Source organism: Arthrobacter sorbitolis (assembly GCF_054510995.1).
Window position 1 is genome coordinate 57,672 of sequence record NZ_JBTNDM010000001.1, and the last position, 452,472, is coordinate 510,143.

Here is a 452,472-nt window from a genome sequence, read left to right on the forward strand (position 1 = left end):
CCACCCGGTCGGGCCGGATCGGCGTCATCGGCACGAGCGCCACCGTCGGGTCCCGCGCCTACGACGACACCTTCGCCGCCGCGCCGCACCTCGACGTCACGTCCGTGGCCTGCCCTGCCTTCGTCGAGTTCGTGGAAGCCGGCATCACAGGCGGCCCGGCGCTGCTGAGGACGGCCGAGGAGTACCTCGCGCCCCTGAAGGACGCGGACGTGGACACGCTCGTCCTCGGCTGCACCCACTACCCGCTGCTGACGGGCGTCATTTCCTACGTCATGGGCGACGCCGTGACCCTCGTCTCCAGTGCGGAGGAGACCGCCAAGGACGTGTACCGGGCCCTCGTCTCCCACGACCTCGAGCGGACCGGCACGGCGCCCGCCGTGCACCGCTTCATCGCCACGGGCGACGCCGCGGGCTTCGAGGTGCTCGCGCGCCGCTTCCTGGGACCCGAGGTGCTCAGCGTCCAGCACGTCGACCACGTCGCCGCCCAGTACCCGACCGGCAGCCTCGCGCGGATCACGCCCGAGATGATCGCCGCCGGGTTCCCGCCGGCATGAAACTCACCATCGTCGGCTGCAGCGGATCCTTCCCCGGCCCCCAGTCCCCGGCGTCCTGCTACCTGTTGAGCGCCGAATGGGAGGGGCGCACGTGGCGCATCCTCCTCGACCTGGGCAACGGCTCCCTCGGGGCCCTCCAGCGGTACATGGACCTGCGCGAGATCGACGGCGTGTTCCTCTCCCACCTCCACCCCGACCACTGCATGGACCTGTGCGGTCTCCACGTCGCCGTCCACTGGGACCCCTCGGGCTGGGGTCTGCCCCGCATCCCCGTCTGGGGTCCGGCGGCGACGGCGGACCGGATGGCCAGTGCCTACGGCCTCGACCTCGATCCGGGGATGCACGAGGACTTCGACTTCCGCTCGTGGGAGGACCGTTCCGCGGTGTCCGTGGGTCCCTTCACGATCACGCCCTACCGGGTCCTGCACCCCATCGAGGAGGCCTACGCGCTGCGGGTCGAGGTGACCGAGGCGGATGCCGGGGGCACCCCCCGCCCGCATGTCCTCGCCTACTCGGGGGACACCGACGCCTGCGACGGACTGGTGGACGCGGCCCGGGACGCCGACGTCTTCCTGTGCGAGGCCGCCTTCCACGAGGGCCGGGACGACGCGATCACCGGCGTGCACCTCACGGGCAAGCGCGCGGGCGACGTCGCGACCCGCGCGTCCGCCAAGCGCCTCCTGCTGACCCACCTCCCGGTCTGGAACGACGCCAACGTCGCCGTGAGCGAGGCCAGGGAGAGCTACGAGGGCCACCTCGCCGTCGCCGTCGCCGGCGTCTCCTACACGGTGTGACGCACGCCCCGGCAGGGCCCGCACCGGTCCGCCGTACCCGATCGCGGGACGCCCTCCGGGGCGCCCGCGTCTAGACTGGAAATCATGACTTCCGCGAACTCCACGCCCGTGCCGCCCTCCGCCACTACCCGGACTCCTGTGCTGCGCGCGGACGGCAGGACGCCCGACCAGCTGCGCAACATCAGCATCACGCGCGGTTGGTCCAAGCAGGCCGAGGGGTCGGCGCTCATCGAATTCGGGAACACGCGGGTCCTCTGCACGGCGAGCCTGACCAGCGGGGTGCCCCGCTGGCTCAAGGGGGAGGGCAAGGGCTGGGTGACCGCCGAGTACGCCATGCTCCCGCGCGCCACGAACACCCGCTCGGACCGCGAGTCCGTCAAGGGCAGGATCGGCGGCAGGACCCACGAGATCTCGCGGCTGATCGGCCGCTCGCTGCGCTCCATCATCGACACCAAGGCGCTGGGGGAGAACACGATCGTCCTCGACTGCGACGTCCTGCAGGCCGACGGCGGGACGCGGACCGCCGCGATCACCGGCGCGTACGTCGCCCTCGCCGACGCCATCCGGTACGCCAAGGACAAGAAGCTCATCCCCGCCTCGGCGTCCCCGCTCACCGACACGGTCGCCGCCATCAGCGTGGGCATCATCGACGGCGTCCCCATGCTCGACCTGCCCTACGTCGAGGACGTGCGCGCGGAGACGGACATGAACGTCGTGGTCACCGGTTCGGGCAAGTTCGTCGAGGTGCAGGGCACGGCGGAGGGCGCGCCGTTCGACCGCGCGGAGCTCGACGCCCTGCTGGACCTCGCCCTCCTCGGCACCGCGCAGCTCGCGCAGATCCAGATCGACACCCTCCGGGACTCCTCCGGTGTCTGACGCGCCACGGCCCCGGCTGGTCCTCGCCACCCGGAACGCCGGGAAGCTGAGGGAGCTGCGCGAGCTGCTGCGCGGGCAGGTGCCCGGGCTCGACGTCGACACGCAGGTCGTCGACGCCGAGACCGCGGGTGCACCGGACGTGGTGGAGAGCGGCGTGACCTTCGAGGAGAACGCGCTGCTCAAGGCGGAGCAGGTGGCCGCTGCCACCGGCCTGCTCGCCGTGGCCGACGACTCGGGCCTCGCCGTCGACGTCCTCGGCGGCGCCCCGGGGATCTTCTCGGCACGCTGGGCCGGGCGGCACGGCGACGACGCCGCGAACCTCGAACTCCTCCTGGCACAGCTCGCCGACATCCCGCACGAGCGGCGGGGCGCGGCCTTCGTCTGTGCCGCGGCCCTCGCGTACCCTCCCGGAGCGTCCCCCGGCAGCTCCACCGAGCGAGGCGAACTGCGGGGATCGCTGCTGACCGCCCCGCGGGGCACGGGCGGCTTCGGCTACGATCCCATCCTCGTACCCGAGGGACTGGACCGCAGCTGTGCCGAGCTCGCACCGGCCGAGAAGAACGCCATCAGCCACCGGGGCATCGCATTCAGGGCGCTGCTGCCGCACCTCGTCGAGGCACTCCGCTGAACACCCCGCGGCACCGCCCACGGCGGAGCATCCACATGAGCACCACCAGCCCGGACGGCACGCATGCCGCCCACCAGGACGGACCAGTAGAGGGACGGAAATCACCGTGAGCATCATCCAGACAGTCCAGGCCGCCCAGGCCCTTCAGGTGCCGACGGCGACCACGTCGTCGGACGGCTCGGCCCTCAGCGCCGTCACCGACTGGGCCGTGAACCTCATGGAGACCATCGGCGCCCCCGGGGCAGGGCTCGCCATCGCGCTGGAGAACCTCTTCCCGCCCCTGCCGAGCGAGGTCATCCTGCCGCTGGCCGGCTTCACTGCGAGCCGCGGGAACTTCTCGCTGTTCGAGGCGATCCTCTGGACCACCCTCGGCTCCGTGGTCGGCGCGTACGCGCTCTACGCGCTCGGGGCCTGGCTGGGACGTGACCGCATGAGGCGGCTCGTGTCCAAGGTCCCGCTCATCGACCTCGAGGACGTGGACCGGGTGGAGGCGTGGTTCGAGCGCCACGGCTACCGGGCCGTCTTCTTCGGCAGGATGATCCCGCTCTTCCGGAGCCTCGTCTCGATCCCCGCCGGGATCGAGCGCATGCCGCTGGGCAAGTTCCTGCTGCTCACCACGGCCGGGAGTCTCATCTGGAACACGATCTTCGTGATGGCCGGGTTCTACCTGGGGGAGAACTGGCACATCGTCGAGCAGTACGCGAACACCTTCCAGAAGATCGTGATCGTCGCCGTCGTGCTGTTCGCCGTCTACTTCGTCGTCACGAAGGTGCGCAAGCACCGGGCGGCGAAGCGGGCCCGGTGATCCCGCGGGCGGCGACGGCGGGCGGCGCGGACCCGCTGGTCCGCGTGTGGCCGCTGTTCGGGCTCGTCATCACGACGCCGCGCCTCGTCCTGACGCCGGTGCGTGACGAGCACCTGCCGGAGCTCGTCGACGCCGTCCTCGAGGGGATCCACGATCCCGCCGAGATGCCGTTCAGCTTCCCCTGGACCGATGCGCCACGCGACGTCCTCGTCCCCGAGACGGCGCGGCACCAGTGGAGGACCCGGGCCGGCGTCGGCCCCGACGACTGGACGATCAACTTCGCCGTGCTGCACCAGGGCCGCATCATCGGCGTCCAGGACCTCATGGCACGGCGGTTCCCGCTCCTGCGCCGCGTCGGATCGGGCTCGTGGCTCACGCGTTCGATGCACGGGCAGGGCCTCGGCACCGAGATGCGGGCCGCCGTGCTGCAGTGCGCGTTCGACCACCTCGGCGCGACGTCCGCCGTCTCGGAGGCGGCCGACTGGAACAGGGCGTCGCTCGGCGTGTCCCGGCGCCTCGGCTACTCCCTGAACGGGACAGCACTCGTCGAGGCCCGCCGGGGTGAGGTGCAGACGCAGCAGAACCTGCTGCTCGCCCGGGAGGACTTCCGCCGGCCCGACTGGACGGCCGACGTCCAGGGCATGGAGGCGGTCCTCGACTTCCTCCTCCCCGGCCGGGATACAGGCCGGGATCCGGGCTCGGCTCCCGTCCCGGCGGGCTGACCCGCGCACCCGGTGCTCCTCCGGGTTCCTGCCGGCCCGGTCCCTGCCGGCCCGTGCCGGCCTACCTGCGCGCCGTCGGGACCCCGGCGTCCGCCGACTGCAGCACCCGGGACAGATCGGACGACGCCTCGAACAGCCGGGCGTCGATGCCGAGGGCACGGGCCGCCGCGATGTTGGCGGGGGCGTCGTCGACGAAGGTGATCTGGGCCGCGTCGACCGACAGTTCGGCCAGGACGTGCTCGAAGATCGCGGGGGAGGGCTTGACCAGCCTCAGGGACGAACTGAAGAAGAGGTGCCGGAAGAGCCGCGTCCACGGTGCGGAGGAGAGCTGCGACACCATGGCCGCCGGCATGTTCGACAGCAGCGCGAGCTGTTCACCCCGGGAGTCCAGGTCCTCCAGGACGTCGAGGGTCTCGAGGTTGGGATGCGACCACTGGTTGCCGTCGAGGACGTCGAGCCAGGCGGACCGCACCCGTTCCACGCGCTCGCCGCACACCAGCGACCAGTACTCCTCGGAGGTGAGGGATCCCGCGTCGTAGGCGTAGCGGTGCTGCCAGTAGGCGGAGGTGGACCCCTGCAGGTCCTGCGCCCCGGTCGCTTCCGCGAGCAGGTCCCAGTCCTGGGGCGTAGGGGCCGTGGAGATCACGTTCCCATAGTCGAAGAGGTACCACCTGCGGGAGCTGTCGATACGGGCCATGGTTCAGGGTAGGGCCGGATGCCCGGGGATGGGCCGCCTCCGCGATGAACGTTGCGTTAACGCGCAGCCGGCGGCGGTAAACTGACGAGGTGGGAATCGCGTTCACGGCCATCGACTTCGAGACGGCGAATGGATTCCGCGGGTCCCCGTGCGCCGTGGGCCTGACCAAGGTCAGGGACGGGCGGATCGTCGAGGAAGCATCCTGGCTCATGCGGCCGCCCGTCGGACACGACTCCTTCGACTCCCGCAACATCGCGATCCACGGCATCACCTCGACCATGGTCGAGGACGCCCCCCGGTTCGGCGACCTGTTCCCGGAGATCGGCGGCTTCATCGGCTCCGACGTGCTGGTCGCCCACAACGCGGCCTTCGACCTCGGCGTCATCCGCTCCGCACTCGAGGTATCGGCCCTGGCCGGACCCGCTTGGGACTACGCCTGCACCGTCGTGCTCTCGCGCAGGAGCTACTCCCTGCCCTCCTACTCCCTGCCCTTCGTCGCGGAGGCCGCCGGTGTCCCGCTGGTCAACCACCACGACGCCGTCGAGGACGCCCGCGCCTGCGCCGGCATCATGATCGACATCGCCCGCCGGTACGGCGCCTCCACCGTCGAGGACGTGCTCGGCCATCACAGCCTGCCCCTGTCGCGCGCCGAGCCGTACGCGCCGGGCGTGGACGAGCTGTCGAAGGCCACGCGGACGGCGCTCGAACGCGGGACGTCCTCCGGGGGCTGGGCGGGCTGGCCGGAGGAGGGCGAGAACCCGCATGCGAACGCCCAGGCCGACCCGCGGCATCCGCTCTACGGACAGACGGTGGTCTTCACCGGGAACCTCGGCATCCCGCGTCCGCAGGCCAAGGAGCGCGCTGCGCGGCTCGGGGCTCAACCGGCGAGTTCCGTCACGCGCAGGACGACCGTGCTGGTGGTCGGCGACGGCTTCGTCGCCTCGGACCTGCGCAACGGGCGTGTGACCGGCAAGGCGCGCCGCGTGCTCGAGCTGCACGAGCGGGGCCAGGCCATCGAGGTCCTGTCGGAGGCCGAGTTCCTGCAGATGACGGGCGGGCGGTGGCCGGCTGCCAGCCAGTAGGCGCCGTGCCTCAGAAGCGCAGGCCGATCCCCGTGAGCCTCGCCGAGAGGTCGATGAGCCGCGACGCGGCATTGCTCTCACGGGCACGCGGCTCCGCGGGGACGAGCCCGGGCCGCCCCTTGAGCTGGAACCAGCCGTCGGGGCCGCAGTAGGCGCCGTTCGGGATGCCGGCGTCGACCGTGGCCCGCACGAGAGGCCATGCGCCGTCGTCCTTCCCCTGCGCGACCGGCTCCATCAGTCGACGCCTCCACCCGGGGGCGGGCTTGTGGGCCTCGACGCCGGGCCTGGGCGGCGTGAGCATGCCGAGGGCGAACCCCGGATGCGCCACGACGCTCGTCGCGGCACTGCCGGTCAGGTGGAGGCGGCGCGCGAGTTCGAAGCCGAACGCCATGACGGCCAGCTTCGACGTCGCGTACGCGCTCGCATTACGGTACGACGACGGCTGGAGGGACGACGGCGTCAGGCGCGCCCAGCGGTGGCTGATGCTCCCCAGATGGACGATCCGGGTGCCTGCGGGGGAGAGCGCCGGCAGGAGCGAGGCGATCAGGGCGTAGTGACCCAGGTGGTTGGTGCCGAACTGCAGCTCGAAGCCGTCCGCCGTCGTACGGCGTTCCGCCGAACCGACCACGCCCGCGTTCGCGAGCAGTCCGGCCAGCGGCGGGCCCGCCGCGATGGCCGCGGCGGCGTCCCGGACCGACGACAGGTCGGCCAGGTCCAGGGACTGGAACGCGACGTCGGCGTCGGGGTGCCGGTCGCGGATGGCGTCCATGGCCCGGCCCGCCCTGTCGCTGCTCCGCGCGGCGAGGACCACGCTCGCCCCGGCGCCCGCCAGTTGCTCGCAGGCGAAGTAGCCCAGGCCCGCATTGCCGCCCGTGACGAGGATGCGACGGCCCGTCAGCCGGGGGAGCGCCCCGGGATCCCACCCCGGGCGGCCCGACAGGCGTCCCCCGGGCGTCCCCTCCGTCGGGTGCATCGCGTCAGGAACCGGTGGTCGCGGTGAGCAGGGTGCGCGCCATCGTCCTGACGACCGCCGGCAGGCCGGGAGCGTCGAGGTAGGCGGGGGGAAGGGCCTGCGTGCCGTGGAGTGCGCCGATGATCGCGCCTGCCAGGGACGCCGCGACCACCGGCGAGGCATCCGGCCTGCCCGCTGCCGCCGCATGGGCCAGCGCCGCCGCCAGCTGTGCCCGGGGCGCCGGCGATGCCGCCGCGCCCTCGAGCGCCGCCTGCAGTGCCGCCTCGAACGTCCCGGCCGCCGTCGTCCTTCCAGCTGCGGTCCCGCGGTCCGGGCCGTCGCCCAGGGTGCCGTCGGCCGGTCGGTCGGTCGGTCCGACGCCGGGGGCCAGGTGGTGCTCCTCCGCGCGGACGGCCCCGACCGTCTCCTGGAGGCCGACGCCCTCGATGACGATCGACCGGATGATGCCGCTGAAGAGGGCGGCGGAGCCCCGTGCCGCGGCGGAACCGTGGGTGAGCGCCGCGCCGTCGACCGTCAGCCGCTCGACCATGCTCGCCGGGATGCGGGGCACCAGTCCGAAGGGGGCGGAGCGCATCAGCGCCCCGGCGCCCTGCGCCTGCAGGTTGAGGGGCCGCGACCGGGTCCCCATCTCGCCGGTGAGGAGTGCGCGCACGGTGTCGGGATCGGCGTCGTGGACGGGCAGCAGGTCCTCCTGGCGGTCCAGCCACCGCGCGGGCGGCGCCGGAGCGCCGGCCGGGAGGTGTTCGCCCTGCCGGTCCAGCCAGCGCAGGTAGGCGAGCCACAGGCAGGCCGTCTCGTCCGCGGCGACGCCGTCGTTCGCCCATTCCAGCGCGTCGATCAGGCCGTCCACGGTGTACAGCGTGAGCTGCGTCGCGTCGGAGACCACCAGCGCCCCGGGATCCTCGAGGGCGGCGTCGGGATCGTCCCCCGCCGCGGAGAGGACGCCGTACGCGTCGCCGGCCATCGTGCCGAGGAGGCACCCGAGGACGCGGTCCTCATAGCCGATCGGGCCGTCCCCGGCGGCGGTCGTGGTCGGAGCGGCGGTGCCTGCGTCGTCGGAGCTGTGGGTCGTCACCGTCCCAGTCTAGGGAGCCCGTCCGGGTCGGTCGGCGCACCCTCTCCCAGCCGCCATGCAGACTAGGATGGAAGGCTTGTCGGCGGCCCGGGCACCGGGCAGTCCCCTGCAGCACGACCGAAGGATCCCGCTTCCATGACCTCCCCCACGACGCCGGCCGGAGCGACGGCGGACGCCGCGTCCTCCACCGCCGCGTCCTCCACCGCCGTGTCCCCACCCCCCGGTGAGTTCTCCACGGGTGTGTCCGAGCACGCGGTGCGGGCCCCCGGCCTGGCCGCCCGCTCGATCGCCGAGGGCGTCGGTTCGTTCCTCGTCCTCCTCGCCGGACTCGGTGCGACCATGCTGGCCACGGAGACCGCGCTCCAGCCCACGCTCGTGTTCGGCTTCGCCGTCGTCGCCGCGATGATCGCCTTCGGGTACGTCTCGGGCGGACACTTCAACCCCGCGATCACCCTCGGTTCGGCCGTGGCCGGCCGCACCGACTGGAAGTCCGTCGCCCCGTACGTCGTGGCCCAGGTACTCGGCGCCGTCGCGGCGTCCGGGCTCATCTGGCTCGTGCTCAGCGCCAATGCGCAGCTCACCGACATCAGCGGATTCTTCAGCTCGGCCTCCAACGGCTTCGACGAGCACTCGGCCGCCCAGTTCCCCCTGACCAGCGCCTTCCTGCTCGAGGTGGTCGCCACGGCACTCCTCGTGGCGGTCTTCCTCGGGGCCGGCTCCCGGCACGCCCGGCGCGACCTCGCCCCGTTCGCCGTCGGCCTGACCTACGCGGGGCTGCTCTCGTTCCTCCTGCCGGTCACGAACGGCGCCCTCAACCCCGTCCGCGCCACCGCCTCGGCCGTGTTCGCCGAGTCGTGGGCGCTCGAGCAGCTGTGGCTGTTCTGGGCCGCCCCGATCGTCGGCGGCCTGATCGCGGGACTGATCTACCGGAGCATCGACTCGGCGAACGGTGCCACCGGTGCACGCGACGCAGGGAAGGCCCCCGCCGCCGCGCCCGCCGACCAGCACGGCCCGCTCGACGGGGACGCGACCGCGCAGGACACGGACCGCCCGGACGGCGACGCGGCGTCGTTCTTCGACACCCCCGGGCACGGCGGCCCGCAGGCGCCCTCCGGCGAGGACGCCCCGGGGACGACGGGACCGGTCCGCTAGGAACCCCGCGGAGCCCGCCGCGCGCTGATGCCGACAATGTCGGCGTGCGGCGGTAGCGTGAAATTCATGAGGATCCTGCACACGTCCGACTGGCACCTGGGCCGTTCCTTCCACGGCACGGGGATGCTCGACGCCCAGCGGATCTTCCTCGACAGCCTCGAGAAGACGGTCCGCGAGGAGGCCGTCGACGTCGTCCTCGTGGCGGGGGACGTCTACGACCGCGCCCTGCCCGCCGTCGACGTCGTCGCGCTCCTCGACGAGGCGCTGGACCGCCTCACCGTCGCCGGCGCGCAGGTGGTGCTCAGCAGCGGTAACCACGACTCGGCGACCCGGCTGGGGTTCGGCGGGCGCCTGTTCTCCCGCGGGGGGGTGCACCTCCGCACGCGCGTCGAGGACATCGCGATCCCGGTGACGTGGCCGCTCGGCGAGGGCGCCGAACTCGCCGTCTACGGCGTCCCCTACCTCGAGCCCCGCGTGGTCGCCGACGCCCTGCAGGCGGACGCCGCGACGCACACGGCCGTGACCGGCGCCGCCCTCGACCGCATCCGGGAGGACCTCGCACGGCGGGCGGCCGGCCGGCGCGTCGTGTCGGTCGTCATGGCGCACACCTTCGCCGCCGGCGGGGCTCCCACGGACAGCGAACGCGACCTCGCGATCGGCGGACTCGGTGCCGTGCCGCTGTACCTCTTCGACGGCTTCGACTACAGCGCGCTCGGCCACCTCCACGGCAGGCAGCGGCTCTCCGACACCGTGCGGTACTCGGGCTCGCCCCTCGCCTACTCCTTCTCGGAGGTCGACCAGCACAAGGGGGCCTGGCTCCTGGAGGTGGACGCGGACGGGGTGCGCGACGTCCGCGCGGTCGAGTGGCCCGCCCCGCGGGAGCTCGCGGTCCTCAGCGGCCGGCTCGACGACCTGCTCGGCCGTGCCGACCTCGAGTGGGCGGAGACGGCCTACTGCCACGTCACGCTCACCGATCCCGAGCGCCCGGCCCGCGCCATGGAGCGCCTGCGGTCGCGGTTCCCCGACACGCTCGTGCTCGCCTTCGACCCCGAGGGAGGAGCCGGCAGCGACGCCCGGACGTACAGCGAGCGGATCGCCGGCGCCCGGGACGACGCCGACATCTGCTGTGGATTCCTCGAGCACGTGCGCGGCCGGAAGGCCTCGCCGGAGGAGCAGGCGCTCGTCCGGCAGACGGTCGATACCGCCCTCAGCCTCGCCCACGAACGGTAGGAAGCCTCCGTGAGACTGCACCACCTCGAGATCCAGGCGTTCGGGCCCTTCGCCGACCGGCAGAGCGTCGACTTCGACACGCTGTCGGCGCAGGGCCTGTTCCTCCTCAACGGCCCCACCGGTGCGGGGAAGTCGAGTGTGCTCGACGCCGTGTGCTTCGCGCTCTATGGTTCCGTTCCCGGGGCGCGCCAGGCCGCCAAGAGGCTGCGCAGCGATCACGCGGCCGAGAGCGTGGCCCCGGAGGTCTCCCTCGAGTTCTCCGTCGCCGACCGACGCTTCCGGGTCGTGCGGTCACCGGCCTGGGACCGCCCGTCGCGGCGGGGCGGCGGTACGACGACGGAGCAGGCACGCACGCTCCTCAGCGAGCGCATCGGCTCCGACTGGGTGCAGAAGTCCGCCCGCAACGACGAGGCCGGGCTCGAGCTGCAGGGGCTCCTCGGCATGGACAAGGAACAGTTCACCAAGGTGGTGATGCTGCCCCAGGGTGACTTCGCGGCCTTCCTGCGTGCCGATGCCAAGCCGAGGCGGGACCTGCTGCAGAGGCTCTTCTCGACGACGCGCTTCGAGGATCTCGAACGCCTGTTCACCGAGGAGAGCCAGCGCGTCGGCCGGGAGCTCGCGGAGCAGGAGGGCCGCCAGCGGCACCTCCTCCTCCGTGCCGTCGACGAGGCCCAGCGCCACGACGTCGGCGGCACCGGGGACGCCCTCGACGCGGGAACCGACGGGGCGGTGTCGCTGCAGGCCATGACCGCAGCCCTGTCGGAGCAGCGGGACGTCGCAGCGCTCGAGAGCCTCGAGCTGGCGGAGGCGAGCGCCCTCGCGGACGGCACGCTGGCGGAGATCCGACGACGGCGGAGCCGGTTCGGGGACCTGGCCCGGCTCCGCGTGCAACGCGCCGAGCACGACGGCCGCGCGGCGGAGACGGACCGCCTCACCGCGTCCCTGCGTCGCCACGACCAGGCGCAGGTCCTCGCGGCCCTGCTCGACCTCGACGACGACGGCGCCCGTGCTGTCGAACGGGCCCGCTCCCTGCACCGGAAGGCCCTCGACGACCTGCAGGATGACATCACCGCCGCCGAGTTCCTCGATCCCGGCCTCCTCGCCACCGACGTCCTCCCGCGGAACGCGTTGGTCGACGCGTGCACGGCGTCGTCGTCGACGCTGGGCGTCTTGCGCGCAGCCCTGCCGGACGAGCACCGGCTGCTCGAGGTCCGGGCGGCACTGCAGTCCGAGGCCGCAGCCCTCGACGGCCTCGACCTGCGCATCGGGGACACCGTCGAGGCCATCGCCCGGCTGCAGCGCACGCGTGCCGCGGACACCGAGAGCCTCGTCCCGCTGCGCCTGGCGGCCGACGGGCTGACGCACCTGCGTGCCGATCTCGCCGCGGCAGCGGCCGCCGAGGAGGTCGTCCGCCGGTACCGCGCGGCGGCCGGGCGTCGTACCGAGGCCGAGGCCGCCTCCGAGGCGGCGTCGGAGGAATTCCTGCAGCGGAAGACCGAGTGGCTCGACACGCTGCAGCTCCGCCTCGAGCAGTCCGCAGAGGAACTCGCCGAGCAACTCCGGGACGGACAGCCGTGCCCGGTGTGCGGCAGCCCCGAGCACCCCGCACCCGTGACCTCCCCGGGCGGGACCCGGATCACCCTGGAGGAGGAGCAGGCGGCGCGCCGCGTGCAGTCCCGGGCCGAGAAGGCCCGCGACGACGCCCGGGAGGTACGTGACCGGCTGCGGCTCGAGGCGGCCGACCTCGCCGCCCGCGGAGGTGTGGCCTCGCCGGAGGACGCGGCCGCGGCGACCCTGGCGGCCCGCGGCAGGGTCGACGACGCCGAGGCGGCCTCCGCCGAGTGTTCGGCCGTCGAGGAGCGCATCCGGACGTCCGTCGTGGAGGAGGACACGGCGGGCAGGTTGCGGGACGAGCTCCGGGCGGGACGGGCGGCTGCCGAGTCGCGCAGGGCGTCGCTCCTCGATCAGGAGGACGCCCTGGTGCAGCGGCTCGCGGGTCTGCAGTCCGCGGCGACGTCGCTGGCGGAGCGCATCGGGCAGGTACAGCGGGCCCACGACCGTCTCGAAGCCGTGAGGGACTCGCTCGACGACGTCGCCCGTGCCGCCGCCCGCCGGGCCGACGACCGGAAGCGCCTCGACGAGGCGCTGCTCGCCACCGCTTTCGCCTCGGCGGCGGAGGCCCGCGCCGCGCTCCTGCCCGCGGACGGCCGTGCGCGGATCGAGCAGGAGGTCAGGGACCATGAGATCCGGGGCCATCGCCTCGACGCCGCCTGGGAGGACCCGGCAATCCAGGAGACCCTCCTCGAGGAACGTGACGGCGTCGAACCGCCGTCCGAGGACGGCGAACAACGCGCCGCCGCCGCTGCCGAGGACCTCCGGATCCGGGCGCACCGGGCCGGGATCCGCGCGGAGGTGCTCGGGCAGTCCGTCGCCCAGCTCGAGACGTACGCCCGGCAGCTCGCGGACCTCGAGCGCGACGTCGTGCCCCTGCGCGAACGGGCGCACCTGGTTGCCGCCGTCGCCGACACCGCACGCGGTGGCGGGGAGAACCTCTACAAGATGTCCCTCGCGACCTACGTGCTCGCATCGAGGCTCGAGCAGGTGGCGGCGGCGGCCACCGAGCGCCTCCTGCAGATGTCCGACGGCCGCTACCAGCTGGTCCACAGTGACGCCACCGCGGGCAACAAGCGATCGGGGCTGGGCCTGAACGTGATCGACGGCTGGACGGGCAACCGGCGGGACACCTCGACCCTCTCGGGAGGCGAGTCCTTCATGGCCTCGCTGGCGCTGGCGCTCGGACTGGCGGACGTCGTGCAGCAGGAGGCGGGTGGACTCGACATCGAGACCCTGTTCGTCGACGAGGGGTTCGGCTCGCTCGACGACCAGGCGCTCGAGCAGGTCATGGATGCGCTCGAGGGGCTGAGGAGCGGCGGCCGCGTGGTGGGCCTGGTGAGCCATGTACCGGAACTCAGGCAGCGGGTCAGCGCGCAGCTGCAGGTCGTGAAGGGACGGCAGGGCTCCGTCCTGCGCCTCGTGCAGCAGCCGGCGAGCGTGTAAACTCGGGACGTTACCGGGTCGGGCGCATCGGGAGGGGGGACGATGCGCGTTCGACGCACCCGGAAAGCGTATGTACAAGAACCCGACGCCCGCCTCGGCGCACTCCCCGTCCCCTGAACCGTCCCCCACGCCACATCCGGACCGCCCCGCGCGGTCACGCCTCGGCAGGTTCGGCGTGCTGCCGCGTCTCGCGGGCACGTCCTTCCTCGTCCTCGGCCTGTTCGCCCGGCTTCCCCTGGCGATGCTCACCGTCGGCGCGCTGACCCTCGTGACCACCGCCAGCGACTCGTACGCCGCCGGAGGGTTCGCGGCCGGCGCAGTCGGCATCGGTTCCGCGCTCGGCGCCCCGGTGCTCGGCGTCCTCGCCGACAGGCGCGGCCAGCGCATCGTGCTGCTCGTCTCGGCGGTCCTCAACACCCTGGCCATCGCGGGCCTGCTGGTCGTGACACTCACGAGTGCACGCTTCATCGGAGGGGCCCTGGCTCTCGTCCTCGCAGCAGCCTTCGCGATGGGCTTCACCTGTCCGCAGATCGGCCCGCTGGCGAGGGTCCGGTGGATGGCGATGACCCGCGGCGGACACCGGTCGGACCTCGACACGGCGCTCTCCTACGAGGGGACGGCCGATGAGCTGACCTTCGTCCTCGGCCCGGCCCTGGTGGGACTGCTCGCCGCCGTCATCGCGCCCTGGCTGCCGCTGGCGCTGGCCGCCGCCCTCACCATCACCCTCGTCAGCGCGTTCGCGGTCCACCGGACCGTCGCCTTCAGCGACGCGCCTCCGGCGCCCGCGGAGGACGACATCGCCCCCGGCGGGGACACGTCCGCGCGGCGCCGGGCCCCGCTCGTGCTGCTCCCCGTGGCGGGCATGATCGCCATGGGGACTTTCTTCGGGTCCACGCAGACCTTCCTCACGGCCTTCACCGGGCACTTCGGCTCCGCCGAGTCCTCGGGACTGCTCTACGCCGTGATGGGCCTCAGCTCGGCGGTGGCCGCCCTGTCGGTGGCCTACTGGTCCCCCCGCTTCAGCCATACCGGGCGCTGGATCGCCTCCGCCGCGGCGATGGCCGTCGCCGCGGCGGCGCTCGCCCTTCCCGCCTCGATCGCCGCGATGGTCCTGGTGCTGCTGGTCCTCGGCATCTTCGTGGGACCCACCATGGTGACCATCTTCTCGATCGGTTCGGACGTCGCTCCCGCGCACCGGCTGGGCACCGTCATGACGTTGCTCGCGAGCGGGATCGTGGCCGGGACGGCGATCGGTTCGGCGCTCGCCGGGACGCTCGCGGAATCGGCAGGGCCGGCCGCCGCCGCGGTGGTCCCGGCGTCGGCGGCCGGCGCGCTGCTTCTCCTCGGTGTCGTCTCGGCCGTCGCCCTGCGGCCCGCCACGACCACGGGGACGGCACGGGGGACCGCCTGAGGGACCGTACGACGACGCGCATAGCACGTGGGCTGGGCTCTGCCGGCCCGCTGTTCCTTCCCCTGTGGCGAGCATAGGATCGGAGGACATCCGAGCTGTAGGAGGACCCATGAGTACCGAAGGCACTGAACGAGACGGCACCGACGAGGCGGAGGGCGCCGGCCCTGAAGGAACCATTCCGGCGAGCGCGGACGGCGTGGCGGCAGGATCCACCGACGAGCCGAGCAACTTCGAGCCGGAGGAGGACGACGGCGACGGCTCCTGATCAGGAGCTCGCCCGTCGGTGATCCCGGCGCCCGGGTGCGACAGGCGACGGGATCAGACGCTCCCGTCGGCGTCAGGGCGCCAGGACCAGGGGCTCTGGGAGCGGGACAGCGGTGATCCTGGGTGCACGACGCGGCGGATCCGGCAGGCGGATGCCGCCGGGTCCCGCGCCGGTGAGGCGTCCCGGAAGGACGCCGCCGGGATCGGCGCTTCGCGTAGCGGGGCCGCCGGCCAGGACCGGAGAATCCCCGGACCGCGGCGCCGAGGGTGCCGGGGCGGGCGTCGCGAGGCGTGCGTTCGCCCGGTCACGCAACTGCAGGGCGACATCGTGCGCGTAGGGCCTCCGCGACGGATCCCGCGACGTCATGTGACGGAGCAGGCCGGCCCAGCCCGGGCCGAGCGATGCGGGGATCTCGGGATCGCGCAGGAGCCTCGCCAGAGCCGCCTCGACCACAGGGCCGGGAAAAGCCTTCCGGCCGGTGAGGCATTCGAGCAACACGAGGCCGAGTGAGTAGATGTCGCTCCGCTCGTCGAGGGGGTCTCCCTTGGCCTGCTCCGGGCTCAGGTAGTTCGCCGTGCCGATCGTCGCCCCGACGGCCGTGGCCAGGGTGGCTTCCACCATCCGGGTGATGCCGAAGTCCGTGAGCTTGGCATACAGCCGCGTGCCGTTGTCGGCGCCGTGGAAGAGCAGGATATTGGCGGGTTTCACGTCGCGGTGCACCACGCCCTCGGAATGGATGTAGGCCAGGGCATCGGCGAGGTCCGCCCCGAGCTGGGCGACGTCCCGGACAGCGAGCGGGCCGCGCCTGAGCCGGTGCCGGAGGTCCTCGCCGTCCACGAGTTCCATGACGAGAAGCCGGTGGTGCGGCCGTCCTCGTCCGCGTGGATCCCGGCGTCGAGCAACGTCACGAGACCGGGATGGTTCAGCATGGAGAGCAGCATCATCTCGGTGTGCCGGCGGCGGTAGTCGTCGTCGTCGGACGTCGTGGGATGGAACATCTTGATGGCGACGTCACGGCCGAGCGTGCGGTCGACCGCCCGGTACACGGACGCGGTTCCTCCGACGCCGAGTAGGCCGGTCGTCTCGTACCGGTCGGCGAGGAGCACCCGCATGCGTGTCCTCCCGCGACTGTTCGTGATGGTCGATCCCGCCCGCTCATAAGGCTACTGATCAATTTCGAGTATAGTCCGCGGGTATCCGGCACCGGAGCGACCCGCCGGGTGCTACCGAACCTTGGCCAGGGGCCCGTAGGCCCCGGCATGCTCAGGAGAGGAAGGCGAGGGCGGCGTCCTTGAAGAGCCTGGCGGTGATGGCGTTCGAGTGGTTCCTGCCGGGCAGTCTCGTGACGACGGCGTCCGCGGCCCACCGGCGAAGATCCTCGATGCCCCCGGCGTAGTCGTCCTGGTCCCCGGCGACCAGGAGCAGCGGCATCCTGGGCACGGCGCCCTGTGGGTCGAAGGGTTCCGTCTTGATCGCCGTGACCATGGCCAGGAGTGCTGGAAGGTCGGCCTGCTGACCGGCCTGGGCCATGCGCAGGAGATCGGCCGTGCTCGGATCCGAGCTGGGGGATCCTCCCGCCAGGAACCGCTCGGCGCCCTCGAGGTCGAAGTCGGCGAGGGGGTCCGCGGTGCCGGGACCGCCGAGCACCATCCGCCGGACGATCTCGGGCTGCGTGGCGCCGAACTCCCAGGCGAGCCTCGATCCGAGGGAGTAGCCGATGATGTCGACACCGGACGTCGGGTCGCCGTCGCGGAGTGGCAGGACACGCTCGTCGAACAGGGCCTGTAGGAGGTCCGCGCGCATGCGGCTGGGCGTGTAGGCGCCGCGGTCCTCCGGCGCGGCGCTGTCGCCGTGCGCGGGGAGGTCCACCGCGATGACGCTGCGGCCGGCGTCGTTGAGGTGGCGGACCCAGCCGGTGTCCAGCCAGTTCTGCCGCGACGACGAGCCGAAGCCGTGCAGCAGGAGGACGGGCGGCAGGGGGAGCGGGGAGACCGCGGAGCTGCGCGTGATGGACAGGTGGGGGTCGACGCCCTCGACGTTCCGTACAGCGTGATGGTCCATGCACCCCATCGTAAGGGCGGCAGAGACGTGTGCGCCGTCGAACACATCCCCGCCGCGCGGCCCGGGGGCCGACGCCTGTGACTCTAAACACTTTCCCGCGGAGGTTCAACCCCGCCTCCCGCGGCGATCCGTGGGCGTGGCCGCCCGGGCAGACCTCGATACGTCTACCCACCCGCGAGCGCTTGAGTTATAGTCATTTCGACCCTAAGTAGGGTCGCCCCGCGATGACGAAAGGACCGGGTATGTACAGCTCGGCCAACGTCTCGGAGCGGCAGGCGCAGGCACCCGCCCTCGCCATCTCGACCGTCATCTTCGCGCTCCGTTCGGACGCCTCCTCGGGCCGCCAGGAGATCTGGCTGCCGCTCGTCCGGAGGGTCCGGCAACCCCACCTCGGCAAGTGGGCGCTCCCCGGCGGACCGCTCGGCGGGAGCGAATCGCTGCAGGACGCCGCGGCCCGCAACCTGAGGGAGACGACGGACCTCGAGCCGACGTACCTCGAGCAGCTCTACGCGTTCGGCGGGCTGGACCGGGCCGCCACACAGCGCGTCGTGTCCATCGTCTACTGGGCGCTCGTCAGGCCGGACCAGGCCGGCCTGGCCCGGGAATCGGAGAACGTCAGGTGGTTCCGCGCGTCCGAGGCGGCCGGCCTCGCCTTCGACCACGACGAGATCGTGGCCTACGCCCTGCAGCGGCTACGCGGCAAGATCGAATACGGATCCGTCGCCTACCACTTCCTGGGCGACCGGTTCACGCTCTCGCAGCTGCGCGGAGTCTACGAGGCCGTCCTCGGGCGGCACCTCGACCCGGCCAACTTCCGGCGCCAGTTCCGGTCCGCGAAGGACATCGCCGCGACCGACGAGGTGCTCCAGGGCGGACGCAACCGGCCGCCGCGCCTCTACCGCTACACCGGATCGCCCGTCGCAGAGCCCCCCTCGGGACCTGCGTAGTCGGCCGGCCGTCCCGGTCACCCGTCGTCCTACCCCGTCGTCCTATCCCTCCGAACCGCCCCGATTCCGTCGCCGACCGAAGCCTGCCGGCCCCACCCCAGGGAGATGCACATGTCCGCCACCATCAAGCTCGTCCCACGAGGCGAGGCCGGTGCCGCAGCACCCACGACCTGCTCGCCGAACCTCGCCCGCGACCCGTGGGCGTTCGACGCCCTCCCGCTGCCCACCTACGGGCCCGGCGCGTCGATGCACGATCCCGCCCCACCGGCGACCCCCCGGCAGGGCGAACTCCCGGAGGAGTACAGGAACGCCTCCGACGACGAGCTCGACCGCCGCATCCTCGCCGCGAAGGACACGCTCGGGGAGTCGTTGGTCATCCTCGGGCACTTCTACCAGCGCGACGAGGTGGTCCGGTACGCCGACTTCGTGGGGGACAGCTACCAGCTGGCCCGCGCCGCCACGGAGCGCTCCGCCGCCCGGTCCATCGTCTTCTGCGGCGTCCACTTCATGGCGGAGACGGCGGACATGCTGTCGACGCCCCAGCAGTCCGTCCTCCTGCCCAACCTGGCGGCGGGCTGCTCCATGGCTGACATGGCGGACATCGATTCGGTCTCCGAATGCTGGGAGCAGCTGACCGCCCTCCTCGGATCCGGGCAGGACGCCGACGGTCTCCAGCCCGTCATCCCCGTGACCTACATGAACTCCTCGGCCGCGCTCAAGGGGTTCTGCGGCGAGCACGGCGGGATCGTCTGCACGTCCTCGAACGCCGCTGCGGTCCTCGCCTGGGCCTTCGAGCGGGGCCGGCGCGTGCTGTTCTTCCCCGACCAGCACCTCGGCCGCAACACGGCCAAGGCGATGGGCGTGCCGCTCGAGCAGATGCCGATGTGGAATCCCCGCAAGCCCTGGGGTGGGACGGACGAGCAGACCCTGCGCGACTCGCGCGTGATCCTCTGGCACGGCTTCTGCTCGGTACACCGGCGATTCACGGTGGACCAGATCGAGAAGGCACGCGCCGACCACCCGGACGTGCGCGTGATCGTGCACCCGGAATGCCCGATGCCCGTGGTGGACGCCGCGGACGAGTCGGGCTCCACCGACTACATCCGGAAGGCGATCGCAGCGGCCGCACCCGGGAGCACCTTCGCGATCGGCACGGAGGTCACCATGGTGAGCCGGCTCGCCGTTCAGTACCCCGAGCACACCATCTTCTGCCTCGACCCGGTCATCTGCCCGTGCTCCACGATGTATCGCATCCACCCCGGGTACCTGGCGTGGGTGCTCGAGGGCCTCGTCGAGGGGCGGGTGCTCAACCGGATCACCGTCCCCGACAGCGTCGCCGTTCCCGCTCGCGTGGCGTTGAACCGGATGCTCGCGGTCACGCCATGACGCCGGGGAGCCCCGGTCCGGCGCCGCGGGGCGCCGGTCGTCCGGTCGATCGGGCCGTCGTCGTCGGCGCCGGTGTCGCCGGGCTGCAGACCGCCCTGGTGCTCCGTCGCCTCGATCCGTGCCGCGAGGTCGTCCTGCTCTGCAAGGCCGCCCTCGCCGAGAGCAACACCCGGTACGCGCAGGGCGGCATCGCGGCCGTCGTGCCGCGCCGTTCGGGCGAGCGCCCGCAGGAGCGGACCGGCGGGGATAGGGCGGGCGAGCCGGCGGGCGATCCGGCGCGGCATCCGGCCGGGGAGCCGGGCGAGAAGCCGGTCCAGGATTCGGTGGAGGCGCACATCGCCGACACGCTGGCCGCGGGTGCCGGCCTGGCCGATCCCCACGCCGTCACCGTCCTCTGCCGGGGTGCCGCGGACGGTGTCCGGGCGTTGGAACAGGCGGGGGTCGTCTTCGACACCGTCGATGCCGCCGATGCCGCCGATGCCGCCGATACCGATACCGATACTGATACCGGTACCGGCACGGGTGCCGAGGATTCCGCCGACACCCGAGCCCGCGCGTCGATGGCCCGGGGCCGGGAGGCCGCCCACTCCGCCGCGAGGATCCTGCACATCGGGGGCGACGCCACCGGTGCCGGTCTGGTGGACGCGCTCGTCGCGGCCGTCCGCGCCGACGGGGGGATCCGCGTCCTCGAGAACACCCTTGTGACGCGGATCCTGCTCGACGGCGCGCCGGGTGGCGTACGGGGCAGCGCTCCGCGTGCGATCGGCGTCGAGGTGCTCGGCGAGGGGAGGGCCCGGCGAGTCGGGGCGGACGCCGTCGTGCTGGCGACGGGAGGCGCGGGGCAGCTCTTCGAGCACACCACGAATCCGGTGATCAGCACGGGCGACGGCGTGGCGCTGGCATGGCGGGCGGGTGCCGTGGTCGCGGACCTCGAGTTCTTCCAGTTCCATCCCACCTCCCTCGACGCCCCGGGGAACCCGCTCATCTCGGAGGCCGTCCGCGGCGAGGGCGCCCGCCTCGTCGACGACGCCGGACGCGCGTTCATGACCGATCACCACCCCGACGGGGACCTCGCACCGCGCGACGTCGTCGCCCGCGCCCTCGCCTCCCAGCTCGCCTCCCGGTCCGCCCCGGATGCGTCCGCCCGGACGACGGGACGGGCCCCGCGTGTGCGGCTCGATGCGACGGCGCTCGGAGCCGCCTTCCTGGCCAGGCGCTTCCCGTCCCTCACGGCGCTCACGGCTCGGCACGGACTCGACTGGTCCGCCGACCCCGTGCCCGTCGTCCCCGCCGCCCACTACTGGATGGGCGGCGTCCGGACGGACACGGAGGGGCGGACCTCGGTGCCCGGGCTCTTCGCCGTCGGGGAGGTCGCGTGCACGGGTGTGCACGGTGCCAACCGGCTCGCCTCGAACAGCCTGCTCGAAGGAGTGGTGTTCGGTGCCCGCTGCGCCCGGGCGATCGCCGACGGCGGGGGAGGGGTCCCCCGCTTCGACGCCGAGGCCCTCGACCTGGAGGACGAGGAGACCCCGACGCAGTCGTTCACGCGACGGGACCTGCAGGTGCTGATGTCCGACCACGCAGGGATCCTGCGCACGCAGGGCGGGCTCGACCTCGCACGCAAGCACCTCGCGTCATACCACCCCGGCACCGATCCCGAGACGGCGAATCTCCTGCTGTGCGCCCGGCTGCTCGTTCACGCGGCAGCCACCCGGACAGGGTCCTGCGGCGCGCACTTCCGCGAGGACCAGCCCGACGCAGCACCCGGCCACCCCGCCCCGAGCCGGTCCTATGTCCGAGCCACACGAGGAGCAACACCATGACGCAGACCGCCGGCAACCCCATCTCCACTGCCGTGCCCCCACCCCCGCCACCCCAGCACCTGATCGACGCGATCGTCGCCGCCGCGCTCGCCGAGGACGCCCCCTGGGGCGACATCACGTGTCAGGCGCTCATCCACCCCGATCTGGAGGCCAGGGCGACCATCACGGCGCGCGAGCCCGGGATCCTCTGCGGGACGGCCGCGGTCGAGGCCGCGATGCGCCTCACGGATCCACGCATCCGCGTGGACTTCCCGCGGGCGGACGGCTCGCGGTTCGACGCCGGTGACGTCCTGGCCGACATCAGCGGACCGGCGGCGGGGATCCTCACGGCGGAACGGACGGCACTCAACCTCGCCCAGCGGCTGAGCGGGATCGCCACGCTGACGCGCGCCTTCGTGGACGCGGCTGAGGGCACGGATGCGCGCATCGTCGACACACGCAAGACGACGCCCGGGCTCCGGACGCTCGAGCGGTGGGCGGTCCGGTGCGGCGGCGGTTCCAACCACCGGTCCAGCCTGTCGGATGCGGTCATGGTCAAGGACAACCACCTCGCCCTGCTCGCCGTCGACGGCCCCGCAGCCCTCACCGAGGCCCTGCTCGCGGTGCGGTCCCGGGTGCCGCACACCATGCACGTCGAGGTCGAGGTGGACCGCCTGGACCAGCTCGAACCCGTCCTCGCCGCAGGGGTCGACACCATCATGCTCGACAACTTCGGACTGGACGACCTGATGGAGGGCGTGCGCCGGATCGGCGGACGTGCGCTCGTCGAGGCGAGCGGCAACGTCCGGCCGGACACCGTGGCGGCCATCGCGGCCACCGGCGTGGACATCATCTCCGCCGGGGCCCTCACCCACAGCGTCCGGTCCCTCGACCTCGGCCTGGACTTCACCGCGCAGCCCGGCCCGGCCGGTGGCCCCCATGATCTACCTTGACGCCGCGGCGACCGCCCCCGCGAGGCGAGAGGTCCTCGAGGAGATGTGGCCCCTCCTGACCGCGACCTTCGGCAACCCCTCGAGCCACCACATGTACGGCGAGGCCGCCGCCGCGGAGTTCTCGCGAGCCCGCTCCCGGATCGCGGCGCTGCTCGGGTGCCGGCCCTCGGAGATCGTCTTCACCTCGGGCGGGACCGAGGCCAACAACCTCGCGCTCAAGGGCATTGCGCTCGCCGCCCCGCGGGGGCGTCACATCGTCGCGAGCGCGATCGAGCACCCGGCGGTACTGGAAGTCCTCGCCTACCTCCGCAGGTTCCACGGTTTCCGCACCACGATCCTGCCCGTCTCGGACACCGGCCTCGTCGCCGAGTCCACGCTGGCCGCCGCGCTCGACGACTCCACGACGCTGTGCACCGTGATGTACGCGAACAACGAGGTGGGGACCGTCCAGGACATCGAGGCGCTGGCCGGCGTGTGCCGTCGCGCGGGGGTCCCGTTCCACTCCGACGCGGTGCAGGCCGCGGGCTGGCTCCCCCTCGATGTGGGCCGCCTCGGGGTCACGGCACTCAGCCTCTCGGGACACAAGCTCGGCACCCCGAAGGGCACCGGGCTGCTGTACCTCCGCGGCGGGACGCCGTGCGAGCCCGTGCTGCACGGCGGAGGCCAGGAGCGCGGGCGCAGGTCCGGGACGGAGAACGTCGCGGGCGCCGTGGGCCTCGCGCGGGCGCTCGAGCTCGCGCAGGCCTCCCTGCCGGCGGCGGCCGTGGCGGCAGCGACGGGGCGGGACGCCTTCGTCTCCTCCGTCCTCACCGGTGGGACCGGGGCGCTCCTGACGGGCGACCCGGACCGCCGGCTCCCCAACCTCGCCTCGTTCTGCTTCCCGGGCGTGAACGGCGAGGCTGTGCTCCTGGAGCTCGAGCGCCGCGGGGTGGTCTGCTCGAGCGGGTCGGCCTGCGCGGCCGGTTCCACCGAACCCTCGGGCGTGCTCCTGGCGCTCGGCCTCGACGAGGAGACCGCGTCGACCGCCGTGCGGTTCTCGTGGACCCGGGCCACCACCCCGGACGAGCTCCAGGCCGCCGCCGTCGCCGTCGTCGCGTCCGTGCAGGCCGTCCGCTCGCTCGGCGCGGCACGGCCCGACGGCAGCCTCACCGGAGCCTAGACTGGCGACACCGGGCCGGACCGACGGGGAGACGTCATGCAGCAGGTTGGAAGTACCGGGCAGGATGCCCGACCGGCAGGACCCGCACGACCGGCACGGCCGGTTCGGCCGGCACGCCGGGGAGGGCCGGCCGTCGTCGCCGCCGTTCTCGCCTGCCTCCTGCTGGCCTCGTGCTCGGCACCGCAGGACGACGGGTCGGCCTCGCCATCGCCGTCCGTGTCCGCCCCCGCCACGGCCGGACCCACGGCGGCGCCGTTGCGGGAGGCACGCGACGGATGGAAGGTGTTCACCGATCCCGGGCGGCTCGTGAGCTTCGAACTGCCCGAGGCGTGGGTCGTGCAGCCGCTCGAACCGGCGGTGGGCACGTATGCGCCGGGCTCGCTGCACTACGCGGTCCGCACGCCGGAGGGGACCACGGCCGCCGAGCTGCACACGGGTATCGTCACGCCCGAGGTGCCCTGCCCCGAGCCGCAGCGCACCCCCTATTACGTCATCGGCAGCGAGCCGCTTCCCCTGACCGGCGAGGTCCCCGCCGCCACCGGCATCGAACCCCGCTTCGTCGTCCGGCTCATCACGGGCTTCCGCTTCTTCGGCTCCTACGGCATCACCGATGCGGTCGGGGGAGCCGACGGGCTGGCGTGCTCGCTGCCCAACACCGTCCAGGGGAGCGACGCCCTCGGCCGGTTCAGTTTCGGCGACCTCGAGGTGCTGGTACCCAAGGCGCCGGCGGAGACCGGACCCCAGACCGTCTCCTTCGGCACCATCGGGGAGGCCGAGGCGTACTACGCCACCCCGGAGTTCGCGACCGTCCGGGAGATGATCCTGTCCGTGCGGGTCGGGGCGGGCCCGGCGAGCTGACGGGGGCCCGTCAGGCGGCGGGCTGGAGGGTCGCGAAGTCGACGCCGGTCAGCTCGACGCTGCGGTTCCAGAGCCGTACCGCGGTGTCGCGGTCGAGGACCCGGGGCACGGGGGCGACGAGGCGGGGTGCGCCGCGGGTCTCGCCCGGGCCGGACGGGCCGTAGTAGTCGCCGCCGTGGACGTCCGGGGCCGTCGCCGCGTACAGGGTGGGCAGGGCGCCTGCGGCGTCGGACTGGCCCATCAGCTTGAGGAAGCCGCCGAAGGCGTCGAGCACGGGGGCCTGCATGCCCGCGGTGAGGTTCGTGTTGGCCAGGCCGGGGTGCGCCGCCACGGAGGTGAGGTCCCACCCTGCGGCGCGTGCCCGCCGGTCGAGCTCCACCATGAAGTACAGGTTGGCGATCTTGCTCTGGCCGTAGGCGCCCCAGCGCCGGTACCGGCGCTCCGACTGCAGGTCCCCGAAGTCGATGCGTCCCCGCTTGTGCGCGAGGCTCGACAGCGTGACGACGCGGGCGGACCCCGCCTCGCGCAGGTTCGGGAGCAGCAGGCCCGTCAGCGCGAAATGCCCGAGGTGGTTGGTACCGAACTGCAGCTCGAAACCGTCGGCGGTGGCGGACCTCGGCGTGGCCATGACGCCGGCGTTGTTCACGAGGATGTGCACGGGCCCCTCGAGGCCGGCCGCGAACTCGCGGACGGAGGACAGGCTCGCGAGATCCAGAACCCTCATCTCCACGCCCTCACTCCCGGTGAGGGAGCGGACACGCCCCTCGGTCTCGCGTCCGCGCTGCTCGTTGCGGCAGGCGAGCACCACGTGGGCGCCCTTCCTCGCCAGGCCGACCGCGGTCTGCAGCCCCAGTCCGCTGTTGGCGCCGGTGATGACCACGCGCCTGCCCGTCAGGTCGCCGATGGAATCCGCCGTGAAGTCGCTCATGAGGTGCCTTTCCTGCGTGGGTGTCGTGCCCGGTCGGGGATGCCGCCCGGTGCCGAGGGTGCCGCTCCTGCCCCAGCATAGAGTTGGGAGGGAACCGATCGCCTACCGGGAGCAACGAACCATGCAGCGCACTGTCTCCGCCGACCTCGGCGCCACGACGATCGCCGGCACCGAGGTCGTCCTGTCGATCGCCGTGGCCGCTCCCGAGGCCTACGAGGCGGTGGATGAGCAGCTGACGGTGCTCGTCGACGGTGAACCGGCCGAGTTCCGCATGCGGCAGGACAGGGACGGCAGCCGGCTGCACCTGCTCACCACGCCACGGGCCTCCACGCTCGACGTGCGGTACCGCGCCACCGTGACGGGGCAGGCGCCTCCGGCACCCCGCGACGACGTCGACCTCGTGCGCTACGTCCGCCCGAGCCGCTACGCCGAGTCCGACAGGATCCTGCCCACCGCCTACGCGGTGTTCCCCGACCTGCGGGGAGCGGACCTCGCCCAGGGACTGCGCACCTGGGTCGCGGGAGAACTGTCCTACGTCTCGGGGTCGTCCCGTTTCACCGACGGCGCGGTGGACACCCTCCTCGCCCGCAGGGGCGTCTGCCGCGACTACGCCCACCTCGTGATCGCCCTCCTGCGCGCGCGGGACATCCCCGCCCGCCTCGCGTCGGTGTACGCCCCGGGACTGAGCCCGATGGACTTCCACGCCGTGGTGGAGGCCTGGGTCGACGGCGCCTGGCACCTGCTGGACGCCACGGGCCTCGCGCCGCGCGCGTCGATGCTGCGCATCGCGACGGGCAGCGACGCCACAGACACCGCGTTCGTCTCGACGGTGGGGGGTTCGCTGCTGCTCACGCACCTGTCGGTGACCGCCACCGTCGACGAACTTCCCGTCGAGCGCGCGGAGGACCGGTTGTCCCTGCGCTGACCCGGCACCCGGCCGGTACTACCCCAGGCCCGCGTTGATCTTGTCCGTGAGCGCCCTGAGCTGTTCCATCTCGGCCGCGTCCAGCACGGGAGCCAGCACGTCCTGGATGCGATGCACGTGCGCAGACCCGATGCGCCGCTGCAGCGCCCTGCCCTCGTCCGTCAGCGCCAGCTCGACGCCGCGCTGGTCGGTCTCGGCCGGACGCTTCCGCACCAGGTTCCTGGCCTCGAGGCGGTCCACCATGCGGCTGAGGCTGGGCTGGCTGATCAGGAGGTGGTGGTTGAGCTCGTTCAGGCGCGTCCAGCCACCGGGGCAGCGGCTCAGGTTGAACAGGACGTCGTACTCGCCGATGGGCAGTTCCCGGAAGGCCGGATCCTGGCGGATGCGGCGCATCACGCCCACCTGCGCGCGGAACAGCGATTCCCAGGTCTCCGACGCCTGCCGCACCGAGGCGCCCGACATGCCCTCGGAGTCGAGGGTCGCCCCGGGCTGTCCCGTGCCGGTGTTCGACTGGTCGCCCATGACTGCTTCCCGGCCTCCCGCCGGTTCTCCCGGCCCTTGGATACGTTTGCATCCATCATACGCGGGACGCGCGGCACGGGTCCGACGACGTCAGGCGGTCGCGTCGGCCGGGCGTCGCCGCGCGCGGTCCTCGCGGCGCCCTTCCACGAGACGGTAGAGGACCGGCACGAGGACGAGCGTCAGGGCCGTCGAGGAGACGAGGCCGCCGATCACGACGACGGCCAGCGGCTGCGAGATGAAGCCCCCCTCGCCCGTGAGGCCGAGTGCCATCGGCGTGAGCGCGAAGATCGTGGCGAGGGCGGTCATGAGGATCGGCCGGAGGCGCTGGCGGGCGCCCTCGCGGATGGCTTCCGCGACGGGCAGGCCGGGCGTGCCGTTGCGCGGCAGGCGGTACTGGTTGATGAGGTCGATCAGCACGATCGCGTTGGTGACCACGATGCCCACGAGCATCAGCATCCCGATGAGCGAGGGCAGTCCCAGCGGGATCCGCGTGATCAGCAGCAGCGCGATGGCGCCCGTGGCGGCGAAGGGGATCGACACGAGCAGGATCAGCGGCTGCACGAGGCTCTTGAACGTCGCGACCATGATGACGTAGACGATGGCGACGGCCGCCCAGAGCGCCAGGAACAACTGGTCGAAGGACTCGGCCTGCTGGCTCGAGGCTCCTCCGACCGACGCCGTCGCGCCGGCCGGCAGGTCGATGCCGGAGAGGCGTTCGTCCACCGCGGTCGTCAGGCTGCCGAGGTCGTCCCCCGAGGGGGTGATGGAGATCCGCGCGGTCCGCTCGCCGTTGGTGCTGGTGACCGAGAGCGGCACCTGCACCTCCTCGACGGATGCGACGTCCGTGAGGGGGATGGGACCCCGCGCCGTGGGGACCCGAAGGGTGCGGAGCTGGTCGAGACTCGTGATGGGTGTGCCCTCGCCGATCAGGACCGGGAAGTCGTCGGCGCCGAAGCGCACGGACCCGGCCGGCACGGGGCTGATCCTCCCGCCGAGCAGGCCCGCGATCTGGCCCTCGGTGAGGCCCGCCGCCACGGCGGCCGCCCGGTCCACGTCGACCTGGATCTGCGGCTGCGCCGCCGACAGGTTGCTCGTGACCTCGCCGGCACCGTCGAGGCCCTGCATGCCGTCGAGGACGGCGGCATTCGCGGCCTCGAGGTCCTCCGCTACGGGTGCGGTGATGTCGACGTCGATGGTGCTGGAGGTCCCGAAGCCGCCCTGCTGGCTGGACAGCGAGAAGGTGCCGGCGCCCTGCAGGGCTTCGAGGTCCTGCCGGATCGATTCCTGGAGGGCCTCCTGGTCGGCCTCCTCGTCGGTGGTGACGGTGAAGGTCGCCACGGAGGCTCCGCCGGAGAACCGGGCGGCGAACCCTCCCTCCGCGTTGCCGACGGTGAGCTGGACGTCCCTGACCTCCGGGTCGGCGGCCAGGATGTCCTCGGTGCGACCCGCCGCCTCGGCGGTCGTCGCGAGGCTGGAGCCCGGCGCCAGGGTCTGCGTGAGGGAGAAGCTGTTCTGGCCCGAGCCGCCGAGGAGGTTCGTGGGGAGGAACGGGACCATCGCCGCCGTCGCGCCCAGCACGACCAGCCCGCTGGCGAGCGTGACGACGGGATGGCGCTGGGTCCCGGTCAGGATCGGCAGGTAGCCGCGCTGCAGGAGCGACGGCCGGTCGGGAGCCGGGGCGTCCCGGGCGCCGTCCTCCGGTGTCGCCGTCGCGTGGCGTGCCGCCCGGTGGGGAGTTCGGTGGGAGGTCCGGCGGGAGGCCGGGGTGCGGGGGAGGAACCAGTAGGCCAGCACCGGGATGATGGTCAGCGACACCGCGAGGGACGCCAGCAGGGCGATGCCCGTCGTCACGGCGAACGGGCGGAAGAGCTCGCCGGCGAGCCCGCCGACGAACCCGATCGGTGCGAAGACGGCGACCGTCGTCAGGGTCGACGCGGTGATGGCACCGGCGACCTCGCGGACCGCCGTCAGGATGGCCTCGCGCTTCTCCTCCCCGTAGCCGAGGTGCCGCTTGATGTTCTCGATGACGACGATCGAGTCGTCCACCACGCGCCCGATGGCGATCGTGAGGGCGCCGAGGGTCAGCAGGTTCAGGGAGTAGCCCGCGGCGTACAGGCCGATGAACGTGATGAGCAGGGACAGCGGGATGGAGATGGCGGTCACGAGGGTCGAACGCACCGAGAGCAGGAAGACGAGGATGATCAGGACGGCGAAGCCGAGGCCCAGGATGCCCTCGGTGGTGAGGTCGTCGATGCTGCTCTCGATGAAGGGGGCCTGGTCGAACACCACCGTGATGTCGGCCGCGTTCCCGAGCTCTGCCTCGAGGTCGGGGACGAGCTCCACGATCTGCTGGGAGATCTCCACGGTGTCGCCGTCCGGCACCTTGGTCACCGCGAGGGCGAGGGTCTCCACCCCGTTGGTGCGGGTGACGGAGGTGGGTGCGTCGTCGGCCAGCCCGACGTCGGCGACCCCGCCGATGGTGGCGGGGGCGGCCGACGAGGAGGACGACGAGGACGACGAGGACGACGGGAGCACCGGCAGTGCCGCGATGTCGTCGAGCGACCCGATCTGGCTGCCCGCCTGGATGGTCAGCGACCGGGGGTCGTCCTCGAGCGTCCCGACGGGGAACAGCGCGCCGTTGTCCTCGAGCGTGCTCGTGAGGTCCGCGACGGTCAGTCCGGCGGCTTCCAGGGCGCCGTCCCGCGGGAGGATCGCGACGTGCTGGGTGGTCCCGCCGGAGACGTCCGCGGTCCGCACACCGTCGATCTTCTGCAGGCGGGGGACGGTCAGCCGGGTCAGGTCGCCGTTGAGCTCGCTGAGGGACTGATCCGAGGAGACCGCCATGAAGACGATGGGCAGGTCGCTGATACTGCCCGCGAGTGCCTGCGGCTCGACGTCCTCCGGGAGGGTGGGGCGTACCGTCGAGATCGCCCGGTCCACCTGCGCCCGCGCCCGGTCGAGGTCGGTGCCGTAGACGAAGACGAGACTGACGGTGGAGACGCCCGAGCGTGAGGTCGAGGACGACGACTCGAGTCCCTCGACGCCGCTCAGGGCCGCCTCGAGGGGTTCGCTCACCTGCTGGTCCAGGTACTCGGAGGACGCCCCCGGCACGCTGGACAGCACCGTGATCTGCGGGAACTCGAGCGACGGGATGAGTTCCTGCTTGAGGGACCCGAGCGTGATGATGCCGAAGACGGAGGCGAAGATGGTGATGAGCGCGATGAGCGCACGGTTACCGAGGGAGAGATGGGCCAGACGGAACAAGGAACCTGCCTTCGATGCTGGCGGGCGCCCGGCTGTCCGGCACCGCCGTCGTTACTTGAGCTTGAGTGCCCGGTCGGTGAGGGACTGCACCTCGGCGGCCAGGGACGGGTTCTCGTTGAGCCGGATCCCGTACCCGGGCAGCATCTCCTTGAGCTTCGGCTCCCAGTCGGCCATCCTGGTCGGGAAGCACCGCTTGAGCAGTTCGACCATGATCGGGGCGGCCGTCGAGGCGCCGGGCGAGGCGCCGAGCAGGGCCCCGACGGAACCGTCCGCCGACGTGATGACCTCGGTGCCGAACTGCAGCACGCCGCCCTTCTTGGGAGCCTTCTTGATGACCTGCACACGCTGGCCCGCCGAGATGAGTTCCCAGCTGCCGCCGTCGGCCGTCGGGAGGAACTCGGTGAGCGAGTCGTTCTTGGCGTCCCGGTTCTTCAGCACCTCGGTGATGAGGTACTTGGTCAGGGACATGTTGTCCTTGCCGACGGCGAGCATCGGTACGAGGTTCGACGGCCGGATGGACGAGGGGAGGTCCAGGTAGGAGCCGCGCTTGAGGAATTTCGTGGAGAATCCGGCGTAGGGGCCGAAGAGCAGGGAACGCTCACCCTTGACGAAGCGCGTGTCGAGGTGCGGCACGGACATGGGCGGGGCGCCCACCGAGGCCTGGCCGTAGACCTTGGCGTTGTGCTGTCCGACGACGTCCGGGTCGGTGCAGCGGAGGAACTGCCCGGACACGGGGAACCCGGCGAAGCCCTTGCCCTCGGGGATGCCGCTGCGCTGCAGCAGGTGGAGCGCGCCGCCGCCGGCACCGATGAAGACGAACCGGGTGGTGACGGTGCTGGTCTCGCCGGTGGCCTTGTTCCTCACCTTGACGTCCCAGCGGCCGTCGGTGGCCCGGGCGACGTCGAGCACGTCGAAGCCGTAGTGGAGGTCCACCCCCGTGCCCCCGAGGTAGCCGGTGAGCTGGCGGGTGAGGGCGCCGAAGTCGACGTCGGTGCCACCCTCGACCCGGGATGCCGCGACGGGCTGCGACGGGTTGCGGCCCTTCATGACGAGCGGGGTCCAGCCGGCGATCGTGCCGTGGTCCTCGCTGTGTTCCATGGTCTCGAACAGCGGCTGCGCGCTGAGCGCCTCGTAACGCCTGCGCAGGTACTGCGCGTTCGCCTGTCCCCACACGAAACTCATGTGCGGGACGGGGTTGATGAAGGTGCGGGGATCGCCGATGTACCCCTCGGACACCATGTGCGTCCAGAACTGGCGTGATACCTGGAACTGCTCGTTGATGGCGACGGCCTTGGCCGGATCCACCGAGCCGTCCTTGCCGGCGGGCGAGTAGTTCAGCTCGCACAGGGCGGAGTGGCCGGTCCCGGCGTTGTTCCAGGGATCGGAACTCTCGAGGCCCGCGACGTCGAGCCTCTCGAAGAGGGAGATCCCCCACTCGGGCTGGAGCTGCCGGAGGAACGCACCGAGCGTGGCGCTCATGATCCCACCGCCGATCAGCACGACGTCGGTGGTCCTGGCAGGGGTGCCCAGATTGTTAGTGGTCAACGTTGTCTCCAGTCGCGAGGTCGTAGCAGGGAAAGCCTAGCCGCTGGCAGTGACACTCCCTAAATCCGCGCAGGCACGCGGACCGGCGCGGCCCGACCCCCGGTCGGGCGGCCCGGCCCGGTGCCTCAGTCCCGCGTCGCCGACGGTTCGGGGAGGGGCTCCGCGTCCGCCAGGTCGATCCGGTTGAACACCTCGCGCATCACCGGGCTGACGGGGTAGGACGTGACGCGGGCGCTCATCGCCAGGGCGGAGATGGGGAAGGCCAGGGGTACCGCAGGGATCCGGTCCGCGATCTGCGAGCTGATGCTCGCGTAGGCCTCGGTCCGGTCCTCGCCGTCCGGCAGCCCGCGGGCCCGGTTGATCTTGCTGAAGAGCTGCGGGTCGTCGTAGCCGAACTCGTCGGTGCGGCTCCCGAAGAGGGCGCCGACGAAGTTGTCCGGGTCCTCGTAGCTCCCGCTCCACCCGAGGAGGTGGAACGCCCGCTCCCCGGGCTCCTGCACCGCGGCCACGTAGCCGTCGCTCCAGTCGACGGGGACGGGCTCGATGTTGAACCCGGCCTCGGTCAGCTGGCGGCTGAGCTCGGCATAGGCCTTCTCGGGCGAGGGGAGGTAGGCGCGGGAGACATTGCGCGGGTAGTAGAAGGGGAGTTCGCGCCCGTCGTAGCCGGACTCCTCCAGCAGCTCCCGGGCGAGGTCGAGATCGTACCCGTAGTCGTTCACGGTGTCGTTGCCCACGCCGAGCTTCTCGGGGATGAACTGGCGAGCCGGCTTGGTGCCGTTGAGGAAGCGGCCCTCGATCAGGGCGTCCTTGTCGACGGCGTGCGCGACGGCCCGGCGGAAGAGGGCGTCGTCGACCCCGGGGAAGGCCTGGTTCATGCCGAGGTACAGCACGGAGTACGGGTCGCGCTGCAGGAACTGCAGGCCGTTGCGGGCGAGGTCGACGGCGCTGTCGACGCTCACGAAGTCGTAGCCGTCGATCCGCCCGGAGGTGAGGGCCCGCGCGCGGGAGTCGGGGTTCGAGATGGTCGTGAAGACCACCTCCTCGACCTCGCCGCGCTCGCCCCAGTACCCGGTGAAGGCGCTGAGGTCCACGGCACCGGGCGTCCAGGAGACGAGGCGGAAGGGTCCCGTGCCGACCGGCGCCAGGCCGTAGCGGGAGATGGCCGCGCCGTCGCGGGACTGCCCGAGGTCGTCCGCCGCTCCGGACCGGAGCGCTGCCGGAGAGGACATGGCGAAGGCCGGGGCGGCGAGCGCCGCGATGAGTCCCGTGATCCTGCCCCGGAGCTGCAGGTCCACGGTGTACTCGGACGTCGCGGTGCAGCCCGCGTACAGCGTGGCGTCGGGTCGGTCGGAGTACGCCTTGAACACGTTCTCGAAGGGCAGCCGGGAGGAACCGGCGCGGGTCTCCGCGGGCAGGTCGTACCAGCGGTCGAAGTTGGCGCACACCGCGTCCGCGTCGAAGGGCCGGCCGTCGTGGAAGACGACGTCGTCCCGGAGCGTGAACTCGTAGGCGCGGCCGTCCTCCTGTTCCTCCCACGACTCGGCCAGCAGCGGCGTCGGCTCCGAGGTGAGGGGGTCGACGCCGACCAGCCCCTCCATCATCTGCTGGGTCACGCGGTAGGACTCGGTGTCGTTGGCCAGTGCCGGGTCGAGGGTCCGCGGGTCCGCCGCGGTGCCGAACGTGAAGGTCGACGCGTCCGCGGCGGTCGTCGCCACGGTCGCGGAGGGCTGCGGCGGGGTGACCTCGCCGGCCGTGCAGGAGACCAGGGACACCGCGGCGACGAGGACCGCAGCCAGCGGGAGCGCACCGCGCTCGACGCGTCCGGGGAGGAGGCGGCGCGCGGCAGGGGTCTTCACAGTCAGGATCTCCGAAGGGCAGTGGATCCCGGTCCGACGCGGTCCGGGTTCGTGAGCCCCCAGTCTAGGTGATGGTCCTGCCCGCGCCGCCCAGGAACGCGGCGGGGGCGGACGAACGAAAGGACCCCCTGCACGAGGGGGTCCTTCCCTTGCCCCGGACCACGTCAGAGGTGTGGCCGGGGACGCAGCGGTCCCTAGCCTGCGGGAGGCGTCAGGACTCCGTCGACCAGGTACACGACGGCGTTGGCGGTCTGGACGCCGCCGCAGATGACGTTGGCGTCGTTGACCTTGAGCTCCTGGCCCGAGCCGGTGACCTCGAGCGTCGCGCCCTGGACCGTGGTCTGGGTGGTGCCCTCGAGCTCGGCGGGCTGGATCTTGCCCGGGACGACGTGATAGGTGAGGATGCCGGTGAGGCCCTCGGTGTCGGTCTTCAGGCCCTCGACGGTCTCGGCGGGCAGTGCCTTGAAGGCGTCGTCGACCGGTGCGAAGACGGTGAACTCGCCGCCGTTCAGGGTGTCGACGAGGTCCACGTCCGGGTTGATCCCGCCGGAGACGGCAGCGGTCAGCTGGGTGAGGATGGGGTTGTTCGAGGCGGCGGTGGCCACGGGATCGAGGGCCATGCCGGCGACCGAGCCGGCGCCGTCGGGAACGGTCTCGGCGTAGCCGGCGCAGCCGGGGCCCACGAGGTTGGCTGCGGGGTCCATGGCGGCCGCGTCGGCGGAGGCCGAGGGGCTCATGCTCGCCTCAGGCGAGGCCGACTCGCTGGCCATGCTGCTCTCGCTGGCCATGCTGCTCGGGGAGGACTCCGACGAGGCCTCCTCGCCGCCGCCGCAGGCGGCCAGACCGAGCATCGAGACGGCTGCGATGCCGAGGATCGAGAAGTTCCTGCGCTTGGTGGTTTCCATGGGATGTCCTCCGTACAGGGCGCTCTGGAGGAGCGCCGGTGGTCTGTGATTGTCGGTGAAACACATCGTGTCGAGGTCTCGGAGGTACTTCGGACGACCCCCGGGAGCGGATGGGTGCGATCTTCGGCGGACGCCTCCCGCCGTCGCCGGGCCCGGTCCGGGGACCGTCGGACGGCCCGCTCCCGACCCGGGGCGACGGGCGGCCGCGGTTGCACGTCCCGGCACGCAGAAGCCCCGCCGGGTCGGGTGCCCGGCGGGGCTTTCCTGTGCGCAAGAGGGGACTTGAACCCCTACGTCCGAAGACACTGGAACCTAAATCCAGCGCGTCTGCCAATTCCGCCACTCGCGCTCGCAGGTCCTCCCGGGGAGGACCGTCCTGTCCGGCCTACTCTATCGCCACCGCGCGGATCGTCCCGGGGCCCGGGCGGGCGATCGCGGGCCTACCGGTCGATGCCGAGGTCGCGCCGCAGCTTCGCGACATGGCCTGTCGCCCGCACGTTGTACTGCGCGACGGCGACCCTGCCGTCGCCGTCGACGACCACCGTGGACCGGATGAGCCCCTCGTAGGTCCTGCCGTAGTTCTTCTTCTCGCCCCAGGCGCCGTAGGCCTCCGCGACGGCGTGATCCTCGTCGGACAGCAGGGGGAAGGTCAGGGACTCCTGCTCGGCGAACGGGGCCAGCTTCGCGACGGGGTCGGGGGAGATGCCCAGCACCCGGTACCCGGCACCCCGGAGCGAGGCCAGGTTGTCCCGGAAGTCGCAGGCCTCGGTGGTGCATCCGGGCGTGGCGGCCGCCGGGTAGAAGTACACGACGACGCCGCCGCCCCTGAACGACGAGAGGGCGACGTCGTTGCCCTCGGCATCCGGGAGCGTGAAGTCGGGGGCACTGTCACCGGGGGCGAGTCGTTGCGTCATGGATACTCCTGGGGGTTCGGCGGGGTGGTGGGATCCGTGGACGGCAGGGGCGCGGACCCGCCTCCTGGCGGGATCCGCGGGCCGGCCGGGAGGAATCGACTAGCAGGCCTAGCTATCATAGGGGGAGGATCCGGCGCGGTAGGGGACCGCCGGGTCTGCGAGCGAGAGGAAGTGCACGGTTATATGCCCGATCTGGAGCAATGGCCCACGGGTCGACTGCTGACCACGGCGGCGCGTCTCGTCGAGCACGCCTGGAACGAACGGCTCGTCGACATCGGGGTGACCCACGCGGGCGTGATCGCCCTGGGCGTCCTCGCCGACCAGGGGGCCATGACGCAGGCCAGCCTGGCCCAGATCGTCCGCGTCCAGGCGCAGACGATGGGGAAGACCCTCTCGCGGCTCGAGACCAGGGGACACGTGACGCGCGTGCGCAACGACCTCGACCGGCGATCGCACACCGTGTCCATCTCGCCGGCGGGACGCCGGGTCCTCGACACGGCCGAGGACATCGAGCGCACCCTCGTGGCCGGCGGTGGGCTCGTGTCCGAGGAGCTGCGCGGCCATCTGCAGCGGGTCATCAAGGAACTGGGCGCACCGCGCTGGAACTGGACCGCCGCCGGTGCCGCCCCGCAGGAGGGCGTGGCGCTCGAAGGTCCGGCCGCTTCGGGACCCGCCGCGACGCTGTTGAACTGAGGTCGCCTCCCGAAGCGGCGACCGTCCAGCCCCCTGCCGAGCGGCAGGGGGCTTCTTCGTCGTCGCCCCCGGGCTCTCCTACCCGTGCGCCCGGCAAAAGGGAAGACCCCCTGGCGAAACGGCCGCTGTGCGAGACGGGGGTTGCGTACTAAGCACGCTGATGTTCTGTTGGGAAGCGTGAGTGTCCAACGCCCGACGGAGTACAGCATGCCCCATATCGCCGATCCCGCATCGCCCTCGGGCACTCCTGCCGCATGCGCCACCGCAGTCGCCGATGCCGGGCCCGTCCCCGGGGCCGACCGGTTCGGGGCCGACGGGTCCGCCACGGACGGGCGCCGTCCGGAGCGTCCCCTGAAGGCGGCCCTGCAGGACGACATCGCCCTGCGGCACATGGACATCGCCGAGTCGGTGGCCCGCTCCTTCGCCTCCTCGGGGCCCGAGGCCTCGGACATCCGGCAGGTCGCGTATCTCGGTCTCATCAAGGCCGTGCAGCGGTTCAACCCGGGGCGCGGCGTGCCGTTCGCCTCCTTCGCGGTGCCGACCATCACCGGCGAGATCAAGCGCTACCTCAGGGATTCGTGCTGGGTGGTGCGCCCGCCCCGCGACGTCCAGGACCTCAGGACCGAGATAGCCCGTGCGGCTCCGGCGATGGCGCAGCGGCTCGGCCGGGAGGCGACGGTACGCGAGCTGGGACGGGAACTGGGCTGGCCGGAGGGCAAGATCCTCGAAGCGCAGGCGTCCTCCTCGAGCCTGCGGCCCGATTCGCTCGACGCGCCGTTCGAGGGGCGCAGCTGGGCCGACACCCTCGCGGCCGACTCCACCGGGATGGAGCGCAGCGACGACATGATCTCGCTGCGCGGTGCCGTCAACGAGCTCGACGCCGGCGAGAAGGAGCTGCTCTACCGCCGGTACTTCATGGAGCAGACCCAGCAGTGCATCGGCGACGAGCTCGGGATGTCGCAGATGCAGGTCTCGCGGACGCTCGCGCGCATCCTCGTGAAGCTGCAGAAGCGACTCCTCGGCGCGCCGGCCGAGCCGGCCCGGCGCACCGCGCGGTCCGGCATCGCCTGAGGTGCTCCCGGAACCGCGCTAGGAGATCCCGTGGTCGGCTGCGGCCGCCAGCACCTGATCCACGGTCACGGCCATCAGGGCCGGGTCGGGGGTGGGCGAGAACGTCTCGCCGAGGCGGAGTGACGCGTCGGTGAGCACCGTGTGCGGGCCGGGCGGCGGGCCCCATTCGGACGCCGGCGCCGGGCCGAAGAGCACCACGGACGGCCGCGCGTAGGCCGACGCCAGGTGCGCGGCCCCCGTGTCGGCCGAGACGACGAGGGAGGCTCCGGCGATCAGGGCGGCGAAGCGGTCCAGGGGCAGGTGCCCCGCCGCCACGGTCTCCTCGGGCAGCCCGGCGCCATCGGCGACGGCGAGCGCGCGCGGCCGCTCCTTGGCGCTGCCGGTGAACAGGACCTGGTGCCCGGCAGCGGCGAGGGTGCGCGCCACCTCCGCGAACCGTTCCACCGGCCAGAGGCGGCTGCCGTACGCGGCTCCCACGTGGACGACGACGGCGTCCGGCGCCGGGCTCCCTCCGTCCGGCACCCGCAGGCGGCAGTCGAGCGGATCCGCTGGGACGCCGTGCCAGGAGACGAGCGACGCCCAGCGCTCGCGTTCGAGGATGCCGTCGCGCCACTCGGGGCCGTCCCAGCCGGGGGAGCGGTGCCCCATGCGCCGCTTCGCGCCGATCTCCTGCAGGCGGGCCCTGCTCTCGCCGCCGCTCCCGTGCAGGTTCACGGCGAGGTCGATCCGTCCGTGCTCGATGGGCAGGGGATCGTCCAGCCCGTGCGTCGGCAGCAGGTCGTCGATGGCGTCGGTGAGTCCGACGACGGGCCGCAGCCATTCCTGCGCGGCGTAGAGGATGCGGTGCTCGGGGAAGGCCCGGCGCAGTCCCTTGAGGGCGGGCACGGCCACGAGCAGGTCGCCGAGCTTCAGGGCGCGGAGCGCCAGGATCTCCGGGCGTCCGTCCGGTGCGGGGGTGGAGGCGGGGATCGGCGCGGAGCCGGGGGCGGGCCGGGCGCCCGCGGTGGTGGTGCCCTCGGAAGTCATGCGGATCATCCTGCCAGAGGTTCGGGGGCCTCCCCGCGGCCGCGGCGGGACGGGGCGACCGCGGGGCGGGAGAGAAGAAGTTCGGGAGGAAGTGTTTAGTACTGCTTCTTCTCGGGAACTAAGCCTGTATGCATACTTCGGCCGAACGCCCGCGGACGGCACCCCGGGCCGTCCTGTTCGACCGCGACGGGACCATCGTCGTGGACGTCCCGTACAACGGCGACCCCTCGCTCGTGCAGCCCATGCCGGGCGCCCGCGAGGTCCTCGACGGCCTGCGCTCCCGCGGCATCCCGGTGGGCGTGGTCACCAACCAGTCGGGCATCGCGCGGGGCTACGTGACGCGGGAGCAGGTCGACGCCGTCAACGCCCGCGTGGAGGACCTGCTCGGTCCCTTCGCGGTCTGGGAGGTCTGCCCGCACGGGACGGACGACGGCTGCCCGTGCCGCAAGCCCGGGCCCGGCATGGTCCTCGCCGCGAGTGCGCGGCTGGGCCTCGACCCGGCGGACGTCGCCGTGATCGGTGACATCGGGGCCGACATGGGCGCTGCCGCGGCCGCCGGCGCCCGCGGCGTCCTCGTGCCGACCGACATCACGCTCGACGAGGAGATCCGGGGCGCCCCCGCCGTCGCACGCGACCTCGCCGAGGCCGTCGAGGCCCTGTGGGCGGGCACCCCGTGAGGCGGCGCGTCCTCGTCGCCCGCCTCGACAGCGCCGGCGACGTCCTGCTCGCCGGCCCCGCCGTCCGGGCCGTCGCCGCCGGGGACCACGGTGACTCACCGAACGACGTCGTGATGCTGTGCGGGCCGCAGGGTGCTGCCGCGGCCCGCCTCCTGCCCGGCGTCGTCGACGTCGTCACGTGGTCCGCCCCGTGGATCATCGACCCGGCGCCCGAGCCCACGCCGGACCTGATCGCCGGACTCCACGACGCCGTCGTGGGCCTCGGCGTCGACGAGGCGGTCCTGCTGACGTCCTTCCACCAGTCGCCGCTGCCCCTCGCCCTCCTGCTCCGGCTCGCCGGGGTCCGGCGGATCGCGGGTGCGTCCGTGGACTACGCGGGCTCCCTCCTCGACGTCCGGCTCAAGCCCGGGGAGGACTTCCCGGAGGACCAGCCCGAGGCGGAACGCGCCCTCGGCATCGCGGAGGCCGCGGGCTACGCGCTGCCGCCCGGCGACGACGGCCGGCTCCGGGTCTCGGGCCTCACCGACGCCTCCGACCTCGTGGGTCAGGGGCCCTACGTCGTCGTGCACCCCGGCGCGTCGGTACCCGCCCGGGCCTGGCCGCCGCTCCACCACGCGGCCGCCGTCGAGCTCCTCACGGCGGCCGGCTTCCGCGTCGTCGTCACCGGCGGGCCCGGCGAGACCGACCTGACCTCCACCGTCGCCGGACCGGAGGCGCTCGACCTCGGGGGCCGCACGGACCTCGCCGCGCTGGGTTCCGTCCTCGCGGGGGCCACCGTCGTGATCACGGGGAACACGGGGCCCGCGCACCTCGCGGCCGCCGTCGGCACGCCGGTGGTCTGCCTGTTCTCGCCCGTCGTGCCCGCGATCCGCTGGGCGCCCTACCGCGTCCCCGTCGAACTGCTCGGCGACCAGGACGCCGCCTGCGCGCTCAGCCGGGCGCGCATCTGCCCCGTGCAGGGCCACCCCTGCCTGTCCACCGTGTCCCCGGAGGACGTCGTCGACGCCGTCCTCCGGCTCGGCTCCGGAGTATCGTCACTCGGCTCGCGCCGTAGCATCGGCCGCACCGACGGCCGCAGAACAACGAGGGGAAACCGATGAGGATCCTGTTATGGCACGTCCACGGCGGGTGGACCGACGCCTTCGTGAGGGGGAGCCACACCTACCTGCTGCCCACCACGCCCGACGGCGGTCCCTGGGGACTCGGCCGGGCGGGCCGCGACTGGCCCGCCTCCGTCGTCGAGGTGGCGCCCTCGGACCTCGCGGACGCCGGCATCGACGTCGTCGTCCTGCAGCGCGTGGAGGAGATCGCGGAGTGCGAGCGGCTCCTCGGCCGCACGCCCGGGCGGGACCTGCCGGCCGTCTTCCTCGAGCACAACACGCCGCGCCGCGACATCGTCGGCACGGTGCACCCCCTGGCCGAGCAGACGGACATCCCCGTGGTGCACGTGACCCACTTCAACGACCTCTTCTGGGACAGCGGCGTCGCGAGGACCACGGTGATCGAGCACGGCATCGTCGACCCGGGCTACCTCTACACGGGGGAGCTCGAGCAGCTCGCCGCCGTCATCAACGAACCGGTGCGCCGCGGGCGCATCACCGGCACGGACCTGCTCCCGCGGTTCGCCGGCGTCGCGCCCCTGGAGGTCTTCGGCATGGGCACGGACCGGCTCGCCGACGCACTGGACCTTGCCCCCGGGGAACTGAGGATCGGCGGGGACCTCCCCACGGCGGAGCTGCACGCCCGCCTGGGACGCTCACGGGCCTACGTGCACCCGCTGCGGTGGACCTCCCTCGGGCTCTCGCTCCTGGAGGCGATGCACGTGGGGCTCCCCGTGCTGGCGCTCGCGACGACGGAGGCCGCGCGTGCGGTACCGCCCGGGGCCGGTGCGATCTCGACCAGCATCGACGACCTCGTGCGGACGGCCGCGCGCCTCATCGACGACCCGGACGAGGCCCGGGCCCGAGGGCTCGTCGCACGGGAAGCGGCCCTCGCACGGTACGGGCTCGCCCGGTTCCTCGCCGACTGGGACGACGTCCTGGAGGGCGTGCCCGTGCGGCACCGGGTCCTGGCGGCAACAGAAAGGAAAGCGCAGTGAGGATATCGATGGTGTCCGAGCATGCCAGCCCCCTCGCGGCACTGGGGGGCGTCGACGCCGGCGGACAGAACGTCCACGTGGCCGAGCTGTCCCTCGCACTCGCCCGCCGCGGGCACGACGTCACGGTGTACACCCGCCGCGACGACGCCGCGCTGCCCGACCGCGTCCGCACCCACCCCCGGCTGGAGGTCGTGCACGTCACGGCCGGACCGGTCAGCACCGTCCCCAAGGACATGCTGCTGCCCTACATGGGCGAGCTGGCCGAGGGCATCGTCGAGGACTGGGGCGAGGACGCGCCGGACATCGTGCACGGCCACTTCTGGATGTCGGGCATCGCCGCGCTCGACGCCGCCCGCCAGTCGCGGAGCGCCGGCCGACCTGTGCAGGTCGTCCAGACCTTCCACGCGCTCGGGACGGTCAAGCGCCGCCACCAGGGAGCCGAGGACACGAGCCCGTCCGAGCGGCTCATGCTGGAGGCGATGGTGGGCCGCAGCGCCGACCGCATCGTCGCGACCTGCTCCGACGAGGTCTTCGAGCTCAAGGCCATGGGCGTGCCCGGCAGCCGCGTGTCGATCGCCCCCTGCGGCGTCGACCTCGAACTGTTCTCCCCGACGGGCCCCGTCGAGCAGCGCGGCCGTGCCCACCGGATCGTGAGCGTGGGCAGGCTCGTCCCGCGCAAGGGCATGGACATCGCCATCCGTGCGATGCGCGACCTCGCCGCCCTGGGCCGGGACGACGTCGAACTCGTCATCGTGGGCGGCTCCGGCAACTCGGCGACCCTCGAGGACGACCCCGAGGCACAGCGGCTCCGGGCGCTGGCGGCCGAACTGGGCGTCGGGGACCGCGTGGTGCTGCGGGGCCAGGTGTCCCGCGCCGAGATGCCCGCGGTCCTGCGGAGCGCCGACGCCGTGGTGTGCGCGCCGTGGTACGAACCGTTCGGCATCGTGCCGCTCGAGGCGATGGCGTGCGGCGTCCCCGTGATCGCGGCGGCGGTCGGGGGACTGGTGGACACCGTGGTGGACGGCAAGACCGGCCTCCATGTCCCGCCGCAGGACCCGGAGGCGGTCGCGGCGGCCATCGCCGAGATGGTGTCCGACCCCGTCTGGGCCACGGAGCTCGGCGGCAACGGCTACCGCCGCGTCAAGGCCCGCTACTCGTGGAGCCGGATCGCCGCCGACACGGAGAAGGCCTACCAGACGGCCCTGGCCGCGGCAGCGCCCGCCCAGCAGGCCACCGCGCGGCGGAGCGCCGCGCGTCGACTCGAAAGCACGGGAGGCAGGGCACTGTGACCACTCACATCACCGACGTCACCACGGACAGGACCGCCGACCCCACGGCACCGGACCGCGGCCGCCCGCACGGGACCGCGACGGGCGGGCTGTCCCGCCACGAGGCTGACTCCCGGCGGCTCGTGACCGACCACCTGCGGGCCGTCGCGCCGGCCATCGAGTCCCTCCTGCAGAACGTCGGCACGCTCGCCGGCTGGGGCGTGGAGATGGCGGAGCGGCTGATGGCCGGTCAGCGCCTGCTCGCGGCGGGGAACGGCGGTTCCGCCGCCGAGGCGCAGCACCTCACCGCCGAGCTCGTGGGCCGCTTCGACGGCGAACGCGAGCCGTTCTCGGCGATCTCGCTGCATGCCGAGAGCTCGGCCGTCACGGCGATCGCCAACGACTACGGCTTCGACCGCATGTTCGCCCGCCAGGTGACCGCCCACGGGCGTCGGGGCGACATCCTCCTGCTCCTGAGCACGAGCGGCAAGAGCCCCAACCTGCTGCACGCGGTGGACGCGGCCCGGGCGGCCGGCGTCACCACGTGGGCGCTCACCGCGGCGGGTCCGAACCCGCTGACCGAGTGCGTGGACGATTTCGTGGCGATCGACGCGAAATCGGCCAACGCGCAGGAGGGCCACCTGATCGCCCTCCATGCGATCTGCAGGGCCTTCGACGCCGAGGTGCACCGCCGCCGGCAGGAGGAGCAGCGATGAGGATCGTGGTGGTGGGGGACGTCCTGCTCGACACCGACCTCTCGGGCGATGCCGGGCGCCTGTCGCCCGATGCCCCCGTGCCCGTCGTCGACGTGGACGCCGTCCGCCGCCGCGCCGGCGGAGCGGGCCTGGTGGCGCGCATGCTGGAGTCCGACGGACACGAGGCCGTGCTCGTCACGGTCCTCGGCGAGGACGCCGCCGCCGGGCTGCTCCGCGCCGAACTCGGGGGCATCACCGTCGTCGCCGGTCCCTCCGGCGCGCCGACGCCCGTGAAGACCCGGGTGCGGGCCTCCGGCCAGCCCGTGGTGCGCTTCGACGAGGGCTGCGCCACGCCCCCCGTCCCGGACTGCACCGAGGACATGCTGGCCGCCCTCGACGGGGCCGACGCGATCATCGCGGCGGACTACGGGCGGGGGCTGCTCGCCAACGAGGCACTGCGCACGCGCCTCGAGGCCCTCGCCGGGTCCGTCCCCGTGGTCTGGGATCCCCACCCCTCCGGCGCCCGGCCCGTGCCCGGTGTCGCCGCGGTGACCCCCAACATCGGGGAGGCGCTGCGGTTCGCCGACGTGCAGGGCTCCGGTACACGCGCCGCCGCGGCCGCCGCCGACGTCCTGCTGGCCACCTGGCGCAGCCGGGCCGTCCTCGTCACCATGGGCGAGCACGGGGCGCTCGTCGCCGCGGCGGGCCTCCTGCCGCAGGTCGTCCCCGCCCCCCGCGTCAGCGCCGCCGACCCCTGCGGCGCGGGCGACCGGTTCGCCTCCGCGCTCGCCGTCGGCCTCGCCCAGGGCGACCCGATCGACGCCGCCGCCCAGCAGGCCACGGACGCCGCGGCGCGGTTCCTCGGCTCCGGCGGCGTGAGCGCCATGGGCCGCCGGGAGGAGCCGCCGCGGCAGCTGCCCGTCGACGGCCTCGACGCCCTCGACGTCGCCCGCCGCACGCGGGAGGCGGGCGGGACCGTCGTCGCGACGGGCGGGTGCTTCGACCTGCTCCACGCGGGCCACGCCCGCACCCTGGCGGCCGCGCGGCAGCTCGGCGACTGCCTGATCGTCCTCCTGAACTCCGACGAGTCGGTGCGCGGCCTGAAGGGCGAGAGCCGGCCCATCATCAAGCAGGAGGACCGCGCCGAACTGCTCTCGGCCCTCGAGTGCGTGGACGCCGTCCTCGTCTTCGGCGAGTCGACGCCGGAGAACGCCATCTCGCGCCTGCAGCCCGACATCTGGGTCAAGGGCGGGGACTACGCGGCCGAGGACCTGCCCGAGGCCGCCCTCGTGAGCAGCTGGGGTGGCAGGACTGTCACCGTCCCGTACATCCCGGCCCGCTCCACCACCAAACTTGCAGCCGCGCTCGCCCGAGTCGGCTGACGCGCTGCAGATCCGCACCCGGACCGATCCGACCGGCCGGGAGCCACGCAACGAAAGGAACAGCATGACCGAGAACACGACATCAAGCACGACGGCCAGCACGACGGCCAGCACGGCGGCGGCCACGGCAGGCAGCGGCTTCAACCCCGGACGCGTCCTGGTGACCGGCGGAGGCTCCGGCCTCGGTGCGGCCATCGTGCAGGGAGTGCTCGCGGCGGGAGGCACCCCCGTGGTGCTCGACCGCGACATCAGCCGGGTCACCGGCGTCAAGGCCTTCGAGGTCGACGTCTCCGACCGCGAGGCCGTCGAGGCGGCGGTGCGGGAGGCCGCGGAGACGATGGACGGCCTGGACGCCGTCGTCACCGCGGCCGGCATCGACCGGTGCGGCGCGCTCGACACCGTACCCGCGGATCAGTGGGAGAAGGTGATCGGCGTGAACCTCCTGGGCACCGCGTCCACCGCCCGCGCCGCCCTGCCCTACCTGAAGCAGACGCACGGCCGCGTGGTCACGATCGCCTCAACACTGGGCATCAAGGCGGTGGGCGACGCGACGGCCTACTGCGCCTCGAAGTTCGGCGTGATGGGCTTCTCGCAGGCGCTCGCCGCGGAGACGACCGGGCAGATCGGTGTCACGACGATCATTCCCGGCGGCATGAAGACCCGGTTCTTCGACGACCGCGACGAGCAGTACAAGCCGCAGGACGATTCACGCCTCAACGACCCCGAGCGCGTGGCCGAGGCGATCCTCTTCGCGCTCTCGCAGCCCAAGAGCTGCGAGATCCGCGAGATGGTCATCGCCCACGCAGAAGAAGGCTCGTGGCCCTGAGTTCCGCCACGTCCGCGTAGACGGCGTCGGGCCGGACCGCCGCAACGAACGAGTCGTCGTGCTCGCACCGTTCGGCGGTCCAGCCCACCTGCCGGACGTCCACCCCGCACACGGGGCACCGGTCGACCCAGGAGAAGTGCACGCGGTGGAGGCTCCGTCCCATCGCCCCGGCATTGATGACGTTGCCGATCCAGTACACGCCGACGGTCGGGGTCCCGACCGCCTGCGCGAGGTGCCGGGGCCCGCTGTCGTTGCCGACCATCACGGCGCTGCGGTCCAGCACCCCCGTCAGCTCACCGAGGGTGAGCTGCCCGGCCAGCGAGCGCACGTCCGCCGTCGGGTCCGTCCGCAGGGCCAGGCGGACGATCTCCTCCGCCGTCGGCACGTCGGTCGCGTCGCCGACTACCACCACCTCGCAGCCGTCCGCCGCGGCACGCACGGCGACCTCGGCGAACGACGACGACGGCCACCGGCGGCGCGGGTCCGTGGCACCGGGGTGCAGCGCGACCACCGGTCCGGGCCCGGTCAGCTGCGCGGCACGCGCGGCCTCCTCGGGCAGGACCTCGACGCGCGGCTCGAGGTCCTGCGCCACCGCGCCGGCCAGCCCCACCACCTCGAGGGCACGGAACACCTCGTGCTGGTAGTAGACGTACGGGATCGTCCGCTCGAGCCCCACGGCGTCGGGGGTGCGCGTCCCGATGCTGTGGCGGGCGCCGAGCCGCAGGAGGAACGGGTTGGAGTTGCGGCCGCCGCCGTGGAGCTGCACGGCGAGGTCGAAGGACCCGCTGACGGAGGCGAAGAAGCGGTCGACGGCCCGCGCGTCCGCGTCGCCGGGACGGACGCCGGGGGAGACGGGCAGCTCCACGACCTCGGAGACCGGCCCGGGCCTGCCGTCGAGCAGCGCCGCGTGGCCGGGCATGCCGAGGAGCGTGATCCGCGCCGCGGGGTAGCGGTCCTTCAGGGCGGCGATGGCCGGCAGGGCGAACATGAGGTCGCCGAGGCCGCCGCCCCGCAGGACGGCGATCCGCCGGATGCCCTCGAACGGCGCGAGCACGGGCCCGACCGACCTCGCCGCGTCCTGCCGGCCGCCGAAATCGGCCGTGGTGTTCCCTTGCCGTGTCACGTTCTCCCCGTTCCTGTCGCTGATCGACATCGTGCGCCCGGCCGCCGGCTCCCGGCCCCGGCAGGCGGGATGACGGGCTGTCAATGCCTTCTCCGGGAGCAGGAGACCCGCTGCTCCTCCTCCCGCCACCATAGGCTAAGCGTGCTGACGATCGCGCAGGGTGCAGAAATCGGCGTGCGCCCTGTGTGAAAGCACGGGAGGCGGGTACGGGACCACTAGCCGTGCCGCGGGACCACGCCGCGGCACCCCACGACACCGAGGAGCGCAATGTCCATCAACTCCCAGGCCCACACCCTGCTCGACGTGGAGGACGACGAGTCCCTCACCATCTCCGATCCCCGTGACGGGAGCGAGGTGGGCACGCTGCCTTCCGCCAACCGGGACCAGGTGGCCCTGGCCGTCTCGCTGGCGCGCGCCGTGCAGCCCGAGTGGGCGGCCACGAGCCCCGCGGACCGCGGTGCCGCCCTGCGGCGGGCCGCCGCCGCACTCCGGGCCGGTGCCCACGAACTGGCGGACCTGAACACGCGGGAGACCGGCAAGCCGCCCGCCGACGCCCTCGGCGGCGTGGAGGCCGGGATCGCCACGCTCGAGCAGTACGCGGAACTCGGCCCCGTGCACCGCGGGCTCAGCCTGCGCGGCGCCGTCACCGCCACGGACTACACCGTCGCCGAGCCGCGCGGGGTCGCCGCGCTCCTGACGCCGTGGAACGATCCCGTGGCCGTGGCCGCCGGGCTCATCGGCGCCGCACTCGTCACGGGCAACGCCGTCATCCACAAGCCGAGCGAGCGGTGCCCGCACGTCGGCGAGCTGCTCGGACGCCTGCTGCAGCCGGCCTTCCCCGCCGGGGTCCTGACGACCCTGACGGGCGGCGCCGGCGTGGGGCAGATGATCACGATGGAGACGGGCGTGGACGTCTTCGCCCACGTCGGCTCCAGCGCCACCGGGGCCCGCATCGCCCGGGCGGCGTCGCTCACCGGCGCCCACGTCATCCGGGAGAACGGCGGCAACGACCCGCTGATCGTCGACGCCGACGTCGATCCGGTCTGGGCCGCCGGCCAGGCGGCGCTGGGCGCCTTCGCGAACAGCGGCCAGATCTGCACCTCCGTGGAACGCATCTACGTGCACCGGGCCATCGCCGAGCCCTTCCTCGCCGCGCTCTCCGACGAGGCGCGGAGCCGCAACACGGGCGGCGATTTCGCCCCGCTCGTCGACCGCCGGATGCGCGACGTCGTGGACGGGCAGGTCACCGAGGCGATCGGCCTCGGCGCACGGTGCCTCGAGGGCGGGCGCGCGCCGGACGGGCCGGGCGCCCACTACCCGGCGACGGTGCTCACCGACTGCACCGACGCGATGACCGTCATGACCGAGGAGACCTTCGGGCCGGTCGCACCGGTGACCGTCGTGGACAGCTTCGAGGACGGCCTGCGCCTCGCCGCAGCCGGCCCGTACGGCCTCGCCGCCAGCGTGCTGACGGGCGGCATCGCCCACGCGCAGCAGGCGATCGCCGCGCTGGCCGTGGGGACCGTCAAGGTCAACGCGGTCTTCGGTGGCGCACCCGGCGGGTCGGCCCAGCCCCGCGGCATCAGCGGTGCGGGCTTCGGCTACGGGCCCGAGCTGCTCGACGAGTTCGCCCTCGTGAAGGTCGTGCACATCAGCGCCCCGCCGCAGGACGGTGCCTGATGGACGATGCGCCGCAGGACTCCCGCGAGGGCGAGGCACCCCGGCGGCACGACGGCGCGGGTGACCTCTCGGACGTCCGCGGCCTCGCCGCCTGGGTGCCTGCGGCCATCGCGGACCGCGCCCCCAGCGTCACCGTGATCGGCGACGCCATCCTGGACGGCTGGTGGAGCGGCACCAGCGAGCGTTTCTGCCGCGAGGCTCCCGCGCCGGTCGTGGACATCACGCGGCGTGACTACGCGGCCGGCGGGGCGGCGAACACCGCGATGAACCTCGCCGCGCTCGGCGCGACGGTGCGCATGTGCGGGCTGATCGGCGCCGACGACGCCGGCCGGCGCCTGCGCGGCATCCTCGAGGACGCGGGCGTGGACACCACCCACCTGCTGCAGGACCCCCGGGTCGGCACCACGACGAAGTACCGGATCATCAGCGGGGACCAGGTCATGCTCCGCCTCGACGACACGCACGAGGGGCTCCCCGCGTCGGCCCTCGCCGCTCTCGCCGGAACGGTCCCGGCCGCCGTCGCCGGCGCCGACGCCGTGGTCGTCTGCGACTACGGCTCGGGCACGCTCGACGAGGGGGTCCGGGCCGCGCTCGGGCACCCGTCGGGCATCGAGGAGGGCACGCTCGTCGTGGTCGACGCCCACGACACCGCGGCGTGGGCAGCGCTCTGCCCGGACATCGTGACGCCGAACGCGCAGGAGGCCGCGCAGGTCCTCGCCGTCCGCCTCGACCCGCGCTCGGACCGGGCCGCGACTGTCACCGGTCGGCGGAGCGAGCTCCTCGCCGCCACGAACGCCGCCGCCGTCGTCGTCACCCTGGACCGGGACGGCACCCTGCTGCTCGGCCGGGACGGCGAGGAACACCGGACGTGGGCCCGGCCCGCCACCGAGAGGCAGGCCTCCGGCGCCGGGGACACCTTCGTCGCGAGCCTCACGGCCGCGCGGGCCGCCGGCCTGCCGCTCACCACGAGCCTCGACCTCGCGCAGGCCGCCGCGGACGTCGTCGTGCACCGTCCGGGCACCTCCGTCTGCACGACGGCGGACCTCACGAGCCACCTGCAGCACGTCGCGGACACCGCGCTGACCACGGCCGAGCTCCTGCGGAGGGTGGAGGAGGACCGCGCGGCGGGCCGGCGCATCGTCCTGACCAACGGATGCTTCGACGTGCTGCACCGCGGTCACACGCGCTCCCTGAACCAGGCCAAGCAGCTGGGCGACGTGCTGGTGGTCGCACTGAACGACGACGCCGGAGTGCGCCGCCTCAAGGGCCCCGACCGGCCCATCAACCCGATCGCGGACCGCGCCGGCATCATCGCGTCCCTGAGCTGCGTCGACTACGTGACCGTCTTCTCCACCGACACCCTCGTGCCGCTGATCGAACTGCTCCGGCCCGACGTGTACGCGAAGGGCGGCGACTACACCGCGCAGATGCTCGAGGAGACGCCCGCCGTCGAGGCCGCCGGCGGGCGGGTCGCCATCCTCGACTACGTCCCGGAACGCTCGACCGCGGCGGTCGTCCGCAGGATCCGGTCGGCGCCCCTGCAGGGTGACGTGCCGTGACGCCGCGCTGGTCGGGGGAATGGGCGGGGGACGCGCCCGTGGACGAACCCGTCCTCGACGTGCTGATCCCGTCCTACGGACGACCGGCGGAACTCGCCGTGACGCTCGCGGGCCTCGCGGCGCAGGAGGGCGTCGCCTTCCGCGTCGTCGTGAGCGACCAGACCGACGGCGAGGCGGCGTCCTGGGTGCAGCCCGCGGTCCGTGCGATGGTGCGGGTCCTCGAGGCGCAGGGCCGGCCGGTACGGCTCGAGAGGCACCTGCCGCGCAGGGGCCTCGCCGAGCACCGGCACTACCTCCTCGGGCTCGCGAGCGCTCCCCTCGTCCTCTTCCTCGACAACGACGTCTGGCTCGAGCCCGGGTCGCTGGACCGCATGGTCCGGGCGCTGCGGACCGCCGGGTGCGGGTTCGTGGGCTCGGCGGTCCAGGGCCTGTCCTACCTCGACGACCGCCGGCCCCAGGAACGCACGGAACTGGCGTTCTGGCCCGGCGACGAGGTGGTCCCGGAGCGGATCCGCCCGGGCACCGAGGGCTTCGAGCGCTGGCCGCTGCACAACGCCGCGAACCTGGCGCACGCCGCCGCCGACCTCGCGATCCCGGCCGGCGACTGGCGGCTCTACCGCGTCGCCTGGGTGGGCGGCTGCGTCCTCTTCGACCGGGAGGCCCTCGTGGACTGCGGCGGCTTCGACTTCTGGGACAGGCTGCCGCCCGGGCACGCCGGGGAGGACGTCGCGGCCCAGTGGCGCGTCATGGAGCGGTACGGCGGCGCGGGCATCATCCCGTCCGGCGCCGTGCACCTCGAGGCGCCGACCACGGTCCAGGACCGGGACACAGACGCTGCCCGGGTGATCCTGGGCCAGTGACGGTGCTCCCGCCGCGGGAGCACCACAGGGTACGAACCGACACGAAGGAGCACCACATGGCAGATCCGAGTCCGATCGACATCCAGAAGGCACTGGGCGGCATGGAGTACCCGGCGTCCAGGGAGGACCTCGTCCAGCACGCGAAGGACAAGGGCGCCGACGACGCCGTCCTCGAGACCCTGGGGAACCTCCCGGACCGCGAGTTCGACTCGCCGACCGATGTGAACAAGGAAGCGTCCCAGTAGTCGGTGGGCGGGCCAGGGCGTGCCGACGGCGCGTCCTGGCCCGCCGGCCCTTCCGGCCCTTCAGGGAGGACGGCAGTGAGGAACCAGGCGGCACAGGCGGGCGGAACCGGTCCGGCGGCGGACGAACGGCAGGAATCGAGCGGCGGCGACAAACCCGTGACGGTCATCGTCGCGTTCGTCGCGAACCTCCTCGTGGCCGGCGCGAAGACGGTCGCGGCGGCGATCACCGGCTCCGCCTCGATGACGGCCGAGTCCGCCCACTCGTGGGCCGACACCGGCAACCAGATCTTCCTGCTCATCGCCGAGCGCAAGTCCAAGCGCCGCCGTGACGTCTCGCACCCCATGGGCTACGGCCGGGAGGCATACGTCTGGTCGATGTTCGCCGCGTTCGGGCTCTTCACCGCGGGCGCCGTCGTCTCGATCACGCACGGCGTGCAGCAACTGCTCGAACCCGAGCCGGCCGGGGACTACGGCATCGCCTACGCCGTGCTCGCGATCGCCTTCGTCCTCGAGGGGGTCTCCTTCACGCAGGCCTTCCGGCAGGCGCGGAAGGCGGGCCGGGAGCGCGGCACCTCCACACTCCGGAGCGTGTCGACGACGTCGAACCCCACCCTCCGCGCGGTGTTCGCCGAGGACGCGGCCGCGCTGCTCGGCCTGCTCATCGCGTTCCTCGGCATCCTGCTGCACCAGCTCACCGGCTCGCCGGTCCCGGACGCCGTCGGGTCCATCCTCGTGGGCGTGCTCCTCGGGGTGATCGCCGTGATCCTGATCGACCGCAACCGGCGGTTCCTCGTGGGCCAGGCCGTGTCGCCCGCCCTGCTCGAATCGGTCGCCCGGCGCCTGAGCGCGCACGCGAGCATCGACCGCGTGACGTACCTGCACCTCGAGTACGTGGGGCCCGAGCGCCTGTACCTCGTGGCGGCGGTGGACCTGGTGGGGGACCGCCGGGAGCACGACGTCGCCGTCGCCCTCCGCTCCGTGGAGCGCGACATCGAGGACCACGAGCGCATCGAGGAGGCGGTGCTCACCCTGTCGACGCCGGACGAGCCGACGCTCGACCTCGCCCCGCAGGCCTGAGCCCCGGGTCCCGCCCGCCCGGGGCCCGTCGTCCGGAGCTGGTGCTCCCCGGTCCTGTTCTCCCCGGGGCGGTTCTCCCCGGGGCGGGACGTCAGACGGCGCTGGTCTCGCCCAGACCGCCGGCACGGGCGCCGTCCTCGGCCTGCCCGCCGGCCCCCGTCCCCGCGATGTTCACCATCCAGGAGACGCCGAAGCGATCGACGCACATGCCGAAGCTGTCGCCCCAGGGCGACTCGGACAGGGGCAGGACGGCGGTGCCGCTGCCGGCCAGGGCGTCCCAGTAGCCGCGGAGCTCGGCCTCGTCGTCGCCGCTGATGGAGATCGAGTGGCCTGCCGGAGGCGTGTACTCCATGCCGTTGGGTGTGTCGGACGCCATGATCACCTGGCCCGAGGGCGTGGTCAGCATCGAGTGCATGATCTTGTCCTGCTCGGCCGGATCCTCGCTCATCTGGAACTCACCGAAGGTGCTGCGCTGCAGGTCCCCGCCGAACACGGACTGGTAGAACTCCATCGCCTGCGCCGCGGTGTCCCTGAAGCTGAGGTAGGTGTTGATCGTCGCTGCCATGATGTCCGCTTCCTGCCGGGTGGCCTGCGCCACGCCTCCGTGATGACAGGAGCGATTATCGTCCAGGGACGGCGTGCTGGGAAGGTCAGGGGCGCCGCTGGTCGATCGCGCCCGCGATCCTCTCCTCGAGGTCGGTGATGGTGGCGTCGGGCAGGACGATCAGCCCGTCGAGTTCACGCCGCGCACGCCGGTACGCGGTCTGCCGTTCGGCGGCGGTGGCGGCGTCGTCGACCGCGACCGTGACGAGTTTGCGGGCCGTCTCCAGCCGCTGGCGTTCCGCCGGGGTGAAGCCGCTCGCCCGCACCCGCCGGGCCTCGGTCTCGGCCACCTGGAACGCGACGTCGTACGAGGTGACGGCGGACCGGTACTCCGCGAGGTCCTCGGCGGACACGCCGTCGGGGTCCTCGGGCCGGAGGGAGTCGGCGACGCGCTTGGCCCGCAGGAAGGCGACGGTGAGCGGTTCCCGTACGTCCGTCATGGTGGGGTAGTCGATCAGCTTCGCGGCGTCGAGCTCGTAGGACAGCCACTTCCGGTCGACCTCGTCGTGCATGCGTCCGACGTGCTCGACGTCGCGTCCGCGTCCGCGGGACTGCAGCTGCTCGGGCTGGGCGTGCGCGCCGTGCAGCGTGGCGGGATGCTTCAGGCGGTAGAGCTCCACCTTGCGCCGGTGGCGTCGCTCGGTAGCATCGGACCACGACTTGCCCCAGATCGCGAACACACCGGAGAGCGGGAAGACGAGCCACCAGTAGCTTCCGGCGAAGGCCAGGATTTCGTTCACGCGTCCATCGTAGGCCCGCACCCGGTGGAACCCGCCGGGCGGACCGACAGGGGCCCTGCACCCGGCTCGGCCGCACGGACCCGGTGCGGGTGTGCCACGGGTCCGGGCACCCGGCGCGGCGGCAGACCCGCGACCGACGAAGGCGACCGACGGAGGGCCGCACCCGGCGCGGCGGCAGGCCCGGGAGGCTCAGAGGAAGGGGGGGTGCCGGTTATGGGGACACCACCGCAGGGCCGGAAACGAACGAATCCCCGTCCTCCAGGCGGCGAGACCTGATGGACGGGGATCCGAAGTGCACCCCTCGGGACTTGAACCCGAAACCCATTGATTAAGAGTCAATTGCTCTGCCAATTGAGCTAGAGGTGCGTGGCGTTTTCCTTCCCGATTTGGCTCGGTCCGGTCATCCGCAACAGCATGGAACTCTACCAGCAGTTCGGCCCAAACATGAAACCGGCCGCCCGGCCCGTCCTTGGCACCGGCCGCCGTCCAGCACGTGCTCATCGGTCCACGTCCCGGTCGATGCGCAGGATCCGCGCCCCGCCGGACTCGTTGGTCGCCACGAGCAGGGAGCCGTCCATGCCCGCCGCGACATCCCGCAGCCGCCCGTACTGCCCGTCGAAGTGGCCGGCCGGTTCACCCGCGGTGCCGTCACCGAGGGGGACCTGCCACAGGCGCTGCCCCCGCAGGCCGCCGATGTAGGCGACGTCGTCGAGGATCGCCATGCCGCTCGGCGAGGATGCCGCCGTGGACGGCCACACCACCTGGGCGTCGATGTACCGCGCATCGCCCGGCGCCCCGGTGACCTCCGGCCACCCGTAGTTCCCGCCGGGCGTCACGAGGTTCAGTTCGTCGTCGACCTCCGGGCCGAACTCCGACGCCCAGAGCCTGCCAGCGGAGTCCCAGGCGAGCCCCTGCACGTTGCGGTGTCCGAGGCTGAAGACCGGGGAGCCGGGCGTCGGGTTGTCGTCGGGGATCCCGCCGTCGGGCGTGATCCGCAGGATCTTCCCGCCGAGGCCGGCCGGGTCCTGCGCATCCTCCCGGGACCCGGCATCGCCGGTGCCGATGTAGAGGTGGCCGTCCGGCCCGACGGCGACCCGCCCGCCGTTGTGGATCTCCGCCTTCGGGATGCCGGTGAGGATCGGTTCCGGTGCGCCGAGCCGTCCGTCGGTCCAGGGCATCCGCACCACGCGGTTGTCCGTGGCCGAGGTGTAGTAGGCGTAGAGCGCGTCGGGCTCCGTGCCCGGTCCCGCCTCGACGGCGAGGCCCAGCAGGCCGCCCTCGCCCGAGGCCGCCGCTGCCTCGGGAATGCTGCCGATCACCTCGGTGCCGGTGCCGCCGATGCGCTTGATCTCACCGGTCTCACGCTCGGAGACGACGAGGTCCCCGCCGTCGAGCACCACCACGGACCAGGGGAGGCCGAGCCCGGTCGTGGCATCGCCTCCGTAGGTGAGGTCGGGAAGCGCCGCGGGCGCTGCCGGGGGAGTGGCGGAGCCGGGCCCCGAGGAGGGTGCGGCGGAGCCGGGGGCTGCCGGGGGAGTCGCGGACGCGCCGGCGTACAGGGGATCGGGTTCGGGGGCCGCGACGGAGCAGCCGGCCACCCCCAGGAGGATTCCGGCTGCCGGGGGGAGGACCCGGGCGAGGAGGCGGGCGGGTCGCCGCCGGGCGGCTGACATGGTCCGACCCTAGGGCGGGGCCCGGGAGGTGTCCACCCCTTTCCGGTGCGCGGGAGGAAGGGGCCGGGGCGGGAGGGGCGGGGCAGGAGGGCGGGGTCGCGCCGATCCCTCTAGGCTGGCGCCATGACGAATCCCGCCGCAGCCTCCGACACAGCCTCCGACACCCGGACCGTCCGCACCCTGAGCGTGCCGTCCCCCGACCTGCGGGATGCGCTCGCCGACGCCTCCCCGGCGGTCGACGTGGTCGTCTGGGACTTCGCGACCCCGCCCGAGGGCTTCGACCCGGCGACGCTCGACGCCGCCGTCCTGCCCTACACGGGCCGCGCCCACCTCGGCGGGGCGCTGGACGCCGCCCCGAACCTGCGCCTCGTGCAGACCCAGTCCACCGGCTACGACGGCGTCGCGGACCTCGTGGGACCCGACGTCGCCATCGCCACCGCCGCGGGTGTCCATGCCGCGGCGACGGCCGAACTCGCCCTCGGGCTCGCCCTGGCCTCGCTGCGGGGCATCGACGACGCCGTCCGGCAGCAGGCCGAGGGCCGCTGGCACAGCGCCCGTTACCCGGGCCTCGCCGACCGCCGCGTGCTGCTCGTCGGCGTCGGCGGGATCGGGGAGGAGATCCGCAAGCGCCTGGCGACCTTCGAGGCGGAGGTGACGAGGGTCGGGAGCTCGGCGCGCGACGACCACCTGGGGCACGTCCACGGGAGCGACGAGCTCGTGGCGCTCGCGCCACGCCACGACGTCGTCATCGTGATCACGCCGCTCACGGACGCCACGCGGGGACTCATCGGCCGCGACGTGCTCGCCGCGCTGCCCGACGGTGCGCTCGTCGTGAACGTGGCCCGCGGGGCCGTCGTCGACACCGAGGCGCTGACCCGGGAGGTCCTGGCGGGGCGGCTCAGGGCGGCGCTCGACGTCGTCGATCCCGAGCCGCTGCCGGCGGACCACCCGCTCTGGGGCGCGCCCGGCGTCCTCATCACGCCGCACATCGGAGGCAACACGGGTGCGTTCCCGCCCCGGATCCTCGCGTTGCTCCGGCGCCAGGTCGAGCGGATGGGCAACGGCGAGGAGCCCGCCAACCTCGTGCGGCGCGGCCCCTGGGCCTAGCCGCGCCCAGCACGCCTCCCGGCCCGGCCGGGCCGGCGGCGGGCCCGCGGTCAGGACATGGCGATGAACGCGTCCATGAAGGAGGTGAAGTCCTCGGCGTCCTCCTCCTGCGCGAGCCGCAGCGGCGTCCCGGGGCCGATGTCGAGCACGGGATCGGCGGTGACCGCGAAGCGGAAGACCCGTCCGGTGCTGGTGCCCACCTCGTAGCTGCCGTCCTCGTCCCACTGCAGCGCGTGCGCGAGGTTCGTCATGTTGACCTCGACCGGTATCCCCGCACCCGTGATCCCCGCGAGGTTCACCGGCGCGATCATGAGTTCGGCGGGCTTCCACCGGTAGCCGACCACGTAGGCGGTGCCCGGCGCGGCGCGGACCTCGCGTGCGTGCCGCGCCGCGTACACCAGGTTGTAGTCGCCGTAGTTCGGGATCTGCCCGTCGAAGACGCGGCGCAGGGCGTTCTTCAGCCCCTGGCCGCCGTCGAGCGGCCTGCTGGAGTCGTGCGGCTCATCGAGGGTCATATCACGCCGTTGCGGTAGGGGGCCGTCGGCCCGGGTGCCCGGGGGTTCCCGCCGCCCGCGGTGCGCGCCGCCGGCGGGCCTGAGGAACCGCCCGCGAGACCCACACTGTACCGGAGGGCGGCCCTCCGGCACGAGGACCGCCCCGACCGCCCCGAGACCCTGCCCGGCGGCCGTGCAGCCGCCTGTAACAGGCGGGTCACATGGCGAAACCGTCCTGTGACCCGGGCCTAGACTTCAGGCATGACCGTGGAAACAACTCCAGACATCAAGCCCAGAAGCCGCGTCGTCACGGACGGCATCCATGCGGCACCGTCCCGCGGGATGCTGCGTGCCGTCGGCATGGGCGACGACGACTTCGCCAAGCCCCAGATCGGCGTTGCAAGCTCCTGGAACGAGATCACCCCCTGCAACCTGTCCCTCAACCGCCTGGCGCAGGGAGCCAAGGAGGGCGTGCACGACGCGGGAGGGTTCCCCATGCAGTTCGGCACGATCTCCGTGTCCGACGGCATCTCGATGGGCCACGAGGGGATGCATTTCTCGCTCGTCTCCCGTGAGGTCATCGCGGACTCGGTGGAGACGGTGATGCAGGCCGAACGCATCGACGGCTCCGTGCTCCTCGCCGGCTGCGACAAGTCCCTCCCGGGCATGCTCATGGCGGCGGCCCGCCTCGACCTCGCCTCCGTGTTCCTCTACGCGGGAACGATCATGCCGGGGTTCGCGAAGCTCGAGGATGGCACCGAGAAGGAGGTCACCCTCATCGACGCCTTCGAGGCGGTCGGCGCCTGCGCTGCCGGCAAGATGAGCCTGAAGGACCTCGACAGCATCGAACGTGCCGTCTGCCCGGGTGAGGGCGCCTGCGGCGGCATGTACACGGCGAACACCATGGCGTGCATCGGTGAGGCCCTCGGGATGTCCCTGCCCGGCTCGGCAGCGCCGCCGTCGGTCGACCGGCGCCGCGACCTGTACGCGCGGAAGTCCGGCGAGGCGGTCGTGAACCTGCTGCGCCTCGGGATCACGGCCCGCGACATCATGACGAAGAAGGCGTTCGAGAACGCCATCGCGGTCACCATGGCCTTCGGCGGCTCGACCAACGCCGTCCTCCACCTCCTCGCCATCGCCCGCGAGGCCGAGGTGGAGCTCACGCTCGACGACTTCACGCGCATCGGCGACCGGATCCCGCACCTCGGCGACCTCAAGCCCTTCGGCCGCTACGTCATGTTCGACGTCGACAAGGTGGGCGGCGTGCCGGTCATCATGAAGGCGCTGCTGGACGCGGGCCTGCTGCACGGCGACTGCCTGACGGTGACCGGCAAGACCCTCGCGGAGAACCTCGCGGAGATCGGGCCGCCCGACCTCGACGGCAAGATCCTCCGCGCGCTCGACAACCCGCTGCACAAGACCGGTGGCATCACCATCCTGCACGGCTCGCTGGCTCCCGAGGGCGCCGTCGTGAAGAGCGCCGGCTTCGATGCCGACGTCTTCGAGGGCACGGCACGCGTCTTCGAGCGTGAGCAGGGCGCGCTCGACGCGCTCGACGCGGGCGGGATCCAGGCCGGCGACGTCCTCGTGATCCGCTACGAGGGACCCAAGGGCGGCCCCGGCATGCGCGAGATGCTCGCCATCACCGGCGCCATCAAGGGTGCCGGCCTCGGCAAGGACGTGCTCCTGCTCACCGACGGCCGCTTCTCCGGCGGTACCACGGGCCTGTGCATCGGCCACGTGGCGCCGGAGGCCGTAGACGGCGGCCCCATCGCGTTCGTGCGCGACGGCGACCGCATCCGCGTCGACATCGCGGCGAAGAGCTTCGACCTCCTCGTCGACGAGGCGGAGCTCGCGGAGCGCAGGGTGGGCTGGGAGCCCCTCCCGGCCCGCTACACGAGGGGAGTCCTGGCGAAATACGCGAAGCTCGTGCACTCCGCGTCCATGGGTGCGTACACGGGCTAGGTAGGATCCGCCGGGACGGGAGCCCCTCCCGTCCCGGTGCGGGGAGCGTCGGGTTAATGTCCACTAACTGGACGCCCTGTCCACCATGTGAGATCGCCGGAGGGGCGGTTGACACCCTTTCGCGGGGGCGTGGAAACTACAGGTATGCAGCTCGAACCCGTAGTCGTCGTCCTTATACAGCGCGTGGCCTGAAGCCCGTCCGCCAGACGACTGCAGTCACGCGCAACCCCTCGCAGAGCCCGACAAGGCCGAGGGGTTTTTTTGTTGACACGACCTGTCGGCAGGGAAGCAGCGCAGGGAAGTCCGCAGTTCAACCTGCAGCAGTGCAGCGTACGTTCCAGAGGAAGTTGTCAGATGTCCAAGGGATCGCCCATCAGCCCAGCGCTGTTGGCAGCAAGGCCAGCACCTCCCGCAGCACCCGCTCGTGAGACCGCACCCGCTCGAGATGTTCCGGCGAGCGCCGTCCGTGGCCCCAACAACGTCGTCGCGCCCACCCGCATGCTCGGGTCCGCGGCGATCGTCCGGTCCCTCGAGGAGCTCGGCGTCGACGACGTCTTCGGGCTTCCCGGCGGGGCGATCCTCCCCACCTACGATCCGCTCCTCGCGTCCACCAAGCTCCGCCACATCCTCGTGCGGCACGAGCAGGGCGCGGGCCACGCCGCCCAGGGGTACGCGATGGTCACCGGCCGGCCCGGCGTGTGCATCGCGACGTCCGGGCCCGGTGCCACGAACCTCGTGACCGCCATCGCCGACGCCCACATGGACTCCGTGCCCCTGGTCGCCATCACCGGCCAGGTGTCCAGCGCCTTCATCGGCTCGGACGCCTTCCAGGAGGCGGACATCGTCGGCATCACGATGCCGATCACCAAGCACTCCTACCTCGTCACCGACGCGCAGGACATCCCGCGCGTCCTCGCCGAGGCGTTCCACATCGCGACCACGGGACGCCCCGGCCCCGTGCTGGTGGACGTCGCCAAGGACGCCCAGCAGTCCACCATGACGTTCTCCTGGCCGCCCAAGGTCGACATCCCCGGCTACCGGCCCGTCGTCCGGGGGCACGCCAAGCAGGTGCGCGAGGCCGCGCGCCTCATCGGTGCCTCCCAGCGGCCCGTCTTCTACGTGGGCGGCGGTGTCGTCAAGGGCCACGCCTCGGTGGAGCTGAAGGAACTGGCGGAACTGGTCGGTGCCCCCGTCGTCACCACCCTCATGGCCCGGGGCGTCTTCCCCGACTCCCACCAGCAGCACGTGGGCATGCCCGGCATGCACGGATCCGTGTCCGCCGTGACGGCGCTGCAGCAGGCCGACCTCCTCATCACGCTCGGCGCCCGCTTCGACGACCGCGTCACCGGCGTCCTGTCGAGCTTCGCGCCCAACGCCAAGGTCATCCACGCGGACATCGACCCCGCCGAGATCTCGAAGAACCGCACGGCGGACGTCCCGATCGTCGGCTCGGTGAAGGAGATCATCCCCGAGCTCACCACGGCGGTCCGGGACACCTTCGAGGCGCAGGAGCGCCCCGACATCTCGGCCTGGTGGAGGACCATCGACCACCTGCGCGAGACCTACCCCGTGGGCTTCACCCAGCCCGACGACGGCCTCTCCGCGCCACAGCAGGTCATCAAGCGCATCGGCGAGCTCACGGGCCCCGAGGGCGTCTTCGTCTCCGGCGTGGGCCAGCACCAGATGTGGGCCGCGCAGTTCATCCGGTACGAACGCCCGCACGCCTGGCTGAACTCCGGCGGCCTCGGCACCATGGGCTACTCGGTGCCCGCCGCGATGGGCGCCAAGGTCGGCAACCCGGACCGCGTGGTGTGGGCGATCGACGGCGACGGCTGCTTCCAGATGACCAACCAGGAACTCGCCACCTGCGTCATCAACAACATCCCCATCAAGGTCGCCGTCATCAACAACTCCTCGCTGGGGATGGTGCGGCAGTGGCAGACCCTGTTCTACGAGGGCCGCTACTCGAACACCGACCTCAACACCGGGCACGACACCGTCCGCGTGCCGGACTTCGTGAAGCTCGCCGACGCCTACGGCTGCGTCGGACTGCGCTGCGAGCGGGACGAGGACATCGACGCGACCATCCAGCAGGCGCTGGCCATCAACGACCGCCCCGTGGTCATCGACTTCGTGGTGAGCCGGGACTCCATGGTGTGGCCGATGGTGCCCTCGGGCGTCAGCAACGACCTCATCCAGATCGCCCGGAACATGACCCCGACCTGGGAGCAGGAGGACTGACCATGGCACGACACACACTCTCCGTGCTCGTCGAGGACGTACCCGGCGTGCTGACGCGCGTGGCGAGCCTCTTCGCCCGCCGCGCGTTCAACATCAACTCGCTGGCGGTGGGGCCGACGGAGATCGCCGGCATGTCCCGCATCACCGTCGTCGTCGAGGCCGAGGGCGACCTCCTCGAGCAGGTCACCAAGCAGCTGAACAAGCTCATCAACGTGCTCAAGATCGTCGAACTGACCACCGAGCAGTCGGTGCAGCGCGACCACGTCCTCATCAAGGTGCGGGCCGACGCAGCCACGCGCCTGCAGGTCACCCAGGCCGCGGACCTGTTCCGCGCGTCCGTCGTGGACGTGGCGATCGACTCGCTGATCATCGAGGCGACGGGCACCCCCGAGAAGCTCTCGGCGCTGCAGTCCGTCCTCGAGCCGTTCGGCATCCGCGAGATCGTCCAGTCGGGCACCCTCGCGATCGGACGCGGCGCGAAGTCGATGAGCGATCGCGCCCTGCGCAGCGCCTGAGCGCACCCAGACCCTTCCCAGCACCACCCACCCCAAGGAGAAATACCCGTGACCGAGATGTTCTACGACGACGACGCCGATCTTTCCATCATCCAGGGCCGCACCGTGGCCGTCATCGGCTACGGCAGCCAGGGCCACGCGCACGCGCTCAGCCTGCGGGACTCCGGCGTCGACGTGCGCGTCGGCCTGAAGGAAGGATCGGCGTCACGCGCGAAGGCGGAGGCCGAGGGCCTCCGGGTGCTCTCGGTGGCCGAGGCCACCGCGGAGGCCGACCTCATCATGGTCCTCACCCCCGACCAGGTGCAGCGGCACGTCTACAAGGACGACATCGCGCCGAACCTGCAGGCCGGCGACGCCCTGTTCTTCGGCCACGGCTTCAACATCCGCTTCGGCTACATCCAGCCGCCGTCCGACGTCGACGTCGCCCTCGTCGCGCCCAAGGGACCCGGGCACATCGTGCGCCGCGAGTTCGAGGCCGGCCGCGGCGTCCCCGACCTCATCGCCGTGGAACAGGACGCCTCGGGCTCGGCCCGCGACCTCGCCCTGTCCTACGCGAAGGCCATCGGCGGTACCCGGGCCGGCGTCATCGAGACGACCTTCACCGAGGAGACCGAGACCGACCTCTTCGGCGAGCAGGCCGTCCTGTGCGGCGGGGCGTCGCAGCTCGTCCAGTACGGCTTCGAGACGCTGACCGAGGCGGGCTACAAGCCCGAGGTCGCCTACTTCGAGGTCCTCCACGAGCTCAAGCTCATCGTGGACCTCATGGTCGAGGGCGGCATCGCCAAGCAGCGCTGGAGCGTCTCCGACACCGCCGAGTACGGCGACTACGTCTCCGGCCCGCGCGTCATCACGCCGGAGGTCAAGGAGAACATGAAGGCCGTCCTCGCGGACATCCAGAGCGGCGCCTTCGCGAAGCGCTTCATCGACGACCAGGACGCCGGCGCACCCGAGTTCGCCGCGCTGCGCAAGAAGGGCGAGGACCACCCGATCGAGAGCACGGGCCGCGAACTCCGCAAGCTCTTCTCCTGGATCAAGACGAGCGACGACTACACCGAAGGTTCCGTCGCGCGCTAGCGCCACCCCTCCCGGCAGGGCGCTCCCTCACGTGCCCGGCGCTCGACGACGAGCACCCGAGCGGAGCGCCCTGCCGGACGTGTGTCCGGCCCTCCCCGGACCCTCCCCGGACCGTCCCCGTTCCAGCCCCTCCCGTCCCGAAGGAATCCCCGTGACCACCAGACCCGTCGTGCTCCTCGCCGAGGAACTCTCACCCGCCACCGTCGACGCCCTCGGGCCCGATTTCGAGATCCGCAGCACCGACGGCGCGGACCGCGCGCAGCTCCTGGCAGCCCTCGCGGACGTCGACGCCGTCCTGGTGCGCTCGGCCACCCGCATGGACGAGGAGGCCATCCGCGCCGCCCCGCGGCTCAAGGTCATCGCGCGGGCCGGCGTGGGGCTCGACAACGTCGACATCAAGGCGGCGACGCACGCGGGCGTCATGGTCGTGAACGCGCCGACGTCGAACATCATCTCCGCCGCCGAACTGACGGTCGGCCATATCCTCAGCCTGGCACGCAACATCCCGCAGGCCAGCGCGGCCCTGAAGGCGGGGGAGTGGAAGCGCTCGAAGTACTCGGGCACGGAGCTGTACGAGAAGAACATCGGCATCATCGGGCTCGGGCGCATCGGCGCCCTCGTCGCCGCGCGGCTGCAGGGCTTCGGCACGCAGATCCTCGCCTACGACCCCTACGTCACCTCCGCGCGGGCCGCCCAGCTCAACGTGCGGCTCGTCTCCCTCGACGAGCTGCTGCGCGAGTCGGACTTCGTGACCATCCACATGCCGAAGACACCCGAGACCGTCGGCATGCTCGGCGCCGAGGCCTTCGCGCTCATGAAGGACACCGCCTACGTGGTCAACGTGGCCCGCGGCGGCCTGGTCGACGAGGAAGCCCTCCAGTCGGCCCTCGAGCAGGGGCAGATCGCCGGCGCCGGTGTCGACGTCTTCGTGGCGGAACCGAGCACCGACCTCCCGTTCTTCGCCCACGACAGCGTCGTGGTGACCCCGCACCTCGGGGCGTCCACGGCCGAGGCCCAGGAGAAGGCGGGCATCTCCGTGGCGAAGTCGGTCCGGCTCGCCCTCGCCGGCGAACTCGTTCCCGACGCCGTCAACGTGGCCGGCGGGGTCATCGACCCCGCCGTCCGCCCCGGCATCCCCCTCATGGAGAAGCTCGGCCGGATCTTCACGGCGCTCACCTCCGCCTCGCTCACCCAGATCGACATCGAGGTGGCCGGCGAGATCGCGGCCCTCGACGTGAAGGCGCTCGAACTCGCAGCGCTCAAGGGCGTCTTCACGGACGTCGTCTCCGAGCAGGTCTCCTACGTCAACGCGCCGGTCCTCGCCCAGCAGCGCGGCATCACCTCCCGGCTGATCACCACCCCGGAGTCCGAGGAGTACCGCAACGTGCTCAGGCTCCGCGGGGCGCTGTCGGACGGCACGCAGATCTCCGTCGCCGGTACCCTCACGGGACCGAAGCAGGTCGAGAAGCTCGTGGGCGTCAACGGGTACGAGCTGGAGATCCCCATCAGCGACCACCTCCTCGTGCTGCTCTACACGGACCGCCCCGGCGTGATTGGGACGCTCGGCCGGCTCCTCGGCGAACGGGACATCAACATCGCCGGCATGCAGGTGGCGCGGAACAAGGAGGGCGGCCAGGCGCTGTCCCTGCTGACCGTGGACAGCTCCGTGCCGCAGGAGGTCCTCGACGCGATCCGCGCCGAGATCGGGGCCACCGTGGCCCGCGAAGTGGACCTGCAGGACTGATGGCCGGCGCCGGACCCGAGGCCAGCATGACCACCCACCACCTCCCCGCCGAGCAGGCGACGGCCACGCAGGTCCTCTCGCGGGACACCCCACCCGTCCTGCGCATCGAGGCCGGCGATCGCGTCGTCGTCGGATCCCTCGACGCACGCGGACACCTCGAACGCCAGCGGACGCCCGGCGCCGTGACGCCCTACCGGTTCCCGGACCGCCAGGGCCATGCCCTCACCGGACCGATCGAGGTGGCCGGAGCCGTCCCGGGCGACGTGCTCGCGGTCCGCTTCGAGGCACTGGAGACCGCCGACTGGGGGTGGACCGCGGCCGCGCGGCGGGACGACGACTTCGCGCGCCGCCTCGGGCTCGAGGGTACCGACGCCGCCTGGCTGCTGTGGGACCTCGACCGGGACGCAGGGACGGGCACCGACCAGTACGGCCACGTGGTCCGGCTCGCCCCGTTCCTCGGCGTGGTCGGCCTCCCGCCGGCCGAACCGGGACGGCATTCGACGACGCCGCCCCGTACGGCCGGCGGCGGCAACATCGACTGCCGCGAGCTCACGGCCGGCTCCACCCTGTTCCTGCCGGTCACCGTACCCGGCGCGCTGCTGCACCTGGGCGACGGCCACGCCGCCCAGGGCGACGGCGAGGTGGGCGGCACCGCCATCGAGTGCGGCATGACGACGACGATCACGGTCGACGTCGTCCGGGACGCGCCGCTGGCGACCATCCATGCCGTCACGCCCACCGCGCGTATCACCTTCGGCTTCGACGCCGACCTGAACCGGGCGACCGCCGACGCCCTGGGGGCCATGCTCACCTGGCTGCAGCAGCTGCACGGCCTGGAGCGCAGGACCGCGCTGGCCCTCGCCGGCGCCGTCGTCGACCTCCGCGTCACGCAGATCGCCAACCGGACGTGGGGCGTCCACGCCGTGCTCGGGCACGACGCCGTCGGGCGGGCCTGAACGCCCGCGCGTCTTCGCACTTGGGCGAATCCGCACCGGCCGGGGTAATTTCATAGGGTGACCTCCGCAGACGCAAAGCCCCCGTTCTACATCACCACGGCCATCTCCTACCCGAACGGCGTGCCGCACATCGGGCACGCCTACGAGACGATCGCCGTGGACGCCATGGCGCGCTTCAAGCGCCTCGACGGTTTCGACGTCATGTACCTCACGGGCACCGACGAGCACGGCCTGAAGATGCAGCAGGCGGCCGACCGCGAGGGCGTCCCGGTCCGCGAGCTCGCCACGCGCAACGCGCTGGCGTTCCGGGACATGAACGACGTCGTCGGCACCTCCTACGACCGCTTCATCCGGACCACCGACGAGGACCACTACGCGGCGGCGACCGAGATCTGGAAGCGCATGGAGGCGAACGGGGACATCTACCTCGACAAGTACGCCGGCTGGTACTCCGTGCGCGACGAGGCCTTCTGGGGCGAGGACGAGACGGAGGTCCGTGAGGACGGCGTCCGGTACGCGAAGGAGACGGACACGGAGGTCACCTGGACCGAGGAGGAGAGCTACTTCTTCCGTCTCTCGGCCTACCAGCAGAAGCTGCTGGACCTCTACGAGGCGCAGCCGGAGTTCGGCGCGCCGCAGCCCCGCTTCAACGAGGTCATCTCCTTCGTGCGGCGCGGACTCGAGGACCTCTCCATCAGCCGCACCACGTTCGACTGGGGCGTCCCGGTCCCCGGCAACCCGCGCCACGTCATGTACGTCTGGGTGGACGCGCTCACCAACTACCTGACCGGTGTCGGCTTCCCCGACACGGGGTCCGAGCGGTTCCGGAAGTTCTGGCCCGCGGACGTGCACGTGATCGGCAAGGACATCTCCCGCTTCCACGCCATCTACTGGCCCGCCTTCCTCCTGTCCGCGGGGCTCGAGGTACCCAGGCGCGTCATGATCCACGGCTTCCTGCACAACAAGGGCGTCAAGATGTCCAAGTCGCTCGGCAACACGGTGGCGCCGGCCGACTGGGTGGAGCAGTACGGCCTGGACCAGGTCCGCTTCTTCCTCCTCCGGGAGGTGCCGTTCGGGGCGGACGGCTCCTACAGCCACGAGGCCGTCGTGGGACGGATGAATGCCGACCTCGCCAACAACTTCGGCAACCTGGCACAGCGCTCGCTGTCCATGGTCGCCAAGAACTGCGGGGGTGCGGTCCCGCAGCCCGGGGAGTTCGCCCCGGCCGACACCCGGATCCTCGACCAGGCGCACGCCCTGCTCGACGCCAGCCGTGCCGCGTTCGACCGGCAGGAGTTCTCGCGGGCGCTCGAGGCCGTCTGGGCGGTCCTCGGCGACACCAACGCGTACTTCGCGGACCAGCAGCCGTGGGTCCTCCGGAAGACGGACCCCGAGCGCATGAACACGGTCCTCTACGTGACGCTCGAGGTGCTCCGGGTGGTGGCCGTCCTCGCCCAGCCGGTCATGCCCGCCGGCGCCGGGCGGATCCTCACGGCCCTCGGCCAGGGGACGGCGGACGACGACGGGCGCCGCCTGTTCAGCGCGCTGGTCCGGCGGATCGAACCCGGCACGGTGCTGCCCGCGCCGTCGCCGGTCTTCCCGAAGTACGAGGAGCCCGCGGGGGAGTAGCACGGGGCACGGTCGGGGTTCGCCCCGGACCGTGCCCCGTCCGGCGTGCGGCGCCGTGATCCCGGGATCAGTACCGCAGGAACCGGGCCGGAGCCGTCTCGGTCATGACCCGCGCCACCGTGTCCTGCTGACGCTTGGAGGCCGCGAGCAGCTCCACGAGCACCGGGTGGTTGAGGACGGCGTCGCCCGCCGTCGCCGACGCCCCCGGCGAGAGGGCCAGGAGCGTGGACCACAGGGCCTCCTTGCCCCTGAGCAGCGACTGCAGGGCCTCGAGCTCCAGCTGGGCGCCGGCCGAGGCCTTGCGGCGCATCGGGTTCAGCGGATCGACCCCCGCCACGACGGACATCGCCCGCGCGGCCGCCATCTTGACGACGCCCGGCCGGTGGCCCAGCGACTTGATGAGCCGCTTGAGGAAGGTCCGCTCCTCGCTGATCTCCTGCCGCAGGCGCTCGAAGTCCTGCTCGTAGGGGGTCCCCGCCCACGAGACACGCGCGGCCTTGAACAGCCGGACGCCGTTCGTGGCACCCATCAGATGCAGGTCGAGATACGGCAGCAGGGTGTCCAGGTCCAGCTGGCGCAGGGGGATGCCGTCCGAGACGTGCGTCATGTGCGGTCCTTGTCGTCGATTGTCCAGCATGTCACCCTACGGCAGCGCGGCTCAGCAGCGGTAGCGTGATCGCGACCGCCGTGCCGACCCCCAGCGACGACTCGATCGTGATAGTCCCGCGGTGTGCTTCGAGGGTCCGCTTCGCGAGGGACAGCCCGACGCCGGCACCCGGCAGCGTCTGGTTCGCATTGGACCCCCGGTGGAACGAGTCGAAGAGTCGCGGCAGGTCGTCCGGCGGTATGCCGATGCCGGTGTCCCGCACCGCGACGACGACCTGGTCGTCGTCGGGACGGTGCGTGAGTCCGACGGCGACGCTGCCGCCCCGCTGCGTGAACTTGAGGGCGTTCGACAGCACGATGGTGAGCGCGTCCGCGAGCTGCTCCCGGTGTCCCGAGACGGTCAGCGGCTGCTCCGGCAGCGTGCCGTCCAGCGTGATCCCGCCCGCTGCGGCCTCCAGCACGGCCCGGCCGGTGACCTGCGACACGAGGTGGACGATGTCGACGGGTCCGTGCTCGGACGCGTCGGCCTCGGGTGCCGACAGCGCCGAGATGTTGTCGATCAGCCGACTCAGCTTCGCGGTGTTGCGTTCCACGGCCTGCAGCATGGTGCTCGCCTCCGGCGGCAGTTCGCCGCCGACGCCGTCGTTGATCATCTCGAGGTAGCCGGCGATGGACGCGAGCGGCGTCCGCAACTCGTGGTTCACGGTGCCGACGAAATCGCTCTTCGCCTGGTTGAGGGCGCGCAGCTTCCGGACCGCCTCGTGCTGACGCGTGATGAGCTGCGCCTGGATCAGGCCGTGGGCGAGGTTGCCGAGGACGTGCTGGGTCAGGGAGTCCTCCACGCCCGACCAGACCGGCCGGGACTCCTCCCGGATGATCCAGAGCAGTCCGAAGGGCGTGTGGCCCTCGCCGAGGGCGGCCACGACCCCCTCCGCCGACCGTCCTCCGAGCGCGTCGCCGAGCCAGGCGGGTACCTCGACGCCGTCGGGTCCGGCCCCGGGCGCGGTGCTGAAGCGGGCGGTGGTGGAGTCCTCCCACAGCCTGAGCGCGAGCGCGAGTGCTGCAGGCCGGTCGGGGCCCTGCGGGCCGAGGGACGGGCCCGAGGTCCCGGCGTCCGGCGTCCAGCTGCTGCTGCGGGCGGCCACCCGTTCGTCGTCGAACACCTGCAGCGCGAGGTGGCGCGCACCGAGCGCACCCCCGGCGGCGGGGAGGAACTGGTCCACCATCACCGCGGGATCGTTCGTGGCACGGATGCCGGCCGAGATGCTGCGTATCTCCTCGCGCAGGCGGGCCGAGGACGCACGCTGGGCGAGGGTGCGCCGCCGCCGGGCGATGACGGCGTCCGTGCGGTGCAGCAGTTCGCGGGCGTCGAGGGGCCGGAAGACGACGTCCGTCACGTAGGCGGCGAGGTGACCGGGGACGGCTTCGGCGCCGCCCTCCGGCAGGAGGAGGATCGCAGGGACGCCGGCCAGTCCGGGATGCGCCGCGACGACGCCCGCGAGGGAGCCCGTGTAGTCGAGGGCCGTGTCCAGGTCGACCAGCAGGACGTCGGGCGGCGTCGAGAGGACCTCCTCGAGGAGCGCCTCCGGGCTCCGGACGACCGTGCAGGAGTACCCGCCGTCCGCGAGGATGCTCCGAAGTGCGTCGCGGTCCGCGGCCGATCGGGACGCGACCACGGCGAGTGCCCCGCCGTGCGTCCCTGGTGCTTCTTCCCCCGCCACGGCGTCCCCTCCGACTCTTTCGCTGCGACGCCCAGTGTATAGGTCGCCGCGTCGGGGGTGGGGAGGACGCCGGGCCGGTCCTCAGTCGGCGGCGAGCCCGGCCACCGGGGAGAGCCGTGCGGCCCGCCGGGCGGGGAGCACCGAGGCCATCAGGCCCGCGGCGAGGGCCACCAGGAGGACGGCGCCGATCTGGCCGACGGGCACCGCAGGGCTGACCGGGGTGATGCCGCCCAGGGCCGACTGCGCGCCGAGCCACCCGTACAGGATGCCGAGCCCGGAGCCGAGCAGGGCCGCGACGCCGGCGAGGAGCACCGCCTCGACGGCGAGCATGCCGCGCAGCTGACCCCGGGTGAGGCCGAGGGCGCGCAGCAGCGAGTTCTCGCGGCGCCGTTCCAGCACCGAGAGGGACAGCGTGTTCGCGACCCCGATGAGGGCGATGAGCACGGCCACGGCGAGCAGGGCGGTGACGATCAGCAGCATGACGTCGATGATCTCGTGATAGGCGACGCGTTCGATCGCAGGGCCGGTGACGCTGTACTCCGGGACGCCCGTCGCAGCGACGATCCGCGACTGCACCTCCGTGATGCCCTCCGCGTCAAGCCCGTCGGCCAGCCGGAGCCAGAAGGTGGACCCCACGGAGGCGGCGAAGGCGTCGGCATCCGCCGGCCCGGCTGCGCGGACGCCGGCCGGCTCGCCCAGGTAGGTCCCCAGCGCCTCCGGCGGCGTGCCGCCGAGCCGGTCCGCCGTCACCCGGGTGATCAAGGGCTGGAAGAACGCGGCGTCCGTCGCCGTGACGGGCAGGGTGGCCGGCCCGTTCCCGCCGTCGAGTGTCACGTCGGCCTGCTCCCACGTCTGCGGAGCGAGTACCATGCCGTCCTCCAGCGTCACACCCTCGGCGCGGAGCACACCGGCGATCTCGTCGGCCTCCGCCGCGTACACCAGCCGGCTGCCGTCCTCGACGCTCGTGAGCAGTACGGGGGTGAGCTCGACGGCGGTCTCCACGCCGTCGACCTGCAGGAGCAGGGCTGCGTCGACGCCGGACGGGGCCGGGACACCCGTGGCGGCGTCAGGTGCGGCACCGGGTGTGGTACCGGTCGCGTCACCGGTCGCGGCGGGCAGGGATCCCGGGACCCTCACCTCGAGGTCGACGGCGTAGTTCCCGTCGAGTTCGCGGTCGAAGGACGTGCGCGCGGTCTGCGCCCCGACCATCATCATCGTCACGAGTGTCACGCCGACGAGCAGTGCCGCGGAGGACGCCGTGGTACGGGCCGGGTTGCGGACGGCGTTGACCGACGCCAGCGTGCCGGGCACACCCAGGGGGCGGGCGAGCCGCCCGACCGCGGCGACGCTCGCCGGGATGAAGAACGGGGCCAGCAGCACGATGCCCAGGAAGGAGGCGGCTCCGCCCAGGACGGCCGGTCCGATCGCCGCACCGGCCGCGCCCATCACGAGGAGCGCGGCGCCGAGGAGCAGGGCGGCGAGGCCCAGGCCGAGCCGGATCCTCCCGCTCCGGCCGGTGGCGCGCACCGGGTCGGCGGGACGGAGCGCTGCGAGCGGCGCGACGCGCGTTGCGGCACGCGCGGGGACGAGGGCGGCGAGGAGCGTCATCAGCACGCCCACTGCGACGCCGGTCAGGACGGCCGACGGCGGGACGGCCAGGACGGCGAACGAGCCGAGGTCGGTCCCGCGTGCGAGGCCCACGAGCGCGGCCATCACCCCGACCGCGAGCAGGACGCCGAGCAGGGCACCCGTCAGGCCCACGACGACTGCCTCGACGAGCACCGCGGCGCGGATCTGCCGTCGTTCGGCCCCGATGCAGCGCAGCAGGGCGAGCTCCCGCGTCCGCTGCGCCACCAGGACGGAGAACGTGTTCGAGATGACGAGCCCGGCGACGAGGACGGCGACGGCGGCGAAGGCGAGGAGGATGCCCGTGAGCGCGTCGTCGCCGTTCGAGAGCTGCGCGACGTCGGCGAGCGTCTGCTCGGTGGCCGTGCGGACCGTGAGGTCCGGAGGGTCGAGGGAGTCCGGGAGCCCGCTCGCGAGGGCCGCGGCGACGGCCGATGCGACTGCGCCGGTGTCGGCGTCGGGGGCGAGGGCGAGCTGGACGTTGCGGACGGCGGGCTCGCCGCCGGTGAGTTCGCGGACGACCGAGGCCGATGCGAGGACCTGGACCGATCCCGAGAGGGTCGGATCGGCGCTCGGTCGGGTGAGGCCGGTGACGGTCAGGGCGCCGCCCAGGGCAGCGGTTCCCGTCCCCGTCCCGTCGCCGACGGCCACGGTGTCACCGGGAGTGACGCCGAGGCGCGCGGCGGACTCCTCGTCGAGGGCCACCTCGCCCGGGGTCCCCGGGTACGAGCCGCGCGTGACCTCGGCGGTCTCGAGGTCGGCCGGAGCGGTGGCCGTGAAGGCGGCGAGGGAGGTCCCGGAGCCCGTGGCGAGCGGGCTGTACGCGCGTTCGAGCCCGTGCGCGGTGTCCACGCCGGGCACGGCCGCCAGCCGGTCGACGACGTCGGCGGGGATGTCCACGCCGTCCCGTCCCGTGACGACGAGGTCGGCCTTCGCGTAGGCGGCCCCGATGCTCCGGCCGATGCTGGCGTTGGTGGTCGCGCCGACCATGAGGGTCGCGGAGAGGAAGGCCACGCCGAGCATCACGGCGAGGCCGACGGCGACGAAACGGCGGGCATGGACCCGCACCTGGGCGAACGCCAGCTGCAGCACGTCACGCCCCCAGCATCGCGAGCGCGCCGAGGATGGCATCGGGCGTCGACTGCTCGAGCTCGCCGACCAGCGCGCCGTCCTTCATGAGGACCACGCGGTCGGCGTAGGAGGCCGCCACCGGATCGTGGGTGACCATGATGATGCTCCGGCCCATCTCCCGGCAGCTGCGCCGCAGCAGGGACAGCACCTCGGCGCCCGTCGCGGAGTCGAGGTTGCCGGTGGGCTCGTCACCGAAGATGACGTCGGGTCGCGTGAGCAGGGCGCGTGCGACGGCGACCCGCTGCTGCTGGCCGCCGGAGAGCTCGTGGGGGCGGTGGGACAGCCGGTCGGCGAGGCCCAGCGAGGAGGTGATCCGCTGCAGCCATGCGGCGTCCACCGTGCCCCCTGCCAGCGCGACCGGCAGGGTGATGTTCTGCTCCGCGGTCAGGGTGGGAACGAGGTTGAAGGCCTGGAACACGAAGCCGACGCGTTCACGGCGGAGCCGTGTCAGCTCGGCGTCGGGAAGCTCCGTGATCTCGGTCCCGCCGATCCAGAGGCGGCCGGCATCGATGCTGTCGAGCCCCGCCAGGCAGTGCATGAGGGTGGACTTGCCGGACCCGGACGGACCCATGATGGCGGTGAAGTGCTCCCGGGCGAAGTCGACGGAGACGTCGCGGAGGGCGTGGACTGCGGTCTCGCCGCGGCCGTAACTCTTGGACACGCCGCGGGCGGCGACGGCGGCGCCGGTCGTGGACGGGTGGCTGGCGGGGGCTCCGGGCACACCGGCAGGGTGATTCGTCGAGGTCGTCATGCTTCCACGCTAGGGACCGGGCACGCCGGGCGGATCGGCGCACGGACCGGGATGTGCGGGCACCGCCCTCCTACCGGGGGATGAGCCGGAGGCTCCCCGCGTACGACCGGGTGGGCCGGGTACGACCGGGTGGCCCGGGCGTCCGGGCGTCCGGTGGTCCGGTGGTCCGTCGTCCGGCGATCCGGCCGTCAGGGCCGGACCACACCCGTCGCATACGCCAGTACGACGGCCTGCACGCGGTCGCGCGCCTCGAGCTTCGCGAGGATGTGGCCCACATGTGTCTTCACGGTCGCCTCGGACAGGAACAGCTGCGCCGCGATCTCCGGGTTCGACAGGCCCTGCGCGATGAGTCCGAACACCTCGCGCTCGCGGGCCGTCAGGCGGGCCACCGCCTCGGCCTGCGCGTCCTGGGCGGGGGAGGGCCGGCGCAGGAGCGGGGCCACGTGGTCCAGCAGGCGCCGCGTGGTGGAGGGCGCGATGACGGCGTCGCCCCGGTGCACCGTCCGGATCGCCTCCAGCAGCTCCTCGGGCGGTGCGTCCTTGAGCAGGAACCCGCTCGCCCCGGCGTGGATCGCGGACAGCGCGTACTCGTCGAGGTCGAACGTCGTCAGCACCACGATCCGCGGCCCGCCCTCCGCGCCACCGGTCGTCGCGCCGTGGCCGGCGAGGATGCGGTGCGTCGCCTCGATGCCGTCCATGCCGGGCATGCGGACGTCCATCAGGACGACGTCCGCACGGGTGGCCGCGAGGGCGCGCACCGCTTCCTCGCCGTTGGCCGCCTCGCCGACGACCTGGAGGTCCGCCTGCGAGTTGATCAGCATGGCGAAGCCGCTGCGCACCAGGTGCTGGTCGTCGACGATCACGACCCGGATCGGCGCGGCGACTCCACCGTCCGCCGGTACGGAGGCGCCCCGGCCGGTCGGGCCCTCGGTGCCGACGGGGCTGGTCGTGCGGGTCGTTCCGGTGCTGGCCGTGCTGGCCGTGCTGGCCGTTCCGGTGCTGGCCGTGCTGGCCGTGCTGTCCATCGTGGTCGTCGCCTCTCCTGGTCCGCGGTGTGCTGCGGTGTGCTGCGGCGCCCGGGTGTCGCCGGCCGCCGTACGGCGTGGTTCCCCGCCGCTCCCAGCCTAGGTCTGCGTGTAGGGGATGAACGCCTCGACGCGGTAGCCGCCGCCCGTGCGCGGCGCCGCCGACACGGTGCCGTCGTAGAGGCGGACACGCTCGGTCATTCCGGCGATCCCCTGTCCCGTGCCAGCCGTCGCGGGATCGGGAGCGGCACCGCGACCGTCGTCGTCGACGGTGATGCCCAGCCCGCGCGCCCCGAACTCGAGGGTCACCTCGGTGGTCGTGTGCTCCCCGGCATGCTTGAGGACGTTCGTGAGGGACTCCTGCACCACGCGGTAGGCGGTCAGTTCCGCCCCGAGGGGGAGCGGCCTCCGCGGCGTGCCGATGCGCCGGCAGGCGACCCGCACGCCGGAGCGCCGCACCGACTGGAGGAGGGAGTCGACGTCGTCCAGCGTCGGCAGCGGCCGGGTGGAAGCCGTCTCGTCGCCGCGCAGTACCCCGAGCAGCCTCCGCATCTCGCGCAGCGAACCCCTGCCGGTCTCGGCGATGGTACCGAGCGTCTGGACGGCGAGCTCGGGTACCTGCGCGCTCGCGTACCGGGCGCCGTCGGCCTGCGTGATGATGACCGAGAGTGAGTGCGCCACGATGTCGTGCATCTCGCGGGCGATATGGCTGCGCTCGTCAGCAGCCGCGAGGTCGCGCTCCTGCTGCCGCTCCACCTCGAGCCGCCGCGTCCTGTCCTCGAGTGCCTGGTAGGTCCGGCGGCGCGCCCGCGCGAGGTCGCCCGTCGTCCATGCGAGCAGCACGAGCGCCTCCACGAAGAACAGCACGACCAGGTACAGCGGCACGGAGGTCAGCACGGACGCGGTGCCGCCGATACCGATCAGGTCGCCGAACCGTACGAGGCCCACGGCCGAGCCGATGAGGGCGAGCGCGAGGCCTCCGAGGCTCGCCCACCGCGGACCGTACGCGGCCAGGGTGTACAGGGTGATCAGGACGACGAACTGCGCAGGGACCGGCTGGATGCCGAGGACGAGCTGCATGACCGACACGCCGGCGACGGCGCCTGCGGAGAGCAGGAGCCGCGAGCGTCGCCAGATCAGCGGGACGACCACGGCGGCGGACACGGCGACGACGCCGCCGTACCCCTCGGTGCCGCCGGCGGCGAAGGGCAGGACCAGGAGGACGAGGATCGCCAGCGTGAGGCAGGCGTCCAGGATCCCCGGGTGCGTGCGTACCCAGCGCGCGAACCGCAGGTGGATGTCCATGGCGACCAACTCTAGGTGCGCCACGGTCGGCGCACATCCGACCGTAGGGGGAGCCGTCTCACCCTGCGGACGGATTGTTGCCGGACCGGACGCCTTCCTACGCTGGGATCATGACCGACGCACCGCACCGCATCGACATCGCCGTCATCCCCGGGGACGGGATCGGCCCCGAAGTGACCACCGAGGCGGTGAAGGTGCTGCTCGCAGCCGTCGGGAACGACGTGGACGTCGCCCTGACCGAGTACGAGCTCGGAGCCGAGCACTGGCTCGCCACGGGGGAGACGCTGCCGGACGCCACGCTCGAGCGGCTGCGGGGCCACGACGCGATCCTTTTCGGGGCGGTCGGCGCGGCACCGGGCGACACCCTCGTGCCGTCCGGGCTCATCGAGCGCGAGTTCCTCCTGAAGCTGCGTTTCTCGCTGGACCACTTCGTGAACCTGCGGCCCACCCGGCTGTACCCGGGGGTGCCCAGCCCCCTCGCGGATCCGGGCATCGTCGATTTCGTCGTCGTGCGCGAGGGGACCGAGGGCCCGTACACGGGCAACGGCGGGACGCTGCGGGGCGGTACCGAACACGAGGTGGCGACCGAGGTGTCCCTCAACACCGCGCACGGCGTGGAGCGGGTCGTCCGGGACGCGTTCCGGCGCGCCGCGGCGCGCCGCGGGAAGCTGACCCTCGTGCACAAGCACAACGTCCTCGTCTACGCGGGGCACCTGTGGAAGCGCATCGTGGAGGCCGTCGCCGTCGAGTTCCCCGACGTGGAGCACGACTACCTGCACGTCGACGCCGCGATGATCTTCCTCGTCACCGACCCCTCCCGCTTCGACGTGATCGTCACCGACAACCTGTTCGGCGACATCGTCACGGACCTCGCGGCAGCGGTCTCGGGCGGGATCGGGCTGGCCGCGTCCGCGAACCTCAACATGGACCGCACCGCACCCTCCATGTTCGAGCCCGTCCACGGGTCGGCGCCCGACATCGCCGGCCGGCAGATCGCCGACCCCACCGCCGCGATCCTCTCGGCCGCCCTCCTGCTCCGTCACCTGGGACTCGAGGCCCATGCGGCCCGGATCGAGCAGGCCGTCGAGACGGACATCGCCTCCCGAGCCGGAGCACGCACCACGGCGGCCGTCGGCGATGCCATCGCCGCCGCCGTGTCCTAAGGTGGTTACACATCATTAACCCAGTGCCGGAGCACTGACCACCGACGGACGACGGCGGCCGCGCCGCGCGTGCAGTCCGTTCCAGCGCGGAGGAACCATGACAGCCACCGATACCCAGTTCGCCCAGCACCTGTCGACCCGCCGCACGCCGGTCGAGGAGCGGGAGGCGGTGCTGGCGAATCCGGGCTTCGGCAACTTCTTCACCGACCACACCGCCATCGTCGACTTCAGCATCGACGAGTCCGGCGTGGGGGGCTGGCACAGCGCGCGCCTCGAGCCCTACGGCCCCATCGCCCTCGACCCGGCGGCCGCCGTCCTGCACTACGGCCAGGAGATCTTCGAGGGCATGAAGGCCTACCGCCACGCGGACGGATCGGTGTGGACGTTCCGGGCCGACGCCAACGCCGCCCGCCTCAACCGGTCGGCCGTCCGCCTCGCCCTGCCCCAGCTGCCCGAGGAGCTGTTCCTCGAGTCGCTGCGCCAGCTCGTCGCCGCGGACCAGGACTGGATCCCGTCCGGGGACGGCGAGAGCCTGTACATCCGGCCGTTCATGATCGCCACCGAGGCGTTCCTCGGCGTCCGCCCGGCGCGGGAGGTGTCCTACCGCGTGATCGCGTCCCCGGCGGGCAACTACTTCGGCGGGGAGGTTCGGCCCGTCGACATCTGGGTGTCCCGCAACTACGCGCGGGCAGGGCGCGGCGGCACCGGAGCGGCGAAGGCCGGCGGCAACTACGCCTCGTCCCTCGCCGCGCAGCTGGAGGCGGAGGCCCACGGCTGCAAGCAGGTGCTCTTCCTCGACCAGTTCAACGACAACGCGGTCGAGGAACTCGGCGGCATGAACGTCTTCTTCGTCTTCCGCGACGGATCCCTCGTGACCCCGGCCCTGTCGGGCACCATCCTCGAGGGCGTGACGCGGTCCTCGGTGATCCAGCTCGGCCGCGACCGCGGGCTGGACGTCGTCGAGCGCAAGATCACCCTGGACGAATGGCGTGACGGCGTCGCCACCGGCGACATCACGGAGGTGTTCGCGTGCGGCACGGCCGCCGTCATCACCCCCATCGGTCGGCTGCGCGACGGCGACGAGTACATCGGGACCGCGGACGGAGCGGCGGGCGAGGTCACCATGTCAATCCGGAGCCAGCTGCTCGGTATCCAGACCGGCGCCGTGGAGGACACCCACGGCTGGTTGACGCGGCTCGTCTGAGCACGTGCCGACGGCGCCCGCCCCTTCCCGGGCGGGCGCCGTCCCCGTGTCCGGGAAGGGTCAGCGGGAGGCTGCCCGCTCCGGGCCGTCGATCTCCTCGTCGACCCGCAGGTGGCGCGTCGTGGCGAGGAGCACCCCTGCCTCCTCGGCCGGCATGGGTCGGCTGAAGTAGTACCCCTGGCCGCTCGCGCAGCCCAGTTCCCTCAGCTGATTCGCCTGCTCGCGTGTCTCGATGCCCTCGAAGACGGCCTCGAGGCCGGCGGCCCGGATGAGCTGCAGGATCGCCGCGACGAACTCCAGCTGCCCCGGCCTCGTGTTGAGCTCCACGAGCAGGGAGCGGTCCACCTTGACCATGCTCACGGGAAGCTCCCGCAGGTAGCTGATGGAGGAGTACCCCGTCCCGAAATCGTCGATCTCGATGCCGACGCCGAGCTGCTGCAGGCTCAGCAGCGAGTACATCTCCACCTCCCCGCGCGTGACGATCGCCGTCTCGGTGATCTCGACCACCAGGTTCCGCGGCGGCAGGTCGAGCTCGCGGAGCAGGGTCCGGACGGAGTCGACGAGGTCGAGCTGCTTCAGCTCGACCGCGGACAGGTTCACCCTCAGCTGGAAATCGTCGTCGAGGGGGAAGTCCCGGCGCCACTGGGCGAGCTGGCGGAGCGACGTGGACATCACCCAGCGGTCCAGGTCGTGGATGACCCCGATCTCCTCGGCGAGCGGGATGAAGGTGTCCGGCGGGATCAGGCCACGCAGGGGGTGCTGCCACCGCACCAGGACCTCGACGCCGAGGATCCTGTTGGTGGCCAGCTCCACCACCGGCTGGTAGTGGAGCACGAGCTCGTTCGAATTGATCGCACCGCGCAGTTCCGTGGCCATCTGGCTCCGGAGCTGCCGGGAGTAGAGCATCACGGGTTCGAAGACCTTGATGATGCTGCGGCCCTCGCGCTTCGCCGCGTACATGGCCGTGTCGGCGTCGAGCAGGAGTTCCTCCGCCGTCTGGTCGGCAGTGCCGAGGCGCACCCCGATGCTCGCGCGCGCGTGGACGTAGAGCGAGTCGAGGCGGATGTGCTCGCCGAGGACCTCCAGGGCCCGGCGTGCCACGTGCATCGCGGTGTCCATGGTGGCGCCGGGCAGGAGGATCGCGAACTCGTCGCCGCCGAGACGTGCCACGACGTCGCTCTCGCGGACCACACTGTTGAGGCGGGTGGCCACCTCCTGCAGCACCCTGTCACCCGCGTCGTGGCCGAAGCGGTCGTTGACGTTCTTGAAGCTGTCGAGGTCGAGGAGCAGGAGGGCGGGGGGAGGCGTCCCCCGGGTCGCCTGGTTCAGGGCCTCCTCGATGGCGTCCATGAGGGCCACCCGGTTGGCGAGACCCGTGAGGGCGTCGGACATCGCCATCTTCATCATGTCGAGGTGGGCCTGGCGGAGCATGGCGGTGCGGCTCTCCACGCGCTTCTCGAACTGCTCGTAGACCTGCTCGAGTTCCTCCGCGAGCAGGTTCACGCCGGTGATCACGGCATCGACCTCGTCCCTCGCACTCGAGGGTTCGATCCTGCTGCTGAGCTCTCCCCGTGACAGGCGGACGATGCTCTCCACGAGCATCGCGAGCCGGGGGTCCTTGTGGGCGCTCATCGGGTCCAGCGTACATTCCGGGTGCCGCTACCGGGACGCCGGGCTGTCCCGGTGCATCCGGAACCAGGGCGCAGGAGGGCTGCGTGGTCCGCCGTACGGACCGAGACCGTCGTCATGCGCTGCCCCCAGGCTGCCGCCGTCGAAGAGAAGAGGTGGAGGACGCGTCGGCCTGGGCCGGCGAGCCAGTCGTGCGGCGGGTGGGCAGACTCTGCGCAGCCCTGGTCCGCGTGACGGGGAAAGATTAGCACCGAGCGCTGCCGCCGCCGGGGTCGACGTGCCGCAGTGAACGCGGTGGCGTCGCGGCGGACGGCCGGGCGGGGAAGAAGCCCCGACCGGGGTGGGAGTAATGGGGGAAAACGCCCAGCCCGATCGGGACCCGAGGATCAAATTACGCGACCGCCGCCGGACGGGGCCGCCGGGTGTCGACGCGGGATTTCACTTGACAATCGACGAGAGGCCTCGTCGACTCAACCCGGCACGTCCTGGGCGCCATGGACGAGCGCGCGGGCCGCCGAGGCCCTGTCCTTGGCCCCCGACTGGAGGAAGAGTCCCTCGCTCACCCGGAAGTTCGCGTCGGCCCGGGTGGTATCGCCCCGCGCGGACAGTGCCTGTCCGAGGAGGAAGTGTGCGTCCGCCGCAGTATGCGTCGCGAGCAGCTGCTTCTGTCCGATGACGCCCTTCAACTGCTCGATGGCGGCGTCGTACTGGCCCGTCAGGACCAACCATTGTCCGCGAGTCAGCTTCAACTCCAGCCGGTCCCGCTCGGTTCCACCGACGATGGAGCTCGCCAGCTCGGCGCGTTCGATGCACTCGAGGGTCTCGGGGGCGACGACTCCAGCCTTCAGTCTCAGCGCTGCGGAGGCCCTGTTGAAACGTGCCCAGAGGTCGAGGTCGTTGCTGGGGGAGAGGTTCTTGGCGGCAAGGCCGTGGTAGGAGACCCCCTCGGGGATGTGCCCGAGCAGGAAGGCGACATTGCCGATCGCCCAGAACGCCATCCCGGTCGTCTGGCTGCTCGGTTCGGGACGCAGGAGCGCATCGAGGGCCAGGCACTCCTGCCATGCGAGCTCCAGTTGGTCGCTGTCGGCGAGAGCCGCGATGAGTGCGTTGCGTGCCCCGACCTCCACCTTCACGTCGTCCACGTTGCCGGACGCATCGACGACGGCCTGCCGGGCGGCAGCGACCGCCGGCGCCAGCTCGCCGGTCCCCTGCAGGGCGAGGGAGAGGAGGGTGGACACCCGTGCACCCAGTGCCTTGGACTGGGCCGTGAGGTGATGCTCGGCCAGTACGTCCGCGACACCGCGCGCCTCGTGGACGAGTCCCTGTTTGCGCAGGCATTCCGAGATGAGGAAGGTGGCATTCCACCAACCGAGTTCGTCTCCGGCATCCCGCGCAGCGGCCGCCAGCTCTTCCGCCAGGTGTTGCCCGGCGACGTAGTCCCGTTGGTCCCACGCATCCCGAGCACGCAGCTCGAGCAGCAGCCGTTCGCCCGCAGCTTCCTTGTAAGTCATCGCCACCTTCAGCTCTCCGGATCGATTGGCTGCTTCGCCCATTATTCGGGTTGCGGGGCCCTTCGGCCATCCTTTGGAAAACTTGAGGAAAAAAGATCCCGAGAAGTGTTACCAAAGTGACTGGTGTGGCTTACGATAATTAATGAACCGCTCGTGGTATGGGGGCGGGTTCCACTACACTGTCAATCGAGCCCAAAGGACAAAACCATGAAGCGCTTCACCTCCGCATTCCTCCTTGCAACCCTCCTCGTCACCGGTGGCGCGGCAGCAGCGAACGCCGCTCCCGCCAAGGCCGGCGTCGTCGCACCCGTCTCCTCGCTGGACCGCATCAACAACTGGCCCGGCTAGGCACCTCCGGTCGACGCGGCGATCCCTTCCGGACGCCACGCGGCCGTACCTGTGCGCCACTGATACCGCGGGCACCCTCTTTTGGGGAGGGAGTGCCCGCGGTATCCCGCGTGGAGGCGCTTTCCTCCCGCTGCACGGACCCACGTCCGGAGGAAGGCGTCAGGCTAGGCTTGGCGGCATGCGAATTGCACGCTTTGTCGTAAATGATGACCCACTGTTCGGCGTTGTGGAAGGCTCCCCCGGGAGCGAGGAGGTCGCCGTCATCCACGGCGACCCGTTCTACGGGGGCGTCCAGCTCACCGGCGCCCGGCACGCCCTCGAGGACGTCCGGCTCCTGGCTCCCGTCATCCCGCGCAGCAAGGTCGTCGGCGTGGGGCTGAACTACGCCGACCACATCCAGGAGATGGGCGGCGAGACACCCGCCGCGCCGCTGATGTTCCTGAAGCCCAACACGTCGGTCATCGGTCCCGGCGACCCGATCATGCTGCCGTCCTTCTCGGACCAGATCTCCTTCGAGGCCGAACTGGCCGTGGTGATCGGCCGGATCTGCAAGGACGTCCCCCTCGAGCGCGTCGACGACGTCGTCTTCGGCTACACCTGCGCCAACGACCTCACGGCACGCGACGTGCAGAAGACCGACGACCAGTGGGCCCGTGCCAAGGGATTCGACACCTCCTGCCCGATCGGCCCCTGGATCGAGACCGACCTCGATCCCGAGAACCTGACCATCCGCGGCTCGCTCGACGGCGACCTCCGCCAGGACGGTTCCACGAGCGACATGATCTGGGGTGCCCGCGAGCTCGTGGCGTACGTCTCGCAGGCCTTCACCCTCCTGCCGGGGGACATCATCCTCACCGGCACGCCCGCCGGCGTCGGCCTGATCACCGACGGCCAGCGCTACGACGTCGACATCGAGGGCATCGGGCGCCTGTCCAACCCCGCACGCCGCTGAGGCACGCGCCGTCGTGACCGTCGGTCGGGGGCGCGACGGCGCGCGGCCGGTCATGATGCTCCCACCTAGACTGGGGGCATCATGACTATTGCCGCAGATCTCCCCACCGTCACCGATGCCACGCCCGTCCGGGTCCGCTTCTGCCCGTCGCCGACCGGCACCCCCCATGTGGGGCTGATCAGGACGGCGCTGTTCAACTGGGCGTACGCGCGCCATACGGGCGGGAAGCTCGTCTTCCGCATCGAGGACACCGATGCCGCCCGTGACAGCGAGGAGAGCTACCAGCAGCTCCTCGACGCGATGACGTGGCTGGGTATCGACTGGGACGAGGGCGTCGAGGTCGGGGGACCCCACGCTCCCTACCGGCAGTCGCAGCGCGGCGATCTCTACCAGGACGTCATCGGGCGGCTGGTCACGGCGGGCCACCTCTACGAGTCCTTCTCCACGCCCGAGGAGGTGGAGGAGCGGCACCGTGCGGCGGGGCGCGATCCCAAGCTCGGGTACGACAACCACGACCGCACGCTGACCGGGGAGCAGAAGGACGCCTTCCGGTCCGCGGGCCGTCCCGCGGTCCTGCGCCTGCGCATGCCGGACGAGGACATCACCTTCACCGACCTCGTGCGCGGCGACATCACCTTCCGCGCCGGCAGCGTGCCCGACTTCGCCGTCGTCCGAGCCAACGGCGCCCCCCTCTACACGCTCGTGAACCCCGTCGACGACGCCCTCATGGGGATCACCCACGTGCTGCGCGGCGAGGACCTGCTGTCCTCCACGCCCCGCCAGGTGGCGCTCTACCGCGCGCTGATCGACATCGGTGTCGCCAGGTACATGCCGTTGTTCGGCCACCTGCCGTACGTGATGGGCCAGAGCAACAAGAAGCTGTCCAAGCGGGATCCCGAATCGAACCTGTTCCTCCACCGGGAACGCGGCTTCATCCGCGAGGGGCTGCTCAACTACCTGTCCCTGCTCGGCTGGAGCCTGTCCGCGGACGAGGACATCTTCTCGGTGGAGCAGCTCGTCGAGAAGTTCGACGTACGCGACGTCCTCGCCAATCCCGCCCGCTTCGACCTGAAGAAGGCCGAGGCGATCAACGGCACGCACGTGCGGCTCCTCGACCCGGCCGAGTTCCGCAGCCGTCTCCTGCCCTATCTGGCCGCCGCCGGCGTCATCGGCGACCCGCCCACGGACGAGGACCTGCGCATCGTGGCCGCCGCTGCCCCGCTCATCCAGGAGCGCATCACGCTGCTCGGCGAGGCGCCGGAGATGCTCGGCTTCCTCTTCAAGGCGGACGACGCCGTCGACATCGCCGAGGACGCCCGCAAGGGGCTGCCGGAGAACCTCGGCGAGGTGCTCGACGCGACGCTGGACGCCCTGCAGGGCGTGGACGCGTGGGACGCGGAGTCGCTGCAGGCCGCCCTCCGGGCCGCGCTCGTCGACGGCCTCGGCCTCAAGCCGAGGCTCGCGTTCGGGCCGGCACGCACCGCCATCTCGGGTCGCAGGATCTCGCCCCCGCTGTTCGAGTCCATGGTGATCCTCGGCCGCGAGTCCTCGGTGGCGCGCCTGCGCGCCCTCCGCGCGACGGCGGGCTGAGCCGTGCGCGCTCCGGTCGGGGGACCACCGACGCCGGACGCGGGTCCCGCCACGGAGGGCGTACTGTTCGACATCGACGACACGCTCGTGGACCTCGAGCAGGCCATGGGCCACACCCTGCAGGCGATCCCCGATCCGGCGCTCAGCCACCTGGGCGACGACGACTGGGTACGCTACAAGGCGCTGTACACGACCGATCCGCAGCGGCACTACGACCGCTTCCTCGCCGGAGAGCTCACCTTCGAGGAGCAGCGCGTGCACCGCGTCCGCCACGCGCGGGCGGTCTTCACCCCCGAGCCGTTCCTGGGCCGCGTGGCGGAGGCATGGGTCCGCGCGTATGAGCAGATGCTCCCGCAGCACTTCCGTGCCTACGACGACGTCCTGCCGCTGCTGGACGAGCTCGATGCGCGCGGGATCCCGTACGGGGCGGTGAGCAACAACGTGCACGACTACCAGCGGGCGAAGCTGAACCGGGCCGGACTCGGGCGCGTCGGGGTGCTCGTGGGCATCGACACGGTCGGGGTCGCCAAGCCGGATCCCGCCATCTACCGGGAAGGGGCCCGCCTCATCGGCACCGCACCGTCACGCACCCTGTACGTCGGCGACAACAGGCTGGTGGATGCCGTCGGAGCACGGGACGCCGGGTTGCTCGGCGTCTGGCTCGACCGCACCGGGACCGGCCGGGGCTCCGGGGTCGACTCGGGGACCGGCGCGACCGGTCCGGGTGACCCGGGGGAGGACGCCCCGGAGGTGCCCCGCGTCGGGGGGCTGGCGGCCGTTTTGCAGTTCCTGCCTCCTGTCCGGTAAAGTTGTTTCTCGGCGCGGAGCGGTTACGCGGCCGGAGCCCAGCACGATCGGGTCTTCGAAAAGCGCCTTTGGGGTATGGTGTAATTGGCAACACACTGGTTTCTGGTACCAACATTCTAGGTTCGAGTCCTGGTACCCCAGCGCAGTCCCGTCCTCGACGGGGAGGCACAAGCAGGAAAAAAGTAGTAGTAGCATGGAAAAGTACTGGCCCCATCGTATAGCGGCCTAGTACGCTGCCCTCTCACGGCGGTAACGCGGGTTCGAATCCCGCTGGGGTCACACCTGGAACGTCCCGGACATCACGATGTCCGGGACGTTCTGCTTTCCCCGACAGGTCCCGCATCCCCGGAGAGCCCTCCCCGCCGGACGTCCCGGGCGACGGCGGACGACTGGCATGATGGACCCATGAGCGCACCCTCCCCGGCCGGCGATGCCCGCGTGCTGCCGCCGCTGCTGCGGGACGTGAACGGAGCGCTCGAGAATCTCGCGTTCCCCCTGGCGCTTCCCGCCTCGGCCGACGCGCGGGCCGCGACGAAGGCCGCCCGCGCCCAGCTCGACGACTACATCCTCCCGCGCCTGGCCAGTCTGGACGCGCCCCTCGTGGCCGTCGTCGGCGGCTCGACCGGGGCCGGCAAGTCCACGCTGGTCAACGCCCTCGTCGGCCGGCCCGTCTCCGCCACGGGTGCCGTCCGCCCCACGACGCGCCAGCCGCTGCTGCTGCACCACCCGGACGACGCGGCGTGGTTCGACGACGCCCGCGTCCTGCCGTCCCTGGGACGCGTGCGCCTCGCAGGCGACGACGGGGAAGGCGGGGACACGACCAGCCCGGCGCCCGTCCAGCAGCAGGCGACCACGGAAGCCGGAGCGGACACTCTGCTCCTCCGGCCCACCTCGACGCTGCCGGTCGGTCTGGCCCTCCTCGACGCGCCCGACGTCGACTCGATCGCCGACGAGAACCGCCGCCTCGCGGGCCAGCTCCTCGCGGCGGCGGACCTCTGGCTCTTCGTGACGACGGCGAACCGCTACGCGGACGCCGTGCCCTGGAAGCTGCTGGCCGAGGCCGGACGACGCGACGTGCTGGTGGCCATCGTGCTCGACCGCGTACCCCCGGGCGTCGAGGAGGAGATCAGGAGTGACCTGATGACCCTCCTGACCGCCCAGAACCTCGGCCACGCCCCCATCTTCGTGATCCCCGAGCTTCCCCTCGGATCCGAGCGCATGCTGCCCGCGGACGCCGTCGAGCCGATCGCCCGGTGGCTGCACACCCTCGCCGCCGACGCCGAGGGACGGCGGGACATCGCCAGGCGCACCGTGCAGGGTGCGATGCGGGCGCTGGCGGGACGCATGGACGGGATCGCCGAGGCGGCGAGCCAGGAACAGGCGATCGGGGACGAACTGAGGGCGGCGGCGGACGGCGCGTACCGCGACGCACTGCGGAACGTCCTCGCGGCGACGGAGGACGGCAGGCTGCTGCGCGGCGAGGTGCTGGCGCGCTGGCAGGACTTCGTCGGCACGGGCGAGTTCATGCGGGGGCTCGAGTCCAGGATCGGGCGGGCGCGTGACCGTGTGAGCGCCTTCTTCACCGGGCGGCCCGCACCCGCGGAGACCGTCGCGGACGCCATCGGCAGCGGTCTGCAGACAGTCGTCGTCGAGCAGGCGGCGCGCGCCGACGAGTCCACGCGGCGGCGGTGGCGGGCCGACGCGGCGGGCCGGTCGCTGCTGGAGGGCCTGGCCCCGTGGCGCGCCGACGAGGTGTCGGCGGACGTCGCGCGGGAGATCCGCGCCTGGCAGGAGGACCTGCTGCTGCTCGTGCAGGCCGAGGGCGCCGACAAGCGCTTCACGGCACGCATGCTCTCCTTCGGCGTCAACGGGATCGCCGTCGCGCTGATGGTGGTGGTCTTCGCCTCCACCGGCGGACTGACCGGCGGCGAGATCGGCATCGCCGGCGCCTCGGCCGTCGCGGGGCAGAAACTCCTCGAGGCCGTCTTCGGCGACGACGCCGTCCGCCGCCTCACCGCCACGGCCCGCGAGGACCTCTCCACGCGCGTGGAAGGCCTCTTCCGGCAGGAGCGGGAGCACTTCGACCGCAGCCTCGAGCCGCTGGCCCGGCAGACGCCGGCGGAGACCCTGCGGGTCCTCGCCAGCCGGCTCCGCACGGCACTGCCACCCGGGCGGTTCCCCGGGACCGGGGACGGCGCATGAGCCGGCACCGGGGAGCGACGGCCGAGACGCCGCTCGCCGAGGCACTCACCGACGCCCTCGATCACCTGCAGGCGGCCTACGAGCTCGGACGGGACCGGCTGCCCGAGGACAGCCTCTCCCGCCTGCACGCCACGCTCGACCGCGCAGGCACCCGGCGGTCGCTGTCGGCGGACCACACGGTGGTCGGGATCTTCGGGCCCACCGGCAGCGGGAAATCGTCCCTGGTGAACGCCCTCAGCGGCACCGACGCGGCGCGCGTCGCCGCGCGGCGCCCCACGACCTCCGAACCGCTCGCCCTGGTCTGGGGTCGTCTGGGGAGCGACGAGCTCCTCGACTGGCTGGGCGTGCGCCAGCGCGTCGAACTGCCCGACGGCGCCCCGCTCGTCGCCGGCTCCGCAGCATCGGCCGGGTCGGCAGGCAGCGCCGGGACGAACGAAGCCGGGCCCGGCGCCCGGACCCGGGCCGATGCCCCGATGCCCGTCCTGCTGGTGGACGGAGCCGGCGCCGCGGGTGGCGCCCGCTCCGTGGAGGAGGTCCCGGCCGATGCTCCCGAGCGGAGCCGGCGCGGGCTGCTCCGTTGGCGGCGGCGCGGCAGGTCCGCGTCGCCCGCGGCCCGGGAGGCGACGGCACCCCTGGCGGCGGCCGTCGAGCCAAGCACCGGTCCGGGCCTCATCCTCCTCGACCTCCCGGATTTCGATTCGACGGCCCTCGCCCACCGCGAGATCGTGGAGCGGCTCACGGGGCAGGTCGACGTCCTGCTCTGGGTGGTCGATCCCCAGAAGTACGCCGATGCCGCCCTCCACCACGGATTCCTGCGCGGCCTGGCGAACCACGACGCGGTGACCCTGGTCGCGCTGAACCAGGCCGACCGCCTCCAGGCGCAGGACCTGGGGGCGGTCACCTCGTCCCTCACCTCGATCCTTGCGGGGGAGGGGCTGCAGGACGTCGCCGTCGTCCCCGTGTCCGCCCTGACGGGCCACGGGGTGGAGGACCTGGCCGAGGCGATCAGGGGCCTCGCGGAGAGCCGTGTCGCCGCCACCCGGAGGATCGCGGCCGACGCCGCACGCGCCGCGGACGAGCTCCTCCCCTTCGCGGCGGCAGAGCCGATGACCGGTCCGTCGGGCGACGCGAGGGCCGCGCTCGCACAGGGCCTCGGATCCGCGGCAGGTGTGCCCGTCGTGGTGGACGCCGTCCGGAGCTCCTACCGCCGCGACGCCCACGCCGCCATGGGCTGGCCCGTCACCCGGTGGCTGGGGAGGTTCCGGCCGGATCCGCTGCGGCGGCTGAACCTGCGGAGCCAGGACGTCGTGCCCGAGGTGCGCCGCTCCTCGCTCCCCCTCGGCCAGCCGGCCCAGCGGGCGAGGGTGGACCAGGCGCTGCGCGTCTTCGGGGACGAGGTCGCCCGCGGGATCGCCGAGCCCTGGCGCACCTCCCTCCGCGACACCGCCCGCGGTACCGCCGACGACCTCACGGACGCGCTCGACTCGGCGGTCACGGGGGTGGACCTCGAAACGGGCCGGCGCGCCTGGTGGGGGATCTTCGGCCTCCTGCAGTGGATCGCCTTCGCGGCACTCGTCGCGGGGCTCGCCTGGCTCGGCGTCCTGGCCGTGCTCGGCTTCCTCCAGCTGCCCGCCATCGATGTCCCGCGCGTCGAGGGCTTCCCCGTACCCACCCTGCTGATCCTCGGCGGCGCGGGGGCGGGCATCGTGCTGGGCGTCCTCGCGGCGCTGCTCGCGCGGTGGGGGGCAGCTCGGCGGGCGGCACGCGTACGACGGAGGCTCCTGGACGCCTGCGCCCGCGCGGCGGAGGGCGTCGTGGTGGCCCCCATGGAGGCCGAGGTGGACCGGTGCAACAGGTTCCGCGACGCCGTCCTCGCGGCCCGGACCGCCTGAGCAGATCGCCCGGCGGCTGCCCGGGCCCGGTCATATTCGCTGCAGGGACGAAATGTAGGCGGCACCCGGCTCCCTGAGGCCTGCGCGGGCCGACAATGGAGGCCCGGGCCGGAGGGCACGGAGAACGGCGGTCGACGGCGTGCCAGCACGCCGGAACGATCGCGCCGACGCGCACGGGATACCCCAGAGTCCACGAGCGATTGGATCGATCATGCCCACTGAACGCCCTGACACCATCGTCCTCATCCACGGGTTGTGGATGACTCCGCGCAGCTGGGAGGACTGGATCACCTACTACGAGCGCAAGGGGTACCGGGTCCTGGCGCCCGCGTATCCGGGCTTCGAGATCGAGGTCGAGGCACTCCGCCAGAATCCGGACATCATCGCCCGCCTCACGGTGCCGGAGACGGTGGACCACCTCGCCGGGGTGATCCGGACGCTCGACAAGCCGCCCATCCTCATGGGGCATTCCTTCGGCGGGGCGCTGACGCAGCTCCTCGCCGCACGGGGGCTGGGGGCCGCGGCGGTCGCGATCAACTCGGCTCCCACGGAAGGGGTCCGTGTCACCCCGCCGTCGCAGCTGCGGACCTTCTTCCCGATCCTCAGCAATCCCAAGTACCTCCGCCAGGCCTTCGCCTACACGCCGCAGCAATTCCACTACGCCTTCACGAACACCCTGAGCGAGGAGGAGTCGTCGATCGTGTACGAGCGGTACCACATCCCCGCCCCCGGGAACTGGGTCTGGGCGTACGGGCTGCTCGCGAACTTCAAGCCCGGCCGGCAGGAGACCTGGGTGGACTACTCCCAGGACGACCGCCCGCCACTGCTGTTCATCGCCGGCGGCAAGGACCACATCATGCCGTCGTCGGTCAACCGGTCCAACGCCCGGCACTACCAGAAGTCGGCCGCCGTCACGGACTTCCACGAGTTCCCAGGCCGGTCGCACTGGACCTGCGGTGAGCCCGGCTGGGAGGAGGTGGCCGACTACGCGCTGGAGTGGGCGTCGCAGAACGCGGGGCGCTCCAGCGTGGCCGCCGGCTGACCCCCCGGGGGCTGCAGCGTCAGCTGGTCGGGGAGGCGACCGCGGCCACGGCGTTGTGGCCGGAGCAGACCCACTCCACCGAGCCGGCACGGATGCGCTCGGCCAGCAGCCGGACGGTACCCGCCGCCGTGGGCTTGTCGTCGATGAAGAGCGCCAGGAAGTCGCTCACACGGCCGTCCGCGGAGACCCGAGCCGCATCACCGGTGAAGAGCACCCCGCGCCACTGGTAGGCGTAGTGGCCCGGGGTGTGGCCGGGCGTCGGGAAGTACGAGAGGCCGGGGAAGATCTCGCCGGAGCCGTCGAGTTCCTTCGTTCCGGTCGGCAGCGTCACGCGCGCCAGCCGGAGCACGACCTTCCGGAACACCGTCCGCGGCTTGATGCGACCGCGCAGGACGGCGGCGTCCGCGGCACCGATCCAGACCGTCGCTCCGAGGGCCGCCTGGAGCCGGCGCGCCGCCTGTGCGTGGTCGACGTCGTAATGGGTGAGGACGATGTCGGTGATCGGGCCCGTCGTCGCCTCGTCCGCGCGGAGTTCGGCGATCACGCCGTCGAACCCGGAGGACAGGCCGGGGTCGACGACCGCGGCGCGGCCGGCACCGGCCACGACGAAGCCGTGCGAGCCCTTCTGCTGGTCGAGCTGGTAGCAATCGTCGGCGATGAGGCGCATGGGTGTCCTTCGGCTCGTCCTGCGGGTCCGTGCGAACAGTACCAAGGTCGCGCGGCACCCGGCAGGCTTCGGCTCACGCCAGGAGGCGCAGCACCTTGTCCACGGTGTTGATGTTCCGGGTGGTCGACGTCTCCGCGTACCGTGCCCGCGCCAGGAGGCGGGCGAGCGGCACGTCCGTGGACTGTCCCTTGGGGGAGGACCACGCGATGGCGGTGCCACCGGTGAGTACCGCGGGCTGCAGGTCGCGCGCCTCCTCGAGGAACGCCGCGAGGTCGTCCGGCCCGGTGAACAGCGTGACGTAGGTGTGGACGGGCGGGTCGGTGCCCGCGTCGGTGCCGGTCCCCGCGTCCGCCGGTGGCGGCGGGACCGACGCGGCGAGTGCCCGGAGGTCGGCGTCCCCGACGACGATCACCCGGGCCGCATAGCCGAAGTGCCCGCTCAGGGCCTCCTCGATGCGGCTCTTCAGGTCGAGGGGGCCGAGGGAGGAGGAACAGGTGACGTTGCCGCTGGCGAGGACCGTCGCGACATCGCCGACCGGAAGACCGGCGAGCAGGTCGCGGAGCTCGGCCATCCGGACCTTCACGCCACCCACGTTGACCCCGCGCAGGAAGACCGCGTACCGCCGGCCGGGTGCGGCAGGGGAGGGCGTGCGGCCCGGCCGGGTGGCCGGCAGGTCGGCTGCCATGTCAGTCGGACGCCGATCCGACGGCGAGCGTGAGCTGCCGCGCCGCATCCGACACGACCTCCGCGTGGATGCGCCCGGGCTGCCGGGTGAGGCGTTCCATCGGGCCGGAGATCGACACGGCGGCGATCACCCGCCCCGAGGGGCCCCGCACGGGTGCGGAGACCGACGCCACGCCGGCCTCGCGTTCGCCGAGGCTCTGGGCCCATCCGCGGCGCCGTACGCCGGCGAGCACCGTGGGCGTGAAGCGCGCATTCTGCAGGCCCATGAGCAGGCGGTCGTGATCCTCCCACGCGAGCAGGCACTGGGCCGCCGACCCGGCCTTCATCGACAGCTGCGTCCCGACCGGGATCGTGTCCCGCAGCCCCACGGGCCGCTCGGCCGAGGCGACGCACACCCGCCAGTCCCCCTGCCGACGGAACAGTTGCGCGCTCTCGCCGGTCGCGTCGCGCAGCCCGAGGAGGACCGGCCCCGCCGCTGCGATGAGGCGGTCCTCGCCGGCCGCCGAGGCGAGTTCCACCAGTCGGCTGCCGAGCACGAAGCGCCCCTGGATGTCCCGGCCCACGAGGCGGTGGTGTGCGAGTGCCAGCGCCAGCCGGTGCACCGTGGGTCGAGCCAGCCCTGTCGACGCGACGAGCTGGGCGAGCGTGGTGGGCCCCGCCTCGAGGGCGTCCAGTACGAGCGCGGCCTTGTCGATCACGCCGACACCACTAGAATTGTCCATAGGATGATACTGACGTCTCATTATCTGAGACGCAACCCGACCGGCTGGCCCTCGTCGCCGGGCGCTGGTTGAGTGGATGTCACCAAGAGTCCTGCCGGGCCGCCCTACCGGGCCCGGTTCGCCGGAACAGAGAAGGACGATCGTCATGGGCAAGACACTGGCAGAGAAGGTCTGGGACGCACACGTGGTCCGCAAGGGCGACGTCGTCGGTGCGGAAGCGCAGCCCGACCTCCTCTACATCGACCTGCACCTGGTCCACGAGGTCACCTCGCCGCAGGCCTTCGAGGGCCTCCGTCTCGCCGGACGGCCGCTGCGCCGTCCCGATCTCACGATCGCCACGGAGGACCACAACACGCCGACGCTGGACATCGACAAGCCCATCGCCGACCTCACGAGCCGCACCCAGATCGAGACCCTGCGCGCCAACTGCCGGGAGTTCGGCGTCCGGCTGCACTCCCTCGGTGACGCCGAGCAGGGCATCGTCCACGTGGTGGGGCCCCAGCTGGGCCTCACGCAGCCCGGCCTGACCGTCGTCTGCGGCGACTCGCACACCTCCACCCACGGCGCCTTCGGGGCACTGGCGATCGGCATCGGGACCTCCGAGGTGGAGCACGTGATGGCCACGCAGACGCTCTCGCTGAAGCCCTTCAGGACCATGGGCATCACCGTGGAGGGGACCCTGAAGCCGGGCGTCACGTCGAAGGACATCATCCTGGCGGTCATCGCCAAGATCGGCACCGGCGGGGGTCAGGGCTACGTCCTCGAGTACCGCGGCTCCGCCATCCGGTCGCTGTCGATGGAAGCACGCATGACCATCTGCAACATGTCCATCGAGGCGGGCGCACGCGCCGGCATGGTGGCCCCGGACGAGACGACCTTCGAGTACCTGAAGGGCCGCCCGCACGCGCCCGAGGGCGAGGACTGGGACGCCGCCGTCGCCGACTGGCGGGAACTGCGCACCGACGACGACGCCGTCTTCGACGCCGAGGTCTTCCTCGACGCGAACGGGCTCGAGCCCTTCGTCACGTGGGGCACGAATCCCGGCCAGGGCGTCTCGCTCTCCCAGGCGGTGCCCTCACCCGACGACTTCGCGGACGAGAACGACAAGGCGGCCTGCAACCGGGCGCTCGAGTACATGGCCCTCGAGCCGGGCACGCCGATGAAGGACATCCGCGTGGACACCGTCTTCCTCGGCTCCTGCACCAACAGCCGCATCGAGGACCTCCGCATCGCCGCCGACATCATCCGTGGCCGGCAGAAGGACCCCGCCGTCCGGATGATGGTGGTCCCGGGGTCGGCGCGTGTCCGCCTGCAGGCCGAGGCCGAGGGCCTGGACCGCGTGTTCAAGGACTTCGGCGCGGAATGGCGGTTCGCCGGCTGTTCCATGTGCCTCGGCATGAACCCGGACCAGCTGGCACCGGGGGAGCGGTGTGCCTCGACGTCGAACCGGAACTTCGAGGGACGCCAGGGCAAGGGCGGACGCACCCACCTCGTCTCACCCGTCGTCGCCGCCGCCACCGCGGTGCGCGGCACGCTCAGCTCGCCGTCGGACCTCGGTCCGACGCCCGGCGGCGCCGCCGGTGCCGATACCGCCGAGTCCACCGTCCCCGCCGCCTAGGAGCCCGCCATGGAGAAGATCACCACGCACACCGGCATCGGTGTCCCGCTGCGCCAGAGCAACATCGACACCGACCAGATCATCCCTGCCGTGTACCTCAAGCGCATCACGCGCACCGGGTTCGAGGACGCTCTGTTCGCCGGCTGGCGCAAGGAGGAGGGCTTCATCCTGAACCGGGAGCCCTACTCGCGCGGCACGGTCCTCGTCGCCGGCCCCGACTTCGGCACCGGGTCGTCCCGCGAACACGCCGTCTGGGCGCTGAAGGACTACGGCTTCCGGGCCGTCCTGTCCTCGCGGTTCGCGGACATCTTCCGCGGCAACTCGGGCAAGCAGGGCCTGGTGGCGGCGCAGGTGGCGCAGGACGACATCGAGCTCATCTGGAAGGTCCTCGAGAACGAGCCGGGCGCCATGGTGACCGTCGACCTCGCCGCGCGCAGCGTGCAGTGCGGGCCGGTCAGCGCTCCCTTCCAGCTCGACGACTACACGCGCTGGCGCCTGCTGGAGGGCCTCGACGACATCGGCCTCACCCTCCGGCAGGAGGAGCACATCACCACGTTCGAGGCCGGCAGGCCGTCCTGGAAGCCGACCACGCTGCCCGTGCGCAGCTGAGCACGCACCCGACGACCGCCACCCGCAGGTCGTCGATCCCGGCCCGGATGTAGTGCTTCTCACCCCCCGTGCGGTCCCGGGCGGGAATGGCGACGCACCCGGACCGGTTCTACACAGGGGAACAGGGAGTGCACGACGTACCCTTGTATTTCTGTCTGCCGCGCCGTTCTCCTATGCTGGGTAGGAGCATTTTCGAGTCCGCGGGGGGTTCAACGTATGAGGGAAATAGGTATTCATGGGTAGCGTTCTGACCATCCGCGGCGGCATCCCGCTGACCGGCAAAGTCTCCGTCCGCGGTGCGAAGAACCTGGTTCCGAAGGCGATGGTCGCCTCGCTGCTGGGCAACACGCCGTCCGTGCTGCGCAACGTCCCGGAGATCAAGGACGTCGACGTCGTCACGAGCCTCCTGCAGCTGCACGGCGTCACCGTGACCAAGGATCCCGTCACGGGCGACCTCACGATGGACCCGATCGACGCGAAGATGGCGATGTCCAAGGACATCGACGCCCACGCCGGCGACTCGCGGATCCCCATCCTCTTCTGCGGCCCCCTCATGCACAGCATCGGCGAGGCCTTCATCCCCGACCTCGGCGGCTGCAAGATCGGCGACCGGCCGATCGACTACCACCTCGAGGTCCTCCGCAACTTCGGCGCCGTCGTCGACAAGCGTCCCGGTGGGATCTCCATCTCCGCGCCCAAGGGCCTCCACGGCGCGAAGCTGACCCTCCCGTACCCGAGCGTCGGAGCCACCGAGCAGGTGCTCCTCACCGCCATCCGCGCCGAGGGCATCACCGAGCTCTCGGGGGCCGCCGTCGAGCCCGAGATCATGGACCTCATCGCCGTGCTGCAGAAGATGGGCGCCATCATCACCGTGCAGACGGACCGCGTCATCCGCATCGAGGGCGTGGCCGAGCTGACCGGCTACAACCACAAGGCCATCTCGGACCGCAACGAGACGGCGTCCTGGGCGTCCGCCGCCCTGGTCACCAAGGGTGACATCTACGTGGAGGGCGCACGCCAGCTCGACCTCACCGCGTTCCTCAACACCTACCGGAAGATCGGCGGCGCCTTCGACGTCGACGACGAGGGCATCCGCTTCTACCACCCCGGCGGTGCGCTGAAGCCGCTGGTGCTCGAGACGGACGTCCACCCCGGGTTCATGACGGACTGGCAGCAGCCCCTCGTCGTGGCCCTGACCCAGGCCTCCGGCGTGTCGATCGTGCACGAGACCGTCTACGAGCAGCGCTTCGGTTTCACCCAGGCCCTGATCCGCATGGGTGCCAACATCCAGCTGCACCGCGAATGCCTCGGCAGCGTCCCGTGCCGCTTCGGGCAGCGCAACTTCCTCCACTCCGCGGTCATCTCCGGACCCACCCAGCTGCGCGGCGCGGACATCGACATCCCCGACCTGCGCGGCGGCTTCAGCCACCTCATCGCGGCCCTCGCGGCCGAGGGTGTCTCGCGCGTCACCGGGATCGAGCTCATCAACCGCGGCTACGAGCGTTTCCAGGACAAGCTCGAGGGCCTCGGTGCTGACTTCGACGTCTCGGAGGACGCGCCGGTTCCCGCCGCGGTCTTCTCCTAGGCGGTCCGGACACGATGGGGGAGTCACGGGGCTCACGGGCCATGTTCACGTTCCTCGCCTCCTGGGTGAGGCCGACCATGAACGCGCTCATGGCCAAGGAATGGCACGGGCAGGAGAAGCTGCCCAGGGGGACGGGCATGATCGTCTGCCCGAACCACGTCACGGAGATCGACCCGGTCGTGGTGGCGCACTTCCTGTACAACCAGGGCGTGATGCCGCACTTCCTCGCCAAGGCGTCGCTGTTCACGGTGCCCGTCATCGGGTCCATCCTGCGCACCATCAGGCAGATCCCGGTCGAGCGTAGCTCGGCAGGCGCCAACCGTTCGCTCGAAGCGGCCCGCGCAGCGCTCGCCGACGGCGGCGGCATCATCATCTACCCCGAGGGCACGCTCACGAGGGACCCCGACATGTGGCCCATGAAGGGGCACACGGGAGCGGCTCGTCTCGCCCTGCAGACCGGCGCGCCGGTCGTGCCCCTCGCGCACTGGGGTGCGCACGAGGTCTTCCCCCGCTACGCCAAGCGTTTCCACCTGTTCCCCCGCAAGCGTTCCCGCGTGCTCGTCGGCGAGCCCGTCGACCTCTCCGACCTCCGGGGCGCCCCCCTGACGAAGACCACGCTCGACGCCGCGACCGAGCGCATCCTCGACTCCATTACGGCCCTGCTCGCCGAGCTGAGGGGTGAGGAGCCGCCCGCCGAGCGCTGGGATCCGGCGCAGAAGCAGCAGAAGCGGATGGGCCGGAACATCGAGACCCCGGACGACCCCGACGGGTCGTCGCGCGGAGGGCGGTCATGACGGCGGCAGCCGACGCCCGGATCATGCCACCGGCGAAGATCGCGGTCCTCGGCTCCGGCAGCTGGGGGACGACGTTCGCGAAGGTCCTCGCCGACGCCGCCGCCGGCACCCCTGTGATGCTCTGGTCGCGCCGCTCCGAGGTCGCCGAGGAGATCACCGCCGAGCACCGGAACTCCCGGTACCTCGGGGACACCCGACTGCCGTCGAACGTCTCCGCGTCCACTGACGTCGGGGCAGTCCTGGCCGGCAGCGAGCTCGTGGTCATCGCCGTCCCCGCCCAGACGCTCCGGGCGCAGCTCCCGGCCTGGCGCCCGCTCATCCCGGCCGCCGCCGTCGTCGTCTCCCTCATGAAGGGCCTCGAGGTCGGAACGGATGCGCGCATGAGCGAGGTGATCGCCGAGGAGCTCGGGCTGCCGGCGGAGCGCATCGCCGTGCTGTCCGGGCCCAACCTCGCCATGGAGATCGCCCGCGAGGAGCCGACCGCCTCCGTCGTCGCATGCCCGGACCATGACACGGCGGCGTGGATCGCGGCCGCCTGCACGGCCTCCTACTTCAGGCCCTACACCTCCACGGACGTGATCGGCGTCGAGATCGGCGGCATCGTCAAGAACGTCATCGCGCTCGCCGTCGGCATCTGCGAGGGGCGTCGCATGGGTGACAACACGAAGGCGTCCGTCATCACGCGCGGCCTCGCCGAGACCACGCGCCTGGCGGTGGCCCTCGGGGGGAAGGCCGAGACGCTGGCTGGTCTCGCCGGCATGGGCGACCTGATCGCCACGTGTTCCTCGGCGCTGTCGCGGAACCACACGGCCGGCCACCTGCTGGGCCAGGGCCTGACCCTCGAGCAGGTGACGGTCCGCATGAACCAGACCGCCGAGGGCATCAAGTCCGCCCACGCCGTCCTCGACTCCGCCACGAAACTGGGCGTCGACATGCCGATCACCGAGAGCGTGGTCGCTGTCCTCCAGGGGCGCCTGTCCGTCCACGACCTCGGACCGCGCCTGCTGTCCCGCAACCTCAAGCCGGAAGGCGACTCCGCCCCGTGACCACCGAAACACCCGTCCCCACCCGCAAGCCCCGTGTCCTCGTGCTGTTCGGCGGCCGCTCGAGCGAGCACTCCGTCAGCTGCGTGACCGCGGCCGGCGTCCTCGAGGCGATCGACCGGACCCGCTACGACGTCGTGCCCGTGGGCATCACGAGGTCCGGGCAGTGGTCGCTGGTCTCCGCGGATCCGTCCGCGTGGTCGCTGCGCTCCGACGTCCTGCCCGAGGTCATCGCGACCGAACAGGCCGTGGTGATGGGGTCGGCCACCAGCGGGGGCACCGGCCAGGAACTGCTCGTCGCCGCGCCGGGGTCCGTCCCGGAGAGCCTGGGCGGCGTCGACGTGGTGCTGCCGCTCCTGCACGGGCCGTTCGGAGAGGACGGCACGCTGCAGGGCATGCTCGAGATGGCCGAGATGCGCTACGTGGGGGCCGGTGTCCTGGCGTCCGCCGTCGGCATGGACAAGCACTACATGAAGGTGGTCTTCTCCGCTGCGGGGCTCGAGGTGGGTCCCTACGAGGTGATCACGGACCGGCAGTGGCGCAGCGACCCGGACTCCTGCCTGACCCGGGCCGCGTCCCTCGGATTCCCGCTCTTCGTCAAGCCGTCCCGCGCCGGCTCCTCCATGGGCATCAGCCGTGTCGAGGACGCCGCCGGGATCAGGGACGCCGTCGAGGCGGCCCGCGCGCACGATCCAAAGGTGGTCGTCGAGGCAGGGATCGAGGGCCGCGAGATCGAGGTGGCGGTCCTGCAGGGACGCGGGCTCGAGGCGCCGCGCACGTCGCTGCCGGGGGAGATCGCGATCCGGCCCGGAGACCACGCCTGGTACGACTTCGAGGCCAAGTACGTCGACGGCGCCGCGGCCGAGCTGTCCTGCCCGGCGGACCTCCCCCCGGACATCCTCGACCGCGTGCAGCTGCTCGCCGGCCAGGCGTTCGAGGCGATCGGCGGAGAGGGCCTCTCCCGGGTCGATTTCTTCTACACACCCGACGGCCGCCTGGTCATCAACGAGATCAACACCATGCCCGGCTTCACGCCCATCAGCATGTACCCGCAGATGTGGGCGAAGTCCGGCCTCGGCTACACCGAGCTGATCGACGAACTGATCGGCCTCGCGCTCAGCCGGCCCACCGGCCTGCGCTGACGCCCCGGCCCGCCCCCGCGTGGGAGCGGAGGGCTGGCGTCGTGGCGCGCCCGCCGCCGCGCATCTGCCGGCGCGGCGGTCATGCGAGCAGGAGCACGCCGAGGAGTGAGCCGCCCGCGAGCAGGGTGGTCGAGGCGGCACCGACGGCGGCGAAGCGGCCTCCGGTGCGTAGCAGCCGACGTACGTCGATGCCGGCCCCGAGGCCGAACATGCCTGCCGCCAGGAGGGCCGTGGTGACGGTGCGCCCGCCGTCGAGTACCGGATCCGGCAGGATCCCGAGCGAGCGGACGGCGACCATCACCAGGAAGCCCAGCACGAAAAGGGGCACCACGGGTGGGCGGGCCCCGGTCGTCGGGACCGTCGGCGTCGGGGCGTCCGGCACGCCGGCCCCGTCCCCGCTCCCGGCGCGGTGGTCGGCCGCGGTGAGGGCCGCGGTGCGCCGTCGTTCCCCGAGGGACGCGAGCGCGGCGACCGGCGCGAGCATGAGGACCCGGCCGAGCTTGACGACCGTCGCGACGGCGAGGGCCGTCGCCCCTGCGGTGCCGGCGACGGCCACCACCTGCGCCACTTCGTGGACCGCCAGGCCCGCCCACATCCCGAAGCGGTCCTCGCTCAGGCCGAGCAGCCCGCCGAGCACGGGCAGGACGACGATCATGAGCGACCCGTACAGGGTGACCATCGCGACAGCTGCGGCGGCCTCGTCGTCGTCGGCGTTCACGACGCCCTGCAGGCCCGCGACGGCCGACGCCCCGCAGATCGAGAAGCCCGCGGCCATGAGCGTCGCGCCGGCGCGCGAGAGCCCCATCCGCAGACCCAGCTGCAGGGTCAGGACATAGCTCAGCGCCACGCAGGCGATGATCAGGCCGAGGACCGGGAGGCCGAGCGCCACGATGTCGGGCAGCGCGAGCTGGAGGCCCAGCAGGACGACGCCGGCCCGCAGGAGCCTTTTCGTCCCCGCCTTCACGCCGGGCCGGAGGGCCGGGGCGTAGAGGGGAGAGTTGGCGAGCAGCACACCGAGGACGAGTGCGATCACCAGGGGACCGAGAACGGCCTGCAGGGATCCTGCCCAGACAGCGGAAGCGACCCCGGCGGCGACCACCGCCAGCCCGGGCAGCGGAGACCCGGTCCGCGCCCGTAGGAGGGCCGGGCGGTCGGCGGATGACGGCATGGCAGGGGCACTTCCGGCTCTGGTCAGGGAGGTTGCTTCCAGTCATTGTTCCACGGGGGAGGGAGCAGTATCCTCTTCCCCGAAGCACCGTTCGGCGAGTCCCCCGGAGAGACGCCATGTCCACCTTCCTCTTCGCCACGCTCGACGCCGGCGGCAACGTCCCGCCGGCCCTCCTGATCGCCCGGGAACTGATGCGCCAGGGCCACGCCGTCCGGTTCCTCGGTCACGAGGCGCAGGCGGAGACGATCAGGGCGATCGGCGCGGACTTCACCGCGTACCACTCCGCCGTGCCGATGACGCCGACGGTCGAGCTCTCGGCGCTCCGCGACCTCACCCTGATGTTCTCGGTGTTCACAGATCCTGGGATCGGCCGTGACCTGATCTCCGAGGCCCGCCGCGATCCGCCGGATCTGCTGGTCATCGACTGCCTCCTCCTCGGAGCCCTCGGTGCCGCCGCGAAGGAGGGACTCGCCTACGTCTCGCTGGTTCACAGCTTCTACGCGTTCTTCGACGGACCCTTCCGGCACAACCCCATCTCGATGCTGGCGCGGCTGAGGGGTAGGGGCCCCCACCAGGTCGTCAAGGAGGCGGAGCTGGTGCTGGTCTGCGCGGATCCGGTCCTCGACCCGGCCGGCACCGCCCGCACCGCCCGCACCGCCCGCGACCCCGGCGACCCCGGCGACCCCGGCGACCCCGGCGACCCCGGCGACCCCGGCGACCCCGGCGACCCCGGCGATACGGGCAAGGTGGTATGGGCGGGCGCTGCAGTGGACGTGGCCGAGCCGGCGAGCCCACCGGACGCGGCCCATGTCCTGGTGAGCCTCAGCACCACGGCGTTCCCCGGGCAACCCGAGGTGCTCCAGAAGATCCTCGATGCCGTCGCCGACCTGCCCGTGGACGTGACACTGACGACGGGGCCCGCGGTCGACCCGCAGGCGCTGTCGGCTCCGCCGAATGTCGCGGTGCACCGGTACGTCCCGCACAACGACGTGATGCCCCGATGCTCCGCGGTCATCGGGCACGGCGGACACGCGACCACGATGCGGGCCCTCGCCCACGGGCTGCCCCTGCTGATCCTGCCGATGCACCCCATGCTCGACCAGCCGATGATCGGGAAGGTGGTGCAGGAGGCGGGCGCCGGGCTGACGCTGAGCCGGAAATCCTCCGAGGCGCAGATCGCGGCCGCCCTGACGACCATCCTCGGCACCGGCACCTGTGCGGCAGCCGCTGCGGCCATCGGCGACCGCCTCCGGGCTGCGGACGGTGCACGTCGGGGAGCACGGCTGCTCGAGGCCGTCGCGCAGCGCGCCTCGGCCTGATTCCTGCTCCCCGCAGGAGCGGACGGCTCCGACGCGACGCACGGCCGCCGTCATCGCCGTCGTTCCCAGCTTTCTGCCGCGGGCGGACCCGGACGGCGTCGCGTCGCGCTCCGACACGTGTGTCCGGCGAGACAACAGGGAAGGACGACGGGGAGCAGCCCGCAGCAGGGCGCCCCGGGTGCGTGCCGCCGCGCCGGGTGCCCATCCCCGTGGGGGAGGAGCCCCGGGTGTGTGCCGCCGCGCCGGTTGCCCCGTCCCGGACAGCGGCGACGCCGGCCCCGACGGCAGGGTGACCGGTTCCCGTCGCTAGACGACCCCCACCGTCAGGTTGTTCGGGGTGCCGAAGCGGTGGGCGGTGATGCTGATGGCCTGCTCCTGCAGGAACGGCAGCAGCTCGATCCGCCCCGACTCCGTGACGGGCTGCGCGTACACCGCGAGATCGGGCCGCCCGCCGGTGACGGCGGCGATCGCCGAGGCTCCTCCACCGATCAGCCGGACGCGGCGGAGGGGCAGGTTCGCCGCACGGGCGAGCCAGGCGGCGTCGTCCTCGGTGGTGAGGCGCTCGACCCGCTCGGTCACGACGGACCGCAGCGCCGCGGGAAGCTCGACGGCGGCCGAGACGGCCACCGGTGCGCCGGCCGCCGTCGCCGCGAGCAGGACACGCACGAGGTCGGCGATGGGCGCGTCCTCCGCCAGACGTACCGTCACGGGATGGGCGAGGTAGCGGAACAGGTTCCGCTCGGCTGCGAGACCCGAGACGTCCCGGACCTGGCCGAATTCGGCGTTCCATGCCTCGGCATCGGACGCCGCGGCGCGGGTCAGGCGGGCGAGATCGGCGTCGGGCAGGCCGCCTGTCCGTGCCGCCGCCAGCAGGGGCCCGACGACGGGCAGGGGGGTTCCCTGTGCCTTCGACGACGACGGCGCCCACGATCCGAGACCCACGAGGTAGTTGGGGCCGCCGGCCTTCGTGCCGGCGCCGACGGCGGACTTCTTCCAGCCGCCGAAGGGCTGGCGCTGCACGATCGCCCCGGTGATACCCCGGTTGACGTACAGGTTGCCCGCCTGGACGCCGTCGATCCAGGCGGCGATCTCGCGGCTGTCGAGCGAGTGGATGCCGGAGGTGAGGCCGTAGTCGATGTCGTTCTGCAGGGCGATCGCCTCCTCGAGCGTCGCTGCGGTCATCACCCCGAGGATCGGCCCGAAGTACTCGGTCAGGTGGTAGGTGGAACCGCGCTTCACGCCGACCCGGATGCCCGGGCTCCACAGACGCCCCGAGTCGTCGAGCCGCTGCGGTTCGACGAGCCACGACTCACCCTCACCGAGCGTGGTCAGGCCGTCGAGCAGCTTGCCGGCGGCGGGCTCGATCACCGGGCCCATCTGCGTGGTGGGGTCGTCCGGGTAGCCGACGGTGAGCGAGGTGACGGCGTCCAGCAGCTGGTTGCGGAACCGGTGCGACGTCGCCGCGCTGCCCACGAGGATCACGAGGGACGCGGCCGAGCACTTTTGGCCCGCGTGGCCGAACGCCGACTGCGCGACGTCCTTCGCGGCGAGGTCGAGGTCGGCGCTCGGGGTGACGATGACGGCGTTCTTGCCCGAGGTCTCGGCGAGCAGCGGCAGATCGGTCCGGAAGGAGCGGAACAGCTCCGCCGTCTCGTAGCCGCCGGTCAGGATGACCCGGTCCACGCGGGGATCCGAGATGAGCCGGCGCCCGAGGTCACCCTCCTCGACCTGCACGAGGCGCAGGATCTCGCGCGGCACGCCCGCGGCCCACAGTGCGTCGATCATGACGGATCCGGACCGGCGTGCCTGGGAGGCGGGCTTGATGATCACGGAGGATCCCGAGGCGAGCGCGGCGAGGGTCGATCCGGCCGGGATCGCGACCGGGAAGTTCCACGGCGGTGTCACGACGGTGAGCCGGACGGGGGAGAACACGGCGCCGTCGACGTCGTCGAGCTCGCGGGCGCGTTCCGCGTAGTAGTGGGCGAAGTCGACGGCCTCGGAGACCTCGGGGTCGGCCTGGTCCAGCGTCTTGCCGGTCTCGGCGGCCATGACCTCCATGAGCTCGGCGCGGCGCGCCTCGAGAGCGTCCCCCGCGCGGTGCAGGATCACGGCCCGCTCGGCTCCGCTGAGCGAGCCCCAGGAGGCGGAGGCCGAGACGGCGCCGGCGATGGTGTCCTCGAGCTCGTCGGCGCGCGTGAGCGTCGTCTCCGCGACGAGGTGGTTCCCGAGGTCCGAGGTGGGGACACGGTCGAGGATCGCCCGACCCCACGCCCGGTTCGCCGGGAGCGAGGGGTCCGTGTCGGGGGTGTTGTCGAAGCCGGTGCCCGGGTGCGGCCGGACGGGAGCGGTACGGTCCTGCCGGCGGTTCGGCGCGGGGATCGCGGTGTCCAGCTCCTCCAGGGACGCGAGGAAACGGTTCTTCTCGCGGTCGAAGAGCGCCTCGTTCTCGGAGAGCTCGAAGACGGCGGACATGAAGTTGTCCTGGCTCGCCCCCTCCTCGAGACGCCGGATCAGGTAGGCGATGGCGACGTCGAACTCGCCCGGGTGCACCACCGGCGTGTAGAGGAGCAGGGAGCCGACGTCGCGCCGGACGGCCTCCGCCTGACCCTGTGCCATGCCGAGGAGCATCTCGAACTCGATGCCCTGACGGACGCCGCGCTCGCCGGCGAGCAGCCAGGCGAAGGCGAGGTCGAACAGGTTGTGCCCGGCGATGCCGACGCGCACGTTGTCGATCCGCCCGGGCTGCAGCGCGTAGTTGAGCACGCGCTTGTAGTGCGTGTCGGAGTCCTGCTTGGACCCCCAGGTCGCCAGCGGCCAGTCGTGGAGGGACGCCTCGACCTGCTCCATCGGCAGGTTCGCGCCCTTCACGACGCGGACCTTGATGCCGGCGCCTCCACGGGCGCGGCGGGCCGCGGCCCACTCCTGCAGGCGGACCATGGCGGCCAGGGAGTCGGGGAGGTAGGCCTGCAGGACGATGCCCGCTTCGAGCTCCCTGAACTCGGGCCGGTCGAGGATCTCCATGAAGACCGCGATCGTGAGGTCGAGGTCCTTGTACTCCTCCATGTCGAGGTTGATGAACTTGCGCGGCTCGGACCGGGCGGCGAGCTCGTACAGGGGGGCGAGTTTCTCGGCGACGTGCTGCACCGCCTCCTCGAAGGCCCAGGCCGGGTGCGGGGCCACGGTGGAGGACACCTTGATGGACACGTAGTCGACGTCGGGGCGCTCGAGGAGCCGGACGGTGCCCGCCAGGCGGCGCTCGGCCTCGGAGTCGCCGAGGACCGCTTCGCCGAGGAGGTTGACGTTCAGGCGGATCCCCTCGCGTTTGATCCTCGCGATCGAGCGGCCGAGCCTGGCGTCGGAGGCGTCGATGATGAGGTGTCCCACCATCTCGCGCAGCACGCGGCGGGCGACGGGGATGACGACCTGCGGCAGGACGGGCGCGACGGCGGCGCCCACCCTGACGGCGGAGCGCATGTACCAGGGGAGGAATCCGGGCACCTTCGGGGCGATCGCGCCGAGGGTGCGGGCGGCCACCGAGAGGTCCTCGGGCCGGATGACGCCGTCGACGAAGCCGACCGTGAAGGCCAGCCCGTGCGGGTCCTTGAGGACACCGGCGAGCTGCTGGGCGGACGAGTCGACAGGCACCTTCGAGGCCTCGGTGAGCCACCGGCGTACGAGGGCGACGGCCTGCTCCGGCAGCGCCGCCGGGATGTCGGTGGTGCCGCCGGGGCCGGCGGTGAACCGGCGGGGCGTGTCGTCGGACGCGGTGCCGGGCGCCGACGCGCCCCGGGGTGCCGGAGCGGCGGCGTCGTGGAGGCGCGGGATCTGGGTTGTCATGGCACTGGCTTTCGATCGGACGGCTTCCGCCGGGCAGGTAGTTCCTCTCCAGTATCGAACCGCCGTACGATTAGGAAAAGCGATGATTACCAAACGGTACTCGTCAGCAGAACCGATCCAAGAGTCGTCCTCCGGAGGCATCGTGCTCGACCTGCGCAGGCTGCGGCTGCTCCGCGAACTGAAGATCCGCGGCACCCTCGCGGACGTCGCTGAGGCCCTGAACTACAGCCCGTCCTCGGTCTCGCAGCAGCTCGCGCTGCTCGAGAAGGAGGTGGGCGTCGAACTGCTGCGGAAGGCGGGACGCCGGGTGGTGCTGACGGCGCAGGCCGAGGTTCTCGTCGCACACACCGCAGAACTGCTCGAGACACTGGAGCGCGCCGAGGCGGACCTCGCGGCATCTCTGACCACGGTGTCCGGCACCGTCCGGGTGGCTGTCTTCCAGTCGGCCGCGCTGGCGCTCATGCCGGGCGCCCTGACCGCCATGACGCGCGACTACCCCGACGTGCGCGTGGAGATGGTGCAGCGCGAACCGGAGACGGCCCTGTACGAGACGTTCGCCCGCGACTTCGACCTCGTGATCGCCGAGCAGTACCCGGGACATGCGGCTCCCCGCCACCCCGAACTCGACCATGTGGCCCTCACGGAGGACGCGATCCGCCTCGCCGTCCCGCTCGCCGGCGGCCACGCGGGCATCACGACCGTCGCGGAGGCGGCCACGGCCGCGTGGGTCATGGAACCGAGGGGAGCGGCCTCGCGGCACTGGGCGGAACAGGCGTGCCGGCGGGCCGGCTTCGAACCCGACGTCCGCTATGAGACCGCGGACCTGCAGGCGCAGATCCGCCTGATCGAATCGGGCAACGCGGTCGCGCTCATGCCCGACCTCGTGTGGACCGGCCGGAGTGTTCCCGTGCAGCTCCTCGACCTCGGGGAGAGTCCGCGGCGCTCGATCTTCACCTCCGCCCGCCGTGCGGGTGCCCAGCGGCCCGCCGTACTGGCCGTCCGCGAGGTCCTCGGGCACGCAGCCGCCGACGTGCGGCGGCCCCCCTCGGCGTAGCCGGCCGACACGGACCGGCCGACACGGACCGGCGGGAAGCGCAGCACCCGTGCCCTGCCCGTGCCGACTCCCGGGGACGTGTGTTTTCGCGTCTCGGGGCCCCACTCGTAGGGTTGACCCATGTCCATCCAGCCTCCGCACGCTGATTCAGCAGCTGTGCCGGCGACCGTCGAGAGGGTCGTGGAGACCGTCCTGCCCACGCGGCACGGGACCTTCCGCCTCGTCGGCTACCGCGACGACGGGGGCACGGAGCACGTGGCCCTCCTGCAGGGGATCGACGCGGCCGGACTCACGGGCCCCGCCCCGCTCGTCCGCGTGCACAGCGAGTGCCTCACGGGCGACGCCTTCGGGTCCTGGCGCTGCGACTGCGGCGAGCAGCTCGATGCCGCCCTCGCCGCCATCGCCGCGGAGGGACGCGGTGTCGTCGTCTACGTCCGGGGCCATGAGGGCCGCGGCATCGGCCTGCTGGCGAAGCTGAAGGCCTACGCGCTACAGGACCAGGGCGTGGACACGGTGGACGCGAACACCGCGTTGGGCCTGCCGGTGGACGCCCGCCGCTACGGCCAGGCTGCCGAGATCCTGCAGGACCTCGGCATCGGCGCCGTCCGCCTGCTGTCCGGCAACCCGGCGAAGGAGGAGGCCCTCGAGGACCTCGGCATCGCCGTCGTCGAGCGCCGCAACCTCCCGGTGTCCGACCGCGCGGAGAACGCGGGCTACCTGGCGACCAAGCGCGCCCGCATGCGGCACGACGCGCCTCCCGCCGCGGATGCCTGGGAATCGCTGCTCGACGGCGTCGTGCCGGCGGCGCCTGCCCCGGGCGAGGCGGAGGAACTGACCCACCGGTACGGCTATCTCGCCCAGGCCGGACCGCTCGTCGTCGGGCAGTTGCGCCAGAGCCTCGACGGATTCATCGCGTCACGTTCGGGGGACGCCGGCTTCCACGAGGACCGCGGCGACCACGGACACCTCCAGCGCCTGCGCGCACTCGTGGACGCCGTCGTCGTGGGTGCGTCCACCGTCCTGGCCGAGGACTGCTCCCTCGCCGTCGAGGACGTCCCCGGCCGCAGCCCCGTGCGCGTCGTGCTGGATGCGGCGGCGAGGGTGCGCGTGGGTGCCCGGGTGCTGGCCGACGACGGCGTGCCGACGCTGTGGATCGTGTCCCACGACGCCCCGGTGCCCGACGGGCTGCCCTCCTCGGTGGAGGTGGTGCGGCTGCCGGTGGAGGACTTCGCGCCGCGCCGCGTCCTGGACGTCCTGCAGGCGCGGGGGCTCGGGAAGGTGCTCGTGGAAGGGGGCGGGAACACCGTCTCACGGTTCCTCGAGGCCGGCGCGCTCGACCGCCTCTACCTCACCACAGCACCGGTGCTCGTGGGCGACGGCATCCCCGGGATCCGCTTCTCGGGATCGGACGCCCTGGCCGAGGCGCGCACGGCGCCCGTCCGGCGCTTCCTGTTCGGTCAGGACATCTGCACCGAGTTCAACTTCGCGGCGACACGCTAGGGCGGGCCGGGACGCAGGAATCCCACTGCCCGGGCTCTCCAGCGCCGGACAGTGGGATCCGAGGGGGCGTCCGGGTCAGGAGTCCTCGGTGAGCCGCTTGCTTTTGCCCTGCAGCCGATCGATGTGCTCCGATGCCTCGGCCTTGTTGATGTCCGCCGGGATCTCCTCGCCCGCCTCGCGTGCGAGCGTATCCAGGTAGCTGCGCTGAGCGGCGGTCATGGGCTCGTCGCCGGTGACCCAGTCCGAAGGATCCCGCTCGAATCCGCCCTCGGGCTCGGAGTTCGGGCTTCCCAGTGTGTCTGCCATGTGTGTTCCCCTTCGTGGTGGCCGGCTGAAGCCATCAGTCTACTTACTGTCACTGACAGCCTCGTGGCGGCCGGCACCGATCTCCGGACGAGGTCCCGCAGACGGCGGACCCGGTCACCGTACGAGTCCCGAGTCGGTCCGCTTCGACGCCGGACGTCGTCGGCCGCGTGCCGCACGGACGAAGGGTGTCCTCCTCGCGCAACGGGTTTCCGGACCGCCCACCCGCTTCCCTTCAATTAGTAAGGGTGCTTACGGTGAAGGGGCAAGGAAGCCACGGGCGCGACCGTCCGTCGACACCAGGAGGAACAGTGAGCCAGCCAGCGCAGCAGCAGGACCCGCCCGGAACCACCGAGGCCATTTACCCGACTCCCGACCACGGCGAGCAGTCCTATCGCGGCAGCGGCCGACTGACGGGCAAGAAGGCTGTCATCACGGGCGGTGACAGCGGCATCGGCCGCGCCGTCGCGATCGCGTACGCCCGCGAGGGAGCGGACGTCCTGATCAGCTACCTGAACGAGGACGACGACGCCCGCGAGACGGCGCGCTGGGTGGAGGAGGCGGGGAGGCGGGCCGTCCTCTTCCCCGGCGACCTCGCGGACCCGGCGACGTGCCGCGCCGTGATCGACAAGGCCGTCGAGGAGTTCGGCAGGGTGGACATCCTCGTCAGCAACGCCGCCTTCCAGATGACCCACGAGACCATCGAGGAGATCCCGGACGAGGAGTGGGACCACACGCTCGCCACCAACCTCAGCGCCTTCTTCCACCTCACGAAGGCGGTCCTGCCGCACATGGGCAGGGGTGGTTCGATCATCGGCTCGAGCTCCATCAACGCGGACAACCCGGTGCCCACCCTGATGCCCTATTCGGCGACGAAGGCCGGCATCGCCAACATGACGGCGTCCATGGCGCAGCTCCTCGCCGAGCGCGGCATCCGCGCCAACTCCGTGGCCCCCGGACCCATCTGGACGCCGCTCATCCCCGCCACCATGCCGAACGAGCAGGTCGAGACCTTCGGCCGGCAGGTGCCGATGCAGCGGGCGGGCCAGCCCGCGGAGCTCGCCCCGGTGTACGTGATGCTCGCGTCGGACGAGGCCAGCTACGTCTCGGGAGCGCTCATCGCCGTCACCGGCGGGCAGCCCATCCTGTGATGCCGATGCCGATGCCGATGCCGATGCCGATGCCGGTGCCGGCACGGTGACGCCGTCCGGCGCGACTCACGGCGCGACGGACGACGTGCCGTCCTTCGCGGCGCCGGAGGTTCGGGCAGCCCTTCCACGGAGTGTCGACAGCAGGCGTCCGTGGCAGGGTGGACCGCCTGATCCTCGGGCCTAGCCCGCGAACATCGGCAGGGGAGCGCCGGCCACGCCGGGCTCGACGGCGAAGAGTGCGCCGGCCTGCGGCTCCGACCCCTCCGGGACGTTCTCACGGGTCGTCGTGATGAACAGCGTCGTCAGGTCCGGTCCGCCGAAGGCGCATGCCGTCACATTCGTCACCGGCAGCGGGATGTGCTCCGTGAGCCTGCCGGAGGCGTCGTAGCGCGCCACGGCCCCGCCTCCGTACAGCGCCGCCCAGATGCCGCCCTCGGCGTCGATGGCGAGCCCGTCGGGCATCCCGAGCGCCTGCTCGACGACCGCGAACGTGCGGCGGTCCGTGAACCGGCCGGAGGCGACGTCGTAGCCGAGTGCGTCGATGCGGCCCGTGGGGGTGTCGGCGAAGAACGCGGTGTCGCCGGTGGGGGAGAAGTGCAGGCCGTTGGAGACGGTCACGCCGGTCAGCAGGGTGGAGACCGTATGGTCGCTCTCCAGTGCGTACAGGGTGCCGGCCCCGAACCCGCCCTCCCAGCCCATCGATCCGCACAGGAACCGCCCCGCGGTGTCGCAGCCGCCGTCGTTCATGCGGACGGAGCCGTCGCTGAAGGCCGCAGGGCCCTGCTCGAGGACCGTGAACGAGTCGTCGGCGAACACGAACCCGCGCTCGACGCCGAGGACGTACCCGCCCGACGCGCGGCCGCGGATGACGCCGGCGAGGCGCGGGTGCACGTCGTGCCGGTCGAAGCTGCCGTCGTCATGGCGGACCAGGACGTCGCCCTCCATCATGTCCACCAGCAGCAGTTCCCCGCGGCGCGGGTCCCAGTAGGGCCCCTCCCCGTGGAAGGTGCAGACGTCGGAGATTCGCTCGGCTTTCACGGTGCTCCTTGCTGTGGGGGTCGGGCGGCGGGAAGGGTGTGCGTCAGCCGCCGGCGGGTGCGGGAGTGGCGTCGGCGAGCCCGACGCACGCGCGGCTCTGCTCCACGCGCCCGACGGCGTCCCCGAGTTCCACGAGGACGGTGCTCGAGGCGACCTCGTCCGGGTCGAAGAGGACCTCGACGGCGGGATCGCGCCCGTAGGTGGTGGCGGTCCAGGCCGGGTCGCCCTCGCGGACCACCCAGTCCACGTCGTTCACGGTCACGCACGGATCGGTGGTGGGTCCGGGGACGTCCACGCCGCACCGCAGCACCACCCTGGAGGGATCACCCCACGCCGAGGTGGCCTGGCTGTTCGTGTCGCGCTGTTCGTTCTCGGCGACCGACGGCGGCAGGGCGATCATCACGTCGGCGCACCGTGCGTTGGCGGCGTCCTGCGCCGGATCGACGTCGACGACGGACCCGCACCCGGAGAGCGCCACCAGGATCGCGGCGAGCACCAGGGGGGTCGCGGACCGGGGGAGAGCAGGCATGGTCCCACCCTAGTAGGTGGCCGGAGCGGAGGAGCGACACGGCGGCGACGCCGCCCACGATGAGCCGGGCGGGAGAACGGGCCGACCGTACACTTCAGGAGCCGCAGCCGAAATCCCGGGCTGCCGGTCCCCCACCCGCACCCGGCGATGCATGCCGGGCGCGAGAGCCCGAGCCGAGGACGAATGACCGCGCCCCACCGCCGCACCCTGCCGACGACCGCCTGCACGAGGATCCTCTCCGCGGCGGCGGCCACCCTCTTCGCCGGAGCAGCGCTCGCCGCTCCGCTGCCCGCGCTCGCGGTGGACGCGGTCGGGACCGAACCGGCCCCCGCCCTCGTCGGCGAACCGGGGCCTGTGCTTCCGCAGCAGCCGCAACCGCAGCAGCCGCAACCGCAGCCGACGGGGACCTTCGCGGAACCCGCGCCGGCCGTACCGGACCCCACGGCGACCTCCGGCATCGACCCCGCCACCGGCTTCGCGATCAACGCGCGCACCGGGTTCCTGGTGCACCCCGCCACGGGACACCTGATCGAGCCGGGCACCGGGCAGCTCCTGTTCGCCGACACCCTCATCTACACCAACCTCCGGTACGACGCCGCCTCGGGGGAGGTCCTGGGGGTCGCCGGCGAGAGCCCCGCCCCCGGTGCGGGAGGCACGACGGCAGCTCCAGTCCCGACGGCCACGGCCACGGCGCCACCCGCGCCCGCCCCCACCGCGACCGCAGTGGCGCCCGTCCCTGCGCCGTCCGCGACCGTCGTCCCGGAGGTACCCGCCGCGGCGCCGGTCGCACCCACGGCCACGCCCAGCGCGACGGCGACGCCGCGGGCGAGCCGGTCGGCGACGCCCTCCGCCACGAGCACGCCGGTGGCCGCCGGGGAGGAGCGTGCGTCGTCCCTCGCGCCGGTCGCCTGGATCGGCGCCGGCCTCCTGGCCGCCGCGCTCGTCGTCGTCGCGGTCCTCGCCGCGCGACGGCGGGGCCGCCACCAGCCCTGACCCGCCGCCGACTCCGGCGCGGGACCCGGCGCCGGGACCCGGCGCCGCCGCGCGACAGGCCGCCCGTCGGCGGAACCGGGCGATGCCGGGGCCTGCCGGTAAAGTGCAGGACGTGAAGAATCTCCTGGTCACCGGCGGCGCCGGCTTTATCGGATCCAATTTCGTCCACTATCTGATGCAGCACACGGACGCCTCGGTCACCGTGCTCGACAAGATGACGTACGCCGGCAACCACGCCTCGCTCGAGGGGCTGCCGAGCAGCCGTGTCGAACTGGTGGTCAGCGACATCGCGGACGCCGCCGTCGTCGACCCGCTGACCCGCCGGGCGGACGCCGTCGTGCACTTCGCCGCCGAGTCGCACAACGACAACTCCCTGCACGATCCCCGGCCGTTCCTCGACACCAACATCATCGGCACCTACACCCTGCTCGAGGCCGCACGGCGGTACGGGACGCGGTTCCACCACATCAGCACCGACGAGGTGTACGGCGACCTCGAGCTCGACGACCCCGGGCGCTTCACCGAGAACACGCCCTACAACCCGTCGAGCCCCTACTCGTCGACGAAGGCGGGCTCCGACCTCCTCGTGCGGGCCTGGGTGCGCTCCTTCGGCGTCCGGGCCACGATCAGCAACTGCTCCAACAACTACGGGCCCTACCAGCACGTCGAGAAGTTCATCCCGCGCCAGATCACCAACGTGATCGACGGTGTCCGTCCGAAGCTCTACGGCGAAGGCCTCAACGTGCGCGACTGGATCCACGCCAACGACCACTCCTCCGCGGTGTGGACGATCCTCGGGAAGGGCGAGATCGGGCAGACCTACCTGGTCGGCGCCGACGGCGAGCGGAACAACAAGGACGTGGTGGAACTCATCCTCGGCGAGATGGGCCGGCCCGCCGACGCCTACGACCACGTGATCGACCGCGCCGGACACGACCTCCGCTACGCCATCGACTCCACGAAGCTGCGCACGGAGCTCGGCTGGACCCCCGAGTTCTCCCACTTCGAGCAGGGCCTGCGCGACACCATCGCCTGGTACCGCGCCAACGAGGCGTGGTGGCGCCCCCAGAAGGCCGTCACCGAATCCAAGTACACCGAGCTGGGGCAGTAGCAGCATGGGCCCCGCCTTCTCGAAGCCCCTCGCCGCCCGCGAGACGCCGATCCCCGGCGTCGTGCTGTTCGACCTGCCCGTCCACGGTGACAACCGCGGCTGGTTCAAGGAGAACTGGCAGCGCGCCAAGATGACCTCGGCCGGACTGGACGACTTCGGTCCCGTGCAGAACAACATCTCCTTCAACGAGACCGCCGGCACCACGCGCGGCATCCACGCCGAGCCGTGGGACAAGTTCATCTCCGTGGCCACGGGACGGGTCTTCGGGGCGTGGGTGGACCTCCGCGAAGGACCCTCCTTCGGTGCGGTGTTCACCGCGGAACTCGATCCGTCGACGGCGATCTTCATCCCGCGCGGAGTCGGCAACGCCTTCCAGACCCTCGAGGACGGGACCGCCTACACCTACCTCGTCAACGACCACTGGTCCGCCGACGCCCAGGACCGGTACGTCTTCCTGAACCTCGCCGACGAGACCGCCGCCATCGCCTGGCCCATCCCGCTGGCCGAGGCCGAGCTGTCCGAGAAAGACCGCAACCATCCGCGCCTCGCGGACGTCACGCCGCTCGCGCCGCGCCGCACGCTCGTCGTCGGGGCCGACGGCCAGCTCGGCAAGGCCCTGCGCAGCGCCCTCGCAGGCCACCCCTCCGTCGAGTTCGCGTCGCGTGCGGACCTCGACCTCCTCGCCGGGGACCTCGACGGCGCCCGGCCGTGGTCGGCGTACGACACCGTCATCAACGCCGCGGCGTACACCGCCGTCGACACGGCCGAGACGCCGGAGGGGCGCGCTGCCGCCTGGGCCGTCAACGTCGCAGGCGTCGCGGCCCTCGCCCGGGTGGCGACAGCGCACCGGCTGACCCTCGTGCACATCTCCAGCGACTACGTCTTCGACGGGTCGAGCGCGGTGCACGGGGAGGACGAGCCGTTCAGCCCGCTCGGCGTGTACGGGCAGACCAAGGCGGCGGGCGACGCCATCGTGGCCACGGTGCCGCGCCACTACGTCCTGCGCACCAGCTGGGTGATCGGCGAGGGCAACAACTTCGTGCGCACCATGGCGAACCTCGCGGGTCGCGGCATCTCCCCGAGCGTCGTGGACGACCAGGTGGGCCGCCTCACCTTCGCTCGTGACATCGCCGCCGCCATCCTGCACCTGCTCGGGACGTCGGCCCCGCACGGCACGTACAACGTGACGAACGACGGCGAGCCGCAGAGCTGGGCGGACATCGCGGCGGACGTCTACGCACTGTGCGGCAGGGACCGCGCGGATGTCACGGGCGTCAGTACGGCCGAGTACTTCGCCGGCAAGGAGGCCGCGCCGCGACCCCTGCAGAGCACGCTCGACCTCGGGAAGCTCAGGGCCGCCGGGTTCGTACCGGCACCCGCGGCGCAACGCCTCGCCGAGTACGTCGCCGCGCTGTCGGCGTGACCCGGTGCCGGACCCCGCTTTGTCGGTACCGCACCCTACGGTAGGCGCATGAGTGAATCAGCGGACCGGCCGGCACCGGTGGAACCGGCCGGTCCGACCGTCGACGGGATGACGGAGGGTGAACTCCTCGCGCGGATCCTCCCGCTGCTCGGCGCTGCCGCCGGCGCGCTCGTCGGCCCCGGGGACGACGCCGCCGTGCTCGCCGCGCCGGGCGGGTCCGTCGTGATCTCCCTGGACACCCTCGTGGAGGACCACGACTTCCGGCTCGTCCGCGCGAACGGCTTCCGGACCACCGGCTACGACGTGGGCTGGAAGTCCGCTGCCCAGAATCTCAGCGACATCAACGCGATGGGCGGCACGGCGACGTCCCTGGTCGTGAGCCTGACCCTGCCCCCGCACACGCCGGTCGCCTGGGTGGAGGACTGCGCGCGGGGGCTGGCCGCCGCGATCCACGGGCTCGGTGCCGACGGTTGCTCGGTGGTCGGCGGCGACCTCGGCGGCGGGGCGCAGATCGTCGTGACGGCCGCCGTGACCGGGACCCTGGACGGGCGGGCGCCCGTCCTCCGTTCCGGCGCCCTACCGGGGCACGTCCTCGCCGTCGCGGGGACCCTCGGCCGGGCCGCCGCGGGCCTCGCCATCCTCGAGGACGGCCGCCCGCCCGAGGAGTTCGGCGCGTCGGGGGAGGACCTCGTGGGCGCCCAGCTGCGCCCCCGTCCGCCCCTGGCCGCGGGACCCGCAGCCGCCGCCGCCGGCGCGAGCGCGATGCTTGACATCTCGGACGGACTCGTGCGGGACGCCGGACGCATCGCGACGGCGAGCGGTGTCCACCTCGACCTCGACCCCACCGCGCTCCGGCGGTATGCGGTGCCGCTGGCGGGCCCTGCCGCACTGCTCGGCGTCGACCCGCTGGAGTGGGTGCTCGGCGGCGGCGAGGACCACGGGCTGCTCGCGAGTTTCCCGCGGGACGCCCTGCTCCCACCCGAGTTCGCTGCGGTAGGCTCGGTGAAGCCGGGCAGGCCGCTGGTGACACTGGCGTCCCAGGCGACAGTCCTCAGGGGATGGGATCACTTTGCACACTAAGATCACCGCCAATGCTGTTGCGATGAAGCGTTGGCTGAGCAGGGCCGAAGAATCCCTCGGCAACCACAGCGACCGCCTCAACGCCATCAACATCTTCCCCGTAGCCGACGGCGACACCGGCACCAACCTCTACCAGACGGCCCGGGCCGCAGCGCGCGCAGCGCACGAGGCCGAGACGTCGGACCTGGGGGAACTGCTCAGCATCGCGGGCCGTGCCGCCATGGAGGATGCGCGCGGGAATTCGGGAACCCTCTTCGCCGTCTTCCTGGCGGCGTTCGCCGAGCCCCTGCACGGCGTCACGCGCCTCACCTGCACGCTCCTCGCGTCGGCGCTGCACCGCGCCCAGATCCGCAGCTGGTCCGCCCTCAGCGATCCCGTCCCCGGGACCATGCTCTCCGTGCTCGAGGCCAGCGCGCGCGGCGCGGCCGAAGCCGCCTCCGGCCACGCGGGGGACGACAGCAACTCCGCGCTCGCCCTCACGCTGCGGGCCTCCGTCCAGCAGTCCCTGCGTGCCGTCGTCCGCACCGAGAGCCAGCTCGGCCCCCTCACGGAGGCGAAGGTGGTCGACGCCGGCGGCGTGGGCTTCCTCCTGATCCTCGACGCACTGAGGGCCGCCGCGCTCGGCGAGGAACTGCAGGACGAGCTCATCGACGGCCTCCACGGCTACGACATCCAGGCACCGCACATCCACAACGGCGGCGACGCGGAGGGCGTGGAGGTCATGTGCACCATCAACCTCAGCCCCCTCGACGCCGCCACCCTGCGCCTCCACCTCGACGAGATCGGCGACTCGGTCATCATGAGCGCCGTCACCGAGGTCGAGGAAGGCTATCGCTGGCGGGTCCACGTGCACGTGCCGGACGCGGCGCCCGCCCTTGCCCTCATCCACGAGGCGGGAGACCCCGTCAACATCACGGTGACCCTGCTCGCCGCCCCGCCGGTGGGAGACGCGAGCCGGTGACTCCCGACACGGCGCGGGCCACCGCCTCGGAGCTGGACGCCCCGCTCGAGAAGCGCCTCGGACCGGTGGCCAAGCACCTCGCCAAGTACTTCGGCATCACGACGGTCGGCGAGCTGCTCAACCACTTCCCGCGCACCTACCTCAAGCGGGGCGAGCTGACGCCCATCGCCGAGGTCCCCGTGGACGAGGAGGTCACCCTGATCGCCCGCGTGCAGTCGGCCAACTCCCGCAGGATGCACACGCGCAAGGGGATGCTGCTCGAGGTCACCATCACCGACGACGCCGACGGCGGCCTCGGCGGGATGAACCTGACCTACTTCAACGGCTTCGGCGCGGCACGGGAGCTCAAACCCGGCGTACGCGCGATGTTCTCCGGCAAGGTGACCGTGTACCGGGGCAAGCTGTCGCTCACCAACCCCCGCTACGCCCTGCTCGACGAGGGCGACGACCCCGACGACGTGAACCGGCCCATCCCGGTCTACCCGGCGGTCGAGAAGCTCGACAGCGACAAGATCGCGAAGGCGGTCGCCGTCGTCCTCGACACCCTGCGGCTCTCCGACCTCGACGACCCGGTGCCCGCCTCGATCGTCCGGCGCGACAAGCTCATGAGCCTCGCCACCGCCTACGAGCTCGTGCACCGGCCCCAGCAGGTCGAGGACGCCTACCGGGCCCAGCACCGCCTGCGCTACCAGGAGGCGTTCGTGCTGCAGGCGGCGCTCGCCCGCCGTCGCGCCCTCGCCGCCCGGGAGGAGGCGACGGCGCGCCCCCCACGCGAGGGCGGCCTCCTCACCCAGTTCGACGCGCGGCTGCCCTTCACCCTCACGCAGGGACAGCTCGACGTCGGCCGGACCCTCGCCGACGATCTCGCACGGGACCACCCCATGAACCGCCTGCTGCAGGGCGAGGTCGGCTCCGGCAAGACCCTGGTGGCGCTGCGCGCCATGTTGCAGGTCATCGATGCCGGGGGCCAGGCCGCGCTGCTCGCACCCACCGAGGTGCTCGCCGCCCAGCACCTGCAGTCGATCACCCGGACGCTCGGGCCACTGGCCGAGGGCGGCATGCTCGGCGGGGCCATGGACGGCACGCGCGTGGTGCTGCTCACCGGGTCCATGTCCACGGCGCAGCGGAAGAGGTCCCTGCTCGATGCAGCCTCGGGGGAGGCCGGCATCGTCATCGGCACCCACGCGCTGCTGTCCGAGAACGTGCAGTTCTTCGACCTCGGCCTCATCGTCGTCGACGAGCAGCACCGCTTCGGCGTCGAACAGCGGGACTCCCTGCGGACCAAGGCCCGCACCTCCCCGCACGTGCTGGTCATGACGGCGACGCCGATCCCGCGGACCGTCGCCATGACGGTCTTCGGCGACCTCGAGACGTCCACGCTCTCCGAGCTGCCGGCCGGGCGGTCACCGATCGCCACCCACGAGGTGGGCCTCACCGAGCACCCCGCGTGGATCAACCGCATCTGGTCGCGGGCGCGCGAGGAGATCGACGCCGGCCGGCAGGTGTACGTCGTGTGCCCCAAGATCGGCGACGACGGCAAGGCCGAGGACGACGCACCGGAGGCGCTCTACGGGGAGCCGCCGGCGGATCGGAAGGCCGGCGCACAGCAGGAGCTGACGAGCGTCGTCGGCCTCTTCGGGTCGCTCGGGACCGTCCCGCAGCTCGACGGGGTGACCAGCGGCATGCTGCACGGGCGCATGGAAGCCCCCGACAAGGCGGAGGTCATGGCGCGCTTCGCCGACGGCAGTGTGCAGCTGCTCATCGCGACGACCGTCATCGAGGTGGGCGTCGACGTCCCCAATGCCACCCTCATGGTCATCATGGACGCCGACCGCTTCGGCATCTCCCAGCTCCACCAGCTGCGCGGGCGCATCGGCCGGGGCGGGCACGCCGGGACCTGCCTGCTCGTGACGAAGCTCGAGCCCGAGCACCCGAGCCGCGAGCGGCTGTCCGCCGTCGCCGCCACGACGGACGGGTTCGAGCTCTCGCAGAAGGACCTCGAGCTCCGGCGCGAGGGCAACATCCTCGGCGCCTCGCAGTCCGGCGGCCGCTCCGCGCTGCGCTTCCTCAAGATCACCCGGCACGGCAAGGTCATCGAGAAGGCACGCGCCGATGCCCAGGAGATCGTCCCGGGAGACCCGGACCTCTCCGAGTACCCGGGCCTCGCGCTCGCCATCGAGCTGTACCTCAACCCGGAGAAGGAAGCCTTCCTCGAGAAGGGCTGACCCCGCGCTTCCGCGTCCGAGGAGATAGCATCCTTTCCATGACGCAGATACGGATCGGCGATGCAGCACGCTTCCTCGCCGTCAGCGACGACACCGTACGCCGGTGGATCGACGCAGGCATCCTCGGGAGCACCCGGGACTCCTCGGGGAAGGCCGTCGTCGAGGCGCTCGAGCTCGCACAGCTCGCGCGGCGCAATGCCGTCCTGCCCGGCGATCCGTCCGACATCGGCAGGTCCGCGCGCAACCGGTTCGTGGGCATCGTGACCGACATCATCGTCGACACCGTCATGGCGCAGGTGGAACTCCAGTGCGGTCCCCACCGCGTGGTGTCCCTCATGAGCAGCGAGGCCGTCCGCGACCTCGGCCTCGAGAAGGGCTCCGTCGCGATCGCCGTCGTCAAGGCCACCACCGTCATCATCGAGACCCCGGCCGGGAAGGCCTGACCATGCCCTCGAACCGCCGAGCCGCCCTCGCGCTCGCCACCGCCGTCGTGGTCCTGACCAGCGCCTGCGGGGCCGGTGGGCAGGACCTCGGGAGCGGCACCACGGGCGATGCCGCCGGGGAGGCGATCGCCGGCAGCATCACCGTCTTCGCCGCAGCGTCCCTCACGGCGTCCTTCACGGACCTCGCCTCCCGGTTCGAGGAGGCCCATCCCGGCGCCGAGGTCGCCCTGAACTTCGCCGGCTCGTCGGATCTCGCCACCCAGATCACGGCGGGAGCCCCCGCGGACGTCCTCGCGAGCGCGGACGTGAGGAACATGGGCAAGGTCCTCGACGCCGGCCTGCTCTCGGGGAATCCGGTCGACTTCGCCACCAACACGCTCCAGCTCGCGGTCCCACCGGACAACCCCGCCGGGATCACCTCGCTCGCCGATGCGGCCGCGCCCGGCGTGAAGACGGTCGTGTGTGCCGGACAGGTCCCGTGCGGGGCGGCCACCGCGGCGGTCGAGCGGGCGGCCGGGGTGGACCTGGACCCCGTCAGTGAGGAGTCCTCGGTCACCGACGTGCTCGGCAAGGTCACCTCGGGGGAGGCCGACGCCGGGCTGGTCTACCGGACGGACGTGCGGGCGGCGTCGGGTGCGGTACTCGGCATCGACGTCCCTGAAGCCGCCGGCGCGGTCACCACGTACCCCATCGCCGCGCTCGCCGACAGCGCCGACGCCGTGACCGCCCAGGCCTTCGTCGACTTCGTGACGGGCACGGACGGGCAGGCCGTGCTCCGGGCGGCGGGTTTCGGTGCACCCTGACCCGTTCCGCCGCCGCGCGGGCCGTCCGCGTGCGGCCCGCCCCGGGGCGGGACGCCGATGAACGCCGGCGTGCTCCCACGCTGGGTCGTGGCGCTCGCGGTCGCCGGCGGGCTGTTCGTGGTGCTGCCCGTGGTGGCCCTGGCCCTGCGTGTCGACTGGCCGCGCTTCGTCCCCCTCGTCACCTCGGACAGCGCGCAGGCTGCCCTGCTGCTCAGCCTGCGGACCTCGCTCACGGCGACGGCGCTGTGCGTGCTGTTCGGTGTCCCCATGGCCCTCGTCCTGGCCCGGACGTCGTTCCGCGGGCAACGGCTCGTGCGGTCACTCGTGCTGCTCCCGCTGGTCCTCCCGCCGGTGGTGGGCGGCATCGCCCTCCTGTACACCTTCGGGCGGCGCGGCCTGCTCGGGAGCACCCTCAGCGCCGCGGGCATCGACATCGCCTTCTCGACGGCGGCCGTCGTCATGTCGCAGGCCTTCGTCGCCCTGCCGTTCCTCGTCCTCAGCCTCGAGGGGGCACTGAGATCCGTCGGGACCCGGTACGAGGCCGTGGGCGCGACCCTCGGCGCCGGCCGCTGGACCGTGTTGCGGCGCATCACCCTGCCGCTGGTCCTGCCCGCCCTCGTCTCGGGCGCCGTCCTCTCCTTCGCCCGCGCGCTGGGCGAGTTCGGCGCGACGCTCACCTTCGCGGGGAGCCTCGAAGGCACCACGAGGACGCTCCCGCTGGAGGTCTACCTGCAGCGGGAGACCGACCCTGACGCGGCCGTCGCGCTGTCGCTCATCCTCGTCGTCGTGGCCGTCGCCGTCGTGGGTGTCGCCCACCGCGTGCGGCCCCTCGCCGGTGGAGCACCTGCGCCGGGCCCGGTCAGCACCGGGGGAATCCGCTGATGGGCCTCACCTTCGCTGCCACCCTCGCCGAACGGGGGTTCGACGTCTCGTTCGAACTCGCCCACGGGGAGACGCTCGCCGTGCTCGGACCCAACGGGGCCGGGAAGTCAACGCTGCTCAACCTCCTCGCGGGGCTGCTCGCCCCCACCTCCGGCAGGGCCGAGCTGGACGGCTCCGTCCTCTTCGACGCCGGCGCGGGTCGGCGCGTGCTCACGGAGCCCCGGCGCCGCGGGGTGTCGCTGCTCGCCCAGGAGGCGCTGCTGTTCCCGCACCTCACGGCCCTGGAGAACGTCGCCTTCGGGCCGCGGAGCCGGGGCGAACACCGGGCCGCGGCGCGGAGCCGGGCTTTGCGCTGGCTCGGGCGCGTGGGCGTCGAGGAGCTCGCCCGCCGCAGGCCCGCCGAGCTGTCGGGCGGCCAGGCCCAGCGCGTGGCCATCGCCCGCGCACTCGCGGCCGACCCGGCGCTGCTCCTGCTGGACGAGCCGCTCGCGGCCCTCGACGTCGCCGTCGCCCCGTCCGTCCGGGCGCTCCTCCGGGACGTGCTGGTCGAGCGGTCGGCCATCATCGTGACCCACGACCCGCTCGACGCCTTCCTGCTGGCCGACCGCGTCCTCATCCTCGACGACGGGAGGATCGTCGAGTCCGGCGCCACCGCCGACGTCCTCACACGGCCCGTCACCGCGTTCGGTGCCCGGCTTGCGGGCCTGAACCTCGTCCTCGGACGCGCGACGACGGTGGGAACGCCGGCTGACACCCCGGCGGGATCGACGGGAGGCCCCGGGGCGGGATTCACGGCGGACAACGGGCTGCGGGTGCCGTCCGCGGGGCCGCTCCCGACGGACCGCAGGCTCGCCCTCACGGTGCGTCCGGGCAGCGTGACCGTGTCACGGAGCGTCGAGGCCCCGCCCGGCACCAGCCGTATCGAGGCGGAGGTCGACGACGTCGAACACCGCGGCGACCTGGTCCGCGTCCATGCCGCGGGGCTGGCGGCCGACGTGTCCCCGGCCGACGTGGTCGCCCTCGGCCTCACGCCGGGGATGCGGCTGTTCGTGGGCTTCCGGCACGAGGACGCAAGCATCTACCCGCTGTAGGGGGCGGTCTGCGCGGCATCGGCCGGGCGATAGAGTCGACAGCATGACGCGCATCATCGCCGGAGCCGCGGGCGGCTCGACCCTCACCAGCGTCGACGGGAACGGCACCCGTCCCACGACCGACCGCGTGAAGGAAGCCCTCTTCTCGAGCCTCGAGGCCTACAACGTGGTGCACGGGGCACATGTGCTCGACCTCTTCGCGGGCTCCGGGTCGCTCGGCGTCGAGAGCGCGAGCCGCGGCGCAGCCTCCGTGGACCTCGTGGAATCGGTCGACCGGGCAGCCGCCGTCGCGCAGCGCAACGCCGACCTCGTGAACCGCGTGCTGGGCTGGACCGCGGTGCGCGTACACCGCACGAAGGTCGAGACCTACCTTGAGCGTGTCGCCCCCGACGTGACGTGGGACCTGGTCCTCATGGATCCGCCCTACACGGTACGGGAGGACGGCGTGCTCGCCGTGCTGGCGGCGCTCGAGTCGAGATTGTCCGAGGGGGCGGTCGTCGTCGTCGAGCGATCGGCGCGGTCGCCGGAGCCCGCCTGGCCCGCCTGGCTCGAGCGGTTCTCGGACAAGAAGTACGGGGAGACGCGCCTCTGGTACCTGGAGCCGGCGATCCCCTGACGTGGGACCGCCCCGGAGCTCGTTCGCGCGTGTCGCGCAGAGGAGACGGGACGGGACGGGACGCGGCGCAGGCCGTGGGCCTGCACCGCGCCCCGAGGGAGCTAGGCCTTGCGGCGCGTCCTGGCGAGGGCCGCCAGACCTGCGGCGAGCCCGAGCAGGCCGGCGACGAGTCCGGCCCACGCGACGGGCGAGGGCGAACCCGCGTCGGTGCTGTCGGTGCTGGCGGCGGCCTGCTCGGCGTCGATCGCCTCCGGGGTCTCGGCGGCCGTGTGCGTACCTCCGTGCGCGCCCTCGCCCTCGGCCGCGGTGGTCGTCACGAAGGACGGTGCCGGCTTGTCGGGCTCCTCGGCGCCCTCGACGGTCTCCTGGTTCCACTCGACGACGTCGCCGTCGGTGTAGGACTGCGTCGCGGGGAGCATCACGGTGGAGCCGGCCCCGGGCAGGCGCCCGACGGAGATCGAGAACGTCTGGTACTGCTGCTGCGAGATCTCGGAGCCGGTCTCCGCGGTCCAGACGACGGACAGCGGCGCCTCGGTGAGGGTCGCGCCGTCGTCCGTGGTGACGGGCTCGGGCAGCGCGCCGGTCACCACTTCGGCCGTCCAGCCCTCGACCGGCTTGACCCGGACGGAGGTGAACGGCTGCTCGGTCGGGAGCTGGACCTCGACCTTGTTCGTGGCGGCGCTCTCGGACTCGTTCGGCACGCTGAACGTCAGCTGCGAGTACCCGTTCTCCGTGGTGGAGGCGGGGGCGACCGTGACATGGGCGCTGGCGGCACCGAGGCCGAGAGCCATGAGGCCGGCGGTGGTCAGGGCGACTGCGCCGGTGGTGAGGGTACGCCAGGAGGGGTTGGTCATGGGACTGCCTTTCGGGGGATGCGCTCCGGGCCGCGTTTGCGGGAGGTGTCGGAGCAGCAGGGATTCGTGGGGTCGTCGGGGAAGCGCCGCCGACGCCCCGGATCCCTCAGGGGTCCGGGTCAGGCGGGCGGCGCAGCCATCACCGGCGGACCACGCAGGCTCGGCACGGAGGCGTGCACGGGCAGCGGCGTGACCGGCGGAGGGCCGTCCAGCACCGACGGACGACGGGCGGGAGCGGGGAGGGCGACGACCGGGAGCCCGAGGAGCGGCCGGAGCCATGCGCGGAGGAGGGCCAGCGCCTGCTCGCTCCGGGACACCGCGACGGCCAGGAGGATCGTGGCGAGCGCGTGCAGCAGGAGCATGGCCGGACCGGCGGACGCCCCGCTCATCGATTCCTGGGCCGCCGGCGAGCAGGCGAGCTCGAACGCCGCGTGGTGCCCGGGCATCGCCGAGGAGCTCTGGCACACAGCGGGGACGGCCGTCATGCCGAACACCGTGTGCAGCAGGAACTGCCCCGCGCCCATCGCCAGGAGGCCCGAGCGGAACGAGAGCGGACGCCGGGCCAGCAGCCTCAGCGGGACCAGGAGCAGGACACCGATCAGGAGCAGGACGCCCGGGGCGGGGAGGTGCCCCGCGGCGAGGACGTGCGACGCGGACGAGACCGAGAGGATCAACGAGGCGAGGACCACGGACCGGAGGTAGGGGAGGGCTGTCGTCATCCTGTGCCTCCTTCGTGTGGTGTCCCGCGGCCGTCGCAGCGCCGCCGGCTCGACGGGATGCTCTCACAGAGTACCGCCGCGGCGGTGACCGGCTGCGTACACGTACTTCGCGTGCGTCGCCCTCCCGGATGGGCCGCCGGCGGCGGCGGCGGCGGGCACGACGGCGCGGCGCACCACCGACCACGGGCGCGTGCCGGCGGCGCGGGTCCGAGCGGCGTGCCCCGCTCGCCCGGGCCCGCGCCGCCGAGGACAGCGGCGGCCGGCGCTGCCGCATCCGGCGACTCCCGCCCGTTACCGGGGCGTCGGCCCGTGGAAGGCTTCGAGATCCGGGCCGGCGAGGACGGCGGCCGGGTGGGGCCCGGCCGCCAGGAGCGCGCGGGTCCACGCTGCCGGCCAGGGCGCGCGGCGCGCGGCGATGACGACGTTCCCTGCCTGTGAGCCGTCCACCATCCCGGCCTCGGTCAGTACCGCGGTCGTAGCAGCCAGCGCTGCGAGTTGTCTGCTCTGCGTGCGGGCGAAGGCGAGCGGCGGATCGTCCCCGACGTTCACCAGGACCACCCCGTCCTCGGAGCAGACCCGCAGGAGGTGCGCGGTGAAGTCCGGGGAGGTGAGGTGGACGGGCGCGTCGGCCCCGGCGAAGATGTCGAGCACGACGACGTCGAAGGCGGCGTCCGGCTGCTCCAGGACGGCGTCGGACGCGTCCCCGATGACGAGGTCACAGGCGGTCCCCTCCGGCAGGGGCATGGCCTCGAGGACGAAGTCGATCAGGCTCCGGTCGACGTCGACGGCGGTCTGCGGCGAGCCGGGGCGCGTGGCCTGGACATAGCGCACGAGGGTCAGCGCCCCGGCACCGAGATGAAGGACCCGCAGGGGAGCGCCGGGCTCCCCGACGAGGTCGATCACGTGGGCGATGCGCTGCAGGTACTCGTAGAAGACACGCTCGGGGTGGCGCAGGTCCACGTGGGACTGCTGGGCGCCCGCGATGCTGAGGATCAGGGCCCCGTCGATATGGGCGTCCTCGTCGATCTCCGCGTAGGCGCCGGTCGCGGGCAGCCAGCGGGTCGGGACCCCGGCGTCGTCCTCGTCCCGGGCGGCCCCTCCGGACGCCGGATCCGGTGCGGCGGTCACAGCCGTTCCCGCAGGGTGCCGAGCCGCCGGGCGCCCTCCTCGATCACGTCGAACCTCTTGCAGAACGCGAAGCGCAGCATCGAGCGCGTGCGCTCCGCCCCCTCCTCGTGGCAGAACATGGCCACGGGGATCGCGGCGACGCCGATCAGCTCCGGCAGGCGCCGCGCGAGGTCGGTCGCGTCCTCGATCCCCAACGGAGCGGCGTCGACCATGGTGAAGAACGTGCCTTCGGGCTCGAAGACGTCGAAGCCGGCCGCGCGGAGGCCCTCACCCAGGAGGTCCCGCTTCTTCCCGAGGGTGGCCGCGGCGGAGGAGAAGAACGCGTCGGGCAGCCCGAGACCCAGGGCGACAGCACTTTGGAAGGGCGTGCCCGAGGTGTAGGTCAGGAAGGTCTTCACCGTGCGCACCTGGGCCACCAGCTCCGCCGGGCCGCTCAGCCACCCCACCTTCCACCCGGTCACGGAGAAGGTCTTGCCGGCCGAGGAGATCGTCAGGGTACGTTCCGCGGCTCCCGGGAGGGTGGCGACGGGGAGGTGCCGGACCCCGAAGGTCAGGTGCTCGTACACCTCGTCCGTCACGATGATCGCGCCGAAGCGCTCCGCGAGCCGGACGATGAGCTCGAGTGCCGGCCGGCCGAGGACGCTGCCCGTCGGGTTGTGGGGGTTGTTGACGACGACGATCCTCGTGCGCTCGCTGAAGGCAACCTCGAGGTCGGCGGCCTCGGGCTGGAAGTGGGGCGCGCGGAGCGGTGCCGTGGTGTGGGTCGCGCCCGACAGGCCGATCACGGCGCCGTACGAGTCGTAGAACGGCTCGAAGGTCAGGACCTCGTCCCCGGGGCCGGCGAACGCGAGGATGGCGGCGGCGATCGACTCGGTGGCGCCCGTGCTGACGATCACCTCGGTCTGCGGGTCCACGGCCAGGCCGTAGAACCGCTCCTGATGGGCCGCGATGGCGTCGCGCAGGACGGCGAGTCCCTGGCCGGGGGCGTACTGGTTCGCGCCGTCCGCGATGGCGGAGCGGGCGGCGTCGAGGATCTCCCGCGGGCCGTCCTCGTCGGGGAAGCCCTGGCCGAGGTTGACGGCCCCGTGCTGCTGGGCGAGGGCCGTCACCTCCTCGAAGATGGTGATGCCGAGCCGGCCGTCGCTCCCGAGCAGGTTCGCACCGCGTGCCGCCCTCGTCCACGGCGCCGTGCCGGTCGGGGCGGGGATCTGCGGGTGTGTCGTCATGACACCAGTATCGCGGCTCCCGCCGGCCGCGCCATCGGCCACACCTACCCGCCCGACTGGGTACCGTGGGGGCATGAGCCGCGCCGTCTGCCCCGGGTCCTTCGACCCCCTCCACAACGGACACATCGAAGTCATCCGTCGAGCCACCCGCCTCTTCGACGAGGTGATCGTCGCGGTCTCGACGAACCACGCCAAGAAGTACCGGTTCGGCATCGACGAGCGCCTCGCGTTCTGCACGGAGAGCCTCGCGCACCTGCCCGGTGTCACGGTGCGACCCATGGCGGCGGGGCTCGTGGCGGAGTTCTGCAGGGAGCACGGCGCGGTGGCGCTCGTGAAGGGACTGCGCTCCAGCCTCGACTTCGACTACGAACTCCCGATGGCCACCATGAACCGGCACCTCGCGGATGTCGAGACGGTCTTCCTCCCCACCGGTACGGACTTCGCCCATGTCTCCTCCACACTGCTGAAGGAGGTCGCGGCGCTCGGCGGCGACATTCGTGCGTTCGTTCCGGACGCCGTCCACGCCCGGCTGCTGCCGGAGGGCTGAGCCCGGTACGCCCCGGGGAGCCCGCGTTTTGGGCCTGCCCGGATCCGCAGGGTAGGATGATACGTCGGTCATATGTTCTACAGGAGTCACCATTAAAAGCGATCTCAGTTCGCCCTTGACGTTCAGCGTCAAGGATCTCGGACGCAGTCCGGGAAGCATGCGGACAGTCGAAGAACATGTACCGGCACCGAAGGATTTCGGCGTCGCGCTGATCGGCGTGCAGGAGGGTTCCGACATGGAACTCGATCTGCGGTTCGAGTCGGTGCACGAGGGGATCCTGGTGTCCGGAACGGCGAAGGTCGAGGTAACCGGCGAGTGCGGCCGTTGCCTGGAGCCACTGCGGTACGAGCACGAGGTGGATGTCCAGGAGCTCTTCTTCTACAGCGACTCGGAGTCGCTGTCGGGCGAGGACGAAGAACTGCACAGGGTGGAGAACGATTCGGTCGCGCTGGAACCGGTGCTGAGGGATGCGGTGGTTACGTCACTGCCATTCCAGCCGGTGTGCCGGGACGACTGCAAGGGTCTGTGCTCCGAATGCGGAGCCCGGCTCAACGACGATCCGGACCACCACCATGAAATTTTGGACCCTCGCTGGTCAGCCCTAGCCGGGCTGGCGGGCAACGCCGCTGAGAACGATGCGGCACCAAAGTCAGAGTCAGACGAGAGAGAAGAGAGTTAGCCGTGGCTGTCCCGAAACGGAAGATGTCCCGCGCGAATACCCGCGCACGCCGGTCCCAGTGGAAGGCAACCGCCCCCAAGCTGGTCAAGACCCTCGAGAACGGCCGCGTGACCTACAGCCTCGCCCACCAGGCGAAGGTCGTCACCGACTCGGCGGGTACCCCGCTGTTCCTCGAGTACAAGGGCCGCAAGGTAGCCGACGTCTGACATCGGACCGTCCCGCCGCGTCACGTACCGGCGGGTATCCGTCCGATGCTGATCAGCTGATGCGGTTGTGAAGAATACCGAAGAACTCACGGAGCGTCTCGGTGTCGATATCGACACCGGGACGCTTCGTCTTGCCCTGACGCACCGGTCCTATGCCTACGAGAAGGGTGGGATCCCCACCAACGAGCGCCTCGAATTCCTCGGCGACTCGGTGCTCGGCCTGTCCGTGACGGACGCCCTGTACCGGGACAACCCCGGCCTCTCCGAGGGGGAGCTCGCGAAGCGCCGGTCCGCCGTCGTCAGCACCAAGGCACTCGCCGGCGTGGCGCGTTCGCTCGACCTCGGCAGCTACGTCCTGCTGGGGCAGGGCGAGAAGCTGACGAACGGCCGGGACAAGGCGTCCATCCTCGCGGACACCATGGAGGCGGTGATCGGCGCGGCGTACCTCAGCCACGGCATCGAGACGGCACGCGCCATGGTCATGCGGCTCATCGGGCCCCTCCTCCGCGATTCCGCCGTCCTCGGCGAGGGCACCGACTGGAAGACCCGCATCCAGGAGACGGCGGCGGGCCGGCGCCTCGGGCTCATCGACTACCAGGTCGAGGGGACCGGCCCCGACCACGCCCGCACCTTCACGGCGCGCCTGCTGATCGGCGGGATCGAGTACGGCTCCGGGAACGGACCGTCGAAGAAGGATGCCGAGCAGGCGGCCGCCGCCGTGTCCTGGACGCTGCTCGCCGACGGGGCCGGTTCCCCGACCCGGCCCGGCAAGCCCGTCCCGGGCCCCGCTGCCGACGCGGGCGCCACCGCCGCTTCCGGCCCCGCCTCCAACCCCGCCTCCAACCCCGCCTCCAACCCCGCCTCCGGCATCGTCGACGGATCCTGAGTGCCCGAACTCCCCGAGGTGGAGGTCGTCCGCCGGGGTCTCGCCCGCTGGGTGACAGGACGCCGCATCGAGGCCGTGGAGGTTCTCGACGCCCGGTCGCTCCGTCGGCACGTGAACGGTGTCGAGGACTTCGCGGGGAACGTCACCGGCTCGCGCGTGACCGACGTGGTGCGGCGCGGGAAGTTCCTCTGGCTGGTCCTCGAGGACCCCGACGCTGCCGGGCCCCCGCACGTGGCACTGATGGCACACCTCGGCATGAGCGGGCAACTCCTGATCGAGGAGCCCGGCGCTCCGACGGAGAAGCATCTCAAGGTCCGCCTGACCCTCTCCGCGGCCCTCGACGACGACGGTGTGCCGTTGCCGGCCGAGCTGCGCTTCGTGGACCAGCGGATCTTCGGCGGCATGTTCGTCGCCGACCTGGAACCGACCGACGACGGCCACCCGGGCGGGCAGGGGCAGGGGGACCTGCCGCTCGTCCCGCACCAGGCCGCCCACATCGCACGGGACCTCCTCGACCCCGCCTTCAGCCCCGAGGCCTTCCATGGGCGGATCAGGGCGCGGAGGACCGGCCTCAAGCGCGCCCTGCTCGACCAGGGGCTCGTCTCCGGCATCGGCAACATCTACGCGGACGAGGCCCTGTGGGCCGCGAGACTCCACTACGCCCGGCCCACCGATACGCTCCGCCGGCCGGACACACTCCGCATCATCGGTGCGGCCACGGACGTCATGACCCGTGCACTCGCCGCCGGAGGGACGAGCTTCGATGCCCTCTACGTCAACGTCAACGGCGCATCCGGCTACTTCGCACGGGACCTCGAGGCGTACGGACGTGCAGGGCAGCCGTGCCGCCGCTGCGCCTCGGAGGGCCGCGAGACGCTGATCCGCCGGGAAGCGTTCATGAACCGGTCCTCCTACCTCTGCCCGCACTGCCAGCCGAGACCGCGGAACGCACGGCCGTAGACCCGTCGGCACCGGGAGTGATCTTGCCCTCGTGATCTAAACGTGACAATCGAGGAACCACCGCGTACCGTTGAACCCGCGTCCGTTCCAGCAAGGAGGGGCGCCCATCCTCTTTCTGCCGAACCCTGTCGATGAGGATGGACCGTTCGCACAAACCATTCGACAGGGGCGGGGGAACCAGTAGCGGACTCCATGTGAGTCCTTGGGGTAAAGACACGCGTCGACCAGCTTGGGGGCGATGGTCGACAGGTGTGTGTCCGGATGTCCCATCCGAACCCGACAGCTAACTTCGCAGGCATTGGGAAAGGCATCAGCATGTCCAAGAAGAGCTCAATCGCGCGCCACAGGGCAGTCCCCACGCGCACCAACCCCTTCATCACGGCCTCCCGCGCCGTCACCGCCAGTGCTTCGGTGGCCGGCAAGCCCGCCGCCGTGGTCGTCACCGCTTCCGGCCTCCTGTTCGGCGCGGCCCTGCCGGCCAGCGCCGCAGGCGAGATCAGCGTGGACACCCAGGCGGCCGCGGTCAGCACCGCCGCCGCAGGGACCTACACGGTGCAGGCGGGCGACACGCTCGGCAGCATCGCGGCGTCCCACGGTGTCAGCCTCGAAGCCGTCTTCACCGCCAACGGCCTCGGCAGCAGCTCGGTCATCTACCCGGGCCAGTCGATCTCCCTCGGCGGCTCCGCAGCCCCCCAGCAGTACTCCGCCCAGTCGGCGTCCATCGTGGCGGCTCCGGTCGCGGCCCAGGTCGCGGCCCCTGCTGCGGCTCCCGCCGTCTTCGCCGGTAACTCCACCGGCATCAGCACCCAGTCCGCGGCCTCGACCGCGCGGATCCCCGCCGGGCCGGTCGCCGGTATCGCCGCGACGGCGATGCAGGGCGTCGGTTCGGGCTACGTCTACGGCGGAACCGCCTTCGGCGCCTGGGACTGCTCCGGCTTCGTGCAGTGGGCCTACGCCCAGCAGGGCATCAGCCTCCCGCGCACCACGTGGGCGCAGTTCGCCTCCATGACGCCCACCAGCACCCCCCAGCCGGGTGACCTGGTGAGCCAGAACGGTGGCAGCCACGTCGGCATCTACCTCGGCGACGGCCAGATGGTCAGCGCGCTGAACCCCTCGCAGGGCACGCTGGTGCACTCGGTCGACGTGATGGCGGTCGACGGCTACTACACGCGCTAACCGCGACAGCCCATGGGCCGGCCGGACAAGGCCGGCGGCAGGGCGCACGAACGCTGCAGAAGGGCGGGATGCCGGGCATCCCGCCCTTCTCCGCGTCGGTCTCCGGGTGTAAATTCCGGCGGGACACGCCTACCCGAAGGAGCACCGATGTTTCGAGGATTCGCCACCATCAGCTTCTACGCGGACGATCTCGCCGCAGCCCGCGCCTGGTACACGGAGCTGCTGGGGATGGGACCGTACTATGCGTTCCCGCAACCGCCCGAACCTCCCGCCTACCTCGAATTCCGGGTGGGCGACGACGAGGACGAGCTCGGGTTCATCGACAGGCGGTACGCGCCGTCCGGTGCGTCGCATCCCCCGGGCGGTGCCGTGATGTTCTGGCACGTGGACGATCTGCCCGCCACGCTGGACAGGCTGCTCGGCATGGGCGCGACCGAGTACGAGCCCGTCACGGAACGGGGGACCGGCGGGTTCAGGACGGCGTCGGTCGTGGATCCGTTCGGCAACGTGCTCGGGCTGATGAACAATCCGCACTACCTCGAGGTCCAGGCCCGGCGGGCATGACCCGGCCGCCCTGACGGGGACCCCGGAACGACTAGGCCCGGCGCGCGTAGTGGCGGGTGAGCCGCTCGAAGCCCTCCTCGATCCCGACGGACGGCTCCCAGTCGAGGACCGCGCGCGTGCGCCGCTGATCGAACCAGTGCGCCGTCGAGAGCTGCTCGGCGAGGAAGCGCGTCATCGGAGGTTCCTCCGTGCGGCCCGAGGCGAGCCAGGCCCGCTCGATGAGCGCCCCCGCGCCGCGTGCGACCGCGCCCGGCACCGACCATGCGGGCGGCTCGACCCCTCCGGCGCGGCAGATCCCCGCGAGCAGTTCCGCGATGGGCCGCGGTTCGCCGTTCGTGACGACGAGGGCCCGACCCTGTGGCGCCTCCCCTCTGCGCCGGCCGGGGGCGATCGCGGAGGCCTCGGTGTTGACGAAAGTAGTGTCGATGAGGGCGGTCCCGCCGTCGAGCAGCGGCAGGCGGCCGCGGCGTGCGCGGTCGATGACCCGCTCGACGAGCTGCGTGTCGCCGGGCCCCCACACGATGTGCGGCCGGACCGCCGCGACGCGGAACGCCGGGGTCGAGCGGGCGAGGGCCAGCAGCTCCGCAGCAGCCTTCGTCCGCGCGTAGTCGCCGCGCGCGTGCCGGGGATCGGCGGGTCCGGCGGGAGCGCCGACGAGGGACGTCCCGGCATGGGCGACGGAGGGTGAGGAGACCTGCACGACGTCGGTGACGCCGGCGTCCTGCGCCGCGTCGAGGAGGCGCCTCGTACCCCCGACGTTGATGCTGTCGAACTCGGCGGCGGCTCCCGTGAAGGAGACCTTCGCGGCCAGGTGGATCATCCCTGTGCACCCGCGCACCGCGGCGGTGACGGAGGCCTGGTCCTCGACCGACCCGAGGACATCCTGCGCCCCGGCGACGCCGGAGGGGCGCCGCTGGAAGCACCGCACGTCCCGGCCCTCGGCGACCAGGTGCTGCGCGACGGCGCGCCCGAGCATGCCGCTCGCGCCCGTCACGAGGACCGTCACAGGGAGCCCGTCCGCCCACCGGACAGGAAGCGGCCGCTCCACGTGGCGACGCGCGCACGATCGATCTTCGCGTTGTGGCGCACGTCGACGGGCAGGGACGGGACCGCGATGACGGCCGCGAGGTCGACGCCACGCGCCCGCGCGGCGGTCCGGGCGGCGGCCGCCAGCGCCGGCTCGGCGAGGCGCGGACGGCGTCCTGCCGCCTCCGCCTCGAGCACCGCGACGACGGCCTGCGTCCCTGCAGGACCCACGCCCACGACGGCGGCCAGCCGCACGCCGTCGAGGGTCTCCAGGGCCTGCTCGAGTCCGACGGGGGTCAGCACGCCGGTGGCGGACGTGACGACGTGGCCCAGCCTGCCCTCGACCCAGAGGCGTCCCTCGGCGTCGAAGTGGCCGACATCCCCCGTGCGGTGCCAGGGCAGGGTGCGCGCCGCGTCCTGCTGAGTCCTCCACAGCCTGAAGTAGCGGTCCTTGACGTGCGGGGCGTCGACGAGGATCTCGCCCGTGACGCCGGGCGTCGTCCCGGGCTCGCCGGTGGCCGCGCCGGCGCCGTCGAGCGGGCTCACGGCGACGCGCGTCCCGTGGACGGGCAGGCCGACGCAGACACCGTTCCCTGCGCCCTCCGCGCCCGACGCCGCGGCGGCACGGATGCCGTCGAGGTCGATGTCCGCGACGAGGAGGGACTCCGTCATGCCGTAGGGCGTATGGAGGGCGGCGGCCGGGACGAGGTCCTGCACGGCTTCGAGGAGGGGGACGGGGATCGGGGCCCCGGCCGAGAGCATCAGGGTGATCCGGCCGAGGGCGCGCTTCCCGGTGTCGGCGAGGTCGGCCGACGTCGCCAGGACATTGCGCAGGGCCGCCGGGGAGGCGAAGACGACGGTCGCGCCGACGGCGTCCGCGGCGTCCGCCAGGGCCTGCGCCGTGAGGGTGCGAGGCGCCGCCACGTCCATGGCAGGGGTGACCGACGTGGCACCGAGCGCGGGCCCGAGCAGGGCGAAGGGCGCGAATCCCGCGACGAGCGCCGCACCGGGTCCCAGGCCCAGGGTCCGCTCGACGGCGTCGCGCATCGCGGAGAGCTGCCGGTGCGTGTACACCACGCCCTTGGCGGGTCCCGTGGAGCCGGAGGTGAACAGGATCGCCGCGTCCGCGTCCGCGTCCGGATCAGGGGCCGGGGACGCCGCTCCCGGCCGCGCGGCCCGGAGGTCGTTCAGGGACGCCTCCACGCGCAGGGCCTTCCGTCTCGCCGCCGACAGGGGGCCGGAGCTGATGCGGCGGCCGGGCCATCCGAAGGCGCGGGCGGCGAGGAGGGCCCGCTCGATGCCGATGACGACGTCGGGGGCCGATCCCCGGACCGCACGGCTCAGGCCTCGGGCACCGAGGCCGGCGTCCGCGACGACGATCACCGCACCGATCCGCAGGCAGGCGTAGATCAGGACCGTGAGGTCCACGCCGGGCGGCACGAGGAGGCTGACCCGGCTGCCGGGACCGTACCCGAGCGCGGTCAGACCCGCGGCGACGGCGGCGACGTCGTCGGCGAGTTCCCGCCAGGTCAGCGTGCGCGGCGGACCCGCGGAGGTCATCTCCGCGACGGCCGTCGTCGATCCCTCCGGACCGTCGGCGAGCTCGCCGATCCGCCGGCCGAGCGGAACGTAGGGCGCCGCCGTCCGGGACGGGCCGTCGTCGGCCGGCGCACCCGCACCGACGGAACGGGCGGCGAGCCAGTCCATGGCGGTCGACGCCGCGGCGGCGTCCTCCTGGACGAGGTGGCCCGCCGCTTCGAAGCGGTGGATGTCGGCGTGCGGCAGCCGGACGGCGAGGTCCGCGAGGTAGGTGTCGGAGAAGATCGGGTCGCGCGGTCCCCACATCATGAGGACGGGCACGTCGAGGCTGCGGATGCCCGCTGCCGTCGCGGCAAGGGCCGCGTAGCTGGGGTGGGAGGGTCCGGCCGGGATGTCGGAGACGAAGTTGGCGATGCCCCGGCGGTCCGCCGGGGAACGGTACGGAGCACGGAAGGCGCGGCGGACTTCCCGGTCCAGTCCGGGCCGGGCGAGTGCGAGCGTCACGTCCAGGAAGGCGCTGGTGGTCCGGGTGCCGAGCCCGTGCACTCCCGGTGCCAGGGCGAGCCGCAGGGGTGCGGGGATCGGGCGGGCCGGGTCCTGGTGGATCGCCGTGTTGGTCAGGATGACCCCGGCGAGGTCGTCACGGTTGCGGTCGGCATAGCCGAGGCTGACGACGCCCCCCCAGTCGTGCCCGACCGTCACGACGGGACCGGTGATACCGACGGCGGCGACGAAGTCCTCGAGGTCCGTGATCCGGTGGGCCAGGCGGCGGAACACGCCCGTGCGGGCGGAGTAGCCCATGTCGAGCTGGTCCACGGCGATCACGCGCCAGCCGGCGTCCCGTCCGGCCGCCAGGAAGCTCCGCCACAGATAGGACCAGGTGGGATTCCCGTGGACGCACAGCAGTGTGCCCCGTGCGGGCGGGCCGTCCGGGTCGTTGTCCAGGTAGTGCCAGCGATGCGTGCTCCCGGGGGCGTCCGCGTCACTGGTCGAGGGCACGTCGATGTACGTCGACCACGAGGGATCGACGCCGGGGAGTGCTACCACGCAATCTCCATCATCGAGGTGTTCAGGCCCGAGCCCACGCCGAGGCAGAGCACGCGGTCTCCGGGTGCCAGCGACTGCGACTCCTGGGCGAGCGTCATCGGCAGGGACGCCGGCCCCACGTTGCCCCAGTGCGGGAAGGTGATGGGCACGCGCTCGCGCTCGAGGTCCACGGCCTTGATGATGGCGTTGGTGTAGGAGTTGGAGACCTGGTGCGTGACGTACCGGTCCATCGCGTCCCATGCCCAGCCGTCGGCCTGCGCCTCGTGCCAGGCGGTGACCACGAGCTCGAGGCCGCCGTCGAGCAGGCCCTTCGTGTCGGTGTACATGCCGTCGATGCCGCCCACGCACAGCTCGTGATGCTGTGTGCCGGCGCGGGACACCCCGCCGAGGATGCGGTGGGAGCCGGGATGCAGGTCGGCGGGGCCGATGACCGCCGCGGCGGCACCGGAGCCGAGGGTAAGGGTCGCGAACTCCGCCAGGAAGTCCTCGCGCGTCGAGTCCTCACGGTTGAGGCGGCGGAACGTGGCCTCCTGCGTGCGCTGGGCATCCTCGCCCGCCACGATCAGGGCGTACTTGATCTGCCCGGAGTCGATCATGTTTGCGGCCAGGGTCATGCCGTTGACGAACCCGAGGCACGCGTTGGCCAGGTCGAAGTTCATCGCCGACGAGGGCAGTCCCAGCGAGTGGTGGATCTTCACGGCGACGGACGGCTCGAGGTTGCGTCGGGTCACGGAGGTGTTGATGAGCAGGCCTACGTCACCCGGCTCGATGCCGGCCTCCGCCATCGCCTTCGCGCCGGCCTCGATGGCGGCGTCGTCGAAATCGGACCCGGGGGACCACCAGCGCCGCTCCGTGACGCCTGCCACGCGTTCGAGGAGCCGCTTGGAGAGGCGGAGCCTCTTCAGGCTGGGAGCGAGCCGTTCGTCGAACTCTGCGGAACTGACGACTACCGGCGCCTCCACACTCGTGACGGCGAGCAAGGCCGTGTTGTCATGTCGGAACGTCGCGTTACCGGTCAAATTTCCTGCCTCGTCCATGTGTCAGCGCCGGGGGGTGGCCGTGGTGGATCCACGGATGGATCGGCCTGGACGCTCTGAAAACTGCTGAATCTTTGGTAAGCCTACTTCGTAATGCAGCGGCCGGTCACGTCGAATTCACCGGCGCGTGCGGTCTTGCCGCCCGATGCACCGCTCCGAGCCGGTCCGACGCCGGCCCCGCAGCGGGCGCGATACCCGGCGACGTCGGTGGGTTCCAGTAGATTAGGGAGGTCCTACACCACCTGGAGATCCTGACACCGTGCATCTGAAGAGTCTAACCGTGCGAGGGTTCAAGTCTTTCGCCTCGGCGACCACCTTCGACTTCGAGCCCGGCGTCACCGCCGTGGTGGGACCGAACGGCTCCGGGAAGTCGAACGTGGTGGACGCGCTCGCCTGGGTGATGGGCGAGCAGGGCGCCAAGACACTCCGCGGCGGCAGGATGGAGGACGTGATCTTCGCCGGCACGTCCGGTCCCTCGGGCAGGGCCGCGCTCGGCCGGGCCCACGTGTCCCTCACCATCGACAACAGCGACGGGGCCCTCCCGATCGAGTACACCGAGGTCACCATCAGTCGCACGCTGTTCAGGGCGGGCGGCTCGGAGTACGCGATCAACGGCAGGAGCTGCAGGCTCCTCGACATCCAGGAGCTGCTCTCCGACTCCGGCCTGGGGCGGGAGATGCACGTCATCGTGGGCCAGGGCCAGCTCGACAAGGTGCTGCACGCCACGCCGGAGGACCGCCGGGGGTTCATCGAGGAGGCCGCCGGGATCTTGAAGCACCGGCGGCGCCGGGAGAAGACCGTCCGGAAGCTCGACGCGATGCAGGCGAACCTGGCGCGGCTGTCCGACCTCACGGCCGAGCTGCGGCGCCAGCTGACGCCCCTCGGGAAGCAGGCGGAGGTGGCACGCCGTGCGCAGCAGGTGCAGTTCGCCGTCCGGGACGCGCGGTCCCGGCTGCTCGCCGACGAACTCGTCACCCTGCGGGCCGGCTTCGACCGGGACGCCGCCGCCGAGGCCGCGCTGCAGGCGCGCCGCGACGAGGTCGAGGCGGAGCTCGGCGCGGCCCAGGGACGCCAGGCGCACCTCGAGCAGGAAGCAGCGGCGTCCGTCCCCGCCCTCAACAGGGCGCGGGAGACCTGGTACTCGCTGTCCAGTGCCCGGGAGAAGCTCGCCGCGCTCGCCGCCCGTGCCGAGGACCGGGGGCACCTCCTCGGCCAGGGCGACCCCGCACAGGACCAGGGGCGCGACCCCGACCACCTCGACCGGCAGGCCGTGCGCGTGCGCACCGAGGTCGAAGGACTGCAGGACGAGGTCGTGTCGCTCGCGCACGCCCTCGAGGAGACCCTCGCCGTCCGCCATGCCGCGGAAGAGGCATCGGCGGCCGAGGACGCCCGGCTCGCGCGCCTGCTGCGGGCCGCCGCGGACCGGCGCGAGGGCGACGCGCGGCTGGCGGGCACCGTGGGAGCCGCGCGATCCCGTGTGGAGTCGGCCGCCGCCGAACTCGGGCGCCTCCGCGCGTCGATCACCGCGGCCGAGGAGCGACGCCGCACCGCCGAGCGCGACTTCGCGGCCCTCGAGGGCCAGGTGGCAGGAGCCGAGGAGGGGGAGGAGGGACTCGACGCCGAGTACGAGGCCGCCTCCGCGGCCCTCGAAGCCGTCACCGGGGAACGCGCCGCGCTCGCCGAGGAGGAGCGCGGAGCGGACCGCGCCCGTGGAGCCCTCGCCGCCCGCCTCGAGGCGCAACGCGAGGGCCTCCAGCAGCGCGACGGCTCGGGCGCGCTCCTCGCGGCAGGGCTCGACGGCGTGGTCCCCCTCGCGCGGCTCCTCCAGGTGGTGCCCGGGTTCGAGAAGGCGGTCGCCGCTGCGCTGGCGCACTCCGCCGATGCCGTGACCGTCCCGAGCGTCCCCGCGGCGGTGCGGGCGCTGGAGCTCGTCAAGCAGGACGACGCCGGCCAGGTGTCGCTCGTCGTCGCCCCCGGCGTGCGGGAGGCCGACCGCCCGGCCGCGCCGGAGCCGCAGGTGCCGCACGTGCCGGGAGCACACGACGGCGGGCCGGTCGCCGCCCTCTCCGTGGTGTCGGTGCCGCCCGCCCTGCGCGCCGCCGTCGAGGACCTCCTGGCCGGCGTTGTCGTCGTCCGGGATCTCGGCCAGGCCGCCGCCATGGTGGAGGGCGGGAGCGCGGGGACGGCCGTCACGCGGGAGGGTGATGTCGTGTCCCGGCACGCCGTCCGCGGGGGGACGCCCGGTGCGGCGGGCTTCCTCGAGCTGCGTGCCGCAGCCGAGGAGACCGAGGAGGACCTCGCCGCCGCCGTCGCCGCGACCGAGCGCCTCCGGTTCCGGCTGTCGGCAGCCGATGCGCGCCTGCAGGCCGCCCGGCAGCGTGCGGAGGCGGCGCTCGAACGCCTGCACGAGTCCGACGCCCGGATGGCGGCCGTCGCCGAGAGACTGGGCCGGCTGAACGCGGGCCTCCGCTCGGCCTCCGGCGAGGCCGAGCGCCTCGCCGCCCTGGTGCGCGCCGCCGAGGCGAACCTCGTGCAGGAGGAGTCGAAGCTGCAGGAGGCCGCCCTGCGCCTGAAGGACCTGCAGGCCCAGCCGGTCGAGGCAGAGCCGTCCACCGCACAGCGGGACGATCTGCAGCGTGCCGCCGCCGACGCGCGGCAGGCCGAGCTCGAGGCGCGGCTGGCGCTCCGCAGCAGGGAGGAACAGCTCTCCGCGCTGGCGAACCGGGCGGCATCCCTCGAGCGTGCCGCCCGGTCCGAGCGCCGCGCACGGGAGCAGGCCGCCGAGAAGGCGAGGATCCGGGCGGCGCAGGCCCGGAAGGCGGCGGCCGTCGCCGGGGCGGCGCGCCGGGCCGAACGGGCTGCGGCCGTCTCGGTCGCCGCAGCCGCCGAGCACCGCGATGCCGCCGAGCGCCGACGCGACGAACAGGACAGGGAGCTGCTGGAGGTGCGACGGTCGACCGCGGACCTCGCCGTCGAACTCGCGCGGCTGACCGATTCCGTGCACCGGGACGAACTCGCCCGTGACCGGCAGCGGGCCCGGATCGAAGCCCTGGAGAACCGCTCCATCGAGGAACTCGGCCTGACGCCGGACCACCTCGTCGACGAGTTCGGCCCGCACCTCCCCGTGCCCGACGACTCGGCCCCGCGGGACAAGTGGGCCGCCCTGAGGGCGCCCGTCGACGACGACGGCAATCCCGTGCCCCACGGGGTCCCGTTCGTGCGCGAGCAGCAGGAGAAGAGGCTGAGGAGGGCCGAACGCGACCTCGCGGCCCTCGGGAGGGTGAACCCGCTGGCGCTCGAGGAGTTCGCGGCCCTCGAGGAGCGGCACCAGTTCCTCAGTACGCAGCTCGCCGACCTCAAGGCCACGCGGAAGGACCTCCTGGACATCATCCGGGACGTGGACGAGCGCGTGGAACAGGTCTTCACCGCCGCGTACCGCGACACCGCCGAGCAGTTCGAGCGCGTCTTCGCGACCCTCTTCCCCGGCGGCGAGGGCAGGCTCGTCCTGACCGATCCCTCGGACATGCTCACCACCGGGATCGAGGTCGAGGCGCGGCCCGCGGGCAAGAAGATCAAGCGCCTGTCGCTGCTCTCGGGCGGGGAGCGGTCGCTGACGGCCGTCGCCCTCCTCGTCGCGATCTTCAAGGCGCGGCCCTCGCCGTTCTACGTGATGGACGAGGTCGAGGCCGCCCTCGACGACACGAACCTGGGCCGGCTCATCACGATCTTCCGGGAACTCCGCGAGTCGAGCCAGCTCATCATCATCACCCACCAGAAACGCACCATGGAGGTCGCCGACGCCCTGTACGGCGTCACGATGCGCGGCGACGGCGTGTCCACCGTGATCAGCCAGCGGCTGACGGCCGGGGCGGAGCCGGCCGGCCGCTAGGGTGCGGTGGAGCGGGCCTGGGCGGGCAGGGTCTCCCGCGAGCCGATCCACACGGCGGCGGCGGCGACCGCGAGGGCACCCGTCACCACGAAGGCCAGGTCGTAGGAACCCACGAAGAGCCGGTCGATGATGACCCCGGCCACGAGGGGACCGAAGATCGCACCCAGGTCGGAGCTCATCTGGAAGCCCGCCAGGACCTTCCCGCCGCTGCGTCCGTTGCCGATGACGTCCGCGACGGCGGCCTGCTGCGCCGGGTTCAGCAGCCCGGTCCCCACGCCGCCGACGACGCAGACGGCGAGGAACACGGCGACGTCCCCCGAGAAGCCGAGCGCGGCCATCGCCGCTCCGTTGACCAGGAGGCCCGTGATCACGAGGGGTCTCCTGCCGACGGTGTCGGCGAGACGCCCCGAGACCGTCAGCGCGAGCGCCGTCCCGGCCGCGAAGAACGCCAGCGAGATGCCGGCGATCTGCGGGCCGGCGCCCAGCACCGCGGTGGCGAAGAGCGGCACGAGGGCCATGCGGATGCCGAAGGAGGACCAGCCGTTGGCGAAGCTCGACACGAGTGCCGCACGGTACGCGGAGTCCTTCACCGCCTCGCGGACGGTCAGGGGAGCGGACTCGCGGGCCGCCTGCCGGTCCGCGAGCGAGGTGTTCTTGAGCTGGAAGAAGACGACGGCGGACGCGACCAGGAGAGCCCCCGCGTAGACGAGGAACGGGACGCGCAGCCCCAGCCCGGCGAGCAGCCCGCCGAGGATGGGCCCGCCGATACTGCCGAGCAGGAACGCCGTGGCATACGCACCCGAGACGCGGCCCCGGATCGACGGCGGCGCGAGCCGCACGATCAGCCCCATGGCCGACACCGTGAACATCGTGGACCCGATCCCGCCGAGACCCCGGAAGACGAGGAGCTGCCAGTAGTCGCCGGCGAACGCGCAGGCCGCTGTGGAGAGCGCGACGATCAGCAGGCCGATGATGTAGACGGGGCGCTCGCCGAGCTTCTCCACGAGCCATCCGCCCGCCGGGGCGAACAGCAGGCGGGTGAGCGCGAACGCACTGACGATCACCGAGGCCGCCGTCACCCCCACGTCGAAGCTGCGGGCGAACTGCGGGAGGATCGGGGCCACCAGGCCGAACCCGATGGCGATCACGAACGCCGCCGCGATCAGCACCCTGATCTCACGGGGGATGCGCTCGCGCTCCGCCCGGCCCGAAGGTGTCCTGGAGAAGGGGATGCGCGCGCGAGGAAGTCCGGCCATGGTCCCCGAATTCTGTCACCCGGCGGGCGAGATGCTCAATCGGCCCGTATGAGAAGGTGGATCGGTGAACGACATCCTCCTGCCTGTCATCTTCGTCATCCTCGCGCTCGCCGTGCTCGGGTCGGTCGCCGCCCTCCTCGTCCGCGGCCGCCGCACGCCGCCCGGGCTGTACTCCTCGCCGAGGGATCCCGATGACCGGGTGACGGGCGGTGCCCACGGTGCGACGTCCACCGACGTCCTGGAGCGTCCCGACGGCCTCCCCACCACCGTGCTCGTCCCGGACGACCTCAGCGGCCTCGACGAAGCGCCCGCCCTGCCGCTGCTGGACACGGTCGACCCCGTGCAGGGCAGGCTCGCACGCCTCCGCGCCCGCCTGGTGCGGTCCAACAACGCCCTCGGCAAGGGGCTGCTCGCCCTGCTGTCGCGGGACAGGATCGACGAGGACGTCTGGGACGAGGTGGAGGAGACCCTCCTCCTGGCGGACCTGGGCACGGAGCCGACCCTGGAACTCGTCGACGCCCTGCGCGAGCGCGTGAAGGTGGCGGGCAGCCGGAACCCCGCCGAGGTCAAGGACATGCTGCGGGAGGAACTCGTCAAGCTGGTCGACCCGTCGATGGACCGTTCCCTGGCGACGCACCGCCACGCCGACCGTCCGGCGATCGTCATGGTGGTCGGCGTCAACGGGGTCGGCAAGACGACGACGGTCGGCAAGCTCGCCCGCGTGCTGGTGGCCGACGACAAGGACGTCATCCTGGGTGCGGCGGACACGTTCCGTGCTGCCGCCGCCGAGCAGCTGGCCACCTGGGGTGCCCGCGTCGGCGTACCGACGGTGAAGTCCGACGTCGACGGTGCGGATCCCGCGTCCGTCGCCTTCGAAGCCGTCAAGGCCGGCATCGAGCAGGAGGTCGACGTCGTCCTCATCGACACCGCGGGACGCCTGCAGAACAAGGTGGGGCTCATGGACGAGCTCGGCAAGGTCAAGCGCGTCATCGAGAAGCAGGGCACGGTGGACGAGGTCCTCCTGGTGCTGGATGCGACGACCGGGCAGAACGGACTCTCGCAGGCCCGTGTGTTCGCCGAGGTCGTGAACATCACCGGGATCGTGCTGACCAAGCTGGACGGCACGGCGAAGGGCGGCATCGTCGTGGCCATCCAGCGCAGCCTCGGGGTGCCGGTGAAGCTGATCGGCCTCGGCGAGGGTGCGGACGACCTCGCCCCGTTCGACGCCGAGGGTTTCGTGGACGCCCTGCTCAACTAGGCCCGACGGGCTCCCGGGTGGCGAAACCTGCCCGAAACATCGACGTCACGCGCCTTTTACGCCGGTGAGAGTTCTGTAACCTGCGCGCAACGCGACACCCAGCAGCCGGAAATACGTGCAACGCATTCTGGATGAGCGGGAAGTTCCCGCCCACTTCGGAAGGACCGCGTTCGATGGATCTGACAGCAGGTCACGTCTGGGTGATGATCTCAGCCGCCCTCGTACTACTCATGACCCCCGGCCTAGCCTTCTTCTACGGCGGTATGACCCGCGCCAAGGCCGCCCTCAACATGATGATGATGAGCTTCATCGCCGTCGGCCTCGTAGGGATCGTCTGGGTCCTCTGGGGCTACTCCATGACGGGCGGCGACGGCGTCGCACAGCTCTTCGGCAACCCGTTCACCTCCTTCGGCCTGACGAACCTCATTGGCACCGAGGACCTCATCGGGGCCGGCTACGGCGCCACCTTCGCGATCATCACCGTGGCGCTGATCAGCGGCGCGATCGCCGACCGCGCCAAGTTCGGCGCCTGGACGCTCTTCGTCCCCATCTGGGTCACCGCCGTGTACTGCCCGCTCGCCTTCATGGTGTGGGGCGGCGGGCTCCTGAGCGCGGACGGCGCGGTGGGCGGGGCCGTCGGTGAGGCCATCGACTTCGCCGGAGGCACCGTCGTGCACATCAGCGCCGGCGTCGCAGCGCTCGTCCTCGCCCTGATCCTCGGCAAGCGCCAGGGCTTCGGCAAGGACCCCGCACAGCGGCCGCACAACATCCCGTTCGTCATGCTCGGAGCCGCCCTCCTGTGGTTCGGGTGGTTCGGGTTCAACGGCGGCGCGGCCGGATCGGCCGAGGAGGCCGGCCTCATCTGGATCAACACCATGGCGGCACCCGCTGCCGCGATGGTCGGCTGGCTGGTGACGGAACGCATCCGTGACGGACGGCCGACGTCGCTCGGCGCCGCCTCGGGCATCGTCGCCGGCCTCGTGGCCATCACCCCGGCCTGCGCCAACGTCAGCCCCGTGGGCGCCGTCGGCCTGGGTCTCGTCTCGGGAGCGCTCTGCGCCCTCGCCGTCGGCATCAAGTACCGTCTCGGCTTCGACGACTCGCTCGACGTCGTCGCCGTCCACCTGGTCGCCGGGATCATCGGCACGCTGTCGCTCGGGTTCATCATGATGCCCGTCGAGGGCGAGGGCGGCGGACTGTTCTACGGCGCCGGCCCGGGCCAGCTCGTCGCGCAGGTCGTGGCGGCAGCCATCGCGATCGCCCTGTCCGCGGTCATGACCGCGATCATCGGCCTCGCCATCCACAAGACCATCGGCTTCCGCATCAGCTCCGACAACGAGGTGTCCGGCGTCGACCTCTCGGAGCACGCCGAGACCGCCTACGAGTTCGGCGGGCTCGGGGTCGGGGGATCGTTCCACCCCTTCGCCGACCAGATGTTCGGGCAGCAGAAGTCCGCACAGCCACAGACCACCCAGCAGAACGTCACGGAGGGCATACATTCATGAAACTGGTGACAGCGATCGTTCGACCCGACAAGCTCGACGGCGTCCGGGGAGCCCTGGAGAACTACGGCGTCCAGGGCCTCACCGTCAGCCAGGCCAGCGGCTACGGCCGCCAGCGCGGCCACACCGAGGTCTACCGGGGCGCAGAGTACACCGTGGACCTCCTGCAGAAGGCACGCGTCGAGGTGCTCGTCGCGGATGCCTGGGTCACCGACATCGTCGATGTCCTGGTGTCCACCGCCAACACCGGCCGCGCCGGCGACGGCAAGGTCTGGGTCATCCCGGTCGAGGAGGCCGTCCGCGTCCGCACCGGGGAGCGCGGGGAAGCAGCCCTGTAGGGTCCGGACAGCACGGCTAGGGTCCGGACAGCACGGCGCACCGGGACACCCCAGCAGCACGGAAGGGCCGCCACCCGGCGGCCCTTCCGTCGTGCGGCGGCCGGTCAGGCCCTGCCGTGCGAGGACGGCCACGCCTCGGGGCCCGCCGACCCTGCCACGTACTCCTCGAGGGGGACCCGGTCCTGCGACCAGGCCGCGAGGACGGGTTCCACGATCCGCCAGCAGTCCTCGGCGGTGTCACCGCGGACGGACAGGGTCGGATCGCCCGCGAGGACACCGTCGAGCACCTCGCCGTAGGGCAGCAGATCCGACTCGTTGAGGTCGGCGCTGAGGGTGGCCCGGTCCAGCGCGAAGATGTCCCCGGGCCCGTTCACGTCCAGTTCGAGCTGCAGGGTGTCCGGGCCGAACCCGATGCGCAGCTTCGTCGGCGCGTCCTGGCCGGTGAACCCGACGGGGAGGTGGCTGACGGGCCGGAACGTGATGACGGCCTCCTTGCGCTTGGCGCCGAGCGCCTTGCCCGAGCGGAGGACGAACGGGACGCCGGACCAGCGCTCGTTGTTGATCGACACCGTGACCTCGGCGAGCGTCTCCGTGCCCTTCGCACCGTCGACGCCGGGCTCGGCGGTGTAGTCGACGATCTGCCGCTCGCCGATCGTGCCCGCCGTGTACCGCGCGCGCCGGCTGCTGCCCGGGGCGTCGAGGTCCACGGAGCTCGCCCGGAGGATGGACCCGATGTGGTCCCGCAGGTCCCGCTCGTGCAGGGTCGACGGCGCATTGAGGGCCAGCAGCGCCATGACGTGGAGCAGGTGGCTCTGGATCATGTCGCGGAGGGCGCCCGCGCCGTCGTAGTAGCGTGCCCGGTTCTCGAGCGCGAGGTCCTCGTCGAAGATGACCTCCACCTTCTCGATGTGGAGGTTGTTCCACACCGGCTCCAGGATGCGGTTGGCGAACCGCAGGCCGAGGATGTTGAAGACCGTCGCCTTGCCGAGGAAATGGTCCACCCGGTGGATGTTCTGCTCGGGGACCAGCTTGGAGAGCTTGGCGTTGAGGCGGTGCGCGCTGGCCTGGTCCGTGCCGAACGGCTTCTCCATCACGAGGCGCGTGCTCTTCGGCAGGGAGTCCGGGCCGAGGGCGCTGCAGGTCAGCTGGCTCACGGCGGGCGGCAGCGCGAAGTAGATCGCGACCGGACCCTCGAGCGTCGCGACGAGCGCGGCGAGGCCGTCCTGCGTGACGTCGATGACATGGTAGGCACTGGCGTCGCGCACCTGCTCGAGCGCCGCGCGACCGCGGTCGTCCGCCTTCTCCCGCGCGGCGGCGAAGGCCCCGTCCACGCGCTCACGCCACTGTTCGTCGGTCCAGTCGTCGGATCCGGCTCCGACGAGCTGCAGGCCGTCGGCCCGGCCGAGGCGGATCAGCCGTGCGAGTCCCGGCAGCAGGAGCCGGCCGGTCAGGTCACCCGAGGCTCCCAGGATCAGCAGCGTCCTCACGCGCGTCTCGGCCTCGGCGGGAATGGTGTCGTGTTCTGCGAGAGAGGAAGTATCCACCTCTTCACCTTGCCACTTATCCCCGCGGGTGTCCCGCCCCGGCGATGCGGGCACGGGTGCGCCCGGGGTCGTCCCGGATGCCCGGCGGGAGCGCCCGTGGTCGTCCTTCCCGCACCCCCAGTTGCTACCCTAGGGAGTTGAGTCTCTCTACTTCCCGATGAAAGAAGTGCACGGCACGTGTTCAATACACTCTCCGACCGGCTGACCGCGACCTTCAAGAACCTCCGCGGCAAGGGCCGCCTCACCGAGGCGGACATCGACGCGACCGTCCGCGAGATCAGGCGCGCCCTGCTCGACGCCGACGTCGCGGTCCCCGTGGTGCGCGCGTTCACGGCCGCGGTCAAGGAACGCGCCCTCGGCCTCGAGGTCTCCCAGGCCCTGAACCCGGGGCAGCAGGTCGTCAAGATCGTCAACGAGGAACTCGTCGCGATCCTCGGCGGCGAGACGCGCCGCCTGAGGCTCGCGAAGAACCCGCCGACCGTGATCATGCTCGCGGGCCTGCAGGGCGCGGGCAAGACCACGCTCGCCGGCAAGCTGTCCAAGTGGCTCAAGGGCCAGGGCCACAGCCCGCTGCTCGTCGCCTGCGACCTCCAGCGCCCGAACGCGGTCCGGCAGCTCCAGGTCAACGGCGAACGCGCGGGTGTGCCCGTGTACGCCCCGCACCCCGGCGTCAGCTCGGAGTTCGAGTCCGCGACCGGCGATCCGGTCGCCGTCGCCCGCCAGGGTGTCGCCGAGGCGCGCGCCCGCCTCCACGACGTCGTCATCGTCGACACCGCCGGCCGCCTCGGCGTCGACGCCGAACTGATGCAGCAGGCCGCGGATATCCGCGCCGCGATCGACCCGGACGAGGTGCTGTTCGTCATCGACGCGATGATCGGCCAGGACGCCGTCAACACCGCACTCGCCTTCAACGAGGGCGTCGACTTCACCGGCGTCGTCCTCACCAAGCTCGACGGCGACGCCCGCGGCGGCGCGGCCCTCTCGGTCGCGTCCGTGACGGGAAAGCCGGTCATGTTCGCCTCCACGGGTGAGGGGCTGAACGACTTCGAGCTGTTCCACCCCGACCGGATGGCCTCGCGCATCCTCGACATGGGCGACATCCTCACCCTGATCGAGCAGGCCGAGCAGTCCTGGGACAAGGACGAGGCAGCCCGGATGGCGAAGAAGTTCGCCGACCAGGAGGACTTCACTCTCGACGACTTCCTCGCCCAGATGCAGCAGATCCGCAACATGGGCTCTATGAAGAAGATGCTCATGATGATGCCGGGCGCCGCCAACATGCGCGAGCAGCTGGAGAACTTCGACGAGCGGGAGATCGACCGCGTCGAGGCCATTGTCCGCTCGATGACCCCGCACGAGCGCCTGGCGCCGAAGATCATCAACGGATCCCGCCGCGCGAGGATCGCCCGCGGTTCCGGCGTGCACGTCTCCGAGGTCAACGGCCTGCTCGAACGGTTCGGCCAGGCCCAGAAGATGATGCGGAAGATGGCCTCGGGCGGCGGCATCCCGGGGATGCCCGGCATGGCCGGGCCCGGGGGGTTCGGCGGTCCCCGCAAGAAGGCCGTCGCGGCGAAGGGCAAGAAGAAGCCCCGCTCGGGCAACCCGGCGAAGGCAGCGCAGGAGCTGCAGGAGGCCGAGGCGCGTCGCGCGGCGGCCCGCACGGCAGCGCCCGGTGCCGCCTTCGGCGGCCAGGCGGACTTCGATCCTTCGGCGATGAACCTCCCCAAGGGCTTCGACAAGTTCCTCGGCAAGTAGCGTCCCGGTGCTCAGCATGACGGCCGGGACCTGCGGGACCGCGGGCAGCGGACGATGACGCTCGAGCGCGCGGTGTTCGTCCACGGCAGCGGGTCCTACGGTGCCGCCGCTTGGCCCCGCCAGCACGGGCTGTCCCTGGACTACGACTGCCTCTACGTGCGCCGGCACGGCTTCTCCGCCTCGGACGAGCCGCTCCCGACGGACCACGGTCGCGACCAGGCCATCCTCGCCGGGGCCCTCGGGCGAGGGGGGCACCTCGTCGCCCACTCCCAGGGAGCCGTCTCCGCCATGATGCTCGCCGTCGAGCGTCCCGACCTCGTGCGCACGCTCACGCTGATCGAGCCCGCGTGCCTGTCCCTGACGTCGGACCTCCCGGCGACCGCGGCGCACATCGGCGTGATGGCCCCCCTGTTCGCGGAGCGCGCCGGCATGTCCGACGACGATTTCCTGCAGGCGTTCGTCCGCCGCGCGTCCGACGCCGAGGCGCGAGTGCCCGCCACCGACGACGCGCGCCGGGACGCCGCCCGGCTGCGGCTCCAGAGCCCGCCCTGGGAGGCACCGCTGTCGATCGTGCCCGGCGTGCCCACGCTCGTCCTCACGGGTGGGTGGGAGCCGCTCTACGAGGAGGTCGCCGAGTACCTGGCGGGTACTGGTGCCGTCCACCGCATCGCGCCTGGCGGTCACCGGCCGCACGACACCGCCGAGGGCGCGGCGCTGATCCGCGCGTTCCTGGCGGCAGCCCGCCTCGACGTCGCGGCCTGACCGCCCGCGCGCTCTTCGTCGGACCGCCGCGCCGGGTGCCTATCCCCGGGGCGGCGTTCCCCCGCGTCTGAACAGGCGCGGCGGGTCCGGCCCCACGGGAATAAGTTGAAGCTTCAACAAGTTGTGCCGGATGTCCCACCAACGCACTCCGAGGAGCAAGATGACCGCGCAGGATCTCCTACCCGCTGATACCGCCATGGGGCCGCTGATGCTGAAGGTCGGCGACCTGGCGCTCATGTCCACCTACTACGCCACGGCCCTCGGTCTCGAGGTGCTCGACGACGGTGCGTGCGCAGTCGTCCTCGGACGGCGGGGGAGTGCGGTGGTCCGCCTGGAGGAAGCAGGCCATCTCCGCCTCCCATCCCGCGGTGAGGCGGGCCTCTTCCACACCGCCCTCCTCTTCCCCGATCGTGCGGATCTCGCCGCTGCCGTCGCATCGGCCGCCCGGCACCCCCTGAGCGCCTACGTGGGCAGTGCGGACCACCTGGTCAGCGAGGCGTTCTACTTCAGCGACCCGGAGAGCAACGGCATCGAGCTGTACTTCGACCGGCCCCGCGAGACCTGGGCCTGGACGGAGGACGGACGCGGCCACCGTGAGGTGGTGATGGACAGCCTGCCCCTGCCGCCGCGCGAGTACGTCGGACGGCACCTGACCGAGGCTGCGGCGTCCTCCGCCGCGTCGAGGAGCGCGACGGTGGGACACGTGCACCTGCAGGTGGGCGACGTGGACACGGCCCGGCGCTTCTACGTCGACGTGCTCGGATTCGAGCGCACCGCGGGCTGGCACGACCAGGCCCTCTTCGTCTCGGCCGGCGGGTACCACCACCACATGGCCATGAACGTCTGGAACAGCAGGGGCGCCGGACCGCGGAAGGACACCCTGGGCCTCGGCGAGGTCCTCATCCGCGTACCGTCCGCCGACGAGGTCGGCGCCCTCGCGGATCGCCTCGCCTCCGCCGGCGTCGAGAGCCACCACACGGGAGCCGAACTGCGCTTCGAGGACCCCTGGCGGAACCGCCTGAGGGTCGCCGTCGAGCAGGTCTCCGGCGGAATCGCCTAAAGTACGGCCATCTGGCACAATGGAGTCGTACTCGATCCGTACAGCCCCTCTCTCTGTGCGCGAATTGTGTCCTCTGAACCCTCCGAATGGCCCGCCCCACGGGAGCAGGACGACGGGTTCGCCCCTTTTCATTTACAAGGAGTGACCACACAAGTGGCCGTAAAGATTCGCCTCAAGCGCATGGGCAAGATCCGCGCACCGTTCTACCGTGTCGTCGTCATGGATGCACGCTCCAAGCGTGATGGCCGTGCCCTCGAAGAGATCGGCAAGTACAACCCCACCGAGGAGCCCTCGTTCATCGAGATCGACTCCGAGCGCGCCCAGTACTGGCTCGGAGTCGGCGCGCAGCCGACCGAGCAGGTCTCCGTCCTGCTGAAGATCACGGGTGACTGGCAGAAGTTCAAGGGACTCAAGGGCCAGGAAGGCACCCTGAGGACCAAGGCGCCCAAGGAGTCGTTCGTGGTGCCCGAGAAGGGTTCCGTCATCGTCCCCGAGGCGATCACGCCGAAGGCGAAGAAGAACGACGACGCCGCTCCGGAAGCGACCGAGGCGGAGTAGGTTGCTGGCCGAAGCTCTGGAGCACCTCGTACGCGGCATCGTCGACAATCCGGACGATGTCCGGGTCTCCGCGAAGAACAACCGCCGCGGCGAGACGCTGGAGGTGCGCGTGCACCAGGAGGACCTCGGCCGCGTGATCGGCCGCCAGGGGCGCACCGCCCGCGCGCTGCGCACCGTGGTGGCCGCCCTCGCGAATGGCGAGCCGGTGCGCGTCGACGTCGTCGACACCGACCGCCGCCGGGGCTGACCCCTTCCAGAGCCAGGCACGACCCCGATCGGCCCCATCACCAGGACATGGTGGTGGGGCCGATCTCATGTACCACCTGTAGCACCACCGACAGAACAGCAGGAGCACCACCATGGATGTACTCGTAGCGCGGATCGGCAAGCCCCACGGCATCCGGGGCGAGGTGACCGTCCAGCTCTTCACGGACGCCCCCGAGGACAGGTTCGTGGCCGGCGAGACCTTCCGCGTGGAGGATGCGACGGTCACCGAGCTGACCGTGGTGCGGGCACGGTGGAACAAGGACATCCTGATCGTCGGGTTCGAGCAGATCGCCGATCGCAACCAGGCAGAGACGCTGCGCGGCGCCCAGCTGTTCATCGACACGGACGAGGCCCACGACGAGGACGACGCCTGGTACGAGCACGAGCTCGTGGGTCTCGACGCCCGCGTGGACGGCGTGAGCGTGGGCAAGGTGACGGGACTGCGGACGATGGCGGTCCAGGACCTCCTGGTGGTCGAGCTCGCCGACGGGCACGAGGCGCTCGTGCCGTTCGTGGGCGAGATCGTGCCGGAGGTCGACCCGGAGGGGGGCTTCGTGGCCATCGTGCCCCCGGCCGGACTGTTCGACCTCAACACCCCCGGCTCCAACCAGGCACCCGACGACGGCGACGACGTCGTCCCCGGCGAGGCCCGCGACTAGTGCGCGTCGACGTCGTCTCCATCTTCCCGGAGTACCTCGCCGCACTCGACCTGTCGCTGATCGGCAAGGCACGGCAGGACGGCGTCCTCGACGTGCGCGTCCACGACCTCCGCTCCTTCACCACCGACCGGCACCGGACGGTGGACGACACCCCCTACGGCGGCGGGGCGGGCATGGTGATGAAGGCCGAGCCGTGGGCCCAGGCACTCGAAGCCGTGCTGGCCGAGGCGCCCCCGGCACCGCGACGGCCCACGCTCGTCGTCCCGTCGCCCGCCGGGGCGGTCTTCGACCAGGCCATGGCCCACGAGTTCGCGGACCTGGACCACCTCGTCTTCGCCTGCGGCCGGTACGAAGGCATCGACGAGCGCGCGATCGACTGGGCGCGTACCGGGTTCGACGTCCGGCCCGTCTCCCTCGGCGACTACGTGCTCAACGGTGGGGAAGTGGCGGTCCTCGCCATGGTCGAGGCCGTGGGCAGGCTCATCCCCGGCGTCGTCGGCAACCCGGAGTCGCTCGTCGAGGAGTCCCACGCCGACGGCCTGCTCGAATACCCGGTGTACACCAAGCCGTCGTCGTGGCGGGACCGGGACGTCCCCGAGGTGCTGCTCAGCGGCAACCACGCGAGGATCGCGCAATGGCGGCGTCTGGAGCAGTTCCACCGCACGGCGGACCGGAGGCCGGACCTGCTCGCGGCCGTGGACACCACGGCCCTGACGAAGGCCGACCTCAAGGCGCTGCACGAGGCGGGGTTCGACGTCGTCGACGGCAGGCTGACGCGGACGGCGCATTAGCGGATCGCCGCGTCGCTGTGGAACAATAGGAGATCGTGTCCACTGGGCCGGATCCTGCCACAGGGGGAGTCCGGCCAACAGTTCGCACACCCCGGCCACCGATTCTCCGGATCGGCCGGGAAACCTATTTCGGCGGCGTTGCCCGGGCCATCGGTCCTGTCCTCGACCGCCGTGACCAACGTGAGTGACCTGTGGCGTTCACCAGGAGAATCAGCATGCATATCCTCGACTCCGTCGACGCCGGATCCTTCCGCGACAACGTCCCCGACTTCCGCGCCGGCGACACCGTCAACGTCCACGTCAACATCATCGAAGGCAAGAACACCCGTGTTCAGATCTTCAAGGGCTTCGTCGTCGGCCGCCAGGGCGACGGCATCCGCGAGACCTTCACGGTCCGCAAGGTGAGCTTCGGTGTCGGCGTGGAGCGTACGTTCCCCGTCCACAGCCCGGTCCTCGACCGGATCGAAGTGGTCTCCAAGGGCGATGTCCGCCGCGCGAAGCTGTACTACATGCGCGAACTGCGCGGCAAGGCAGCCAAGATCAAGGAGAAGCGCGACCCCAAGACGGTCAAGTAACCCCTCTGGTGCAGTCCACCCCCGCTTCCCGGTCACCGGCCGGAGAGCACCCGGAACGCCGGCCCCACCGTGTGGGCTGGCGTTTCGTGTTCTCCGCCGTCGTCGTCGCAGTCCTCATCACGGGACTCGTCCGTGGTTTCCTCGTCGACGTGTACTTCATCCCCTCGGCCTCCATGGAGCCGCTGCTCGTCGAGGGCGACCGGGTGCTCGTCACCAAGCTGGACGACACACCGGGGACGGTGCGCCGCGGCGACGTCGTCGTCTTCGACGGTCGCGGTTCGTTCGACCCCATCACGGATCCCCGCAGCGTCCCCGAGCGCGTCGTGGCGGCCGCGGGCCAGTGGCTCGGTCTCACCGGCAGCGACACCGTGTACGTCAAGCGCGTGATCGGCGTCGGCGGCGACCGCGTGACCTGCTGTTCGGCCGACGGCCGCCTGAGCGTCAACGGGTCGCCGACCGACGAGCCCTACGTCCATCCGGGGGACGCTCCGAGCGAGGACGAGTTCGACGTCGTGGTCCCCGAGGGACGCCTGTGGCTCCTCGGGGACCACCGATCGGCCTCCATGGATTCCCGGTCGCTGCTCGGCGCGCCGGGCGGAGGGCTCATCGCCGAGGATCGGATCATCGGACGGGCCTTTCAGCTAGTCTGGCCACTTGACCGGTTCGCCCCGATCGACCGGCCCGCGACGGCGTCGTAGCGGTACGGACGCCCAGCAGGACCGCACCCGGCGGGAGGCCACCGGGTATCACGACCACAGAGGAAACCATTCACATGGCACGGAGCTTCCGCAGGAAGTCGCCCACGGGGCCCGAGGCACCCGCAGGACACGCGTTCGAGCCGGACGGCGGCGCTCCGACCGGTGAGGCGTCCGGGGACTCCCCGCGCGGCAGGAAGGACGCCGACCGCGGCTTCGGGGCGTGGCTGAAGGAGATCGCCACGATCGTCGTGATCGCGCTGGTGCTGTCCTTCCTCATCAAGACCTTCCTGTTCAGGGCGTTCTTCATCCCGTCGGGATCGATGGAGGAGACCCTCGAGATCGACGACCGCATCTTCGTCAACCAGCTCGTACCGCAGCCCTTCGACCTCCAGCGGGGGGACATCGTCGTCTTCCGCGACACGGAGAGCTGGCTCCCGCCCCAGCCCGAGGCGCAGGTCAGCTGGCTGAAGGAGGCGCTGATCTTCATCGGCCTCGCCCCGGACGAGTCGCAGCAGCACCTCGTCAAGCGGGTCATCGGACTCCCGGGCGACCACGTCATCTGCTGCGACGCCCAGGGCCTGCTCACGGTCAACGGTGAGCCCCTCGAGGAGCCCTACCTCTTCCCCGGCGCGACCCCCTCGGACCTCCCGTTCGACGTCGTCGTCCCCGAGGGCAAGGTGTGGGTCATGGGGGACCACCGGAATGCCTCGGCGGACTCCCGCGCCAACCAGGACAAGGAGGGCAAGGGCTTCGTCGACGTCGACGACATCGAGGGCAAGGCCGCGGTCATCGCCTGGCCCCTCAGCCGCATCGCGTTCCTCGGCAACCACCCGGACGTCTTCGACGGCGTCCCCGAGCCCCAGGGTGCGGCGTCCACGCCTGCAGGATCATGAGCGCGGTGCGCAAGCGCTCCACCGCGCCCACCCTGGGCGTCGAGCGGGCCTTCGCCGCCCACGGGCACCGGTACATCGCCGGCTGCGACGAGGTGGGCAGGGGAGCGCTGGCCGGACCCGTGTCCGTCGGGATCGTCGTCGTCGACCTCGACGCCGCGACCGGCCTCCGCGGCGTGCGGGACAGCAAGCTGCTCCTGCCGGCCCAGCGCGAGGCGCTGGTGCCGCGGATCCGCCGCTGGTCCGTCGCCTGCGCCGTGGGACACGCATCGGCCGCGGAGATCGACGAGCTCGGCCTCATGGCCGCGCTGCGCGCCGCCGGGTCCCGGGCGTGGGAGACCGTCGTGGACACGGTCACGCCGGACGTGGTCATCCTCGACGGCAACCACGACTGGCTGTCCGCCCGGTCTCAGGGACTGCTGTTCGGGACCGGCGACGGAGGTACGGCCCCCGTGGAGCCCGGAGGGTGCACGGCCCCGGTGCACACGCGGATCAAGGCGGACCTGAAGTGCCTGAGCGTCGCCGCCGCGAGCGTCCTGGCGAAGGTGGAGCGGGACGCCCTGATGGTGTCGCTCGCCGCGAGCCATCCGGCCTTCGGCTGGGACGGGAACAAGGGGTACGCCACCGAGGTGCACCGGGCCGCGATCGACGCCGCCGGACCGAGCGAGTACCACCGGAAGACGTGGCGCCTGGGAAGCGCGGACAGGCCTGACGCGACGCACATCGAAAGTGGAGGATGATGAACTGATGAGTGCCGAGGATCTTGAGAACTACGAAACCGACATGGAGCTGCAGCTCTACCGCGAGTACCGGGACGTCGTCGGGCTCTTCAGCTACGTCGTCGAGACGGAGCGCCGGTTCTACCTGGCGAACAACGTGGACCTGCAGGCCCGGTCCGCCGACGGCGAGGTCTACTTCGACCTGACACTGCAGGACGCCTGGGTCTGGGACGTCTACCGTTCGGCGCGATTCGTGAAGAACGTCCGCGTGATCACGTTTAAGGACGTGAACGTGGAGGAGCTGTCGAAGTCGGACGACATCGCGCTCCCGAAGGACGGCACGCTGGGCAACTGACGGCCGGCGGTCCGTCGCGGGCTGCGGGAGCGGGTAGCCGGCCGTTCCGCCGGCGGTGCTCCTCCGTCAGGCGGTGGGGCTGGCGTCGTCCGTCCCACCGTAGGGGAAGGCCTCCTCGCCGTCGCTCGGGACGTCCGCTGCCTGTTCGAGGCGGTCCGCCTCCGACCCGCCCGTCCCCTCGCCCGCGATCTCCCCACCGGAGGCCGTATCGCCGGCCTCGTCGGGAACTCCCTGTTCCAGCAGATCGGCGTCGCTCCCGTCGGGAGGGAACTCGTTCGTCTCCATGGTGTCCTCCTTCACCTCGTGCCGGCGTGCTCACGCCGCCCTCCTACGGTACGAGGTGAGGCGGAGCAGGAACCAGCCCTCCGACCGTGTCCGGCCCGGGAACGCCTGCCGCGCGGAGCCGGTCGACATGCCGCCGGCGTCCTCCCGCGCCCGGGCTCGAGGTTGTCCACATAGCCGCCGCGGGCCCTGCGGCCGGCCGCTGGGTCCACGAGTCTGGTGGAGGAGGTGAGGCCCATGCTGGCCAAGGATCAACTGGGGCGTCGCGGGGAAGCGACGGCCGCCGGCTTTCTGGAGCAGGCGGGACTGACGATCGTCGACCGCAACTGGCGGTGCCCGGCCGGGGAGATCGACCTCGTGGCGGTCGACGGGTCCACGCTCGTGATCGTCGAGGTCAAGACCCGGAGCTCCGACGACTTCGGACAGCCGCTGGAAGCCATCACCGCGGGCAAGCTCGAGAGGCTCTACCTGCTCGCGTCGAAGTGGGCGCGGGCGCACGACCTGAGGTTCAGCGGCATCCGCATCGACGCCGTGGGTGTGCTCGACGACGGCTCGGGGGCGCCGCGGATCGAGCACGTCCGGGCGGTGATCTGATGGCGCTCGGCCGCACCTACGCGGTGTCCCTCGTCGGCATGAACGGGCACGTCATCGAGGTGGAGGCGGACATCGGCCAGACCCTGCCGGCGTTCGTGCTGCTGGGCCTGCCCGATGCGTCCCTCAACGAGGCGAAGGACCGTATCCGCGCTGCGGCCCGGAACGCGGGCGTCCCCCTCAGCCGGCGCAAGATCACCGTGAACCTCATCCCCGCCTCACTGCCGAAGCGCGGGTCGGCCTTCGACCTCGCGATCGTGATGTCGGCCCTGTCCGCCGCAGGGGACGTCCGCGGCTGCGGCGCCACGGTCTTCCTGGCGGAGCTGGGGCTGGACGGTCGGCTCCGGCCCGTGCGCGGGGTCCTGCCGGCCGTGATGGCCGCCGTGGACGCCGGGCATCGGAGCATCGTCGTGGCGGAGGAGAACGCCGCCGAGGCGGCGCTCGTCCCGACGGCCGAGGTCCGATCGTTCCGGACGCTCGCCGAGGTGGCCCTCGTCTTCGGCGCCGATGCCGCGCAGGTCCGGCTGCCCGACCCCGTGGACCGGGGCGAGTCGGGCGTCCCCGTGGTGCGGGCCGAGCCCCTGAAGGACCTGTCCGACATCGCCGGCCAGCAGGAGGCCAGGTTCGCGCTCGAGGTCGCCGCGGCGGGGTCCCACCACCTCCTCATGGTCGGGCCCCCCGGCGCGGGAAAGACCATGCTCGCGGAGCGGCTGCCGGGCATCCTGCCGGATCTCGAGGACGACCAGGCGATGGAGGTGACCGCGATCCACAGCCTGAGCGGCGAGCGGCACTGCACAGAGCTGGTCCGCAAGCCGCCGTTCGAGAGTCCCCACCACACGGCGACCCCCGCCTCCATCATCGGAGGGGGCAGCGGCATCCCGAGACCCGGCGCCGCGTCGAGAGCGCATCGCGGGATCCTGTTCCTCGACGAGGCGCCGGAGTACGAGCGCCGCGTCCTCGAGGCGCTGCGGGAGCCGCTGGAGAGCGGTCGCCTCGTCCTCCACCGTGCCTCCGGTACCGCTTCCTACCCCGCGCGGTTCCAGCTCGTCCTCGCGCTCAACCCCTGTCCCTGCGGCCTCGCCAACGGCAAGGGGATCGACTGCCTGTGCACGGCCCAGCAGCGGCGGAGGTACTTCAACCGCCTGTCCGGGCCGCTGCTGGATCGCGTCGATCTGCAGCTCGCGGTGCATCGCGTGGGCCTGGCGGACTACGTGGGAGGGTCGAGCGCCGAGGCGTCGGCGGTCGTGGCCGCACGCGTGGCGAAGGCGCGGGCGGCCCAGCGGGAGAGGTTGCGCCGCTGGGGCCACACCACGAACGCCGAGGTCCAGGGACGCGTCCTCCGGGGCGACCTCGCCCTGCCGCGGACCGTCACCGCTTCGCTCGACCGGGCCCTCGACCGGAACCTCGTGAGCGCACGCGGGTGGGACAGGGTCCTCCGCGTCGCGTGGACGATCTCGGATCTCGGCGGCCGTGACCGCCCGGACGCGGACGACGTCGGCACGGCCCTGGGTTTCCGGATCCAGGAGCGTGCGGCATGACCGGTGTTGCAGACGCCCGGGTCGCGAGGGCAGCCCTGTCGCGGCTGTTCGAGCCGTCGGACGCGGTCGGACCGGCTCTGGTGTCCCTCGTCGGCCCCGAGGACGCGCTGCGCGTCGCCCGGCGCGAGCTCACGGCGGGCTCGCACCTCAGACGCATGCTGCAGGAAGCCCTCGGGACATCCGGCGGACGCCGGGACCCCCTGCACGACGGGCTGTCCCGGTGGGCCACGCGTCTCGGCGATCTCGCTCCCGAGCGGGACCTTGCGACGCTGGAACGGCTCGGCGGTCGGCTCCTCACGCCGGAGTCCGCGGAGTGGCCGGAGGCCCTCGACGACCTGCAACTCGCTGCTCCGCTGTGCCTCTGGGTACGGGGACGGAAGGACATCCCGGAGCAGGCCCGGACGGCCGCTCTCGTGGGATCGCGGGACAGCACCGCGTACGGCGAGTCGGTCACGGACGAGATCGCGTCCGGGCTCGCAACCCGCGGGTACTCGGTGATCTCGGGTGGAGCCTACGGTATCGACGCCCGGGCCCACCGGGCGGCTCTCGCCTCGTCGGAGGACGGGCAGCTCCCACCGACCATCGCCCTCCTGGCCTGCGGGGTCGACAGGTACTACCCCGCGGGCAACGAGGACCTGCTGAGGACCATCGCGGACAGGGGTCTGCTGATCTCCGAGGTCCCACCCGGCAGCTCGCCCACCAGGTGGCGGTTCCTGCAGCGGAACCGGCTGATCGCGGCCCTGGGTGCAGTGACGGTGGTCGTGGAGGCCCGCTGGCGGTCCGGCGCCCTCAACACGGCCCACCACGCGGCGGGCCTGGGCCGCGCGGTGGGGGCGGTACCGGGGTCCGTGCATTCCGCCAACTCCGCCGGGTGCCACCGACTGCTCAGGGACGGGAGCGCGGTGTGCGTCACCGACGCAGCCGACGTGGCCGAACTCGCCGGTCCGCTCGGCAGTGAACCGGGGGACCGGGAGAAGGAGGCTGCGTCGCCCACGCGGGAGCAGGACGGCCTGACCATCCCGGACCTGCTGCTCCTGGACGGACTACCGAAACGTGCCGCGACGACCGTCGACAAGCTGTCATCGGTCGCGGGCCTGTCCGTGCGCGACGTCATCAGCGGCCTCGCGCGCCTCGAACTCGCAGGCCTCGCCATCCGGGCCCCCGGGGGGTGGCGCCGGTGGTCGGGCTGAATCGCCCTCGAGGCGGGACACCGCAGGGATCCGGCACCTCGTCCCCTACCCACCATCCGCCGGCAGCACCAGGAGGACTTCCATGAAGAGCAGCAGGCACCTTCCCGGGGACGGGCGATGGCACATCCAGATCCCCTCGCCGGTGGGAGCACTCCGCGTCGTCGCCGGTAGCGCGGCGATCGTCGGGGTGTACCACGGCGACCACACCCCGGCGCCTCCGCAGGCCCTGCTCGGATGCCGGGCATGCCTGCCCGCCGGCGCCGCGGCATCAGGCGCCCTCGCGTCGACCGTCCCGGTCGGGCCCGCCACCCCTGACCCGACCATCGCCCTCCTGCGGCAGGCGGCCGCGGAGCTGGGCGAGTACTTCGCCGGTTCCCGCCGGGAGTTCGAGGTGCCGATCGAGTTGCAGGGCACGGCCTTCCAGCTCGCCGTCTGGACCACCCTCACCCGCATCCCCCACGGGCAGCGCCGCAGCTATCGCGACATCGCGGGCGACCTGGGCAACCCTGCGATGGGACGTGCGATCGGGGCGGCCGTGAGGGTCAACCCGGTGTCGATCATCGTCCCGGGACACCGTGTGGTCAGCAGCACCGGTGCCGTCGTCGGCTACGCGGCGGGCCCGGAGACCAAGTCGGCGCTGCTCGACTTCGAATCGGGTCCGGTACCCGTTCCGACCGAGGGCGGGGCCTGACCGGTCCCGCCGGCTCTCAGCCCTCCGACCGCCGCCTGCGCGGGGAGGGGAACGGACGTGGATACTGGTTACCGGAGGGACGATGACATACGAGGGCGCAGCGCAAGGGCACGCGCTGGATGCTGCCGCGGAGGGCTTCGAGCGGTACCTGACGCAAGAACGCAACCGGTCCCCGCACACGGTGCGCGCGTACCGCAAGGACCTGCAGCTCTTCTTCGCCCACGCCGGCCGGTCGGGGATCTCCGACCTGGCCGAGCTGGAACTCCGCCACTTCCGGGCATGGCTCGGCGAACTCGATGCCGCCGGCCTGTCCCGTGCCACGATCGCACGCCGGGCCGCCTCGGTGCGGGTCTTCATGGACTGGGCGGTGCGGGAGGAACTGCTGAAGGCAAACCCGGCACTGCGCCTCCGATCACCCAGGCGCACCAGATCCCTGCCGGCCGTCCTCAGCCGGCCCCAGACCGGTGCTCTGTTCGAGGACCTCGAGGACCGCATGCTGGAGGGGGATCCCCACGAGCTCCAGCGGCGGGCGATGGTCGAGGTGCTGTACGGCACGGGCGTGCGGGTGGGAGAGCTGGTGGGTCTCGACGTCGACGACATCGACACCGAGCGGCGGACCCTTCTCGTCCTGGGCAAGGGGTCGAAGGAGCGGACCGTCCCCTACGGTGTCCCGGCGGCGCATGCCATCGACGACTGGCTCCGGCGCGGACGCCCGCGATGGCTGACGGAGAAGAGCGGGCCGGCCCTGTTCCTCGGCCGTCGCGGCGGGCGCATCGACCAGCGTGCCGTCAGGACCCAGGTCAGGGAGGCACTCGAGGCCCTGGGTGACACGGCGGCCCGCGGCCCGCACGCCCTCCGGCACACCGCCGCCACCCACCTGCTCGACGGCGGCGCCGATCTCCGGGCGGTGCAGGAGCTGCTCGGCCATTCGAGCCTCGCCACGACCCAGCTCTACACGCATGTGTCGGTCGACCGCCTGCGGCGCAGCTACGAGCAGGCGCACCCGCGGGCCTGAGGCGGAGCGCACCGTCCCGTGCCGGCCCGGCCGACAGCCCGGACACGTCCCGGAGGAGCCGTTCCCGGGGCCTGCGGTGACACAGTGGCGAAATTCACGTCCGTCCGGCACAATAAGCAGTAGTTCGGGCCCGCACCTCACGTGCGGGTGGGTCTCGTGAAGTTCCCGCTCATCTGCAAATTCCATAATCCGTTGAAGGTCGTTGGGGAAGACGTACCTACAGCTATGGAGGATGGAATGTCTGTTGTGATGGCGCGCGGTGTCTTGTACGTGCACTCAGCCCCTACTGCGTTGTGCCCTCATGTCGAGTGGGCGATCGGCTCGGTGCTGGACAAGCGCACCGACATGGAGTGGACGGCGCAGCCTGCCGCGCCCGGAATGCTCCGTGCCGAGCTGTCCTGGGTCGGCCCGCAGGGCACGGGCGCGCAGCTCGCCTCGGCCCTCCGCGGCTGGGCGCACCTCCGGTACGAGGTCACCGAGGAGCAGAGCGCCGGAGCCGATGGCGGCCGCTGGTCCCACACGCCCGAGCTCGGGATCTTCCATGCCACCACGGACGTCCACGGCAACATCATGGTGACCGAGGACCGCATCCGCTACGCCTACGAGGCCGGAGCCGGCGACCCGGCCGCGGTCTACCACGAGCTGTCCCTCGCGCTGGGAGAATCGTGGGACGAGGAACTCGAACCCTTCAGGCACGCCGCCGAGGGCGCCCCCGTGCGCTGGCTCCACCAGGTCGGCTGACTTCCGGCCGGATCGCCCGCCATCCGGCGCGGCGATGAGGAGGCACGACACGCACTGCAGCACGGAGAAGGGCGCCACCCCCGGGGTGGGGCCCTTCCCCGTTGACCGCCGGTCAGACGTTGCGGAGACCGATGAACGCGTTGTGGCCGCCGAAGCCGAACGAGTTGCTGAGCGCCACGATGTCGCCGGCGGGCAGGTCACGCACCGTCGTGACGACGTCGAGGGGGATCTCGGGGTCCTGGTTGTCCAGGTTGATCGTTACCGGTGCCTTCCGCTCGTAGATCGCCAGGACGGTCATGACGGCCTCGACGGCGCCGGAGGCTCCGAGGAGGTGGCCCGTCTGCGACTTCGTCGCCGACACCGCGACCTGGTCGATGTGGGCACCGAGCGCGGCCTTCAGGGCCGTGTACTCGGGCTTGTCCCCGACCGGGGTGGAGGTCGCATGCGCGTTGACGTGCACCACGTCCTCCGCCTGGGCGCGGGCATCGAACAGCGCCGCCTTGAGTGCGCGGGTGGCTCCCAGCCCCTGGGGGTCCGGTGCCGTGATGTGGTAGGCGTCCGCGGTGACGGAGGTGCCGCCGAGCTCGGCGTAGATGCGCGCTCCGCGGGCCAGGGCGTGTTCCTCGGCCTCGAGGACGAGGGCGCCGGCGCCCTCGCCCATGACGAATCCGTCTCGGGCCGTGTCGTAGGGGCGGGAGGCGAGTTCCGGCTCGTCGTTCCGCCGGGACAGCGCCTGCATGGCCGCGAAGGCAGCGATGGGCATCGGATGGATCGCGGCTTCGGCGCCGCCGCACACCACGACATCAGCCTTGCCGGACCGGATGAGTTCGAGGCCCTGGTGGAGCGGCTCGGTTCCCGAGGAGCCGGCCGACACGGGGGTATGCGCTCCGGCGCGTGCGCCGAGGTCGAGGCTGACGGCCGCGGCGGGGCCGTTCGGCATCAGCATCGGGACCGTCATGGGCAGGACCCTGCGCGGGCCCTTGTCGCGCAGGGTGTCCCACGCGTCGAGCAGCGTCCACACGCCGCCGATGCCGGTCGCGAAGGCCACCGCGAGGCGGTCCTTGTCGACCTCCTCGATGCCCGAGTCGCGCCACGCCTCACGGGAGGCGACGACGGCGAACTGCGTGGAGGGATCCATGCGCTTCGCCTCGACGCGGGAGAGGACCTCGGACGCGGGGGTGGAGATCTGGGCGGCGAAGGTCACCGGCAGCTCGTACTGCGCGACCCAGTCGGCCTCGATGGTCCGCGCTCCCGAGACGCCCTTGAGGGAGTTCGCCCACATGGTGGGGACATCCCCTCCGATGGGGGTGGTTGCACCGAGTCCGGTGATGACGACTTTGCGTGGCATGGTCACTCTTTCGAAGCTGGGGCGCCGGCGGCACCGGGCGAGGAGTCGACGACTGCGGCCGCCCACGGCGGGAACACCGGGGGCGGCCGCAGCGCCAGGGACTGCAGGAACTAGGCCTGGGCGCCCGAGATGAAGGTGACGGCGTCGCCGACGGTCTTCAGGTTCTTGACCTCTTCGTCGGGGATGCGCACGCCGAACTTCTCCTCGGCGTTGACGACGATGGTCATCATCGAGATGGAGTCGATGTCGAGGTCGTCGGTGAAGGACTTGTCCATCTCCACGGACTCGGGCGCGAGGCCCGTCTCCTCGTTGACGATCTCGGCCAGTCCGGCCAGGATTTCTTCGTTGCTAGCCATGGTGGCTCCTTTTCTGTTCTTGCCGGTTCACCGGCGGGGATGGGCAGACCGCGTTGCGCGGGCTGGGCTTGGAAACTAGGGGAGGACCACGACCTGCGCCCCGAACACGAGACCGGCTCCGAAGCCGATCTGCAGGGCCAGCTTGCCGCTGAGGGCGGGCTGCTCCTTCAGGGTGCGGTGCATGGCGAGGGGGATGGAGGCCGCCGAGGTGTTGCCGGCATCCACGATGTCCCGTGCGACGTACACGTGCTCGGGCAGGTTCAGCTGCTTCACCATCTCATCGATGATACGGATGTTCGCCTGGTGGGGGAGGAACACCGCGAGATCGTCCGCGGTGATACCTGCCGCGTCGAGTGCCTGCTGGGCGACCTTCGCCATCTCCCAGACGGCCCAGCGGAACACCGAGGGCCCGTCCTGGCGCATGGTCGGCCACAGGCTCTCCTGCCCGGCGCCGCCGTCCTCCTCCGCCTCCGCGTCGGTTGCGACGGCACCCATCGCGAAGTCGCGCACGTCCAGCAGGGAGCGGGTCATCCGAATGGCCTCGTGCTTGCTGCCGTCGGAGCCCCACACGGACGGGCCGATGCCCGCGGAGTCGCCGGGGCCGATGACGACGGCGCCGGCGCCGTCGCCGAGGAGGAAGGAGATGGTGCGGTCCGCGTTGTCGATGAAGTCGGACAGCTTCTCCACCCCGACGACGAGCACGTAGTCGGCGGTCCCGGCGTGGACCAGGGCATCACCCTGGGCGATGCCGTAGCAGTAGCCTGCACAGGCGGCCGAGATGTCGTAGGCAGGCGCCGGCGTGGCACCGAGGCGGTCGGCCAGCTGCGCGGCCGCGGAGGGGGTGGCGTAGGGGTGGGTCACCGTCGACACCAGGACGGCGCCGATCTGCGACGCGTCGATGCCTGCGGACGTGAGTGCCTCCCGGGAGGCCGCTTCCGCCATGTCGATGACGCTCACGTCCCGGGGCGCGCGGTGGCGCGTCACGATGCCGGTGCGCTGCCGGATCCACTCGTCGGAGGAGTCGATCCACTGGCAGACGTCGTCGTTGGTGACGATGATCCCGGGGCGGTAGGCGCCGACGCCGAGGATGCGCGTGTGCTCGCGGAGAGGGGCTTGCTTGAGGGCGGTGATGCTCACTGGGGTCCTTCGGAGGTAAGGGACGGATCGAGGTCCGTGGTCCGCGAGTGCTCCTCGATGAAGCTGCGGGCGGCGTCCAGGTCCTCGGGCGATTTTACGGCGAGCGTCGCCGTGCCGCGCATTCCGCGTTTCGCCAGCCCCGTCAGAGTGCCCGCGGGGGACAGCTCGATCATGCCGGTGACGCCCATGGACTGCATCGACTCCATGCACAGATCCCAGCGGACGGGGCGGGAGACCTGGGCGATCAGGCTGTCGAGGTTGCCGTCCCCGGTGGCCACGGGCCGGCCGTCGTGGTTGGACATCAGTGTGGCCACGGGGTCCGCCGGTGCGAGTGAGGGCCGCAGCGCCTCGAGCGCCGTGACGGCGGGGGACATGTGGTCGGTGTGGAACGCGCCCGCGACCTTCAGGGCGATGACGCGGGCCCTGGCCGGGGGGTTCGCGGCGAGCTCGCCGAGCTGCTCGAGTGTCCCGGCCGCGACGACCTGCCCGCCACCGTTCGCATTGGCGGCCGTGAGGCCCAGTTCGGCGAGGCGTTCCGCCACCTCGGCGGCGTCGCCGCCGAGGACGGCGCTCATGCCCGTCGGCCGCGCTGCGGCCGCTTCCGCCATCGCCGTGGCACGGACGCGGACGAAGGCGACGGCGTCGTCCTCGCTGAGGGCTCCGGCCACGGCCGAGGCGGTGAGCTCTCCGACCGAGTGGCCGGCGACGACGGTGGCGGCGGTCAGCGCACGGCCTTCGAGGAGCACACGCGCCGTCACGAGGCCCGCGGCGACGATGAGCGGCTGGGCGACCGCCGTGTCCTTGATGGTGTCCTCGTCGGAGACGGTGCCGTGCCGCACGAGGTCCGTCCCGGCGCGGTCGCTGAGTCGCTCGAGGTGGTCGCGGACCCCGGGGAGCTCGAGCCAGGGGCTCAGGAAGCCCGGGGTCTGTGAGCCCTGTCCGGGGCAGGCGATTGCAAGCACTGTTCCAGCTTTCCAAATCGGCGAGGCATTATCGGGTGTTCGGCTGAACCAAGCTGGCTGTGCCGCGTTGTAGGAAGTCTACAAGTCTCCGGCGAAGTCGACGGCTGCTGCTCCCGAGGTGCGCGCACCGTTCGGTCGAACGCCACGTGGTGTACCGCCCGCTGACCCTCCGCCCGGTGCGGCGACGGGCGGAGGCGGGGCCGAGAGGCGCCCGACCACGAGCGCCGTCTGCAGGACGAATGCCTCCCGGGCGACCAGCGGGTCCCAGCCGGTCACGTCGCAGACGCGGCGGAGCCGGTACCGGACCGTGTTCGCGTGCACGAAGAGGGACCTGGACGTCGCCTCCAGGGAGGAGCCGAGGGAGAGGTAGGCGGAGAGCGTCTGCTCGAGGCCGTTGGAGGCCGCCAGGAGGGGGCGGTAGATGGTGCGGACCAGGGCGCGGCGCGCGGTGTCGTCGCCGGACATCACGCGCTCGGGCCAGAGGTCCTCGGAGGAGACGGGACGGGGCGCCCCGGGCCAGGCGCGGGCGGCGGTGAGCCCCGCGAACGCGGCCTGGGCGGAGGTGCTCGCCTCGACGAGCGACTCGGCCTCGGGACCGAGGACGACGGCGCCGGCCCCGAACAGCTCGGTGATCCTCGGGTACGCCTTGTCCGGGTCCCGGACGCCCCCGAGGACGAGGATGAGCCGCTCGCCCTGGATGCCCACGAGGACGTCCTCGGCGAGCCGGCCGGTGACGCGCCGGAGCTCGTTGAGGAAACCCGCGTCGGGCTCCTGCGGGGCGCTGCCCACCATGACCGTGATGCGGGCCTGAGACTTCCAGCCCACGGCGGCGATGCGCGAGCGGAGCGCGTCCGAGCTCTCGCCGCGAAGGATCGCGTCGACGACGAGGGCCTCGAGGCGGGTGTCCCAGGATCCCCGGGTCTCCGCCGCCCGTGCATAGACGTCGGCCGCGGCGAACGCCACCTCGCGCGAGTAGCGGAGCACGGCCTCCCGCAGGGGGCCCTGGTCGGCCGCGGGGGCCAGGAACGGCACGTGGTCCTCGACGACCTGCACCACCACGCGGATGAGCTGCAGGGCCTTCTGCAGGCTGATCGACCGGGTCAGTTCCGTCGGGGCCGTGCCGAAGACGTCGCTGAGCACCCAGGCGGGGGAGACGGGCTTCTGGTACCAGTTGACGAAGGAGGCGATGCCCTTCTGGGCCACCATGCCGAGGGCCGACCGCTCGTCGGCGCGGAGCCCTCGGTACCACGGGAGGTCCGCGTCGAGCTGCTTGAGGGTCGCCGTCGAGAGCGAGCCGATCGTCGCCCGCAGCTTCTCGACGGTGGCCGGGTCCGCCGGCGCGGGCCCAGCGTTGGTGGCTCCGGCGGCGCTCCGGGCGCGACCGGGGACGTCTTCGGGCTGCGGCATCCTCCGAGCATACGGTCTCGGCGCCGTCCTCCCGTATTTGTGGAGGAGCTACAAAAAAGGGGCGACGGCGGGAGCAGCGGTGGGCCGCCCCCGCCATCGCCCCCGAGCGGGGTGGCGGCTCTAGGAGTCGCCGCCCGCGTTGCCGGTGGTCCCGGCGTTCACGTCGAGCAGGCGGTACTTCTCGATCGCCTCCTTGGGTGCGTTCGCGTCGACCTCACCGCGGCGGGCGAGCATCTCCAGCGCACGGACGACGACGGAGTGGCTGTCGATCTTGAAGAACCGGCGAGCCGCGGCCCGCGTGTCTGAGAAACCGAACCCGTCGGCGCCGAGCGTCGCGAACTCGTTCGGCAGGAACTGGCGGATCTGGTCGGGGACGGCCTTCATGAAGTCGGAGACCGCGACGATGGGACCCGTCGCGCCCTCGAGCTGCTGTGTGACGAACGGCTTGCGGGCCTCGGCGCCGGGGTTGAGGAACGCATCCTCCTCGGCCTCGAGGCCGTCGCGGCGCAGTTCGTTCCAGGACGTCACGGACCAGACATCGGCCGAGACACCCCAGTCCTTCGCCAGGATCTTCTGCGCCTCGAGGGCCCACGGGACGGCCACGCCGGAGGCGAGCAGCTGCGTGCGGGGCCCGTCCACCTTGGCGGGCTTCAGCAGGTAGATGCCCTTCAGCAGTCCGTCGACGTCGAGTTCCTCGGGTTCGGCCGGCTGCACGAACGGCTCGTTGTACACGGTGATGTAGTACATGACGTTGCGGGAGGACTCGGGCTTGTCGCCGATGTCCCCGTACATCCGGTTCAGGCCGTCGCGGACGATGTGCCCGATCTCGTACCCGAACGCCGGGTCGTAGGTGATCACGGCGGGGTTCGTCGACGCCAGGATCGGCGAATGGCCGTCGGCGTGCTGCAGCCCCTCGCCGGTCAACGTGGTCCGGCCGGCCGTCGCGCCGATGATGAAGCCGCGGGACATCTGGTCCGCGGCGGCCCAGATCGAGTCACCCGTGCGCTGGAACCCGAACATCGAGTAGAAGACGTAGATCGGGATGAGCGGCTGGCCCTGTGTGGCGTAGGCCGTGCCGGCGGCGGTGAACGCGGCCATGGACCCGGCCTCGTTGATGCCGGCGTGCAGGATCTGGCCCTCGACGGACTCCTTGTAGGCGAGGACCAGGTCGCGGTCCACCGACAGGTAGTTCTGGCCGTTCGGGTTGTAGATCTTCGCCGTCGGGAAGAACGAGTCCATGCCGAAGGTCCGCGCCTCGTCCGGGATGATCGGCACGATCCGCTTGCCGAACTCCTTGTCCCGCATGAGGTCCTTCAGGATGCGGACGAACGCCATGGTGGTCGCGGCCATCTGCTTGCCGGATCCGCGCTTGGCCGTCTCGTAGGCCTTGTCGCCCGGCAGGACGATATCGGCGTGCTTGGTGCGCCGCTCCGGGACGAATCCGCCGAGTTCGCGGCGGCGCTCCATCAGGTACTTGATCTCGGGCGCGTCGGCACCCGGGTGGTAGTACGGCGCGTTGTAGAGGTCGTCGTCGATCTGCTCGTCGGTGACGGGGATGCGCAGGTGGTCGCGGAACGCCTTGAGGTCCTCGTTCGTCAGCTTCTTCATCTGGTGGGTCGCGTTGCGGCCCTCGAAGTGCGGGCCGAGGCCGTAGCCCTTGACGGTCTTCGCGAGGATGACGGTCGGCTTGCCCTTGAACTCCGTGGCCGCCTTGTAGGCCGCGTAGACCTTGCGGTAGTCGTGCCCGCCGCGCTTGAGCTTCCAGATCTCGTCGTCGGAGAGGTCCTCGACCATCGCCTTGGTCTCCGGGGACTTGCCGAAGAAGTGGTCGCGGACGAACCCGCCGGACTCGGCCTTGTACGTCTGGTAGTCGCCGTCGGGCGTCTGGTTCATGATGTCGACCAGGGCGCCGTCCTTGTCCTTCTCGAGCAGCGAGTCCCACTCGCGCCCCCAGACGACCTTGATGACGTTCCAGCCCGCACCGCGGAAGAACGCCTCGAGCTCCTGCATGATCTTGCCGTTGCCGCGGACGGGTCCGTCGAGCCGCTGCAGGTTGCAGTTGATCACGAAGTTCAGGTTGTCGAGCTTCTCGTTCGCGGCGAGCTGGAGCAGGCCGCGCGATTCGGGCTCGTCCATCTCGCCGTCGCCGAGGAAGGCCCACACCTGCTGGTCGGCGGTGTCCTTGAAGCCGCGGTTGTGCAGGTAGCGGTTGGACTGCGCCTGGTAGATGGCGTTCATGGGGCCGATGCCCATGGAGACCGTCGGGAACTCCCAGAAGTCGGGCATCAGGCGGGGGTGCGGATAGGAGGACAGCGCGTGTCCCTCCTTCGACTTCTCCTGCCGGAACCCGTCGAGGTCCTCCTCGGTCAGGCGCCCTTCGAGGTACGCCCTCGCGTACATCCCGGGGGAGGCGTGGCCCTGGAAGAACACCTGGTCGCCACCGCTCGGGTGGTCCTTGCCCTTGAAGAAGTGGTTGAAGCCCACCTCGTACAGCGTCGCCGCGCCGGCGTACGTCGAGATGTGCCCGCCGACCCCGATCTCCGGGCGCTGCGCGCGGTGCACCATGACGGCCGCGTTCCAGCGCAACCATGCGCGGTACTTGCGTTCGATCTCCTCGTCGCCCGGGAACTCGGGTTCCTGGTCCGCGGGGATCGTGTTGACGTAGTCCGTCGTCGTGACCATGGGCACGCCCACGGACTGCGCACCTGCACGCTGCAGCAGCGAGCGCATGATGTACTGCGCGCGCTCGGTGCCCTGGGTGCTGATCAGCTGGTCGAGGGATTCGATCCACTCCGCGGTCTCCTCGGGATCGCCGTCGGGCTTGCCGACCGTCAGACCGCTCAGAATATCCGCCGTACCTTGTTCTGCAGCCACGCGATATCTCTCCACTTCCACGGATCTTGTCCGTGTCGCTTAGTGCCTGCGCACGGCTCGTTGGGCCCGCGCAGAGATGCATGCCCGGCGCTACCACCGCGGCCATATACCGCCTCACTCTATCGCCGCCGTGCGGTCGGTGCGTAGCAGGAGCGGGGACTCGGGGCAGATTACGCCGAGGGCTTGCACACACGTCGTCCGCCCGCCCGGGCGACGGGCCGCGGGCCGCGGGCCGTCCAAATCCGTTGACTGGCTTGATGCTTGGCGCATAAGGGTGTTGGCTGGTGGCATGTACATCCATACCAGGGACCGTCATGCGACAGTCCCGTCTTTTCAGGAGGAGCTAAGTGAGCGAGGCTGAAGCCGCCACTGCGGTCAACGTGGCAGGCAAGTTGGGTTTCAAGAACGGAGACCTCGTTCAGGAGCTCGGATACGACGACGACGTCGACTTCGACTTCCGGGAGAACCTCGAGGAGGGTGTGGGGTCCGAACTGCTCACCGAGGACGACCAGGACGTCGTCGACGGCGTCCTCCTGTGGTGGCGGAACGGTGACGGGGACCTCGTGGACGCCCTCGTGGACGCCCTGACCTCGCTGGGCGCCTCGGGCGTCGTGTGGCTGCTCACCCCCAAGTCCGGCCGCCCCGGCTACGTCTCGCCCGCAGATGTGCAGGAAGCAGCCCCCACCGCCGGCCTCCACTCGACGTCGTCGGCCGGCGTCTCCAGGGAATGGTCGGCGACGCGGCTCGTCAGCCGGCGGAAGCAGTAGGCCTTGGCACTGGACGTAGGGGCCGTCGCCCCTGAATTCACGCTCGCGAACCAGTTCGGCGAGACCGTCGAGAGTGAATCGCTGGTCGGCGGCGCGGTCGTCGTCTTCTTCCCCTTCGCCTTCTCGCGGGTGTGCACCGACGAACTCGGTCAGCTGCGGGACAACCTCGACCTCTTCGACGCCGCGGGTGTGAGCCTCGTCGCGGTGTCCGTCGACCACAAGTACACACTGCGTGCCTTCGCCGACGCGAACGACATCTCCTTCGACCTCCTGGCGGATTTCTGGCCCCATGGGACCGTCACGCGGGCCTTCGACGCCTTCGACGACGTCCACGGTTACGCCGAACGCATCAGCTACGTCCTGGACGGCTCCGGGACCGTGCGTGCGGTCGTCTCCTCGCCCCACGGGCAGGGGCGGCCCATCGCGGACTACGCCCGCGCGCTGAGCTCGGTCGAAGCCGCACTGTGACCGCCGGGTCCGGCCGTTCGCCGGACGACCTGCCCGGTCCCGCCTCGAATCCGGGGCTCGGCCTGACGGGCTTCGTGAGTGCGGCGCCCGCGGAGGGCCTCACCCCGCTCGGCCAGGACGAACGCCGGCTCCTGGACCGGGCCGTCGCCCTGCTGGGCGGCCACCGGCTCGCCGTCCTGACCGGGGCGGGCCTGAGCACGGACTCCGGCATCCCGGACTACCGCGGACCGGAGTCGGTGCCGCGCAGTCCCATGACCTACCAGCAGTTCGTCGGGGACGAGGCGCTGCGTCGCAGGTACTGGGCACGGAACCACGTGGGCTGGCGGCACCTCCGCCGGGCGGACCCCAATGCGGGCCACGCGGCCGTCGCGCTGCTGGAACAGCGGCACCTGCTGTCCGGGCTGATCACGCAGAACGTCGACAGGCTCCACTCCTCTGCGGGCAGCGTCAACGTCATCGACCTGCACGGCACCTTCGACCGCGTCGTCTGCCTGCAGTGCGCGTCCACCTTCCCGCGGTCACGGATCGCCGACATCCTCGAGGGGCTCAACCCCGGCTATCTCGAGCGGGAGTCGGATGCGGGGGATGTCGCGCCGGACGCCGACGCCGACGTCGACGACACGGGCGACTTCGTGATGGCCCCCTGCCCGGTCTGCGGCGGGATGCTGAAGCCGGACTTCGTGTACTTCGGGGAGAACGTGCCCAAGGGCCGCGTCGCGGAGGCCTACGCGATGGTCGACGACGCCGGTGCGCTCCTCGTCGCCGGGTCCTCGCTGACCGTCATGAGCGGGCTGCGGTTCGTCCGCCACGCGGCGAAGGCCGGCAAGCCCGTGGTGATCATCAACCGGGGGCCGACGAGGGGCGACGAGTTCGCGTCCCTGAAGATCGAGGCGGGCGTCTCGGAGGCCCTGGACTACCTCGCACGGCAGTTGCCGGACCTCGGGCAGGCCCAGGGGATTATCCACGCCCGGTGCGAGTAGTTCGAGGAGAAACCGAGTAGGTACTACTGTTTCCGCGCCTCCCGGGGCGTCATAGGTTCATCCCATTGGTCTCTCAACCGGGGTGGAAAATGCGTTCTTCGACTAGGTCTCTTCTCATCGCTCTCGGCACGGCGGCGGTCCTCGTCGTCCAACCCCTGCTGATGGAACCCGGGAGCCAGGCCGCGGAGGACGTCCCCGTGGCCGTCCAGGCACCTGCGGCCGAAGCTCCGTCGCCGGCCGGCGTGCAGGAGGGTGTGCAGGACCGCGTGCACGACGGCCTCCAGGACCGCACCGACGCATCCCTGCCCGGCGCGTCCGCGGCCGACACTGATCCGTCGCCGTCGCCGTCGCCGTCGCCGTCGCCGTCGCCGCGGCCGTCTGGCAGCGGGATGGGCGGGGACCTGCCTCCGGAGGACCTCCCCTCACCGCCCTACCCGCAGTGCCCGATCACGGAGGCCGGCGCCTGGTGGACCGACCCGGCCGATCCCTACACCTGCATCCCGCCCGGATCCCTCCCCTTCCACGAGCCCACGCCGCCGGGGATCGACCCCGTGCTGCTGGAACCGATCTTCGAGGAACCCGGGACGGCACCGGACCCGGGGGACGACTGCCGCAGCACCGGGACGCTGCAGTGCACTGTCACCATCATGGGCCAGGACTATGTCGTGACGTTCGCGGACGGCGAGCCGGTCGGCATCCAGGAGGTGCAGGGCTAGCCGCTCTGCCGGATCCGCGGGCGGACGGCCCCGTGAACCATGCCGTCGACGAAAGTGCCACCTCCCGTCACCGGCCGTCGGGATTGGTATCCGGCCACCGGCCGGGCCACGCTTGGATCGATACCCATTCATCCGACCGTGGAGGAGCGCTTGACGACCCTGCGTGCACCGACACCGGGCGCGCCGACGCCGGACGCGCCGTCGGTCCGCTCCGGGGCCATCGACGCCCTGCGGGTCCTCGCGGTCGTCGGGGTCGTCGCCGGGCACGTCTGGTCGGGCCCGCTCGTCGACGCCGGCCTCTACACCTGGCACGTCCCCGCATTCTTCCTGCTGTCCGGGTATCTCTGGAGAGCCCGGGAACCGGGGACCCGACGGGTGTCGGTGACGGAGGCGAAGAAGCGCTTCGGGACGATCATGGCGCCGTTCTTCGCCTGGCTGGTCGTGACCCTGATCGTCCACGTCGCCATCCATCAGCATCGCGGGACGCTGACGCCGGAGGCGGTGATCCTGCCCCTCCTGGGCGGGTCCCTCAATGCAGGACCGTTCGGGGCGTACTGGTTCATGCCGGCGCTGTTCCTCTCGGCCGTCCTGTTCCGGGTCCTCGAGCGTGTCCCGCTCGTCCTCCGGGTAGCGCTCGTCACCGGCCTGGCGCTTCTCACCGATCTGTTCAGGGAGGTGCTCGCGCCGCTGCCCATGTCGCTCGGCGTGGCAGGGGGCGCGCTCGTCTTCCTGCTCGCGGGCCAGGGACTGCAGCACCTCCGCGGTCGGGTGAGGGCGCCGATCCGGGTCGGCGCACTGTGCCTCGCCGCGGGCGCGGCACCGGTCCTCGCCGGGGTGTCGGCGCCCCTGGACATGAAGTACGGCGAGCTCGGTACGCCGGTGCTCGGGGTCGTCGTCGCGGTGCTGATCGACGTCGGCCTCCTGCTGATGCTCGAGGGCCTGTTCCCGCTGCTGCCCGGCTGGGTCCATGCCCTGGCGGGAAGGCTCGCCGCGGGCTGCCTGATGGTGGTGCTGACCCACACGTACGTCCTCTGGCTGCTCGACGTGCCGGACGCGGAACGGTCGCCCTGGGTCCTGCTGGTCGCCCTGGTCCTGCCGTGGTCCGTCGCCCTGGTCCTCCACCGGACACCGCTCTCGCGGCTGTTCCTCGGGATGCCACGCGCCACCTGATCGGCCACGTACGCCTGCCCCTGCCCGGACAGCAGAGAACCCCGCCTGTCAGGGGAGGATATCCCTCGATGGGCGGGGTTTCTCGTGGTGGGTCCTACCGGGATCGAACCGATGACATCCACGGTGTAAACGTGGCGCTCTACCAGCTGAGCTAAAGACCCTCGTCCTGCGATCCGCCGTCCCGGCGGCTGCCGGGCGGCTGCATCACGAGGGAAGACTATACCGGCCGGCCGACGTGTTCCGCCAATCCGGGCGCCTGCTATTCGCCGGCGGCGAGCTGCCCGCAGGCCCCGTCGATCTCCTTGCCACGGGTGTCCCGCAGCGTGGTCGGGATGCCGGCGGCGCGGAGACGGTTGATGAACTCGGTCGACACGCTCTTCTCCGACGCCGTCCAGATGGAGCCGGGCGTGGGGTTGAGCGGGATCGGGTTGACGTGCACCCAGCCGCGGCCGCGCTGGTTGAGCTTCTTCGCCAGCAGGTCGGCACGCCAGGCGTGGTCGTTCATGTCCTTGATCAGCGCGTACTCGATGCTCACGCGCCGGCCCGTGGTGCGGTAGTAGTTGTAGGCCGCGTCGAGGGCCTCGTCCACCTTCCAGCGCGTGTTGACGGGGATGAGCTCGTCGCGGAGCTCGTCGTCGGGCGCGTGGAGGGAGAGTGCGAAGGTGACCGGCAGCGATTCGGCCGCGAGCTTGTTGATGGCCGGCACGAGGCCCACGGTGGAGACCGTGATGTTGCGGGCCGACATGCCGAGGCCTTCGGGGGAGTCGTCGACGAAGCGGTGCAGCGCACCCATGACCCGCTTGTAGTTCGCCAGGGGCTCACCCATGCCCATGAAGACGATATTGGTGACCCGGTCGGCGTCGTGCCCGCCATCCGTGCGCAGGTCGCCGAGCGCACCCTCGGCGAGCGCGCGGTTCGCGGCGACGACCTGGTCGACGATCTCCGCCGTCGACATGTTGCGGGTCAGGCCGGCCTGGCCCGTGGCGCAGAACGGGCAGTTCATGCCGCACCCGGCCTGCGAGGACACGCAGAGCGTCACACGCCCGGGATAGCGCATGAGGACCGACTCCACGAGGGCGCCGTCGAACAGGCGCCACAGGAATTTGATGGTGTCGCCGTTGTCCGTGGTCAGCCGCTTCACCTCGGTGAGCAGTGGCGGGAACATCGCCGAGACCAGCTCCTCGCGGCCCGCCTTCGGCAGGTCGCTCATCGCCGCCGGGTCCGTGGTGTAGTGCGTGAAGTAGTGCGTCGACAGCTGCTTGGCACGGAAGCCCTGGTGGCCCAGCTCCTTCAGGCGGTCCTGGCGTTCGGCGAGCGTCAGGTCGGCGAGGTGCACGGGTGGCTGGCTGACCCTCGGGGACTTGAACTGCAGCAGGGGCCGGCCGTCGCTCGAGACGATCGGCTGCGCGCCCTCCACCTCGGGCCGCACCTGGGGGCGCGCGGAAGCGTCGGGGGCAAGGGCGGGGGTTACCGTAACGTCGGACATCCTTACCATTCTTTCACGGATGCCGCCAGCGACCCAGCCGGGAGGCTGTCGCGTCGGACACGCTACCCGCGGGAGGAGCCCAGGACACAAAACACGGCATGCGACGGCTTCTCTGGCGGCCGGTGCGCGCACGGTAATAGTGTGAAAGCGACCGGATGGCCGGCGCGGGAACGCCCGAAGCACCGGCAGATGCAGCGATCTGCATCCAGCAGACTAACGACGGAGAACACATTGAGCGCACAGATCGGCGTCACAGGCCTGGCAGTGATGGGGGCGAACCTCGCCCGGAACCTCGCCCGCAACGGCTACACCGTGGCCCTGCACAACAGGTCGGTGGAGAAGACGGACGCGTTGCTGCAGAAGCACAGCGGCGACGGCGAGTTCATCCGCACCGAGACACTGCAGGAGCTCGTCGACTCCCTCGAGAAGCCGCGCCGCGTGCTCATCATGGTGAAGGCGGGCAAGCCCGTTGACTCGGTGATCGACCAGCTCACCCCTCTCCTGGAACCCGGGGACATCGTCATCGACGGCGGCAATTCGCACTACGAGGACACACGGCGCCGCGAGGCGGCCCTGTCCCGGCACGAAATGCACTTCGTCGGCGTCGGGGTGTCGGGCGGCGAGGAGGGCGCGCTCCTCGGCCCGTCCATCATGCCCGGCGGCTCCCGCGAGTCCTACGACTCCCTCGGCCCGATGCTCGAGAAGATCTCCGCGAAGTACAAGGGCGAGCCGTGCTGCCGCTGGATCGGCACGGATGGCGCCGGCCACTTCGTGAAGATGGTGCACAACGGCATCGAGTACGCGGACATGCAGGTCATCGGCGAGGCCTTCGACCTCCTCCGCTCGGGTGCCGGGATCGAACCGGCCGACCAGGCGAAGATCTTCACGGACTGGAACAGCGGCACGCTGTCCTCCTTCCTCATCGAGATCACCGCCGAGGTCCTCGGGCACACCGACGAGCGCACCGGCAAGCCCTTCGTCGATGTGGTCGTCGACGCGGCCGGCCAGAAGGGGACCGGCCGCTGGACCGTGGTGTCCGCGCTGGAACTGGGCAGCCCGACGTCGGGCATCGCCGAATCCGTGTTCGCCCGGGCGCTGTCCTCCCAGCTCGAGCAGCGCCTCCAGGCCCAGGACATCCTGCAGGGCCACGAGGGGACCGTCGACCTCCCGGACACCTTCGTCGAGGACGTCCGGCTCGCGCTCTACGCCTCGAAGCTGGTCAGCTACGCGCAGGGCATCGACATGCTCACAGCTGCGGCGAAGGAGTACGGCTGGGAGCTCAGGCTCGACGAGATCGCGTCCCTGTGGCGCGCCGGCTGCATCATCAGGGCCGAACTGCTCGACGACATCATGAAGGCCTACGCCGTGGCCGACGAGCGCCCCGCGAACCTGCTGCTGGCCCCCGCGTTCGCCGAGGCGATCGCCGGCGCGGTGCCGGCCTGGCGCCGCGTGGTGGCGACCGCCGTCCAGCTCGGCATCCCCGTACCGGTCTTCTCGGCGTCGCTGGCCTACTACGACGGCCTGCGCCGCAAGCGCCTCCCGGCCGCCCTCACGCAGGGCCTGCGCGACCTGTTCGGCGCCCACACCTACAACCGCGTGGACACCGACGGCACGTTCCACACGCTGTGGGGCGAGGACAAGTCCGAGATCGAGGCCGTCGACACCCACTGACGGGTCCCCTGCACGCAGGGGGCCGGGCGTCCTGGCTGTCGGGACGTGCTAGATGTAGATGGCGGGGTCCACGTATTCGGCGGGATCCACGGCGGGCTGCGTCTCCCGGCGCGAGTCGCGGTGGCGGAACGTCGCCGGGATGCCGGTCACGATCGAGTCCGGAGGGGTGTCCTTCACGACGACGGCGTTCGCGCCGACCGCGCTGCCCGCGCCGATCGTGATCGGCCCGAGGACCTTGGCTCCGGCGCCGATGGTGACGCGGTCGCCGATGGTGGGGTGACGCTTCACCTTCTCGAGCGACCGGCCGCCGAGCGTCACGCCCTGGTACAGCATGACGTCGTCACCGATCTCCGCGGTGCCGCCGATGACGATCCCCATGCCGTGGTCGATGAAGAACCTGCGCCCGATCGTGGCCGCCGGGTGGATCTCGATCCCGGTGAGCGCACGCGCGGCCTGCGACAGCACGCGTGCCGGGAACCGCAGCTTCTCGTTCCGCCACATGCGATGGGTGAGCCGATGGACCCAGATGGCGTGGAGCCCGGAGTACACGAGAGTGTTCTCGAGGGACCCACGGGCAGCCGGATCGTGGGTGCGCGCGGTATCGAGGTCCTCGCGCAGTCGTTCTAGAAAGCTCACCGGCTACCTTCTCGGGAATGGTTGGGAATCGTCGGAACGGGCGGGACGGCTCAGCCGCGGATGTCGTCGAAGAGGACCGTGGAGATGTAGCGCTCACCGAAATCGCAGACGACCGCCACGATGAGCTTACCGGCGTTCTCGGGACGCTTCGCGAGCTCGAGGGCCGCCCAGACGATGGCTCCCGACGAGATCCCGCCGAGGATGCCCTCCTGCGTGCCGAGCGCCCGTGCCACGCGGACCGAATCCTCCACCGTGGCATCGAGCACCTCGTCGTACGCCTCGCGGTCGAGGTTCTCGGGGATGAAGTTCGCCCCGAGGCCCTGGATCTTGTGCGGGCCTGGGGCGCCGCCGTTGAGGATGGGGGAGTCCGCGGGTTCGACGGCGACGATCTGCACGCCGGGCTTGCGCTCCTTGAGCACCTGCCCGACGCCCGTGATGGTGCCGCCGGTCCCGACGCCCGCCACGAAGATGTCCACCTCGCCGTCCGTGTCCTCCCAGACCTCCTCGGCCGTAGTGGTGCGGTGGATGGCGGGGTTCGCCGCATTGGCGAACTGCTGCGCCCAGATGGCGTTCTCCGTCGTCGCGACGATGTCCTTCGCCCGCTCGACGGCGCCCCGCATCCCTTCGGAGCCCGGCGTGAGCACGATCTCGGCGCCGTACGCCCGCAGCATGACCCGCCGCTCGGTGGACATGGTCTCGGGCATCGTCAGGATGACGCGGTAGCCGCGTGCCGCGCCCACCATTGCCAGGGCGATCCCGGTGTTCCCGGACGTCCCCTCGACGATCGTCCCGCCGGGCTGGAGGGCTCCTGCGCGCTCCGCCGCGTCGATGATGGCGACGCCGATACGGTCCTTCACGCTGTTGGCGGGGTTGTAGAACTCGAGCTTGACGGCGACCTGCGCGTCGAGGCCCTCGGTCAGGCGGTTCAGCCGGACGAGGGGTGTCCGTCCCACGAGCTGTGTGACGTCGTCGTAGATCTTTGCCATGCGGAGCCTGCCTGTTCGGGAAAGGGGAGGGGACGGTGTCGACCGTCGCGGCCGGACGGCTGCCCCCGGAGCGACGGCGGTCAGCTTAACGGGTGGCCACGGGTGCGCCTAGGCGGCGAGCCACTGGGCGTAATATTTGCGGGCCTTCGACAGCTTCGGGTTGATGATCACCTGGCAGTAGCCCTGTTCGGGGTGCTTGGCGTAGAAGTTCTGGTGCCAGTCCTCCGCGACGTGGAACTGCGGGAGCCTGCTGACCTCGGTGACGATGGGGTTCTTCCAGTTCTCCTGGTTGCGGGTGATCGCCTCCTCGAACAGCGTCTTCTGCTCGGCGTCCTGGTAGTACATGACGCTCCGGTACTGCGTGCCGACGTCGTAGCCCTGCCGGTTCAGGGTGGTCGGGTCGTGGGACACGAAGAACATGTCCAGGACGACGTCCTCCGGGATGACGGTCTCGTCGAAGGACACCGCGACGACCTCGGCGTGTCCCGTCGTGCCGGAGCAGACGGAGTCGTAGTCAGGGTGCCGCGTATGGCCGCCGGTGTAGCCGGAGACCACCTCGGTCACGCCACGGGTCTTCTGGTAGAGGGCATCGAGGCACCAGAAACAGCCCCCACCGAGCACGAAAGTCTTCATGACAGTGTCAATGCGCGGTGCGCCCCGATGATTCCCGGCTCTCCTCCGCCCCGGGTGAACGGCCAAGGCTTGGAGGGGTCGTCGGGGGCGGGTATTACTGGTGTCATGGAACAGAACGAGCACGGCGCCCGTCCGACGACCGTCCCCCCACCCGCGGGCCGCGTACCGACCGTCGGCGATGTCCTGGTGGCCATCGAGGAGCTGTGGCCCGAGAAGCTCGCCGAGGGGTGGGACGCCGTCGGGCTGGTGGCCGGCCGGTCCGGGACGAGCGTGGAGAAGATCCTCTTCGCCGTCGACCCGACGGGCGCGGTCCTCGACGAGGCGCTCGACTGGGGCGCGACCATGATCGTGTCCCACCACCCCCTGCTGCTCAAGCCCGTCTCCAGCGTCGCGGCCTCAGGGTTCAAGGGCGACGTCGTCCACCGGCTGATCGAGGCGGGCTGCGCCCTCGTCACCGTGCACACCAACGGGGACAGCGCCGTGGGCGGCGTCTCCGACGTGCTGGCGGACGCCCTGGGGCTGGAGGGCACGGAGCCGCTCGTCCCCGCCGCGGACGGGCTGCCGGAGGAGGGCATCGGGCGCGTGGGCGACCTCCCGGCCGCCGTGACGCTCGGGTCCTTCGCCGAGGCCGTCTTCTCGATCCTCCCCGCGGTCGCCGGAGGCGTGCGCGTGGCCGGGGACAAGGACGCGCCGGTGCGCCGGATCGCCGTGTGCGGAGGGGCGGGGGACTCCCTGTTCGACCGCGTCCGTTCGAGCCGCGCGGATGTCTACGTGACGGCGGACCTCCGCCACCATCCGGCGTCGGAGGTGCGGGAGGCCGCGGGCGACGGGCCGCCGTACCTGATCGACGTCTCCCACTTCGGCAGTGAATGGCTGTGGCTCACGCCGGCGGCCGACGCCCTGGGCGCCGTCCTCACCGACCACGGCTTCACCACCGACATCCGCGTCAGCAGCGTCAACACCGACCCCTGGGACTTCGTGCTGACGCCCGGCCACTGACTCCCCGGCCTGCCGGACCGTCCCGGACGGCCCGGAGGGTCGCGGTGGCCTAGGCTGGGACGACGCCCACCGACCCCCATCCGTCCGACCCCCGGAGGTTTACCGTGGCCAAGGCTGCACCCGAGGAACAACTCCGCCTGCTCGACCTGCAGGCCCTCGACTCGACCCTCAACAAGCTCTCCCGCCAGGCCGTCGCAGCCCGGGGCAACCCCGCGCTCGGGGCCGCCGCCGCCCGCGTGGCCGAGGTGGATGCCGAACTGGTGCGGGCCAGCACGGAGCTGGGGGACCTCGAGCGTGAACTGACGCGCGCGGAGGACGAGGTACAGTCCGTCGTGAACCGCCTCGAACGGGACGAGAAGCGGCTCAACAGCGGAACCGGGACGTCGAAGGACCTCACTGCGCTGCAGCACGAGGTCGCCTCGCTGACGAAGCGGCGCTCCGATCTCGAGGACGTGGAGCTCGACGTCATGGAACGCGTGGAGGCGGCGCGCACCGCCCGCGACGAGGTCCAGGTGCGCACGGACGCGGTCCGTGAGGAACTCCGCGGACTCGAGGAGGCGCGTGACCTCGAGCTCGCCGACATCGACGTGCAGCGCGTCGACGTCCAGGCACGCCGCAACGAGCTCGCGTCGACGTTCGAGACGGCCCTCCTCGCGGTGTACGAGCGGATCCTCGTCAAGCGCGGCGTGGGCGCCGCACGGCTGTTCCACGGCAAGTCGGAGGGGTCCGGCATGCAGCTCAGCCCCGGCGACCTCGCCGACATCGCCGGCGCGGCGCCCGACGACGTCGTGCTCTGCCCCGACTCCGGCTGCATCCTCGTGCGCTCGAGCGACTGGGGCACCCAGCAGCCGTGACGCATCAGCAACTGTTCGACCCCTACGCGCTCGACGACTCCGGGCACGACCAGGCAGCGGCCGAAGGGCCCGCCCGCCTCGTCGTCGAGGCCGACGGCGGTTCCCGCGGCAATCCGGGACACGCCGGCTACGGCGCCCTGGTACGCGATCCGGAGACGGGCCGCATCCTCGTCGAGAAGGCCGCATACATCGGCAAGGCCTCCAACAACGTCGCCGAGTACTCCGGCCTCGTCTCGGGGCTGGAGCTCGCACGGGAGATCAATCCCAGGGCGTCCGTCCACGTGAAGATGGACTCGAAGCTCGTCGTGGAGCAGATGTCCGGGCGGTGGCAGATCAAGCACGCGGACATGAAGGTGCTCGCGGCGAAGGCCCGCAAGGTCCTCGATCCGCGGCGGGTGACGTACGAGTGGATCCCGCGCGAGCGCAACAAGGACGCCGACCGGCTGTCCAACGAGGCGATGGACGCCGGCATGGCCGGCGTGCCCTGGAAGCCCCGCGCCGCTGCGCAGGCCCAGGAGTCCACGCCGAAGCCTCCGGCGGACGAGACACCGCGCCCGGCGGGCAGGCTGCACCACGTCGAGGTCTGGACGCAGGACCTCCCCGCGGCCGAGGCGAGCCTGGGCTGGCTGCTCGAGCGCCTCGGGTTCCCGCGGAAGGAGTCGTGGGAGCACGGGGTCAGTTTCGGGTCCGACGAGTTCTACATCGTGCTCGAGAGCGGACCGGACGTCGCTGCCGGCGGACACGAGCGCCGCCGCCCCGGCGTGAACCACCTCGCCTTCCGCGGCGGCTCCCGCGACGCCGTCGACCTCCTGGCGCGCCGGGCGGCGAGCCACGGCTGGACCCTGCTGTTCCAGGACCGGCACCCCTTCGCCGGGGGCACGGACCACTACGCCGCATACCTCGAGAACGCCGAGGGGTTCGAGGTGGAGCTGGTCGCGGACTGATCGGCCTCCCGGGGCCTTCCCGCACCGGCCCGGTCCGCGTCGGCCACCGAGGAGGCTCCCGTCAGTCGAGCACGATGTCGAGCTGCGCAGGCTTGCGGGCCGTCGCGGGCCGGAGGTCCGCGGTCCACTGCTCGCGGGCCGCCGCGAGCAGGGCGGCGGGCGTGGCGGGCGCCGTGCCGCGTCGCGTGAGCAGGTGGCGCGCGAACTCACCGCGCGTGTGCTTGGCGAAGTGGGACACGACCGTCCGGCGGCCGTCCCGCAGCTGGAACACGTTGACGGCGGCGCTCTGCAGCGGTGGTGGGGCCCAGGCCGCGGCGTAGGTGCTCGAGCGGCAGTCGACGACGAGCCCCGTCCCGGCATGCTCTGCCAGCGGCAGGGCCAGATGCCTCCGCCAGTAGCCGGCCAGGCCGCCCGTGGTCGGGAGGTCCACCGAAATGGACAGGCGGTAGGCGGGGATCCGGTCGCCGAAGCCGATGGCGCCCCACAGGGCTGACACGACGACGCACCGCTCCCGCGCCCTGCGCTTCTGGACGGGCGTCATCGCCGCGTATCCGAGGGCGTCGTACAGCACCCCCGAATAGATGTCGTGGGCCGGCGCGGCGGGGGCGACGTCGAGCACGAGGTTCCGCTGCACGTCCTCGACGAGCGAGGCGCCGACCCCGAGGACGGTGTGGGCGTCGTGGCCCGCGCTCGCGTCCCGGAGGGCGGCGAGCACTTCCCGGCGGGCGTCGTCGAGCGCCGGGAAGTGGAGGTCCTCCAGCCGCACGGGGGCGCCGGTGCGGGCGGCGGACTTGCCTTCGGACGGAGGGAGCAGGATCAGCACCGATCAACCCTATCCAACTTCCGCGGGCCTCCCGTCCTCGGCGGGGCGGGGAGCGGGCCGGTGGACTCGGTCTAGAATGGACGACGGATGGGTCGACCAGGCGGCCGCGTTGGACGGTGCGTACGCGCCCGATCCACCGAGGAACGTCCGGGCTCCGCAGGGCAGGGTGGTGGGTAACGCCCACTCGGGGTAACCCGCAGGCCAGTGCCACAGAAAAGAGACCGCTTCCCGGTGCAGGCTCCGGCCTGCGCGGGCAGTAAGGGTGAAAAGGCGGTGTAAGAGACCACCAGCACGCCGGGTGACCGGCGTGGCTCGGTAAACCCCACCCGGAGCAAGGCCAGACAGTGCCCGCTCGAGGGCTGCCCGCCCGAGGGTACGGGTAGGCCGCTGGAGGGCGTCGGCAACGGCGTCCGTAGATGGATGGCCGCCACTCGCGCGACGGCGACGGCGCGCGATGACAGAACCCGGCGTATCGGTCGACCCATCCCTCGACCTCCCCCGGACCGGCGCACAGCGTTCTACCGATCACCGGCGCGTCGCACGTTGTCGAACCGTGCGCGTCCACATACTCTGTGAACACCGCCGTGGGTCTCCTCGACAAGCGCGACGGTACGAACGGGTCGGTCTTCTGCTGGGGCAAAGGGGCTGACCCGTTCGCTTTTCCGGGCTCCGCCCGCGATCCGCTCCGATCAGGAAGTAAGCGGCCCCCCGTACCCGGTCTCAAGAGGTAGGGGGACCGCCCGGCGTCTATAGCCGCCTCGGGAGCCGGTCGACCGCGATACTGCTGGGGGAACGACCGCGGGACCTGCTCCCGCCTCCTATTCTCCGCTTCTGCGGAGGGCGCGGCAATCGGAGAGGGCCCCTCTAAGCCATGGGAGAACGCGGGAACTTCAGGAGGCCGGGGCGGGCGGATCCACCGGGCAGGGGAGGCGCACTGCCGAGCCTCCGGATTATCGGACGGTACACCCCTCCGGTCAAGGGTCGTCCAAGTCGTTCCGGGGATCGACCCGACGCGCCCGTGGCCTGTAGGGGGGCTGGGCTAGGGTGATCGGATGAGCGCTGGGGGTACCGGGAGTAGACGACTGCTGGCGCGCAACCGCAATTTCCGTGCCCTCATGATCTCGAGCACGTTCGGCGTCTTCGGCAACGCCGTCGCCGCCGTGGCCCTCCCCGTCATCGCAGCCGTGGAACTCGACGCGAGCGACTTCGCCGTGGCGGCGCTCGCCGGCATGACCTTCCTGCCCTGGCTCCTCTTCGGCCTCCTGATCGGCGTCTGGGTCGACCGGCTTCCGCGCAGGCCCGTGATGCTGGCGGCGCTCGCTGTACGCGTCGTCGTCCTCGCCCTCCTGCCGCTCGGGTACTGGCTCGGGTTCCTCACCACACCGCTGCTCTTCGCCGCCGCCTTCGTGGCGGGCCTGGCGTCGGTGTTCTTCCAGCTGGCCGACGCGGCCGTGGTGCAGCAGGCGGTCACGGCGGACGAGCTGATGGAGGGCAACGGCCTGATCACCGGCTGGGGAGCTGCCGCCGACGCCGCGGGACGCTCCATGGCGGGATGGCTCACGAGCGCGGTCGGTGCGTCCAACACGCTCATGGTGCAACTGGCCACCTCGGTGGTGTCCCTCGTCTCCCTCCGGCGGCTCGACGTCGCCGAGGTCGTGCAGCCGCAGAGCGACCGGCGCATCCTGCAGGAGATGTCCGAGGGGCTGCGCTACACCTTCAGCACGGCGCCGCTCCGGGCCATCCTCCTCAATGCTGCCCTGTGGAACCTGGGCGGCAACATCGCCGCGTCCCTGCTCGTCGTGCTGGTGCTGAGGACGCTGGGGGAGTCGGAGGTGTGGCTCGGCCTGCTGCTGGCCGCGGCCTCGGTGGGCGGCGCCGTGGGCGGCACGACGGCGAACTCTCTGGGCGAGCGCTTCGGGTCCGGGCCGCTCTGGCGCTGGTCCATGGTCCCGGGCGTGATCGGCTACGCGTCGCTCCTGGTGATCACCCCCGGGTGGGGCATGCTGTGGGGCGTCCTCGGCATGTTCGTCATGGGTGCGAGTGTCGCGTGGAACATCGTGGTGGGGTCGAGCTTCCGCCAGCGGGTCTGCCCGCCGGGGATGATGGGGCGCCTCGGCGCCGCGTCGCGCATGGTGAGCTGGGGGATGCTCGCGCTCGCGAGCCTCCTGGCGGGTGTCCTCGCCGAGACCATCGGGGTGCGTGAAGCCGTGGTGGTCGGCGTCGTGATCGCCTGCCTGGCGCCCCTCGTGGCCCTCGTCGGACCCCTGCGGGGCGTGAGGAGGCTCGAGGACCTCGTCGAGGCACCGGAACCCGACGCACGCTCCGGCGCCACGACGAACTCCTGAACGGCGCTTCGGCCGGCGCGCTGCCGGGACGTCCTCCGGCGTCAGTGGCCGAACGGATCGGGGTCGACGCCGGGCATCCAGGTCAGGCCCGGCACGCCCCACCCGTTGCTCTTCATCGCCTTCCTGGCCTTCCGCGACTGCCGGGCGTCGAGGCGGTCGACGTACAGCTTGCCGTCGAGGTGGTCGTACTCGTGCTGCAGGCACCGGGCGAACCACCCCGTGGCCTCGAACTCGACGGGAGCGCCGTCGCCGTCGAACCCGGAGATCCGCGCCCAGTCCGCCCGCTTGAGCGGGAAGGCCTCCCCGGGGACGGACAGGCAGCCCTCGGCCTCGTCGTCCGGGTCCGGATCGGAGCCGGGCACCTTCGAGGTGACGAGCGTGGGATTGACGAGGACGCCGCGCGGCGCCACGCCGTCGTCGTTCTCCATCCCGTACACGAAGACGCGCAGGCCGACGCCCACCTGCGGTGCCGCGAGCCCGACGCCGTTCGCGGCGTCCATGGTCTCGAACAGGTCAGCGACGAGCGTGCGCAGCGCGTCGTCGAACGCCTCCACCGGCCGGGCACGCCGGTGGAGGACGGGCTCACCCGAGATGGTGATGGGGTGCACTGCCATGGGACCTACCTGTTCTGGGTGGGACGGTCCGCGATGGACCGCCCGATGGACTCGCGCATGATCTCGCTGGTGCCGCCGAAGATGGTGAGCAGCCGGGCGGCGAGGAAGGCCTGCGACACCGGGTATTCGAGGATGTACCCGTAACCGCCGTGCAGCTGCAGGCACCGGTCCGTGATGGACTTCGCGCGTTCGCTCGCCCACAGCTTGGCCTGGGCGGCCGACGTCGGGGTCAGTGTGCCGGCGTTGAACGCGAGGACCGCCTGGTCGACGAAAGTCTCCGTCACCTGGACCTCGGTCAGGAGGTCGGCGAGGACGTGGCGGGTGGCCTGGAAGTCGAGCACGCGCTCGCCGAAGGCGCTGCGGTCGGTCACGTACCGGAGGGTCTGCTCGTAGGTCGCCCGTGCGAGGGCGGCGGCTGCCACGGCGATGCCGAGGCGGCCCTGCGGGATCTGCTCCAGGCTGTAGCGCAGGCCCTGACCCACCTCGCCCACGAGGTCGACGCCGGGTACGCGCACGTTGTCGAAGAACAGTTCGGCCGTGTCCGAGGCGCGCAGCCCCATCTTGTCCAGCTGCCGGCCCGGCGTGTAGCCCTCGCCCCGGCGCACCATGAACAGCGAGAAGGAATCGCTGGCCCCGCGACCCGTGCTGCCGTCGGTGCGCGCAAGCACGAGCGACGCGTCACCGCTGATGCCGTTGCCGATGAACACCTTCTGCCCGGTGATCAGCCAGTCGTCGCCGTCGCGCACGGCCCGGGTGCGGATGCCCCGCAGGTCGCTGCCGGCCCCGGGCTCGGTCCAGGCGCAGGACGTCACGATCTCGCCGGAGACCATGCCGGGGAGCCATCGTTCCCTGAGGTCGTCGGAGCCGTGGGCGAGGAGGTGCGGGAGCACGAGGTCGTCGTGCAGGTGGAAGGCGAGGCCCACCGCGAGGTGGTTGCTGCGGGCGAATTCCTCGTCGAGCACCGAGCGGAACCGGTAGTCGGGCATCCCCGCGCCGCCGAACTCCTCGGGGACCGCGAGTCCGAGGAGGCCCTGCTCACCCGCGGCGGTCCAGACGGAGCGGTCCATCATGTGCTGCCGGTCCCAGTCCGCGTAGTGGGGGGCGACGGCCCGTTCGTTGAACTCGCGGGCGACGTCGCGGAAGAGCTCGTGATCCTCGTCGAACACTGTGCGTTCCATGGTTCCTGGTCCTTCGGTGCTGTCGGCCGCGTAGGCGGCCCGAGGGCTGCCGTCCGAGGCCGGGCTGGGCGGGGCCGCACATGCATATGCCGCCCCGGACGGTCTCCGGGACGGCATATACGGCCAGGATCTTCCCTGGCAACTGAGGGTGAGTAACGGGGGTTGAACCCGCGACCTCCTGGACCACAACCAGGCGCTCTGCCAACTGAGCTATACCCACCATGTGTCTCCGCCGACCGGCCCTCAGGATCTCGTTCCGGGCTGTCGGCGACAGGCAGCGGATATAAGTTTACACACTTTTCGGTGTGCTCCGGACAGGCGCCCCGGAGCAGGTCCGCTCCGGCTCAGGGAGCGATCGTTCCGGCGATCGCCCGGCTCGTGGCCGAGTCGGGGCCGGGGGAGGGCACGAAGACCGCGGCGCGGTAGTAGCGCAGCTCCCGGATCGAATCCTCGATGTCGCCGAGGGCCCGGTGTCCGCCGGTCTTCGGCGGCGCCTGGAAGTACGCGCGGGTGTACCAGCGGCGCGCGAGTTCCTTGATGGTGGACACGTCGATGATGCGGTAGTGCAGGTGGTCGACGACGAGCGGCATGTCGCGGACGAGGAAGTTCCGGTCCGTCCCGACGGAGTTGCCGGCCAGCTGCGCCTTCCGCGGCTCGGGCACCCACGTCCTGATGTACTCGAGCACCTGCTGCTCCGCCTCCGCCATGGTGATGCCGTCGTCGAGCTCCTCGAGCAGGCCCGACGTCGTATGCATCTCCCGCACGAAGTCGCCCATGTGCGCGAGACCCTCGGCGGTGGGCTTGATGACGACGTCGACGCCCTCGCCGAGGATGTTGAGTTCCGAGTCGGTGACGAGCACCGCCACCTCGATCAGGGCGTCATGGGTCAGGTCCAACCCCGTCATCTCGCAGTCGATCCAGACGATGTGCTCACTCGATATCGGCATTCGACCAATGTACCGTCCGGGACCGACGGCCCCGCCCGCCACCCGCGCGGTGTCCACCGGCTGCGGCGCCGGTGTCCGAGGGACTCCCGCAGGGCCCGGTGCTAATATTCGAACAGTCCGCTCAGGGCTGCGGGGAGAACTGGGTGCCCCCGCCGCTTCCGGCGCACGGCACCGCGGTGCCCCGCCGGACGGTGACCTGCCGGCGGACCGAGAACACGGGTTTGCGACGCCGACCTCCTGCCTGCCGACGATTGGAAACGCCCCGATGCCCGCCCAGGTCCCCCTCACGACGGTCGAGACGCAGCCGGGCCCGAACCGCCCCGACGTCGCCGTCGTGCAGGGCTTCATCGGGTCGCTGCTGATGTGGATGGGCTCGCTCGGCGTCGGCTGGTTGTCCCTGGCCTCGGTCGAGCTGCGGCGGAACCCCGTCATCATCTGGCTCCGGTTCGAACCTGCGGGCGCCGTCCTGTCCGTGCTGCTGCTCGCACTCGGGGGCATGCTCCTGATCCGGGCCTGGCTCCGCCTGGGGCAACGCCTGAACGGCTGGTCGGACGACACCCGGCCGTACCTGATGAAGGCCATCGTCGCGTGGACCATCCCGCTCGCCGCCGCGCTGCCGCTGTTCAGCAGGGATGTCTTCGCCTACATCGCGCAGGGCCAGGTGATGGTGGCCAGGCTCAATCCGTACGTGGACGGCTACTCGCAGATCTCCAACTACCTGCAGATCGGCGCCGACGACCTCTGGGCCCAGAGCCCCACACCCTACGGCCCGGTGTTCCTGTGGATCGAGGAGGGGATCGTCCGGATCACGGGCGGACATCCCGATACCTCGATCATCCTGTTCCGGGTCGTCGCTCTCGTCGGCGTCGCCCTCTGCGTGTACTTCGTCCCCAAGCTGGCCGACCTGCACGCCATCAACGCGAACCGCGCCCTGTGGCTGACCGTCGCCAACCCGCTGTTCCTCATCAACTTCGTGGCCGCCATCCACAACGACTCCCTGATGATCGGCCTCGCGCTCGCCGGGCTGTATCTCGCGGGAACCCGACGGCCCGTCCTCGGGATCCTGCTCATCACGCTGTCGGTCGGCATCAAGCCGATCACCCTGATCTTCCTGCCGTTCGTCGGACTGATGTGGGCGGGCAGGGGTGCCTCGTGGCCACGACGCTTCCTCTACTGGTTCCTCACGGCCGGGCTGTCGCTCGGGATCCTGTGGGTCATGGGGTACGTGAACACGTTCGGCTTCGGCTGGGTCGGGGCGCTCAGTACGCCCGGCAGCGTCTGGATCTGGTACGCGCCCGTCGGGTTCATGGGCCTCGTCATCGCGACGCTCGGCGACGCCGTCGGGCTCAGCGGTTGGGACATCGCCAACTGGTTCACCACGCTCGCGCGCGTCGCCTCGCTGGTGATCATCGGGCTGCAGGTCTTCCGCGGCGACCACAGCCACCTCGTCCGCAGGCTCGCCGTCGCCTTCGCCGCGATCGTACTGCTGTCGCCCATGATCCAGTCCTGGTACGTGGTGTGGCTGATCCCGCTGTTCGCCGTCACGGGCATCCGCGACGACTGGCAGGTCAAGTTCCTGTACTTCACGGTGGCCTTCTTCATGGTCTACGCCATCACCGACCAGTTGGACATCTTCCCCTACTTCGACCTCAGCCTCACGATGGCGCGTCAGGTGGCCGCGGTCGTCGCCCTCGGCTTCGCGCTGTACCTCGTCTTCGTGGACCGGAGCACGAAGGTCCTGTTCCGCAAGCGGTACCGCCCCCTGGAACCCGGGCAGCTGCACTGATCGGCACCACGCCGGCGCAACTCCGCCGGTCCGGCGGGAGAACGGCATGCGGGACGGGCGCGGAGCGGCAATACTGAGCAGATGATTGAAACAGGAACGACGACGTACACCGGCGAGTTCGAGATCACCGGCTGGGACGCCGAGCCCTATACGGAACCGGGCAGCACCGGGGAGCTGTCGCGGGTCCGGGCCGCGAAGGTCTTCGAAGGGGAGATCAGCGGGACGAGCACGGCCGAACTGCTCATGGCGGGGAACGACGTCGGCGCCGGGTACGTCGCGTCCGAACAGTTCGTGGGGACGGTCGGGGAGCGCACGGGCGCGATGACCGTCCAGCACTGGGGAGTCGCCGAGGGCGCCGACGCCGCCAGTTCCGGGCACATCGTCCCGGGTTCCGGCACCGAGGGACTGCGCGGCATCTCGGGCAAGGCCATCTACTCCCAGGACCCCGACGGCCAGCACCGCCTCGAGCTGAGGGTGAGTTTCCCCGAGAACGCCTGACCCTCGTCCGGGCGGCGGGGCCCGGCCGGACCGGCCCATAGTAAACTGGGGGCACTGCCTCCGTAGCTCAGGGGATAGAGCAGGGGCCTTCTAATCCTCTGGTCGCAGGTTCGAATCCTGCCGGGGGCACAGCACGAGGGCCGGACGCCGCGCGTCCGGCCCTCGTCCCCGACCCGTCAGGGGCGGTTCCCGGCGTCAAATCTCTCGTCGTACACCCGGCCGGCCTCCTGCAGCACGTCGTCGTGCAGCCTGCCGAGCGGCACCACGCGGGCCAGGAGCGGTTCCGAATCGGGGCCGCGGCCCACGCACTCTCCCGTGAGCACCCAGGGGAAGCGCTCCTGCTCCTTGGCCAGGTGCCGGTACTGGCAGACCTGGCGGGCGAGCCAGTCGTCGAGCGGCCGGGTCCACCACGCCTCCGGCGTCAGCGGGTTGACGGACAGGCCCGGCAGGTCCAGGCCGCTCTCCCCGTCCCTGCTCGTACCGCCGCAATCCGTCGCGAAACCGGACGAGTAGCGGAGGTACACCGTCCCTCCGGCCCGGACGAGGTCGCACAGCTCGGCGAGGGTGGTGATCACGCGGTCGTCGGCGCCCGTACGGGTTGCGGCACGGAGGTCGGCACGGACGTCGGCAGTGCTGTCGGCAGGGGTGTGGGCAGGGGTGTGGGCAGGGGTGTCGGCGCCGCTGTCGGCCCCGGTTCGTGTCGCCGTCCGGATGGAGGGAGGTGCTGCCGTGTCCATGTCTCCACGCTAGGAACGCGGAACATCGTGCTCAAGGGTCGATTCGTGCCGTCGGGAGGCTTCCGCTTCCCGTCGGTGTCGCCTAGGGGGACCAGCCGCCCGACCGGCAGCGGCGCGCACCCCCTCCTCGGGTCTCCCTGCGGGCGACGCCGGGACCCGTCGGGACGGTTGTCAACATAGCGCGTGCTCCCGCCGCTCCGTCGTCGTGCCCGCCCGAGACTGGCCGCAGGCCGGCACTTCCCGTCGTCCTGCGGACCTACTGAAGGACAGACCATGACTGACACCATCACCGTCCGGGGCTACGTCGCCACGGACGTGCGGCTCACCTCCGCGCAGAGCGGGCTCGCGATCGCGGGGTTCCGCATGTGCTCCACCGAACGCCGCTTCGACAAGGAGACGAACGCGTGGGTGGACGGCCACACCAACTGGTATTCGGTGTCGATGTTCCGGCAACTCGCCACCAACGCCGGCGCCAGCATCAAGAAGGGCGACCGTGTGATCGTCACGGGCCGGTTGAAGGTCCGGCCGTGGATCAATGCCGAAGGCAGGACGGGCACGTCCGTGGAGATCGACGCCGACACGGCCGGGCACGACCTGATGTGGGGCACGGCGAACTTCCGCAGGGTGACGGCCGACCGGGCCGACGCGCAACCGGCCTCCGCCGAGCAGCCGGCCGGGGCTCCCCTGGACGACGGCCTGCCCGAGGGTGTGGACGCGGCCACCGGGGAGCTGTACGACACCTCGGCCTCGTTCGGCACGGTCCGGGCTGCGCCCGATGGCGAGGGGCGCGAGGACGGCGTGTCGGCGGACGGCGAGCAGGCCGACGGGATGGCGACCGACGGGGTGTCGTCCGACGGGTTGGCGGGAACCGCGGGCGGAACCGACAGTATGCGGCGGGAGGATGCCCTGGACGCCGAGGAAGTGCCTTTCTGACCGGAAGCACCGGGCGGCAGCGACCGAGGAGCGGCGAACGCCGAGCGGCTGGCGGCGGTCGAGGAGCGGCGGTCGGCGGACGGTGAGCACGGGGCGGCAGGCTGCGACCGGCGACCGGCGACCGGGGAGCGGGGAGCGGCGGCGGGCCGGCCGGCAGCCGCATGGCAGGATGAGCACGTGATCCCAGCAGCTTCCGTCCAGCCCTGCCGCCCGACCAGGCGGCGGCGTGCCGCGGGCGCGGTGACCACGGCGGTGGTCCTCCTCGCTCTCGTCTCCTGTGCCGCGTCGCCGGCGCTGGACGCCGACGGCGACACCGTGACCCCCGCGACCCCCGCGACCGACGCCGCGGGCCCGGTCACCACGAGCGCGCTCCCTGAGGACCCCGCACTTCCGGCGACCCCACCGGCAACTACGCCGGCCGCCGCGCCGGCGCCGTCCCCCGAGGATGATCTCGCGGCCGTCTCCGGGGCGGTCGACTCGGCCCTGCGCACGCTCGCAGGGAGCCGGGACTCGGTCACCAGTGATCAGGTCCGGGGCGCCATCGCGGAGGGATTCAGCGCCGCCGGTGCCGTGGCCGAATCGGTCGAGGTGTCGATCGACCGCACCCCGACGGGCCTCGACGTCGACGCGATCCAGGGCGCCGGCCTGACCGGCGGACGCTGCGTCTTCGGGGAGGTTCGCGCGGGTGTCGTGTCGGTGGTGGTGCTCCCCGCCCTGTCGTCGGGCCAGTGCTTCGTCGGCGACCAGCGCTGACGGAGCGCCGTACGCCTGTCCCGCCCCCGGTCGAGTGGGAGAACACAGCAGGCACCCACTAGCCTTGATGCATGGCGGAATTTATCTACACAATGACCAAGGCCCGCAAGGCCGTCGGCGACAAAGTTATCCTGGACGACGTCAGCATGTCGTTCTTCCCCGGAGCGAAGATCGGCGTCGTCGGGCCGAACGGCTCCGGTAAGTCCACCATCCTGAAGATCATGGCGGGTCTGGACACGCCGTCGAACGGCGAGGCCCGCCTGAGTGCCGGCTACAGCGTCGGGATCCTCCTGCAGGAACCGCCCCTGAACGAGGAGAAGACCGTCCTCGGCAACGTCCAGGAGGGTGTGGGCGAGATCTACGGGAAGATCCAGCGCTTCAACGAGATCTCCGAGGAGATGGCCAGCCCGGACGCCGACTACGACACGCTGCTCGACGAGATGGGCAAGCTGCAGGAAGCGATCGACGCCGCCGACGCCTGGGACCTCGATTCCCAGCTCGAGCAGGCCATGGACGCCCTGCGCTGCCCGCCGCCGGACGCGGACGTCACCGTCCTCTCCGGTGGAGAGCGTCGCCGGGTCGCGCTCTGCAAGCTGCTGCTGCAGAAGCCGGACCTGCTGCTCCTCGACGAGCCCACCAACCACCTCGACGCCGAGAGCGTGCTCTGGCTCGAGCAGCACCTCTCCTCCTACGCCGGTGCCGTCCTGGCCGTGACCCACGACCGGTACTTCCTCGACCACGTGGCCGAATGGATCGCCGAGGTGGACCGCGGCCACCTGTACCCGTACGAGGGCAACTACTCCACGTACCTCGAGAAGAAGCGTGCGCGCCTCGAGGTCCAGGGCAAGAAGGACCAGAAGCTCTCCCGGCGCCTCACCGAGGAACTGGAGTGGGTCCGCTCGAACGCCAAGGGACGGCAGACGAAGTCGAAGGCACGCCTCAACCGCTACGAGGAGATGGCAGCCGAGGCGGAGCGCACGAGGAAGCTCGACTTCGAGGAGATCCAGATCCCGCCGGGCCCGAGGCTCGGCAGCCAGGTCATCGAGGCCCACGATCTCCGCAAGGGCTACGACGACCGGATGCTCATCGACGGCCTGTCCTTCTCGCTGCCCCGCAACGGCATCGTCGGGGTCATCGGCCCCAACGGTGTCGGCAAGACCACGCTGTTCAAGACCATCGTGGGCCTCGAGCCCCTCGACGGCGGTGAGCTCCGCATCGGCGACTCGGTGAAGATCTCCTACGTCGACCAGTCCCGCGGTGGCATCGACCCCAACAAGAGCCTGTGGGAGGTCGTATCCGACGGACTCGACTTCATCCAGGTCGGTCAGGTCGAGATGCCGTCGCGCGCCTACGTGTCGGCGTTCGGGTTCAAGGGCCCGGACCAGCAGAAGAAGGCCGGCGTGCTCTCCGGCGGTGAGCGCAACCGCCTGAACCTCGCCATGACGCTGAAGCAGGGCGGCAACCTGCTGCTCCTCGACGAGCCGACCAACGACCTCGACGTGGAGACGCTCTCGAGCCTCGAGAACGCGCTGCTGGAGTTCCCGGGCTGCGCCGTCGTCGTCTCGCACGACCGGTGGTTCCTCGACCGGATCGCCACGCACATCCTCTCCTACGAGGGCACCGAGGACGACCCGGACAAGTGGTACTGGTTCGAGGGCAACTTCGACGCCTACGAGCAGAACAAGGTGGAACGGCTCGGCGCCGACGCGGCCAAACCGCACCGCGTGACGCACCGCCGGCTCACCCGCGACTAGCGGGAGCGGCCCGGTACGGAAGAGGGACACGGTGAGCGCCGTGTCCCTCTTCCGTGTCCCGGCCCCTGTCCGGCCCTAGGTCGTTCAGGCCGGAGGGACCCGGATCATGCCCTCCTGGGCCACGCTCGCCACGAGGTCGCCCGCCCGGTCGTAGATGCGCCCGGCGGCCAGGCCGCGGGCCCCCGAGGCACTCGGTGAACTCTGCACGTACAGGAGCCACTCGTCCACCCGCACGGGGCGGTGCCACCACATGGCGTGGTCGAGGCTCGCGACGCTCATCCCGGGCTGGATCCAGCTGAGCCCGTGGGGCCGGAGGATCGATTCGAGCAGGGTGTAGTCGCTGGCGTAGGCCAGGGCTGCCCGGTGGAGGTTCGGATCGTCGGGCAGCGGCCCGTGGCTCCGCATCCAGACGGCGTTCCGGGGTTCCCGCGAGCCCTCGTTGGTGAGGTACAGCGGTGCGTCGACGTGCCGGATGTCGAACGGTCGCTCGAAGGCCCACGCCCGGGCGACCGGATGGTCGAGCCTGCCGAGGAGCTCGGCGGTCGTCGGCAGGCTCTCCGGATCGGGCATCCCCTCCGGCATCGTGTCCTGGTGGACGATGCCGTCGTCGGGCGTCTGGAAGGACGCGATCATCGACAGGATGGGGACCCCGTTCTGGTAGGCGTGCGTGCGGCGCGCCGAGAAGGAGCGGCCGTCCCGCAACCGCTGCACACCGAAGGTGATGGGCTGGTCGGAATCCCCGGCGCGCAGGAAGTAGGCATGCATGGAGTGGACGTCGCGGGACGGGTCGACGGTCCGCATCGCCGCGACCAGCGACTGGGCGAGCACCTGGCCGCCGAAGACGCGGCGCCCGGGCTGGCGGGCGGAGGATCCGACGAAGATCTCCTCGTCGGTCTGCGCGCCCTCCGCGCTGCTGAGGTCCAGAAGGGCCAGGAGCGCCTGCGTCGGGTCGGTCGGGGTCTCGGCGGCAGCGGCAGCACGGGCCTCGTGCGGCTGATCGGTCATGGGGGTCCTTGCGGTGGTGCCGGCGGAGCGGCGGACGGGAACGGCTACACCCCGAGACTAGACGGAGGCCTCCGTCCTGCTCAACATCTCCGGCTCCCGCCGGCCGGCCGCTGGACGCCGACAGGTCCTGCCGACGTCCGAGGCGCGACGGCGAGCGGCTCCGCGATTTCTTGAGAGGATTACAGCATGTCTCCGGTGAACACTATCCCCTTCCAGCTGCGCTTCGGCGACGAGGATTCGTACGGCCACGTGAACAATGTCCGCTTCCTGCAGTTCCTCGAGGACGCGCGCGTGCACCTGATGAGCGAGCCGCACCCCGGAGGCTCCTTCCTGGAGCTGATCGACGCGGACCATTACACCCTCGTGGGGCGCCAGGAGATCGAGTACCGGGCCCCGCTGAACTTCAGCACGCACCCCGCAGCCGTCGACCTGTGGGTCACCGCGGTGGGCGGGTCCAGCTTCGAGCTGGGCTACGCCGTCCGCGACCGGGTGGACACCGCGGGCAGCACCACGAGCGCGGTCGCCGCGACGACCATGGTGCTGGTGAGCAGGACCACGGGACGGCCCGTACGCCTCTCTGCCGACCAGAAGGGCATGCTCCTGTCCTGGCAGGGTCCGGACGTCCCCTTCCGCCGCGCCCGCGGCAGGTAGGCATCGCCATGGAGTCGACGGAACTGCGGTTCGCCGACGCGCAGTCGGTGGCGGACTTCCGCACCTTCACGGCACGGGCCCGGGCCAACGACGACGGCGGCATGCGGCTCGTGGCCGTCGGACGGGTTGCGGCCGCGTACGTGCGGACGCTCGGCCCCACGGTGCTCGGCGAGCCGCTGCCGACCGTGCTCGGCCTCCGTACCATGGCCCTCGAGGGCGAGGCGGTCGTCGACGTGACCGTCTCGCTGGGCTCGGTCCTCGACCGGCTGGCCCGCATGCCGGGCGACGACACCGTGTTCCCCGTCCCGACGACGACGGTCACGGGGACGTGGGCCGGGATCCTCCCGCCCCGCTCCGGCTGGGAACACGCAGGTGCGGTGTCCTGCGCCGTCCTCGACCGGGCGGCGAGGGACGGCATCGGTGAGGTGGCCCGGAGCCTGCCCGACCGCGCGGGTGCGCCGGTCGTCAGCACGGCGCGGGCCGCGGTGTGGGGCCGTCCCCTCGAGGGCGTGGCAGGAGCGGTGCCCGCGGGTGCCGCCTTCGGGGCCTTCAGCCTGGGGTTCCTCGTCCCGGACGCGGAGGCGACCGTCCACGTCAACGGACGCTGGTCCCGCGTGACGACGGCCCGCGGCCATATCCTCGTGCGCCCGGCGGCCATCCTCTGACGGATCGGGCCCTGGTCTCCGACCGGCTAGTCCGCGGCGTTGACCATCGAGTGCGCGGCGCGGTCCAGGTAGTCCCACAGGGTGGCCTCGTGCAGCGGAGCCAGGTGCAGGGAGTCCACGGCCGCGCGCATGTGCTGCAGCCAGTGGTCCCGCGCCTGCGGGCCGACCCGGAACGGCATGTGCCGCATGCGCAGCCGCGGGTGACCGCGCTGTTCGCCGTAGGTCCTGGGCCCGCCCCAGTACTGCTCGAGGAAGAGCAGCAGGCGTTCCTTCGCCGGGCCGAGATCCTGCTCGGGGTACATGGGGCGCAGCACGTCGTCGTCGGCGACGCCGTCGTAGAAGGCGTCGACGAGCCGCACGAACGTCGCGTGTCCGCCCACGGTCTCGTAGAAGTTGTCGGTGTACTGGGGCTGGGTGAAGCCCTGGCCGGCGGCGACGAGCCGCTCGACGGGCAACGCGGCCCGTCCGCCGGCCGACGGGCCCGCCGAGGGCTCCACGGGTGGCATCCCCGACGCCCCGCTCATGCCCGCTCCTCCGCGGCGACGGCCGAGGGGGCCGGATCGGCCGGGGGTGCGACGTAGTCCCCCTGTGACCTGTTGCCCACCTTGGTGATGTCCCCGTTGCGCACGTACCAGATGGCGCCGTGCTCGTCGACCATGCGCGTGATGCGCAGCCCGAGGGACTGGACGACGCCGACCGTCTCGCCGACCTCGATGGTGTCGCCGATGCCGTACTGGTCCTCGATCGTGATGAAGAAGCCGAGGAAGGCGTCGCGGATCACCTCGCGCGCACCGAAGCCGATGGCGATACCGACGATCCCCACGCTCGCGAGGATCGGTCCGATGTTGAAGCCGAGCGTCTCGATGGCCATGAGGATCGCGATGATGGCGATGGTCCCGGCGGCGATGCTCGACAGCAGGCCGCCGATGGTCTCGGCGCGCTGGACGCGCCGCGCGCTGTCGAACGGGCGGAGTGCGGGCTGCGCCCACTTGAAATGCGGCTTCTTGAACACGCTGTAGCCGTTCTGGACGCGCGTGACGGACCGCGCGATCAGGTAGCGGACCACGAGCCACAGGAGCAGGGCGCCGATCACGATGATCAGCGCGCCGATAACCTGGCCGCCGTAGCCGAGGGGGGAGAGGAATGTCATGTCGTCACTTTCAGGCAGGCACCCAGGACGTCCGCCACGAGGGCGCAGTGGCGCGGGGATGCCTTAACAGGCTACAGCGGCGCCCCCGGCCGCAGGCCGACGGGGGAGCGGCTAGGCCGACCGACCCGCCGACGTCGGCTCGTGGTGGACGGGGAAGGCCAGCGATCGGGCGATGAAGCACAGCCGGTTCGCCTCGGCGTGCAGGGAGTCGGCGAGGGCGCACTGCCCGGCGTCCTCCAGCTCGACCTGCGGCCGCAGGCGGATCCCGGTGAACTCCCCGCTGCCGTCCGGGTTCAGGCGCAGAATCCCGGTCGCCGCGTCGGTGTATCCGGTGACCACCACGCCCGCCCTCACTGCCACGTGCAGGTACGACAGCATGTGGCACTGGGCGACGGCGGTCAGCAGCAGCTGCTCGGGGTTCCACCGGTCCTTCGACCCGTGGAACGTGGGATCGGCGGTCCCGGGGAGGCTCCCGGGCCCGTCGACATCCACCTCGTGGTCCCGGCTGTAGGCCCGGTAGCCGGACGTCCCCGAGCCGAGATTGCCCGTCCAGCGGATCCGCGCAGCGTAGGAGTGTTCCTGCAGGTTCATGGCCCGACCCTGGTCCGGGTGCTCTGCGGTTCCGTCGACGCGTCCACCTACCTGGCCCGCCTACCTGTCCGCGGCCTGCGCCTTGAGCGCCCGCACGATGCCGTCCCGGCTCTCGAGGACCAGTCGACGCAGCGAGGGCGCCTCGGTACCGAGATCGGCCAGGAAGGCATCGGTCCGGTCCAGCGTCCCCTGCGTCGTCTGCAGGGAGGGGTACAGGCCGACGACGATCTGCTGGGCGATCTCGTGCGTGCGGGTGGCCCACACCTGGCGGAGCGACGCGAAGTACCGCTCCACGTAGGGATCGAGCAGCGTGCGGTCGTGCACCCGGGTGAAGCCGGCGATCATGGACCGCTGTGCTGCGTTGGGCAGATCCGTGGCGTCGACGAGCGCCGCCCACGCGGCTTCCTTCGCCTCCGCCGTCGGCAGGGCCGCCCGCGCTGCTGCTGCGGCGAGTTCGCCCGTGGCGGTCGAGTCCCGGCCCAGTTCGCCGTCGATCTCGGCTGCTCCCGCGCGCCCGCCGACCACGAGGCTGGTCAGCAGCTCCCAGCGCAGGTCCTGGTCGACGGTGAGGCCCTCGGGCACGCGGTCGCCGGCGAGCATCGCCCCGACGACGTCGAGGTGGTCCGCCGTGCGGGCGTGCGTGGAGAACGCCTTCACGAACTGCAGCTGGGCGTCGGAGCCTGCGGCCGCGGCGAGGGCGAGCTCGAGCAGGCTGTCCGCCGCGGCGTCGGACATCGCCTCGCGGTCCGCGGGGTCCACGTAGTACGCGAGCGCCGAGGCGAGCTGCCGGAGCAGCACGAGCACGACGGAGGAATCCGACTCGGCCCCGATGTTCTGCAGGACGAGCTCCAGGTAGTCGCGGGCCGGCGTCTCGCCGTCACGGGCGGCATCCCACGCCGAGGCGAGGACGAGCGTGCGGGGGAGCGAGTCCTCGAAGTCCTTGACGTGCCGCAGCGAGGTCCGCAGCGACGCGGGGTCGAGGCGGATCTTCGCGTAGGCGAGGTCGTCGTCGTTCAGCAGGACCAGCGCGGGCCGCTTCCGCCCCACGAGGTCGGGCACGTCCGTGCGCCCGCCGTCGACGTCGAGCTCGAGCCGGTGCACCCGCACCAGCGCGCCGTCGTCGTCGAGGTCGTAGAAGCCGACCGCCAGGCGGTGCGGGCGGATGGTGGGGAACTCCTCGATCGCCGTCTGGAGGATGGTGAAGGAGGTGATGGTGCCGTCGTCGTCCGAGCCGATCTCGGGGCGGAGGGTGTTCACCCCGGCGGTCTCAAGCCACAGGGCCGACCACGCCTTCAGGTCGCGGCCGCTGGAGGCCTCGAGCTCGGACAGGAGATCGACGAGCTCGGTGTTCTTCCAGGAGTGCTTGGCGAAGTACTGGCGGACGCCCTGCATGAACTCCTCCTGGCCCACCCAGGCCACGAGCTGCTTGAGGACCGAGGCGCCCTTCGCGTAGGTGATGCCGTCGAAGTTGACCTGCACGTCCTCGAGGTCGTTGATCTGCGCGACGATGGGGTGGGTGGAGGGCAGCTGGTCCTGGCGGTAGGCCCAGCCCTTCTCGAGGATCGCGAAAGTGGTCCATGCCTGCTCGAACTCGGTGGCCTCGGCCGCGGCGAGGGTCGACATGAACTCGGCGAAGGACTCGTTGAGCCAGAGGTCGTTCCACCAGCGCATGGTGACGAGGTCCCCGAACCACATGTGGGCCAGTTCGTGGAGGATCGTGATGGCGCGCCGCTCGACCGTGGCGTCGGCCACGCGGGACCGGAAGACGTAGGTCTCGACGAAGGTGACGGCGCCCGCGTTCTCCATCGCGCCCGCGTTGAACTCGGGCACGAAGAGCTGGTCGTACTTCTCGAACGGGTAGGGCGCCCCGAACTGCTCCTCGTAGAACGCGAAGCCCTGGCGGGTCAGGGTGAAGATGTTCTCCGCATCCATGTACTGCATGAGCGACTTGCGGGCGAAGACGCCGAGCGGGATGGTCCGCCCGTCGGAGCTCGTGAGCTCGCTCCGCACCGACTGGTAGGGGCCCGCGATCAGCGCTGTCACATAGGAGGACATCACGGGCGTCGGCTCGAAGGACCAGGTGGAGCCCGCCCCGCCGTCCGTGCCCTCCGCGCCGGCCGGCACGGGCTCGGGCGTGGGGCTGTTGGAGATGACGTCCCAGTGCGACGGCGCCGTGACGGTGAAGCGGAACCTGGCCTTGAGGTCCGGCTGCTCGAAGACGGCGAAGACCCGTCGTGAGTCGGGGACCTCGAACTGGGTGTAGAGGTACACCTCGCCGTCGACCGGATCGGTGAAGCGGTGCAGGCCCTCGCCCGTGTTCATGTACGGCATGTCGGCCTCGACCACGAGCCTGTTGCTCGCCGCCAGCACCGGGAGCCGGATCCGGACGCCGTCGGCGACCTCCCCGGCGTCCAGTTCGACGCCGTTGAGTTCGACGCGGTGGACGGCGTCGGTCACGGCGTCGATGAACGTCGACGCTCCCTGCTGCGCGTCGAAGGAGACGACCGTCGTCGACCTGAAGACGCGCTCGCCGCGGGTCAGGTCGAGGGTGACGTCGTAGGAGTGGACAGTGAGCAGCTCGGCGCGCGTACGTGCTTCATCGCGCGTCAGGTTCAGACCGGGCAAGGATCGCCTCCAGGTGGGAATCGTGGTCGACGCGCGGGGGTGGGGACTACGCGGCGCTTAGATTCTCTCATTCCGCCAGACCCCGGCGCTCGCGCCCGGCGTCGTGGGGTCGTCACCGGTGCCCACTAGGCTGGATGACGTCCTGCCCTGCCGGGCGGACGATGCCCGCAGTCCCGCCGGTTCGCCGGCGCCGTCCCGAAGGAACAGATGTCGATGCGCGTCCACCTCGCCACAGACCACGCAGGCATGGAGCTGAGTGCCTCCCTGCTCTCGCACCTCTCGGCCGCGGGGTACGACGTCGTCGACCACGGCCCCGCCTCGTACGACCCCGAGGACGACTACCCGTCCTTCTGCATCGCCGCCGCGCGGGCCGTCGTCGCGGACCGGGCCGCGGGGGTGGAGGCGCTCGGGATCGTGCTCGGGGGCTCCGGCAACGGCGAGCAGATCGCCGCGAACAAGGTGCAGGGCGTCAGGGCCGCACTCGCCTGGAACCTCGACACCGCGCGGCTGGCCCGCCAGCACAACGACGCCAACATCGTCGCCGTCGGAGGCCGCCAGCACACCGTGGAGGAGGCGACCTCGATCATCGAGGCGTTCCTCGCCGAGCCGTTCAGCGGAGCCGAGCGGCACAGCCGCAGGATCGCCCAGATAGCGCGCTTCGAGGAAACGGGAGACCTTGCCTGAGGGCCACTCGGTCCACCGGCTGGCGAAGCAGTTCCGCTCCGTCTTCGCCGGCGAGCAGCTCGCGGTGTCCAGCCCGCAGGGACGCTTCGCGGCGGGAGCCGCGCTGCTCGACGGCGGCACCCTGCTGAGCGCCCTGGCCCACGGTAAGCAGATGTTCCTGAGGTTCGACGACGACAGGGTGCTCCGCGTCCATCTGGGCCTGTACGGCGCGTGGAGCTTCGGGGGCGATCCGACGTTCCGCGGCGCCTCGAGCATCGGGGCACCCCGCCGCGGGAGGGAGTCGGCGCAGCCCGCCGGCGACGGGGACGGACAGTCGTCCTACGCCGGTCCGCCCGAGCCCGTCGGCGCGGTCCGCGTGCGGCTCGTCTCGGCGCACGGGTGGGCCGACCTGCGCGGACCGACGGCCTGCGAGGTGATCACCGGAGCCGAGGAGGAAGCCGCGCGGGCGAAGCTCGGCCCGGATCCCCTCCAGCCCGCGTCGGACGGCGGCGTCTTCGTCCGCAGGGTGATGGCGAGCATCACGCCCGTCGGCATCCAGCTCATGAACCAGGCGGTCATCGCGGGGATCGGCAACATCTACCGTGCCGAGGTGCTGTTCCTGCAGGGCATCAACCCCTACCGCCCGGGAAGGCAGCTGCGCGACGACGAGGCGGCCGGGATCTGGACGGACACGGTACGGCTGATGAAGGACGGCGTACGGGAGGGCCGCATCATCACGACCACGGCGGAGGCCCGGAACGGCAGGCCGAAACGGTCGGCGCCACACTATGTGTACAAGCGGACGGGGGAGCCGTGCCGCCGTTGCACCACCCCGATCCTGACGGCGGAGATGGCGGCGCGGACCGTGTACTGGTGCCCGCAGTGCCAGGCGGACTGAAGGTCGTATCGCACGCCGCCGCATCTACGGCTTAAAGCAGGACACCCGGACGCGAGGTCCGGGTGGAAGGCCCGAGCGGGCCGGGAGGAGAGGGGCTGACGAGAATCGAACTCGCATCATCTGTTTGGAAGACAGAGGCTTTACCACTAAGCTACAGCCCCGCGGGACCATCGTTCAGGCCCCGTGGAACGCCTACAACTACACCACAGCAGCCGCGCGATCGCCAAATGTGCGCGGTGCGCGCAAAGGTGCGTAGACTGACACTCGCACTTACGGGGTGTAGCTCAGCTTGGTAGAGCGCCTGCTTTGGGAGCAGGAAGTCGCAGGTTCAACTCCTGTCACCCCGACTCTGTCGTGTGATGAGGAAAGTGCCTCCGCTGCAGAACCAATCCCAATCATCCAGGAGTCCTACGCTGTGAAGAGCGCTGTTGAAACCCTTTCCCCCACCCGGGTGAAGCTGAACGTCGAGGTCCCCTTCGAGGAACTGAAGCCCAGCATCGACGAGGCCTACAAGACCATCGCCACCCAGGTCCAGGTTCCAGGCTTCCGCAAGGGCAAGGTCCCCCAGCAGCTCATCGATCAGCGGGTCGGCCGCGGCTACGTGATCGAGACCGCGATCAACGACGGCCTGAACGGCTTCTACCAGAGCGCCGTACAGGAGACGGGCATCCGTCCCCTGAGCCGCCCCGAGGTCGAGATCACCGAGGTGCCCGATCCCGCGAAGAAGGACGGCCAGCTGACCTTCACGGTCGAGCTCGACATCCGCCCCGAGATCGAACTCCCCGACTACAAGGGCCTGGACGTCACCGTCGAGCCCGTCGAGGCGTCCGACGAGGACATCGAGAAGGCCATGGACGAGCTGCGCGGCCGCTTCGGCACGCTCACCTCCGTGGACCGCCCCTCCAAGGACGGCGATTTCCTCACCATCGATCTCACCGCGTCGGTCGACGGCGACGAGGTCGACTCGGCCCAGGACCTGTCCTACCAGATCGGCTCCGGCACGATGCTCGAGGGCATGGACGAGGCCGTGAGCGGACTTTCCACGGACGAGAGCGCCACGTTCGAGACCAAGCTGGCCGGCGGCGAGCACGCCGGCGCCGACGCGCAGGTCACCGTCGTCGTCAAGGCCGTCAAGGAGCGCGAGCTGCCCGCGGTCGACGACGAGTTCGCCCAGCTCGCCAGCGAGTTCGACACCGCCGAGGAGCTGCGCGCCGACCTGGCGAAGCAGGCCTCCGAGTCGAAGCTCATGGACCAGGGCGTCGAGGCGCGGGACAAGGTCCTGGACAAGCTCATCGAGCTCGTCGCCGTGCCCGTCCCGGAGAGCGTCGTCGAGGAGCAGCTCGAGCAGCACTTCAACGGCGAGAACGCCCACACCGCTGCCGAGGACCACGACACCGAGGAGCACCGTGCGGAGATCCGCACCAACACGGAGCGCGCCTTCCAGAACGAGGTCATCCTCGACGCCGTCGCGGAGAAGGAAGAGGTCGGTGTCAGCCAGAGCGAGCTGATCGACTACATCGTCTCCACGGCCGGCCAGTACGGCATGGAGCCGAACCAGTTCGCCCAGATGCTCGACTCCAGCGGCCAGGTTCCGATGATCGTCGGAGAGGTCCGCCGCCGCAAGGCCCTCGCCAAGGTCCTCGAGTACGCCACCGTCACCGACACCAACGGTGCCACCGTCGATCTCAGCGAATTCGTCCGCCCGGCGGGTGACGAGGACGACGCCTTCCAGGCCGACGACATCGAGACCGGACAGGACGCCGTCGAGGACATCGACGCGACCGGGACCGACGTCGTCGAGCCCGAGGCGGACACGGTCGACGCGGATACGGCCGGGGCGGACGCCGCCGAGGCCGAGCCGACGGATGCCGCAGCCGAGCCCGCCGTCGTCGAGGAGCCCGAAGCCGCCGAGGCGCCGAAGAAGCGCGCGCCGCGCAAGAAGCCGGCCGCCGAGTAGGACCAGTTTCGCCGACAGCGGTGCCGCAGCCTTGGGGCGCGGCACCGCTGCCGCGTTAAGGCCCGGGGCGACGGCGGGGAGGGACCTGCCGGAGGTCGGCCCGGGCCGGTGCGGCCACCGTGCGCCGTCAGCGAACAGTTCCCCGAGCGGGAGCAAATCGGCAGGACAGCGGGTTAGTGTCCAAGAAGAGACAAAAGGACGGGTAGGCCGAACAGGCATCCACCCGCCAGAGTGAGAGGGCAACGTCCATGGCAACCGAACCACGCACCCCGAGCATGGCAGGCCCCGAAGCGGCCGGTCGTGACGACTACATCTACAACCGGCTCCTCAAGGAGCGCATCATCTGGCTCGGTTCCGAAGTCCGGGACGACAACGCGAACGCCATCTGCTCCCAGCTGCTCCTCCTGTCCGCCGAGGACCCGGAGCGCGACATCTTCCTCTACATCAACTCGCCCGGTGGGTCCGTGACCGCCGGCATGGCGATCTACGACACCATGCAGTTCATCCCGAACGACGTCGTGACCGTCGCCACCGGCCTGGCCGCGTCGATGGGACAGTTCCTGCTGTCCTCGGGCACGAAGGGCAAGCGGTACGCCACCCCCCACGCGCGCATCCTGATGCACCAGCCCTCCGGCGGCATCGGCGGCACGGCGACCGACATCCGCATCCAGGCGGAGCTCATCCTCCACATGAAGCGCGTCATGGCCGAGCTCACGGCCGAGCAGACGGGACAGACCGTCGAGACCATCCTGAAGGACAACGACCGCGACAAGTGGTTCACGGCCCAGGAAGCCCTCGACTACGGCTTCTTCGACCACATCTCCGCGCACTCCGGCTCCGTCGCGGGCGGCGGCGGCACCGAGCAGACCGCGTAGTCCGGCCAGCAGCCCCACTCCTACCAGTCGTCCTACAGGAGACACCATGAACCACGATTTCCAGGCAGCCGCGGGATCCAGCGCGGGGAACCTCCCCACGAGCCGCTACATCCTTCCCCAGTTCGAGGAGCGCACCCCCTACGGGTTCAAGCGCCAGGATCCCTACACCAAGCTGTTCGAGGACCGCATCATCTTCCTCGGCACGCAGGTCGATGACGCGTCCGCGGACGACGTCATGGCCCAGCTGCTCGTCCTCGAGTCCACGGACCCCGAGCGTGACATCACGCTCTACATCAACTCGCCGGGTGGGTCCTTCACCGCGATGACGGCAATCTACGACACCATGCAGTTCATCCGGCCCGAGGTCCAGACCGTATGCCTCGGCCAGGCAGCGAGTGCGGCCGCCGTCCTGCTCGCCGCCGGCGCGCCGGGCAAGCGCCTCGCGCTGCCGAACGCACGCGTGCTGATCCACCAGCCCGCCCTCTCCGGCGGACAGGGTGGCCAGGCCTCCGACCTGGAGATCCAGGCCAACGAGGTCATGCGCATGAGGACCTGGCTCGAGGACACGCTGGCCCTGCACTCGGGCCGCACCCCCGAGCAGGTCAACATCGACATCGAGCGCGACAAGATCCTCACCGCCGCCGACGCCGTCGCGTACGGCCTGGTGGACGAGGTCCTCGCCTCGCGCAAGATCACCCCGCCGAAGATCAACACCCCGTAGCCGGGGACGGTACGTCCGACGGTCCAGGGACCGTCGGACGTACCGTTCGGCAGGTTTCCCGCCCGTGGCGCCGCGAAGGCACCACGGGCATTTTGATACTGGTCCCCGCGGCCGCGTGGCCTACAGTGGTCATAGCAAACCTGTAATACCTAAGGGGATTGAACCATGGCTCGCATTGGTGAGAGCACCGATCTGCTGAAGTGCTCCTTCTGCGGGAAGAGCCAGAAGCAGGTCCGGAAGCTGATTGCCGGCCCCGGCGTGTACATCTGTGACGAGTGCATCGACCTGTGCAACGAGATCATCGAGGAGGAGCTCTCCGAGGTGGCGGATCTCGGCACGTTCGAGCTGCCCAAGCCCCGCGAGATCTTCGATTTCCTGCAGGAGTACGTCGTCGGCCAGGAGCCGGCCAAGCGGTCCCTCGCCGTCGCCGTGTACAACCACTACAAGCGCATCCAGTCCGGCAACGGCCCCCGCGCGGCCGGCACGCTCGCGGACGCGGCCGAGACCGAGGACGTCGAGATCGCGAAGTCGAACATCCTCCTCATCGGCCCTACGGGCTGCGGGAAGACCTACCTCGCCCAGACCCTGGCGCGCCGGCTGAACGTCCCGTTCGCCGTCGCCGATGCGACCGCCCTCACCGAGGCGGGCTACGTGGGCGAGGACGTCGAGAACATCCTCCTCAAGCTCATCCAGGCCGCCGACTACGACGTCAAGAAGGCCGAGCAGGGCATCATCTACATCGACGAGATCGACAAGATCTCGCGGAAGAGCGAGAACCCGTCGATCACGCGCGACGTGTCCGGCGAGGGCGTCCAGCAGGCTCTCCTGAAGATCCTCGAGGGGACGGTCGCGTCGGTGCCCCCGCAGGGCGGACGCAAGCATCCGCACCAGGAATTCATCCAGATCGACACGACCAACGTGCTGTTCATCGTCGCCGGCGCGTTCGCGGGCCTCGAGGAGATCATCGGTTCCCGCGCCGGGCGCAAGGGTATCGGCTTCGGGGCGCCGCTGAGCTCGCTGAAGAACGAGGAGGTCAGCTACGGCGACGTCATGCCGGAGGACCTCCTGAAGTTCGGCCTGATCCCCGAGTTCATCGGACGCCTCCCCGTGATCACGACGGTCACGCACCTCGACCGTCCGGCACTCATGCAGATCCTGACCGAGCCCAAGAACGCGCTCATGAAGCAGTACCAGAAGATGTTCCTGCTCGACGGCGTCGAACTGATCTTCGAGCCCAAGGCGCTCGAGGCGATCGCGAACCTCGCCCTGGACCGTGGCACCGGCGCACGAGGCCTGCGCGCCATCATGGAGGAGGTCCTGCTCCCGGTCATGTTCGACCTGCCGAGCCGGGAGGACATCGCGACCGTCGTCATCTCGGAGGACGTCGTCGGACGGCGTGCGGAGCCGACCCTGATCTCCCACGAGGTGGTCGCGAAGCGCCGCAACAAGTCCGCCTGACACCTGCTGCAGCGGGGGGGGGCCGGGCGGTCGGGCGGGGCTCCCTCGCGTCCACGCCCGGTCAGACGCGGCCGGCGACCCCGACGGTCGTGTCGGCGGCGGGGTAGGTGGGTGGGTGGACGGCGGCCATCTCCTCCATGACGCGGACGACCTGGCAGCTGTAGCCGAATTCGTTGTCGTACCAGACGTAGAGGACGGCGTGGTGTCCGTCGGCGATCGTGGCGAGTCCGTCGACGATGCCGGCGCGGCGTGAGCCGACGAAGTCGGTGGAGACCACCTCGGGGCTGTCGATGTAGTCGACCTGCTTGCGCATGCCGGAGTGCAGGGACACCTCGCGGAGGTACTCGTTGACCTGGGCCTTGGTGGTGGGGTGCTCGAGGGTGAGGTTCAGGATCGCGATGGACACATCCGGGGTGGGCACGCGGATGGAACTGCCGGTGAGCTTGCCGGCGAGCTCCGGGAGGGCCTTGGCGACGGCGGTCGCGGCCCCGGTCTCGGTGAGGACCATGTTCAGGGCCGCGGAGCGGCCGCGCCGGTCGCCGCGGTGGAAGTTGTCGATGAGGTTCTGGTCGTTCGTGAAGGAGTGCACGGTCTCCACGTGGCCGTGCACGACGCCGTAGCGGTCGTTGATGGCCTTCAGGACCGGGGTGATCGCGTTCGTGGTGCAGGACGCCGCGGTGATGATGCGGTCGGTGTCCTCGATGGAGGCGTGGTTGATGCCGTGCACGATGTTCTTCAAGGCGCCCTTGCCGGGGGCGGTGAGCAGGACCCGGGCGACGCCGGTGCTCTCGAGGTGCCGGGACAGGCCGTCCTCGTCGCGCCACCGGCCCGTGTTGTCGACCACGAGGGCGTCCCGGATGCCGTAGGCCGTGTAGTCGATGGTCGCCGGGTCGTCGGAGTAGATGACCTGGATGCGGATGCCGTTGGCCGTGATGGTGTTCGATGCCTCGTCGACCTGGATGGTGCCCTCGAAGGGTCCGTGCACGGAGTCGCGGCGGAGCAGGCTGGCGCGTTTGACGAGGTCGTTGTCTGAGCCGCGGCGGACCACGACGGCGCGCAGCCGGAGCCCGTGGCCGCCGCCGGCCTTCTCGATGAGCAGGCGGGCCACGAGGCGGCCGATCCGCCCGAAGCCGTAGAGGACGACGTCGGTGCTGGTGCGCTCATCACGACCGCCCTGGCCGACGATGTCGGCGAGCTCGGTGCGCAGGAACTCCTCGAGGCTCTGCCCATCACCTGAGGCGACAGCCTGGTCGTAGGCGAGGCGAAGGCGGCCGATGTCGATCGCGGCGGCGCCGAGGTCGAGGTCCGCGAGGATCTGCAGCAGGGGCGCGGTGTCCTCGAGGCGGAGCTGCTGGGTGGTGATGCGCCGGGCGAAGCGGTGGGCCTTGAGGATGTTCATCGTGGACTTGTTGATCAGGCTGCGTCCGTGGATGCTCGTGACCACGTTGTTGGTGCGGTAGAGCCGCCCGATGAGCGGGATCATGGCCTCGGCGAGGGCCTCACGTTCCAGCCACGTCGCGTGGTCCTCCGCGTGGCTCTCGGCCCGGTCCTCGGTGGGGTCCTCGGCGTGGTTCTCTGTCCGGTCGTACTGCAAGAGTGCATCCCTTCGGGCACCGGGACACCCGGTGCGAGCTCTTCCAGCCGGATCGCGACGCAGGGGTAGCGCCAGGCACCGTCGGCTGGTCGTGTCCTCCCATTAGACCGCTCCCGGCAGCTCCTCACCAACTCCACACCGATTCCGAACCGACTCCGAACCGACTCCGAACGGTTCGTTCCCGGTTCCCCGTGCATCCGGCGTGGAATAGCGTCCGCCCGGGACGGGTTGCACCGGGAAAGGCCCCAGGCCTGTCCACGACCCGAAGGAGCACTGCATGAGCGAGTCCACCACCGTCGAGAAGGCCGATTTCTGGTTCGATCCCCTCTGCCCCTTCGCCTGGATCACGTCCCGCTGGATCGGCGAGGTGGAGCAGGTCCGCAGCATCTCCGTGGACTGGCACGTCATGAGCCTGTCCGTCCTCAACGAGGGCCGCGACCTGCCCGAGGAGTACCAGGCCCTGATGGAGCAAGGGTGGGGGCCCGTGCGCGTCATCATCGCAGCGGCCGAGTTGCACGGCGACGAGTACGTCAAGAAGCTGTACGACGCGATGGGTACCCGCATCCACATCGGGCAGAACAAGGACTTCGACGCCGTCATCCGTGAGTCGCTCGACGAGGTGGGCCTCCCGGCCGAGCTGGCCGCGTACGCGCACTCGGAGGAGTACGACGCGCAGCTTCGCGCCTCCCACAAGGACGGCATCGACCGCGTGGGTGACGAGGTGGGCACGCCCGTCGTCGCCTTCAACGGCACCGCCTTCTTCGGTCCCGTCCTCACGAGGATCCCCCGCGGCGAGGAGGCCGGGCGGATCTTCGACGGCGCCGTGCTGCTGTCCGGCTTCCCGGAGTTCTTCGAGCTCAAGCGGTCCCGGACCGCAGGCCCCACGTTCGACTAGGGCGTCGGGAGACGCGGAAGGGGACCCACCTGCACGTGCGGGTGGGTCCCCTTCCGCGTCCGGGACGGCTACTCGGCGGGCTGCGGCACGAGTTCGACGTCGGAGACGGCCAACGCATCGCCCTCCGCGAAGCGGAGGTCCTTCGCGTTGCCGGCGGCGAGCAGGTCCGCCAGGCCGGCGCGCACCCGCTCCACCTGGGCGGCGGGGGCCGTCACGACGGCCGTCTCCACCTCGGTGCGCTGCTTGACCTTGGCCTCGGACTTCGCCTTGCGGATGCCCCCGAGGGCCAGCGCGACGGATGTCAGCACCTCGGCGTCGGCGGTCCGGGGCAGCGCCGCGAGGGCCCCTGCACCCGGCCAGGCCGCCTGGTGCACCGAGCCCTGACGCCACCAGCTCCAGACCTCCTCCGTGGCGAAGGGCAGGAACGGCGCGAAGAGCCGCAGCAGCGCGTCGAGCGTGGTCGCCAGCGCCGTCTGGACGGACTGCGTGCCCGCGTCCGCTGCGTCGCCGTAGGCGCGGTCCTTGACCAGTTCCACGTAGTCGTCGGTGAAGGTCCAGAAGAAGGACTCGGTGAGCTGGAGCGCCCGGGCGTAGTCGTACTTCTCGAACGCGGCCGTGGCCTGCTCGGTCACGGTGCGCAGCTGCACCAGCAGCGACTGGTCCAGCGCCTCCGTCACCCGGCCGAGTGATCCCTCGCCGACGGATGCGTCCGTGACACCGAGGTTCAGGACGAACTTCGACGCATTGAGGAGCTTGATGGCGAGGCGCCGCCCGATCTTCATCTGGTTGACCTCGTACGCGGTGTCCGCGCCGAGCTTCGCCGAGGCCGCCCAGTAGCGGACGGCGTCCGCGCCGAACTGCTCGAGGACGTCGGTCGGCACGACGACGTTGCCCTTGGACTTCGACATCTTCTTGCGGTCGGGGTCGAGGATCCAGCCGGAGAGCGCCGCGTGCTTCCACGGCACCGAGTCCTGCAGGGCGTCCGCGCGGACCGCGGTGGAGAACAGCCAGGTCCGGATGATGTCGTGTCCCTGGGGCCGCAGGTCGAACGGGAAGACCTTCCCGAACAGGTCCTCGTCACGGGCCCAGCCGCCCACGATCTGCGGGGTCAGGGACGACGTCGCCCAGGTGTCCAGCACGTCGCTGTCGCCGATGAAGCCGCCGGGCTGGTTCCGGGCGGACTCGTCGAAGCCGGGCGCCGGGTCGGCGGCGGGATCGACGGGCAGGGTCTCGAGGGCGGGGAGGACGGGGTCCCCGTACTCGGGTTCGCCGTCGGCGTCGAGCCGGTACCAGACCGGCACGGGCACGCCGAAGAAGCGCTGGCGGGAGACGAGCCAGTCGCCGTTCAGGCCTTCGATCCAGTTCTCGTACCGGGAGCGCATGAAGGCCGGGTGGAAGTCGATCTGGCGGCCGCGCTCGATCAGCGCCTCGCGCTTGCCGGCGTCGCGCCCCCCGTTCCTGATGTACCACTGGCGGCTCGTGACCACCTCGAGGGGCTTGTCGCCCTTCTCGTAGAAGTTGACCGGGTGCATGATCTTCGTGGGCTCGCCGTCGAGGTCCCCGCTCTCGCGGAGCATGGCGACGACGGCTTCCTTGGCACTGAAGATCGTCTTGCCGGCGAGCTGCGCATAGTTCCCGCGCGCACGTTCCGTCGCGATCCACTCGGGCGTCTCGGAGCGGAGGCGTCCGTCCCGGCCGACGACGGCACGCGTGGGCAGCTGCAGCTCACGCCACCACGTGACGTCGGTCAGGTCGCCGAACGTGCAGATCATCGCGATGCCGCTGCCCTTGTCCGGCTTGGCGAGGGGATGCGCCTTGATCTCCACCTCGACGTCGAACAGGGGGGAGGTCACCGTCGTGCCGAACAGCGGCCTGTAGCGCTCGTCGTCGGGGTGGGCCACGAGCGCGACGCACGCCGGGAGGAGTTCGGGCCGGGTCGTCTCGATGTGGAGCGGCCCGCCGTCCGGCGTGTGGAAGGCGATGCGGTGGTACGCGCCGGCCTGCTCGCGGTCCTCGAGCTCCGCCTGGGCGACGGCGGTGCGGAAGGTGACGTCCCACAGGGTGGGGGCCTCGGCGAGGTACGCGTCCCCTGCTTTCAGGTTCTCGAGGAAGGCACGCTGCGAGACGGAGCGGGAGGTGTCGTCGATGGTCCGGTAGGTCAGGTCCCAGTCGACCGAGAGGCCCAGGGTGCTGAACAGGTTCTCGAAGACCTTCTCGTCCTCGACGGCCAGTTCCTCGCAGAGCTCGATGAAGTTCCTGCGGGAGACGGCGTCGAAGTCGCGCTGGTTCTTCGCCGGCTCGGCGGGCGGCCGGTAGTCGGCGTCGTAGGCGACCGACGGGTCGCAGCGCACGCCGTAGTAGTTCTGGACGCGTCGCTCGGTGGGCAGGCCGTTGTCGTCCCAGCCCATGGGGTAGAAGACGTTGGCGCCGTTCATGCGCTTGAAGCGGGCCATGACGTCGGTCTGCGTGTAGGAGAACATGTGCCCGACGTGCAGGGAACCCGACGCCGTCGGCGGAGGAGTGTCGATCGAGTACACCTGGTCGCGCGTGGTGTCGCGCCGGAAGGTGTAGGTACCGTCCTCGCGCCACTGGCGGGACAGCCTCTCTTCGAGGCCCTCGAGGGCGGGTTTGTCGGGAACGGAAACGGACTGGGGGGAGGGCGTGTCTGTGCCCTGGGTCGTGTCGGCCATCCCTCCATTGTTCCCTACCCCGGGCGCCGCGCCTTCCGGACAGGGCACGCCGGGGGACCCGACTTCTTCCGGCCGGGATCATCGGGCGGCGGGGGGCGGCGCCTCGGTACGGTGGAGACCGGAGAGGAGATGCCCATGAAGGAGTGGAACCGTGCCATCGAACTCATCGAGGAGGACCTGCCCGCACCGGTCGACGTCGCCCGCCTGGCACGGGTCGCCCTCACGTCTGAGTATCACTTCCGGCGGATGTTCGCCTCCCTGGCCGGCATCCCGCTGGGCGAGTACATCAGGCGGCGTCGCCTCACGGCGGCGACCGGGGAGATCGTTGCCGGGCGGCCGGTGCTCGAGGTCGCACTCCGGTACGGGTACGGCTCTGCCGAGGCGTTCACCCGCGCCTTCAAGGCCCTGCACGACATGACGCCGTCCGAGGCGAGACGGCCGGGGGCTGTCCTCCGCTCGCAACCGCAGGTGAGATTCCACCTCCGCATCGAAGGGAACATCGAGATGAAGCATCGCATCGTCAGCAAGGACGCGTTCCGCCTGGTGGGACGCAGGGCACGGGTACGGATCGTGTACGAGGGCCCCAATCCGGACATCGAGCAGTTCGAGCGGTCCCTGGACCCGGCGGTGAGAACCCTGCTCGGGGAGGTGTCGGACACCGAGCCCCTCGGGCTGCTGGCGGTCACCGAGACGAGGGAGCAGCCGGAGGAGGACGGGAGCGAGGTGGACTACTGGCGGGCCGCGGCGACGTCCCGACCGGCGCCGGACGGCGTCGACTGCCGAGAAGTGCCCGCCGGCCTGTGGGTGGTCTTCGAGACGGAAGGTGCGTTCCCCGACGTCCTGCAGCGCCTCTGGGCCGACGCGGCGGCGGCATGGTTCCCGGCCAACCCCTACCGCTGGGCGCCCGGGCCGCAGATGCTGAGCGTCCAACCGGATCCGGGCGGCCTGGCCGGTCGCGGGCAGCTGTGGATCCCGATCGAAGCGGGGACGACGACCTGAGCGCGGGCTCCCACGCACGGAATCCCCCCGCCCGGGCCTGATCGCTACAGTGGCCCCATGACCCGCACATCGCCCGCGCCGCTCGGCGCCCCCGCAGACCCCGCCCCGTCCGCCCTCCGCGCGATCGTCACGGGGGCCAGCTCCGGCATCGGCGCGGCGACCGTCCGCGCGCTGCGCAGCGCCGGCTGGGACGTCGTCGCGGCGGCCCGGCGCTTCGACCGCCTCACCGCGCTCGCCGAGGAGACAGGGGCGACGCCGATGGTCCTCGACGTCACCGACCAGGCGTCGGTCGACGCCTTCACCGCACAGGTGACGGCCGCCGGGCCCGTCCACGCGCTCGTCAACAACGCGGGGGGCGCCTTCGGCGCGGACCGGGTGGTGGACGCCGTCACCGCGGACTGGGAGTGGATGTACAACGTGAACGTCCTCGGCTCGATGCGCATGACGCGCGCCCTGCTGCCGGCACTGCGCGACGGCGGGCAGGGCAGCGTCCTGTTCCTGACCTCCACCGCCGCGCTCGCCGCCTACGAGGGCGGGGCGGGGTACTGCGGGGTGAAGGCTGCCCAGGAGTCCATGGCACGCTCGCTCCGGCTCGAGGAGGCGGAGCACAACATCCGCGTGATCGAGGTGTCCCCGGGCATGGTGCACACCGAGGAGTTCTCCCTCAACCGCCTCGGCGGCGACCAGGGCGCTGCGGACCGGATCTACGAGGGCGTGGCCTTCCCGCTGACCGCTGCCGACGTCGCCGACGCCGTGGCCTTCACGCTCACTGCACCGCACCACATGAACATCGACCAGCTCGTCCTGCGCCCGCTCGCGCAGCCCGCCAACCACAGGGTGCTGCGGGGCTGACGGTCAGCGCTCCGGCGTCGCCCGGGCCGATCAGGCCCGCGGCGAGACGCCGAGCCGCACCGAGTAGTTGTCCATGGTTCCGGGGAGGGGGCGGTCCGGGTCGAGGGTCTGGCCCTCCTCCACCCGGAAGTCGTGCCCCACGACGAGCGAGGCCAGGGCGGCGCTCGTCAGGAGCAGCACCAGCTGCTTCCCGGGGCAGACCACGGGTCCGTCGCTGAACGGCACCAGCGGCCAGTCGTCGTCCTCGGCGGTCAGCCAGCGCTCGGGTGAGAAGTTGTGGGCGCTGCGCAGCGAGCGCTCGTCGCGGTGGAAGTACGGCGCGTAGACGAGTACCCCGCAATCCGCCGGCATCAGCCCCTCCGGCCACTCCACGGGCTGTGTGGTCTGGCGGAGGATCATCGGCGTGGTCGGCCACAGGCGCAGCGCCTCGAGGACACCGGCCCGGAGGTAGGGGAGCACGCGGCGCCCGGAGGCGTCGCCGTCGATCTCGCGCCGTGCGGCGGCCAGTGCGTCGGGATGGGTCGCGAACACGGTCAGGGCGCGGAAGACCGCCATGCCCGCCGGGTCGAAGGCGAACAGCCACTGGGGCACCTGCTGCGCGGGCTCGGCGGCGTCGCCCTTCGGGGCGGCGGCCATCACGGCCGCGAGGCTGCCGGGCTCGGCGTGCGCCAGTTCGTCGCTGATCCGCTGCAGGAACCGGCGGCGTGTGTCCTTCCGCACCGGCTTGAGGAACGCCCAGTTGCCGTCCTTGCGGAGCCGGATGATCATCGCGGTGAGGTCCTTGTCGTCCCGCGCGTGGTCGCCGAAGACCACCCGCCGGACCACGCGGTACCAGGCGTCGAGGAAGTCCGCCCAGGGCAGGGACCCGGTCCGCACGGCCTCGGCGAGCAGCCCCTGCATCTCCTCCTCGACCACGGGGACGAAGGTGTCCGCGAGGTGGTGCACGGGGTGGTCGGTGTCGAGGACCTGCTCCTGCAGCGCGCGCCGCACGGTGCGGACGGGGCCGCGCGAGATCAGCGAGTTGGCGGGCTGGAAGTGCGAGAGGGCCGCCTTCTTCTCACTGCTCGCGGGGGAGAACGGTTCGGGTGACTGCGCGAGGACGGTGTTCACGTCGCCCGGGTCCAGGACGATCGCCTGCTTCCGGATCGGCAGCTTCAGCATCAGCGGGCCCTCGGGGTACCGGGCGTGGACCTTCCGGACGATCCCCACGGCCCTGGTGTCCAGGTCGAGGCGCGCCGTGAGCCCGACCGCCCACGGCCGCCGGATGATGGGGCCCTTCGCCACGGTGGGCAGGAAGACGCCCAGGAGCAGCCGGGCGGTGTCCAGCGCGGTCGCGGTGGGGAGGGCGGTCTCGGTGGGGCGGGTGGTGGTCGACATGCGGTATCCATCCTGTTGCTTCGGGGGGCCCTCCCAGCGTCCCAAGACGGCTCCATGACCACAACGTATTTCCGGCCGCCCGCGGCCGCGTCCCCTGTGCGGGGCCCCTTTCGACAAGGAATTCACCCCGGCGCTAGACTTGCAGGACAAGCATCGACCCGGCGATCACCGGCGAGCTTCCGGAGGAAAGGCCACCCGCGCGGCGGCCCGTAGAACCGGACGGGACGGCCCGTCACAGCCTGGAAACGAGCGGCGGCCCCGCCCGCAGTGCCCGCGACGAGCGGCACCGCGGACGACGGCGGCAAGTGAGGTGGTACCGCGGGTCCGGTTTCCCTGCGGCCGGTCAGGCAACCGGCGGCAGGCGGCACAGGCTCCCGTCCTCACGGCAGGACTCCCCACCCCACGCCGCCGTACACAGGATGAGAACCATGCCGCAGATCTACCCCAAAGCAGTGTCGCCCGACGACGCCGCGACGCCTCCGTCCGGGACCAGCGCCTCCCCGCGCTTCCCCGAGCTCGAGCAATGCGTACTCCGGTACTGGGAGAAGGACGGCACGTTCCAGGCGTCCATCGACAACCGCGACGCCGGGGTGGACGGCTCCAACGAGTTCGTGTTCTACGACGGCCCGCCGTTCGCCAACGGCCTGCCGCACTACGGCCACCTCCTGACGGGGTACGCCAAGGACCTCGTGGGCCGCTACCAGACGCAGCGCGGCCACCGCGTCGAGCGACGCTTCGGCTGGGACACCCACGGCCTGCCGGCGGAACTCGAGGCGATGAAGCAGCTGGGCATGACCGACAAGCAGCAGATCGTCGCCATGGGCATCGACAAGTTCAACGAGGCCTCCCGCGCCTCCGTCATGAAGTACGCGGGGGAGTGGCGCGACTACGTGACCCGCCAGGCCCGGTGGGTCGACTTCGACAACGACTACAAGACGCTGAACCCCGAGTACATGGAGTCCGTCCTCTGGGCGTTCAAGACCCTGCACGAGAAGGGCCTCACCTACAACGGGTACCGCGTGCTCCCGTACTGCTGGAACGACGAGACGCCGCTGTCCAACCACGAGCTCCGCATGGACGAGGACGTCTACCAGGACCGCCAGGACCAGACCGTCACGGTGACCTTCCCGATCCTCGCCGGGGCGACCGAGCTGTCGGAGGACCTCGCCGGTGTCCAGGCTCTCGCCTGGACCACGACACCCTGGACGCTGCCTACCAACGCGGCGCTCGCCGTGGGGCCGGACATCACCTACGTCGTCGTCGAGGCGGCGTCGGGCGAGCGCGACGGCCGGACGGGCCGCTACCTCCTCGCAGAGGACCTGCTCGGCAACTACGCCAAGGACCTCGGCTTCGCCGACGCCGCCGTCGCGCGCGACGCCGTCACCTCCCGCCATCTCGGCACCGAGCTGGAGGGGCTCACCTACGAGCCGCTCTGGGACTACCTCGCGGACCCGGAGGAGGGCGGGTACCGCAACGCCTTCCGCATCCTCGTCGCGGACTACGTCACGACGACGGACGGCACCGGGCTCGTCCACCAGGCGCCCGCCTACGGCGAGGAGGACCAGAAGGTCTGCGAGGAGGCAGGCATCCAGGTGATCCTCTCCGTCGACGAGGGCGCGAAGTTCCTCCCCCTGTTCGGCCGGGGGCCGCTCGCGGAGATCGTGGGCCTGCAGGTCTTCGAGGCGAACCGGCACATCACGCGCGTCCTGAAGTCCGAGGGGCGCCTCGTACGCCAGTCCAGCTACGTCCACAGCTACCCGCACTGCTGGCGCTGCCGCAACCCGCTCATCTACCGCGCCGTGTCCTCCTGGTACGTGGAGGTCACCAAGATCCGCGACCGCATGGTGGAGCTGAACCAGGACATCACCTGGATCCCCGGCAACGTCAAGGACGGCCAGTTCGGCAAGTGGCTCTCCAACGCGCGCGACTGGTCCATCAGCCGCAACCGCTTCTGGGGCAGCCCCATCCCGGTGTGGCAGTCGGACGACCCCGAGTACCCGCGCACCGACGTGTACGGCTCGCTCGCCTCGCTGCAGGCCGACTTCGGCAGGCTCCCGCGCGACAAGCAGGGCGAAGTGGACCTCCACCGCCCCTTCATCGACGAGCTCACGCGCCCCAACCCGGACGACCCGACCGGCCGGTCGACCATGCGTCGCGTGGAGGACGTCCTCGACGTCTGGTTCGACTCCGGCTCCATGCCCTACGGCCAGGTGCACTACCCGTTCGAGAACGAGCAGTGGTTCGACACACACAATCCGGCCGACTTCATCGTCGAGTACATCGGGCAGACCCGCGGCTGGTTCTACATGCTGCACATCCTGTCCACGGCGCTGTTCGACCGGCCCGCGTTCCGCAACGTCATCAGCCACGGGATCGTGCTCGGCTCCGACGGGCAGAAGATGTCCAAGAGCCTGCGGAACTACCCGGACGTCTCCGAGGTGTTCGACCGCGACGGCTCGGACGCGATGCGCTGGTTCCTCATGGCCTCCCCGATCCTGCGGGGCGGGAACCTCGTGGTCACCGAGCAGGGCATCCGCGACGGCGTCCGTCAGGTGCTCCTGCCCCTGTGGAACGTCTGGCACTTCTTCAGCCTCTACACCAACGCGGCGAACGGCGGCGACGGCTACGAGGCCCGGACCGTCACGCCGGAGGCCGCCGCGCGGCTGGCGGAGCCGATCGACCGCTACATCCTCGCCAACACGGGGAACCTCGTGCGGGAGCTCACCGATGCGCTCGACGCGTTCACCATCAGCGATGCGTGCGAGTCGCTGCGGCGCTACCTGGACACGCTCACCAACTGGTACGTCCGCCGGAGCCGCCAGCGGTTCTTCGAGGAGGACACCGACGCCTTCGACGTGCTCTACACGTGCCTCGAGGCCGTCTGCCGTGTGGCGGCCCCGCTGCTGCCCCTCGTCACCGAGGAGATCTGGCGCGGCCTCACCGGCGGCAGGTCCGTGCACCTCACCGACTGGCCCGAGGCGGCGGCGTTCCCCGCCGCTCCTGATCTCGTGGAGCAGATGGACCGCACACGTCAGGTCTGCTCCGTCGGCTCGAGCCTGCGCAAGGCCGCCAACCTCCGGGTGCGGCTGCCGCTGCGCGAGCTGACCGTCGTCGCGCCCGGCGCCGAGGGACTCTCGGGGCAGTACTCCTCGATCATCGCGGACGAGCTGAACCTCAAGGGTGTCCGCCTGGTCGATTCCGCAGACGCCGAACCGGCCGAGTTCGGCATCACGCAGCGTCTCGTCGTCAATGCCCGCGCCGCGGGCCCCCGCCTCGGCAAGAACGTGCAGGCCGCCATCAAGGCGTCGAAGTCCGGGGACTGGCACGTGGACGACGACGGCGGCGTCACTGCCGGCGGCCTCGCCCTCGAGCCGCACGAGTACACGCTCGACACCGTGGTGGAGGGCAACGACGCGGCCTCGAAGGCCGTCACGGTGCTGCCCGGCGGCGGGTTCCTCGTCCTCGACACCGAGGTCACTCCCGAGCTGGCCGCGGAGGGGACGGCACGGGATGCCATCCGCGCCATCCAGCAGGCACGCCGCGACGCCGATCTCGACATCAGCGACCGCATCAGCACCACCATCGGCGTCGCTGCCGAGCAGGTCGCGGCACTCGAGGCGAATGCCGCCCTGATCCGGGCCGAGACCCTCACGGTCGACCTCCGCATCGAGCCCGTCGAGGGCTCGGGGAACGACTTCACCATCACCGTCGCACAGCAGGAGCAGCACCATGGATGAGACCAACGGACCCGACACGGGCCTCGACGCCTTCTCGGTCGAGAGCGTGTACGCCGAACTCCTGAGCCGGGCGCCGGAGAATAGGATGGAGCCGCGCATGGCCCCCCTCTACCGGGCCATGGAGATCCTCGGGGAGCCCAACAGGGCGTTCCCGATCATCCACATCACCGGGACCAACGGGAAGACCTCGACCGCCCGCATGATCGAGAGCATCCTGCTGGCCCATGATCTCCGGACCGGCCGCTTCACGAGCCCGCACCTCTCACGTGTGACGGAGCGGATCAGCATCGACGGCGAGCCCGTAGCCGACGAGACCTTCGTCCGGGTCTGGGACGAGATCAAGCCCTACCTCGACATCGTCGACGGCGAACTCCTCGTTGCCGGGGAGCCCCGGCTCACGTACTTCGAGTGCGTCACCATCCTCGCCTACGCCATCTTCGCGGACGAGCCGATCGACGTCGGCGTGATCGAGGTGGGGCTCGGCGGGATCACCGACGCCACGAACGTCGGCGACGGACAGGTGGCCGTCGTCACGCCCATCTCCCTCGACCACACCGAGCTCCTCGGCGACACCGAGGAGGACATCGCGCTGGAGAAGGCCGGCATCATCAAGCCCGGGTCGTTCCTCGTCAGCGCCATCCAGCCCCGCGGCGCTGCGCAGGTGCTCCTCGACCGCGCCCGTGAGGTGGGCGCCGAGTTCCGCTTCGAGGGCGTCGAGTTCGGCGTCGAGTCCCGGACGGTCGCGGTCGGTGGCCAGGTCATCTCCGTGACCGGCCTCGCCGGCCGCTACGGCGAGCTGCTGGTCCCCCTGCACGGCGAGCACCAGGCCGAGAACGCAGCGGTCGCCGTCGCTGCCGTCGAGGCGTTCCTCGGCGCCGGCGAGCGGGAGCTGCGGACGGAGCTGGTCCGCAACGGCCTCCGCGCCGTGACGTCCCCCGGGCGCCTGGAAGTGGTGCGCACCGCCCCGAGCATCATCGTGGACGCCGCGCACAACCCCGCGGGCGCCCGTGCTGCCGCGAAGGGCGTCAACGAGGCCTTCGACTTCTCCCGGCTCGTGCTCGTCATCGGGGTCCTCGAGGACAAGGATGCAGCGGGCATCCTCGCCGAACTCCACGAGGAGCTCGGCGGCATCCTGGAGGACGTCTGCCTGACGCAGTCCACGTCGCCGCGCTCGATCCCCGCCGCGGACCTCCTGCAGGCCGCACTCTCGGCGGGCTTCGCCGAGGAGAACATCAACATCGCGCCCGGGCTCGACGACGCCCTCGAGTGGGCCGTGATGAAGGCCGAGGAGGACAACGACCTCGCGGGCGGCGTGCTCGTGACCGGGTCGATCACGGTGGTCGGGGAAGCCCGCACACTCCTAGGGAAGTAGGCAGAACATGGCACGCATGGCTCGACGCATGACCAGGGCGCAGCGCGAGTGGCGGCCCGGCATGCCGAAGAAGCGCCGGTCCACGAAGATCATGTTCGCCTCGACCGTCCTCCTGCTCGAGGCGTTCGTGGTGTTCTTCGCCACGCTCGCAGTCTTCGGCCTGCGCCGCGACGAGCTCTCGCCCGCACTCATCCTGACCTCCGGACTGATCCTCAGCGTCGTGCTGGTCCTCACCTGCGCGGTGCTGACGAGACCGTGGGGGATCGGGCTGGGCTGGGTCCTGCAGCTCGTGATCATCGCCGGCGGCTTCCTCGAGCCGACCATGTTCGTCGTCGGGATCGCATTCGCCCTGACCTGGCTCTACGGCCTCCGCCAGGGAAGGCGCGTGGACCGGGAGAACGTGGAGCGGGACCGCCTGCAGGCGGAGTGGGAGAAGGCGAACCCCGAGTAGGGGCGCCTTTAGTAGAGTCGGACCTGATACCAGTTCACCGCGCCGTCCCGGACGGCGCCCATTCCAGGAGTACATCATGAGCGTCGAGCGCACCCTTGTCCTCGTCAAGCCCGACGGCGTGTCCCGCGGCCTGACCGGCACCATCCTGTCCCGCATCGAGGCGAAGGGCTACACCATCGCCGAACTGAAGCAGGTCCACGCCAGCCGTGAGCTGCTCGAGGAGCACTACGCGGAGCACGTCGGCAAGCCGTTCTTCGAGCCGCTCGTCGAGTTCATGCTGAGCGGACCGATCGTCGCGGCCATCTTCGAGGGCCAGCGCGTCGTCGAGGGCTTCCGCTCCCTCGCCGGCGCCACCGAGCCGACGACGGCGGCGCCCGGCACCATCCGCGGGGACTTCGGCCGCGACTGGGGCGTCAAGGTCCAGCAGAACCTCGTGCACGGGTCCGACTCGGCGGAATCGGCCGAGCGCGAGATCGGTATCTGGTTCGCGGCATAGCGCCAGCGGACAATCGGTTGCCCCGGGTCGTGTGCCCGGGGCAACCGTGTTGGTAGGTTAGGGCCATGATGACCTACCGCAGACTGGGTTCCTCCGGACTCAGCGTTTCCACCGTCGGCCTCGGCTGCAACAACCTGGGCCGGGCCGGCACCACCTCCGAGTCGCAGGAGGGTACCGACGCCGTGGTGCACGCGGCCATCGAAGCCGGCATCACGCTCTTCGACGTCGCCGACATGTACGGCAAGGCCCCGGGGGTCAGCGAGGTCCAGCTCGGGAAGGCGCTCGGCGGCAGGCGCGACGACGTCGTCCTCGCCACCAAGTTCGGCCTCGACATGGGCGGGGTGAACGGTCCCGACTGGGGCGCCCGGGGCTCCCGCCGCTACATCGTCAGGGCTGCGGAAGCCTCCCTGCGACGTCTCGGCACCGACTGGATCGATCTGTACCAGTACCACGCCCCGGATGCCCTCACGCCCCTCGAGGAGACCCTCGCGGCCCTCGACGACCTCGTCACCAGCGGCAAGGTGCGCTACCTCGGACACTCCAACTTCGCGGGCTGGCAGATCGCCGAGGCGGAGTTCACCGCACGCAGCGGTGGCTGCACGCCCTTCATCTCCGCGCAGAACCCGTACAGCCTCCTGGACCGCCGCCTGGAACGCGAGGTCGTGCCGGCCGTGGAGGCCTACGGACTCGGCGTCCTCCCGTACTTCCCGCTCGCCAACGGCCTGCTGACGGGCAAGTACCGCCGCAACGAGGTGCCGGCCGGCAGCAGGCTCACGCACTCGCGCAAGAACGTGCTGGAGACCGCGGACTGGGACCAGCTCGAGGCCTTCTCGGCGTTCGCGGCCGCGCGGGACCTCACCGAGGTGCAGGTGGCGTTCTCCTGGCTGTCGGCCCAGCCGTCGGTCGGGTCCGTGATCGCAGGCGCCACCTCGCCGGAGCAGGTGCGCCAGAACGCCGCCGCCGTCGCGTGGACGCCATCGGACGACGATCTCGCGGAACTGGACGGGATCTTCCCCCGGCCGGTCGCCTAGGTCCGATGGGCTGAGCCGGGCGAAGTGGCCCCGGACAGTGGCCCTTCGCTTCCGCGGGCAGCGCTCCCCGCAGGGAGCGCTGCCCGCCTCGGATCAGGGTTGCCAGCGCGGCTGGTCCTGCCGGCGCGCTCCTGCTCCTGTCGGCGCGCTCCTGATCCTGCCGGCGGGCGGCTGCTCCTGCCGGCGCGCAGCTGCTCCTGCCCGCTCCTGTTCCTGCCGGCGCGCTCCTGCTCCTGCCGTCGCTCCGATCCCGGGAACCCTGACGCAACAGGCGCGCATAACCGCCTGGGGCAACCGACAGGATGATCCGGGCCTCCGTAGCGGCGAGAGGGTGTTCCAGCTCGTCGTGCTCACGCATCCCTGCTGTGTCTCCGCATCGGGTGGTTCAGCGCTCGAAAGTGCATCGGGTCCTGCTGACAGCCGCCGTCGGCGGGGGTTCCGCCGGCCTCATAATGTCGGTGCCGGGCGGGATGATTGAGCATGGATAGCAGCCGGATTGCTCCGCTCGAGTCCACCGGTCCTGGTGGCGCTTCGCAGCAGGCCGCTGTCCGGTCCACCGCGGTGCACGAACTGATCGACGCTGTGGCAACCCTTCCGGTGAGCTCCGATAGCGCTGCACTGATCAGCCAGCTGCGGGAATTGGTTCACACGGCCGCTGTGTCCGGTGGAGCCGGGCACCAGGCTGCCCGGTCTGCCGTAGTCACACCTGCCGGGGATTCATCCGCTGGTGACTCACCTTCGCTCGGCTTCCCGGCCGCGACTCGCTTGGCTAGCGCCGCCTCATGCGAGGGTATGCCGGCGATCGATCCGGTGGCCTGGGTGCAGGAAGTGATGCGCGGGATGAGGATGCTGCCCGTGGGAGTCGATAGCCCGCAGCGGATCGAGTTGCTGCGCGTCCTGGAGGATCTCAAGTCCGTGGCCTGCGGGACGCAGGCCAGGGTCGCTGTCACCTTCGACCTCTCCCAACGTGAGTCCCAGGCCGGACAAGGTGTCCCCTCCTCCGAGCGGGGCAAGGGCGTGGCCGCACAGATAGCGCTCGCTCGGAAGGAGTCTCCTCACCGGGGCGGCACGCTCCTGGGCATGGCGCGTGCACTGGTGACGGAGATGCCGCACACCCTCGCCGCGCTCGAAACAGGGCAGCTCAACGAGTGGCGGGCCATGCTCCTGGTGAAGGAGACCGCGTGCCTGTCCGCGGCGGACCGGTGTGCGGTCGATGAGGACCTCAGCCCCGACACCGGTGCCTTCGAGGGGGCCGGCAACCGGCAGATCGTTGCCGCCGCGAAGGCGGCAGCGTACCGGAGGGACCCGCGGTCCGTCGCCGACCGGGCGAGCCATGCCCCGTCCGAGCGGTATGTGGGTCTGCGCCCGGCGCCCGACACGATGACGTACCTGACGGCGCTGCTTCCGGTCGCCGAAGGAGTGGCAGTGCACGCCCAACTCACCCGGCATGCCGACAAGTGCCGCGCGGAGGGTGATCCCCGGAGTCGCGGGCAGCTGATGGCCGATACCCTGGTCGAGCGGGCGACGGGTACTCCGGGCGGAGTGTCCCGGGTCGAGGTGCAGCTGATCATGACCGATCGGACGCTGTTCCAGGGCGACAGCGAACCGGCCAGGCTGCCCGGGTACGGGATCGTCCCCGCCGCCTGGGCCAGGACGATCCTCGCCGCGCAGCCCACCACGCCCGGCGGACAGGCAGCACAGCAGGTCACAGGGCCGTCAGCCGAACAGGCCGTTCAGAGCCGATCCGCACTACCATCGCAAGGAGCATCGGCGCAGGCATCCGGGCCACCATCCGGGCCTCCGCCTGGGCTGTCGGAGCCACCATCCGGGCCTCCATCCGGGCCGTCCGGGACACCATCCGGGCCTCCACCTGGGCCGTCGGAGCCGGCGTCCGGGCCGCCACCTGGGCCTCCACCTGGGCCGTCGGAACCGGCGTCCGGGCCTCCATCGGGGTCTCCACCCGGGTCTCCACCCGGGTCTGCGTCCGGACCTGAATCCCGGCGTTCGACGGGAGATGCTGACTTCGAGGTGTGGCTCCGGCGGCTGTACACCGCCCCCGGCACCGGGGACCTGGTCGCCGTCGAGTCGAAAGCCCGGCTCTTCAGCCCCGGCCAGCGCCGCTTCCTCCAGGCTCGGGACGACGTGTGCCGGACCCCGTACTGTGACGCGCCGATCCGCCACTACGACCACATCGTCGCCTGGCACGACGACGGGCCCACGAGCCTGTCCAACGGGGCCGGGCTCTGCGAAACGTGCAACCACACCAAGGAACTCCCCGGCTGGAAAGCCGTACCGCGCTCCGATCTCGAGACGACTTCCGCCACCGGTCCGGGTTCCGCCGACCGGCGGGCCCGGCCTGCCCGGCACACACTCGACCTGCGTACCCCGACCGGCCACGTCTACCGGTCCACCGCGCCACCGCTGCCCGGCAGCAGCTACGGGGACCGGGAGCGGCACGGCTCTCGAACCGTCCACCCTTCGAAGTCGACGGGCCCTGCCCCGGAGCACCAAGGCAACCCGGTACCCCAGCATGCCCGCTATTTCCGACGAGTCGATTTCGTCTTCGCCTGATGCGCCGCACCGAAGCCCGGTTTCGGGATTCGGTCACCAGGGCTCGTGCATCCTGCGATCCGGGCGTGTGTCTCCCACGCCAGAACGCGAGAAGCCCACACGGCAGCAAAAGGACCCCGACCGGCTGGTCGGGGCCCTTCCGTAGATGCTCAGTGTGCTGCTCAGGCCTGGTGGAACGTCTTCCCGAGAACGCGCTCGGACGCCCCGACCCGATCCAGGTACGGGGTGATGCCGCCGAGGTGCATCGGCCACCCAGCGCCCATGATCATGCAGAGGTCGATGTCCTCGGGAGCGGCGACGACGCCCTCGTCGAGCATGCGCCCGATCTCGTCCGCGAGGGCGTCCTGCGTGCGGTGCAGGACCTCCTCGGCCGTCGACGGCGTACTCCCGCGCTCCATCAGCTTCAGGGTCTGCCCGGGGACGGTCTCGGTGCCGTCCTCCTGCTTCTCCCACAGTCCCTTCACGCCGGCGTCGATCAGCTTCCGCTGGTTCGCGGAGACGTGGAAACGGTCGCCGAAGGCCGCGTGCAGCGACTCCTGCACATGCTGGCCGACGGGCAGGCCTACCAGGGCGAGGAGCCTGAACGGCGTCATGGGCAGTCCAAGCGGCCGCAGTGCATTGTCGGCGGTCTCCGCATCGGTGCCCTCGTCGAAGACGGCCGTGATCTCGCCGAACATGCGGCCGAGGATCCGGTTCACGACGAAGGCGGGAGCGTCCTGCACGAGGACGGCGTTCTTCTTCAGGCCCTTCGCAAGGACGAAGGCCGTGGCGAGCACGGAGTCGTCCGTCTTCGGGGCACGCACCACCTCGAGCAGCGGCATGGCGGCCACGGGGTTGAAGAAGTGGAAGCCGACCACGCGTTCGGGATGCGCCAGGTCCGCGGCCATCTCCGCCACGGACAGCGAGGACGTGTTGGTGGCGAGGATGCACTCGGGGGTGACGACGGCCTCCACCTCGGCGAAGACCTGCTTCTTGACCGAGAGCTCCTCGAACACGGCCTCGATCACGAAGTCCGCGTCGGCGAAGACGTCCTTCGAGACGGAGCCCGTGACGAGCGCCCTGGTCCGGTTCGCCGCGTCCTGCGAGAGACGCTTCCTGCCGAGCATCTTGTCGATCTCGGCATGGACGTAGGCCACGCCCTTGTCCACGCGCGCCTGGTCGATGTCCGTCAGGACCACGGGCACCTTGAGCTGCCGGGCGAAGAGCAGGGCGAGCTGGCTCGCCATCAGCCCGGCGCCGACGACGCCGACCTTCGTCACCGGGCGGGCCAGCTTCCGGTCGGGGGCGCCTGCGGGGCGCTTGCCGCGCTTCTGCACGAGGTCGAGGAAGGCGTAGACCGTGGCGTGGAACTCGGGCGTCTGCATGAGCTCGGCCAGCGCCGTGCATTCGGCCGCCGCCGATTCCTTCTGCGACAGGGTCAGGCCCGCCTCGAGCAGGTCCAGGACCCGGGAGGGCGCCGGCGCGGCATTGCTCGTCTTCGCCTCGACGAACGCCCGGCCGGCGGCGACCGCCCCGGCCCAGGCGGCATCGTCGTACCGTGCGAGTTCGGCACGGCGCTGCCCGACGGCGTCACCCTCGCCACCCGTTAGCACGCGGGCGGCCCAGAGGAGGGACTGCTCGATGAAGTCCGCGGGTTCGAAGAGGGCGTCGGCGATGCCCAAACCGTAGGCGGCCGTCCCGTCGAGGCTGCGGTTGTTGCTGAGCGGGTTCTCGATCATCACCTTGACGGCGTTCGCGGGCCCGATCAGGCGCGGCAGGCGGTACACGCCACCCCAGCCCGGGACGAGTCCGATGAAGGCCTCGGGCAGGCCGATCCCGCTGGCGCCGGAGGACACCGTGCGGTAGTTCGCGGCGAGGGCGATCTCCAGTCCGCCGCCGAGCGCGACGCCGTTGATGAAGGCGAAGCTCGGCACACCGAGGTCGGCGAGGAGGTCGTACGCCTCATGGCCGAGCTCGGCCATGAGCCGGCCGAGGTGTTCGGACCGCACGCTCTTGACGGTGCTGAGGTCGGCACCCGCGACGAGGAAGTAGGGCTTGCCGGTCACGGCGACGGCGGAGATCTCCCCGCGCGCCGCACGCTCCTTCAGTCCCTCGAGCGTGCGGCCGAACTCGATGAGCGTGTTGGGCCCGAGCGTCGTGGGTTTCGCGTGGTCGAGGTCGTTGTCGAGCGTGATGAGCGCGAGGACGCCCGCACCGTCGGGGAGCGGGATGTCCTGGACGTAGGAGTGCGTGACGATCTCGGTGGGGACGAGCGCGGCCAGTTCGTCGTAGCGTTCGAAGCTCATGCTGCATCCTGTCCGTAGTGCGCGTGGTGGGGGTTCTCCCAGATGACGGTGGCACCCATGCCGAGGCCGATGCACATGGTGGTCATGCCGTAGCGCACTTCGGGGTCTTCCTCGAACTGGCGGGCGAGCTGGTTCATGAGGCGCACGCCGGAGGACGCGAGGGGGTGCCCGACCGCGATGGCGCCGCCGTACCGGTTCACGCGCGGGTCCTCGTCGTCGATGCCGAAGTGGTCGAGGAAGCTCAGCACCTGGACGGCGAAGGCCTCGTTGATCTCGAAGAGCCCGATGTCACCGATCTCCAGGCCGGCCTGGCGGAGGGCCTTCTCGGTGGCCGGGACCGGACCGATACCCATGACCTCGGGCTCCACGCCGGCGAAGGCGTAGGCGACCAGGCGCATGCGGACGGGCAGCCCCAGTTCCTCGGCGGCGTCGGCCGAGGCCAGCAGGGCTGCGGTGGCGCCGTCGTTCAGCCCGGCGGCGTTGCCGGCCGTGACGCGGCCGTGGGCGCGGAACGGGGTGCGCAGGCTCGCGAGGTCCTCGACGGTGGTGCCGGGGCGAGGAGGTTCGTCGACGGTGTGGAGCGTCCAGCCGGAGCCGGCCTTCCGGCCGGCGACGGGCACGAGGTCCGGCTGGATGCTGCCGGCCTCGTAGGCCGCAGCGAGCTTCTGCTGGCTGCGGACCGCGTACGCGTCCGTCCGCTCCTTGGTGATGGCCGGGAAGCGGTCGTGCAGGTTCTCCGCCGTGTTGCCCATGTTCAGGGCTGCAGGGTCGACGATCCGCTCCGACTGGAAGCGGGGGTTCGGGTCCGCGCCGGCTCCCATGGGGTGGTTGCCCATGTGCTCGACGCCGCCGGCGATGACGACGTCGTACGCGCCGAAGGCGATGCCCGACGCCGTGGTGGTCACGGCGGTCATCGCGCCGGCACACATGCGGTCGATCGCGAAGCCCGGAACGGTCCGGGGGAGTCCGGCGAGGAGGGCGGCGGTGCGGCCGATGGTGAGGCCCTGGTCGCCCGTCTGCGTGGTGGCGGCGATCGCGACGTCGTCCACACGCTCGGGCGGCAGCGACGGGTTCCGGCGGAGCAGGTCGCGGATGCACTTCACGACGAGATCGTCGGCGCGCATGCCCGCGTAGATGCCCTTGTCACCCGCCTTGCCGAAGGGGGTCCGCACTCCGTCGACGAAGACGACGTCGCGGACGGCACGCGCTGCACGCGACGTCCTGCCTGTGGACGGGGTCCCGGTTTGTAGGCTCACCTGTTGCTCCTCTTCGAGTTGTTGATCCGCGCTTATGTTACTGGTCGGTAACATAAGCGTGCAAGCGGCTCGCCGGGTCCCTCGGGGTCAGTCGTCGGACGGCTCCTGGGCCGGCTGGCGGCTCTTGGCGGGGAGGGGGTCCGGGTCGAGGAAGGCCACCGTGATGATCGCGGCGACCTGCTCGACCTGCCAGGGGCGCGCCCCGAGCTCCGTCAGTGCTGCGGAGACCGATTCGAGCGTCAGGTCCACCGGGGGACGCCACGCGATGCGTCGCAGATAGTCAGGGGTGAGCAGGTTCTCGACGGGCATGCCGAGCTTCTCCGCATGATGGGCGACCCGAGGCCGTGCGGTCTGCAGGCGTGCGGCCGCCTCGGGATCCTTCTCGGCCCACACCCGCGGGGGCGGTGGGGCGTTCGTGGAGACGTGGAGGGGCGGGAGGTCCGTCAGCTTGCGGGCCTCGCCGATGCACTTCAGCCAGCGTGGCGCCTCCTTCTGCGCCGCCCGGCCGTGGAAGCCCTTCGTGGCCAGCAGCTGAGGAACGGTGGAGGGCATGGCCTTCGCCGCTGCCACGATCGCCGAGTCGGGGATGAGGCGGCCCGGTGCCACGTCGCGGCGCTGCGCGAGATCTTCGCGTTCGAGCCACATCTGCCGGACGGCGGCGAGCTGCCGCCGGTCACGCAGCTGGTGCAGCCCGGAGGTGCGGCGCCAGGGGTCGACGCGCGGCTCCGCCGGGGGAGTGCTGCGGATGTGCTCGAACTCCTCCTCCGCGATGGCGAGCTTCCCGTCCTGCCGCAGCAGGTCGGCCAGCTTGTCCCGCAGTTCCGGCAAGACCTCGACGTCGAGTGCCGCGTAACGGAGCCACGGCTCCGGCAGCGGGCGCTTCGACCAGTCAGCGGCGGAGTGCTCCTTCGCGAGGCTGAACCCGAGCTGCGATTCGATGACGGCGGCCAGGCCCACCCGGGGGAGGCCCGCGAGGCGCGCGGCGAGCTCGGTGTCGAAGAGCCGGTCCGGCCACATGCCGAGCTCGGACAGGCAGGGCAGGTCCTGGCTCGCGGCATGCAGGATCCATTCGACGCCGTCGAGGGCGTCGTCGATGATCCGGAGGTCGTCGAACGGCTCGGGATCGATCAGCCAGGTACCGGCGCCCTCGCGGCGGATCTGCACGAGGAACGCGCGCTGTCCGTATCGGAACCCCGAGGCCCGCTCGGCGTCCACGCCCGCGGGCCCCGTTCCCGCGGCAAGGGCCGCCGCGGCCCGCTCGAGGCCGCTCTGCGTGTCGATGACGAGGGGGACGCCGTCGCGCGGCTCGGTCAGGAGGGGCAGTTCCTGGGGTCCGGGATCGACGGCGGGGTCGGGCGCTTCGGTGCTGTCCATCTGTTCGGACGTGGAGGAGGTCATGATGATTTCAGTCTATCCCCGCGGGTAGCCCCGCCCCGAAGTGGACGAACCCGCCCCGGTGGATGGTTCTCGGCCGGCCGAGGGGCCCGGCGGGGCACGCCGGCTGTCGCGGCGACCGGCAGGGACACGCGTGGACGACGGGAGCCGCGGTGTGTTCGCGGGATGTGCTCAGGACCGGCGGTGGGGCAGGTGGGCGACGCCCGCGGGCAGGGGCGGCAGGCCGGCGAACGTGCACACCATCTCGGACCACGCCTCGAGGTGACGGCGGACGTCGGAGGTCTCGGGTGTCCACGAGGCCCGGAGTTCGATGTCGATGGTGTCGGGGCGGTCCTCGAGGGTCCCGTAGCTCTCGGAGAGGATCCTGGTGGCGGTGCCCCCCGTGCTGTGGTGCCGTGCGCCGTGCGTCTCGAGGGCCTCCACGAGCCAGGTCCACGCGACGGACCCGAGCAGGGCGTCGTTGCCCATGTCGGCCTCGAGCTGCGCGCGGATGTAGGTGACGACGCGGAACCGGCCGTTCCAGACCTCGGAGCCTTCGGGGTCGTAGAGGAGGATGAAGCGGCCCGTGGCCAGTTCCTCCGGCTCGGGCGATGCGAGCAGGCCACGGGCGGGCCCGTGGACCGGCAGCTGCGTGGCCTCGAAGACCTCCGCACCGAGGGCCACCGCGAACGGGGCGAGCCGCGAGGGCGCCGGGATCTCCTCGAGCCGGATCTCGCTGCGGCGGACGGCCGTCCGGAGGCCGGCCAGGGCATCGAGGAACTCGGCAGGAAGTGGCGACACGCCTCCGATAGCACTCACCCCCGCAGGCTATGCCCTGCAGGGGTGCGCTCCACGGCGACGCGCCGGTGTCCGGTGCCGTTCGGGCACCCCGGTGGGATACCTCCGGGCTGCCCGGACGGGGAGGGTCAGGCGGACACTTCCCGGCGGATCGCGTCCAGGAACGCGTCGACGTCGTCCTCCGTGGTGTCGAACGAGCACATCCACCGGACCTCTCCGGTGGCCTGGTCCCAGTCGTAGAACCGGAAGCTCTCGCGCACGCGGTCAGCAGCCCCCGGGGGGAGGATGGCGAAGACGGCGTTGGCGGTGGTCTCCTGGGTGAGCGTCACGCCCTGGATCCCGCGCGCGCCCTCCGTCAGGCGCGCGGCCATGGCGTTGGCGTGCGACGCCGAGCGGAGCCAGAGGTCGCCCTCGAGCAGCGCGATGAGCTGCGCCGAGACGAAGCGCATCTTGGACGCGAGCTGCATGTTGAGCTTCCGCAGGTAGTCCAGGCCCGTGGAGGCCTCCTGATCCAGGACGACGACGCACTCGCCGAACATGAGGCCGTTCTTCGTGCCGCCGAAGGACAGGATGTCCACCCCGGCATCCCGCGTGAAGGCGCGCAGCGGCTGGCCCAGGGCCGCCGCGGCGTTCGCGAGGCGTGCACCGTCCATGTGGACGCGCATGCCGCGCGCATGGCAGTGGTCGGCGATCGCCCTGATCTCGGCGACGGAGTAGAGCGTACCGAGCTCCGTGGTCTGGGTGATCGAGACGGCCAGCGGCTGCGCCCGGTGCTGGTCGCCCCAGCCCCACGCCTCCCGGTCGATGAGCTCGGGGGTCAGCTTGCCGTCGGGCGTGGGGACGGACAGGAGCTTGAGGCCGCCGACCCGCTCCGGTGCGGCGTTCTCGTCCACGTTGATGTGCGCCGTCTGGGGGCAGATCACCGCGCCCCAGCGCGGGAGGATGGACTGCAGCGAGAGCACGTTGGCACCCGTGCCGTTGAACACCGGGTAGATCGAGATGCCCTCGCCGAAGTGGTGCTCCATGACCTCCTGCAGCCGGGCGGTGTACTGGTCCTCGCCGTAGGCCACCTGGTGCCCCTCGTTCGCGGCCGCCAGGGCGGCGAGGACCTCGGGGTGCACGCCCGAATAGTTGTCGGACGCGAAGCTGCGCGAGGTGCGGTCGTGCAGGGGCGCGGGAACTGTGGCTGGGATCATCGTGTCGGTCACCGTCCCATTATCCCCGAGCGGGGCTCATGCCCGGACGGCGTCGATGCGGGCACCGTTGACCTCGCCGGCCGGCGCGCCGGGCAGGGAGGCGAGGATCCGGGCGAGGTCGTCGACGTGCGTGAAGCCCGGGAACGACCGCTCGGGATGCTGCTGCCGCATCGCGTCGTCCACGAGGGCCTTGACGACGACCGCGGTCGCGGCCGCCTCGGACCCGTCCTTCGCGAAGCCCTGCGCGACGGCCTGCAGCCAGGCGTCGACCGACGCCTTCACCGCGGCGTAGGAGGCGTTGGCTGCGGTGGGCGCCGTCACCGCCGTCGCGGTCACGGCCGCGAGCCGCCCGGCGCCGGCGGAGAGCTGGTCGTAGAACGCGCGGCTGGTGTTGAACAGCGTGAGGAACACCGAGCGGTGCAGCAGGTCGTAATCGGCCGTGGTCTGGGTGGTGATGCCCCGGCCGCCCCGCCAGCCCCCCACGAGGTGGAACAGCGCGTCGGCGCCGCCGTGGTCGGCGAGCACGCGGTCCGCGAGGCCGCCGACCGCGGCCTCGTCCGTGAGGTCGCACTCCTGGCGGTCGACGCCGTCGAGCCCGGCGAACGCCGCCTCGAGGCGTCCGGCGTCGGAGCCGACGGCGACCACGGTCAGGCCGTCCCCGATCAGGCGACGCGTGAGCGCGACGCCGGCGGCACTCGTGGCGCCGGCCACGACGGCCGTGCGGCCCGGGGCGGCGCTCACGCGGTGTGCGCGGTGATGCCCGCGGTCGACTCGATGACGGGCTTCATCTTGCGGTCCAGGGCCTCGAAGAACATCGAGAGCGGGAACTCGTCGTCGAGCACGGCGTCGGTGAGACCGCGCGGCGGCCCCAGGAGCTCGAGGGCGTCCGGACCCTTGGCCCACACAGAGGCCGGGTGCGGGGTGACCGTCGCGGAGACCAGCTCGTAGGCGGCGAGCCAGTGCGCGGTCTTGGGGCGGTCGATGGACCGCCAGTACAGCTGCTCGATCTGCTCGCCGAGGGCGACGACGACGTCGGCCACCTCGTCCCAGTCGATGGTCAGCTTCGTGTCGGTCCAGTGCAGCACGCGGTGCTGGTGCATCCACGCGAAGAGCAGCTGGCCGCCGAGGCCGTCGTAGTTCCGCACGCGGCTGCCCGTGATGCTGAAGCGGAAGATGCGGTCGAAGATGACGGCGTACTGGACGAGCTTCGCGTGCCTGCGCGCCTCGGGCGATGCGTCGTCGTCGTGCTCGATCCGGACGGACTCGCGGAAGGCCGTGAGGTCGCAGCGCAGCTCCTCGAGCGAGTACAGGAAGAACGGCATGCGCTGCTTGATCATGAACGGATCGAAGGGCAGGTCGCCGCGCATGTGGGTGCGGTCGTGGATGAGGTCCCACATCACGAACGTCTCCTCGGTGAGCTTTTGGTCCTCGAGGAGTTCGAGCGCGTCGTCGGGCAGGTCGAGGCGCGTGATGTCGGCGGCGGCGCGGACGACGCGACGGAACCGGGCCGCCTCGCGGTCGGCGAAGATGGCGCCCCAGGTGAAGGTCGGCGTGGAGCTGACGGCGACCGTCTCGGGGAAGAGCACGGCCGAGTTGGTGTTGTAGCCGTCGGTGAAGTCGAGGAACCGGATGGGCACGAACAGCGCATTGGAGTAGTCGCCGGCCTCGAGCTCGGCGATGAACTCCGGCCACAGGACCTCGATGAGCACGGCTTCGACGAGGCGGCTGGTGCTGCCGTTCTGCGTGTACATCGGGAAGACGACGAGGTGCTGGAGGCCGTCGGTCCGGTCGAGCTGGGGCTGGAAGGCCAGGAGCGGCTCGAGGAAGTCGGGGACACCGAAACCGCCCGAGCGCCACGCCTCGAAGGCCGTGACCGTGCGGCCCAGGTACTCGGCATCGTGCGGGAACAGGGGAGCGAGCTCCTGCACGGCGGTGATGATCGCGTCCGTCGCGGCGGCGGCCTCGGCGTGGTCCTCCGCGTCGGGGACCGAGCCGTCCTTGACCTGCAGGAGGCGCAGCTGATGCGCCGCGGCCTTGAGGGCGTGCCACGCCGCGTGCTCCTGCGGCTCGTGGTCGACGGGGGCGAGCGGGGTGACGGTCATGGCTCCTGCTTCCTGTGCTGGGTGGATCGCTGTCGTGCCGTGACAGTAGCAAGGCGGACAGAGATTCTTACCCTCCACACACCGTCAGTGCAGCGATGCTTATGCTCGTTCCCCGCCCCGATGAGCCGAGAACCAGCGGGACCTGACCTCACCGACAGGAAAGGCCAGTCCGAGGACTGGCCTTCGCCGTGCCGTTCCGTGCTGATCCGTCGAACGCTACTCGCTCGCGGGCACCAGCTTCATCGAGACGGAGTTGATGCAGAAACGCTGGTCGGTGGGCGTGTCGAAGCCCTCGCCCTTGAACAGGTGTCCGAGGTGCGAGTCGCAGCGGGCACAGCGCACCTCGATCCGTTCCATGCCGAGCGACCTGTCATGCAGGTAACGGACCTTGTCCTCTGCGAGCGGCGCCCAGAAGGAGGGCCATCCACAGTGCGAGTCGAACTTCTCGTTGCTCGTGAAGAGGTCGGCGCCACAGGCGCGGCACGCATAGGTGCCGGCGGTCTTCGCGTCGTAGTACTCCCCGGTGTACGGGCGCTCCGTGCCGGCCTCCCGCAGCACCTGGAACTCCTGCGGGGTCAGTTCCTGCCGCCACTCGTCGTCGGTCTTCCGGATCTCGGGGCGGTAGGCATCATGTTCGGTAGTCATAGTGCGTGCAACGCCTAGGAGTCGCCAATAAATCCCGAGCCCGAGTACAGGTGCAGCACGGCGATCCCGAGCTTGTCCTGGGCCCGGTTGGCCCAGTCGCGGTGGAGGGTGTCCGCCACCGCGTGCGGGCGGGTGATGACCACGGCCTGCCCTGCACCGGTGTCCGCGGCCTCCTGCACGAGGGCGTCCACGGGGTTCCCCGTCGTCGTCCGGCCGCGTGCCGCGAACCCCTCGTCCGCAAGCAGCCGCAGCGATTCCCCGAGCGCCGAGCGCGCCGCGGCCTCGTCGTGGCGCCGGTCGTCCGCGGAGAACGAGCGGAAGGCCTCTCCCACCTCGAGGAGGCTCAGGTGCCTGAAGAACTCGCCGAGGACGGACTCGTCGCGGTCCTCGGGGATGAGCACGACGACGTCCGCGGGTTCCTCCCCCTGCAGGGACCGCAGATTGGAGAGATCGGGCAGGGTCAGGGCTTCCTCGGTCAGCACGAGGATCGTTTCCGTCATGGCGTCACTGTACTGCGGGACCCCGGCCGCGGGCCGCGAGCACCGGCGCGAATCGATTCCGCTTGGCGGGTCGGGGTGCAAGCAGGGTAGAAATGGAGCTATGGCAACTGGAACGTCGACGCCCGCGGTGCAGCGGGCCCCTGCGCCCTGGCTCAAGTGGACGGCGCTGGGCGTGGGGGCGGGGGCGGCCCTCGCCTCCTCGGCGGCCGGCGCGGTCTCCGGACTCGCGGTGTACTTCGCGCGGCAGATCGTGACGCCCGCGCGCGGCCGCGAGGAGAACCTGGACATCCTGGCCGTCGTGGGACCCGCGGGGAACCAGACGGTCATCCTTCCCGCGAACGACGACACGACCGTCGAGGGCACCTACAGCCTCCACTTCGACCGCGGCGAGGGCCATGCCCGGCTCGGGGCGATCCGCTCCTACGTGCCCCGCGAGGGGACGGTGGAGCGCGAGGTGGAGAGGGTCTATTCCGGCGACCTCGCGTCCGCGACCCGTGGCTGGTGGGGCGGCGCCACCTACCCGTCGCCGTCGGCCCTCGGCTTCGCCGACGAGGAGGTCCTCATCCCCGTCGAGGGCGGCTCGGCGCCGGCATGGCTCGTCCGGGCCGAGGCGCCGGCCCGCACGTGGGCCATCATGGTGCACGGCCGAGGTGCCTCGCGCAACGAGGCGCTTCGCGCGCTCGCGCCGGCGCGGAGGCTCGGCCTGACCAGCCTCGTCCTGTCGTACCGGAACGACGGCGAGGCCCCCTCGGCGCCGGACGGCCGCTACGGCCTCGGGATGACCGAGTGGCACGACGTCGACGCGGCGATCGACTACGCGGTCGCCCACGGTGCCCGCGACGTCGTGCTGTTCGGCTGGTCGATGGGCGGCGCCATCGCGCTGCGGACCGCGGACCTCTCACGGCACCGGAGCCGGATCACGGCCCTCGTGCTCGACGGGCCCGTCATCAACTGGATCGAGGTGCTCGCGCACCATGCCGAACTGAACCGCATCCCCGCCCCCGTGGGGCGGCTGGGCCAGTACCTGCTCGCGAGCCAGCGTGCCCGGCGGATCACGGGGCTGGCCGCGCCGCTGGACCTCAAGAGCATGGACTGGATCGCCCGCGCCGAGCAGCTGACCCTGCCGACCCTCGTCCTGCACAGCGAGGACGACGAGTTCGTCCCGATCGGTCCCTCGGCCGAGCTGGCCGCCAGGAACCCGACCTTCGTCACGCTCGAGCGGTTCCACCGCGCCCGCCACACGAAGGAGTGGAACGTCGACCCGCAGCGGTGGGAGTCCGTCGTCGAACGCTGGCTCGACGGCCTACTGTTCGGCCGCACGCTCCCCGGCGGGAAGGTGCCCGACGTCGGGACGCCCGACGCTACTGCGCTTCCCTGACCTGCGCTTCCCTGATCTTGCGCTTGATACGGCCGAGCATCGCCGCCATGCCGCGCATGCGCAGCGGCGTGATGGCCCGGGTGAGTCCGAGGCGGTCCGGCACGTCGTCCGGCACCGCCAGGACCTCCGCGGCGGGCAGGCCGTCCAGGCCTTCGAGGAGCACCCCCGCGAACCCGCGGGTCGTCGGAGCCTCGGGTGGTGCCGAGAAGAAGAGATGCACGGGCCGCTCCGGCGCGGCGCCGATTTCCATGGTGAGGAACAGCGGGCTCTGGCACTCGACGACCTGCTCCAGCAGTTCGGGATGCTCCCCGTAACGCTCCGGCAGCGGCGGGAGCTCGCGGGAGAAGTCGAGCAGGAGCTGCAGCCGGTCCGGCTCGGTCAGGTCCTGGAAGTCGTCGATGATCTCGGCGAGCTTCGCAGGAATGGCCCCGGTGGTCATCGGGCGGCCTGCGCCGTCGAGGCCGCCCGGGCGGGTGCCTCGCCGGGCTCGGTGCCGCGGACGATCGGGACGCGGACGGCGTTGCCCCACTCGGTCCAGGAGCCGTCGTAGTTCCGGACCTTCTCGAAGCCCAGCAGGTGCGTGAGGACGAACCACGTGTGGCTGGACCGCTCGCCGATCCTGCAGTACGCGACGACGTCGTCGCCGTCCTGCAGGCCCGCTTCGTCCCGGTAGATGGCGTCCAGCTCGGCGCGCGTGCGGAACGTGCCGTCCTCCGCCGCGGCCCGGGCCCAGGGGACCGACCGGGCGGTGGGGATGTGGCCCCCGCGCAGGGCCCCCTCCTCCGGGTAGGCCGGCATCGTGGTGCGGGCGCCCGTGTACTCGTCGCCCGAGCGGACGTCGATGAGGGGCTCGCCCAGGTGCCCGAGGACGTCGGCGAGGAAGGCCCGCACGGGAGCATCGTCCCGCGCGACGACGGGATAGTCGGCGGCCGTCACGTCTGGCTTGTCCGTGGTGATGTCCCGGCCCTCGGCGACCCACTTGTCACGGCCGCCGTCGAGCAGGCGGACGTCCTCGTGGCCGAACAGGGTGAACACCCAGAGCGCGTAGGCGGCCCACCAGTTGCTCTTGTCCCCGTAGATCACCACGGTCGAGTCGCGCGAGATGCCCTTGGCGGTCATCAGCCGGGCGAAGCCCTCGCCGTCGATGTAGTCGCGGGTCACCTCGTCGTTCAGCTCGGTGTGCCAGTCGATCTTGACGGCGCCGGGCACGTGGCCGGTCTCGTACAGCAGCACGTCCTCGTCGGACTCGACGACCACGAGACCCTCGGACCCCAGATGGTCGGCAAGCCACGCGGTGGAGACGAGCCGCTCGGGGTGGGCGTACTCGGCGAACTTGTCGTGGGGATCTGCAGTCAGGGTCATTGCGGCCTCTCGGATGGCTGGGGGCACGCGCGGCGTGCTCCTTCAGGGTCTTTCCACCTAGCCTAACCACGCGGGCGGGCGATTGCTTCCGGCGGATCGGGTGGTTGCGGCGGCCCGGCACGACCCGGCGCCGGGGTCCGGTCAACCCCGGGATCCCGCGTGCTCCCACGCGGGCACGCGCGGGCGCTTGCCGTAGTCTTGCCTAGCGGGACGGCGGCGTGCAGGGCCGTCTCCGTCACCCCTCCCGGAAAGAGAAAGCGGTCCAGATCCGTGCCAGTCATCGAACACCTGACAGAGCGTTCCCCGAAGGTCTCCGTCGATGAGTTGCTGGACGGGTTCTATCCATCGCCCCGCTTCGGCGAGGTGTCCTTCGACACCTACCGCCCCGATCCGCAGCAGCCCTCGCAGTCGGCCGCCGTCACCAGGCTCCGCGAGTTCGCGGTCGCGGTCAACGAGCCCGAACCGTCGGGGCTCCGGAAGCTGTTCGGCGGGAAGAAGACCCCGACGCGCGCCGGCATCTACCTCGATGGCGGGTTCGGCGTCGGCAAGACCCACCTCCTGGCCTCGCTGTGGCACGCGTCCTCGGGCAGGAAGGCGTTCGGCACCTTCGTCGAGTACACGAACCTCGTCGGAGCGCTGACCTTCCGCAAGACCGTCGACGCGCTCAGCAGCTACAGCCTCGTCTGCATCGACGAGTTCGAGCTCGACGACCCCGGGGACACGGTCCTGATGTCCCGCCTCATGCGGGAGCTCGCCGACGCCGGCGTGAAGCTCGCCGCGACGTCCAACACCCTCCCCGGCTCCCTCGGGGACGGGCGGTTCGCGGCCCAGGACTTCCAGCGGGAGATCCAGGTCCTCGCGGACCAGTTCGAGGTGGCCAGGATCGACGGCGAGGACTACCGGCACCGCGGTCTGCCGCAGGCCCCGGAGGCGATCGACGACGCCGCGCTGCAGGAGCGGATCGCCGCGTACTCGGCCGGAGTCCTCGCCGAGGACGATTTCTCAGCACTCATCCGGCACCTGGCCGACGTGCACCCGAGCCGCTACCGGCAGCTCCTCGACGGGGTCGACGCAGTCGCCTGGCACGACGTGCAGACGATCACGGAGCAGTCCGTGGCCCTGCGGTTCGTGGTCCTCGCCGACCGCCTCTACGACAGGGACGTGCCGATCATGGCGAGCGGGACCACCTTCGACAACCTCTTCACCGAGGAGATGATGGGCGGCGGGTACATGAAGAAGTACTACCGCGCCGTGTCCCGCCTGACGGCGCTCGCACGGCAGGGGAGCGACGTCGCGAGCTAGCGGCGCCGGGCGGGCACCGCGTCCCGCCGCTCGGGCAGCCCGCCGACGCCGTAGCGCCCGGTCACCCGGGGCATTCCCCCGGACCATGCAAGAAGCGCCGGTGCCGCCTCTCGGCGGGACCGGCGCTCCTCATTGCCAGGCTGGGATCACACGGCCGGCGGAGGGGTAGGGCCGATGTCGCCCTTGCCGTCCTTCTTGTCGATCGAGTCGACCATCTTGGATGCTTTCGTCTGCACTCCGTCGATGTGGCGCGAGTACTTGCCATGGGTCCGGCCGTCGACGAAATCGCCGGCCTTCCCGATGCCGTTCTTCACCTTGTCGGAATTGTCGCCAATGAGTTCGGTCGCCTTACCCGCGAGGGTGCCGGCCTTGCCCTTGAGCCCGTCCAATAAACCCACGGACACCTCCTTTCGGTCGTGGAAACGCAGTACCGTTTCCGCTCCGTCGAGTATAGGCGAGGAAGATGGGTGTGCGCTGGGAGCGCCGGCCCCGGTCGTCGACATCGGGGCACAAGAAAAGACCGGCCTCGGAGGGGCCGGTCTGCGAGCGGACGACGGGATTCGAACCCGCGACATCCACCTTGGCAAGGTGGTGCTCTAGCCAGCTGAGCTACGTCCGCAAAAAAGCGCCCCCAAGGGGGCGCCGTGGTGGGCGATACTGGGATCGAACCAGTGACCTCTTCCGTGTCAGGGAAGCGCGCTACCGCTGCGCCAATCGCCCATTCTCATGGTGCTCGTCCTGTACCGAGGTGGGGACGGGATTCGAACCCGCGTGGACGGCTTTGCAGGCCGCTGCCTCGCCTCTCGGCCACCCCACCGTAATCGGATCACTCCGGTCACCGGACTGATCCGGCCATACAGTGACTTGCGAGCGGACGACGGGATTCGAACCCGCGACATCCACCTTGGCAAGGTGGTGCTCTAGCCAGCTGAGCTACGTCCGCAGAAGAAAAACAGAGCCGAGAACGCCGTTCCATGCGGTGCATTTCGCGGTGTTTCTTCGTTTTCCAACGAGAGAAAACTCTATAGGACGTTTGGGGGTTCGTCCAATCGGCGTGCCGCCGCAGCGGGGGCGGGCGGAGCCCTGCTGTCAGAGGTACCTGCGAGACTGGACCCATGACCGCCCCGCTCCTCGCACATGCCACACCCCATGGCAGGATGTACGCCCGATCCACCTCGGAGCAGCCCTCCGTCCCGTCGATCACCACCGTCATCTCCCAGCTCCCCACGTCGCTCGGCGGCTGGTTCGGCCACATGGCGGCCAGCGCGCTCTCGCGGGACCCGCGACTGCCCGGAGCCCTCGGCAACCCGGCGGAGCTGCGGTCCGCGGTCAGGGATGCCGCCTCCGCGGCCGAGCGCTACCGCGACGAGGCGGCGCTCCGCGGCACCCGCGTGCACCATTACTGCGAGCAGGTGGCGCTGCGCGCGCTCGATCGCCCCGACGAGCTCGACGCCGCCCGCCTCGCCCTCGAGGAGAACGGTGAGGCCGGCTTCGGCCAGCGGTTCGACGAGTGGTGGAGCCTCTACGACGTCCGGCCCGTGGAGCCCGAGCTGACCGTCTGGAACACCGCGCTCGGCTACGCCGGGACGCTCGACCTCGTCGCGACCATCGGCGGGCGCACCTGCCTCATCGACTACAAGACCAAGAACACCGACCGCGACGGCTTCGTCAAGGCCCTCGACGACAAGGTGGTCATGCAGCTCGTCGCCGGCATGAAGGCCGAGGAATGCCTCGTGGACCCGCAGAAGGGCGAATGGCGGGCCTGGCCGCACGGCGACCAGCCCCTGCTCCTCGGGGTCGCCGTCGGGCAGACCGAGGTGCGCGCCATGCGCGCCAACCCCGCGGTGCTGAGGAACCACTGGCTGCGGTTCTGCGCCCTGCGGCGCGCGTGGGAGGCCGGACTCGACGCCGAGGAGGCCGGCCGTGCGCTGCTGCCGCTCGGTCCGCCGCCCGCCGCGTCCCTGCCGACCGGGACGGCTCTGCCTGCCTGAGGCCGCCGGGGCACGGAGGCGTGCGTCCGCCGAGCCCCGGCCCGCCGGGGGCAGCAGTATCCGGTGCCGCCTCCCCGGTCACGGCACTAGGATTGACGGGTACCTCGCGGCCCAGGGCCGCGGGCAATGCCCTGTCCATCCTGCGCACTCCCACGCAGCCCTTGACCGAAGCGAGGAACCGAGCACCGATGGCCGTCCTGAGTATCCGCATGATCGGCGACCCGATCCTCCGCACACCGGCCGCCGCGGTGACCGACTTCGGACCGGAACTCGCGCGGCTCGTCGAGGACATGACCGAGACCATGATCGACGTGGAGGGAGCCGGGCTCGCCGCGCCGCAGGTCGGCGTCGGGCTCCAGGTCTTCACCTATCGCGTGGACGGCGCCGAGGGCCACGTGGTCAACCCCGTGCTCGAGACGGACGGCGCCTCCCAGGGCGAGTCCGATGTCGAGGGGTGCCTGTCCGTGCCGGGCCTCGGCAGCTACGTCGCCCGGACGGAGTGGGCGCGCGTCACGGGCAAGGACGCCTCCGGGCAGGACGTCGTGGTCGAAGGGACCGGCATGCTCGCGCGTGCCCTGCAGCACGAGACGGACCACCTGCGCGGCACCCTCTACATCGACCGGCTCGCCGGTGAGGACCGCAAGAACGCCCTCCGCGCCATCAGGAGCGCCGACTACAACCGGGTGACCTCGCGGACCGCGGCGCAGCGGTCCCTGACCCTCGGATCGAGCTTCACCCCCGGCGCGGGGACGCCGCGCGGTACCGGGCCGACCGGTGCGTTCGGCCGGGCCACCCGATGAGGATCCTCTTCGCGGGGACGCCCGAGGTCGCCGTCCCGTCGCTGAGGGCGCTCGTGGAGGCGGGCTTCGACGTCGCCGCCGTCCTCACCCGCGTCGACGCGCCCCTGGGACGCCGGAAGGTCCTGACGCCGAGCCCGGTCGCGGCAGCCGCCGATGAACTCGGGTTGCCGGTCCTCAAGGCCAACCGCTTCACGCCGGATCTGATCGAGCACCTCGGCACCCTCGGGCTCGACGCGGCGGCGATCGTCGCCTACGGCGGCATCGTCCCGCCGGCCGGGCTGGCCGTGCCCGAGCACGGCTGGATCAACCTGCACTTCTCGGTGCTGCCCGCCTGGCGCGGCGCCGCCCCGGTGCAGCATGCGGTACTCGCCGGGGACGACGTCACCGGCGCGACCACGTTCCTCCTCGAGGAGGGGCTCGACACCGGCCCCGTGTTCGGGGTCATGACGGAGACCCTCGAGCCCTCGGCGACGAGCGGCGAGGTCCTCGGACGCCTCTCGCACAGCGGCGCGGTCCTCCTCGTGCAGACGCTGTCGGGCATCGAGGCAGGCCGGATCACGGCGACGCCGCAGACGGGGGACCCGAGCTCCGCCCCGAAACTCACCATCGACGACGCCCGGATCGACTGGTCGCAGCCCGCCGTCGCCGTGCGCCGGCGGGTCAACGCCGTGACCCCCGAACCCGGAGCCTGGACCACGCTCGACGGGCAGCGCGTGAAGCTCGGCCCCGTCACTCCCGCGCCCCTCCTTCCTGGACCCGAGGCCCTTCCTGCACCCGAGGCGGACGCGGCAGGAAGCGGTGCATCCGGGGCGTCGCTCGCGCCCGGGACGGTGCGGGTCGCCGGGCGCCAGGTCCTCGTCGGGACGGGCACCGATGCCGTGGTCCTCGGCGCCCTGCAGCCCGCGGGCAAGAAGATGATGAACGCCCTGGACTGGGCACGAGGCGCGGCAGCGCGCGGAGAGCTGGTGTTCGAGTGAGTGCTGACGGCGGATCGGACAGGTCGTCCAACAGGGGATCCGGGGGCGCCGGGAGCGGCCGGGGACCGGGCTCACCGCGCGGTGCCGGCGGGGCGGGCAGGAGCGGGGGCGGAGGCAACCGCCGCCGTGACGACCAGGGGCGTGAGCGGAACCGCGGTGGGGAGCGCCAGTACTCCCAGGCCGCCCCGGCCCAGCGCACGCGCCGCGCCGACCCCGCCCGCCTCGTGGCCTTCGAGGTCCTGCGTGCCGTGGCAGCCGAGGACGCGTACGCGAACCTGGTCCTGCCGGCGGCCATCCGCAGGCACCGGCTGGACCGGCGCGACGCCGGCTTCGCCACGGAACTGACCTACGGGGCGCTGCGCGGCCAGGGGACCTACGACGCCGTGCTCGCCCGCTGCGTCGACCGGCCCCTGGGCCGGCTGGATCCGGCGGTGCTGGACGCGCTGAGGATCGGCGTCCACCAGCTCCTCGCCATGCGCGTGCCCGCCCACGCGGCCCTCGACCAGACCGTGGGACTCGTGCGCGCGGTGGTCGGCGCCGGCCCGTCGTCTCTCGTGAACGCCGTGCTCCGCAAGGTGACGGCGCACGACCTCGACGGCTGGGTCGCCGAACTCGTCGACGGCATGACGGACGCGACCGCGATCGCCGCCCTGACCCACAGCCACCCGGAGTGGATCGTCCGCGCCCTGCGGCAGGCCCTCGTGGCGCACGGCCGCGACGCCGCCGAGATCGACGCGCTGCTCGCCGCCGACAACGCCGCGCCCGTCGTGCACCTCGTGGCCCTGCCGGGCCTCGCCACGCTCGACGACGCCCTCCGTGAAGGAGCCGAACCGGGACGCCTCGCCCCCGACTCGGCCTACTACTCCGGCGGCGACGTCAGCCGCCTCCCCGGTATCTCGACCGGCACCGTCCGCGTCCAGGACTCGGGCTCCCAGCTCGTGGCCCGCGCCCTCGCCGCCGTCCCCCTCGGGGACCGGCGGACGGGCGGCCCCGAGCAGTGGCTCGACCTGTGCGCCGGCCCCGGCGGCAAGACGGCCCTGCTGGCGGCACTCGGCCGGGACACCGGCATCCACCTGACGGCCGTCGAGCCCGTACCGCACCGTGCCCAGCTGGTGCGGCAGGCGCTGCGCCCCCTGCCGGAGGAGTCCTGGACCGTGCGGGTCGGGGACGGCCGCGAGCTCGGGCAGGAACAGCCGGAGCACTACGACCGCGTGCTCGTCGACGCCCCCTGCACAGGACTCGGTGCGCTGCGGCGCCGGCCGGAATCCCGGTGGCGCCGCAAGCCCGCCGACCTGGTGAGCCTCGCCCCGCTCCAGCGGGAGCTCCTCGCCTCCGCCCTCGACGCCGTCGCACCCGGGGGTGTCGTCGCGTACGTGACGTGCTCCCCGCACCACGCCGAGACCGAGGCCGTCGTCGAGGACTGCCTGCGGAAGCGTACCGGTTTCGAGCGCCTGGACGCCGGCGCTGCGCTCGATGCCGTGAGCATCGGCGGACCGCTCGGCGCCGGGCACGGCACGAGCGCGCAGCTGTGGCCGCACGTGCACGGCACGGACGCCATGTACCTCGCGCTCATCCGCAGGACGCCCGGGGAATGAGCGCGCCCGTCGTCGACCCGAAGGCGCCCAGCGTGCCCGCAACGAAAGGAACGGCCGTGACCCACCTCCGCATCCACCCGAGCATCCTCTCGGCGGACTTCGCCAACCTGCAGGCGGAGCTGCAGCGCATCGGCTCCGCGGACGCGGTGCACGTGGACGTGATGGACAACCACTTCGTGCCGAACCTGACCCTGGGCCTGCCCGTGGTCCGGCGCATTCAGGAGGTCAGCACGCTGCCGCTCGACGTGCACCTCATGATCGAGGACGCCGACCGCTGGGCTCCGCAGTACGCCGAGGCCGGGGCGGCGTCCGTCACCTTCCACGCCGAGGCGGCGGCCGCACCCGTCAAGCTGGCCCGCGAACTCCGGGACGCGGGAGCCAGGGCCGGCATGGCGCTCCGGCCCGCCACACCCGTGGAGCCCTACCTCGACCTCCTCGGTGAGCTGGACATGCTGCTCGTCATGACCGTCGAGCCGGGCTTCGGAGGACAGTCCTTCCTGGACGTCACGCTGCCGAAGATCCGCCGCGCGGCCGAAGCCATCCGCGGTGCAGGCCTTCCGCTCGTGATCCAGGTGGACGGCGGGATCACGGAGGACACCATCCTCCGCGCCGCCGACGCGGGAGCGACGGTCTTCGTCGCAGGCTCCTCCGTCTACGGGGCCGACGACGCCGATGCGGCCATCTCGGCCCTGCGGTCCGCGGCGTCCCGGTCCGCCTGAGCCGACGTCTGCCGGCATCATCCCGGCCGGTCACGGGGCGTCGGGCGGATTGGTCACCGTGATCCGGAGGGAGAGTGCCGATCCGGCAGCCTCCTTCAGGACGGCGAACCGTGGATCCGGCACGGTCAGGAAGGGTACCTGCGGGAGCCGTGCGACGGCGGCGAGGACCGGCTCCCCGAGCGCCGCCGCCGCCAGGGTCCTGTCGCCCCCGAGCTGCAGGCACGACGGCCGGTGCTCGGCGAAGATGGCGGCGGCACGTGCCGCCGTCTCCTCCACGAGGGCGTCGGCCTGGTTCGCGCGTCGCCGCGCGAAGCGTTGCTGGGACCAGCCGCCGGCGGCGGTCCGGCCCTGGACGTAGCGGGTACCGGTCTTCGAGGACAGGACGACGCCGTCGCGCGCCACACCCACTGAATACCCGCCCCGCCGGATGAGCAGCAACCCCACCGGAGCCGTCGGATCGACGCCGGACAGCAGGGAGGCGACCGGGTCGCCGCCGTCGGCCGCGGCGGACGGGGCCCGGGGGAGGGGTGGCGTCAGCACAGCCCGGCAGCCGTTCCCGGCGACGATCTCGAGGGAGCCGTCCGGGCGTCCCGCCTGCTGCACGATGTACGCGCCGTTGCGTTCGCGGAACCGCTGCAGCCAGCCGTCGAGGCGGCGGGCCTCGACGAGCACGGACCTGGTCGTGGACACGGCGCTCCTTCGGTCCGGCCGAGGGGTCGGTCAAGGGCTCGGTCGGGGGTTCGGTCAGTGGCCCACAGTAACGTTGACGCTGTGAATGATCTATTCAGCGCGGCCGCGGACGACGACGAGGCGGACGCCTCCGCCGCCGGGACGCGTGCTGCGGGCGCCGGTCGGCCGCGCAGCCCCCTCGCGGTCCGCATGCGGCCGCGCTCCCTCGACGAGGTGGTCGGCCAGCAGCACCTGCTGGGACGGGGGTCGCCGCTGCGGACCCTCGCGGGCGAGCACGACCCCGGGGCGCATGCCGCGCCGTCGTCGGTGATCCTGTGGGGCCCGCCGGGCACCGGCAAGACGACGCTCGCCCACGTCATCGCGCGGGGACAGGGGCGGACGTTCGTCGAGCTGTCCGCCATCACCGCGGGAGTCAAGGACGTGCGGCGCGTCATGGACGAGGCCCTCACCTCGCGCGACCTGTACCGGCAGACGACGGTGCTGTTCCTCGACGAGATCCACCGCTTCAACAAGGCCCAGCAGGACGCCCTGCTGCCGGGCGTGGAGAACGGGTGGGTCGTCCTGATCGCGGCCACGACGGAGAACCCCTCGTTCTCCGTCGTGTCGCCGCTGCTGTCACGCTCCCTGCTGCAGACCCTCCGGCCGCTCGACGAGGCGGACATCCGGGGCCTGCTCGAGCGCGCCGTCGAGGACGAGCGCGGCCTCGCCGGGACGGTGGAGATGTCCCCGGAGGCGCTCGAGCACCTCGTGCGGCTCGCCGCCGGGGACGCGCGGCGCGGCCTGACCGCCCTGGAGGCGGCCGCCGGCGTGGCCCGCTCCGAGCGCGACACGCACGACGAGCACACGGCCGGTCCGGGGCGGGCCCGGCCCGGGAGGCACGGCGCGGGAGACGACGAGGACGACGAGGACGGGGACCAGGGGGACGGTGGGGCCCGGAAGGCCCTGCCCGTCCTCGTGACCCTCGAGCACGCCGAGAAGGCGGTGGACGTCGCCGCGCTGCGCTACGACCGCGCGGGGGACCAGCACTACGACGTCGCGAGCGCGTTCATCAAGTCGCTGCGCGGCTCGGACGTGGACGCGGCACTGCATTACGTCGCCCGGATGCTCGAGGCCGGCGAGGATCCCCGGTTCATCGCACGGCGGCTCATGATCTCCGCGGCGGAGGACGTGGGCATGGCCGATCCGACGGCGCTGCAGACCGCCGTCGCGGCCGCCCAGGCGGTGCAGCTCGTCGGCATGCCGGAGGCGCGCATCATCCTCGCCGAGGCTGTGGTGCACATCGCCACCGCGCCGAAGTCCAACGCCGCCTATCTCGGCATCAATGCAGCCATCGCGGACGTACGGGCGGGCCGCGGACAGGGGATCCCTCCCCATCTGCGGGACGCGCACTACCCCGGCGCGTCGCAGCTCGGCCACGGGAAGGGGTACCTCTACTCGCACGACGAACCGCACGGGATCGCCCTGCAGCAGTACGCCCCCGACGACCTCGTGGGGCGCGACTACTACCAGCCGTCGGACCGGGGCACGGAACGGGACATCTCGGCCCGCCTGGCGCGGCTGCGCAGGATCATCCGCGGGAAGTAGCGGACCCCAGGAGGCAACCCGCGACGCGGCCGGCCCGACCATTCCGGTCGATTCGGCCGCGCGGCCGCGCGACTGCTAAAGTTGGTCGCTGACTGGCAAGTCGTCGTGTACCAGCCGTCCTCCCGTGTTCCGCTGCAGGTTGTCCTGCGGCGTCGCGCGGATCGGCGGCCAGGGTCGCGGCGGACTGTAGTACCGGGAAGCGGCCAATCCCGGCTCTCCGCAAGAGGAGGCCAGCGACACAAGGAAGTGCGGACGCCCTCGTGGCGCGAGTCCGCTTCTTCGCCGCAAAAACATCGAAAGGTAAACGTGGCTAACAACACACGTGCCCGCCGGAAGGTCCGCATCTCGCGGGCCCTCGGCATCGCCCTGACCCCGAAGGCCGAGAAGTACCTCGAGCGCCGGCCGTACGCGCCGGGCCAGCACGGCCGTGCGCGTCGCAAGCAGGACAGCGACTACGCCGTACGCCTGCGCGAAAAGCAGCGCCTGCGCGCCCAGTACAACATCCGCGAGGCACAGATGGCCCGTGTCTTCGAGGAAGCCCGCCGCACCGCGGGCCTCACGGGTGAGAACCTCATCGAACTGCTCGAGATGCGCCTCGACGCCCTCGTGCTCCGTGCCGGCTTCGCCCGCACGAGCGCCCAGGCCCGCCAGCTCATCGTGCACCGTCACATCATGGTCGACGGCGCCCGCGTGGACCGCCCGTCGTTCCGGGTGGCCGAAGGCCAGCTCATCCACGTCCACAGCCGCAGCGAGACCATGGTCCCCCTGCAGGTTGCTGCCGCAGGTGCGCACCGCGACGTCCTGCCCGCCGTCCCGGGTTACCTGGACGTGCAGCTCGACAAGCTCCAGGCGCGCCTCGTGCGCCGCCCGAAGCGCTCCGAGGTCCCCGTGACCTGCGAAGAGCAGCTCGTCGTCGAGTACTACGCACGCTAGTCGCCCCATCCGACGGAGCAGTCCGCCGGTGCAGTGAGACGCACGCACGAAGAGCCCGTGGCACCCGCCACGGGCTCTTCGTTCTGTAAGGTACGAAGAGCAAGAATTCTGATGCCGCCCCCGGGGGCGGCCCCTGCGTAAAGGAGACCGCCCATGTCAGGTGGAGATATTGCCGGCCTGATAGCTGCTGGCGTGTTCGCCGTCCTGGTCCTGCTGCTGGCCGTGCCGATCCTCAAGCTCGGCCGTGTGTTCGACGAGCTGCGCAAGGCCATCCGCACCGTCACCGACGAGACCACGCCGCTGATCGGGGAGGTCACGAGCACCGTGAGCACCACGCACCAGCAGCTGAAGACCGTCGACGGCATCACCTCGAACGTGTCGGACGCGTCGGCCAACATCTCCGCCCTGTCATCGCTGGTCGCCGCGACGATCGGTGCGCCGCTCATCAAGGTGTCGGCGTTCTCGTACGGCGTCCGCACGGCCCTCGCCGGCCGTACGTCCCCCGCGCGCCGCCGCCGCAGCCGCTAGCCCCCAACGAACCGGAGAGAACGATGATCAGAAGAGTGTTCTGGCTTGCAGCCGGCGTCACGATCGGCGTCGTCGCCGTGCGCAAGGTGTCGAAGGCGAAGTCCAACCTCGGCCCCGAGGGCCTCAACCGCGCCGTCGGCCAGATCAGCGACAGCATCGCCGATTTCGCCGACGCCCTGCGCTCTGCCATGTCGGAGCGCGAGAACGACCTCCGCGCCGCCCTCGGTGTCGAACCCCCGGCCGCCCCAGCCGCCCCGGAGGCGAGCGACGCCGCTCCCGCACCCCGCCGCTCGCTCCGCTAGGACCACCCGACCGTTCCGCCGCCCCGAGGCGCCGGAACGGACGCCGTGCGGCCGCCGTCGCCCCGCGCCGACCTGCCGCGAGGACCGTCCAGGTCCTCCGGGCGCCCGGCCGTTCCCGCCGGCGCCGTCCGCGCCCGGCCCGCGCTGCCCGCGCCCCGCCCCCTCACCGAAGGATCGCCCCATGAAGTCCCACGAGATCGCCAGCCGCTGGCTGAGCTACTTCGAGAAGAACGGGCACACGGTCGTGCCCTCGGCGTCGCTCATCTCCTCCGACCCGTCGCTGCTGTTCACCGTCGCCGGGATGGTGCCCTTCATCCCGTACCTGACGGCGCGGGAGGTCGCCCCCTATGCCCGGGCGACGAGCGTCCAGAAGTGCATCCGCACGGGTGACATCGAGGAGGTCGGCAAGACCGCCCGCCACGGCACGTTCTTCCAGATGTGCGGCAACTTCTCGTTCGGCGACTACTTCAAGGCCGAGGCGATCCGCCTCGCCTGGACCCTGCTGACCAGCGAGGTGGCCGACGGCGGGTTCGGCCTGCCCGCGGAGCGCCTCTGGATCACCGTGTACCACGAGGACGAGGAGGCGCTCGGGATCTGGCGGGACACCATCGGCGTCCCCGCCGAGCGCATCCAGAGGATGGGCAAGAAGGACAACTACTGGTCCACCGGCCAGCCCGGCCCCGCCGGTCCCTGCTCGGAGATCTTCTACGACCGCGGCCCCGCGTACGGTATCGACGGCGGCCCCGAGGCGGACGACACCCGGTACGTGGAGATCTGGAACCTCGTCTTCATGCAGTACCAGCGCGGCGAGGGCACCGGCAAGGACGACTTCGACATCCTCGGCGAACTCCCGAAGAAGAACATCGACACCGGCCTCGGCCTCGAGCGCCTCGCGATGATCCTGCAGGGCGTCGAGAACATGTACGAGACGGACCAGGTGCGCCCCGTGCTGGACCGCGCCGCGGCCCTCAGCGGCAGGACCTACACCAGCGCCGAGTCCCCGGACGACCCGCACCACACCGACGACGTCCGCATGCGTGTCGTCGCCGACCACATCCGGTCCTCCCTGATGCTCATCGCCGACGGCGTGACGCCCTCCAACGAGGGCCGCGGCTACGTGCTGCGCCGGCTCATCCGCCGGGCCGTCCGCGCCATGCGGCTCCTCGGCGTGGAGAAGGCGTGCCTGCCGGACCTCCTCCCGGCGTCGCGCGACGCCATGAAGGGTGTCTACCCCGAGGTCGAGCAGGACTTCGAGCGGATCAGCCGCATCGCCTACGCAGAGGAGAAGGCGTTCCTGCGCACCATCGCCTCGGGCACCGCGCGGCTCGAGGAAGCGGTCCGCGAGTCCCTGGCGGAGGAGCGCCCCCTCTCCGGACAGGACGCCTTCGCCCTGCACGACACCTACGGTTTCCCGATCGACCTCACCCTCGAGATGGCGGAGGAGGCGGGTCTCGCCGTCGACGCCGAGGGGTTCCGCTCCCTCATGCTGGAGCAGCGGCAGCGCGCCCAGGCCGACGCCCGCGGCAAGAAGGCCGGGCACGCCGACCTCTCCGCGTTCACCGAACTGCTCGGTCGCGGGCAGACGGTCTTCACCGGCTACGACGAGCTCACCTCCGAGGCCACGGTCCTCGGCCTGCTGACCAAGGGGCAGTCGATCGCGAGCGCCCTGCAGGGCGACGAGATCGAGCTCGTCCTCGACCGGACGCCGTTCTACGCCGAGGCGGGCGGCCAGGCGGCCGACGTCGGGCTGATCACGGGCGACGGCTTCGTCGTCGAGGTCCTCGACGTCCAGCGGCCGGTCAAGGGCCTGAGCGTCCACCGCGCCGTCGTCCGTGAGGGCGAGGTGGCGCAGGGCGCGCACGCGACCGCCGCCGTCGACCGGCAGCGCCGGCACGCGGGGGAGCAGGCCCACTCGGGCACGCACATCGTCCACGCGGCACTCCACGAGATCCTCGGCCCCGAGGCCCTGCAGCGCGGATCGTTCAACAAGGCCGGCTACCTCCGCTTCGACTTCTCCTGGGGCGAGGGCATCAGCGCCGCGGCCCGCTCGGAGATCGAGGAGGTCTCGAACATCGCGATCCGCAACAACTACGAGGTCGAGACGAAGATCATGTCCCTCGCCGACGCGAAGGCGCTGGGGGCCACAGCCCTCTTCGGCGAGGCCTACGGCGACACCGTGCGCGTGGTCGAGATGAACGCCGAGTTTTCCCGCGAGCTCTGCGGCGGCACGCACGTCGCCTCGACGTCGCTCATCGGCAGCCTCACCCTGCTCGGCGAGCAGTCCGTCGGATCGGGCAACAGGCGGGTCGAGGCCCTCGTCGGCCTGGACGCCTTCCGGCATCTCGCCGCCGAGCGCGCCCTGGTCTCCGAGCTCTCCGACCTGCTGAAGGTGCCCTCCGCGCAGCTCCCCGAACGCCTCTCGGCGACGCTGGCCAAGCTGAAGACCGCCGAGCGTGAGCTCGAGCGGCTGCGGAAGGAACAGCTCGCGGTCGCCGCCGGCTCGCTCGTCGACACCGCGGTGGACGTCGACGGCGTCCGCCTCATCGCGCACGATGCCGGCGAGATCGGCGGTGCCGACGACCTGCGGACGCTCGTGCTCGACCTGCGTGGGCGGCTCGGATCGGACGCGGCAGTCGTCGCGGCGACGGCCGTCTCGCAGGACCGTCCGCTCGTGCTCGTCGCGACCAACGAGGCCGCACGCGGCGCCGGCGTCAAGGCCGGTGCGCTGGTGCGGACCGCCGCGAAGATCCTCGGTGGCGGTGGCGGCGGCAAGGACGACGTCGCACAGGGCGGCGGATCCGATGCCACCCGCATCCCCGAGGCGCTGGCCGCCATCCGTACCGCGGTGGCGGAACGCTGACGGCCGCGACAGCGGGCGACGGCGGGGGAGCGGGGCCCGCCCCGGGCACCGCTCCCTACCCCCGCGGGCCCAAGCTGGGCGTCGACGTCGGGCAGGTCCGTGTGGGGCTGGCCGGCTGCGACCGGGACGGGCTGATCGCCACTCCGATCCGCACCCTCAAGCGCGACCCCCGGAAGAACAGCGACGTGAGGATCCTCGTGCGCGAGGCGTCCGAGCGCGGCGCGGTGCAGATCATCGTGGGACTCCCCAAGAACCTCAGCGGGCAGGAGGGTGCGTCGGCGGAGATGGCGAGGACCTACGCCGCGCTGGTCGTCGGGGAACTCCGGAGACAGTCCCTGGCGGTGCCGGTACGCTTGGTGGACGAGCGGCTGAGCACGGTGTCGGCCCACCGCTCACTGCATGCGGCTGGTCTGAGCAGCCGTGAGCATCGTAAGGTTGTTGATCAGGTGGCTGCTGTCGAAATACTCCAGCACGCCATCGACACGCAACGTTCACGCGAACGGGACGTGGGGGATCCGGTTCCTGTGCGTTCTGCAGAGGGTGCCCAGAGCCCGCTGCTGACCCCTACAGAGGAGCCGGTTATCAAGGACAGTTCGCCCAGCAGGAGGGATCCGGAGTCGTGAACAACCACACCCGCCATTCCCCGGCGTCCCACGGATCCGAGGAGCAGCACGCCGACGGCTACGAGCATCCGGAGCCCGTCGAGCAGTTCTTCGCGGACCAGGACACTGCCCGCCCCACGAAGCGCCGCCCGCCGTCGAAGGCGAAGAGGCGCAGGCGCCTCCGGCGCACCGTCGTCATGCTCGTGGTCCTCATGCTCTTCGCGGGGACGGTCTTCGGCGTCGCCATGATGCTGCGCGACCTGCTCGGCCTGAACGACGTCACCGACTACGCCGGCCCGGGAGGCGAGGAGACCGTCTTCTCCGTGACCGAGGGCGCCGGCGCCCTCGCCATCGGCACGGGCCTCGAGAGCGCCGACATCGTGGCCGACTCCGCGACCTTCGTCGAGGCCCTCGGGGCCATCGCCGACGGCCGCGAGGTCCAGCCGGGCGAGTACGAGATGCGCCTGCAGATGCCCGCCGCGGACGCGGCCGAGGCACTGCTCGGCGACGATCCCTCGCTCGTCTCGTACGCCGCGGTGGCACGCGACCTCCGCCAGGGCGAGGTCTTCGACATCCTCAGCACCTCCACCGGCATCCCGCGGGCCGAGTTCGACGCCCTCGCCGCCGACCCCACCCAGTTCGGCCTCCCGGCGGAGGCCCTGTCGCTCGAGGGCTACCTGCACCCCGGGGAGTACCGCTTCGACGTCGAGGCGACCGCCACGGACATCATCACCGAGATGGTCCGGTCCACGACCGACCGCCTCGCCGAGGACGGCGTCACGGACCCGGCCGAGCAGTACCGGATCCTGACGATCGCGAGCATCGTGCAGGCCGAGGCCCAGCAGGGCGACTACGCGACGGTCGCGGGCGCCATCAACAACCGCCTCACCCCCGGCAACACGGAGACGAGCGGCTTCATCCAGTCCGACGCGTCCGTCACCTACGGTCTCGGCAAGCGCAGCTACCAGCTGACCGACGAGGAGAAGCAGGACACCTCCAACCCGTACAACACCTACGCGAACCCCGGCCTGCCGAAGGGGCCCATCGGCTCACCCGGCGACGAGGCCATCGACGCGACGGTCAACCCGGCGGACGTCCCCTTCTACTTCTGGGTGACGGTGAACCTCGACACCGGCGAGACGAAGTTCTCCGAGACGTACGCGGAGCACCTGCGCTACGTCGACGAGTACCTCGGCTGGTGCACGGACAACCCCGGACGGTGCGAATAGGTGGTGCCCGTGCCCACGGCGCCGCTCCGGGCCGCCGTGATCGGCTCGCCCATCGCGCACTCGAAGTCCCCACTGCTGCACGCGGCCGCCTACCGGGAGCTCGGCATCGACTGCTCCTACACGGCCGTCGACGTCGCTGAGGCGAGCCTGGTCGCGTTCGTCGACGGTGTGCGGGCCGCCCCCGGCTGGCGTGGCCTGTCCGTCACCATGCCCCTGAAGGCGGCGGTGGCGCGGCTCGTCGACGCCATGACGGAACAGGCCGCGATCCTCGGGGTCGTCAACACCGTCGTCGTCGACGGCGAGCCCGGCGACCGCGTGCTCACCGGCCACAACACCGACGTCGCCGGGGTGGCCAACGCACTGGCCTCGGCCGGCGTGCAGGAGCCCGGACGCGCGGTGATCCTCGGCGGCGGAGGAACCGCGGCGGCGGCCGTCGCGGCACTCGCCCGTCTCGGGTCGGCCACCGTCCGGGTGGTCGTCCGGCGGCCCGGGGCCTCGGCCGACCTCCTGCGCATCGGGCAGGCCCTCGGCGTCGGCGTCGTCCTCGTCCCCTGGCCCACGGCCGCCGACGCCGTGGCAGTGGCCGACGTCGTGGTCTCCACGCTGCCGCCCCGCGCGGCGGACCCCCTGGCCGCGAGCCTCGCCGCGGCCGGCTTCACCACGCAGGGCACGCTGCTCGACGTCGCCTACGACCCCTGGCCCAGCTCGCTCGCCGCGGCCTGGCAGCAGGCCGGCGGGACGATCGTGCCGGGCCTCGACATGCTGCTGCACCAGGCCGTGGAGCAGGTGCGCCTGTTCTTCCCCGCCACCGCACAGGACCCCCGGACGGTCCTCGACGTGATGTGTGACGCAGTGGGCGCCGCACGGCGCTGATCCCCCCGCCCCCGCATGGCAGTATGGAAGCCATGTTGCGTTGGTTGACGGCAGGAGAATCCCACGGCCCCTCCGTGGTCGGCATCATCGAGGGGATGCCCGCGGGGGTGGCCGTCACGAGCACCGACGTGCAGGAGGCCCTCGCCCGGCGCCGCCTCGGCTACGGCCGCGGCGCCCGCATGAAGTTCGAGCAGGACCAGGTCCGCATCCTCGGCGGCGTACGCCACGGGGTGACGCAGGGCGGCCCGGTGGCCATCGAGGTCGCCAACACCGAGTGGCCCAAGTGGGAGAAGATCATGTCGGCCGATCCCCTCGAAGGGGAGGACGCGGCCGAACTCGCCGCGTCGGCCCGGAACGCGCCCCTCACACGGCCCCGCCCCGGCCACGCCGACTTCACCGGCATGCAGAAGTACGGCTTCGACGAGGCCCGGCCCGTCCTCGAACGTGCCAGCGCCCGCGAGACCGCGACCCGCGTCGCCCTCGGCACCGTCGCCGCGCGGTTCCTCGCCGGCCTCGGCATCCACCTCGTCAGCCACACCGTGTCGATCGGCTCCGTCTCGGTCCCCGAGGACGCACCCCTGCCCGTGCCGAGCGACGTGATCGCCCTCGACACCGATCCGCTGCGCTGCTTCGACCGGGACACCTCGGACGCCATGGTGGCCGAGGTCGACGCCGCCCACAAGGAGGGCGAGACCCTCGGCGGCGTCGTCGAGGTCGTCGCGTACGGGCTCCCGCCGGGACTCGGCAGCTACGTCCACTGGGACCGGAGGCTGGATTCCCGGCTCGCCGCCGCCCTCATGGGCATCCAGGCCATCAAGGGCGTGGAGGTCGGCGACGGCTTCCGGACCGCTGCCCGGCGCGGCACCGCGGCGCACGACGAGATCGTCCGCAACGACGACGGCAAGATCGTGCGCCTCTCCAACCGCGCCGGCGGCATCGAGGGCGGCATGAGCATCGGCGACGCCCTGCGCGTGCGCGCCGCGATGAAGCCCATCGCCACGGTGCCGCGCGCGCTACGCACCGTCGACGTCAGCACGGGTGCCGCGGCCCGCGCCCACCACCAGCGGTCGGACGTGTGCGCGGTACCCGCCGCCGGGGTCGTGGCGGAGGCCATGACGGCCCTCGTCCTGGCCGAGGCCGTCACCGAGAAGTTCGGCGGCGACTCCCTGGCGGAGACGGCACGGAACCTGCGCGGCTACCTCGAGAACATCCCGGAGTTCCTGGACTCCGCCGGAGTCTGATGGGCGGGAACCGCCGCGTGGTCCTCGTCGGCCCCATGGCCGTCGGCAAGTCGGCCGTCGGGCGGATGCTCGCACGACGGACCGGCGCACGCTTCGTCGACACGGACCGCGTCATCGTCGAGCGGCACGGCAGCATCCCCGGCATCTTCGCCCGTGGCGGCGAGCAGGTGTTCCGCGACCTCGAGGCCGACGTAGTGGGCGAGGCCCTGACGGCGGACGGCGTCGTGGTCTCACTCGGCGGGGGAGCGGTGCTGCACCCCGGCACCCGGTCCCTTCTTGCGGACGCCGTCGTCGTCTTCCTCGACACGGACCTCGCGACAGTCCTCCCGCGCATCGGCGCCGACTCCGGCCGGCCCCTCCTCGCCGGACGACCCGCCGAGCGGTGGCAGGAGCTGTACGACGCGCGGCGGCCGGTCTACGCCGCCGTGGCGACCTCCGTCGTCGACACGCGGGGGCTCACCGTCCGCGAGGCCACCGAGGCGGTGCTGCGCGCACTGGACGGGAACGCCCCGCACGGCACACCGACCGTCATCCTGCATGACACGCACGACACCGACATCATCCCCGACACCCCCACCCCGGACGACGAGAGCGGAACCAACCCCCATGGCGACTGACGAAGCAACCATCATCCCCGTGACCGGCGGCGCCGTCGACGGTGACTACGACGTCGTCGTCGGCCGGGGACTTCTCGGTCGGCTCCCCGCGATCCTCGGCGAGCGGGTGCGCCGCGTCCTGGTCATCCACCCGCGGGCCCTCCGCGCCACAGGCGACACCGTGCGTGCCGAACTCGCCGACGCCGGCTTCACGGCCGTCACGGCGGAGATCCCCGACGCCGAGGAGGGCAAGCACATCCAGGTGGCCGCGTTCTGCTGGCAGGTCCTCGGCCAGAACGACTTCACGCGGTCCGACGCCGTCGTGACGGTCGGCGGAGGCGCCGTGACGGACCTCGGCGGCTTCGTCGCGGCGACCTGGCTCCGCGGCGTCCGGGTCGTGCACCTGCCCACGAGCCTTCTCGCCATGGTCGATGCCGCCGTGGGTGGCAAGACGGGCATCAACACCGCCGAGGGCAAGAACCTCGTGGGCGCGTTCCACCCGCCCGCCGCGGTCCTGGCCGATCTCGACGCGCTGGCGACACTGCCGAAGAACGAGCTCGTCACGGGACTGGCCGAAGTGGTGAAGTGCGGCTTCATCGCGGACCCTGCCATCCTGGCCCTCCTCGAACAGGACACCGATGCTGCGGCGGACGCCACCTCGCCGGTGCTGCGGGAGCTCGTGGAACGCGCCATCCGGGTCAAGGCCGAGATCGTCTCGGAGGACCTGCGCGAAGCGGGCCGCCGCGAGTACCTCAACTACGGGCACACGCTCGGGCATGCGATCGAACTCGCCGAGCGGTACTCGTGGCGGCACGGTGCGGCCGTCTCGGTGGGCCTCGTGTTCGCCGCCGAGCTCTCCCGCATGGTGGGGCGCCTCAGCGACGCCGACGCCGACCGCCACAGGAGCATCCTGGAGTCGCTCGGCCTGCCCGTCACCTACCGCCGGGACCGGTGGGCCTCGCTCCTCGACGGGATGCGCCGCGACAAGAAGTCACGGGGCGACCTCCTCCGGTTCGTGGTGCTCGACGGCATCGGCCGCCCCGGCATGCTGGAGGTCCCCGACACGTCACTCCTCTTCGCCGCCTACCAGGAGATCGCCTCCTGACCCGACCGCACGGGGGTCGGGCACCGGCGCCCAGCCGGTCACCGCGTCGCGCAGGGTAGACTGGTCTCTGGACTTTCGGCGCTCTTCTCCGCGCCCGCCGTGCCCCGGCCGGCCCATCCATCAGCGACATCGACGAAAGTGAATCTGTGGCGACCACGAACGACATCAAAAACGGCACCGTCCTGAAGCTCGAGGGCAACCTCTGGAACGTCCTCGAGTTCCAGCACGTCAAGCCCGGCAAGGGTGGAGCCTTCGTCCGCACCAAGCTTCGCAACATCCTCTCCGGCAAGGTGGTCGACAAGACCTTCAACGCCGGCCTGAAGATCGAGACGGCCACCGTGGACCGTCGCGACTACCAGTACCTGTACAAGGACGGCGAGGACTTCGTCTTCATGGACACCACGGACTACGACCAGATCACGGTGCCCGGCAAGACCGTGGGGAACGCCGCGAACTTCATGCTCGAGAGCCAGATGGCCACCATCGCCATGCACGAGGGCTCGCCCCTCTACGTCGAGCTGCCCGCCTCCGTGACGCTGGAGATCACCTACACCGAGCCGGGCCTCCAGGGCGACCGCTCCACGGGCGGCACGAAGCCCGCGACCGTCGAGACGGGCCACGAGATCCAGGTCCCGCTGTTCCTCGGCACCGGCACCAAGGTCAAGGTCGACACCCGCACGGGCGACTACCTGGGACGCGTCAACGAGTGAGTGCACGCAGCAAGGCCCGGCGCCGGGCCCTGGACGTCCTCTTCGAGTCCGAGCAGCGGGACATGCCGGCCCTCGAGGTCATCCGGGCGCGCCGTGAGAAGACGGACATGGTCATCGCCGACTACACGGTCGACATCGTGGAAGGCGTCCTGGAGCACCAGGAGCAGATCGACGAGTTCCTCAGCACGTACTCGCAGGGGTGGACGCTCGACCGCATGCCGGCCGTCGACCTCATGCTCCTGCGGATCGGCTCCTGGGAACTGCTCTACAACGACGACGTCCCCGACGGCGTCGCGGTGAGCGAAGCCGTTGAGCTCGCGAAGATGCTCTCCACCGACGAGTCACCGAAGTTCATCAACGGGCTCCTCGGGCGCCTGCAGCAGCTGAAGCCCACGCTGCTCGCCTGAGCCCTTCCGTCGGCTCCCGTCGTCCGCCACCGGACGGCGGGAGCTTCCTGCGTTCCGGCCCCGTCAGCGCGCCGCTGACGCCAGCTGGAAGATCCGCGCCCGGCGCTGCGTCGCCTCGTCCAGCAGCGTGCGCTCCTCGGCCGCGTAGTCGGCGTCGCGGCGCCCGCCGAGCAGGCGCTGGCGCGTGTACGCGATGCGTGATCCCGTCCGGATGAACTCGCGCATGTCGCTCTTCGCCCCCACCGACGCCGCCCAGGCCAGGGCCTGCGACCGGCCCGGACGGGTGGCGAGCATGCGCACCTCCTCGGGCGTGAACCAGCCGGCGCGCGCGTAGTCGCCGAGGCGGGCCTCGGTGAGGCGCCGCTCCGAGCGCCGGAGGAGGACGACGACGACCACGGCCGCGACGAACAGCGGCACCTGCACCACCACGTAGAAGAGCAGGAAGTTGTCGAACAGGACGAGGGTGCCGCCGTTCCACAGCATGTGGCCCGCCATCGCCGGGACGAGTCCGAGGACGAACGCGCCGAGGATGCGCGCGTTCCCGCCGCCGCGGCTCAGCGCGTACCCGAGGACGAAGCCGAGGAGCGAGGTGAACATGACGTGCGCGAAGGGGGAGAACAGGCCGCGGAGGATGAAGACGCCCACGAGTGCGCCGGCATCGCCCGAGTCCCGGACGGCCGACCCGAAGTACAGGATGTTCTCGGTGAAGGCGAAGCCCGCCGCGACGGTGCCGGCGTAGACGATCCCGTCCACCGGGCCGTCGAAGTGGCTGCGGCGCGTGTAGACGAGGATCAGCACGCCGAGGCCCTTGGCGAACTCCTCGACCAGCGGCGCCTGCAGCACGGGCCCGATCACCGCCGGGGAGGTCGTGGCGAGGGCGCTGCCCAGCAGGTCCACCACGTAGGTGCCGAGCAGGAGCGTCACGACCACGGAGGTCCCGGCGCCCCAGAGGAACGCGAAGAGCAGGGCACCGCGGGGCTCGGGATCCCAGCGGTCGATCCAGCGCAGCCCGAGCAGGCAGATGCCGAGGGGGACGAGGGCGAGGAACCCGCACAGGAGGAACGCCGACGGTCCCAGCGACAGCGAGAGCAGGAGCAGGACGCCGGCCACCACGAGGGCCGCGAGGATCACGAGTATGACGGTGAACACGCCACGGCGGCGGGGCGGCGGCTGGTTCCAGACCGGCTGGAAGGGCGGCCCGCCCGTCCGGGTGGGCGCGGGGTGGTCGTGCCGCAGCGTCGTGGTGCCCCACCAGTCCTGCGGCTCGTGGGGCTGGTGGTCCTGGTGTCGCTGCCCGTAGCCCTGCGGGCCGTTCTCCTGCGGGCCGCCCGGGCCCCGTCCGGGGGTGTTCATTGCCATGAGGCAACCCTAGGTGCAAGCGGCGCTGTGGTAGTTTTGGCATCGCAACCAACCTTTAAATTCCGTCCGGTGAGGCGGGGAAGGAGGAGGCGTGTTATGACCGTGCCTACCCCGGAATCCGGCCCGCACAAGCGCGTTGTTCTCGCAGAAGCAGACATAGACCGCGCACTCACGCGCATCGCCCACGAGATCCTCGAGGCGAACAAGGGCTCCCGCGACCTCGTCCTCCTCGGCATCCCGCGCAGGGGTTTCCCCCTCGCACAGCGGCTGGCCCAGAAGATCGCCGCCGTCGACCCCGCCGTCGACCCTGACCTCATCACCGGCCAGCTCGACGTCACGATGTACCGCGACGACCTGCGGCGCCACCCCACCCGCTCCCCGCTCGCCACCCAGCTGCCGCCGTCGGGTATCGACGACAAGGTCGTGGTGCTCGTCGACGACGTGCTGTACTCCGGACGGACCGTCCGCGCCGCGCTCGACGCCCTCGCCGACCTCGGCCGGCCCCGCACCGTCCGCCTCGCCGTCCTCGTGGACCGCGGGCACCGGGAACTGCCGATCCGCGCCGACCACGTGGGCAAGAACCTCCCGACGTCGTCCCGCGAACGCGTGCGGGTGCACCTCGCGGAGATCGACCTGATCGGCGGCTCGGCCGTCAACGAGGTCGTCATCGAGGACCGCGTGTGAAGCACCTGCTGAGCACGCAGGACCTCTCCGCGCGGAACGCGCTGCGCCTCCTCGACGTCGCCGAGGAGATGGCGGCGGTGGGGGAGCGCGAGATCAAGAAGCTGCCGGCGCTGCGCGGACGCACCGTCGTGAACCTCTTCTTCGAGGACTCCACCCGCACGCGCATCTCGTTCGAGGCGGCGGCGAAGCGGCTGTCCGCGGACGTCATCAACTTCGCGGCGAAGGGCTCCTCGGTCTCCAAGGGCGAGTCCTTGAAGGACACCGCGCAGACCCTGGAGGCCATGAGCGCGGACGCCGTGGTCATCCGCCACCCCGCCTCGGGCGCGCCCGCCCGCCTGGCGGCCTCGGGCTGGATCGACGCGGCCGTCGTCAACGCCGGCGACGGCACGCACGAGCACCCCACGCAGGCCCTCCTCGACGCGTTCACCCTCCGCCGGCACTGGGCGCAGGTGGGCGGGACCGCGTCCGCCGGGACGGACCTCACCGGCATGAAGGTGCTGATCGTCGGCGACGTCCTCCATTCGCGCGTGGCCCGCTCCAACGTGTGGCTCCTGACGACCCTCGGGGCGGAGGTGCTGCTCGCCGGCCCGCCCACGCTGCTGCCCGTCGGCGTCGGTGTCTGGCCCTGCACCGTCTTCTACAACCTGGACGACGCCCTGGCCGAACGGCCCGACGCCGTCATGATGCTCCGCCTGCAGGCCGAGCGCATGAACGCGGCGTTCTTCCCCTCCACGCGGGAGTACTCGCGGCGGTGGGGCTTCGACGACGGCCGGCTGGCCCTGCTCGACACCCTGGGCCTCGACGACACCGTCATCATGCACCCGGGCCCCATGAACCGCGGGCTGGAGATCTCCTCGGCCGCCGCCGACTCCCCGCGCTCCACCGTCCTCGCCCAGGTCCGCAACGGCGTCTCCGTGCGGATGGCCACGCTGTACCTGCTGCTCGCCGGCGACCCGCACGACGACGACACGCACGACCAGCACGACGACCCCGTCCTGATCCCGGAAGGCCGCACCCCGTGACCACCCCCACCGGCACCCCCGCAGCTCCGACCCAGTACCTCATCCGCGGCGCCTCCCTCCTCGGACGCGCCACCGGGGACCTCCTCCTGCGCGACGGCGTCATCGCGGCCGTGGGCAGCGCCGCGGCCGCCGAGGCGTTGCCGGACGCGGCGACCGTCGACGCGGCGGGGCTCGTCGCCCTGCCCGGCATGGTGGACCTCCACACCCACCTCCGGGAGCCGGGACGCGAGGACGCGGAGACGGTCGAGACGGGATCGCGCGCCGCCGCCCTCGGCGGCTTCACCGCGATCCACGCCATGGCCAACAGCTCGCCGGTGGCCGACACCGCGGGCGTGGTGGAACAGGTGTACCGCCTGGGCCTCGCCTCCGGATGGGTCGAGGTGCGCCCCGTCGGCGCCGTCACCGTCGGGCTCGGCGGCGAACGCCTCGCCGAACTCGGAGCGATGGCCGAGTCGCGGGCAGCCGTGCGCGTCTTCTCCGACGACGGCATCTGCGTCTCCGACCCCGTGCTCATGCGCCGGGCCCTCGAGTACGTCAAGGCGTTCGACGGCGTGATCGCCCAGCACGCGCAGGAACCGCGCCTCACCGAGGGCGCCCAGATGAACGAGGGCGACGTCTCCGCGGTCCTCGGCCTGACCGGCTGGCCCGCTGTCGCCGAGGAGAGCATCATCGCCCGCGACGTCCTGCTCGCCCAGCACGTCGGCTCGCGCCTCCACGTCTGCCACGTCTCCACCGCGGGCTCCGTCGAGATCATCCGCTGGGCCAAGGCCCGCGGCATCGACGTCACCGCCGAGGTCACGCCGCACCACCTGCTCCTCACCGACGACCTGGTCCGCAGCTACGACCCCGTCTACAAGGTCAACCCGCCGCTGCGCACCTCCGACGACGTCGCTGCCCTCCGCGCGGCCCTCGCCGACGGGACGATCGACGTCGTCGGCACGGACCACGCCCCGCACCCGAGCGAGCACAAGGAGTGCGAGTGGGCGCAGGCCGCCATGGGCATGACCGGCCTCGAGACCGCCCTGTCCGTGGTGCAGCACGCCATGGTCGAGACCGGGCTGCTCGACTGGGAGGGCTTCGCCAGGGTCACGTCCGTGACACCGGCCCGCATCGGCCGGCTCGCGCACCAGGGCCGTCCCCTCGCCGCCGGCGAGCCCGCGAACCTGATCCTCGTCGACCCCGCGGCCCGCTGGACCGTCGACCCCGCGACGATGGCCACGAAGGGACGCAACAGCCCGTTCCGCGGCCTCGAACTGCCCGGCAGCGTGCGGGCGACCTTCTTCGCCGGGCACGCCACGGTCCTCGACGGCCGGCTCGCCACCCCGCGCCCGGCGGCCCTGGGCCCCACCGGGGAGGCTCCGGCATGGAGTATCTAGGCTGGGTGGCCCTGACGCTGGGCATCATCGCGGTCCTCGTCGGGCTCATGGCGCTCGGGTGGCGCAACCGGCTCCGCCGCCAGGCGGACGTCCCCGCGCCGCCGGAGACACCCGCGGACCCCGGGCCGGTCCTCTACGAGGCGGACGGACAGTACGTCGCGACGACGACGGCGGGGGACTGGCTCGACCGCATCGCGGTCCACGGGCTCGGCCTCCGCGGCAACGCCGTCGCCACGGTGCACCCCGACGGCGTCGTCCTCGACCGCACCGGCGCGCGCACCGTCTTCATCCCCCGCGCCGACCTCACCTCGGTGCACCTGGCCGCAGGCATGACGGGCAAGTTCGTCGAGAAGGAGGGCCTCGTCGTCATGACCTGGCGCCTCGGCGCCGGGCGCGTCGACACCGGCTTCCGCACCCGCCACCCCGCGCAGAAGGCCCAGCTCGTCGCCGCGATCGCGGCGCTCGTCCCGGACGGGACGCCCGGCACCCCCGGAACACCCGGCACCCCGAACACGCCGGGTACGCCCGGCACCGCAGACACGACGAACCACCGAACTCCACCGACCCCCGAAGGCAGGGAACAGCTGTGAGCCACGCTCCATCGAAGGCACCGGTCCGACCGAAGACACCCGCGGTGCTCGTCCTGGAGGACGGGCGGACGTTCCGCGGCCGCGCGTACGGCGCCGAGGGCACCGCGCTCGGCGAGGCCGTCTTCGCGACCGGCATGACCGGCTACCAGGAGACCCTCACCGACCCCTCCTACGCCCGCCAGCTCGTGGTGCAGACCGCACCGCACATCGGCAACACGGGCGTGAACGCGGACGACGCCGAGTCGCGCCGCATCTGGGTGGCCGGCTACATCGTCCGCGACGCCGCCCGCCGCCCGTCCAACTGGCGCTCCGAGCAGAGCCTGGACGAGCAGCTGCGCGAGCAGGGCGTCGTCGGCATCGAGGGCGTGGACACGCGCGCCGTCACCCGGCACCTCCGCGAGCGCGGCGCCATGAGGGCCGGGATCTTCTCCGGTGCCGACGCCGCGTCGAGCGAGGAGCGGCTCGTGGAGCAGGTCCTCGCCCAGCCGTCCATGGCCGGCGCCCGCCTCGCCGAGGAGGTCAGCATCGACGAGGCGTACGTCGTCGAGCCCGCCGACCACGGCTGGACCGGCGGGACGGTCGCCACCATCGCGGCCCTCGACCTCGGCATCAAGGCCATGACGCCCAAGCACTTCGCCCAGCGCGGCGTGCGGACCGTGGTCCTGCCCGCCGGCGCCAGCTTCGACGACATCACCCGGGCAGCGCCGGACGGGGTCTTCATGTCCAACGGCCCGGGCGATCCCGCGACCGCCGACGCGCAGGTGGAGCTGCTGCGCCGCGTCCTCGACGCCCGGATCCCGTTCTTCGGCATCTGCTTCGGCAACCAGATCCTCGGCCGCGCCCTCGGCTTCGGCACCTACAAGCTGCGCTACGGCCACCGCGGCATCAACCAGCCCGTCCTCGACCGCCGCACCGGCAAGGTCGAGATCACCTCGCACAACCACGGCTTCGCGGTCGACGCGCCACTCGACGGCCCGGTCGAGGCGCCCGCGGGCTCGTACGGCCGCGTCGAGGTGAGCCACGTGAACCTCAATGACGACGTCGTCGAGGGCCTCGCATGCCTGGACCTGCCCGCCTTCTCCGTCCAGTACCACCCGGAGGCGGCCGCCGGTCCCCACGACTCGGCGTACCTCTTCGACCGCTTCATCGCCCTCATGCAGGCCGAGAAGGCGGACCCCGGCTCGGGGGACGCCGTCCTCGCGTCGGCCCTCGACGCGCCGTCCGAGGCGGCGGCGCTCGCCCGTGCGGCCGCCGCGGAACTCGGCACGCACGGATCCAAGGTGACGGGCACGCAGCCCCGCCACGCGACAGCAGAAGACAGCGCACGCCCCGGCACAACGCAGGAAGAGAACTGATGCCCCGCAGAACCGACCTCAAGAGCGTCCTGGTCATCGGCTCCGGCCCGATCGTCATCGGGCAGGCCGCCGAATTCGACTACTCGGGCACCCAGGCGCTGCGCGTCCTGCGCGAGGAGGGCCTGCGGGTCATCCTCGTGAACTCGAACCCGGCGACCATCATGACGGATCCCGAGTTCGCGGACGCGACCTACGTCGAGCCGATCACGCCCGACGTCGTCGCGAAGATCATCGAGAAGGAGCGCCCCGACGCCCTGCTGCCGACCCTCGGCGGGCAGACCGCGCTCAACACGGCGATCGCGCTCGACAAGAACGGCGTGCTCGAGAAGTTCGGCGTCGAGCTCATCGGCGCGAACATCGCCGCGATCGAGCTCGGCGAGGACCGCGAGAAGTTCAAGGGCGTCGTCGAGCGCTGCGGCGCCGAATCCGCGCGCTCCGCGATCATCCACACCATCGACGAGGCCCTCGTCGCCGCCGACGACCTCGGCTACCCCATGGTCGTCCGTCCCTCCTTCACCATGGGCGGCCTCGGCTCCGGGCTCGCGTACACCGAGCAGGACCTGCGCCGCATCGTGGGCCAGGGCCTGCAGTACAGCCCGACGAGCGAGGTCCTCCTCGAGGAGAGCATCCTCGGGTGGAAGGAGTACGAGCTCGAGATGATGCGCGACAGGAACGACAACGTCGTGGTCGTCTGCTCCATCGAGAACTTCGACCCGGTGGGTGTCCACACCGGCGACTCCATCACCGTGGCCCCCGCGCTCACGCTCACCGACCGCGAGTACCAGCGCCTCCGCGACATCTCGATCGCGGTGATCCGCGAGGTCGGCGTCGACACGGGCGGCTGCAACATCCAGTTCGCCGTCGAGCCCGGCACGGGCCGCGTCGTCGTGATCGAGATGAATCCCCGCGTGTCCCGCTCCTCGGCGCTGGCGTCGAAGGCCACCGGCTTCGCGATCGCGAAGATCGCGACGAAGCTCTCGCTCGGCTACACGCTCGACGAGATCCCGAACGACATCACGCTGAAGACCCCGGCGTCGTTCGAACCGACCCTCGACTACGTGGTGGTGAAGGTCCCGCGGTTCGCGTTCGAGAAGTTCCCGGCGGCCGACCCCACGCTCACCACCACCATGAAGTCCGTCGGCGAGGCGATGGCACTGGGCCGCAACTTCACCGAGGCCCTGCAGAAGGCCCTCCGCTCGCTCGAGCAGAAGGGCTCCCAACTCTCCTTCGCGCCGATCGGCGCGGACGAGGTCGACGCGCTCGTGGAGGCCGCGAAGCGCCCCACCACCGAGCGCCTCTCGCAGGTGCAGCGCGCCCTGCTCGGCGGCGCGAGCGTGGAGCGCCTTTACGAGGCCACCGGGATCGACCCCTGGTTCCTCGACCAGCTGGTCCTGCTCAACGAGGTCGCGGACGAGGTGCGCACGGCACCCAACCTCACCGAGGACGTCCTGCGGCTTGCCAAGCGCCACGGCTTCTCGGACGAGCAGATCGGTGCGCTCACCCATACGCCCGACGCCGTCGTCCGCGGTGTCCGGCACGCCCTCGGCATCCGGCCCGTCTTCAAGACCGTGGACACCTGCGCGGCCGAGTTCGCCGCGTACACGCCCTACCACTACTCGTCCTACGACGAGGAGGACGAGGTGGCGGTGCACGAGAAGCCATCGGTCGTCATCCTCGGCTCAGGGCCCAACCGGATCGGGCAGGGCATCGAGTTCGACTACTCGTGCGTCCACGCCACCATGGCGCTGCGCGAGGCCGGTTACGAGACCGTCATGATCAACTGCAACCCCGAGACGGTATCCACGGACTACGACATCTCCACCCGCCTATACTTCGAGCCCCTGACCCTGGAGGACGTCCTCGAGGTCCTCGCGGCCGAGGAGCGGACGGGCGGCGTGCTCGGCGTGTTCGTGCAGCTCGGCGGGCAGACCCCGCTGAAGCTCGCGCAGGAACTCGCCGACGCCGGCATCCCCATCCTCGGCACGTCCCCGGAGGCCATCGACCTCGCCGAGCACCGCGGCGCCTTCAGCCGCGTGCTCGACGCCGGCGGGCTCATCGCCCCGAAGAACGGCACCGCGGTGTCCTTCGAGGACGCCAAGCGGATCGCGGACGACATCGGCTACCCCGTGCTGGTGCGGCCCTCCTACGTGCTCGGCGGCCGCGGCATGGAGATCGTCTACGACGAGGCGAACCTCTCGCGCTACATCGCCAACGCCACGGAGATCACCGAGGCCCACCCCGTACTGATCGACCGCTTCCTTGAGGACGCCATCGAGATCGACGTCGACGCGCTGTACGACGGGACCCAGATGTACCTCGGCGGCATCATGGAGCACATCGAGGAGGCCGGGATCCACTCCGGCGACTCCGCGTGCGTCCTGCCGCCCATCACGCTCGGCGCCGACGTGCTGCAGCGTGTCCGGGAGGCCACGCTCGCCATCGCGGAGGGCGTCGGGGTGCGGGGCCTCATCAACATCCAGTTCGCCCTGGCCTCGGACGTGCTGTACGTCCTCGAGGCGAACCCGCGGGCCTCGCGGACGGTGCCCTTCGTCTCGAAGGCCACCGGCGTGCAGCTCGCGAAGGGGGCGGCGCTGATCGGCACCGGCGTGACCGTCGCGGAGCTGCGGGAGCGCGGGCTGCTGCCGGCGCAGGGCGACGGCGGGTCCCTCCCGCTCGACGCACCCGTCTCCGTCAAGGAGGCCGTGCTGCCCTTCAGCCGCTTCCGCACCCCGGAGGGGACCGTCGTCGATTCGCTGCTCGGCCCCGAGATGCGCTCCACCGGCGAGGTCATGGGCATCGACAAGTACTTCGACACGGCCTTCGCGAAGAGCCAGGCGGCCGCGAACGCGGCGCTGCCCGTCGAGGGCAAGGTCTTCGTCTCCGTCGCGAACCGGGACAAGCGCGCCATCATCATGCCGGTGAAGCGCCTCGTCGACCTCGGCTTCGAGATCGTCTCGACCGGCGGCACCGCAGATGTGCTGCGCCGCAACGGCATCCAGGCCACCACGGTGCGCAAGGTCGCCGAGGGCGCCGGCGCCGCGGGGGAGGGCACCGTCGTCGACCTCATCACCGAGGGCGGCATCGACATGATCATCAACACGCCCTCCGGCGGGCAGGCGCGCGGGGACGGTTACGAGATCCGCGCCGCCGCGACGTCCTACGGGCTGCCCGTCATCACGACGATCCCCGAGGTGGGAGCGGCAGTGCAGGCGATCGAGGCGATGCGCTCCTACGAGTGGTCGGTGACGAGCCTGCAGGAGCACGCGGCGAACCTGCGCGCCGCGACCGAGGCCCGCGATGCCTCCTGAGGCCGGTGCCGCGGTCCGCGCCCCGTTCGGGGAGCGGCTCGCGGCGGCACGCACGGCGCGGGGGAGCCTCTGCGTCGGCATCGACCCCCACCCCGGGCTGCTCGCGGCCTGGGAGCTCGAGGACTCGCCGGCCGGGCTCGAGCGGTTCTCGCTGACCGTGCTCGACGCCGTCGGGCCCGTGGTCGCGGCCCTCAAGCCGCAGGTCGCACTGTACGAACGCCACGGCGCGCGAGGACTCGCCGTCCTCGAGACCCTGCTCGCCCGGGCGGCCGACGCCGGCGTCCTGACCATCGCCGACGCGAAGCGCGGGGACATCGGCTCCACCATGCAGGCCTACGCGGACGCCTGGCTGGGGGAGGGCCGGCCCCTCGCGGCCGACGCCGTCACGCTGAACCCGTACCTGGGGTTCGAGTCCCTCCGGCCCGCCCTCGACCTCGCCGCCGCCACCGGCCGGGGCGTGTTCGTCCTCGCGCTGACCTCGAACCCCGAGGGCCGCTCCGTCCAGCACGTGGGCGGCGACGCCTCCGTCGCACGGGCGATCGCCCGCGCGGCCGCCGCCGAGAACGCGGGCACCGTGCCAGGCCACGTCGGCCTGGTGGTCGGCGCGACCGTCGGGTCCGCCGCACGGGACCTCGGCCTGGACCTGGCCGGCCTCAACGGCCCCATCCTCGCGCCCGGCGTGGGAGCGCAGGGCGCCGGGCCGCGCGAGCTGCGGGACGCCTTCGGGGACGCCCTGCCGTTCGTCCTCCCGACGTCGAGCCGTGCCGTCCTCGCCGCCGGACTCGGTGCCGCCGGCCTGCGGGCGGCCGCGGAACGGACGCGGGACGAGCTCGCCTGACCGGTCGGCCCCGCACCGCGTGCATTGATTTCGGAGGGCTGCGCCCGGTAGGTTCGGTTCCAGCCCGAACCCCGTTTCCGGGGAGACCCTTGACCGAGCGAGACGACGAGTGGTCGCCGCCATCCGTGGTGCCGTCCAGCGCAGGGAGCACGCGTGAGCCTGAAGCCACTGACGGACGACGAACGAACCCTGGCACGCGGGAAGGCGACGGCGGCGCGTGCGGTCCGGGCGGACATCAAGTCCCGGCTCAAGACCGGTAAGCTTTCCGTTGCGGAGGTCATCGACAACCCGGACGGCGACGACGCCGTGGGCCGCCTGAAGGTCCTGGATCTCCTCAAGGCACTGCCCGGCGTCGGCGACGTGCGGGCGGCAGCCATCATGGCGGAGGTCGGCATCGCCGCCACGCGCCGCGTACGCGGCCTCGGCATCCATCAGCGCAAGGCCCTGGTCCTGTACCTCGAACAACATCACGCCGGCCCGGCCGGCAAGTAAGGAAGCAGTAGTGTCACAGCCCCGGCTGACAGTCCTTGCCGGTCCCACCGCGGTCGGCAAGGGGACAGTCTCGACCTACATCCGGGACAACTACCCCGAGGTGTGGCTCTCCGTCTCGGCGACCACCCGCCCGCCCCGTCCCGGCGAGGTGGACGGGGTGCACTACTTCTTCGTCTCCTCCGACGAGTTCGACCAGCTCGTCGCCGACGGGCAGCTGCTGGAGTGGGCCGTGGTCCACGGTCGGAACCGGTACGGCACGCTCCGGCGCACCGTGCAGGCGGCGATGGACGAGGGCCGGACCGTCCTGCTGGAGATCGACCTGCAGGGCGCGCGCCAGGTCAAGGAGAGCATGCCGGAGGCGACTTTCGTGTTCCTCGCACCGCCCACCTGGGACGAGATGGTGCGCCGGCTCGTGGGCCGCGGCACCGAAACACCGGACGAACAGCAGCAACGGCTGGAAACCGCTAAACTGGAACTTGCCGCCGAGCCGGAATTCAACCACACCGTCGTCAACGACAGCGTGGAGCATGCGGCAGACGAGCTCGTATCACTGATGGGACTGCGTCCGCTGCAGCGCTGAGAGGCCCCGCACCAGCCGTTCCGCCTAATTTTTGGAGAATCTGTGTCATCTCAGCCCGAAGGCATCATCAACCCGCCGATCGACTCCCTCCTGGAGGTCGCGGACTCGAAGTACGCCCTCGTGATCTACGGCGCCAAGCGTGCCCGCCAGATCAACGCGTACTACTCGCAGCTCCACGAGGGCCTGTTCGAGTACGTCGGCCCGCTCGTGGACACGAAGCTCAACGAGAAGCCGCTCTCCATCGCCCTGCGCGAGATCAACGAGGGCATGCTCGTGTCCGCTCCCATGGAACAGTCCGAGTAGCACGCCCGATATCACCCAGTCGGCGATAGCTCACCGGTGCGCATAGTACTCGGGGTCGGAGGAGGGATAGCAGCCTACAAGGCAGCATCCCTCCTCCGCCTTTTCACGGAATCCGGCCACGACGTCACGGTTATCCCCACCGAGGCCGCCACGCGCTTCGTCGGGACGGCGACCTGGGAGGCCCTGTCCGGCCATCCCGTCAGCAACAGCGTCTGGGACGACGTCGACAAGGTGAACCACGTGCGCCTCGGCCACGAGGCCGACCTCGTCGTCGTCGCGCCGGCCACCGCCGACGTCCTCGCCCGCGCGGCCGCCGGCCTGGCCGACGACCTCCTGACCGGGACCCTCCTCATGGCACGCGGCCCCGTGGTCATGGCTCCCGCGATGCACACCGAGATGTGGCAGCACCCCGCCACCCGCGCGAACGTCGAGCTCCTCCGCTCCCGCGGCATCACCGTGATCGAGCCTGCATCCGGCCGCCTCACGGGCGCGGACTCGGGGCCCGGCCGGCTCCCCGAGCCCGCCGACATCTTCGCCGCGGCCCTGGACGCCGACCGCCGCGCCGACGGCGACGGCGCCCTGCAGGGCAGGCGCGTCACCATCTCCGTCGGCGGCACGCGGGAAGCGCTCGACCCGGTGCGGTTCCTCGGCAACCGGTCGTCCGGCAAGCAGGGCATGGCCCTGGCCGAGGCAGCCCTCGCCCAGGGGGCCCTCGTGACCCTCGTCCTCGCCCACGCGGAGGTCGCCCCGCCCCGCGGGTGCGACGTCGTCCGCGTCGAATCGGCACTCCAGCTGCGGGACGCCGTCCTCGAGGCGCTGCCCGCCACGGACGTGCTCGTCATGGCGGCCGCCGTGGCCGACTTCCGTCCCGCCGAGACGGTCGCCACCAAGATCAAGAAGAACGACGACGGCACCGACCCGGTGATCACGCTCGTCCGGAACCCCGACGTCCTCCGCGAGGCCGTCCTCGCCCGGGAGGCCCTGCTCGGCCGGGACGGACGGGACGGGCCTCTGGTCATCGCCGGGTTCGCCGCCGAGACGGGCGACGCGACGGCCGCCCCCCTCACCCATGCCCGCGCGAAGCTGGCACGGAAGGGATGCGATTTCCTCGTGCTCAACGTCGTTGGCTCCGACCTGGTCTTCGGGGCGGACTCGAACGAGGTCACCATCCTCGACGCCGACGGCAGTGAATCGGCTGCCGTGCGCGGCACCAAGCGCGCTGTCGCGGACGCCGTCATCGGTCACGCGGCGACCCTGCTGGCCCGCTGACCGCCCCCGCCGGACGGGCCGACGGCAGCCGGCGCGGCAGCGTCGCGGCGCGTAGCACCCGGGCGGGACCGTCCCTCCGACCAAGTAGAGTGGGCACGTGAATTCACCCAGCCCTGATTCCCCCCTGCGCCTCTTCACGTCGGAGTCGGTCACCGAGGGTCATCCGGACAAGATCTGCGACCAGATCAGCGACGCGATCCTCGACGGCCTGCTCGAGCAGGATCCCGACTCCCGCGTGGCCGTGGAGACCCTCGTCACCACCGGTCTGGTCCATGTGGCGGGTGAGGTCACCACCGAGGCGTACGTGGAGATCCCCGACATCGTCCGCAAGACCATCCTCGGCATCGGCTACGACTCCTCGGCCAACGGCTTCGACGGCGCCCGCTGTGGCGTCTCGGTGTCCATCGGCCAGCAGAGCGCGGAGATCGCCTCCGGTGTCTTCACCTCCCTCGAGACCCGCGAGGGCACCAGCGTCGACCCGTACGACGCCCAGGGCGCGGGGGACCAGGGCATCATGTTCGGCTACGCGAGCGATGAGACGTCGGTGCTCATGCCCACGCCCATCTGGCTGTCCCACCGCCTGTCCGAGCGCCTCACCGCCGTCCGCAAGGACGGCACCCTCCCGTACCTGCGCCCGGACGGCAAGACGCAGGTCACCATCGGGTACGACGGGGACCGGCCGGTGACCATCGACTCCGTCGTCATCTCGTCCCAGCACGCGGCGGACGTCTCCCTCGACGAGCTGCGCGCCGACCTCGTCGAGCACGTGATCACCCCGGTCCTCGCGGAGTCCGAGCTCGACGCCTCGAACGTCCGGCACATCCTCAACCCGGGCGGCGCCTTCATCATCGGCGGACCCGTGGGCGACGCCGGCCTCACCGGACGCAAGATCATCGTCGACACCTATGGCGGCATGGCGCGGCACGGAGGCGGAGCCTTCAGCGGCAAGGACCCCTCGAAGGTGGACCGGTCGGCGGCGTACGCCATGCGCTGGGTCGCCAAGAACGTCGTCGCGGCCGGGCTCGCCCGCCGGGCGGAGATCCAGATCGCCTACGCGATCGGCATGGCGCAGCCCGTCGGGATCTACGTCGAGACGTTCGGCACCGAGACCGTCGACCCGCAGGCGATCGGCACTGCGATCCACGAGCTCTTCGACCTGCGCCCCCTCGGCATCATCAACGCACTCGACCTCAAGCGCCCGATCTACCAGCGGACGGCGGCGCACGGCCACTTCGGCCGCGAGGAGGACGACTTCACCTGGGAGCGCAAGGATCGTGTGGACAAGCTGCGGAGCTACTTCAACGCCTGAGGCGGGAGGGAATGGCGGGCGGCACGGGTCGCCCGCCGCAGCATCATGACGGAGACGACACGCCCCGCTACGACACCCGCCCCGGGTACCGAGGGGCAGCTGTCGCTCCTGCACGGCTTCGGCCCCGCCAAGCTGCCCCTGGCCGACCCCGAGCGGGCGTCGTCCCTTCCCGTCGCGCGGGTCGTCCTCGACGCCCAGCTGCCGCATCTCGACCGGTTCTTCGACTACGCGGTGCCGGCAGAGATGGATGCCGAGGCGCAGCCCGGGGTCCGCGTGAAGGTCCGGTTCGCCGGTCGTGAGCAGGCCGCGTTCCTGGCCGAACGGGTCGACGAGGCCAGCACGACCGCCACGCTCCTGCCACTCGGCAAGGTCGTCTCCTCCCAGCAGGTGCTCACGCCCGAGATCCTGGCCCTCGCGACCGCCGTCGCCGCACGGTCCGTCGGCACCGTGAGCGACGTCCTGCGGTCCGCCGTCCCGCCGCGCATGGCCCGCGTCGAGACGGAGTTCCCCGCCGGCAGGGAGACGCCGGACCCGGTCCCGGACGACGCACTGGAACCCGCGCTCCCCGTCCACGTGGAACCGCGGTCCTCCGGTGGCTTCGGCCGCTACGTCAACGGACGGACCTACCTGCAGCACCTCCGGGCGGGGGAGTCGCCGCGCGCCGTCCTCACGAGCCTCGGCGGGTACGGGCCCGCCGCATGGACCGAGGAGATCGCCGACGCCGTGGCGGCCACCGCCGCCTCCGGGCGCGGGTCCGTCGTCGTCGTCCCCGACCAGCGGGACCTCGCACGCGTGGAGGAGGCCCTCGTCGCCCGGCTCGGCGCGTCCGCCGTCGCGCGGTTGACGGGGGAGGACGGCGCGACTCCGAGGTACCGCAACTTCCTGCGCCTCCTCCACGGCACGGCGACCGTCGCCGTCGGCACCCGGTCGGCCGCCTACGCGCCCGTGCGGAACCTCGGCCTGGTCTGCCTGTGGGACGACGGCGACGACCAGCACATCGAACAGCGCGCCCCGTACCAGCACGTCCGGGACGTGCTGCTGCTGCGGGCCGAGCACGAGGGGACGGCGATGCTGCTCTCCTCCGTCGGGCGGACCACGGAGGCCCAGCGCCTCGTCGACACGGGCTGGGCGCACGCCGTCCAGGCCGACCGGGGCGAGGTGCGCCGCTGCACCCCCCGCGTCATCCACGCCGCCGACGCCTACCAGATGGAGCGCGACCCGCTGGCTGCACAGGCCCGGATCCCGCACGCCGCCTGGTCGGCCGCGCAGGCGGGCCTGAAGCACGGCCCCGTGCTGCTGCAGGTCGCGCGCACCGGTTTCTCCCCGGCGCTCGCCTGCGACCGGTGCCGCCACCCGGCACGGTGTTCCGCGTGCGCCGGGCCGCTCGCCCAGCCCGGGCGTTCCGCTCCCCTCGCATGCCGGTGGTGCGGACGCCCCGAGACCTCCTGGTCCTGCGGGGAATGCGGGGGAGTCCGTATCCGCGCCACGGTGGCGGGAGCAACGCGCACCGCGGAGGAACTGGGAAGGGCGTTCCCCGGGGTGCCGGTCATCTCCTCGGCGGGCGAGCACATCGTCGACGCCGTGCGGGACGTCCCCGCCGTCGTCGTGGCCACACCGGGCGCCGAGCCGGTGGCGCCGGGAGGGTACGCCGCCGTCATCCTGCTCGACGGCAACGCCCTGCTCAGCCGGGAGTCGCTGCGCGCCGGCGAGGACGCCCTGCGCCGCTGGTTCTCCGCCGCGGTCCTCGCACGTCCCTCGACGGCCGGCGGAACGGTCGTGATCACCGGCGACGACGACGTCGCGGTGGGGCACCTCGTCCGGTGGGATCCGGCCGGAGCCGCCTCACGGGAGCTTGCGGAGCGGCAGGAGCTCGGGCTGCCTCCGGTCGTCCGGTACGCGGTGCTCACCGGTACCCGCGAAGCCCTCGCGCACTTCCTCGAGGGCGTGCAGACGGAGGGCGTCGCGCGCGTCGTCGGCCCGGCACCCGTCCCCCCGGACATCCGGCGGGAGGCGGTGCTCGCGGCGCGCGCTGCTGCCGGAGCCGCGAGGGGAGCCGTGCCCGCATCCTCCGGAGATGCGCTGGCCGGGCAGGGCAGCCACCGGGTCCTGCTGTTCTTCCCGTACCGGGCGGCTGCGGGCGTCACGGCCCAGCTGCGGGCACGCCGCGCGGCGCTGTCCGCCCGGCGGACGGGCGAGCCCGTGCACATCCGGCTCGATGCCCTCGACGTGCTCTGACGCCTGGCAACCGGCTGCCGGTCCACCCTGACCCCCGCCTACTTCCTGGCGATGAAGTAGGCGTTGAACGGGTCGGAGTCGATGCCCTTCGATTCGACGTCGCCGAAGCCGGCATCGCTGAGCATCGACAGCGCGAGCTGCTCGCCCCAGACCGTCCCCAGGCCGTCGCCGCCGAGCCCGAGCGACACGCTCATGCAGTGGACGGTCGAGATCGCGTAGAGGTAACTGCCCCAGGGGAGGGCGATGTTGTCCTCGACGTTGCTGGACGCCTTGATGTCCACCATCAGGAACGTCCCACCCGGCCGCAGGGCACGCTCGATGTTCCGGAGGACCGCCGCCGGGTGGGCCTGGTCGTGGATCGCATCGAAGGCGGTGACCGCGTCGAAGCCGGCCTCGATGTCCAGGTCGGTGACGTCGAGCACCTCGAATGCCGCGTTGGCCAACCCCATCCGCTCGGCCTCGGCGCGGGCAGCGCGGATGGCGGCGTCGGAGAAGTCATAGCCGGTGAAGCGGCTGGCAGGGAAGGCCTGTGCCATGAGATTAACGGCGTGTCCGCTGCCGCAGCCGATGTCGGCGACGTCGATCCCGGCCCTGAGCCGTCCCGGCAGTTCCGGGACCAGGGGGAGGATGCCGTCCACCAGCGCGAGATCGTGCACCGCGGCGCTGGTCTCGGCCATGTTCCGGTGGAAGTGGGGGTAGTCCTCGTAGGACAGCCCGCCACCCCGCCGGAAACGCTCGATGACCTGCTGCTCCATCTCGCCCATCATGGACGTGTGCTGCATGAGGATGGCGAGGTTGTTGGGACCCGCGGCACTCGTGAGTACCGCGGCGTGCTCGCGGGGGAGCAGGTAGGTCCCTGCGGCGGGGTCGTAGCGGATCACTCGCGCTGCGGTCATGCCTCCCAGCCATTCGCGGACGTAGCGCTCGTCGAGGTCCCCGGCGTCAGCGATCTGCTCACTCGTCGCCGGAGGCAGCGTCGCCAGCGTCTCGAAGAGTCCGGTCTGGTGGCCGATGCTCGTCAACACGGCGATCGCCGCGTCGTTGAGGATGCCCACGAAGCGTCCGGCGAGGGCCGCTGCGGCCTCGGCGTCGAATTCCTCGGCAGTGGTTTCGGCTGTGTCGAATCCCGAGGTATCGAGCGCCCCGACGGCGAGCTCCTCGAGCGATGTCTCCTGGTTGACGGTCATGATGTTCTCTTCCTGGTGGCGACGGGCTCCTGTCTGCCCGGTTGATACGACTCTAGGAATCCGGCCGCTGCCCGGCATCGGGCGAACGATGCGTCCTCTGCGGGGAGCCTGTGGGGCGAACGATGTACCCGCCTCCCTCTTCCTTCCGGGGACGTGACGCCCGCGGCGGTCAGCGGCGGGGGAGTACGCCGTGGTCGTGGGCCCAGGCCGCAGCGGCGGTCCGCGACGAGGTGCCGATCTTCGCGAAGATGTTGGCGAGGTGCCGGCCGACCGTCTTCTGGCTGATGAACAGGGTCTCGGCTGCGGACCTGTTACTGGCTCCCGCGGCGACGAGCGCGAGCACCTCCACCTCGCGCTGGGTGAGCCCGCCGGGTAGCGGCCCGCCGTCGAGCCGGCGGACGTCGGGCAGCGCGCCGAGTCGACGGTAGATGGTCAGGGCCGTCGCGGAGTCCGACGAGGCGGCACCGGCCTGGCCCATCCCCCTGTGCGCCTGGGCGAGGAGTTCGTGGACCCTGGCGGTCTCGTAGCGGGCATGCATCCCGCGGTACTCGCGAGCTGCAGCCTGCAGGACGGGCATGGCCTCGGCGTACCTCGACCGGGCGATCAACACGGCGGCCCGGGCGTGGCCGGCCCAGGCGCGGAGGCCGGCGGTGTCGAAGGCGACGGCGGTCTCCTCCAGTTGGCTGCAGAGCCGTTCGGCGTCCTCCTGGAGCCCCCTCGCGAGGGCGATGTCGACGGCGGCCTGCAGCAGGCGGGCGCTGGCCAGCCGGTCCCGCCCGGCCAGCGCCGCGCTCACGCCGGACCATGCGGCCTCCTCCTCCCCGGCCGCATGCTGGAGCAGCGACTCCCCGGGCTGTGGATCGGTCCCGAGGCTGCGCGCCCGCTCGTAGGCCGTCCGGGCACCGGTGGTGTCCCCCCGGAGCCGGCGGAGCTCGCCGAGCTGGTAGAACGCCTCGCCCGCAACCCAGTTGTTGCGGCCCACGAGCTCGGCACCGCTTCTCTCGATGGCGTTCTCCGCGGCCTCCCAGTGCCCCTCGATACTGGAGAGTTGCAGCCGGTGGATGCGGCAGATGCCCGAGTAGACCACGTCACCGGAGAACTGCTCGCACCACTGCTCCGTGGCATGGGTCCAGGCCCTCATCCGGTGCAGGTCGTGGACGTCGTAGCAGGCGTGGATCACGATGCAGTAGATCTCTCCGGCCCATTCCGGCGGCAGCCGACCGGCGAGGACCGGCAGCATCGCCTCGTCCAGTTGGGCGAACCCCGCCGCGGTGCGGCCGCTGCGCACGTCCGCCAGGCCGGCGAGCACCAGCGAGAACGCCGTCAGGGCTGGAGCCCTCAGGCGCCGGCCCAGTTCCTGCAGTCCGGCTGCGGCCTGCCGCGTCGGGCGGAGATCGCGGACGTCGAGCGCGAGCGCCGCCTCCAGATAGAGCAGGTAGCCGTGCTCCAGTCCTTCGGGGAGGTCCTGCAGGATCCGTCGGGCCCGGCTGACCCAGCCGGATGCGATCACCAGGTCGCCGCGGATGAACCAGACCAGGGCGACGTCGAGGGCTTTCCTGGCGGCGCCGAGCGCGTCGCCGGCGTGGTGCAGCCGGTGGTAGATCGTCTCGGAGATCTCCAGCGATTGCCTGATCCGTCCGACCCACCACGCGGCGCTGCCGAGCAGGTTCAGGTCCTCGGAGGAAAGCTCCGATCGTGCCCGTGCGTCCTCCAGCTGCTGATGGGCACCCTGCCAGTCGCCGCGCTCGTATGCCGTGCGTCCACCGGCAAGCAACTGGTCGAGCTCATCCATCCGGGCCTCCGCATCAATGGAAGCATCCTGCCTTACCCCGTGAGAAGCGTCCATGGTCCACTGCTCGACGACAGTCTCCCGGTCCGTCCGTTGCTGTCAGGCGGGCCCCGGTTGACCGGTCCGGCTGTCGTGTGCGGGTCAGGGCCTGTACCGGCGGCCTCGGGGCGATCGTGGCGGAGCCATGGGCTGCGGCGGTCCCATCATGACGATCAAGATGGTGGCGAACGGGCCGAGGAACAGCGAGATGAGGAACCAGGCGAAGCGGGATCGGTTCTTCTGCTCGGCCAGGCCGGCGTTGATCACAGCTACCGCGAACCAGAAGAAAGCCCCCTCGGATCCCGCATACTCATTCAATTCTGGCCCCGATCGTCTTCAATGCCTGGGTCGTCGGGACGGCAGCCGGCGTCTGCGTAGTAGGACCGGAGTCCGTGCTTCACGCCCAGTCCGACGGACGCGTACAGGGCAGGTCCCACCACGGCGATCATGATCAGCCGGACCAGCAGGAGAACGAGCACCACAGGTCCACCGAGACTCACCGCTGCCCCCTGCAGCCGTTCGACAGGCGATGGTACGAGCCTCACCCTGCAGTCAACCAGCTTGGGAGCGGATGGATAACTTTCACCACGCCGGAGCGGACGGCTGATACATCAGGCCGAGCAGCGCTCCTGCAGCTGCCGCGCTGTGCGCACCACGCCGATCAGTGATTCGTCGCCCTGCCGGAAGCGCTCGACGGCATCCCGAAGCTCGGTGATCTGGCCGGCCAGCTCCGGCGGGGCTGTTCTGGCGATCTCGTCGATCTGGAGCAGCAGTCCCAGCGGGTCCGTGCCGAGCTGTTCGGGCGCCGTACGCACCATGTCGAGGATACGAGCACAGGCGTCGTCGACGGTGTCGGCGGCTGCGCCGGTGGCCTGCTCGCCGGAGGGAGCCGAACTCGCCTGTGATTCCGGGGCGGGTTGCCCGGTATCGGGTCGTGGATCGGCGAACGAGCAACCGGTCAGGACAAGCAGTGCTGCAGTCGTGGACAGGGCACGGGCCATGGTGGATCGGGTAGCACGCAGTGTCGGCACGACGGATTCCTGTTCGGATCGGGCAACGCGGTCATCGCATCACGAGCACTCCATCCTACGGTCAAGTGCCCCCGAGCCGGTCTCGCACCTGATGTCCGGAAATGCTTGAGGTCTTCGGCACGCTGCAGAATGGACCCTCATCGGCTTCGGCATCCGGTGGAATCCGTCCTCGTGCACTCGCGGCGCCGACGGGGTGTGCGGCAGGAAGGGCGACACTGACGACCACCGAGGTGACGAAAGGGTCACCACGCCCAACAGCATGAGCCCGAGCCCGCCGACGTCGTGCCCGACGGCCTGCGGTGTGACGGTGACCAGGTACGGTCCCTTGGCGACGAGCCGGCGACGATGACGTCCAGACCTCCTGAAACTCGGAGCGGTACTCCTGGTGATCGCCAGCATCCCGTTGCTGGTCGCCAACGGGATCTACCTGTTCTCGTCTAGATCGGCGGAAGGATCCTACGGAGATATCGGTGGAGTCGGCGTGATGGTGCTGGGCCTGGCAGCCCTCCTCATCACCTCGCTGGCGTGCACCCTCGGATTGCCCCTGGCTCGGCAGGCAGTCCCCGAGACGCGTGACAGCAAGCACACACCGACTCGGAGCTGACCCCGCAGCCTTGGACCGTTCGGTGAGGTGTTCTTCGGCCGCCTCGCGGAGTCGTCAGAAGTCCTCGGACGGAACCAGCTGCGATGCGCGGATCAGGTAGGAGTCCAGGCCCGGCGCTGTCAGGAGCCGGCCGGCCGTGGCCAGGTCACAGCCGACGATGAGGCTTCGCGCGTAGACGTCCTGTCCGACACACCACCGGAGGTTCCCCGGCCACCAGTACATGGGGACGCGGCCCGTCATGGTGACGGGTACGACAGGGCCGCCCTGCTCATCGATGAGGGTGCCCGAATACAGAACCATCTCGCGTCCGTACGGGGAGAACATGACGGTTGGCCGGGCGTCTTCTTCGGCGTATCCGGTCCAACTAGCGAAGTAGTGGCGACGGTCGTCGACGTGGAGCTCGCGGATCAGGGCCTTTGCGAGACTGGGGTGGGGATTTCCCATCGCTGGTTGTGCCTCGTCGTCGGGTAGCGCAGCGTCGGGTCGGGACTTCAGCTCGTCCCACTGCATCCACGGGCTCGTCTCCAGCCCGCTGCGTTCCACGATGTCCGACCACCTGAGAACTGAGCCGTTTCCGAGATCGACCGGATTGAGGACGCGCACGTAGCGCTGATAGCCCGGCGGTACGACGGAGGTGACCAGGTTGCCCGTGCGATCGAGCGATGCAGCCAGTGGCTCGGCGAAGCGACCGTCCGCCTCAGGGTGCAGAGAACACATACCAGCCTTCCGTCGCTGTCACCCTATGCCCGACGTCGCGCTGAGCAGGGGACGATCGGAATCAGCACCCTGTTCCGATTCCTTACCGGGAGGAGTGACGCGATTCAACGGGTGACTGCATCAGTGCAGAAGATGAACTGCCTCGATGATGTCGGCGACTTCGGTGCGCGTGGTGTAGTCGGTGTGCACATCGACGAAGTGGACCGTTCCTTTCCGGTCCACGACGAGGACGGTGGGGAAGGGGATGCGGGCGGTGCCATCGGCATTGCTGTCGGATACGTCGAAGCCAAGCTCTGCGTGGGCACTCCGCGCTTCCGCACTCGGTTCGGTGACGATCCCCAAGGACGTGGCGAGTCGGTTCGTGGGGTCGGAGAGAACTTCGAAGCCGAGCTCGCCCGCTTGAGCTGCGGCCTCGCTTCCCTCGGGGGTTTGCGGGCTCACGGCGACAAGCTTCACGCCCTGCTCGGTGAGCGCGGGCAGGAGCTCCCGCTGGTAGGTCTTGAGGGTGATGTTGCAGTAGGGGCACCACGCACCCCGGTAGAACACCAGGACGGCGGGGCTGCCGTCCAGGAACTCCGAGAGGTGTACGGGCTGGTTCTTCGGAGTCAACAGCGTCGCATCGGGCAGGTCCTCCCCGACCGCGATCACGCTGTCGGGAGTGCCGACCGAGACCAGGTCTGCCTGCTCCTGTGCGAACGTGGCCGCCAGGACCGGTCCGATCTGCGCCTCGAAACCGTGATTGAACTGCGCTACCTGTACCTCGATGCTGGCATTCGACACGACGATCTCCCTGTTCATCCGAAGAACCCGAAGGGGCCTGCTTCAGAGACTAGGTGCGCCGGCACGGAGCACGTGGGGGCCACGTCACACGTGGACACACTTCCGAAGGACTACCTGAACCGCGGCTTGCCACCGACGACGGTGCGAATCGAGCCGGGTGGAGCCTTGCCGACCGGGGCTGCTCCCTGCCGACGGCGAGTTCCCCCGGGACCCAATCGAGCCGTGATGCGTGGAAGTCAGGCGGCGAGTTCGTGTTCGGTGATGGCGGCGAGGTGGCGGAGGGAACGGTCGTCGGCTCGTGAGAAGGCACGCGTGTGCTGGTCGATGACGCACAGTGTGCCGACGATCCATCCATTAGGGTCCCGAAGGGGGAACCCGGCGTAGAAGCGGATGAAGGGCTCCCCGAGAACGAGGGGGCTCCATCTGAGGTGCTCATCGTTGAAGGTGTCGCGGACGACGAGTGGGTCCGGGGTCCGGATGGTGGTGTTGCAGAAGGACCGGGCTCTGGGCATGTTCTGCTCCACCGGGCCGATCACGGATTTCAGGAACTGCCGTTCGTCGTCGATGAGGGTGACGATCGCGGTACTGACCTGGAACCGGCGCTGCGCGTCACGGGTGATGCGGTCGAATCGTTCCTCGGGGGCCGTGTCGAGCAGGTGCGTGCGGGCGACGGCGTCGACTCGGGCCTGTTCCTGTTCGGTCTCGGACAGCAGGAACGCGCCGGCGGCTCCGAGGGCGAGCCGTGATCGTTCGGAGGAACCGTCGGGGGCGTCGTGCGCTACGCACGGAACCGGGAGGGCTCCGGACCCATGACCGAGGCGGTTCACGGCGTCGGCGAGGACATCGCTCTCACGTGACGGCAGATCGACCAGACCATTCAGGTAGCTCCGTACGTCATCGGGGGAGGCCGTTCCGCCGTCGGCGAGGTAGCGGTGCGTGATGTCGTCGATACTCAGCGCTGCCGTCGCCATCGCCTGGATCATCAGGGCCCGCTGTGGGCGTCCGAGCATGGTGCTGCCTCCGTTTCTCCTGACCTCGCAAGTGATCGCCTGTCCGACAGCGAGCCTACTCATTAAACCAGCACGCCCTGCCCCGGAGAGCTTCGACGCCGCACGTCCCAGCCACTGATCGGCGACGCTGCACCGATACCTGCGGGTGTTCTCCAGCTGTCGGTGTGGTCGGTGGACGGGGTGTAGTAGGACGCATTACATTCAGTGCCAACGGGTGATGCACGTCGCCCTCGGAGCGGTGGCGAGAGCGCTCTGGTCCCGGTCTCACTCAGGAAGCCCCACCATCTCCTCCACCTTGCCTCCCTCCGACCGCAGGCTCACGGTCCAACCGGGCACGTCCTACCGTCCCGTCGCCGCTGTCCCCGGGATGCTACGGAAGTCGGGGTCGGGGTCGCCGGATCTCGCCGGCGTCCTGGTCGCCGTGGGGTCCAAGGACCCGGACGCCTTCCAGACCCTGTACGAGCAGTGTGCCCGCAGGGTGTACGGGGTGGTGCGGAAGACGCTGCAGAATCCGGACAGCTGCGCGGAGGTGACGCAGGAGGTGTTACTGATGGTATGGGAGCAGGGCGACAGGTACCGGCCGGAGCTCGGCCACCCGGTGTCCTGGCTCATGACCCTCGCGCACCGTCGGGCTGTAGACCGGCTCCGGACGGACACCACCAGCGCGGCGCGGGATGAGAAGTGGGGGCGACGCAACTGGGACGCCGGCTTCGACGAGGTCACCGAGACCGTCCTCGAGCGCCAGAACACCGCAGACGTGCGGGCCGCCATGACCGTCCTCTCCCCGGTGCAGCACGAAGCCATCTCCTTGGCCTATTTCTCCCACCTGACCTACAACGAGGTGGCCCATCGCCTGGGGATCCCGGCCCCCACCGCGAAGACGCGGATCCGCGACGGGATGAGGAAACTTCGCGCGGTTCTCGAGGCACAGCACGGAACCGATCCCCGCTAGGCCGGAATCACCCGGAGGGCTTCGTTCACCCCTCCGCCGAGGTGCAAGCCCGGCTGCGGGCTCGCACCTCGGCGATCACGGGTCAGGAGGCGGGGTACTGCTCGCCGGTGAGATAGCGGGCGAGGTGGAGGCCGTGGCGGGCGAGACCGGCACTGGTGGACGTGACGGGATCGGGGACCTGGGCGAGATCTTTGAAAGCGATGGTCTGCATGGCTTCCCCGACCCAGTGGGTGCCGCCCTGGGCGGGGATGGTGACGCCGACGTCGTTGAGTCCCTGCATCGTGTCCGCGGCGAGGATCTGCTTGCGGATGACCGGCCACTGGTCCCCGCCGCCCATGTCGGTCAGCACGCCGCGCTTCACGTCGTGGTCGACGACCCGGAGCAGCGAGGTGTTCCCTCCCTGGTCCCTGAGTTCGTCGAGGATGTGCTGGGCGATGAGCTCACTGCTGGACGGGTCGGGGGACGGGGTGAGGGTGCAGACAAGGGCGAGGGCGGACAGGTCGGCCATAATGCGGTGTTCCCTTTAGTCGGCCATAATGCGGTGTTCCCTTTAGGAGGGTCGAGTTGACGCGGCGAGCGAGGCGAGGCCGCTGCGGGCCTCTCAGGATCGGGCGGGCTCGGGCCGCAGCGTGGTGAGGAGTTCGATGAGGTTCGATCGTAGGGCCGTGACGTAGTCCGTGCCGATCATGGTCGCCAGGGGTGCCTCGGGAAGGGGTGTGCAGGCGACGATCGCCCTGCCCGCGGGGGTGAGTGACATGCCGACGCCACGCTGGCCGGGCCGGTGGTCCGCCCGGCTGATGTAGCCCGCGCCGATGAGGGGGCGCAGGGTCCGACCGAGCGTCTGGGGCGTGATCCGGAGGTTCCGCGCAAGCACCGCCTGATGGGTGATGCCGGTATCGGACAGTGCCTGGAGCGTGCTGAGGCCGGCAGGTGTGAGACCCGCCTCGTACAGTTGTCGGCCTGCGTCCTTCTCCCACAGGCGCGCCGCCGTACTGAGGAGCCTGCTCGTCGTCCAGTGCTCGATGCTCTCGCGGGAGTCTGAAGACATGTTCCGTCCTTGGGGAGGTGAAAGGTTCACGGCTCACCGCCGTACCGGGCGTCGTGGTCGACGGCCGGTACCGGCGTCCCGCCTACCTGGTGAGGAAGGTGGTCAGGGCGCGGTTCCATTCGTCGGCGTGGCTGACGTTGCAGCCGTGCGGGCCGCCCGGGATGACATGGAGTTCGCTGCCGGGCAGTGCCGCGTGGGCGCGCGCACCCGAGCCCTCGAAGGGGACGGTCGCGTCGGCGTCGCCGTGCAGGATCAGGGCCGGGACCGTGACGGCGGGCAGGTCCGCGCGGAAGTCGGTGGAGCCGAAGGCGGCCATGCAGGCCAGAGCTGCCTTCTTGTCGGCCTGCCGGCAGAGCGCCAGCGCTTCCTGGCGCTGTTCCTCGGTGACCTTCAGCTCGCCGTGGGCGGAGAAGAAGTCCGTGGTGAAGCCGTCGTAGAAGGACTCCTGGTCCTTGGTCAGGTCGGCCGTCATGCCGGCGGCGGCGTCCTTCGTCAGCGGGCCGTCCGGGTTGTCGTCACCCTGCAGCAGATAGGGCGGGACGGCGGAGGCGAAAACCACGCTGCGGATGCGCTCGGGACCGAACCTGGTGAAGTAGCGGGCCACCTCGCCGCCGCCCATCGAGAACCCGACCAGGGTGGCGTCCATGAGGTCGAGCTGCTCGAGCAGGGCGTGCAGGTCCTCCGTCAGCGTGTCGTAGGTGTAGCCGCGTGCGGGCTTGTCGCTACGACCGAATCCGCGCCGGTCATACGTGATGACCCGGTAGCCGGCGTCCTGGAGCGCCGGGACCTGGTGGGCGAAGGCCTCGCCGGACAGCGGCCATCCGTGGATTAGGACCACGGGACGTCCGGATCCACCCGTGTCGTCCACGTGCAGGTTCGTGTCCTTGAACAGTCCGTGGTGCGCGACGATCTCCGTCATAGGTCTCTCCTCCGGGGTTGATGTCCATCAGGCTCTGGTCCTGTCTCGGTTCAAGCCGGGCCGCGGGTCGAGTCGCGGCCCGGCAGGATCCAACACGAGTGGGTTTCGTAAGCGTGCTGCCTTTCGGATGGGATCCTCCATGGCATCCGAGGGACAGCAGCACGCCCTCGCCCGGCTACGTCTGGTCGTCGACGTGCGCCGGCTTCCGTTCCAACGAGGACGCGAGCCTGATCGCGAGGGCTTCGAGATCGTCGGCCTCGAGGTCAGGTGCCGCGAAATAGGCGGGGTAGGTTCCTCCCGTGCGGTTGATCCACGCGGTCCGCAGGCCGGCGGTGTGAGCGCCGTGGATGTCCCAGGGATGCACCGCGACGAGGAGGAGCTGGTCGGCGTCGTGCCCCGTCTCCGTTGCGGCATACTCATAGGCCTCCCGTGCGGGCTTCCACCTCGGTGCGTCCTGCACGCTGAGGAACCGGACGAATCTGTCCTTCACACCTCCCCGCTCCGTGAGGGACTCCGCCACGGCTGCCGCTCCATTGCTGAGTGTCACCAGCGGGGCGATCCCGCTCAGCGCTGCTATGCCGGGGCCGACATCGGCATGCAGCGGGAGACTCACGAAGACGCCCATGATGCTCCTGACCCGCTCCCGGTGGTCCCCGGGTCCCAGGGCCTCCGTGAGCAGGCGGTGCAGACTGTCTGTGGCCAGGTCGGCGAACTCGGGATTGCTACCGGCCGCGGTGAGCGCGAACCCATCACGCAGTAGTCCGGCGAACCACGGATGGATAAGGGACGGCGGCAGGCCGGCTGCTTGGAAAGCCTCGCCGAGGCCCTTCAGATCGGAGAGTGTCTCATTGACGTCGAACACGATGACGGCCGGTGTGATGGTCATGCGCTGATCCTTCCACTTCCGGCGAGGAGGGAACTGACGGCGTCACTCCTGCGCGGATGGTCCGCCGGCGCGTCATAACCTCACAGGAGATCCTGCTCACGCATCACGTCGGATTTCAACCGCCGCGAGGCCCGCGGTGATCCCTACCTCATCAGCGTCATCGGGAGGAGGGGCCGGTAGGCGCCGACGATTCGACGGAATGCAGCAGGGGAGGTGGTGCGCCGGCTTCGTCCGCATCACGGCGGTCGAGTTCCTCGGTCAGTTCCTCGTTGCGGGACTCCGTCTCCGCGTCCGGTTCACCAGCGGTGACGTATTCGTGGGACAGCTCGCGCTGGATCTTGCTGTTGAGGACTTCGACCTCGGGGAGCTCCAGTGCTGCGAGGTTCTCGGGGAAGGACTCGGAGGGCGTAAGACGTGTGTTCATGAGGCGCCTATCGACGGGGAGAACGGGGAACGACCTGGCTCTCGTGTGGACCGCCGCTGACTGCTTCAGCAGGACGACATCCTCCTCAAGTATGCACGCAGCCCCTACTCCGGCGGTCGCTCAGGCCCCGCCCCGAGATGCCGGTCAGGGTCGCACCGCCCCGCAGCCCGGGCAGCGGTGAACCGAGCACTCCGCACCGCGGCGTGTCCGCAATGCGCGGGCATCGGACAGGCCCGCAGGCGTCCAGGACCAGAGCGAAGGGCTGTTCCCGCCTCGTTCGGCTCCTTACCCCTGCCGCGTCTACCGGCGCCGCCCTCTCCGTGCCCGAACGCCCTTGGACGTCGTGAGTGCGGCCTCGGGTACAGCTTCTCCTCCCGGCACGCTTCCGGGCCCGCGCCGCGGCACCGTCATGGCGGCAACCTCCCTGAGCCGGGGGTGGAGATGGTCGTCGCCGTCCACCGTCCCCGACTGCCACGACAGCGTGAGCCCGTCCGCGGTGTCCTCGAGCGTGGCCAGGTTGTTGTCGAACCACGGTCCCCTGGTGTTCCGCCAGCGGAACGGCGGGTCGGGAACTTTCACGGAGCGCGCCGCGAGGGCGCCGAGAGGTGCCGCCACGGCGTAGGAGAGGATGGCGGTCGAGGAGCGCAGGAGCCACGGCAGCGGATTCCGGATCGGGGAGCAGACCACCTGGAGGATACGGCTGCCCGACGTCCTGTCCACTTCCGCGACGTACGAGAAGTGGACGTCTCCCGAGAGGAAGGCCACCGTCTCCGGTGCCGCGCCCCGGTTGCCGTCCGCCACGTCCGTCGCCATGAGGGCCACGGCACGGAAGCTGTTCTGGAAGGCGGCCCAGTGTTCCAGATCCATGCCCTGCCGCAGCTTCTCACCCAGCCGTGCACCCCGCGCGCCCCACGCACCCTGTGCGAGGGCCTCGTCCCACGACTCGATGTGATGCAGCCCCAGTGGCAGGAGGAACGGCAGCGAGGTTCCCACCAGCAGGTGCCGGAAGCCGCCCACCATCCGGTCATCCAGCCATGCCGTCTCCTCCTCGTTGAGTAGTGCCCGCGCATCGGGTGTCAGCACGCGGGACACGCGGGAGTCGACCACGATCAGGCGCGTGTCGTCGAAGTCGCGGCAGTAGCTCCAGCGGTAGCTGGCCGGGTCCTTGTCCGCCCGATCGGCGAAGGCGTCGAGCTCCTCGCTCAGGTCCAGCTCGTCGGCGTCGTCATGGTTGACGATCCGTTGCCAGATGCGGTCCTCGGCGCGCCCGTCCGGCGACAGGTTGCCGAGGTGCTGGTACACCCAGTACGACGCCAGCCCCGCGACGATCCGGTCCTGCCACCAGGAGGTGGCCTCCATCTCCTGCTTCCAGGAGGTGGAGGCGTTCCAGTCATCGCGGATGTCATGGTCGTCGAAGATCATGGCACTGGGGAGGGTGGACAGCAACCAGCGGTTGGCACTGTCGGACCAGGCCAGGCTGTACAGGTGGGCGTACTCCTCGTAGTCCTTCAGCTCGGCACCGGGCTCTTCCTTGATGTCCCTCCGCCCGCGGATGAACTGCTGCATCTCCTCGCTGGTCGAATCGGCGTACACCTGGTCGCCGAGGAAGAGAATCAGGTCCGGCCGCGGTGAACTGTCGTCCTTCGTCCGGTTGAGCGCGTACGCACGCATGGCATCGACACCATGGGTCCGAGTGCCCTCCTTCGTGTGGGGGACGCTCGTGCGGCAGGATCCGAAGGCCAGTCGCAGGGGCTTCCCCGGGGTGCGCGTCGCAATGCTCGACGGCGGGAATTCGGGAACCGATGCGGGGTCCGGCCAGACCTGGTGTCCGTCGATCTCGACCGTGTAGGAGGTGACGCTTCCCGGCTCGAGCCCGTCCACCTCGACGAGCGCGTAGTGGTGGCCGTGGACCGCGAACGTGCGTGCTTCCCAGGATCGCCGGGCGGCCCGGACGGCGACGCGCGCCGCGGTGCCGACCTCCACCCAGATACTTGCCGAGGTTTCGTCGACGTACCGCAGCATGGGGCCGAGGACCAAAGGAGTTGGTGTCATACGTATGTTCTACCCTTCTACCGTCCGGCCCGCAGGTCGTCGTCACGGATCTTCTGCCACGTGATCGTTCGACACTGATTCAACCGGGACGAAAGCTGTCGATGGACACGGCCTGGTCGGAGCGCGTCGCCGGGGGCTTGACGACTCACTTGCATTTTGCAAGTATGGGCCGCATGAGCCTCTTCATCACGTGCCCGGTTGACAGCGTCGAGCGTGCGACCGCCTTCTACACCGCCCTCGGCTGGACCCTCAATACCGAGATGTCCGATCACAACGTGTCGTGCTTCGCGATCGCGCCCGAGCAGTACGTCATGCTCGGCAGTCACGAGATGTACGCGGGCGTCGGCGGCGCCGAGGAGCTGGTCGGCGGACCCCGTACGCCCTCGAAGGTCACGGTCTCCTTCGATCTCGGCAGCCGGGAGGCGGTCGACGAGCTCGTCGAGCGCGCCGGGTCGGCAGGCGGACGGATCGGTGACACCGACGACTACCCGTTCATGTACCAGCGCCAGTTCGACGACCTCGACGGCTACCACTACTCGCCGTTCTGGATGAAGCCGGACACCGATCCGACCGCGTGAGCGACCTCGCCGCGGCTCTCGACATCGTCGGCGCACGGTGGGCCCTACTCATCGTCGAGCGCCTGCTCGACGGGCCGCAGCGCTACGGCGATCTACAGCGTGGACTCGGAGTGCCGACGAACATGCTCGCGACCCGTCTGCGCGAACTCGAAGCGGCCGGCGTACTGTCCCGCTTGCCCCTCCGGCACAACACCCGGGCTTACGCCCTGACCGATCGCGGGCTTGCCTTGCGCGAGGCAGTCGTCGCGCTCGGACGTTGGGGCGCCGAGAAGACATAGGTGCAGTCCGGGATCGGTTCGCGGGACGGCGGCATGGATCATCAGTCGCGCACAGCGGCTACAGCTTCGATCTCCACGAGCTGATGCTCGTATCCCAGCACTGTCACGCCCAACAAAGTGCTTGGCACGTCGTGATCGCCGAATGCCTGGCGTACGACTTCCCAGGCGCCGACGAGGTCTCGCCGGTCAGAGGATGCCACGAGCACGCGGGTGCTGACGACGTCCTCCACTGTGGCTCCAGCGTCATGGAGAGCGGCCTTCATGTTCTTGATGCACTGTGCCGCCTGAAGTGCGTAATCTCCTTCACCGATCGTCACTCCGGCCGGATCAAGGGGGCAAGACCCTGCGAGGAAGATCAGCCGTGCATCTGCTGGTGTGGTGGCGGCGTAGGCGTACTGCGCGGCGCTGAACAGAGTCGTGGACCGGATCAGTTTCACCACCGAGACCATCGGAGCCCTGCTTTCGCTTGTACGACGAATCTCCATCCTCCACCGAAGAACGTCACTGACGGGACCCTGAAACGCTCACGAAAGAGGGCGTCACTATGCTTACGTCTCATGACGTTCACCATCCGACGCGCAGACTTCGAGGATCCCGCCCTCGAGCTCTTCCTGCGTGCCCACGTGGCCGATATGGCACCGGAGTCTCCGACGGAGAGCCAGCACGCGCTGGACCTGGCGACCCTGCGACAACCGGGCGTCAGGCTCTGGGTTGCCTGGCACGGACGGCGGATAGCGGGCTCATGTGCATCAGCGGTGCTGGCGCCAGGGCACGAGGAGCTCAAAAGCATGCGGACCGAGCCCGAGTTGCGGGGGCGGGGAGTAGCGTCCGAGTTGCTGAATCACGTGCTGGCGGATGCCCGAGCACGTCATGTCGGTCGTATCTCCTTGGAGACCGGGAGCATGGAGTTCTTCGCACCGGCCCGGGCACTCTATGCCAAGCACGGCTTCAGTCCGTGCCCACCCTTCGGCTCCTACACGGAAGATCCGTACAGCTCATATATGACGCGCGCAGTGACGACCGCTTGACCATCGTGGCACGGGAACCGCCTCGCTCGAACGTACGCGATGGAGAGGCTGCTGGGGGCTCTCGGCAGCACGGGGAACTCGACCGGCTGCCACCGTCACTTCGAGGTGCTCGTCAACAACGACACGGTGAACTCCCAGCCCTGGCTCTAAGCGGTCGGTGCCCCTGACCCGAGGGCGGGCGGCGCTGCGGAGATGTTCGAGATGGCCTTCCAGAGGAGGGCCAGGGTGATGGCGGAACCCGCGAAGGCGAACCACCACGGCCCGGTCAGCCCCCACACCTGGGCGATCAGCCCGCCGAGCAGCTGCCCGATCACGAGCCCACCGAACACGCCCACCATGTTCACGGAAGCAATGCGCCCCTGCAGGGACAGGGGAACGAGGCGCTGCCGGACCGTCGTCGAGATGGTGCCCCAGATGAAGGCGTAGACACCGAACCCGAACATGATCATGAAGGCAAGTGCCGCCGACCTCGTGAGAGCGAAGCCCAGGTGCATCACCACCTCGAGGCTGAGGCAGACCCGCATCATGGTCGCCAGGCGGACCCTACGTTCGAGCCAGCCGAAACAGCTGATCCCCACGAGGCCGCCGAGAGCCGCGGAGGTCGCGAGCAGGCCGTAGCCGACGGCGCTGAGGCCCAGGTACTCCGTGGCGTAGAGCACGAGGACGGACCAGGGGGCCGCCCACGTCACGTTGAAGATCAGGATGATGAGGATCAGCGTCCGGACGGGCGCGTTGCCATGCAACCAGGCAAGACCCTCCCGGATGGGCCGGGGTGTGATCCCCTGATCGAGGGCAGGGCCGTCCTGCTGCGGAGGAGGCGTCTTCGCCATCCTCGAGACGAGGACGACGGCGAGGCTCACGCAGAGAATCTGCACGGTGAACGGCCAGAACGAGCCGACAGCGAAGAGGAAAGCGCCCAGCGGCGGCCCGACGAGTTGGTTGGCCACGAGGTATCCGGCCTGCATGCGGGCGTTGCCGACGCCGAGATCGGCCGAGGGCACCGTCATGGGAAGCAACGTGCTGCCGGCCGTGTCTGCGAAGACTTCGGCCGTTCCGTAGAGGAAAGCCGAGACGAGCACCACCCAGATGCTCACCTGACCGGTCACGAGAACGGTCACGAGGCCGAGGACGATGACGGCCCGGACCCCGTTCGCCAGCATGACGAGTCGGCGCCGGTCGTGATGGTCGGCGATCGAACCCGCCAGGAGTCCGAACAGGAGCCACGGCAGGATCTGCATCATGGCCCCGGACGCGACGAGGAGCGGCGACGACGTCACCGACGCGATCAGCAGGGGAGCGGCCGAGAGGGCAATCCCGTCACCGACGTTGCTCGTCCAGGTGGACGCGAGCAACCATCTGAAGCTGATGCCCAACCGGCGCGGAGCGAGCACCTCACCGAACGAGGACATTGCTCTCTCCTGACGAAGGAAGGTGGCGGGGCGAAGGTTGGTTGCACCGTTGTCTTCGGATCGTATCGGGTAGGGCGAAGTCGCCTGTCCGCGAGCCGGCCGCTCATCGCACTACCGCGCCCGGCCTCCCGTGGTGCACGTCAAAGGCATCGAACCGGGGAAGCGGCGTCTTTTCGGAGGAGCCGAAGCACAAGGAGCCCGGCGAGGGCGCCGCAGGCGGGCCTGCAGAGCCGGGGCACCCCTACCACCACGTTCCGATCCAGATTGGTCGCGGTGGGAGTGGTTTCGACATGCCCCGGGCTGTGTCGCCTAGGCGAAGGTGGCGGCGTCGATGACGAAGCGGTAGCGGACGTCCGAGGAGAGGACCCGCTCGTAGGCGTCGTTGATCTTCTCGGCAGGGATGACCTCGACTTCAGCACCGATGCCGTGCCGGGCGCAGAAGTCGAGCATCTCCTGCGTTTCGGCGATGCCGCCGATCATGGAGCCGGCGAATGAGCGGCGTCCGCCGATGAGCGCCATCGCGTTCACCGGCAGTGGCTCGGCGGGCGCGCCGACGTTGACCAGGGCGCCGTCGACCGTCAGGAGTCCGAGGAAGGCGCTGATGTCGATCCGGGCGCTGACCGTGTTGATGATGAGATCGAAGGAGCTGGCCAGGTCGGTGAACGTGGTTTCGTCGCTGGTGGCGTAGTAGTGGTCCGCGCCCAGGCGGAGGCCGTCTTCCTGTTTCTTGAGGGATTGTGAGAGGACGGTGACGTCGGCGCCCATGGCGTGTGCGATCTTGACCGCCATGTGGCCGAGGCCGCCGAGGCCGATCACGGCGACCTTCTTACCAGGCCCGGCGCCCCAACGGTGCAGGGGTGAGTAGGTGGTGATGCCGGCGCAGAGCAGGGGGGCGGCGGCGTCGAGCTCGATGCCCTCGGGGATTCTCAGGACGAAGTCCTCGGTGACCACGACATGGGTGGAGTAGCCGCCTTGGGTGATGGTCCCGTCACGGTCGGTGGCACCGTAGGTGCCGACCATCCCGTTGACGCAGTACTGCTCGTCCCCCGCGGTGCAGTTCTTGCACGTCCCGCAGGAGTTGACCATGCAGCCGACGCCGACGCGATCGCCGACGGCGTGCCGGGTCACCTCGGCACCGACTTCGGCGACGATGCCCGCGATCTCATGTCCGGGTACCAGGGGGTAGGGTTGCGGACCCCAGTCACCTTGCACGGTGTGGATGTCGGAGTGGCAGATACCGGCGTACTTGATGTCGATCAGGACATCGTGGGGGCCGACGTCACGGCGTTCGATGGTGGTGGGGGCGAGGTCCCCGTCGGCGGAGGGTGAGGCGTAAGCGTGAACTGTGGTGGTCATGTGTTGTCTCCTTGGGGCGTTCAGTTGCTGGTTCCGGCCGGCTGGCCGTAGTCCTGGGCGGTGCGGTGCTCGCCCCACGTCACGACCTGGCCGTGGCCGTCCGCTTCCTGGATGGCGATGTGGGCCATGAAGCGGTCGGCGGTGGCGCCGTGCCAGTGCTCCTCGTAGGGTTCGATGTAGGCGACGTCGCCAGGGTGTATCTCATCTTCGTGCCTTCCTTCGTGAGGGCGCGCCGGACCCGCGAACCGTCCGGTGCACGGGGAGGGGCGCGTGATTCCCTAGTGCTTCCTGGTCTTCTTGAGGTCGTCGGCCAGGGAGCGTGCTTCGTCCGACAGCTGGGCAGCCCTGGACTCATCTCCGGCCTGGACGGCCTGCCAGTAGTCGATCTTCAGTGCGACGTACCGTTTCCGCAGGGCGATGGATTTCGCTTCGACGGCCAGCTGTTCCTGCTGGGCCTTCAACAGCTTGATCTGCTCCGGGGCAGCGTCAGCCCCAAGCGCCCCGTTCCCGATGTAGCGACGCATGTCACTCACCGACATTCCCGTCGCGCTCAGGCAGGAGACCCAGGTCAACAGATCCAGATCCTCCGGCGTGTAGACCCGGTGCTTGCTGCTCGCGCCGCGGGAGATCCGGGTGATCACGCCGATCGATTCGTAATACCGCAGCGTGCTGGCCGGCAGACCCGTCAGGGTTGCCGCTTCCTTGATCGTGTACGTCTTTCGGATGGTCGGTGCGCTCACTCCATCAACGATAGGAACTTCAAGTACTTGAAGACAAGCCGTCCTCGGCAACGACCCACGTTGGTGAGACGCCAACACCAGCAGAGCGATTTCGAGCAGGGCCTTCAACTGACAGGTAGATTCCGAGTCCGCGGCGGCATTGATGCCGCTGTTTCCGGCGCTCATACTGTGATGCACAGCAGGTGCAGCCCCGGCACCAACCGCTCATCGACCCTGGGAGTGAGATGTCTGGTGCACCATTGGCGAAGTCCGCGATGAAGTTCGGCGTGAGATTCGGTATCGCGGCGGTGGTGCTGCTCGTTCTGGGCCCGATCATCACCGCGAACTTCGGGATCGGGGACAGCCTGATTTCCGCCCCGCTGTCCGCGGTCTGGGAAGCAGCACCAGCAGCCGTGATGGTAACGCTGACCTATCTGGCACTGCTGGTTCCCTGCGTGTTGCTCTCGGCGACACTCGTCACGACCTCGCTGGTCATTCGTCATGCTGAAGCAGGCGAAGCGACGCGAGTGAACAGCGATTCGACCTCCGCGGCTCACTGAGCCGACAACTTTGCACACATGTCGGTACCTGCCCCGCTGCAGGACCCGCTTCCGAGCTATACCCCCACCGCGGTACTACGGTGATCGTATGCCGAAGAACACGCGGCTGGCGGCTATTGCTCTTCTTCTCATCAATGCTGTCGGAGGTCTGGGCTTCTTTTTTTCCTCCCTTCCCGAGCGATCCGAGGGGGCCGCAATGACCACCGGAATCATCTGCGGCTTCGTGGCGGCACTCCTGATCCTCGGTTACAGGAGGACTTACGGATCAACAGCGCAAGTACCTGAGTGACGCCGTCGAGCAGGAGACGTCCGCCGAAGGCTCCCTCTGTCCGGCCCGCCTCGAACATCGGTGCCGATTTTCATCCGGTGTGCGTGGACGGCACTGAGCTCTGCCCGCCGCGGGTGAATGGCCCACGACCAGAAGCTGGTCCTAGGTGTCGTGTTCGATCGGCATGTCGTCGGCCAGTGTCAACGACGCATCGGGCAGGGCCTGGGCGTTGAAGTCGATGACCTGCCAGCCGCGGTCGGGGTGTTCTTCCAGGACGGCCCAGGCGCAGTTGGCCATGCCGGCGAACATCTCGCGCATATGGGCAGGGGCGTCGAAGAAGGCCATCAACCCGCTGCGCAGGGCTGCCCCGTGACCCACCAGCACGCCGGTGCCGCCGTCGCGCAGGGCCAGGGCCGCCTCCACCATCACAGCTTTCATCCGCTGGTTCACTGCGGAGGGCAGTTCGGCACCGGGGACCCGGTAGTTCTCCTCGGTGAAGAACCTCCGATGGACGTCGGGGTGTTGCTGCCGGAACTCGCCGAAGGTGGTGCCCTGCCGGATGCCCACGTGGTATTCGCGCAGCCGCTCGTCCAATACCGGTTCCAGCCCGGTCAGTCGGGCCAGTTCGGCGGCGGTGTGCCGGGCACGTTGCAGATCGCTGGACCAGATGAATCGGGGCTTGAAGGTGGCCAGCAGCCTTGCGGCCTGCTGTGCCTGGCGGCGCCCGGTTGCATCGAGGGGGATGTCTGCGTGACCCTGTGCTTTCTCCAGCACGTTCCACTCAGTCTGGCCGTGCCTCCATAACACCAGGCGTGGACGTGTCCCGCCGGCGCGCATCTGGTGCATCAGTTCTCCCCGCTGCTGCTGGCTTCCCAGGAATCTCCGGCCTTGGTCCGGGTCAGTGTCGTCCCTGCCGAGGAAGTCTACGGTCCCGGACCGATCCGGCTTTGCGCTATTCCCAAGGGCTGGGTGGAACCGTAGGCTTCGACCTGATCCTATCGATAGCCGGGCCGGGGGCGACCGGCACGCTTGGCGAGAGGGAGCCAGCATGCGTGCAGAGGTTCAGGATTGGTATTCGACCCGTAGCTTCCGGGGGAGCGTGTTCGACCGGCAGGAACTGACAGCGCGCAAGCACGGCCAACGGGTCAGCGTGGTGCTTCCGGCGAAGAACGAGTCGGCAACGATCGGGGCGATCATCACCTCGTTGCGCACCGAGCTGATGGAGGAGCTGCCCCTGCTGGATGAGATCGTCGTGATCGATTCGAACTCCACGGACGACACCTCTGCGGTAGCGGCGGCCGCTGGCGCCACGATCGCGCACCAGGACCAGATCCTGCCGGACACAGGATGCATCCCCGGCAAGGGAGAAGCGCTGTGGAAGTCCCTGGCAATCGCTTCGGGGGACATCATCGTCTTCATCGACGCCGACCTGCAGGGGTTCGACGCGCAGTTCGCAGTCGGTCTGCTCGGCCCGTTGCTGACTGATCCGCAGGTCCACTTCGTCAAGAGCTACTACGACCGCCCGCTCGATGATGGGGTCAAGGTCATGCCTGCCGGGGGTGGGCGGGTGACCGAGCTCGTGGCGCGTCCTCTGCTGAACCTTTTCTGGCCCGAGTTGGCCGGGGTCGTGCAACCGCTGGCGGGAGAATACGCAGGCCGCCGCAGCCTGCTCGAATGCATCCCTTTCGTCTCCGGTTACGGAGTCGAGATCGGCATGCTGATCGATGTGCTGGAGACGGTGGGTCTGGACGGCATGGCACAGGTGGACCTCGGAGAACGCCGCCACCGCAACTCGACCGATGGCGAGCTCGCCAGGATGGCGATGCAGATCCAGCTCACCGTCCAATCGAGGCTGCACCGGCGCGGGCTTGCCCCGGCTGCCCCGGGAACCGTGGAGCTGACCCAGTTCCTTCGGAACGGCGACAGCTATATCGGCGACACCGCCGTCATCGGCGTGTCCGAACGACCGCCCATGCTGGACGTGGGACAGCACTGGTCCCTGACCGCCGAGCGGGCCTGAGGATGCGGATCCTCGTGAATGCCGGCCCGTGGCTGCCCGTCCCACCCGCGGGCTACGGAGGCATCGAGACGGTCATCGCCACCCTGATTCCCGAACTGCGCCGCGCCGGTGTCCATGTCACGCTGGCCGCCGTCGGCACCAGCACCATCGAAGCCGACAGCTACCTGCACCCGTTGGCCGAACCCGAGTTCGCCTCGATCGCCCGGCCCTACAACCAGGTGTCAGGTATCGCGCACGCGCACATGCAGGGGATCAGCCAGGCCATGCACGACGGCGGCGACTGGGATCTCATCCACGATCACCTCGAGGTCGTGGGCCCTGCGGTCTTCGCCGCCATGGGCACTGCGGCCCCGCCGGTGCTGCAGACCCTCCATTGGGACCTCGCCAAGCACGCCGCGTTCTACGAATCCTTCGACGGTCGTGGTCGTGTCCGGTTCGCCGCCGTCTCGCAGTCCCAGCTGGACCGCGCACCGGAGGCACTGCGCCGCCAGACGATCGGCGTCGTTCCACTGGCGGCCCCACCGGCACTGGAGGTCCAGGCGGACAAAGCGGACCATGCCCTCGTGCTGGCCCGTATCACCAGGGACAAGGGGCAGGATGCGGCCGTGCGGATCTGTCGGCAGGCGGGCTTGCCGCTGGTACTCGCCGGGCCGGTTGCCGGCATCGATGATCCCGCTGAGCTGGACCGCCGTCTCGCGTCCGGCGACGCCCAGCTGACATCCCACCCCGATGTCATCTACTTCCAGGACGAGGTTCGTCCGCTGCTCGACGGACACAGGTACCGGTGGATCGGGGGCGTCGGTGGTGAAGCGAAGGAACGCCTTCTGCGTTCCGCCCGGGTACTCCTGGCACCGAACCGATGGGCCGAACCCGGCGCGACAGGGGTGGTGGAGGCCCTCTCACGGGGCGTCCCCGTCGTCGGCACGCCGTTGGGGGTGTTGCCCTCATTGGTGCAGCACGGCCGCACCGGGTTCCTTGCCGCCGGTGAAAGGGATTTGGCAGGGTTCCTGCAGGAACTGGACAGTATCCGTGCCGAGGACTGCATCGAGGCGGCGTCCGTCTGGACGCCGGAGGCGATGGCCGCCAGCTACCTGCGTTTGTACGACCAGATCCTCGAGGAGATTGCATGACCATGAAAGTGGCCCTTGTCGGTGCCGGTTCCGTAGGGCAGCGCCACGTGCGCACCCTGCGGCAGCTCGGCGTCCGGATCACCAGTGTGACCGATGCGAATTCGGTGGCAGCGGACAAGCTGGCCCGCGAACTGGACGCTCGGGCCTTCACGGACCCCGAAGCAGCGTTGGACCTCACGGATGCTGATGCCGCCTATATCTGTATTCCTCCCTTCGCGCACGGTTCGGGTGAGCGCGCGGCGCTTTCCCGTGGCCTGCCTCTGTTCGTGGAGAAACCGGTCGGCCTGGACCTGGAGACCGCGGAAGAGATCGGAGCGCTCGTCGAGGCCGCGGGTGTCGTCACCGGCACCGGCTACCACTGGCGCTGCACGGACACCATGGAGCACGCACGCGACCTGCTAGCGGAGGCACCTGCCCTGCTGGCCAACGGCTACTGGCTCGACAAGCGCCCGCCGGTCCCGTGGTGGGGCCGGGTGGACCGCTCCGGGGGGCAGGTGGTGGAACAGCTGACCCACGTTCTGGATGCCGCCCGTTTCCTCCTCGGCGACGTGGTCGAGGTCTACGCGGCGGGTGTCCGGGGTGCCCCGGACACCGACACGCCGGCAGCAGGCAAGGCCGATCAGGAGTCCGACGACGTCGACGACGCCACGGCGGCCACGCTGCGCTTCGCCTCCGGAGCGGTGGCCACCATGGCTGCGACGTCCGTGCTGGCTACCAAGCACCGAGCCGCTCTCCACACCGTGAGCCGCGGCCTGCACCTGGAGGTATCCGAGGCAGGCCTCGCCAGCTTCGACGGCACGTCCCGCATGGACCTGGAAAGCAGGGAAGATCCACGGGTCACGGTGGACCGGGAATTCATCGAAGCCGTCCGCGGAGACCGGGAGGCCACACGCACTCCTTATGCCGAGGCCCTGCGCAGTCACCGGCTCGGCTGCGCCATCGCCGAATCGGCACGCACCGGACTTCCGGTGAAGCTGTCCGGGGAGAGGTCCGCCGTCCGCGGAGCAGGGATGTGAAGCGCCGCCGCAATCTCATCGTCCCCGCAGCCGGAGCTCTGGAGATCGTCGAGGAGCAGTTGCCCGAGGTTCCCGACGGTGGGCTGCTGCTCGAAACCCTCGTCACCGGCCTGTCCGCGGGCACGGAACTTGCTTTCGTGAAGGGGGACCATCCGGGGCTGCGGTCGCGCCTGGATCCCGACATGGGCCTGTTCCTGCCACACTCCGCCGGCTCTGCGTACCCGATCCGCCGGCTCGGCTACATGGAAGTCGCCCGGGTCGCGGAATCGCGGACTGCCGCATTCTCAGAGGGAGATGTCCTCGCCTGCGCGTACGGGCACGCCACAGCGCACGTGGCGGATCCGCTCAACGAGCATCTGGTGCTGCTGGACGCGGACCTCGATCCGTTGCTGGGCGTCTTCGTGGCACATCTCGGGCCGATCTGCGCCAACGGTCTACTGCATGCGGCAGCGGAGGCAACAGGAGGAATGGTCCGCGGTCTTGGCGACGGAGTGGACGGGCGTCAGGTGCTGATCACCGGAGCCGGTCCGATCGGGCTGCTCACCGCACTGTTCGCACGGGCCCTCGGCGCACGCGAGGTCGTGGTCGCAGACTCCGACCCGCGCCGCCGGCGAACAGCGGAAGAACTGGGCTTCCTTGCCCTGGATCTGGAGGATGATCCCGGCAGGCTACTGAAGACACGGTGGCGCCACGGCCCAGCAGACCGGGGGGCGGACGTCGTCTTCCAGTGCCGTGGGCGCCCCGAAGCGCTGCATGCCGCTCTCCGTGCCGTCCGCCCGCAAGGAAGCATCATCGATCTGGCCTTCTACACCGGCGGAGCCGACGCCGTGCGCCTCGGCGAGGAATTTCATCACAACGGACTGAGCCTGCGCTGCGCACAGATCGGCCGGGTTCCCCGAGGCCTGGCAGGGTACTGGGACCGTGCCCGGCTCTCCGCGGAAACCATCACACTGCTCCGCTCAGACGGTGATGCGATCCGCAAACACCTCATCACCGACGTCGTGCCCTACGACGACGCACCTCGGCTGCTCCACGAAGTCTCCCAGCGCCAGAGGCACGTGATGACCGCCGTCTTCGCTGTAGACCCGGCGTACCAGTAGGTATGCGTCGGCAATCCGAGCTACTTCCCAGGAGGATGGGGGAGTGGGTCGGCACCTGCAAGGGAGCCCCGGACCGGTTGTGAGTGGGGCGCCCCGGCACCCCCGGGCTGGGAGGATCCTCGCGGTCCGGTGGGGTCGTCGATGCACCTGGTTGCGGAAGGGCCGGCTCGGCCCCGACCAGTCGGAGGATCGGGGACAGGTGCTGTCCGGTAGTCACCTTCGTGGGGCGGTGGCGACCCGGGGGTCCCTCTGGGACGGGGTGCAATGCCCGTGCGGGCACCCCACCCCGGCACAGCGGCGCAGACAAACGGTTCGCTGCTGCGCTGTCCCTGTCGTGAGGGCTAGCCGATGAACCTCATGACGGTGAAGATCAGGCCGATGATGCCGAAGATGGTGCAGATGTAGCCGAGCACCTTTCCTGCCGTCGCGCGTTCTCCCAGCCGTTCCGCCTTATTGGCCTGCATGATGGCGAGCGGGCCGAGGACGATGCCCAGCAGGAACAGTCCGATGATTCCGAGGACCAGGGACGTCGTCTTGGCTTTGCTTGCCTCCGGTGAGACGCCGCCGGCGGTCTGCTGTGTCGGGTAAGGCTGATTTGTCACAATGTTCCCCTTGGTGTGCGAGCTGAAAGTACTGGTGATGAAGGACCATGGACCGAGTGTGTGGACCCGCACCAGGAGAGCTTCCCCCGGCCGTGACTCTATCCGACGGCCTGTCCTGCGCAGGGGAAGTCAGGAATTCGATGCTTCGGGAGAGTCAGGAACGATCGGTCTTATTCGGATATCCGTGGGGAACGGTTTCGGATGGATCTTGTTCCGGCGGTGAGAAAGGCGCCGGTCGTGTGGAGACGAACCCGTCTGGCGGCCACAAGTAAGCCTGACCCGGCGCGATGCTGTATCCGCCGTGTCACCAGAAAGAACTCGCTGACAAGTCGCGGCCTTCATTCGCTGGCTCGGTGGACCGAACGATCACCGTGAATCGAGGTCGCGACTACTGCCGCGAGTACGCACACACTGCCCCCGATGAGCATCACAAGGGGCTCCGGTAGTGCGCTGTTGCTCCTTCGCGTGGGAAGAATGAACCGGTCCACTCGCGAAGAAGTGCCGGATACAAGAACCGTGCTGACGGCCGGAGGCCGCCGAGCAGTTCGATGTCCGAGCGGCTCGAGCCGGCCGGCGCGCTTGGTGGCACGTCGGCCGGCTGTTGCTCCGATCCGGCTTGGCGAAGGTGCGGCTCAGCGTTGGTTCAGGGGGATGGCGATGTCCGTGACGGGGGCGCCGATGGTTCCGAGTGCGGTGGCCTTGCCGTTGAACAGGGTGATCTCGTACAGCGATCCGTTGACGGTCGCGAAGCCGGTCACCTCGACCGTGCTTCCGTTGCGGATGGTGGAGTAGATGTCGAATCCGGTGTCGCCGCTCGCGTCGACGGTGAGCTTGCCGGTGGCTGCCAGTGAGCCCGCGTTGGCTGGTGACTGGATTGCGATCTGGTCGAGGGCGGTGTCCAGGTCGTAGAGGGTGGTCGCCGTATTCGGATCGAGGTCGTTGTTGGTGTAGGCCGCCCCGTTGATGCCGGTGGCGATCGCCGGAGGTGCATAGCTCAGCGGCCCATCGGCGACCGTGGCTGCCCCCGCGGAGGCGAACGGCTGGCGAAGGTTCTGGCCGGTGTCGCTGACGACTCGGAGCGCGTTGGCGGCAGGGTTGAAATCGACGCCGAACGTCGTGCCGCTCAGTGCCACGGTGAGCCGGATGACCTGAGTTGCCACCCCGGTGTCCGGGTTAATCCGGTACACGCCGGCGCTGGACGCAGTGTTCCCGACGCCGTAGAGGTTTCCATCCTGAACTCGGTAGTCGATACCGATGAGCCGGGTGTCGCCGCCGGTCAGGCCGCTGACCCCGATGCTGCTGCGCACTTTGCCGGGCTTGGTGGTGTCGAACTGCACGAGTTTGGTGCCGTTGTCGGCCAGACCGACGACGCGCAGTCTGTCGGCTCGCGACCGGTCCTCGCCGTTGGACTTGCCGGTGGATCCGCCGTCGGCCACGGCGGGCACTGCGGTCACCACGCTGGTCACGGCAGGTGCTACGGCCATGACACTGGTCACGGCGATCGCCGCGAGTCCCAGCTTGAAGGTCCTGTTCATCGTGTTCTCCTCGGAAGTGACGGTCGCCGGGGGTCGGTCGACTCAGAGGTGTATACGTGGAGGGCCGGGGTCGCGTTCAAAATTGCCGGCGATTGCTGACCGGGACTTGTCGCGGCGATGGTACCGATCCTCTTGGCAGCTTCCGCGCCACTGCTGGAGTTCGTTGATCTATCCCTTGGAGGGGTTGGTGAGACTCGGCCAGATCATGTCTCGGCCCGCGACCGCCGATGATGGCCGCGGATCCTCGGCGTGGCTCGATAGGAGCGATCGCTCGCTCGGGGACAAGGAGACGAGCTCGGTCGATGAGATCTTCCGGGACAGGAGAAGCCAGGCCCTCCTTGGAAAGCGGCGGCTTTCTTGTTCGTGGGTGTGGGCAGGTCGTCGGAGTCATCGTCCTGCCGGGCGTAGGGATTCGACGGTAGGACCGCACGGATGTGGACGATGATCCAGCCGACGACCGGAACGAAGGTCAGTAGGTAGAGCCGGCTACTTTTGTTGCTGTCATGCGGACGGCGCACTGACCAGCGACCGGATCCGGGTTGTTCCCCGTCTCCTTGCTGAAGATGCCCACGTCCTACGAGTTCCAGTCGGTGCATCGCGATCAGGAAGAATTCTTCGGGCACGCGGGACAGCAGCGCTTTCGCGTGCTCATAGCTCGCGCCCTCGGCGCTCCCTGATCCAGCTCAGTACCTCGAATGACTCCCTCAAATACCGTCGGGCCAGCCGATCAGCGGCCTCGCCCACAGATTCTTCGGCGCCGACTTCAACCGGATGATCATCGACATCACCGAGCGTGCTCGAGGGCCCACCAGCAGCCGGTGATCGCCGCCGGGATGACCATTCTCATCGCGCCGGCACCTCGCCCAAGTGTCACCGGCAACGAATAGCCTGTGGACGGACTCATCAGCAAGAGAAGCCAGCCATGATCACTCATCCCAGCGAATACCACGACGCGGACTCGAAGACGCTCGTCCTGCAGTGCCGGCGGACCCTCGAGATCATCGAGCGGGGCCGGCTGATGCCACCCCTGCCGATTCAGGTGGCCCTGCGAGAGCGCTGTTCCACCCCGGTCCTCACGCTGCCCTCACTGCCGCCGGTCATCGACGTCGAGGCGGCCTAGGAGCTGGCGGTGAGCTGTGCGGCCGGAGCCTCAGGGGATGGCCGGGCCCCCCAGATCGGCGGGCGAGGGCAGCGGCGCATCGAACGACCCAAGCTCGAGGACTACATCAGCGCCGCCTACGTCACGGCCCGCACCGACATCACACGCGGCGACGTCGACCCACCACCGGAGGAAGCGGAGTAAAGACTCCACAGGGTCCGGGCCGGCTTCCGTCAGCAGACTCTGTAGGGTCGGCCGGCGTGACAGCGTTCAGCCACACCCCGCCCTCGCGTTGGATCTTGACGAGTGGTTCGAGGAACCGGATCTTCACCGCTGTGCACGTGTACGCGATCGCGTGGGCCAGGACCCGGATGGCTTCGGGGGGTAGCGGACCCACGCGTACACCCGGCGTGGTGCGGGGGAGTTCATGGGCCGACAGTTCTCGAGGTCGAGTCCAGCCTGGGGTGGGCATGATCAATCCCTCGCGCAGGACGTACTCCTCTCGTTCGCTCGTCCATCCCCTAGCGGTTGGTGGTCACGTGGTGTTGGAGTGTGGTGACGACTTTCTGAACGGCAACGCGGTGGAGGGCTTCGGGTCGGCACAGGATGTCGACGTGCCGAGCCAGTGGCAGGTCGTGGAGCGGCTTGAGCACGATCCCACTGCCAGAGGGTGCGGTGTGGTGGGGGATCAGCGCGATGGCAGAACCGGCGGCGACAATCGCAGCCGCGATGAAGAACTCGTTGATCCGGTGTGTGACGTTCAGGGGTTTACCGGCGTGCACGGCGATGGCGTCCAGGGCTGATTCGAGCGGGAAGCCTTCCTGAACGGACACCCATTCCTCGTCGCGCAGGTCAGTGACACCGACGTGCGAGGCGTGAGCCAGCCGGTGGTGGTCCGACATGGCAATGTCCAAGGGTTCGCGCACCAGCGGAAGGGCAGTGATCGTGTCCGGCCAGGGGTTACTGTGCTCGAGGCGGTGCGCGATGACCAGATCGTAGTCGGCTGTCAGGGCAGGAAAAGCGTCCTGTCCCATGTCCCGGTCGTGGAGGACCAGCCGTGGGTTTCCTTCCCCGGCGAGGGCGTGTAGGAGGGGTCCGAACCACGTCAGACCGGCACTGGTGAACGCCGACACGCTCACTACGGCTGTCGGGTCCTGCACGTACCGGCTGACGGCCTGTTCCGCCGAACTCATCGCGACGCTGATGTCCACCGCAGCTGAAGCCAAGGCCTGACCGGCGCCGGTCAACACGAGGTTCCGGCCCCGCCGTTCGGTCAGGGGAACCTCGACCGCGCGCTGCAACGCCGTGATCTGCTGGGACACAGCGGACGCCGACACGTGCTGGGATCGCGCTACCGCAGCGAGGCTACCTCGTTCACCCAGCTCGCGAAGCAGGCGTAGCTGGTGAAGATCCATAAGCAAACCCTAAACCACCAGTTCACCAAGCGCCCTCTCGTCTTACCAGTGGATCACCAGCAGACTCGAGGAGTGCCTTCCCTTTCCTCATCGCCGTCCCGGACGCCGACTCCCTCTTCCGTCCGATACCGCACAGTCCTTCGCGAGTTCGCTGCTGCGCGCAAGGTGGATCTGCTCCTGCTTCTGGTCGCCCTCGTCTGGGGCAGTAGCTACCTGGCGGCGAAGACCCTGACCGATACCGAAGGCGTGACGGTCATCCTTTCCATGCGGTTCCTGATCACTACGGTGACTTTGGTGGTGATCTGGTTGATCTGGAACCGTCGTCGGACCACACGCCGCGAAACACTGGTCGGGGTTGTCCTGGGTTTCACCCAGGCTGCCGTGCTCATTCTGGAAACCCATGGAATCGCCGGTACCAGTGCCACGAACGCGGGTCTGATCATCAGTCTCGTCATCGTGTTCACCCCCGTCACCGAGAGCATCGCCTTCCGGATCCCGCTGCCACGGATGGTGTTCATCGCCGGGATTGTCGCGGTCGCCGGCGTGTGCCTGCTCGTCTCCGGGGACGGATTCGAGGCACCGACCTTCGGGGACATGCTCGTCCTCACCGCCGCACTGGTGCGCGCCGTCCACGTCACCGCAGTCTCAGCCCTCACCCGAGGCCGCGGATTCAACGCACTCACGCTGACCCTGATCCAGAGCGCGGTCTGCGCGATCATCTACACCCTCGCCGACTTCCAAGGAGTGCTTTACGCCGTGCAGCACTTCAACACCGGTGAATGGATCGGCGTGCTCTACCTCGGACTCGCGTGCAGCGTGTTCGCTTTCCTCGTACAGACCTGGGCCATCCAGCAAACCTCAGCATCCAGGGCAAGCCTCCTCATGGGCACCGAACCCATCTGGGCGGTCCTCATCGGACTGAGCATCGGCCAGGAAACACTCCAGCTCCTCGGCATCATCGGAGCCGGCCTCATCATCACCGGCACCTACCTCGGGCTACGAGCCGAAACCCGCCACCGAACACCACCCACCCCAGTAACCACAACCCCGACCCCGTCCCGCTAAGGGATCCCTCCTTCAGGGTCTGCGCAGGGGATTCCCCGAGCACCATGCTCCGAGTCTCCGACCGGTGGTCGGCAACCCCGTGTCGACACGTGCCGGTTCGGTCACGATGCGGCGCGGTGATCGGCATGGAGGCACCGCGGATCACGGTTTGCACACAGCGCCTCCGCGCTCTATCCGGCGGGCCCGGTCGACGGGTATTGTCCGCTTTTGGGGGATGGCGCAGCACAGGGTTCTTGTCGGTCGATTCCTCGCCGTCCACATCACTTCGTTCTCAGGATCATCCCCGTGCCCAAACTGCCATCCTTCCTCGCCCTGGTCGCGATCACCGCCCTCCTCGCAGGCTGCGCCAGCGCCCCTGACGACGAGCCTGCTGCCGCTCCTACGGCTACCGCCACGATTGATTCGGCATCTCCCAGCACCCTGAAGCCGTCCGCCACCCCTGTAGCGACACCCTCTGCTGCCCCGGCAAGCACCCCTGCAGTGGAGTCGGCCGCCTCGGAGACTCCCGCGGCGGTGCCCGCTGCGCCAGGTGAAACCCCCGCAGTGCCTGTAGTTCCCACGACTCCGACGGCGGCCCCCACCATCGAAGCCGACCCGAAACCCGTGGCGCCCGCAGGCGTGATCGTCACGCCGGAACCCGAGTACGGCATGGTGCGAGCGACCGTCATCCAGGGGGCCTCGTTCACGATCAACGGCAGCGGCTATCAGCCAGGGCAGCAAGTCATCATCAACTTCGGGATCGCCCAGTCGGACGGCATGGTGATGGACGAGCAGTCGGCGATCGCCGACGCCGCCGGCAATTACAGCTTCACGATCACGGTCGGGACGGATCTTGCTCCCGCGACGTACGCCGTGCTGACGTACTCGGGTGCTGCACCGGGTGGTCCCGAACGCGAGGCGTCCAAGCGCTTCGCCATCATCGAGGTCGCCGCACCCTAGGCGGCGGGCGTTAAAGCCAAGGTCGTTGGCACAATGGAGCCCCGGCCGCACAGAACTCCCATGAGAGCGGCCGAATCCCGGCTGCCCATGGACGGGAGCAGCGATGAGCGACGCGTACGAGAGGCACGTCGACGGACGGATGCACTTGGCGGATTATGTCCTCGAGAAGGTGATCGAGCGCAGCATCTCGCCCGCGGAGCCGGCGAAGGCCCTTGCGCGCCTGAACCAGACCTATCTGCAGGCACCCGTAGGACCTACCAGGACCGGGACTTCGCCGCGATCGTCGAGACCCGCTCCAACGACGTGCTGACGGTGCTCTACCGGGCGCAGGGGCTGTGGGCCAGAGATCAGGGACCGGCGTCAGGTGACTGTGTCAACGATAAGTTGGCCCGGTGTGACAGATCTACCTGGCCCTACTCGATGACGCACCCAGGCACTACCACCGGCTCAACGACCACGCGATAATTGCGCTCCGTGCGGTGGGGGATCCTGCCGCGTCCGGCCTGCCAGGCATTGGCGGCCGGTTTGTGATGGGCCGGTATTTCCCCCTTCTAGTAGTCCGCAGTTGTGGGCGGGTTCGCCGCGGCGGGTGACTTATCGCAGGCGTTCATAGTTGATGCCGCGAGAGATTTCCTCGCGTTCCTGATGAGTCAGATGCCGGTGGTTCCGTCGGGGAACGCTGGGCTTGATGCCTCCGTGACCTCGAAGGACGTACTGGATCACGTGCGCCGGTTGCCCTACCCGGTCACCGACCTGACGGAACGATTCACCGTTCCGCCACCCCTTTCAAATGGCCTGCTGCTGCTCCGTCGTGAACTCCACACGCACCTCCACCACTCACCCTGCCAAGGAGTGGTGCACTGACCGGTTGAGACCGCCATCCTTTGACCGGACCGACGGCAGGGTCGGGCGGCGGGCTCGGATGCGTCAGCTGTGAGTCGCAGCGGCAGATGGTTCGGGTTTCGCAACGCCCTATGGCTGGCGACGCGCGCGCGTGGTTCTCCTGTCGGCTTGGGTGTCCAGCGTTTAGGGCCAGGCGGCGATGGTGAGCACGCCGAGGCCGAGGAGGGCGAGGGTCAGGGCCGCGGGGATGGAGCGTTTGATAGTGCCGGTGGCGAAGCGGTCGTAGACCTTTTGCAGGCGTAGTCGGACTCGGTCGCCGTGAGCGATGCCGAGGCCGAGCAAGATCAGGCAGGGAATGCAGTAGATGAGCGCGTACCCAGCCAGGGTGAGGAGTCCGGTACCGGTGGCGATGTCCGCGTCGATCATGCGTTCGATCGCGATGAAGTAGGGGAAGGCATTGGGCAGGTCCGCCCCCGTGATAAGGACACCAAGGGGTAGGGCAGTTCCCACGCCGAACCAGGAGGGCAGGCCGATGCCTTTCCTCTCACGGTCCTTCAGGCGACGGACAGCGGCGATGAGCAGGGTGATCGCGGCGATCAGGAAGACGATGCGCCGCAGCCACACCAGCCCACCGCTGACCGTTTCTGCTGCGGCCCCTGCGCCCAGAAAGATGATGGCACCCAAGACGAACACGGTACTGAACGCTCCCAGGACGAAGGACAGGGCCGAGGCGACCGGGCGTCGAGGCACGGTAAGGAGGATCAGCGTGATCGTCACGATCGTTGCGGGATTAAGGCTGTCGGCCAGCGCCAGCCCGAGGATCACCCAGAGCAGACCGGCGTTCATCACAGGTCCTGCTCCCGACCCTGTTCCGGGTTTCGCTTCGTGTCCAGCCAGGCGAGGATCAATTCCAGTGACGGAACGGCGTCTCCCGTCAGAGTATTCATGACCAGGCCATCGCCAAGAAGCCGGACGACCGACCCGGCGACGGAATCGCCCAACTCCTTAGCCAGCAGGTGTTCCCACCTGGCCGACGCCTCAGCCGATCGGCGCAGGAGTTCCGAGGTATCCGTTCCTCCCTCGTTGAAGGAAATCAGCAGAGCCCGGTAGAGATCCGATTCCTCGCGGGACATGGAGATCCGCAGCCATGTCCTGACGACGTCACCAGTGGCCGCTGCCGCATCGAGGGCCTCGTCCATCGAGGCAATGGATTGTTCCGCGAGACCGGACAGGAGAGCCGGCCTCGTTCTGAAGTGATGGGTGAACCCGCCCTTCGATACTCCGGCGGCGGCCGCGACGACGTCCATCGATGGCACCGATCCCGTCTCGATCGTGAGCCGGCGGGCGGTGTCCAGGATGCGCTCTCTGGCTGTCATGGACCAACCATAACAGACCGACCAGTCGGTCGCCTCGACCGTTTGGCACACTCCGCGCAGCGCACTCTCGGTGGTCATAAGACAGCCGTCCATGGACCGCTTCCGCCAGGTTCGCCGACGTGACTTTTCGTCAACATGCCGCGCTTTCTGAAGACTGGATGGCGGGGTTAGCCGATTCAGCACCGCCCCGTAGGGGATCCGCCTGCGGACGACTCGAGCAGTGCAGGTGCACCCATCATCCTGAGCTGTTGGCCTGCTGCCTTAGGGTGAAGCATGCAACTGACCCGGAACAGGCATCAGCCGCCCGCTCAGCAGTGGGCCATAGTCCTCCTGATCGCGGGTCTCTCTGCGGGGCTGTGGCTCGGCTGGTTCGCCTGGGATACGGAGTATCAGTACGACCCGGCCACCGGCCATCTGGGTGGGCCGTATGCGGTGTGGCAAGGAGTAGGCGCCTTCTTCTGCAGCATCATCGTGATCGGTCTCGCTCATTGGCTCCTACGCTTCATCGTCGCCTGGCTGGTAATCCCAGCCTCAGTCACTTTGGCGTGGATCAGCACAGCAGCGGCAACGGACGTCACTGGGCTGTGGTTGGTCGGCGCCATCCTCGTCGCGCTGGGTACCGCAATAGGCGCGGCACTGATGCTCGGCCTGGCTGCTGCCTTCTGGCCCCCTGATACGAAACGCCGAGAATCGACCGTCCACTAACGGATCCTCCACCGCACGGAGCTCGTTGATCGGGTGGTTGTTTAGCCAGTGGTAGTGGCTCAGCGAGTCATGAAGTGGGGCCAGATATATCCGTCCTACCGGGGCCACTTACCGTTGACACAATCACTAGCTGACGTACGGTCACTTCACAGCTGTACGACCAAGGCCACGCAGGTGAGCTTGGGAGAGGGATCCAGATCATCCCGATCTGCACCCCTCACCGGTTCTTCGGAACGATAACGAGCGGGCCCCGTTGCGTCACAGCCACGAGGCGCGTCTGGTCCGCGATCGGTCGGGATGCGAGGTGCTTGGTGCTGAAGCTCCAATCCTTCATGATGGTGCGAGGCCGATATGCGGCGGTCTGATGACAGAGCCGGAAGCAGGTAGATGACTCGCCCCCAGCAGCAGGTCGTGTTCGTAACCGGAGCCAGCCGCGGTGTCGGCCGTGGGATCGCGCAGGCTTTCGGCGAGGCGGGTGCGACGGTCTACGTCGGTGGACGGACGACCGTGGACGGCGCCGCCCCGTCCCGGCTCCCGGGCACGATCACCGAGACCGCGCGACTCGTGACAGAGGCCGGTGGAACAGGGATCGCCCTGTATCTCGACGTGCGGGACGACGCCCAGATCGAGGCGGCGATCGCACGGATCGACGCCGAGCAGGGCCGTCTGGACGTGTTGGTCAACAGCGCCTGGGGCGGATACGAGCGGTTCACCAACGGGAGCGCGTTCAACCCGGGCCCCTTCTGGGAACAACCGCTCGAGCTGTGGGACTCCATGCACCGGGTCGGGCTACGGGCACACTATGTCGCCTCGTCCTTCGCCGCTCCCCTGATGGTGGTACGCGGTCAGGGCTTGATCATCACCCTCTCCTCGTTCGCCGGGCAGGTCTTCGTCCCTCCGGTACCCTACGGCGTGGCACACGCGGCCATCGATCGACTGGCAGCGGACATGGCGGTCGACCTCAAGGATCGCGGAGTGGCGTCGGTGGCGCTGTATCCCGGGCTGGTCCTCACGGAGAGCGTCCTCGCCAACATCCAGTACTTTGAGCACGAGCAGAATCGGGAGACCCCTCGCTTCGTCGGTCGCGCCGCAGCCGCCCTTGCCGCGGACCCCGACATCATGCGACTCACCGGACTACCGCTGGTGGCCGCGGAAGTAGCCGCCGCCTATGGCGTGTACGACGAGAACGGTCATCGTCCGGTCTCGAACCGGGGGGCGATCACGGGGCCTCCCACGACCGGGCTCCCCGACCCCTTCACGCAGGTGCGCTAGAACTAAGGTCCCTTCAACAAAGCAGGTAGCTCTTGACTTCGACACGTTAGGTTTCAGGTAGCGGCTTCTGCTTCTGCCGACCTTGATCTGACGCTCCTCGTCGCACTCGGCGTGCACAGCCGCGTACTGGCTGTGCGCATGGATGGGCGTGTAGTGCAATCCTCGGACAATCAGGACCCGCTGAAGCACGACGACCTGGCCTAAAACAACGGAAAATACATTTCCCTGCCCGCAGCTAAGGAGTACCTCCTCAACCCCGAGCACTTTGAAGCAGAGATCGTCGCTCCCGCCCGGCGCGGCGATCCCACCAGGATCAGGTGCCGTGGAACAAACGAGCGTTTAAGGATTTCTCAGCAGGACGTTACTTGGGGACTAGTCGTTGGTTCTGCGTCCAGATGCCAACTGCCCCGAGATAGCGGTGAGGGCGCAGCTGAGGAGGAAACTAAGCGCGAGCACCAAGAGCCCACAAATCGCAGCTACGAAGTAGCTGTCGGGCTGAGCGACTGAGTCGACGACTGGCTCTTGGAAGTACCAGATAGTACGCGCCGCGGTGACTCCCAGGACTGCAATGAGCGCGGTGACAATCCAAGAAACTACGGCTAATTGCCAAACCTTCACAACGCCCCCTGTAGTCGTTCCACGTGAGCCAAGCGCGGTTACGTTGACCCTTTTTAGCTTCCTCGGCAGACGAACGGCAGTGGATCGGCTCGCGGACGTGCGCGTTGAGCGATGTCGGGCTATCCGGCAAGGTACCCACCCGCCTCAAGGATGGATTCGGCGAAGTTCCACTGGAGGACCACGCACGCACCGATGAGGGCGCCACATACGATGTACGCGCCGACACGCGATCCCTTGCGCATGTGATGCGCGTCCGGCTTCTTGCCGTCCCACCAGATACGGACGAGAAGCACCAGGGCGGGAAGCAAGGCGATCTGCATGGGGAGCCCCTTGCCGCTGCGCTCATACTTCCCGTCGTATGGCATCCGGGTGTCCCACGGGACGTTCAGGAAGACGAAGCCGGCGATCAGGACGCAGGCAACGAGAGCAGCCGCGCTGAGGATGCTGATATGACGGGAGACCTTCCTGCCCAGGCGGAGGTCATCCGCGGTGAAACCCTTCGGCGCGGACTCATCCGCGGCACCATCGTCAACGACTTCACTCACTGTTCCCCGCCATCCCCTCGTCCGGCGGGACACAGGTAGTTCCCTTCGATTGAAGATCCGAATCAGGGCTCATCGCCGCCGCCGTTTTGTCTCATCTGTCACAGGCTAAACAGTAGCCACAGTCCACCTTCCGCTTAGGCTCTTGAAACGCCTAGAAGTGCCGTCCTCTGCTTTGCCTGCCAGCGCCGACCTAACTCAGCCCTGACGCAGTGCCCGTCGCAGGTCAAGGAGAGTACGCTCCCACTGCCTGTCGGGGATGTGCTGGGCGACGTTGCCCGTCATCACCGCGTAGTCGAATCCGTCCCGAGGGATGCTGCTGCTATCACCCAGGATCCACTCAACATGCTCGGAGCCTGGCCTGTGCTGTGCGTAAGAGAGCATCGAAGGAGAGGGGTCCACGCCGACAATGTCTCGTCCTCTACCCGCAAAGGTCACCGTGAGGATGCCGGTCCCGCATCCCAAATCGAGGATCCTTCGAGCGGAGACTTCGGCGGCAAGGGCGCGATAGAAGTCATGATCAGGCCCGTCAGGATTGTCTCGATCGTAGAGCTCAATAAGGCGCTGGTCATACGCAGTCATAGATCAGAGGCTATAGCGAACCGCATCAGCTCACGGGCGCCGGCAGTCGCCTACTCGGACGCCCGCAAGGCAATCCCTCACTGCACGTTGCTGGTTGGTCGTCGCCCGCGCTTGTGCGCCAATCGATATCCGTGAGTCAGTCGCGCACGGTGGAGTACACCAGCATGTCGCGGCGTTGGCCGGAAATTTCTTGGTGGGATCTGAGCAAGCCTTCGCGGAGGTACCCGGCGCGCTCCGCTGTCCTGATGGAGGCGGTGTTCCAGGGCTCGATGTAGAGCTCGGTGCGCTGCAGTTCGGGCAGTGTCCAGGCGAAGGACGTCACAGCACGGAGCGCGTCCGCGGCAAGTTGCCGGCCCCTGAAGGATGGGGCGATTGCGTAGCCGATCTGGGCGCGGCCCGCGTGCAGCTCACGCACCCACAGACCGGTAAATCCTGCGCAGTGTCCTTCGGTGGTGTCTACAACTGCGAATGAGAAGCCTGCGCCCTCTGTGTGCCGGGTCTGCTGTCGCCGTATCCACTGCTGCGTCTGATCGGGTGTCGCGTTGAGGGGCAGCGTTCCCGTTGCGGGGACGTAAGGATCGCGGGACAGCTCCCTGGCCATTCCGGCGTCGTCAGGACGGAATGCCCGAAGCGTCACCTTCCCATGGGTGGGAGCGACAGCAGGCCACCGGTTGGCAATCTCGGGGAGGTCCATACCTGAGTCTTTCAGGTTGGTGTGACTACGGCTCATTGGAAGCGAGCCTCGACCGAGTTCGGGGCCCTCCTGACTTTCTATTCGTAGGAGACTCGAGTCGCGTCAGAGGGCAGCGAAGACGCGGCTGTGGCGAAGCTCGATGATTGGAGGATCGAATTCGGCGTCCTCCGAAATGCCTCCGTCGTCGAGCCAGCTGTGCTTGTTGTAGAAACTGATGGCTCGTTCATTGCCTTTCGCAACCCAGAGGAAGGCCCGGGAGTAGCCAAACGCGGCCAGCCTCTGTTCGGCGGCGTTGAAGAGCGTCGACCCGAGTCCTTGTGCCCACCAGTCGGGATGCAGGTTGAGAGCGTACAGCTGCCCTGTGCCGGGGGCGCAGTCGTTGGGCGCTGGACCAAAGATGGCGAAGCCGACGGGTATTCCATCCTGGGTGATGACCAGGTGCTCCGTCGCCTTGGCTGGTTTGGATAGGTTTCGTCGCCAGCCGGCGGCTGCACGCTCAGCGCTCATGCCGTCGAGCCGCTCGTCGGTCATGATGCCTCGATAGGTCGCCCGCCACGCTGCGATATGAATCTCGGCTAGACGTCCTGCGTCGTGGTCGACTGCCGGCCGAACGAAGATTTTCACGGAATTCATGTCATGAATCTATCGTCGTCCAGCCAATTCACCGGACCATGTGAACCGGCCCGGTAGCGGATGGTCGAACGCGCACCGAAGTACGCGGTGAAGCAAGTGGTGATTGGATTCAGTTTGTGGACGGTGAAGTCGGTGGCCGAAGGTTCATACGTAAAAACGCGACCTCCTTGCCCATCGCGTACCCGACTGCCGATGTTGGGACAGGCACGAAGGCGAGACCCTGCCAGGGATGGGGCAGCAGGAGAAGTACAGCCAATCCCGTGAGGATCAGAGCGTAGATCGGCCAGTGCGGGCCTTGAATGCCCGTGAAGAATCCGATGGCGCCGCCGACGAAGAGCGCCGCCCCGGTGATCAACAGTGCAGGCGGAAGCGCGTCGATCGGCACGGAGGTGAAGAGAAGAATGAGCAGCCCGGCGAGGAGAACCGAGGGAATCGTCATGCGAAGCCAGAAGTCTCGCGCGATTCGCCGTCGATCCACTGCCATCCCGTACAAAGGGTCCCCCAACTCGTCCTCTGCCTAGCTTACCGGGCGTGCAACTAGATATTTGGTGCCGCGTCTGGCGCCTCTTAGCAGCATGGGCACATCGCGCCCGTAAGCCGATGGCCAACGGGACAGACCGCGCTGCTCCTGTCACATGAGTCGTCCGAGGAAACGTTCGGACGCAATCCATACGATTGTAGGAACATCAACGCTATTGGGTAGATTCGCCGTTCATATACACCGCTTCAGCCTCGTAATTCATCTCTGGATCGTTGGCTGTCACCGTGAAGGAATCTTGTCCTGGCGACAGCGGGCCTGAGAACACGATGGCGCTTGCGCCATCACCGAGCTCACAGACCGCTTCCTCGCCGCCCTCCAGAACGAGAGTGCCGGTAGTAAGGCATTTGATGTCGACCCGGACGTGGGTAGCGTCCTCGGGTGGAGCGCTGAGATCGATGGTTCGTGTGCCGGTGTACGTACCTGAGACCGGGTCCGCGACGGCTGTGGCCACAACACCTGTGGAGCTGGGCTGTGGCTGGTTTTCCGTTTCCGAGTCATTCGCTGCAGTGCACCCTGCAAGTAGGAGCACTGTGAGCAGAGCTGCAGTTGCTGTAACGGGCGAACGTCGTGGCGTCATCTGCGCAATCTAGCAGAAGCGCTCACGCGTGCATCCGGTATCAATGGTCAAATGTAGAAATGATGCGGAAGCGTTTTCACAAGCAGGGGTCATCATGCTCACCGCATGCACGCTTACCTGCTACGAGGCCGAAGAGGAATTTTCTGTCGAATTGAACAAACTGTTCGGTAGAGGATCCCTTACCGGGAACCACGCACTACAAGTGCTGGCCTTGCAGGGTGCGGATGTAGGCCGCATTGCCGGTGATTGCTGGTTTGTACCGCTCGATGTCGGGAGTGCGAACATAGCTCACCACTAGATCAAGCAACGCCGCGACAGATTCATCTGTTTGTCCCGCCGCATGCAGGGTGATGGCCTCGAAGACGCCGAGTGCCGGGGAGTCGGGGAACGCAGCACAAGCTGCCCTAAAGACCTCCAGAGACCTTTCGTGCGCGCCCAGGTTCCTCAGCGTCGACCCGTACTGAACATAGCACCGGCGCAACAGATCACCGTCGAGGCCGGCAGCAAGGGCCTTTTCGTAGAACCCCTGAGCAATGTGTTCCTGTCCCACGGTGTCGTAGGCACCGCCGACTTCGTAGAGGACTCGCGCATTTTCGGGATGGGCTGCGTAGTAGGGCAACAACGCGTCGATGGTCGGCTGCATGTTGTCGCGGTCTCGACGCTCGAAGATCAGGTCGAGTTCATCATCCAGAGTCATAGCGCCACTTTCGCATATGGGACCTAGCCGAAGTCCATACACCGATGGATCACCACACCTACTTACGTCGAGCGGTGATCGCTCCGTGGGGCTGCTGGGTTGGAGTTGTTCTGGTATGAGTTTCGACTACCTCGAAGCCGGCGTAAACCAGCTTCTCGCTAAGAACACGCACTGGCCATCGATACGCCGGAGTCACTCCATGGGCGAACTTGTCGACCAGGGGCCATTCAAAAAAGCCAATGAGCAGCGCACCATCTGGTTTCAGAGCCCGGCCGAACTCTTGAAGGGGAATCCCAATCGTGCTGGGCTCATGATGAATGAGCGAGTACCACGAGAAGATTCCGTCTATCGTTCCGGTTTCGACATTGAGGGTGTTGAGACTGCCAACTTCGAATGGGACACCTGGATAAGTGGTGCGCGCGTGCTCGATGAACTCGGGGACTAAATCCACGCCGCAAGCAGCGAGCCGATGCTCGGTCAGGAAGTTCGTCCACTGGCCAGGACCACAGCCTGCATCGGTGACGCGACCATCGATGCCCGCAGCCCAAGTAGCTACGAGCTGACGATCGGATGGATGTACAGCATCCATCGACCCGAAGAGCCCGGCGTACTCCGCTGCACGGCGTGCGTACGCCTCGCTCACTTCGTTAGTCATGCGATCGAGTCTAAGCACCTCTAAATCTGCGCCCGCAAGCCGGTCGCCCTACGCCCGTGCGCGGGACTTTGTGCAGACGGCAGTGAGAACCGACAGATCTGCTGACCGCGTCACCTCGCGGGAGGGGCGTTCAGCCGGGACGGTGCATACGGGCGCACGGGTACCTGATCTGTAACACTGACTCCGTGAAGATCGATACGCGCGCGTCTCGACCGCTGGCCAGGACCTGACCGCCCAACGAGATGCGCTGATGGCCCTTGGAGTCGATGCGGAGGACATCCACGTCGACCACGGCTTCACCGGCACGAACCGAACCCGACCCGGCCTACGTGAAGCGTTGGCTGCCTGTCGGAAGGGCGACACGCTGGTCGTGACGAAACCCGACCGGCTGGCGCGCTCCGTGCTCGATGCGCGTGACATCGCAGACGAGTTCACGCGCAAAGGCGTCGCCCTGAGTCTGGGCGGCAGCATCTACGACCCGACCGACCCGATCGGCAAGCTCTTGTTCAACGTCCTGGGCATCGTGGCCGAGTTCGAGTCCGACTTGATCCGTGCCCGCACCCGGGAAGGCATGGCTGTCGCGAAAGCCAAGGGCCGGCTCCGCGGCAAGCAGCCCAAACTCTCGGACCACCAACGCAAGCACCTGCTCGGCCTCGTCGACACCAGCGAGTACACGCGAGGCGAGATCGCCGAACTCCTGGGCGTCTCCCGGACAACCGTGTACCGGGAGATCCAACGACGATCCCGACTCACGGGTCCGTGACCGCGTCCGAATCTGTCGAAGAACTACATCCTCCTGCACCACAGAACCGGCAACCGACGAACCAGGGCGCCTCCGCGGGGAAGTCAAGGCGGGCCCTGGCCCGGGACGTCGCACCACACGTCGTCCCGGGCAGTTCCCGATGGCACGGTTCCCCGTATGTCAGTACTGCGGTCTAGGCTTCGAGGCCTGGGCTAGTGCGAGCTGTGACGAAAGGGCATGGAGTGACGGACGGATCGAACGACTCTGGCGCGTCCGGCATGACGCTCGGGCGCCCTGCTCCTGCTGCCGCACGTACGGAGCTGATGCCGTCCGGGTTCGCCTCACCCGCGCAGGACTGGTTCGAGGACCGCATCGATCTCAACCGTCACCTGATCAAGGACATCACCAGCACCTACATCGTGCGGGTCTCAGGGGACGCCATGGCGGGCGCGGGCATCTCCGACGGCGACGAACTCATCGTCGATCGAGCCCTGCAGCCCCGTCACGGGTCCGTGGTCATCGCCGTCCTCGACGGCGAACTCGTCATCCGACGCCTGCATGTCGAAGGCACCGATGAGGGGACGGCTGTCAGCCTGGTCTCTGCCGGCCCCGCCTACGCACCCATCTCTGTTGCCGACCCGGACGACCTGGTCATCTGGGGCGTCGCCACCCGATGTCTCCACCATGTCTGAGCCCGGCTCCCGTATCCCGGGTAGCCCGGGCAGTCCCGGCGTCGCCCTGGTGGACGTGAACAACTTCTACGTCTCGTCGGAACGCGCCTTCGACCCCTCTCTCGAAGGGCGCCCCCTGGTGGTGCTCTCCAACAACGACGGATGCGTGATCACCCGCAGTGCGGAGGCCAAGGACCTCGGCGTCGCCATGGGCGCCCCGTGGTTCCAGATCGCCGACCAGGCCCGGTCCTGGGGTCTGCAGGTGCGCTCCAGCAACTACGAGCTGTACGGGGACATGAGCTCGCGCGTCATGGAGGTGCTCGGCCGGTACACCGGCAACCTCGAGATCTACAGCATCGATGAAGCCTTCCTCACCCTCGACGGCACCCTCGCCACGCAGCGACGGACCGGCCAGGACATCAAGGCCACGGTCCGGCGTAACACCGGGCTGCCCGTGTGCGTGGGGATCGCTCCCACCAAGACCCTCGCGAAACTCGCCAACCGCTGGGCGAAGGGCAACCCGGAGTTCGACGGCGTCTGCCACTGGAGCCTCGTACCCGAAGAGCACCGGCAGTCCCTGCTGCGAAGGCTCAAAGTGACCGATGTCTGGGGAGTCGGGGCCAGAACCGCTGCGCGGCTGAACGCCATCGGCATCGATTCCGCGCAGGACCTGGCCGCCGCTGATCCGGTCGTGATCCGCGAACGGTTCTCCGTGGTGCTCATGCGAACCGTCCTGGAACTCCAGGGCACACCCTGCATCACGTCCCGGGAATCAACCGGGAACGAGCAGGTCCTGTACTCCCGGTCCTTCGCCAGCCCGGTCACCACCGGAGAGGCGATGCATCAGGCACTGAGCGTCTACGCCCAGGGAGCAGCCTCCCGGCTGGCGCGCAAGACCCTGCAGGGACGCGTGCTCACCGCGTTCGCCGCGACCTCGCCGTTCACCACCGGCGCCAGGAGCTCGCCGAGCATCTGCATCCCGCTCCCCGTCCACACCGCAGACCCGCTCGAACTCACCCGGGCGGCCCACCGCCTGCTACCCCTCATCGAGGAAGGCGTGCCCTACATCCGTGCCGGTGTCATCGTCACCGATCTCCAGCCTGCCGGAGCGCAGAACGCGCTCCTGAACCTGGGTGAGGCACAGGGCAAGGACACCGGACCGCTCCTGCACGATATCGGCCGGAAATTCGGCCGGGCCGCCATCGGCCTCGGGCACGCCGGCCTGAGAGCAGGATCGGACTGGACGATGAAACGCGACATGCTCTCCCCGCACTACACCACGAAGTGGGACGAACTGCCCGTCGTGAAAGCGCGATAGGTGCCGGACCAGAAACCGGACGGGGACGGGCTGATCATCGTCGAACCACAGACGCATGGCACCTCCTCAGCGTTGCGTGTTCCGGGTCACCGACGTAGCGTCTGCCAGATGGATGAACACGGGAAGCGGAAGCGGAACGGCCCGGCGACGAGCGGAGGCACAGCGTTCTTGCCGATCGGCATCGTGTTCCTTGTCATCGCGATCGCGATGATGTTCTCGGGAACGTCGTCCTGGATCGCGTTCTTCACCATCGGCATCACGTTCCTCATCCTCGGACTGCAGAAGCCCGCGGAGAAGGATGAACACCCGTCCAGCGGGACACCGTAGGGCCGATTCCGACGGTTGGCGGTCAGGTCCGGCCGGGGTCGCAGGTCAGCGGGTACCGCCCGCTCCCTCGTCCACTTCCTCGTCCTGCCGGTCCCTGCCCGCGAGGCGCTCGGCATGCCTCATCACGAGGGAAGACGCGATCAGCGCAGCGCTGAACGGCAGGCAGAACGACAGGATCGCCGAGATGGCGTTGACCAGGAAATAGAACCCTCCATTGGGCATCCCCGTGTCGTTGAGGCCCTCGACCAGCTGCCCGGTCAGCAGCATCCCTGCAAGTCCTACGACACCGAGCACGATGCCCGCGACCAGGGTCTTCCTGGCCGGATCCGATGATGCCATGATGATTCCCCCACGTTCTAAGCCGTGCCTCCCGATGAGGAGGCGCTGATACGCGGCACGACCCACCCGGTCCCCAGGGGACCGATCGAGCTGAATCGCTACCGCTACGGGAACGATAGCAACAGTCCACCTTCGCCTTCGGGCCAGGACATCATGCGGGAAAGCTGATGGCCGATCCTCATGGGCGAGTACTCCTAGGACGAATCCAGTGTTGCTTCGGCAGCCTTCGTGAATGCATCGAAGAGCCTGCCGGACGGCGGTGACACCTGGGTCATCAGGACAGCCGCAGCGTCGTGCTCGGGCCAGCTGTACCACAGGGTGCCCAGCCCGCCGCCCCAGCCGTACCGACGTCCACAGGCCCCGTCGGTCACTCCGACGCCGTACCCCCAGCCGCCGCCGTCGAGGAAAGCATGCGCCGAGGGGCCCGACCGCTGGTCGGCGGTGAGCCGATCGGTGGTCATCGCCTCGACCGACTCGGGGGACAGCAACCCGCCGCCGTCGTCGAGGAGCATGTGGGCGAACCGCAGCAGATCATCCGCTGTGGAGACCAGGCCGCCGCGGCCGTCCGGGAAGGCGGGCGGTCTCGACCAGCGGCTCCCCACGGCGGTGTCGAAGAGGACCAGGCCCTCCGCGCTCTGCGCGAAGGACGGCACGAGGTGTCGCGGTGCGACGAAGCCGGTCTGGGACATGGCAAGGGGAGTGAACAGTCGCTCGCGCATCAGTACGTCGAGGGGCGTTCCCGTGACGCGCGCGAGCACGACTCCCAGCACGCCGAACGCCAGTTCGTATCGCCAGACCGTGCCCGGCTGCTCCAGCAGAGGCAGTGAGGCGAAGCGGGCGACCCATTCGTCGGGCGGGGGCATCGCGGGAGGGTCGGGGGGCCCGAAGCCCAGACCGGCGGCTTCGGCCGCGTCCACCGCGGGACACTTACTCTCGACCACGAACCCGAAACCCATGCGCATCGTCAGCAGGTCCTCGACCGTCATCGACCGGGCCGGAACGGTGTCCTCGAGCCGACCGTCGAGCCGGTTGAGGACACGGCGGTCGGCCAGTTCGGGAATGAATGTCTCGACGGCATCGTCGAGATGCAGCACGCCGTCCTGCACGAGGAGCAGTGCGACCGCCGCGATCATCGGCTTCGTGTTGGAGCTGATGCGCATGACCGCATCGGCCGGCATCGCGGTAGGCCCGCCAGGCTCCGTGCTCCCCACGGCGGCCAGTGAGCGGCGGCCGTGGTGCACGACGCCCATGACAGCCCCCGGGACCTCCCCGGCAGCCACCATCGGACGGATCATCGGGATCAGCTGCTGCGCGTCCACCGCACGATCGTAACAGCGGCCGGTTCCGGGACGCCGGCGGAGCCTGCTTCCGACGTCGCTCAGGCCCTCCAGCCGAGGACCGACCCGCCGATCACCATCGCCCCGTACCACGTGACACCCGCGACGACGGGCACAAGGACGAGCCAATAGGACCGGCGGGACGCCAGCTTCACGCCGACATGGGTCAGGACCACCCACCACACGAGGAACAGGGCCACGGCCCACAGTGGGGCGGCGAGACCACTCACCAGATAGAAGTACCCCGCCACGAGCTGCGCGGCTGCGGCCACCACGGCGACCCCTCCGTACAGCAGGAGCCCGGCGCCATGCCTTGCGACCGGCCCTGGGTAGTGCATGTGCCCGGTCCCCTGAGTCAGGACCGCGCCGGGAGCACGCACAGCTCGTTACCCGAGGGGTCGGCGTAGATGCGCCACGGCAGGTCACCCCAGCCGGGGTGCAGTTCGCGGCCGCCCCGCCCGACGATGCCCGCCGCGACCTCGTCGGGATCGTCGCCGGGCTCGAGCCGGACGTCCAGGTGGACCGGATTCTTCCCGTCGCCCTTCGGTGCCGGCTCGGGGCACAGCTCGAGGAGCGGACCCCGCAGCGACGCGTGGCGCAGGGTCCGGGAGCGTCCGGGAACCTGCACCCAGCCGGTGAGCCAGGACCAGAACCGGGCGTCACGGTCGGGGTCGGTGGAATCGAGCGGGAGCGCCGCGATCGGCCCGGTGCCGGAGTACTCCGTGCGGTCGTCCAGAACGCAGCAGGGGTTGCCCTCCGGGTCCGCGACGACGACCCAGGGCACGTCCCCCTGACCGACGTCGAGGTGTGAAGCGCCCAGCCCGAGCAGGCGCTCGACCTCCTCGGCCTGCCGAGCCCCGCCCGCGAGGTCGAGGTGGAGTCGCGCGGGGGAGGAGCGGCCCTCGGGGACGCGCTGGAAGCACAGGTCCAGCGCCGGTCCGCCGTCGACCGTGAGCCGTGTCTCGTAGGCATCGGGCTCGTCGGTGAGCTTCTCGCCACCGATTACCTGCTCCCAGAAGCGGCCCAGCCTTCGGGGCTCCGCGGCGTCGACGACGATGTTCTCCAGGTACATGGAGGCCACCGTATGCCGGGCGGGAGGAAGCCTCAAGCGGCCGCCGGTGCCCGAGCCGCCAGGGGTGCCACCCGGACGCGGTGCCGTCGGCGGATGAGGACCTCGGCGACGGCGAGATTGATGGTCCACCCCGCACCCATGAGGACCGCCCGAAGGGTCGTATCCGGCGGACTCGAGAGCAGCTCCGGCCCGATGAGGATCAGGGCCTGCGTCCCGGCGCCCAGCCCGATCGCGTAGGCCCGGGTCATCCAGGCACCGTGTGCCGCGATGTCCCGGCGCAGCACGGCGCGCACCCCGAGGAGGAGACTGAGGGCCATGCCACCGCCGAACAGGAGCCGGAGGACGAGCAGGAGGGGGCCGTCGCTGGGTGGGAGGACGTAGAACAGGGCCATCCAGATACCCGATACCGCCGCCACCAGCCCCGCGGGGAAGAGGATCCTGCCGGCGATCCGGTGCCAGCGGCGCCGGCCGCGGAGCGTTGGCACGAACTGGAAGGCTCCCAGCAGCGAGTAGACGGTCGCGCCGACGATATGCAGGACGACCGGGACGGGGGAGTCGAAGAATCGAGCGTTCCGGTCCGTGATGGGCGCCCCTCCCGTGAGCTCGGTCAGCCGGACGGCACCGGCGAGGACGGGGATGAGGCTGAGAAGGATCAGGCCGGCGGGCACGAGCCAGGCAGGCGCCCTCCGCGCCGCACCGCTCGGGCGGACTCCGGCCCGTGTGTTCTGTCCGGTGGGTTCCATCGACGTCCTGTCCGTGAGTGATGTGGGTGCTATGGGTGCTGTGGGTGCCGGAGGGCGGCGGGGCCGGAGCCCTGAAGGTGTACGGCGTATACCGACACCGCCTACGGTAGGTGTACGGCGTACACTCGTCAAGGGATTGCGGACTCCGGACAGGGAAGAGCACATGGACCACGGAATGCGGACAGAGCCGCGGGAACGCCTCAGCAGGGATGCGGTGCTGCGGGCTGCCGTCGCGCTCGCGGACGAGCACGGCATCGGACGCCTGAGCATGCGCTCCCTGGCCGACGTGCTCGGCGTCGTGCCCATGGCCCTCTACAAGCACGTCGCGAACAAGGACGACCTGCTGGACGGCATGCTCGACGTCATCGTGGAGGAGATCGAGCCGCCGACCGAAGCGCCGGAGTGGAGGGACGTCGTCCGCCGCCGAGTCCTCTCGGCGAGGAGGGTGCTCCAGCGGCACCGCTGGGCACGCCGGGTGCTCGAGACGCGGGCCACCATGACCCCGGGCGTCCTCGCGTACACGGACTCGTTCATCGGCATGTTCCTCGACCGCGGATTCTCGGTCGACCTGACGCACCACGTCATGCACGCGATCGGGAGCCGCATGTGGGGGTTCACGCAGGAGCTCTTCGACGATCCGGAGGCCGGCCCCGCCCTTCAGGCCGCCGACGCAGCGCCCGATCAGGCCGTCCTGCAGCAGCTGGTCGCACGCTACCCCAACGTCCTCCGGATCGCCCTGGCCTCGGCGCACGACGACGGTGTCGTGGGCCGCGGCTGCGACGACCAGTTCGAGTTCGAATTCGCGCTCGACCTGCTCCTCGACGGCATCGGGGACCTGCAGGCGCGGGGCTGGACGTCGGCGCGACCGGGGGCAGGACGGTAGGTCCGATCCCGGAGGCGGACGCGCGCGCGGCCCGCCGTCATGCCGGCGGCGCTCCTCCCGAGCCGGGCACGGACGCGATGCGCCAGCCGTCGGAGTCGATCTCGACGACGACGGGCGCCGATCCCGGTGCGGCATGGTCGTGCAGGGCCTGCCCCACGGCGTCCGCGGACGCCGTGACGACGAAGGTCTCGCCGCGGAACCGGTCCGCCGTCTCCTCGAGGAACGCGGCGAGCTCGCGGGCATCCTGCACCTCCCCGAGGTCGAACCACGCGGCGACCCGCAGGCGCGCCAGCCAGTCCGGCTGCCCCGCGGCACCGAGGAGGACGGCGGTCGCGGGGCACTGGAGATCGGTCACGACCCGCGTCCTCCGCAGGCGATCGCGCTCACGCCGACCGCTTCCCTCGGATCGCGGTGGCGGCCCGCCGGAGGATCCCCCGTCGTCGGCCGTACTCGTCGATCGCACGCCGGCAGGCCGTGCGCAACTGCCCGGCCGACGTCGCCCACGAGTACGTGCCGGCCCGCGCCAGCCCCGCACGGGACGCCTCCGCCCAGCGGCCCGGTTCCTCGAGGGCGCGGACCGCATCGGCCACCGCGCCGGGGTCGTCGGGGTCCACGAAGAGGGCGGCCCCGCCTCCCACCTCGCGGAAGATGGGGATGTCACTCGCGATGACGGGCGTACCGGTGGCCATGGCCTCGATGATGGGCAGGCCGTACCCCTCGGCCCTCGACAGCGTGACGAGCGCGGTCGATCCGTGGAGCAGGTCCTCGTACTCCGCGTCGCTCACCCCGTCGTGGAAGACCACCCGCTCCGCCGCAGCGGGGAGCGCAGCCAGTTCGGCGCGCCGCGCAGGGGCGATCCGGCTGAGCAGGTGGAGCGTGTGCCCGGGGAGCAGCGCCATGGCCCGGACGAGCGTCCCGACGTTCTTGTAGGGCATGAAGGACCCCATGTAGAGCAGTGCGGCGGAGCGCGGCGCCTCGGGGTCGCGACGGCGGTCCGTCGGCTGCGGGGCGTTGCCGACGAGCAGGACGGGCCGGCGCGTGAGCCGGTGCCGCGCGATGAGCCCCGCGGTGGTGGCGGAGATCGTCGCGACGACGTCGGCACGGTCGAGCAGGAGGCGCTGCGGCCAGTAGGCGAGGTGGTAGAGCCGCCAGAGCAGGCGCACCGGCAGCGGGAGGAACGACGGCGGCGTCGGGTTCTGGTAGTAGATCAGGTCGTGCAGGGTGAGGACGAGGGGATACCTGCGGCCCCAGGACCCCATGGTCTGCATGGGGCACACGACGACGTCGGGCCGCAGGCGGTTGATGCGCAGGGCGACGAACAGCTCGGCGGGGGAGAGGGGGCTCGGGAGCCGGACGGAGGGGACGTCGGGCAGGAGCGCGAGCTGCCGCGGGTCGCTGATGAGCATCACGACGTCGTCCGTCTCGGCGAGGGCGGCGATCAGGCTGGCCCCGTAGCGGCTGATCCCGTCGTGATGGTCGGTGCGCGTGAAGCGCGCGTCGAACAGGATCCTCATGCCGGTGTTCTCGCCAGGAAGTCCTCGATCAGCAGGGCGGCTTCGCGGGGTTTCTCGTAGTGCACGAGGTGCCCGACGCCGGGGAGGACGGCGAGCGTGGCGTCCGGCACCAGGGCGGCGAGTTCGCGCTGGCTCGGCACCGACCCGATGTCGTCCTGCTCCGCGGCGATGAGCAGGACGGGCAGGGCCAGGTCGCCCGCGCGGTCCCGCACGGTGCCGGAGATGGAGGCGCGGAACGCCTCGAGGACCACGCGGCGGCTGGCGAAGGAGCTGAAGTAGGCGCTGTGCTGTCCGTGGATCCAGCGGCGCAGCGACCTGTCCTTCGTCTTGGCCATGAACACGCTCATGCCGCGGACGATCACCGGATTGGCCAGCAGGGCGCGCCCGGCCGCCTCGGGCAGGCGGTCGGCGGCCACGTAGTAGGCCTCGGCGATCCGCGACGCCAGCCTGCTCGGCCCCTCGAGGGCGGGCGCGCTGATGGGGTTCACCAGCACCAGGGCGTCGGCGAGTCCCGGCTCCAGCGCGGCGGCCTCGGCGGCGATGATCGAGCCGAAGGAGTGCCCGAGCAGGACGCGCGGCTCGGGGGCGAGGCGGCGCACGGTGTCACCGATGAAGCGGGCATAGGCGGCGACGTCATGCGTCCCGGGCAGTTCACCGCCCTGCCCGAAGCCCGGCAGGTCCGGGAGGAGGATGCGGTGGCGGGGCAGTTCCTCGACGAGGCGCAGGAGCCCGTGGTGGTCCCCGCGGAAGCCGTGCACCATGACGATCGTGGCGCCCGGATCATCTCCTGCGACGAGCGCGGGATAGTCCCAGACCCGCTGCCGGGTGCCCTCCCACGCGAGGGTCCGGACGGTGCCCTGGCGCATCAGCCCACCCGGTCGGGGTGCGACCCGAAGCGCTGGTCCCGGTCCAGGGCGTCGAGCGCCGCGAGGTGTGCGTCGTCGAGCGTGAACCCGAAGATGTCGAGGTTCGAGCCGATGCGTTCCCGGGAGCTCGCCTTCGGGATGGTCAGGATGCCGTGCTGCAGGTGCCAGCGCAGGATCACCTGCGCGGACGTGCGCCCGAGCTCGTCCGCGATCCGCTTGATGACCGGGTCCTCGAGGACGTGCCCGCGGCCGAGCGGACTCCATGCCTGGGTGGCGATGCCGTGCAGTGCATGGAAGGCGCGGAGCTCGCGCTGCTGCAGGTACGGGTGCAGCTCGATCTGGTTGAGGACGGGGACGACGCCGGTCTCGGCCAGCAACCGCTCGAGGTGGACCTGCTGGAAGTTGGAGACGCCGATGGACCGGACCCTGCCCTCGGAGCGGAGCCGCTCGAGCGCCCGCCAGGTCTCGACGTACAGGTCCCGCGAGGGGCAGGGCCAGTGGATCAGGTACAGGTCCAGCCGGTCGAGGCCCAGCAGGTCCAGCGTCGTGTCGAAGGCGCGCAGCGTCGCGTCGAAGCCGTGGTCGTCGTTCCACACCTTGGAGGTGATGAAGAGGTCCTGCCGGTCCCCGCTGTCGAGGAAGGCCCGTGCGGCGGTGCCGACGCCGACCTCGTTCCCGTAGAGGGAGGCCGTGTCGAGGAGCCGGTACCCGGCGGAGAGTGCCATCGAGCAGAGCTCGGCGGTGTCCTCGGGCGGGACCTTGTACACGCCGTAGCCGACGACGTCGATCGAGGTCCCGTCGGCGAGGGCGGCGCGGGGAACTGAGGTGCTCATGGGGGAACTCTACCGAGCCGCGGACCGCTCAACCCCGTTCCAGCGCGTCGAGGATCAGGGTGAGCCCGTGCTCGAACTCGTCGGCGAAGTCGTAGCCCGGCTGCAGGACGATCCCCGTGGCGATCTCCATCAGCCAGGGATACTCCCCGCCCGCGAAGCGCTCCATGATGGGGGCGGCGACCTCCGGCACCGATTCCGCGCCGCTGAGCGGCAGTGCGGCCTCCTGCAGGGCGAACCCGAAGATGAAGCTGTCCAGCACCGCGTAGGCGTGGGCAGTGGCCTGGAGGGTGAACCCGGAGCTGCGCAGGGTGCCCAGCGTCGCGTCGTGGTGCCGCAGGGTGGCCGGGCCGGGGTTCCTGCGTGATTCGAGCAGCCCGACCGCCCATGGGTGGCGGGCCAGGACCTCACGCATCGACCGGGCGCGGGTGAGCATCTCCTGCCGCCAGGGAGCGCCGATGACCGGGAGGTGGACCTCAGCGAAGACGAGGTCCACGATGCCGTCGAGGATCTGCTCCTTGTTGGCGACGTAGTAGTACAGCGACATGGGCCGGCTGCCGAGCTCCTGTGCGAGCGTCCGGATGGTCAGCCCGGCGAGACCGTCCGCGTCGGCCAGGGCGAGGGCCGAGCGGAGCACCCGCTCGCGGGTCAGCGGTGTCCGGCCGTCCGTGTGCTGTGCTGCCATGCTGCCCCCTAGCGGTTTCGTACACTGTACGATACCCTATGCCGCACGGGCCCGCGCACAGGGCGCACCCGGGAGGAGGCGGTCATGCAGGAGGAGCAGCGCAGGACGACGGCGGCCGGGGCCACCATGCGCGCCGTGACCCAGGACGGCTACGGCGGCCCTGCCGTGCTGCGGGTGGGGGAGGTACCGGTGCCGGAGGTCGGACCACGTGACGTACTGGTCCAGGTGCGCGCCGCGGGCATCGATCGGGGGGTTTGGCACCTCATGACCGGCACTCCCTATCTCGCCCGGTTGGCGGTCGGGATCCGCCGGCCACGGAACGCGGTACCCGGGATGGACCTCGCGGGCGTCGTCGTCGCGGTGGGGGCGCGGGTGTCGCGTTTCGCCGTCGGCGACGAGGTCTTCGGCAGCGGCCACGGCACGTTCGCGGAGTTCGCGGCGGCGGCCGAGGACACCCTGGTCCGCAAGCCTGCGGGCCTCACCTTCGAGCAGGCGGCAGCCGTGCCGGTGTCCGCCGTGACGGCGCTCAAGGCACTGCACGACGTCGGTCGGGTCACCGCGGGCCAGCACGTCGCGATCCTCGGCGCCTCGGGCGGCGTCGGCAGCTTCGCCGTCCAGCTGGCCAAGGCGGCCGGGGCACGCGTCACCGGGGTCTGCAGCGGGGCGAAGGGCGACTTCGTGCGCTCGCTCGGCGCGGACCGGGTCATCGACCATGCCACGGAGGACTTCGCCGACGGTGCCCCCGCCTTCGACCTCGTCGTCGACATCGGCGGGCGGCCCTCCGTGTCCCGCCTCCGCCGGGCGCTCGCCCCCCGGGGCACCGCGGTCATCGTCGGCGGCGAGGGCGGCGGGTGGCTGTCGGGCGGCATGCACCGGCAGTTCGGGGCCGTCGCGCTGTCCCCCTTCGTCGGCCAGCGCCTGGCGATGGTCATCGCGCTTGTCCGCGCCGACAGCCTGGAGCGGCTCGTGGGGCTGATCGGGGACGGCGCCGTCACCCCGCGTATCGACCGCTCGTTCCCCCTCGAGCAGGCCGCCGAGGCGCTCGCCTACCTGGAGGAGGGACGGGTCCGCGGCAAGGTGGTCCTCACGGTATAGCGGTGCGCCCGACCGGGCTCACGGAGCAGCGGGCGGAACCCCGGCCCCGCTAGGCGTAGACCAGGCGCCGCGCGGACCCCTCGTCGAGGATCAGGTCGGTCGCGAGTCCGGCCGCGAGGGCCCCGCGCAGGCCGTGGATCTTGGACTCGCCCGAGACGACGCAGATGCGCCGGCGCACCTTCCGGAGCTCGTCGAGGTCGGGGCCGGTGCTGCGCTGGTTGAGCACGACGTCGCGGTGCGTGCCGTCCGCGCGGAAGAACATGGTGGCGACGTCGCCGACCACCGCGTCGGCCTCCAGGGCGTCGAGGTCCTCGCCGTCGAGGTAGCCGCCGCTGTAGACGTGGCTGGGGATACCCGAGCCGACCGAGCCCACCCCGAAGATCGCCATGGTCATGCGGCGCTGCAGGTCGAGGATGCGCCGGACGCTGCGCTCCTCCCACATGGCGGTCTTCGTGCCGGCGTGGTCGAAGAACGCCGGCACCGGGAACTGCTCCACGCGGGCCCCGTACGCCTGCCCGAAGCGGCGCAGGATCTCGCTCGCGTAGGTGATCCCCGTGGTCTGCGTGTTCCCGGCCCCGTTGAGCTGCACGATCGTGCTGTCGTGGGTCTGCTTCCGGGTGAGGTGGTGGCTCACCGCGCTGAGGGTGGAACCCCAGGCGACGCCGATGATCGCGTTCGAGTCCACGAGCGGCCCGATGGTGCGGGCGGCCTGGATCGCGACGCGGTCGAGCACGTCGGAGTCGCTGACGGAGTCGGCGACGGGGACCACGTGCGCCTCGACGCCGAACCGCCGGCGGATGTGCTGCTCCAGCGCGGGTGCCCGCTCGGAGGGATTGTTGACCTGGATCTGCACGAGACCGGTCTCGCGCGCCATGGACAGCAGGCGGGAGACCGTCGAGCGCGACGTGCGCAGCTCCCGTGCGATCGCGTTCATCGTGAGGTCCTGCAGGTAGTACATCTGGGCTGCCCGGAGGGCGTCACGCGAGCGGTTGCCGGGGGATTGCTCCCCGGGTGCCGCGTCCACCCCGGAACCACCGCTCGTCGTCGTCATCCCGTCAGTCTGACCCTCTTGTGCACGTTTGTGCAATGCGGTTGACTGCTATTCCCAGTCCTCGAAGAATGAGAGTTGCACCACCCCTTCCAGACATAGACGTTACGGAGTAGTACCTTGAGCATTCCAGCCGACCGGATCAACGGTGAAGGCACGACAACTTCTACCCGCACCGTGGTGCAGAAGCTCAGGGACAAGCCCCGGGCGTCAGTGCTCATCATCGGCGGCGGCATCAACGGGGTCGGCACGTTCCGCGACCTCGCACTGCAGGGCATCGACGTCGCGCTGGTCGAGCGCGGGGACTACTGCCAGGGCGCCTCGGGCGCGTCGTCGCACATGATCCACGGCGGTATCCGCTACCTCGAGAACGGCGAGTTCCGCCTCGTCCGCGAGTCGGTCATCGAGCGCAACGCCCTCATGAAGATCGCACCCCACTACGTCAAGCCGCTGCAGACGACGATCCCGATCTACACCACCTTCTCGGGCATCCTCTCGGCCCCCATGCGGTTCCTCACGCACAAGCAGGGCAAGCAGGTGGAGCGCGGCGCCGTGCTCATCAAGGCCGGCCTCACCATGTACGACTTCTTCTCCCGGGACGGCGGCAACGTCCCGCGCCACTCCTTCGTCGGCCGCAAGAAGGCCCTCGCCGCGATGCCCGACGTCCGCAAGGACATCAAGTGGGCCGCGACGTACTTCGACGCCTCCGTCCACAATCCCGAGCGCCTCACCCTCGACGTGCTGCGCGACGGCGAGATCATCAACGACGCCGCCCGCGCCGCCAACTACGTCAGTGCCATCGGCGCCGGCGAGGAGGGCATCCTCCTGCGCGACGAGCTCACGGGTGAGACCTTCACCTTCCGGGCCGACGTCGTCGTCAACGCCACGGGCGCGTGGACGGACAACACCAATGCGGCGCTCGGCTCCGAGACCCGGTTCATGGGCGGCACCAAGGGATCGCACATCGTCCTGGACCACCCGGAACTGCTCAAGGCCTGCAACGGCACCGAGATCTTCTTCGAGCACGTCGACGGCCGGATCGTCCTGATCTACCCCATGGGCGACCGCGTCCTCGTCGGCACCACCGACATCGACGTCGACATCAACGAGCAGGCCGTCTGCACGGACGAGGAGATCGACTACTTCTTCGAGCTGATCGGGCACGTGTTCCCGGACATCGAGGTGACGCAGGACCACATCGTGTATAGCTTCTCGGGCGTCCGGCCCCTGCCGCGCCACGACGACACCCAGCCCGGCTTCGTCTCCCGCGACTACCGCATCGAGAAGCGCGAGGAGAAGCTCGGCGGCCGGTCCGTCACGACGCTGAGCCTCGTGGGTGGCAAGTGGACGACGTTCCGCGCGCTGTCCGAGCACCTCACCAATGACACGCTCGCCGCCCTGGGGGCGCCGCGCAAGGCGTCGACGGCCGGCGTCGCCATCGGCGGCGGCCAGGACTTCCCGACGGACGAGGCCGCCGAGCGCGCCTGGATCAGGCGGGCCGTGCGCCCCGGCGTCGACGCGGCACGGGTGGAGGTCCTGCTGACGCGGTACGGAACCCGTGCGACGGATGTCATCGAATACCTTGCCGAAGGACCCGACAGGCTGTTCAATTCCACGAAGGAGCTGAGCACGCGAGAGCTCGCCTACATGGTGGAGCACGAGCAGATCGGCCACCTGATCGACGTCCTGATCCGCCGCACCTCCCTCGCCTTCCGTGGGCTCGTCACCGGGGAACTGCTCGCCGAGCTCGCCAGGACCCTCGCCCCGCTGCTGGGATGGGACGCCGCGCGGTCCGCGGCGGAGGTCAAGCTCGCCGAGACGGTCCTCGCCGAAGCCCACAGGGTGCATGTCAAAAGCCTGATCGCGTAGCGGCGCCCGCCGCACACGGGGTCGAACCGCTGCCACGGGCAGCGGTGCAGTGCCAACGGCAGTGGTTGCCGGGGGGAACCAACGGGTGCCGTCGAGGCGGCGGCTCCCGTCAATAAATGAATAGATAGAGGAGTCAATGATGTCTCTGGAAGTGTTTGTAGCCGAAACTTTCGGCACGATGCTGCTGCTGTTGCTCGGTACGGGCGTGGTCGCGAACGTCGCGCTCGCCAAGACCAAGGGCAATAACGGCGGCTTTCTCATGGTCAACTTCGGGTGGGGGCTCGCCGTCTTCGCCGGCGTCTACGTCGCAGCCCTCTCGGGAGCACACCTCAACTTCGCCGTGACCGTCGGTCTCTGGGTCAACGGCGACACCGCCGAGTTCGCCCCTGGCGTGGACAAGAACTTCATCAATGCGATGGCCTACCTGGCCGCGCAGATGATCGGTTCGATCCTCGGCGCCGTCCTCTGCTGGCTCTCCTACAAGCAGCACTTCGACGAGGAGCCGGATCCCGCCAACAAGCTCGGGGTGTTCTCCACCGGGCCCGCCATCCGTTCGTACGGCTGGAACCTCGTCACCGAGATCATCGGCACCTTCGTGCTCGTGTTCGTCATCCTGTCGTTCGGCAACACGCCGTCCGGCCTGGGCCCCCTCGCCGTCGCACTGCTCGTCGTCGGCATCGGCGCCTCGCTCGGCGGACCGACGGGCTACGCCATCAACCCGAACCGCGACCTCGGGCCCCGTATCGCCCATGCACTCCTGCCCATCAGGGGTAAGGGCGGCAGCGACTGGGGCTACGCCTGGGTCCCGATCGTCGGACCGATCATCGGTGGCATCCTCGCCGGCATCGTCATCCAGTTCATCTCTTTCCCCGCTCCTCCCGCTTAGGGGCCGCTTCGCGGCCGCGTGCAGCCGCCATTCATCGACACATCCAATGAAGGAGTAAGACATGTCGGAGCAGTACGTCATTGCCATCGACCAGGGCACCACGTCCAGCAGGGCCATCGTCTTCGACCACAAGGGCGACATCGTGTCCTCCGGTCAGAAGGAGCACGAGCAGATCTTCCCGAAGGCCGGCTGGGTGGAGCACGATCCCGCCGAGATCTGGAACAACACCCGCGAGGTGATCGGCAACGCACTGTCGCAGGCCAACCTCACACGCCACGACATCGCCGCCGTCGGCATCACCAACCAGCGCGAGACCGCCGTGGTCTGGGACAGGACCACCGGCAAGGCCGTCTACAACGCGATCGTCTGGCAGGACACGCGGACGCAGAACATCGTCGACGACCTCGCGAAGGACGGCGGCGTCGAGCGCTACAAGGAGAAGGTCGGCCTGCCGCTGGCCACCTACTTCTCCGGCACGAAGATCAAGTGGATCCTCGACAACGTCGACGGCGCCCGCGCGAAGGCCGAGGCCGGCGACCTCCTGTTCGGCAACACCGACTCCTGGGTCACCTGGAACCTGACCGGCGGCACCGACGGCGGCGTGCACATCACGGACGTCACCAACGCGTCCCGCACGCTGTTCATGGACCTCGAGACGCTGTCGTGGGACGAGTCCATCCTCGCCGACTTCGGCGTCCCCCTCTCGATGATGCCGGAGATCAAGTCCTCCTCCGAGGTCTACGGCACCGTCCACACCTCGCAGCTCCTCCGCGAGGTGCCCGTCGCCGGGATCCTCGGTGACCAGCAGGCGGCCACCTTCGGCCAGGCCGCGTTCGAGCAGGGCGGTGCCAAGAACACCTACGGCACCGGCAACTTCATGATCGTGAACACCGGCGAGGAGATCGTCCACTCGAAGAACGGCCTGCTCACGACGGTCTGCTACAAGCTCGGGGACGCGAAGCCGGTCTACGCACTGGAAGGTTCGATCGCCGTCACGGGGTCGCTCATCCAGTGGCTCCGGGACAACCTCGGCATCATCAAGAGTGCGCCCGAGGTGGAGCAGCTGGCGACGACGGTCGACGACAACGGCGGCGTCTACATCGTCCCCGCGTTCTCCGGCCTCTTCGCACCGTACTGGCGTGCGGACGCCCGCGGGGCGATCGTCGGCCTGACGCGCTTCGTGAACAAGGGGCACATCGCCCGCGCGGCACTGGAGGCGACGGCGTTCCAGACCCGCGAGGTTCTGGATGCGGCCAATGCCGATTCCGGCGTCAACATGGAGGACCTCAGGGTCGACGGCGGCATGGTCGCCAACGACGCCCTGATGCAGTTCCAGGCCGACATCCTCGGTATCCCTGTCATCCGGCCGAAGGTCACCGAGACCACCGCGCTCGGTGCCGCGTACGCGGCGGGCCTCGCCGTCGGTTTCTGGAAGGACACCGCCGAGCTCGCGACCAACTGGGCGGAGGACAAGCGCTGGAACCCGTCCATGGACGAAGCCGAGCGCGAGCGCCAGCTGCGCAACTGGAAGAAGGCCGTCACGAAGACCTTCGACTGGGTCGACGAGGACGTGAGCTAGCACCAGCCGGCAGCACGTAGCCGTCGTAGGAGGGCACGCCGGGTCCGTCGCAGGACCGACCCGGCGTGCCCTCCGCATGCCGGGGCTCCGCCGGACGCCCGGTGGTGCACGCTGCTAAAGTGAAGCCATGCGCCGCACCCTCCTCCTTACGTAGCCGCACGGTACCAACCGTGCGGCGGCCCCTCCCTGTGAGGGGCTTTTGCATGTCCGGTGACTGCCGGCAGCAGGGCGGCCCCGAACCGGCACCACAGCAGGACGACGTTCCACCGACAGGACAGGTCAACACACAGTGAGCATCAACCCCGAGGCCGTTCAGCCGGACGAGGACACCTACGATTTCTCCGCCATCGAGGCGAAGTGGCCCGCGGTGTGGGACCGGCTCCAGGCCTTCGCCCCGGCCGACGACGGCTCGCGCGAGCGCCGCTACGTGCTCGACATGTTCCCCTACCCGTCCGGCGACCTCCACATGGGCCATGCCGAGGCGTTCGCCATGGGAGACGTCGCAGCCCGCTTCTACCGCCAGAAGGGCTTCGACGTCCTGCACCCGATCGGGTGGGACTCGTTCGGGCTGCCCGCCGAGAACGCCGCGATCAAGCGCAACGCGCACCCGGCCGAGTGGACGTACGCCAACATCGAGACCCAGGCCCACTCCTTCAAGCGCTACGCCATCAGCGCCGACTGGAGCCGCCGGCTGCACACCTCCGACCCCGGGTACTACCGCTGGACGCAATGGCTCTTCGTACGGTTCTTCCAGAAGGGCCTGGCGTACCGCCGGAACTCGCCGGTCAACTGGTGCCCGAAGGACCAGACCGTCCTGGCCAACGAGCAGGTCATCAACGGGGCCTGCGACCGCTGCGGGACCCTGGTCACGAAGAAGAACCTCAACCAGTGGTACTTCCGCATCACCGACTACGCCGACCGGCTGCTGGACGACATGGAGCAGCTCAAGGGCCACTGGCCCGAGCGGGTCCTCGCCATGCAGCGCAACTGGATCGGCCGTTCCGAGGGAGCGCACGTCAGCTTCCGCATCGAGGCCGCCGACGGCCTGCCGGAATCCGACGTCACCGTCTTCACGACGCGCCCGGACACCCTGTACGGGGCGACGTTCTTCGTCGTCGCGGCGGACGCGGATCTGGCGCTCGACCTCGTGACCGCCGACCACCGGGCCGCCCTGGACGCGTACCGCGAGCAGGTCAAGGGACTGTCGGAGATCGAACGGCAGGCCACGGAACGGGAGAAGACCGGCGTCTTCACCGGACGCTACGCCGTGAACCCGCTCAACGGCGAGAAGCTGCCCGTCTGGGCCGCCGACTACGTGCTGGCCGACTACGGGACCGGCGCCATCATGGCGGTCCCCGCCCACGACCAGCGCGACCTCGACTTCGCGCGGACGTTCGACCTGCCCGTCCGCACCGTCGTCGACACCGGTGCCGAGGACGCCGCGGAGACCGGCATCGCGACGACCGGCGAGGGCACCCTCGTCAACTCCGGCGAGCTGAGCGGACTGGACAAGGGCGCGGCGATCGCCCGCGCCGTCGAGCTCGTCGAGGAGCAGGGGACCGGCACCTCCACCGTCAACTACCGCCTGCGCGACTGGCTGCTCTCCCGCCAGCGCTTCTGGGGCACGCCCATCCCGATCATCCACTGCCCGTCCTGCGGCGAGGTGCCGGTGCCGGACGACCAGCTGCCGGTCACGCTGCCCGAGGGCCTGCGCGGCGAGGCGCTGGCACCCAAGGGCACCTCGCCGCTGGCCGCCGTCGAGGAGTGGGTCAACGTGCCCTGCCCGTCCTGCGGCGGCGCGGCTACCCGCGACACGGACACGATGGACACCTTCGTGGACTCGTCCTGGTACTACCTGCGGTTCGTGAACCCGCACCTCGACACCGCGCCGTTCGACACCGACGCCGTGAACCGCTGGCTGCCCGTCGGCCAGTACGTGGGCGGCGTCGAGCACGCCATCCTGCACCTGCTGTACAGCCGGTTCTTCACCAAGGTGCTCTTCGACCTCGGCATGGTCGGCTTCACCGAGCCGTTCAGCGCCCTGCTGAACCAGGGCCAGGTGCTCAACGGCGGCAAGGCCATGAGCAAGTCCCTCGGCAACGGCGTGGACCTCGGGGAGCAGCTCGACCGCTTCGGCGTCGACGCCGTGCGCCTCACCATGGTGTTCGCCTCGCCTCCCGAGGACGACGTCGACTGGGCCGACGTCTCGCCGTCGGGCTCCGCGAAGTTCCTCGCGCGTGCCTGGCGCCTGGGCGGCGACGTCACGAGCGCCGCGGGCACCGACCCCTCCGCCGGTGACCGCGCCCTCCGTTCGGTGACCCACCGGACCGTCGCCGATGCCGCCGAGCTGATGGAGGCGAACAAGTTCAACGTCGTCATCGCGAAGCTGATGGAGCTCGTCAACGCGACCCGGAAGGCCATCGACTCCGGCGCCGGGGGAGCGGACCCGGCCGTGCGCGAGGCCGCGGAGGCCGTGGCCATCCTGCTGAGCCTCTTCGCGCCCTACACGGCCGAGGACCTGTGGAACCGCCTCGGCCACGAGGCCACGGTCGCGACCGCCGGGTGGCCCACGGTGGACCCCGCGCTGCTGACCCAGGAGAGCGTGGTCGCCGTCGTCCAGGTGCAGGGCAAGGTGCGTGACCGCCTCACCGTCGCGCCCGACATCGCCGAGGACGAGCTGCGCGAGCTCGCCCTCGCCAGCGACCAGGTGCAGCGTGTGCTCGACGGGCGCGGCATCCGCACGGTGATCGTGCGGGCTCCGAAACTGGTCAACATCGTGCCGGCCTGATGGACGCGGCTCCGGCGGCCCCGCGGACGGGGAGCATCCCGTGCGCGTAGCCGTCGTCACCGACTCCGCCGCCGGGTTCGCTCCCGGGTGGAGCGCGCCCGGCGGCCCCGCCGAGGGCGTGTGCGTGGTCGCCATGCCCGTCCTCGTCGGTGACGACATCCTGACCGGCGAGCACGACGACGTCACGGCGCCCCTCATGGTGGCCCTCGCCGCGGGGTCGGACGTGCGGACGTCGAGGCCGTCTCCCGGCCAGTTCGAGCGCGTGTACGGCCGGCTGGCGGACGAGGGCTACGACGGGATCGTCTCCGTGCACCTGTCCGGTCTGCTGTCCGGCACCGTCGAGGCAGCGCGCCTGGCGGCGTCGCGCGCCGCCGTCCCGGTCGAGGTCATCGACACGAGGACCGCCGGCATGGCCCAGGGCCGGGCCGCCCTCGCTGCCGTCGCGGCTGCTGCATCCGGAGGGGACCTGCAGGCGTCCGCCGCCGCCGCCGCCATCGCGGCGCGCACCTCCAGCCTCTACTTCTACGTCCCGAGCCTCGAGCAGCTGCGCCGCGGCGGGAGGATCACGGCGGCTGCCGCATGGCTGGGCACGCTGCTCTCCGTCCGGGTGATCCTGCGCGTCCAGGGCGGGCGGCTGGTGCCGCTCGAGCGGATGCGGTCGGCGGCCCGCGGGATGCAGCGGCTCCAGGAGCTCGTCGAGGCTGACGTGGCGGACCGGAGCGGCGGCGTCCACCTGACCGTCCATCATTTCGGCAACGAGGACGAGGCCGCTGAACTCGCCGACCGGCTGCAGATCATGGCCGGGTCCGGGCGGGTGTCGACGGCGCCGTGCCCGTCGGTGCTGGCCGCGCACGCCGGACTCGGCGTCCTGGCGGTCGCCGTCAGCGCCGGATAGGCGACTGCGCTCCGACGTCCGGCTCGCCCCGACGTCCGGGTCGCCCCGACGTCCCGCTTGCAGGGACGTCCCGCAGGCGCCGGGCGAGCCCGCGTTGAGGAGTTCCGCGGACAGTGGGCGACAGGATGTCCACATAGCGACGGGGGCTCTCGGACGGGCGGACCCCGGCTCCTAGCGTGGCGTCATGGGAAAGCACCGATGGCCGACCGCCGGGGACCCGTGGGAGCCGCCCGTCCACGCTCTCGATCCGCCACCATCCGCGGCGCGTCCGGGCGTCGGCGCGTTCGGGACCGGTCAGGGGCTCCGCCGGGGCCGTATCCGCGAGGACGACCGCCGCGAGGACGACCGCCGCGAGGACGACACCGGGACCGGCAGGAAGGATGGTCATTCGGGCGCCCACGACGCGCACTACGGGGCGGGCTTCGGGGCGGCCGCCGGTGACGATCGGGAGGATGCGGACGAGGACGGGTACGCGCCCCGACCAGGTCTGTCTTCCGGGCCCGCGCGTGCCCCAGGCGCCTGGGCCGGACCGGACGAAGGGTTCCCGTCCGCACACCGGGGTGTGCAGTGGAAGGTCGCCCGTTCCGCGGCGCTCGTATTCCTCGGCGTGGCCCTCGCGGTCGGGGCCGCCCTGTTCCTCATGCGGAGTTCGGAGCCGTCGGCCGCTGCCCTGTCCGTGCCGCTGGACGCCGGTGGAGATAGCGGAGCGGACGGCGGAGCCCCACGCGGGGGAGCCGGTGAGGGAAGCGCCGTGGACCGCGGGGCAGCGGTGCACGGCGGGGCAGCAGTGGGCGGCGGGGAGGGCCCGCCGGGTGGGGCAGGTTCCGGCACCGCGCCGGGGAACGCGCAACCGGCCGATGCTCCGCCCGGTCAGGTGCCGGCGCAAGGACCTGGTCGTGGTGCAGGGGGCGATGCGATCGTCGTCTACGTGACGGGCTCCGTGGTATCGCCCGGCGTCGTCACGGTGCCCGCGGGGACGCGTCTGTTCGAGATTCTCGAGGACGTGGGCGGCGCGCTCCCCGAGGCCGATCTGGAGGGCATCAACCTCGCAGCCAGTCCCGCCGACGGCCAGCACGTCCACCTCCTGGCCGTCGGCGAGGAGCCGAGACCGGATCAGGTGGACGCGGAGGTCCCCGCACCGGGTGGGACAGCAGCCGGTGGGACGGCCGGTGGAACCGGTGGCTCGGGTGCGGCCGTCGGTTCGACCGGAGGCACCGGAGGCACCGGGGGCACCGGGAGCCCGCCGGGAGTCCTCGACATCAATACCGCGACCCTCGCCGACATCGAGGCCCTCCCGCGGGTGGGGCCGATTCTCGGGCAGCGCATCATCGACTGGCGGGACGAACACGGGCCCTTCGCCCAGCCGGCCGACATCGACGCCGTGCCGGGGATCGGGCCGGCGATCCTCGACGGCATGCTGCCCCTCATCGTGGCGCGGTGAGACGGTCGGCGGCGTTCGACCGGCATGGACCCGGGCATCGTGCCGTGGTGACGCGGACAGCGGCGATCGACCGGCACGGACCCGGCAGGAGCCCGCGCCGTGCGAAGGTCCGGTCGGACGATGCTCCTTCCGCCGGCCGGATACGGCCTCAGCGCGATCTACGTCTCGTCCCCTCGGCTGTCACGGCATGGATCGCTGCCACCGTCGCCGTCCACGGCGGGGCGACCGCAGCGACAGCGGGCGGCCTGATCGCCGCTGCGGGAGGGCTGGCCCTGGCCTGCGTGGTCTTCCTCGCCCCGGTGGAACCCAGACGCTCACGGGCGGCAGCGCAGGCACTTCCGCCGGCAGCCGCACTGACGCTGGTGCTGCTGGCCGCAGGCGGGGCCCTCGCGCGCGCCGAGGCCGGACCGGTGGATGACGCGGTCCGTGAACAGACTCCCTTCACGGCGGTCCTCCGCGTCACCGGCGAACCGTCCCCTCTCGCTCCGGGCGCCTTCGGCGGCGGGACACGCTTTGTCGTCAACGCGGACGTGGTCGGCGGGGTGCTGCGCGGCGACACCTTCGCCTCGACCACCCCGGTGGTGGTCCTGGGCTCGGAGCCGTGGGGCGGAGTCGGCACGGGGGACACCGTGCGTGTGCTGGGCACCGCGAAGCCGGCTGATCGGATCGGCCGGGCGAGCGCCGTCTTCCTGCCCGCGAGCAGCCCCACCATCGCGGAGGCGGGGGGCTGGCTCGGCTACACGGCCGACCTCCGGGCGCATTTTCGCGACATGGCCGGGAACGACGACCGTGACGGCGGCCTGCTCCCGGGGATGGCGCTCGGCGACCGGATGGCGCTCGACCCCGGCCTCGAGGCGGACATGAAGACCACTGGCCTGACCCACCTCACCGCCGTGAGCGGCGCGAACTGCTCCTACGTCGTCGCCTTCGCCTTCCTCGGGCTACGGACGGCCCGCCTCCCGCGCCTTCCGGCCGCCGCCGGAGCAGTGCTGGCCCTCGCCTGCTTCGTGCTGCTGGTCCGGCCGGAACCGAGCGTCCTCCGCGCAGCCGTCATGGGCACCATCGGTGTGGCCGCTGTCCTGTCGGGGCGGGGGAGGGTGTCCCTGACCCTGCTGATGCTGTCGATCATCGTCCTGCTGGCGGTGGATCCCTGGCTGTCGGTGTCCTTCGCGTTCACGCTCTCGGTCGCGGCCACCCTCGGACTCATCACGGTCGGCCCGGCAGTGGTGGAGAGCCTGGAGCGGGTGATGCCGCGCTTCGCCGCGCAGCTGCTCGCCATCCCCCTGACGGCGCAGCTCTTCTGCACGCCCGTCCTCGTCCTGATCCAACCCTCCCTCCCGGTCTACTCGCTGCCGGCGAACGTCCTGGCGTCTCCCGCCGTCCCCCCGATCACCCTGCTGGGCATGGCGGCGGTGCTCGCGCTGATCGCCGCACCGGTCCTGGCACCATCCCTCGTGGTGGCGGCCCAGTGGGGGACGAGGTGGGTCGCGGGTGTCGCGGACACCCTGGCGGGCGTCCCGGGGGCGTCCCTGCCCTGGCCACCCGGGATACCAGGCGCCGTCGTCGCGGGCCTCGGGTCCCTGACGCTCCTGCTCGTGCTCCGGCGGGGTGCACTCCGAGCCCGGTGGCAGCGTCCCGACCGGTCGAGGCTCCGGAACCGGGCACGTCCGGAGGGCCCGGCGTCGAACGGGACCCGGCGCAGGACCGGCCGCCGTCGGCGGGGCGTGGTGCTGTCCGCGATCGCCTGCGGCGCCCTCCTGTGCCTGGTGGCCGTGGTCGTCCTCACGGGGCGCGGAGGGGCACCGGCTGCGCGCTCGTGGATCCTGACGATGTGCGACGTCGGCCAGGGCGATGCCGTGGTGGTGAGGACGACGCCCGGGCACGCGCTGGTCGTCGACACGGGCCCCGATCCCGCGGCGATGGACCGCTGCCTTAACGCCCTGCGCATCGAGGTGATCGACGCACTGGTCATCACGCACCTGCACGACGACCATTACGGCGGCGTCGAGGGTGCGGTCCGGGGCCGGGTCCTGTCCGCCCTCTACTACTCGACGGGCGAGGACGATCTGCCGTCGGAGGTGCAGGGCGCAGCCGCCGCGGGCGGAGTGGTCGCGGAGCGACTCGACAGCACCACGGCACTCGACCTCGACCCGCTCCACGTCGACATCCTGTGGCCCACGACGGGCGCTGCTCCTCCGGAGGAGAACAACGCGAGCGCGGTGCTCGAGGTCGAGGTGCCGACCTCCGATCGGCCGATCACGATCCTTCTCCTCGGAGATCTGGAGGAGGACGCCGCCGCGGCGCTGCTGGCCGCCGAACCGTCGCTGCGTGAGGGCGCGGAGGTCCTCAAGGTCGCCCACCACGGGGCAAGGAACGGCGGAACCGACCTGCTCGAGGCCGTCCGTCCGCGCCTCGCGCTGATCTCCGTGGGGGAGGGCAACGACTACGGCCACCCGCACCCCTCCATCCTCGGCGCCCTCGAACGGACGCGGATCGCCGCCGCGCGCACGGATGAGCTGGGGAGCTTCGTGGTGGACGTGGTGGGCGACACCCTCGAGGTCAGGGCCCTGCGGTAAGGCCCCGGTCCGTCGATGCGCCGCGGCTTTGAGGCACCGCGGGGCCGTGACACAGTAGGACTGCACCTGACGGAAGGAAGCCCGCCCCGTGGCAACAAGATCACCGGCCGGCCGCACCAGCGGCCCGAGCACCGCCCCCGCACCCTGGCGGGAGGTCACGCCGGCGGCGATCGTCCTGCTCTCCGGTCCCGAGGACTACCTCGCGTCGAAGGCGGCAGAGTCGATCCGCGGCCAGGTCCGGGCAGCCCAGCCCGACGCGGAACTCGTCCGGTTCGACGCCGGATCCTACGAGCCCGGCACCCTGATGATGCATGCGAGTCCCTCCCTCTTCGGCGACTGGAAGGTCATCGAGGTGGCGGGACTGGCGCAGATGAATGACGCCTTCCTGGTCGAGACGCTCGCCTACCTCACCGATCCGGCGCCCGACGTCGTCCTGGTGATGCGCCATTCCGGCGGCAACCGCGGGAAGAAGCTGCTCGACGCCGTCAAGGCGGCGAAAGCGACGATCGTCGACTGCCAGCCCCTCAAGAAGGACGGGGAGAAGGCCGAGTTCGTCAGCACCGAATTCCGCCTGGCGCGACGCCGGATCGATACGGACGCCGTACGCGCACTCGTCGCCGCGGTCGGCTCGCAGCTGCCGGAACTCGCGGCCGCCTGCCAGCAGCTGGCGGCCGATACCGCCGGCGACGTCTCGGTGGAGACGGTGGAGAAGTACTACGGCGGACGGGTGGAGGCGACGGGCTTCAAGGTCGCCGATGCGGCACTGGCGGGCCGGACCGCGCAGGCCCTGTCGATGCTGCGGCACGCACTCGCCACGGGCGCCGATCCGGTGCCCATCGTCGCCGCGCTCGCCATGAAGGTGCGCGCCGTCGCGAAGGTGCACGGCGTCAGGGGGTCCTCGATGCAACTCGCCAAGGAGCTGGGGATGGCGCCCTGGCAGGTGGACCAGGCTCGCAGGGAAGCCCAGCGTTTCAGCTCCGACGCCCTGGCGCGGTGCATTCGAGCACTCGCGGAGGCCGACGCGCAGGTCAAGGGTGAGGCCCGGGATCCGGTCTACGCCGTGGAGCGGGCTGTGACGGTCATAGCTCTCGGCGACGGCTGACCCGCCGCGCTACAGGTCGGCCCCGGCAGCGGACCTCAACGCCGAAGGGCCGGCTCCCTCTCGGGAACCGGCCCTTCGATGAAGGATCCGCAGCTTAGAGCGCGTTGACCTTCTTGGAGATGGCCGACTTGCGGTTCGCTGCGTTGTTCTTGTGCAGCACGCCCTTGGTGACAGCCTTGTCGAGCTTGCGGCTGGCGGTCTGGAGCGCCGTTGCAGCAGCATCCTTGTCAGCGCCCTCGACGGCCGTGTTCACGGCGCGGATGGCGGTCTTGAGCTCGGACTTGACCGAGTTGTTGCGCTGCCTCGCCTTTTCGTTGGTGAGGATGCGCTTCTTCTGGGACTTGATATTTGCCACGTATGAGAACTTTCTTTGTATTGCGGACTGGTCGTGAGGGTATTTCGGCCGATCAGAGACTGAACGGCGTGGGGATACCGTGTGGCGATCGGCCAAAGTGCCCGAAGACCTGCGCGGACACACAGCTATACAGGTTACCAGAAAGAGCCGGGGGACCCGATCCGTCGGACCGGGGGAGGGGCCCGTTCCGGCTCCCTCGGACGGGGTGGACGAGGTCGGGTCGCCGCGTAGGGCCGAGACTGGAGCTTTGGTCGATCCGTGCGCGGCAGGCGTCTACCGGAACAGGTCGTCGGGCAGGGCCGCGACCACGCGCTCGAAGCGGTCCCGTGGGAGGACGGCCCCCTCGCGCCGGATGGCGTCGGGCGCTACCCGTAGGAGCCGATCGACCTTCGCCTCGCTCGGACGTCCCTGCCGGTCCCAGGCGCCCGTGCCGATGTCGACGTACCCGTCGTCGTGCTCGCGCGTGTTGTTCCTGTCGCGGCTCGTCAGCATGAGGCCGAGCAGGTCGCGACCGTCCCGCCCGATCAGGAGCACCGGGCGGTCCTTGCCCTGCGCGGGTTCGTCCTCGTACGGGACCCACATCCACACGATCTCTCCCGGATCCGGATTCCCGTCGCTCGAGGGGGAGTAGGCGAGGGACGCAGCAGCCCGCCGCCCTGCTGCCGCGCCGGGAGCAGGGGTGGTACGCCCGGGAGCAGGGGCGGCACGCCCGGCGGAGGCATTCCGCCTCCGTGGAGGACGGCCTCCGGGAGCCCGCGCGGGCGGTGTGTCCTCCACGGCGCGGAGGACACGGCGTGCCAGGGACAGGAGGGAGCGCATCATGGCCATGCACGAGATCCTAGCGAGCCGCTGCCGCACCCCGCCCGATCTCCAGAACCCTCGACGACGTGCGACGGCGTCCGCCGACGCCCCGGCACGATTCCCGGCGCCGTCCGGCCACGTGGGACACTGGGGGGAGCGAAACGGCGCGCACCAGCCCCGGCCGCCGTAGAGGACGGCCGGCTGCGGACTGCATGCCGCCCCTGTCCCGTAACAGTGAGGAACCTCCGTGTCACCCATGGCCCGCACCGCACCGGTGCCCGCCGCCACCGATCCGGCGATCATCAGGAATTTCTGCATCATCGCCCACATCGATCATGGAAAATCCACGTTGGCCGACCGTATGCTCCAGCTCACCGGAGCCGTCGAGCAGCGGGACATGAAGGCGCAGTACCTCGACCGGATGGACATCGAGCGCGAGCGCGGTATCACCATCAAGTCCCAGGCCGTGCGGCTGCCCTGGGAGGTGGACGGCACCGCCTACGCGCTGAACATGATCGACACCCCGGGGCACGTCGACTTCACCTACGAGGTCTCCCGCTCGCTCGCGGCCTGTGAGGGCGCCATCCTGCTCGTCGACGCGGCGCAGGGCATCGAGGCCCAGACCCTCGCGAACCTGTACCTCGCGATGGAGAACAACCTCACGATCATCCCCGTCCTCAACAAGATCGATCTCCCGGCCGCCCAGCCCGAGAAGTACGCGGCGGAGCTCGCGAGCCTGATCGGCGGCGAACCGGAGGACGTGCTCAGGGTCTCCGGCAAGACCGGCATGGGCGTCGAGGTGCTCATGGACAAGATCGTCCGCGACCTCCCCCCGCCCACCGGGAACCCGGACGCACCCGCCCGCGCCATGATCTTCGACTCTGTGTACGACACGTACCGCGGCGTCGTCACGTACGTGCGGGTGGTCGACGGCAAGCTGAGCCCGCGCGAACGCATCCAGATGATGTCCACCCGTGCCAGCCACGAGCTGCTCGAGATCGGCGTCAGCTCGCCCGAGCCGACGCCGTCCAAGGGCCTCGGCGTGGGCGAGGTCGGCTACCTCATCACCGGCGTGAAGGACGTCCGCCAGTCGAAGGTCGGCGACACCGTCACCAACCTCGCCAAGCCGGCCGCGGAGTCGCTCGGCGGCTACCAGGACCCCAAGCCCATGGTCTTCTCCGGGCTCTACCCCCTCGACGGCACGGACTACCCCGTGCTGCGCGACGCCCTGGACAAGTTCACCCTGAACGACGCCGCCCTCGTCTACGAGCCCGAGACGTCCGCGGCGCTGGGCTTCGGTTTCCGTGTCGGCTTCCTCGGGCTGCTGCACCTCGAGATCACGCGCGAGCGCCTCGAGCGGGAGTACAACCTCGACCTCATCTCCACCGCGCCCAACGTCGAGTACGAGGTCACCCTCGAGGACAAGCGCGCCGTCAAGGTCACCAACCCGAGCGAGTACCCGGTGGGCAAGATCGCCGAGGTGCGCGAACCCATGGTGTCCGCCACCATCCTCGCCCCGTCGGAGTTCATCGGCGCCATCATGGAGCTGTGCCAGCAGCGCCGCGGCGTGCTCGGCGGCATGGACTACCTCTCGGAGGACCGCGTCGAGATCCGCTACCGGCTGCCCCTCGCGGAGATCGTCTTCGACTTCTTCGACCTGCTGAAGTCGAAGACCCGCGGCTACGGGTCCCTCGACTGGAAGGCCGACGGCGACCAGGTGGCCGACCTCGTCAAGGTGGACATCCTCCTGCAGGGCGAACAGGTGGACGCCTTCAGCGCCATCACCCACCGCGACAAGGCCTACGCGTACGGCGTGATGATGACGGGCAAGCTGCGCGAGCTCATCCCGCGCCAGCAGTTCGAGGTGCCCATCCAGGCCGCCATCGGTGCGCGCATCATCGCCCGGGAGAGCATCAGGGCCATCCGCAAGGACGTCCTCGCGAAGTGCTACGGCGGAGACATCACCCGCAAGCGCAAGCTCCTCGAGAAGCAGAAGGAGGGCAAGAAGCGCATGAAGATGGTCGGCCGCGTCGAGGTCCCCCAGGAGGCCTTCATCGCCGCGCTGTCGTCCGACGAGTCGAAGGACAAAGCCAAGAAGTGACCCCGCACGGTACCCAGGGGGCCCGCCGGCATGCCTAGTGCACTGCCGCTCGGCCTGCCCGCACCCGACGACGGCCTGCTGCCTCCAGCGGCGGCCGACGGGGCGCTGTCCCGTGACTTCTGCCTCTACGTGCACATCCCGTTCTGCGCCGTCCGGTGCGGTTACTGCGACTTCAACACCTATACCGCGACGGAACTGGGCGGGGGAGCATCGCAGGACGCGTACGCGGGGTCCGTGCTCGCCGAGATCGACCTGGGAGCACGCGTCATGGCAGCGTCCGGGGTGCCGGCCCGGCCCCTGACCACGGTGTTCTTCGGAGGAGGGACTCCGACGCTGCTCCCCGCCGAGGACCTCGCGTCGATCCTGCGGGCCGCCCGAGCCACGTGGGGACTGGCTCCGGACGCGGAGGTCACCACCGAGGCCAATCCCGATTCGGTCACACCGGAATCGCTGCGCATCCTGCGGGAGGCCGGATTCACCCGGGTCTCCTTCGGCATGCAGTCGGCGGTGCCGCACGTCCTCGCGGTGCTCGACCGCACCCACACGCCCGAGCGTGTCCCGCAGGCCGTGCAGTGGGCGCGCGATGCCGGGCTCCACGTGAGCCTGGACCTGATCTACGGCACGCCGGGGGAGTCGCTGGAGGACTGGCGCACGTCCCTGGCCACGGCACTGTCCTACGGTCCCGACCACATCTCCGCCTACGCCCTCATCATCGAGGACGGCACGCGGCTCGCCTCGCGCATCCGGCGCGGCCAGGTGCCGCCGATCGACGACGACGACCACGCGGACAAGTACGCCCTCGCCGAGGAGATGCTCACGGCTGCCGGGCTGCACTGGTACGAGGTGAGCAACTGGGCGCGCACGCCGGGCGACGAGTGCCGGCACAACCTCGCGTACTGGCGCGGCAGCGACTGGTGGGGTGCCGGCCCCGGAGCACATTCCCACGTGGGTGGCACCCGCTGGTGGAACGTGAAGCACCCCCGGCCCTACGCCGACGCGCTCGACGCGGGCCGATCACCGGCAGCGGGACGGGAGGTGCTGTCCGCCGAGGACCGCTACGTCGAGGACGTCATGCTCCGTGTCCGGCTGCGCGAGGGGCTGCCCACGGCGTCCCTGACGGCGACGGGCCGCAGGGCCGTCGCGGGCCTGATCGCGGACGGTCTGGTCGACGCGACCGCCGCCTTCGCGGGCCGCGTCGTCCTGACGTTCCCGGGTAGGCTGCTGGCCGACGCCGTCGTGCGGAGACTGCTTCCGGACTGAGTCCGCCCCGCGCGGGACCGGGGCGGACACGCCCGGGACAACAGGTCACCGGGCGGCTGGAACGCAGGTCGCAGGGTTGGACAGCCGCTCGGCGGCGAGGTCACCGCAGGGCAGCACCGTCGGCTGCGGTGGAGTGTGGGGCTCCGCTCAGTGGATCAGGCGCAGGTTCAGGGAGTACCGGTACGGGCGTCCGCGGTTGACCTGGATCCCCGCGTTGACGGAGAAGATCGTGATCGTGACCCAGATGAGGGCGTTCACGACGGCGAAGAAGCCGCCGACGACCGGCACGAGGGACAGCAGCCAGGCGGCGAGGGCCAGGACGGTCGGCGGGAGCGTGAAGTTCAGCGCCTCCTTCGACTCCTGGGCGGTGAACGGGCCGCGGTCCTTGAAGATGAGGTAGATCAGCAGGGAGGGGATGAAACCCAGGATCCCGCCGAAGTGCGCCAGCGTGGCGAACTGGCGGTCCTCGGAGGCCGTCAGCGGAAGGGCTGTTGCCGGCGTGCCTTCGAACGCGGGGCGGGACTCGCCCCGGCCGTGGTGCTGGTGGTCGGCAGTGTTGGACAACGTCGATTCCTTCGGTGGCTGGCGGGAACTCTCCCCGGGAGTGTGCTTCTAGGATACGTGGTGGCCGGTGCTGAGCCGCTCAATCGCTCCCCGGCGGTGCGGTCAGGAAGTCGATGACCTCCTCGACCCGGCCGAGCAGCGAGGGCTCCAGATCGGCGTAGGTGCTGACGCCTGCGAGGATCCGCCTCCAGCCGTGTGCGACGGCGGCCTGATCGGAGTGCGGCCAGCCGAGACCCGCGAGGATGCCCGTCTTCCAGTCCTGGTGGCGGGGCACCACCGGCCACGCGTCGAGGCCCAGCGCGGCCGGCTTCACGGCCTGCCAGACGTCCACGTAGGGGTGGCCCACGATCAGGACGTGGTGGCGGGCGCCGGGCACGGTCATCGCCTGCTGCGCTATCCGCGATTCCTTCGTCCCCGGCAGGAGGTGATCGACGAGGATCCCGAGCCTCCGCTGCGGCCCGGGTCCGAAGGCGCGCACGGCCCCCTCGAGGTCGTCGACGCCGTGCAGCGGCTCGACGACGATCCCCTCCAGCCGCAGGTCGTCGCCCCACACCTTCTCGACCAGTTCGGCGTCGTGCTTGCCCTCCACCCAGATCCTGCTGGCACGCGCCGTCCTCGCACGTGCTCCGTCCACCCTGAGGGAGCCGGACGCCGTGCGCGTGGCAGCGGGTGCCGCCCGCACGACGGGGGCGACGACGTGCACGGGCGCGCCGTCGAGGAGGAATCCGTGGCCGAGCCGGAAGGTGCGCGTCTTCCCGCGCCGGTCCTCGAGGACCATGACGTGCAGTCCGCCGGACTTCTCGACGCGGACCACCGCACCGACGAAACCGCTCTGCACGTCCTCCAGGACCATGTCCTTCTCGACCGGGACGTCGGGCAGGACGGCCCGCTTCGGAGCCGCAATGTCCTGTGCTCCCCAGCCGTACTCCATGCCGAGCGTGTCCTTCCCGTGGGGGCTCCGGCGGTCTGCCGCGGCCCGGTCCCCAATGCTAACAATCGGTGCCGACGTACTAGACTTGGCACTTGGGTGTGTCGAGTGCTAACCGTTCGGAACCACCCGTGAAGCGCAGTCGTCAGGAGCGGACCCGGAGGTGACACAGGAATGAGTGAACCACGACGCCTAGAGGTGCTCCGGGCCATCGTCGAGGACTACGTCCACTCGCGGGAGCCCGTCGGCTCCAAGGCCCTCGTCGACCGCCACCGGCTGGGCGTCTCGTCCGCCACCATCCGCAACGACATGGCTGTCCTCGAGGAGGAGGGGCTCATCGCGGCCCCCCACACCAGTTCCGGCCGCATCCCCACGGACAAGGGCTACCGCCTCTTCGTCGACCGCATCTCCGAGGTGAAGCCGCTCTCGGCCGCCGAGAAGAAGGCCATCCAGACGCTCCTGGAGGGTGCCGACGACCTGGACGACGTGATGGACCGGACCGTGCGGCTCCTCGCGCAGCTCACCAACCAGGTCGCCGTCGTCCAGTTCCCGCGCGTCGGCGGAGCGTCGGTCCGGCACATAGAGTTCGTGCTGCTCGCTCCGCAGCAGATCCTCGTCGTCCTCATCGCCAGCAACGGCACCGTCCAGCAGCGCATCGTGCGCACCCCGGCGGCGATCCAGGAGACCGAGCTCGCGGAGCTCAGGCAGCGGATCCTCTCGGCCGTGTCCGGTGTGAAGCTGTCGGTGCTGCCCGCCGAGCTCGGTGGGGCGCTGTCGCAGCTGCCCCCTCCGCTGCGGGCCCACGGGGGTACGATCATCAGGACGCTGGAGCAGCTCGCAGGGCTCGGCCGCGACGACCGGATCCTGCTGGCCGGGACGGCGAACCTCGCCCGGTCCACCGGCGATTTTCCGCTGAGCATCGGCCCCGTCCTCGAGGCACTCGAGGAGCAGGTGGTCATGCTGCGGCTCCTCTCCGAGATGGAGTACGACGCCCGGGGCATCTCGGTGAGGATCGGGAGCGAGAACCCGTACGGCGGCCTGTCGGGGGCCTCCGTCGTGGCGACGGGCTACGGACCGGACGCGGGCGCGAAGCTCGGCGTCCTCGGGCCCACCCGCATGGACTACCCGACGACGATGGCCGCCGTGCGCGCCGTCGCCCGCTACCTCTCGAGGGTCCTCGAGGAGTAGGCCGGCGCCTCCCGGGGCGCCCCCGCATTTCCGCCGTACCGGCGAGCAGAGACAGAAGTTCCCAACAGGAAGTGATGTGCACGAGTGAGTAATCACTATGAGGTCCTCGGGGTCGCGCAGGGCGCGACCGGCGAGGAGATCAAGAAGGCGTACCGCAAGCTGGCGCGCAAGCTCCACCCGGACGTGAACACCGGTGACGACGCCGCCGAGGAGTTCAAGCGCGTCACGCACGCCTACGAGGTGCTCTCCGATCCCCAGAAGCGCCGCGTCTACGACACGACGGGCAACGAGAACGGGACCGACAACGGGTACGGCGCCGGCTACTCGGGCTCCGGGTTCGCGTTCCAGGACATCTTCGAGACCTTCTTCGGCGGCGGAGGGCAGCAGGCCGGCGCCCCGTCGCGGACACGCCGTGGGCAGGACGCCCTCATCAACGTGCGCATCGACCTCAGGGACGCCGTCTTCGGCGCCAACAAGAAGATCGAGGTGGACACCGCGGAGGTGTGCCCCACGTGCGACGGCACCTGCTGCCAGCCCGGCACGTCCGTCCGGACCTGCGACATCTGCGGCGGGTCCGGCCAGGTCCAGCGCGCGGTCCGGTCCATCCTCGGGCAGGTCATGACGAGCGCACCCTGCGGCACCTGCCAGGGCTACGGCACCGTGATCCCCAGCCCCTGCCACGAGTGCAGCGGCGAGGGCCGCATCCGCGCCCGGCGCACCCTGACCATCAAGGTCCCCGCCGGCGTGGGTACCGGCACGCGCATCCAGCTCGCCGGGCAGGGCGAGGCCGGGATCGCCGGCGGACCCCAGGGCGACCTGTACGTGGAGATCCGGGTCAACACCGATTCGACCTTCCTGCGCGACGGCGACGACCTGCACGTGACCCTGAGCGTCCCCATGACGGCGGCCGCGCTCGGCACCAGCGTGCACCTGGAGACGTACGACGGCGACCAGGAACTCGTGATCAAGCCCGGCACGCAGTCCGGTGAGATCCTGACGCTCCGCGGACTCGGGGTCACGCACCTCCGGAGCCAGGGCAGGGGAGACCTCCGCGTCCACCTGAACGTCGAGACCCCGCGCAACATCGACCACCAGCAGGAGGAGCTCCTGCGCCGGCTCGCGGAGCTGCGCGGCGAGGAGTACACGGACGGACAGCTCGCCAGCAGCGGTTCGGGCGTGTTCGCGCGCCTGCGGGAGCGCCTCGGGAACCGCTGAGCATGACGCGACCCCTGTTCTTCGGGCCGGGTGACCCGGTCCGGGCTGCCGTGCCCGGCGCCCTGTTCGTCCTCGGCGGGGACGAGGGGCGCCACGCCGCCACCGTGCGGCGGCTCACTCCGGGGGAGCACATCGACGTCTCCGACGGCGCCGGCTACCGCCTCGGCGGTGTCATCACGGCGGTCGGCGCGGGGACGGTCGAGCTCCGTGTCGAGACGGCGGGCCAGGACCCGGCACCCCTGCATCGTCTCGTGCTCGTGCAGGCTCTCGCCAAGGGCGGCCGTGACGAGCAGGCCGTGGAGGCGGCCACGGAGCTCGGCGTCGACGCCGTCGTCCCGTGGCACGCGGAACGCAGCATCGTGCGCTGGCGGGGCGACAGGGCGGAGAAGGGCCGGCAGAAGTGGGTGTCGCTCGTGGGCGCCGCCGCGAAGCAGTCCCGCCGCTCGTTCGTCCCCCACGTGCACGACGTGATGGACACCTCGCGGCTGGCCGCATGGGCGTCGTCGGTGGACCGCCTCGTCGTCCTCCACGAGGACGCGGACGCGTCGCTCGCCGAGCAGGTGTCGGCGCTGCGCGCCGCCGGTGGGCTCGAGGTGCCGTCCTCGACCGCCGTCGTCGTCGGACCCGAGGGCGGCATCAGCGACGCCGAGCTCGGGAAGCTCCGCGCCGTCGGAGCGGGGACGGCGCGCCTCGGACCGCACGTCCTGCGCTCGTCGTCGGCCGGTCCGGCCGCACTGGTCCTCCTGAACCACCTGCTCGACCGCTGGTAGCAGGCCCGCCGGGCGGGAACCCGGCGGCGGTCACCTGACGACGACGGTCTTCGAGTCACGCGCCTCGGCGTCCCCGGCGGGGACGGACACCGTGATGTCGTACCGCCCCGGGGGCAGGGTCACGGAGAAGGAGTAGGCGCCGTCCTCCGGTGCGATGTCCACCGACCCGTCGCGGAACAGTCCCCTCGGGCCGTCCGCCGAGCCGTCCTCGCTGCGGTCGATCCGCCAGGCGACGGACTCCTCCGAGGACGGGCCGACACCGTGGATGATCAGCCCGGCGGTATCCGCCTCCACGTCCTCCTGGGGGTCGATGATCCAGACGGGGGCGAGTGCCGTCGTGTCGCGGGTCCATTCGCCGACCAGGTCGATGGCGTCGAACGCGCGGACGTCGGCCGCCCCGTCCACCAGCACGACGACGGAACTCGACTCCCCGCCCGGGATGAGGCCCGCATTCGAGGCTGTGGCCGTCGCCGTGTAGACGAGCTGCTGCAGTGCAAGGCGGGCGGCGTCCTCGTCGAGGCGGGGGGAGAACGCGTCGGAGGAGATGTCGAGGGTGATGACGTTCTTCGTCGAGATCGCCGACCGCACGCTCGAGGCCTGCTGCCAGGGGGAACGGTAGTCGGGATCGAGGGGCCGACCGGCGGTCATGAGCCGGACGGCGTCGGCGATCGGGTCGCCGGTGGAGCCCTCCGGGGCGGAGAGGAACTCGCGGAACAGGCGGTCGCTGCCCTCGACGTCCCCCAGCCAGTACACGGGCACCAGTGCCTGCGCCGGTGCCGCTTCGGCGGGGCCCGCAGCAGCACCCTGGTTCCGGATCGCAGGGTCCGAGGGGCCGGGATCCTCGCCGGGGGAGACCGTCGCCAGGGTCTCGGCGATCGCCGTCGTCGGCCCGCCGCCCTGGAGCAGCCCGGCATTCGGGACCACGAACACGCTGCCGACGAGGAGCACCCCACCGGAGGCGAGGAGGATGCCGCGCAGTCCGAGGCGGCTCCTCTTCAGGGGGTCCTGCTCACTCATGCCGGCCCCCTTCCGTCGGGCGCGCCGGGGCGCGGGTCGATTCCTGGAATATTCGCGGTCCTGCGGACATCGACGCTCGGAGTCGATGCGGGCGAGGACCGATCTGCGGTCCGCTCCGCCGGGCCTCTTTTCAGCTTGGCACAGGGCGGCCGTACGCACCCGCCCGAATACGTGCAGCGCCCGGGACTGAAACCCGATCGATACGAAGACGTTGCTGATTCGCGATGAACGCCGGGGGGTACCCGGCCGCCGGCGAGCGCTGCCCCGGCTCGCGCGCCACCGGTCCTCCCGCCGGGAATCAAGGGCCTCCCTCCCCTGTTGACACAGGGGAGGGGAAAAGGGGTATGGCGTAGGATTGGCATCTCTGCCACAGTTCGTCCGCGCCTCGCGCGGGGCGGGACCCGTGCCCGGCAGAACCACCACCACGACGTGTACGACTACTCGAATGAGGGCGATCGAAGGCCGGACGGCCGAGCTATGAGCGAATCTTCAACAGGCATCAACGCCGCAGGGCTGGACACCAGGACGTTCGTCTTCGACTCGACGGAGCAGATGGTGCAGGCACTCGGCTCGAACGACGAGGCCCTCCGCCTGATCGAGGACTCGTTCCCGGGCGTGGGGCTGCAGGCCAGGGGCCACGAGCTGACCATCACCGGGCCCTCGGCGGACGTGCTCCGCACCGAGCGCCTCGTCGGCGAGATCCAGACCATGGCCAGCAACAACGCGACGGTCTCACCGCAGGTCCTCGAGCAGCTCGTGTCCATGCTCAGGACGCAGAGCGCGGCCCGGCCCTCGGAGGTCCTGTCCGTCAACATCCTCTCCTCGCGCGGCAAGACGATCCGCCCCAAGACGCTGAACCAGAGCACCTACGTGGATGCGATCGACCGCAATACGATCGTGTTCGGGATCGGTCCGGCCGGTACCGGCAAGACGTACCTCGCGATGGCGAAGGCCGTGCAGGCGCTGCAGCAGAAGGAGGTCAACCGGATCATCCTCACCCGCCCCGCCGTCGAGGCGGGGGAGCGGCTGGGCTTCCTGCCCGGGACGCTCAACGACAAGATCGACCCGTACCTGCGTCCGCTGTACGACGCCCTGCACGACATGATGGACCCGGACTCGATCCCGCGCCTCATGGCCGCCGGCACGATCGAGGTCGCCCCGCTCGCCTACATGCGCGGCCGGACGCTCAACGATGCGTTCATCATCCTCGACGAGGCCCAGAACACGACGCCGGAGCAGATGAAGATGTTCCTCACGCGCCTCGGTTTCGGCTCGAAGATGGTCGTGACCGGCGACGTCACCCAGGTGGACCTCCCGAGCGGGACGAGTTCCGGGCTGCGGATCGTCAGCGAGATCCTCCGCGACGTCGACGACGTCCACTTCAGCGAACTCGACTCCAGTGACGTGGTCCGGCACCGCCTCGTCGGCGACATCGTGACCGCCTACAGCGCCTGGGACGAGGCGCAGCGCGCCGGCCAGGCACGCACCGCCCGGCCGGTCGGCAGCCGATGAGCGTCGAGGTCAACAACGAGTCGGGGTACGACGTCGACGAGGAGTCGCTCGTCCGCCTCGCCAACTACCTGTTCGAATCGATGTTCCTGCATCCCGAGGCCGAGCTCTCCATCATCCTCGTGGACACCGCCGCGATGGAGAAGCTGCACGTCGAGTGGATGGACGAGCCGGGCCCCACGGACGTGCTCTCCTTCCCCATGGACGAGCTGCGCCCGGGGACGCCGGGGCGGGTCACCCCTGCCGGCCTCCTCGGGGACATCGTCCTCTGCCCGGAGGTCGCGGCCTCCCAGGGCGCTGCAGCCGGGCACAGCACGAACGACGAGCTGCTCCTGCTGACCACCCACGGCGTGCTCCACCTCCTCGGCTACGACCACGCGGAGCCCGAGGAGGAGAAGGAGATGTTCGGCCTCCAGCGCCAGCTCCTCGCCGGCTTCCTCGGTGGCACCGCCCCCCAGGAGACCCGCGCTTGACCATCTGGCTCCTCGGGCTCATGGCCCTGCTCTTCGCCCTCACCGCCGCCCTCGTCACCGCCGCGGAAGCAGCCTTCAGCTATCTCCCGCGCCAGGACGGCGAGGCACTCCTGCAGGAGTCGCGCACCTCGTCGCTGCGCCGCATCCTCGATGCGCCCGTCGCCCACATGCATGCCCTGCGCTTCTGGCGCGTGTGGTTCGAGATGGCCGGGGCCGTCGCCGTCGCCATCCTGTTCCACGACCTGCTCGACAGCATCTGGCTCGCCGGGCTCCTGGCCACCGCCGTCATGGCGGCCGTCGGCTTCGTGATCGTCGGCGTCTCCCCGCGCCAGCTCGGCCGCATGCACGCACCCGCCGTCGTCCGGTTCACCGCGGGTCTCGTGGCCTTCCTGTGTGCGATCCTCGGACCGATCCCGCGCTGGCTGGTGCGGATCGGCAGTTCCATCACACCGGGCGCGAGCCGGGACGAGGCCGCCTTCTTCACCGAGGAGGAGTTCCGTGAACTCCTCTCCCGCGCCTCGGACGCCGAGATGATCGAGGACAACGAGGCGGAGCTCATCCACTCGGTGTTCGAGCTCGGCGACACGAAGGTCCGCTCCGTGATGGTCCCGCGGACCGACATGGTCACCATCGACACCGGGTCCACCTTCGACCAGGCGATGTCCCTGTTCCTCCGCTCGGGGTACTCCCGCATCCCCGTGATCGGTGAGAGCTCCGACGACATCCGGGGCCTGCTGTACCTGAAGGACGTCGTGGCGAACCTCCACGGGCGTGCGGCGACGAACCTCTCGCGACCCGTCGACGCCGCATGCCGGCCCGCCCGGTACGTACCCGAGTCGAAGCCCGTGGGTGACCTGCTGCGGGAACTGCAGCGCGAGTCCACGCACGTCGCCATCGTCATCGACGAGTACGGCGGCACCGCCGGGCTCGTCACGCTCGAGGACCTCATCGAGGAGATCGTCGGCGAGATCGTGGACGAGTACGACTCCGAGGTCCCGGAGCAGGAACGGCTCGACGACGGCGAGTACAGGGTGAGCGCGCGCATGGGCATCGACACCCTCGGCGAGCTGTTCGGCCTGGACCTCGACGACGAGGAGGTCGACACCGTCGGCGGCCTGCTGGCCAAGACCCTCGGAAGGGTGCCGATCGTCGGTTCGGAGGTCACAATTGACGGTATCGGCCTCCGGGCCGAACGCGTGGAGGGCCGCCGCAACAGGGTGTCCCACGTGATCGCCCACCGCCTTCCACCAGAGCACACCGAGCAGGACGACCGAGAGACGATAGAGGCAGAGCATGAGCGACGTTGAACACAGGGCCGGATTCGTCTCACTGGTCGGCCGGCCCAATGCGGGCAAGTCGACCCTCACGAACGCCCTCGTCGGGCAGAAGGTCGCCATCACGTCGGCGAAGCCGCAGACCACGCGGCACACGATCCGCGGGATCGTGAACCGCGAGGACTCCCAGATCGTCCTCGTCGACACCCCTGGTCTGCACCGGCCGCGGACGCTGCTCGGGCAGCGGCTCAACGACCTCGTCGCCGACACGCTCTCCGAGGTCGACGCCGTCGGCTTCTGCCTGCCCGCCAACGAGAAGATCGGCCCGGGCGACCGGTTCATCGCCGAGCAGCTCGCGCGGCTCAACCGCAAGCCGCTGATCGCGGTCGTCACCAAGACGGACCTCGTGGACCGGCGCGCCCTGACCGAGCAGCTCCTCGCCGTCGCGAAGCTCGGCACCGACGTCGCGGGTCCCGAGGGGTGGGCGGACATCGTGCCCGTCTCCGCCGCGGACGGGTTCCAGGTCGACACGGTCGCCGAGGTGTTCAGCAGGCACATGCCGGAATCGCCCGTGCTCTATCCCGGGGGAGAACTGACCGACGAGCCGGAGGCCGTCATGGTGGCCGAGCTCGTCCGCGAGGCCGCCCTCGAGGGCGTCCGCGACGAACTGCCGCACTCCCTCGCCGTCGTCGTCGAGGAGATGATCCCGCGCGAGGGCCGGAGCGAGGACAACCCCATGCTCGACGTCCACGTGAACCTGTACGTCGAGCGGCCGTCGCAGAAGGCGATCATCATCGGCAAGCAGGGCGCGAGGCTCCGGGAGGTCGGCACGACCGCGCGCCGCGGCATCGAGGCCCTGCTCGGCACCCGCATCTATCTCGACCTGCATGTGAAGGTCGCCAAGGACTGGCAGCGCGATCCCAAGCAGCTGGTGAAGCTCGGCTTCTAGGGGCACGACTCACCGGGTCCGCTCGTTGTCCTGCCAGAACGGGCCGATAGGCTGCGATAGCCCGCGCATGGACTCTTCCGCCGCTGCCGGGTGACCGGCCTCCGTGCCGCCCCGTCGCGGCCCGCTGCGCGACGGCGCGTGCGGCCCACCGCCACTACCGACCACCATCCTCCATCCGAAGGAGCCCGGGCATGACCCGCCGACCGTCGACCGAGGGCGCAGACAGCGCCCGTGATGCCTCCGAGGCGACCCCCGCGGACGTGCCCGGCGCCACGGGCCCCGGACGGCACCTCGGCCGGCGCGGGGGGCACCGGGGCCTGAGGCTGACGGCCATCGTTCTGGCGTCGGTGCTCGTGGCCGTCGTCGCCTTCGTCGCGGTGCAGGTCTTCCGGCTGCAGTCGAACGTCCTCACGATGCCCCTCAACCTCGCCGAGGACCAGGATTCCGCCCTGCCCGTCGATTCGAGTACCGACCCGCTGCAGATCCTCATCCTGGGATCGGACACCCGCACCGGGAACAGCGGCGAGTTCTACGGCGACGAGAGCGACTCCTCGGGCGAGGGGAACTCCGACGTCATGATGCTGCTCACCCTCTCGGCCGACCGCGAGGACGTCACGGTCGTCTCCTTCCCCCGCGACCTGCTGGTGCCCCTGCCCAGCTGCGTCAACCCCGACACCGGCGAGGTCTCGGAGGCCTTCGACCTCGGCCAGCTGAACGCGGCGCTCGACGAGGGCGGTCCCGGCTGCACCGTCGCCGCCATCAACAACCTCACCGGCCTGTCCGTGGACCACTTCATGATGGCGGGCTTCGACGCGGTGAAGGAACTCTCCTCCGCCGTGGGCGGCGTCGAGGTCTGCGTCCAGCAGCCCGTCGACGACGAGTTCTCCGGACTGTCCCTGCCCGCCGGCACCAGCGAGGTCGAGGGCGACCAGGCGCTGGCCTTCCTGCGGACGCGCCACAGCTTCGGCGACGGGGGCGACACCGGTCGCATCGCGGCCCAGCAGTCGTTCATGGCCTCCCTGGCCCGCAAGGTGCAGGCCGAGGGCACGCTGACGAACCTGCCCAAGCTCTACGCGATCGCCGACGTCATCACGCGCAACCTGACGGTCGACGAGGGCCTGTCGCAGCCCACCGAACTGCTCAAGATCGCAGACCGCATGAAGGACGTCGATCTCGGCAACATCGCCTTCGTGACCGTGCCGACCGCGCCCTGGGACCAGGACCCGAACCGGCTGGTGCTGGACGAGGAGACGGCCGCACCGCTCTTCGACGCCCTGCGGGAGGACCGCGGCCTCACCGAGGAGGCCCCGGAGCCCTCGGCCACGCCCTCAGCGCCCGACGCCTCCCCGACGACCGAGGCGCCTGCCGTCGATCCGGCCACCGTGCCCGTCCTCGTCATCAACGCCACGACGGACACGGACCGGGCGGCCGCGGTGCAGCAGCTCCTCGACCAGGCCGGCTACACGCAGAACTCGCCGCTGGAATCCGTGCCGGCCGATGTGTCGCAGGTCGTGTTCGGCACCGGCTTCGATGCCGCCGCCGCCGACCTCGCCGAGCGCTTCGGCATCCCCGGGAGCCAGGTGGTGTTCAGCGAACAGGCCGCGGGCCTCCAGCTGCTCGTCGGCGCCGACCTCGCGACCGGCACCAGGGTCGTCGCCCCGCCGCTCGGCAGCGACCTGGAGGGCCAGACCGCCGACCAGGTCACCTGCCAGGCGTCGTCGGGCCTCTAGGCGGAGGAGAGCCGCGCGGCGGACCCGCCGGTCCGCCGCGGGCTCCTACCAGATCCGGACCCGCTCGGCCGGGTCGAGCCAGAGGCCGTCCTGCTCGCCCACGCCGAAGGCCTCGTGGAACTCGTCGAGGTTCCGCACCACCTGGTTGCAGCGGAACTCGTTCGGCGAGTGCGGGTCGACGGTCAGGCGCCGTTTCGCCTCCTCGGGCCGGATCTTCTGCTGCCAGCACGTCGCCCACGAGAGGAAGAACCGCTGGGTGCCCGTGAGGCCGTCGACGACGGGTGGCTCGGCGCCGCCCAGGCTCAGGAGGTAGGCACGGTAGCTGATGCCCAGGCCGCCGAGGTCGCCGATGTTCTCGCCGAGGGTCAGTTCGCCGTTGACGCCCTGGCCCGGCACCTCGGACGGTTCGAGCGCCGCGTACTGCGCCACGAGCCGTCCCGTGAGGGCGTCGAACGCCTCCCGGTCCTGCTCGCTCCACCAGTTGGAGAGCATGCCCGTCCCGTCGAACTGGGACCCCTTGTCGTCGAAGCCGTGGCCGATCTCGTGGCCGATCACCGCGCCGATGGCGCCGTAGTTGACGGCGTCGTCGGCCTCGATGTCGAAGAACGGGGTCTGCAGGATCGCCGCGGGGAAGACGATCTCGTTCATGGTGGGCATGTAGTAGGCGTTGACGGTCTGCGGCGTCATGAGCCACAGGCCGCGGTCGATCGGCCGGCCCAGCTTGTCGAGCTGCCGGCGGTGTTCGAACTCGGCGGCGCGCAGGGCGTTGCCGTAGAGGTCGGAGGGCCGGACGTCGAGCGGGCCGTAGTCGATCCACTGCTCCGGGTAGCCGATCTTGGTGGTGAAGCGTGCTAGTTTCTCGAGGGCCCTGACCCGCGTCCCGTCGGTCATCCAGGTCAGGGCCGTGATGCTCGACTCGTACGCCGCGATCAGGTTGCCCACCAGCTCGAGCATCGCTTCCTTGTGCGTCGCAGGGAAATGCCGCTCCACGTACCGCTGGCCGATCGCCTCGCCCATCGCACCCTCCACCAGGGCGACGCCGCGCTTCCACCGGTCCTTCAGCCGAGGTGTGCCGGCGAGGTGCGTGCCGTAGAAGGCGAAGGCGGCGTCGACGAACCGCTCGTCGAGGTAGTCGCAGGCATGCAGCAGCACGCGGCTCGCCAGCCACTCCCGCCAGGTGCCCAGATCCTCCTCGCGCAGCGCGGCATCGAGTCCGCGCACGTACCCGGGCTGGTTGACGACCAGCTCTCCTGCCTGGTCCGGGTCGTCGGTCACGATCCTCAGCCAGGGTACGAGATGGCCCGAGAGGCCGGCGACGTCGTCGTGCTGCACCAGGTTGTAGGTCTTCTGGGGGTCCCTCCGCTCCACACTGCCCATCGACGACGCCGCGAGGCGCGTCTCGAGCGCGAGCACCCGGGCAGCCGCTCCGACAGCATCGTCGTTGCCGACGAGCCCGAAGAGGGTTGCGAGAAGGTCACCGTACTTCCCGCGGGTCTCGGCGAAGCCGTCCTCCCGGTAGTACGACTCGTCGGGCAGCCCGAGCCCGGACTGGTAGAGGTGCAGCAGGTACCGTTCGGGATTGCCGGCATCGTTGCTGACGTAGGGAGCCGCGAGGCCCTGCACGCCGGAGCGGGTGAGGCCGGCACTGAGGTCCACCAGTTCGTCGACGCTCGTCACCGCGGCGATGCGCTCGAGCAGGGGCAGGATCGGGGCGGCGCCCTCCGCCTCGATGCGCCCGGTGTCCATGAAGTCCGCGTACAGGGCGCCGAGCTTCGCATCGATCCCGTCCGCCGCCGGATCCGCTGCCCGGCCGGCGGCGTCCTCGATGATGGCCCGGACGGCGAGCTCCGAGGCGTCACGCAGCGCGGTGAACGAGCCCGTCAGCGGACGGTCCTCGGGGATGACGGAGGACTTCAGCCACACGCCGTTCGCGTGTCGGAAGAGGTCGTCCTGGGGCCGGACCGTCCCGTCGAGCTGGTGCGGACCGAAGGTGCTGATCGTCATTGTCGCTTCCCGTTTCCTCGTGGTGCGGAACCTGTTCGTCCCGGGGCGGGGCGCCCGGAAGCCATCCTATGTGCCGTGCTATCGTGGCAAGGTGCGCGCACAGCTGACCCTTCTTCGGTGCCGCGGCGAGGCCATCTAGGACTGACGAGCTACTGGCCATCCCTCGCCGCGGTGGCACTGCCCGGCCGCCAGAACCTCCATTCCAGCAGAGAAGGCCGATTCCCATGCAGAACGCACAGAAGACCTCCGGTATGCCCTTCGGCAAGTACCGTCCGTTCCAGGACCAGATCACCGTGGAACTCCCCGACCGCACGTGGCCCGACCGCGTCATCACGAAGGCGCCCCGCTGGTGCGCCGTGGACCTGCGCGACGGGAACCAGGCGCTCATCGACCCGATGAACCCCGAGCGCAAGCACAAGATGTTCGACCTGCTGGTCCGGATGGGCTACAAGGAGATCGAGGTCGGCTTCCCCTCGGCGTCGCAGACGGACTTCGACTTCGTCCGCCAGCTCATCGAGGAGGACCGCATCCCCGACGACGTCACCATCCAGGTCCTGACGCAGTCCCGCGAGCACCTGATCGAGCGCACCTACGCGTCCCTCGAGGGCGCCGACCGCGCGATCGTGCACCTCTACAACTCGACGTCGGTGCTGCAGCGGCGCGTGGTGTTCAACCAGGACCAGGACGGCATCATCGACATCGCCCTCCAGGGAGCCCGGCTGTGCCGGAAGTTCGAGGAGAACATGGGCGACACGGCCATCACGTACGAGTACTCGCCGGAGTCCTTCACCGGGACCGAGCTGGACTTCGCCGCACGCATCAGCAACGAGGTGTCGGCGGTGTTCGAGGCGTCCGCGGACCGGCAGATGATCCTGAACCTGCCCGCCACCGTGGAGATGGCCACGCCGAACGTCTACGCCGATTCGATCGAGTGGATGACCCGGAACCTGGCCGACCGCGACAGCATCATCCTGTCGCTGCACCCGCACAACGACCGCGGGACGGGCGTCGCCGCCGCCGAGCTGGGCTACCTGGCCGGCGCGGACCGGATCGAGGGCTGCCTCTTCGGCAACGGCGAGCGGACCGGCAACGTGGACCTGGTGACGCTCGGCATGAACCTGTTCAGCCAGGGCATCGATCCGCAGATCGACTTCTCCGACATGGACGACATCCGCCGCACCGCCGAGTACTGCAACCAGCTCAGCGTCCCCGAACGGTCGCCCTACGGCGGCGACCTCGTCTTCACGGCGTTCTCCGGGTCCCACCAGGACGCGATCAAGAAGGGGTTCGAGAGCATGGAGCGCGACGCCGCCGCCGCCGGGGTCGGCGTCGACGACCTGCCCTGGGGCGTCCCGTACCTGCCGATCGACCCCAAGGACATCGGCCGGTCCTACGAGGCCGTCATCCGCGTCAACTCCCAGTCCGGCAAGGGCGGCGTCGCCTACCTGCTCAAGAACGAGCACAGCCTGGACCTGCCCCGGCGTGCGCAGATCGAGTTCTCCGGCGTCATCCAGCGCCGCACCGAGACCCAGGGCGGCGAGGTCAGCGGTGCCCAGCTGTGGTCGGTCTTCCAGGACGAGTACCTGCCGACCCGCACCGAGGGCGGCACGGAGGCCTGGGGCCACTACGAACTGACCTCCGTCAACACCGACACCGCCGAGGACGGATCGTTCAAGCTCGTCGCGACGCTCCTCGTGGACGGCGTCCAGCAGCGCAGGGCCGCGCAGGGCAGCGGTCCGATCGACGCGCTGCTGGCCATCCTGAGCCATGACGGCGTCGACGTGCGCGTCCTCGACTACACCGAGCATGCACTGTCCTCGGGTGGGAACGCGCGTGCCGCGGCCTACGTGGAGTGCGCCGTCGGCGAGCGGGTCCTGTGGGGGGTGGGCATCGATGCGAACACCACCATGGCGGCCCTGAAGGCCGTCGTCTCGGCCGTCAACCGGGCCATCCGCGACGCCGCCTGACCGTCGGCGTCCCGACCGTCACCTCAGCCCGCCACCCCAGCCCGCCACCCCAGCCCGCCACCCCAGCCCGCCACCCAGCCGCCGGCCCCGCCGCCTGCTCCGGCGGGGGTGGCAGGTGGGAGAATGGGACCGTGCCGTCCTCCTCAGCATCACGTACCTACCGCGCCGAAGGTGTCGTGCTCCGCACCTACAAGCTCGGTGAGGCGGACCGCATCATCGTGCTCCTGACCCGTGACCGGGGCCAGGTGCGCGCCGTGGCCAAGGGCGTGCGGCGGACCAGCAGCAAGTTCGGATCCCGGTTGGAGCCGTTCATGTCGGTGGAACTCCTCCTCGCGCACGGACGCAACCTGGACATCATCACGCAGGCCCAGACGAAGGGCGCGTACGGGCACGGCATCGCCTCGGACTACGGGCGCTACACGGCCGCGACGGCCATCGCCGAGACGGCGGAGCGCCTCACCGACATCGGCGAGGCGGGGAGTGCCCAGTACGCGCTCGTCGCCGGCGCCTTCTCCGCCCTCAGCCGCGACCTGCACCCGTCGGAGCTCATCCTCGACTCCTACCTGCTGCGCGCCCTCTCGACCGCGGGATGGGCCCCCAGCTTCACCGACTGCGCGCGGTGCGGCGTGCCCGGAGCCCACTCCGCCTTCTCCGCGCCGCTCGGCGGGGCCGTCTGCGCGGACTGCAGGCCTCCCGGGGCGGCCTCGCCGTCGTCCGCGACGATGGCCCTGCTCGGAGCACTCCTCACCGGCGACTGGACCACGGCGGACGCGTCCGACACCGGTGCGCGTCGCGAGGCCGCCGGCCTCGTCGCGGCGTACCTGCAATGGCACCTCGAACGCGGGGTCGCCTCCCTCAAACATGTGGAGCGTGCATGAAGAACCCAGCCCGACCCGTGGCGCCCTGGCCGCACCCGAGCGGGGAGCAGGTGCCGTCCATCCCGCGGCAGTTCGTCCCCGCGCACGTGGCGATCGTCATGGACGGCAACGGCCGCTGGGCCAACGAGCGGGGTCTGCCCCGGACGGAGGGGCACAAGGCCGGCGAGGCGGCGCTGCTCGACGTCATGGCGGGCGCGATCGAGATCGGCGTCCGCCATGTCTCGGTGTACGCCTTCAGCACCGAGAACTGGAAGCGCTCGCCCGAGGAGGTCCGCTTCCTCATGGGATTCAACAAGGACGTGCTGCGGCGCCAGCGCGACCAGCTCGACGAGTGGGGCGTCCGCATCCGCTGGTCCGGCCGCCGTCCGAAGCTGTGGCAGTCGGTCATCCGTGAGCTGGAGGACGCGGAGCGGCACACCGTGGACAACACCACGTGCACGCTCACCATGTGCGTCAACTACGGCGGCCGGGCCGAGATCGCGGACGCCGCCCGCGCGATCGCCGAGGACGTGGCCGCCGGGACGCTCAAGGCGTCGTCGGTCAGCGAGAAGACCATCCAGCGCTACCTCGACGAACCGGACCTGCCCGACGTCGACCTGTTCCTGCGCACGTCGGGCGAGCAGAGGCTCTCGAACTTCATGCTGTGGCAGTCCGCCTACGCGGAGATGGTGTTCATGAACACGCTGTGGCCGGACGTCGACCGCCGCACGCTGTGGCGGGCCATCGAGGAGTACGCGTCGCGCGACCGCCGGTACGGGGGAGCGGTGGACCGCGCCGCCGACGCGCGCCTGACCTCCTAGTCCCGCGCCGGTCGTTCGGCCGGGACCCGAGGCGTCGAGGCCCGGGCCGTCATGCCGCGGGGGACACTGTCGCTGTCGTCCGCCCGGACGGGCACATAGGCGTCGAGCCACCAGGCCGCGCTGTCGACGGCGAGCCTGCGCACCTCGCCGCGGGACAGGAAGACGTCGTGCAGGGCACCGTGGATCCTCCGGATGGTCACCCTCGGGCCGAGTTCCGCGGCGCGGCGCACCATGGGCGCGACATCCAGGACGCTGTCCGTCGCGAGCTTCGCGTTCTTCCAGGCGGTGCCGAGGGTCGACGCCGTCGAGCACAGGACGAGGACCGGCTCGCGGACCGAGATCCCCCTCGCGAGCGTGTCGTGGGCGGCGAGGACGCCCGCGAGCCACCCGACCGTGACGGGGAAGCCCGCCGCCGGACGCCAGACCGGGTCGATGACCCACTCCGCGTCGCGGGAGTCACTGATCCTGCCGACGGACGAGCCCGGTTCGGGCAGGCGCAGGCGCGCCTTCGGCCAGCGGCGGGACGCCGCGGTCAGGATCCTGCGGACCGCCCTCTTCAGGAGCGGCGTGCCCGGGGTGTCGAGCCACGGGCTGTTCAGGACGAGGGCGGCGATCCGCCCCGGGTTGCGCGCCATCCACAGCGTGGCGACGAGGCCGCCGGTCGAATGGGCGATCAGGACGAGGTCGACGGCGGTGGGAGCGCCGCGTCGGGCCGCGATCCGCTGCCCGAGCGCCAGTATCGCGGCCTCGAGGTCCGCGTCGTAGTGTTCGAGCGTGGACACGTAGCCGGGGGTCTGGCCGGGCAGCAGGCTCCGCCCGTACTTGTGCAGGTCGAGGGCGAAGAACTCCCAGCCGTGCAGGTGCAGGGTCCGCGCCAACTCCTCGTGGAAGAAGTAGTCGCTGAAGCCGTGGACGTACAGCACGGCGCGCGCGGGTCCCGCCTGCTCGGCGGGACCGCCGGCGCCGTCCGGCTCGTACGCGACGAGCGTCGCGACCCGCGGGCCCTCGTCGTCGGGTTCGAGAGGCAGCGTCAGCGCACGGAAGGAGGGTCCGAGGATGTCCTCGGTCCAGGACTCGTCCATGGTGGACATTATCGTCCTGCCGACGCCCCGAGTTGATGCTCCTGCATCCGTCGTGGAACTCTTGACCCATGCGTTTCTACCCGACCTTCTTCCGGATCGCCTTCTCCGGCATGGACGCCGAGAGGGCGCACAGGATCGGGTTCGCCCTCATCCGCGCCGTCGACCGCACGCCCGTGGGCTGGGGTCTGCGTCGCTTCTGCGCACCCGATCCGAGCCTCGCGACCACCGCCTTCGGTGTCGACTTCCCGTCGCCCTTCGGCCTGGCCGCCGGCTTCGACAAGGCCGGCAAGGGCGTGCTGTCACTCACCGCGCTCGGGTTCGGCCATGTCGAGATCGGGACGATCACCGGCCGGGCGCAGCCCGGCAACCCGGCGCCCCGCCTGTTCCGGCTCGTCGAGGACAGGGCCGTCATCAACCGCATGGGCTTCAACAACGACGGCGCCGCCGCCGTCGCGCCGCGCCTGACGTCGGCCCGGCAGCGGCTCGCGCGCCGCTACGGATCGCGGCAGCGGCCCGTCGTCGGGGTGAACATCGGCAAGACCAAGAAGGTGGACATCGCCGACGCCGTCGCCGACTACCTCGTGAGCGCCGGCCGGCTCGCCCCCGTGGCGGACTACCTCGTGGTCAACGTGTCCTCACCGAACACGCCCGGGCTCAGGCTGCTGCAGAGCGTCGACTCCCTCCGGCCGCTCCTGGAGGCGGTGCGCACCACCGCGGACGGCGCGGCCGGACGGCACGTCCCGCTCCTCGTCAAGATCGCCCCCGATCTCACGGACCAGGACCTGGACGACGTCGGCGCCCTCGCCCTCGACCTCGGGCTCGACGGCATCGTCGCCACGAACACCACCATCACCCGCGGGAACCTCGTCACCGACCCCGCCACCGTCATGGCCAAGGGCGTCGGCGGGCTCAGCGGGGCGCCCCTGAAGGCCCGGTCGCTCGAGGTCCTCGCGCGGCTCCGGTCCGCCGTCGGTGACCAGCTGGCCATCGTCTCGGTCGGCGGCGTCGAGACCCCCGACGACGTCCTCGAGCGGCTCGAGGCCGGCGCCACGCTCGTGCAGGGGTACACGGCCTTCCTCTATGAGGGCCCCTTCTGGGCACGCCGGATCAACCGGGGGCTGGCGGACCGCCGCCGTCGTGCCGTCGCCTGAGTCCGGCTCCGCCCGAGCGCTCCCGCCTGACCCCCTGACACGGGAAGAGCCGGGCCAGAAGGCCCGGCTCCTCCCGGTGGACACGGCGCACCGCGCCCGGATCAGGAGGGGTACTGCCCGCGCTTGACCTGCGGCTTCGGCAGGCGCAGTCGGCGCAGCTGCAGCGCACGGGTCACCCCGTACCAGAGGTCGCCCTGGTTGGGGCCGCCGAACTTCTCCGTCAGCTTCTTCTTCAGCTTCCGGCGCAGCAGCACGCAGTCGACGATCACGGCGACGATGAGCACCCAGAACGCCATCAGGACGGCGCTCTGCACGGCGAGGGACTGGAAGAAGCTCAGGACCACGAACACCAGCGCGGCGATCATGAGGAACTCACCGATGTTCACGCGGGCGTCGACGAACTGGCGGATGAAGCGCCGGTTCGCGCCCTTGTCCCGCAGCGGCAGGTAGCGCTCGTCGTCGGTGTCGAGGGCCTGGCGCATCCTCGCGCGGTCATCCCGCACCGACGACTTGTCCTTGTCCCGGGCGGCCTTCCGGTCGGCCGGCACGAGCGGCCGCTTGCGGGCCGCCTGCTGCACGCTGCGCCGGGGCGTCGGGGCGCCCTTGCCCTGCACGCGGCGGGTCTCGGGGGTAGATGAAGCGCTGTCAACGACTTCCTGGGCAGAGGGTGCTTCCTTATTTCGTCCGAACACCCCTACAGGATACCGGCTCGCCGACCACGCCTCGCCGGTCCGGTCCGGCTGATCCGGCCGATCCGGTCGTACCCCGCCGCGGACGCACCGCCCGACCCGTTCGTCGGCCGGCCCATCGGGCCGTCCACCGACCCGTGCTCCACACCGGTCGTCGCCGGAACCTGCCTGTGTAGGGTTCTGGCATGACCTCCACGAATACCTCCACCGAGCATCCGAACGAGCCCTCCCGCGTCGTCGAGCAGCTGCGGACGAGCGTCGATGCTGCGTTCCCCCGGATCGTCGAGCAGCTCTCCGACCTCGTCGCGATCCCCGGCATCGCCTGGGAAGCGTTCGACGCCGCCGAACTGGACCGCAGCGCCGAGGCCGTCGCCGCGCTCATCCGCGACGCCGGCATCGACGACGTCCGCATCCTCCGCGTCGACAACGGCGGCACCCCGGGCGGGCCGGCCGTCGTCGCCCGTCGCCCCGCCGTCGGCGACCGCCCGACCGTGCTCCTCTACGCCCACCACGACGTCCAGCCGCCCGGCGACCCCGCGCTCTGGGAGAGCGAGCCGTTCGTGGCCACCGAGCGCGACGGCAGGCTCTACGGCCGCGGCGCAGCCGACGACAAGGCCGGCATCATGGCCCACATCGGTGCCTTCCGGGCCCTGTCCGACGTGCTCGGGGACTCCTTCGGGGTGGGCGTGACGCTCTTCATCGAGGGCGAGGAGGAAGCCGGGTCGCCGACCTTCCGTTCGTTCCTCGAGACCTACCGGCAGGACCTCGAGGCCGATGTCATCGTCGTCGCCGACTCCAGCAACTGGAAGGTGGGCGTGCCGGCGCTCACCACGAGCCTGCGCGGCCTCGTGGACGGCACGATCGAGGTGCAGGTCCTCGACCACGCGGTGCACTCCGGCATGTTCGGCGGGCCCGTACTCGACGCCCCCACCCTGCTCGCCCGGCTCATCGCGACACTGCACGACGACGCCGGCGACGTCGCCATCGCGGGCCTGCAGGGCGGGGACCACGCGACCGTGGACTACGCGGAAGCCGACTACCGCTCGGACGCGTCGGTGCTCGAGGGCGTACAGCTCGCCGGGACGGGCTCCATCGCCTCCAGGCTGTGGCACAAGCCCGCGCTCTCCATCATCGGCATGGACGTCCCGAGCGTGGCCCTGTCCTCGAACACGCTCCTGCCGCGTGCCCGCGCCAAGTTCAGCCTCCGGCTGGCACCCGGCCAGGACCCGCGGTCCGCCATGGACGCCGTCCGCCGGCACGTCGAGAACCACGCGCCCTTCGGCGCCCGGGTCACCTTCACGCCGGGGGAGACGGGCAGCCCCTTCCGCACCGACACGAGCGAACCGGCGTCGCGTCTGGCGCTCGAGGCACTCGAGGAGGCGTGGGGGGTGCCCGCCGTCGAGGCGGGCATGGGGGGCTCCATCCCCTTCATCGCCGACCTCACCGAGCTGTTCCCCTCCGCGCAGATCCTGATCACCGGCGTCGAGGACCCGGACTCGAGGGCCCACAGCGCCAACGAATCCCTGCACCTCGACGAGTTCCGGAAGGCCGTCCTGGCCGAGGCGATCCTCCTCGCCCGCATCAACGACGGCGGGCTGCACGGCGGCCAGGGCTGACACGGGCCCGGCCGCGCGGAAATGTTTCGGGCCTCCCGGCCGTTAGAAGGGGAGTGGGCCCGGCGTAGGATTGGACAAAGCCGTGCGCGCCACACCGCGGACGGCACTGAGAGCGGATCCACAGGGTCCGAGCTAGGAGAGACACCATGAGCACACCGACCACCGAAGCAGAGGCCCTGCAGGAGTCCACGGACCTCCCTGTCCACGAGGTCGCCCTGTCCGACGTCGCAGCAGGCAAGGTGCGCAGCCTCCTCGAGCAGGAGGGCCGCACGGACCTCCGCCTGCGCGTCGCCGTGCAGCCCGGCGGCTGCTCGGGACTCATCTACCAGCTGTACTTCGACGAGCGGGTCCTCGACGGGGACGCCGTCCGCGACTTCGACGGCGTCGAGGTCATCGTGGACAAGATGAGCGTCCCGTACCTGTCCGGCGCATCCATCGACTTCGAGGACACCATCGCGAAGCAGGGATTCACCATCGACAACCCGAACGCAGGCGGTTCCTGCGCCTGTGGAGACTCCTTCCACTAGCACGTGGCGAAAGGCCCGGAGCACCCCGAAGGGGAGTGTTCCGGGCCTTTCGCATGTCACCGGATCGCGGGTCTTACAGGTAAGCTCTACAGTGAGTAGTAAAACTGGATGTGCACCCCGGGCAGCTTCATGAGCGGGTGGCAACGCACGTAGAAAAGGAAGGTCCGTCTGTGAGTTCGCAGGACCGAACCGGTAGCAAGCGCGTCAGGATCACGAAGATCTCCAGCATCACGCTGGCCGGCGCCCTCCTACTGACCGGCTGTTCGGCAGAAGCCCAAAAGGGCTGGCTTCCGGCAGACCGGGACAACACCAACCACACCGGGGCCATCACCGATCTGTGGGTCAACTCGTGGATCGCGGCCCTGGCCGTCGGCGTCATCACGTGGGGCCTGATCATCTGGTGCATGGTGGCCTACCGCCGCCGGAAGAACGACACGGGCTACCCCCGGCAGATGAGCTACAACCTGCCGCTGGAGATCTTCTACCTGACGATCCCCCTCTTCATGGTGCTCGTGTTCTTCTACTTCACCGAGCGGGACATCGCGAGCATCGACGCCCGCGTCGAGGACCCCGACGTGATCGTGGACGTCCGCGGCAAGCAGTGGTCCTGGGACTTCAACTACGTCAACGAGGACAAGTACTCCACCGGGGTGCAGGCGCACCTCACGGGCGAGGCGGGCCAGATCGAGGACCTGCCGACCCTGTACCTGCCTGTCAACCGCACGGTCGAGCTCCAGCTCAACGCCCGCGACGTGCAGCACTCCTTTTTCGTCCCCGGCTTCCTGATGAAGCGCGACCTCTACCCGGGGCGCACCAACTACATCAACCTGACGCCCACGAAGGAAGGCACCTTCGCCGGCAAGTGCGCGGAGCTGTGCGGCCAGTACCACTCGGAGATGCTCTTCACCGTGGAGGTGGTCTCGCAGGAGGAGTTCGACGCGCAGATGGACCAGCTCGAAGACGGTCAGCTCGGCGACGAGTACGACCGCGACTCCTACCCGGAGGATGATCCCGATACCGACCCAGCCAGGAGCAGCAGCTGATGTCCACCTTCGAATACACCCTTGAGGAAGCCGGCACCGTAGCCGCTCCCCGCGTGGTCCCGAGGTCCAAGGGACGCATCGTCGTCAACTGGATCACCTCGACCGACCACAAGACGATCGGGTTCATGTACCTGATCTCGTCGTTCGTCTTCTTCTGCTTCGCCGGTGTGATGGCCCTGATCATCCGTGCCGAGCTCTTCGAACCGGGCATGCAGATCCTGCAGACGAAGGAGCAGTACAACCAGCTGTTCACGATGCACGGCACCGTGATGCTGCTGATGTTCGCGACCCCGCTGTTCGCGGGCTTCACGAACTTCGTCATGCCCCTGCAGATCGGCGCGCCCGACGTCGCCTTCCCGCGACTGAACGCGCTGGCCTTCTGGTTCTTCCTGTTCGGCAGCACCATCGCCGTCTCCGGGTTCATCACCCCCCAGGGCGCCGCCTCGTTCGGCTGGTTCGCCTACGCCCCGCTCTCGAGCACGACGTTCTCCCCGGGCGTCGGCGGGGACCTGTGGGTCTTCGGCCTGGCGCTGTCGGGCTTCGGTACCATCCTCGGCGCCGTCAACTTCATCACCACGATCATCTGCATGCGCGCCCCGGGCATGACCATGTGGCGGATGCCCATCTTCACCTGGAACGCGCTCATCACCTCGATCCTCGTGCTGATGGCGTTCCCGCCGCTGGCCGCCGCGCTGTTCGCACTCGGAGCCGACCGCCGCTTCGGCGCGCACATCTTCGATCCCGAGGCCGGTGGGGCCATCCTGTGGCAGCACCTGTTCTGGTTCTTCGGCCACCCCGAGGTGTACATCATCGCGCTGCCGTTCTTCGGCATCGTCTCGGAGATCTTCCCGGTCTTCAGCCGCAAGCCGATCTTCGGCTACAAGGGCCTCGTCTATGCGACGATCGCCATCGCAGCGCTGTCGGTGACCGTCTGGGCGCATCACATGTACGTCACCGGCGCCGTGCTCCTGCCGTTCTTCGCCTTCATGACGATGCTCATCGCGGTGCCGACGGGCGTGAAGTTCTTCAACTGGATCGGCACGCTCTGGCGTGGGTCGCTGACGTTCGAGACACCCATGCTGTGGAGCCTCGGCTTCCTCGTGACGTTCCTCTTCGGTGGCCTCACGGGCATCATCCTCGCCTCGCCGCCCCTGGACTTCCACGTCTCGGACACGTACTTCGTCGTCGCCCACTTCCACTACGTGGTCTTCGGTACCGTCGTCTTCGCGATGTTCGCCGGCTTCTACTTCTGGTGGCCCAAGTTCACCGGCAAGATGCTCAACGAGCGCCTCGGAAAGATCCACTTCTGGATGCTGTTCCTCGGCTTCCACGCCACCTTCCTCATCCAGCACTGGCTCGGTGTCGAGGGGATGCCGCGCCGCTACGCGGACTACCTCCCCGAGGACGGCTACACGGCGATGAACCAGTTCTCCACCGTCGGCTCCTTCATCCTGGGGGCGTCGCTGATCCCGTTCTTCTGGAACGTCTACATCACGTGGCGCACCGGCAAGAAGGTCGAGGTCGACGATCCGTGGGGCTTCGGTGCCTCCCTCGAGTGGGCGACGTCCTGCCCGCCGCCGCGCCACAACTTCACGTCGCTGCCGCGCATCCGCTCCGAGCGTCCTGCCCTCGACCTGCACCACCCCGAGCTGCAGCAGACGCACACGCCCGATGAGAGTGCCGCCGGCTTCATGGGCTCGGCCGACCGAGAGGATGCCAAGGCATGAAGATCGAGAAAAACCTGTTCCTGTACGGGGTCCCGTTCTTCCTGCTCGTGGCGACGGTCTACGGGTTCCTGGTCGAGTGGTCGGAACCCGTGGGGTTCCTCGCGCTCTACCTCACCGCGGGCCTTGCCGGCATGATCGGCTTCTACCTCGCCTTCACCGGCAAGCGCGTGGGAGCCCGGCCCGAGGATCGCCTCGACGCCGAGATCCACGAGGGATCCGGCGAGCAGGGCCACTTCAGCCCGTGGAGCTGGTGGCCCCTCGTCCTCGGTCTCGCGGCCGCCACCGGATTCCTCGGTATCGCGATCGGGTTCTGGATCCTGTACATCGGACTCGGCCTCGCGGTGATCGCCCTCGTCGGCTGGGTCTTCGAGTACAGCCGCGGGTACCACGCCCACTAGCACCGTCCGATCGCGTTCGACGAGGGAGCCCGCTCTGTGCGGGCTCCCTTTCGCGTGCTGGGGGAGATACTCGGAAGAACAGTCAGGGCCGGTCGCCGCGCGACCGGCGGGAGGAAGGAGACGGGGACATGGCCGTGCTGCCCAGGACGTTCGACGCGGATCGGCTCGATGACGCCTCCGGCACGCCGAAGCACGTGCAGTTGCGGGAGAGCCTTCGACGCTACGTGCGTCAGTTCGGCGAACCGGGAGCCGGCATTCCGTCCGAGCGACAGTTGAGCGGGTACTACGGGGTGGCGCGGATGACCGTTCGGCAGGCCGTCGACGCGCTCGTCGCGGAGGAGGTGCTCGAACGCGTCGTGGGCCTGGGCACGTTCGTGGCGAGGGCCAAGGTGGACCTCCACATGAAGATGACCTCCTACACGGAGGAGATGATCCGGCGCGGGATGGTGCCGGACGCGCGGGTCCTCAGTTTCGAACAGCAGGGGGCGACACCCCTGGTGGCGCGGGAACTGCAGATCGAGATCGGCCAGCCGGTCGTGCGGTTCCGCCGCCAGCTCCTCGCCGACGGGGAGCCGATGAGCGTCGACGAGAACTTCCTCCCCGCGCATCGGGTGAAGGGCCTCCTCGACGGTCCTCCGCCCACCTCCCTGTACAACGTGCTCAGCGAGAGGTACGGGCTCGTCATGGAGTGGGGCGAGGACACGATCGAGGCGACGGCGGCGTCGCCCTCGATCGCGCGCCTGCTCAACGTGGAGATGAACGCTCCGCTGCTGAAGATCCAGCGCCACGCCTATGTCGCTCGCGCGATGATCGACTACTCCGTGTCCTACTACCGGGCGGACCGCTACAAGCTGTGGGTGCCGCTGCAGCGCCCGGGTGTGCGGACCCCTCGCGCGTACAGCTCCAAGCGTCTCGGCTGACTTCCGCGCCCCTGCGTCGGATGCCGGGGTCGGGGCCGGGGTCAGGGGGTGAGGTCGGCGATGATGTCGGCGGCGGGCCCGGTGCAGGTGTCGCGGTAGCCGGTGCCGGCCCAGAGGTGCAGGGCCTGCAGGTCGTTGTTCTTCGCGGCCGCCGCACGCAGGGGCGCGGTGATGTAGTGGATCTGCGGGTAGCCGTGCCCGGGGCGGTCGTGGTCGTCCATGAACCTGTTGCGCAGGCCCCGGGCGGGCCTGCCGGTGAAGGCCCGGGTCACTTTGGTCTCCGTGAACGACGGATCCTGCAGGGCGGCGCGGTGGGCGGGATTCGTTCCTGCCTCGTCGGCCAGCAGCAGGGCGGTCCCGATCTGGACCGCGGCGGCTCCGGCGTCGAGGATCGCCCGGACCTGCTCGCGGGTGCCGAGGCCGCCTCCCGCGATGAGGGGCAGGTCGACGATGTTCCGGATGGCCGTGATCAGCTCGGGCAGCGGTTCCGTGCCGGGCTCCGCGGCGGGGTCGAACGTGGCCCGGTGGCCGCCGGCGTCGGGGCCCTGCACGACGAGGATCCGCGCCCCGCGGTCAGCGGCAATCCGCGCTTCGCCCGTGGAGGTGACGGTGACGGCGGTGTGGATGCCGAGTGTGTTCAGTTCGTGCAGGACGCCGGCGTCGGGGCAGTCGAAGGTGAAGGACACCACCTCGGGTGTCAGGTCCCGGATGACGTCGAGCTTGCCTTGGAGGGCGTCGTCGTCCCACTTGTGGGTGCCGACCTCGATGCCGTACCGGTCGGCGTCGTACTTCAGTTCCTGCCGGTAGGCCTCGAGCTCGTCCTCGTCGATGTCGTTGGCGGACACGACGAAGAGATTCACCCCGATCGGGCCCTGGGTGAGGGCCCGGGTGGCGGTGATCTGGTCGGCGAGCTGATGAGGGGTCTTGTACCCGCCGGCGAGGAATCCCATCCCGCCCGCGTTCGTGACGGCAGCGACGAGCGTCGGAGTGGAGGGACCTCCGGCCATCGGCGCCCCCACGATCGGCCGGTCGAGCCCGAACGGCAGGGTCACAGGATCAGGAGTGGTCACGTACGAACACTATCCCCGACGAAGGCGACGGCAACCGCGGAACCGGCCGGTCGTGCGGAGTCCCGCCTTCGCACCGCCTCGAGAGCCCTGACGACGTGCTGGGCGCGGCGTCACGACAGAGGAGGGACCGTCCCCGGACATCTTCTCGGGTGGCACCCGATTCACCCTCGCAGGGTGATCCACCACGTTCACCGGCATGTTGCGATGTTGCCGGAAGGGACCACTCATGTGCCGTTGGATCGCCTATTCCGGTTCGCCCGTCAACCTCGAGGACCTCCTGTACAAACCGGAGCGTTCCCTGGTGATGCAGAGCAAGCACTCCCGGTTGGGTGTGGAGTCGATCAACGGGGACGGATTCGGGGTCGGCTGGTATTCGACGCTTTCCCGTCCGGGCCTCTTCCTCAGTACGGAACCCGCCTGGAACGACAGGAATCTTCGGGAACTGGCGGCCTTGGCATGGTCAGGGCGGGTTTTCGCCCATATCCGCGCGTCGACCGGGACCGCAGTGCAGCAGACGAACTGCCACCCTTTCCGCCATGACCGATGGCTGTGGATGCACAACGGGCTCATCAATGACTTCGCGAGGATCAAACGGGACATGACGCTCGCTGTGGATCCTGCCCTCTTTCCTCTGATCCAGGGCTCCACCGATTCGGAACTGTTCTTCTACCTGGCTCTTACTCTCGGACTCGAGAAGGATCCCCCCGGGGCGGTCGCGCGCGCCGTCGGGCTGATCGAGGACATCGGCCGGGGCCACGGCGTGGAATTCCCGATGCAGATGACGGTGGCGGTCACCGACGGAGAAACGACCTGGGCCTTCCGCTATTCCAGCGAAGGTCGGTCCCGTTCCCTTTTCCGAAGCACTGACATCTCCGCCCTCCAGGCTCTTCACCCAAGCCACGGACTGCTTCAGGGGCTCTCAGGCGACGCACGACTCGTGGTGTCCGAGCCACTCGGCGACCTCGAAGGCGCCTGGCAGGAAGTGCCGGAAGCCTCCTGCCTGGTGGTACAGGGCGCCCGAGCCGACGTCGCACCCTTCGCTCCCACTCCGGTGTAGCGGAGGAGATCCACGATCATGACTCAGGAAGAAGTGAATCACCGGACCGTCGAGGAACGTGCGGCAACGGGCAAGCGGCACAGGGAGAGCACACCTCTTTCCTGTCACACAGGTTGGGTACCCGCACCGGACCGTGCGGATCCTGTCGCGCTGCTCGAGGAGCAGAACCTCACCCGGGACCAGGACCTCGTACCGGTGCGGCACGGCCGGATGCTGGTCTCCCCTTTCACGTTCTACCGGGGTGCGGCCAGGATCATGTCCGCGGACCTGAAGGACACGCCGAGGGCGGGTCTGGTCACCCAGCTGTGCGGGGATGCCCACCTGTCGAACTTCGGCGTGTTCGCCTCGCCGGAGCGGAGGTTGCTGTTCGACCTCAACGACTTCGACGAAACGCTCCCGGGGCCGTTCGAGTACGACGTCAAGCGCATGGCGGCGAGTTTCACGATTGCAGCGAGGAACAACGCGTTCACGAGAAACGACGCGCGCGAGGTGACCCTCACGGCGGTGCGGGCCTACCGCGAAGCCATGCTCCGGTTCGCGCGGATGCGCACGCTGGACATCTGGTATGCCCGCTTGTCGGACGAGGAACTGAGAGAGGCCATCGACCTGAGCGTGGCGACACAGAAGGGCAAGGCTCTCACGAAGGCTCGGGGTATGGGAAAGGCAGCGCGGAAGAACATCGGCAGAGCCCGCACCCGGGACAGCCTGCAGGCACTCGCCAAGCTCGCCGAGCGCGTCGACGGGACCTATCGGATCGTCAGCCAGCCCCCGCTCATCGTCCCTGCCCGGGATCTGGGCCGATCGTTCGGCATGTCGGCTGATGAGGTGGAGCAGGTGATCCGGGAGCAACTCCGGTCGTACCGGGCCACGCTGCCTCAGGATCGGCGTCAATTGCTGGAGCGCTTCGAAGTCGTCGACGTCGCCCGCAAGGTCGTCGGTGTCGGCAGCGTCGGCACGCGGGCGTTCATCGTCCTGCTCCAGGGCCGGGATCAACAGGACCCACTGTTCCTGCAGGTCAAGGAGGCCACGAGATCAGTGCTCGAGGATCACTTGCAGGAGAGTCGGTTCCACCAGCCGGGCGAGCGGGTCGTGCAGGGGCAGCGCATGATGCAGGCCGCGAGCGATATCTTTCTCGGCTGGACCAAGGGCGTGCAGGAGAACAGGTACCTGTACTGGCGCCAATTGCGTGACATGAAGGGGTCGGCCGTCGTGGAAGGGATGGATCCACTCGGCATGACGTTCTATGCCAACGCCTGCGGATGGACTCTGGCACGGGCGCATGCCCGGTCCGGTGACCCCGTCGCGATCGCCGCCTACCTGGGCAAGCGCGGCACGTTCGATCACTCCATTGCCGATTTCTCCGAGCGCTACGCGGACCAGAACGAACGCGACTACCAGTCCTTCGCCGATGCGGTCCGTTCCGGACGCCTGGAAGCCGCCGGTGTCGCTGAGGAACGGCCCCCGACCTCCAAGCGGGGTCAGACCACAGCAGCAGTCCTCGACGATCGGGAAGGTCAAGACTGATGACGGAGTCGGCTTTCGCACTTCTGATGGTGGTCATCTTCGGCTGGGCGGTGACCTCGAATCGGCTGGGTCGATGGAACATCACCGGTCCCTTCGTGTTCATGCTCGCGGGCTTCCTGCTCGGGAACCAGTCCTGGGGCCCGGTCCCGATCGACGCGGAGGCGCCGTCAGTCCATCTACTGGCCGAGTTGACGCTCGCGATGCTGCTGTTCTCCGACGCGGTGAGGGTGAACGTCGGCGACCTGAGGCACGACCTCCGGGTGCCCGCGCGCCTGCTGGGAGTCGGCCTCCCGCTGACCCTGATGCTCGGCACGGTTGCCGCTGTGGTGCTCTTCGGCGACTTCACCTGGGCACTCGCGCTGTTCGTCGGTGCGGCCCTTGCCCCCACCGACGCGGCGCTCAGCGCTCAGGTCATCAACGATCAGCGGATTCCCACGCGCGTGCGCCGCGTCATCACCGTCGAGAGCGGGCTCAACGACGGCATCGTCACCCCGATCGTCGTCCTGTCGCTTGCCCTGGTGGCTGGGCAGCTCGGCACCCATGGTGGCGACGACGCCGGAATCCGGCCGCTCCTCGAACTGGCTATCGGGACAGTCGTCGGTACGGCTTTCGGATGGGGTGGGGCCAAACTCATCGCGTCCGCTTCGCACCGCACCTGGATGAGTCCCGGCGGTCGGCGGCTTGCCACATTGGCCGTCGCACTCGGCAGCTTCGCCGGGGCTGTGACCTTCGGCGGCAACGGGTTCATCGCCGCCTTCGTCGCGGGAATCGCCTTCAGCGCGGCCCTGGGGAATGGCACCGACCAGCAGCACGAACTGAGCGAACTCGCGGAACTGCTCGGGGAACTGCTTTCCTTCGGCGTATGGTTCCTCTTCGGCGCTGCGCTGGTACCGGTTGCTTTCGAGCTCTTCTCGGCGTGGACCCTGCTCTACGCGGTAGCGAGCCTGACCCTCTTCCGCATGGTTCCGGTCGCGCTGGCGCTGACGAGGACAGGGTTGGACAGGTCGACGGTCTTGTTCGTGGGATGGTTCGGGCCGCGCGGCCTGGCCTCGATCGTCTTCGCGCTGTTGGCGATCGAAGAGCTGGGAGACGTGGAGCCCGTCCGACTCGCGATCTCCGTCGTCAGTCTCACGGTACTGCTCAGCGTGATACTTCACGGGGTATCTGCCGCCCCGATCGGGCGTCGCTATGCGCTGCAGCACAGTGACGCCCTCACCGACCGCAGATAGGGACGACCCCGCTCCCGGATGGCCGGGGCTCGTGCCGCGACTCCGGTGCCATTCCGTCCGAGAGGCGCCAGAACGGTGGGCAACCAGGCGCGGATCCGGTCCAGAACCCCCACACCTTCAGCCTTGGACCCGATCCCGACATGCACGTGGAAACCGCAGGGAACTGATCCTTGGCCGTGAGGCCGGACTGATTCCTGATCCTGCCGTACCGCTCACCGGCGACGGGTGCGGAGCGATCCCGCGAGCACCGGAAGGACCCATGCGAGGTCCGTGCCGCTTCCCGGATCACATCACCCCCCGGGGATGACGTGGAACACCTCCCTGAGTACTACCGTCGACGCATGTCGACCAGCCGTCCCCGAGGGGAACGCGGTGTGCCCTGCACTGCGCCCCGCGCTCGCCCGTGGAGGACCTGCCACGCTCGGTCCACAGCGGTGATCCTGATCCATGCCGCCATCTCGGCCTCGGCGGTCGTGGTGCGGCGAGAGATCGGCCCGGCCTGCCCGTCGAGGACCACGCAACCGTCCCATGAACGATCGGAGTCGATGTGACGGCCGACGTGCCGGATGTTCCCGGGTTCCGTCGTCGGGGACGTCGGCTGCCCAGGCGCGCAGCTTCGTCGTTGGCGGAACGCTGGACGAGGATCGACGGGGTCGACGTCTTCTACCGGGTATCGCCCGGCAGCGGGTCCGGCGAGCCCGCCATGATGCACGTCCACGGCTTCGGCCTCTCGGGCCGATACCTGCTGCCGACGGCAGAGCGCCTCCGCGACGAGTACCACACCCTGGTTCCCGACCTGCCAGGATTCGGACGCAGCGGGAAGCCGAGCAGGTCCCTCGACGTACCCGGTCTCGCTGATGCGGCCGCCAGGTTCCTCGACGATCGTTCCATCGCGTCGGCTACTCTCGTCGGCAACTCGATGGGCTGCCCGATCATCTGCGAGTTCGCCCACCGGTATCCCGAACGGCTGAGCCGGGCGGTCCTCGTCTCGCCTGCCGGCGGCGTGCACAACCAGCCGTTGCCACGCGCTCTGCGGCAACTCGCCCGTGACGGCACACGCGAGCCCGTCGCCATGATGCGCGTGGCCGCTCCGGACTACCTCAGATTCGGTGTCCCCAGCACCGTCAGGATGTTTCGCGCCCTCACCCGGTACCCGTCACTCGACCGGCTGCTGGCCCTGAGGATCCCGACCCTGGTGGTCATCGGGGACCGCGATCCACTGATGCCGAGCCCTGCCCGGGTGCGCGAGGTCGCGAGCCGCACGGACAACCAGGTCCTCGTGGTGATCATCGAGGGGGCGGCGCACGCGATCAATTTCAGCAATCCCGGCGAACTCGCTCACATCATCCGCCAGTTCATGGCGGATCAACCGATCATCGACAACCCTGACGAGCCCGGGCACTCCCGCTCCTACGAGATTCACCGCGGAACTCTCCACCTCTGACACGATCGATGGACGCGATCGATGGACACGATCGATGCACACGACCGGAGGGAGAAGCGGACGAAGCGCCGAGAAGCTATTGACTATAGCTAAATGGCAATGAAGAATAGCTACATGACCTCCTCTCCTCCCGCCCCCGCCCCTTCGACGCAGTACATCGCCCGTCCCGAGGGACGCGTCGCGTACGACCTCCAGGGTGCCGGCCCGCTCCTCGTGCTCGTGCCCGGTATGGGCGAGCTGCGCTCCTCCTACCGCTTCCTGACGCCGGTGCTCGTCGCCGCCGGCTACTCGGTCGCCACCACAGACCTCCGCGGTCATGGTGACAGCGACACCACCTTCACCTCCTACGGCGATGTCGAGACGGCAGGCGACGTCCTGGCGCTGATCACGCAGCTCGGCGGATCGGCGGTCATCGTCGGCAACTCGTTGGCCGCCGGCTCCGCCGTGATCGTCGCGGCCGAGCACCCCGACCAGGTCGACGGCCTCGTGCTGATCGGCCCGTTCGTGCGCAACCCCCCGTCGACTGCCGTCACGCGGAGCCTGTTCCGCGCCATGATGGCTCCGCTGTGGGTCGCCACCGTGTGGAAGAGCTACATGCCCACCCTCTACTCCGGCCGCAAGCCGGACGATTTCCAGGAGTACCGCAAGGCGGTCGTCGCGAGCCTCAGGCGCAAGCCCTACGGCAGGGCGTTCTCGCTCACCACCCGGCAGACCGACCACGATCCCGCCGAGGCGAAGCTCAGCTCGGTGACCGCCCCAACGATGGTCATCATGGGCGAGAAGGACCCCGACTTCAAGGACCCCGCCGCCGAGGCCCGCTTCATCGGCGACGCCCTCCGGGGGGAGGTCGTCCTGGTCGCCGATGCCGGCCACTACCCCCAGGCCCAGCAGCCCGACGTGACCGGCAAGGCCGTCCTGCGCTTCCTCGAGACGGTGCAGCATGCCTAGGGCCGGTCTCTCCCGCGATCGCGTGGTGGAGGAGGCCGCGGTGATGGTCGACGAGGTCGGCCTCCACCGGTTGACGCTCGCCGCCCTGGCCGGACGGCTCGGCATCCGACAGCCCTCGCTCTACAAGCACATCGACTCGCTGGCGGGACTGCATCGGGATATCTCGGTTCGCGCGAAGCGGGAACTCGGCGGGGTACTGGCCCGCGCCGCCGTCGGCCGGTCCGGCGCCGACGCGATCCACTCCATGTCCCATGCCTACCGGGACTGGGCGCGTGAGCACCCCGCCCGCTACGAGTCCTCACAGCGGATGCCCTCGCCCGGTGATCTCGAGGACGAGGCCGTGTCGCTCGCCGGCATCCAGGTGATCGCCGACGTGCTCGTCGGCTATGACCTGACCGGGGACGACGCCGTCGACGCCATCCGTGCGCTCCGCTCCGCCCTGCACGGCTTCGTGACGTTCGAGACGACGGGATCGTTCGCCATGAGCGCGAACGTCGACCGTAGCTTCGACCGCCTCGTGCACGGTTTCACGGTCGCCCTGACGCAGTGGACCGACGCGACCGCCCCGGAGAGCATCCCGACACCCGGTCCACGACGAACGGACGAATCGCACGCGTCGTCGTGACCACGTCGCGGTCCGGGGATCGTCGTGCCCTGATCGAGGGCACACGGATGCACGGATTCGCCGGTGGTTCCGGATCGTCGCGGGTCAGGTCTTCCGTCGGCGGGCCGCCGAGCGCGGCGGGGCCGCCCGGAGGTGCGTGCTGACACTGCCGAGGATGCGGGCGAGATCGCCGGCGTCGTCGTCGCCCAGCGGCTCGAAGAGGAGGTCACGGACGGCCTCGATGTGACCGGGGAACACGGCGGCGAGTACGTCGCGGCCGGCGGCGGTGATGGCGACGACGGTGCTGCGTTCGTCATCGGGGGAGGGGGAGCGGGTGACCAGTCCGCGCTGGTCGAGCAGTTGTGCCTGATAGGTCAGGCCGCTGCGACTGTAGACCACTCCATCGGCGAGGTCGGTCATGCGCAGGTGGCCGTCGTCCGTGTCGCCCAGGCGTGCCAGCAGCTGGAACTGGACGTAGCTGAGCGCGCCGGCATCGCGGAGCTGCTTCTCGACCGCGGGGCGCAGGAGGCTGCTCACCTCGGTGAAAGCGAAATAGGCCTGGAGTTGCGTCGGCGTCAGAGGAGCAGGTGTCTCGGTCATCCTCCGATCATAGGGGTTGCTTCGAGTTCGAAGTGGTGTACGCTTCCCGTATCTGCTTCGAACTCGAAGCAACACACGAAGGAGTACACATGAAGGCAGTCCAGTTCCAGGAGGTCGGGGGACCCGAGGTCCTCCGGTACGGCGAGATCGAGCAGCCGATGCCGGCTGCCGGAGAGGTACGACTGCGCGTCGCCGCGTCGGCGTACAGCGCAGCCGACAGCGGTATGCGGGGTGGGTTCCTCCCGATCCCGATCGAGCTGCCGCACGTGCCGGGCTACGACGTCTCGGGGACCATCGATGCGATCGGCGGCGGCGTCGACGGGCTCACGGTCGGCGACCCCGTGATCGCCTTCCTGCCGATGGAACGCAACGGTGGAGCGGCGGAGTACGTCATCGCACCCGCGGACGCCGTCGTCGCAGCTCCGACGACCATCCCGCTGGCCGACGCGGCGGCGCTACCCTCGGTGGGCCTGACGGCGTGGCAGGCGCTCTTCGACGAAGGCGGGCTCCGGGCGGGCCGGCGGGTCCTGATCGTCGGTGCCGGCGGTGTCGTGGGGAAATACGCCATCCAGCTCGCCAAGCGAGCCGGCGTGCACGTGATCGCCACGGCCAGCCCGCGCAGCATCGATGCCGTTCGCACAGCAGGAGCCGACCAGATCATCGACCACACCGAGACGGACCTGCTCGGTGCCGTCGACGGGCAGGTCGACGTGCTGCTGAACCTTGCCCCGATCGAGCCGGAGCACTTCACCCGGTACGTCGCCGCGGTCCACGACGGCGGGGCGGTCGTCAGCACCACTGCCTTCATGCCGACCCCCGGGGACGACACCCGAGGGGTCCGGGCCGCGACGGTGTTCGTCCTCCGCAACCGTGACCGGCTCGCACAGCTGGTGTCCCTCGTCGACGACGGCGCACTCACCGTCGAGGTGACGCGCCGGATCCCGCTCGCGGAGCTTCCCGCCCTCCATGCCGAGGCCGATGCCGGTCGTATCCCCGGGAAGGTCATCGTCCTGCCCGCCTGAGCCACCACGGGCGCCACGAGCCACGTGGAAGCCCCGAGCGGGGCGTGACCTGTCGGCATCGGCATCGGTCCAGTAAGCCCTCGGGTCACCGGGCTGGGCGCAGGTACCGCGCCCGGAGGGTGTGCGCCTCCTCGACGTCCTCCCACCCGGCGGAGTCGTCGCTACCTGGTGCGGTGTCCGCACCGTTGTCGCCTGTCAGGCCCGTGGTGAAGGGGCCCTGGGGGCAGCCGGAGCTTGTGGCGGTTCCGCTGCCTTCGGGGTTGGGAAAGGCCAGGCGGGGCGGCCCGTTCGTGCCCTGCACGGCCTGGTGGATGTGGGTCGCGGTCCTAACCGGGCTCCGGTACGGCTGAGTGACCCCGGTGAGGGTGATGTCGTAGCAGAGGATGTCGAGGTCGGAGCTGATCAGTTGTAGGTCCCTGCCGCTCCGGGCTCACCGGGTGCCGGCGCGCCGTCCGGGCCGACGACCTGCTCAGGGGTGGCAGCGACGGTATAGCCGCTGGTGAAGGTCGCCGGGCGTTCGACCGCCGTCTCGGCGGAGGCCGGTGCTGCGCTCATGACCGCCACGAGTGCGGTGGCGCCGAAGGTCGCTGCGACTGCGGCAGTGCGTGTGCTTCGTCCTGCAGACAGCGGATGCCCCTCGTTCGGCAGCACCGCGAATCGGGGCTGTCCTGTGAGGTGTACGACGGCTCCGTCCGACCTGTTCAGGCGTCCGACCGCTTTCTTCCGCAGCGGCAACGACACGGGTCCTGGTGTGGGGAAGAACTGCGCAAGGGTGAACGCCGGGGTGTTCGATGCCGTACTTCCTCGAACGGCTAGATTGGCGGGGATGAAAGCATGCTGGAGATGACGGACGATGTCAGGCCGGTAGGCCCTTCGGATCCGGCCGGGTCGTTCTTGGATGTGCGCGGGGCGTTCGCTGCGCACGGCCGGGATCTGTACGGATTCGCTTTCAACAGTGTCCGCGACGCGGCTCTGGCCGAGGACTGCGTGCAGGAGGTCTTCATCAGGGCGTGGCGGGCGCGGGACCGCTATCAGGCGCACCGAGGGTCGGAGCGGACGTGGCTCTTCGCCATCGCACGGAATGTCATCATCGACGAGCTCAGGGCCCGTGCCCGACGACCGGTTCCGGGTCTGGACGAGCACCTGGACGTCGGGGCGGACAGGGGAGGGGGCACGCGTGCGATCGAGGACCGGATCGTGCTCTACGCTGGTCTGGCCATGCTGAGCACCGAACATCGGGCCGTGATCGTCGCGGTGCAGCTCGAGGGCCTGACCTACCAGCAGGTGCAGGAGAAGACCGGCGTCCCGGCGGCCACGCTTCGCACACGCATGTACTACGGGCTCAAGGCACTGCGCAGCGCGCTCGGAGAGGAGGCCGGACCATGACCGAGCACAACGGCCGGGACCAGGACCGGACGCACGACGACGGCTTCGACCGGAACGAACTCATGGCCGCGGCTCTCGCTCACGCACTCGACGCCGGCCGCAGAAAGGCGTTCGAGGATCTCTGCGCCCGCGACGGCGCCTTCCTCGACGAATACCAGGCTCTCAGCCGCCTTGCCACCCGACTCTCCACTCCACACCCAGGAACCCCGCCACTGCAATGGGACGACAGAGCTGTGCCTGCCGGCCTGGAAGATCGCATCATGGATGCAATCGACCAGGATACGCGGAACGAGGCAGGAGGTGCTCCCATCCCCTCGTCGCCCCGGACAGGCCGCTCGCCACGCCGGCGGGGGAGGTCCCGCACCCCTGACCGGTCCCGGCCGCCCGAACCTTCCGCCCGCGGGCGGCTGATCCGCAGCACTGCCGTCGCTGCGTCCCTCCTGGCAGTCGGAGCACTGGGAGGAGTGGGTGTCGCCCATCTCGTGGACCAACCCCCGACAGGACCTCCGGGCACTCTGGGCGCCGTCGAGGACATCATGCTGACCGAGACCCCCGGCGGAGCACGTGTCGACGCAGAGCTGGTCGCCCATACCTGGGGTACCGAGACGATCCTCGAGATCGACGGACTCCTCCCCGGCCAGGTGTACGACGTCGTCCTCGTCCGTGAGGACGGGCAGGAACTCCTCTCCGGCACGTTCCTCGGAGCAGAGCAGATCATCACCTGCCGCATGAACGCTGCAGTCCTGCGTGAGGATCTGGCTCGGCTCCAGATCCGGGACGCGCAGGGAACGATCATCGCCGCGTCCGACGTGACACCCGTCTAGGCGATCGCAGCCCTCATGCCGCGGACCCTCGCCGATCCCTTTCTGGTCCGGGTAGCACGGCCGGGGGGTGCACGGCTCGTCGGTGCGTCAGCTCCCGCAGGGGGAAGATGAAGAAGTTCTCATGCTGGTTTCACGGGGGCTCATCCGGGTGCGGCAGAGTGGTCGTAGCGGACACACCGACGTCGGGGAAACCAGCCGCCTGCATCGCAGTACGTGCAGCCCATTCGTTCCGACTGGCTCTCCGACGCGGCTCCGCGCCGGCGATGTCATCGGCGTCGCTTCGTCCGTACCCCGAGAACCTCTAGGAGAGTGCAGTGTCCCTGGCCCCCCGTCTTCTCGCCGCCGCAGGCCTGCTTGCTGTCCCGGCGCTCCTCGCGGTCGGGAGCCAGGCCCTGAGTCGCCCTGCCGAGGTCCCGCCCGTGGACGTGCAGCCGGTCGTGGTGGACCTCGCACCGACCGGGGCCGACGGAGGGAACGTCGGAGACGAGGCCACCACCGCGACACCACCGACGGACGCACCGACGGACGCGCCGACGGGTGCGCCGACAGACGCACGGACAGGAGCGCCGACAGAGGCGCCGGCGATCCCCGGGGTGCCGTCTCAGGCTCCCGCCCCGGCTCCGGTAGCGCCCCGGCCCGCACCGGCGATCCCTGCCGATCAGTCCTCCCCAGGCCTGGTGGAGCGGGAGGTGCTCGGCGATGACGTGGAGGACGACGGGCTGGAGGTCGACGGAGTGGACGTCGACGACGAGTCGCCGGGCCAGGACGGGGACTGATGGCACGCGAATCGGCTGCCGGAGGCCCCACCTCGTCCACTGCAGCCGGGGCCGGAGCCCCCGACACCACTCCGCCGACGAAACCGCTGGGCGGCTCCTCGGTGTCCGCGCGATGGCGCATCGTGGGCTGGATCGTCCTGACCACGGCTCTGGCCCTCGTCGCCCTGCTGGTCACCGTCCGGTCCCTCCTGATCGCGGGCGTCGACCAGGACGCGAACGAGGACGTGGTGCAGGAGGTGCAGGAATTCAGCACGTTCGCCGGGGAGGCCGTCGACCCGCTCACCGCCCAGGCCTACACCTCGGTCAGTGAACTGCTCGAGCGTTATCTGTCGCGCCAGAACTCCGTGGCCGGTGAAGTCATCCTCGGCGTGACGGGGGAGGAGGTGCTGTACCTCGGGTCCTACGGCCGGGGCAGCAATGACGAATACCGCCTCTCCACGGACACGGCCCTGCTGCAGGAGCTGCGGGAGGACCCCGCCGCGTCCGGTGTCCGCGAGACGGCCGCGGGCTCGATGCGCTGGGGCAAGGTCGATGTCGAGGCCGGCACCGAGAACGGGACGCTCATCATCGCGGAGTTCACGCGCGGCGGATACGAGCAGGTCCAGGAGACCGTGACCGTCATCTTCTTCGTGGCGCTCGGCGGCCTGCTCTTCACCGCCGGAATCGCCTGGCTCGTGGCCGGGCAGATCCTGCGGCCCATCCGGGACGTGCGGCGTGTCGCCACCGGGATCACCGAGTCCGACCTCACGGCGCGCGTACCGGTCCAGGGGCGCGACGACGTCGCAGCACTCGCCACGACGTTCAACGCCATGCTGGACCGCCTGGAGCAGGCGTACGTGACGCAGCGGCGGTTCATCGACGACGCCAGCCACGAACTGCGCACCCCGATCACGGTCATCCGCGGACACCTCGAACTCATCGACGACGACCCGTCGAGCCGGGCTGCCACGCTGTCCCTCGTCGACGGCGAACTGTCCCGGATGGCGCGTATCGTGTCCGATCTCCTCCTCCTGGTCAAGGCCGAACGCCCCGACTTCGTCCAGCCGGCCCCCGTGGATGTCGCCGAACTGATGCTGGGCCTGGAAGCCAAGATGCAGGCCCTCGGTGACCGGCGCTGGCTCCTCATGGAGGTCGCCGAGGGCGTGGTCACCCTCGACAGCCAGCGCGTGACGCAGGCGGTCCTCCAGCTCGGCGCCAACGCCGTCCAGTACACGCCCGCAGGATCCGACGTCCGGGTCGGTTCCGTCTACGAAGGCACCGGTGCCGGGCGGCAGCTCCGCATCTGGGTCCAGGACTCGGGTCCCGGCGTGACAGAGGACGAGGCGTCCGTCATCTTCGAACGGTTCCAGCACGGGTCCGCGAACTCCCTGCCCGCCGACAGGCTGCACCCGGCAGGGCAGCGCGGCGGGGCCGGTCTCGGCCTGTCGATCGTGCGGGCGATCGCGGACGGCCACGACGGCGCGGCCTGGGTCCGCAGCGAACCGGGGCAGGGTTCCACGTTCGGGCTGCTCCTCCCGGCCCCCGACACGATGGCGCGCCCCTCGCCGAGCCGACCGCCGCGCCCGCAGCGGCCCGCAGCGCCACCGGTCGGTCCGACGACGGGATCCTCCGTCCCGTCGCACACTCCCGGTGACGCGCGCCCCATCACCGCCGTCCTGCCCGCTGTCGGACAGCCCACGCTGAAGGAGACACCATGACCCGGATCCTGATCGCCGAGGACGACCTCCAGGTCGCCTCGTTCATCCAGAAGGGCCTCCGCGCAGCCGGTTACACCACCGAACATGCCGCCGACGGGGAGACCGCGCTCTTCCTCGCGCGGGCAGCCGGTTTCGACCTCGTCCTCCTCGACATCGGTCTTCCACTCCTGGACGGCTTCGAGGTCCTCGCTCAGATCCGGGGCGAGGGAGTAGCCACGCCCGTGATCGTCCTGACGGCGAGGGACAGCGTCCCCGACACCGTGGCCGGCCTCGAGGGCGGCGCGAACGACTACATGACGAAGCCCTTCCATGTCGCCGAGCTCCTGGCACGGATCCGCCTGCGCCTCACCGATCAGGCACCCGCCGCGGCCGGCGCCGTCATCGCGCACGAGGGCCTCTCCCTCGACCTCCATTCGAGGAGGGCCCGTGCAGGCGACGAGGCCGTCGACCTGACGGCGCGCGAGTTCGCGATCCTCGAGGTCTTCCTGCGCCATCCCGACCGCGTCATCTCCCGTGAGCAGCTCCTGAGTCAGGTCTGGGGCTACGACTTCGACCCGGGCTCCAACGTCGTGGACGTCTACGTCCGGGCCCTCCGCAAGAAGATCGGTACGGAGCGCATCGAGACCATCAGGGGAGTGGGGTACCGGCTGCCGTGACCCTGGTCGAACACTCCACCACACCGCCTCCCCGCATCGCGGGCCCCGCGACGCCCCCTGGCCCGACGCCCGCGTCGCGGTCCGCCGCTCGTCGCTCCCTCGTCATCCGGGCGGTGGCCGCCGTCGTCGGCCTGGCCGCGACGGCCGCCGTCGTCCTCGCTGCCCGGCAACCCGGCACGGACCTGTCGTCCCAGGGGGCGGTGACCCTGATGGTCTTCGTCCTGGCCGTCTGGCTCTGGATCTTCACGTCCATCGACGACACCTACGTCGCGCTGGGGGCTGCCACGGTCCTGGTCCTGACGGGCACGATGGACACGGGTTCCCTCTTCTCGACCCTCGGGGAGGAGACCATCTGGCTCCTCCTGGCCGCCTTCGTGATCGCCGCGGGAGTACGCGCCTCCGGCCTGGCCAACCGGGGGGCTGCCTTCGTCATCACAGGCGCGACGACGCCCCGGCAGCTCGCCCACCTGACCACCCTCGCCCTCGTGGTCACCACCTTCGCCGTCCCGTCCACCTCCGGTCGCGCAGCCCTGGCGCTCCCGGTTTTCCTGGCACTGCGGCAAGCCCTCACGGGCCGGCCCGCACTCGTCAAGGCACTCGCCATCCTGTTCCCCTCGGTGATCCTGCTCTCTGCCGTCGGATCCTTCCTCGGCGCCGGCGCCCACCTCATCACCAGCCAGATCCTCGAGACGGCGACCGGCAGCAGCTTCGACTTCGCCACCTGGTTGCTCCTCGGCCTGCCACTCGCCCTCGTCGCCTCCCACCTGTGTGCAGAGATCGTTCTCGCGATGTTCACCACGCGTTCGGAGCGCGATCGACGCCTGCACATCGGCGCGGCGGACCTCGAACAGCACTCGGACACTCCCGTGACCGGGCCCCTGACCGTCGCCGAATCACGGGCCGCCCTCCTTTTGGGCGCCGTCGTCGTCCTCTGGTGCACCGAGCCGCTCCACGGGCTGCACCCCGCACTCGTCGCGCTCATCGGCGCCCTGGTCGCCGCATCCCCGAGCTTCGGCTCGGTGGACCTCGCGAAAGGGCTGAAGACGGTTCCCTGGTCCCTGCTGCTCTTCATGGCCGCGACCCTGGCCCTGGGCAACGCCCTCGTCTCCACCGGTGCGGCGCGGTGGCTGGCCGGCGGTGCGCTGGAGCCCATCCGCTCGCTGGGAGCCGCCGCAGCGCCGCTGTTCGTCGTCCTCGTGGTGCTGCTCTCCACGTTCGCTCACCTCGTCATCCAGAGCAGATCCGCGCGCTCCGCCGTCCTGATACCGATCGTGATCGCCCTCTCACCGGCCGTCGGTGTGGAACCGATGGCCGCTGCGTTCGCCTCCACGGCCGCCGCAGGCTTCTGCCACACCCTGACGAGCTCGGCGAAGCCCGTCGCGATGTTCGCCACGGTCGAAGGCGTCGAGACCTACGCGGCCAAGGACCTGCTGCGCCTGTCGACGCTCCTCGCGCCCGTGAACGCGGCCCTCGTGCTGCTCTTCAGCTTCCTCGTCTGGCCGCTGCTCGGCCTGCCGCTCTTCCCCTGACCGCCGACGACCTCCCGCATTGCACGTCCGACAGTCCCTCCCCACCCCCAGGAGAACCACCATGTCAGTTCCCCAGCGCATCCTCATCGCCCCCAGCGGATTCAAGGAATCCCTCGACGCCGAGACGGTGGCCCGCTCCATCGCCGCCGGTGTACGGCGGGTCCTGCCCGGCGTCCAGATCACCGCCGTCCCCATCGCGGACGGCGGAGAGGGCACCGCTGCGACACTTGCCGCGGCCACCGGCGGCGTCCTGGTGCCGGTGAACGTCACCGGGCCGGTCGGGAAACCGGTCGAATCCCACTTCGCGCGTCTGGGCGGCAGCGCCACCGGAACCGCCGTCGTCGAGATGGCAGCGGCAGCCGGACTGCGCCTCGTGCCGCGCGGGCAACGGGACCCGGGTGCCACCACCACCTACGGCGTCGGCGAACTGATCAGGGCTGCTCTCGACGAAGGGATCCGCACGATCGTGGTCGGCTGCGGTGACAGCGGGACGAGCGACGGCGGCGCCGGCGCCCTGCAGGCACTGGGCGCCCGCGTGCTCGACGGGAAGGGCCGCGAACTGCCGTTCGGCGGGTCGGCCCTCATCAAGGCCGAGCACCTCGACCTCACCGACCTGCACCCCGCTCTCGGCGAGGCGACCCTCGTCCTGGCCTGCAACCAGCACAACGTGCTCTGCGGCAGGAACGGGGTGGCGCGGGTGTTCGGACCCCAGAAGGGAGCCTCGCCGGAGCAGGTCGAGAAACTCGCGAAAGCCATGCGTCAGTGGGCACGGGTGCTCGAACGGGACGGGCTGGCGACCGGTGTCGACTACCGGACCGGCCCCGGCACCGGGGCCTCGGGCGGCCTGGGCGCCGGCCTGGCGGCGCTCGGCGCCCGCCTCGTGCCGCGCTTCGAGGCCCTGATCGACAGCGGACTCGCAGGGCTCGACCTCGATGCCCTCATGCGAAGGGCCGACCTCGTGATCACGGCGGAGGGCGCGATCGACTTCCAGACACCCAACGGGAAGGTCCCCGCCGTCGTCGCGCGCCGGGCACAGCTCGCCGGTGTACCCGTGCTGGCCCTGGCCGGCTCGCTCGGCCGAGGGGCACCCGACGTGCACGATATCGGCATCGACGCGATCGCCTCGATCATGACCATCCCCATGAACCTCGAGGACGCGGTCGCGAACGGTGAACAACTGCTCATCGAGGCCACCGAGCGCACCATGCGGCTCCTGCTCCTCGGCGCAGCGGTGTCGGCGTCGATCGACTCACGACTTCAGGAACTACGCCCGGCCTGACCTCGCGGAGATGCGCCCAGCAGGTGGCGGCGGCCCGCCCGGCCGTCTCGTCCGGCCGGCCCGTCCGGCCGTCTCATGCGCCGGCGACGAACTGAACGAAGGCGCCCCCGATGACGGCACCGACCGCGTAGCCCGCCACGACCTGCCCCGGCGTGTGGGCGCGGAGGCGGACGCGCGACCACCCGACGGCGGTGGGCACCAGGAGGAGGGGGGATGCCCAGGGGCCGAACAGGCCCAGGATCCCGACGGCGACGAACACCGCCACCGCGGAGTGCGCCGACAGCTTCCACCAGAGGTTGACGACCAGCACGAGGACCACGCCCACCACGGTGCACAGCACCGCCCCGACGAGCACCGGGGGAGCGTCGAGGAGGACCAGCAGCGCGAGTCCCACACCGATCGAGACGAGTGTCGCTGCGAGGACGGGACCCCGCTGCCGGCGGTCGCTGATGTGGTGGTCGACGAGGCGCCCGCGGCGCACGAGGGCGATGACCCCCAGGAGGGGGAGCGCCGTGGTGAAGCCGACCGCCACCGCGGCGAGGAGGAGACCCCCGGGCCAAGGGGCAGCACGGAAGGCCGTGACTACCAGGAACAGGGAGACGAGGACGGCGGGAGCGAAGACCTCGCTCACGGTCACCGCGAGTCGGTCGGTGCCCGACCGTCGGACCGTGCTCATTGGAGCGGTCATGAGGTGTCGCCTCTCGGGTGATGGGGAACGACGAAGGGCCCGGACGGGGATCGTCCGGGCCCTTCGGTCAGCCGCTCGGGTACTAGTGGCTCGCGATGGACTCGCGGTCCTTCGCACCGGCGATCTCACCGTGGTGGTCGCCGTGCGACGCCGCGAGTTCCTTCGGCGTGACGGGTGCCACGCGGTCCTCGAAGAAGAAGCGCGAGATCCGGCCGTGCACCTTGTCGATGCGACCGACCTTACCGTCGGCGTCGGGCGCCGGGACCATGACCTCGGGGGACTCGAACGCGACCAGCTTGTAGCGCTTGTAGTCGTCGACGGGCTCGTGCACCTCGATGAACTCGCCGTGCGGCAGGCGCACGATGCGACCGGTCTCGCGACCGTGCAGTGCGATCTCGCGGTCCTTGCGCTGCAGGGCCAGGGCGATGCGCCGCGCGACCATGAAGGCGAGGACGGGTCCGAAGATGACCAGGAACCTCAGCCAGTAGGTCACGTCGTTCAGCGACACCAGGAAGTGCGTGGCGATGAGGTCGGAACTCGCCGCGGCCCAGAGGACGCAGTAGAACGTGACGCCTGCGACGCCGATGGCGGTGCGTGTAGGGGCGTTGCGCGGGCGGTTCAGCAGGTGGTGTTCGCGCTTGTCCTTCGTGACCCAGGCTTCGATCCAGGGCCAGGCGAACATCAGGGTGAACACGATCATGGCGGGCACGAGCGCCGGGATGAGGACGTTCAGCGAGAGCGCGTTGACGCCCCAGGGGAACGGGATCATGAATTCGAAGTCGAAGTTGTCGCCGAGCGTGCCGGGCATCAGGCGCAAGGCGCCGTCCACCCATCCGATGTACCAGTCGGGCTGGGTACCGGCGGACACGGGCGAGGGGTCGTACGGTCCGTAGTTCCAGATCGGGTTGATCGTGAACGCCGCAGCGATCGCCGCAAGCACACCGAACACGATGAAGAAGAATCCGCCGGCCTTCGCCGCGTAGACCGGGCCCACGGGGTAGCCCACCACGTTGGTGTTCGTCCGGCCGGGGCCGGGGAACTGGGAGTGCTTGTGCAGCACGACCATGAACAGGTGGATACCGATGAGCAGCAGGATCACGGCGGGAATCAGCAGGATGTGCAGGACGTAGAGGCGGCCGATGATCATCGTGCCCGGGAACTCGCCGCCGAAGAGGAAGAAGCTCAGGTAGGTGCCGACCACGGGGATGGCCTTCATGACGCCGTCGATGATGCGCAGTCCGTTGCCGGAGAGCAGGTCGTCGGGGAGCGAGTAGCCCGTGAAGCCGGCGGCGAGGCTCAGGATGAGCAGGATGCAGCCGACGACCCAGTTGAACTCACGCGGGCGGCGGAACGCTCCGGTGAAGAACACGCGGAGCATGTGGACCGCGACGGACGCCACGAACAGGAGCGCCGCCCAGTGGTGGATCTGTCGCATGAACAGGCCACCGCGGACGTCGAAGGAGATGTCCAGGGATGACGCGTAGGCGACGGACATCTCGACGCCGCGGAGCGGCAGGAAGCTGCCCTCGTAGTGCGTCTCCGCCATTGAGGGGTCGTAGAAGAAGGTGAGGAAGGTACCCGAGATCAGCAGGATGACGAAGGTGTACAGCGCCACCTCACCGAACATGAAGGTCCAGTGGTCCGGGAAGATCTTCCGTCCGAATTCCTTGACGATCCCCGACCCGCCGACACGGGAGTCGACGTAATCGGTGACCTTGCCTACGCGCGTCTTCGGCACGTAGGTATGCGTCGCGGTTGAGCTGCTCATGTCAGCCTCGCTCCCAGAAACTAGGTCCTACGGGTTCTTGGAAATCGCTTGACGCGACGAGGTAGCCCTCGTCGTCGACTTCGATGGGTAGCTGTGGTAGCGGCCGTGCAGCCGGTCCGAAGATCACCTTGCACTCTTGTTCGAGGTCGAAGGTGGACTGGTGGCAGGGGCACAGCAGGTGGTGTGTCTGCTGTTCGTAGAGCGCTACCGGGCAGCCGACGTGCGTGCAGATCTTGGAATACGCAACAATTCCGTCGTAGCCCCAGTTCTCCCGTCCGGGAGAGGGATTGAGTTCCTCGGGGTCCAGGCGCATGAGCAGGACGACCGCCTTGGCCTTTTCCTCGAGCTTGTGCTCGACCTCGTTGAGGCCTTCGGGGATGACATGGAACGCGGACCCGACCGTGACGTCCGAGGCGCGGATGGGGGTGCCGCTGGGGTCGCGGGTCAGCCGGACCCCGGTGTCCCACATGGTCTGCTTCAGCGCGTTGCCGGGCAGGGGACCGAGGTCGCGGAAGATCGCGATGGCGGGCAGGGGTGCGAGGATCGCCGCACCGAGGAGGGTGTTGCGGATCAGCGGGCGGCGCTTGATGCCCGACTCCTCGAGGATGTCGTTGACGATCTTCTCGGCGTCCTGGCGGTCGCTCTCCGGACGGATCGCGTGCCGGTTCTCCGTCACCTCGTGATCGGGCATAAGCGTCTTCGCCCAGTGCACGATCCCGACCCCGATGCCGAGCATCGCGAAGGCGGTACCGAGGCCGAGCATGAGGTTCTGGAGGCGCAGCCGCTCGATGGTCTGGTCCAGCGGGATGAAGAAGTACCCGACGAAGAAGAGCAGGGTTCCGAGGACGGAGATGAGGAACAGCAGGGCGACCTGCCGCTCGGCACGCTTCTCCGCCCGTCGGTCCCGGTCCGCGAGGCGCGGGCGGTGCGGGGGGAGACCCGGGTTCTCGAACGTGTCCAGCTCGCTGCCCGGCGTGGCGACGGTAACCGAGGTCCCGGGAGCGCCGTGACTAGAGTCGGCCATGATCCCTCTCATCCTTCTTCAGGTACTGCATTCGAAAGTCTGTCTGTGATTCGTTCACGGTGAGCGTGCGGATGGTCAGGAGGACCTTGACGTGAGCCACACGGTGAAGGCGATGATGACGCCCAGGCCGGCGACCCAGATGAAGAGTCCCTCGGAGACCGGTCCGAGCGAGCCTAGGTCGGCTCCGCCCGGGGAGCCCTGCTCCTCGATCGTCTTGAGGAAAGCGATGATGTCCTGCTTGTCCTCGGGGGCGATGTTCGCGTCGTTGAAGACGGGCATGTTCTGCGGGCCGGTGACCATGGCCTCGTAGATGTGCTTCTCGCTGCTGCCTTCGAGCGAGGGGGCGAACTTGCCCTGCGTCAGGGCGCCACCGGCTGCTGCTGCGTTGTGGCACATCGCGCAGTTGACGCGGAACAGCTCGCCACCCGCGGAGGGATCGCCTTCGGAGGCGTCGAGGATCTCTTCGGAGGGGATCGCGGGCCCGGCACCGAGGGACGCGACATAGGCGGCCATCTGCCGGATCTGCTCCTCGGTGAACTGGACGGGCTTGGCCTGGGCCTGGGGGCCGTCCATCTGCATCGGCATGCGGCCCGAGCCCACCTGGAAGTCGACGGAGGCGGCGCCGACTCCGACGAGCGACGGTGCCGCCTGCGAGCCCGTGGCGCCCATGCCGTGGCAGGAGGCGCAGTTCGCCGAGAAGAGCTTGCTGCCCTCCTCGACGTCGTCCGCCGTGAATGTGGTGGTCTGTGCCTGCGCCTCGTTGGCGGTGCTGGCGGCGGCGTACAGTCCGCCGGTGACGAGGAGCGCCATCAGGAGCAGCGCGAACGCTGCGAGTGGGTGACGCCGCCTCTGGGAGAGTGCCTTCACGGAGTGGTTCCTGCCTTTTGTGGTACCAGAGCTGCTGGAGTTCTTCATTGAATTCTACATCTAGTAGAAGAGTCTATGTGAGGCAGTTACTGGAGGAAGTAGATGATGATGAACAGGCCGATCCAGACGACGTCAACGAAGTGCCAGTAGTAGGACGTCACGATCGCCGAAGTGGCTTCGAAGTGGCCGAACTGGCGGGCGATGAACGCGCGGCCGATGATGAAGAGGAAGGCGACGAGGCCACCGACGACGTGGAGCCCGTGGAAGCCGGTGGTGATGTAGAAGGCCGACCCGAAGGCGTTGGAGGAGAGCGCGACGCCCTCGGACACCAGCTCGGCGTACTCGTAGGCCTGCACGGAGACGAAGATCGCTCCCATGACGAAGGTCAGCAGGAACCACTCGACCATGCCCCATCGAGCCATCGCGAACACCCCGCCCGTCCGGCGCGGCTGCAGTCGCTCGGCGGCGAACACGCCGAACTGGCAGCTGAAGGAGCTCGACACCAGGATGACGGTGTTGACGAGGGCGAACGGGACGTTCAGCTTCTCGGTCTCCATGGCCCACATCTCGCTCGAAGTGGATCGCAGGGTGAAGTACATGGCAAAGAGGGCCGCGAAGAACATCAGCTCGCTGGACAGCCACACGACGGTCCCTACGGAGACCATGTTGGGGCGGTTGAGCGCGGGATGCGGGACGGCGCTGGGGGCTTGGGTCGCAGATGTCACAGAGTCATTATGTCCCCAACAACATCACGATCACCAACGCGAAACAGCCCTCCGGGAGGGGCCGGGAGGCGGCGGGGAGCCCCAACGCCCGTATTTCCGCGGAAGTTCCCCATGATGACTTTCTACAATTCGTAGATAATCTGGGACGGTGAGCCCGACAACGATCCCTGACAAGGCACAACCGACCTGGCCGTCGATCTTCTCCTCGCTCCTGGCGAGGACGGATCTGACCACGGAGCAGAGCCGCTGGGCGATGGACACGATCATGGCCGGTGAGGCGAGCCACGCCCAGATCGCCGGCTTCCTGATCGCCCTGCGCGCCAAGGGCGAGTCGGTCGAGGAACTGGTCGGACTCGTTCAGGCGATGCTGGGCAGGGCGCACCGCATCGCGGTCGAGGGACCCACCCTGGACATCGTCGGCACGGGCGGCGACGGGCTGAACACCCTGAACATCTCGACCATGGCGTCGCTCGTAGCCGTCGGCGCGGGCGCGAAGGTCGTCAAGCACGGGAACCGCGGGGCGTCGTCGGCGTCGGGTGCGGCGGACGTCATCGAGGAGCTGGGCGTCCGGCTCGACCTCGCACCGTCCGACGTCGCGAGGACCGCCGAGCTCGCGGGGATCACGTTCTGCTTCGCACAGGTCTTCCATCCCTCGATGAAGCACGTGGCGGTGCCGAGGCGCGAGCTCGGCGTGCCGACCGCGTTCAACTTCCTCGGGCCGCTGAGCAACCCGGCGGGTGTCACGGCCCAGGCGCTCGGCTGCGCCGATGCGAGGATGGCGCCGCTCATGGCCGGTGTACTCGCCGCACGCGGTGTCCGCGCTCTCGTTTTCCGGGGCGATGACGGCCGCGACAAGCTGACGACCAGCGGGGCCTCCACCGTGTGGGAGGTCCGCGACGGCCGGGTGCTGGCGCATCAGGTGCACCCGGGCGACTTCGGGCTCGACGCCGTCCCGGTCGATGCGCTCCGTGGCACCGACGCGCACGGGAACGCGGCCGTGGTGCGGGGCGTGCTGGCCGGGAACACCGGGCCGGTGCGCGACGCCGTCGTCCTGAATGCCGCGGCGGGCCTCGTGGCGCTCGACGCCGCCGCCGACGGGGCCCTCGTGGACCGGATCCGGGCGGCCATGGACCGGGCCCGAGCGTCGATCGACTCCGGGGCCGCGGCGGGCGTGCTCGAGCGGTGGGTCGAGGTCAGCCGGTCCTACTGACCGCCTACTACCGCCTACTACCGCCTACTACCGCCTACTACCGCCTACTACCGCCTGCTGCGCCGCAGGCACACCCCGCGGGGCCGCGTCCGACCGGCGGGCTGTCGGCGCAGGGGAGGCAGCCGGTGCGGCGCCTCAGCTGTCGAACCCGAGCGAGAATGCTGCGTCGAGGTCGTGCTGCGAGTAGGAGCGGAAGGCGATCTGCGTCGTCGTCGACCGTATGCCCTCGATCTTCGAGAGGCGGTCCGCGATGACGTCCGCGAGGTCCTCGTGGCGGCTCACGCGGGCGATGGCGATGAGGTCCCACTCACCCGTCACCGAGTAGACCTCGCTGATGCCCTCGATCTCGGAGATGGCCTGGGCGCTCTCGGGGATGCGCGCGGCATCGGTCTGGATGAGGACGAATGCGGTGATCATGGCGTGCCTTTCGGGTAGGGACCTCGGCACCTACGCTACCGGCCCATGGCGGCGCCTGCCGATCACCCGCGCCACGGCCCGCGGCGCCAGCAGGAACACGCCGAGGACGAGCAGGGTCACGACCTGGAAGCTGAGGGCCACGCCGGCTCCGGAGACGGCTCGCAGGGCGAGCCCGCCGGCGACGGTCCCAAGCCACAGCGCGACCGCCGTGGGCCAGGGGGCGGCGGGCGTACGCCAGGCCCGTGCCACGAGCGCCGTGACCGCGTAGGCGAGGAGGAACGGCCAGGCCGTCTCGAGGACGCCCACCACGGTGACGCCGTGCTCGTGCGTGCGGCGACCGGACGCGGCGAACGCGAGGACGAGGACGACGTCGGCGACGCACCACGCGACGGAACTCGGCGACCCCGTGCCCTGCTGGCTCCGCGCGGAAGAGCGGACAGGGGGGCGGGTCATGATTCCAGCCTAGTGGTTGTCGATGGAGGAGCCGTCAACTACATTCGGGCGACGGCCTGCGCGCAGAAGCGCGGACATGAGCGAAGGACACCCGCGATGGGATCGATCACCCCGTGCCTCTGGTTCGACGGTCAGGCCGAGGAGGCCGCCACGCTGTACACGTCCGTGGTGCGGAACTCGCGCATCGTCAGCGTCTCCCGTGCGGGGCAGGAACCGGGGGCTCCTGCCCTCACGGTCTCGTTCGAGCTCGACGGGCAGCCGTTCGTCGCCCTCAACGGAGGTCCGCAGTTCTCCTTCACCGAAGCCGTGTCCTTCCAGATCTCCTGCGGCGACCAGGCCGAGGTGGACCACTACTGGTCGGCGCTGACCGAGGGGGGCGAGGAGAGCCAGTGCGGCTGGCTCAAGGACCGGTTCGGCCTGTCGTGGCAGGTCATCCCGACGGTGCTGCCGGGCCTGATCGGCGGCGACGACGCCGAGGGTGCGCGGCGCGCGATGACGGCCATGCTGGCGATGCGCAAGCTGGACATCGCGGCCCTCGAAGCGGCGTACAGCGGCTCCTGACGCGGGCGCCGACCCCGCAGGGCGGCTGGGAGCGGGAATGGGTCCGCAGCGGCCGCCGCCGTTGCGGACCGATCCTGACCTCGATGCTCCTGCGGGGACCCCTCCGGGCCGATACGCTCGTCGCAGCCGGGACCCACCCGACGAGCAGAGCAGCCGATCCAGCCCCGAGGAGCAGTCATGACCACCCTCCCGAACCGCCCGAACACCGCGCTCCTGGTCATCGACGTGCAGAACGGCGTCGTCGCCGGCGCCCACGCGAGGGACGCGGTGGTCGCGACCATCAACGACCTCGTGGGCAGGGCGCGTAGCGAGGCCGCGCCGGTGGTCTGGGTGCAGCACTCCGACGCCGACCTCGAGGCGGGCAGCGATCCCTGGAAGATCGTGCCCGAGCTCGAGCGGCGCGAATCCGAAGCGCTCGTGCACAAGACCTACGGCGACGCCTTCGAGGGCACCGATCTCGAGGAGGTGCTCGCGGCGGCGGGCGTCGGCCGGCTCGTGGTCTCGGGCGCCCAGACGGATGCGTGCATCCGCTCCACCATCCACGGGGCCTTCGCGCGCGGCTACGACGTCACCCTCGTGGGCGACGCCCACACCACCGAGGACCTGAGCGCCTACGGGGCGCCCACGCCGGACCAGGTCATCGGCCACACCAACCTGTACTGGCAGTACCAGTCGGCGCCCGGCCGGACCGCGGGTGTCGCGACCGCCGGAGAGGTCGCGTTCTCGGCATAGGACGTCGGCCGCACAGGCGCCGGAGGTACGGGTCGGGATACGGTCCGGACCGGGCCGTTCCCTGCGCCGGTGGGGCCTGTCGCGCACAGGGCAGTGCAATCGCGCGCCACGGCCCTCCACAGGAGGCGCAGGAACACCAGACTGGCCCACGAGGACGCGCGTCCCGGCGCGTCCCGAGCTGCTCCAGAGGGGGGTCCGGGCATGGTTCCACCACGGCGTGCATCGACCGACGCGAAGGCACGACTGCAGGCGTCCGTCGCGAGCGCGATGCCGCGGAGCCGCCGCTCCGTCCCTGCGACCCCCACCCGGGCCGCCCGGCCCTCCGACACCGTGTGGCGGTCGATCGCCGAGGAGTTCGGCCTCCTCCAAGGTCCTGCCGTCGACGCGCTCCTCGGTCCTTCCAGCCCACCCGCGGGGTGCCTCGCGGCCGACCGGAGGATCCTCGGCGTCGCGACGCGCGCGGGGAGGGTGCTCTACCCGGGCTTCCAGTTCGATCTCATGGCGCGTTCCGTCCGTCCGCTCATCGCCGGCGTGGCCCGGATCGGGCGGACCTCCGGCTGCCGTGACCGGAGGATCCTCGCCTGGTTCTGTCTCGCTTCCGGGTCCTTGGGCGGCGAGCGTCCTGTCGATCGTCTCGAGGACGCGTGCGCCGTCCTGGCGGCTGCGGAGGCGGATTTCCGCTGGGACCGCCGCGTCGACCCGTTGAACTGATCGGGGGATCGGCCCGACCGGGCAGGCGGACCGGGCGACCGGAGTGACGACCGGCGGGGAGGCCTCGACGGACCGGCGGGCGGCGGTGGAGGCGGCGGCTACTGCAGGGACGACGTGAGCCGGGCGAGGTTGTCGACGATCTTGTCGCCGGCCGGCCGCCGCAGCCAGTCGTCGAGGAGGAGGGGATCACTGTTGCGGCGGTAACCGTCCTCGACGGCATCCAGTTCCGCGACCAGGGCCGGATCCCGGATGAGGACGGACACCTCCATGTTGAGCGCGAAGGACCGGATGTCCATGTTGCTCGAGCCGATCACCGCCACGTCGTCGTCGATGCTGAAGTGCTTGCTGTGGAGGACGTGCGGGGCCCGGTAGAGCCACACCCTGACGCCGGCCCTCAGGAGCGCCTCGTAGTAGGAGCGCTGCGCGTGGTGCACCAGGGGCTGGTCCGCGATGGCGGACACGAACAGGTCGACCCGGACACCGCGGGCGGCCGCCGTGACGATGGCCAGCATCAGTGACTCCTCCGGCACGAAGTACGGGCTGGTGATGGTGACGCGTCGCGTCGCGTTCTGGATCATGTGGACGTACAGCTTGAGGTTGTTCGCGTTCTCGAACGTCGGGCCGCTCGGGACGATCTGCACGTCCGCGGTCGCCCCCGGCAGCCGGCGCTCCGACCCGAGGAACAGCCCGCTGGTCGGTGCGGAGCGGGACGAGCCGAGTCTGATGCCCGCGTCCGCCCTGCTCCCCGCCGGTGTCGGGACGAGGGCCTCGCCGGTCTCGCTGTACCAGTCGCTCGCGAAGACGGCGGACAGTTCCGCGACCGCCGGGCCTTCGAGCATCACCATGAGTTCCTTCCAGCGCAGGCCGCGTGCGAGGTTCCTCCTCTTGAGGTAGGTGGCGTCGATGAGGTTCTGCGAGCCGGTGAAGGCGGCGTCGCCGTCGACGATGAGCAGCTTGCGGTGGTTGCGCATGTCCGGGCGTTGCCACTGGCGCTGCAGGGGCCGCAGGGGGAGCATCGGATGCCATTGCGCCCCCATCGTCGTCAGGGCGGCCTGCGTGGCCCGGCGCCTGGGGAGGAGGAAGCTCGCGGCGTGGTCGAAGAGCACGCGGACCACCACGCCGCGGGCCCTGGCCCTGGTGAGCGCCGCGAACAGCGGCGCCGTCGCGTCGTCGAGCACGAGGATGTAGAACTCGACGTGGACGGTGCTGCGGGCAGCATCGATCCGTCGCACCATGCGCTGCAGGGCGTCGTCGTAGTCGCCGAGCAGCAGGCCCCGGTTCCCGGCGGTCATGGGAAGCGCTCCGAGGTGCGCATTGAGGGCCACGGCGGAGGCGAGCCACGGCGGCCAGGTGTCCCTGTGGTCGACGGCCGCGAGGACCTGCGGCCGTTCCATCACCCGCTCGTTGAACCTGCGCTGCGCCTCCCGCCGCTCGCGGGGCAGCCGTCCTACGCCCACGAGCAGGAAGGCGAGCGCACCGAGCAGGGGGATGAAGATGATGGTCAGCACCCAGGCGATCGCGGCGGAGGGGTGCCGGTTCGCCGAGACGTAGACCGTCGCGACGAAGCCGAGGACGGCGTGGGAGATGCCCAGGACCGCAGCGAGGATCGCGCCGTCCGTCATGGTCCACCCGCCGGTCGCTCCATGCCTGCACCCCGCTCCGCCCGCGCCTACCGGTGCCGCCATGGTAGGGGCAGGTCCGCGGGCCCTCCCCGGGGTGTCGCTGGACTGATGCCGGCCGGGCGTCCGATAGGACTCGGCGAGCCGGCACGGGTCGCCACCGCAGCGGTGATCCCGCAGAATCGGAGGGAGGAGTTGCGCAGGGGGACCGGGCAGACCCTCGAGCGGGTCGGACGGACGAGCGGGGGGATCGTCGCGGGACGGGAGGCGGGACGGGTATGTCGGGTGACGTGCCACCGGAGGTGCTGGAAGGGCTCACCTTCGTGCCGGAGAAGGACGGCCGCTGGGTGTGCCCCGGCGTCGACGGCCTGTCCCTGTCGCCCGCGGGCGGTGACGATCCGGAGCTGACCGTGCGGGCGAAGGCGGTGGGGGGCATGATCGTCGCCGTGACCACGCAGACCGCCCTCAGGGTGACCGCCGCGTCCGTGGCCCTCCGTGGGATGACGTACCTGGCGTTCGCAGCCCGTGGACGTGCGTGCGTCACGCCGGCGGGTGCCTCGCCCGTACCCGTGCAGCAGGGCGAGGCGCTGATCCTCGCGGAACCGATCGACCTCGTCCTCGAGAGCGGTGTCCCCACCCGCTGGATCCACCTCCTCGTGCCCTCCGCCCGTCTCCGGGAGCGCGGGGTGGACCTGCGGGTCGGTGAATGCCTCGTGAGGCGCGGTGCGCTCGCCGGACCGGTGGCCGCGTTCGCCTCGGCACTCATCGACGCGCAGGACGGCAGGAACGCCGTGAGCACCGTGGTGGCGGCGCGGGTGCTCGAGAACCTGCTGGTGGCCGTCTACGGTGACGGCCTCGGTGATGCCGATCCCCGGGCCGACCAGCGCTGGCGGCTGCGCCGGACCGCGATCGATCTCATCGACGGATCGTTCGGTGATCCGCTGCTGACCCCGGCCTCGATCGCCGAGGCGGTCGGGGTGTCGCTGCGCCACCTGCAGCGTGCGTTCGAGGGCAGCGGCACGAGCATCGCCGCGGAGATCAGCGAGCGCCGCACCGACAACGCCTGCCTGCTGCTCGCCGCCCCGGCCTCGCGCGAGCTCACGGTCAACGAGATCGCGCGCCGGTCGGGATTCTCCTCGGCCTTCGAACTGCGGTCGCGCGTGCGGGCGCGGTTCGGTGTCTCGCCGTCGGAGCTGCGGCGCACGCTGGGCGCCGGCGTCTCACGGCGAGGGCTGCAGGACCCGGGCCGGGGCGAGCAGACGGTAGGAGGACGTGGGCATCCCGAAGTGGTCGTCGAAGGCGGCGCGTAGCTGGCTCGCGGACGTGAAGCCGGCGCGTGCTGCGATGCGGCGGTCGGAACGCTCGGGGCCGGTCAACGTGTCGAGGAGTATCGCGGCGTACTCGCTCCTGGCGCGGCGTATCTCGAGGGCGACCGTCGTGCCCGACCCCTCGAACGCGCGCTGGAGGTGACGCAGCGAGACGTTGAGCTCGAGTGCGACCAGGCGGGGTCGGAGCGCGGGGTCGGTGAAGCGGTGCCGGACGATCGTGGTGGCGCGGGTGCGGAGCAGTCCGCGCAGGGCTGCGTTGTCCATGCTGGGGGGCTCGGACTCCAGCAGGGCCCCGACGAGGAGTTCGACGACGCCCCGCTCCGCCGCACCGGAGGCCTCCCGCGAGGTGGGAGGGGACCGGTGGAGGGCGTACGCGAACTCGCGCAGCGGACCGAGGAGTGCTCCGTCCGCGCAGGTCCTCGCCGTGCCGGCGGGCAGGCGGATGCCGCGCCGCGACAGCACGTCCAGGGGGAGGGTGACGAGCAGGACCGCCGCAGGGCCGCTCCCGTCGAGCGTCAGGGCCCCGCGGGAGGCCGCGACGACGCCGCGGTCGACGGGCACCAGGGGGCCCCGGCCGCCGCGCAGGGCGACCGACCCGGAGAGGACCAGCACCACCTGGGCGATGTCCGCGGTCGCGGCGAGCTGCAGGGGGGTCCGGGGCGCTACCGGGACGCACGCGAGCACCACCGCTCCGACGACCGTCCGGCGATCCGTGGCGGGGGTGCTGCCCTGTCGTGCCGGGGGAGGGAGCCGGCCGACGGGCGCCCCCGACGTGAGCCGGTGCGGAGTCCCTCCGGACCGGCGGTGCTGCAGGACGTCGGGACCCGGCTGTGCCGCCATGGTAGCCCTCCCTCCCGGACGTCCGCCGCCCGTGCCGTGGCCGTGGAGCACCGACTGGCGGGTCCACCCTGACCGATACCCCATGGTGGGGTATCGCGGGTCCCGCCGTATCACCTGATCCGGGTGATTCTCGGCGGTATCGCCCGGAGATCGCTGCGACCCCGCGGAGACCTGCCGGGAACGGCGGGGTATCACCCGGGATGATGCCCGGGATGGTCCCCGTCGTGGAGGGGCTCAGGGCAGGCGGGAGGGCCGCAGCACGGAGGCGTGGTCCGCCCTGCCCGGGTCCAGGGCGACGGGGCTGACGAGGACTGCCGGTCCGCGGTGGAGCGTCCCGCTGCCCAGCGGACGGCACCGCAGGCCGCCCCTGCCCCGCATCGCCTTGTGGGCCCCCGGGGCCAGGACCCGGTCCATCCAGGCGCAGGGATGGGCGTGCCGGCCGCCGTGGAACGCGACGCTCGCCCCGGCCGACTCGAGGACGAAGTCCTGGCCGATGAGCGGCGGGAGTTCGGCGCCGCGCAGCACCACGTTGCGGCGGGGGAGGAGCGGGTCGAAGGGGGCCGCCCCCAGCTCCGTGGCGATGGCCTCGAGGGACTCGACGGCGAACAGGGTCACGGCGGCATCCATGTGCGCGGCCTTGCCGAAGAACCGGTCCCCCACGATCCCCTTCCCGGCGACGACCTCCACCTGCTCCGCATCGGTGGTGGGGACGTCGGCGGCACCGTCCCGCGCCCGGCCGAAGTAGGCGTGCGCGGGGGACACGAGCAGGTGCAGGATCTCGATGTCGTACCGGAACTCGTGCGTCATGTTCCCACGCTAGCCGCAGGGTGGCGCTCGCGGCGCCGGAGCGGGGCTCAGGAGCCGCCCGGCTGCGGTTCGCGCTCCCCGTGGACGGCCCAGTAGCCCACAGACCGGGCCTTGTAGATGGCGGGGTTGTGCGAGGAGATGGTGCGCGCATTGCGCCAGTGCCGGTCGAGGGCCCGCCCGGTGGACGTCGCCGACGCCCCGCCGACCTCGAACAGGTGGGTGGCCGCGCTCAGGGCCCGGTCGACGGCGACCAGCTGCGCCTGACTGACCGCGATGTCGGCGTCGTCCAGCGCAGCGCGGGCGGCGCCGCTTGCCGCTGCGGGTCCCTCCTCGCCCGGCCCGCCGGCGGTGACGCCGGCCAGGAGCCGCCCGAACGCGGTGTCCAGGAGATCGGCGGCGGCCAGCACGACGGCGTCCGCCGCGAACGCGTGGCCCGCGAGTTCACCCACCACCTGCAGCACCTGGGGGTCCTCCCGCGGCAGCGGTGTCGTCGCGTTGACGTAGGACCGCGTGCGTGGCCGGACGAAGGCGGCCGCGTCCGCCGCGGCGGCCCGGGCGATCCCGGCGAGCGACGCGACGAGCACGAGCTGGAAGAACGCGTGCACATGGTTCGGCGCGTCGGGGGAGTAGGGGCGGACGTTCCGTGGGTCGACACGCACCTCCGCGAAGTGCGTGGTGCCGCTGCCCGTGAGCCGCTGCCCGAAGCCGTCCCAGTCGTCGATCCGCTCGACGCCGGGGGCCGTCGCCCGGACCGCGTACCCGACGCGCTCGCCGTCGTGCACGGCGCTGCCCGCGATCCAGTCCGCGTAGAGGCTGCCGGTGCTGTAGTACTTCGAGCCCGTGAGCGTCAGTGCGCCGTCCGGCGGGACGGGGGACGCCAGTGCCGTGCGGATGTCGCGCAGCGACGTGCCGGTGAGCTCGCTCGACGCGTTACCGACCATGGTCCCCGCCGCGATGTCGAACAGCCAGCGGTCCCGGTGGGCCGACGGCGGCTGGAGCAGCGTCCCCTCGACGTAGGCGAAGTGTCCGCGCCAGAGCTGCGTGAGGTTCGAGTCCGCCGCTGCGAGGTCGGTGAGCAGGATGAAGAGCTGACGCAGTGACGCGCCCGATCCGCCGTACTCGGCGGGCACGCGCAGGGCGCCGAACCCGGCCTCCTTCAAGGCCGCCACCTCGTCGAAGGGCAGCACGCGGTCCTGCTCGCGGCGTGCGGCCCCGGCGGCGACGGCGTCGAAGACGGGGCGGAAACGCTCGCGGAGCGCCGCCGTCGACGGCGCGGCGCCCTGCGGGTCGATCGGCGGGTCGATCGGGGGGTCGATCGGTGGGTCGATCGGTGGACCGGCTTCGCCCGTCCGGGGCTGGTGGGTCGTCGTGGACACGGTGGACTCCTAGGCGTAGGACGGGGCGGCGGGGGCGACGGGTCCGGCAGGGGAACCCGGGGCGTCGAGGGACGCTGCGTCGCTGCCGAGGTTGGCACCGCCCCGGTAGCGGGCGCCCGGGTGCTGGTCGGAGAGCCGGGTGGCACCCGGTCCGAAGAGGCGCTCGCGGAGGGTCGATTCCTCGTAGGACCTGCGGTACAGCCCGCGTTTCTGCAGTTCGGGGACGACGAGTTCGATGAAGTCCTCGGCTGTGCCCGGGCTGAGGAACTGGCGGAGGTTGAAGCCGTCGAGGTCCGTGCCCTCGACCCACCGCTCGATCTCGTCGGCCACCTCGGTGGGCGTGCCGATGGCCACGAAGGGACCGCGGTCGAAGCGCGTGATGCGTTCGAGCGCCTCCCCGACGGTGGTCCCGGCCGGGTGGCGACGGCTGCTGGGCTGCCGGTCCCGGCCGGGCCTGTCCTCGCGGGCGAGGATGTCGTCGATCACCTCGTCGGGCCGGTAGGCCGCGAGGTCGATCCCCCCGCCACCGGCATGGGCCAGGTATCCCTCGGCGCTGGACAGGCGTCGGTAGTCGTTCGCCTTCCGCTGGGCCTCCTTGTGCGTCCTGCCGACGATCACGACGGCGCTCGCGAAGGCCTTGATGTGGTCGGCGCCCCTGCCGTTGGCGACGGCGAGCCGGCGGAGGTCCTGCACGTTCTCCCGGTACGCCGCGGCGTCCCGGCCGCCGACGAACACGCCCTCGGCATGCCGTGCCGCGAAGGCCTTGCCCGCCGTCGAGCTGCCGGCCTGGAACAGCACCGGGGTGCGCTGGAGCGAGGGGGCGCTCAGGTGCGGTCCGGCCACGGAGAAGTGCGTGCCGCGGTGGTCGATGTAGCGGACCTTCGACGGATCGGTGTAGACGCGTCGTTCGCGGTCCTCGATCACGGCGTCGTCGTCCCAGGACCCCTCCCAGAGCTTGTACAGGACGTCGAGGTACTCGTCCGCGATGGCGTAGCGCTGGTCGTGCTCGACCTCGTCGGCCAGCCCGAAGTTCCGGGCGGCGTTGGGGAGGTAGGAGGTGACGATGTTCCAGCCGAACCGGCCCTTGGTCAGGTGGTCGAGCGTCGACGCGCGCCGGGCGAAGGCGAACGGCGGCTCGTACGTCGTGGAGAACGTGGCCGCGAAGCCCAGGTGCTTCGTCACGGCGGCCATCGCGGGGATGATCAGCAGGGGGTCGTTGCTCGGGATCTGCACGGCCTCGCGCAGGGCCGTGTCGGGGCCGCCCCGGTAGCCGTCGTACGTGCCGATCACGTCGGCGAGGAAGACGCTGTCGAAGAGCCCTGCCTCGAGCAGCTTCGCCGTCTCCACCCAGAAGTCGAGGTCGTTGAAGCGGTGGCGGTTGTTCTCGGGGTGGACCCACAGGCCGTGGGAGATGTGCCCCACGCAGTTCATCTCGAAGAGGTTGAAGGCGATCTGGCGTGTCATGGGCGGAGGTCCTTCCGGACGGCGGGGAGGTCGGGGATGGCGTTGATGAGCCGGCGCGTGTACTCGTGCCCGGGGTCGTCGAAGACCCTGGCGACGGGTCCGTGGTCGAGGACCACGCCGTCCTTCAGGACCAGCACCTCGCGGCTGATGTGCTGGATGACGCCGAGGTCGTGGGAGATGAAGAGGTAGCTGAGCGCGAAGCGCTCCTGCAGGTCCGCGAGGAGGTCGAGGATGCGGGCCTGGACGGTGATGTCGAGGGCGGAGACGGGTTCGTCGCAGATGATGACCTCCGGCTCGGCGGCCAGTGCCCGGGCGATGGCGACGCGCTGCCGCTGGCCGCCGGAGAGTTCCAGCGGGCGGCTGCGGGACCTGTCGGCGGGGAGGCCGACGAGGTCGAGCAGTTCGAGGATGCGGCCGGCCCGCGCGGTCCGGGGCGTCCCTGCCGCGGCGACGGCCTGTCCGATGACCTGCCGTACGGTCTTCCGCGGGTCGAACGACTGCAGCGGGTCCTGGTAGATCATCTGGACGGAGCGCCGGGCGGTGAGGTCCCGCGACGCCCGGTGCTCGGCCCAGGTGCGCCCGCGGACGCGGACGGTACCCGCATCCGGTGCCTCGACACCGAGGGCGATGCGCGCGACGGTGCTCTTGCCGCTGCCCGATTCGCCGACGATCCCCAGGGTGGTGCCCTTCCCGAGGGTGAAGGACACGCCGTCGACCGCCGTGCGTCGGCTCCCACCGGGACCGGCGAACGCCTTGGTGAGTCCCTCGAACGCCAGGGCGGGCGGGGTCGACGGGTCCGGTACCGCGTGGGAGGGTGCCGGCGTCACGGCGCCGGGTTCCTCGGGGCCCCGGATCGTCAGGCGCCGACCGCGTGACGAACGCGAGGGGATGGCCGCCAGCAGTCCCTGGGTGTAGGGATGCCGCGGGTCCTGCAGGACGGCCTGGACGGAGCCCTCCTCCACGATGACGCCGTCACGCATCACCGCGACGCGGTCGGCGAGGTCGGCGACGACGGCCAGGTCGTGGCTGACCAGGAGCATCGCCGTGCTGCCTCCCTTGAGGCCGCCGAGCAGGCGGAGGACCTGCGCCGCGATCGTGGCGTCCAGCGCCGTCGTCGGCTCGTCCGCGATGAGGAAGCCCGGGTCCGCGGCGATGGCCGAGGCGATCAGGGCGCGTTGACGGAGCCCGCCGGACAGCTGGTGCGGGTACTGGCCGGCCCGGATCTCCGGGTCGGGGACGCCGACGGAGGTGAGGAGCTCCACGACGCGCTCCCGGCGGGCGCTGCGGTCGAGGTCCCCGTGCAGGCGGAGGACCTCGCCCACCTCGTCGCCGACCGTGCGGAGGGAGTCGAGGGAGGACAGGGCGTCCTGGAGGATGAAGCCTGCCTCCCTGCCGCGGACCCGCGTCCACTGGCGTTCGCCCCAGCCGGAGCTGTCCTGGCCGTTGAAGCGCTGGGCGCGCGACCGGACGTGCGAGCCAGGGCCGGTGAGGCCCACGAGGGTGCGGGCGGTGACGGATTTGCCGGAGCCTGACTCGCCGACGAGCGCGAGGCACTCGCCCGGGCGGATGGACAGGCTCAGGTCGTGGACGACCTCCCGGCGGTGGCTGCCGTGGCCGAACCCGACGGAGAGCCCCTCGAGTTCGACGACGGGGGTGCCGGCGGTGGCGGAGCGGGTTGCGGTGGCGGAGCCGGCCAGGACGGAGGAGCTCACGCGAGCCTCCCTTCGGTACGGCGTCGGAGCTCGCGCCCGATCCCGGTGATGGACAGCACGGTGGCGACGAGGAACGCGGCGGGGAAGGTGATCATCCAGGGCGCGTTCGAGATGAAGTTGCGGCCCGCCGAGAGCATCGCACCCCACTCCGGGGCGGGGGGAGGGGTGCCCAGCCCGAGGAAGCTCAGCGACGCGCCTGCACCGATCGCCGAGCCGACGCCGATCGTCGCGAGGACGAGGACCGGTTTGATGACGTTCGGGACGGTGTGCGTGACGAGGATCCGCCAGGCCGGCAGGCCGAGCGTACGGGCGGCCTCGACGTAGCCCGACCGCCGGACGAGGTGCGTCTGCGCCCTCGTGATCCGGGCGTAGTAGGCGATGCTGCCGGCGCCGATCGCGAGGATCGCGTTCTCCGTGCCGCCGCCGATGATGCCGATGACCACGAGCGCGAGCAGGATCTCGGGGATGGCGAGGGTGACGTCGAGGAAGCGCATCACCGAGGCTTCGACCAGTCGCCCGTTGAGCCCGGCGAGGAGGCCGATGGCGGTCCCGCCGACCACGCCGATCGCCGTCGCGCCGACGCCGACGTACAGGGAGGTGGCGGCGCCGTGGGCGATCCGTGTGTAGTTGTCGGCGCCGGAGTCGTCGGTCCCGAACCACGCGGAGGCGCCGGGCGCCTCGAAGCTGCGGGCCGGGTTCACCGCGTACGGGTCGGCGGGGGCGAGGAGGCCCGGGGCGAGGACCGCCGTCGCGAGCCAGAGGAGGAACGCGGAGGCCAGCAGGATGCCGGGGCGGACCCTTCGGCGGCGACGCCGCACCCGGTCGGTGCCGGCCGGGGCCGTCCGCCGGGGCGGGAGCGCCGCGGGAGGGGCGACGGCGGGCGGGATGGTGCGTGGGGCGATGCTCATGCCGTCACCACTTTCGGGTCGATGAAGGTGTACAGGAGGTCGATCACGAGGTTCACGACGACGTAGACCGCGGCCGAGAGGAGCACGATCCCGATGATGACCGGCAGGTCCTTGTTGTAGACGGAGGCCAGGGCGAGGGAGCCGATGCCCTGCCGGCTGAAGAGGGTCTCGACGACGACCGACCCGCCGAGCAGTGCGGCGACGACGAACCCCGACATGGTCAGGACCGGGATGGCCGCGTGCCGGAGGGCGTGCCGGATCCGGACCGGGAGGTCGCGCATGCCGCGGGAGCGGGCCGTCAGGATGAATGGCTGCTCCAGGACGTCCTCGAGTTCGTTCCGCAGGACCTGCGAGAGCGTCCCGAAGATCGCCAGGGCGAGGGTGAGTGCCGGGAGGACCAGGGCGGCGGGCCCCTGGTTGCCCCCGATGGGGAACCAGCGCAGGGTGAACGAGAAGACGATGAGCAGCGCGAAGCCGATGATGAACGTCGGCGTGGCGGCGAAGACCACCTCGATGCCCGAGACGATCGACCGGATCCAGGTGGCGCGCTGCGCGGACAGGATCGCGACCGCGAAGGTCAGGGGCAGGGCGACGACGGCGGCGGCCGCCGCGAGTGCCGCCGTCGCGCCGATCTGCTGCCCGATGGCCTCGGTGACGGGCAGGCGCAGCCTGTAGGACTGCCCGAGGTCGCCCTGCAGGAGGTTACCGACATAGCTGCCGTACTGGACGACGAACGGCTGGTCGAGGAGGTAGTCGCTGCGGACCTGCGCCAGTGTCTCGGCGGTGGGCCGCGCGTCCGGTCCGCCCAGGATCAGCAGCGCGGTGTCGCCCGGGATGAGGTGGACCGCGAGGAACGTCAGCGTCGCCGCGCCCCAGAGGACGCCGATGCCGACCGCGAGCCGTGTGAGGATGCGGCGGAGGACGGTCACCTACTCGGCCTTCCAGGCGTACGTCAGGACGGGCACCGGGTGCGAGGTGTCCACGGTGACGTCCTGCACGGTGTTCGCGTAGGCGAACTGGCTCGGGTTCTCGTAGAGCGGCACACCGGGCACGAGCTCGAGCAGCCGGTGCTGGGCCTTCGCGTAGGCTTCCTCGGCCTCGGGTCCGTCGTCGGCCTCGCGCGCCGCGGAGAGCAGTCCGTCGAGTTCGGGGTCGTTCACGTAGGACGAGTTCTGGCCGATCCGTTCGCCGGTGATCTCGGAGGAGTGGTAGCGGATGAACAGGACGTCGGTGGTGTTGGTGTGCCATACCCCGGCGAGGGCGTCGTAGTCGCCGGCGTAGCGCAGTTCCGTGAGCTGGGCCTGGGGGAGCTGGATGATCCGGAGGTCGAAGCCGACCTTCCTGGCCTCGCCCTGCAGCTGGACCAGCAAGGGGCTCGGCGTCGAACTCTCGACCGTGGGCACCTCGACCGTGAGCCGCTTCCCGTCCTTCGTGCGGAAGCCCTCGTCGTCGCGGCCGGTCCAGCCGGCATCGTCGAGGAGCTGGTTCGCGCGTTCCGGGTCGTGGGTCAGGACGCCCTCGACCGACGGGTCGTAGTACTTGCTCTGCTTCGACAGGAAGCCGTCGATCGGGGTGTAGGTGCCGAAGCCGAGGCTCTCCGTGACGGCGTCCGTGTCCACGGCGGCGGCGAACGCCTGGCGGACCGCGAGGTCGTCGAACGGCGCGCGGCTCAGGTTGAAACTGAGGACGTAGGGGCTGCCGGTGCGGGGCAGGTTCTCGTACGTGAAGCCGGGGTCCTCCTGCACCGCGGCGGCGTTCTGCGGTGCGAGGTTCTCCGTCAGGTCGTACTGGCCGGAGACGAGGGACTGGTGGCGGATGACGGGTTCGCTGACGAGCGTGACCTCGACGCCGTCGAGGTACGCCTCGCCGTCGCCCTCGAGCCACGCCGGCGCCCAGTCGTAGCCCTCCCGCTTGGCGTAGCTGATGCTCTGGCCCGGCTGGTAGTCGGCGACGGTGAAGGGTCCGGTGCCGATCGGTTCCTGGCACAGCGTCTCCGGGGACTCGGCGATGGCCTTGCCCGAGTTCATGCCGAGCCAGGACTGCGCGAGCGTGTAGAGGAAGGGGGTGTAGGGGTAGGCGAGGTGCGCTTCGAAGGTGTACTCGTCGATCACCGTGCCGTCCACGTACGGGGCGATGTACGCAGCGGCGAGGGGCGACTTCGTGGCCGGGTCCCTCATGTGCTCGAAGTTCTGCCCGAGGACCTCGGCGTTCCAGGGCGAGCCGTCGCTGAAGGTCACGCCCTGCCGGAGGTGGAACGTGTAGGTCCTGCCGTCCGCCGAGACGTCCCAGGACTCGGCGAGGTAGGGGGCGATGTCCCCGTCCTCGTCGAGGGTCACCACGTTGTCGTAGATCAGGCGGCCCAGGAACTGCTGCTGGGTCGCCGAGATGCCGTGGCCGTCGAGGCAGCCGGGCTCGGCCGAGATCGACACGTCCAGGATGCCGCCGGGCACCGGGTCGCCGTCCGGAGCGGAGGCCGGACCGGCCGGACCGGCGCACCCGGTCAGGACGGCGAGGAGGCCGACGGCGGAGAGGGCCGTCAGCCGCCGGAATGCGAGGCGATTCCGGGCAGGGGGTAGTGCGGATGCATTCATGGTGAATTCCTCGGAAATGTTCCGGCACAGCGCACAGCGCGAATTGCCGGGGGTCGGGAAGAAAGGAGGAGACGCGGACGGGACGCGCCGGAGTTGTGCTAGGGGAGGGCCGTACAGCTCACGATGAGTGCCTTTCGGAGTGCTCTTGCCTGCACCGGACCAGCACCAGGTGCCGAGGAGGAGGCCGCTTCGTCATCCGAACCACCCAGGAACATGGGGTTGGCGCGCGGTCCAGTCGGAGCTTGGCGACCGCGTCTCTTGAAGCTGGGACAACCATAGGCAGATGTCCGGGGAATTCGACGAATAAAAAGAAATGTGACACCCCGGCCATTGCGTCCTGAAGCGTCGGAGAGCGGGAATTCCGCCAGTCAATTCAGCCCAGGCTGACGGTGCCGTCGTCGAGGATGCGCCAGCGGGGATTGTGGGCGATCTCCCACGTCACTCCGATCGGATCGCTCACGAGGGAGTGGAGGATGCCGCCGAAGGCGCTCTCCTGCGGCTCCTTGAGGACCGTGGCGCCGGCGCGCGCCATCGCGGTGACGACGGCGCGGACGTCGTCGGGGGACCCCACGTTGTGGGACAGGGTGACGCCGGCCGGTGCGGGCGCGACGTCGAGTCCGAGGTCCCGGGCGAACTTGTCCGCGAGGAAGAACCCGAGCAGCATCCCGGGAGCCACCTGGTAGAAGATGACCTCGTCCGGGACGTCGAGGACCGGCGTCCAGCCCAGTCCGCCGTCGTAGAACGACCGTGCGGCGTCGAGGTCCGGTGTCGCGACAGTGAGGAAGTGCAGCTGCTGATCCATGGCGCGGGCCGGACGGCGGCGTGCGCGGACGGTCGGGGCGGCTTCAGTGGGCCCGGCGGAGCGGGTGGGTCTCCCGGTACCTCTGGATATGGAGGGCGAGCTTGCGCTCGGCTTCGCGACGCCGCTCGCCCTGACGCTTGAGCTCGGATTCCGAGAGCGGATGTGCGACGCGGTATACGTGGTCTCCCGTTGCGGCGGGCACGGGCGAGGGGGTACGGAGGCGCATGGGTCGGGCCTCGGACTGCTCAGTGGTCATGGCTGTGTCCTTCGTCGTCAGGGGGTGCGGAACCGATCGCGCGGCGGCCGACGCGCACCTTCGTCATCCCAGGGACTCCTGCCAGTCCTTGAGTGCAGCCAGTATGCGCCACGATCGGGAATCCCTCTAGGGTCTTTCGGCCGGATTTCCCGGCGGCAGCATCCTGGGTGGGGAGATGGGGCTGCTGACGCGTGGGCGGGCGAGGATATACAGTGCCGTATGCGCCCTGAGCCTGCTGTGGAGATCGAGCGGAAGTTCGACATCGATGACGACGTGCCCCTTCCCGCTCTGGAGGACGTCCCCGGGATCGAGGCGGTGGACCAGCCGGTGGAGTACCACCTGGAGGCCGAGTACTTCGATACCGAGGACCTGCGGCTGGCTTCCCGCCGCATCACCCTGCGACGGCGGACCGGCGGCGAGGACGCCGGGTGGCATCTCAAGCTGCCGGCCGGGCCCGACGAGCGCCACGAGTACCATGAACCGCTGCGCAAGGGCTCGGCGGTGCCCAAGTCGCTCCTGAAACTGATCCGGGTGCACGTCAGGGACAGCGCCCTCGTTCCTGTCGCCCGGCTGGACACCCGGCGCGTCGTCCACCACCTGCGCGGTGCCGAGGGCCGGATCCTCGCCGATGTCATGGACGACCACGTGCACGCCGAGGTGCCCGGGTCCGCGCCGTCCACCCTGCGCTGGCGTGAGTGGGAGATCGAACTGGTCGAGGGCTCGAGGGATCTGCTGGGCGCCGCGGAGGCCGTCGTCACGGCGGCGGGTGCACGTGCCGCCGCTCACCGGTCGAAGCTGGCACGGATCCTGGGCGACCGTGTCCCGGACGAGCCCGCGGCGCCCCCGGTCCCGACCCCGGGTGGTCCGGCCGGCGACATCCTGCTCGCCTACCTGCGGGAGCAGGTGACCGTGCTCCAGCAGCAGGACCCCCGGGTGCGGGTCGACGGGCAGGACGCGATCCACCGGATGAGGGTGTCCATCCGGAGGGCACGGTCCGTCCTGGCGACGTACCGGACCCTCCTCGACGACACCGAGGCCGTCCGGCTGCTGCGCGAGGAACTCAAGTGGCTGGCCGGGGTCCTCGGGAAGGCGCGGGACGCGCAGGTGATGCACGAGCGGCTCCAGCGGATGCTCGCCGACGAACCCGCGGAACTCCTGCTGGGCCCGGTCGGGCGCAGGGTCGACGTCGAGCTCGGAGGGGACTACAAGAAGTTCCGCGCCCAGGTGCTGAAGGCGCTGGACGGAGGACGCTACTTCCGCCTCCTGGACACCCTCGATGCCTTCGTGGCCGATCCGGTGACGACCCCCCGTGCGGCCGAGCCCGCCTCCCGCGTGATCCCGGCGCTCATCAACCGGGACATGGAACGCCTGCGCAGGGTGGTCCACGATGCGATGAGCCACCCCGCCGGTCTCGGCGACCACCCCGCCCTGCACGAGGCCCGCAAGGACGGAAAGCGGTTGCGCTACGCCGCCGAGGCGGCCGCGCCGATCGGACGGAAGAAGGTCGCCCGGATCGCCGACGCGGCGCAGGTCATGCAGAAGACGCTCGGCGAGCACCAGGACAGCATCGTCACCCGGGAGCTGCTGCGGCGGCTCGGCGCCAAGGCCTTCCAGGAGGGGGAGAACGGGTTCAGTTACGGGCGGCTGCACGCCCTCGAGCAGGCGGCCGCCCTCGACGCCGAGGCCCGTTTCCGCCGGGAATGGGAGTACTTCCCCACGCCGCTCCGGAAGAAGTAGCGCGCCTCGGGTGCTCAGCCGGGCGCCCGTCGCTCCCGCGGGACAGCCAGGCGTGCCCGCGTATTGGACAGGTGGGCGCGCATCGCGGCCGCGCTGCCCTGGACGTCCTGGCGCCCGATCGCGTCCCGGATCGCCTGGTGTTCATGGAGTACGCGGTCGAAGGAGGCGTCCTGCTCATCGTGATCCTCCTCGACCAGTCGCGGATGCGGCATCGGGATCATCGTCGTCCCGAGGGATTCGAGCAGGTCGAGGTAGAAGCGGTTGTTCGCGGCGATGGCGATGGAGCGATGGAACGCGAAGTCGGCCGCGACGGCCGCCGAGGGCCGGGAAGCCGCCTGCCTGAAGGCGTCGAGCGCCGCAGCGACGGCGGCCAGCTGACCGGCGGTCCGACGGTGCGCAGCCAGCGCGGCGGCCTCGACCTCCATGCCGATGCGGAAGTCGAGGAGGTCCAGCCGGTCCTGGTGACTGTGCGCCTCCTGCAGTGGCGCAGTGAAGGCGTGACCGCTGGGGCGGGTGAGCACGTACGTGCCCTTGCCCCGGTACTTCTCGACCAGGCCGGCGGCCTGCAGGCGGGACAGGGCTTCCCTGATGACGGTGCGGCTGACCCCGAAGTCCCGCTCGAGCGCGCTCTCGGCCGGCAGTTTGTCGCCGGGGTGCAGGTGCCCCTCGACGATCTGCCGACGGATCTCGTCGACGACACCGGTGCTGAGGTTGCTCACCTCCGTCCGAACTCCACGGTGTCGGTGACCCAGGCGTGCGCCTGGTCGCTGAGGGTGAAGCCGAGGCCCGGGCGATCGGGGACGATCATGCGTCCGTGCTGCGTCTCGAGGCGTTCGTTGAACAGCGGGTTCAGCCATTCGAAGTGCTCGACCCATGGCTCCCGCGGGTACGCCGCCGCCAGGTGCAGGTGGATCTCCATGGCGAAGTGGGGGGCGAGCTGCAGCCCCGCCTGGTCCGCCAGGGCCGCCAGGCGGAGGAAGGGCGTGATCCCTCCGATCCGTGGGGCGTCGGGCTGGATGATGTCGACGGACCCCTTCTCGATGAGGTCGATGTGCTCGCTGACGCTGGAGAGCATCTCGCCGGTCGCGATCGACGTGTCGAGGGCCTGTGCCAGGTGGGCGTGCCCTTCCGCGTCGTAGGCATCGAGGGGCTCCTCGATCCAGACGAGGTCGAACTGCTCGAGGGTCCGTCCCATGCGCATGGCCGTCGGCCGGTCCCACTGCTGGTTCGCGTCCACCATCAGGGGGACACCGGGTCCGAGGTGCTCGCGGATCGCCGTGACACGCGCCAGGTCGACGCGGGAGTCCGGGTGTCCGACCTTGATCTTGATGCCGCCGATCCCGTCCTGGAGGGACCGGGTCGCCCTCTCCTTGACCTCGTCGATCGGGGCCTGGAGGAAGCCCCCCGAGGTGTTGTAGGTCCGGACGGAGTCACGGTACGCGCCCAGCAGTTTCGCCAGGGGGAGGGCGGCCCGCTTGGCCTTCAGGTCGTAGAGGGCGATGTCGAGGGCGGCGATGGCCTGCGTCGCGACCCCGCTGCGCCCCACCGAGGCTCCTGCCCACAGGAGCTTCTGGTACAGCCGGCCGATGTCGCTGGGGTCCTCGCCCAGCAGGTTGTCGGCGATCTCCCGGGCATGGGCGTACTGCGCCGGTCCGCCGGCCCGCTTCGAGTAGCTGAAACCGATGCCGTGGTGGTCCGCGTCGGTGGTGATCTCGGCGAAGAGGAACACGATCTCCGTCATCGGCTTCTGCCGACCCGTCAGGACCTTCGCGTCGCTGATCGGGGTGGCCAGCGGCAGGGTCAGGGTGGAGAGACGGACGTGCCGGATGCGGTCCGTCGTGGCCACCCCGCCGGACAGGACGGACAGGGGGTCGTGGGATGCGGTCGCGGTCATGGCTCGTTTTTCGTCGGCGGATGTCGTCCACCTATAGTACAGGACATAAACTCGTCATACAGGTGGGTCAGGAGAGGAACGCTGCCGCCACGAGCAGGACCGGGACGGCGGCGGCCGAGGAGAAGAGCACGACATCCCGGGCCGTGGCCACGCCCCTGTTGTACCGGGCGGCGAACATGAACACGTTCTGCGCCGTCGGCAGGGCGGCCATGAGGACGGCGCCGAAGACGAGGTGGTCGTCGAGCCGGAGGACGTGGGCCGACACCCCGTAGGCGATGGCGGGCATGGCGAAGGACTTGAGGGCGGTGGCCGTGATGATGTCCGTCCGGCTGCGCCGTTCCACCATCGGCGAGTTCCCGCGGAGGGACATGCCGAAGGCCAGGAGGACCAGGGGCACGGCGGCCCCGCCGAGGAGCACCAGCGGCTCCCACAGGACGTCGGGCGGCTCGAGACCGGTCCAGGACAGGGCGACGCCGATGAAGGACGCGATGATCATGGGGTTCCGGAAGGGCTGGCTGAGGATCCGCCGCACGGACGGAGGGGAGCCCGAGGTGAGGTCGAGGATCGCCAGATAGGCCGGCGCGAGGACCAGCAGCTGGAGGAGCAGCACGGGCACGACCGGGGTGGCGTCGCCCAGTGCGTACACCGCGATGGGCAGACCGATGTTGTTCGCGTTGACGTAGGAGCTCGACATCGCACCGATGGCGGTCTCAGCCGCCGGTCGGCGGAACCAGATCCTGCTCGCGACGACGTACAGCCCCGCGGTACCGACCGACGAGATGGCGGCGACGGGGACGGAGGCGGACAGGATCTCCGTCGTGTCCGCCTGGGCGAGGACGGTCAGCAGCAGGGCGGGGTTCGTGATGAAGAACGCGGTCTGGGTGAGGGCCCGCGGTGCTGTCGGGCCGCCGATCCGCAGTCGGCCTGCGATGTAGCCGACCAGGATGACGATCCCGACGATGGTGAACCCCGTGAGTACCCCCGTCACCGCTGCACCCTGGGGGGACCGGCGGCCGCCCCCCGGGAGGGGAGGGGCGGCGCGTCCGGCCGGGCACTGGGGTCGGCCGTCAACGGACGAGGCAGGGTTTCTTCGGGTCGAAGTGCCAGTCCTGCACCAGGTACTGCATGGCGGCGGCGTCGTCGCGGGACCCGAGACCGTGCTCGAGGTAGAGCTCGTGCGCCGACTGCAGGGCGTCCCGATCGAGCTCTATGCCGAGTCCCGGACGCTCCGGGACGGTGATGAAGCCGTCCCGGATGGCGAGGGGCTCCGTCGTGAGCGGTTGACCGTCCTGCCAGATCCAGTGGGTGTCGAGGGCTGTGATCCTGCCCGGTGCTGCCGCTCCCACGTGGGTGAACATGGCCAGGGAGATGTCGAAGTGGTTGTTGGAGTGGGATCCCCAGGTCAGGCCGAAGTCGTTGCACAGCTGCGCGACGCGGACCGAGCCCTGCATGGTCCAGAAGTGGGGATCGGCGAGGGGGATGTCGACGGCGTCGGACCGGATGGCGTGAGCCATCTGGCGCCAGTCCGTGGCGATCATGTTGGTCGCCGTCTGCAGTCCGGTCGCCCGCTTGAACTCGGCCATCGTCTCGCGGCCGGAGAAGCCTCCTTCCGCCCCCACGGGGTCCTCGGCATAGGCGAGGACGGAGTGCAGGTCCGAGCACAGCTCGATCGCGTCCTCGAGGAGCCAGCCCCCGTTGGGGTCCAGGGTGATCCGGGCATCGGGGAAGCGCGCGGCGAGGGCCTTGACCGCCTCCACCTCCTCGGCGCCGGAGAGGACGCCGCCCTTGAGCTTGAAGTCCTGGAACCCGTACCGGGCCTGGGCCGCCTCGGCGAGGGCCACGATGGCCCCGGGCGTCATCGCCTCCTCGCGCCGCAGCCGACCCCAGTCGTCGGAGGTGTCGTCGCCACTGATGTAGGGCAGGTCCGTGCGGGTGCGGTCCCCGATGTAGAAGAGGTAGCCGAGCATCTGGACGCGGTCGCGCTGCTGGCCCTCGCCCAGCAGTTCCGCGACCGGTACCCCGAGGTGCTGGCCCAGGAGGTCCAGCAGCGCCGACTCGACGGCGGTGACCGCGTGGATGGTGGTGCGCAGGTCGAAGGTCTGCGCGCCACGGCCACCGGCGTCGCGGTCCGCGAACCTCTCGGACATCTGGCGCAGCAGTTGGCGGTAGCGGGCGATCGACTGCCCGACCAGCAACCCGCCGGCTTCCTCGATCGTCGAGCGGATCGATTCCCCGCCAGGCACCTCGCCGAGGCCCGTGCGGCCGGCCGAGTCCGTGATGATGGCGATGTTGCGTGTGAAGTACGGTCCGTGTGCGCCGCTGAGGTTGAGCAGCATGCTGTCGTACCCGGCGACGGGGACGACCTCCACCGAGGCGATGGTTGGCGTGGACGAGGTCACTGGCCGGTCCCCCCGCTGATGACGGTGCCGTCGACGCGCCGGTTCAGGCCCCACGGGTTGGCTTCCTGCAGGGGTGCGGGCAGCAGGTCGTCGGGAATGTTCTGGTAGCTGACGGGCCGCTGGAAGCGCAGGATCGCTAGCGACCCGACGGAGGTGGAGCGGGAGTCGGAGGTCGCGGGGTACGGGCCGCCGTGCACCATGGCGTGCCCGACCTCGACGCCGGTCGGCCAGCTGTTGAAGAGGATGCGGCCGACCCTGCGCTCGAGGACGGGCAGCAGGGGCGCGACGGCCGCGTAGTCGGACGACGTCGCGTGGATCGTCGCCGTCAGCTGCCCTTCGAGGGCCTCGGCCGCGGTGAGCAGTTCCTCCTCGCCGCTGTAGCGGACGAAGATCCCGGCGGCGCCGAAGACCTCCTCCTGGAGTCTCAGGTTGTCCTTGAAGACCTCCGTCGTGGTGCTGAACAGGACGGCGCCGGGCGCGTTCTCGGTGATGCCGGGCCGACCCTCCGCGACGACGTCAACGGCGGACTCGTTGCGGAGCCTCGCTACCCCTGCCGCGCAGGCCTCGGCGATGCCGCGGGTGAGCATGGTGGAACCCTGGGTCGCCTGCAGCGCTGCGGAGGCGGCCGCGACGAACCGATCGCCCTCGGGTCCGGCCGGGACGAAGACCAGCCCGGGGTTGGTGCAGAACTGACCTGCGCCCATCGTGAGGGACCCGACGAGCCCGGACGCGAGGGCGTCCGCGTCGTCCCCGATGGCTCCCGGGAAGACGAAGACGGGGTTGATCGAGGACATCTCCGCGTACACCGGGATGGGTTCGGGCCGTGCGGCGGCGGTCGCCATGATGGCGGTCCCTCCGGCGCGGGATCCGGTGAAGCCGACGGCCTTGATCCGGGGATCGGCCACGAGTGCCTGTCCGACGGAGGTACCGGCACCGAAGATCAGGGAGAAGACCCCGGCAGGCAGCCCGGAATCCCCGACGGCCCGGGTGATGGCCCGGCCCACGAGTTCCGCCGTGCCGGGGTGGGCGTTGTGCGCCTTGACGACGACGGGGCAGCCGGCTGCGAGGGCCGATGCCGTGTCCCCTCCACCGGTCGAGAAGGCGAGGGGGAAGTTGCTCGCTCCGAAGACGGCGACCGGGCCGAGCCCGATATGGCGCTGGCGGATGTCGAGGCGCGGCAGGGGCGCCCGGTCCGGCACGGCCGGATCGATGCGGGCCTGGACGTGGTCGCCCTGCCGGACGACGGCGGCGAACAGCCGCATCTGGCCCACCGTGCGGGCACGCTCGCCCTCGATGCGGGCAGCGGGGAGGCCGGTCTCGAGGACGGCCCGGTCGGTCAGCTCGGATCCGAGGGCGTCGATGTTGTCCGCGATGCGCTCGAGGAACGCGGCACGCTCGGTGGGGGTGGTGGCACGGTAGGCGTCGAAGGCGGCCGCCGCGGCCGCGGTGGCCTCGGCGAGCTGCTTCCCGTCGATGAGGGTGATGATCGGCTCGAGGTCCTCGTTGGTGGCCGGGTTGATCGCCCGCGCGGTTCCTGCGGATCCCTCGACGGGCGCGCCCGCGATGAGTGACCGGCCTGCGACGGGGCTGGAGGTGGTGGTCATGGCGGAGCTCCTAGCTGATCTTCTTGATCAGGGTCGACAGTTCGAACTGGTCGGCTTCGGTGAGGTTCTGCAGGGGTGGGCGCACGAAACCGCCGTTGCGGCCGACGGCGTCGAGCCCTCCCTTGATGATGCTCACCCCGTAGCCCTTCACCCGGTCCCGGATGTCCAGGTAGGGGATCACGAAGTCGTTGAGCTTCTCGTACACCGCCGGCCGGTCCTGGGCGATGACGTCACGGTAGAACGCGAGCGCGAAGTCCGGGACGAAGTTGAACATCGCGGACGAGTAGGTGCTGACGCCGAGCTGCAGGAGGGGCAACGCGAAGGTCTCCGCCGTGGGGAGGCCGCCGATGTAGGTGAGGCGCTCGCCGACGCGGGCGTAGATGCGGGTCATCTGCTCAATGTTCCCGATACCGTCCTTGAACCCGATCAGGTTCGGATTGCGGTCGGCGAGGATCGCGACGGAGCGGTCGTTGAGGACAGCATTCGCGCGGCTGTAGACGATGACGCCCAGCGAGGTGGCCGCGCAGACCGCGCTGACGTGCTCGATGAGCCCCTCCTGGTCGGCTTCGGTCAGGTAGGGCGGCATGAGCAGGATGCCGTCGGCTCCGGCGTCCTCGGCGGCGCGGACGTGCTCGATGGCCGAGAACGTTCCCCCGGTGGCCGGCGCGATGACGGGCACCTTGCCGCCGATCTCGTCGACGGCGACCCTGACGACCCGGTCCATCTCGGCGGTCGTGAGGGAGAATCCCTCACCCGTGCCGCCGGCGGCGAAGAGACCCGCCACGTCGAAGCCGGACTGCCATGCCAGGTGCTCGCGGTACCGGCCCTCGTCGAACTGCAGCTGCTCGTCGAAGTGCGTGACGGGGAAGGAGAGGAGGCCCGACTTGATGCGTTGTGCCAGCTCGGCGGGATTCAGGTGAGCCACGGGGAGATCCTTCGGTAGAGGTGGCGCGGCCGTCGGGGGCGCCGGGGAGGTTCGGTGAATCCCAGCCTATGAAGGAGTCTGATACGTGTCTAAGACTGTTTTAGAATGACTCGATACCTTCCAGGTATCGGTCCGCTCAGTCGTGCCGTTCGGCGACGGCCTCGAGCACGCGGTGCAGTGCCGGATTCTTGGATTCCTTGAGCCAGATCGCGAAGAGCTCGACGGGGTCCGAGCCGAACCCTTCGATCTCGCAGTACTTCACGCCCTCGATGCCGAGGACCGTCGTCGAGTGGGGCACCAGTGCGATGCCGCGGTCGGCCGCGACGAGGGAGACCATCGTGAGGATCTGGGCCACCGTGTGGACGTATCGGAGCTGGCCGGCCGGCGCGAGTCGGACGATGAGGTCGTAGAAGTACTTCGCCTGGGTGGGGGAGTGCATGATCAGCGCCTCGGTCCTGAGGTCGTCGATCCTCAGGGGACGGCCGACGGCGGCGAGCCGATGCGCCTCCGGGACGGCTGCCACGAGCGGCTCGCGATAGAGCAGCCTGGATCCGAAGAGCTCCCCGTCGAACGGAGGGCGGGCCAACCCGAGGTCGATGTCTCCGTCCCGGAGGGCCTCGATCTGCTCGCGCGTGACCATCTCGCGCAGTTCGACGTCGACCTCGGGCAGTTCGGTCGAGATCTCGTTGAGCAGGGCCCCCAGGATGCCGAAGGTTGAGGCCGCCGTGAAACCGATGCGGATCGATCCGGCCGACCCCTTGGAGATCCGCCGCGCGAGGTCCGGGGCGCTCTCCGCGAGCGCCAGCAGTCGTTGCGCCTCGCCGAGGAAGGCGCTGCCCGCAGCCGTGAGGGTCACGCCGCGGCTGTCCCGCTCGAAGAGTTGGACGGCGATGGCCTTCTCGAGCTTCTGGATCTGCCGACTCAGGGGAGGCTGCGTCATCCGGAGGCGCTCGGCGGCTCGGCCGAAGTGCAGTTCTTCGGCGACGGCGACGAATCCACGCAACTGGTCGAGTGAGTACATGATGCACAGAGGGTATCAGCTCATACTTTATTGGGCTTAGACATGCATGATCCAGATTTCTAAGCTTTCTGTATCAGGCACAGAGTGACTGCCATCACAGGCCGGTCGATCCTGGGCCTCCATCAAAGGAGATCTCCATGTTCCATTCGAAGTTCGCCCGTCGCTCTGCGTCGACCCTGGGCGTAGCGGCGGCCCTGGCACTGACTCTCTCCGCCTGCGGTGGCAATGTGGCCAACTCCGGCGGAAGCGACGAGGGCAGCGAGTTCCCGTCCGGTCCGGTCACGCTGACCATCGGCCAGGACCCGGGCGGCAGTACCGACCTCATCGGCCGCGCCATCGCCGAGAACGCCTCGGACTCCCTGGGAGCCCCGATCCCCGTCGTGAACAAGCCCGGCGCCAATGGCGCCCTGGCGACCCAGGAGGTCGCGAATGCGACGCCGGACGGCCAGACCCTCATCCTCCTCAATGCCTCACTGATCGCGATCACGCCGCTGGCGGTCAGCGAGGACGAGGCCGTGACCCTCGACGACCTCGAGGTCATCTCCGGCATCTCGCAGGACGACTACGTCCTCGTCGCCAACGCCGAATCCGAGTACAAGACCGTCGAGGACATCGTCGCCGCGGGCAAGGCCTTCAACTTCGCGACGACCGGCGTCGGCACGGGAAGCCAGCTCGCCCAGGCCCTGCTCTTCAAGCAGGCCGGCGTCGAGGGCACCGACGTCCCGTTCGACGGAGGTTCCCCGGCCATGACGGCGATCCTCGGCAACCAGGTCGACTTCGCCACCATCCAGCTGGGCGAGGCGATGCCGCAGATCGAAGCGGGCACGCTGACGCCGATCGTCACGTTCTCCGAGGAGCGCAACCAGTATCTCCCCGACGTCCCCACGGCCCTCGAGGCCGGATACGACGTCCCCGTGTCCCAGTACCGGGCGATCGCAGCACCCAAGGGCACACCCGAGCCCGCGCTGGAGAAGCTCCGCGAAGCGGTCTCGGCCGCCTTCGAGAGCGAGGAGTACAAGACCTTCAACGAGGAGAACCTCTTCACCCCCCACGAGATCGACGGTGAGCAGGTCACCGAGGAGTGGACGGCCAACGCCGCGAAGTACAAGGAACTGGTGGAGAAGTACGACATCGACCTCGGCGGCGAGTGACCATGTCGCCGTCCGACGCGGACCGCCGGGCAACCGGCGGTTCGCACCCCGTCCACCCCGAGCACCTGGACACCGTCCACCGCTCCGAGCTCGTCGACGACCTCACACCCGAGGACCTCGCCGCGCAGTGGGCGGAGGAGAAACCACCTGCCGCGGGCCCGGGCGCGAACATCGCCTCCGCCGTCGTCGTCACCGCTCTCGGGATCGTCGGCACCGTCGGCTCCCTGCGGCTCGGTCTGGGTTCCCCCGCGGATCCCGAGCCCGGTCTGTGGCCGTTCCTGATCAGCGTCCTGCTCGTCGTCCTGGGCCTGGCCCTGGCGCTGTTCGGCCGGAACCTCCTCGATGCCGAGAAGTTCTCCCGCTCGAGCCTGCAGGTCGCTGCGGGGCTGGCCAGCCTCGTCGTGTTCACCCTCCTCATCGGCCGGATCGGGTTCGAGATCCCCGCGCTGCTCCTGAACGTGGTCTGGCTCCGTTTCCTGGGCCGTGAGACCTGGCGCATGACCATCGTGCTGAGCGTGGCGATCACCGTCGCGTTCTACCTGCTCTTCGTCCTGGCCCTCAACGTGCCCATCCCGCATCTGTTCTAGGGAAACCCCATGGAATTTTTCGAACCGGTACTGAACGGTTTCGGCGTCGTCCTCGAGCCGACCAACCTGCTGTACTGCCTGCTCGGCGTCGTCATCGGCATGCTGATCGGTGTGCTGCCGGGCCTCGGCCCCGCAGCGACCATCGCCATCCTGCTGCCCCTGACCTACGGCATCGAACCCGTCACGGCCATCATCATGCTCTCGGGCATCTTCTACGGGGCGCAGTACGGGGGCACCATCACCTCCGTGCTGCTCCGGCTGCCGGGGGAGGCGTCCTCGGTCGTCACGGTCTTCGACGGGTACGCCCTCACGAAGCAGGGTCGGGCCGGCACGGCCCTCGGTATCGCGGCCATCGGTTCCTTCATCGGCGGCACGGTCGCGATCATCGGCCTCACCTTCCTGGCGCCGCTCGTCGCCGGCTTCGCCCTCGACTTCGGCCCGCCCGAGTACACCGCCCTCGCCCTGCTCGGCATCCTGCTCGTCGCGACCGTCAGTAATGGAGGACGCCTCAAGTCCCTGATCGCGGCGGCCGTCGGTCTCCTGCTGGCGACGGTCGGACGGGACGGCTTCACGGGGGAGTCCCGCTTCACGCTCGGGAGCCTGTCCCTTGCCGACGGCCTCGACTTCGTGCCCATCGCCATGGGCATCTTCGGCCTCGGCGAGATCCTGTACAACCTCGAGGAACGCCACAATAAGGTGCAGGCACCGGCCAAGGTCGCGAACGTCTGGCCGTCGCGGAAGGACCTGAGGCAGGCCTCCGGTGCCATCGGCCGCGGGTCCGTCCTCGGCTTCTTCCTCGGTATCCTCCCCGGGGGCGGCGCAACCCTCTCCTCCCTGGCTGCGTACGCCATGGAGAAGAAGCGTGCGAAGGACCCGTCCCGGTTCGGTCGGGGAGCCATCGAAGGTGTCGCCGGTCCCGAGACGGCGAACAATGCGGCCGCGACCTCCTCCTTCATCCCCCTGCTGACGCTCGGCATCCCCGCGAACGCGACCATGGCCATCATCTTCGGCGCCCTCCTCATCCAGGGGGTCACACCCGGGCCGCAGCTCGTGCAGAACGATCCCGAGCTGTTCTGGGGCGTCGTCAACTCGATGTACATCGGCAACATCCTGCTGCTGATCATGAGCATCCCGCTGGTGGGCATCTTCGTGCGGATCCTCCGCGTACGGCCCGCGATCCTCGCCCCCGTCACGGTGCTCATCACGCTCATCGGCGTCTACACCATCAACAACAGCGTCTTCGACATCTGGCTGGTGATCTTCTTCGGCATCGTCGGCTACCTGATGAAGAAATTCGGCTTCGAACCCGGCCCCCTCGTGCTCGCCTTCGTCCTCGGGGCGCTGCTCGAGGAGAGCCTGCGCCGATCGCTGCTGCTCTTCGGCGGGGACGCCACCCAGTTCGCGGCCCGTCCGATCACCGCGGTCCTCCTCGTCGTCTTCGTCGCCGTCATCCTCCTCCCGTTCATCCAGAAGGCGCTGAAGGCCCGGACGACCAGGAACAAGGCCTCCACCCACGAGCACAAGGAATCGGTATGAGCATCCTCATCGGTTATGTCCCGACCCCCGAAGGCGAAGCAGCCCTCGACGCCGGCCTCAAGGAGGCGCAACTGCGCAACACGAACGCCGTCATCCTCAACTCGCCCCGCAAGGGCGCCCCGGTCGATGCCTCCCTCATCCCCGAGGAGCAGGTGGCGGAGCTCATCCGGCGGGCGCGGGCCCTCGGCGTCGACGCCGTCGTACGGCAGCCGGGGCACGCCGACGATCTGACCGAGGAGTTCATCGAGCTCGCCGAGGAGATGGACGCGTCCCTGATCGTCATCGGCCTGCGCAAGCGGAGCCAGGTCGGGAAGTTCATCCTGGGCAGTCACGCCCAGCGCATCCTGCTGCAGGTCGACCGCCCCGTGCTCGCCGTGAAGGCGACGGACGAGTTCACCGCACGCTGACCCGTCCCGGCTCGCGGGCCGTCCTCCCGACGTCGGGAGGACGGCCCGTACCCGCCGACGGTCCCGCCGAAGGGCCGGGAGCCGGCGGGGCCGGGGAGTACCCCCCGACGTCTATGCACCGGGGCGTTCTCGGCGTACCTTAACTGATCGTGGGCGAACTTCCACTACCGCTACGTGTGGCCCGATCCGTGGGGCAGCACCCCCTCTCGGAGAAGATCGCCCACGCCCAGGAGGTCCTGTACGGGCCATTGATCGGCTGGGCGCAGCGCAGCCCGTTCCGTACCGGCGTCCTCGGCCACTCGATCCATCCGCTCCTCACCGACGTGACGCTCGGGTCCTGGCTGAGCGCATCCGTCCTCGACCTGGGCGGCGGGCCCCAGGCCCGCCGGAGCGCCACGATCCTCGTCGGTGCAGGGCTCGCAGCCGCGGTCCCGACCGCACTCGCGGGCGCAGCGGACTGGGCGGGTATGACAGGCCCCGAACGTCGGATCGGCGCCGTGCACGCGCTCGGCACCGACATCGCCGTGTTCCTCTTCGCCGGATCCCTGGCTGCGCGGGTGCGCAACCGCCCGACCCTGGGCGTCGCCCTCGGGCTCGCCGGGAACGCGATCGTCTCGGGATCGGGATTCCTCGGCGGGCATCTGGCACTCAACCGCGGGACCGCGCGCCGGACCTAGCCGGCAGGACTATCGGCGACGGGCCCGGCAGCACCCGCCCGGGAGTGCCTTCCCCGATCCGGCCGCGTCGCCCGGCGGGCGGGGGACCCTGTCCCGCGGCGCGTCAGCGCTGGAAGACGTCGTCGAGGGTGACCGTCGTCAGGCCGCGGTCGGTGATGAGCTGCTGGAGCTGCGGGAAGACCCGTGTGACCGGCGGGAAGTTCAGGTGTCCGATCACGATGTGGGCGGGCAGGAACCACTGGTCGGCGAGGCCGAGGATCTCCTGCTCGGTCCGCAGGCCGGAGTCCGCCAACGACCCGTACCACATGACGGGCGAGGTGTACCCGATCGATGCAGCTGCGGCGTCCGTCCGCGCGTCGCGGTACCCGTACGGGGGGCGGTAGTAGGGCCGGGGGTCGACGCCGAAGGTGGACACGATGAAGTCGTGGTTCCGCTGCAGCTCCGCGACGATGCCGGCGTCGCTGAGGGCGGTGAGGTCCGCGTGGGACCAGGTGTGGTTGCCGAGCTGGACCTGACCGGAGGCGACCAGCGGTCTCAGCAGCCGGGCGTGGTCGGACCACCCCGGGTAGGAGCCGTTGAGGAAGAAGGTCAGACGGGTCCCGCTCGAGCGGGCGAACTCGACGTAGAGCCGGACGACCTCGCTGTCGGATCCGTCGTCGACCGTCCAGGCGAGGACCTGGTCGGAGGTGGGAAGGCCGGTGAGCACGCCGGCCGGCAGCGGCACCTTCGTCACGGGCGGCACGGGCGGCACGGGCGGCACCGGCGCCGGGGGAGGCGGTGTCACGGCCGTCGGTGGGGGGCTGTGAGGGGTGGACGTCGGCCCCGGCGGTCGTGTGGGTGCACCCGATGCCTTCGCCGCACCGGCGGGCGGGGGAGCGCAGGCGGCCAGACCGAGGCCCGTACCAGCCGCGACGATGGCAGCGATGAATGTTCGGCGTTCCAAACGACGATCCTTCCCCCGAGGAGACCTGCAGAGACCCTTCGTCGACCCTCGGTGCAGACGCCACCCAGCGGCGCCGGGCCGCCCTGCCTTCTCGGGCGGGGGCCACCGACGAGGCCGACCTCCGGAGCCTACAGCGACTCCCCGATGACACCGTCCCCGGCTCGCCACTCCTCGGCCTGCTTGTGCGGGGGCAGTGCCCGGAGCGGGTGAGCCGGTCCTGCGTGGAAGGGGCAGGCCGGGGGTGCTTTACTGCTTCCATGACTGGACATTCGGAGACCGTCGAGCCTCATGACAGCGGCCTGGCCGCCCGCCTGAATCGGTTGCGTGCAGCGGTGCTGGGGGCGAACGACGGCATCGTGTCGACAGCGGCGACGGTCATCGGGGTCGCGGGTGTGACGAACACGTTCGCTCCCATCCTGATCGCCGGCACGGCCGCTGTCGTCGGTGGGTCGGTGTCGATGGCGCTGGGGGAGTACGTGTCGGTGAGCACCCAGAGGGACAGCCAGGAGGCACTGATCGAGAAGGAACGCCAGGAGCTGCTGGACGACCCGGCGGGAGAGCTCGAGGAGCTTGCCGGGCTGTTCATGGTCAAGGGCGTCAGCCCTGCGACGGCCCGTCGGGTCGCCCTCGAGTTGACCGAGCATGATGCCCTGGCTGCACACCTGTCGGCGGAGCTGAACATCGACGAGGTGGAGGTCGCGAATCCGTGGCATGCGGCCCTTGCTTCCGCTGCTGCGTTCGCGGCCGGGGCGGTCCTGCCCTTGCTCGCGATCCTCCTGCTGCCGGCAGGGGTCCGTATCCCCCTGACGTTCGTCGCGGTCCTGGTGGCCCTGACGATCACCGGGGCGGTCAGCGCCCAGGCCGGCGGCAGCTCGAGGCGGCGTGCGATGCTGCGCCTGATCGTCGGGGGCGCCCTGGCCATGGCGTTCACGTACCTCGTGGGCGCCCTCCTCGGGACGGCCGGTATCGCCTGACCGTCCCGTGCACCGTCCCGCACGCCTGCCCGTGCGGTGCCGCGCGTGGACCCCGTCCGCGCGGAGGATCAGCCGAGGATGGCCAGCGCCCTGGGGACGCTGTCGATCGTGATGTTCGTTCCGACCTCGACATCCTTCACTTCGCCGTCGATCTGATAGGGGAGGGGCTTGAGCGTCGAGAAGCGGTAGGAGGAGTAGCTGGGCTGGTCGCCGAGGCCCTTCGTGGAGGCACGTAGTGCCGTGAGGAGGATCTTCCACTTGGCCATGTGGGGGAAGGTGATGACCTCGAACTTCCCGTCGGCGGGGTGGTCGTCGGCCTCGCTGAGGGTCGCGTACTTCGCCATCTGGGAGATGTTCGCGAACACGAGGCTGTCGAACTTCCTCCGCTTGCCGTCGCTCTGCCGGATCTCGAAGGGCTTGAACTTCCTGAAGGTCCGCGCCACGGAGAACATCTCCTTCATCGCGCCCTTGCTGCCCTTCTCCAGATCGATCGCCATGATCGGCGTCAGGCCGAATCCGATGTAGGAATGTGCATGCACCGGAGCCGTGGCAGGCCTCGCGTCCGTTCCCTCGATGCTGATGCGCAGCAGGTCGATCCTGCGCACCTCGCCCTCGATGATGGCTTCGTGCAGGGGCTTGCGTGACGTGACGCGGCTGTGGTCGTTCGCGTTGCCGGCCGCCAGGACCGCGCACACGGCGTCGTCGCTGCCGCTGGCCATGACGCCGTTGACGACTTCGTTGTACCCGCCGTCACCACTGACCGAGACGACGAGTGCGTTCCCGGCGGACGCGGCCTCCCGGGCGAGGTCGATGGCGTGGCCGGCGTGCTCGGTGGGCGTCAGCCGCACGTCGGTGTCCGGCAATGCGGGCGCCAGTTCGTCGCGGAGCTCGGCGGCGAGCTTCGGGGCGTCACCCGTGCTGTTGGGATTGAAGATGATCGTGATCGCGGTGAACCGGCGGGGTGATTCCATGGGATGGGCCTTTGCTGATTGCTGACTCGAGGATGAAGCTCCTGGTCCCAGCATAGATAAGCCTACTTACAATAAGTAGTCCTGCGTCGCGGCGCATCCCTGTCCACGGGCCCAGCGCGTGAGGGGTCCGGGACCGGCGGTCGATGCTGTCCCCCGGGGCCGGTCGCAGCCGGGTCCCGCGCAGCCCCCCCGCAGGGGCGCCTGCGCGGGTTCCGGCAACGGGCCCGGCGACGCTAGCGATCCCGGTCGACCGGGGAGGGCAGTCCGGCGTCGACGAGCCCGGGCGTGTCGGGATCCCGGGGTTGCGGATCCGGTTCGTCCGGTCCCTGGTCCATCCGGAACGGCGGGTACTCGTCGCGCAGGAGGAGCACGTAGGCCAGCACGCGGTACGTCCAGCGGGAGATGCCCAGGACGAAGTCGAAGAGTGGCCGGGGATACCGTGCGGTGAACAGCAACGCGAACCCTGCGACGAGAGCAAGGATGCCGAGGAGCGACGGGCCGGAGGTCCGGATCACGTCGCCCGGATCGGTGCCGGCGACCGTCCAGGACCACGCGCCCGTCAGGACCGCGATGATCAGGAGGTGCGGCAGCGCCAGCAACCACCCCTTGACGAGGACCAGCCCGCGGTGCAGCCGTGCCGGGTACGGTACGCGCACATCGGCGGGGTAGGCGTCGACCGGAGCCAGCGTGAAGGGAGGGTACTGATCCGTCCCAAGGACCGAGGTGTAGAACTGGACCCGCCAGGTCCACCGGAGGACGCCCACGGTGAAGGGGAAGAGCGTCGCCGGGTACCGTCCGGTGAAGAGGATGGCGAGTCCTGCGGCAAGCGTGCAGATCCAACACGCGACCCACAGCAGCACCAGGACCACGGCATGGGGGAGGGCCAGGAACCATTTGACCAGCCACAGCCACCGGGACAGCCGTGGCTGGAGGTGTCCGGTCAGCTTGGTCGGGTGCGGCAGGACGTCCCGTGCGGCGTCCCCGGAGTCGAGGCGGTGCCGTTCACCAGGGGACATCGCGCGGCCGTGTCGGGTTCCGCTCAGGGAGGGTTCCAGCCCTCTGCCGAGTCCGCTCGCCCCGGCAAGCACCAGTGGGATCCCGACCAGGAGCAGCAGCGCCGCGGTCAGGAGCAGTGCCACCCCGATCGGGGCGAACAGCGTCGACCGGAACCCGGCCTGCAGTTCCACGACGCCGGCACGGCTACCGTCGGCATTCATCACCACCACCGCCCAGTCGCCGGAGCGCAGATCGGTCGTGATCTCCTGCGTCTCCGTCCCCGACGCCGACGTCGTCCAGAAATCCTGCTCGGCCGGAGGAGCCGGCACTCCGGATCCGGGGACGTCGCGGTACAGGGCGCGGAACGGGCTGGTCCGGAGATCCACCAGTTCCGTGTGGTTCACCGAGGACAGGTAGGCGTCCACGGCGTCCTGTCGGGCGACGCCGATGAAGACGGCCTGTCCCGGCTCGACGGCCGTCGCGCGCAACCGGAGCGTGGCCACCCCCGCGGGAAGGTCCTCGAGGCCGTCCACCTCGCTCACCTCCACCTGGGTACTGGTCAGCGCGTAGGAATCGTAGTCGAAGCGCTCGGTCGACGTGGTGAGGAAATCCCCGTCGCGCTGGAGACCGGCCAGCGCGGCGACGGAGGCGCCACCGACACCGATACCGCCCGCGATCGTGACGAGGAGGGCGCCCAGGAGGACCAGAATGAGCGGAGCGGTCCGCATCTGGGCTGCCCGGGGAACGGGGGGAACGCTGCTGTGGGGCGAGCTCATGACATGCCATCCTTGTCATCGCAGAATCGTGGATGGGAACGCGCCGCAGCCTGCGCGGGCGTCACCCTCGACCCGTCGCAGGTCTCGGGGACGTCCACTGTGCGCTTCAGGAACCAGCAGGACTAGGGCAGAAAGTCCCTGCTCGACGGCGTTCCCGTCCTTTCCCGCAGCCGGCCGGGTCGGTGGTCGCCATGGCCCGCAGCGGCCGACGGACGATACCCGGCACCGGGCCGTGCAGGTGAGCTACGCAGGCAGGCGCGAGCGCTTCCGGGGAGGGTCTCCGAACAACTACCTGACATAATGTAGATTATCGGCGATTTATCAAAGCGTCAGGAGTGGCCATCGTCATCGGCCGCCAGCGCCTGAAGAGGTATGTTGAGGATGGGCCGCCACACCCGGCTGATGCCGCCGCTGTTGAGGACATCCATAACCAAACCGTTGAGCTGGGTCAGCTGGACATCACGGTCCGGAGTGGCAGTGAACACAGCGTCGATCGGCTCAGGATCGATGATGGGCAGCAGCTCCTCCCTGTCCATTGCGAAACCGCCCCGCGGCTGTCGGATCCACATTCCACTGGCACTGGTCGTCATCAGAAACCGCACCTCGTAGTCCCCGGGCAGGCCTAGTATCTCGGCGGCAGCCTCGACGAGCTGCGCCATGTACGCCGGGAGGTAGTGGACAGCGTCGGCGTCCACGTCGATCATCAGGTCCTCTGGGTCGCGCTGCGGCCGGCACTTTTGGGCGAGAACCAGAGTGCCGTTGTCGTGGACCTCCAGCAGGGTCTCTCCTCCGGTGCGGGGGTACTGCACCAGCCAGCGACGTAGGCCGCGTCGGGGTTCTTGTCCGAGGATGCCCATCGCCTCGAAGGAGCTGACGAAGAACCGGTTGGCGGTGTTCATCGCAGCGAGGATCGCCTGGAACTCACAGGCGGCAATTGGCCCGCGAAGGGCCTGCCTCTCCCCCACCGGCATTGCCACCAGCGCCAGGCCAGCGGTCAACCCGTCGCCCTGAACCCGGAGCGCAGCCCTCCTGACATGGGCCAGCATCACATTCTCTCGGTCGGCCTCTCCCCTGAACCGAGCCCTGTAGGCAGCCTCGATCTCGCGCTCCGCCATGAAGACCGTCTTCGTACCGGTGCGCCTTGGAACACGGTCGGTCCCTGCTCCCCAGGTCACGAAATGCGGCGCCTGGGGGCTCCCGGAAACGTTGACGATAACGATCGTCTCCTCGCCCGAACCGATACGCGTGATGTCGAGGTCGTATACCGGCGGCTGGATGGTCGACGCCGCCCAGCTCCTGAGCTTGCGCTCAATACTGTCACTCCACTCCCCCACGCCGGCGATCGCCTTGGCGGCCGACGTGGCACGATCCTCCTCAATCCCGAAGACGATGGTCCCGCCACCGCTGTTCGCCATTGCAGCAACGTCCTTCGCGAACTCGCGGTCCGGCGCGAAATCCTTGCCTGCGGCGATCTGTGCCGCGTTGGGCTGTTTGGCTGGCAGGTGCTTCTTCCAGTCGAGGTCATCGCGTTCCTGGATGCCCTGGTCGATGGTGAGCCGGATGTCATCGAGCGTCAGCTCGTGGTTGTGAAAGCCCAGCGCTCGGTGCAGTGCGGAATGGGACACGGAACTCCCCTGGTCAGGCCTGTTACGACGTCGTCCACCCTAGTCGTGAAGGCGCTGGGCAGGCCCTCTCCCCCCTACTTGCATGCGGTGCGCACGTTAAAGGCCGCGTCAAGGACCGGTTGTGGTTCAGGAGGCAGCGAGGGGCTGCGCGATCCGGGATGACATTCACTACGAAGTGAAGTCACCAGCCCTGCGCTGAAGGGATTCCGTCAGCTCACCGAGAAGGCGGCCGCCGCGATCATCGAATTCGTTACCGGAGCCTTGGCCGACAACCCCCGCAGGCTCAGCAAGCCCCTCACGAACGAACGTCTCGGATTGCGCATCGCGCGCCGCTGCGACTACCGGGTGCTGTTCACCCTCAACGTCAAGAGGTTCACCCTGCACGTCCACTGAATCGAGCATCGCTCCAGCGTGTACAAGCCCCGATAGCCCCACGAAAGCTAGGTTTCACCACGAGCCTGGGCAACGGCGCGTTATCCGCAAGTTGACGAAAGGTCAATTATCGGCGAAAAGCCATGTCCTCGCTGCGACATGAGTAGCGGAATTGGAAACCGCGGTTCAATCGTGGCTGATGCTGGCGGAGCCGGCGATGACGGAGGGCAGGAAGCCGGGGTAGGCCTTCTCCATGTCGCGAAGGCGGAGGACGTTCATCCTTGAGGTGCCGATGTAGTACTGGTGCAGGACGCCGGCCTGGCGGAGCGCGGTGAAGTGGTGGGTGGCCGTTGATGCCTTGACGGGCAGCTCGATGGCTCCGCAGCTGATCGCTTCCGGGGCTTCTGCAAGTTGTCTCAGGATGCTGAGCCGGATGGGGTCGGCGATGGCGGAGAGGACCTTGGCGAAGTTGAAGTCCTCGACGGCCGGTTCGTCCGTTACCTCGGTTGTCCGTGCCATGTCCGTTCCTCCATTCAGCAATTGATCGTATCGCGCTAGTCCACCAGAGCTTGCCCGGACGCCGACAGCCCAACGAGAAGGTCGTGCGGCTGCCGGCCCGCCCTTGAAGCCTCTAGTTGACCTTAATGACGATTTTGCCGAAGGCGCCGCGGGCGAGTTGGTCGTAGGCTGCGTGGGCGTCGGCGAAGTCGTAGACGGTGTCGATGACCGGGTTGATGTGGTGGTCGTCGAGGAAGGTTACGAGGTCCTGGAAGGATCGGCGGTGGCCGACGGCGATGCCCTGGATGTGTGTCTGGTGCCAGATGACGTCCATGAGGTCCAGTTGGGTGGTCTGCCCGTCGAGGAACCCGACGATGGCGACCATTCCGCCGCCGCGTGCGGCGCGGATGGAGTCCTTGAGTCCGTCGCCGCCGACGACGTCGATGACGAGGTCGACGCCGAGACCCTCCGTGAGCCGCAGAGCTTCCGCCGCCCAGTCCGGGGTGGTGCGGTAGTTGATGGTGTCGGTGGCGCCGAGCTGCCGGGCGCGAATGAGCTTGTCGTCGCTGCTGGAGGTGGCGATGACGCGTGCGCCGAGGGCGGAGGCGATCTGGATGGCGAAGATCGATACGCCGCCGGTTCCTTGCACGAGGATCGTGTCACCGGCACCGATGTTTCCGTACTCGCGCATTGCGAACCAGGGGGTCAGGGCGGCGATCGGAAGGGTCGCGGCCTGCTCGTCGGTGAGCCCGGCAGGGGTGGGGACGACGGCGTTCTCGCTGAGGACCTGGTACTCCGCGAGTCCTCCGTCAAGGGGTCCGCCGACCTGGAAGTCCGCGTACTCGGGCAGCCACGGCCCGTCCTGCCAGGTGGAGTAGAAGTGGGAGGTGACCCGGTCGCCGACGGAGTGTTTCGTCACCCCGGCTCCGACAGCGGCGACGACGCCGGCGAAGTCCGCCACCGGGATCAGGCCCTTGGGCATCTTTTCCGGCGCGTAGATGCCGTCCACCAGGGCCTTGTCGCGGTAGTTCAGTGATGCCGCGAAGACCTTGATCAGCAGCTCTCCCTCTCCCGGATCCGGGGTGGGGATTTCGTGCAGGTTTAGGTTCTCGAGACCGAAGTCGTCCAGCATCCAGGCGCGCATGGTGTTGCCTCTCGTCCGACAGGGCCGTGCGCCGTGCCTCATCCAGCGTGACTCTTATTTCGACGTACGTCAAATAAGATGGTCATCGAAGTATAGTAGGACTGGTTGCTCAGAATGGTGAGGCAAGAGCATCGGTTGTATCAATATCAAGTCGCTTGGCCAGGGCGATCGTCCACCATGGTGATTCTGCGAGTTTGTGTTAGCCGCCGTACGACCCCGAGGGCTTAGGGCTGCAGTGGCATCCATCGCATCGATTTTCCACTGCTTTGAGTACTAAGTAAGCGGAAGCCGGGTCTGGTTACCTTCAGCTAGGTAGTCACGCGTCGCCCCTTCACCCCCAAGTCGCCCCTTCACTCTCAAGCTGCGTAGGACTTGGCCTTGAGAGAAGGCAGCGCCGGGCGGGATGCCTACACCTTTCCTTGTGAGCTAGGTCATAAACTGCTACTGTCTTCCCACTTAGCAAGCAGTACTTCCCACGCAGTGAGAAATACGAAGCATTGCGCCGATGATGCCGTCAATGACGAGACGACTTCCGTACGGATTACCTACGGAAGCTCTCGCTGGAAGCAAGGCAGGGAACTTTGAATCACTACGAAATCGCCGTGATACCCGGCGATGGAATCGGTCCAGAAGTTATTGACTCTGCTCTGACAGTCTTGGGCGAGTGCGAGAGACGGTATGGGTTGAAGCTCACCTACACCTTCCATGACTTCAGTGCAGCTTTGTACCGCCGTACCGGCAGAAGGATCACTGCAGCCGACATGGACGAGATTGGCAAGGCGGACGCTGTCCTGTTCGGTGCCATGGGTTTGCCTGATGTACGCACGCCGGAGGGCCTCGAGCTCGGCGCTCAGGTCGAGATGCGGGCCCACTATGGACTCTTTTCGAGCCTTCGACCAGTTCGGTTGTTCCCGGGTGTCGAGAGTCCCGTGAAGGCGAAGAACATCGACATGCTCATTATCCGCGAGACGTCCGAAGGGATGTTTGCAGGACTGGCCGATAAGCACGAACCCAGTGATGAGAGCGCGACTGACCGTATGACGATCACGCGGGCCACAAGCGAGAAGCTCTTTGATGTCGCCTTTTCGCAGGCACGTGCTCGTCGCAGGCGGGGCACGCCGGGGCATGTGACATTGCTGCACAAGTCCAACGCACTGCGCAGCAACGTCCTCCTGGAAAGAGTGTTCGACGAGGTCGCTGCGAGGAATGAAGACGTCGGGAGTGCGAAGTTCTACATCGATGCCGGGTCGATGTACATGGTCACCGACCCCGAGCGGTACGACGTAATCGTGTCGGAAAACATCTTCGGAGACATTGTCTCGGAGATCGCAGCCGGCCTCGTCGGCGGTCTTGGCGTTGCACCATCGGCAGACGTCAGCCTCACTCACGGAGTCTTCCAGCCGTCCCACGGCAGCGCCCCTGATATCGCAGGGAAGGGCATCGCCAACCCGACAGCCATGATCTTGTCCGCGGCGATGATGCTGGACTGGCTCGGTGAGCGCCGCGGCGATGAGCTGTGTTCCATCACCGCCCAAAAGATCAACACTGCCGTGGAAGCCGCGCTAGCAACAGGCCCTCGGGCCCGCGACCTAGGCGGAACAGCTGGAACCCAGGAAGTGGTCGACACGATCCTTGCGGCCCTTCCGGAAAGCTGAAGCCCTACCTTGCAGCACCGCCAGAGCGCCACAACTGCACATAATCTGCAGCGCCGAATCCATTCTCTACTCCACCGGATTCCCATCAACGAAAGATACGCGCCATGACTTACAAGGTTCTGTTCATCAACCCGTTGAAGGACTACGTCGATCGCCTCGTCGACTCGACCCCCGAGGAATTCAGTGTCACCGTGATGCCGCCCGAAGCGGACACAGCGGGCCTCTGCCGTGAAGCCGCAGATGCCGACTTCCTCATCTCCGGCGTCGATGTTCCTGAGGAGGTCTTTCGCGCCGCCAAGAACGTGAGCTTCATCCAGTACATGAGTTCGGGATACGGGCAACTTCCCATCAGCGTCCTCAATGACCTCGGTGTCCCGGTCGCGCAGATGAAAACACACTCCATCTCCGTCGCAGAGCACGCGGTCACGTTGATGTTGTCGGTGATGCGAAGGATCCCAGCATCGATGCAGCTGATGCGCGACGGTGCGTGGCGCCAGGACCTGGACGAGATGTCGTATGCGGAGATGTACAACAAGACCGTCGGGATCGTGGGTCTCGGGAACATCGGGCGATGGGTAGGCAAGGTCGTGCACCATGGCTTCGGCGCCAATGTGGTTTTCTACGACAATGCCGAAATTCCGCTGACCGTGTCCGAACTCATCCCCGCCCGTCGCGTCAGCCTGGAAGAGCTCATGAGGATCTCCGACATCGTCTGCGTGAATGTGCCCTTGACCGCGGACTCCGACAAGCTCATCGGACGGGATGAACTAGCGCTGATGAAGCAAACCGGCATCCTCATCAATGTCGGCCGCGGCGAAGTCGTGGACGAGAGCGCACTCATCGACGCCCTACGCGAGAAACGAATCGCAGGAGCCGGGCTGGATGTCTACGAGCGGGAGCCGCTTGACCCCACCAGCCCACTCCTTCACCTCGAACAGGTGATCTGCACCCCCCACATGGCCGGTGTCGGCTGGGAAAACGTCGAGCGAAGGATCGCCACCGTCTGGCAGAACTTCGACGCAGTCCTGCGTGGAGACATTCCCACTGGTGTTGTTACCGCCACGAAACGAGCGGAACACATCCTGGTGGCATAGCCCCTCCGGACCACAGACGAAGACCCCGCACCACAACGGGACATCCCATCTCAAGGGGTTCTCCCCCCCATTTCACATCTATGCGCCGTACCAGCCGATCCCACCCACTATTGCGGAGACAACGATGTCCACCACCCCACGCAAGACGGAATACTCACAGCACACAGTCCCAACACCGCTGCCGGACCAAGCCACTGCTTCTGGCACAGGCATCGACCGCCCGGTGGAACGCACCGTCGGCAGCAGGCCCGGCGTCCACTACCCCGGCAAGCTCGGGTGGCGCATCTCCAGCCTGCCGGCGCCCCTCTACCTCGTCCTCGCCGCCCTCGTGCTCATTGCAGCCCTCACGGGTAACCTCCCGGACAGTATGGTGTCCGGCTTCGCCACAACACTTCTGCTCGGCGGACTTTTCATTTGGCTTGGGAACCTCGTCCCGGTTATCAGGGACTTCGGCCTCCCCACTGTCCTGTGCACTTTCGCCCCAGCGACGCTGGCTTTCTTGGGCCTCATGCCCACCAACATCATCACGGTCGTCCAGAGCTTCGTTGAAGGTTACGGATTCTTGGACTTCTTTGTCGTCGGCATCATCGCCGGTTCCATTCTCGGCATGCCACGAACCCTTTTGCTTAAAGCAGGCCCCCGCTTCGCCGTTCCGCTCGTCGGGTGCCTCATCTCCACCTTCCTGCTGGTGGGACTCCTCGGCTTCCTCACAGGTTTCGGTTTCATCGAAGCCATCCTTCTCATCGCAGCTCCCATCATGGCCGGCGGCCTCGGCGTAGGCGCCCTACCAATGTCGGAAATGTATGCCTCGAAAACAGGTGGCAGCTCGGATGCGTTTATGGGCGATCTCCTGTCCGCCGTGATCATCGCCAACGTCGTATGCATCCTCATCGCTGGCCTCTACAACGGTCTCGGCAAGCGTAAGAATCAACTTTTCGTCGGCTTCAACGGCCACGGTGAACTCCTGCGTATCAAGGGGCGAGCAGATGAGCTGGCACTGCCGCCGAAACGCGACTCGTCCTCCTACATCGCCCTCGGCAAAGGACTGCTCATCGCGGGATCCCTGTTCATCTTCGGCAACTTGGTCGCCGTCTACCTCCCCGCCCTGCACCCCTACGCCTGGACAATCATCGCCGCCGCAGCTGTGAAGATCTTTGGACTCCTGCCCAAGGACGTAGAAGACTCCACCGCTGACTGGGGTGATTTCATCGGCGCAGTCCTGGTTCCCGCTCTTCTGGTGGGCGTGAGCTTGACCTACATCGAGATCGGCGACGTCCTCACGTCACTGGGCAACCCCCTGTTCATCCTGCTCACCATCAGCACCGTGATCATCTCGACGCTGACTTCAGGGGCTCTGGGATGGATGGTCAAGTTCAACTTCGTCGAAGCGTCCATCACACCCGGGCTGGTCATGGCCGATACCGGCGGCAGCGGTGACGTGTCCGTGCTCAGCGCCGCCAACCGCATGCACCTGATGCCCTTCGCGGCCCTCACAAACCGACTCGGAGGCGCCCTGGTCCTCTTCGTCACCTCGCTGATCGTGCCCTTCCTCAGCAGGTAGCCAGTTCTCCCCGAGGCACAACACCGCGGCCTCAAAGCTGCCTGCATCGACAGCATCGATCCAACTTACCCCGGGCCTGAAGAGCAGAGAACACGATGACAAGCATGAGTCGCAATTCATCATCCGTAGTCAAGAACCCTCTCTTGCCGGACGAGGGCCATGTGTCCGCCAGTATCGCCGATGTGGTCGCCGAGCGTGCAGGCCACCTCTTCGGGTTGATGGGTAACGGCAATGCGCACTTCATCAGTCGCCTCACTCGCCGCGGCTTCCCTTTCACCTCCGCCCGCCACGAGTCAGCTACCGTAGCCATGGCCGACGCGTATCACCGCGCAACGGGGACTATCGCAGCCGCGACGACGACCTACGGTGCGGGATTCACCAACGCGTACACGACTCTGGCCGAAGCGCGTCTCGCCCGCGTACCCCTCGTCCTGATCGTCGGCGACGGACCGTCAGCCGGTCGCTACTTCGACATCGACCAACAAGCGGCAGCCACAGTAGTCGGGGTCACAACCCTTGTCGCCGGCCCCCACAACGCCAGCGCGATCACCCACCGCGCGTTCGACCTCGCCTTGCAAACCTTCCAGCCCGTTGTGCTCGCGATTCCCTACGACCTCGCCACAGCTCCTCTTACCACTGCCGAAACGCTCGAACCCCTACCGCCCAAGGCCGCATGGACAGCAGAAAGTCACACGGTGAATCAGCTCGCGGGCCTCCTCGCCGCTGCGGAACGACCCCTCATCCTTGCCGGACGCGGAATTGTGCTGGCGAAGGCTTCTGCTTCGCTCCGTGCGATTGGAGACCAGCTCGGTGCACTGTTCATGACATCCGTCATGGCAGCCAACGCCTTCGACAGTCCCTGGGATCTCGGCATCGCCGGTGGCTTCACCCGCCTCCACCGCCTCGAAGTCGCCCGCCGGGCCGATGTCGTCCTTGTCGTCGGCGCGAGCCTGAACACCTTCCAGACCCGCTACGGAACCTTGTTCCCCGCATCTACGCGCATCATCCGCATCGACAACGAACCCGACCCAGTGGAACCCGGCATCACCGAGTACATCCGCGCTGACCTGGGTCCCTTCCTCGAGCAGCTCGCCCTGCACGTACCTGCACCTACGGCCACCTGGCGGGATCAGGTCCCGCACATTGCCGAAACCGTCTTCCGATCCTCTGACCCGAGCGAAGATCCCCTCGAATACGGCCCCGACGGGCGCCTCAACCCGCGAGCCGTCATCGCCGCTCTGAACGCGATACTGCCGGTTGAGCGATCGGTGGTGATGGACGGCGGACACTTCATCGGTTGGGCACCCATGTACCTCTCCGTCCCGGACCCGCAAGGGATGATCCTCGTCGGAACGGCGTTTCAGTCCATCGGGCTCGGGCTGGGATCGGCTGCGGGAGTGTCGATCGCCCGACCGGAACGCACAACCGTCTTGGTCAGCGGGGACGGCGGAGGGCTGATGGGACTGGCGGATCTGGAAACATTTCTACGGGCAACCCGTCAAGGCGTCATGGTGGTCCTCAACGACGCCGCCTACGGTGCGGAACTTCACCAGTACGCCTCGAAGGGACTCCACGACCAGGCCATGCTCATCGACGAGGTCGACTTCTCTGCCGTTGGTCGCACCTTCGGCGCCCAAGGTTTCAAGGCACGCTCGCTGGCCGACCTCGAGGTGCTGACAGAGTGGCTTGCCACCAACGACACCGGTGTCTTCGTCCTCGACGTCGCCATCTCCCAAAAGATCGTGGTCGAGTTCATGGCAGAGTCGGTCGCGCTAAAGCGCTGATCCCAAGTCGTAGGGTGGCTATATGTCGACCAGTGACGCCAGCGGAAGCAACCGAACTCTTGAGCGCGCGGCCGCTATCCTCGACGCCGTCGGCCGCTCCGCCCTTTCAGCTAGTGAACTGTCGAGGCAAACAGGCCTGTCCCTATCGACGTCGCACCGCCTAGCGCTTCAACTCACCGAGTACGGGTTCCTTCGACGAACCCTGACCGGAACGTTCAGACTGGGAGACCGGTTCGTGCGTTCCGCCCTCGAAAACGCGAGCATTTCCGTGCTGCGCGACCTGCGGGACCGCACCGGCGAAACGGCCCAGCTGTGGGTCCGACGCGGAGACGAACGCATCTGTCTTGTCAGCGCCGACAGCCGACACGAGCTTCGAGCAACGTTCCCTTCCGGGGGGCGGTTGCTCCTTCCTCATGGGGGAAGTGGCCGCCTACTCGTAGCTGAGGAAACCGCCATGGACGAGTTGAACAGGCTGGGTTGGGTTGAATCGATCGGAGTAAGAACGCCGGGCCTCGGATCGGTCAACGTCCCGGTATGGAAGGGCGAAGACATGGTCGCAGCTGTCTGCCTCGCCATGCCTTTGGCCCGGGTCAACGAATCCCCAGGAAAGGACCATGGAGACCTCGTGATCCTTTCCGCCCAAAGAATCACAGAGGTCATGAATAGCGGCTGACCGTAGACCGGAAAGCGTCACTAACGTCGAGCACGTATGGGAAGCCTCGAATCTGTATATCCATCACTGTGGCTGGTGTCGGCACAGGTGATTGAACATGGCGGGTGTGGTCAGCAGCACTCGGGGTCCGTAGTTGTGGTTTTGAAGCACGACAGCATGTAGCTCATCGCTGGAGTTCAAGGCTTCGGAAACCCATGCAGCCCTTGCCTGATTTACGTAGCCGATGCTGCGGTTTGGGTTGACGGTTTTGAGGACGACAGCATTCGGGTCGTAGGGGTTGTCCGGTTCCTTGACCGCCGTAAGGCGTTGGCCGTTTCTGAGGGCAGTGTGGTTTTTCGGGTTCTGGTAGTAGGCCATGGCAGTTGTGGAACAGGTGAGGATTCCGAAGCGGCGTAGAGCTGGTGACTCGTAGTAAATGAGCTGCCCGTCGGGTAACGCGAACTCGAGGCCGTGGTCCGCAGCGACCAGGTGCACAAGGGGTCGGCCATCAGCGTCCACGGTGAGTAGACCGTCGAAAGCGTCATCCGACACGTAGTCGTCTCGATTGTCACCGTGGGCTGGGCCTGTGTACGGGGCGCGTTGGCGTTCAGAGCGGTAGAACGCCTCAAGATCTGGGCCAGAATGTCGCCGCCGTCGGAAGAGCCCTGTGATGTTCATGCCCAGACTCTAGCGGGATGCCCGGCCAGTCAGGCTGGCGAGCCGCAGGCGAGCGAGCCTGGCTCGATAGGCAGCAACCCGGAGCCTCACCTTCTCGAGGTGTGACTCCGGGCTGCGTGTGGTGATCGACCGTTGATCGCCTGCGGGTTACGGGCGGATGAGGACCTTCAGTGCTTCACGGTCGGCCATGGCCTGGTAGCCGGCGGGGACGTCGTCCATGCCGATGGTGCGGTCAAAGACCCGGCCGGGCTCGATGGTGCCGTTCAGGACCAGCGGCAGCAGCTCATCGATGTACGCGCGGGCTGGCGCGACGCCGCCGGTGAGCGTGATGTTGTTCATGAACTCAGGGAACCCGAGGGGCACCTCGGAGAACTGCGGTGCCCCGACACGGCTGATAATGCCCCCGGCACGGACAACACCGATCGCCATCTTCAAGGCTGACTCGAGTCCAACTGCTTCCAGGACGACGTGGGTGCCGTCTCCCCCGGTGAGTTCCTTCACCTTCGCGATGCCCTCTTCGTCGCGTTCGGCGACGACGTCGGTGGCACCGAAGTCGCGGCCCAGGTCGGTGCGGGATTCGTGCCGTCCCATGAGGATGATGCGCGAGGCGCCCATGAGCTTCGCAGCGATCACCGCGGAAAGTCCGACTGCCCCGTCACCGATGACCGTCACTGTCTGCCCGGGCTCGATGCGCGCCATCTTCGCGGCGTGGTGCCCGGTCGACATCACGTCGGAAAGGCTCAGCAGGGAGGGGATGAGGTCCTCGTCGAACCCGGCGGGAACGGGAACGAGGGTCCCGGTTGCCAGGGGTACACGGGCGAACTCGCCCTGGCCGGCGTCACCGTCGCCGCCCCAGTGCTGGCCGTGACGGCAGGAGGTGTGGAGGTTCTCCTGACAGAAGTCGCAGGTTCCGTCGGAGATGACGAACGGCGCGATGACGAAGTCGCCCTTGGACATGCCGGCGACGTCGGAGCCGAGCTCTTCGATGATGCCGACGAACTCGTGTCCCATGCGGGCGCCTTCATCGGTTGCTTCCTTGGAGGCGTAGGGCCACAGGTCGCTGCCGCAGATGCAGCCTGCGACGATCCGTACGATGGCGTCAGTGGGTTCCTGCAGGGTGGGGTTGGGGACGGTCTCGACGCGGACGTCGCCTGCCCCGTACATCAGTGTTGCTCGCATGATCTGTCCTTCTTGTGGTGGGTGCAGTCGTGTGTTCAGGGGTAAAGCCGGTGCCGGTTGGCGGGTTACTCGGTTGTCCTGATGACCCGGAAGCCGATGCTGATACCGCGGTAGTCGGCGTCGTAGTCGCGACGGAACGCGGTCCGCCAGCTCGTGGCGGTGGTGTGCCAGCTTCCGCCTCGTACGACGTGCTCGGAGCCTTCGGCGGGTCCTGTCGGATCGACGGCCGGACTGGTTTCGTAGTAGCCGGCGTCGTAGACGTCACCGGTCCATTCCCAGGCATTGCCATGCACGTCGAACAGTCCCCAGGGGTTGGGGTCCTTCTGGCCGACGGGGTGCGTGCCGCCGTCGTCGAAGCCTTCCCCGTACCAGGCGTACGTGTCGAGGTCGGCTTCGTTGCTACCGAACGAGTAGGGGGTGTTGGTTCCGGCGCGGGCCGCGTATTCCCATTCGGCTTCTGTCGGGAGCCGGTAGCGGTTGCCGCCCTCGAGAGCGTTGAGGCGTTCGAGGAAGTCCTGTGCGTCGTTCCAGGACACCGTGGCCGGGTGGTCGGGCCTGGTGATGCGTTCGGCCATGCCGGGCAGGTTATAGAAGGGGTTCGAGCGGTCTAGCGTGTAGGGGTTTGAACCCATCACCGCTTCCCACTGCTGCTGAGTCACTTCAAACCGTCCGACATCGAACGCTTCACTGATCGTGACCTCGTGCTGTGGCTTCTCCGCGTCGGTAGCCTCGGGGTCGCTATCGTCGGAACCCATCAGGAAGGTACCAGCTGGTACCGGGATGAACTCCATGCCAACGCTGTTGAGATAGATCTCGCCGGCAGCCGCTTGGGTATCAGCACCATCCCGCCCCTGCGGCGAGACGGGCGTCTCGCTGCTCATCTCGGTGGGAGCAGAGGACGAATTAGTGGCCGCCACGTCCTGCTCTCCTGCCGCACACGCACTGAGGACGAGTGACGCGGCCACAGCGGCGCACCCCATCAACGGCAGATGCCGATACCGGTTTGCGTGCCGGTCGCGTTTGCTCAGAATCACGGTGCTCATACTGTTGCCTTGTCAGTCCGCTGCGGATCGTCAGTTGTCACGGTCGATAGCGGCGTCGAGGCCGGGGGAGAGCGGGGCGCCGACGAGGTCAAGTGCGGTGAGTGCTTCATCGATCCGCCGGAGGTCCTCGGGGCTGAGTTCGAGCTCCGCCGCAGGGAGGTTGTCATCGAGGTGTTCGATGCGCGTGCCACCGGGAATGGGGACGACCCATGGCTTCTGGGCCAGAAGCCATGCCAGTGCAATTCGTGCGGGTGAGGCGTCCTTTTCGGCGCTGAAGTCCTTGAGGAAGTCCACGAGGGCGAAGTTCGCCTCGAGCGCTTCCGGGGTGAAGCGCGGAAAATCGGCGCGAAGGTCGTTCGGGTCATCGAAGCGCATGCCGCGGGTGATGCCACCGGTGAGGAATCCCTGCCCGAGCGGACCCCAGGCGACCAGGCCGATTCCGAGTTCCTCACAGACACCGAACTTCTTCGTTTCCGGCTCCCGCATCCACAGCGAGTAATGGTCCTGGATGACGGCAACGGGCTGCACGGCGTGGGCACGCCGGATACTCGTCTCACTTGCCTCCGACAACCCGAAGTGGCGGACCTTCCCCTCAAGGATGAGGTCCTTGACCGCTCCCGCAACGTCTTCCATCGGGACGTTAGGGTCGACCCTGTGCTGGTAGAGGACGTCGATGTGGTCGGTTCGCAGCCGGCGCAGCGACGCGTCAATGACATCGCGGATGTGATCGGGGCGGCTGTTCAGGCCAACCGTCTCACCACTGTCATTGATGTCGAAGCCGAACTTGGTGGCCACCAGGACATCATCGCGAACGGGCTGCAGGGCTTCACCGACGAGATCCTCGTTGATGTAGGGGCCGTATCCCTCGGCCGTGTCGAACAGTGTGACGCCCCGGTCGACGGCTGCCCGGATAACGGCAAGTGCTTCTGTCCGGTCTGTTGCGGGGCCGAGGCCGAAGCTCAGACCCATGCAGCCGAGCCCGATGGCCGACGTTTCGAGGCCATCGCCAAGCATGCGTGTCTTCATAGGACGTGTTCCTTTTCGTGGGTGTCTCGTCGTTGCGGTGGTGGGGTGAATGAAGCGCTCACACCCTGACGCAGGGCAGCGGCCCTGCGGGACTTATCGAGCAGTAAGAGCCGTTACGTCGTCCCGGACAGCCTGAGGCTCCTGGTTGAGGGGCATGTTCGCGGGGTCCTTCACGGCGTCGAGCGAGCCGGGGACGTCGGACGCGAGTGCTCCGAAGAGTTCGTCGAAGTTCGTGCTGGCCGGGCCCTTGGTCGCGACGAGCTCGAGGGTCTTGCCGGCGGCGGAATCGGCGGTGAGGCTGCGCACCAGTACTTCGGCGATCTGGCGACGGGAGATGACCCCGTCGGAGGAGTTGCCCGCGTGCCGCGTGTCGCCCTGCAGGAAAACGAGGTTCAGTTCATTGGCATCGTTGTAGTCGAACCAGCCGGGTCGCACAATGGTGTAGCGGTTTCCGCTTGCGCGCAGCAGACGCTCACCGCGGCGCTTCCAGTCATGGATCTGCGTCGACTGGTTGTAGGAACCGGCACGGAAGGTCACGCCGATCGACGTCATCAGGGCCACCCGGACCGGCCGTCCGTCCAAGGCGGTAAGGACGTTCCGCACAGCCCCGTAGTCGACATCCTCGGCAGCCTTGCCGCCACCATGCGCCCCATGAGTGAAGACCACGGCGTCGATCCCTTCGACAGCGCCCTTGAGCGTGGAGGCGTCGGTCAGATCGCCGACCATGGTCTCCGCTCCCGAAGGGAGGCTTTTGGCCCGGCCCGCACTGCGGACAAGGGCCCGGACGCGGTGGCCCTGGCGGATGGCCTCTTCGACGACAAGGCTGCCGATGCTGCCGGTCGATCCGACGACCAGGACGGTCAGTGCTGGGTTCTCCACGAGAATCTCCTTGGGTAGATTGCCCGTGAGCTGCGCGGGCGCGAACAGCAGGGCTGCTGTTGGTGTCTGGTATCCAGTCAAGCCCTTTCATGGTGGCGCTGGCAGTGCCTGATCTTCCGGGTATCAACAGTGCCTCCCACACCGCGCTGGGCGGATCTACCGTTGATGCATGACTGATATGCGTGCAGAGATCCGTGAGTTCCTCAGCTCCCGTCGGGCACGAGTTACTCCCGAACAGGCTGGCCTGCCCACTTACGGTGGGACCCGCCGTGTTGCCGGTCTGCGCCGCGAGGAAGTGGCGATGCTCTCCGGAATGTCGGTTGACTACTACGTGCGGCTCGAGCGCGGAAACCTCGCCGGTGCTTCCGAGGGCGTCCTGGATGCCCTCGCCCGAACCCTGCACCTCGACGAGGCCGAACGGCAGCACCTGTTCGACCTCGCCCGCGCCGCCGGCCCGGCACGAAAGACCCGCACCAAGCCCGCGGTCACGGTGCGACCGGAAATCCAGCAGGTCCTTGATGCGATGGGTGACGCCCCGGCATGGGTCCGCAACGCACGCCACGATATTCTCGCGGCGAACAAGCTCGGCCGGGCCTTGTATGCGCCGGTCTTCGAGGACCACCGCAGGCCGGTCAACACGGCGCGCTTTACCTACCTCAACCCCGCAGCTCACGAGTTCTGGCGTGACTACGACAAGGTCGCCAACGACGCCGCAGCGATGCTCCGCCTCGAAGCGGGCCGCAACCCGCACGACCCTGAGCTGATCAAACTTGTCGGCGAGCTCAGCACGCAGAGCGAACTGTTCAGTGCCCGGTGGGCGTCCCGCGATGTGGTGTTCCATCGCAGCGGAATCAAGCGCCTGCATCACCCTGTCGTCGGTGACCTCGACCTGAATTACCAGTCCATGGAGCTGCCCGGTGATGCCGGGCTGGTCATGAACGTCTACACCGCACCCGCGGACTCCCCCACCGCGGATGCCTTGCGTCTGCTGGCTTCATGGGCTGCTTCCCAGGAGCAGGTTGTCACCGCTGATACAGCAGCCGACAGCAGGTAACGGGCAAAGGCCCCATCCCCAGTCCACCTCACGACAACCGCACGAAGAACAACACAACAAGGCCCGCTCATCGACATGATGAGCGGGCCTTGTTGCGCGGGGGCCACCGATCTTAGCCGGCGGTGGCCTTAGTCAGCAGTACCGGATGGGTATTGGTCGGAGGTGAGCTTGTCGCCCCACTCCGTTTCGGGTTCACCGCTGTCGGCGGGTGCTTCCCAGAGGGCGAGGTGGCACATGAAGTTGTCCGCGGTCGCGCCGTGCCAGTGCCACTCCCCTGCCGGCGTGTACACGGTGTCGCCCGGGTGCAGTTCGATGAGCTCTTCGCCGCGGGACTGCGCGTAGCCCCGGCCCTCGGTGACGTGCAGAGTCTGCCCGACGGCGTGCTTGTGCCAGGCGGTATGGGCTCCGGGGGTGAACCGGACGAGGTTTAGCCGGGCACGCGAGGGCGCCTGACCGGTGTAGTAGGCGTTGAAGTACACGTCACCGGTGAACCACTCCTCGGGTCCCTTCACGGTGGCGTTCTTGGGCTGCTTCACGGTACTCATGCGCGCTGTCCTTTCGACGTGTAATCAGTGACTTCGCTGATTTCGGTGATGGCGGGGGCATCGGCCGCCGCTTTATCGGCGCGTGCCCGGCGGCGGTCCGCGGGCAGGATCAGGACGACGCAGATCACCAGGCAGAGGGCCAGCAGGACGCTGCCGGCACCCAGGGCGGCGGAGACTTCACGGGTGAGGTCATCTGCACTCCCGGCAGCACTATCGCCGGTGCTGCCGCCGCTGATGGACGCGGAGGCGAGAACGAGGATGGCCAGTCCGAGAGATGAACCGATCTGGTGGAAAGTATTCACCAGGCCGGAGGCAGCCCCGGCGTCCTTCTCCTCGACACCGAAGATGCCGGCGGAGGTCAGCGGGGCGAAGACCAGTCCCTGACCGACACCGAGGAGGACCATGGGCAGTGCGACACCGGACAGGTAGGCGGTGTCAGGCGTGAGCTGGCTGAGCCAGATCATCCCGGCCAGGGTGATGGTCACGCCGGCGACGAGGGGCACGGCCTGTCCGAGACGCCCGGTGATGCGCGGGATGAGCATCGCGACGGCGAAGTTCACGGCCGTCATGGGCAGGAACCCGGCTCCTGCCTGCAGCGGGGACATGCCGAGCACGTTCTGCATGTACTGGGTGGTAAAGAAGAAGAACCCGATCATCGCCCCCATGTAGAGCATGCGGCCAAGATATCCGCCGGTGCGGACTTTGCTCGCGAACAGGCGCAGCGGCAGGATCGGTTGGGGGTTCCGGGACTCGTTGATGACCAGGCCGATCAGCAGCAGCACCCCGAGCGCGAAGGAGATGAGCGTCAGCGGGGACGTCAGTCCTGCTTCGGCGGCGTGGATCATCGCGAAGACCAGGCCTCCGATGCCCAGGGTTGCGGTCAGGGCGCCGATGACGTCGAACCGGCCCCGGGCCCGGGTGAACTCGGGCAGGAAGCGTGGTGCGAGGAGGATCATCGCCAGGCCGATGGGGACGTTGATGAAGAATCCCGCCCGCCAGGAGATCCACTGGGTGAAGGCACCGCCGACGACGAGCCCGAGGCTCGCGCCGATGCCGGCCGTCGCACCGTAGAGGGCGACCGCACGGGAGCGTTCAGGTCCGGCGGGGAAGGTCGCTGTGATCAGCGACAGGGACGACGGGGCGACAATCGCGGCACCGATACCCTGCAGGGCGCGTGCGGCGATGATCCACTCCCCCGTCGGCGCGAGACCGATGAGCAGGGACGCGACGGAGAAGACGATCAGGCCGGTGATGAACACAGCCCGGCGCCCGAGGAGGTCTCCCGCCCGGGCGCCGAGCAGCAGCAGACCACCGAACACCAGGGTGTAGGCGTCCTGTACCCAGGACAGCTGACCCGCACTGAGCTGCAGCTCGGCTTCCAAGCTGGGCAGCGAGGTGAAGATCACCGAGTTGTCCAGCAGGATCATGAAGTAGCTGAGCAGGATGATCGCGAGGATCGCCCCGGTATGACGGGGTGCCACAGCTGCCTGCTCTGTCGCGGTTTGTCCGGTGGTCTGCTGGGGTGTGGACATCAGAAGGTGACGATCACTTTCAGTGCTTCGCGGGCGTCCATGGCCTTGTATCCGGCAGGGACGTCGTCGATGGTGACGGCCCGGTCGAAGACCTTGCCCGGGTTGATCTCGCCGTTCAGGACCTGCTGGATGGCGGGCTCGAGGTAGGCGCGGACGGGGGCCGGACCACCGGTGAGGGTGGCGTTCTTGCCGAACAGCGATCCGAAGCCGATGGGCGCCTCCTCGTACTGGGGCACACCCACGCGGGAGATGATGCCGCCGGGGCGGACGATGCCGTAGGCCTGCTGGTAGGCGGGCATGTGTCCCACGGCTTCGAGGACGATGTGGCTGCCCTCCCCGTTGGTGAGGTCCATGACCTTCGCGATGCCCTCGTCGCCGCGCTCGGCGACGACGTCGGTGGCACCGAACTCGATACCCAGGTCGGTGCGGGAGCGGTGGCGGCCCATCAGGATGATGCGTTCGGCGCCGAGCTGCTTTGCGGCGAGGACGGCGGAGAGCCCGACGGCGCCGTCGCCGATGACCGTGACGGTCTTGCCGGCCTCGACCCTGCCCATGTGGGCTGCGTGGTAGCCGGTCAGGTACACATCCGATAAGGCGAGCAGGGACGGCAGGAGGTCGCTGGTCTCGTCGATGCCGGGGACGGCGACGAGGCTGCCGTCGGCCTGCGGGACGCGAGCCAGTTCGGCCTGCAGGCCGCCGGTCTCCTGGCTTCCGTACCAGCCGCCGTGGAGGCACGAGGTCTGGACGCCCTCACGGCAGAACACGCACGTGTTGTCCTGGAACGCGAACGGGGCGACGACGAAGTCGCCCTTCCTCACCGTGGAGACGGCAGACCCGGTCTCCTCGACGATGCCGATCATCTCGTGCCCCATCGGGGTCCCCGAGGTGGAGGAGGGCATGGAGTGGTACGGGTGCAGATCCGAGCCGCAGACGCAGGCGCGGACAACGCGCACGATGGCGTCGGTGGGCTGCTGGAGGGTCGGGTCGTTCACGGTCTCGACGCGCACGTCGCCGGCACCGTACATCAGGGTCGCTTTCATCAAAATCCTCTTCGCTCTCGGGGAGTAGCCCGGCTCACGGATGGTGTCGCCGGAGCCGGGCATGAATCTGTTCCATATCCATGGAACGTCCTGCTCCCAGGGGCGTGGGAGTCACTGTCGTAACAGGTACTCCCAGTGCCCCTCCCCCCCCCCCCCCGGGACGCCATGACCGGTTGTCATACTGGGCGCCCTGCTGGAAGTTTTCCTGGATGTCGTGCTGCCTGCTGGATGGTTCTCCTCCCAAGGCATCGACGGTGAACCGACCAGGGCTAGTCCACGGGGTCCACACCTGTGAGGCGTTGCTCTTCGACGTCGAGGCGGGTTTGGAACTGGCGGGCGATTGAGTCGTCGATGGCACCGTCGCGGCGTAGCTGGAGCAGGACGTGCCGTTTGCGGTCGAGGATCTGCAGGCGCACCTGTGTCTCCTCGGTGTAGCCGTCCGATTCCGCCTGTTCCTCAGTCTCGTCGAGGCGGGCCTCAAACAACTGGCTGCGGGTTTCGTACTCGCGCAACAACATCTCACGCGTGCCGGCGCTGACCATGCCCGCAGGCACTGGCCGGTCCTTCGGGCCGCCGGGGCGGTCGTCGTGCCGGCCCGCCTGAGGGACGCGGTCGGATTGTTCGGACAGATCAGGCAACCCGTGAAGTAC

At 70.3% G+C, this 452,472-nt stretch carries 426 protein-coding genes, 13 tRNA genes, 1 other RNA gene, 6 pseudogenes and 2 riboswitches (2 of these 448 running past the window's edge); of the genes and pseudogenes, 257 read left to right on the forward strand and 189 right to left on the reverse strand.

Annotation, left to right across the window (positions count from 1 at the left end; translation table 11 throughout):
* The 6 genes from murI to ACX80K_RS00305 all read left to right on the forward strand — a co-directional run.
* Window positions 1–554, forward strand: partial view of a glutamate racemase gene (murI, locus tag ACX80K_RS00280; RefSeq protein ID WP_459269900.1) — the 3' portion only. 355 nt of this gene lie to the left of the window's left edge; the window shows 554 of its 909 coding nt (coding positions 356–909); its start codon lies off the left edge, out of view; its stop codon occupies window positions 552–554.
* Window positions 551–1,348 carry an MBL fold metallo-hydrolase gene (locus tag ACX80K_RS00285; protein ID WP_459269901.1) on the forward strand — a complete coding sequence of 266 codons (798 nt, stop codon included), beginning with the start codon at window positions 551–553 and terminating at the stop codon, window positions 1,346–1,348. The genes murI and ACX80K_RS00285 overlap by 4 nt, the downstream gene beginning before the upstream one ends.
* Window positions 1,349–1,432: 84 nt before the next feature.
* Window positions 1,433–2,224, forward strand: coding sequence for a ribonuclease PH (rph, locus tag ACX80K_RS00290; protein WP_459269902.1), 792 nt, complete (start codon window positions 1,433–1,435; stop codon window positions 2,222–2,224).
* Window positions 2,217–2,852 carry an RdgB/HAM1 family non-canonical purine NTP pyrophosphatase gene (rdgB, locus tag ACX80K_RS00295; RefSeq protein WP_459269903.1) on the forward strand — a complete coding sequence of 212 codons (636 nt, stop codon included), beginning with the start codon at window positions 2,217–2,219 and terminating at the stop codon, window positions 2,850–2,852. Before rph ends, rdgB begins: the two co-directional genes overlap by 8 nt.
* Before the next feature lie 217 nt (window positions 2,853–3,069).
* On the forward strand, window positions 3,070–3,657 hold the full coding sequence (locus ACX80K_RS00300; protein ID WP_104179341.1) for a DedA family protein: 588 nt from the start codon (window positions 3,070–3,072) through the stop codon (window positions 3,655–3,657).
* Window positions 3,654–4,379, forward strand: a complete 726-nt coding sequence (locus tag ACX80K_RS00305) for a GNAT family N-acetyltransferase (RefSeq protein ID WP_459269904.1) — start codon at window positions 3,654–3,656, stop codon at window positions 4,377–4,379. The genes ACX80K_RS00300 and ACX80K_RS00305 overlap by 4 nt, the downstream gene beginning before the upstream one ends.
* A gap of 61 nt (window positions 4,380–4,440) precedes the next feature.
* Here the strand turns inward: ACX80K_RS00305 and ACX80K_RS00310 are convergent, their stop codons facing one another.
* Window positions 4,441–5,076 (reverse strand): HAD-IA family hydrolase, encoded by a 636-nt coding sequence (locus ACX80K_RS00310; RefSeq protein WP_459269905.1) that lies wholly within the window; start codon window positions 5,074–5,076, stop codon window positions 4,441–4,443.
* An 89-nt stretch (window positions 5,077–5,165) separates the two neighbouring features.
* On the opposite strand from ACX80K_RS00310, the gene ACX80K_RS00315 reads away from it, so the two are divergent.
* Window positions 5,166–6,158, forward strand: a complete 993-nt coding sequence (locus tag ACX80K_RS00315; RefSeq protein ID WP_459269906.1) for an exonuclease domain-containing protein — start codon at window positions 5,166–5,168, stop codon at window positions 6,156–6,158.
* Between the two features lie 10 nt (window positions 6,159–6,168).
* Here the strand turns inward: ACX80K_RS00315 and ACX80K_RS00320 are convergent, their stop codons facing one another.
* Entirely contained in the window at window positions 6,169–7,131 is a 963-nt protein-coding gene (locus ACX80K_RS00320; protein WP_459269907.1) for an SDR family NAD(P)-dependent oxidoreductase, read from the reverse strand.
* 4 nt (window positions 7,132–7,135) lie between these two features.
* Window positions 7,136–8,206, reverse strand: a complete 1,071-nt coding sequence (locus ACX80K_RS00325; RefSeq protein ID WP_459269908.1) for an ADP-ribosylglycohydrolase family protein — start codon at window positions 8,204–8,206, stop codon at window positions 7,136–7,138.
* A gap of 135 nt (window positions 8,207–8,341) precedes the next feature.
* Here ACX80K_RS00325 and ACX80K_RS00330 point away from each other — a divergent pair, with 135 nt between their 5' ends.
* From ACX80K_RS00330 to ACX80K_RS00350, 5 genes are all read left to right on the forward strand, one after another.
* Window positions 8,342–9,358, forward strand: a complete 1,017-nt coding sequence (locus tag ACX80K_RS00330) for an aquaporin (protein WP_459269909.1) — start codon at window positions 8,342–8,344, stop codon at window positions 9,356–9,358.
* 66 nt (window positions 9,359–9,424) lie between these two features.
* Window positions 9,425–10,588: an exonuclease SbcCD subunit D gene (locus ACX80K_RS00335; RefSeq protein ID WP_459269910.1), complete on the forward strand. Its 1,164-nt coding sequence runs from the start codon at window positions 9,425–9,427 to the stop codon at window positions 10,586–10,588.
* A gap of 9 nt (window positions 10,589–10,597) precedes the next feature.
* Window positions 10,598–13,645 (forward strand): AAA family ATPase, encoded by a 3,048-nt coding sequence (locus tag ACX80K_RS00340; RefSeq protein ID WP_459269911.1) that lies wholly within the window; start codon window positions 10,598–10,600, stop codon window positions 13,643–13,645.
* A gap of 70 nt (window positions 13,646–13,715) precedes the next feature.
* Window positions 13,716–15,056, forward strand: coding sequence for an MFS transporter (locus ACX80K_RS00345; protein ID WP_459269912.1), 1,341 nt, complete (start codon window positions 13,716–13,718; stop codon window positions 15,054–15,056).
* A gap of 109 nt (window positions 15,057–15,165) precedes the next feature.
* Window positions 15,166–15,321, forward strand: a complete 156-nt coding sequence (locus ACX80K_RS00350) for a hypothetical protein (protein ID WP_459269913.1) — start codon at window positions 15,166–15,168, stop codon at window positions 15,319–15,321.
* Window positions 15,322–15,393: 72 nt separating this feature from the next.
* Here the strand turns inward: ACX80K_RS00350 and ACX80K_RS00355 are convergent, their stop codons facing one another.
* From ACX80K_RS00355 to ACX80K_RS00365, 3 genes and pseudogenes are all read right to left on the reverse strand, one after another.
* Window positions 15,394–16,167 carry a serine/threonine-protein kinase gene (locus ACX80K_RS00355; RefSeq protein ID WP_459269914.1) on the reverse strand — a complete coding sequence of 258 codons (774 nt, stop codon included), beginning with the start codon at window positions 16,165–16,167 and terminating at the stop codon, window positions 15,394–15,396.
* Window positions 16,168–16,271: 104 nt separating this feature from the next.
* Window positions 16,272–16,433: pseudogene (locus tag ACX80K_RS00360) on the reverse strand (serine/threonine-protein kinase); the annotation flags it as partial.
* Between the two features lie 151 nt (window positions 16,434–16,584).
* The gene (locus ACX80K_RS00365) at window positions 16,585–17,382 is read right to left on the reverse strand and encodes an alpha/beta fold hydrolase (RefSeq protein WP_459269915.1); all 798 of its coding nucleotides are present in this window, start codon (window positions 17,380–17,382) and stop codon (window positions 16,585–16,587) included.
* Between the two features lie 242 nt (window positions 17,383–17,624).
* Between ACX80K_RS00365 and ACX80K_RS00370 the strand changes: the two genes are divergently transcribed.
* The 6 genes from ACX80K_RS00370 (at window position 17,625) to ACX80K_RS00395 (ending at window position 24,487) form a co-directional block, all read left to right on the forward strand.
* Window positions 17,625–18,329, forward strand: coding sequence for an NUDIX hydrolase (locus ACX80K_RS00370; protein ID WP_459269916.1), 705 nt, complete (start codon window positions 17,625–17,627; stop codon window positions 18,327–18,329).
* Between the two features lie 105 nt (window positions 18,330–18,434).
* On the forward strand, window positions 18,435–19,715 hold the full coding sequence (nadA, locus tag ACX80K_RS00375) for a quinolinate synthase NadA (RefSeq protein WP_459269917.1): 1,281 nt from the start codon (window positions 18,435–18,437) through the stop codon (window positions 19,713–19,715).
* Window positions 19,712–21,538: an L-aspartate oxidase gene (locus ACX80K_RS00380; protein WP_459269918.1), complete on the forward strand. Its 1,827-nt coding sequence runs from the start codon at window positions 19,712–19,714 to the stop codon at window positions 21,536–21,538. The genes nadA and ACX80K_RS00380 overlap by 4 nt, the downstream gene beginning before the upstream one ends.
* Entirely contained in the window at window positions 21,535–22,470 is a 936-nt protein-coding gene (nadC, locus tag ACX80K_RS00385) for a carboxylating nicotinate-nucleotide diphosphorylase (RefSeq protein WP_459269919.1), read from the forward strand. Before ACX80K_RS00380 ends, nadC begins: the two co-directional genes overlap by 4 nt.
* Window positions 22,457–23,629: a cysteine desulfurase family protein gene (locus tag ACX80K_RS00390; protein WP_459269920.1), complete on the forward strand. Its 1,173-nt coding sequence runs from the start codon at window positions 22,457–22,459 to the stop codon at window positions 23,627–23,629. Before nadC ends, ACX80K_RS00390 begins: the two co-directional genes overlap by 14 nt.
* A 36-nt stretch (window positions 23,630–23,665) precedes the next feature.
* Entirely contained in the window at window positions 23,666–24,487 is an 822-nt protein-coding gene (locus ACX80K_RS00395) for a hypothetical protein (protein ID WP_459269921.1), read from the forward strand.
* A gap of 10 nt (window positions 24,488–24,497) precedes the next feature.
* On the opposite strand, the gene ACX80K_RS00400 is transcribed toward ACX80K_RS00395, so the two are convergent.
* Window positions 24,498–25,415, reverse strand: coding sequence for an oxidoreductase (locus ACX80K_RS00400; RefSeq protein WP_459269922.1), 918 nt, complete (start codon window positions 25,413–25,415; stop codon window positions 24,498–24,500).
* A 121-nt stretch (window positions 25,416–25,536) separates the two neighbouring features.
* Between ACX80K_RS00400 and ACX80K_RS00405 the strand changes: the two genes are divergently transcribed.
* The gene (locus tag ACX80K_RS00405) at window positions 25,537–26,340 is read left to right on the forward strand and encodes a transglutaminase-like domain-containing protein (protein WP_459269923.1); all 804 of its coding nucleotides are present in this window, start codon (window positions 25,537–25,539) and stop codon (window positions 26,338–26,340) included.
* An 18-nt stretch (window positions 26,341–26,358) separates the two neighbouring features.
* On the opposite strand, the gene ACX80K_RS00410 is transcribed toward ACX80K_RS00405, so the two are convergent.
* From ACX80K_RS00410 to bcp, 7 genes are all read right to left on the reverse strand, one after another.
* Window positions 26,359–26,802: a MarR family winged helix-turn-helix transcriptional regulator gene (locus ACX80K_RS00410; protein WP_459270653.1), complete on the reverse strand. Its 444-nt coding sequence runs from the start codon at window positions 26,800–26,802 to the stop codon at window positions 26,359–26,361.
* A 150-nt stretch (window positions 26,803–26,952) separates the two neighbouring features.
* Complete coding sequence (locus tag ACX80K_RS00415) at window positions 26,953–30,126, reverse strand: efflux RND transporter permease subunit (RefSeq protein WP_459269924.1); 3,174 nt, start codon at window positions 30,124–30,126, stop codon at window positions 26,953–26,955.
* Window positions 30,127–30,177: 51 nt separating this feature from the next.
* Entirely contained in the window at window positions 30,178–31,656 is a 1,479-nt protein-coding gene (locus ACX80K_RS00420) for a malate:quinone oxidoreductase (protein WP_459270654.1), read from the reverse strand.
* Window positions 31,657–31,796: 140 nt separating this feature from the next.
* Window positions 31,797–33,527 carry an ABC transporter substrate-binding protein gene (locus tag ACX80K_RS00425; RefSeq protein ID WP_459269925.1) on the reverse strand — a complete coding sequence of 577 codons (1,731 nt, stop codon included), beginning with the start codon at window positions 33,525–33,527 and terminating at the stop codon, window positions 31,797–31,799.
* A 194-nt stretch (window positions 33,528–33,721) separates the two neighbouring features.
* Window positions 33,722–34,432 (reverse strand): fasciclin domain-containing protein, encoded by a 711-nt coding sequence (locus tag ACX80K_RS00430; protein WP_459269926.1) that lies wholly within the window; start codon window positions 34,430–34,432, stop codon window positions 33,722–33,724.
* Window positions 34,433–34,699: 267 nt separating this feature from the next.
* Window positions 34,700–34,781: transfer RNA gene (locus ACX80K_RS00435), tRNA-Leu, on the reverse strand.
* A 91-nt stretch (window positions 34,782–34,872) separates the two neighbouring features.
* Window positions 34,873–35,346: a thioredoxin-dependent thiol peroxidase gene (gene bcp / locus ACX80K_RS00440; protein WP_459269927.1), complete on the reverse strand. Its 474-nt coding sequence runs from the start codon at window positions 35,344–35,346 to the stop codon at window positions 34,873–34,875.
* Between the two features lie 183 nt (window positions 35,347–35,529).
* On the opposite strand from bcp, the gene ACX80K_RS00445 reads away from it, so the two are divergent.
* Both ACX80K_RS00445 and ACX80K_RS00450 read left to right on the forward strand, forming a co-directional pair.
* Window positions 35,530–36,039 (forward strand): MarR family winged helix-turn-helix transcriptional regulator, encoded by a 510-nt coding sequence (locus ACX80K_RS00445; protein WP_459269928.1) that lies wholly within the window; start codon window positions 35,530–35,532, stop codon window positions 36,037–36,039.
* Window positions 36,040–36,246: 207 nt separating this feature from the next.
* Window positions 36,247–37,110 carry a sigma-70 family RNA polymerase sigma factor gene (locus ACX80K_RS00450; protein WP_459269929.1) on the forward strand — a complete coding sequence of 288 codons (864 nt, stop codon included), beginning with the start codon at window positions 36,247–36,249 and terminating at the stop codon, window positions 37,108–37,110.
* Between the two features lie 18 nt (window positions 37,111–37,128).
* Here ACX80K_RS00450 and ACX80K_RS00455 read toward each other — a convergent pair whose 3' ends face one another.
* Window positions 37,129–38,136, reverse strand: coding sequence for a glycosyltransferase family 9 protein (locus tag ACX80K_RS00455; RefSeq protein ID WP_459269930.1), 1,008 nt, complete (start codon window positions 38,134–38,136; stop codon window positions 37,129–37,131).
* 128 nt (window positions 38,137–38,264) lie between these two features.
* Here ACX80K_RS00455 and ACX80K_RS00460 point away from each other — a divergent pair, with 128 nt between their 5' ends.
* From ACX80K_RS00460 to ACX80K_RS00490, 7 genes are all read left to right on the forward strand, one after another.
* Window positions 38,265–38,813, forward strand: a complete 549-nt coding sequence (locus tag ACX80K_RS00460) for a D-glycero-alpha-D-manno-heptose-1,7-bisphosphate 7-phosphatase (protein ID WP_459269931.1) — start codon at window positions 38,265–38,267, stop codon at window positions 38,811–38,813.
* Complete coding sequence (locus ACX80K_RS00465; RefSeq protein ID WP_459269932.1) at window positions 38,810–39,913, forward strand: glycosyltransferase family 9 protein; 1,104 nt, start codon at window positions 38,810–38,812, stop codon at window positions 39,911–39,913. The genes ACX80K_RS00460 and ACX80K_RS00465 overlap by 4 nt, the downstream gene beginning before the upstream one ends.
* Window positions 39,910–40,911 carry a glycosyltransferase gene (locus tag ACX80K_RS00470; RefSeq protein WP_459269933.1) on the forward strand — a complete coding sequence of 334 codons (1,002 nt, stop codon included), beginning with the start codon at window positions 39,910–39,912 and terminating at the stop codon, window positions 40,909–40,911. The genes ACX80K_RS00465 and ACX80K_RS00470 overlap by 4 nt, the downstream gene beginning before the upstream one ends.
* Window positions 40,908–42,200, forward strand: a complete 1,293-nt coding sequence (locus ACX80K_RS00475; protein WP_459269934.1) for a glycosyltransferase — start codon at window positions 40,908–40,910, stop codon at window positions 42,198–42,200. The genes ACX80K_RS00470 and ACX80K_RS00475 overlap by 4 nt, the downstream gene beginning before the upstream one ends.
* Window positions 42,201–42,289: 89 nt before the next feature.
* On the forward strand, window positions 42,290–42,895 hold the full coding sequence (locus tag ACX80K_RS00480) for a D-sedoheptulose-7-phosphate isomerase (RefSeq protein WP_459270655.1): 606 nt from the start codon (window positions 42,290–42,292) through the stop codon (window positions 42,893–42,895).
* Window positions 42,892–44,256, forward strand: a complete 1,365-nt coding sequence (locus ACX80K_RS00485; RefSeq protein ID WP_459269935.1) for a PfkB family carbohydrate kinase — start codon at window positions 42,892–42,894, stop codon at window positions 44,254–44,256. The genes ACX80K_RS00480 and ACX80K_RS00485 overlap by 4 nt, the downstream gene beginning before the upstream one ends.
* Window positions 44,257–44,320: 64 nt before the next feature.
* Window positions 44,321–45,082, forward strand: a complete 762-nt coding sequence (locus ACX80K_RS00490) for an SDR family oxidoreductase (protein WP_459269936.1) — start codon at window positions 44,321–44,323, stop codon at window positions 45,080–45,082.
* Here ACX80K_RS00490 and ACX80K_RS00495 read toward each other — a convergent pair.
* Window positions 45,048–46,205: a glycosyltransferase family 9 protein gene (locus tag ACX80K_RS00495; protein ID WP_459269937.1), complete on the reverse strand. Its 1,158-nt coding sequence runs from the start codon at window positions 46,203–46,205 to the stop codon at window positions 45,048–45,050. The genes ACX80K_RS00490 and ACX80K_RS00495 overlap by 35 nt on opposite strands.
* Before the next feature lie 267 nt (window positions 46,206–46,472).
* Here ACX80K_RS00495 and ACX80K_RS00500 point away from each other — a divergent pair, with 267 nt between their 5' ends.
* The 5 genes from ACX80K_RS00500 (at window position 46,473) to ACX80K_RS00520 (ending at window position 51,626) form a co-directional block, all read left to right on the forward strand.
* Entirely contained in the window at window positions 46,473–47,885 is a 1,413-nt protein-coding gene (locus ACX80K_RS00500; protein WP_459269938.1) for an aldehyde dehydrogenase family protein, read from the forward strand.
* The gene (locus tag ACX80K_RS00505; RefSeq protein WP_459269939.1) at window positions 47,885–49,444 is read left to right on the forward strand and encodes a PfkB family carbohydrate kinase; all 1,560 of its coding nucleotides are present in this window, start codon (window positions 47,885–47,887) and stop codon (window positions 49,442–49,444) included. Before ACX80K_RS00500 ends, ACX80K_RS00505 begins: the two co-directional genes overlap by 1 nt.
* Before the next feature lie 38 nt (window positions 49,445–49,482).
* The gene (locus ACX80K_RS00510; protein WP_459269940.1) at window positions 49,483–50,304 is read left to right on the forward strand and encodes a glycosyltransferase; all 822 of its coding nucleotides are present in this window, start codon (window positions 49,483–49,485) and stop codon (window positions 50,302–50,304) included.
* 56 nt (window positions 50,305–50,360) lie between these two features.
* Window positions 50,361–50,549 carry a DUF2795 domain-containing protein gene (locus ACX80K_RS00515; RefSeq protein ID WP_459269941.1) on the forward strand — a complete coding sequence of 63 codons (189 nt, stop codon included), beginning with the start codon at window positions 50,361–50,363 and terminating at the stop codon, window positions 50,547–50,549.
* A gap of 75 nt (window positions 50,550–50,624) precedes the next feature.
* Complete coding sequence (locus tag ACX80K_RS00520; protein WP_459269942.1) at window positions 50,625–51,626, forward strand: cation diffusion facilitator family transporter; 1,002 nt, start codon at window positions 50,625–50,627, stop codon at window positions 51,624–51,626.
* A 91-nt stretch (window positions 51,627–51,717) separates the two neighbouring features.
* Here the strand turns inward: ACX80K_RS00520 and ACX80K_RS00525 are convergent, their stop codons facing one another.
* The 4 genes from ACX80K_RS00525 to ACX80K_RS00540 all read right to left on the reverse strand — a co-directional run bounded on the left by ACX80K_RS00525 (window position 51,718) and on the right by ACX80K_RS00540 (window position 54,642).
* Window positions 51,718–52,191 (reverse strand): VOC family protein, encoded by a 474-nt coding sequence (locus tag ACX80K_RS00525; RefSeq protein WP_459270656.1) that lies wholly within the window; start codon window positions 52,189–52,191, stop codon window positions 51,718–51,720.
* An 85-nt stretch (window positions 52,192–52,276) separates the two neighbouring features.
* Complete coding sequence (locus tag ACX80K_RS00530; RefSeq protein WP_459269943.1) at window positions 52,277–52,969, reverse strand: hypothetical protein; 693 nt, start codon at window positions 52,967–52,969, stop codon at window positions 52,277–52,279.
* A 293-nt stretch (window positions 52,970–53,262) separates the two neighbouring features.
* Window positions 53,263–53,335: transfer RNA gene (locus ACX80K_RS00535), tRNA-Lys, on the reverse strand.
* Window positions 53,336–53,466: 131 nt separating this feature from the next.
* Window positions 53,467–54,642: a PQQ-dependent sugar dehydrogenase gene (locus ACX80K_RS00540; protein ID WP_459269944.1), complete on the reverse strand. Its 1,176-nt coding sequence runs from the start codon at window positions 54,640–54,642 to the stop codon at window positions 53,467–53,469.
* A gap of 123 nt (window positions 54,643–54,765) precedes the next feature.
* On the opposite strand from ACX80K_RS00540, the gene ACX80K_RS00545 reads away from it, so the two are divergent.
* Window positions 54,766–55,749, forward strand: a complete 984-nt coding sequence (locus tag ACX80K_RS00545; RefSeq protein WP_459269945.1) for a 2-hydroxyacid dehydrogenase — start codon at window positions 54,766–54,768, stop codon at window positions 55,747–55,749.
* A gap of 50 nt (window positions 55,750–55,799) precedes the next feature.
* Here the strand turns inward: ACX80K_RS00545 and ACX80K_RS00550 are convergent, their stop codons facing one another.
* Window positions 55,800–56,264: a hypothetical protein gene (locus ACX80K_RS00550; RefSeq protein WP_459269946.1), complete on the reverse strand. Its 465-nt coding sequence runs from the start codon at window positions 56,262–56,264 to the stop codon at window positions 55,800–55,802.
* A 240-nt stretch (window positions 56,265–56,504) separates the two neighbouring features.
* Between ACX80K_RS00550 and ilvD the strand changes: the two genes are divergently transcribed.
* The 7 genes from ilvD to metG all read left to right on the forward strand — a co-directional run bounded on the left by ilvD (window position 56,505) and on the right by metG (window position 66,367).
* Entirely contained in the window at window positions 56,505–58,208 is a 1,704-nt protein-coding gene (gene ilvD, locus ACX80K_RS00555; protein WP_459269947.1) for a dihydroxy-acid dehydratase, read from the forward strand.
* A 354-nt stretch (window positions 58,209–58,562) separates the two neighbouring features.
* Window positions 58,563–60,449 (forward strand): acetolactate synthase large subunit, encoded by a 1,887-nt coding sequence (locus ACX80K_RS00560; protein WP_459269948.1) that lies wholly within the window; start codon window positions 58,563–58,565, stop codon window positions 60,447–60,449.
* A 2-nt stretch (window positions 60,450–60,451) separates the two neighbouring features.
* Entirely contained in the window at window positions 60,452–60,964 is a 513-nt protein-coding gene (gene ilvN, locus ACX80K_RS00565; protein WP_104178935.1) for an acetolactate synthase small subunit, read from the forward strand.
* 48 nt (window positions 60,965–61,012) lie between these two features.
* On the forward strand, window positions 61,013–62,038 hold the full coding sequence (gene ilvC / locus ACX80K_RS00570; RefSeq protein WP_104178934.1) for a ketol-acid reductoisomerase: 1,026 nt from the start codon (window positions 61,013–61,015) through the stop codon (window positions 62,036–62,038).
* 151 nt (window positions 62,039–62,189) lie between these two features.
* Window positions 62,190–63,782, forward strand: coding sequence for a phosphoglycerate dehydrogenase (gene serA / locus ACX80K_RS00575; RefSeq protein WP_459269949.1), 1,593 nt, complete (start codon window positions 62,190–62,192; stop codon window positions 63,780–63,782).
* Window positions 63,782–64,738, forward strand: coding sequence for an acetamidase/formamidase family protein (locus ACX80K_RS00580; RefSeq protein ID WP_459269950.1), 957 nt, complete (start codon window positions 63,782–63,784; stop codon window positions 64,736–64,738). The genes serA and ACX80K_RS00580 overlap by 1 nt, the downstream gene beginning before the upstream one ends.
* A 57-nt stretch (window positions 64,739–64,795) precedes the next feature.
* Window positions 64,796–66,367: a methionine--tRNA ligase gene (gene metG, locus ACX80K_RS00585; protein ID WP_459269951.1), complete on the forward strand. Its 1,572-nt coding sequence runs from the start codon at window positions 64,796–64,798 to the stop codon at window positions 66,365–66,367.
* A 67-nt stretch (window positions 66,368–66,434) separates the two neighbouring features.
* Here the strand turns inward: metG and ACX80K_RS00590 are convergent, their stop codons facing one another.
* The 6 genes from ACX80K_RS00590 to ACX80K_RS00615 form a co-directional block, all read right to left on the reverse strand.
* Entirely contained in the window at window positions 66,435–66,974 is a 540-nt protein-coding gene (locus ACX80K_RS00590) for a hypothetical protein (RefSeq protein WP_459269952.1), read from the reverse strand.
* Window positions 66,975–67,005: 31 nt separating this feature from the next.
* Window positions 67,006–68,694 (reverse strand): ATP-binding protein, encoded by a 1,689-nt coding sequence (locus ACX80K_RS00595; protein ID WP_459269953.1) that lies wholly within the window; start codon window positions 68,692–68,694, stop codon window positions 67,006–67,008.
* A gap of 81 nt (window positions 68,695–68,775) precedes the next feature.
* The gene (locus tag ACX80K_RS00600) at window positions 68,776–71,412 is read right to left on the reverse strand and encodes an ABC transporter permease (RefSeq protein ID WP_459269954.1); all 2,637 of its coding nucleotides are present in this window, start codon (window positions 71,410–71,412) and stop codon (window positions 68,776–68,778) included.
* A gap of 1 nt (window position 71,413) precedes the next feature.
* Complete coding sequence (locus ACX80K_RS00605) at window positions 71,414–72,202, reverse strand: ABC transporter ATP-binding protein (RefSeq protein ID WP_459269955.1); 789 nt, start codon at window positions 72,200–72,202, stop codon at window positions 71,414–71,416.
* A gap of 188 nt (window positions 72,203–72,390) precedes the next feature.
* Window positions 72,391–73,227 carry a response regulator gene (locus tag ACX80K_RS00610; protein WP_459269956.1) on the reverse strand — a complete coding sequence of 279 codons (837 nt, stop codon included), beginning with the start codon at window positions 73,225–73,227 and terminating at the stop codon, window positions 72,391–72,393.
* A gap of 99 nt (window positions 73,228–73,326) precedes the next feature.
* On the reverse strand, window positions 73,327–74,532 hold the full coding sequence (locus tag ACX80K_RS00615) for a sensor histidine kinase (RefSeq protein WP_459269957.1): 1,206 nt from the start codon (window positions 74,530–74,532) through the stop codon (window positions 73,327–73,329).
* A gap of 110 nt (window positions 74,533–74,642) precedes the next feature.
* Here ACX80K_RS00615 and ACX80K_RS00620 point away from each other — a divergent pair, with 110 nt between their 5' ends.
* Window positions 74,643–75,695 carry a 3-isopropylmalate dehydrogenase gene (locus ACX80K_RS00620; protein WP_459269958.1) on the forward strand — a complete coding sequence of 351 codons (1,053 nt, stop codon included), beginning with the start codon at window positions 74,643–74,645 and terminating at the stop codon, window positions 75,693–75,695.
* 97 nt (window positions 75,696–75,792) lie between these two features.
* Window positions 75,793–76,899, forward strand: coding sequence for a branched-chain amino acid aminotransferase (locus tag ACX80K_RS00625; RefSeq protein ID WP_459269959.1), 1,107 nt, complete (start codon window positions 75,793–75,795; stop codon window positions 76,897–76,899).
* A gap of 60 nt (window positions 76,900–76,959) precedes the next feature.
* Here the strand turns inward: ACX80K_RS00625 and ACX80K_RS00630 are convergent, their stop codons facing one another.
* Both ACX80K_RS00630 and ACX80K_RS00635 read right to left on the reverse strand, forming a co-directional pair.
* Entirely contained in the window at window positions 76,960–78,531 is a 1,572-nt protein-coding gene (locus tag ACX80K_RS00630; protein ID WP_459269960.1) for a putative bifunctional diguanylate cyclase/phosphodiesterase, read from the reverse strand.
* 467 nt (window positions 78,532–78,998) lie between these two features.
* Window positions 78,999–80,039: a hypothetical protein gene (locus ACX80K_RS00635; RefSeq protein WP_459269961.1), complete on the reverse strand. Its 1,041-nt coding sequence runs from the start codon at window positions 80,037–80,039 to the stop codon at window positions 78,999–79,001.
* 207 nt (window positions 80,040–80,246) lie between these two features.
* Here ACX80K_RS00635 and ACX80K_RS00640 point away from each other — a divergent pair, with 207 nt between their 5' ends.
* The 9 genes from ACX80K_RS00640 (at window position 80,247) to ACX80K_RS00680 (ending at window position 88,872) form a co-directional block, all read left to right on the forward strand.
* On the forward strand, window positions 80,247–80,387 hold the full coding sequence (locus ACX80K_RS00640) for a hypothetical protein (RefSeq protein WP_181034931.1): 141 nt from the start codon (window positions 80,247–80,249) through the stop codon (window positions 80,385–80,387).
* 178 nt (window positions 80,388–80,565) lie between these two features.
* Window positions 80,566–81,339, forward strand: coding sequence for a fumarylacetoacetate hydrolase family protein (locus ACX80K_RS00645; protein ID WP_459269962.1), 774 nt, complete (start codon window positions 80,566–80,568; stop codon window positions 81,337–81,339).
* Window positions 81,340–81,420: 81 nt separating this feature from the next.
* Window positions 81,421–82,929, forward strand: coding sequence for a glutamate--tRNA ligase (gene gltX, locus ACX80K_RS00650; protein ID WP_459269963.1), 1,509 nt, complete (start codon window positions 81,421–81,423; stop codon window positions 82,927–82,929).
* A gap of 3 nt (window positions 82,930–82,932) precedes the next feature.
* Window positions 82,933–83,736 (forward strand): HAD family hydrolase, encoded by an 804-nt coding sequence (locus tag ACX80K_RS00655; protein WP_459269964.1) that lies wholly within the window; start codon window positions 82,933–82,935, stop codon window positions 83,734–83,736.
* Between the two features lie 69 nt (window positions 83,737–83,805).
* Window positions 83,806–83,877, forward strand: a tRNA-Gln gene (locus ACX80K_RS00660).
* 65 nt (window positions 83,878–83,942) lie between these two features.
* A tRNA-Glu gene (locus tag ACX80K_RS00665) sits at window positions 83,943–84,015 on the forward strand.
* Window positions 84,016–84,141: 126 nt separating this feature from the next.
* Entirely contained in the window at window positions 84,142–85,938 is a 1,797-nt protein-coding gene (locus ACX80K_RS00670) for a dynamin family protein (RefSeq protein ID WP_459269965.1), read from the forward strand.
* The gene (locus tag ACX80K_RS00675; protein WP_459269966.1) at window positions 85,935–87,830 is read left to right on the forward strand and encodes a dynamin family protein; all 1,896 of its coding nucleotides are present in this window, start codon (window positions 85,935–85,937) and stop codon (window positions 87,828–87,830) included. Before ACX80K_RS00670 ends, ACX80K_RS00675 begins: the two co-directional genes overlap by 4 nt.
* A gap of 211 nt (window positions 87,831–88,041) precedes the next feature.
* Entirely contained in the window at window positions 88,042–88,872 is an 831-nt protein-coding gene (locus tag ACX80K_RS00680) for an alpha/beta hydrolase (protein ID WP_459269967.1), read from the forward strand.
* Between the two features lie 19 nt (window positions 88,873–88,891).
* Here the strand turns inward: ACX80K_RS00680 and ACX80K_RS00685 are convergent, their stop codons facing one another.
* The 3 genes from ACX80K_RS00685 to ACX80K_RS00695 all read right to left on the reverse strand — a co-directional run bounded on the left by ACX80K_RS00685 (window position 88,892) and on the right by ACX80K_RS00695 (window position 90,945).
* On the reverse strand, window positions 88,892–89,539 hold the full coding sequence (locus ACX80K_RS00685; protein WP_459269968.1) for an MBL fold metallo-hydrolase: 648 nt from the start codon (window positions 89,537–89,539) through the stop codon (window positions 88,892–88,894).
* A 73-nt stretch (window positions 89,540–89,612) separates the two neighbouring features.
* On the reverse strand, window positions 89,613–90,224 hold the full coding sequence (locus ACX80K_RS00690; protein ID WP_459269969.1) for a DUF1697 domain-containing protein: 612 nt from the start codon (window positions 90,222–90,224) through the stop codon (window positions 89,613–89,615).
* 1 nt (window position 90,225) lies between these two features.
* Window positions 90,226–90,945: an IclR family transcriptional regulator gene (locus tag ACX80K_RS00695; protein ID WP_104178915.1), complete on the reverse strand. Its 720-nt coding sequence runs from the start codon at window positions 90,943–90,945 to the stop codon at window positions 90,226–90,228.
* 145 nt (window positions 90,946–91,090) lie between these two features.
* Between ACX80K_RS00695 and leuC the strand changes: the two genes are divergently transcribed.
* The 6 genes from leuC (at window position 91,091) to ACX80K_RS00725 (ending at window position 97,736) form a co-directional block, all read left to right on the forward strand.
* Window positions 91,091–92,563: a 3-isopropylmalate dehydratase large subunit gene (leuC, locus tag ACX80K_RS00700; protein WP_459269970.1), complete on the forward strand. Its 1,473-nt coding sequence runs from the start codon at window positions 91,091–91,093 to the stop codon at window positions 92,561–92,563.
* Window positions 92,564–92,572: 9 nt separating this feature from the next.
* Entirely contained in the window at window positions 92,573–93,172 is a 600-nt protein-coding gene (gene leuD, locus ACX80K_RS00705; RefSeq protein ID WP_459269971.1) for a 3-isopropylmalate dehydratase small subunit, read from the forward strand.
* Between the two features lie 235 nt (window positions 93,173–93,407).
* A complete protein-coding gene (gene murA / locus ACX80K_RS00710; RefSeq protein WP_104178912.1) occupies window positions 93,408–94,757 on the forward strand; it encodes a UDP-N-acetylglucosamine 1-carboxyvinyltransferase in 1,350 nt (449 codons plus the stop codon).
* A 14-nt stretch (window positions 94,758–94,771) separates the two neighbouring features.
* Window positions 94,772–95,551, forward strand: coding sequence for a lysophospholipid acyltransferase family protein (locus ACX80K_RS00715; RefSeq protein ID WP_459269972.1), 780 nt, complete (start codon window positions 94,772–94,774; stop codon window positions 95,549–95,551).
* On the forward strand, window positions 95,548–96,597 hold the full coding sequence (locus ACX80K_RS00720; RefSeq protein ID WP_459269973.1) for an NAD(P)H-dependent glycerol-3-phosphate dehydrogenase: 1,050 nt from the start codon (window positions 95,548–95,550) through the stop codon (window positions 96,595–96,597). Before ACX80K_RS00715 ends, ACX80K_RS00720 begins: the two co-directional genes overlap by 4 nt.
* Window positions 96,594–97,736 carry a D-alanine--D-alanine ligase family protein gene (locus ACX80K_RS00725; protein ID WP_459269974.1) on the forward strand — a complete coding sequence of 381 codons (1,143 nt, stop codon included), beginning with the start codon at window positions 96,594–96,596 and terminating at the stop codon, window positions 97,734–97,736. The genes ACX80K_RS00720 and ACX80K_RS00725 overlap by 4 nt, the downstream gene beginning before the upstream one ends.
* Before the next feature lie 79 nt (window positions 97,737–97,815).
* Here ACX80K_RS00725 and ACX80K_RS00730 read toward each other — a convergent pair whose 3' ends face one another.
* The gene (locus ACX80K_RS00730) at window positions 97,816–98,904 is read right to left on the reverse strand and encodes a YeiH family protein (protein WP_459269975.1); all 1,089 of its coding nucleotides are present in this window, start codon (window positions 98,902–98,904) and stop codon (window positions 97,816–97,818) included.
* Between the two features lie 116 nt (window positions 98,905–99,020).
* Here ACX80K_RS00730 and ACX80K_RS00735 point away from each other — a divergent pair, with 116 nt between their 5' ends.
* Entirely contained in the window at window positions 99,021–100,223 is a 1,203-nt protein-coding gene (locus ACX80K_RS00735; protein WP_459269976.1) for a glycosyltransferase, read from the forward strand.
* Between the two features lie 306 nt (window positions 100,224–100,529).
* Here ACX80K_RS00735 and ACX80K_RS00740 read toward each other — a convergent pair whose 3' ends face one another.
* Window positions 100,530–104,060 carry a bifunctional proline dehydrogenase/L-glutamate gamma-semialdehyde dehydrogenase gene (locus ACX80K_RS00740; protein ID WP_459269977.1) on the reverse strand — a complete coding sequence of 1,177 codons (3,531 nt, stop codon included), beginning with the start codon at window positions 104,058–104,060 and terminating at the stop codon, window positions 100,530–100,532.
* A gap of 142 nt (window positions 104,061–104,202) precedes the next feature.
* Between ACX80K_RS00740 and ACX80K_RS00745 the strand changes: the two genes are divergently transcribed.
* On the forward strand, window positions 104,203–105,114 hold the full coding sequence (locus tag ACX80K_RS00745; RefSeq protein WP_459270657.1) for a LysR substrate-binding domain-containing protein: 912 nt from the start codon (window positions 104,203–104,205) through the stop codon (window positions 105,112–105,114).
* 120 nt (window positions 105,115–105,234) lie between these two features.
* Window positions 105,235–106,614 carry a GTP cyclohydrolase II gene (gene ribA, locus ACX80K_RS00750; protein WP_459269978.1) on the forward strand — a complete coding sequence of 460 codons (1,380 nt, stop codon included), beginning with the start codon at window positions 105,235–105,237 and terminating at the stop codon, window positions 106,612–106,614.
* A gap of 75 nt (window positions 106,615–106,689) precedes the next feature.
* Here the strand turns inward: ribA and ACX80K_RS00755 are convergent, their stop codons facing one another.
* A complete protein-coding gene (locus ACX80K_RS00755; RefSeq protein ID WP_307083400.1) occupies window positions 106,690–106,920 on the reverse strand; it encodes a DUF3072 domain-containing protein in 231 nt (76 codons plus the stop codon).
* Between the two features lie 308 nt (window positions 106,921–107,228).
* Between ACX80K_RS00755 and ACX80K_RS00760 the strand changes: the two genes are divergently transcribed.
* Window positions 107,229–108,068 carry an SDR family oxidoreductase gene (locus ACX80K_RS00760; protein ID WP_459269979.1) on the forward strand — a complete coding sequence of 280 codons (840 nt, stop codon included), beginning with the start codon at window positions 107,229–107,231 and terminating at the stop codon, window positions 108,066–108,068.
* A gap of 180 nt (window positions 108,069–108,248) precedes the next feature.
* On the opposite strand, the gene ACX80K_RS00765 is transcribed toward ACX80K_RS00760, so the two are convergent.
* The gene (locus ACX80K_RS00765) at window positions 108,249–109,106 is read right to left on the reverse strand and encodes an SMP-30/gluconolactonase/LRE family protein (RefSeq protein ID WP_459269980.1); all 858 of its coding nucleotides are present in this window, start codon (window positions 109,104–109,106) and stop codon (window positions 108,249–108,251) included.
* Window positions 109,107–109,149: 43 nt separating this feature from the next.
* Entirely contained in the window at window positions 109,150–109,635 is a 486-nt protein-coding gene (locus ACX80K_RS00770; protein WP_459269981.1) for a DUF3515 domain-containing protein, read from the reverse strand.
* Between the two features lie 183 nt (window positions 109,636–109,818).
* Here ACX80K_RS00770 and ACX80K_RS00775 point away from each other — a divergent pair, with 183 nt between their 5' ends.
* The 11 genes from ACX80K_RS00775 to rsmD all read left to right on the forward strand — a co-directional run bounded on the left by ACX80K_RS00775 (window position 109,819) and on the right by rsmD (window position 121,263).
* Window positions 109,819–110,628, forward strand: a complete 810-nt coding sequence (locus ACX80K_RS00775) for a hypothetical protein (protein WP_459269982.1) — start codon at window positions 109,819–109,821, stop codon at window positions 110,626–110,628.
* 112 nt (window positions 110,629–110,740) lie between these two features.
* Window positions 110,741–111,739 (forward strand): dTDP-glucose 4,6-dehydratase, encoded by a 999-nt coding sequence (gene rfbB / locus ACX80K_RS00780; protein WP_459269983.1) that lies wholly within the window; start codon window positions 110,741–110,743, stop codon window positions 111,737–111,739.
* 4 nt (window positions 111,740–111,743) lie between these two features.
* On the forward strand, window positions 111,744–113,162 hold the full coding sequence (locus ACX80K_RS00785) for a sugar nucleotide-binding protein (protein ID WP_459269984.1): 1,419 nt from the start codon (window positions 111,744–111,746) through the stop codon (window positions 113,160–113,162).
* Between the two features lie 48 nt (window positions 113,163–113,210).
* Window positions 113,211–114,242, forward strand: a complete 1,032-nt coding sequence (gene thiL / locus ACX80K_RS00790; protein WP_459269985.1) for a thiamine-phosphate kinase — start codon at window positions 113,211–113,213, stop codon at window positions 114,240–114,242.
* A gap of 22 nt (window positions 114,243–114,264) precedes the next feature.
* Window positions 114,265–115,203, forward strand: coding sequence for a DAK2 domain-containing protein (locus ACX80K_RS00795; RefSeq protein ID WP_459269986.1), 939 nt, complete (start codon window positions 114,265–114,267; stop codon window positions 115,201–115,203).
* Window positions 115,200–117,428 carry an ATP-dependent DNA helicase RecG gene (locus ACX80K_RS00800; RefSeq protein WP_459269987.1) on the forward strand — a complete coding sequence of 743 codons (2,229 nt, stop codon included), beginning with the start codon at window positions 115,200–115,202 and terminating at the stop codon, window positions 117,426–117,428. The genes ACX80K_RS00795 and ACX80K_RS00800 overlap by 4 nt, the downstream gene beginning before the upstream one ends.
* A 38-nt stretch (window positions 117,429–117,466) precedes the next feature.
* Window positions 117,467–117,871 carry a TOBE domain-containing protein gene (locus ACX80K_RS00805; RefSeq protein ID WP_459269988.1) on the forward strand — a complete coding sequence of 135 codons (405 nt, stop codon included), beginning with the start codon at window positions 117,467–117,469 and terminating at the stop codon, window positions 117,869–117,871.
* Window positions 117,872–117,873: 2 nt separating this feature from the next.
* Window positions 117,874–118,674: a molybdate ABC transporter substrate-binding protein gene (modA, locus tag ACX80K_RS00810; protein ID WP_459269989.1), complete on the forward strand. Its 801-nt coding sequence runs from the start codon at window positions 117,874–117,876 to the stop codon at window positions 118,672–118,674.
* 57 nt (window positions 118,675–118,731) lie between these two features.
* A complete protein-coding gene (locus tag ACX80K_RS00815; RefSeq protein WP_459269990.1) occupies window positions 118,732–119,556 on the forward strand; it encodes an ABC transporter permease in 825 nt (274 codons plus the stop codon).
* On the forward strand, window positions 119,556–120,647 hold the full coding sequence (locus tag ACX80K_RS00820) for a sulfate/molybdate ABC transporter ATP-binding protein (protein WP_459269991.1): 1,092 nt from the start codon (window positions 119,556–119,558) through the stop codon (window positions 120,645–120,647). Before ACX80K_RS00815 ends, ACX80K_RS00820 begins: the two co-directional genes overlap by 1 nt.
* A gap of 43 nt (window positions 120,648–120,690) precedes the next feature.
* The gene (gene rsmD, locus ACX80K_RS00825; protein ID WP_459269992.1) at window positions 120,691–121,263 is read left to right on the forward strand and encodes a 16S rRNA (guanine(966)-N(2))-methyltransferase RsmD; all 573 of its coding nucleotides are present in this window, start codon (window positions 120,691–120,693) and stop codon (window positions 121,261–121,263) included.
* A gap of 101 nt (window positions 121,264–121,364) precedes the next feature.
* Here the strand turns inward: rsmD and ACX80K_RS00830 are convergent, their stop codons facing one another.
* The 4 genes from ACX80K_RS00830 to ACX80K_RS00845 all read right to left on the reverse strand — a co-directional run bounded on the left by ACX80K_RS00830 (window position 121,365) and on the right by ACX80K_RS00845 (window position 125,190).
* Complete coding sequence (locus ACX80K_RS00830) at window positions 121,365–122,117, reverse strand: YcnI family copper-binding membrane protein (protein ID WP_459269993.1); 753 nt, start codon at window positions 122,115–122,117, stop codon at window positions 121,365–121,367.
* A gap of 119 nt (window positions 122,118–122,236) precedes the next feature.
* Window positions 122,237–122,836: a hypothetical protein gene (locus ACX80K_RS00835; RefSeq protein ID WP_459269994.1), complete on the reverse strand. Its 600-nt coding sequence runs from the start codon at window positions 122,834–122,836 to the stop codon at window positions 122,237–122,239.
* Between the two features lie 291 nt (window positions 122,837–123,127).
* Complete coding sequence (locus tag ACX80K_RS00840; RefSeq protein WP_459269995.1) at window positions 123,128–123,964, reverse strand: spermidine synthase; 837 nt, start codon at window positions 123,962–123,964, stop codon at window positions 123,128–123,130.
* Entirely contained in the window at window positions 123,961–125,190 is a 1,230-nt protein-coding gene (locus ACX80K_RS00845; RefSeq protein ID WP_459269996.1) for an aminotransferase class I/II-fold pyridoxal phosphate-dependent enzyme, read from the reverse strand. The genes ACX80K_RS00840 and ACX80K_RS00845 overlap by 4 nt, the downstream gene beginning before the upstream one ends.
* Before the next feature lie 73 nt (window positions 125,191–125,263).
* Between ACX80K_RS00845 and coaD the strand changes: the two genes are divergently transcribed.
* The 7 genes from coaD (at window position 125,264) to ACX80K_RS00880 (ending at window position 130,208) form a co-directional block, all read left to right on the forward strand.
* A complete protein-coding gene (coaD, locus tag ACX80K_RS00850; RefSeq protein ID WP_459269997.1) occupies window positions 125,264–125,737 on the forward strand; it encodes a pantetheine-phosphate adenylyltransferase in 474 nt (157 codons plus the stop codon).
* Window positions 125,738–125,852: 115 nt separating this feature from the next.
* Window positions 125,853–126,416 (forward strand): YceD family protein, encoded by a 564-nt coding sequence (locus ACX80K_RS00855; protein ID WP_459269998.1) that lies wholly within the window; start codon window positions 125,853–125,855, stop codon window positions 126,414–126,416.
* A gap of 2 nt (window positions 126,417–126,418) precedes the next feature.
* Window positions 126,419–126,622 carry a 50S ribosomal protein L32 gene (gene rpmF / locus ACX80K_RS00860; protein WP_043445822.1) on the forward strand — a complete coding sequence of 68 codons (204 nt, stop codon included), beginning with the start codon at window positions 126,419–126,421 and terminating at the stop codon, window positions 126,620–126,622.
* Window positions 126,623–126,689: 67 nt separating this feature from the next.
* Window positions 126,690–127,508, forward strand: coding sequence for a ribonuclease III (rnc, locus tag ACX80K_RS00865; protein ID WP_459269999.1), 819 nt, complete (start codon window positions 126,690–126,692; stop codon window positions 127,506–127,508).
* Window positions 127,509–128,468: a bifunctional DNA-formamidopyrimidine glycosylase/DNA-(apurinic or apyrimidinic site) lyase gene (gene mutM / locus ACX80K_RS00870; protein WP_459270000.1), complete on the forward strand. Its 960-nt coding sequence runs from the start codon at window positions 127,509–127,511 to the stop codon at window positions 128,466–128,468. It begins immediately after the preceding gene.
* Window positions 128,469–128,605: 137 nt separating this feature from the next.
* Window positions 128,606–128,781: riboswitch (cyclic di-AMP (ydaO/yuaA leader) on the forward strand.
* Between the two features lie 2 nt (window positions 128,782–128,783).
* On the forward strand, window positions 128,784–129,644 hold the full coding sequence (locus ACX80K_RS00875; RefSeq protein ID WP_459270001.1) for a C40 family peptidase: 861 nt from the start codon (window positions 128,784–128,786) through the stop codon (window positions 129,642–129,644).
* 147 nt (window positions 129,645–129,791) lie between these two features.
* Complete coding sequence (locus ACX80K_RS00880; protein WP_459270002.1) at window positions 129,792–130,208, forward strand: VOC family protein; 417 nt, start codon at window positions 129,792–129,794, stop codon at window positions 130,206–130,208.
* A gap of 31 nt (window positions 130,209–130,239) precedes the next feature.
* Here the strand turns inward: ACX80K_RS00880 and ACX80K_RS00885 are convergent, their stop codons facing one another.
* The 3 genes from ACX80K_RS00885 to ACX80K_RS00895 are packed head-to-tail and all read right to left on the reverse strand — an operon-like array spanning window position 130,240 to window position 134,839.
* Window positions 130,240–131,214: an NAD-dependent epimerase/dehydratase family protein gene (locus tag ACX80K_RS00885; protein ID WP_459270003.1), complete on the reverse strand. Its 975-nt coding sequence runs from the start codon at window positions 131,212–131,214 to the stop codon at window positions 130,240–130,242.
* Window positions 131,211–133,820 carry an alpha/beta fold hydrolase gene (locus ACX80K_RS00890; RefSeq protein WP_459270004.1) on the reverse strand — a complete coding sequence of 870 codons (2,610 nt, stop codon included), beginning with the start codon at window positions 133,818–133,820 and terminating at the stop codon, window positions 131,211–131,213. The genes ACX80K_RS00885 and ACX80K_RS00890 overlap by 4 nt, the downstream gene beginning before the upstream one ends.
* Window positions 133,814–134,839 (reverse strand): 3-oxoacyl-ACP synthase III, encoded by a 1,026-nt coding sequence (locus tag ACX80K_RS00895; protein ID WP_181034927.1) that lies wholly within the window; start codon window positions 134,837–134,839, stop codon window positions 133,814–133,816. Before ACX80K_RS00895 ends, ACX80K_RS00890 begins: the two co-directional genes overlap by 7 nt.
* Window positions 134,840–135,116: 277 nt before the next feature.
* On the opposite strand from ACX80K_RS00895, the gene smc reads away from it, so the two are divergent.
* Window positions 135,117–138,746 carry a chromosome segregation protein SMC gene (gene smc, locus ACX80K_RS00900; RefSeq protein ID WP_459270005.1) on the forward strand — a complete coding sequence of 1,210 codons (3,630 nt, stop codon included), beginning with the start codon at window positions 135,117–135,119 and terminating at the stop codon, window positions 138,744–138,746.
* Here the strand turns inward: smc and ACX80K_RS00905 are convergent.
* Window positions 138,743–140,002: an MFS transporter gene (locus ACX80K_RS00905; RefSeq protein WP_459270006.1), complete on the reverse strand. Its 1,260-nt coding sequence runs from the start codon at window positions 140,000–140,002 to the stop codon at window positions 138,743–138,745. The genes smc and ACX80K_RS00905 overlap by 4 nt on opposite strands.
* Before the next feature lie 64 nt (window positions 140,003–140,066).
* Here ACX80K_RS00905 and ftsY point away from each other — a divergent pair, with 64 nt between their 5' ends.
* From ftsY to ACX80K_RS00920, 3 genes are all read left to right on the forward strand, one after another.
* Entirely contained in the window at window positions 140,067–141,260 is a 1,194-nt protein-coding gene (gene ftsY, locus ACX80K_RS00910) for a signal recognition particle-docking protein FtsY (RefSeq protein ID WP_459270007.1), read from the forward strand.
* Between the two features lie 173 nt (window positions 141,261–141,433).
* Window positions 141,434–142,765 (forward strand): ammonium transporter, encoded by a 1,332-nt coding sequence (locus tag ACX80K_RS00915; protein WP_459270008.1) that lies wholly within the window; start codon window positions 141,434–141,436, stop codon window positions 142,763–142,765.
* The gene (locus tag ACX80K_RS00920; protein ID WP_043445797.1) at window positions 142,762–143,100 is read left to right on the forward strand and encodes a P-II family nitrogen regulator; all 339 of its coding nucleotides are present in this window, start codon (window positions 142,762–142,764) and stop codon (window positions 143,098–143,100) included. The genes ACX80K_RS00915 and ACX80K_RS00920 overlap by 4 nt, the downstream gene beginning before the upstream one ends.
* 104 nt (window positions 143,101–143,204) lie before the next feature.
* Here the strand turns inward: ACX80K_RS00920 and ACX80K_RS00925 are convergent, their stop codons facing one another.
* The gene (locus ACX80K_RS00925) at window positions 143,205–144,644 is read right to left on the reverse strand and encodes a glucose-6-phosphate dehydrogenase (protein WP_459270009.1); all 1,440 of its coding nucleotides are present in this window, start codon (window positions 144,642–144,644) and stop codon (window positions 143,205–143,207) included.
* A 177-nt stretch (window positions 144,645–144,821) separates the two neighbouring features.
* Between ACX80K_RS00925 and ffh the strand changes: the two genes are divergently transcribed.
* The 12 genes from ffh (at window position 144,822) to ACX80K_RS00985 (ending at window position 153,733) form a co-directional block, all read left to right on the forward strand.
* The gene (gene ffh / locus ACX80K_RS00930; RefSeq protein ID WP_459270010.1) at window positions 144,822–146,399 is read left to right on the forward strand and encodes a signal recognition particle protein; all 1,578 of its coding nucleotides are present in this window, start codon (window positions 144,822–144,824) and stop codon (window positions 146,397–146,399) included.
* Between the two features lie 54 nt (window positions 146,400–146,453).
* Window positions 146,454–147,161: an alpha/beta fold hydrolase gene (locus ACX80K_RS00935; RefSeq protein WP_459270011.1), complete on the forward strand. Its 708-nt coding sequence runs from the start codon at window positions 146,454–146,456 to the stop codon at window positions 147,159–147,161.
* Between the two features lie 160 nt (window positions 147,162–147,321).
* On the forward strand, window positions 147,322–148,221 hold the full coding sequence (locus ACX80K_RS00940; protein ID WP_459270012.1) for a VOC family protein: 900 nt from the start codon (window positions 147,322–147,324) through the stop codon (window positions 148,219–148,221).
* A gap of 153 nt (window positions 148,222–148,374) precedes the next feature.
* Window positions 148,375–148,779: a 30S ribosomal protein S16 gene (gene rpsP, locus ACX80K_RS00945; protein WP_459270013.1), complete on the forward strand. Its 405-nt coding sequence runs from the start codon at window positions 148,375–148,377 to the stop codon at window positions 148,777–148,779.
* Window position 148,780: 1 nt separating this feature from the next.
* Window positions 148,781–149,026 (forward strand): RNA-binding protein, encoded by a 246-nt coding sequence (locus ACX80K_RS00950; RefSeq protein WP_104050540.1) that lies wholly within the window; start codon window positions 148,781–148,783, stop codon window positions 149,024–149,026.
* 112 nt (window positions 149,027–149,138) lie between these two features.
* Complete coding sequence (gene rimM, locus ACX80K_RS00955; RefSeq protein ID WP_459270014.1) at window positions 149,139–149,705, forward strand: ribosome maturation factor RimM; 567 nt, start codon at window positions 149,139–149,141, stop codon at window positions 149,703–149,705.
* Window positions 149,705–150,496: a tRNA (guanosine(37)-N1)-methyltransferase TrmD gene (gene trmD / locus ACX80K_RS00960; RefSeq protein WP_459270015.1), complete on the forward strand. Its 792-nt coding sequence runs from the start codon at window positions 149,705–149,707 to the stop codon at window positions 150,494–150,496. The genes rimM and trmD overlap by 1 nt, the downstream gene beginning before the upstream one ends.
* 215 nt (window positions 150,497–150,711) lie before the next feature.
* The gene (gene rplS / locus ACX80K_RS00965) at window positions 150,712–151,071 is read left to right on the forward strand and encodes a 50S ribosomal protein L19 (RefSeq protein ID WP_104166690.1); all 360 of its coding nucleotides are present in this window, start codon (window positions 150,712–150,714) and stop codon (window positions 151,069–151,071) included.
* 8 nt (window positions 151,072–151,079) lie between these two features.
* Window positions 151,080–151,769 carry a signal peptidase I gene (lepB, locus tag ACX80K_RS00970; RefSeq protein ID WP_459270016.1) on the forward strand — a complete coding sequence of 230 codons (690 nt, stop codon included), beginning with the start codon at window positions 151,080–151,082 and terminating at the stop codon, window positions 151,767–151,769.
* A 74-nt stretch (window positions 151,770–151,843) separates the two neighbouring features.
* Window positions 151,844–152,662, forward strand: coding sequence for a signal peptidase I (lepB, locus tag ACX80K_RS00975; RefSeq protein WP_459270017.1), 819 nt, complete (start codon window positions 151,844–151,846; stop codon window positions 152,660–152,662).
* The gene (locus tag ACX80K_RS00980; protein WP_459270018.1) at window positions 152,659–153,399 is read left to right on the forward strand and encodes a ribonuclease HII; all 741 of its coding nucleotides are present in this window, start codon (window positions 152,659–152,661) and stop codon (window positions 153,397–153,399) included. The genes lepB (ACX80K_RS00975) and ACX80K_RS00980 overlap by 4 nt, the downstream gene beginning before the upstream one ends.
* Window positions 153,400–153,406: 7 nt before the next feature.
* Window positions 153,407–153,733 carry a DUF2469 domain-containing protein gene (locus tag ACX80K_RS00985; RefSeq protein WP_104050546.1) on the forward strand — a complete coding sequence of 109 codons (327 nt, stop codon included), beginning with the start codon at window positions 153,407–153,409 and terminating at the stop codon, window positions 153,731–153,733.
* 66 nt (window positions 153,734–153,799) lie between these two features.
* Here the strand turns inward: ACX80K_RS00985 and ACX80K_RS00990 are convergent, their stop codons facing one another.
* Window positions 153,800–154,018: a hypothetical protein gene (locus ACX80K_RS00990; protein WP_459270019.1), complete on the reverse strand. Its 219-nt coding sequence runs from the start codon at window positions 154,016–154,018 to the stop codon at window positions 153,800–153,802.
* A gap of 234 nt (window positions 154,019–154,252) precedes the next feature.
* Between ACX80K_RS00990 and ACX80K_RS00995 the strand changes: the two genes are divergently transcribed.
* From ACX80K_RS00995 to ACX80K_RS01020, 6 genes are all read left to right on the forward strand, one after another.
* Window positions 154,253–154,609, forward strand: coding sequence for a YraN family protein (locus ACX80K_RS00995; RefSeq protein WP_459270020.1), 357 nt, complete (start codon window positions 154,253–154,255; stop codon window positions 154,607–154,609).
* On the forward strand, window positions 154,609–156,144 hold the full coding sequence (locus ACX80K_RS01000) for a YifB family Mg chelatase-like AAA ATPase (protein WP_459270021.1): 1,536 nt from the start codon (window positions 154,609–154,611) through the stop codon (window positions 156,142–156,144). Before ACX80K_RS00995 ends, ACX80K_RS01000 begins: the two co-directional genes overlap by 1 nt.
* Window positions 156,141–157,334 carry a DNA-processing protein DprA gene (dprA, locus tag ACX80K_RS01005; protein ID WP_459270022.1) on the forward strand — a complete coding sequence of 398 codons (1,194 nt, stop codon included), beginning with the start codon at window positions 156,141–156,143 and terminating at the stop codon, window positions 157,332–157,334. The genes ACX80K_RS01000 and dprA overlap by 4 nt, the downstream gene beginning before the upstream one ends.
* An 82-nt stretch (window positions 157,335–157,416) precedes the next feature.
* Window positions 157,417–158,025, forward strand: a complete 609-nt coding sequence (locus tag ACX80K_RS01010) for a methylated-DNA--[protein]-cysteine S-methyltransferase (RefSeq protein WP_459270023.1) — start codon at window positions 157,417–157,419, stop codon at window positions 158,023–158,025.
* 82 nt (window positions 158,026–158,107) lie between these two features.
* Complete coding sequence (locus tag ACX80K_RS01015; protein WP_459270024.1) at window positions 158,108–159,040, forward strand: tyrosine recombinase XerC; 933 nt, start codon at window positions 158,108–158,110, stop codon at window positions 159,038–159,040.
* 237 nt (window positions 159,041–159,277) lie between these two features.
* Window positions 159,278–159,781 (forward strand): DUF3145 domain-containing protein, encoded by a 504-nt coding sequence (locus ACX80K_RS01020; protein ID WP_104178861.1) that lies wholly within the window; start codon window positions 159,278–159,280, stop codon window positions 159,779–159,781.
* Between the two features lie 112 nt (window positions 159,782–159,893).
* On the opposite strand, the gene ACX80K_RS01025 is transcribed toward ACX80K_RS01020, so the two are convergent.
* The 6 genes from ACX80K_RS01025 to aceE all read right to left on the reverse strand — a co-directional run bounded on the left by ACX80K_RS01025 (window position 159,894) and on the right by aceE (window position 167,865).
* The gene (locus ACX80K_RS01025) at window positions 159,894–161,129 is read right to left on the reverse strand and encodes a beta-ketoacyl-[acyl-carrier-protein] synthase family protein (RefSeq protein WP_459270025.1); all 1,236 of its coding nucleotides are present in this window, start codon (window positions 161,127–161,129) and stop codon (window positions 159,894–159,896) included.
* Between the two features lie 110 nt (window positions 161,130–161,239).
* Window positions 161,240–161,485 (reverse strand): acyl carrier protein, encoded by a 246-nt coding sequence (locus ACX80K_RS01030; RefSeq protein ID WP_026552001.1) that lies wholly within the window; start codon window positions 161,483–161,485, stop codon window positions 161,240–161,242.
* Window positions 161,486–161,560: 75 nt separating this feature from the next.
* Window positions 161,561–162,622, reverse strand: coding sequence for a beta-ketoacyl-ACP synthase III (locus ACX80K_RS01035; protein ID WP_459270026.1), 1,062 nt, complete (start codon window positions 162,620–162,622; stop codon window positions 161,561–161,563).
* Window positions 162,619–163,584: an ACP S-malonyltransferase gene (locus tag ACX80K_RS01040; RefSeq protein WP_459270027.1), complete on the reverse strand. Its 966-nt coding sequence runs from the start codon at window positions 163,582–163,584 to the stop codon at window positions 162,619–162,621. Before ACX80K_RS01040 ends, ACX80K_RS01035 begins: the two co-directional genes overlap by 4 nt.
* A gap of 78 nt (window positions 163,585–163,662) precedes the next feature.
* Complete coding sequence (locus ACX80K_RS01045) at window positions 163,663–164,991, reverse strand: PucR family transcriptional regulator (protein WP_459270028.1); 1,329 nt, start codon at window positions 164,989–164,991, stop codon at window positions 163,663–163,665.
* 120 nt (window positions 164,992–165,111) lie between these two features.
* Window positions 165,112–167,865: a pyruvate dehydrogenase (acetyl-transferring), homodimeric type gene (aceE, locus tag ACX80K_RS01050; protein WP_459270029.1), complete on the reverse strand. Its 2,754-nt coding sequence runs from the start codon at window positions 167,863–167,865 to the stop codon at window positions 165,112–165,114.
* A gap of 347 nt (window positions 167,866–168,212) precedes the next feature.
* On the opposite strand from aceE, the gene ACX80K_RS01055 reads away from it, so the two are divergent.
* From ACX80K_RS01055 to ACX80K_RS01075, 5 genes are all read left to right on the forward strand, one after another.
* On the forward strand, window positions 168,213–168,632 hold the full coding sequence (locus tag ACX80K_RS01055; protein ID WP_459270030.1) for a DUF3052 domain-containing protein: 420 nt from the start codon (window positions 168,213–168,215) through the stop codon (window positions 168,630–168,632).
* A 3-nt stretch (window positions 168,633–168,635) separates the two neighbouring features.
* Window positions 168,636–169,100, forward strand: a complete 465-nt coding sequence (locus ACX80K_RS01060) for a redoxin domain-containing protein (protein ID WP_459270031.1) — start codon at window positions 168,636–168,638, stop codon at window positions 169,098–169,100.
* Entirely contained in the window at window positions 169,097–170,080 is a 984-nt protein-coding gene (locus ACX80K_RS01065) for an NAD-dependent protein deacetylase (protein ID WP_459270032.1), read from the forward strand. Before ACX80K_RS01060 ends, ACX80K_RS01065 begins: the two co-directional genes overlap by 4 nt.
* Before the next feature lie 89 nt (window positions 170,081–170,169).
* Window positions 170,170–170,796, forward strand: a complete 627-nt coding sequence (locus ACX80K_RS01070; protein WP_459270033.1) for a hypothetical protein — start codon at window positions 170,170–170,172, stop codon at window positions 170,794–170,796.
* Between the two features lie 150 nt (window positions 170,797–170,946).
* Window positions 170,947–171,966, forward strand: a complete 1,020-nt coding sequence (locus ACX80K_RS01075) for an acyltransferase family protein (RefSeq protein ID WP_459270034.1) — start codon at window positions 170,947–170,949, stop codon at window positions 171,964–171,966.
* Between the two features lie 85 nt (window positions 171,967–172,051).
* Here the strand turns inward: ACX80K_RS01075 and ACX80K_RS01080 are convergent.
* Together ACX80K_RS01080 and rlmN are read right to left on the reverse strand one after the other, a co-directional pair.
* Window positions 172,052–172,127: transfer RNA gene (locus ACX80K_RS01080), tRNA-Val, on the reverse strand.
* Window positions 172,128–172,225: 98 nt separating this feature from the next.
* Window positions 172,226–173,452 (reverse strand): 23S rRNA (adenine(2503)-C(2))-methyltransferase RlmN, encoded by a 1,227-nt coding sequence (gene rlmN, locus ACX80K_RS01085; protein WP_459270035.1) that lies wholly within the window; start codon window positions 173,450–173,452, stop codon window positions 172,226–172,228.
* Window positions 173,453–173,683: 231 nt separating this feature from the next.
* Here rlmN and gndA point away from each other — a divergent pair, with 231 nt between their 5' ends.
* A complete protein-coding gene (gndA, locus tag ACX80K_RS01090) occupies window positions 173,684–175,123 on the forward strand; it encodes an NADP-dependent phosphogluconate dehydrogenase (RefSeq protein ID WP_459270036.1) in 1,440 nt (479 codons plus the stop codon).
* Between the two features lie 48 nt (window positions 175,124–175,171).
* Here the strand turns inward: gndA and epsC are convergent, their stop codons facing one another.
* The 3 genes from epsC to msrA all read right to left on the reverse strand — a co-directional run bounded on the left by epsC (window position 175,172) and on the right by msrA (window position 177,378).
* Window positions 175,172–175,759, reverse strand: coding sequence for a serine O-acetyltransferase EpsC (gene epsC, locus ACX80K_RS01095; RefSeq protein ID WP_459270037.1), 588 nt, complete (start codon window positions 175,757–175,759; stop codon window positions 175,172–175,174).
* Window positions 175,760–175,809: 50 nt separating this feature from the next.
* The gene (gene cysK, locus ACX80K_RS01100) at window positions 175,810–176,745 is read right to left on the reverse strand and encodes a cysteine synthase A (RefSeq protein ID WP_104178848.1); all 936 of its coding nucleotides are present in this window, start codon (window positions 176,743–176,745) and stop codon (window positions 175,810–175,812) included.
* Window positions 176,746–176,853: 108 nt separating this feature from the next.
* Window positions 176,854–177,378, reverse strand: a complete 525-nt coding sequence (gene msrA / locus ACX80K_RS01105) for a peptide-methionine (S)-S-oxide reductase MsrA (RefSeq protein ID WP_459270038.1) — start codon at window positions 177,376–177,378, stop codon at window positions 176,854–176,856.
* Window positions 177,379–177,483: 105 nt separating this feature from the next.
* Here msrA and ACX80K_RS01110 point away from each other — a divergent pair, with 105 nt between their 5' ends.
* The 3 genes from ACX80K_RS01110 (at window position 177,484) to ACX80K_RS01120 (ending at window position 180,175) form a co-directional block, all read left to right on the forward strand.
* On the forward strand, window positions 177,484–178,377 hold the full coding sequence (locus ACX80K_RS01110; protein WP_459270039.1) for a Nif3-like dinuclear metal center hexameric protein: 894 nt from the start codon (window positions 177,484–177,486) through the stop codon (window positions 178,375–178,377).
* 104 nt (window positions 178,378–178,481) lie between these two features.
* Window positions 178,482–179,231, forward strand: coding sequence for a zinc ribbon domain-containing protein (locus ACX80K_RS01115; protein WP_459270040.1), 750 nt, complete (start codon window positions 178,482–178,484; stop codon window positions 179,229–179,231).
* Window positions 179,228–180,175, forward strand: a complete 948-nt coding sequence (locus tag ACX80K_RS01120) for a reverse transcriptase-like protein (protein WP_459270041.1) — start codon at window positions 179,228–179,230, stop codon at window positions 180,173–180,175. Before ACX80K_RS01115 ends, ACX80K_RS01120 begins: the two co-directional genes overlap by 4 nt.
* Before the next feature lie 61 nt (window positions 180,176–180,236).
* Here ACX80K_RS01120 and ACX80K_RS01125 read toward each other — a convergent pair whose 3' ends face one another.
* Complete coding sequence (locus ACX80K_RS01125) at window positions 180,237–180,998, reverse strand: YaaA family protein (RefSeq protein WP_459270042.1); 762 nt, start codon at window positions 180,996–180,998, stop codon at window positions 180,237–180,239.
* Between the two features lie 88 nt (window positions 180,999–181,086).
* On the opposite strand from ACX80K_RS01125, the gene rnpB reads away from it, so the two are divergent.
* Both rnpB and ACX80K_RS01135 read left to right on the forward strand, forming a co-directional pair.
* Window positions 181,087–181,486: RNase P RNA component class A (gene rnpB / locus ACX80K_RS01130), an RNA gene on the forward strand.
* A 564-nt stretch (window positions 181,487–182,050) separates the two neighbouring features.
* Window positions 182,051–183,343, forward strand: a complete 1,293-nt coding sequence (locus ACX80K_RS01135) for an MFS transporter (protein ID WP_459270043.1) — start codon at window positions 182,051–182,053, stop codon at window positions 183,341–183,343.
* A 41-nt stretch (window positions 183,344–183,384) separates the two neighbouring features.
* Here ACX80K_RS01135 and def (ACX80K_RS01140) read toward each other — a convergent pair whose 3' ends face one another.
* The 4 genes from def (ACX80K_RS01140) to orn form a co-directional block, all read right to left on the reverse strand.
* Entirely contained in the window at window positions 183,385–183,957 is a 573-nt protein-coding gene (gene def, locus ACX80K_RS01140) for a peptide deformylase (protein ID WP_459270044.1), read from the reverse strand.
* A gap of 5 nt (window positions 183,958–183,962) precedes the next feature.
* A complete protein-coding gene (locus tag ACX80K_RS01145) occupies window positions 183,963–185,135 on the reverse strand; it encodes an acyl-CoA dehydrogenase family protein (protein WP_459270045.1) in 1,173 nt (390 codons plus the stop codon).
* Window positions 185,136–185,282: 147 nt separating this feature from the next.
* Window positions 185,283–185,355, reverse strand: a tRNA-His gene (locus ACX80K_RS01150).
* 124 nt (window positions 185,356–185,479) lie between these two features.
* Window positions 185,480–186,082, reverse strand: coding sequence for an oligoribonuclease (orn, locus tag ACX80K_RS01155; protein WP_459270046.1), 603 nt, complete (start codon window positions 186,080–186,082; stop codon window positions 185,480–185,482).
* 265 nt (window positions 186,083–186,347) lie between these two features.
* On the opposite strand from orn, the gene mptB reads away from it, so the two are divergent.
* From mptB to ACX80K_RS01170, 3 genes are all read left to right on the forward strand, one after another.
* A complete protein-coding gene (mptB, locus tag ACX80K_RS01160) occupies window positions 186,348–187,868 on the forward strand; it encodes a polyprenol phosphomannose-dependent alpha 1,6 mannosyltransferase MptB (protein ID WP_459270047.1) in 1,521 nt (506 codons plus the stop codon).
* A gap of 81 nt (window positions 187,869–187,949) precedes the next feature.
* On the forward strand, window positions 187,950–188,366 hold the full coding sequence (locus ACX80K_RS01165; protein WP_459270048.1) for a DUF3224 domain-containing protein: 417 nt from the start codon (window positions 187,950–187,952) through the stop codon (window positions 188,364–188,366).
* A gap of 56 nt (window positions 188,367–188,422) precedes the next feature.
* Window positions 188,423–188,495: transfer RNA gene (locus tag ACX80K_RS01170), tRNA-Arg, on the forward strand.
* A gap of 47 nt (window positions 188,496–188,542) precedes the next feature.
* On the opposite strand, the gene ACX80K_RS01175 is transcribed toward ACX80K_RS01170, so the two are convergent.
* The gene (locus tag ACX80K_RS01175) at window positions 188,543–189,103 is read right to left on the reverse strand and encodes a DUF6098 family protein (RefSeq protein WP_459270049.1); all 561 of its coding nucleotides are present in this window, start codon (window positions 189,101–189,103) and stop codon (window positions 188,543–188,545) included.
* 273 nt (window positions 189,104–189,376) lie between these two features.
* Between ACX80K_RS01175 and ACX80K_RS01180 the strand changes: the two genes are divergently transcribed.
* From ACX80K_RS01180 to ettA, 3 genes are all read left to right on the forward strand, one after another.
* On the forward strand, window positions 189,377–190,036 hold the full coding sequence (locus ACX80K_RS01180) for a single-stranded DNA-binding protein (protein ID WP_459270050.1): 660 nt from the start codon (window positions 189,377–189,379) through the stop codon (window positions 190,034–190,036).
* A 177-nt stretch (window positions 190,037–190,213) separates the two neighbouring features.
* On the forward strand, window positions 190,214–190,789 hold the full coding sequence (locus ACX80K_RS01185) for a DUF6993 domain-containing protein (protein WP_459270051.1): 576 nt from the start codon (window positions 190,214–190,216) through the stop codon (window positions 190,787–190,789).
* 71 nt (window positions 190,790–190,860) lie between these two features.
* Window positions 190,861–192,543, forward strand: coding sequence for an energy-dependent translational throttle protein EttA (gene ettA / locus ACX80K_RS01190; RefSeq protein ID WP_459270052.1), 1,683 nt, complete (start codon window positions 190,861–190,863; stop codon window positions 192,541–192,543).
* 84 nt (window positions 192,544–192,627) lie between these two features.
* On the opposite strand, the gene tesB is transcribed toward ettA, so the two are convergent.
* Window positions 192,628–193,548 carry an acyl-CoA thioesterase II gene (gene tesB / locus ACX80K_RS01195; protein WP_459270053.1) on the reverse strand — a complete coding sequence of 307 codons (921 nt, stop codon included), beginning with the start codon at window positions 193,546–193,548 and terminating at the stop codon, window positions 192,628–192,630.
* 186 nt (window positions 193,549–193,734) lie between these two features.
* Between tesB and ACX80K_RS01200 the strand changes: the two genes are divergently transcribed.
* Together ACX80K_RS01200 and ACX80K_RS01205 are read left to right on the forward strand one after the other, a co-directional pair.
* Window positions 193,735–194,199, forward strand: a complete 465-nt coding sequence (locus ACX80K_RS01200) for an acyl-CoA thioesterase (RefSeq protein WP_459270054.1) — start codon at window positions 193,735–193,737, stop codon at window positions 194,197–194,199.
* Window positions 194,200–194,207: 8 nt separating this feature from the next.
* Window positions 194,208–194,864 (forward strand): hypothetical protein, encoded by a 657-nt coding sequence (locus ACX80K_RS01205; protein WP_459270055.1) that lies wholly within the window; start codon window positions 194,208–194,210, stop codon window positions 194,862–194,864.
* A gap of 26 nt (window positions 194,865–194,890) precedes the next feature.
* Here ACX80K_RS01205 and ACX80K_RS01210 read toward each other — a convergent pair whose 3' ends face one another.
* From ACX80K_RS01210 to pepN, 4 genes are all read right to left on the reverse strand, one after another.
* On the reverse strand, window positions 194,891–195,388 hold the full coding sequence (locus tag ACX80K_RS01210; protein WP_459270056.1) for a globin: 498 nt from the start codon (window positions 195,386–195,388) through the stop codon (window positions 194,891–194,893).
* Complete coding sequence (locus ACX80K_RS01215) at window positions 195,385–196,014, reverse strand: mechanosensitive ion channel family protein (RefSeq protein WP_104178833.1); 630 nt, start codon at window positions 196,012–196,014, stop codon at window positions 195,385–195,387. The genes ACX80K_RS01210 and ACX80K_RS01215 overlap by 4 nt, the downstream gene beginning before the upstream one ends.
* 111 nt (window positions 196,015–196,125) lie before the next feature.
* Window positions 196,126–196,605, reverse strand: a complete 480-nt coding sequence (locus ACX80K_RS01220) for an OsmC family protein (RefSeq protein WP_459270057.1) — start codon at window positions 196,603–196,605, stop codon at window positions 196,126–196,128.
* A gap of 60 nt (window positions 196,606–196,665) precedes the next feature.
* Window positions 196,666–199,230, reverse strand: a complete 2,565-nt coding sequence (pepN, locus tag ACX80K_RS01225) for an aminopeptidase N (protein ID WP_459270058.1) — start codon at window positions 199,228–199,230, stop codon at window positions 196,666–196,668.
* A 213-nt stretch (window positions 199,231–199,443) separates the two neighbouring features.
* On the opposite strand from pepN, the gene ACX80K_RS01230 reads away from it, so the two are divergent.
* Window positions 199,444–199,914: a ribose-5-phosphate isomerase gene (locus ACX80K_RS01230; protein WP_459270658.1), complete on the forward strand. Its 471-nt coding sequence runs from the start codon at window positions 199,444–199,446 to the stop codon at window positions 199,912–199,914.
* The gene (locus tag ACX80K_RS01235; RefSeq protein ID WP_459270059.1) at window positions 199,907–200,791 is read left to right on the forward strand and encodes an Fpg/Nei family DNA glycosylase; all 885 of its coding nucleotides are present in this window, start codon (window positions 199,907–199,909) and stop codon (window positions 200,789–200,791) included. The genes ACX80K_RS01230 and ACX80K_RS01235 overlap by 8 nt, the downstream gene beginning before the upstream one ends.
* A 90-nt stretch (window positions 200,792–200,881) precedes the next feature.
* Here ACX80K_RS01235 and ACX80K_RS01240 read toward each other — a convergent pair.
* Window positions 200,882–200,952 (reverse strand) — tRNA-Gly (locus ACX80K_RS01240).
* Window positions 200,953–201,064: 112 nt separating this feature from the next.
* Between ACX80K_RS01240 and ACX80K_RS01245 the strand changes: the two genes are divergently transcribed.
* The 5 genes from ACX80K_RS01245 (at window position 201,065) to clpX (ending at window position 205,802) form a co-directional block, all read left to right on the forward strand.
* A tRNA-Pro gene (locus ACX80K_RS01245) sits at window positions 201,065–201,138 on the forward strand.
* Window positions 201,139–201,206: 68 nt separating this feature from the next.
* The gene (gene tig / locus ACX80K_RS01250; RefSeq protein WP_459270060.1) at window positions 201,207–202,748 is read left to right on the forward strand and encodes a trigger factor; all 1,542 of its coding nucleotides are present in this window, start codon (window positions 201,207–201,209) and stop codon (window positions 202,746–202,748) included.
* 248 nt (window positions 202,749–202,996) lie between these two features.
* Window positions 202,997–203,623 carry an ATP-dependent Clp protease proteolytic subunit gene (locus ACX80K_RS01255; RefSeq protein ID WP_459270061.1) on the forward strand — a complete coding sequence of 209 codons (627 nt, stop codon included), beginning with the start codon at window positions 202,997–202,999 and terminating at the stop codon, window positions 203,621–203,623.
* Between the two features lie 46 nt (window positions 203,624–203,669).
* A complete protein-coding gene (locus ACX80K_RS01260; protein ID WP_459270062.1) occupies window positions 203,670–204,344 on the forward strand; it encodes an ATP-dependent Clp protease proteolytic subunit in 675 nt (224 codons plus the stop codon).
* Window positions 204,345–204,509: 165 nt separating this feature from the next.
* Entirely contained in the window at window positions 204,510–205,802 is a 1,293-nt protein-coding gene (gene clpX / locus ACX80K_RS01265; RefSeq protein ID WP_459270063.1) for an ATP-dependent Clp protease ATP-binding subunit ClpX, read from the forward strand.
* A gap of 61 nt (window positions 205,803–205,863) precedes the next feature.
* Here the strand turns inward: clpX and ACX80K_RS01270 are convergent, their stop codons facing one another.
* Window positions 205,864–207,396, reverse strand: coding sequence for a glyceraldehyde-3-phosphate dehydrogenase (locus ACX80K_RS01270; protein WP_459270064.1), 1,533 nt, complete (start codon window positions 207,394–207,396; stop codon window positions 205,864–205,866).
* A gap of 277 nt (window positions 207,397–207,673) precedes the next feature.
* Between ACX80K_RS01270 and ACX80K_RS01275 the strand changes: the two genes are divergently transcribed.
* Entirely contained in the window at window positions 207,674–208,291 is a 618-nt protein-coding gene (locus ACX80K_RS01275) for a mycothiol-dependent nitroreductase Rv2466c family protein (RefSeq protein ID WP_459270065.1), read from the forward strand.
* Between the two features lie 68 nt (window positions 208,292–208,359).
* Here the strand turns inward: ACX80K_RS01275 and valS are convergent, their stop codons facing one another.
* Window positions 208,360–210,981, reverse strand: coding sequence for a valine--tRNA ligase (gene valS, locus ACX80K_RS01280; protein WP_459270066.1), 2,622 nt, complete (start codon window positions 210,979–210,981; stop codon window positions 208,360–208,362).
* 135 nt (window positions 210,982–211,116) lie between these two features.
* On the opposite strand from valS, the gene ACX80K_RS01285 reads away from it, so the two are divergent.
* Together ACX80K_RS01285 and ACX80K_RS01290 are read left to right on the forward strand one after the other, a co-directional pair.
* On the forward strand, window positions 211,117–211,980 hold the full coding sequence (locus ACX80K_RS01285; RefSeq protein ID WP_459270067.1) for an AraC family transcriptional regulator: 864 nt from the start codon (window positions 211,117–211,119) through the stop codon (window positions 211,978–211,980).
* A gap of 57 nt (window positions 211,981–212,037) precedes the next feature.
* Window positions 212,038–212,832 carry an SDR family oxidoreductase gene (locus ACX80K_RS01290; RefSeq protein WP_459270068.1) on the forward strand — a complete coding sequence of 265 codons (795 nt, stop codon included), beginning with the start codon at window positions 212,038–212,040 and terminating at the stop codon, window positions 212,830–212,832.
* Window positions 212,833–212,862: 30 nt separating this feature from the next.
* On the opposite strand, the gene ACX80K_RS01295 is transcribed toward ACX80K_RS01290, so the two are convergent.
* Window positions 212,863–214,209: a cytochrome P450 gene (locus ACX80K_RS01295; protein WP_459270069.1), complete on the reverse strand. Its 1,347-nt coding sequence runs from the start codon at window positions 214,207–214,209 to the stop codon at window positions 212,863–212,865.
* 419 nt (window positions 214,210–214,628) lie between these two features.
* On the opposite strand from ACX80K_RS01295, the gene ileS reads away from it, so the two are divergent.
* The 7 genes and pseudogenes from ileS to ACX80K_RS01330 all read left to right on the forward strand — a co-directional run.
* Window positions 214,629–217,946 (forward strand): isoleucine--tRNA ligase, encoded by a 3,318-nt coding sequence (ileS, locus tag ACX80K_RS01300; protein ID WP_459270070.1) that lies wholly within the window; start codon window positions 214,629–214,631, stop codon window positions 217,944–217,946.
* On the forward strand, window positions 217,939–219,318 hold the full coding sequence (locus ACX80K_RS01305) for a bifunctional folylpolyglutamate synthase/dihydrofolate synthase (protein ID WP_459270071.1): 1,380 nt from the start codon (window positions 217,939–217,941) through the stop codon (window positions 219,316–219,318). The genes ileS and ACX80K_RS01305 overlap by 8 nt, the downstream gene beginning before the upstream one ends.
* Before the next feature lie 7 nt (window positions 219,319–219,325).
* A complete protein-coding gene (locus ACX80K_RS01310; protein WP_459270072.1) occupies window positions 219,326–219,769 on the forward strand; it encodes a DUF4233 domain-containing protein in 444 nt (147 codons plus the stop codon).
* 76 nt (window positions 219,770–219,845) lie between these two features.
* On the forward strand, window positions 219,846–220,265 hold the full coding sequence (ndk, locus tag ACX80K_RS01315; RefSeq protein WP_459270073.1) for a nucleoside-diphosphate kinase: 420 nt from the start codon (window positions 219,846–219,848) through the stop codon (window positions 220,263–220,265).
* A gap of 65 nt (window positions 220,266–220,330) precedes the next feature.
* Window positions 220,331–221,296, forward strand: a complete 966-nt coding sequence (locus tag ACX80K_RS01320; protein WP_459270074.1) for an aldo/keto reductase — start codon at window positions 220,331–220,333, stop codon at window positions 221,294–221,296.
* Window positions 221,297–222,127: 831 nt separating this feature from the next.
* Window positions 222,128–222,961, forward strand: a pseudogene (locus ACX80K_RS01325) (13E12 repeat family protein); the annotation flags it as partial.
* A gap of 348 nt (window positions 222,962–223,309) precedes the next feature.
* A pseudogene (locus ACX80K_RS01330) lies at window positions 223,310–223,867 on the forward strand (HNH endonuclease); the annotation flags it as partial.
* A gap of 161 nt (window positions 223,868–224,028) precedes the next feature.
* Here the strand turns inward: ACX80K_RS01330 and ACX80K_RS01335 are convergent.
* The 9 genes from ACX80K_RS01335 to ACX80K_RS01375 all read right to left on the reverse strand — a co-directional run bounded on the left by ACX80K_RS01335 (window position 224,029) and on the right by ACX80K_RS01375 (window position 234,023).
* Window positions 224,029–226,152 (reverse strand): 3-hydroxyacyl-CoA dehydrogenase NAD-binding domain-containing protein, encoded by a 2,124-nt coding sequence (locus ACX80K_RS01335; RefSeq protein WP_459270075.1) that lies wholly within the window; start codon window positions 226,150–226,152, stop codon window positions 224,029–224,031.
* A complete protein-coding gene (locus ACX80K_RS01340) occupies window positions 226,149–227,408 on the reverse strand; it encodes a thiolase family protein (RefSeq protein WP_459270076.1) in 1,260 nt (419 codons plus the stop codon). Before ACX80K_RS01340 ends, ACX80K_RS01335 begins: the two co-directional genes overlap by 4 nt.
* An 87-nt stretch (window positions 227,409–227,495) precedes the next feature.
* Window positions 227,496–228,806, reverse strand: coding sequence for an HRDC domain-containing protein (locus ACX80K_RS01345; protein ID WP_459270077.1), 1,311 nt, complete (start codon window positions 228,804–228,806; stop codon window positions 227,496–227,498).
* A gap of 168 nt (window positions 228,807–228,974) precedes the next feature.
* Window positions 228,975–229,592: a DUF3000 domain-containing protein gene (locus ACX80K_RS01350; RefSeq protein ID WP_459270659.1), complete on the reverse strand. Its 618-nt coding sequence runs from the start codon at window positions 229,590–229,592 to the stop codon at window positions 228,975–228,977.
* A gap of 116 nt (window positions 229,593–229,708) precedes the next feature.
* Entirely contained in the window at window positions 229,709–230,776 is a 1,068-nt protein-coding gene (locus tag ACX80K_RS01355; RefSeq protein ID WP_459270660.1) for a threonine aldolase family protein, read from the reverse strand.
* Window positions 230,777–230,812: 36 nt separating this feature from the next.
* The gene (locus tag ACX80K_RS01360; RefSeq protein ID WP_459270078.1) at window positions 230,813–231,517 is read right to left on the reverse strand and encodes an SDR family NAD(P)-dependent oxidoreductase; all 705 of its coding nucleotides are present in this window, start codon (window positions 231,515–231,517) and stop codon (window positions 230,813–230,815) included.
* Window positions 231,514–232,878: a DUF6421 family protein gene (locus tag ACX80K_RS01365; protein ID WP_459270079.1), complete on the reverse strand. Its 1,365-nt coding sequence runs from the start codon at window positions 232,876–232,878 to the stop codon at window positions 231,514–231,516. The genes ACX80K_RS01360 and ACX80K_RS01365 overlap by 4 nt, the downstream gene beginning before the upstream one ends.
* A gap of 216 nt (window positions 232,879–233,094) precedes the next feature.
* Window positions 233,095–233,523 carry a peptide-methionine (R)-S-oxide reductase MsrB gene (gene msrB, locus ACX80K_RS01370; RefSeq protein ID WP_459270080.1) on the reverse strand — a complete coding sequence of 143 codons (429 nt, stop codon included), beginning with the start codon at window positions 233,521–233,523 and terminating at the stop codon, window positions 233,095–233,097.
* Between the two features lie 14 nt (window positions 233,524–233,537).
* Complete coding sequence (locus ACX80K_RS01375) at window positions 233,538–234,023, reverse strand: hypothetical protein (RefSeq protein ID WP_459270081.1); 486 nt, start codon at window positions 234,021–234,023, stop codon at window positions 233,538–233,540.
* Window positions 234,024–234,123: 100 nt separating this feature from the next.
* Between ACX80K_RS01375 and ACX80K_RS01380 the strand changes: the two genes are divergently transcribed.
* Window positions 234,124–235,401 (forward strand): alpha/beta hydrolase family protein, encoded by a 1,278-nt coding sequence (locus tag ACX80K_RS01380; RefSeq protein WP_459270082.1) that lies wholly within the window; start codon window positions 234,124–234,126, stop codon window positions 235,399–235,401.
* Here ACX80K_RS01380 and ACX80K_RS01385 read toward each other — a convergent pair.
* Window positions 235,385–235,840, reverse strand: coding sequence for a SufE family protein (locus tag ACX80K_RS01385; RefSeq protein ID WP_459270083.1), 456 nt, complete (start codon window positions 235,838–235,840; stop codon window positions 235,385–235,387). The two genes, ACX80K_RS01380 and ACX80K_RS01385, sit on opposite strands and share 17 nt — an antisense overlap.
* Window positions 235,837–236,763 carry a sulfurtransferase gene (locus ACX80K_RS01390; protein ID WP_459270084.1) on the reverse strand — a complete coding sequence of 309 codons (927 nt, stop codon included), beginning with the start codon at window positions 236,761–236,763 and terminating at the stop codon, window positions 235,837–235,839. Before ACX80K_RS01390 ends, ACX80K_RS01385 begins: the two co-directional genes overlap by 4 nt.
* Before the next feature lie 270 nt (window positions 236,764–237,033).
* Here ACX80K_RS01390 and zapE point away from each other — a divergent pair, with 270 nt between their 5' ends.
* Window positions 237,034–238,065 (forward strand): cell division protein ZapE, encoded by a 1,032-nt coding sequence (gene zapE, locus ACX80K_RS01395; protein ID WP_459270085.1) that lies wholly within the window; start codon window positions 237,034–237,036, stop codon window positions 238,063–238,065.
* 146 nt (window positions 238,066–238,211) lie between these two features.
* Here the strand turns inward: zapE and ACX80K_RS01400 are convergent, their stop codons facing one another.
* The 5 genes from ACX80K_RS01400 to ACX80K_RS01420 form a co-directional block, all read right to left on the reverse strand.
* Window positions 238,212–238,463 (reverse strand): antitoxin, encoded by a 252-nt coding sequence (locus ACX80K_RS01400; protein ID WP_459270086.1) that lies wholly within the window; start codon window positions 238,461–238,463, stop codon window positions 238,212–238,214.
* Window positions 238,464–238,610: 147 nt separating this feature from the next.
* Window positions 238,611–238,684: transfer RNA gene (locus ACX80K_RS01405), tRNA-Gly, on the reverse strand.
* Between the two features lie 26 nt (window positions 238,685–238,710).
* Window positions 238,711–238,785, reverse strand: a tRNA-Val gene (locus ACX80K_RS01410).
* Between the two features lie 26 nt (window positions 238,786–238,811).
* Window positions 238,812–238,882 (reverse strand) — tRNA-Cys (locus ACX80K_RS01415).
* A gap of 52 nt (window positions 238,883–238,934) precedes the next feature.
* Window positions 238,935–239,008 (reverse strand) — tRNA-Gly (locus tag ACX80K_RS01420).
* A 172-nt stretch (window positions 239,009–239,180) separates the two neighbouring features.
* Between ACX80K_RS01420 and ACX80K_RS01425 the strand changes: the two genes are divergently transcribed.
* The 5 genes from ACX80K_RS01425 (at window position 239,181) to rpe (ending at window position 244,147) form a co-directional block, all read left to right on the forward strand.
* Window positions 239,181–240,056, forward strand: a complete 876-nt coding sequence (locus tag ACX80K_RS01425) for a cytochrome (RefSeq protein WP_459270087.1) — start codon at window positions 239,181–239,183, stop codon at window positions 240,054–240,056.
* 188 nt (window positions 240,057–240,244) lie between these two features.
* Window positions 240,245–240,856 (forward strand): peptide deformylase, encoded by a 612-nt coding sequence (def, locus tag ACX80K_RS01430; protein WP_459270088.1) that lies wholly within the window; start codon window positions 240,245–240,247, stop codon window positions 240,854–240,856.
* Entirely contained in the window at window positions 240,853–241,833 is a 981-nt protein-coding gene (locus ACX80K_RS01435) for a methionyl-tRNA formyltransferase (protein ID WP_459270089.1), read from the forward strand. The genes def (ACX80K_RS01430) and ACX80K_RS01435 overlap by 4 nt, the downstream gene beginning before the upstream one ends.
* Window positions 241,830–243,428, forward strand: a complete 1,599-nt coding sequence (locus ACX80K_RS01440) for an RsmB/NOP family class I SAM-dependent RNA methyltransferase (RefSeq protein ID WP_459270090.1) — start codon at window positions 241,830–241,832, stop codon at window positions 243,426–243,428. The genes ACX80K_RS01435 and ACX80K_RS01440 overlap by 4 nt, the downstream gene beginning before the upstream one ends.
* Window positions 243,429–243,484: 56 nt before the next feature.
* Window positions 243,485–244,147, forward strand: coding sequence for a ribulose-phosphate 3-epimerase (rpe, locus tag ACX80K_RS01445; RefSeq protein ID WP_459270091.1), 663 nt, complete (start codon window positions 243,485–243,487; stop codon window positions 244,145–244,147).
* A gap of 30 nt (window positions 244,148–244,177) precedes the next feature.
* Here rpe and ACX80K_RS01450 read toward each other — a convergent pair whose 3' ends face one another.
* Entirely contained in the window at window positions 244,178–244,837 is a 660-nt protein-coding gene (locus ACX80K_RS01450) for an acVLRF1 family peptidyl-tRNA hydrolase (protein WP_459270092.1), read from the reverse strand.
* Between the two features lie 81 nt (window positions 244,838–244,918).
* On the opposite strand from ACX80K_RS01450, the gene ACX80K_RS01455 reads away from it, so the two are divergent.
* From ACX80K_RS01455 to nusB, 13 genes are all read left to right on the forward strand, one after another.
* The gene (locus ACX80K_RS01455; RefSeq protein WP_459270093.1) at window positions 244,919–246,421 is read left to right on the forward strand and encodes a replication-associated recombination protein A; all 1,503 of its coding nucleotides are present in this window, start codon (window positions 244,919–244,921) and stop codon (window positions 246,419–246,421) included.
* A 306-nt stretch (window positions 246,422–246,727) separates the two neighbouring features.
* A complete protein-coding gene (gene rpsD / locus ACX80K_RS01460) occupies window positions 246,728–247,354 on the forward strand; it encodes a 30S ribosomal protein S4 (protein ID WP_104181758.1) in 627 nt (208 codons plus the stop codon).
* A 153-nt stretch (window positions 247,355–247,507) separates the two neighbouring features.
* Entirely contained in the window at window positions 247,508–247,882 is a 375-nt protein-coding gene (locus tag ACX80K_RS01465; protein ID WP_459270094.1) for a DUF948 domain-containing protein, read from the forward strand.
* A gap of 23 nt (window positions 247,883–247,905) precedes the next feature.
* On the forward strand, window positions 247,906–248,184 hold the full coding sequence (locus ACX80K_RS01470) for a DUF6167 family protein (RefSeq protein WP_459270095.1): 279 nt from the start codon (window positions 247,906–247,908) through the stop codon (window positions 248,182–248,184).
* A 181-nt stretch (window positions 248,185–248,365) separates the two neighbouring features.
* Window positions 248,366–251,044 carry an alanine--tRNA ligase gene (gene alaS, locus ACX80K_RS01475; RefSeq protein WP_459270096.1) on the forward strand — a complete coding sequence of 893 codons (2,679 nt, stop codon included), beginning with the start codon at window positions 248,366–248,368 and terminating at the stop codon, window positions 251,042–251,044.
* Window positions 251,041–251,667, forward strand: a complete 627-nt coding sequence (ruvX, locus tag ACX80K_RS01480; protein WP_459270661.1) for a Holliday junction resolvase RuvX — start codon at window positions 251,041–251,043, stop codon at window positions 251,665–251,667. Before alaS ends, ruvX begins: the two co-directional genes overlap by 4 nt.
* A complete protein-coding gene (mltG, locus tag ACX80K_RS01485; protein ID WP_459270097.1) occupies window positions 251,664–252,875 on the forward strand; it encodes an endolytic transglycosylase MltG in 1,212 nt (403 codons plus the stop codon). Before ruvX ends, mltG begins: the two co-directional genes overlap by 4 nt.
* Before the next feature lie 9 nt (window positions 252,876–252,884).
* Entirely contained in the window at window positions 252,885–253,748 is an 864-nt protein-coding gene (locus ACX80K_RS01490) for a shikimate dehydrogenase (RefSeq protein WP_459270098.1), read from the forward strand.
* Between the two features lie 32 nt (window positions 253,749–253,780).
* Entirely contained in the window at window positions 253,781–254,989 is a 1,209-nt protein-coding gene (gene aroC / locus ACX80K_RS01495) for a chorismate synthase (RefSeq protein ID WP_459270099.1), read from the forward strand.
* A complete protein-coding gene (locus tag ACX80K_RS01500; protein WP_459270101.1) occupies window positions 254,989–255,606 on the forward strand; it encodes a shikimate kinase in 618 nt (205 codons plus the stop codon). Before aroC ends, ACX80K_RS01500 begins: the two co-directional genes overlap by 1 nt.
* On the forward strand, window positions 255,596–256,690 hold the full coding sequence (gene aroB / locus ACX80K_RS01505; protein WP_459270102.1) for a 3-dehydroquinate synthase: 1,095 nt from the start codon (window positions 255,596–255,598) through the stop codon (window positions 256,688–256,690). The genes ACX80K_RS01500 and aroB overlap by 11 nt, the downstream gene beginning before the upstream one ends.
* A gap of 146 nt (window positions 256,691–256,836) precedes the next feature.
* Window positions 256,837–257,400, forward strand: a complete 564-nt coding sequence (efp, locus tag ACX80K_RS01510) for an elongation factor P (protein ID WP_434994146.1) — start codon at window positions 256,837–256,839, stop codon at window positions 257,398–257,400.
* Entirely contained in the window at window positions 257,397–257,807 is a 411-nt protein-coding gene (nusB, locus tag ACX80K_RS01515; protein WP_459270103.1) for a transcription antitermination factor NusB, read from the forward strand. The genes efp and nusB overlap by 4 nt, the downstream gene beginning before the upstream one ends.
* A 63-nt stretch (window positions 257,808–257,870) precedes the next feature.
* Here the strand turns inward: nusB and ACX80K_RS01520 are convergent, their stop codons facing one another.
* Entirely contained in the window at window positions 257,871–259,166 is a 1,296-nt protein-coding gene (locus ACX80K_RS01520) for a PrsW family intramembrane metalloprotease (RefSeq protein ID WP_459270104.1), read from the reverse strand.
* Between the two features lie 96 nt (window positions 259,167–259,262).
* On the opposite strand from ACX80K_RS01520, the gene pyrR reads away from it, so the two are divergent.
* The 13 genes from pyrR to ACX80K_RS01585 all read left to right on the forward strand — a co-directional run bounded on the left by pyrR (window position 259,263) and on the right by ACX80K_RS01585 (window position 274,527).
* A complete protein-coding gene (pyrR, locus tag ACX80K_RS01525) occupies window positions 259,263–259,850 on the forward strand; it encodes a bifunctional pyr operon transcriptional regulator/uracil phosphoribosyltransferase PyrR (protein ID WP_104181747.1) in 588 nt (195 codons plus the stop codon).
* Entirely contained in the window at window positions 259,847–260,872 is a 1,026-nt protein-coding gene (locus ACX80K_RS01530) for an aspartate carbamoyltransferase catalytic subunit (protein WP_459270105.1), read from the forward strand. Before pyrR ends, ACX80K_RS01530 begins: the two co-directional genes overlap by 4 nt.
* Entirely contained in the window at window positions 260,869–262,248 is a 1,380-nt protein-coding gene (locus tag ACX80K_RS01535) for a dihydroorotase (RefSeq protein WP_459270106.1), read from the forward strand. Before ACX80K_RS01530 ends, ACX80K_RS01535 begins: the two co-directional genes overlap by 4 nt.
* Window positions 262,236–262,838, forward strand: a complete 603-nt coding sequence (locus ACX80K_RS01540; RefSeq protein ID WP_459270107.1) for a PH-like domain-containing protein — start codon at window positions 262,236–262,238, stop codon at window positions 262,836–262,838. Before ACX80K_RS01535 ends, ACX80K_RS01540 begins: the two co-directional genes overlap by 13 nt.
* Window positions 262,835–264,193, forward strand: coding sequence for a glutamine-hydrolyzing carbamoyl-phosphate synthase small subunit (gene carA, locus ACX80K_RS01545; RefSeq protein WP_459270108.1), 1,359 nt, complete (start codon window positions 262,835–262,837; stop codon window positions 264,191–264,193). The genes ACX80K_RS01540 and carA overlap by 4 nt, the downstream gene beginning before the upstream one ends.
* Complete coding sequence (carB, locus tag ACX80K_RS01550) at window positions 264,193–267,501, forward strand: carbamoyl-phosphate synthase large subunit (RefSeq protein WP_459270109.1); 3,309 nt, start codon at window positions 264,193–264,195, stop codon at window positions 267,499–267,501. Before carA ends, carB begins: the two co-directional genes overlap by 1 nt.
* Window positions 267,491–268,339 carry an orotidine-5'-phosphate decarboxylase gene (gene pyrF, locus ACX80K_RS01555; RefSeq protein ID WP_459270110.1) on the forward strand — a complete coding sequence of 283 codons (849 nt, stop codon included), beginning with the start codon at window positions 267,491–267,493 and terminating at the stop codon, window positions 268,337–268,339. The genes carB and pyrF overlap by 11 nt, the downstream gene beginning before the upstream one ends.
* A gap of 153 nt (window positions 268,340–268,492) precedes the next feature.
* Complete coding sequence (gene mihF, locus ACX80K_RS01560) at window positions 268,493–268,831, forward strand: integration host factor, actinobacterial type (RefSeq protein ID WP_459270111.1); 339 nt, start codon at window positions 268,493–268,495, stop codon at window positions 268,829–268,831.
* Between the two features lie 10 nt (window positions 268,832–268,841).
* On the forward strand, window positions 268,842–269,411 hold the full coding sequence (gene gmk / locus ACX80K_RS01565) for a guanylate kinase (protein WP_459270112.1): 570 nt from the start codon (window positions 268,842–268,844) through the stop codon (window positions 269,409–269,411).
* A gap of 42 nt (window positions 269,412–269,453) precedes the next feature.
* Window positions 269,454–269,714 (forward strand): DNA-directed RNA polymerase subunit omega, encoded by a 261-nt coding sequence (rpoZ, locus tag ACX80K_RS01570; RefSeq protein ID WP_104181737.1) that lies wholly within the window; start codon window positions 269,454–269,456, stop codon window positions 269,712–269,714.
* A gap of 36 nt (window positions 269,715–269,750) precedes the next feature.
* Window positions 269,751–270,983, forward strand: a complete 1,233-nt coding sequence (coaBC, locus tag ACX80K_RS01575; RefSeq protein ID WP_459270113.1) for a bifunctional phosphopantothenoylcysteine decarboxylase/phosphopantothenate--cysteine ligase CoaBC — start codon at window positions 269,751–269,753, stop codon at window positions 270,981–270,983.
* Between the two features lie 97 nt (window positions 270,984–271,080).
* Window positions 271,081–272,292 carry a methionine adenosyltransferase gene (gene metK / locus ACX80K_RS01580; RefSeq protein WP_459270114.1) on the forward strand — a complete coding sequence of 404 codons (1,212 nt, stop codon included), beginning with the start codon at window positions 271,081–271,083 and terminating at the stop codon, window positions 272,290–272,292.
* 45 nt (window positions 272,293–272,337) lie between these two features.
* On the forward strand, window positions 272,338–274,527 hold the full coding sequence (locus ACX80K_RS01585; protein ID WP_459270115.1) for a primosomal protein N': 2,190 nt from the start codon (window positions 272,338–272,340) through the stop codon (window positions 274,525–274,527).
* A gap of 38 nt (window positions 274,528–274,565) precedes the next feature.
* On the opposite strand, the gene ACX80K_RS01590 is transcribed toward ACX80K_RS01585, so the two are convergent.
* The 5 genes from ACX80K_RS01590 to ACX80K_RS01610 all read right to left on the reverse strand — a co-directional run bounded on the left by ACX80K_RS01590 (window position 274,566) and on the right by ACX80K_RS01610 (window position 278,573).
* Window positions 274,566–275,714 (reverse strand): class I SAM-dependent methyltransferase, encoded by a 1,149-nt coding sequence (locus ACX80K_RS01590; RefSeq protein ID WP_459270116.1) that lies wholly within the window; start codon window positions 275,712–275,714, stop codon window positions 274,566–274,568.
* 169 nt (window positions 275,715–275,883) lie between these two features.
* Window positions 275,884–277,506: a LuxR C-terminal-related transcriptional regulator gene (locus ACX80K_RS01595; protein WP_459270117.1), complete on the reverse strand. Its 1,623-nt coding sequence runs from the start codon at window positions 277,504–277,506 to the stop codon at window positions 275,884–275,886.
* Window positions 277,507–277,644: 138 nt separating this feature from the next.
* On the reverse strand, window positions 277,645–277,860 hold the full coding sequence (locus tag ACX80K_RS01600) for a hypothetical protein (RefSeq protein ID WP_459270118.1): 216 nt from the start codon (window positions 277,858–277,860) through the stop codon (window positions 277,645–277,647).
* Window positions 277,857–278,021: a hypothetical protein gene (locus ACX80K_RS01605; protein ID WP_459270119.1), complete on the reverse strand. Its 165-nt coding sequence runs from the start codon at window positions 278,019–278,021 to the stop codon at window positions 277,857–277,859. Before ACX80K_RS01605 ends, ACX80K_RS01600 begins: the two co-directional genes overlap by 4 nt.
* A 132-nt stretch (window positions 278,022–278,153) precedes the next feature.
* On the reverse strand, window positions 278,154–278,573 hold the full coding sequence (locus ACX80K_RS01610) for a hypothetical protein (RefSeq protein ID WP_459270120.1): 420 nt from the start codon (window positions 278,571–278,573) through the stop codon (window positions 278,154–278,156).
* Window positions 278,574–278,958: 385 nt separating this feature from the next.
* Here ACX80K_RS01610 and ACX80K_RS01615 point away from each other — a divergent pair, with 385 nt between their 5' ends.
* Entirely contained in the window at window positions 278,959–279,177 is a 219-nt protein-coding gene (locus tag ACX80K_RS01615; RefSeq protein WP_459270121.1) for a hypothetical protein, read from the forward strand.
* Between the two features lie 54 nt (window positions 279,178–279,231).
* On the opposite strand, the gene ACX80K_RS01620 is transcribed toward ACX80K_RS01615, so the two are convergent.
* The 3 genes from ACX80K_RS01620 to ACX80K_RS01630 all read right to left on the reverse strand — a co-directional run bounded on the left by ACX80K_RS01620 (window position 279,232) and on the right by ACX80K_RS01630 (window position 281,684).
* Window positions 279,232–279,894, reverse strand: coding sequence for a hypothetical protein (locus ACX80K_RS01620; RefSeq protein WP_459270122.1), 663 nt, complete (start codon window positions 279,892–279,894; stop codon window positions 279,232–279,234).
* A 120-nt stretch (window positions 279,895–280,014) separates the two neighbouring features.
* Window positions 280,015–280,674: a peroxiredoxin-like family protein gene (locus ACX80K_RS01625; RefSeq protein ID WP_459270123.1), complete on the reverse strand. Its 660-nt coding sequence runs from the start codon at window positions 280,672–280,674 to the stop codon at window positions 280,015–280,017.
* A gap of 236 nt (window positions 280,675–280,910) precedes the next feature.
* Window positions 280,911–281,684, reverse strand: coding sequence for a GAF domain-containing protein (locus ACX80K_RS01630; protein ID WP_459270124.1), 774 nt, complete (start codon window positions 281,682–281,684; stop codon window positions 280,911–280,913).
* 367 nt (window positions 281,685–282,051) lie between these two features.
* Here ACX80K_RS01630 and ACX80K_RS01635 point away from each other — a divergent pair, with 367 nt between their 5' ends.
* Window positions 282,052–282,636 carry a sigma-70 family RNA polymerase sigma factor gene (locus ACX80K_RS01635; RefSeq protein WP_459270125.1) on the forward strand — a complete coding sequence of 195 codons (585 nt, stop codon included), beginning with the start codon at window positions 282,052–282,054 and terminating at the stop codon, window positions 282,634–282,636.
* Window positions 282,637–282,718: 82 nt separating this feature from the next.
* Here ACX80K_RS01635 and ACX80K_RS01640 read toward each other — a convergent pair whose 3' ends face one another.
* The 6 genes from ACX80K_RS01640 to ACX80K_RS01665 form a co-directional block, all read right to left on the reverse strand.
* Complete coding sequence (locus ACX80K_RS01640; RefSeq protein ID WP_459270126.1) at window positions 282,719–283,144, reverse strand: hypothetical protein; 426 nt, start codon at window positions 283,142–283,144, stop codon at window positions 282,719–282,721.
* Between the two features lie 93 nt (window positions 283,145–283,237).
* A complete protein-coding gene (locus tag ACX80K_RS01645; RefSeq protein WP_459270127.1) occupies window positions 283,238–283,684 on the reverse strand; it encodes a MarR family winged helix-turn-helix transcriptional regulator in 447 nt (148 codons plus the stop codon).
* A gap of 82 nt (window positions 283,685–283,766) precedes the next feature.
* On the reverse strand, window positions 283,767–284,603 hold the full coding sequence (locus ACX80K_RS01650; RefSeq protein WP_459270128.1) for an alpha/beta fold hydrolase: 837 nt from the start codon (window positions 284,601–284,603) through the stop codon (window positions 283,767–283,769).
* A 175-nt stretch (window positions 284,604–284,778) separates the two neighbouring features.
* Window positions 284,779–285,489, reverse strand: coding sequence for a haloacid dehalogenase type II (locus ACX80K_RS01655; RefSeq protein ID WP_459270129.1), 711 nt, complete (start codon window positions 285,487–285,489; stop codon window positions 284,779–284,781).
* Between the two features lie 157 nt (window positions 285,490–285,646).
* On the reverse strand, window positions 285,647–285,913 hold the full coding sequence (locus tag ACX80K_RS01660) for a hypothetical protein (protein ID WP_459270130.1): 267 nt from the start codon (window positions 285,911–285,913) through the stop codon (window positions 285,647–285,649).
* A gap of 300 nt (window positions 285,914–286,213) precedes the next feature.
* On the reverse strand, window positions 286,214–287,965 hold the full coding sequence (locus tag ACX80K_RS01665; protein ID WP_459270131.1) for an alkaline phosphatase D family protein: 1,752 nt from the start codon (window positions 287,963–287,965) through the stop codon (window positions 286,214–286,216).
* 173 nt (window positions 287,966–288,138) lie between these two features.
* On the opposite strand from ACX80K_RS01665, the gene ACX80K_RS01670 reads away from it, so the two are divergent.
* Window positions 288,139–288,543 carry a VOC family protein gene (locus ACX80K_RS01670; RefSeq protein ID WP_459270132.1) on the forward strand — a complete coding sequence of 135 codons (405 nt, stop codon included), beginning with the start codon at window positions 288,139–288,141 and terminating at the stop codon, window positions 288,541–288,543.
* Window positions 288,540–288,821 (forward strand): winged helix-turn-helix transcriptional regulator, encoded by a 282-nt coding sequence (locus tag ACX80K_RS01675; RefSeq protein ID WP_459270133.1) that lies wholly within the window; start codon window positions 288,540–288,542, stop codon window positions 288,819–288,821. The genes ACX80K_RS01670 and ACX80K_RS01675 overlap by 4 nt, the downstream gene beginning before the upstream one ends.
* Before the next feature lie 41 nt (window positions 288,822–288,862).
* Here ACX80K_RS01675 and ACX80K_RS01680 read toward each other — a convergent pair whose 3' ends face one another.
* Window positions 288,863–289,270: a RidA family protein gene (locus ACX80K_RS01680; protein ID WP_459270134.1), complete on the reverse strand. Its 408-nt coding sequence runs from the start codon at window positions 289,268–289,270 to the stop codon at window positions 288,863–288,865.
* A 183-nt stretch (window positions 289,271–289,453) separates the two neighbouring features.
* On the opposite strand from ACX80K_RS01680, the gene ACX80K_RS01685 reads away from it, so the two are divergent.
* Entirely contained in the window at window positions 289,454–289,849 is a 396-nt protein-coding gene (locus tag ACX80K_RS01685) for a GNAT family N-acetyltransferase (RefSeq protein ID WP_459270662.1), read from the forward strand.
* A gap of 39 nt (window positions 289,850–289,888) precedes the next feature.
* Window positions 289,889–289,999, forward strand: coding sequence for a M23 family metallopeptidase (locus tag ACX80K_RS01690; RefSeq protein ID WP_459270135.1), 111 nt, complete (start codon window positions 289,889–289,891; stop codon window positions 289,997–289,999).
* On the opposite strand, the gene ACX80K_RS01695 is transcribed toward ACX80K_RS01690, so the two are convergent.
* The 3 genes from ACX80K_RS01695 to ACX80K_RS01705 all read right to left on the reverse strand — a co-directional run bounded on the left by ACX80K_RS01695 (window position 289,996) and on the right by ACX80K_RS01705 (window position 293,354).
* Window positions 289,996–291,258 carry an MFS transporter gene (locus ACX80K_RS01695; RefSeq protein WP_459270136.1) on the reverse strand — a complete coding sequence of 421 codons (1,263 nt, stop codon included), beginning with the start codon at window positions 291,256–291,258 and terminating at the stop codon, window positions 289,996–289,998. The two genes, ACX80K_RS01690 and ACX80K_RS01695, sit on opposite strands and share 4 nt — an antisense overlap.
* Window positions 291,259–291,567: 309 nt before the next feature.
* On the reverse strand, window positions 291,568–292,614 hold the full coding sequence (locus tag ACX80K_RS01700; RefSeq protein WP_459270137.1) for an NAD(P)-dependent alcohol dehydrogenase: 1,047 nt from the start codon (window positions 292,612–292,614) through the stop codon (window positions 291,568–291,570).
* Between the two features lie 278 nt (window positions 292,615–292,892).
* The gene (locus ACX80K_RS01705; protein ID WP_459270138.1) at window positions 292,893–293,354 is read right to left on the reverse strand and encodes a MerR family transcriptional regulator; all 462 of its coding nucleotides are present in this window, start codon (window positions 293,352–293,354) and stop codon (window positions 292,893–292,895) included.
* A 224-nt stretch (window positions 293,355–293,578) separates the two neighbouring features.
* Here ACX80K_RS01705 and ACX80K_RS01710 point away from each other — a divergent pair, with 224 nt between their 5' ends.
* Window positions 293,579–293,893: a hypothetical protein gene (locus tag ACX80K_RS01710; RefSeq protein WP_459270139.1), complete on the forward strand. Its 315-nt coding sequence runs from the start codon at window positions 293,579–293,581 to the stop codon at window positions 293,891–293,893.
* 88 nt (window positions 293,894–293,981) lie between these two features.
* Window positions 293,982–294,182, forward strand: a complete 201-nt coding sequence (locus tag ACX80K_RS01715) for a hypothetical protein (RefSeq protein WP_459270140.1) — start codon at window positions 293,982–293,984, stop codon at window positions 294,180–294,182.
* A 141-nt stretch (window positions 294,183–294,323) separates the two neighbouring features.
* Here the strand turns inward: ACX80K_RS01715 and ACX80K_RS01720 are convergent, their stop codons facing one another.
* Complete coding sequence (locus ACX80K_RS01720) at window positions 294,324–295,007, reverse strand: histidine phosphatase family protein (protein ID WP_459270141.1); 684 nt, start codon at window positions 295,005–295,007, stop codon at window positions 294,324–294,326.
* Between the two features lie 202 nt (window positions 295,008–295,209).
* On the opposite strand from ACX80K_RS01720, the gene ACX80K_RS01725 reads away from it, so the two are divergent.
* From ACX80K_RS01725 to ACX80K_RS01740, 4 genes are read left to right on the forward strand one after another with little or no spacing between them, the layout of a single operon-like run.
* Window positions 295,210–296,181: a glucosyl-3-phosphoglycerate synthase gene (locus ACX80K_RS01725; protein WP_459270142.1), complete on the forward strand. Its 972-nt coding sequence runs from the start codon at window positions 295,210–295,212 to the stop codon at window positions 296,179–296,181.
* Between the two features lie 14 nt (window positions 296,182–296,195).
* Complete coding sequence (locus ACX80K_RS01730) at window positions 296,196–297,311, forward strand: glycosyltransferase (protein ID WP_459270143.1); 1,116 nt, start codon at window positions 296,196–296,198, stop codon at window positions 297,309–297,311.
* Window positions 297,308–298,327, forward strand: coding sequence for a Gfo/Idh/MocA family protein (locus ACX80K_RS01735; protein WP_459270144.1), 1,020 nt, complete (start codon window positions 297,308–297,310; stop codon window positions 298,325–298,327). The genes ACX80K_RS01730 and ACX80K_RS01735 overlap by 4 nt, the downstream gene beginning before the upstream one ends.
* Window positions 298,324–299,427, forward strand: coding sequence for a zinc-binding dehydrogenase (locus tag ACX80K_RS01740; RefSeq protein WP_459270146.1), 1,104 nt, complete (start codon window positions 298,324–298,326; stop codon window positions 299,425–299,427). The genes ACX80K_RS01735 and ACX80K_RS01740 overlap by 4 nt, the downstream gene beginning before the upstream one ends.
* Before the next feature lie 341 nt (window positions 299,428–299,768).
* Here the strand turns inward: ACX80K_RS01740 and ACX80K_RS01745 are convergent, their stop codons facing one another.
* The 3 genes from ACX80K_RS01745 to ACX80K_RS01755 all read right to left on the reverse strand — a co-directional run bounded on the left by ACX80K_RS01745 (window position 299,769) and on the right by ACX80K_RS01755 (window position 302,160).
* A complete protein-coding gene (locus ACX80K_RS01745; protein ID WP_459270147.1) occupies window positions 299,769–300,029 on the reverse strand; it encodes a hypothetical protein in 261 nt (86 codons plus the stop codon).
* A gap of 632 nt (window positions 300,030–300,661) precedes the next feature.
* Complete coding sequence (locus ACX80K_RS01750) at window positions 300,662–301,564, reverse strand: DUF4394 domain-containing protein (protein WP_459270149.1); 903 nt, start codon at window positions 301,562–301,564, stop codon at window positions 300,662–300,664.
* A 203-nt stretch (window positions 301,565–301,767) separates the two neighbouring features.
* On the reverse strand, window positions 301,768–302,160 hold the full coding sequence (locus tag ACX80K_RS01755; RefSeq protein WP_459270663.1) for a DUF805 domain-containing protein: 393 nt from the start codon (window positions 302,158–302,160) through the stop codon (window positions 301,768–301,770).
* Between the two features lie 326 nt (window positions 302,161–302,486).
* On the opposite strand from ACX80K_RS01755, the gene ACX80K_RS01760 reads away from it, so the two are divergent.
* Together ACX80K_RS01760 and ACX80K_RS01765 are read left to right on the forward strand one after the other, a co-directional pair.
* Window positions 302,487–302,684 carry a hypothetical protein gene (locus tag ACX80K_RS01760; RefSeq protein ID WP_459270150.1) on the forward strand — a complete coding sequence of 66 codons (198 nt, stop codon included), beginning with the start codon at window positions 302,487–302,489 and terminating at the stop codon, window positions 302,682–302,684.
* 9 nt (window positions 302,685–302,693) lie between these two features.
* On the forward strand, window positions 302,694–302,867 hold the full coding sequence (locus ACX80K_RS01765; protein WP_459270151.1) for a hypothetical protein: 174 nt from the start codon (window positions 302,694–302,696) through the stop codon (window positions 302,865–302,867).
* 317 nt (window positions 302,868–303,184) lie between these two features.
* Here ACX80K_RS01765 and ACX80K_RS01770 read toward each other — a convergent pair whose 3' ends face one another.
* A complete protein-coding gene (locus ACX80K_RS01770) occupies window positions 303,185–304,078 on the reverse strand; it encodes a LysR family transcriptional regulator (protein ID WP_459270152.1) in 894 nt (297 codons plus the stop codon).
* A gap of 165 nt (window positions 304,079–304,243) precedes the next feature.
* Here ACX80K_RS01770 and ACX80K_RS01775 point away from each other — a divergent pair, with 165 nt between their 5' ends.
* Both ACX80K_RS01775 and ACX80K_RS01780 read left to right on the forward strand, forming a co-directional pair.
* The gene (locus tag ACX80K_RS01775; protein ID WP_459270153.1) at window positions 304,244–305,143 is read left to right on the forward strand and encodes a DMT family transporter; all 900 of its coding nucleotides are present in this window, start codon (window positions 304,244–304,246) and stop codon (window positions 305,141–305,143) included.
* A 543-nt stretch (window positions 305,144–305,686) separates the two neighbouring features.
* Complete coding sequence (locus tag ACX80K_RS01780; protein ID WP_459270154.1) at window positions 305,687–306,082, forward strand: hypothetical protein; 396 nt, start codon at window positions 305,687–305,689, stop codon at window positions 306,080–306,082.
* Window positions 306,083–306,697: 615 nt separating this feature from the next.
* On the opposite strand, the pseudogene ACX80K_RS01785 reads toward ACX80K_RS01780, so the two are convergent.
* The 3 genes and pseudogenes from ACX80K_RS01785 to ACX80K_RS01795 form a co-directional block, all read right to left on the reverse strand.
* A pseudogene (locus tag ACX80K_RS01785) lies at window positions 306,698–306,910 on the reverse strand (IS30 family transposase); the annotation flags it as partial.
* Between the two features lie 198 nt (window positions 306,911–307,108).
* Window positions 307,109–307,771 (reverse strand): GAP family protein, encoded by a 663-nt coding sequence (locus tag ACX80K_RS01790; RefSeq protein ID WP_459270155.1) that lies wholly within the window; start codon window positions 307,769–307,771, stop codon window positions 307,109–307,111.
* Window positions 307,771–308,379: a TetR/AcrR family transcriptional regulator gene (locus ACX80K_RS01795; protein WP_459270157.1), complete on the reverse strand. Its 609-nt coding sequence runs from the start codon at window positions 308,377–308,379 to the stop codon at window positions 307,771–307,773. The genes ACX80K_RS01790 and ACX80K_RS01795 overlap by 1 nt, the downstream gene beginning before the upstream one ends.
* Before the next feature lie 195 nt (window positions 308,380–308,574).
* Between ACX80K_RS01795 and ACX80K_RS01800 the strand changes: the two genes are divergently transcribed.
* Both ACX80K_RS01800 and ACX80K_RS01805 read left to right on the forward strand, forming a co-directional pair.
* Entirely contained in the window at window positions 308,575–309,006 is a 432-nt protein-coding gene (locus tag ACX80K_RS01800; protein ID WP_459270159.1) for a hypothetical protein, read from the forward strand.
* Between the two features lie 387 nt (window positions 309,007–309,393).
* Window positions 309,394–310,278, forward strand: a complete 885-nt coding sequence (locus ACX80K_RS01805; RefSeq protein ID WP_459270160.1) for an SDR family NAD(P)-dependent oxidoreductase — start codon at window positions 309,394–309,396, stop codon at window positions 310,276–310,278.
* 737 nt (window positions 310,279–311,015) lie between these two features.
* Here ACX80K_RS01805 and ACX80K_RS01810 read toward each other — a convergent pair.
* The 8 genes from ACX80K_RS01810 to ACX80K_RS01845 form a co-directional block, all read right to left on the reverse strand.
* The gene (locus ACX80K_RS01810; protein WP_459270161.1) at window positions 311,016–311,441 is read right to left on the reverse strand and encodes a hypothetical protein; all 426 of its coding nucleotides are present in this window, start codon (window positions 311,439–311,441) and stop codon (window positions 311,016–311,018) included.
* A gap of 195 nt (window positions 311,442–311,636) precedes the next feature.
* Window positions 311,637–312,020: a class I SAM-dependent methyltransferase gene (locus tag ACX80K_RS01815; protein WP_459270162.1), complete on the reverse strand. Its 384-nt coding sequence runs from the start codon at window positions 312,018–312,020 to the stop codon at window positions 311,637–311,639.
* Between the two features lie 136 nt (window positions 312,021–312,156).
* Entirely contained in the window at window positions 312,157–312,750 is a 594-nt protein-coding gene (locus ACX80K_RS01820; protein WP_459270163.1) for a GNAT family N-acetyltransferase, read from the reverse strand.
* A gap of 66 nt (window positions 312,751–312,816) precedes the next feature.
* Window positions 312,817–313,347, reverse strand: coding sequence for a GNAT family N-acetyltransferase (locus ACX80K_RS01825; protein WP_459270164.1), 531 nt, complete (start codon window positions 313,345–313,347; stop codon window positions 312,817–312,819).
* Window positions 313,348–313,456: 109 nt separating this feature from the next.
* Window positions 313,457–313,786: a hypothetical protein gene (locus ACX80K_RS01830; RefSeq protein WP_459270165.1), complete on the reverse strand. Its 330-nt coding sequence runs from the start codon at window positions 313,784–313,786 to the stop codon at window positions 313,457–313,459.
* 253 nt (window positions 313,787–314,039) lie between these two features.
* Window positions 314,040–314,339 carry a hypothetical protein gene (locus ACX80K_RS01835; protein ID WP_459270166.1) on the reverse strand — a complete coding sequence of 100 codons (300 nt, stop codon included), beginning with the start codon at window positions 314,337–314,339 and terminating at the stop codon, window positions 314,040–314,042.
* A 322-nt stretch (window positions 314,340–314,661) separates the two neighbouring features.
* A complete protein-coding gene (locus ACX80K_RS01840; RefSeq protein WP_459270167.1) occupies window positions 314,662–315,162 on the reverse strand; it encodes a tetratricopeptide repeat protein in 501 nt (166 codons plus the stop codon).
* 58 nt (window positions 315,163–315,220) lie between these two features.
* Window positions 315,221–315,817, reverse strand: coding sequence for a class I SAM-dependent methyltransferase (locus ACX80K_RS01845; RefSeq protein ID WP_459270168.1), 597 nt, complete (start codon window positions 315,815–315,817; stop codon window positions 315,221–315,223).
* A gap of 196 nt (window positions 315,818–316,013) precedes the next feature.
* On the opposite strand from ACX80K_RS01845, the pseudogene ACX80K_RS01850 reads away from it, so the two are divergent.
* The 4 genes and pseudogenes from ACX80K_RS01850 to ACX80K_RS01865 all read left to right on the forward strand — a co-directional run.
* Window positions 316,014–316,580: pseudogene (locus ACX80K_RS01850) on the forward strand (recombinase family protein); the annotation flags it as partial.
* A gap of 257 nt (window positions 316,581–316,837) precedes the next feature.
* The gene (locus tag ACX80K_RS01855; protein ID WP_459270664.1) at window positions 316,838–317,251 is read left to right on the forward strand and encodes a LexA family protein; all 414 of its coding nucleotides are present in this window, start codon (window positions 316,838–316,840) and stop codon (window positions 317,249–317,251) included.
* Complete coding sequence (locus ACX80K_RS01860) at window positions 317,244–318,548, forward strand: Y-family DNA polymerase (protein WP_459270169.1); 1,305 nt, start codon at window positions 317,244–317,246, stop codon at window positions 318,546–318,548. Before ACX80K_RS01855 ends, ACX80K_RS01860 begins: the two co-directional genes overlap by 8 nt.
* A 108-nt stretch (window positions 318,549–318,656) precedes the next feature.
* Window positions 318,657–318,875: a hypothetical protein gene (locus tag ACX80K_RS01865; protein WP_459270170.1), complete on the forward strand. Its 219-nt coding sequence runs from the start codon at window positions 318,657–318,659 to the stop codon at window positions 318,873–318,875.
* A 45-nt stretch (window positions 318,876–318,920) separates the two neighbouring features.
* On the opposite strand, the gene ACX80K_RS01870 is transcribed toward ACX80K_RS01865, so the two are convergent.
* The 5 genes from ACX80K_RS01870 to ACX80K_RS01890 all read right to left on the reverse strand — a co-directional run bounded on the left by ACX80K_RS01870 (window position 318,921) and on the right by ACX80K_RS01890 (window position 322,366).
* Window positions 318,921–319,214: a hypothetical protein gene (locus tag ACX80K_RS01870; RefSeq protein WP_459270171.1), complete on the reverse strand. Its 294-nt coding sequence runs from the start codon at window positions 319,212–319,214 to the stop codon at window positions 318,921–318,923.
* Window positions 319,215–319,408: 194 nt separating this feature from the next.
* On the reverse strand, window positions 319,409–320,533 hold the full coding sequence (locus tag ACX80K_RS01875) for a serine hydrolase domain-containing protein (protein WP_459270172.1): 1,125 nt from the start codon (window positions 320,531–320,533) through the stop codon (window positions 319,409–319,411).
* 59 nt (window positions 320,534–320,592) lie between these two features.
* Window positions 320,593–320,889: a hypothetical protein gene (locus ACX80K_RS01880; RefSeq protein WP_459270173.1), complete on the reverse strand. Its 297-nt coding sequence runs from the start codon at window positions 320,887–320,889 to the stop codon at window positions 320,593–320,595.
* Between the two features lie 17 nt (window positions 320,890–320,906).
* Window positions 320,907–321,623, reverse strand: a complete 717-nt coding sequence (locus ACX80K_RS01885; RefSeq protein WP_459270174.1) for a VOC family protein — start codon at window positions 321,621–321,623, stop codon at window positions 320,907–320,909.
* Window positions 321,624–321,655: 32 nt separating this feature from the next.
* Complete coding sequence (locus tag ACX80K_RS01890) at window positions 321,656–322,366, reverse strand: DUF2306 domain-containing protein (RefSeq protein WP_459270175.1); 711 nt, start codon at window positions 322,364–322,366, stop codon at window positions 321,656–321,658.
* Window positions 322,367–322,529: 163 nt separating this feature from the next.
* Between ACX80K_RS01890 and ACX80K_RS01895 the strand changes: the two genes are divergently transcribed.
* Window positions 322,530–323,249, forward strand: a complete 720-nt coding sequence (locus ACX80K_RS01895) for a TetR/AcrR family transcriptional regulator (RefSeq protein WP_459270176.1) — start codon at window positions 322,530–322,532, stop codon at window positions 323,247–323,249.
* 37 nt (window positions 323,250–323,286) lie between these two features.
* Here ACX80K_RS01895 and ACX80K_RS01900 read toward each other — a convergent pair whose 3' ends face one another.
* From ACX80K_RS01900 to ACX80K_RS01920, 5 genes are read right to left on the reverse strand one after another with little or no spacing between them, the layout of a single operon-like run.
* Window positions 323,287–323,604: a hypothetical protein gene (locus ACX80K_RS01900; protein ID WP_459270177.1), complete on the reverse strand. Its 318-nt coding sequence runs from the start codon at window positions 323,602–323,604 to the stop codon at window positions 323,287–323,289.
* Window positions 323,605–323,632: 28 nt separating this feature from the next.
* Window positions 323,633–324,763 carry a glycosyltransferase family 4 protein gene (locus tag ACX80K_RS01905; protein ID WP_459270178.1) on the reverse strand — a complete coding sequence of 377 codons (1,131 nt, stop codon included), beginning with the start codon at window positions 324,761–324,763 and terminating at the stop codon, window positions 323,633–323,635.
* Entirely contained in the window at window positions 324,760–325,629 is an 870-nt protein-coding gene (locus tag ACX80K_RS01910) for an alpha/beta fold hydrolase (protein ID WP_459270179.1), read from the reverse strand. The genes ACX80K_RS01905 and ACX80K_RS01910 overlap by 4 nt, the downstream gene beginning before the upstream one ends.
* Window positions 325,629–326,462 (reverse strand): aldo/keto reductase, encoded by an 834-nt coding sequence (locus ACX80K_RS01915; protein ID WP_459270180.1) that lies wholly within the window; start codon window positions 326,460–326,462, stop codon window positions 325,629–325,631. Before ACX80K_RS01915 ends, ACX80K_RS01910 begins: the two co-directional genes overlap by 1 nt.
* 28 nt (window positions 326,463–326,490) lie before the next feature.
* Complete coding sequence (locus ACX80K_RS01920; protein ID WP_459270181.1) at window positions 326,491–327,144, reverse strand: TetR/AcrR family transcriptional regulator; 654 nt, start codon at window positions 327,142–327,144, stop codon at window positions 326,491–326,493.
* An 84-nt stretch (window positions 327,145–327,228) separates the two neighbouring features.
* Here ACX80K_RS01920 and ACX80K_RS01925 point away from each other — a divergent pair, with 84 nt between their 5' ends.
* Entirely contained in the window at window positions 327,229–328,239 is a 1,011-nt protein-coding gene (locus tag ACX80K_RS01925; RefSeq protein WP_459270182.1) for an NAD(P)-dependent alcohol dehydrogenase, read from the forward strand.
* 49 nt (window positions 328,240–328,288) lie between these two features.
* On the opposite strand, the gene ACX80K_RS01930 is transcribed toward ACX80K_RS01925, so the two are convergent.
* Window positions 328,289–329,290 carry a sugar-binding transcriptional regulator gene (locus ACX80K_RS01930; protein WP_459270183.1) on the reverse strand — a complete coding sequence of 334 codons (1,002 nt, stop codon included), beginning with the start codon at window positions 329,288–329,290 and terminating at the stop codon, window positions 328,289–328,291.
* 123 nt (window positions 329,291–329,413) lie between these two features.
* On the opposite strand from ACX80K_RS01930, the gene ACX80K_RS01935 reads away from it, so the two are divergent.
* The 8 genes from ACX80K_RS01935 to holA all read left to right on the forward strand — a co-directional run bounded on the left by ACX80K_RS01935 (window position 329,414) and on the right by holA (window position 342,423).
* On the forward strand, window positions 329,414–331,156 hold the full coding sequence (locus tag ACX80K_RS01935) for a glycerol-3-phosphate dehydrogenase/oxidase (protein ID WP_459270665.1): 1,743 nt from the start codon (window positions 329,414–329,416) through the stop codon (window positions 331,154–331,156).
* A gap of 139 nt (window positions 331,157–331,295) precedes the next feature.
* Entirely contained in the window at window positions 331,296–332,042 is a 747-nt protein-coding gene (locus ACX80K_RS01940) for an MIP/aquaporin family protein (protein ID WP_459270666.1), read from the forward strand.
* A 61-nt stretch (window positions 332,043–332,103) separates the two neighbouring features.
* Window positions 332,104–333,621 (forward strand): glycerol kinase GlpK, encoded by a 1,518-nt coding sequence (gene glpK / locus ACX80K_RS01945; protein WP_459270184.1) that lies wholly within the window; start codon window positions 332,104–332,106, stop codon window positions 333,619–333,621.
* Between the two features lie 289 nt (window positions 333,622–333,910).
* The gene (gene leuS / locus ACX80K_RS01950; protein WP_459270185.1) at window positions 333,911–336,409 is read left to right on the forward strand and encodes a leucine--tRNA ligase; all 2,499 of its coding nucleotides are present in this window, start codon (window positions 333,911–333,913) and stop codon (window positions 336,407–336,409) included.
* A 40-nt stretch (window positions 336,410–336,449) separates the two neighbouring features.
* A complete protein-coding gene (locus ACX80K_RS01955; RefSeq protein WP_459270186.1) occupies window positions 336,450–337,304 on the forward strand; it encodes a DegV family protein in 855 nt (284 codons plus the stop codon).
* Window positions 337,305–337,488: 184 nt separating this feature from the next.
* Window positions 337,489–338,745 carry a helix-hairpin-helix domain-containing protein gene (locus ACX80K_RS01960; protein WP_459270187.1) on the forward strand — a complete coding sequence of 419 codons (1,257 nt, stop codon included), beginning with the start codon at window positions 337,489–337,491 and terminating at the stop codon, window positions 338,743–338,745.
* A gap of 47 nt (window positions 338,746–338,792) precedes the next feature.
* The gene (locus ACX80K_RS01965) at window positions 338,793–341,321 is read left to right on the forward strand and encodes a ComEC/Rec2 family competence protein (protein ID WP_459270188.1); all 2,529 of its coding nucleotides are present in this window, start codon (window positions 338,793–338,795) and stop codon (window positions 341,319–341,321) included.
* Window positions 341,322–341,409: 88 nt separating this feature from the next.
* The gene (holA, locus tag ACX80K_RS01970) at window positions 341,410–342,423 is read left to right on the forward strand and encodes a DNA polymerase III subunit delta (protein ID WP_459270189.1); all 1,014 of its coding nucleotides are present in this window, start codon (window positions 341,410–341,412) and stop codon (window positions 342,421–342,423) included.
* Window positions 342,424–342,517: 94 nt separating this feature from the next.
* Here holA and rpsT read toward each other — a convergent pair whose 3' ends face one another.
* Together rpsT and ACX80K_RS01980 are read right to left on the reverse strand one after the other, a co-directional pair.
* Entirely contained in the window at window positions 342,518–342,778 is a 261-nt protein-coding gene (rpsT, locus tag ACX80K_RS01975) for a 30S ribosomal protein S20 (protein ID WP_104179775.1), read from the reverse strand.
* A gap of 273 nt (window positions 342,779–343,051) precedes the next feature.
* Complete coding sequence (locus ACX80K_RS01980; RefSeq protein ID WP_459270190.1) at window positions 343,052–343,606, reverse strand: type II toxin-antitoxin system PemK/MazF family toxin; 555 nt, start codon at window positions 343,604–343,606, stop codon at window positions 343,052–343,054.
* Between the two features lie 220 nt (window positions 343,607–343,826).
* On the opposite strand from ACX80K_RS01980, the gene lepA reads away from it, so the two are divergent.
* Both lepA and hemW read left to right on the forward strand, forming a co-directional pair.
* Complete coding sequence (gene lepA, locus ACX80K_RS01985) at window positions 343,827–345,680, forward strand: translation elongation factor 4 (protein WP_199278144.1); 1,854 nt, start codon at window positions 343,827–343,829, stop codon at window positions 345,678–345,680.
* A gap of 30 nt (window positions 345,681–345,710) precedes the next feature.
* Window positions 345,711–346,940 (forward strand): radical SAM family heme chaperone HemW, encoded by a 1,230-nt coding sequence (gene hemW / locus ACX80K_RS01990; RefSeq protein ID WP_459270191.1) that lies wholly within the window; start codon window positions 345,711–345,713, stop codon window positions 346,938–346,940.
* 147 nt (window positions 346,941–347,087) lie between these two features.
* On the opposite strand, the gene ACX80K_RS01995 is transcribed toward hemW, so the two are convergent.
* Both ACX80K_RS01995 and ACX80K_RS02000 read right to left on the reverse strand, forming a co-directional pair.
* Complete coding sequence (locus tag ACX80K_RS01995; RefSeq protein WP_459270192.1) at window positions 347,088–347,504, reverse strand: DUF4870 domain-containing protein; 417 nt, start codon at window positions 347,502–347,504, stop codon at window positions 347,088–347,090.
* 79 nt (window positions 347,505–347,583) lie between these two features.
* Window positions 347,584–348,435 (reverse strand): DUF3097 family protein, encoded by an 852-nt coding sequence (locus ACX80K_RS02000; RefSeq protein WP_459270193.1) that lies wholly within the window; start codon window positions 348,433–348,435, stop codon window positions 347,584–347,586.
* A gap of 171 nt (window positions 348,436–348,606) precedes the next feature.
* On the opposite strand from ACX80K_RS02000, the gene hrcA reads away from it, so the two are divergent.
* From hrcA to ACX80K_RS02015, 3 genes are all read left to right on the forward strand, one after another.
* Window positions 348,607–349,620, forward strand: coding sequence for a heat-inducible transcriptional repressor HrcA (hrcA, locus tag ACX80K_RS02005; protein ID WP_459270194.1), 1,014 nt, complete (start codon window positions 348,607–348,609; stop codon window positions 349,618–349,620).
* Between the two features lie 84 nt (window positions 349,621–349,704).
* Complete coding sequence (gene dnaJ / locus ACX80K_RS02010) at window positions 349,705–350,835, forward strand: molecular chaperone DnaJ (protein WP_459270195.1); 1,131 nt, start codon at window positions 349,705–349,707, stop codon at window positions 350,833–350,835.
* A gap of 2 nt (window positions 350,836–350,837) precedes the next feature.
* Window positions 350,838–351,605, forward strand: a complete 768-nt coding sequence (locus ACX80K_RS02015) for a 16S rRNA (uracil(1498)-N(3))-methyltransferase (protein ID WP_459270196.1) — start codon at window positions 350,838–350,840, stop codon at window positions 351,603–351,605.
* 30 nt (window positions 351,606–351,635) lie between these two features.
* On the opposite strand, the gene ACX80K_RS02020 is transcribed toward ACX80K_RS02015, so the two are convergent.
* Entirely contained in the window at window positions 351,636–352,622 is a 987-nt protein-coding gene (locus ACX80K_RS02020; RefSeq protein WP_459270197.1) for a GerMN domain-containing protein, read from the reverse strand.
* Window positions 352,623–353,099: 477 nt separating this feature from the next.
* Between ACX80K_RS02020 and ACX80K_RS02025 the strand changes: the two genes are divergently transcribed.
* The 5 genes from ACX80K_RS02025 (at window position 353,100) to ACX80K_RS02045 (ending at window position 358,557) form a co-directional block, all read left to right on the forward strand.
* Window positions 353,100–354,134 carry a PhoH family protein gene (locus tag ACX80K_RS02025; RefSeq protein WP_459270198.1) on the forward strand — a complete coding sequence of 345 codons (1,035 nt, stop codon included), beginning with the start codon at window positions 353,100–353,102 and terminating at the stop codon, window positions 354,132–354,134.
* Window positions 354,131–354,604, forward strand: coding sequence for an rRNA maturation RNase YbeY (gene ybeY / locus ACX80K_RS02030; protein WP_459270199.1), 474 nt, complete (start codon window positions 354,131–354,133; stop codon window positions 354,602–354,604). Before ACX80K_RS02025 ends, ybeY begins: the two co-directional genes overlap by 4 nt.
* A complete protein-coding gene (locus ACX80K_RS02035) occupies window positions 354,601–355,911 on the forward strand; it encodes a hemolysin family protein (protein ID WP_459270200.1) in 1,311 nt (436 codons plus the stop codon). The genes ybeY and ACX80K_RS02035 overlap by 4 nt, the downstream gene beginning before the upstream one ends.
* Entirely contained in the window at window positions 355,898–356,827 is a 930-nt protein-coding gene (gene era / locus ACX80K_RS02040; RefSeq protein ID WP_459270201.1) for a GTPase Era, read from the forward strand. The genes ACX80K_RS02035 and era overlap by 14 nt, the downstream gene beginning before the upstream one ends.
* A 191-nt stretch (window positions 356,828–357,018) precedes the next feature.
* Window positions 357,019–358,557: an LCP family protein gene (locus tag ACX80K_RS02045; protein ID WP_459270202.1), complete on the forward strand. Its 1,539-nt coding sequence runs from the start codon at window positions 357,019–357,021 to the stop codon at window positions 358,555–358,557.
* A gap of 45 nt (window positions 358,558–358,602) precedes the next feature.
* On the opposite strand, the gene ACX80K_RS02050 is transcribed toward ACX80K_RS02045, so the two are convergent.
* On the reverse strand, window positions 358,603–360,561 hold the full coding sequence (locus ACX80K_RS02050) for a M13 family metallopeptidase (RefSeq protein WP_459270203.1): 1,959 nt from the start codon (window positions 360,559–360,561) through the stop codon (window positions 358,603–358,605).
* A gap of 224 nt (window positions 360,562–360,785) precedes the next feature.
* Between ACX80K_RS02050 and leuA the strand changes: the two genes are divergently transcribed.
* From leuA to ACX80K_RS02065, 3 genes are all read left to right on the forward strand, one after another.
* Window positions 360,786–362,528, forward strand: a complete 1,743-nt coding sequence (gene leuA, locus ACX80K_RS02055; protein ID WP_459270204.1) for a 2-isopropylmalate synthase — start codon at window positions 360,786–360,788, stop codon at window positions 362,526–362,528.
* Window positions 362,529–362,659: 131 nt separating this feature from the next.
* A complete protein-coding gene (gene recO, locus ACX80K_RS02060; protein WP_459270205.1) occupies window positions 362,660–363,406 on the forward strand; it encodes a DNA repair protein RecO in 747 nt (248 codons plus the stop codon).
* Window positions 363,403–364,206, forward strand: coding sequence for an isoprenyl transferase (locus ACX80K_RS02065; RefSeq protein ID WP_459270206.1), 804 nt, complete (start codon window positions 363,403–363,405; stop codon window positions 364,204–364,206). The genes recO and ACX80K_RS02065 overlap by 4 nt, the downstream gene beginning before the upstream one ends.
* On the opposite strand, the gene ACX80K_RS02070 is transcribed toward ACX80K_RS02065, so the two are convergent.
* The gene (locus tag ACX80K_RS02070) at window positions 364,203–365,288 is read right to left on the reverse strand and encodes an alpha/beta fold hydrolase (RefSeq protein WP_459270207.1); all 1,086 of its coding nucleotides are present in this window, start codon (window positions 365,286–365,288) and stop codon (window positions 364,203–364,205) included. The two genes, ACX80K_RS02065 and ACX80K_RS02070, sit on opposite strands and share 4 nt — an antisense overlap.
* 68 nt (window positions 365,289–365,356) lie before the next feature.
* On the opposite strand from ACX80K_RS02070, the gene ACX80K_RS02075 reads away from it, so the two are divergent.
* Window positions 365,357–366,439: a quinone-dependent dihydroorotate dehydrogenase gene (locus tag ACX80K_RS02075; protein ID WP_459270208.1), complete on the forward strand. Its 1,083-nt coding sequence runs from the start codon at window positions 365,357–365,359 to the stop codon at window positions 366,437–366,439.
* Window positions 366,440–366,540: 101 nt separating this feature from the next.
* Here the strand turns inward: ACX80K_RS02075 and ACX80K_RS02080 are convergent, their stop codons facing one another.
* Window positions 366,541–367,131, reverse strand: coding sequence for a DUF3043 domain-containing protein (locus ACX80K_RS02080; RefSeq protein ID WP_459270209.1), 591 nt, complete (start codon window positions 367,129–367,131; stop codon window positions 366,541–366,543).
* A 182-nt stretch (window positions 367,132–367,313) separates the two neighbouring features.
* Between ACX80K_RS02080 and ACX80K_RS02085 the strand changes: the two genes are divergently transcribed.
* The 6 genes from ACX80K_RS02085 to ACX80K_RS02110 all read left to right on the forward strand — a co-directional run bounded on the left by ACX80K_RS02085 (window position 367,314) and on the right by ACX80K_RS02110 (window position 373,359).
* Window positions 367,314–368,744 carry a M20/M25/M40 family metallo-hydrolase gene (locus ACX80K_RS02085; RefSeq protein ID WP_459270210.1) on the forward strand — a complete coding sequence of 477 codons (1,431 nt, stop codon included), beginning with the start codon at window positions 367,314–367,316 and terminating at the stop codon, window positions 368,742–368,744.
* A 146-nt stretch (window positions 368,745–368,890) separates the two neighbouring features.
* Entirely contained in the window at window positions 368,891–369,271 is a 381-nt protein-coding gene (locus ACX80K_RS02090; protein ID WP_459270211.1) for a HesB/IscA family protein, read from the forward strand.
* Window positions 369,272–369,441: 170 nt separating this feature from the next.
* Window positions 369,442–370,314, forward strand: coding sequence for an aa3-type cytochrome oxidase subunit II (gene ctaC, locus ACX80K_RS02095; protein ID WP_459270212.1), 873 nt, complete (start codon window positions 369,442–369,444; stop codon window positions 370,312–370,314).
* A complete protein-coding gene (gene ctaD, locus ACX80K_RS02100; protein ID WP_459270213.1) occupies window positions 370,314–372,041 on the forward strand; it encodes an aa3-type cytochrome oxidase subunit I in 1,728 nt (575 codons plus the stop codon). Before ctaC ends, ctaD begins: the two co-directional genes overlap by 1 nt.
* The gene (locus ACX80K_RS02105; RefSeq protein ID WP_459270214.1) at window positions 372,038–372,439 is read left to right on the forward strand and encodes a cytochrome c oxidase subunit 4; all 402 of its coding nucleotides are present in this window, start codon (window positions 372,038–372,040) and stop codon (window positions 372,437–372,439) included. The genes ctaD and ACX80K_RS02105 overlap by 4 nt, the downstream gene beginning before the upstream one ends.
* A gap of 128 nt (window positions 372,440–372,567) precedes the next feature.
* Entirely contained in the window at window positions 372,568–373,359 is a 792-nt protein-coding gene (locus ACX80K_RS02110; protein ID WP_459270215.1) for a GntR family transcriptional regulator, read from the forward strand.
* 41 nt (window positions 373,360–373,400) lie between these two features.
* Here the strand turns inward: ACX80K_RS02110 and ACX80K_RS02115 are convergent, their stop codons facing one another.
* Window positions 373,401–374,429 (reverse strand): nitronate monooxygenase, encoded by a 1,029-nt coding sequence (locus ACX80K_RS02115; RefSeq protein ID WP_459270216.1) that lies wholly within the window; start codon window positions 374,427–374,429, stop codon window positions 373,401–373,403.
* Between the two features lie 226 nt (window positions 374,430–374,655).
* Here ACX80K_RS02115 and ACX80K_RS02120 point away from each other — a divergent pair, with 226 nt between their 5' ends.
* Genes ACX80K_RS02120 through ACX80K_RS02130 form a run of 3 tightly spaced genes read left to right on the forward strand, consistent with a single transcriptional unit; the run spans window position 374,656 to window position 378,239 of the window.
* Complete coding sequence (locus ACX80K_RS02120; protein ID WP_459270217.1) at window positions 374,656–375,486, forward strand: class II glutamine amidotransferase; 831 nt, start codon at window positions 374,656–374,658, stop codon at window positions 375,484–375,486.
* A gap of 18 nt (window positions 375,487–375,504) precedes the next feature.
* Window positions 375,505–377,010 (forward strand): DUF2252 domain-containing protein, encoded by a 1,506-nt coding sequence (locus tag ACX80K_RS02125; RefSeq protein WP_459270218.1) that lies wholly within the window; start codon window positions 375,505–375,507, stop codon window positions 377,008–377,010.
* Window positions 377,010–378,239 (forward strand): cation:proton antiporter, encoded by a 1,230-nt coding sequence (locus tag ACX80K_RS02130; RefSeq protein WP_459270219.1) that lies wholly within the window; start codon window positions 377,010–377,012, stop codon window positions 378,237–378,239. Before ACX80K_RS02125 ends, ACX80K_RS02130 begins: the two co-directional genes overlap by 1 nt.
* Here ACX80K_RS02130 and ACX80K_RS02135 read toward each other — a convergent pair.
* Window positions 378,197–378,385, reverse strand: a complete 189-nt coding sequence (locus ACX80K_RS02135; protein WP_459270220.1) for a hypothetical protein — start codon at window positions 378,383–378,385, stop codon at window positions 378,197–378,199. The two genes, ACX80K_RS02130 and ACX80K_RS02135, sit on opposite strands and share 43 nt — an antisense overlap.
* A gap of 476 nt (window positions 378,386–378,861) precedes the next feature.
* On the opposite strand from ACX80K_RS02135, the gene ACX80K_RS02140 reads away from it, so the two are divergent.
* The 3 genes from ACX80K_RS02140 to ACX80K_RS02150 all read left to right on the forward strand — a co-directional run bounded on the left by ACX80K_RS02140 (window position 378,862) and on the right by ACX80K_RS02150 (window position 381,256).
* Window positions 378,862–379,683, forward strand: coding sequence for an alpha/beta fold hydrolase (locus ACX80K_RS02140; protein ID WP_459270221.1), 822 nt, complete (start codon window positions 378,862–378,864; stop codon window positions 379,681–379,683).
* A gap of 114 nt (window positions 379,684–379,797) precedes the next feature.
* Window positions 379,798–380,631, forward strand: coding sequence for an alpha/beta fold hydrolase (locus ACX80K_RS02145; RefSeq protein ID WP_459270222.1), 834 nt, complete (start codon window positions 379,798–379,800; stop codon window positions 380,629–380,631).
* Complete coding sequence (locus ACX80K_RS02150) at window positions 380,624–381,256, forward strand: TetR/AcrR family transcriptional regulator (RefSeq protein ID WP_459270223.1); 633 nt, start codon at window positions 380,624–380,626, stop codon at window positions 381,254–381,256. The genes ACX80K_RS02145 and ACX80K_RS02150 overlap by 8 nt, the downstream gene beginning before the upstream one ends.
* Before the next feature lie 84 nt (window positions 381,257–381,340).
* Here ACX80K_RS02150 and ACX80K_RS02155 read toward each other — a convergent pair whose 3' ends face one another.
* Window positions 381,341–381,835 (reverse strand): MarR family winged helix-turn-helix transcriptional regulator, encoded by a 495-nt coding sequence (locus ACX80K_RS02155; protein ID WP_459270224.1) that lies wholly within the window; start codon window positions 381,833–381,835, stop codon window positions 381,341–381,343.
* Window positions 381,836–381,924: 89 nt separating this feature from the next.
* Here ACX80K_RS02155 and ACX80K_RS02160 point away from each other — a divergent pair, with 89 nt between their 5' ends.
* Complete coding sequence (locus tag ACX80K_RS02160; RefSeq protein WP_459270225.1) at window positions 381,925–382,857, forward strand: NADP-dependent oxidoreductase; 933 nt, start codon at window positions 381,925–381,927, stop codon at window positions 382,855–382,857.
* A gap of 85 nt (window positions 382,858–382,942) precedes the next feature.
* On the opposite strand, the gene ACX80K_RS02165 is transcribed toward ACX80K_RS02160, so the two are convergent.
* Together ACX80K_RS02165 and ACX80K_RS02170 are read right to left on the reverse strand one after the other, a co-directional pair.
* Window positions 382,943–383,263, reverse strand: coding sequence for a CHRD domain-containing protein (locus tag ACX80K_RS02165; RefSeq protein WP_459270667.1), 321 nt, complete (start codon window positions 383,261–383,263; stop codon window positions 382,943–382,945).
* Window positions 383,260–383,412 (reverse strand): hypothetical protein, encoded by a 153-nt coding sequence (locus ACX80K_RS02170; RefSeq protein WP_459270226.1) that lies wholly within the window; start codon window positions 383,410–383,412, stop codon window positions 383,260–383,262. The genes ACX80K_RS02165 and ACX80K_RS02170 overlap by 4 nt, the downstream gene beginning before the upstream one ends.
* A gap of 288 nt (window positions 383,413–383,700) precedes the next feature.
* Between ACX80K_RS02170 and ACX80K_RS02175 the strand changes: the two genes are divergently transcribed.
* The 7 genes from ACX80K_RS02175 to ACX80K_RS02205 all read left to right on the forward strand — a co-directional run bounded on the left by ACX80K_RS02175 (window position 383,701) and on the right by ACX80K_RS02205 (window position 391,004).
* On the forward strand, window positions 383,701–384,243 hold the full coding sequence (locus ACX80K_RS02175; RefSeq protein ID WP_459270227.1) for an RNA polymerase sigma factor: 543 nt from the start codon (window positions 383,701–383,703) through the stop codon (window positions 384,241–384,243).
* Entirely contained in the window at window positions 384,240–385,067 is an 828-nt protein-coding gene (locus ACX80K_RS02180) for a hypothetical protein (protein ID WP_459270228.1), read from the forward strand. The genes ACX80K_RS02175 and ACX80K_RS02180 overlap by 4 nt, the downstream gene beginning before the upstream one ends.
* A 314-nt stretch (window positions 385,068–385,381) precedes the next feature.
* Window positions 385,382–385,843 (forward strand): hypothetical protein, encoded by a 462-nt coding sequence (locus tag ACX80K_RS02185; RefSeq protein ID WP_459270229.1) that lies wholly within the window; start codon window positions 385,382–385,384, stop codon window positions 385,841–385,843.
* On the forward strand, window positions 385,843–387,540 hold the full coding sequence (locus ACX80K_RS02190) for a sensor histidine kinase (protein WP_459270230.1): 1,698 nt from the start codon (window positions 385,843–385,845) through the stop codon (window positions 387,538–387,540). The genes ACX80K_RS02185 and ACX80K_RS02190 overlap by 1 nt, the downstream gene beginning before the upstream one ends.
* Complete coding sequence (locus tag ACX80K_RS02195) at window positions 387,537–388,196, forward strand: response regulator transcription factor (protein ID WP_459270231.1); 660 nt, start codon at window positions 387,537–387,539, stop codon at window positions 388,194–388,196. Before ACX80K_RS02190 ends, ACX80K_RS02195 begins: the two co-directional genes overlap by 4 nt.
* Complete coding sequence (locus ACX80K_RS02200; protein WP_459270232.1) at window positions 388,193–389,725, forward strand: SLC13 family permease; 1,533 nt, start codon at window positions 388,193–388,195, stop codon at window positions 389,723–389,725. The genes ACX80K_RS02195 and ACX80K_RS02200 overlap by 4 nt, the downstream gene beginning before the upstream one ends.
* A 61-nt stretch (window positions 389,726–389,786) precedes the next feature.
* Window positions 389,787–391,004: a glycerate kinase family protein gene (locus ACX80K_RS02205; protein WP_459270233.1), complete on the forward strand. Its 1,218-nt coding sequence runs from the start codon at window positions 389,787–389,789 to the stop codon at window positions 391,002–391,004.
* Between the two features lie 73 nt (window positions 391,005–391,077).
* Here the strand turns inward: ACX80K_RS02205 and ACX80K_RS02210 are convergent, their stop codons facing one another.
* The 5 genes from ACX80K_RS02210 to ctaE form a co-directional block, all read right to left on the reverse strand.
* Entirely contained in the window at window positions 391,078–391,692 is a 615-nt protein-coding gene (locus tag ACX80K_RS02210) for a phosphatase PAP2 family protein (RefSeq protein WP_459270234.1), read from the reverse strand.
* 82 nt (window positions 391,693–391,774) lie between these two features.
* Window positions 391,775–393,460 carry a cytochrome bc1 complex cytochrome b subunit gene (gene qcrB, locus ACX80K_RS02215; protein ID WP_459270235.1) on the reverse strand — a complete coding sequence of 562 codons (1,686 nt, stop codon included), beginning with the start codon at window positions 393,458–393,460 and terminating at the stop codon, window positions 391,775–391,777.
* A 1-nt stretch (window position 393,461) separates the two neighbouring features.
* The gene (gene qcrA / locus ACX80K_RS02220) at window positions 393,462–394,484 is read right to left on the reverse strand and encodes a cytochrome bc1 complex Rieske iron-sulfur subunit (protein WP_459270236.1); all 1,023 of its coding nucleotides are present in this window, start codon (window positions 394,482–394,484) and stop codon (window positions 393,462–393,464) included.
* A gap of 75 nt (window positions 394,485–394,559) precedes the next feature.
* A complete protein-coding gene (gene qcrC, locus ACX80K_RS02225) occupies window positions 394,560–395,351 on the reverse strand; it encodes a cytochrome bc1 complex diheme cytochrome c subunit (RefSeq protein ID WP_459270237.1) in 792 nt (263 codons plus the stop codon).
* An 86-nt stretch (window positions 395,352–395,437) separates the two neighbouring features.
* Window positions 395,438–396,076, reverse strand: a complete 639-nt coding sequence (gene ctaE, locus ACX80K_RS02230; protein ID WP_104179730.1) for an aa3-type cytochrome oxidase subunit III — start codon at window positions 396,074–396,076, stop codon at window positions 395,438–395,440.
* Between the two features lie 148 nt (window positions 396,077–396,224).
* On the opposite strand from ctaE, the gene trpD reads away from it, so the two are divergent.
* Window positions 396,225–397,286, forward strand: a complete 1,062-nt coding sequence (gene trpD, locus ACX80K_RS02235) for an anthranilate phosphoribosyltransferase (RefSeq protein WP_459270238.1) — start codon at window positions 396,225–396,227, stop codon at window positions 397,284–397,286.
* Window positions 397,287–397,421: 135 nt separating this feature from the next.
* Here the strand turns inward: trpD and ACX80K_RS02240 are convergent, their stop codons facing one another.
* The gene (locus ACX80K_RS02240) at window positions 397,422–397,703 is read right to left on the reverse strand and encodes an Lrp/AsnC family transcriptional regulator (RefSeq protein ID WP_307082996.1); all 282 of its coding nucleotides are present in this window, start codon (window positions 397,701–397,703) and stop codon (window positions 397,422–397,424) included.
* 30 nt (window positions 397,704–397,733) lie between these two features.
* A complete protein-coding gene (locus tag ACX80K_RS02245; protein ID WP_459270239.1) occupies window positions 397,734–398,156 on the reverse strand; it encodes a DUF3054 domain-containing protein in 423 nt (140 codons plus the stop codon).
* 96 nt (window positions 398,157–398,252) lie between these two features.
* On the opposite strand from ACX80K_RS02245, the gene ACX80K_RS02250 reads away from it, so the two are divergent.
* The 3 genes from ACX80K_RS02250 (at window position 398,253) to ACX80K_RS02260 (ending at window position 400,160) form a co-directional block, all read left to right on the forward strand.
* Window positions 398,253–398,717 (forward strand): VOC family protein, encoded by a 465-nt coding sequence (locus ACX80K_RS02250; protein WP_459270240.1) that lies wholly within the window; start codon window positions 398,253–398,255, stop codon window positions 398,715–398,717.
* A gap of 177 nt (window positions 398,718–398,894) precedes the next feature.
* The gene (locus ACX80K_RS02255; protein WP_459270241.1) at window positions 398,895–399,449 is read left to right on the forward strand and encodes a cysteine hydrolase family protein; all 555 of its coding nucleotides are present in this window, start codon (window positions 398,895–398,897) and stop codon (window positions 399,447–399,449) included.
* A 201-nt stretch (window positions 399,450–399,650) separates the two neighbouring features.
* Window positions 399,651–400,160 (forward strand): hypothetical protein, encoded by a 510-nt coding sequence (locus tag ACX80K_RS02260; protein ID WP_459270242.1) that lies wholly within the window; start codon window positions 399,651–399,653, stop codon window positions 400,158–400,160.
* 98 nt (window positions 400,161–400,258) lie between these two features.
* Here ACX80K_RS02260 and ACX80K_RS02265 read toward each other — a convergent pair whose 3' ends face one another.
* On the reverse strand, window positions 400,259–401,782 hold the full coding sequence (locus ACX80K_RS02265; protein WP_459270243.1) for a phospholipase D-like domain-containing protein: 1,524 nt from the start codon (window positions 401,780–401,782) through the stop codon (window positions 400,259–400,261).
* A 275-nt stretch (window positions 401,783–402,057) separates the two neighbouring features.
* On the opposite strand from ACX80K_RS02265, the gene ACX80K_RS02270 reads away from it, so the two are divergent.
* Window positions 402,058–403,089 (forward strand): helix-turn-helix transcriptional regulator, encoded by a 1,032-nt coding sequence (locus tag ACX80K_RS02270; RefSeq protein WP_459270244.1) that lies wholly within the window; start codon window positions 402,058–402,060, stop codon window positions 403,087–403,089.
* On the opposite strand, the gene ACX80K_RS02275 is transcribed toward ACX80K_RS02270, so the two are convergent.
* The 10 genes from ACX80K_RS02275 to ACX80K_RS02320 all read right to left on the reverse strand — a co-directional run bounded on the left by ACX80K_RS02275 (window position 403,000) and on the right by ACX80K_RS02320 (window position 413,863).
* Entirely contained in the window at window positions 403,000–403,947 is a 948-nt protein-coding gene (locus tag ACX80K_RS02275) for a helix-turn-helix domain-containing protein (RefSeq protein ID WP_459270245.1), read from the reverse strand. The genes ACX80K_RS02270 and ACX80K_RS02275 overlap by 90 nt on opposite strands.
* A gap of 234 nt (window positions 403,948–404,181) precedes the next feature.
* Window positions 404,182–404,754, reverse strand: a complete 573-nt coding sequence (locus ACX80K_RS02280) for an MOSC domain-containing protein (protein ID WP_459270246.1) — start codon at window positions 404,752–404,754, stop codon at window positions 404,182–404,184.
* A 47-nt stretch (window positions 404,755–404,801) separates the two neighbouring features.
* Complete coding sequence (locus tag ACX80K_RS02285) at window positions 404,802–406,130, reverse strand: acyl-CoA dehydrogenase family protein (protein ID WP_459270247.1); 1,329 nt, start codon at window positions 406,128–406,130, stop codon at window positions 404,802–404,804.
* 9 nt (window positions 406,131–406,139) lie between these two features.
* The gene (locus ACX80K_RS02290) at window positions 406,140–407,594 is read right to left on the reverse strand and encodes an LLM class flavin-dependent oxidoreductase (RefSeq protein ID WP_459270248.1); all 1,455 of its coding nucleotides are present in this window, start codon (window positions 407,592–407,594) and stop codon (window positions 406,140–406,142) included.
* The gene (locus ACX80K_RS02295; protein ID WP_459270249.1) at window positions 407,591–409,306 is read right to left on the reverse strand and encodes a dipeptide ABC transporter ATP-binding protein; all 1,716 of its coding nucleotides are present in this window, start codon (window positions 409,304–409,306) and stop codon (window positions 407,591–407,593) included. Before ACX80K_RS02295 ends, ACX80K_RS02290 begins: the two co-directional genes overlap by 4 nt.
* A complete protein-coding gene (locus ACX80K_RS02300; protein WP_459270250.1) occupies window positions 409,303–410,214 on the reverse strand; it encodes an ABC transporter permease in 912 nt (303 codons plus the stop codon). Before ACX80K_RS02300 ends, ACX80K_RS02295 begins: the two co-directional genes overlap by 4 nt.
* Window positions 410,211–411,143: an ABC transporter permease gene (locus tag ACX80K_RS02305; protein ID WP_459270251.1), complete on the reverse strand. Its 933-nt coding sequence runs from the start codon at window positions 411,141–411,143 to the stop codon at window positions 410,211–410,213. Before ACX80K_RS02305 ends, ACX80K_RS02300 begins: the two co-directional genes overlap by 4 nt.
* Window positions 411,144–412,805, reverse strand: coding sequence for an ABC transporter substrate-binding protein (locus ACX80K_RS02310; RefSeq protein ID WP_459270252.1), 1,662 nt, complete (start codon window positions 412,803–412,805; stop codon window positions 411,144–411,146).
* A 136-nt stretch (window positions 412,806–412,941) separates the two neighbouring features.
* A riboswitch (SAM riboswitch) is annotated at window positions 412,942–413,069 on the reverse strand.
* A gap of 109 nt (window positions 413,070–413,178) precedes the next feature.
* The gene (locus tag ACX80K_RS02315; RefSeq protein WP_459270253.1) at window positions 413,179–413,607 is read right to left on the reverse strand and encodes a VOC family protein; all 429 of its coding nucleotides are present in this window, start codon (window positions 413,605–413,607) and stop codon (window positions 413,179–413,181) included.
* Between the two features lie 43 nt (window positions 413,608–413,650).
* On the reverse strand, window positions 413,651–413,863 hold the full coding sequence (locus ACX80K_RS02320) for a hypothetical protein (RefSeq protein WP_459270254.1): 213 nt from the start codon (window positions 413,861–413,863) through the stop codon (window positions 413,651–413,653).
* 219 nt (window positions 413,864–414,082) lie between these two features.
* Here ACX80K_RS02320 and ACX80K_RS02325 point away from each other — a divergent pair, with 219 nt between their 5' ends.
* On the forward strand, window positions 414,083–415,600 hold the full coding sequence (locus ACX80K_RS02325) for a CYTH and CHAD domain-containing protein (RefSeq protein WP_459270255.1): 1,518 nt from the start codon (window positions 414,083–414,085) through the stop codon (window positions 415,598–415,600).
* A 14-nt stretch (window positions 415,601–415,614) separates the two neighbouring features.
* Here the strand turns inward: ACX80K_RS02325 and ACX80K_RS02330 are convergent, their stop codons facing one another.
* From ACX80K_RS02330 to ACX80K_RS02360, 7 genes are all read right to left on the reverse strand, one after another.
* The gene (locus ACX80K_RS02330; RefSeq protein WP_459270256.1) at window positions 415,615–416,319 is read right to left on the reverse strand and encodes a FadR/GntR family transcriptional regulator; all 705 of its coding nucleotides are present in this window, start codon (window positions 416,317–416,319) and stop codon (window positions 415,615–415,617) included.
* Window positions 416,316–417,446 carry an L-talarate/galactarate dehydratase gene (locus ACX80K_RS02335; protein WP_459270668.1) on the reverse strand — a complete coding sequence of 377 codons (1,131 nt, stop codon included), beginning with the start codon at window positions 417,444–417,446 and terminating at the stop codon, window positions 416,316–416,318. Before ACX80K_RS02335 ends, ACX80K_RS02330 begins: the two co-directional genes overlap by 4 nt.
* Window positions 417,447–417,561: 115 nt before the next feature.
* Window positions 417,562–418,482 carry an AEC family transporter gene (locus ACX80K_RS02340; protein WP_459270257.1) on the reverse strand — a complete coding sequence of 307 codons (921 nt, stop codon included), beginning with the start codon at window positions 418,480–418,482 and terminating at the stop codon, window positions 417,562–417,564.
* 79 nt (window positions 418,483–418,561) lie between these two features.
* Window positions 418,562–419,830, reverse strand: coding sequence for an enolase C-terminal domain-like protein (locus ACX80K_RS02345; protein ID WP_459270669.1), 1,269 nt, complete (start codon window positions 419,828–419,830; stop codon window positions 418,562–418,564).
* A 59-nt stretch (window positions 419,831–419,889) separates the two neighbouring features.
* Window positions 419,890–421,497 (reverse strand): aldehyde dehydrogenase (NADP(+)), encoded by a 1,608-nt coding sequence (locus tag ACX80K_RS02350; RefSeq protein ID WP_459270258.1) that lies wholly within the window; start codon window positions 421,495–421,497, stop codon window positions 419,890–419,892.
* A gap of 10 nt (window positions 421,498–421,507) precedes the next feature.
* Window positions 421,508–422,422, reverse strand: coding sequence for a 5-dehydro-4-deoxyglucarate dehydratase (kdgD, locus tag ACX80K_RS02355; RefSeq protein ID WP_459270259.1), 915 nt, complete (start codon window positions 422,420–422,422; stop codon window positions 421,508–421,510).
* 136 nt (window positions 422,423–422,558) lie between these two features.
* Complete coding sequence (locus ACX80K_RS02360) at window positions 422,559–423,443, reverse strand: LysR family transcriptional regulator (protein WP_459270260.1); 885 nt, start codon at window positions 423,441–423,443, stop codon at window positions 422,559–422,561.
* A gap of 137 nt (window positions 423,444–423,580) precedes the next feature.
* Here ACX80K_RS02360 and ACX80K_RS02365 point away from each other — a divergent pair, with 137 nt between their 5' ends.
* From ACX80K_RS02365 to ACX80K_RS02385, 5 genes are all read left to right on the forward strand, one after another.
* Complete coding sequence (locus ACX80K_RS02365) at window positions 423,581–424,594, forward strand: tripartite tricarboxylate transporter substrate binding protein (protein ID WP_459270261.1); 1,014 nt, start codon at window positions 423,581–423,583, stop codon at window positions 424,592–424,594.
* 2 nt (window positions 424,595–424,596) lie between these two features.
* Window positions 424,597–425,181 (forward strand): tripartite tricarboxylate transporter TctB family protein, encoded by a 585-nt coding sequence (locus ACX80K_RS02370; protein WP_459270262.1) that lies wholly within the window; start codon window positions 424,597–424,599, stop codon window positions 425,179–425,181.
* Window positions 425,182–425,190: 9 nt separating this feature from the next.
* The gene (locus ACX80K_RS02375; RefSeq protein ID WP_459270263.1) at window positions 425,191–426,717 is read left to right on the forward strand and encodes a tripartite tricarboxylate transporter permease; all 1,527 of its coding nucleotides are present in this window, start codon (window positions 425,191–425,193) and stop codon (window positions 426,715–426,717) included.
* A complete protein-coding gene (locus ACX80K_RS02380) occupies window positions 426,714–427,124 on the forward strand; it encodes a universal stress protein (RefSeq protein ID WP_459270264.1) in 411 nt (136 codons plus the stop codon). Before ACX80K_RS02375 ends, ACX80K_RS02380 begins: the two co-directional genes overlap by 4 nt.
* A gap of 188 nt (window positions 427,125–427,312) precedes the next feature.
* Window positions 427,313–427,801 carry a DUF2231 domain-containing protein gene (locus tag ACX80K_RS02385; protein ID WP_459270265.1) on the forward strand — a complete coding sequence of 163 codons (489 nt, stop codon included), beginning with the start codon at window positions 427,313–427,315 and terminating at the stop codon, window positions 427,799–427,801.
* A 103-nt stretch (window positions 427,802–427,904) separates the two neighbouring features.
* On the opposite strand, the gene ACX80K_RS02390 is transcribed toward ACX80K_RS02385, so the two are convergent.
* Window positions 427,905–428,744, reverse strand: coding sequence for a polysaccharide deacetylase family protein (locus tag ACX80K_RS02390; RefSeq protein WP_459270266.1), 840 nt, complete (start codon window positions 428,742–428,744; stop codon window positions 427,905–427,907).
* A 257-nt stretch (window positions 428,745–429,001) separates the two neighbouring features.
* Here ACX80K_RS02390 and ACX80K_RS02395 point away from each other — a divergent pair, with 257 nt between their 5' ends.
* Complete coding sequence (locus ACX80K_RS02395; protein WP_459270267.1) at window positions 429,002–429,718, forward strand: VIT1/CCC1 transporter family protein; 717 nt, start codon at window positions 429,002–429,004, stop codon at window positions 429,716–429,718.
* A gap of 68 nt (window positions 429,719–429,786) precedes the next feature.
* Here ACX80K_RS02395 and ACX80K_RS02400 read toward each other — a convergent pair whose 3' ends face one another.
* The 3 genes from ACX80K_RS02400 to ACX80K_RS02410 form a co-directional block, all read right to left on the reverse strand.
* Window positions 429,787–430,689 carry a diacylglycerol/lipid kinase family protein gene (locus ACX80K_RS02400; protein ID WP_459270268.1) on the reverse strand — a complete coding sequence of 301 codons (903 nt, stop codon included), beginning with the start codon at window positions 430,687–430,689 and terminating at the stop codon, window positions 429,787–429,789.
* A 233-nt stretch (window positions 430,690–430,922) separates the two neighbouring features.
* The gene (locus tag ACX80K_RS02405; RefSeq protein ID WP_459270269.1) at window positions 430,923–432,461 is read right to left on the reverse strand and encodes a DUF4389 domain-containing protein; all 1,539 of its coding nucleotides are present in this window, start codon (window positions 432,459–432,461) and stop codon (window positions 430,923–430,925) included.
* Window positions 432,462–432,790: 329 nt separating this feature from the next.
* Window positions 432,791–434,086, reverse strand: coding sequence for an AlbA family DNA-binding domain-containing protein (locus ACX80K_RS02410; RefSeq protein ID WP_459270270.1), 1,296 nt, complete (start codon window positions 434,084–434,086; stop codon window positions 432,791–432,793).
* A gap of 261 nt (window positions 434,087–434,347) precedes the next feature.
* Here ACX80K_RS02410 and ACX80K_RS02415 point away from each other — a divergent pair, with 261 nt between their 5' ends.
* A complete protein-coding gene (locus ACX80K_RS02415) occupies window positions 434,348–434,479 on the forward strand; it encodes a type II toxin-antitoxin system RelE family toxin (RefSeq protein WP_459270271.1) in 132 nt (43 codons plus the stop codon).
* Between the two features lie 165 nt (window positions 434,480–434,644).
* On the opposite strand, the gene ACX80K_RS02420 is transcribed toward ACX80K_RS02415, so the two are convergent.
* A complete protein-coding gene (locus tag ACX80K_RS02420) occupies window positions 434,645–434,977 on the reverse strand; it encodes an ArsR/SmtB family transcription factor (RefSeq protein ID WP_459270272.1) in 333 nt (110 codons plus the stop codon).
* 112 nt (window positions 434,978–435,089) lie between these two features.
* Complete coding sequence (locus ACX80K_RS02425; RefSeq protein ID WP_459270273.1) at window positions 435,090–436,100, reverse strand: zinc-dependent alcohol dehydrogenase family protein; 1,011 nt, start codon at window positions 436,098–436,100, stop codon at window positions 435,090–435,092.
* 602 nt (window positions 436,101–436,702) lie between these two features.
* Here ACX80K_RS02425 and ACX80K_RS02430 point away from each other — a divergent pair.
* The 6 genes and pseudogenes from ACX80K_RS02430 (at window position 436,703) to ACX80K_RS02455 (ending at window position 442,867) form a co-directional block, all read left to right on the forward strand.
* The gene (locus ACX80K_RS02430; RefSeq protein ID WP_459270670.1) at window positions 436,703–437,755 is read left to right on the forward strand and encodes an isocitrate/isopropylmalate dehydrogenase family protein; all 1,053 of its coding nucleotides are present in this window, start codon (window positions 436,703–436,705) and stop codon (window positions 437,753–437,755) included.
* Window positions 437,756–437,859: 104 nt separating this feature from the next.
* Window positions 437,860–438,849, forward strand: coding sequence for a 2-hydroxyacid dehydrogenase (locus ACX80K_RS02435; RefSeq protein WP_459270274.1), 990 nt, complete (start codon window positions 437,860–437,862; stop codon window positions 438,847–438,849).
* Window positions 438,850–438,973: 124 nt separating this feature from the next.
* Window positions 438,974–440,410, forward strand: coding sequence for a 2-hydroxycarboxylate transporter family protein (locus ACX80K_RS02440; RefSeq protein WP_459270275.1), 1,437 nt, complete (start codon window positions 438,974–438,976; stop codon window positions 440,408–440,410).
* Window positions 440,411–440,514: 104 nt separating this feature from the next.
* Window positions 440,515–442,194, forward strand: coding sequence for a thiamine pyrophosphate-binding protein (locus ACX80K_RS02445; RefSeq protein ID WP_459270276.1), 1,680 nt, complete (start codon window positions 440,515–440,517; stop codon window positions 442,192–442,194).
* Window positions 442,195–442,216: 22 nt separating this feature from the next.
* Window positions 442,217–442,381: pseudogene (locus ACX80K_RS02450) on the forward strand (helix-turn-helix domain-containing protein); the annotation flags it as partial.
* 267 nt (window positions 442,382–442,648) lie between these two features.
* Complete coding sequence (locus ACX80K_RS02455; RefSeq protein WP_459270690.1) at window positions 442,649–442,867, forward strand: hypothetical protein; 219 nt, start codon at window positions 442,649–442,651, stop codon at window positions 442,865–442,867.
* Window positions 442,868–442,930: 63 nt separating this feature from the next.
* Here the strand turns inward: ACX80K_RS02455 and ACX80K_RS02460 are convergent, their stop codons facing one another.
* From ACX80K_RS02460 to ACX80K_RS02480, 5 genes are all read right to left on the reverse strand, one after another.
* The gene (locus ACX80K_RS02460; protein ID WP_459270277.1) at window positions 442,931–443,524 is read right to left on the reverse strand and encodes an HIRAN domain-containing protein; all 594 of its coding nucleotides are present in this window, start codon (window positions 443,522–443,524) and stop codon (window positions 442,931–442,933) included.
* 147 nt (window positions 443,525–443,671) lie between these two features.
* A complete protein-coding gene (locus tag ACX80K_RS02465) occupies window positions 443,672–444,703 on the reverse strand; it encodes a zinc-dependent alcohol dehydrogenase family protein (RefSeq protein WP_459270278.1) in 1,032 nt (343 codons plus the stop codon).
* A gap of 65 nt (window positions 444,704–444,768) precedes the next feature.
* Complete coding sequence (locus ACX80K_RS02470) at window positions 444,769–445,746, reverse strand: formylglycine-generating enzyme family protein (protein ID WP_459270279.1); 978 nt, start codon at window positions 445,744–445,746, stop codon at window positions 444,769–444,771.
* A 30-nt stretch (window positions 445,747–445,776) separates the two neighbouring features.
* A complete protein-coding gene (locus ACX80K_RS02475) occupies window positions 445,777–446,772 on the reverse strand; it encodes an aldo/keto reductase (RefSeq protein WP_459270280.1) in 996 nt (331 codons plus the stop codon).
* A 93-nt stretch (window positions 446,773–446,865) separates the two neighbouring features.
* On the reverse strand, window positions 446,866–447,732 hold the full coding sequence (locus tag ACX80K_RS02480) for an SDR family oxidoreductase (RefSeq protein WP_459270281.1): 867 nt from the start codon (window positions 447,730–447,732) through the stop codon (window positions 446,866–446,868).
* Window positions 447,733–447,820: 88 nt separating this feature from the next.
* Here ACX80K_RS02480 and ACX80K_RS02485 point away from each other — a divergent pair, with 88 nt between their 5' ends.
* The gene (locus ACX80K_RS02485) at window positions 447,821–448,705 is read left to right on the forward strand and encodes a helix-turn-helix transcriptional regulator (RefSeq protein WP_459270282.1); all 885 of its coding nucleotides are present in this window, start codon (window positions 447,821–447,823) and stop codon (window positions 448,703–448,705) included.
* A gap of 128 nt (window positions 448,706–448,833) precedes the next feature.
* Here the strand turns inward: ACX80K_RS02485 and ACX80K_RS02490 are convergent, their stop codons facing one another.
* The 4 genes from ACX80K_RS02490 to ACX80K_RS02505 all read right to left on the reverse strand — a co-directional run.
* Window positions 448,834–449,250, reverse strand: coding sequence for a (R)-mandelonitrile lyase (locus ACX80K_RS02490; RefSeq protein WP_459270283.1), 417 nt, complete (start codon window positions 449,248–449,250; stop codon window positions 448,834–448,836).
* Complete coding sequence (locus tag ACX80K_RS02495; protein WP_459270284.1) at window positions 449,247–450,731, reverse strand: MFS transporter; 1,485 nt, start codon at window positions 450,729–450,731, stop codon at window positions 449,247–449,249. Before ACX80K_RS02495 ends, ACX80K_RS02490 begins: the two co-directional genes overlap by 4 nt.
* Window positions 450,732–450,781: 50 nt before the next feature.
* Complete coding sequence (locus ACX80K_RS02500; RefSeq protein WP_459270285.1) at window positions 450,782–451,822, reverse strand: zinc-binding dehydrogenase; 1,041 nt, start codon at window positions 451,820–451,822, stop codon at window positions 450,782–450,784.
* A 269-nt stretch (window positions 451,823–452,091) separates the two neighbouring features.
* Window positions 452,092–452,472 carry the final stretch of a Na+/H+ antiporter gene (locus tag ACX80K_RS02505; RefSeq protein WP_459270286.1) on the reverse strand. 1,281 nt of this gene lie beyond the right edge of the window, so the window shows 381 of its 1,662 coding nt (coding positions 1,282–1,662); its start codon lies off the right edge, out of view — the gene reads right to left on this strand; it ends in the stop codon at window positions 452,092–452,094.

Bases quoted from the DNA above. Each gene is read 5' to 3' on its own strand.
- ACX80K_RS02420 (WP_459270272.1), bottom strand. From the start codon at position 434,977: ATGGCACGGACAACCGAGGTAACGGACGAACCGGCCGTCGAGGACTTC.
- ACX80K_RS00905 (WP_459270006.1), bottom strand. From the start codon at position 140,002: ATGGCCGGACTTCCTCGCGCGCGCATCCCCTTCTCCAGGACACCTTCG.
- ACX80K_RS00920 (WP_043445797.1), top strand. From the start codon at position 142,762: ATGAAACTGGTGACAGCGATCGTTCGACCCGACAAGCTCGACGGCGTC.
- ACX80K_RS02435 (WP_459270274.1), top strand. From the start codon at position 437,860: ATGACTTACAAGGTTCTGTTCATCAACCCGTTGAAGGACTACGTCGAT.
- tesB (WP_459270053.1), bottom strand. From the start codon at position 193,548: ATGACCGATCAGCCGCACGAGGCCCGTGCTGCCGCTGCCGCCGAGACC.
- ACX80K_RS00560 (WP_459269948.1), top strand. From the start codon at position 58,563: ATGTCCAAGGGATCGCCCATCAGCCCAGCGCTGTTGGCAGCAAGGCCA.
- ACX80K_RS01760 (WP_459270150.1), top strand. From the start codon at position 302,487: ATGATCACTCATCCCAGCGAATACCACGACGCGGACTCGAAGACGCTC.
- ACX80K_RS02485 (WP_459270282.1), top strand. From the start codon at position 447,821: ATGACTGATATGCGTGCAGAGATCCGTGAGTTCCTCAGCTCCCGTCGG.
- ACX80K_RS01255 (WP_459270061.1), top strand. From the start codon at position 202,997: ATGGCAACCGAACCACGCACCCCGAGCATGGCAGGCCCCGAAGCGGCC.
- ACX80K_RS02360 (WP_459270260.1), bottom strand. From the start codon at position 423,443: ATGTACTCACTCGACCAGTTGCGTGGATTCGTCGCCGTCGCCGAAGAA.
- ACX80K_RS01295 (WP_459270069.1), bottom strand. From the start codon at position 214,209: ATGTCGACCACCACCCGCCCCACCGAGACCGCCCTCCCCACCGCGACC.
- ACX80K_RS02310 (WP_459270252.1), bottom strand. From the start codon at position 412,805: ATGAATGCATCCGCACTACCCCCTGCCCGGAATCGCCTCGCATTCCGG.
- ACX80K_RS00455 (WP_459269930.1), bottom strand. From the start codon at position 38,136: ATGACTTCCGAGGGCACCACCACCGCGGGCGCCCGGCCCGCCCCCGGC.
- ACX80K_RS02445 (WP_459270276.1), top strand. From the start codon at position 440,515: ATGAGTCGCAATTCATCATCCGTAGTCAAGAACCCTCTCTTGCCGGAC.
- ACX80K_RS01310 (WP_459270072.1), top strand. From the start codon at position 219,326: ATGGCACGCATGGCTCGACGCATGACCAGGGCGCAGCGCGAGTGGCGG.
- ACX80K_RS00690 (WP_459269969.1), bottom strand. From the start codon at position 90,224: ATGGCAGCCGACCTGCCGGCCACCCGGCCGGGCCGCACGCCCTCCCCT.
- ACX80K_RS01205 (WP_459270055.1), top strand. From the start codon at position 194,208: ATGGAGTCGACGGAACTGCGGTTCGCCGACGCGCAGTCGGTGGCGGAC.
- ACX80K_RS01880 (WP_459270173.1), bottom strand. From the start codon at position 320,889: ATGCACTACCCAGGGCCGGTCGCAAGGCATGGCGCCGGGCTCCTGCTG.
- ACX80K_RS02145 (WP_459270222.1), top strand. From the start codon at position 379,798: ATGACCTCCTCTCCTCCCGCCCCCGCCCCTTCGACGCAGTACATCGCC.
- modA (WP_459269989.1), top strand. From the start codon at position 117,874: ATGCCCTCGAACCGCCGAGCCGCCCTCGCGCTCGCCACCGCCGTCGTG.
- ACX80K_RS00775 (WP_459269982.1), top strand. From the start codon at position 109,819: ATGACCGCGCCCCACCGCCGCACCCTGCCGACGACCGCCTGCACGAGG.
- ACX80K_RS01925 (WP_459270182.1), top strand. From the start codon at position 327,229: ATGCAGGAGGAGCAGCGCAGGACGACGGCGGCCGGGGCCACCATGCGC.
- ACX80K_RS01175 (WP_459270049.1), bottom strand. From the start codon at position 189,103: ATGGACACGGCAGCACCTCCCTCCATCCGGACGGCGACACGAACCGGG.
- ACX80K_RS00805 (WP_459269988.1), top strand. From the start codon at position 117,467: ATGACGCAGATACGGATCGGCGATGCAGCACGCTTCCTCGCCGTCAGC.
- ACX80K_RS01790 (WP_459270155.1), bottom strand. From the start codon at position 307,771: ATGAACGCCGGTCTGCTCTGGGTGATCCTCGGGCTGGCGCTGGCCGAC.
- ACX80K_RS00545 (WP_459269945.1), top strand. From the start codon at position 54,766: ATGACGAATCCCGCCGCAGCCTCCGACACAGCCTCCGACACCCGGACC.
- rimM (WP_459270014.1), top strand. From the start codon at position 149,139: ATGGATGTACTCGTAGCGCGGATCGGCAAGCCCCACGGCATCCGGGGC.
- ACX80K_RS01895 (WP_459270176.1), top strand. From the start codon at position 322,530: ATGGACCACGGAATGCGGACAGAGCCGCGGGAACGCCTCAGCAGGGAT.
- carB (WP_459270109.1), top strand. From the start codon at position 264,193: ATGCCCCGCAGAACCGACCTCAAGAGCGTCCTGGTCATCGGCTCCGGC.
- ACX80K_RS01770 (WP_459270152.1), bottom strand. From the start codon at position 304,078: ATGGATCTTCACCAGCTACGCCTGCTTCGCGAGCTGGGTGAACGAGGT.
- ACX80K_RS00485 (WP_459269935.1), top strand. From the start codon at position 42,892: ATGAGGATCGTGGTGGTGGGGGACGTCCTGCTCGACACCGACCTCTCG.
- ACX80K_RS02175 (WP_459270227.1), top strand. From the start codon at position 383,701: ATGACGGACGATGTCAGGCCGGTAGGCCCTTCGGATCCGGCCGGGTCG.
- ACX80K_RS01635 (WP_459270125.1), top strand. From the start codon at position 282,052: ATGCTACGGAAGTCGGGGTCGGGGTCGCCGGATCTCGCCGGCGTCCTG.
- gltX (WP_459269963.1), top strand. From the start codon at position 81,421: ATGACTATTGCCGCAGATCTCCCCACCGTCACCGATGCCACGCCCGTC.
- ACX80K_RS01030 (WP_026552001.1), bottom strand. From the start codon at position 161,485: ATGGCTAGCAACGAAGAAATCCTGGCCGGACTGGCCGAGATCGTCAAC.
- ACX80K_RS02240 (WP_307082996.1), bottom strand. From the start codon at position 397,703: ATGATCACCGCATTCGTCCTCATCCAGACCGATGCCGCGCGCATCCCC.
- ACX80K_RS01860 (WP_459270169.1), top strand. From the start codon at position 317,244: ATGTCTGAGCCCGGCTCCCGTATCCCGGGTAGCCCGGGCAGTCCCGGC.
- ACX80K_RS01645 (WP_459270127.1), bottom strand. From the start codon at position 283,684: ATGTCTTCAGACTCCCGCGAGAGCATCGAGCACTGGACGACGAGCAGG.
- ACX80K_RS00620 (WP_459269958.1), top strand. From the start codon at position 74,643: ATGACCGACGCACCGCACCGCATCGACATCGCCGTCATCCCCGGGGAC.
- ACX80K_RS01200 (WP_459270054.1), top strand. From the start codon at position 193,735: ATGTCTCCGGTGAACACTATCCCCTTCCAGCTGCGCTTCGGCGACGAG.
- ACX80K_RS02085 (WP_459270210.1), top strand. From the start codon at position 367,314: ATGACCTCCACGAATACCTCCACCGAGCATCCGAACGAGCCCTCCCGC.
- ribA (WP_459269978.1), top strand. From the start codon at position 105,235: ATGTCCATCCAGCCTCCGCACGCTGATTCAGCAGCTGTGCCGGCGACC.
- ACX80K_RS02000 (WP_459270193.1), bottom strand. From the start codon at position 348,435: ATGGAGTACGGCTGGGGAGCACAGGACATTGCGGCTCCGAAGCGGGCC.
- ACX80K_RS02205 (WP_459270233.1), top strand. From the start codon at position 389,787: ATGTCAGTTCCCCAGCGCATCCTCATCGCCCCCAGCGGATTCAAGGAA.
- cysK (WP_104178848.1), bottom strand. From the start codon at position 176,745: ATGGCAAAGATCTACGACGACGTCACACAGCTCGTGGGACGGACACCC.
- ACX80K_RS00430 (WP_459269926.1), bottom strand. From the start codon at position 34,432: ATGGAAACCACCAAGCGCAGGAACTTCTCGATCCTCGGCATCGCAGCC.
- ACX80K_RS01720 (WP_459270141.1), bottom strand. From the start codon at position 295,007: ATGCACCAGATGCGCGCCGGCGGGACACGTCCACGCCTGGTGTTATGG.
- dprA (WP_459270022.1), top strand. From the start codon at position 156,141: ATGACCGGTGTTGCAGACGCCCGGGTCGCGAGGGCAGCCCTGTCGCGG.
- ACX80K_RS00345 (WP_459269912.1), top strand. From the start codon at position 13,716: ATGTACAAGAACCCGACGCCCGCCTCGGCGCACTCCCCGTCCCCTGAA.
- ACX80K_RS02460 (WP_459270277.1), bottom strand. From the start codon at position 443,524: ATGAACATCACAGGGCTCTTCCGACGGCGGCGACATTCTGGCCCAGAT.
- murA (WP_104178912.1), top strand. From the start codon at position 93,408: ATGGGTAGCGTTCTGACCATCCGCGGCGGCATCCCGCTGACCGGCAAA.
- ACX80K_RS01905 (WP_459270178.1), bottom strand. From the start codon at position 324,763: ATGAGGATCCTGTTCGACGCGCGCTTCACGCGCACCGACCATCACGAC.
- ACX80K_RS00815 (WP_459269990.1), top strand. From the start codon at position 118,732: ATGAACGCCGGCGTGCTCCCACGCTGGGTCGTGGCGCTCGCGGTCGCC.
- ACX80K_RS00470 (WP_459269933.1), top strand. From the start codon at position 39,910: ATGAGGATCCTGTTATGGCACGTCCACGGCGGGTGGACCGACGCCTTC.
- mptB (WP_459270047.1), top strand. From the start codon at position 186,348: ATGCCCGCCCAGGTCCCCCTCACGACGGTCGAGACGCAGCCGGGCCCG.
- ACX80K_RS00735 (WP_459269976.1), top strand. From the start codon at position 99,021: ATGTCCACCTTCCTCTTCGCCACGCTCGACGCCGGCGGCAACGTCCCG.
- ACX80K_RS02470 (WP_459270279.1), bottom strand. From the start codon at position 445,746: ATGAGCACCGTGATTCTGAGCAAACGCGACCGGCACGCAAACCGGTAT.
- ybeY (WP_459270199.1), top strand. From the start codon at position 354,131: ATGAGCGTCGAGGTCAACAACGAGTCGGGGTACGACGTCGACGAGGAG.
- qcrA (WP_459270236.1), bottom strand. From the start codon at position 394,484: ATGGCCGACTCTAGTCACGGCGCTCCCGGGACCTCGGTTACCGTCGCC.
- ACX80K_RS00740 (WP_459269977.1), bottom strand. From the start codon at position 104,060: ATGACAACCCAGATCCCGCGCCTCCACGACGCCGCCGCTCCGGCACCC.
- ACX80K_RS02045 (WP_459270202.1), top strand. From the start codon at position 357,019: ATGACCCGCCGACCGTCGACCGAGGGCGCAGACAGCGCCCGTGATGCC.
- bcp (WP_459269927.1), bottom strand. From the start codon at position 35,346: ATGACGCAACGACTCGCCCCCGGTGACAGTGCCCCCGACTTCACGCTC.
- ACX80K_RS01345 (WP_459270077.1), bottom strand. From the start codon at position 228,806: ATGACCTCCTCCACGTCCGAACAGATGGACAGCACCGAAGCGCCCGAC.
- ACX80K_RS00615 (WP_459269957.1), bottom strand. From the start codon at position 74,532: ATGGACATCCACCTGCGGTTCGCGCGCTGGGTACGCACGCACCCGGGG.
- ACX80K_RS02350 (WP_459270258.1), bottom strand. From the start codon at position 421,497: ATGACCACCACCTCCAGCCCCGTCGCAGGCCGGTCACTCATCGCGGGC.
- ACX80K_RS00525 (WP_459270656.1), bottom strand. From the start codon at position 52,191: ATGGCAGCGACGATCAACACCTACCTCAGCTTCAGGGACACCGCGGCG.
- ACX80K_RS01540 (WP_459270107.1), top strand. From the start codon at position 262,236: ATGGAGTATCTAGGCTGGGTGGCCCTGACGCTGGGCATCATCGCGGTC.
- ACX80K_RS02170 (WP_459270226.1), bottom strand. From the start codon at position 383,412: ATGAGCGCAGCACCGGCCTCCGCCGAGACGGCGGTCGAACGCCCGGCG.
- ACX80K_RS01435 (WP_459270089.1), top strand. From the start codon at position 240,853: ATGAGGATCCTCTTCGCGGGGACGCCCGAGGTCGCCGTCCCGTCGCTG.
- msrA (WP_459270038.1), bottom strand. From the start codon at position 177,378: ATGAAGACTTTCGTGCTCGGTGGGGGCTGTTTCTGGTGCCTCGATGCC.
- ACX80K_RS01110 (WP_459270039.1), top strand. From the start codon at position 177,484: ATGGAACAGAACGAGCACGGCGCCCGTCCGACGACCGTCCCCCCACCC.
- ACX80K_RS00680 (WP_459269967.1), top strand. From the start codon at position 88,042: ATGCCCACTGAACGCCCTGACACCATCGTCCTCATCCACGGGTTGTGG.
- ACX80K_RS01845 (WP_459270168.1), bottom strand. From the start codon at position 315,817: ATGACTAACGAAGTGAGCGAGGCGTACGCACGCCGTGCAGCGGAGTAC.
- ACX80K_RS01750 (WP_459270149.1), bottom strand. From the start codon at position 301,564: ATGAACAGGACCTTCAAGCTGGGACTCGCGGCGATCGCCGTGACCAGT.
- ACX80K_RS01865 (WP_459270170.1), top strand. From the start codon at position 318,657: ATGGATGAACACGGGAAGCGGAAGCGGAACGGCCCGGCGACGAGCGGA.
- ACX80K_RS02455 (WP_459270690.1), top strand. From the start codon at position 442,649: ATGGACGAGTTGAACAGGCTGGGTTGGGTTGAATCGATCGGAGTAAGA.
- ACX80K_RS01425 (WP_459270087.1), top strand. From the start codon at position 239,181: ATGACCGCCCCGCTCCTCGCACATGCCACACCCCATGGCAGGATGTAC.
- ACX80K_RS00590 (WP_459269952.1), bottom strand. From the start codon at position 66,974: ATGACGCACGTCTCGGACGGCATCCCCCTGCGCCAGCTGGACCTGGAC.
- ACX80K_RS00685 (WP_459269968.1), bottom strand. From the start codon at position 89,539: ATGCGCCTCATCGCCGACGATTGCTACCAGCTCGACCAGCAGAAGGGC.
- ACX80K_RS00445 (WP_459269928.1), top strand. From the start codon at position 35,530: ATGCCCGATCTGGAGCAATGGCCCACGGGTCGACTGCTGACCACGGCG.
- pyrR (WP_104181747.1), top strand. From the start codon at position 259,263: ATGACCGTGCCTACCCCGGAATCCGGCCCGCACAAGCGCGTTGTTCTC.
- aroB (WP_459270102.1), top strand. From the start codon at position 255,596: ATGGCGACTGACGAAGCAACCATCATCCCCGTGACCGGCGGCGCCGTC.
- ACX80K_RS00580 (WP_459269950.1), top strand. From the start codon at position 63,782: ATGGCCGGCGCCGGACCCGAGGCCAGCATGACCACCCACCACCTCCCC.
- ACX80K_RS01260 (WP_459270062.1), top strand. From the start codon at position 203,670: ATGAACCACGATTTCCAGGCAGCCGCGGGATCCAGCGCGGGGAACCTC.
- ACX80K_RS00785 (WP_459269984.1), top strand. From the start codon at position 111,744: ATGGGCCCCGCCTTCTCGAAGCCCCTCGCCGCCCGCGAGACGCCGATC.
- ACX80K_RS00330 (WP_459269909.1), top strand. From the start codon at position 8,342: ATGACCTCCCCCACGACGCCGGCCGGAGCGACGGCGGACGCCGCGTCC.
- ACX80K_RS00540 (WP_459269944.1), bottom strand. From the start codon at position 54,642: ATGTCAGCCGCCCGGCGGCGACCCGCCCGCCTCCTCGCCCGGGTCCTC.
- ACX80K_RS01210 (WP_459270056.1), bottom strand. From the start codon at position 195,388: ATGAGCGGGGCGTCGGGGATGCCACCCGTGGAGCCCTCGGCGGGCCCG.
- ACX80K_RS02380 (WP_459270264.1), top strand. From the start codon at position 426,714: ATGAGCATCCTCATCGGTTATGTCCCGACCCCCGAAGGCGAAGCAGCC.
- ACX80K_RS02325 (WP_459270255.1), top strand. From the start codon at position 414,083: ATGCGCCCTGAGCCTGCTGTGGAGATCGAGCGGAAGTTCGACATCGAT.
- ACX80K_RS00300 (WP_104179341.1), top strand. From the start codon at position 3,070: ATGGAGACCATCGGCGCCCCCGGGGCAGGGCTCGCCATCGCGCTGGAG.
- ACX80K_RS01915 (WP_459270180.1), bottom strand. From the start codon at position 326,462: ATGAGCACCTCAGTTCCCCGCGCCGCCCTCGCCGACGGGACCTCGATC.
- ACX80K_RS01135 (WP_459270043.1), top strand. From the start codon at position 182,051: ATGAGCGCTGGGGGTACCGGGAGTAGACGACTGCTGGCGCGCAACCGC.
- ACX80K_RS01290 (WP_459270068.1), top strand. From the start codon at position 212,038: ATGACCCGCACATCGCCCGCGCCGCTCGGCGCCCCCGCAGACCCCGCC.
- ACX80K_RS00830 (WP_459269993.1), bottom strand. From the start codon at position 122,117: ATGACCAACCCCTCCTGGCGTACCCTCACCACCGGCGCAGTCGCCCTG.
- rsmD (WP_459269992.1), top strand. From the start codon at position 120,691: ATGACGCGCATCATCGCCGGAGCCGCGGGCGGCTCGACCCTCACCAGC.
- ACX80K_RS01595 (WP_459270117.1), bottom strand. From the start codon at position 277,506: ATGGATGAGCTCGACCAGTTGCTTGCCGGTGGACGCACGGCATACGAG.
- ACX80K_RS01695 (WP_459270136.1), bottom strand. From the start codon at position 291,258: ATGTCCTCGTTCGGTGAGGTGCTCGCTCCGCGCCGGTTGGGCATCAGC.
- ACX80K_RS02465 (WP_459270278.1), bottom strand. From the start codon at position 444,703: ATGCGAGCAACACTGATGTACGGGGCAGGCGACGTCCGCGTCGAGACC.
- ACX80K_RS01070 (WP_459270033.1), top strand. From the start codon at position 170,170: ATGCGTTCTTCGACTAGGTCTCTTCTCATCGCTCTCGGCACGGCGGCG.
- ACX80K_RS02395 (WP_459270267.1), top strand. From the start codon at position 429,002: ATGACTGGACATTCGGAGACCGTCGAGCCTCATGACAGCGGCCTGGCC.
- ACX80K_RS01145 (WP_459270045.1), bottom strand. From the start codon at position 185,135: ATGGAACGCACAGTGTTCGACGAGGATCACGAGCTCTTCCGCGACGTC.
- ACX80K_RS01465 (WP_459270094.1), top strand. From the start codon at position 247,508: ATGTCAGGTGGAGATATTGCCGGCCTGATAGCTGCTGGCGTGTTCGCC.
- ACX80K_RS00875 (WP_459270001.1), top strand. From the start codon at position 128,784: ATGTCCAAGAAGAGCTCAATCGCGCGCCACAGGGCAGTCCCCACGCGC.
- ACX80K_RS01220 (WP_459270057.1), bottom strand. From the start codon at position 196,605: ATGAACCTGCAGGAACACTCCTACGCTGCGCGGATCCGCTGGACGGGC.
- ettA (WP_459270052.1), top strand. From the start codon at position 190,861: ATGGCGGAATTTATCTACACAATGACCAAGGCCCGCAAGGCCGTCGGC.
- ACX80K_RS02255 (WP_459270241.1), top strand. From the start codon at position 398,895: ATGACCACCCTCCCGAACCGCCCGAACACCGCGCTCCTGGTCATCGAC.
- ACX80K_RS01320 (WP_459270074.1), top strand. From the start codon at position 220,331: ATGATGACCTACCGCAGACTGGGTTCCTCCGGACTCAGCGTTTCCACC.
- ACX80K_RS02280 (WP_459270246.1), bottom strand. From the start codon at position 404,754: ATGACGCACGAGTTCCGGTACGACATCGAGATCCTGCACCTGCTCGTG.
- ACX80K_RS00450 (WP_459269929.1), top strand. From the start codon at position 36,247: ATGCCCCATATCGCCGATCCCGCATCGCCCTCGGGCACTCCTGCCGCA.
- ACX80K_RS01375 (WP_459270081.1), bottom strand. From the start codon at position 234,023: ATGACGGAAACGATCCTCGTGCTGACCGAGGAAGCCCTGACCCTGCCC.
- ACX80K_RS02180 (WP_459270228.1), top strand. From the start codon at position 384,240: ATGACCGAGCACAACGGCCGGGACCAGGACCGGACGCACGACGACGGC.
- ACX80K_RS02190 (WP_459270230.1), top strand. From the start codon at position 385,843: ATGGCACGCGAATCGGCTGCCGGAGGCCCCACCTCGTCCACTGCAGCC.
- ACX80K_RS00550 (WP_459269946.1), bottom strand. From the start codon at position 56,264: ATGACCCTCGATGAGCCGCACGACTCCAGCAGGCCGCTCGACGGCGGC.
- ACX80K_RS01640 (WP_459270126.1), bottom strand. From the start codon at position 283,144: ATGGCCGACCTGTCCGCCCTCGCCCTTGTCTGCACCCTCACCCCGTCC.
- ACX80K_RS00610 (WP_459269956.1), bottom strand. From the start codon at position 73,227: ATGGACAGCACGGCCAGCACGGCCAGCACCGGAACGGCCAGCACGGCC.
- ACX80K_RS02265 (WP_459270243.1), bottom strand. From the start codon at position 401,782: ATGACGGACGGCGCGATCCTCGCTGCGGTCCTGGGCATCTCCCACGCC.
- clpX (WP_459270063.1), top strand. From the start codon at position 204,510: ATGGCTCGCATTGGTGAGAGCACCGATCTGCTGAAGTGCTCCTTCTGC.
- ACX80K_RS01015 (WP_459270024.1), top strand. From the start codon at position 158,108: ATGACATACGAGGGCGCAGCGCAAGGGCACGCGCTGGATGCTGCCGCG.
- ACX80K_RS00500 (WP_459269938.1), top strand. From the start codon at position 46,473: ATGTCCATCAACTCCCAGGCCCACACCCTGCTCGACGTGGAGGACGAC.
- ACX80K_RS00605 (WP_459269955.1), bottom strand. From the start codon at position 72,202: ATGACGACCTCGACGAATCACCCTGCCGGTGTGCCCGGAGCCCCCGCC.
- ACX80K_RS00820 (WP_459269991.1), top strand. From the start codon at position 119,556: ATGGGCCTCACCTTCGCTGCCACCCTCGCCGAACGGGGGTTCGACGTC.
- ACX80K_RS01390 (WP_459270084.1), bottom strand. From the start codon at position 236,763: ATGACCCTGACTGCAGATCCCCACGACAAGTTCGCCGAGTACGCCCAC.
- ACX80K_RS00400 (WP_459269922.1), bottom strand. From the start codon at position 25,415: ATGAGCGACTTCACGGCGGATTCCATCGGCGACCTGACGGGCAGGCGC.
- ctaD (WP_459270213.1), top strand. From the start codon at position 370,314: ATGTCCACCTTCGAATACACCCTTGAGGAAGCCGGCACCGTAGCCGCT.
- ACX80K_RS01725 (WP_459270142.1), top strand. From the start codon at position 295,210: ATGCGTGCAGAGGTTCAGGATTGGTATTCGACCCGTAGCTTCCGGGGG.
- ACX80K_RS01685 (WP_459270662.1), top strand. From the start codon at position 289,454: ATGGCACCGGAGTCTCCGACGGAGAGCCAGCACGCGCTGGACCTGGCG.
- ACX80K_RS01630 (WP_459270124.1), bottom strand. From the start codon at position 281,684: ATGCTCGGACGCCCACAGCGGGCCCTGATGATCCAGGCGATGGCGACG.
- ACX80K_RS01910 (WP_459270179.1), bottom strand. From the start codon at position 325,629: ATGCGCCAGGGCACCGTCCGGACCCTCGCGTGGGAGGGCACCCGGCAG.
- ACX80K_RS01590 (WP_459270116.1), bottom strand. From the start codon at position 275,714: ATGACCGTCAACCAGGAGACATCGCTCGAGGAGCTCGCCGTCGGGGCG.
- ACX80K_RS00670 (WP_459269965.1), top strand. From the start codon at position 84,142: ATGAGCGCACCCTCCCCGGCCGGCGATGCCCGCGTGCTGCCGCCGCTG.
- ACX80K_RS00390 (WP_459269920.1), top strand. From the start codon at position 22,457: ATGATCTACCTTGACGCCGCGGCGACCGCCCCCGCGAGGCGAGAGGTC.
- ACX80K_RS02120 (WP_459270217.1), top strand. From the start codon at position 374,656: ATGTGCCGTTGGATCGCCTATTCCGGTTCGCCCGTCAACCTCGAGGAC.
- ACX80K_RS02125 (WP_459270218.1), top strand. From the start codon at position 375,505: ATGACTCAGGAAGAAGTGAATCACCGGACCGTCGAGGAACGTGCGGCA.
- ACX80K_RS00380 (WP_459269918.1), top strand. From the start codon at position 19,712: ATGACGCCGGGGAGCCCCGGTCCGGCGCCGCGGGGCGCCGGTCGTCCG.
- ACX80K_RS01690 (WP_459270135.1), top strand. From the start codon at position 289,889: ATGGAGAGGCTGCTGGGGGCTCTCGGCAGCACGGGGAACTCGACCGGC.
- ACX80K_RS01755 (WP_459270663.1), bottom strand. From the start codon at position 302,160: ATGCACCGACTGGAACTCGTAGGACGTGGGCATCTTCAGCAAGGAGAC.
- ACX80K_RS01920 (WP_459270181.1), bottom strand. From the start codon at position 327,144: ATGGCAGCACAGCACACGGACGGCCGGACACCGCTGACCCGCGAGCGG.
- ACX80K_RS01230 (WP_459270658.1), top strand. From the start codon at position 199,444: ATGCGCGTCCACCTCGCCACAGACCACGCAGGCATGGAGCTGAGTGCC.
- ACX80K_RS02160 (WP_459270225.1), top strand. From the start codon at position 381,925: ATGAAGGCAGTCCAGTTCCAGGAGGTCGGGGGACCCGAGGTCCTCCGG.
- ACX80K_RS02070 (WP_459270207.1), bottom strand. From the start codon at position 365,288: ATGGACGAGTCCTGGACCGAGGACATCCTCGGACCCTCCTTCCGTGCG.
- msrB (WP_459270080.1), bottom strand. From the start codon at position 233,523: ATGACTACCGAACATGATGCCTACCGCCCCGAGATCCGGAAGACCGAC.
- ACX80K_RS02260 (WP_459270242.1), top strand. From the start codon at position 399,651: ATGGTTCCACCACGGCGTGCATCGACCGACGCGAAGGCACGACTGCAG.
- ACX80K_RS01180 (WP_459270050.1), top strand. From the start codon at position 189,377: ATGACTGACACCATCACCGTCCGGGGCTACGTCGCCACGGACGTGCGG.
- ACX80K_RS01470 (WP_459270095.1), top strand. From the start codon at position 247,906: ATGATCAGAAGAGTGTTCTGGCTTGCAGCCGGCGTCACGATCGGCGTC.
- ACX80K_RS00460 (WP_459269931.1), top strand. From the start codon at position 38,265: ATGCATACTTCGGCCGAACGCCCGCGGACGGCACCCCGGGCCGTCCTG.
- ACX80K_RS02490 (WP_459270283.1), bottom strand. From the start codon at position 449,250: ATGAGTACCGTGAAGCAGCCCAAGAACGCCACCGTGAAGGGACCCGAG.
- ACX80K_RS01715 (WP_459270140.1), top strand. From the start codon at position 293,982: ATGCCGAAGAACACGCGGCTGGCGGCTATTGCTCTTCTTCTCATCAAT.
- era (WP_459270201.1), top strand. From the start codon at position 355,898: ATGAGCGACGTTGAACACAGGGCCGGATTCGTCTCACTGGTCGGCCGG.
- ilvD (WP_459269947.1), top strand. From the start codon at position 56,505: ATGACCGTGGAAACAACTCCAGACATCAAGCCCAGAAGCCGCGTCGTC.
- ACX80K_RS02245 (WP_459270239.1), bottom strand. From the start codon at position 398,156: ATGACCCGCCCCCCTGTCCGCTCTTCCGCGCGGAGCCAGCAGGGCACG.
- ACX80K_RS00310 (WP_459269905.1), bottom strand. From the start codon at position 5,076: ATGGCCCGTATCGACAGCTCCCGCAGGTGGTACCTCTTCGACTATGGG.
- ACX80K_RS00695 (WP_104178915.1), bottom strand. From the start codon at position 90,945: ATGGACAATTCTAGTGGTGTCGGCGTGATCGACAAGGCCGCGCTCGTA.
- ACX80K_RS01660 (WP_459270130.1), bottom strand. From the start codon at position 285,913: ATGAACACACGTCTTACGCCCTCCGAGTCCTTCCCCGAGAACCTCGCA.
- pyrF (WP_459270110.1), top strand. From the start codon at position 267,491: ATGCCTCCTGAGGCCGGTGCCGCGGTCCGCGCCCCGTTCGGGGAGCGG.
- ACX80K_RS02400 (WP_459270268.1), bottom strand. From the start codon at position 430,689: ATGGAATCACCCCGCCGGTTCACCGCGATCACGATCATCTTCAATCCC.
- ACX80K_RS01380 (WP_459270082.1), top strand. From the start codon at position 234,124: ATGGCAACTGGAACGTCGACGCCCGCGGTGCAGCGGGCCCCTGCGCCC.
- ACX80K_RS00320 (WP_459269907.1), bottom strand. From the start codon at position 7,131: ATGCACCCGACGGAGGGGACGCCCGGGGGACGCCTGTCGGGCCGCCCG.
- ACX80K_RS02475 (WP_459270280.1), bottom strand. From the start codon at position 446,772: ATGAAGACACGCATGCTTGGCGATGGCCTCGAAACGTCGGCCATCGGG.
- ACX80K_RS00285 (WP_459269901.1), top strand. From the start codon at position 551: ATGAAACTCACCATCGTCGGCTGCAGCGGATCCTTCCCCGGCCCCCAG.
- ACX80K_RS00720 (WP_459269973.1), top strand. From the start codon at position 95,548: ATGACGGCGGCAGCCGACGCCCGGATCATGCCACCGGCGAAGATCGCG.
- lepB (WP_459270017.1), top strand. From the start codon at position 151,844: ATGGCACGGAGCTTCCGCAGGAAGTCGCCCACGGGGCCCGAGGCACCC.
- ACX80K_RS00370 (WP_459269916.1), top strand. From the start codon at position 17,625: ATGTACAGCTCGGCCAACGTCTCGGAGCGGCAGGCGCAGGCACCCGCC.
- ACX80K_RS00995 (WP_459270020.1), top strand. From the start codon at position 154,253: ATGCTGGCCAAGGATCAACTGGGGCGTCGCGGGGAAGCGACGGCCGCC.
- ACX80K_RS00410 (WP_459270653.1), bottom strand. From the start codon at position 26,802: ATGTCGGGCGCCTCGGTGCGGCAGGCGTCGGAGACCTGGGAATCGCTG.
- ACX80K_RS00770 (WP_459269981.1), bottom strand. From the start codon at position 109,635: ATGCCTGCTCTCCCCCGGTCCGCGACCCCCCTGGTGCTCGCCGCGATC.
- ACX80K_RS01960 (WP_459270187.1), top strand. From the start codon at position 337,489: ATGGGAAAGCACCGATGGCCGACCGCCGGGGACCCGTGGGAGCCGCCC.
- ACX80K_RS00985 (WP_104050546.1), top strand. From the start codon at position 153,407: ATGAGTGCCGAGGATCTTGAGAACTACGAAACCGACATGGAGCTGCAG.
- rph (WP_459269902.1), top strand. From the start codon at position 1,433: ATGACTTCCGCGAACTCCACGCCCGTGCCGCCCTCCGCCACTACCCGG.
- ACX80K_RS02275 (WP_459270245.1), bottom strand. From the start codon at position 403,947: ATGGCGGCACAGCCGGGTCCCGACGTCCTGCAGCACCGCCGGTCCGGA.
- ACX80K_RS02195 (WP_459270231.1), top strand. From the start codon at position 387,537: ATGACCCGGATCCTGATCGCCGAGGACGACCTCCAGGTCGCCTCGTTC.
- ACX80K_RS01355 (WP_459270660.1), bottom strand. From the start codon at position 230,776: ATGATCCCAGCCACAGTTCCCGCGCCCCTGCACGACCGCACCTCGCGC.
- ACX80K_RS01585 (WP_459270115.1), top strand. From the start codon at position 272,338: ATGACGGAGACGACACGCCCCGCTACGACACCCGCCCCGGGTACCGAG.
- ACX80K_RS01940 (WP_459270666.1), top strand. From the start codon at position 331,296: ATGTCTCTGGAAGTGTTTGTAGCCGAAACTTTCGGCACGATGCTGCTG.
- ACX80K_RS00795 (WP_459269986.1), top strand. From the start codon at position 114,265: ATGAAGCGTTGGCTGAGCAGGGCCGAAGAATCCCTCGGCAACCACAGC.
- ACX80K_RS01825 (WP_459270164.1), bottom strand. From the start codon at position 313,347: ATGAATTCCGTGAAAATCTTCGTTCGGCCGGCAGTCGACCACGACGCA.
- ACX80K_RS00630 (WP_459269960.1), bottom strand. From the start codon at position 78,531: ATGAGCGCCCACAAGGACCCCCGGCTCGCGATGCTCGTGGAGAGCATC.
- ACX80K_RS00515 (WP_459269941.1), top strand. From the start codon at position 50,361: ATGGCAGATCCGAGTCCGATCGACATCCAGAAGGCACTGGGCGGCATG.
- ACX80K_RS02365 (WP_459270261.1), top strand. From the start codon at position 423,581: ATGTTCCATTCGAAGTTCGCCCGTCGCTCTGCGTCGACCCTGGGCGTA.
- ACX80K_RS00980 (WP_459270018.1), top strand. From the start codon at position 152,659: ATGAGCGCGGTGCGCAAGCGCTCCACCGCGCCCACCCTGGGCGTCGAG.
- ACX80K_RS00490 (WP_459269936.1), top strand. From the start codon at position 44,321: ATGACCGAGAACACGACATCAAGCACGACGGCCAGCACGACGGCCAGC.
- qcrB (WP_459270235.1), bottom strand. From the start codon at position 393,460: ATGAGCAGCTCAACCGCGACGCATACCTACGTGCCGAAGACGCGCGTA.
- leuC (WP_459269970.1), top strand. From the start codon at position 91,091: ATGGGCAAGACACTGGCAGAGAAGGTCTGGGACGCACACGTGGTCCGC.
- ACX80K_RS02375 (WP_459270263.1), top strand. From the start codon at position 425,191: ATGGAATTTTTCGAACCGGTACTGAACGGTTTCGGCGTCGTCCTCGAG.
- ACX80K_RS02440 (WP_459270275.1), top strand. From the start codon at position 438,974: ATGTCCACCACCCCACGCAAGACGGAATACTCACAGCACACAGTCCCA.
- ACX80K_RS01650 (WP_459270128.1), bottom strand. From the start codon at position 284,603: ATGACGGAGATCGTCGCGCACCACGGACTGTTCAAGGACACGAACCTG.
- coaD (WP_459269997.1), top strand. From the start codon at position 125,264: ATGAGCCGCGCCGTCTGCCCCGGGTCCTTCGACCCCCTCCACAACGGA.
- ACX80K_RS02500 (WP_459270285.1), bottom strand. From the start codon at position 451,822: ATGAAAGCGACCCTGATGTACGGTGCCGGCGACGTGCGCGTCGAGACC.
- ACX80K_RS00715 (WP_459269972.1), top strand. From the start codon at position 94,772: ATGGGGGAGTCACGGGGCTCACGGGCCATGTTCACGTTCCTCGCCTCC.
- ilvN (WP_104178935.1), top strand. From the start codon at position 60,452: ATGGCACGACACACACTCTCCGTGCTCGTCGAGGACGTACCCGGCGTG.
- ACX80K_RS00730 (WP_459269975.1), bottom strand. From the start codon at position 98,904: ATGCCGTCATCCGCCGACCGCCCGGCCCTCCTACGGGCGCGGACCGGG.
- rplS (WP_104166690.1), top strand. From the start codon at position 150,712: ATGCATATCCTCGACTCCGTCGACGCCGGATCCTTCCGCGACAACGTC.
- ACX80K_RS00505 (WP_459269939.1), top strand. From the start codon at position 47,885: ATGGACGATGCGCCGCAGGACTCCCGCGAGGGCGAGGCACCCCGGCGG.
- ACX80K_RS02050 (WP_459270203.1), bottom strand. From the start codon at position 360,561: ATGACGATCAGCACCTTCGGTCCGCACCAGCTCGACGGGACGGTCCGG.
- ACX80K_RS02270 (WP_459270244.1), top strand. From the start codon at position 402,058: ATGTCGGGTGACGTGCCACCGGAGGTGCTGGAAGGGCTCACCTTCGTG.
- ACX80K_RS01830 (WP_459270165.1), bottom strand. From the start codon at position 313,786: ATGACGATTCCCTCGGTTCTCCTCGCCGGGCTGCTCATTCTTCTCTTC.
- ndk (WP_459270073.1), top strand. From the start codon at position 219,846: ATGAGCGTCGAGCGCACCCTTGTCCTCGTCAAGCCCGACGGCGTGTCC.
- ACX80K_RS01215 (WP_104178833.1), bottom strand. From the start codon at position 196,014: ATGACATTCCTCTCCCCCCTCGGCTACGGCGGCCAGGTTATCGGCGCG.
- ACX80K_RS01870 (WP_459270171.1), bottom strand. From the start codon at position 319,214: ATGGCATCATCGGATCCGGCCAGGAAGACCCTGGTCGCGGGCATCGTG.
- ACX80K_RS01800 (WP_459270159.1), top strand. From the start codon at position 308,575: ATGCAACTGACCCGGAACAGGCATCAGCCGCCCGCTCAGCAGTGGGCC.
- ACX80K_RS00755 (WP_307083400.1), bottom strand. From the start codon at position 106,920: ATGGCAGACACACTGGGAAGCCCGAACTCCGAGCCCGAGGGCGGATTC.
- ACX80K_RS00915 (WP_459270008.1), top strand. From the start codon at position 141,434: ATGGATCTGACAGCAGGTCACGTCTGGGTGATGATCTCAGCCGCCCTC.
- ACX80K_RS02290 (WP_459270248.1), bottom strand. From the start codon at position 407,594: ATGACACGCCAGATCGCCTTCAACCTCTTCGAGATGAACTGCGTGGGG.
- aroC (WP_459270099.1), top strand. From the start codon at position 253,781: ATGTTGCGTTGGTTGACGGCAGGAGAATCCCACGGCCCCTCCGTGGTC.
- ACX80K_RS02150 (WP_459270223.1), top strand. From the start codon at position 380,624: ATGCCTAGGGCCGGTCTCTCCCGCGATCGCGTGGTGGAGGAGGCCGCG.
- ACX80K_RS01025 (WP_459270025.1), bottom strand. From the start codon at position 161,129: ATGCCACGCAAAGTCGTCATCACCGGACTCGGTGCAACCACCCCCATC.
- ACX80K_RS02300 (WP_459270250.1), bottom strand. From the start codon at position 410,214: ATGAGCATCGCCCCACGCACCATCCCGCCCGCCGTCGCCCCTCCCGCG.
- ACX80K_RS01305 (WP_459270071.1), top strand. From the start codon at position 217,939: ATGGATGAGACCAACGGACCCGACACGGGCCTCGACGCCTTCTCGGTC.
- ACX80K_RS02155 (WP_459270224.1), bottom strand. From the start codon at position 381,835: ATGACCGAGACACCTGCTCCTCTGACGCCGACGCAACTCCAGGCCTAT.
- ACX80K_RS01815 (WP_459270162.1), bottom strand. From the start codon at position 312,020: ATGACTGCGTATGACCAGCGCCTTATTGAGCTCTACGATCGAGACAAT.
- ACX80K_RS01500 (WP_459270101.1), top strand. From the start codon at position 254,989: ATGGGCGGGAACCGCCGCGTGGTCCTCGTCGGCCCCATGGCCGTCGGC.
- ACX80K_RS02105 (WP_459270214.1), top strand. From the start codon at position 372,038: ATGAAGATCGAGAAAAACCTGTTCCTGTACGGGGTCCCGTTCTTCCTG.
- ACX80K_RS01000 (WP_459270021.1), top strand. From the start codon at position 154,609: ATGGCGCTCGGCCGCACCTACGCGGTGTCCCTCGTCGGCATGAACGGG.
- ACX80K_RS01365 (WP_459270079.1), bottom strand. From the start codon at position 232,878: ATGACCGTCACCCCGCTCGCCCCCGTCGACCACGAGCCGCAGGAGCAC.
- alaS (WP_459270096.1), top strand. From the start codon at position 248,366: ATGAAGTCCCACGAGATCGCCAGCCGCTGGCTGAGCTACTTCGAGAAG.
- ACX80K_RS02020 (WP_459270197.1), bottom strand. From the start codon at position 352,622: ATGAGTGAGCAGGACCCCCTGAAGAGGAGCCGCCTCGGACTGCGCGGC.
- ACX80K_RS02130 (WP_459270219.1), top strand. From the start codon at position 377,010: ATGACGGAGTCGGCTTTCGCACTTCTGATGGTGGTCATCTTCGGCTGG.
- orn (WP_459270046.1), bottom strand. From the start codon at position 186,082: ATGCCGATATCGAGTGAGCACATCGTCTGGATCGACTGCGAGATGACG.
- thiL (WP_459269985.1), top strand. From the start codon at position 113,211: ATGAGTGAATCAGCGGACCGGCCGGCACCGGTGGAACCGGCCGGTCCG.
- ACX80K_RS01805 (WP_459270160.1), top strand. From the start codon at position 309,394: ATGACTCGCCCCCAGCAGCAGGTCGTGTTCGTAACCGGAGCCAGCCGC.
- valS (WP_459270066.1), bottom strand. From the start codon at position 210,981: ATGGCCGACACGACCCAGGGCACAGACACGCCCTCCCCCCAGTCCGTT.
- ACX80K_RS00355 (WP_459269914.1), bottom strand. From the start codon at position 16,167: ATGGAACTCGTGGACGGCGAGGACCTCCGGCACCGGCTCAGGCGCGGC.
- ACX80K_RS01840 (WP_459270167.1), bottom strand. From the start codon at position 315,162: ATGACTCTGGATGATGAACTCGACCTGATCTTCGAGCGTCGAGACCGC.
- ACX80K_RS01335 (WP_459270075.1), bottom strand. From the start codon at position 226,152: ATGAGCTTCGAACGCTACGACGAACTGGCCGCGCTCGTCCCCACCGAG.
- leuA (WP_459270204.1), top strand. From the start codon at position 360,786: ATGCAGAACGCACAGAAGACCTCCGGTATGCCCTTCGGCAAGTACCGT.
- ACX80K_RS01795 (WP_459270157.1), bottom strand. From the start codon at position 308,379: ATGACCACCGAGAGTGCGCTGCGCGGAGTGTGCCAAACGGTCGAGGCG.
- ACX80K_RS02370 (WP_459270262.1), top strand. From the start codon at position 424,597: ATGTCGCCGTCCGACGCGGACCGCCGGGCAACCGGCGGTTCGCACCCC.
- ACX80K_RS00335 (WP_459269910.1), top strand. From the start codon at position 9,425: ATGAGGATCCTGCACACGTCCGACTGGCACCTGGGCCGTTCCTTCCAC.
- ACX80K_RS01980 (WP_459270190.1), bottom strand. From the start codon at position 343,606: ATGGCCATGATGCGCTCCCTCCTGTCCCTGGCACGCCGTGTCCTCCGC.
- rlmN (WP_459270035.1), bottom strand. From the start codon at position 173,452: ATGTCCGACGTTACGGTAACCCCCGCCCTTGCCCCCGACGCTTCCGCG.
- ACX80K_RS02065 (WP_459270206.1), top strand. From the start codon at position 363,403: ATGAAGAACCCAGCCCGACCCGTGGCGCCCTGGCCGCACCCGAGCGGG.
- ACX80K_RS00845 (WP_459269996.1), bottom strand. From the start codon at position 125,190: ATGACGACACACCCGCAGATCCCCGCCCCGACCGGCACGGCGCCGTGG.
- ACX80K_RS00365 (WP_459269915.1), bottom strand. From the start codon at position 17,382: ATGGACCATCACGCTGTACGGAACGTCGAGGGCGTCGACCCCCACCTG.
- ACX80K_RS01820 (WP_459270163.1), bottom strand. From the start codon at position 312,750: ATGAGCCGTAGTCACACCAACCTGAAAGACTCAGGTATGGACCTCCCC.
- ACX80K_RS00940 (WP_459270012.1), top strand. From the start codon at position 147,322: ATGACCGCGCAGGATCTCCTACCCGCTGATACCGCCATGGGGCCGCTG.
- ACX80K_RS00880 (WP_459270002.1), top strand. From the start codon at position 129,792: ATGTTTCGAGGATTCGCCACCATCAGCTTCTACGCGGACGATCTCGCC.
- ACX80K_RS01885 (WP_459270174.1), bottom strand. From the start codon at position 321,623: ATGTACCTGGAGAACATCGTCGTCGACGCCGCGGAGCCCCGAAGGCTG.
- leuD (WP_459269971.1), top strand. From the start codon at position 92,573: ATGGAGAAGATCACCACGCACACCGGCATCGGTGTCCCGCTGCGCCAG.
- ACX80K_RS00625 (WP_459269959.1), top strand. From the start codon at position 75,793: ATGACAGCCACCGATACCCAGTTCGCCCAGCACCTGTCGACCCGCCGC.
- ACX80K_RS00405 (WP_459269923.1), top strand. From the start codon at position 25,537: ATGCAGCGCACTGTCTCCGCCGACCTCGGCGCCACGACGATCGCCGGC.
- ACX80K_RS02425 (WP_459270273.1), bottom strand. From the start codon at position 436,100: ATGCGCGCCTGGATGCTGGACGACTTCGGTCTCGAGAACCTAAACCTG.
- ACX80K_RS01890 (WP_459270175.1), bottom strand. From the start codon at position 322,366: ATGGAACCCACCGGACAGAACACACGGGCCGGAGTCCGCCCGAGCGGT.
- ACX80K_RS01680 (WP_459270134.1), bottom strand. From the start codon at position 289,270: ATGGTCTCGGTGGTGAAACTGATCCGGTCCACGACTCTGTTCAGCGCC.
- ACX80K_RS02405 (WP_459270269.1), bottom strand. From the start codon at position 432,461: ATGAGCTCGCCCCACAGCAGCGTTCCCCCCGTTCCCCGGGCAGCCCAG.
- ACX80K_RS01855 (WP_459270664.1), top strand. From the start codon at position 316,838: ATGACGCTCGGGCGCCCTGCTCCTGCTGCCGCACGTACGGAGCTGATG.
- ACX80K_RS02090 (WP_459270211.1), top strand. From the start codon at position 368,891: ATGAGCACACCGACCACCGAAGCAGAGGCCCTGCAGGAGTCCACGGAC.
- def (WP_459270044.1), bottom strand. From the start codon at position 183,957: ATGGCAGTGCACCCCATCACCATCTCGGGTGAGCCCGTCCTCCACCGG.
- ACX80K_RS02250 (WP_459270240.1), top strand. From the start codon at position 398,253: ATGGGATCGATCACCCCGTGCCTCTGGTTCGACGGTCAGGCCGAGGAG.
- ACX80K_RS01700 (WP_459270137.1), bottom strand. From the start codon at position 292,614: ATGACCACCACAGTTCACGCTTACGCCTCACCCTCCGCCGACGGGGAC.
- hrcA (WP_459270194.1), top strand. From the start codon at position 348,607: ATGAGTGAACCACGACGCCTAGAGGTGCTCCGGGCCATCGTCGAGGAC.
- ACX80K_RS00640 (WP_181034931.1), top strand. From the start codon at position 80,247: ATGAAGCGCTTCACCTCCGCATTCCTCCTTGCAACCCTCCTCGTCACC.
- ACX80K_RS00675 (WP_459269966.1), top strand. From the start codon at position 85,935: ATGAGCCGGCACCGGGGAGCGACGGCCGAGACGCCGCTCGCCGAGGCA.
- ACX80K_RS02110 (WP_459270215.1), top strand. From the start codon at position 372,568: ATGGCCGTGCTGCCCAGGACGTTCGACGCGGATCGGCTCGATGACGCC.
- ACX80K_RS00990 (WP_459270019.1), bottom strand. From the start codon at position 154,018: ATGGAGACGAACGAGTTCCCTCCCGACGGGAGCGACGCCGATCTGCTG.
- ACX80K_RS01385 (WP_459270083.1), bottom strand. From the start codon at position 235,840: ATGACCACCGGGGCCATTCCTGCGAAGCTCGCCGAGATCATCGACGAC.
- ACX80K_RS00935 (WP_459270011.1), top strand. From the start codon at position 146,454: ATGACGCTCGAGCGCGCGGTGTTCGTCCACGGCAGCGGGTCCTACGGT.
- ACX80K_RS01045 (WP_459270028.1), bottom strand. From the start codon at position 164,991: ATGCCGCAGCCCGAAGACGTCCCCGGTCGCGCCCGGAGCGCCGCCGGA.
- ACX80K_RS02075 (WP_459270208.1), top strand. From the start codon at position 365,357: ATGCGTTTCTACCCGACCTTCTTCCGGATCGCCTTCTCCGGCATGGAC.
- ACX80K_RS01275 (WP_459270065.1), top strand. From the start codon at position 207,674: ATGAGCGAGTCCACCACCGTCGAGAAGGCCGATTTCTGGTTCGATCCC.
- ACX80K_RS01665 (WP_459270131.1), bottom strand. From the start codon at position 287,965: ATGACACCAACTCCTTTGGTCCTCGGCCCCATGCTGCGGTACGTCGAC.
- ACX80K_RS00395 (WP_459269921.1), top strand. From the start codon at position 23,666: ATGCAGCAGGTTGGAAGTACCGGGCAGGATGCCCGACCGGCAGGACCC.
- ileS (WP_459270070.1), top strand. From the start codon at position 214,629: ATGAGAACCATGCCGCAGATCTACCCCAAAGCAGTGTCGCCCGACGAC.
- ACX80K_RS00645 (WP_459269962.1), top strand. From the start codon at position 80,566: ATGCGAATTGCACGCTTTGTCGTAAATGATGACCCACTGTTCGGCGTT.
- ACX80K_RS01710 (WP_459270139.1), top strand. From the start codon at position 293,579: ATGTCTGGTGCACCATTGGCGAAGTCCGCGATGAAGTTCGGCGTGAGA.
- ACX80K_RS01655 (WP_459270129.1), bottom strand. From the start codon at position 285,489: ATGACCATCACACCGGCCGTCATCGTGTTCGACGTCAATGAGACACTC.
- glpK (WP_459270184.1), top strand. From the start codon at position 332,104: ATGTCGGAGCAGTACGTCATTGCCATCGACCAGGGCACCACGTCCAGC.
- def (WP_459270088.1), top strand. From the start codon at position 240,245: ATGGCCGTCCTGAGTATCCGCATGATCGGCGACCCGATCCTCCGCACA.
- ACX80K_RS02025 (WP_459270198.1), top strand. From the start codon at position 353,100: ATGAGCGAATCTTCAACAGGCATCAACGCCGCAGGGCTGGACACCAGG.
- ACX80K_RS00635 (WP_459269961.1), bottom strand. From the start codon at position 80,039: ATGACTTACAAGGAAGCTGCGGGCGAACGGCTGCTGCTCGAGCTGCGT.
- ACX80K_RS02210 (WP_459270234.1), bottom strand. From the start codon at position 391,692: ATGACCGCTCCAATGAGCACGGTCCGACGGTCGGGCACCGACCGACTC.
- ACX80K_RS02015 (WP_459270196.1), top strand. From the start codon at position 350,838: ATGACGCGACCCCTGTTCTTCGGGCCGGGTGACCCGGTCCGGGCTGCC.
- ACX80K_RS01165 (WP_459270048.1), top strand. From the start codon at position 187,950: ATGATTGAAACAGGAACGACGACGTACACCGGCGAGTTCGAGATCACC.
- ACX80K_RS01285 (WP_459270067.1), top strand. From the start codon at position 211,117: ATGAAGGAGTGGAACCGTGCCATCGAACTCATCGAGGAGGACCTGCCC.
- ACX80K_RS00835 (WP_459269994.1), bottom strand. From the start codon at position 122,836: ATGACGACAGCCCTCCCCTACCTCCGGTCCGTGGTCCTCGCCTCGTTG.
- ACX80K_RS01930 (WP_459270183.1), bottom strand. From the start codon at position 329,290: ATGACGACGACGAGCGGTGGTTCCGGGGTGGACGCGGCACCCGGGGAG.
- hemW (WP_459270191.1), top strand. From the start codon at position 345,711: ATGCCTAGTGCACTGCCGCTCGGCCTGCCCGCACCCGACGACGGCCTG.
- ACX80K_RS02315 (WP_459270253.1), bottom strand. From the start codon at position 413,607: ATGGATCAGCAGCTGCACTTCCTCACTGTCGCGACACCGGACCTCGAC.
- nadC (WP_459269919.1), top strand. From the start codon at position 21,535: ATGACGCAGACCGCCGGCAACCCCATCTCCACTGCCGTGCCCCCACCC.
- ACX80K_RS01735 (WP_459270144.1), top strand. From the start codon at position 297,308: ATGACCATGAAAGTGGCCCTTGTCGGTGCCGGTTCCGTAGGGCAGCGC.
- ACX80K_RS02345 (WP_459270669.1), bottom strand. From the start codon at position 419,830: ATGCTGCTCAACCTCAGCGGCGCACACGGACCGTACTTCACACGCAAC.
- ACX80K_RS01520 (WP_459270104.1), bottom strand. From the start codon at position 259,166: ATGGCAATGAACACCCCCGGACGGGGCCCGGGCGGCCCGCAGGAGAAC.
- ACX80K_RS01010 (WP_459270023.1), top strand. From the start codon at position 157,417: ATGAAGAGCAGCAGGCACCTTCCCGGGGACGGGCGATGGCACATCCAG.
- ACX80K_RS01620 (WP_459270122.1), bottom strand. From the start codon at position 279,894: ATGTGTTCTCTGCACCCTGAGGCGGACGGTCGCTTCGCCGAGCCACTG.
- ACX80K_RS01020 (WP_104178861.1), top strand. From the start codon at position 159,278: ATGTCTGTTGTGATGGCGCGCGGTGTCTTGTACGTGCACTCAGCCCCT.
- ACX80K_RS00350 (WP_459269913.1), top strand. From the start codon at position 15,166: ATGAGTACCGAAGGCACTGAACGAGACGGCACCGACGAGGCGGAGGGC.
- nadA (WP_459269917.1), top strand. From the start codon at position 18,435: ATGCACATGTCCGCCACCATCAAGCTCGTCCCACGAGGCGAGGCCGGT.
- ACX80K_RS01670 (WP_459270132.1), top strand. From the start codon at position 288,139: ATGAGCCTCTTCATCACGTGCCCGGTTGACAGCGTCGAGCGTGCGACC.
- ACX80K_RS02320 (WP_459270254.1), bottom strand. From the start codon at position 413,863: ATGACCACTGAGCAGTCCGAGGCCCGACCCATGCGCCTCCGTACCCCC.